Origin of the sequence: Chitinophaga polysaccharea (assembly GCF_902150045.1) — a bacterium.
In the GTDB taxonomy this organism is placed as follows: domain Bacteria; phylum Bacteroidota; class Bacteroidia; order Chitinophagales; family Chitinophagaceae; genus Chitinophaga; species Chitinophaga polysaccharea_A.
The window spans coordinates 173,015-634,387 of sequence record NZ_CABFVU010000004.1 but is presented as its reverse complement, the minus strand read 5'-3'; the positions used below and the strand labels follow the sequence as shown (position 1 = coordinate 634,387).

The window sequence follows — 461,373 nt, the reverse complement described above, 5'->3', positions numbered from 1 at the left end:
TAATAGTTACCGGTACTGCTTTTTTAAGCAGGTCGTCCTGGTACACAAAAGCATAACCGGTTTGTGTTTTGATCTTTTCAAATATGGCCGGCAGCAACATGTTCACCCCTTTTATTGTTACTGTTTGGGCCATGGTGCTGGCATTCACCTGGAAGGTGGCAACAAGAATAAAACAAGCAATTAACTTCATGGGTAGAAAAAACGAGGCATGGAAGGGCCGCAGATATTTAAATCTGCCCCAAATGGGAATAAGATTCATTATCTTTATAATGTTTGGGTGATAAATGGTTGTAAAGTGAAATTGTTACAGGCTGTTTGGACCCAAATATTCTCATCCGGAAGTGTGACCGCACTTCCGGGTTTATTTTGGATCTGCATGTACGCGGAATTTTATGTACTGTTCATTGGCATTAAATTCTTATTTGGTTGATACGATAATTTTATTTCCTTCCAGTTGGTAATGTACGGTGCCAGTGGCTTCCAGGATATCCAGCATCTGGCTCACTTCACTTTTCCTGGAAAAAACGCCTGACAGGTAAATATTATCCATATTCCCCCTGTACTCTATTGAAACATCATACCATCGTGCAATTTGTCGCATGATACCTTTAATATCCAGCCGGTTAAACCGGAACTCCCCGTTCTTCCAGGCAAGCGCCCGTTCTATATCGGCTTTGCTAACTTTAAATTTCAGGTTGTTTTTTTCCAGTGTCGACTGTAAGCCCGGCGATAGCGAAGCAGTGCCTGCTGAATAAGCAGTTTCTACTTTTCCTTCCAGTAATGTTGTTTCAATGGATGCTTCATCGTTATAAGCCATCACGTTGAATTTTGTTCCCAGTACTTTTACCTTCATGGCATGGGGCAGGCCGGTGTTATGTACCGATACCGTAAACGGCACCTTATTGCCCTGTTCTGAAAGCACGGCGGTTACTTCAAAATATCCTTCTCCGGATAATTCCACTTCCCTGCTACCTGCATTAAATACTACCGGGTACCGGAGAGACGATGCCGCATTGAGCCAGACCTTTGTTCCGTCAGACAATGTAACACAGTATTGCCCGCTCCTGGGCGTAATAATGGTATTATAAGCTGCTGATGATGATTCCGGCTGTTGCCTGGTTGGCACATATGCTACTTCCCCGTCTTCGGGCTTTATGATCTGTATCCCGCTTTTACTGTCTATGGTCCCATCGGCAGTACTATCCAATACTATTTCTTTTCCATTTGCCAGGATGAGTATTGCTTTGTTATTTCCGGCTCCTCCCTTTTTTACAGGAGTTGTGGCAGCAAGTACCGGTTTACGGGAGAACATGCCGCTTCTCTGGGCCAGGAAGAAGATTCCGACGCCTAATACAATCGCCGCTGCAGCAGAGAATTTCAGCGCCCTGAAGCGCTTTTCTTTCTGTTGCTTTATGGTCAGGTCTATACTTTTATCCAGGCGGTTATGTACTCTTTTACCTATTTGCTCTCTCAGGGCTACCAGTGCCTCATCAGGGGTATCCTCCTGTGCATCAACGGAATAGAACCAGTCGTTTACCAACCTGGTTTCCTCTTCGCTGGCTTCTCCGCGCAGGTATTTTTCTATAACGTGAATGGGTAAGTTCATAATAATAGAAGTATACTGAACAGGAGATAATACCCATCGGAAATAAAAAAAAAGTGCAGATATTTCTAATTATTTAAAATTCAATTAATTATAACAGTGCGTTCATTTGCACTTTTATCCTGGAAGCCTGGGAAGCAAGCCATATCCGGCGCGCCCGGGCATATCATTTATCAAATATTGTTGTAAGTTTGGAGAAGTATCCAATACCCTGGTTATGTCCCAAAACCTTTACCAATCCGACACCTTTTCTGTCGAATACATTGCTTCGCTCAAAACACTCAAGGGCACTTTTTTTGAATGCCGGTCGTCCGACGACTATACCAGCGCTATGAGAGCATTCAAGGAAGTATATTACAAAGTAAAACCTGCCCGTACACTTTGGGATAATTCAAAGTTCAGCTATATCATCAGCCCGGAAGAAAGAAAATGGACAGACGAGTTTTTAAATGCACCTGCCATGCAGCTGGGCATTACAAAAAAAACAGCGATCATAGTAAGCGGGCATGCCCTGGCCATGTTGTCGATCCTCGATATTTTTGAAGAAGGAGAAGCCCCGGTAAGACCCGGCTTCTTTGCCTATGAGCAGCAGGCCCTGGAGTGGATCAACCAAAAAGTTGTGCAAACGCCTCCCCCGCAAAAAGGGGGTGATCCGGTCATCACTTTGCAGCAACATATGGCAACGGGAAGGGCAAACATTACGCTTGACATTGAAATGAGCCAGCTGCCGGAATACCTGAAATGCTTGAAACATGTACTAAAGCATCATAAGTTTTTTGAGGAACATTATGTCCGTTTCTGCTCACTGTCGTTCCAGGAGAAGAAAATACTCGGCCTGATCCTCAAGGGGCTGCTGAATAAAGCCATAGGGAATGAGTTATATATTTCCGAGGATACAGTAAAAACACACCGCAGGAATATACTTCGTAAACTGGAATGTCATACAATGACCGACCTGGTGAAGTATTCTATATTTTTATAACAGGCTATATTGTAATTAAATTGAATAGCGAAGCTGTTTCAATATATGTAAGAGGTCTGCTTTTGAAATGGTATATGGCGGGTCTGTTACTTAATATACAGGTGGAGGAAAGGGCCCTGCGCCAATGGCATCCACCATCGAGGGATGGTGGATGCCGGATACTTTATATACGCTTCCGAAGAAAGCAGGTAAACAGACAACAGCATAATGGCGGAGGTAGGAACCAAAAGGCAAGCATATAATCTGCCGCTGTTTTACGCGATTTGGTAAATAAAACAAAGAATAAAAAACCACTTATGATAATACCAGACAGATAAAGTATGGGCATCCGGGCTTATGACATTTGTTGCCAAAGATAACACCTATACCTTATCTGGCAGTCGACCTGCAATAACAGCTATCACTTATCAGCTACTTTATACGCTTCAATTAACAACGCGCTGTGTAAAGGTAATGACCGGATCACATATTCATTTTTAAAATTACCCAGCTTCCTGCCTGTCCATTTGTTCACTAACCGGTAAGTGCCTTTGGGCAATTTAATACGGCGTTCTGCAGCTTGCTCTCCCCAGTTGAAAACCGCGAATACCAACTGGTCGGGCAATACGATGGTTCCCACTTCGAATGCTTCGTTTTCAAACCTTGCCGCCTTTCCTGTTGGAGGAATCAGCTTCTTTAATATATCAAGCCGTGCGGGTGTAATTTTTGTAAGATCGTCGCCACTCAGCAACATTCCCCCGGAAGCATATACGGTGGCTGCATGAAACAGGTATTCATTTTCAGTTGGCCCAGCCGGTCTCTCCTGTGCATTTACGCTGTTGCCTGCCTGGTCCATGATATCGGTGGCTCCCCCGTTTGTTAATAAGATGCAATCCGGGTCATTCCACCATAACCTACCATTTTGCCAGCTCCTGAGCAAATTTTCCCGGCCAATATTCCTGAACGCTTCCCATTTCCGCCATATGTCCATTGAGCTGCGGGAACCGTGAATCAAGCCCAGGGAGGCCCATACAGGATGATTGCAGCCCAGTACAAATGCATCGCCTGCACCTTTCAGTATCGCTTTCATACCTTGGCGATAGGCTTCAATCCTGGTAGCATTTTTATCGTAGTGTACGCCCCCATGGATAGCTCCCCAGTAATTGGCGTCCAACTTGAAATAAGTACAGCCCCATTCCTTTCTCATCCTGCTGAAAAGTTCCGTAAAAAAAGCCTGCACCTGCGGATGCGTACCGTCAAGTACATACCATGGGCCCAGGCGCCAGCCGCCAAAGCCAATTTTATCAGAGCGCAAGGGCAGTCCCTGCTCATCTTTAACAAACCAGTCGGGGTGATTTTTAAACAACTGTGATTCAGGGCTGGCCACAAACGGAGCCACCCATATGGCAGGCTCCAGTCCTTTATGCTTTATTTCATTCAGCACATTTTGCACATCGCCGCCAAATGCCTTTCCTTTGCTCATCCAATCACCCATCCAGGGCTGATACCCATCATCAATCTGGATATATTTGAGTTGCGGCAGGTGACCGGCAATCCAGTTTGTATTATCAGCCACATTCTTTGCGGTTACATTCGGCCCGAAACAATACCAGGAACACCAGCCCATTGGTACCGGTTCATGTTTCAAACGCGGGTGATGTTTAGCAATAGCTGCGGTTAGCTTATCATACAGCGCTTCGCGGTCTGATCCTGATATGGCCATAAACTCTTCCAGGTTCCAGGTTTCCCCGGGTTGCAATACAAGGTTCTCACAATCCAGGGATATGCGTATACGCCTGCCATCAAAAGAAAACCTGGATATAAACCTGTTGCAGGAAGTGGTAGCCAGTAGCACCCGGTCGTTCTGCTGCAGTTGCAGGGTAAGCATACCATAGGCGGTACGCATGTTTTCGGGTTCGGGAATTTTATAATGATCCCTGTCTGTATAGGTTCCCAGGTCTGCCGGCTTGTCCAGGGTACCTCCTGTCTGGGCAAGTTTTTGAAACCCCTCCCCATAAATACCGGTGTTGCCGGGCTGGCCATGCTGGAAATCGAACAGGATAATTTCCCGGATGCCGACAGGCTTCCCGGAATTATTACAGACTGACATGGTACAAATTTCCCGGCTCCATGTCCGCTGCAATGAAACCCCGTTATCCGCCGGCGTACCGGTAGCGGTGATAACTTTGGCTGGCGACTGTTTCAAATTCTTTATAAACACCTCTCCCGGCGAATAGGGTGTGCCCAATGACTGGCCCCGGGCAACGGTGATAGTAAGCAGTAATATCAAAAATATTCTTCCCTTACGCATATATTAATTTTTCCTGCCCTTGAGCGCGGGCAGGGTTAATAAATTTAATAAATCCCCGGCGTCTTCCTTCCTATAGTGTTATCATTCCGCCACTACCCAGGTGCTGCCGTTTGCCGGAATAGTGATACTAATCGTTGCCTCCCTGCCGGAGTTTAATGTAACCGGGATGGGCGCTGCACCTTCTATACTGATCTTTGCGCTGTTTTTCAAACCTGCATAGTACAAAGGCAACCTGATGGTGCGGGTAACAGGCTGGCTGAGCGGGTTGAAGAACATAGCAAACGCCTTTTGTTTCAATTGCGGGTCTGCATGCATAAACCCATCCCAATCCCTGCCGGTAGGCCGTTGTAAGTGAATAATATCTGCATTCAGGATATCGCGGTACTTTTTATAGTGCGCAATTTCTTTCGTCACCAGCGCTTTTGTTGCTTCGGTATCATAGAGGCGGTTCCCGCGGTAACAGGCCTGTATACCGGCGCCATAGTTTTGCTTCATATGTGCCTCATAGGCGTCCAGGTGTTCGGAAAGCGGCTCCAGCGTGGCGGCAGCGCCTCCCCCGTGGTATTCCACCAAAGGTACAAAGGTCCAGTTCATGCTGGGGATCCTGGTCCAGGTACCATCGTAATTATTTTGCCTTCCCAATATTATTTGCTGCGCGCGGGGCAAAGACCAGTTCACTTCCTTATAACCTACAGATACCTTGTTACTTCCTGATAAAAAGTAAAAATCAGGGAGGTTCATATAAATGCCTTTCTTTGCTAAGGATGCGTAGAAATTGATACTTTGCTTCCACTGATTCCATTGGGAATCGCCGTACCCATGGTGCCCGGGATGATTTTCAGAGGCACAGAAATCGCCGGGATACGGCCCGTCGTGCTCCAGCAGGTCAAACCCGGTTGCTTCAAAAAATTTGTCCAGCTTCTCCAGGTAGGCAATGCCCCATTTGCTGCCAAGACAAGGCGCTGTTCCGAATATGGTACCTCCTGGTTTTCCGGTTTTAATATTGATAACATCATTTTCCGCATCTATACTGCGGCTCGAAAACAATGAGTATCCGCCTATCTGTATGCCTTTGGAATGCGCGTAAGCGGCAAGGGACCTGAATTTCTCCAGGTTGGCGGCACTGGTATCCTCCATATGCAACCCGCTTCCGAAACTCAGGATGATCATTTCATAACCGGTGGCCTTACATTGATCAACGGCCTGTTTTACTACTTCTGGTTTGGTAGAGGTAAGATGTAAAAAAATCGGGTTTTCAGTTGACCAGGGTGCTAATGTGCGATACATTTTCCGTTGGCTAAGCCCGTTCCTTTCCCTGTCGGTGCCATCAAGCGCCAGTAAATAGGTACGGAAGGTTTCCATTGCCTGGCCGGGCTGCAGCACCTGCTCCGGTCCTTTCTCCGGCATACTCTTCACCACGCAGGGCATAGACACGTTATAATCTGCCTGGGAAGTATAGGTTTTATCTGTTTGCCAGAAAATGGACTGGTCCGAGCCTTCATAGGTAAAACCACCAAACGCATAATCATTTTCCAGGTGAAAATTCGGTTTCATCCATTCCTGTTTCCCTATAGGCGAATTTGACGGTTCAATGTAGGCGATTATTTCGGAGGCAAAATGATTCACCTGCACTTTTTTATTCCCCTTGTTTTTTATCTCCACCCATTTTGAGATCAGCGGTATGTTATCATAGATTTCGTAGTGAACTTCCACGAAAATATCTTTCAGCTCAGGGTGCTCATAATAACAGGTAAGCTCTTTACCACTGGCTTTCCATTGCGTACTGGCCAGCCACCGCTTACTGGTCCATTGAATTTTCGCCTTAAGCTCACTTACTGTAAAGTTTTTGAATAAAAAGGAATGGGGAATAACATCCATTTTATCGAGCCAGTCCGGCAACAGGTAGGCCTGGTCCACCTGACCGGTTAAGCCGCCCACCGGGTAATTTACACTGTCTATCATCACATCAGCTTCCGGTTTTACCGCACGCAGATATTCTTCACCCGTCACCAGGTTTCTTATACTGGTGGTAGCTATATTGGCGCTTACATAAAAAGTTCTGCTTACCAGGCCATTGCTCAGTATAATCTGGTGATCACCTATCCTGGAAACCGATGCTTTCTGCGCAGGCTTTTGAATCAGCCAGTCGGTTGCAGCTACTGATGGTATGAAAGCCGGTAACGACAACAACCGGGCAGATAATTCTTTACTGATGCCGGCCCCGCTCTTTTGAGCTGCCGGTGAAAAAACTTCCTGTTTAATATCGCCGTTATTTAACCCGGAAAAAGGAAATTGTTGCTGTGCAGTAAAATACAGACTGCTCCCAAGCAGGGAAGCTGATAAACCTAATAAATATCTTTTCATACGTAGTCCTGTAATTTGAATAAGAACCGGTTAAGTCCGCAGGTACAGGACTTAACCGGTCATTTCTCTCCTGTTACAACAATGGATCAAAGGTGCCGCCATCCCATCCTTTGGTTTGCTGCAGGTTGGGATTTTTCTGGAGATGCTCCAGGGGAATGGCATAGAAATAATATTCGTCTTTATAATTAATCTCATTGTTCGGGTCCAGCATCTTAGGCGTTTCACTAAAATAGCTAAAGTAATCGGTAGCCAGGTTGATAGTTCCGGTGGCATATGCTGCAAAAAAATCTGCCGCTTTACCGCCGAACTTGATCAGCCTGATATCAAGACCGGTACGTTTCTTCCCGTTTAATACAGACGCGTACAACCGGCGTCTTCTCAGATCCTGGTCACGTTTACCTTCAAAAGCCAGTTCCAGTCTTCTTTCCAGGAGAATAGCCGCTCTCATTTCCGCTTTCGTCATGCCTGGTTTTAATCCATGGTTACCGTCGGTACCGGCATCAATGCCCGCTCTTTTCCGGATGGCGTTCAGCATATCATATCCCACCTGTACATTACCAACCTCGTTAGCAGCTTCCGCATAATTCAGCATTACTTCAGCCATTCTTATTTCTATCCAATCGGTTCCGCTATGCTCGGCATCGAATGGTTTATATCCCTCAAAAACTGTTTTCCTGGTGTAAAAACCGGAGAAAGTTCCGCTGATGGCTTCTCCCCCGCTGAATGTCCATTGGATACGGCCTGTTTTTCCTGAAAGCGCCCAGGGATCACCATTATGCACAATGGTGGTGGCAAAGCGCGGATCGCGGTTCAGCCAGTATGCCTGCGGGTTATATCCCGATCCCTGCGCGGTGACGGGCAACCCGTTCTTCATGGGAAACGCGTTTACCAGTTCCAGTGAAGGCTGATCCCCACCTGTAAAATTCTGCGACTCTTCCAGTGGCCTTACGGATGCATCATGTGTTTGCGCGCGACCCGGGTAGCTGAAACGGGTTACCATTATTGCTTCTGTATTCGCGTTGCCTTCAACAAACCACAGGTTCCTGAAATCAGGCATCAGTGCATTACCGTATTTAGTCAGCGAGTCCATAGCAGCTTTATTAGCGTTGTAAGCTGTTTGCCATCTTGATTGATCCTGTGCTGGATTGAACTGCTCGGAGGCATAGTGCAGCAATACCCTGCCTTTAAGCGCCAAAACAGCGCCCCGCGTAGCCCTTCCTGCGTTATCTGTACTCCAGCTGGCAGGTAATAATGCCGCGGCATCGTCCAGGTCTTTTATGATCTGTGTAATACACTCGGATGTTTTATTGCGTGTTACATTAAGATTATCGTCCAGGCTCTGCGGGGTAAGGATAATGGGTACGCCTCCATACCTGCTTACCAGCTGGAAATAAAGCCATGCCCGGAGAAATAATGCCTGCCCTGTCAGCGAGTTCTTATCACTTTCAGTAAATGGCGCTCCCGGAACCTGTTGCAACAGGAGGTTTATGCTCCTCACATCTGCATAAGGCCAGTAAGTAATTGAATTAACAGTAAGCTGGCCATATAAGGTACTGCCTCCCCCGGCGCCTTCATCGGAAACATGGTTAGTGGCATCCGGCCAGTTGGGCATTACATTGAAATATATATTGTTCAGAAACGCGGTGCTCAGGTTCAGGTCCGTCCAGACTTCACTGCCCGGTATAGCCCCCAGGTCCGGCTTATCCAACACCTTTTTACAACCCAGCAAGCCGGAAACCGACAATACCAGGCCTATGATAAAAACCTGTATTAAATTTTTGCAGCTGAAAAATCTATTCATAGCACTAAAGAATTATGATTTTTATAAAGTAACATTCACACCCAAAGTATAATTGCGGTTAAGCGGGTAAGACACCAGGCTCTGTGCCTCGGGGTCATATACTTTGATCTTGTTTTTCAGGAGGAACAGGTTGGAGCCGTTGAAGTATACTCTCACACTTTTGAATACGGATTTGCCAGAATGAGACAAAGGCACTGCCCAACCCAGGTTCAGGTTCTTTAAACGGATGAATGAAGCATTATCAAGCCAGAAAGTGGAAGCATTTCCCCCTCCTCCTTCATCCACATAAATCGGGTACCTGCCATTGGGATTCTGCGGGCTCCAGTGGTCGCCCCAGAATGCAGCACTACCTGCTTCCTGTGTAAGATATTGTGCATTGTTAAGTAATGGGCTCCGTACTTTATAGTAATTGCCTGTACCCTGGATCAGCAGATCTATACTGAAAGATCTCCAGGTAACTCCCAGGGTCAGGTTATAGATAGAGGGCGGTGTGGAATACCTGGCAATAAACTCCTGGTCGTTTGCATCAATTTTGCCATCCGGTTTATCAGAAGTGGCGCCGCGTATGTCTTTGAAATTAAGCATACCAAGTTTGGGCACTGCGCCGTTAATAGTGTAACCAGCCGGCAGTGCGTCAATATCTGCCTGTGTACGGAGAATATCTGTGGCGATATATCCCATTATACCACCCGTTGGCCTGCCAAGCTGATTCTGATAATCCCTGATATTCTGGGCCTGGTTAATACGCACCTGTTTATTTACCGCGTAGCTGTAGTTAATACCTGCATTGAAGGTTAAATGCTTATTGAGGGATTTCCTGTAGTCAACGCTTATTTCATACCCTTTGGATTCCATTGCGCCAAAGTTTACCAGGGGATAAGTGGCGCCCCAGGTGGTAGGCACACTGGCGCCAACATCACCGAGAATGTCTTTCCTTTTGGTCATAAAGCGCGTTGCGGAAATATTTACACTGTTATTAAACAGGCTGGCATCAAAGCCGATGTCAATTGATTGCTTTTTAGCCCAGGTGATATCCGCATTGGGATATGCTCCCAGTGAAACGCCATTGGAGATACTGCCAAAGATAGCGCCCTGGTTCTTCCGGTAGTATTGCTCCCATTGCAACGTGGTGTTCAGTGATCCGTCGGCATTCAGGTTAGGTTCTTCACCGGTCATACCAAAGGAGGCCCGGAGTTTAAAATCATTCACAAACCTTACATTATCCTTAAAAAAGGCTTCATCACTGATGCGCCATCCTGCAGATACTGCGGGAAAGAGGGCATACCTGTTACTTGGAATAAAATACCTGGAGCCTTCATACCTGAAAGATCCCTCCACCAGGTATTTTCCTGCATAGTTATAGCTCAAACGGGCAAATGCAGCCAAACGTCCATCGTCAAATTCACTGCCGCCAACACTATAATTCAGCGGATCGCTGCTGGCCAGGCTTAACTGGTCGAGCTGCCGGGAAAGCACAAACTGGTTCCTGGCATTAAACGCGTCGTTGTTGGTTTCGCTCTGCTCGTACATGGCAGTGGCTGAAATATTGTGTTTGCCAAATGATTTATCATAATTGACATAAAAGTTCAACTGGTAAAAGCTGCCTGCATTATAGGTTTCATTGATAGCATTGCCATCGTTCCGTTGCTTTGTACGCGAAAAATCTATCTCATCGCCTATGAGGTGGTTGTTGCTGCCAAACCGGTTGGTGATATAAAGGTTGTAAGGCAGATTGAGCGTTTTCCTGAAATCATGCCTGGTATAATTCGCAAAGGTAGCTCTCAGCTTTAGCCCGTCTACCAGCGACGACAGGTTATAATTCACATCCACCAATGCCTGGTAATTACTCCATTTCTTACGGTTGTATCCTGTATTACCGTTGATCACTTCTCCGGGATGCCATGCCATCAGCGTTCCAACGGGATAGCTTTTACCATTGTATTCCACGTAATCCGGCGCCATTTTTCCCCTGGACAGTAACCCCTTGTACAGATCGGGCATATCATCGTTATCGTAATCATACTCCCAGTAAGGCTTCTGGTCGTTCCTGATATCCGTAGTGAGATTAAGGCCTATACTAAGATCCCTGGTGATCCTGGCATCTACCTTTGCCCGGATATTATATTTCTGGTAATCTATGTTATCAAAGGAGCCGGTTCCCTTGTAAAAAGACCCGCTTACGAAATAATTGATCTTTTCACTCGCCCCGGAAATGTTGGCGGTAGTACGGTATTCTGTAGGCCGTTTGTAATACTTCTTCAGCAGGTTTACATCATGCGTTTTCCAGTAGTCCAGTTCATCTTTTGCGTAATACCTGGAATCGGTCTGGTAACCGGTAGGATTTACCTGCTGCAGGATATCATTTGAAAGTATGGCCTCATCATAAGCGCTCAGTGTTTTCGGTTGCACGGTGGGCTCATTAATGCTGTAGCTGGAAATAACATTTATCAGGGGCGGACCGGTGATACCTTTTTTTGTTGTTACCACAATTACCCCATTGGCGCCACGTACGCCGTAGGCAGATGCAGAAGCCCCGTCTTTCAATACGGATATGTTATCAACTTCGGAGGCGTCCAGACCATCAAACGCAAACTGATCGGAGATCACACCGTCAATTACAAATAACGGAGGCTTGGCGGGGCCAAATCCATCGTAGGCGCGTACACGTATGCTGGATGATCTGCCTGGTTTTCCGCCGGTTTGTGTGATAACCAGGCCAGGCACCCTTCCTGCCATGGTTTGCGACAGTGTAGCGGAAGGTACCTCCACTACGTCCTTTCCCTTCATAGAGCTTACGCTCTGTAACAGGTTCCGCTTGCTGCTCTTGCCATATCCCAGCACCACTACTTCTCCCAGCTCGGCATTGGTTCTAAGGCTAACAATCAGGGATGATTGCTCTGCCGGTTTTAATACAAAATTATCAATGGTCCAGGTTTTATAACCAATATAGGACACGCTGATCTGGTAGGCCACTCCTGCTTCCAGGTCCGGTATAGTAAACTTTCCATCCGGGTTGGTAAGCGCAGATTTCTTTTTCTGTACATCACTTTTGAGCGTCACCGTAACAGTGGCCGCAATCAGTGGCGTGCCTGATTCATCCTTTACAATACCGGTAATTTCGGGAGTTTGCGCCTGTAACATAGCGGTGCAGAGTATAAAGGATAAGATGAAGAACAGATTTCTTGTAATTCTTTTTTGCATAGTTTTTTTAGCAATTTTGGTTTTAAGCAAAAGGAACCCCTTCCCGGTAAACCGGGTAAATGCAAATTCTAAATGGCGCTGATTATTTCTTTATTATAAATCCTTTGTTGGTTCTGGCAGATGTTAAATTGTTCACTTCTGTAACATCTTTTAATATTTGATCAAGTGGAATTTGTAAATCTATTGTTCCCGTAAAATACATTGTTTTCAAGGCTGCATCGTCAAAACTTATATTCACCCTGAAATGTCGTCCCAGCTTATTAAAGACATCCGGCAAAGGTGTTTGTACAAAATTAAATGATACGGAATCTGTTAATGGAACAGGAGCCTGTTTGTCTGCCACCTTAACGGTTCCCGCATTTTTGTTCAGCACCAGCACCTCTCCGGGTGTTAGCACATTACTGAAAGAGGGCACGCCCTTCTCTGAAATAATGTTTTTAACCAATACCTTCCCGGTATGCAATTTAATACTAACAGTATGGCCGCCTTCCAATGCTGTGATGGTGAAAGAAGTACCGAGCACGGTGGTGGAAACGCCGCCGGCATACACAATAAAAGGATGCTGCTGGTTGCCTGATACTTTAAAATAAGCGCTTCCCTTCAGGTATACTTCTCTTTTTTCCCGGATAAAATCACGCGTATAGCTGATTTCGCTTCCCGGGTATACCCTTACTTCCGAACTATCCGGTAGTATTACTATTTCGCTGTTATTTCCATAGTTATAGGTAGATTTCCACGGTGTTACGTGGGCTTCTTCTTTTTGATGCTTTTCATTTTGTACGATTTTAGGATTTGCCCGGGGCTTCATGAACAGGAAATATCCCACGGGTATTGATATAGCAATAACCGCTGCTGCCGCAACATTCCTGGCCCAATGTATGCGTCTGAGCTCAGGGAAAACGCTTTCTTTTATCTTTGCAAAAAGTTGATCAGTCTTTTCGGCTGATAATAAGGCGTCTTCCACGTCGTCCCATTCTGCTTTTGTAACCAGGTAATCCGGTAACTCATCTACCTGGCACAAAAAGGAACTTACTGCCTGTTGCTCCTCCTGCGTACATTGGCCTTTAAAATATTTGTCCAGCAATTTATCGGTTATATCCATATCTCTAATCCTAATACGATCCTGCCTGCAGGATACCCGTAATCAATAAAAAAAAATTCAGGAAATATGATATGCTAAAAAGATGATGACCGTTGCACGTCCATAACCACCTAATTGTTTCAATGCCAACGATATGTGTTTTTCAACTGTTCTGGGAGAGATCGACAGCCGGGCCGCTATTTCCGAATAGCTGTAGCCTTCTATTCTACTCAGGATAAAAACCTGCCTGCGGGTAGGTGGCAACTGGTTTAATATGGCAGTAAGCTGCTCATTGGTTTCGTAAGTGGTGGGAGAAACAGTGGTGCCAGGGAAATAATCCCGGTAATATGATTTCAGGTTCCTTTCTTCTGCAGCTACTTTTTTGAAATGATCCAACAACGTTGATTTAGCTATCCGGAACAGCTGTATATCCATGCTGATATTAGTTGCCAGCGTATGCCGGAAACGCCATAATTTTATAAAAGCAAGCTGCGTCAGTTCATCCGCCAATTCCGCGGAAGCCGTTTTCTTAAAATAATAGGCATAAATTTTCCGGTGACTCAGTTTAAATACCATTTCAAATGCCACCTGATCATCATTTATGATATTTTGAATGTACTCCTGCATTAAGTTCCGGATATTACTTATTTAGTTCTTGGAAATTGGAGAGGTATTTCCGTTAAAATAAGTAATTTCCTGCAAAAACGAAATAAAAGATACCTGGCCACCTGCGTGATAAGCTGCACCTGGATACCTCCGGATAAACCAAAAGGGATCCCGCCGTAGTACGAAGGTACTGGCAGATCCCTTTTGGTTAACTTACACTTTGCACCATGAAAGATGCTTTACTTTACCCTCCCGTTTTAATTATCCCACCAAACTTTCGTGCTCTGTACAGCTGATTGTTGTGGCTGTGCATTCGTTAATATTTCGCTCTGCGGATATAATAACCGCCGGGGGATGTCTATCAATGCACCGTCTACTTTCTGCAATTTTGGGAAACCTGTTCTCCTCCAGTCGTTATACGTTTCGAAGTTGAAAATATTGGCTATTGCTTTTTCTTCCATGATCAGCTGTAACGCATTGCCGGCAGTTAATTTACGGCTGTTTACATAAGCTGTGGCTGCGGCGGAAGTGGTATCAATACCGAGTTTGGACAAATGGGAATTGATGGCATTTACATACACCGGCTGCGCTGCAGTAAAACCACTGGTGATCAGCAGGGCCTCCGCCTGTATGAATAGGGTTTCTGAATAATTGAATATATAATTGGAAGATGCCTTGGCGCCATAAAACGTGGCGGGGTGAGAATACTTATCCAGGTCGCCGGTGGGAGTGCCTATCCTCCTGCCGGTATACAGCCCTGTTGTCTTTGCCGGGGCAATCATCTTCGGAAGCCGGGGATCATTCCGGTTACGCAATGTATCTACCAGCGTGGCATTCATCACGTAAGTAGTGACAGGTGTAAAGGTGAGGTACCAGATATTTTCCGATCCGGCTGCACCTGTGTAGGTGAACTTAAAATCGTCGTTATTGGATGACATGCCGTTCTTCAGGGCGGCCATTGCGCTTTCTGCCTGTGTTTTGGCGGCATAGCCGGGCGCTTTTGTGAGATGCATATAATACCTGGCTTTCAGCGACCAGGCCAGCTTACGCCAGGCATTCATATTACCGTTGTAGAAGTAGTCGTCGCCAGCCGGGGTCTTTGGACTGCTGTTCTTGTCAATGTTGGCAATGGCATCGGTGAGGAGCGACTGTATACTTTTATAGATATCTTCCTGTTTATCGTATGGCACTGTGAACACCCCGCTGGTGAACCCTTTGGAATAAGGGATATCTCCCCAGAAATCGGTAGCGGTGCCCAGCGTATAGGCAGTAAGTATTTTGGCAATAGCCGCATAGTTCCAGTTGTTATTCGCTTCCGCCTTTTTATTCAGGGTGATCAGGTTATTGAGCGAGGTCACGTAGAAGTTGGACCAATCGCCATCCATATCAATATTAAACAACTGGTAACTGCCCACATAAGGATTCAGCTGGTTGGCAGCTATGTTCTGCACATAGTTCTGTATAATGATCCCCGCATTGCCTCCCTGGATATTATCGGAAATGTTCAGCTCCAGCGGCGGCAGGATCAGTGATTCCTGTACATCCACCGGGTTGTTGGGATCCTTGTTAACGTCCAGGAACTTTTTACAGCCCTGTAAACAAAGACCTGTGAGCAGCAGTATATAAAAAGACTTTCTCATGTTGATAAATTTTAGTGGTGCTGGCATACTAAAAACTGAATTTCAGTGAAAAGTTGATAGAGCGGGATGTAGGCGTAGAAAACGCGTAGATGCCCTGCGAGCTGTTGCCTGTGCCATAAGAGCTTACTTCCGGATCAGCGCCGGTAAAATGCGGGCTGTAGATCCAGAGGTTCCTGCCGGTAACTGCCAGCGAAGCGGATTTGAAAGGAGTTCTTGCCAGGAAGGAAGCGGGTAGGAAGTAAGAAAGACTTACATTCCGCAACTTGATATAAGTACCGTCCTGGATGGTAGATTCGTATTGCCTGGTCTGGTAGTAAGTTTGTGCATCTACTTCCACGTTGTTGGCCTTTCCGTCTACTTCACTGATCCCCTTCACCACTATTTTACCACGGTTAGCCGTTACCTTCGCAGTGCCATAGTAAAAGCCGGCTGATTCCACATCGTTTTGTACATCCCCGCCTTTTTTCATGTCGAAGAAAAAGGAGAAGCTGAACTGTTTATAGCGGAAGCTGTTATCCATGCCAGCCAGCCAATCCGGGTTAATATCGCCTACAATGCCCTGTTGCGGGTCTACTACCGGTAAGCCCCCGGCGTCGATGAGCAATTCGCCGTTGTCTGCACGCTTATAACGGGGGCCAAAGAAAATATTATATGGCTGGCCTTTGATCAGGCGCCCCAGCTGGTCGATGCCCGGACCCAGCGTAAGCACCTCGTTTTTGATCTTTGAAAAGTTCAGGGTAATATTCCAGCTGAAATCTTTCGATTTCACAGGCGTAGCACCCAGCAGCAACTCAATTCCCTTGTTGGATATTTCTGCGGAGTTAAAAGTGGTACTGCTGTAGCCGGTGGCATTGGAGATCTGTGAACCGGGAATGAGACCGTTTTTGGAACGGCGGCTAAAATAAGATCCTTCAAAGTTGATCCTGTCTCTCAGGAAACGCATTTCAAGCCCTGCTTCATACTCATTGAGCCGTTCATTGATGAGCGACGGGTTACCCAGTGCAGGTGTGAGTAAAAATCCCTGTTGCCCCTGGAACGGGTACAGGAAGTAACCGGCATTGGTATTCCTGCCAGCCTGTACATAGGGAGTAGACAGCGCATAGGCCCCTACCCCGTCGTTACCTACCGTGGCATAACTCAACCGCACCTTTCCGAAGTTTATGACACTGGAAGCCTTAGCGCCCAGGAATTCGGAAAAGATAAAACTGGCGGCTGCCGATCCGTATGGGTAAAAGTTCTTATCAGGATTGAGCACAGAACTCCCATCGTACCTGCCGGTGAGCGACAGGTTCAGGAAGCGGTTATACTCAATGTTCGCCTGTGAGTAGAAGCCCACTTTCCTGAGCTGGGTATGGCTTTCCGTGCCGGTGATAGTAGTACCGGAGGATAAATTATTGAAATCGATAATATTCAGCCCGGTGCTGTTGATATTCATATATTGGTTGTAGGTGGTATAGATATTATTACCTAGCAACAGGTTCACATTAAATTTGCCAAATGTTTTTGTAGCATTAATGATCAGGTCATTGTTGAATTGCCGGAAGTTGATGTTCTGGTTCCTGATCTGCCCGGTGAGCCCTATCTGCGGACTTGGATACTCTACATATTTATCGGACTCGGTGTAAATATCAGCGCCAAGTCTTTCTGTAATAGTCAGCCAGCTGGTGGGAGTGATATTGGCGGTAAATACCGGGAGAAACCTGTTTACTTTGGAATTGTTGCTGATATTATCGAGCGTCCATAGCGGCATATTCCTGGAATTGCGGTAGCCGCGCTGGCTGCCATCGGGCAGGAGCACCGGATAAGGATTCCAGGATACCGGCTGCAGCAACAGCACAAACAAAGGCCCGTTGCTGGCGCCTTCCGGCAGCCTGTCCTGGTTGGAGTTGCTATATCCCATTTGGAAAGTAGTGCTTACATACCTGCCTATTTTGGAATTATATTTTGCAAAAAACGAATGCCGCTTAAAATCATTTTCCGGCATCACCCCTTTCTGGTTGAAATAAGAATAACTGAGGAAGTAGTTGGAACTATTGTTACTGCCGGAAGCAGAAATAGTATTGTTGGTAGTAATACCGGTACGGAAAAAATCGTATGGATCGTAGGTTGGCGCGGGTTTGCCGTTTACTTTGAGCGTATCCATGCGGGGCCCCCAGGAGAGGCTTGTTTTCCTGTCGGCATCCTCCCCGTTGTAAAAGATACCTTCCGTGCCCTGTCCGTAAATATTCTGACGTTCCGGTAACAGCGGATGCTCAAAGGAGGCATCAGAAGAAAAACTGAACACCGGCTTTTTTTCTATCCCACCGTTCTTAGTGGTAATGAGCACTACTCCCCTGGCGCCGGAAGAACCGTATAACGCTGTAGCAGCAGCGCCTTTAAGGATGTTCACATTTTCTATGATAGCAGGATCAATATCTGAGATACGGTTTACACCGGAGCCAGCCGCCCCGCCGCCAATATTGCCGGTTTCCGTGTTATCTACAGGCACGCCATCTATTACAAATAAGGCCTGGTTCTCGCCGGTAGGAGAAGAATTCCCCCTGATCACAATGCGGGACGAGGCCCCTGCATTACCAGAGGAACTGGTGATCTGTATACCCGGTACCTTACCAGCCAAAGTGTTCACCAGGTTTGGCTCCTTGGTTTTTAACAGCTCCTCCCCGTTCAGCTGCTGGGAGCTGAACGTAAGGTTACGCTTATCCCGTTTTACACCCAGCGCCGTTACCACCACCGTATTCAGTGCCGAAGTATTGCTGCTTAAAGTAATGGCGAAAGTGGTTGTGCTGCCCACCGGTACTTCCGCATTAAGGAACCCGACGCTGGATACAACCAGCGAATTCTTTTCATCAACGGTTAATTTAAATGATCCGTCGGCTCCACAGGTGGTAACCGCCTTGCCATTCTTCTCCCGGACGGTGGCGCCAATAATAGGCATACCGGTGGAATCGGCCACGGTACCAGTGATCGCTCTTTTCTGCGCCGCGGCAGAAAAGGAAAAGAAAGCAATAAAACATACCACGCATAGCGGTACAATACATCGTGATACTGCTGATTTTGCTGATAGTGCCATTTGAATAATGTTTTGGTTGACAGGTTGAAGGCCTTCATAGAGTAGTTAGCGCACTAAAATTAGGAGTAAGCTGGGTAGATGGATTCAGAATAATTAACCGATTATATACGAATATTATCCTAAAGCTCTTTATGGGATTAATTTATACGCACGTTAAATGTCGTATTGACAATAATGTGCATAAGAAGGGGAAGAGCGGTTACAGCAATATATTAAACGGGAAAACGTAACCCGGTTTTATCCTTTCAGAAACTTCTCATACCCTCTCAGGGTAATTACTACCCACTTTAGCGGGAAGCATTCCCTGCTTTTTACCTGGTCATAACCCGGATCTTATAAATACAGGTTATATGCGGCTCAACAGCGGCTTATATGTGGGTTATATATAGGGGAACCGGGGAGTATCCATACAGTAGCCAGGGAGTAACCATACAGTAACATGGCTTTTCAACAGGCTGGAAATTGAGGTTAAGTTAAGCGTCTACTCTCCCTGAGAATAAATTTACCAAAATCTCCGGTAATATAACACCTGGCAAGCGCATATTACATCAACAAAGCGTCATCCTGACAAACATCTCACAGCAAATGGAAAATAAAAAACACTACCTGCCATACTGAATAGAGGAGCCCAATATCACTACCTATGAAGGACAATTACCGGATACGTTCAGCGTTCAGCCTGCAGGGCGTTACGTGGTCCTTTGATAATCCAACGCACCAGCTCAGTATACTCTCGTTTACATTTATCGCCCAAAAGAATGGAAAAGTAAATCCAGAGCTGGCCAAAGGCAGCAGTATCAATATTATCGGGACTACTGAAAGAAATGTGTCATTTAAATAGCAGTGTAACCCTTTATGGAAAATCAATCAGTTACATCAGTCTGACATAATCTCACCAAAACCTCCAGTAAATATAACACCAGGCGACCGCATAAACACCTTTAGTTAAACAGTTCCATCAGCTTTGCTTCCAGCTCTTTTCCATGGAGATCCTTGGCAACAATTACACCTTTGTTATCGATCAGAAAATTCCTGGGAATAGCTTTAATCTGATATTTTTTACAGGTCGGACCCTACACCAGATCTCTGTTTGGAAGGGATCACCGATACGGGCCCCAATCCAAACCAGCCTTCACTTCCCGATGAAATAGTTACAGGCGATATAGCAATGTGCCCTATCAATAATCCTTCTTCCTCTGCCACCAGGGAAATGGCGAGCTGGCCATTTGCGCGCAGGACCTTTATGATGGATGATTCCGTTCCGCTGCTGTATGCTGCTGAGGCAAACGCAGTTTTTGTTACCTGATCGATAGCGTTGATGTCAGAAGGTTTTTCCCTCCTGATAGTATAATTGTATTTGTGCATTACTGATAGAATTAAATAAATAGAAGATACTCCTGCTGCCGAAGGCGCAGAAGCCATGAATAGAATTATCAGCTGAAGAGGTAATTACCCGGGCGGTAATTACTGTAATACAATATCCATCATACGCTCAAGTTGAAGAAAAGTAGAGTTCAACGTGAAAATAAAGAAAACTAACGGGGAAGCATATTTTTTATGATATTCATTAACAGTTTATGAAAAGGAAATATAGAAAAGAAGACCTGCCGGTGTTTTAATTAAAAAGAGGAGGGCAGGGAGTTCCCCGCCCTCCTGATCAAGATTACCAACATTGTTGCCTTGATCGTTTAACTAGGATAGGTATCTATTTGCGATGGTTATACACGAGATACATCATCATTCTTTTTTTACCCGGCACGAACCGGGCATTAACTTTTGATTAACAGGCAACGGAAAAAAGGCCGGACCAACGCATTCTGCCTATTAATGACAGTTACTTAAAAAAGGCTATATCTCACAGCAGCAGTTTTTCCTGCCAAAAATCCTGTGCTGATATTGATATAGCCACGCTGGTGCTGCTTTCAAAGGCAGGCGCCTAAGCGCTTGTGGTTGGTTAATAAATTGCGCCTTACTGGTAAAAAGAGCGGCTAAATATTTTTCTCTCTGCGTGCCCGCTAATTGTGGGGCAAGGTATGATTCCACTTCGTTTCCTGACCATGCCTCCACCTGCGTAACTCCCGGTTCTGCAGGAAAGTAGCATACTGCCCATTGCCAGGGCCAGGATCAGCAGGAAAACATTACACCTCATTTTCATTCCCATACTATTATCTTTTTAATAAAGTAAATTCAACTCTTCTGTTCTGCAGATGCTCTGCTTCCGTACAGGGCACTCCATCGCTGCAGCCATTCACCAGGTGTGTTTCTCCATAACCTTTAGCCTCCAGCCTGTCTTCATCGATACCTTTTTCCTTCATATAGTCCACTACGCTTTGCGCTCTGTGCTGGGAGAGTTTCATATTATAGGAAGCATTTCCCCTTGAATCAGTATATGCACTGATTTTTACCTTCAGGGTAGGTTCCATCTGCAGAATGTGCACTACCTTATCTACATCGGCTTTCATTTCCGGTTTCAAATCCCATTTATCGAAGTCGAAATAAATATTTCCAATCTGATCGAACAGCCGCTGCGGCTGATTAAGCAGGATGCTATCCAGCTTCAATAATACAAATGCACTGTCTCCGCTATCCAGTGTGCTGATATCAACAGATGTTCCGTTATCATGCAAATAGCCGGTCTTTTCGGCTTTTACCTGATAGGTAGAAATCGTATCCAGCCTGAAGCTAAAGACGCCCTCATTATCTGTTGATGTTTGTCTTCGTTCATTCCTGCTGCTATCAGTGATAGTGACAACAGCGTTAACGATCGGCGTTAAAGTTGTTTTGTTAACCACTTTACCCTTTAGTTTGATAAAGGATGGCGCCAGGATCGATGCGTTCAGCTGAAAACTGTAAACATCATCGTTCCCCTTTCCGCCCTGCCGGTTGGAAGACAGGTATCCGGCTGAGCTGTCTTTAAACCGAAGTGAAAAGTCATCTTCGGAGCTATTGACAGGGTATCCCATATTCACCGGATCAACTTTCTGGTAGTTGCCGCCCGGCACAATAAATATATCCAGTCCTCCCATACCGATCAGGTTATCCGATGCGAAATAGAAGTTTCCTTTTTCATCAAATGCGGGGCATCTTTCATCTCCATTGGTATTGACTTTAGGGCCTAAATTTACGGGAGTGCTCCAGCTACCGTCCGACAAACGATCCACCTGGTAAATATCTGCTCCGCCATAACCGCCAGGCATATCGGAAGAGAAGTACAGATGCTTGCCGTCAGTTGTCAGAAAAGGGTCGCCAATAGAATAACCCTTCGCGACAGCTCCAAATGACAGGGGTGTAATTGCAGACCATTTACCATTGGCATACCGGCTCTGGTACAGGCTGAATCCCACTGTACTCACTTCTTGCCCGCCAACCTTGTGTTCCCTCTTTACTGCATTATCTGTTTTACTGAGTATCATTTCTGATGCATCAGCACTCAGGGTAACTAATCCGGTATGGAAAGCGCCATTGATGTTATTATTATCCAGTGGCTTGATGGCCTTTGTGGCATCTGCAAAAAACAACTTGGTATATCCGTTACCGGTCCATCCATACTTTTTATTGTCATATCCATGCTCCAGGCGATCTGACAGGAATAGCAAACCTCCACTGAAGGAAAGACATCCCCAGTCGGCATATTCAGTATTGATAAAGGATAGATTTCGTAGCTGGACGTCTGTGGGATGATTCATCCAGAAGACTGCAGAGTCGCAAGAGCGGATCATTCTGTTCATCGCCGATCCCTCCACTCCCGGGAAATGGTTGTCCCGGAGATATTGGTACTGCTTCTTCGCCTCTGTATACTTACCGTTATTTTTCAGCACCGCTGCGTAACTGATGTAACTGTCTGCCGGAGCGCCAGGCATTGCCACCAGTTTTTCATACCATGCCTCCGCAAGCTGAAAATTTCTCATTTGGAGATATGATTTCGCCATGCCTTCTACCGCCTTCATGGATGGCTTGCTTACATACGCCTTTTCATATTTTTTTACTGCGATGGAAAAGTTAAGTTTGTCGAATTCACGATCTGCTTCTTTCAGGCTGTATTGCGCCATCACATTCATCGTAAAGAAGCCGCTGCACAGCAATGCTATGCTGAATTTGCGTATGGTAAAAATATGCATCAGATAAGTTTCTGTCGTTTATCAAAAAAATTTATGCTCAGAAAAATCTGGGTGTAAGCATCTGTTGATCCCTTCTTGGGAAAAGAAACCCGATGGATATCTCATGGCTGCTGGGGCCTAATTTCGCTGTGGTTTTCAGGGACCGGTCGTATGTATACCCAATCCTGAACTGATCTCCCAGATAGAACTGTGCACCAATTATCAGCGCAGATGGCTTTTCCAGCTTGGGATCAATATTCTTATTGAACAGTGTAACACCCGTTCTGTAACCCGCTCCTACCCATACTATCTGCTGAATCAGCAAATATGCGTTCAAATCCAGGCTGCTGGGACCGGCCATGGCGTTCTTCAGCATCATAGACGGTCTTACTGCCAGCTCCTCTGATAAAGGGAAGAGATATCCCGCAAGCATGTAAATGTTTATTTTTGTTTCCGGCAGTAAACGGTTAGGATCTTTCTTGGGTTTTATAAATTGTACGCCAATATTATCAGCGGAAACCCCTGCATAAAATCTGTCAGTATTATATAGAATACCAACGCGTGCATCCGGCATTGTTATCGTTTTCCGCTGATTCAATAACCGGAGGTCAGCCGTCTCATCATATGGGTTCAGCTTGGAGCCATCCAGCGACTGCTGCGTTATGCCGCCGGCAACGCCAATCGCCAGCGTTCTGGGCACTCCCTCATAAGAATCGAATTTGATCCGATATGCAAAATTGGCGTAAGCACCCAGCGTGCTGGCGGCCCCCAGTTTGTCGGAAATAACATTAAGCCCCAGTCCCACCTTGTCGTCATTCACTGTCCCATCTACAGCCAGGGAAGCTGTGTTTGGCGCTCCTTCCACACCCGTCCACTGATTCCTGTAAACGCCGGTCAGATTCAGCTGTTCACGGTACCCTGCATAAGCAGGGTTAATGAACAGCCCATGAAACATATACTGGCTAAACTGAGCGGCCTGTTGGGCCTGCACTGTGAGAGATCCTAAAAATATCCCTCCGGTTATAATACTCTTTAGAAATTTAAATTTCAACATAACAAAACTTTTAACGTAAAACCATAACATATCCACGCTTCACGATCGCTTTTCCGGTATCGTCTTTCACTGTCAGTACATAGAAATAAGTTCCTTCCAATAAACCTGACCCATTCCAGGTGTTGTCATAATTACTTTTTTTGTATACCAGGTTATTCCAGCGATTGATGATTACCAGCTCGGGATCTTTGTATTTTTCCAATCCCCTTATTCGCAGTACATCATTTACGCCATCTCCATTAGGAGTGATCACGTTCGGTACCATCAGGTCGTCCTGATCAACTTCTACTGTAGCGCTGCCACCGTTTTCAACCGGTATATTATCTCGGTTGGGCGTAAGACCAGTTACCTTGTTGGTCAGGTTATTACCCTTATAGCCAGGAGCCACCGTACCTCTCACCAATAAGCTCGCACTTTGGCCTGCTGTCAGGTTCAGACCCGTCCAACGACCGCTGGTTGCATCGTAGTTACCGCCGGTTTCGCCTACCGGTACAAAGCTGGTCACTATGTAACCTTCCGGGATCTGATCTTTCACCATTACTACATCACCCGGCAGGATTTGTTTTGGACCCTGGTTCTTAAGCGTGATGGTAAAGTCAAGCGGACCGCCAGCCTTAGCTGTAGCGCTGTTCGCCTTTTTGCTCAACAGCAGATTATAGGACGTTTTGGTGCTGTCTTCAACTGTTACGGTAGCACCTCCACCGTTTTCAACCGGTATGGAGTCTTTCCGCGGTGTAAGACCGGTCACTCTATTGGTCAGGTTGTTGCCTTTGTAATCAGCTGCCACTGTACCTTTCACTAACAAGGTTACATGCTGGCCTGCTACTACATTCAAACCGGTCCAGCGACCGCTGGTGGTGTCATACTTACCGGCGCTTGGTACAAAGCCGTTCACTGTGTAACCTGCCGGGATCTGATCTTTCACCACTACTGTATCACCTGCCTGGATCACTCTCGGACCCTGGTTCTTAAGCGTGATGGTAAAGTCAAGCGGACCGCCAGCCTTAGCTGTAGCGCTGTTCGCCTTTTTGCTCAACAGCAGATTATAGGACGTTTTGGTGCTGTCTTCAACTGTTACGGTAGCACCTCCACCGTTTTCAACCGGTATGGAGTCTTTCCGCGGTGTAAGACCGGTCACTCTATTGGTCAGGTTGTTGCCTTTGTAATCAGCTGCCACTGTACCTTTCACTAACAAGGTTACATGCTGGCCTGCTACTACATTCAAACCGGTCCAGCGACCGCTGGTGGTGTCATACTTACCGGCGCTTGGTACAAAGCCGTTCACTGTGTAACCTGCCGGGATCTGATCTTTCACCACTACTGTATCACCTGCCTGGATCACTCTCGGACCCTGGTTCTTAAGCGTGATGGTAAAGTCAAGCGGACCGCCAGCCTTAGCTGTAGCGCTGTTCGCCTTTTTGCTCAACAGCAGATTATAGGACGTTTTGGTGCTGTCTTCAACTGTTACGGTAGCACCTCCACCGTTTTCAACCGGTATGGAGTCTTTCCGCGGTGTAAGACCGGTCACTCTATTGGTCAGGTTGTTGCCTTTGTAATCAGCTGCCACTGTACCTTTCACTAACAAGGTTACATGCTGGCCTGCTACTACATTCAAACCGGTCCAGCGACCGCTGGTGGTGTCATACTTACCGGCGCTTGGTACAAAGCCGTTCACTGTGTAACCTGCCGGGATCTGATCTTTCACCACTACTGTATCACCTGCCTGGATCACTCTCGGACCCTGGTTCTTAAGCGTGATGGTAAAGTCAAGCGGACCGCCAGCCTTAGCTGTAGCGCTGTTCGCCTTTTTGCTCAACAGCAGATTATAGGACGTTTTGGTGCTGTCTTCAACTGTTACGGTAGCACCTCCACCGTTTTCAACCGGTATGGAGTCTTTCCGCGGTGTAAGACCGGTCACTCTATTGGTCAGGTTGTTGCCTTTGTAATCAGCTGCCACTGTACCTTTCACTAACAAGGTTACATGCTGGCCTGCTACTACATTCAAACCGGTCCAGCGACCGCTGGTGGTGTCATACTTACCGGCGCTTGGTACAAAGCCGTTCACTGTGTAACCTGCCGGGATCTGATCTTTCACCACTACTGTATCACCTGCCTGGATCACTCTCGGACCCTGGTTCTTAAGCGTGATGGTAAAGTCAAGCGGACCGCCAGCCTTAGCTGTAGCGCTGTTCGCCTTTTTGCTCAACAGCAGATTATAGGACGTTTTGGTGCTGTCTTCAACTGTTACGGTAGCACCTCCACCGTTTTCAACCGGTATGGAGTCTTTCCGCGGTGTAAGACCGGTCACTCTATTGGTCAGGTTGTTGCCTTTGTAATCAGCTGCCACTGTACCTTTCACTAACAAGGTTACATGCTGGCCTGCTACTACATTCAAACCGGTCCAGCGACCGCTGGTGGTGTCATACTTACCGGCGCTTGGTACAAAGCCGTTCACTGTGTAACCTGCCGGGATCTGATCTTTCACCACTACTGTATCACCTGCCTGGATCACTCTCGGACCCTGGTTCTTAAGCGTGATGGTAAAGTCAAGCGGACCGCCAGCCTTAGCTGTAGCGCTGTTCGCCTTTTTGCTCAACAGCAGATTATAGGACGTTTTGGTGCTGTCTTCAACTGTTACGGTAGCACCTCCACCGTTTTCAACCGGTATGGAGTCTTTCCGCGGTGTAAGACCGGTCACTCTATTGGTCAGGTTGTTGCCTTTGTAATCAGCTGCCACTGTACCTTTCACTAACAAGGTTACATGCTGGCCTGCTACTACATTCAAACCGGTCCAGCGACCGCTGGTGGTGTCATACTTACCGGCGCTTGGTACAAAGCCGTTCACTGTGTAACCTGCCGGGATCTGATCTTTCACCACTATTGCATCAGCAGGCTGGATCACTATCGGACCAAGGTTTTTAAGCGTGATGGTAAAGTCGAGCGGACCACCTGCTGTAGCTGTAGCGCTGTTCGCTGTTTTGGTTAACAACAGGTTGTATTTTACAGTATCTACTTTTACAATTGCCTGTTCTTTGCCAGGTACTGCAGGGATAGGATCTTTATTAGGATCTTTACCACTTACAGTGTTAGTAATAGAACTGCCGGCAAAATTCTTGCTCAACGCGCCTCTTACGAGGATGGAAGCACTATCGCCTGATTTCAGGTTCAATCCGGTCCATTGGCCGGTTGTACTGTTATAGCTACCCTGACTCGCTTCAAAGCTACGCACATCATAGCCGCCAGGAATCTGGTCTACAACAGTAACGGTATCTTTCGGCGTTATCGCGTTACCGCCGTTATTATTATATAACGTGATTTCGAAGTTGAGTGAATCCCCTGTCCTGATCGGGCTTTGGTTTAATTTCGCCACCTTGGCAAGCGCCAGTTTATAAACCGGTTTAACAGGGTCTACATCTACCTCCGACCTGTTTGCAGGTGTATTGGTGATTGGAATTCCCTTAGGGTCAAGGCCGCCTACCGTATTTATAAGTTTGCCGCTAAAGGTGTTACTAACCCGGCCTTTCAGCATCAGGGTAACGCTTTTACCAGCAGGAAGCGTCAGGTTGGCCCAACGACCCGTTTGAGGATCGTAATTGCCATTGCCTACCTGGTAGCTGTCCACGATATAACCTGTGGGCAGGGTATCTTTCACGGTTACAATAGTATCTGTCAGATTCTGCGTACCGTTATTGAACAGTGTAATAGTATAGTTAAGTGAATCGCCTGCTTTCACGCGGGGCTTGTCTGCTTTCTTTTGAAGCAGCAGGTTGTATTTCGATGCAGGAGGATTTACCACTACGGTTGCACGGGCCATATTATCTGCACTTCCGGCTGCCGGAATCGGTAAGTTATGCTGATCAAAGCCCAGGGCAATATTTGTCATTTTACCCCAGAAGCTGCTCGCTACCATTCCATTCAGCTGAATAGTCACACTATCTCCGGCCGGAATTCTGAGCCCGGACCAGTAACCGTTTGCTGCGTCGTATTTACCAGCGCTGGCTACTATTTGCTCTTGCTTGCCCAGTACATACCCTTCGGGAACCATATCCCGTACAGTGATGGTATCTGCTACAAAAGCGGTGTCGTTAAGGTTCTTCAGAATAATTGTAAAACCAAGCGAATCTCCGGAAGTAACCTGGTTCTTGCTGGCTACTTTACGCAGCTGCAGTTTACTCATCCGCATGGAAGTATCTATTTTTACAACTGCGGTTCCGCTGGTTGTATCAATGTCAATATCGGTTCCATCCGGTGTTTTACCGCCAACTTTGTTCACCAATGAATCTCCCTTAAAGTCGGGCCTTATCCGTGCCTTTACCAACAACCTGGCGCTCTGGCCGGAAATAAGGTTCAAACCTGTCCAGTAGTGTGTTGTCGGATCATAGGTCCCCATCGAAGGTTCATATCCGGTCACTTCCAGTCCGGCTGGCAGCGTGTCCACCACCAATACCTTGTCTGATGGCTTAATATCCACCTTTCCTTTATGGCGAAGCGTGATGGTAAAATCTACCGGGAAACCAGGTCCTACAGGTTTCTGACTGTTCGCCACTTTAGCCAGTTGCATCTTGTATTTTATCTCATTTACAATCGGCGCAGGAGGTATTTCATAGTTGGTACTATCTATCCGGACTTCCACCTTGTTGCCAATCTCGCCGGTTTTATAGGCTGCGCTGATATGTCCTTTCACCAGCAACATAATTTTTCCGTTCGGAGCCACAGGAGCTTTTGTCTGAAGCATTGAGGTCTTCATATCATATAAGCCTGTATTGCCTGTTACGCTAATGTTGTCAATAACATAAAACTCTGATTGCGGCACATCTTTTACATACACCTTCTGTCCTGCCGGCATTGTATTATTTCCGCTGTTGACAAGCGTGATCGTATAATTCAGTGCTTCGCCGGCTTTGGCTTTCAGCCTGTCAGGTTGTTTGTCTCCGCTCAGTTTAAAGCCAGGATTGATCACGGGTGAAGGCGTAATATCAATGGGGGTGCCATTCTCTGTTCTGCCGGTAACCCTGTTCACAAGCGTATCTCCTTTATAGTTACCGGAGAGTTTACCTCTTACAATCAATCTTACTGAATCTCCGGGCGCCAGGGCTACGCCTGTCAGCACCGGCTCATTATACTGGCCTTTATTATCTGCAACGGATATTTCCTGTATAATGTAATCCAGGGGCGCCACGTCGCGGATATAAGTTTTGGCGCTCGCAGGCATGGTTTCGGGACCTTTATTGCGAAGAACGATCACAAAATCCAGCTGGTCTCCCGCTTTCACATCGCCAGTACGGCTAATAACATACTTATCCCCGTACAGTGTATACTTTTCGTCTCCGGCGTTCACCGTAGGCGTAGGTTCAACTTCCAGCGGCACTTTATTTTCATACGTTGCGATCACATCGTTATTGATCGGCCCGCCTGTATATTCATCGGTCAGGAAGCCTTCCACACGTATTTTAGCAGTTCCGCCCGCAGGTATTTCAGCGCCGAAGAGGGTCTGGCTTCCCATCACATAGTAACCACCGGAAGGGCTGCTATCAGGTACATACATCGTGTCAATCCGGTAACCCTTTTCCCTGGGCACATCTTTGATATACAGTTTCGAGCCTGCAGGGAAGCTTTCTGTTCCGGTATTTGTGATAGTAATAGTGTAGTCCAGTTTCTGAAGATTGCCTACTCTTAACTGATCAGGCACTTTTTTCACCTTGAGGCGGTAATTGGGCGTCACTGGCGGCGCCTGCCTGATCGGAATCTGTTTGCCATTCATGCGCCAGCCGGATACCTTGATATTTATTGGCTGCCCGGCATAGGTTGGAGGAATGACGCCACTGATCAGCAATGTCACTTTTCCTTTAGGAGGAATGGAATCACCGGTGAATTCCCCTGTGGTCATATCGAAGCGTCCACGCCCCAACACCGTGATGCTGTCTATTTTGAAATTCTTATCGTTTTCAGACAGGGCTTTTATTTTCAGACGAGCCGTATCAGACAGCGTTTGTAAACCATTGTTGTCAATGGTTAGTGTGTATCTTAGTCTGGTGCCTTTTTCTACTTTGGGATTTTTGTCTTGTGTGGTAACTACCCCTTCCAGCATAGGAGAAGGTAATACGGTCACTTTTACTTCCAAAGGAGCTGAAGGATTATCACTACAAGCGTTAGCCAACGCCTGGAGGTAATAGTATTTTGTTCCTGTAAAGCCGGCAGGCATATTAACGATGGCTTCAGGCCCCATAGCAAAAGGTGTTTTGCCCAGGTCTTCCTCGGTGTACCATTTATAGAGCATGCATTGGCCACGCTTGTCGTCCTTCACTTTCAAACGCACTTGTTCACCCTGTTCTACCTGCACGGAGAGGGAGTCCTTGTCTATAAAGTTTTTGATGTCTGGCATTTTAGGCTTCCGTGCAATTTCATAAACACTCGTACCAGCTGTTCCAAGGTCAATACCGATCCCCGCAACGCTTACCTGAACCGCATCAACTGTTTCCGGTACGGGGAAAGAAACCCGCCGGTAGGCTAAACCGCCGCTCACCCAGGGAATTATATTCATGAAAGCCAACCCTTCTTTTAGTTCCATCGGTCCACTCACTTGTTTACCGTCATTATACATCCATACACGTATAGCTCCTATCTGTACACGCGCGGTTGCGGCCTCACTATAGAACACAACAACAGAGTCGCCGGCGATGATAGGGTTTGAATCAAAATGTGCGGTTACACCCTGCCACTGTCCCAATTGGAGAATATCAGGGTTAAAAACAACTGCTGTTCCCTCATTTCCATCTCCCGCATATTGAAGATTTGGCGGAGCCGGGGGACCCTGGCTCCCCGTGAAAATGCTCAGAATACCATTCACCAGGTTATTAATGGCGCCAAGAGGATCAAGCCGAAGGATCGATTCCAAAACCTTCTTTGCACCGTCGCCAAGCGCCAGGATTGAATTTATAACTGATTTGGGTAAGTTTACAATGTCCTGTTGCAGACTTTTTCCCCATTCAACATCCATTGCTGTTTCGTAGGTAATATTATCTGGTCTGTTACATGTCCTCTCAGTGGTCGGGCATGTATTACCGTTATTATTTCCAGATGTATCTTTTACATTGACATAAACAAAGGGAGACTCCGTAATCGGTATAGAAAGACCCAGTTCATCACTGCCACTGGCGCTATTCCTGAGTATTCCTGTATAAGAAGTATCCACAACGCCAAGTACCTGCAGGCTGGCGGTGTCTCCGGGGTTCAGCGTAATGCCCGTCAGCAGGCCCGTTGTTGTATCATACTTTCCGGCTTTGCCTTGTGGAAGTGTGATGCGCTGGATCTGGTACCGGCTGGCAGGCATCGGGAAATCATTTACAAATAATCTTGCGGAAGATTGAAGTTGAGCCGCTCCCTTGTTTACAAGTTGAATCAAATAATCCAGGCGACCTGTTTCACCTGCTGTTCCTTTGTTCACCTTTGTTCTTGAAGGAGCTATGCTGCCCTGAAGCTGCGCCTGGGGGTTTACAATCAGGTAAACAGGTATTTTGCTTTGCAGCAAACACCCGTCTTTTTCAATCGTTACATAGTAAGTATACCGCTGTTCTGTAACAGACGGCCTTATTTCCGGTTTAAAATCATTGCCGGTATATATAGGTGTTTCATCACGATATCCATTAAACCATTTGAAGCTGTAGCCCAAATTTCTCTTGTCATCTTTTACCGAGAAAGTCGCGGTTTCCCCATTGCTGATAACAATTTTACTTTGCCTGAGAATACTGTCCATTCTTGGTACGCCCAGTGAGCCATACACTTCATACACTTTAAGCGAGGTGTTCTTATTTGATCCCGCCAAAGGAGCCACCAACTGACTGATGTCCGCACTGGCAAGTCCGGAACTCAGCGTAATGCTAACACGATCTACATCGCCGGGAACTGCTTGTTTGAATATGGCAAATGGCTGGCCTCCATCCTGCCAGCCGCTAACATTCAGAAGAGACATTCCCCTGATGTCATAGGACCCAACCTGCTGGCTGCCATTTTTATACATTGTTACATTAATGGTACCAAGGATATCCAGCTTCCAGGCAGCCGGCATCTCGAACTTAACAACAACGGTATCCGGGATACCACTGCGAATCTGAAGCGGCGTACCAAAATTAATGTTCAATGTAGACGCCGCAGCCAGAATACTAAGCGGTCCATTACTTATTGTAGCTGCCGTTTGCATATTACCATCAATGGCAAAACCCGGATCACTGACAGCCTGCGAACCACTTATCAGTTTTACACCCCACGAGGAGCCATCCGCACTTGTTGGCCTGCCACAATCCTGCTGCGCAAAAGCGGCAAAACCTGTGCACAACAGCAACAGCAGCCAAAGGCTCATCTTTCCCAAAAGGAAGCCTGGCTTTACAATGCAATTGTCAAAAATCTGTTTGGATAATTGACGGACGAACATCAGCGATGTAGATACGTGTAAATGTTTTTGCATAAAAATTGCATGTTATTTATACTTACTATAATTATTTCAAAATGGTCCTTTCGTTTTTGCCATCGCCACCAGGTAATGCCTGTGGCATGCGCATAACCCTCCACTCCCCTGATCCGATCAGGAGTGTACTTTTTTCCATAAAATTTTATGAGGAGGCCCGGTAATGAAACTCTATCACTTCAGCCCTATCTCGGGAACTATCAAAGTGGCATACAGCTTATAACTTGTTCACGGTACAAAATTATTGGACTAAAAGAGTGATTTCATTAAAGTTGTTTAATAAGTCTCCCCGTTAACTTCCGATTAACAAAATCGTTTCGTTGTCGCGGAGTATATTTTGTGATAAAGCAGTTGACTCATATCTGTTTTGATAAAGGAGGACCGGGGTGAACACCGGTCCATATATTTACGAACATTGCCCTTTGCCATAAAAGGGCCTAACCTTGAAAACCCACTGTTATGAGATACTGTCAACCAAAAGAGACATCTGCCTGTTAATTTTACCCATCATCTTTAATACTTTTTTTAGATTAAGTGAGACATTACTGTGAGGTCCCCGCTATTTGCGCCGGCAACATGCCTGTTATTGGAAATCCTGGACCTGATCTTGCTCAGCCCTACCGGTGTAATACCTAAATAAGAAGCAATCAGGTACTGCGGCACCTGCTGCAGAAGCGCCGGCCGTTCCCTCTGAAGATTTAAATACCGCATCTCCGGGCTATCATGCTGAAAAGAAAATAAACGGTCCGTCATGCGGCACAGGTAATACTCCGTCATCCTCCGGGCAATACGCTCAAAAACAGGACTAGACTCGTATAAAAGACTAATATCATTATAGTGCAGTTCCTGCACTTCTACCTCTTCCAGCGTTTTAATGTGGTACCTGCTGGGTTCCTGGCAAACAAAACTGCAATAGTCACCCGCAAGATTTCCTTGGTCATAAAACTGAACAACATTATCTCCTTTATGATCTGCCAGATACTTGTAACATATTCCGCTGGTAATAAAACAAAGTTTTTTACATGTTTTACCGGCATTCAACAGAAAATCGTTTTTTACGATTGATCTTGTTCTGATCAACGGGCTGATCTGATCTATCAGTCTCCTGTCGCAGGAAGGCGTGAATTTGAGTATAAACTTCAGTAGCGTACTCATTATAATTGGCTGTTATTAACCCAAAGAGACACGCTCCGTTAAAATTTACCCACCACCGGCAAAAATTATTTCGGATATTGATATTTTATATATTAATGACCGGAAAGGAAATGGCAGGACTGCCTTAAACAGGGAATTACGCTGTTAATATCATTGTTCATTTTGTACCATCTTTGGGTTGGCATCCATTTCGCGCTGGGGTATCAGTAACACTACTTTCTTGTCCGCCGGGAGCACTTCGAAGGCCGTATCCGCATCTATTGCAGGCCGCACCATAGGTAATCCATTGCGATAATCATCGAATCCGCTATGTCCTTCGAAACAAAGCTCCAGGCGCCGTTCCCGGATAATATCTTTTTGGAGCTGCGCCCTGCTTGAATAAAGCAATGGAGGAAGACCGGCACGGGTATGTATAATATTAACGGCATCCAAGGCTTCTGCGGTATTGTCCATTTTTAAAAGGGCTTCGGCCTTGTTCAGGTAAACTTCCGCGAGCCGCAGATGTATAAAGGGAGCGGCCCTCCTTCCATATTTTGTAGTTACTGTTAAGGGGCTGGACGTGGTTGCCCAAAAAAAATCGCGACGGTAATCATGTTCCATAAAAGCCTGCAGAAGAGAGGGTGCAGCCGACAGCCCTCCGTAGTATGTATTCTCACCCAGGGCATTATTAACATCTATATAGATAGAAGCAAAAATGGTTTCAGGATTATTGTATTTACCGTTATATAACAGGGTATCATATGCTTTTCCCTTCAGCAACTGAAACTTCCCTGCGTTAATTACTTTGTTTGCATACAGCAAAGCCTGTTGATTGATATCCTTATCCGGCGTATCATATGTGCCGCCCATATAGAGGTACACCCTCGAAAGCAAAGCCCATACGGCCGGCTTGGTGGCAAACGCGTTAGTGCGCCCAACATCCGCCGCCATTATACTATCTGCTGTCTTAAGGTCTTCGATGATCTGTGCATATACCTCGCTTACGGTACTGCGGCCCGGAATAAAGTTTATATCTGTATTGTTTTTGACTATAACACCAGGGTTCATTTGCGGGCGCTGGTAGTAAGGGCGCCCGAACAGTCTTACCAAATTAAAATAAGTATACGCCCGTAGGAAATAGGTCTCTCCTTTTGCGTGCAGCAATAAAGCGCTGTTGGCTGGCGGCAGGTCGGTAAACTGTTTGCTTTTTTCAAAACGTGCCAGGCCTTCCAATACCCTGTTGCAGGCAATGATCAGCGTATAAGCGCCTACCCAATAGTCTTCCGTTGACAAAAGACCCGGATCCCGGCTGTAGTTGAAAATATCCAGGTAACCGAAAGGGTTGATTAAGGGTTTACGAAAGGTATTTCCTCTTAGTTCATTCAACCAGTATAACGTGCTATTGTTATTTCTTAGCAGTATGTAGTTGCCATTCACTGCTTCCATAATACCTTCAAAGGAAGATAACTGTTGCTCGCTGTCCGTCCAGTTATTGTTGGTTGGAACAACATCCAGTTGCCTGCGGCAAGCAGGAAAAAACAACAACGCAAAGAAGATATAACAGTATAATACGCTTTTCATCACCTTTTATTTAAAACTAAAGAGCAGGCCTGCCACATAATGCCTGGGTAAACCAAGGCCGGCGCCAACACCGCTCAGAGAGCTGTACAGATCGCCGCCAACATATGCGCCTTCGGGGTCCACCTGCGTAAAGTGCTTACCGGTAAAAGTATGAAGATTATCGATGCTCAGATAAATTCCGGCTCTTTCTATATAGCGGTTCAGCCAATTTTCCGGAAGTTGATAATCCAGCCGGATATTACGTATTCTCAGAAAACTGTTGTCTTCGTAGAAATAAGAATTCCGGATATCAGCAAACAACTCTGTTGTCTGTGTTGCTGTGGAGGGTATATTCGCCTCTTTATCCCCCGGGTAACGCCAGGGATGCTGGAACGGTGCGTAGGCCACCCTGTTCAATACGCCAAAGCCGAGGCCCTGTGCGTCTGTCGCCTGAAACAACATCCGCTCAAAGTTCAGCGAGTGCGTTCCGTATACAAACTCGGCCAGGATACTCAATGTAAAGCTTCCATACTTCAGCGTATTTGAAATGCCCCCATTAAACCTGGGAGTTTTAGTGCCCAGCGTTTGGAGGCCCTTTCCATCCGGCCCCAGAGCTTCGTTTATACCGGCAACCTTTTCTATTTTGATAATATTCCCATTCCCGTCTCTCACCGGTTTCTCAAACAACGGCTCGCCGGTTGCAGGGTCCACGCCTGCATAAATAACTCCTTTCAGGGTATTAATATCTTCTCCCGGATATAAATAATATTGCTCTATCTTGGGGCTTCCGTATTCAGACCCATACGCTGCCCTCAGTGCTCCGCCGTATACGCTTATGATCCGGTTTTTATTAAAAGTAATATTAAAGCTGCTGGACCAACTGAATTTATGAGCGGATATATTTTGCGTATTCAGGGTTAACTCTAATCCATAGTTGCCCAGTATGCCGGTATTACGGAATTGCGCCGACATATTACCGGCAGCAGCCGATTGCGGCACTGCCTGGATCAAATCAAAGGAACGTTTCCGGTAATAATCCAGGCTAACCGCTATACGGTCCAACAACCCTACATCCAGCCCTATATTTAATGTACGTGTGGTTTCCCAGGTCAGATCCGGGTTACCTGTCTGGAATGGGTATACGCCGGGCGCTCCATTGTACCCGTCTCCATTAAGGCCCAAAATACTGTTTGGTCCGTAAATGGTTCTTGTAAGCAGCAGGTTTCCGAGCTGAGAGCCGCTCGTGCCAATATTTACCCTCAGCTTCAACAGATTAACCGCCTTCCACGCCTGCATAAAAGACTCCTTATTTATTAACCAGGACGCCCCTGCCGACCAAAAGGTGGCATTCCGATTTCGGGGGCTAAACTCAGATGAAGCATCATTACGCAAAGAAGCGCTGATGAAATACCTGTTCCGGTAACTATAAGCAGCCCCGCTAAATAAAGAAAACATCCGCGACTTTCTTCTTCCCCCATAGATATCCTCCCAGGTTAGGGAAGGATTATAATCAGGGAGTAATGCCAGCTGCCGTGCTCCAATATCGGATAATATCGGATAACTTTTTGAGATCGCCGGGTTCAACACCTCCGTGTTCAAACCACTTTTTTCACTAAAGACCTGCTGGTATTCCTGGCCTGCTAAAAACCGGAACCAGTGTTTTTCATATGTCCGTTCAAGGACCAGGGTGTTTGAGCTAATGAAATAATCGCTGTTGTTCCCACTGGTCAATAGAAAACCATTACTGTCCGCACCATATTCCTTACCCGTAAACGAACGCGGGTCCGCATAAAATTTCCCGTTGCCCCGCATAAGGTTGCCCGCATTACTGGAGGAGATAGTGAGCCAGTCGGCAGGCCGTAGTGTCAGCTTTATGTTTCCCCAGAAATTTTGCTGCTGGTAACGTTTGGTATTATATTGCCGCTCAAATAAGAAGTTAGGCTGTTTTTCAAGTGGCTTACCGATCGGGTTGAGGAACGGCCTTAGTTCCCCGTTTTCCTCATAAGGCGACAACCAGGAAGGCATCTTATATAAACCCGGAGCTACCACCGGCTGCGTTTCATGATCAAATATACCACTCAGTCCAGCCTTTAGCGAAAACATCCGGCTAAGATCATGATCAAGGTTCAGGCGAAAGGACGTACGTTTGAGACCATTGTCTTTCAATGTTCCCTGTTCATAATAATGACCTGCTGAAAAGTAGTAGCGGCTTCGGTCATTGCCGCCACTGGCAGATATATTTGTTTCCTGTAAAAGGGAGCGCACATAATAATATTTACTCCAGTCAAATGCGTGCGCGATCGTTTCTTCAGTTGGCAACGCCTTATTCAACAGTTCCGGGAGGGAATTAACACCGAAATCCGACTTCCATGTATATTCATAATAGGCCCATCCCTGCGTGAAAAGATCTGTTCTTGCATCGTATAGCTCGCGCGCATTCATCCACCTGAATTTGCCCCGGTTGGGGTAATTAAGCCCAAACTTTGTTTCCAGGTCAATTTTTATCTTTCCCGGCTTACCCCGCTTGGTGATAATGTCTATAACACCTGCCGCCGCCCTGGAACCATAGATGGCTGTTGCTGCCGCATCTTTCAGCACCACCAGCTCTTCGATGTCCCTGGGATTAACTGCATCTTTCAGTTCCGGGTAGGGGGAGATAATTCCGTCAATAACTATTAAGGGCCCGAATATGGTGTTCGGGATCACCGGGTAACGATTACCATTCCTGTCCGTTGCCTGGATGGCCTGTGTTCCTAACAGGGTACTCTGCCCCCTCATCAGCATTTTCCCGCTTCCTCCGGCAGGATTGGCAGAAAGTTGTTCAGTGATATAGAGGCCCGCCACTTTCCCCTTGATCATTGATGTTGCATCAGCACTGGTTACGCCCTGGGTCAGGTCTTTTCCTTTCAGTTTCGACAGCGCACCGGTAAGTTCTTCAACGCGTTTAACCGTATATCCTGTTACTACTGTAGCACCCAGGTCTACAATATTTTCCTCCAAAAGGATGGTCTGCAGCGTTTCCCTGCCCGCTATTACCTGCCGGGTCCTGTAACCAATAAGACTGAAACTGAGCTGATCGCCGGGAGAGACACGAATGCTATATTCCCCTTTTTTCCCGGTAATATTGCCGGTACCATTGTTATAATTGCGTATAGTGACGCCTGGCAGGGATGCTCCTATCTGGTCCACTACCCTGCCGCGAAGTAACTGGCCTGTTTCAGCAGGCGCCGTTTGGACCGGTGAAGGTGAAGACGGATGTACATGTACGACCCTTCCTGTGAGATCATACCGAAGACCGGTCTCTTTTGTGAGAACATCCAGCATTTCAACCAGGGTTCGTTTTTTCGGGGGTAGGTAGACCTTTCTCCTGATCGCCATTATGGCAGGGGAGAATAGAAAAGTAACATTGTACTTTTCCCCCACCTTTAGAAAAACGGTTTCAAGGCCGGCCCCATCAAATCCCAATTCTAATCGATCCTGAGCTGCCGCCTGCCGGTATGAGAACAGGATAAGGCATACGTATAATGACCAACATGGAAATTTTTTGATCATATTCCTGACAAGGCTGTTGTATAAGAATGCTCAGTCCGCTACTGCTGTGCCCCCACGATCTCCAGCACATCTCCTTTCCTGATCACTTTCATATTCAGGATACCGGCAAGCACTGTTTCCAGCTCCTGTACGGGGGGCGCTGTTACTGATGCGGTAATCCTGTATCGAAGCAGGGAGGAATCTTTCACAGTTATCGTGCAGTCGTAAAAATCTTCAATCTGTTGTATTGCCTGGTTCAAGGGGGTATTGGAAAAAACAAACCGTTGCTGCGTCCATGCACTGATACTAAGAGAATCCACGGCCTTGTGCAGTATAGGCGTTGCGCCTGGTGCAAACTCCAGCATTTCGCCGGGTTTAAGCAGCACGGTGTTGTATGGTTCCTTTCTGAAGCGCACAAGAACACTTCCATGCGCTAACATAACATTGGTGCCTGATCGACGGGTTTTTACATTAAAACTGGTACCCAATACCTCCAGGTCAAGTTCCGGGGTGTGTACAATAAAACTATGCGGAGTTATTGAAGCGCTTTCTTCAAGATGCCTGACATTAAATTTGGCTTCTCCTTCCAGCCATACTTCCCGTTTGGCGGCGCTATTGAAATTCTTACGGTAAGTAAGTCTGCTATTTGCATTCAGCATAACAGTCGATTGATCGGCCAGCACAAACTTCCGCACATCAGCGCGGCCGGTCTGGATGGTAAGGCTCCTGCTGTTCATCCACCACATTCCCAGCGAAAACAGTATTATAACAGCTGCAGCAACGGATATCCACCTCCTTCCCGGAGACATACGGCGTACAATTGTTTCAGGTACTTCCGTACCAGCTTGTATATTTTGCCAGATCCGTTGGTACCGGACATGATCCGGAGGCGCTTCCACAAACTTCAGCCGGCTAAGCAGCCTATGTGCTTCTCTCACCTCTTTTTCCTTCTGGGGATAGGTGTATATAAACTTTTGCCAGAATTCCCTATCCTCCGGAAGATCCTTCTTCACCCACTCCTGGAAACTATCATCTGCAAGAAAGTCGTCCATCTCATATCCAGCGTAAGTCTCTATTGAATGATCATTTTTCATAAATCTGTTCAGCTACTATCGTTTGAAGATATGATTATATAATTCAAGAGAAAGACACCTTACCTGACCTATTTTACCCTTCGGTAGCGGTAATTCTTCAAAAAAAGATCCGATGCCCGCACAAAGGAACAACACCAGCGTAACGATCACCATTTCCCGCAACTTCTCCAGCCCCCTGAAAACTGTTTTATAGGTAGCTTTCACAGAAATGCCCATTATCCCTGCGATATCGTCATAAGAAGCATCCGTATAAAAACGCAGGTACAAAGCCTCCTTCTGCCTGGCAGGCAATTGCTGCCAGGCTTTTTTTAACTTTTGATCCGTTTCAATTGAATGTTCCTCCATGATCAATTGCGCTTCAAAAGACGGCTCGGCATCAGCCACATATTCCTCTTCCAATTCGCTATGGGCACGTTTGACTCTCTGGGATAATTTTCTGAAAAGAATATTTCTGAAAGATTTAAGCAGGTAGTACTCAGCAGAATCGGGCGCAGCCAGATTCTCCCGTTTTTGCCAAACGCGAATAAAAAGATCTTGTATAGTATCATCGATCAGATCATCTTCCCTGGTAAACTTTAGTCCATAGTTAAATATGAGATGTACATATTTCTCATAGAAATAGGTTAATGCACTCATATCGCCTGATTGTAACAGTCGCCATTGACGATGCTCCTCAATGTTTTGATTTTTAGGCATTAAGGTCAGTGAGTTTTTCGGTTTAAAGCTAGTATATTTAACATATACGGCCCAAATTTACATAAGTATAAAGCTACGACCAATCAGCCACTCTATCCTGATAAACATATCATTATAAGAAATTAATTAAACGAATTTAATGAAAATAAGAATTTATTAGCGTATAAATGAAAAGTCTTTTTTTGCACACATTAAATATATTCTTGTTTTATCGCCTGAATTAATGTTCCACCACCGCACTTGCTGAAAATTGTGTTGCCATTTGTCCCGGCCAGGAGGGCCAATTGAATTATTATACTAGTTTAATGATCTTTTATCCGGCTAAGCATAAATTGAAAAAAACATTCAATATTATGCAAAACAAAAAAAGACTTCTCCATCTTCCGTTGGTAATGCTTTCGTACGGTATACTGGCAAGTGTCTCCTGTAATAAAGCCTCCAAGGATCCTTCTCCTGTTGTTAAAAAACCGGTGGAACAGGCCGCCAACGCTTCTCATCCGTGGAAAGGCAAAACCGGCCTGATGATCGCGGCAGTAGAAGCGAACGACCATTATTTCGCCAATGTGCTCTGCTATAAGGACACGGCTGGCAAGTTTATGTTTGACATGGCCTTCCCATTTTCGGCCAATATTAATATTGATCGAAGAAGTATGTTGCCTGACCCGGCTACTCCTGGTAAAACCATTTCCAATACGAATTATGGTAAGGCATACATACAATATAACGCACAACATGTTGCTATGATGAAGCCCGGAGGTGTTTTTGACAAAGTAAAGGCGGCCGGTATGCCGGTAGGACTGTCCATTCTGGGTAACTGGGACGAGGCAGGATGGGATAATTTCAAAACCCTTGCCGACGCTACCGCTTTTGCCGGCATTGTAGCCAAAGAGGTGAGAGAAAAAGGATTCAAAGCCATACTTGCGGATGATGAATATTCACTGCACGCTTCCGGCACCCACCCTTCATCATATGTAATGGTCATGTCTGAAATAAAACGGTTGCTGCCCGATATCTTTTTATGTTATTATCAATACGGCGCCGGCGCTGTCCCTTATACAAAACCTGACGGCACTACTGTCAAAATGGGAGATATAGCTGATGCCATTATTTGTCCCTACTACCCACAATATCCGGAGGCAGGCTATTTAACCACCTATGGGTTTCAAAAAAACAAATGGTTTGCTACCGCCAAAGAAAATGCATATAGCACTGATTATGCCCAAAAAGCAAAGGCGGATGGTATTGGAGGCATGTTCTTTTTTGATGTGCGGGGCCGGTCATCATCGCCCAGTGTTTACAGGCCTTTTGCCCAAAGGCTAAAAAACATGATGCTTGCCGATCCTTCCGGCTGCCTGTACGAACGCGAATTTTCAGGTGTTAACGACGAGGTACGGTAGCACCATCCGGATTTTTAAATGAAGAAAGCTAATAAAAAAGAGGCTGTATCAAAAGTAATCTGAAGGTCCTGAGAATTGCGTAAACGAAAATTCTCTCCATCAGGTACCCGAATAAAATCGAGTAAAAATTACTTATGATACAGCCTCTTCAGCGAAAACCGAATTACTATTTATCCGGATTTAACAGAATCAGGTTAATTTTTAACGCCTGTATAGGTAACTATACTTTTAGCGGGTACTACAACATTAAATGTACCGTCGGTATTTACAGGAACAATGCCGGATTTCCAGCGACTGCTACTAGCGTCGCTTGTAAGGTACCCGGTCAGACTACCGGATTTAAAACCCGTCAGGCTTAATGTACAGTGCTGCTCCCCATCTCCTGAATTGATGGTAACTATGGAAAATTTACCGGTTAAGGGATCTTTGAAGGCTGCTATCCGTAAATCGGGATTGGGTTGTGTTGCCCCGATCCTAACATACCCCGCGCCTATATAACGGGAGAAATTACCCATTACATCGTACAGTTTGGGATATGTCAACGGCCCGGTTGGCCCATCTCCCCATATCAATGCTTCATTATTCCTGTTATCTAAAAGTCCAAGCCAGAAAGTATAGGCACTTGCGTTGCCTGTTGTCAGGGCATTGAATATGTTTATACCAAGATGCAGCCCTTCAGCCATGGACGCATCCGCCGGAGCCATGGCATCTGAGGCTTCTGTTACCCATACAGGTTTTCCTGATACCGCCAGTGAACCGGGCTTCAGGTCAAGGAGACCACCAGCTTTACCACCAGTTCTCCATTGCTCCCCTGCATCGGCAGCATCTGAATAAGTATGCGTGGCATAGATATCAATATTGCTTTGATCCATCGGCTCCTTTCCGAAGAACGCCAGCTGAAAACCCGACACAATAGCATTAGCTATTCCCTCCAGGAATGATCCGGAATTATGCAATCCAAACCCGTTCAGGTATGCATCAGACGTTCTCCAGGAAGCAGCTTCGGGAGATAAGATCTTCACATTTGAAAAGCCTGAACTGTTTAATACCGGCCTTAAATTATTCGAAATAAACTGTCCAAGCTGTTTAGGCGACCAGACACAATTTGCCCACTCCGCAACGATATTGTCTGGTTCGTTAGCAGGGCTTACACCATAAAAGCGGATACCTTCCTTCTGATACGCCCGCAAAAATCCCGCAATGTAGCGTGCATAACTGTCTGCCGAAGTTTTAAAATTCAGTGTATTAAACAGGGTGTCGGCGCCGGAGGCAAAGGAGTTACCATTTCTCAGGAAATCAAGCATGCCGGTTGTGTCCTCATGATTAATAAGGGCGTTAATAAACTTCACAAGTTGCATCGTCCCTGGTTTCTCCGATTTGGGATTAATACGCATAGCAAGAGGAGGACTCCATGCTGAGGCATACATGACAGGCACATTATAACGTTCTTTTGCTTTCTTCAATATCCACAGTTGACTGAGTTCCTGTTTTTTTAACCAATCCAGTTCTCTATACACAGCGCTTTGGGGATCTGTCGTAATATTGACATTGGAAGGATGTAGCGTTACATTCCAATTGGATGGATTGTAAGAATAAGTCCACAAAATCTCTCCACGGATCATATTCAGGCGAAGCCCATTATCGCCGAACAAATTTGCAAGAACAGTGTCTCTATGGGCTGATTCGAAAAACGGTATAGCCCTTCCCGCAAACACGCCAAAACCCTGAATGTGCTGGTAAGTTGTATTCCAGTCCAGGGTTGCCTTACTATTAACAGCGGGCTTGATCGTACCCGGAACATCATCCAACCGAAAAATGCCCGGTTTGCTGCAGCCTGCTGTCATTAAAACCACGGCTGCGTATATCAGCCACAAATTTCTAAACATTTCCAGTTTCATTTTGATTATTTTTAAACGATAAATAAACCTGAGTTAACCAAATTCGAATAAAATAGCATTTAGCAAAGGGCTTACGGAAGGAAGGCCACAGACATTACGAGGCAATTACAGCCCGGCAGACTGCCAGCCTTTATTTAAATGAATGGCCTGCGCTGTTTTTGCCTGCCGTTTAGTGTAAATTGTAAAACCGGAAAAACTGAACCGGCTCTCTGCATGTAGAAGGTGTCTCATTTTGGGTCTGTCATTTTTTCAACCTGGTCGTTTTCAATACTGTGGTCTTCTGAAGGCATAACCGGACAGGATTGCCCTGAGACGCATTCCAGGCTTTCATCATGGCTTAAATTCTCTGAACAGGGGCTACACCTAACAAAAAACAGGAGTTTTTTACCACTCCGGTAATAAATAACAACTGAACATTAACGGATATTTGATGATAGCCCTTTTCTAAGGACGTAAGGTCCTTCAGGCAAACAGGGAAAGACAGTTGCGCTGTAGTCTTGAACAACGTGGAAATACCTTCTTTTTTCAGCATCGATACGTCAGGTTAAGATAAAGATTCTGGATTATTCATTCTCCAAAAGATGGAACCCGTCATAAAGAGACACTCAATTCGATTTTTTACCCTTACGGAAAAAAATTTCCGAACCATTTGTCCTGCCTTATCTTTTCCAACCCGTTCTTAAGAAATAGACAGATAGGCTCTTATTTTATGAAGGTCATTCCGGTATTCTCTCACGGTTTTAAAAGAGCCACTCCCCCAATAACTTCTCATACACCGAAAATTAGCATTTTCAATGTTATCTGTGGTCAATGTGACATTTCTGAATATAGGTTAACAATAAGCAGAGTATGAACATTTGTGCAACAAATTTGGTGATTATTAGCATTGTTCCATTTTTAAATATGCTTTTTTTGCTTCTTTAACCAAACAACCCACGATATGAAAAAAGAAAACCCACTGACAAAAGTAACCAGGAAGGTTGCTTTTAGCGCTGCTGCAATCGTTGTACTTGCAGGCTCTACAATTTTAACAGGCTGTAAAAAAGAAGCAAAGACCCAGCCCGATATAGCTGGCATTGAACGTCTTTCCAAAACTGAAGTCGCGGCCCAATCCTACCAATCGGGTACGCATAACGGCTTTTTTTGGTCACTTTGGAAAAGTGATGGTGCTACCGGTACAGTTAATTACGCGAATGGCCCTGGAGGAAATTACAGCGTTAACTGGAACGGATTTAATGGCAACTTTACGTGCGGTAAAGGCTATTCTGTAGGTTCTGCATCCTACAAAATAGGATATAATCTTGGTACTTATTCAAATTCCGGTGGTGGTACTTTCGGCTGGTATGGATGGAGCAGAAACCCTTATTATGAGTATTATGTGAATGAAACATGGGGTGCAGTATCACCGCATACCGGCACTTATTTAGGGACATTTGAAAGCGATGGTGCAGGTTATAACGTATGGACCCGTTGGGTGACAGGTAAAAATATTGATGGTGGTGATGGCTTCAGACAGATCTATAGCTCCAGAGTCACAAAAGTTACTACCGGACAAAACCGCGTCATTACTTTTGCCAACCACTATAACAAGTGGAGTAGTTTAGGGTATACTCTTGGCCAGTTAAATATTCCGGCCATTATGGTTGCAGAGACCTGGGGCACTAATACTAATGGCAATATTAACTGTACCATTTGGGCGCAATAAACACTGGTTTAAATTAATAACAGACAGATACTGCCGGGCTTTCTGCCAGGTAGTATCTGTCTGTTATTTCCCATCACTTACCCGGATTAAGAATGCCTCTTTAATATACTAACTATTAGTTATGATGAGATCAATACCCTATTTTCTTGCATTTTTCATTTTTGCTCTTTCTGCCTGCGATTCACCGGATCCTAAAAATATTGAAGGAAACAGAAAATTTCTGATCGGAAAATGGCATAGATTTTCAATGGCAAATGGGTATAGCGAATTTGATATTGATTCGCAATACATAGTTTTTTATAATCAGAAAGTTGGCCGGTTCGGGCTTCCTTACAAAATAGAGAATGATTCTTTGAAATACCTTACGAATCGCTACGCGGCTAAGATTACAGACTATGGTGACTCAGTACTTCTTGAAGGCAACGATAGTACTGAAGCCACTTTATATAGGTTTAAAGAATCGGCTGCTCCTTTTAAGACAATTCCTGAAGTAAAAGATTCTTCATCATTTGCATTATACATCGCAGGTTTCGATAAAAGATTAACCCGGGAATTTGAAAAAGCCGGAATAAAAATTTCTGATGGTACGGAAAAGCCAGAGGAGCCTGCGTATGAAGAACTGTTAGAAAAAAGCAATAACAAATAAAAAGGCGGGAGTGTAAATTGACGCGCATAGCACGGGTTAGGCTTACAATTGGTTATTGTATAAAGAAAGCTGAACGAAGCAATTTACCGGCTTACCAGCTCCGCCAATTTCCTGGCCATTTTCGCGGGTGCGCTGGACGACGACACAGTTTCTATAGCTATACCTGTTACGCTTTCCATCTGATCAGAAAGTGTCATACCTCGAAATACAACCCCAAATTATTCACCGGCAGATGTATGCAAAAACAAACCCGCCGCTTTTGCCACATTTTGTAGAACTATGCCGAAAAACGTTCCAAATAGAATGATATTATACACCACCATATTTGGAAAAAGCGATCGCACCGCCTGTGAGCTAATGTAAAAACTCAGGGATATTTCAGTATGAGGACTATATGGTAAGTACTACACATAGACGATTCCTAAGTACCTGAGAAGTATCCGGGAACTAAGGCAAAGGTATCAAATTAAGGGAATGATAAGCGTATGAAAATTGTTCCTGGCATCAGACCTGTTCAGATTCGATTTCCTCTAAATCCATTTGACAATGTGATTCATTGTATATATATTCAAAATAATTCAAGTATTTTTAACTTAAACCTAACTAATCATAATGTTCAAACTTATCTTATCATTTTTGCTTTTATTCGCCTGTTTTGTGGCATTTAGTCAGGAAAAGCGATCCGGGAAATCCGCAAAACACAACATTGCTATTGCAGAAAAGGGCTTAATTAAGATATCCGTCATGTATCCTTATGCCGAGGGTAAAACTTTCAATATGGAATACTATGAAACTAAGCACATGCCTATGGTTGCGGGTTTCTTAGGGTCAAATCTGGTTAAATATACTATTGAAAAAGGGCTTTCCGGTGGTGTTCCTAATCAACCTTTACCTTTTATGGCCATTGGCACTTTTTATGTAAAAAGTTTAAGTGAATATCAAGCGGCCATCGCTCGAAACAGAGATGCGATCCGCGCAGATTTTGCAAACTATACCAATGCCACTCCAATCATCCTGGTAAGCGAAGTCATAAAATAAAGCTAACTTATTTTATGAAGTGATGTGTAGGCGGTGCGCTCAGAATGGTCTGTGCTCTATACCTCACTGGCGTAAACTATCATGCAAATGAGATAAGGTTGTATACCCGCAGCTTTCTCTATAGTAACATTTTAAGTGCATTATTTATATTCCTCTGCTACAACAGTATTTCCTGGATCCTTGACTGACACTAAGATCCGCATCCATTTCTTCTGAAATACTTTATCACAAACAAAAGGTTATGTAAAAGCGCCTGCGCCAGTGGCAGGCTGCCCGGGTCTTAGCTTTTGATACGCAAAGAAGAGGCTCTTACGATCAATTTTGATTCAAGCAGTATTTTGTTATTGGTGGCAACAGGAATATTCCCGTTCAACTGCTGGAGCAGGTGTTTGGCCACAATTTCCCCCATTTCCATAGCCGGGTTATCTATGGTGGTTAATTCGGGTTCGGTTATCTTGCTCATGAAGTCGTTATTGAACCCTACAACAGCAATATCTTCCGGTGTTCCTGATGAAAGTGGCAGGAAGGCGATTACAAAGGAGGATTTGTGGCGATTGCTGCCTGTAAATGAACACATGAAGGTAGGAGAAGTTACCGGGCGGCAAGTCAAAGATTGGTTAGAAAAGGAAATTAACAATGCTTTTTCAAAAAACCCTGGCGAACGTTTTGGTGGATGGCTGGTACGTTTTTCGGTAATGTACCCCTCATTTTCCAGCCGTTTTATACGCTCATAAAGAGGGGTCTTGGATATGCAACAAGTCTGACGGCTCTTTCACGTTCAGCTTAGCATTATCCTGCAAGGCACTTACTATACCAACATCTGTTTTATCCAGTTTCGTCATGGTCTTTTTCCCTGTTCTTAGTGTTTTAAAGCGATTGAATTAGGAATTGTTCGTAAAAAACGAATCAAACTTAGAAATAACTCCCAATATTACAACCTTATATAGCATCCAAACGCCATTTCCTATAAATTCGCCGGAACAATAGATCTAAAATCATGAACAATACCGGAGTAACTATCGAATCAAAGAAATGTGTATTGATAATAGACAATAGCCAACCAACAGGCGTTGTTGCCAATACCTTAAGTATCTTGTCGCCCACCCTGGGCAAACAGCTGGGAAATATTATAGGACAGGTTTTCCGATGTGGCCCAAAAATACAGTACATACGACCAATGATAATAAAAAGGGCCCACCTCCCGGTAAGCCCTCTCTGCTGATAACCAACTATCTCTTAATTCCAGTACTTCTCCCCTTTCTTCATTTTCTCCAGGGTAGTTTCGTAGTTCTTTTTCTCTTCACCATTAGCTTTGTTCATGGCTTTTTCTTCCCAGGCCAGGGCATCAGCCTTTTTACCGGCTTTGTACAGCAGGTTGGCGTAGGTGTCCATAAATGCGGGCATCTCATTTTCTCTGAAAGAACGTTTGCTCCATTCCAGGGCCTGTTCTATGTATTTCTGATCTTTGCATTTTTCAAAGGTGGTCCGGGCGAATTCGTTGAGTGTGTACGGATCAGCTGTGTTGCCGTATTTTTTCATATAGGCGACAATGTTCGCTACCGCGTTATCACCGTCTTTTTTATCACTGAAATACTGGATTTTGGTTTTCAGTACCAGTTGTTCTGCAATGGACGGATATTTAGCCTTTACCTTTTTTTCGATGGCTGCCCAGTCGGGTGCAGATTTATTTATGGTACGCAGTGCAGCGTATACTTCCTCCTTACCGACTATCTCCACTAATTTAGCTTCTACGCCACCAAGTTGATTGATAATGTCGGGTGTCTCCAAACTATGCTGCATCGAGCTAATCATATCATCTTTGGGATTGACGCTGATAGCACGTGCAAAATCAATGTTACCGGGTGTGTAAAGTTCGGGCTGCTGTGTAAGGTAAGCTTTGGCTGCCGCAAATGCAATTCCCTCATAACCTATATCCTTTGCCATGTAAGCCAGCTTACGCAGAAAAACAGTGTCTTTCTGACCGTTTTTGTACTTTTCCACCTGGGTGTAATACTGTTGATCAGGGTCCAGGGAAGCAGCACGTTGCGCGAGGAACATGTCAGCGTCTCTTGCCGCACCTACCTGCTGGTCAACGATGGTACCCTCCGGTGAAAAGACCAGAAAGGTAGGACATCTCCCGATATTATCGTCTTTCTCTACATAGTCTTTCTTTATCTTTAGAGCATCATCATACCATTTTTTCACCTCTTCGTCGTCTTCGGGGGTCTGGTCCATCTGTACCTTCACATTGAGGAATTTGGCATTCATGAACTCTCCTACTTTTTCCTGCGGGAAAATGTTGGCTGACATCTTTGGACAAATCTCGCACCCGGTGGTGAAGCAGTGCACGAAGATGTATTTGTTCTCTGCTTTGGCTTTGGCTTTGATCTGTTCCCAGGACAAGCCATGCTCGAAATGCATACCTTTTTCCTGCGCCATAGCAGCGAATGGCAACCAGAAGGTTAATAATAATAATAATTTTTTGATCATAAATTTAATGTGTTGGTTTGGTTTTACGACTTGAAAGTAGGGAACATACCCTGCAGCGATGCCGTGAAAGGCGAGAGCAGCGGTAATTACGCACCGGCGTATGTTGAACAGAAAAAGGTCTTCATGGGCATACTTGTAAAATGGCTGCTGATATCTGACGCGCTGACCCTATAAAACGCTATGGATGCGGTAATCCCTTTCTTATGAAAATCACCGGCATCGGCACTGGTCCGCCTCTTAACGCCGCTTCTGCCAGGATAAAATTAAACGCTGCAAAGGTGAATTTCACATAGCCAAACCGCAATATTACGATTCATAACTATGTGGCCATCCACGCCAATGTTAAATGATGATTACGAATTAGCACAATTTGTAATCATCATTTTTGTTCAGAGTGTTTCGCCCTTCTTCATGTATGGCCAGCGCTTCTTTTGTCAGGCGTTTCAGCGTGTTAGGCTGGTTGTGGTTGCCGGCTTCAGTGCACGCGCAGAAGCGTCAAGAAACGAGATGGCACTCATGCTGCCTTCTTCCACGTGCACCAATTTACCCTCGGGAGAGAAATACAGAAACGTGGGATAAGCCCTCACACCGTACTTTTTCGCAATGGCTGCTGCATCGGCGTACCAGCTTTTTACCGCCTCGTCGTCCGTGGACGTTTTGTCCATCTGTACTTTCACCGATACAAATTTCTCCCTGAAGAACTCACCGACTGTCGGCTCGGTGAAGACCTGGCTGCTCATCTTTTTACAGGGACCGCACCAGGTGGTGAAACAATCCATAAAAATAAACTTGCCTTCTTTTTTGGCTTTCGCCTTCACCTCTTTCCAGCTCAGGGCATGTTCAAAACGAATGCCCTGATCCTGTGCCATGGCGGCTAATGGCAACAAAAAGGCTAACAGCAACAATTTTTTCATCATATATCAATGTGTTAGTTTGATTTTTTACAAAGCTAAGTCAGGGTCCTATATCCTTTACGTTATAGCCTTCATTTTTCAACAACGGTTTAAAATAGCCCTCCGGCGGCGAATGTCTATTATTTTATTTCCTTTCGTTTGGTTCCCGTTCCGGATTCATCTGTATCAGCTTAGGCACAATGAGGAACAGGTAGTGATCGTCATTGTGCCTAAGCGTATAGGCTTGTCCGTTATAGGTATGCCTGCGTGTTTTTGCAAAGCGCGGGGCTTTGCTGAGGACAAAGTATTCATTCGCCGGAAAACCTTCCATCAGATAACCTTGATAGTTTTTCCCCATCATCCTAAAGAGACAATGGAATACAAAATTTACCCTCATTTTCCGAAAAAATTTTTTTAGAAAAATTTTTTAACGGCGTTGCAGCAGGTATAACAACACAAGCAGGGAGAAGTCGCCGAATTGCTCTCGTAAGCGTTCCAGCGCACGATAGACGAGTTGGTATGTGCCGCCTGTATTGATTTGCAGGATTTCCGCAATCTCTTCATATGACAGAGCTTCGGAAAATTTCAAAAAGATAGCCTCCCGTTGCAGGTGCGTCAGTGTATCCATTAAGGCATCCACTTTTCGCTTCAACTCCGTTGGCCCGCTCCGCTCTGATGCTCATCAGACAGTTCCAGATAAAAAGGAATGTGTTCTGCGGAAAACGTTTCCTCCAGCCGGGAAGGGTTGTATTCCATCTTGCACAATAAGATGCGCCGGATGGATAATAGCAGGTATTGTTTCACTACCTGGGTGGAACAATCGAATCTCTATTGCGCCACAGTTTCAGAAAAAGGGCCTGAATGCTCTCTTCCATAAATGATTTATCCGCAGTGAATTTAAATCCATAGTTGGCAAGGGGCATGCCGCCCCGTTATCCAGCAGCCCGATAGTTTCTATTTCCGGTACCGGCAACGCTGGTCCGCTGAAATGCCGGTTGGCGAAATCATCTTTTTCAAATCCATTGCCTGCTGATGGACCCGTAGTATATATATTTTTCAGGAGATGACCACCAGGAATGCAAACGACTCCATACCATCGGGCGCCGACCCCATGTGTGTAATCGCGCCATAGTGACCAATCACAGCAGCGGTCAGTTGTTCAATATCTACTATGGGTTTTCGCACCGGTCTTTTTTACCTGAAACAATAGGACAGTGAACTGGTTCAGTTCAGCAGCATAGTTTTCATTAAATTTAACACAATTGTGCTGTTAGAAATCAAAAAATGCTTCTCCCCAATATTCTTTCAATCCAGCGGGTCCGATAGCCAAACGTTACCGAATTGCTCCAGCTCAAGGGGAAATTTACAAAAAAATGACACTGGTCTCCGGCCAAAACTTAACATCCACTGCATCATTAATAAAAAGAAGTGGTGAAAATACAAGATAGAGCATAGCATGCTTATGTCCTGGTTGCCGATATCTCTAAGACTTGCCATTGCGTAGCAAAATGGTGTTAAATGCTAATACTTGCATTCCTGTCGAAGTGACAACCATTTCACGGCTGCTACATCGAAATATATTGTCTATGCCTAAACTGAATGTCAAATGCATGCGGAAAAAGAACTAGTCACACTCCTTCGGCTGGGAGATAGCGATGCCTTAAGCCAGTTATACTTCTTGCACGTAAAGCCGCTCAGCTATTTTATCCTGAAACCGGCCAAATCAACAGTACTGACGGAAGATGTGATTCATGACGCTTTCATTAAAATATGGGACCACCGTAGCTGGTTGGACCCTGAACGGTCTTTTAAAAGCTACCTGTACACAATAGCTCGCAGGACGCTTATAAATCTCTTTGACCGTATGCACCGGGAAGAAGATGTTCTTACTGAAATTAAAAAGTACGAGATCACGGATCCTCTTTCTACGGATCAAATACTACTTGCAAAGGAAACAAACAAGCTGTTAAATGACGCGATTATCAGTCTGTCTCCCGGATGCCGCAAAGTCTTCATCCAGTACAGGATCAACGGGCTAAGCCACAAACAAGCCGCGATGGTACCGGGCGTGTCTGAAAGTACTGTTAATAACCAAATGGGCAAGGCGCTCAAAAAAATGAAAAATTTTTATACTGGATTGTAATCAATCGATATATAGTCAATATGGTATAGCTAGATAAATTATGCGAAAAGATTTTTACCAGTGTAGTTATGGGATCTTTTTCATTTGTATAGGTATAGAACAGTTAGCCACCAGGGCGATATTTTATCAGGCACATATGCCTGCCGGCCAAATGGTATACAACAACCCTGGAAATGGGCAGTCATTCTCTCCTGGGCTGGCAGATGGCAGGTTGTGCCTGCCGACCTTGGAAGCCGCCCTTGCGTAGAAGAACAATGAATTTATGTTTGACTGTGAACCGATTGAAGTCATTATGAAGAGAATCAACCGTTGGTATGATGTAGAAATTATTTATCAGGGCGAAAAGCAAACAGAAAATTCATGGGACCAATTTCAAAAACCAACAGTATCGTGGAAGTATTGGCGCTGCGGTCCGCTACCATTGACGCTCACTTCACGATTGAAGGAAGTATTATTTACGTAATGAAATAACCACCAGTCATTACAATTTATTTCCCGGGGAGTCTTCGCGGTCGGCTAACCATATAGAATCAGCGATTGAAAAATAAAATCCAACCAAAATTAAAAGTTCATGACGCCCACAGACGGTAACTATTCGAACAACCTGACGGCAAAAGAGGTACACTGGCAGGCCTTTCATAAGAAGCACTTGTACCAGTCTTTCCAAAGCAGGAATTATGAATCTCAAATCTATATGAAGAATGTTTAATTTTTACACTTGCTTCCTAAGCAGCGATATCAAACACCTGACGGCACATTGCGGAAAATTGTTATTCATCCTGGTATTGATGCACATGAGCATATCCGGAAATGCCCAACAGCATATCCCGTTGCCTATTCCTACGGGGCAGCCATCGCTTATCACAATCAGCGGGCGGCTGGTAGATGAAAAGAACAGGCCGGTAGTGGGTGGTACCGTAAGGGTAAAGAAGGGAAAGTCAGCCATCACGGATCGAAACGGCGCATTCACCATTAGCTGCGCCGACAATAAAGCAATGGTCCAGTTCAGTTGTGTGGGTTTTCAGGAAAGATCATTGTCGGTCAAGTCCCTTGCTGAAAACCCCGTGGTAAAGCTGGAAACCGGCGTCAATACGCTCAGAGAATTCAGTATTGAACGCAAGAAGACCGTGGGTACTAAGGTGGATCTGCAACATAAGGGGCACCTCAATCTCAGCCAGGTGTTGGAAGGAGCTGTTCCCGGGCTGACGCTCCGGAGAGGATCTCAGACAAAAACAGGGGAATTAAAAGTATACATGGGCGTTGGAGTAATGAGCCTTGAAGAGTATTATAGGAAATACCCACCTACTACTTCCTCTGGATTTGGTGCTTTGGGTGGTGGCGTACCAAAATATCAGACTTTCGAAGACTTTAAAAGGGCAGTGGAAAACGGGGAGGAGAACAATGTTAGTATTAGTCTTCCGGGTTCTGAATCAGCAGATAACACGTATAAAGCAGAGAAGTTTACCAGCAGTACGGGCATTATACCAGAGTTACGAGGCGCCAACTCCTTTACTGGAGGAACATCCGGTATGCTGGTGGTAATCGATGGTTTTATTCGGGACGACTTTCCAGCAGACCTACCTATGAACAATGTGGAGTCTGTTGAAGTTATCAGAGATCCCGAGGAATGTCTTAAGTGGGGGCCCAAAGCAGCCGGTGGTGTAATTTTAATTACAACCAAGACCCCTCAAAAAGGCAAGCCGCAAATCAGCTACAGCAGTAATTTTTACTATACGCCGGCGCCAGATATAAGCGCAGAAAAATTACGGCTGGCATCCTCAGCAGACATACTGGATTACTACAAAGAAGCCTATGACAAAGGGATTGTGACTTATAAAACTCCTAGTACGCCTGGTTTTCTGTCTCCCGCTGAGAGGATCCTGGCCGATCTTTATAGGGAAACACTGACGCAGACTGCATTCCAGCAAAAATGGGATTCGCTCGCGCTGCTCTCTAACCGAGAGCAAATGAAGCTGCTGCAACGGGACGAGCTCCAGCAAAATCATTCGCTGTCCGTTGCAATGGGGATGCGTAATTACAGCTTTACGGCAACGGGTCTCTGGACCATGAACCGCAATCAGCTGATCAACGATAAAGCCCAAAGATTTGGCTTCAATATGAAGCATAACCTTTCCTTGTTAAAAAACACATTGAAAGTAGCCTTGATGACCGATTTCTATAATAACAAGACGGTGAATGGCACACCCATCAATATAGACTGGGATCCCTACCAGCTTCTGCTGGACCCGCAAGGTAAATATGTTTACAATTATAATGAAATTCCACCCAATGTGGGTGAGAAGATGATGGAGGCTGGGTATTTAAACAGCGGATACAATCCTTTGGAGGATGCACGATTAAATAACAGTACATCGAACCAGAATAACATTAATTCCAACCTAAACATTAACTGGAAACTGGCCAAAGGGCTCAACTGGTCCACGAATATCACCTACCAGTGGTCAGGAGTAAATAAAACCGACTACACAGCGGCGGCTTCCAGCCAGGGAAGGACATTGATAAATCGATATGGAGAAAGGGTCATTGATAATAACAGGAATGTTGAGGATGTTATTTTTCATATACCAAAAGGAGATATCCTGAAAAAAGGACAGAACAGTACAAAAATGTTCAACATACGCACAGGATTAAGTTTTAACCACACATTCGGAACCGCCCATAGTCTGTCTGTTAGTATGGATGGCGGCGCCACCAATGCGGAAAATGCCGGTCTCCCTACATACACCTTTTACGGGTATGATCGGGCGACAGGCCACAGTCTACCTGTTTTAACCGGGCCAACCTCCAGTTTCAATAACTATCTCGGCAGTTCCATGGACGCTCCTCAATTACTGGTACCTACGCTCGCCACTAATAGCTATAGCAGAAGTATAACGATGAACGCCAGGGTGAACTACAGTTACCTCGACCGCTTTTTATTGGGAGCATCCTACTCCGGAATGTTCACTCCAAATGTGGGGGAATCTTCTGCCTATGCCTCAACTACCACGAAACGCATCAACGGTTCCTGGGATATCAAGCAGGAACCTTTCTTTAAAGCCTCCTGGATCAGCAAGCTTGAAATGAGTGTCAGCGCTTCAGAAACCGGGGCCGCCCGCCTGCCGCCGGCGCTGATTAATGCCAACAGGCAATTGCAGCCCTTGTGGAATAATGCGGCAATTATCGCATCCGGCGTTAACAATACAGAATTAAGCGGTCAAACCTACCGTGAATTAAAGGGTGGGTTGAAAGTAGGCTTGTCCAAAAATCGTTTGATGCTATCCCTTGATTATACAAAGAATAAAAGTAGCGCTTTGGGTCAATGGAATGGCCGTGCAATATATGACATCGCCGGTGAGCCCTGGTTCCGTTTTCCTGCTCTGAGCACGCTCAGAGTGGAAGCAACACTACAGAATATCAACCCCTACCAGGGCATGAATATCGTTACGGAGGCAAATTCACTTTCAAACAGTGGTGGATTCAACACGCCTGCCAACAATACACAGGGGACATTGCCGCCTACAATCATCAACAAAGAAATAAACCTGATCGTAGGTGCGTTGAATGACCGGTTCATGGCCGAATTGCGTTACTATAACAAAACCGTTGCTGGTCTTGTAAACGGAAATGCTCCTACGGACCCGGCTACAGGTTTGTCTTCCAAACTAAACTACAGCGTATCTGCCAACAAAGGGGTGGAAATGTCGATAAAGGCTGGGATCATCCGCCGTGGAAAAGTGGACTGGACGGTGACGGCAAATGCCGCCTATAATATCAACCAGGTGATCAGTGCGCCGCCCGTGGCCTTTACGCTAACCGACAGCTATCTGTCGGCCCAGCGTGATGGCTATAGCACAACGGGCCTCTGGGGATTTCGATGGGCAGGACTGGACACAACCGGCGCCCCCCGGGTCTATAATCAGAAAAACGAAAAGGTAACCAGACCCGATTCTCTTTCGTTGGTATATCTGGGAACATCAGTGGCGCCCTGGTCCGGCGCGCTAAACCAGAGCCTGCGCTTCGGCCGTTTCTTTGCCAGTGTAAGAATGTTATTCCAATTCGGGCATATCATGAGAAGATATATGCCGGTACTGACTACAGAGCCAGACAGGAACATTGCCATCAGGGACCGTTGGCGAAAGCCGGGCGACGAGGCCTTTACAGATGTTGCGGCCATTGCCCAACCTAACCCCTTAAGGGAGTTGCTCATCAGGAATTCCAACAACAGCCTGATGCCGGCAGATAATGTGCGGCTGAGAGAAATCCAATTAGGTTATGAGGTCCCTCTTGGAAAACGCATAGAAAAGACCATCAAAAGCCTGACATGGTCTGCACAGGTATTGAACGTGGCAGTATGGACCTGGAACAAATATCACCTTGACCCTGAAAAGGTCAGCAACATAGGGGTAGTAAGCTCGCCCACGCCCAGGCAATATGTGCTGAGTGTCAATGCAAGTTTTTAACGCGAAAAAAATCACAATGCAAATGAAACCAATCTTCCGGCTCATACTTGTCATTTCACTGGTATTGCTGGTCAGCAGCTGCAAAAAGTTTTTGAATGTACGGCCGGACAATACAACTAACATTAATCCTCGCACCGTAAGCGATTTTGAGGAGATGCTCAATAACAGCGGCCTCGCAACACCCAATTACATGCTGGCCGATTTCGCGAGCGACGATTTATGGCTCTCCGACAACGTGATGAATTCCGGGAATACCGCAGTGTCTTATTACATGAATACCTACGCCTGGGCGCCCATGGTATGGCAGCCTTCCGATAACGACGCCATGTACAATGACACCTACAAACTGATATTGCAGATGAATATCATCCTGGACAATATTGAAAAAGCTGATGGAGGTACAGGTGAACAAAAAGCTATCGTAAAAGCGCAGGCCTGCATCAACCGGGCCTACTATTACCTTCAGCTGGCCAATATCTACGGACCCGACTACCAATCCGCCAGCGCGGGACAGGACCTTGCAGTTCCGCTCATACTTCACCCGAATGCCACGGAACAACCCAGGCGGAAGACGGTAAAGGAAGTCTATGATCAAATATTGACAGACCTTCAGGTAGCGGTAAACACCCCCTCGCTCCCGGATTTTGGCGTAGATGTGATCCATCCCGGCAAGGCGGCGGCATATGCCATGCTGGCCAGGACTTACCTGTTGATGAGCGATTACGAAAAGGCCTTGGCGGCTGCGGACGGAGCGTTAAAAATCAAGAGTGTATTATTGAATTATGAAAGTACCTACAAGCCATTTACCCTTAGAGACCAGGAAAAAAATCCTGAGGTGTTGCTGGCAAGGGTTTATATCGACCAATCATATGTTTGGCAGTTTAATGAGGCAATATATGCCAGTGTATCCTTATCAGACCTCCTTGGTACCAAAGACCTGCGGTTTTATATCAACTTTGAGATACGGCCCAGAAATAAACACTTCGGGTATGAACAATATTCAGATAATAACATTCCCTCCATGCAATTCAATTACAGCCTTACTGTGGCTGAAATGATGCTCATTAAGGCTGAATGCCTGGCCAGGAAAGGAGCTGAGGAGAGTTCAGTAGCACTGTTAAATCAATTAAGGCAATACCGATTTAAAAAAGCAGACTATACCCCGTTAACTGTGTCTCCTGGTGAAGATGCTCTTACGCTCGTACTCAAGGAAAGAAGAAGAGAACTTTTTTTTCATGGCGGCCTGCGGTTGTTTGATCTTAAAAGACTGAACAGGGACCCAAGGTTCAAACAAGACCTTACAAGAGTGAATAGCAAAGACAGTGTGATAGCGACCCTTCCGGCCCTTTCGCCCAGATACCTGATGCCTTTTACGCCGAAGGTGATCGCCAACAATCCCGCCATCATTCAAAATCAAAGATAACGCCCAATGAAAGCTTCCAAATTAATAAATACTGTTATACCATTTGCCATCATGATGGCAGGTGGCTGTATATGTTTCAACGCATGCAAAAAAGACAAGTCCCCGGTTAAAGATGAAGTGACCGCTTATGTGCTTGACAACCTGGCTGCTTCCGGCACTAATATAAATATACCCATAAACGATGGCGACAGCATATCGCAAAGTGTTGGCGTGTATACCCGGCGTTCCCCTACCTGCTTTCCGGTACTACTCACCGATCCAGCCAAGACAGATGTGGAGATAACCGCCTCCATCGATGAGAATCCCCGGTTGGGCCAGGTGTTTGAGAGTATCTACAAGGCCAGAACTACGCAGCTCTGGCCAGGAATGTTTACAATATTGGGAAATGACAAGGTAACTATCAAAGCGGGTCAAACAGCATCCACCGACTCCATCAAGGTGATATTAAAGGATATTTCTGGTATAAAGCAGCCAGGTTTATATATCATAACCATCCCTGTTAGGTTGAATACCAGTTCTCCGAATGCCCGCCTGAAAAGTAGCCTGATGTTTGGTCTATATAAAGTCATCGTAGTAAAATGAAAGTTGCCTTGTCCAATGTTAATGAGGTTTACCGGGTGGGTTTCGGTATGATGGCGGCGGCTTAGTAAGTTATCTGGGATTGTGCGGGCATGGCGATCAATCCGCTATTTGTGAATAGCCTGCCTCATCAGCAAACGAACGGCGGTATCCTTTCGTTTGGCGTATCCTTTCGTTTGGCGTGCAGCTCCACAAATGCCAGTCCTATTTTGTCGTAGGGCAATTTTACAGAAAGATAACTGTCGGCAGTTTCATAGATATATTCGAGGGCGTCAACGGCGATATCATCTTCATCGGTAAAGCTCTCGGTATCACCTTCAGTATTGAGTTTGCCAATACCTGTTACTTTCTGCAACGTCCGGTTCCCAACGGTTTTCACCAACGAAAAAGCAATGGTTTTATTTTTCTCCTGCCGGGATTGTTTATTGGTAACCATCAATTGCCAGGTAGTATCCTGCTGCTGCCAGCTGTAACGTTTCAACATTCTGGCAGTCAACATCCGTCCATAATACACATTAAACAATAAAACAATGTATAGTTTTATTAAAACCCAAAGTAGTATTCGTTTTAGCAAAAGATCCACCAATTAAATCAGAAAAAATGGCTATATCATAAGTCGCGTTTTACAGCGTAAATACATAACGCATTTCATAGATCGCTAGATAGGTTGACCCTTTTTAATTGTGTATAAAATTTACCGGTTATCTTTGAAAAGAAAAGACACCCTATTATTAATCTTAACCCAAACCCTGTTCTAAACCCGAATCCAAACATTTAAAAATTTTCACTATGAAAAGACTCATTCTCTTGGAGTTGTAATAGCTCTCCTATTTCTATCCGTTTCATGCACAAAGGACAAAAACATTCCTAGTTCAGACATTGAATCATTAAAGGCTCAATTAAAACAATTAAATAGCGCACAGGTAACAGAAAATACTGCTATTACGGATATGTCCGCTCCTTTTATTAGTCAAATCGATCAAAAAAAGCTTAGCCTCTTAACTAAGATAAACCGTATGATGGTACCTTGGGAAGGTCCATTTTATGTTACGGGAACATTACAGTTAGTAGCTATCAATCAGAAAATTTTGATCACGAATACAGAGTCGCCTTTAGCAACTGGATATTACTTCTGCAATGTTTATGCGCTTTCAAAAGAAGTGGATCTACCCGCTGGTGCGCTTGCAAGAGTAGATGCAAACCTGATGACCAAAAATGGTTACTCAAATTGGACGACGAAAGAGATAGGAATTAAATTTGCCCAAGGAACCGGGCCAACCAGTAATAAATTTGGTATGACAACTTATTCAGTCCTGCCAATGACTAATATTGTCGGCCAGTCTGTAAGTGCGCCTGCCTTACCAGCTGGGGATTTAACAGGTGTACAATTTGCCTATTCTTATGTTCTATAAAACAAAGGTCAAAAGCCAGATCCGTATAACAACAAGCCTGGACCGGGCTTTTGACCTTTTATAAATATATTTACCTCAACCTATAGCCCAGACTTAAATAAAACGCTAATGACTTGGCTGCCATCGAAGTATACTGACTTTTAGCAACAGGTGAGAACGCCAGCAAATACGAGCAATTTACACCGATTCTTAACCTATTGATATTTTCAGTAATACCAGCTTCAGTTTTACATCCCCAGTTGGTCTGTTGAGTGGAATAACCTGAGTACATCTCCTTATTAAAAGCTCCTGAGCCAACCAAAATATTCATATATGGCCCTGCTCCCAAATAAAGCTCAGTTTTACGACTTTGAGTTCGCACACGAAATGAAGTATTTAGTTGGACATAGTTCCAACTCTGTTTATCACGGTTTGTTGTATCCCCAATTGTAGGACTTTCTTTTCCTCCCAGCTTTAAAAATCCAATTTGACTTGAAAGATAAAACCATTTTTTCTCAAGATATTCCACCCCTAATATCGCGGGGTCCAGATACAGGGCTAAGTAACTGTTTAAGGTAATCGAAGATCAATCTTATATCTTCGCTATGGTTACTAACCTTATTTTCAAGTTGCTCCAGCTTCAATAAAATGTCCTTGTGAGTTGAAATCATCTCCCGCATCCGATGAAATATCCGTATTATCTGGATATTTACAACTATGGCCCTCTCACTGTTCAAAACACTGGAAAGCATAGTCACACCTTGCTCACTAAAGCAGAAAGGTGCGTAGCGAAGTCCCTTAAACTCTTCTTTAGAGGACGCAAATTGCGTCCTCCAATTTTCAAACTCTTCTTTGTCCATCTCAAACATAAAATCCTCTGGAAACCGACTTATATTTCTTCTCACAGCTTCTTTTAACCTTTTAGTCTCAACACCATAAAGTTCAGCGAGGTCCCGGTCTAACATAATTTTCTGTCCTCTGATAAAATAGATTTTATCCATTATTATTTCGTCTGGAATTGAAGCTTGTTTAATATTTTTAGACATAAATAATACTTATATTATGAATAGATTCTTCGTTGAGCAAAACTAGTCGTTTGCATAAACTGTATGCTTTATTGTTTGATAATTGTGTGATATTAACAAATCATTGGCGAGTAAAACATTAAACTGAGGAACTGTAAAACCTAACGAATAAGAAATCGGCCCCTATGGTACTCGAACTTCTTATAAATTGAAAACAAACAAATTAAATTAGAGCTGCCTTTTCCACAAAAAATGTCGAACACAAAAAAGCCTTCAAATCTTGCGACCTGAAGGCTTTTGCATCTTCCAGTGATCCCCTTGGGACTCGAACCCAAGACCCATACATTAAAAGTGTATTGCTCTACCAACTGAGCTAGGGAATCATTCCCGCTAAACGGGAGCGCAAAAGTATGAATTAATTTAAAACTTCCAAATACCTTTATAAAAAAATACTAACTAACACGTATATACGCTTTCCGATTTCCTATCTTTATATCTATGGCAAATCCTAAAGAACTACCCGAACTTTTCTTTGAAACCCAGGAGCAATGGGAAAAATGGCTGGCAAAGAACCATGCCAAAGAAGATGGCGTATGGCTCCGCATGTATAAAAAAGATACAAAAATCCCTTCCATTAATTATGCCCAGGCGCTGGATGAAGCGCTGTGCTATGGCTGGATCGACGGGCAATCCAAGTCCATTGACGAAAAATGTTTCAAACAGAAATTTACACCACGGCGGGCCAAGAGTATCTGGTCGGAAAGAAATACAAAACATATAGAGCGCCTTACCAAAGAAGGGAAAATGAAGCCGGCCGGTATTCACCAGGTGGAGCTGGCAAAGGACGACGGCCGATGGGAGAAGGCGTATGCTACGCAGAGCGAGGCCACTGTCCCCGATGACTTTATGGCGGCGCTGAAGAAGAACAAAAAGGCAGCGGCTTTTTTCGAAACGCTGAATAAGCAGAATAAGTTCGCTATTTATTTCCGGTTGCAAAATGCGAAAAAAGCGGAAACACGGGCTAAGCGCATTGTTGATTTTATAGCAAAGCTGGAACGGCACGAGAAATTTCACTAACGGCCGCTCCAGCTGTAAAGGAATTATATCATACCATTGTTATGCGGTATGGTGGCAGGGATGACCTGCGTCACCTGCCAGTGTTCGGCCAGCAGGCTGTTTTCCAACCGGAATATATCATAATATACCGCCGCTGCAGTGGAGGATTGTACCATTACAAAATTCCCCTCTCCTATAATGCGGTGTACTTCCACATCCTGTGAAGGCAAAGGTGAATGTGATTGGTAACCCGGCTGTAGCAACGCCTTATCCGGCTGCCGGAAGTACTGCGCTATAATTGCCTTATTAGAGGCAGTCAGGTGCAGATCCCTTATTTCAGCTGCTCCTTCCGTAACGGCATTTTCCTGCGTGGCGTCCCAATGCTCGGCCAGCTTCCCGTTTTCAAGGCGATAAAGATCCACAACCGCCACGTTTTTACCCATAAATGCTACATCCATGTGCAGCATTACATACTTGCCGTCTGCAATGGTGCGCACTACTGGGCTTTTGGCGGATGCCGGCGCCGGGTACTGCTTCAGTTGTTCCAAGGCTTCCAGCAAACCGGCTTTGCCGTCTTTTACCATGGGGCTGTGCTGGATATAGGAATCATGAACGTAGGTATCTATAACAGAAGTATTGCGCTCCCCTATGAGGTGCTTCAGTGCGGCCAATACAATGGCCTTGTTGTATATTGATGACATAAAAAATAAACTGGTTAATAAAAAATACAGGAATAGCAGGGAAAGAAAACTCAATTCCTTTCCAGGGAGTTCCGGTGTTGGGTAACCGGGAGAAGATATGTGATGAGAATAATGATGATGTAAACCTACTATTTTCCGGGTATTCAGTGGTAATTAATTGGGGCTTGATAAAAAAAGCGCACCGGATTACCCCGGCGCGCTTTTAAAAACTTATGTAATTTACCCCATTGCATTGCTGTAAATACCATTGGCCTCTGCTTTTGCTTTGCGTGCATAATCACGCATGGTGCCGGCAGTTTTATTTACAGTATCGCGGGCATCTTCCATTAAATCATGTCCCTGTTGACGTTTCCTGAGATATAAGATAACCAGGGAGGCGGCAGTACCTACCGCTGCTGCTGCAAACAATATCTTTTTCATATGCCAGTTTTTAGTCCGGGTAATGAAATCCAATAGTCATGCCAACAGCGGCATACACAACCGTTAGAAAACTTCCTTTCCAAATGGCGTGAAACTAAGGCTCATCAGCTTAAAATGCTGCCGGCCCCAGGGAATGCCAATAATGGTAATGCAAAGCAACAGGCCAAAAAACAGGTGGGTAAGGGCTATCCAAACACCGCCTATCAGGATCCAGATAATGTTGAAGATAGTTGACAGGCAACCGGTTTGCCCCGGCGCCTCTCTCACCTGCCGACCGAAAGGCAGTAACGTAAAGAGGCCAATCTTAAAACATTGTAACCCAAACGGGATACCAATGATGGTAAGACAAAGCAGCAAGCCGCTCACCATATACTGTACAAAGGCGATAAAGCCGCCGAAAATAAGCCAGATGATGTTACCTATTAAGTTCATCTTTCAAATGTAAAAAGGTTAAAGGATATTTGGAGAGGCCCTTATAATTCTTTTTTCTCCGGCAAAAAATTACCCTGCAGTGCCATTCATCCTGGTGTACATGGAAAATAATGAGCGGAAATCTTTTATTCCAGCTATCTTCACCGGGATAGGAATAATGCTGTTCCTATAAGCACTCCTCTTTTGCAACAGGCCTTTGACACATTAATTAACAGCTTTATCGAAAGCAAAGTAGGTATCTCAGAAAATTTTTTAAGCAGTGAGCTTTCCGGCAGCTTAAAGGAAAACCTGTTACATCTTCATTCCCTGAAAAATATGCTGGCAGCGGGAACCGGCAATCAAGCACAGGTGAACCAGGACAGATCCCTTCGCGGGGATGTTATTTACTGGCTCGACAGGCAGCACAACAACGCGCATGAAAATGCTTTTTTTGATGTGATGGATGCCTTTGTGGTTTATTTGAACCAGTCGTGCTACACAGGCATCACCGGGTATGAGTTCCATTATACCCTGTATGAAACAGGAAGCTTTTACCGCAGGCACCTGGACCAGTTTCGCAACAACGACAGCCGCCAATACTCTATGATCATTTACCTCAATACCGGCTGGCAGCCCGCCGATGGAGGCCAGTTATCCATTTACCATACAGGAAGCAATGCGCAACAGATAGACCCCAGCGCAGGGAAAACCGTTTTCTTTAAAAGCAGCGAGCTGGAACACGAAGTGCTGCTCACACATAAGCCCAGGATGAGTATTACCGGCTGGCTGAAACGTTAAGCCATCCCATAACTTCCGGATCGCGCCGGGGTGTCATATATCTCCTGGTAGCTCCAATACAGGATTTACCCTTTGATCCATAATCACATTATTATTTAATCATATAAATATATATTTCTGTTAACCGAAATATACTATTCTGATACTATACTTGCATAAATTTTATTCAAATATTTGAATATCAACGTATTAATAATATTCATTCATCTATTCACATTAATATTATAATAAAATATATATACTAATAAAATCAACAAATAACACGAATATTAGCCTATTTGTAAAAAAATTTATGAATTAAGTAAATTAATCTTCTACTTTTATACTTAAGTATACTGATCGATCAACCAAAAAAGTACTTAAGTACATTATTCAATTTTTAATTACTTATTTTATGAAATTGTCAGCCACTTTTACCTTCATACTTGCTATTGCTTCCTTTATTGCCAAAGCCGAAAACAACGATCCCCCGAAAAAGAAAAAGAGAGGCGGTTACTTAATTGAGCTTCCCGCCTCTTTAAATACCAGCACCGACAGCGCTAAAGCCATCACCCTTTTCCAGGCATCTGAACTGCCGTTTAAACCATCTATCCAGGTAGGCGCAATTGTTCATATGTTCGCCTCCGGGGAACAAACCGGGTTTGGCGCTCCCAGCAACGATAAAACGGCGAAAGACTGGAACAAGGGCTTTTCCATTTACCGAGCCAGGGTACTGGTAGGCGGTCAGCTTACCAAAAAAGCCAGCTTCTTTATGGAAACGGAAATACCTTCTCCTATCGGTATCCAATCAAACGGGGAAAAGAATGTGAAGGTATCGCCCATCATCCTGGACGCACAGCTGGAATATACTTTCACCAACGCATTCCAGCTCATAGCAGGTATGCAGCTGGTATCCAACAACCGTAACGGCTTACAGGGCGCTGCCGGGTTAATGGCCAACGACTTCACCTACTTCCAGTATCCTTATAACCTGTTTGCCAACAGTCCGCTGCAGGGGAATTTCGGACGTGACCTCGGTATCAACGCCCGCGGGTTCCTCGCAAACGATAAACTGGAATACCGGCTCGGGGTTTTCACTGGCCGTAATGTAGATGGCGGCGCCCCCCTCCGTACGGTAGGCCGCGTAGCCTACAACTTCCTGGATGCGGAAAAGGACTTTTATTACGCGGGTACCAAACTGGGCAACGGCAAAACCCTGGCATGGGGCGCCGGCTTCGACGCACAGGCCTCCTATTACAATCTCAGCACGGATGTGTTTTTTGATCACCCGCTCGGCAATGCCGGCTCGGTTACACTCAACGCAGCCTTCCAATACATGACCGGCGGCACCAGCCTGGATTCCAAATACTCCTTTGCTACCCTCATTCCCAAACAAACAGTTCAGTTCCTGGAGCTCGGCTACTACTTCAAAAAGTCGAAACTCCAACCCTGGATCCGTTACGAGAACCAGGACGTAAACGCAGAAGCCGCACAAACCGGCGCCGTAAAGCCTGCCAACTTTGACAAGCTAAACTCCAGCACCGTTATGGGTGGAGGGCTCAACTACTTTTTCAATGGCACCGGTACCAACCTGCGCCTCTCCTACACTACCCGTACCTACAATGTAGCCACTGCTATACCAGACGACTATACGAAAAAAACATTCGGCCAGGTATGGCTCCAGGCCCAGTTCTTCATCTTCTAATGCACAAACATTCATTCATCTTCTTTATAAAATATAAGTCAACATGAGAAACGCTTTCCTGAAACAACTACCCATCCTGCTCCTGGGCGCTACGGCACTCTTTTCTTCCTGTAACAACAGCGCCGGGAAAACCAGCGGCGCCGACTCCGCCGCTACCAAAGAAACCGTGAAAATAGGCGTGCTCCACTCTCTCAGCGGCACCATGGCCATTTCTGAAGTATCGTTAAAAGATGCGGTACAAATGGCAGTGGATGAAATCAACGCCAAAGGCGGCGTACTCGGCAAACAAATAGAACCGGTGATCGTAGACCCGGCGTCCGACTGGGACCTGTTTGCGGAGAAAGCCAAGGAACTGCTCATCGATAAAAAAGTATCTGCTGTATTTGGCTGCTGGACTTCCGTATCCCGCAAATCAGTACTGCCGGTATTTGAGCAGAACAACGGCCTGCTCTTTTACCCGGTGCAATACGAAGGGGAAGAATGCTCCAACAGCGTGATCTATACCGGCGCTACACCCAATCAGCAACTGATTCCAGCCGCGGAATACCTGATGAGCGAAAAAGGCGGCGGATATAAAAAGTTCTACCTGCTGGGAACAGATTATGTGTTTCCCCGCACAGCCAACAAGATCCTGAAAGCCTACCTGCTTTCGAAAGGCATCCCGAAAGAAAATATCATTGAAGAATACACGCCATTCCACCACCAGGATTACCAAACCATCATCTCTAAAGTAAAACGCTTTGCAGCAGATGGCAAGGCCTGTATCCTCTCTACCATCAACGGCGATTCCAATGTGCCTTTCTATAAGGAATTTGCCAACCAGGGCCTCTCCTCAGCTACCTGCCCTATCATGGCATTTTCTGTGGCAGAAGATGAGCTCCGCTCTATGGACACCGAATTCCTGGTAGGCCACCTCGCAGCATGGAACTACTTCCAGTCGAACGACCTGCCTGAGAACAAAAAATTCGTGGCGGACTTTAAAGCCTTCTGCGCAAAGAAAGGGCTCCCCGGCGGCGATAAAAGAGTAACAGACGATCCTATCTGCTGGGCTTACACCGGCGTATACCTCTGGGCCAAAGCCGCTGAAAAGGCTGGCTCCTTCGATGTATCAAAAGTACGCAACGCCTTATACGGACTGGACTTCCCTTCTCCCGACGGATTGGTAAAAATGGACCCACGGAATCATCACCTGGCTAAACCGGTAGTGATAGGCGAAATAAAACCCGACGGACAGTTTGATATCATCTGGAAATCTGAAGGACTGGTAGATCCGCAGCCATGGTCGCCCTTAACATCACCTGATAAAGATTGCGACTGGGTGAACCACAACGGTACCTACGCAAAAAAATAAGCGGATACTTTTTTACTGAAGACAGGCTATTTCCAACTTATCAAAAACGATGCGATGAATACTTCCTTACGGATGCTGATGTGCTGCTTACTGCTGCTGCCGCTGTTTTCAGCGGGGCAGGACAGCGCCTCCATCTACACCGCACAGCTGCTGCAACCACCCGCCGACTCCGTGCGCACAAAAGCTATTGGCAGGCTGGCCGCCCTTCGTATACCGGCCACCTTTCCTTTGCTGATGGCGATCAATGATAAAAAGCTGTACCTGCTGGATCAGAAAGCGGTTACGGTGGACAGTAAACCTACCGGCGAAGGAACCTACCGGCTTTACTCTCTTTATCCCGACAACACACTTCTTACCAACAGCAGCGGGCAACCGCTGCTGTTACCATTGTCTGCCTTAAAAACAGTGGACATTCCGCGGGGCGACCGCCTCCAGCTGGCGGGCATTGCGCCGCTGCTCAACCTTTTCAGCAATGATGCGCAGAAACGCATCCTCGCTTATTCACAACTCAAAAACACCGGCGACAGCGCCACGCTCTCCATCCTGCAGGCCGCACTGGCAAAGGAAACCAACGCCGATGCACTCCGCACCGGCAAAGATGTGCTGTATGCCGCCCGGCTATACAAGGCTACCAGCACAGCTAACGCCAACGCCTATATCGACAGTATCGGCGATAACTGGAGCGATAATGCCCCCGTGTTATTACGGAACTACGCCAAAGCAGGATTCCTTAACCAGGAAACGGCCCACTATGCGGCGGCAAAGGCCGTCAGCCTGGAGAAGCGGTACGACAGCTTGCAGCGCATCCAGAATTTTTTCAGCGGGTTAAGTTTGGGTAGCATCCTGATCCTCATTGCTCTTGGCCTTTCCATTGTATATGGATTAGCCGGTATCATTAACATGGCGCATGGAGAGTTTATGATGATAGGCGCCTACACCACTTATTGCACACAGGTATTTTTCACCCACACACTGGGCATTCCACAAACAGATATTTTCTTCCTCTGCGCACTGCCCTTGTCATTCATCGTGGCAGGCGCTATGGGCTGGATCCTGGAAAGGCTGGTGATCCGCCACCTGTATGCCAAACCCCTGGAAAGCCTGCTGGCCACCTGGGGAGTAAGTCTCATACTGATCCAGACTGCCCGTTTGTTATTCGGCGATCTTACCGCGGTGAAAACGCCTCAGCTGCTATCCGGCGGCTGGCAGGTATCGCCGCATCTTACCCTGCCCTACAACCGCATCTTTATTATAGTGCTCACTTTGTTCATGGTGCTGTTCACCTACCTCATGCTGTTCCGCACCAGGCTGGGGTTACAGATCAGGGCAGTTACACAGAACCGTCAGATGAGCGCCTGCCTGGGTATAGAAACCCGGCGCGTGGCATCCATCACTTTTTTTATTGGCTCGGGACTGGCCGGACTGGCCGGTTGCGCCATTACGCTGATTGGCAACGTGGTGCCGGATATGGGGCAAACTTATATTGTAGATTCTTTCCTGGTAGTGGTAACAGGCGGCGTAGGCAAGCTGGCCGGCACTATCTTTTCCGGCTTGGGCATTGGCTTCTTCACCAAAATATCAGAGTCCTTTTTCCAGGCAGTATACGGAAAAGTGTTTATCCTGGTGTTTATAATGCTTTTCATGCAATATAAACCCAAAGGCTTATTTCCAGACAAAGGCCGCATTGCGGAAGATTAAAAAAACGGGCATTATGAAAACGAACAACAACACACTGCTATATATTTTGTTCATCGCTGTTTTTGCGATCCTGCTGCCGGCAGGTTACCTGTCGGGGCTTTTATCAGTGAACACCATTTCCGTATGGGGGCGTTATTTCTGCTTTGCCATTGCGGCGCTGGGCATAGACCTGATATGGGGTTATACCGGCATTCTCTCCATGTGCCAGGCTTTCTTCTTTTGCCTGGGCAGCTATGGCATTGCCATGCATTTGCTGCTGAAGAAAACCGCAACAGCCGGCGCTGTGCTGCCGGATTTTATGGCCTGGAATAAAATAGAAACACTACCCTTCTTCTGGCAGCCGTTCCAGTCGTTCGGCTGGTCGCTGGCATTATGCCTGCTGATCCCCGCGGTGTTTGCCTTTATTGTAGGCTTCGTATTATTCAGAAGCCGCATCAAAGGCGTGTACATGGCTATCATTACGCAGGCGCTTACACTGGCGATGTGGCTTATTTTCCTGCGGAATGAAACTAACCTGGGCGGTACTAACGGTCTTACCGATTTCAGCACCATCCTGGGTTTTCCCCTGTCTTCATCTTCCGTAAAACTGGGACTGTACATGATCTCCTTTGTCATATTATGCGGGGCCTATTTCTGTTGTTATAAGATCACGCATTCCAAGTTCGGGAAAGTATTGCAGGCCATCCGCGACAGTGAGTCCCGCGTGAGTTATACCGCTTACAAGGTAGTGGATTACAAGCTGGCCGTTTTCGTAGTGGCGGCACTGTTAGCCGCTGCGGGCGGTATGCTGTACCTTCCTCAAACCGGTATTATTACACCGGGGCGTATGGATGTAAAAGCATCGGTAGAAATGGTGATGTGGGTAGCGCTGGGCGGCAGGGGCAACCTGAAAGGCGCCGTGATAGGCGCTTTGCTGGTGAACTTCCTGTACAGCATCTGCACCAGTTTATTCCCTGATTCATGGTTGTTTATACTGGGCTTCCTGTTTGTAATCACGGTATTATATTTTGATAAAGGATTTATGGGATTGATAGATAGTATTAAACAGAGATTTTCCGCCACCCGGTTTAAAACACCTCAAACTACCCACTGATATGCTACTCAACGTAAACAACCTGTCGGTATCATTTGGCGGTGTGCATGCACTGAACCTGGATCATTTCAGCCTGCGCGATAAAGAACTGCGGGTGATCATTGGCCCTAACGGAGCGGGCAAGTCCACCTTCCTGGATATCATCTGCGGAAAAACAAAAGCAGACAAAGGAGAAATCACTTTCAACGGTAAATCCATTCTTGGCAAAACGGAAGTACAGATCGCTGAAGCCGGCATTGGCCGCAAGTTCCAGAAGCCCTCAGTATTTCCCGGGCTTTCGGTATACGACAACCTCCTGCTGGCCGCCAAAATGAAGAAAGACATCTTTTCTTCCCTCTTCTTCAAATCCACGCCGGCGCTGGCAGACCGGATACACAGTGTAGCGGTGAAGCTATCGCTCACCAATGTGATGTACAAGCTGGCCGGTGATCTTTCCCACGGGCAGAAACAATGGCTGGAAATTGCCATCGTGGTATTGCAGGATCCCACCCTGATGCTGATAGATGAACCCGCCGCCGGCATGAGCGATGAAGAAACAGAGAAAACCGGCGCACTGCTGCTGGAGCTGTCCAAAGCCCACAGTATTATTGTGATTGAACATGATATGAAATTTGTAGAACAGATAGCCAATGAACTGGTAACTGTGCTGGTTCGCGGCAAACGACTGATGGAAGGCACTTTCGCAGAAGTAAAGAACGACCAGCGGGTTATAGATTGTTATTTAGGCCGTACTAACGCTCAATTGGAAACATTATGATGAACACACCGGTTTTAGCTGTTAACAATATCTCCGCCGCTTACGGGCAGAGCATCATTTTGCGGGGTACCACCCTCGCGGTAAAGAAAGGCGCCGTTACCACGGTAATGGGCCGCAACGGCGTTGGGAAAACCACGCTGCTCAAAACCATCATGGGCTTACTTCCTGCACAGGAAGGCAGCATTGTTTTCAACAATGAGAACATTACCACATTGCCGCCGCATAAAAAAGCAAAAGCAGGTATCGCCTATGTGCCGCAGGGCAGGGAAATTATCCCGAAGCTAACGGTATACGAAAACCTGCAACTGGGGCTGGAAGCGCATCCCGACAGGAAGGCGAAGATCCCCGAAGAGGAGATCTATCACCTGTTTCCCATCCTGAAAGATTTCCGCAAACGCGCCGGCGGCAACCTCAGCGGGGGGCAGCAACAGCAGCTGTCTATTGCCCGTGCGCTGGTGAGCAATCCCTCCCTGCTGCTGCTCGATGAGCCTACAGAAGGCATACAGCCTTCCATTGCCCAGGAGATTGGCAGCATCCTGCAACAGCTGGTGCAGGAAAAAGGATTGTCTGTTTTACTGGTGGAACAGAAGATAGATTTTGCCAGCCAGGTAACGGACCATTACTATTTTATGGACCGTGGCCGGATGGTGATGGATGGCACCGCGGAAGAACTGAAACACACGGAGCTGGAAAAACATATCGCCGTATAGCTCCAGCAGGCAGGTTTTATTATCTTTAGCATTATGCATCCTGTATCCGAAGACAGAAGTATTTTTAAGATCTTCACCATCCTTTATGCGGTGGCGCTCACCACTATTGCATTATTGTCTGTATTCAGCCAGATCAAGATCCAGCAGGCGCTGAACCACCAGATGAACGATTCGCATGTGATCAATTTTGCGGCGAGGCTGCGCACTTATAGCCAGACCCTGAGCAAACTGGCGCTGCTGCTGGAATCGGGCCGCGACATAGAAGATAACCGGAAAGAATTTATCAATACGCTGAAACAGTGGCAGAAATCGCACGAAGGCTTACAGGCAGGCAGTAACTTCCTCAACCTGCCGGCCAACGACCAGGATGAACTGAGGCAGATGTTCGAGATCATCCGCACCCCTCACCAGGAGATATGGGATGCCGCCAGTAAAATGATCACGGTACTGTACCGCGATACAACCTTTAACGCGGCGCATATACGGCCTTACGTACAAACCATCCTGGCGTATGAGAAATCGTACCTGCTGGGCATGGAGCTGATCGTGTTCGACTACGACCGCTTTTCCAAGGAACGCATCCGTAACCTGAAAGAGATTGAATACATCGTACTGGGCCTGGTGCTGTTTACGCTGATGCTGGAGGCCGGTGTGATCTTCTATCCCCTCTCTACCCGTATCCGGAAAATTATCCGGGGTTTGGTAGATGCAGAAGAGCGGGCCCGTAAATTAACAGAGGAAGTGCAGCTGGCTAACCAGGAAAAATTACTGCGCCAGGAAATGGAACAACGCATCCGATCATATTCCATTATCAATGGGCAGGAGAAAGAGCGGAAACGCATTGCTGCTGAAATACACGACGGTATCGGGCAAATGCTTACCAGTTTGCGTATGAAACTGGAACAGATTGAAGACCGCAGCATGCAGCATGATCCCGAAATAGCCATGGTGAATACCATGATGTACAGCATCATCCATGAAACCAAGCGTATTTGCGCCGATCTGCTGCCCAGCGTACTGGAAGATTTCGGGCTAAGGGCTGCTATCGATGAGCTGATCAAACTATGCCGGCAAACGGCGCCGGGCATCAGTTTCCAGCTGGAAGAAACTTTATCGGCGGCGCCGCTGCCAAAGGAAGTTAAAACGGGCGTTTACCGTATCTTGCAGGAGGCATTGAACAATGCCATTAAACATGCAGACGCAGATACCATTGAAATAGATATTGACGGTACCGCCAACTTCCTGCAGTTAAGCGTGAGCGATAATGGCAAGGGTTTTCATTTCGACAGCCGCCAGCTCTACTCCACCGAGCAGGTCAAAAAAGTGAATGGCATCCGCAATATGAAAGAAAGGGCGGAATTACTGGGCGGTACGCTCCAGATCAATTCCCAACCTGGCACCGGAACAATTGTACAGTTGGCAATAACTTTTTAGCAATGAAAAAAACAGGCGTTTTTTTAGTAGATGATCATGAAATATTCCGGAACGGTCTTAAACAGCTCATCAACAGTGAAGCCGATATGGAAGTGATTGGAGAAGCCAGCAGCGGGGAAGATGCGCTACAACAATTAGCAGAAATCCGGCCCGATGTGATCATTATGGACATCCGCATGCCAGGGATGAACGGCCTGGAAACCAGCATCCACCTGCTGGAAAAAAATCCCAATGGCAGGATCCTCTTCTTTAGTTTATTTGACGAGCCCGACTACGTAGCCGCCGCCCTGGAAATGGGCGCCAGCGGTTATATCCTGAAAGATACCAGCAATAAAATATTCCTCAGCGCCATCCGCACCATTCACCAAGGCAGGTATTATTTCATTGGCGAAGTAAGCGACGTACTGGTAAAGAAATACCTCGATGCCCGGCAAACACCCGGTAATGGCGGCACCTCCGACATTTCCCTTTCCCGCCGGGAAGAACAGATCATGCGCATGATCAGCCAGGGACTTAATAATAAAGACATTGCCGAATCACTGAACATCAGCATCCGTACCATTGAGGCGCATCGTATGAATATCCTTCGCAAGTTCCAGGTGAACAGTATAGAGGAAGCCGTGGAATATTGTAGAACAAACGGGTTGCTGAAAGAGGAATAAGGGAACCGCTTGCCGCGGCTCCCTGCATAGATCTATTTTTTCCAGGTATTATCTTTTACATTGGCATCCATAAACAGGTTACCATCCAGCCGTACGGCGCTTACGTCCTTCTTCACTGCCAGCTCCAGCGTTGTAGTTTTGGTATTGGCTTTCCATACCGCAGGCGTTTGGTGAAAGGTAGCTTCGCTGCCATCCGCAAAGGTCACGATCACATCAAAGGGGATTGCAAACCCGCCGGTATTGGTAATTTTCACCGACAGGTGTTTCTTGTTTTGCATTACATCTGATAAAGTAAGATCGATGTAATTATAGCTGAAGAACCAGTTGTTCCAGAACCAGTCGAGGTTTTCACCGGCGGCCGTGTTGAAGGAATAAAAATAATCCCATGGGATGGGATGTTTACCATGCCAGTTGTCCATATAAGCATGCAGGCATTTTTTGAAGCGGGCATCTCCGAGCAGATCTTTCACCGCCAGGTAAGACAGGGATGCTTTGCCATAGGAGTTATTGCTGTAGCCCATTCCACTTACCTGGTTAGACATGGAAATAATAGGCTGGTCTTCTTCTGTGGAAGGATCGAAGATATACTTGGTAACCCTGAATTTTTTGTAGAAGTTATCCGCTGTTTCCTTTCCTTTTTCCGCAATGCCGATAAGATATTCAAAAGTGGTAGCCCAGCCTTCATCCATAAAGGCGTAGCGGCTTTCGTTGATGCCCATGTAGAAAGGGAACCAGGTATGCGCTATTTCATGGTCCTGCACCAGTTGTGCGAAACTGAGGTCGTCTCCCACAGAGCCATCGTTTACCATCATAGGGAATTCCATATCAGCAAAGCCCTGTACGGCGGTCATTACCGGGAAGGGATATGGCACGCCCGGCCAGTGACGGGAGAACCAGCTCAGGGCATTCTGTGAAAACGCTACCGAATGACGGAAGTCTGTTGCCGTATCATTATATGCCGCCTGTACGCTGGCGCGGCGCATGGTGCTACTGTCTACCACCACGCTGGAGGCATCCCATACATAATGATTACTGGCAGCGAAGGTAACATCCGCAATATGGACGGCCCTGAACTTCCAGGTGTTCCTATCCTGTTGCCGGGTCACTACTTTGCGTTGCATTTCATCGAGGGTAGCAATATGCATCACGTTATCGGCGGTATAGGATTGCTCCAGGCGTTTTGCAAACTCGGGCTGCAATACTTCTGAGGCATTGAGCAGGTTGCCCGTGCCCCATACCACGAAGTTCTTAGGCACGGTTACCGATACATTGTAGTCGTTGAAATCACTGTAGAACTCCACGCGGTCGGTATGATCCAGTCCGTCCCATCCGTTGTAGTCGTCGTACACCGATACGCGGGGATAAGCATAGGCCATAAACACGGAGGTGCTGTCCAGCATACCTTCCCGGCCGCTTTGTATGGAGAGGTCGTAGTGCCAGCGGATCTGCAGCTGCAGGCTGTCTTTCGGCTGCAACGGAGCCGGCAGCACTATATTCGTTACCGTGCCCACATCGTTATTGACCGGCAGCGCCACTCCGTTGGCGATCAGCGTATCGATGGTGATACCATCTGTCAGGAAGTTTTTGCTGGTATAGCCGGAGCGGGGCGACTGCGGCTTATGCAAATTCACGATCATACGGAGTAAAAAGCTTTTTAAAGCATTGGGGCTGTTGTTCACATAGCTGATTGTTTCACTGCCCGTCACTTTACGGTCCGGCGGGTTTACCGAGAGGTGGATATTGTATGTTCCCTTGTTCTGCCAGTAATTCTTCCCTGGTGCGCCGCTTTTGTCGCGGGTTCCGTTTGCATACGCCTGTTTGATATTACGGGGCATGTACAATTCCTGTGCTGATGTTATGGTGTTTGCACCCAATAACAACAGCAGGCTGTAAATAAGTTTGTTCATAAGCAATTGCTGGTTACGAACGCTAAAATTAGGGAAGTATGGGGAAACATCTTGCAGGATTTATGTAAACGGCAGGTTTTTAAAACCGGTCGATGCCTGTATCAAAAGCGAACATATTAAAACATCGGTAAAAGTATAAATTTGTTGTTATTAAAACATCCGGTTCCGGCATCATTTTCCGGGAACCTGTTAAAAATCGCGTTTGCATGCAGTTTAAAATTACTCTCCGTCATCTCTTAAAAAATAAAGGTTATACGGCTATTAATATTATTGGTCTTGCTGCCGGCATGGCTGTTACCTTACTGATTGGCCTGTGGATATGGGATGAAGTGACCTTTAACCACTGGCATGAACGGCATGACCGGCTGGCGCAGGTAATGGATGTGCAGGAAATCAACGGGGAAAGCATTACCGGCGAGGCCATTGCCATTCCCTTGGCAGAAGAACTGCGCAATAATTATGCTGGCGATTTTAAACGGGTGGCTATTGTGTACCCCAACTTCACACATACCATTGCCGCGGGTGATAAGAAGCTGTCGCAATCCGGCGTATGGGCCAGTCCCGATTTCCCTGAAATGCTGACCCTGAAGATGGTACATGGTAAAAGGAATGCGCTGAAAGACCCCACTGCCGTGATCATTAACCAATCGCTGGCCACGTCATTATTCGGCAGCGCCGATCCTATGGGAAAGGCTATCCGTATGGATAACCGTACCGACCTGCAGGTGGGTGGCGTGTATGAGGATTTGCCGCAAAGCACAGCGTTTTACGGCACACAGCTGTTCCTGCCCTGGGACCGTGCCGTGAGCACCATTCCCTGGCTGAAAGATGAAGTATCCAAATGGGACACCCATTACTGGAAATTGTTCGTGGAGCTGAACGGGGATATTGATATAAACAAAGCCAGTGCAAAGATCAGTGGCGTAGTACAGCAGCATGTGAAAACCGGCAAAGAAACGCTGTTGCTGCATCCCATGAACAGGTGGCATTTATACAACGAGTTTAAGAATGGCCGGGTAAGCGGCGGGCGTATACGCCTGGTATGGCTGTTTGGCATTACAGGCGCAATGGTATTGTTGCTGGCCTGTATCAATTTTATGAACCTCTCAACCGCCAGAAGCGCAAAGCGAGCTAAGGAAACGGGGATCCGCAAAGCCATTGGCGCTACCAGGGTACAACTGATCCGGCAATTTCTAAGCGAATCCCTGCTCCTCTCCTTTTTATCGTTTGCATTGGCAGCAGGCCTGGTGTGGTGGCTGTTGCCGTTGTTTAACCGGATCACTGAAAAGCAGATAGTTATCCCTTTCCATTTGCCGGGACTGTGGGCCACCTGCATCGGGTTTACCCTGCTTACCGGTTTGCTGGCCGGCAGTTATCCTGCATTTTATTTATCATCTTTCCGGCCGGTAAAAATATTAAAGGGCGGATTTACCGCCGGCCGTTTTTCGCTGCTTCCCCGCAATGCGCTGATGGTATTGCAGTTCAGTGTATCCATTGCACTGATCATCGGAACGGTGATTGTATACCAGCAGATCCGGTATGCGAAGAACCGTCCTGTAGGTTACAGCCGGGAAGGACTGATTAACCTTACCATGAACACCCCTGAAATGTTTGGTGCGCCTTACAACGAATTACGTGCAGCATTGCTGGAAAGCGGCGCGGTAGCAGATATGGCCAAGGCCTCGCACCCTACTACTGAAAACCCCGGCAATATTGATGATCTGAACTGGGAGGGCAAGGTACCCGGCGTGGCGGCGCCAATAGGTTTTGTAACCGTTTCGCATGATTATGGTCATACCATTGGCTGGCAAATTAAAGAGGGGCGCGACTTTTCCCGGAGCTTCCCTACCGACACAGGCGCGCTCATTTTAAATGAAGCGGCGGTAAAGCTCACCGGGTTTCAGCATCCCATCGGTAAAATTATACAGGCCGGGGGTGAGCCGCATATGATTGTTGGCGTGGTGAAAGATATGGTAATGGCATCTCCCTATACACCTGTTCAACCGGTTATATACAGCCTGCAATATGGCGTGTATAACGCCCTTACGGTAAGGGTGAACCCGGCAATGCCATTAAGGACGGCGCTTGCGGGTATTGCCGGCGTATTCAAAAAATTTAACCCCGAGGGGCCTTTTGATTTTACTTTTACAGATGAGTTGTATGCGAAGAAGTTTTCTGATGAGGAGCGCATTGCGCGACTGACCACTGTATTTGCCGTGCTGGCTGTTTTCATTTCCTGCCTGGGTATCCTGGGGCTAGCGGCTTTCCTGGCAGAACAGCGTACCAAAGAAATAGGCATCCGCAAAGTGATGGGCGCCACTGTGTCCGGCATACTGTTGCTGCTATCAAGGGATTTTGTGAAGCTGGTGCTGATCGCTTTATTGGTAGCCACGCCGCTTACCTGGTATTTTATGAAGATGTGGCTGGATCATTATGCTTATCATACCCCGGTATCGGTATGGCTGTTTATTGCCACTGGCGCGGGTACTGTTCTTGTTACACTGCTGACGGTGGGTTACCAGTCGGTTAAAGCCGCGCTGATGAACCCGGTGAAGAGTTTACGGACGGAGTAAGGGTTAATTCAGCGCTGCGCCCCGGCTGTATTTTCTCCGGTATTCCAGCGGGGTATTGTGTGTGGCCAGTTTGAAACGGCGCACAAAGTCAATGGGAGACAGTCTTCATAGCATTTTGTGTTTGTCACAACGCAAATTTAACCTATTCCCGTGGCACAAACACCCCCTAAATTAGTCGCATTCACACACGCTCTTTTACATTTTAACACCGGAGATTTGTAGTACATTAAAATCGTAAAAATCATGAGTACTCCTGTAACGACTGGTTTTAAAGATAGTGCTGTTAAACCCGGTCCCTCACACAAAGTTGTATCTTCTGAAGAATGGCAGGAAGCCAGGAAAAAGTTCCTTCAGAAAGAGAAAGAATATACCCGTTTAAGAGATGAGCTTACCCGTGAGCGTATGGCATTACCCTGGGAAAAAGTGGAGAAGGATTATGTATTTGAAGGCCCTGAAGGCAAGGTAACTCTTTCCGATCTTTTTGAAGGCCGCAGCCAGCTGATCATCCAGCATTTTATGTTTGGCCCTGATGAAGAAGTGGGTTGCGTAGGCTGCTCTTTTGCTGCAGACTCCATTAACGGTGTGTTGCCCCACCTGGAGCATCATGATGTATCATTAGCGGTAGTATCGCGCGCGCCGCTGGCTACGCTGGAAGCGTTCCGTAAGCGTATGGACTGGCATTTCAAATGGGTATCTTCCGGTGAAAGCGATTTCAATTACGATTACCATGTATCATTTCACCCGGAGGAGCTGGAGAAAGGAAAAGTATTTTATAACTATAGCGTGGTAGAAAATTTGCCGAAGAATATGGAAGATCTCCCGGGGCTGAGTGTATTTTATAAAGATGAGAACGGCGATATTTATCATACATATTCTACTTATGGCCGTGGTGGCGAATTACAGCTAGCCACCTACAATTACCTGGATATAGCGCCATTTGGGCGTAACGAAACGAATGACCACGGGGATTTAACTTCCTGGGTAAGGCATCACGACAAATACGATGAGAAAGGGCATGTAGACAATACCGGCAGGTATCATAAGGAAAAGACGCCGGGTTCCTGTTGTTCTGAAGACTAATCATCATGAAAACACATTGTTCCTGCGGCGCTGCTACGGGCAGCAGCGATCGCAAAACAACCGCCACGCAATCCACCGGTCCGCTTACTTTCCGGCAACGCTTTGTAAAGGGAGTACGATGGCTGATACCGGGCATCACCCTTGTACTGCTGCCAAAGTGCCCGGTTTGTCTCGCTGCCTATGTAGCGCTGGGTACAGGAATCGGGTTGTCTGTAACCGCTGCCACATGGCTGAGATCGGGACTGGTGGTGTTGTGTGTGGGCTCCTTGTTTTACCTGGCGGTAAACCGGATGATGGCCTACCGGAAACGGCGGCAGTCAGCCTCTTAATTCAAGGTCAAACAACATCAGCTCATTCACTTCTCCCGGTGGAAGAATAGTGCCCTGCAGGGTAAATCCTGAGCGTTCCAGCAAACGCACCGACCGGTGATTATCCTGCTGTGTGATGGCAAACAAGCGGGGGAACGGCAGTTCCTGACGGGAATAGTTAATGGTACCTGTAGCCGCTTCATAAGCATAGCCCTGCCCTTCAAAGGCCGGCAGGAAAGCAAATCCCAGGTCGGGCTGCTCCAGGTATTTTCTTTTAAACAGTCCACAGATACCAATAGGCGCCCCTGTTTCCTTTAACACTACTACCCAGGCGCCATAACCCTGTTCTGTGTACAGGCGTAACAGGTTGTTCATGATATAGCGCTGTGCATCTTCCAGGGTACGGATATGGCGGTCGCCGATATACTGCAGCCAGGAAGGCGTGTTCAGCAATTCAAGCACAAATGCATCGTCCGCAGCCGCAAATGTGCGAACCTGCAGCCGCGGCGTTTCGAATAGAACTTTCATGCTTTCAAAATAAAATTTTCCCGTGAAGGGAACAAACCGGATTTGCGGAGCAGGGCCTATTCCTTGCCTCTGAGCCGCTCCAGTTGCCGAAGATAGTCGTACTGCAGGTCCTCATGCAGGGTAGCCACTGTTTTGGTGATCTTCTTCACCTGCTGATCATAAAGATTGTTCAGCTGAATGCTATAGGAAGATAATAAACCGGATAATTTCATCTTTGTACAGAAATAAATCAGCAGTTCCACCTCGGCAGGTTTGGAGCCGGTATAACGTATATGCTTGTTCGTTATACGCAGGATTTTCCTCAGCCGTTTTTTGGCGTGATATAATTTATCGCCGGCCATCTCAATAAATCCATTATCAATTTCTTCTTTTACAGCGCCTATATAGCCCTCTTCGTTGTGCGCTTCAAACAGCAGGTAGGTAAGCAGTTCCTTGTTATCGTTCTTAAATTTGGCAAGGCGCAGGCATAAGGCCTGCAGTTCTGCCGGAGGCAGAGTTGTTAATTCTTTTTTTATATCGCTGATACTGGCTGCTTTCATAATCCGTTTAATGCTGATGGCGAAGATACTACCTATTCCGCAGCATGCACGCCACGGCCACTATCTTTACGCTCCAGCCAGGAAGTGAATACGGTGTAAAATACTGCCACAATAATAGCGCCTTTGAACATACCAGTAAATCCCCATGCCGCCATACCTCCAATTACACCGAGGAATAATACCAGGAAGGGCAATTTACCGCTGCGGGCAATGAGCAAAGGTTTCAGGATCGCTTCCCCTATCAGCATAGCGGCGCCGTAAATGATAAGAAAGAGCGTCATACCAGTATGCCCCTGCATGGCCATCCAGATAATCAGAGGGATCCATACCGCGAGCGGGCCTATCTGTATCACCACCAGGAAAAAAACGAGCGCTGCCAACCCCAGGGCAAAGGGGATGCCGGCAATTTTAAGCCCTATAAACGCCACCACTCCTGTAATGAAGGCAGTGCCCATTACGCCTATCGATACGCCCTTTATAGCCATGGTGGTAGCATTCAAAAGGCTCGCGCCGTCTTTATGCCCCAACAGGTGCTGGGCGGTAGCCCTGATGGGTTTCACCGCCTTCTCTCCTCCCACCAGGAAAAACGCTGAAATGATAATACCGATGATCAGCTGCCCCGCAGCTCCAAGAATGCCCGCACCACTGCTGATAATGTGATGCAACACCATTCTCACCTGTTGCTCATGGATATTAGTGGATAATGTTTCCCGCGGACTTTCCTGCAAATGTTCCCAGAAATCAGTGATATCGCTGCCAATGTAAGGCATGCTTACCAGCCACTCCGGCAGCTCCGGGAGGCCATTTTCCTTCACATCGCCGATCCAGTGGATAGCTTCCCTGATATGCCCGCTGAGGGCCGCAATGAAATAAGTAACAGGCAACGCTATAATGGCTACTAACGCCAGCGCATATATGGTAGCGGCCAGCTTACGCCTGCCATTGAGCCATATCACCATACGCTCAAACAGGTGATGAAAGGAAACAGAAAAGATCAGCGCAAAAGTAAGGACCCCGAAAAACAGTCGCAGCACATCATAAAGGGCCAGCAATAAAGCCAGCAACAACAACAGCACCAGGATAGATTCAATCATATTTTTGGAGGCAGGACGAAGATGGTTCATACGGGCGGTATTTTATACAGGTTTCTCCCTAAATATACTTAAAACCTTCTTCTTATCCGCTCCTATGCCAGCGACAGGCGCATAAAGCCCAGTACTTCTTCATTGATATCTTCCGGGAGATACATACGGAAGTGATGATTAAACTGCCGGAGCCTGCCCGGTACCGCGCTATTTTCTGGAAGCATAAATTATCAGGATGGGAGTTTTCAAAGGGGAACACAATGTGCACAAAATTCTTTCCCAGCTGGGTAACCCATGCATGAAGCGCTTAACAAGAAAGGCCAGATACGCTTAAATATGACCCTCACAACACAATAAAATTGGACTCCACAACAAAACCCGTCATGCTCAGATCGCTGATCTTTGTACCAGGTTACAGGCCAACGAAACGACCCTTTCTCAAAACTTTTTTTCGGAAAAGGCAAACTTTAACAGGGATTAAACTTTAAAATTCAGGAATAAAATGAACAATCAAACAGTACTAGTAACCGGGGGGACCGGCTTTTTAGCTGTCAATATTATTTTACAGTTATTACAAAAAGGCTTTAAGGTTAATACAACGCTTCGCTCTTTGAATCGGAAAGAAGAAATCATAAACGCTTTAAGAGAAGGCGGTATTACAGACGTTGAGCGTCTTTCATTTTTTGAAGCAGACCTGTTATCTGATAAAGGATGGGATGAAGCCACACAGGGCTGCACTTATGTTTTGCATGTTGCGTCTCCGTTTATTGCAGAAGAACCCGGGGATGAAAATGATCTGATCATTCCGGCACGGGACGGAGCATTACGCGCATTGAAAGCAGCCAGGCGTGCAGGTGTAAAACGTGTAGTGCTTACTTCATCATTTGCAGCTATCGGTTACAGCACAGCTGCCAAAGGTCATATTTTTACGGAAGAAGACTGGACAGATGAGAAAGCGCCGGTCCGCGCTTATATCAAATCTAAAACCATTGCTGAAAAAGCTGCCTGGAATTTTATTAAAACCGGGAATAGTGATTTGGAATTAACCGTTATTAACCCGGTTGGGATTTTCGGGCCAATTATCGGGGGTATATCGTCTGCTTCATTGGATACTATTATCAAAGGGATCCTGGACGGTACAGTCAGAGAAAATGCGCCATTTACATTTGGAGTGGTGGACGTGCGCGATGCTGCGGATATTCATATCAAAGCTATGCTACACCCCGATGCCGCCGGGCAACGTTTTCTGGCAACATCAGCAGGATCAATGAGTTTTTATGATGTAGCAGCGTTAATTAAAAAAGAACGCTCACAGCTGGCTGGTAACATTGCTTCAATGCAGCCGACTCCTATAGAAGACTATATTGTGATGTCCAACAAAAAAGCGGTGGAAACGCTCAATTGGCATCCGTATGATAAGGAGGTTGCGATACTGGCCAGCGTGGATAGTTATAACCTGATTAATGCTTAATTTACATTCTATTACTATAGAATATAAAATGAAAGTAAATAATATCCAGTCCTGTCACCTTGGCCCGGAAATATCCCCTGAAAAGTTTATACCGGAACATTATTTTCTTTATCTGCTCAGAGGGTCTATGAAGGCTTATGATGGCGGCAAACACTATAATATGAAACCGGGCGATTATTTTATCGCCCGGAAAAATCATTTGGTTCGTTATACCAAATACAAAGACCATGACGAATTTGAGAAAATAATCATTACACTCGACGAATCATTTTTAAAGCAGTTCCTGGAACGTCATCCTTATGAATCGGTGACAGCGGATACCAACGACTCATTCCTTTTCATACCGGAAAATAGGTTGATCAAAAGCTTTATACGTTCATTGGTGCCTTATTACAAGGGAGACTTAGAGCTTGATGAAACTTTTGCGGATATAAAGAGAGAAGAACTGCTGTTGATCTTACTGAAATCACAACCAGACCTGGCCAATATTTTTTTCAACTTCGGCATTATTGATAAAATCAACCTGGAGGAATATATGAACCGGAATTTCAGGTTCAATGTCAATCTGGAGAAATTTGCTTACCTCACCGGAAGGAGTTTATCATCGTTTAAAAGAGACTTTCGAAAAATATTTGGAACTACGCCTGGAATCTGGCTGAAGAAAAAACGGTTGGAGGAGGCTTATTTTAAAATAAGCAAACAAAATCAGCGGCCAGGCGATGTGTATCTGGAAGTCGGTTTTGAAGACCTGTCTCATTTCTCTTTTGTTTTTAAAAAAGAGTTTGGGGATTCTCCTAATGAAGTATACAAAGCATCCAGGAAAAACGTTAAGGTTAACAGTATTCAAAATGATTAGATAAGATCTGCCCTGAATATAATACTGATGAATGCCTAAAATAAGCCGGCCTCAAAAGGCCGGCCGTCATATCAGATCGAATAATAAACAATTAACTTCTTTATTGTATCACCACCGCTTTTACCAAACGCCGTCCACTGGTATGCGTTGCTTCCAGTAAATAATATCCTGGCAACACTTTATTGCCCCATTGCAACGTTACCGGTGTACGCTTATCCGTTACATTTACCGTAGCAGTATACACTGGCTGGTTTATGTAATTCAACAGGCGCAGCTGGTACCTGCCGGCAGGGCCATCCCTGAACTGCAGCAGCACACGGCCTGCGGTTACCGGGTTCGGATATACGAAAATATCACCAGCGGGCGGGGCTTTTATGAAGGCGGTGGAATATACCGTGTCTGAAGAGGTGGCAGTTTTATTGCCATCCACCGTAGTAACAGTGATAACGGCCACGCCGGCGCTCTTTGCTTTTACTTTGCCCGTGCTGTCGACCGTAGCTATGGCCGTATTGCTGGAGCTCCATACCTTAGCTTTGTTGGTAGCCTTTGCCGGCAGGATAGTGGCGGTTAACTGCAAGGAGGAATCCACCTTTATACGGGCCGATACCGGCGTTACACTCACACTGGCTACATCTACCTTACCAAAAACATACAGCTCGTGTATGGACCAGTAATTGCCTTTGGCGCCGGTTTGCACTATTTTGATATACCTGCCGGTTTTATCCGTGAAAGCGGCCAGTGTCATGCCGGTGTTGCCTACGCCGGTGGCAATGGGGCTGCCCCAATTTATGCCGTCGCCGGATGTGTATATGCTGTAGCCGGCAGGCGAATCGTCCGGGCTGCCTGTTACATCCAGCACAATAGCGTGAAAAGTATTTACCGTTTTCATATCTACGGTAAATGTTTGCCCGTTCACCTGGGAGCCTTGTGTATCCCAGCGGGTGACGGCATTGCTGTCCAGCGCATTCTGCGCGCTGCCGCTGTTCACGGATGCGGTGGCCGTCCAGCCCTGGCGGTCCATAGCGCCCACTATGGAAACGCCCCAGATATTGCCGAGGTTATTTTTCCATAAAGCGGCGGTGTTGGTTGATAGCTGGGTACTGTCGATGATGGAGGAGCGTGCCGACAAATGCGGGCCTGCGCCTGTATTCAGCAGCGACCCTACAGACCAGATGGCAGAGTTGTGCACATTCAGCGAGCCATTGCTGATATTAGCCCATCTTAACTGGCCCGGATGATGGAAGTTTGCCTGCTGCATGTTAATAGTGCCACCATTCATGATAAGCCCTTTGCCGGGGTTGCCCCAGTAGTCGGAGTTAAAGAAGGTGGAAGCGCCGGTATAAGTGGGTTGCGTGGAAATATACGTAGTAGTGGTATCCCCATACCCTACTACCTGTGTATTGATAAAGTCCATACCACTGCCGGAAGAACCTTCAAAGCGCATGCTGTTGCGGGAGCCATCAATACCTAATCCCAGGCTTAAACCAGATGGACCGCTGCCGTTTTCAGACTTTAATACAATACCACTGTGGGAACCGAACACAAAATCGTTGTACAATATTTCGCCCTGGCAATTGCCCAGCGTGAGGAAATCGAGGTTGGCATAATTGTAATCATATGCGCCGGAATTGTTGCCGGTGGGCGAGTTGGGCCAGCTGCCAAACTTTGATTCTGCACCTGCCGCATATACAATGGTATTGAACTGGAGATTATAAATTTTGCCTCCGGCAGAATTTCCTCCAACGCGAATGCCGTTTTTAAATACGTGCCCTGCAACGAAGTCGAGGTAATGGTTATCGCATTTATAGGTGAACAGATCGATGCCGCTGTAAGTGGCGCGCATACCTACATTCACAATATAGGCATCGCTGCCGGTTACCTGTATCAGGTAGGGATAGGCCGGTGCATTTGGCAGATTGGAATACACCTGCTCCGGGTAATTGAAGGTCATTCCCCTGACACCACTATTGGCAGATAGTTTGAGGAAAGGTGCGCCCGCTGCGTTGTTCTTATCTGCATACACTTCTATAATACTACCAGGCCCCATAGGCACCGAGCTAAGATCGGACGCTCCTTTCAACTCCACGCCGGAAGGCACTGTAAGATGCCCGGTTACCTTGTATTTCCCTGGGGACAGGAACACGATACCGCCTCCATCCTGAGATGCCTTGTTGAGCGCCGACTGCAGGGCCGTGGTATTATCTGTAGTACCATCGGCCACAGCATTGAAAGGCGCTTTGGTGGCAACATACAATACGGCCCTCGACGGCTTCTTCGTTTCACTGCTTACATCCGGGAATACAGGTAATGGTTTCAGCGTAAGCGGCGTATGATCAATGGTGCTGGTGTAGAGCGAATTGTTCTGGATATTCACCCCCTTGGAGAAACGGTTACCGGTGATGATGCCCCTGGAATTATTGCCCAGCATAATCTGCGGCTGGTTGTTGTTGAAATCATTGTCGGATGCCAGGAGCGTGCCGCCGCCGATATCTACTTTTCCTTTGGTGATGGTGCATTGCTCCATCATGGTTCGTGTAGTGGAGGAAGGATCTACAGTAAGGCCGTTCAGTGTTCCGCCCAATGTGCAGGTGTGGAACTGCGCGGTGCCGGAAGTACCGGAAGCAATGGCTACCCCGGTTTCGCAGGAAACTGTATTACAACGGGCAAACATGATACCGTCTGAGCTTACCACTTCCAGGTAAATACCGGTTTTACAATTGGTGAAGGTCATGCCGTAATTATGTCCATTGGGAATAGAGCCAACGGTAGCAAGCGAAGGGGCTGCATGAAATCCCTTGTTGTATCCTTCAATATTTACGAAACAGGTGTACGACCAGTCGTTTCTTCTCATTACAATACCGGTACCGTTCTGGTAAATCCAGCCTTCAAAGGAGCTGCCGGCAGCGGGTGCGTTGGCAAGACCAGAGCCCGACCAATATGCAGGAGAAAAATCGATGCTTTCCATATGCCCTACATCCGCAATGTTATCTATTTCAATACCACGGGAAAGCGGTGTGCCATAAAGACCGTTGATAATGGGGCAGCTACCGCCGTTGACACGGGAAAACACGACCCCGCTGTAGGCGTTCACAAAAGTTACGTTCTTGGTGTTACAGTAGTCGTTGCCAAAATAATTGGGCTTACCAAACAGGATAGCCGGCGGATAAGGTGTGATACTGCCAGGCAACTGTTCAGGGTACCAGATAGCCATATCCATTACTGCGGAAGAGGGCTCCATGGTAATAAAGGCTGCTGCATTTTCGTCACCCCGGCCAGCATAGGCCATGAGGATGGTGCCGGTGACCGGCTGTCCTTTTACGGGCTTCTGCCATTCCCCGCGGATGGTAACGCCTTTGGGGATCACCAGGTTGCCGCTGATTTTGTATTTGCCCTGGGGCACAAACAGCGTACCGCCCCCGAGGATACGCAGGGTGTCGAGCCTGTTCTGGAAAATGGCTGTTACATCGGTAACACCGTCGCCGGTGGCGCCGTAATTGGCTACATTGTAAGCTGCCACAAAAGCATCTTTTGTAGGGTACAATGGATTAATCAGTTGCCATGTTTGCGCGGTTACCTGTATAAAAGGCAACAGGACAAAAACAAAAAGCAGCATACAGATTCTGGGAGGGTTGTGTAAGATAGTTTTCATACGCGGATTAAGTTTTCATGGAGAAAAAAAACATGGGATTGTTCCGGTTGAACAATCCCATGCGTTAATTAATTTTTACGGGTGAATATAAAATCCCGCAGGTTGGTATCGCCGGTTTCCCATACAAACTTCACCAGGTGCTTGCCTGGTGTGAGATGCAGGTTGCCGTGCAGATACACCCAGTTGCCCCAGCCCCCTGTGTTGGTGAAAGGGATCCTGCCGGTTTGGTTTACATCGTCTACTTCTATATGCAGTCCGCGGTCGCCGCCATTGGGAGTGGTAATAGCAATGGCAATGTCGTAGTCTCCTTCCGCGGGCGCTTCCACGCTGTATTTCAGCCATTCGCCATCGGCAGTGAAACCGATGTTGGCGCCGTTGCCTTCAATATCCACGCCTTCATTGGGACGGTAGGTCCCGGGAATATTGTTGTCTGTGGTTTCGTGATAGCCCCATCCTTCTCCGCCGAGGTCAAAATCTGCCGCCTTAATGGTCACCGAAGCGCCCACGCCTGCGGGCAGCTGCAACGCCGTACCGGAATACGGGTTGTATTTAAGACCCGAGGCATCTATTACTATCACCATTGTTTTCTTTGTAGTATCTATTTTGTAGATAGATGGATCGGTGATATCCACCGCCAGCGCCACTTTTTTTCCAGGGTGCGCCAGGAGGGCCGACAATTTCACAGTAACGGGAAACGACAATGAATTATTAAAATCTTTGAATGAGATAGAATCCGGCAGGGCAAAATCCGCTGCAGTGAGCGCTTCCGTACCGGGCAAACCATTCGCTGTCAGCAGTTTGGCAATGGTATCTGTATTGGGTTTTACCCTCAGGTAAAACGAAGGACCAGCGCTGCTGGTATAGCTTACATTCACCGGTACCTGCAGGGTGCCCGGTCCTACAGTATAGTTCTTTCCGCGTACTGCAGGCACCTGTATGGATTTACCATTATCGGGGTAATACACATAGTGGATCTGGCCTACCGGTACAATGCTGGTGGTATTGATCTGCACTACTACGATCTTCTTTGCGGCATCCAGCTTATTGTTTTTGGTAGGACCGGTAAGCGCTACTGCCAGGGCCAGTGTTTTGCCATAGTATTTTTCGAAAGAAGCCAGGCTTACTTTCAGGGTAAAGGTGGCTTCTTCACGACCAAAGGGCACGTTTACCAGGTTAGGCAGGCTGTAGGCGTCCTGTTCCAGCAGCGCGCCGCCGGGGATCTGGTTACGGGCAATCATGCCGGCCACCGTATCCGTATTAACGGTAACGCCTATATCAAATCTTGAGGGCGCTGCATCCGACAGCTGGATCTTCAGCGGTATATCTACAGTGGCATCATTCTTTGTATAGCTGCTGTCGCCCGTAGGGATCTTTATCAGCCCGTTGTCGCTTTTAAAGGCAACATCAACCTGTTGTACGGTGATCTCTTCTCCTTTGATGTCGGGCTTTTTACAAGACAGCGCCAGTGCCGCCAGGCAGCTTACCAGCAGTATTGCGGGCGGGAACTTTATTGTATTTATCATCCTGTAAATAATTAATTGTTATTCATGCTTACATACCTGGTGGTCCATACTTTCCCGTCGAGGTTCCAGCGCAGATCTGCGGAAACCTGTAGCCAGTCGAGGATCTGCCTGCTTACATCTATGGGCTGCGGCATCAGCTGGGCAATATTAGCCGGTGAAGCGGGGCAGATCAGGTCGTTGAAGTTGAACCATCCGTAAGGGCCGTTCAGTTTAAAATCGGACAGGTTATCGCTTTTGTCTTTCAGTACGGGACCCTGTCCGTCGGTGGCCGGCCAGTAGCCCGTGAGCTGCTTCCTTAAAGGATGGGTGGCCGACATACTGGTTTCACAGGCGTAATCGCTGATCACCTGGTCTGTAGCGGTGCTGTCCCATACCTTCAGCTCCGTTATGTATACATCCGGGGCCGGATAGCTACCTGCATAGGGCAGGTAGCCCAGTCGCAGCGGTGCAGCATTATTCAGGTTGCTGTAGCCGGTGATATTGATATCGTTGTTGAACTTCCCATCGGTAAAGGTTCTTACATGCATGGTTTGCGCAGAAGTATCGTATACGAACTGTGCGGCGATATCGTGCCAGTTGCCATCACTGATATCTGCGCCATTCACGATCATATTGTCTGTTCTTCCGGGAGCATTTTGTCCTATGTTCAGCTGCCATCCTTTCTGGTTCAGCACTACGGCCCACCCCTGCACACCAGGATCAAGGGAGGCCCTTTTGGATAGCACGGAAGTATTGGAGTAGGTATAATCGCCGTTGGCGCCGGGCATCACCTTGATCTTCATTTCCAGGGCCATACCGCGGGTATCTTTCAGGTCATAGTTACGGTTCACATCATCAATAGTGGCATACACAGCATTTGCATCTGTTCCATACAGGTGCACGCCTTTGCCTATATAACGGTTACCCGTATATGGTTTATCTATAAAAGAAGGGAGATACACCGGTGTGGAGTAAATGATAAACCCGTTCGTTTTCGGATCGCTGAGAATAGTATGATCATCTTCCGTAGGCGGTATCGTATAGGCGCCACCGTGATTACTCACTACTACTACCATCCAGTTCTCGCCGGCATAGGTTTTACGTGCTTTTACGGCATTGAGCAGTTTGCCGATATAATCATCCGTTTGCAGGATGGCATTGCGGTATTGCGGTACGCTGAGATCATAACCATACTGTTTGCCGCTGGCATCCACGTTATTGTACTGCACCATTACCAGTCCGGCGCTGTCTGCCGCCAGGCCGGCCACTGCAGCAGTAGTAGTGGCTTCATCATTATCTGCAAACACTTTGTTTATATCTGCACCGGTAATAAGATTACTACCTAATGCATCAGAGGAACTATAGGCGGCGATATGAATGCCCGACGCCCTTTCTTTAATACGTTTAAAGAAAACGGGGAAGTTGTTCAGGTTGTTATTATCCATGGTATTGCCTTCAATGCTATGCTTGGCTTTGTGCACGCCGGTAAGCAGGTCGGCCCAGGTGGTGAGATCGCCTATATCTGTGTCTGTAACGGAGTTCCAGCTGAAGATGGCATGATCAGTAAGCGCGCTGATGTTGGGGGCATTGGCATCGCGTACCGACTGCCCCCTGGCCCCATCCATGATCACGAACAGTACCTTTGGATTTTTTACGATGGCGCTGGTGGTATCGGTATAATCGCCCCGCTCCAGCACCCGGTCGGGCTCTTTATTGCAGGCGGTCCAGCTCACAAGCCCACCCAGCAGTAATACCATCATCCCGTTGAGCCATATTGATTTATTTTTCTGCATGTGTCTGTGGATTAGAAGTAACAATCATTTTAGTAAAAGCCTGGTGATGTTGCCGGCGGGTTGTTCATCAAACTTGCCAAACCCTCCGGTGATAAGCAGTTGCAGCTGTCCAGCGAAATTTCTTGTTTCCAGCACGCCGTTCACAATACCATCCAGGTCGCCGGTGGTATTGTAGCCCCTGGCCAATGCGCCGGTATGATCCAGCAGCATAAAATGCCCTCGGTGAACACCGCCGTAGTTTTTGAAATAGCCGCTCACCAGCACCATACCATTGGATAGTTGTTTGGCATAAGCATAGTTGTCGTCAGAATTTTTTGCAGCGCCTTTGAAGGAAGGGTCCACGGAGCCATCTTCATTCAGCATTACCAGCCCGTTCTGTACCTTTCCATCGAAACTGGTAAAGTTACCCGACAGCATAAACCGGCGGGTAGCTTCATTATAAGTGATGGATGAAATATAGTTATCGGCGCCTGTGCCAACTTTGAAAGTACGGTCAATGGTGCCATCTGTATTCAGGCGAACGATGTAGTTCACGGATTCGTTGTTATACCTGGTGAAGCGCCCGGCAATGATCAGCTTCCCGTCTTCCTGCATAAAGGCGTCGTTCACCGGGCCGTTGGGACCATCGTTGCTGCGGTGCAGCAGGAAGTTATAGTTGAAAGAGGAGTCCAGTGATCCGTCTGCAAAGAAGCGTACCAGGTTTTTAATTCTTACTGAATCCACTATAAGAGAATCGCGTTTAGCGCGGTAATCTGATTTTCCGTATACCCGTTGCAGGTAGAAGTTAAAGTTGCCGGTAGCGGTGATGGTATTACCATGTACAAATGCGCGCTGGATATTGCCATCCACGCCGCCGTTGAAGGCTGGCACGGTATCCCGGTCGAGGAAGGTTCTTACCACCATACTGTCAATAGTACCGTTGCTGTTCAGCACCGTGATGTTGTTCACTTCGCCAAGGTGGATATCATAAGTGGAGAAGCCCCCGCCAATCACCATTTTGCCGTTGGGCAGCGTGGTTATGGTATTCAGGTAACCTCCTACCCCATCTCCGATCTGGAGGGAGCGGTCCAGTTCCCCATCTTTGGAAATAAGAATAATACGGTTCAGCGGTTTTACCGACCCTTTGTTTTCATAGTTGGAAAAGCTTCCCACCAGGATCATCCGCCCATCGGCCAGAGGCAGCACTTTGCTGATATAGCCGTTGGAACCCACCAGCGCCTTGAAGGTGTTATCGGAAGTAAGTTTTCCATTTACGCGAAACACGGGCCCAAACACGATACGATCGCCAATAGTTACATAACCGATACCGGTGCTGGCATTTTCAGGTACTTTTACCTTGATGCCGGAGCTGTCTACAGATACCACCTCTGCACGTTCGCTGTTGATAAAAAATTGCAGGTCCGATCTGTAAGGCATCAGTCCTGTTGCTTTAAAGGTAACGGTGCTGCCGGGATCTCCCAGTCGTGGCGCCGGGAAATCGGTGCTCATCCTGATACCCAGGGCGGGCTTACCGCCGGCATAAGGGTCGTCATACACTTTCTCCCTGTTGTTCTTACAACTTCCCAGCAGCATCATGCAAAGGCCGGACAAAAGAAGTGCGTTATAATATTTTTGCATGCATCTCATTGGATATAAAATTTTACTTACCGGAATTTGCGAATACGGCCTGTACGTCCTGGGCAAATTTGCCGGGGGCAAATCCGAAGGTGGCGTGGTTGGCGCTCAGTACATGTACTACCCCGTTCTTAGTGAGTATGTTGCAGGAAGCTACCAGGGAAGTGGTCCAGTTAGCTGTTGGCGCCGCTGCATCAGGGATGTAGGAAATACTGAGCTGGCGGTATCCCACATACTTTACTCCATTATCCGAATTATAGATCACGCCGATGTTCATTGGCTGGTTATCCCAGGAATAGTACATCTGCCCGGGGAAATTGATCAGCAGGCTGTAATCGATCTGCGGGTAATCCTTCAGCTGGTTGGCGCCATGGAAAATGTATACCGACAAATACTTACGCCATATCTCCGCCGGCACGTCCTGCAGGGTGCGGATGGTATCAAAGCCACCGCTGTATAATGCGTTGTTGGTGGATTTGATAAGGTTCTGGATACTGTAATCAGTAGGCGCAAAAAAGGTGACGGTATCGGAAGTGAAGATCTCTTCCATGCCCGCCAGCTTTACAATAGCTGCTACTGAATCGAAATAGAATGGCTTTGCGTTGAGGTAATCCACTACATTGCCATCGAAGTAAGGGTTTGCCAGCCCGGAGTCGAGATAGTAATTGTTTTTTTTACAGGAAGACAATGCAGTGAGTGCGATCATCAGCCATACTGCTCCATGCAGACTATATTTTTTCAGTGAGTTCATAACCGGGAGATTTAATTAGTCCAGTAAGTATTTAATTGCACCAATGGATTCTGGTTCTGAATAGCGGGATCCAGGGGCCAGGTCCATGCGCCCATATCGAACTGCAATTTTGTAAGCGGGTAATAGCACCATTTGGAATTGAAGATGCGGCCTGTTCTTACCAGGTCGAAGTAATAGTGCCCTTCACCCATCAGTTCACGCGCCCTTTCTGCAAAAATTTCATCTTTAAGAGCATCGCCATTGGGGCCTGTATACGGATTGGAGAGCGCTCTTCTACGCACCATATTCAGCTGGGTAATGGCCTCTGCATTGCGGTCCAGTTCTGCCAGGGCTTCTGCCAGCAGCAGCACACCATCTGCATACCGGAAGAGGATCACGTTACCATCGGGGTTATAATCTTCCTGGTCGTTGATCGCATATACGTTTACAAACTTGAGGTACTGGAAGTCGCCGTTATCTGCAAACATATTTTCATCGAACCAGTATTGCACGCGTGCGTCCGGCTGACCGGAAGGGAACAGCATCCGCAGGAAATCGGCCCGGAAATAAGAGTAGCTGTGCTGGTGCGTGGCTACCGGTCTTTTATACGGGTAGTGCAATACCAGGTCGGAGAAGGTATTGTACATGATGATCTCGTTGTAGTTGGCGTTTTGTGCAATTTCAAACAGGCTTTCTTTGGTGCGGCCCTGGAACAGTTTGCGGTAATCGCTCAGTGGCAGCAGCTCATATTGCCCGCTGTTCACCAGTTCTGTGCCCATATCTGCCGCCTGCTGGAAATAGCTTTTTGCGTTGGCTTTATCGAAACCGGCATTCCATACATCCAGTTCCATCATCAGCGTGAGCAATGCGCCTTTGGTAGCGCGCACACCTACGTAGGCAGGATCGCTGTATTGCCAGGGCAGATCGTCTTTTACTTTTGCCAGGTCGTCCAGGCAGTTTTTCACTACTGTTACCATTTTCTCCCTGGGCAAAGGATCGCTGTGATAAGGATCCGCATAATATGGCACATCTCCCCAAACCCTTACCATCAGCCAGTAGCTGATGCAACGGAGAAAAACGGCTTCCGCCTGGTATTGTTTTCTTTGTGTGGCGGAAACATCCGGGAATTCCCTTCTTCCCACTTCATAATACAAATTGTTGGCAGCCTGGATCACTTTATAAAATCCCTGCCAGCGGGTAAGCTCCACCCAGTGGTATAGCCCATCGTTGCCACGCAGTGCAATAAAAGTGGCAAGGTCGTTCTGTGAAACGAAGTGTACATAGTTACGGCCTGCTTCTTCCGGCGATTCCGCCATCATACCGGAACGGATGTCGCCGGCATTCGGCAGGAAGGGGCAGGAGCCTAATTTATCGCGCAGCAATCCGTAAGTATCCCAGAGATTATTTTCAATATCTTCCCTGTTCTGCAAAAAGGCATTTCCAGAAAGCCGGTCCAGCGGCTTTACATTCAGGAACTTCTTACAGCCTTGCTGACCCAGTGCAAGCAATAATGCGAGTAAACAGATAATCTTGCGGTTCATGATCAATAACTTTTAAATAAACATTTATCTTAAAACTCTACGTTCAAACCTGCGTTCCAGCTGCGTGGAATGGGATAACCATTCGACTGGTCCCTGCCCAGCGCCGATACGTTTTCCGGGTTAGGCCCGCTGTACCTGGAGAAGGTTTTCACATTATTACAGGTCATATAAACCCTCACGGTGTTAATGCCATAGCGGTGTGTAAGGTTCTTGTTCAGGAGATAACCAACGGTAATGGTGTTGATCTTAAAGTAGGAACCATCTTCCTGGAATAGTGTCTGGTCAACCCTGTAGGGGTTAACGGCGCCTGCCCGCGTATAGTCGAAGGGGTTACTGTAGGTAGCGTTGCTGCCGCTCTTCTTCCAGTAATCGATCTGGTTAAAATCAACAATAGAACGCTGATCGAATGGCTGGCCCAGGTATTGCATCCGCTGTGCCAGCGCATCGTTGAGGATATCGCGGATGGCTACATAGGAGGCGCTGATATTGAAAGTAAAGTTTTTATACGTTAGGTAGGACTGCAAACCACCTGTAAGCAGTGGCTGTGAATTACCTGCAATGGTATAGTCGTTGATATCGAGGATATAGTTGCCATCGCGGTCCTGCCAGTAAGGATCCCCTGCCTGGAAGTACTGCCCGTTTGCCGTACGGTATCTCAGGCCGGTGGCGGGATCAATAGGCACATCCTCCAGCGTTTTATATACGCCCTGGGTGGTAAGCAGGTAATTGCTGAGCGCATTGCGCCCTACCCGGTACAATACATTCTGCCCGTTATCATTTTGTATCAGTTGCCGCGCGCCTGCAGGCAAGCGGGTGAGGATGTCTTTATTGAGCGCGCCATTCACGGAAATACTCCATTGTACGGGGCTGGAAGCTCTGAGCGGGCGGAAGGTGAGCATCAGCTCATAACCATAATCTGCCAGTGAGGTTTCGTTGGTATTTACGCGGTTAAAACCGGTGATGTCTGCCAGGTCTTTTGAGCGGAGCAGGTTTTCCACGGTTTTATAATACACGTCGAACACCAGTTCTATTTTACTCTGGAAGAAGCCTGCTTCCATACCAATGTCGTACTGTGTGGTAGTGGTAGGCTTCAGGAAGGGATTGGGCATCTGGTCAAAATCGCTGCCTATCCTGGGATTACCGTTGTATGTACCGTTGGGGCGATAGGTACCATAAATGGAAAAGATATCGCCGGAGGGCACAATGTTTTGTCCCCAGCTGCCCCGAAGTGAGCCATAGGTAAGCCATTTGCTGTCAGTGAAAATTTTCTCCTTGTTGAAGTTCCATCTCAAACCCAGTGAAGGGTTCCTGGAGTAGGGATCTTCAAAGCCGGAGGCGGAGCTTCCATCTATGCGGTAGCTGGCGTCCAGTACATATTTCTGTTTGAAGTTGTAAGAGAATAAACCGGCAAAGGAGGCGGTGTGATTTTGTGAAAAATTATCCAGCAGGCCCCCGCCTCTTGATGCGTCGTTGCCATATCCCAGCGGGCCTTCATACTGATCGTTGGGCATCCGCTGCTGCTGGATGATCTTCGCCTGCATACCACGGTTGAAGATCTCGTTGAACACATTGAGTGTAAAGTTGTGTTTTTTGTTGATGCTTTTAAAATAAGTAATACTGTTACGGTTATATAACTGGAAGTTCCGGTCGTCGTATGCCTTGATCCTTGAATAATCGTTGTTCGCGGCAGCGGGTGTAAACTCGTCCTGTGTGTTGGAGGCGTAGTTATAGCTGATGGCCGATCCCAGGCTCAGCCCTTCAATGATCTGGTAGCTGGCATCCAGGCTGGCGGTGAGGTTCAGCGTTTTGTTATCGTTCTGTACTTCCAGTGCGCCGAGGTATCCGGCGGTACTTTGATAGAAAGAAGGCGCAGGCAGCAGGGATGATTTCTGCCCGTTGTCTGCCACGCCGGTTTGTAACAGGCCGTTACCGCTACCGAGCTTTCTTTTACCGATCTGTGTATTCAGCAGTCCGAATATTTTGAGGCGCGGCGTAGGCTGGTACAGCATGTTGGTGTTAATGGAATAACGGTCGAAGCCCGTGTTCCTGATCACACCATTTTCGTGGTAGTAAGAAAGGTCCGTTTTATAGTTGAAGGTAGGATCGCCACCGCTGATGTTGATGTTATGCGTTTGGTTATAGGTAGTTTGATAGAAGATGCCCTGCCAGTTGGTAGAGCTGTTCCAGTAAGGATTTAAGCTATCTGCCAGGAAGGGAGTGTTGGAAATATTCAGCAGGTCGGCATAGGTGCCGTATTGCATGATTTCCTTTACGCGGATCTGTCGTTCCAGGTTTCCTCCTACGGTGGCGCGCAGTTCCGGCGGTGTGTTCATGAAAAAGTTGCCGGTGTAGCGTACTACGGGAATTTTGGAGCTGCCACGGCGGGTGGTAACCACAATTACGCCATAGGCCGCCCGGGAGCCGTACAGCGCCGTAGCCTGCGCATCTTTCAGTATCTCCATGGATTGAATATCTTCGGGGGGAATGAGCGACAGGGGGCTCACACCCGGACCAGGTGTTTGAAAGCCATAGGAGAAGTTGGCATCTGCATCAATGGGCACGCCGTCTATTACGTAAAGCGGCGAGGTGGGCGACAGGAAGGAGCTGGCGCCATTGCCGGTAACGGTGATATTGGAAAGCCCGCGGATGGCCACTACTCCTCTTCCGCCGGGTGCGCCGGTGTTGTTCTGGATATTGAGGCCCGGTACTCTTCCCTGGAGCAATTGCTCCACGTTGGATACAGGTACGTCCTGCAGGTCTTTACCACTCACAATCACGGAGCTTCCGGTGGCCAGTTCCCTGGTTTTATTCTGGTAGCCCACAATAACAGTTTCATTGAGTTTATTTTCGTTGATGCTTAGGCGGATGTCCAGTGGTTTCCCTTCCTTTACTTTCACAATGAATTCGCGGTAACCCACATAGCGGAAAGCCAGGCTGGCTTCCGGCGATACCTTTACGCTGAAGTTCCCCCTGTTGTCCGTTACGCCGATCACTTTCTTCTCCTTACCGGTCACCTCCATGATGCCCACGCCTATCATGGCTTCCGTGGATACTTTGTCGCTCACCGTACCGGTAACGGTTATCTTTGCCGGCGCGGGTTGCTGTGCCAGCAGGGTGCCGGCGCCTGCCAGCAGTACAAGCAGCAGCAGTGTTCCTGTTTTAAATATATTTGGTTTCATATCAGCAGCTCATTTATTTCAAAATGTGATTCACTAGGGTTTACCGTTATTCATTTCTGAATCTTGGGTTATCGCTGTAGAAATAGAAGATCACGTCCCAGTCGCCTTTCTGATAAATAGCAAAGGAAAGATCCAGCGTGGCGCGTACAATACCTCCTCCATAGGCTTTACGGTCCCATGCAAACCTCACTTTCGCCTGTGAGCCATCGCCGGTGGTCCACCGCGTAGCGTACCTGATCACGGGGATAGGATAGGCTACATCGAACTTTATGTATTCGGATGTGGCTTTCACATTAAACCCGTGCAACAGGCTATCCAGCGGACCGGTGGCGTTGAATACGGATGGGTTGATGAGCGTGGAGTCCTTTGCCAGGAATTTAAAAGAGATAGAACTGCCGTTACCTGTTTTCCGGAAGAATACCCGCACGCTGTCGCTTTTCATTTCCAGTTCGGTGCTGTCGCCCATTACATTGCTGATAGAAGGATGATTATATACCAGGCTGTAGGAAGAAGAATCCGAAGAGTATTTGATAGCGGGCAAACCTGTAAGGGGATCTATATCGTTCGCGGGGCTGTAAGGCAGTTCCCTCACGGGCGTTAGCTGCATATCCCTGTATGTGTTGGTGCCACCGGTGTTGGAAGCCACTACATCAAACAGGTATCCTTTATGTGGCAGCTGGTGCAGCATGGTGCTGTCCGCTCCTGCCCAGAGGATAAAGTCGCCCGAATGTTCACGCACTTCCCATACCGGGTGATTTTCCTGTTGCCGTTTTCCTTCAATTTCCGCCAGTGATTTTTCCTTACCGGTGTATCCCTGTTTCCATACCCATACCGGCACCATTTTTTCCAGGTCGTTGGTAGGCTGCAGGGTGAGGGCATCGCGTACGTTCGTGATTTTAAAAGTGATGGGCGTGGTGGAATTGTCGGTGTTGTACACGCCTGAGAACAAAGTAGTGCGGCCTAATGTAGGCGTAAACAGTTTCTGGGTGTACACGGCTTTGGGGCTGAGATAGTCCAGGTCTTCCGGCAACCATTTCCTACATGCGGCCAGTCCTGTGATGAGGACCGCCAAAACCCCTGTGAGACCGTATCTGCATATTTTAGACATAGCATTCAACATTTTACTTGATCTGTTAACCTTAGTTAACTTCACTGATTTTATAAGATCTGATATTATAGTTGCCATTCTCGAGGAAGAACCTCATGGTATGTGTTCCTTTTTCCAGGTGTACGGGCAACGGTGCAGTGACGTCGGTGTAGTTGTTCCAGTCGCCGGTATTGGGCGCTGTCATGGGCCCTGTTACATCCTGTCCGTCTATTTCAAAATGGAAGCGGTTATTGCCGTTTGGAGCATTCGGACTGGCAACTCTGGCGGTGAAGAAGTAATCGCCGGTTTTCTTCACGTCAATGGTGTAGTTAAGCCATTCACCGTCGCTGGTCCATCCTATTTCATATCCGCCGCCTTCTTTCGCCATGCCTATATCCACGCCTTCGCTGGTTCTGAACTTGCCGCCGTTGTTACCGGCATCTGCATCGTGGTAGCCAACGCCTTCCCCGCCGGGATCAAATGCTTCCGCCGGGATGGTGCCTGGCGCGGGGTAGGGTTTGTCGAGCGGTACAAAGCGCATGTAGCGCAGGTTATAATTGGAGAGATCATATTTTACTTTCAGCAGATGTCTTCCTGCCGGAAGATCACGGGTCAGTACTTCGTTATCGTACCAGTTCTGATCACCGCTGGTGCCTTTGATCTTGATACCGTTGGTCATATAGTCGCCGTCAATTTCCAGGTGAAGCGTACCTGCTACTTCATCGCTGCTCTTTCCTGAAGCGGCCCTTACAAACAGGCGGTACTGGCCGGGCTCATTTACAAACACGGTGAAGGCGAGCCATTCGCCGGAGTTGGTCCAGCCGATGTTGTAGCCATTATCGCCGCCGCCGGCGTCCTGTATGTCCACTCCTTCTCCTGGGCGGTACCTGCCTCCGTTGTTGGCCACATCGTTATCATGATAGGCTACGGATTCGCCGCCTTTATCGAACTGGTCGAAGGAGATAGTGCCGGGTATAGGCAATGGCGTTCCGTTGAAAGGCACGGGCAGCGTAGGATTCACGCGGCCGATGAATTCGTCGAAGCCGAAAATGTGATTGCGGTCCATTACGTTTACGAGGCCGTTGCTGGTCCTGATGTCAACGGTCACGGTATTACTGGTGATCCACTGGCGTGTATAAATAACTCCTTTCGTGTTGGCGAATTCAATTACGCCGGGGCCGCCGGCGGTGTATCCTTCCGCGCGGGTGGATACATACCTTCCATGCATGCGGTAACCATACCGTACGCCGTTGAGATAAATACCATCCTGGTTGCTCATACTATCGGATGGTATCACGCCTGGAATAATGTAGCGCGATACCATGGAGTCCAGTTCATTTTCCGCCACCGTAGCCAGGTATAGTAAGGGGCGGCCCTGTGCCTTGCGGAGATTATTCATATTGGAAACAGCCTCTGCAAAACTGGCGTTGGTAGGCGCAAACACGGTATAGTGACCATTCTTCAGGCTGTCTGTCAATCCTGTTTTATCTATTACAAACAGGAAGGAATCATATACGCCGGTCTGGCTCTTCAAAAAATCGTAGGTATTGCCTGCAAACTCATGAATGGTGTTTTCATGGTTGTAGTAGCCACTGTCTTTTTTACACCCGGCATACAAGAACAATATCACCAGTCCTGTTACTGCACCAACACGAAATATGTTCTTTCGCATGAGAAATAATTTGTTTGTTAAGAATAGAAAGCGTTTTCCTTACCTGTTGATCCAGTAAATATTCTGGGTAAGCTGTTTGTTCTGCATCAATACATTTTCCGCCACGGGCCAGTAGATCCCACCTTCATCAATGAGGCGGTTGAATGCGGCATCGCTGCGTTTCAGTTTATGATAGCGCACCTGGTCAAACCAGCGTTGTCCTTCTCCCATCAGTTCCTTGCGACGTTCCCGGAAGATGGCGTTTAACAGGTCGCCTTCCTTACCGGCATCGTAGCGTTCCATTACACGGAGATCGCGGATCTGGTTCAGCAGGTCAATAGCACCGGTTTGTTCTCCCAGTACAGCCAGCGCTTCGGCTCTCAGCAGGGCAATATCTTCCAGGCGGGTGAAAATGATAGCGCTGCCGTACATGCGGAAATCAGGATCAGAGGTGCCTCCATCGAGTATTACTTTTATTTTGGAGAAGATAGGTACATGACTGTCGAAGCTGGTAAAGTACCGGGTGCTGGTGGGCTCACCCCTGATACTATCCAGGCTGAAACGTTCATCGCGGTTCTGATCGAAGAGGGAAAGGATGGTATCTTTCGGCACATAGATCTCCGGCTGGCTTTTAGATACCACCGGCGCAGCCAGCGTAAGCTCTTCCAGGTGGCCGGTATAGGATGCTTCGCCGTTGGTGAACTCAAAGTCGAACGCAATCATGTGGTTATTGATAAAGTTATTGGAGCCTCTTCCTGAAAAGAAACCATTGGAACTGGTGAGCTGATCTGTTTTCACAAACACGAGCGAGCTTTTCTGTGCATTGTCGAGCACAAATTTCGTATAGGCGGCTACGAGAGAGTACTTTGCCTGCCAGGCTGCTACATGCGCCATGAGTGCATATGCACTGAGCTTGCGTGCCAGTACGCCGTTCCATTTATCACCGCCTTCGGCGTAGTAGTCGCCCTGCTGCTGCGGATCGTTGGCGCTGTAGGCATAAGGCAAATTATCCGCTGCCGCCTGTAATTCCTGTTCAATGAATGCCAGTACTTTTCCCTGTGGCGCTCTTGGCTGATCAGTAAATTCACCATCATGGGAGGTAGTGATCAGCGGCACATCTCCCCAAACCCTCACCATATTAAAGTAAGCAAATGCCCTTAGGAAACGGATCTGAGCAATGTCTACCGCCATGTTCTGCTCACTGTAGCGGGGATCTCTTGCTTTTACCTCTCCTACATGTTCCAGGAAAAGATTGGCGGCATTCACTACCGCAAAAAAGCGGCGCCAGTTAGAAAGCTCATTGAGCATATCCAGTGGTGCGTGCAGGTTGTTGCTGACCACTGCATCTATATCCTGGCGCTGTACAGCAGCAAAATCACCTTTCCGCAATTCCCCGTACATCCAGAAGGCATTATTATCTGCCAGTGCGGCGCGGGTTAAGCCATATACGCCTATCAGTGCGCTGCGGGTATCTTCATGCGAATTCCACATATTCTTCTCTGCCACGGCATGCGAGGAATCCACATCCAGCAGTTTCTTACAGCTTTGTAATGCCGCTCCGCAAAAACATAACAGCAACAGCCATTTTGCCGTATATGTCCTGTTGAATTTTTTATTATTGGAAGATAAATACTTCATCAAAAATCATTTTATGCAGTTCATTTAATACTACAGGTCCATCTTTACGCCGAGGGTATACGTTTTCGGAATAGGAAGACCATACCCGTTATCAACGCCGTTAAAATAAATGAGCTCCGGATCGCCGCCGGTGTAAGGCGATATGGTGAACAGATTGCTGGCCGTGCCATATACGGTGAGGCCATGTAAGACCGACCGCTTATTCCACCAGCGTGTTTTTGTAAAATCATATTGCAGGGAAATATTCCGCAGCTTCAGGAAGGAGCCATCTTCCAGGAACAGGTCCTGGTCTGCACGGTAAGCGCCTACCTTGCTCCATGGATTATACAGGGGATAGCGGTTATAGTCGCCCACCTTCTGCCAGAAGGTAATTTCCTTCACTGCATCCATGGAGATCTGTCCTTCGTGGTTTACAAAATCGAGGTGACTGGCCACATCCTGGTTCAGGATCTTTTTACCCAGTGCATAGTACAGTGTGAAGCTGAAAGTGATATTGCGGTAAGTAAATTCACTGCTGAAGCCACCGGATACCTTTGGCAGGTAGTGCCCTTTCATTACTTTGTCCTTATCATCAATGGTGTTGTCGTTGTTCTGATCTGTCCAGATGGGATCTCCGGCAGAAAGCGGTGTTCCTTTATAGGTGCGGGTTTGTCCTGTCTTAGGATTTACCGGGATATCTCTTTCCCGATTATAGATGCCCTGGTTTTCCAGCACCCAGAACTGATCGATAGCGCTGCCTACTTTAAGCTTACGTGCAGCAGCACCGGTGCCGATCTGCATTTCATCAATTCCGCCGGGTAATGCCAGCAGTGTATTCCGGTTATAATTAATATTGGCAGATGGGATCCATTGCAGCTTGCTTGTTTTTGGCAATACGTTTGCCTGGATGCCCAGGTCGGCGCCACGGTTTCGTACTTTCAACCCGTTCTCATAAACAGACGTATAGCCGTATTCGTTACCACCCGGTATATTAAACAGCATATTCTTATCTGTTTTATCATATACATCCAGTGATACATTGATGCGTTGCTGCAGGAAACTTATATCCAGTCCTAAGTCCAGCTGGTCTGAATAAGGCCATTTGATATTGTTGCCCACATAGCCGGTGGAATAGGGCCTGGACAATGCGCCCAGCGCGTTATAGGAAAACTTCAGCGGGTTGTTGCTGAAAGAAAGATCGGAGAGATATTGTGTTCCTTCCCCGAAACGGTCGTCTGTAAGCAGGCGGGCGATGCGCCCCCAGCTGGCGTGAAGCCGCATGGCATTAATGCCTTCCTGGTCTGGCAGCAGGGTACTTTTCAGGTTCCATCCCGCAGAGAAGGCGGGCGATACTGTCCACCAGTTATCGGATTGCATACTGGAAGAACCGTCGGAGCGTACCAGCACTGAAAAGTCGAGCGCATCTTTATAGCGGTAAATACCACGGCCGTAAAACGACAACAAACGATGCCGTTGCTTATCGAGCGCCATGTATACCAGCGCGCTCTTAAATGCTTTGGGCAGCAGGTAATTGGCGTTGCCCGGATCAGAATTTAACAGGTTGAGCTTAATAAGATCGTTAGGCCCGTTGTAGGCATAGCTGTAATTATAGCGGTTAAAATCCGCTTCAAATACCTGGCCTGCCTCCGCTGTCACATCATGTATATTATTCCAGTTATGATGGAAGGTGAGCGTATTATTAAAGCTCACGCGCTGGTTATAGCCAAAATAATTGGAAACATAGTTGATCGTTTCCATGAGTGTGCCGGGATAAAACACATCCCTCAGGCCTTCGTTATAATCTGCCGCGAGGCCTGATACAAAGTTCCAGTCTTTTGAGAACGCCACTTTCAGGCGAAAGAACCCATTGATGCTGTTGGTCTTATTTTCATCGATGGACTTATCATACTCGGTGAGATAGGCGCCGTATGCCGCTTTATTGGGCGGCAGCGGGGAGCCGAGATCCGGGAGGTATTGTACATCCGCGAAGCGGTCGCGCAGGTTGCGGTTACGGCGGCGCTCCAGGCGGGTGGCGTTGATCATGGCCGACATGGTAAGCCATGACACCGGCACCATGTTAATTTCAAACATGGCGTTGTAGCGGTCCATGCGGGTGTTATCGCCGGGGTTATTCATCTGCTCGTTGCCGGCGGCGAAGCGGAAGTTGGCCCGTTCTGATCCGCTGGAGATGCTGGCGTTTACACCGCGGACGAATTTATTGGCATAATAAAGATCCGTCCAGTCGGAGGCGCCATAGTATGCATCATTGGTAGAATCGCGGAGGTATGCCGGGTAGGTAAGTATGTTATCCAGGCTGGCATACCGGTTATAGTACGGTTGCCTGAATTCATTTTCGAACCTGGCATTGGTAGTATTGATATGAGGCTTTTGCGCGATACCAAACCAGGTATTGAAAGCAATTTTTCTTCCGCCGATCACCGGCGCTTTCGTGCGGATGGAAATCACCCCGCCGTTGGCAGCACGGGGACCGTAAACAGCTGCGGCTGCATAATCTTTCAGCACTTCAATGGAAGCGATGTTATTGGGATCTATAGCCGCCAGCAGGTTGGTAGCGGGGCCTATGCGGTTATAGTCGTACTGTTGTATATCAAAGGCAAAGGGATGATCCATAATGAGTGGAATACCATCCAGCACCACCAGGGGCTGTGCATCGTATACATCGTTATGGGAAGTGAGCGGGATGGCGGTGCCGCGGATCATCATGCCCATTTCAGTACCTGGCTCGCCGCTGGGTTCCTGGATATACACGCCGGCCACTTCGCCCTTCAGCATTTGCTGAAGGGAGGAATAGGGATAAATGGCCGCCTTGCCCATATCGATGCCATTGCTTCTGAAAGATGCAGGCTTCAGGTGATTGGTATCTACCGGGATCATTGTTTTACGGATACTGTCTCTTTTCTCCTTCTCACTTAATTTCTTTTTCACCGTATCCTGCGGAGTGGCGTAGCCGGGCAGCGCCGGCAGTATCCTGTTTTCAGCCGCTGCTGTTCCTGCCGCAAAACCACCTGCCAGTAAACCTATAACACAGCGTCGCATTATGAAATGCATAAACTAATATTTTGTAAATGAGAAATGATATTAAATACCCTGCGCCTTACCATGTTGCTGAAATGGAGATGCGTAGTGTATTGGCCAGCGGGTGCAGCGGATCTCCCCCGGCGGGAACCAGGTAAGAGAAATCGAAGCCCGCTATTTTATATTTCAAACCGAATCCTGCGCCCAGGTATTTCCGGTTGCCTTTTGTACGGTGCTCATTGTAATATCCTGCGCGCAGCGCCAGCAGGCCGCCATAAGTATATTCCAGGCCGGTGGAATACATCAGCTCATGCAGTTCTTCCTTAAGGCCGCCCGGAGCGTCGCCAAAGGAGCCGGATACGCCGCTGAGAATGCCTTTCTGCCTGAAGTCGGGCGTACCGTCCTTATCCGCATCTGTGCTATCCGGTGTGGGCGCCATCAGTTTATTGATATCCAGTGTGAGGGTGAGTGTGTTCTTATCATCCAGCTGGTACGTATAGCCGCCACCGATACCAAGATTGGCAGGGAGGAAATACTTATCCCGGCTGTCAGTTGCGTAAGAGATCTTTGTGCCGATGTTTGACATCACGGCGCCGAAGCGCCAGGTGCCCTGCTGCCCGCCATCGTATTCTGTTACCGAAGTATAGGAGGCGCTCAGGTCGCCGGCAAAGGCATTGCCTGCCTTGTAAGCGCCGTTACCGCCGGCTTTGGGACCGGATGCCAGTTTGGAATGAATATAACGGAAGGCTACCCCCAGCGCCCAGTGATCCGATAATCTGCGGGTATAGCCCGCATCGAGGGAGAATTCGCCGGGCCGTGTCGTTCCCTGGTCGTTTCCCTGGAAATCCGTTAGCTGGATACTGCCCATGCTGAAATAGCGGAAACCTACCCCTATCGCCTGTTGTTCATCCAGCTTCCTGTAAGCCGCTATATCGGCCAGGTACACATCGTTGGCCATTGACCTTAACCAGGGAGTAAAACCCGCAGAAACAGCCCTTTCTGCCTCAGCAAATGATATCTGGGAGAGATTGGAGAACACCGAGCTGGCATCGGGCGACAAAGCGATGCCTGCATCGCCAAGGGCTGCGCGGCGTGCGTCGGGAGTGATCCGCAGGAACGGCACCGCATTGCTGACCGCATTGGTACGGCCATCGGTGCTGCTGTAGGCCATTTGCGCGGAGGTCTTTTCCCCTGCCAGCAACAGGGAGATGCCTATCAGGCCCGTGGCCATCCACCGGTACAGGCGTGATACCGGTTGAGACATACTTTTTTCCTGATTAAAACCTGGATACGTCATTTCAAATGATTTATATAATGTTGATGCCGTTGTTTTCTTTTTAATGGGAGATGAGCAGTTTGCCTTTTACCACGGAGCTGCCGGATTGCACTTTTACGAAGTACACGCCATCGGCCAGCGATTGTGTGTTAACGATATAATAGGTATAACCACTGGTGATGAGCGTGGTATTCACCACTGCTCCCCTGCTATCGGTAATGACCACACGATAACCTTCCCGGGTATTGATCATCCCCGTCCAGCTGATCCTGGCCTGGTCCGTAGCGGGATTTGGCGTAATGGATAACCGTCCCTGCGGCAGGTTGGTGTTAATAAGACTGGTGTCTTTCCCTCCCCCTGTGATGATATAAGTAGCTTCCGCCACCGCTGAATTTTTCATACCGGGTTTGATGGCGATGGCCTTAATGGTAAGGCTGTCGCTCACCTGGATGAGGTTAAAGTAAGCAGTAGCGTTCTCGTCCGGCGTGCTGCCATCGGTGGTATAATAGATCACTGCATCTTTTGTATCGGTGAACAGTCCTACCTGCCTGGCGCCGTTGTAAGTACCGCCGGGGAAACTGAACTGGGGCGTGCTTACTGCCACATCGTTATTGCCGATCACATAGGCAGCGATGGTTACTTTTGAATCCGTAAGCCCGCCGGCAGAGGCGTAAGCTTTTAAGGTAGCAGTGGCATTGATCTTCACCGGGTTGGAATATACCGGTGAATTGGAGTTCAGCGCATTATCGTTAAGTGCGTAGCGGATCACGGCGCCGGGTGTGGCGCTGGTGATGGTCACTTCCTGCGGGCCATTATAATTACCGGCGGGCACGCTGAATACCGGTTGTTTTGCTCCCTCCGGTAATATAGTATAGGTGGCAGCCATTACCTGTGAAGGGGAACGGCCTTCTTTCACCGCAAAGGTTTTAATACGCATGGTGGAATCGATATGGATACTATCGGTGTATACCAGTGATGCAGTAGTAGGCGTGCTGCCGTCTGTTGTGTAGTAAATGGTGGCTCCGGGCGCTGCTACTTTGATCGCCATCTTGATAGGATCGCTGTAGATACCGGCAGAAGGCACGAATACCGGGTTGGGCAAAGCCGGTGGCATAATGCTCAGCAATGCGGTAGATACTTCCGATACATACATGTTGTTCATCCAGGTACTGGCCTTTACGGTAGTGGTGCTGGTGAGCTTCAGCGTATCTGTTAACGGATTGAATACAGGTGAATTGATGGTAGGCACGGTGCCATCCAGCGTATAACGGATAGTACCACCCACGGTGGTAGTGCTCAGCACAACATCCACATGGTCTTCGAACAGGCCCCGGTCAGGTGTTATTTTAGGACGGGCAGCGGCCTGTGGCAGCAGTGCATAAAAGTATTCCGCCGGCACCTGCTGCTGGGGAATACCGGGGCCCGTCCATTTGAAGTACATGATATTGGCGCCGCCTCCGTTCTCTGTGAACTCCATTTCCACGGGATACAGCTTACCCGCTTCCAGGTTGATAGTACCGGAAAAGTCGGCGCAGCAGTTCCCGTTATTGTTCATGACCACTGTTCCCGGATCGGCTTCCCTTTTTGCGTAATCTTTTATGGTGAACTTAAATCCATCGTCTGCATTGGCGTTAAAGGTATAGCTACCGGTAACGGGCACACGAAACAATCCTTTCCAGCGAACGGAGAAGTGATCGTTGGTGATGCGCGGGTCAGGTGAGCCATCGCCCCAGTTAAACCAGAAGTTAGGATCCACCCGGTCGAACACCAGCGTAGTAAAAGTGCTTCCGCCCGACTGCGGGTCCTGGAAATAATAGCCTACCACACCCCGTGTAGTATCTATAGGCGGTGCAGCCGCAGCTGTTGCTGTGGCTTTTACCAGCAGGGCTATTACACAGCAGAGAATAAACAGAGCGTTGTTAAATTGTTTCATATTCAATAAATGAATTTTAATTAGCAATCCTTACTAATTATATTTCCTGAGCAAAGGGCATGACTTACCCGGTACCTGTATGCAGGTACAAAAAAGTAATGAAAAGAGGATCCCGTTCCGGCGTATCCCTATGGATACCGGCACAAGTGACCGCACGGCCAGGCGGCGCACCAACAGGCGCTAACGGCTATAAGCTAACTGCTAAAAGTTTTCATGACATCAGTTATTTGCTCAGTGAATACATAGGGTGAATGGAACAGGGATGTCATTCCATTTTACCTGGATTAAATTTCAGTTGATAGTTTAGCAATGCCACACTAATAAGGTTCCCGGATACCGTAGTATCCGGCAAATAAACGCCAGTAACGCGGGACTGGCCGAGGCAAAGAATATCCTTACCAAGACGTACCCGGCAAATTTCAGTTAATAAAATACTTCAGCTGATTTGTCCAACTACATTTTTATGAGCGTCCGATTGTAGGATCTTTCCAGGCCTTCCTATACTGGTTTTGCGGGGTCTGCATGCGCCTGGAATACATTCCGGCTTATTTCAGCAAACGGCTAAAACTGTATAAGACTGGTGAAACGGGAGGAAAACTGATTGTACAATTGAACCTGAGTAAATGAGAGAAACAAATGCCTGTAACGTGGAATCGTGGAACTTTCTTTTTGTCTAAAGTAATACTACATCATAAAATTTTGGAATTATTCTTTTGATAATCATAATGGAATGCTAAAACGTTTTAACGTTACTAAAATACGATGCGATATTTGAATAACCAAAGGTTTGAAAAAAAATATCGCAAATAATTTCAGCTAAAATTATCGTCTGGATCTGCTGCCGGGTAAAGGTTAAAATAGCATCTGCCACAGATAAAATAACGCTACCCGGAATGCTTCTTTTTAAATTTATTTTAAAAAGAAGAAAGTGTATTTTATACACAACAGGGATGCCTGTACATAATTCGTATAAGCATCCCTGTTATAAATTATTTTCTCACGGGTAATTGATCGGAGTATTTTCCTTTGCCATGAAACCAGCGGGCAGCCTGGCCGGTGAGCCACAGGTAGTAATCGCTTCCCAACCCGGTTTCGATACCGGTAAATGAGCCGCCGGCATTGAGCGGCAACTTGTCTTCTGTTGCACATTTAAATATGGACGTGCCTTCGTTCATCTCATCAAACATAGCCACGTACAGCATTTCTGCACCGGCATTTTTTGCACCGGCGATCTGTCGCCAATAGAAGCTGCCTCCTTCCCGTGGAATAGTATTGGCCCTGGGGCCATTCATGTTCTTCCAGGAAAAGCCAGGGAAAGCCAGCGGTACATAATCCACGCCGTTGCTTTTGCACCAGGCAATGTCATCGGCTACCAGGTGTTTAAAGCCATCATAGCTTTTACCATTGTAGCGGCCCACAAACCAGGGCATAATTACATCCGACTTTTTAATAAGGCGGTGCAGCCCTTCATCGCTGATGGCATCCTGGCGCAGCTCCCTCCAATAGGAAGGAACGCCCAGCATTACGCTGAAACCCCTGGCCTTCATGCCATCCAGCAGTGTTTCCGCTTCTTTTAAACCATAAGCGCGGTGATCATTAAAGCCGACGCCCCAGATCACGATAAAGGGCTTACCGTTATGATGCAGGTATGTGGGACTTTTACTGCCATGCAGCAGGTCGTATTTTCCGGTGAGTTCATCCAGGTCTTTCAGTACCAGCTCTTCTTCCCCGGGGCGCATACCGCTGAGGTCGTACATGACGGCAATAGCGCGGTCATATTTAGTGGCTGCTTTCACAGCGTTGTCAAGTACAGTGTTGAAATGCTTTTTGCCACTGGGGTTCCTGATCTCGGCCACAAATCGCTGCATAAAAACGCCGTCGATGCCATAGTCTTTCATCCATTTAAAATGAAGATATACCGTAGAAGCATCATGCGGACTGAAAACTGAGGCCGGTTTACCATCTGCAAAACTGAAAGCGGTGGTATAGGTTTTCTTATACTCGCTTACATCCGGCCAGAAATCTATTTCGCAGGAACCGGGCTGGAATACACCTCTCTTTTCGTAGTGATGCCATCCCCTGCCGGCACTGTCACCGGGGGTATTGAACCAGCCCTGGTAACCAGCCATTACCAGTCCTTTGTAAGTAGGATAGCGCTGTGCGCGCGCGAACATGCATACCAGCAGGATGCCTGATACAATAACATGGAATTTTTTGCTTATCATCTTATTCTCTTGCCGCTGATTAAAGCCGATGGTGCGGGTGCACTACGGCAACCGGCATGAGCCTAAAGATAATACTTTACCAACAGGATGTATTACCGTTTATGGATAAGCGTTAGGTCAGTCTTTCCGTTTGCCGGATACTACCAGTACCACACCCACAATGGCTACAATGCCACCTGCGTATGTAGGCCAGCCTATCCAGCGGTTTTCTTTCTTATTGATTTCAACAGGGCCGATGTCTACCACTTTCTTTTCTGTTTGAAAAGAGAAGCCCCTGATAAGGATCATTGCAATACCAGCAATAATGAGGATGATGCCAAGTACTTTCATAATGTTGCGTTTATGTAAGTACCGGCAATACACATGCCATTGCTATGGCCCTGTTTTTAGTGTTATAATGGGGAATTAGCGCCCCAATCAGTAGGATTATTCCGTTTTCAGGCTTGTCACGGGATTCATGGCAGCTGCACGGATGCTCTGGAAGCTTACGGTAAGTAAAGCAATGATGATGGTAATAAGCCCTGCTCCACCAAAGATCCACCATTCGAGATCTGTTTTGTAAGCAAAGTGGGTTAGCCAACGGCTCATAGTGAACCATGCCAGTGGAAAGGCAATGAGCATTCCTGTAAATACGGGTTTAAGGAAGCCTGTCGACAACAAAATGAATATATTGGATTCGGAGGCGCCCAGGACTTTTCGCACTCCTATTTCTTTTGTGCGTTGCGCGGCGGTGAACATGGCCAGGCCAAATAAGCCCAGGCAGGAAATAAATACTGCCAGGCAGGCAAAGTAATTGCACAATTTACCTACCATCTGTTCACTTTTATATAGCTTCGTATATTCTTCATCGGAGAACTGGTAAGTAAAAGGAAAATTGGGATTAATATTTTTGCAGATGCCTGCCAGGCCTGCCAGTACCTGCTTTGTTTTGCCGCCGGCGGTTCTTACCAGGATACTGCCCCACTTTGGCTTCTCATCCAAACGGATCACCAGCGGTTCAATGGCATCATGCATGGAATTGAAATGAAAATCTTTGAGCACGCCAATGATGGTACCGGAAACATTGCCGAGTGTGAACGGTTGCCCTACGGGGTGTGTATAACCAATTCTTTTCACCGCGCTTTCATTCAGGATATAGCTGCCGGAATCGTTGCCAAATTCCTTCGAAAAATCACGGCCTTCCAGCAGGGTGAGATGTAAGGTCTTTACAAAATCATACCCTACTGCAGCATCGGCAAAAGAGGCAGGATCATTAGGGTCTTTCCCCGCCCAGTTCAGGTCTCCTTTATGATGTTCTATCACTGTAGGCGTTTCTTTCATTTTTGAGATGGCCAGCACGCCTGGCAGGTTAGCAGCTGCGGCTTTGAATACGTCGTATTTGGTGATCAGTTCGCCTTCAATGGGAATATAGAGTAGGTTCTGCCGGTCGTAGCCCAGGTTCTTTGTCTGTACGTAATCCATTTGCCGGTAGATCACGAACATGCCTATCATCAGCAGGATGGATAAGGTGAACTGGAATACCACCAGCCCTTTACGGAAATTAGTGGCCCCGGCTCCGAATTTCAGGCTGCCTTTCAGCACCTTCACAGGGTTCAGGGCGGAAAGGAACAACGCCGGATAACTGCCAGCCACAAAGCCGGTGAGGACCATTAGCCCCAGCAGGATAGCCCAGAAGGCAGGCTGTGAAACGGGCAATGCCAACTGCTTTCCGCTAAGCTGGTTAAATGCAGGCAACAGCAGCATTACCACCAGTAATGCGATCGCCAACGAGAGGAAAGCCAGCAACAGGGCTTCGCCGATAAACTGAAGGATCAGTGCAGAACGCCTGGCCCCTACTACTTTTCGTACACCTACTTCTTTTGCCCTTTTTACTGAACGTGCGGTGGCCAGGTTCATAAAATTAATACAGGCGATAAGCATAATGAATATAGCCAGTAACGTAAACAGGCGTACGTATTCTATGCGACCGCCATCAGGAACACCATTATTGAATACGGCGTGCAGGTATTTTTCGCTATAGGGCTGTAATCCCAGCTCCATATAGGAATCGTTGCTGCGGGTCTGGTAATTGTAAACGAAGTCTTTTATTTTAGCGGCTACCTTACCGGCATCGGCATGGTCACGGAGAAGGATATACGTAAGCGGGCTGAAACTGCCCCAGGTTTTTGTCCATGCATTATTAGCGGTAAAATCTTCCCAGTTGCGGAGGAAGTCGAACTGCAGGGAGGAGCTGACCGGCATATCGTATACGGCGGTAACAGCGAGGCTTGTAGTATCTTCATACCGCAGTGTTTTCCCCAGCGCGTTTTCCGGGCTGCCAAAAAATAATTCAGCCAGGTGTTTGGAAATGGCAATGGTACCCGGTTTATCCAATGCAGTGGTTCTATTGCCCTGTAATATGGGATAACTGAACATCCTGAGAAAATCGGCGCCGGCATAGGCCCCTGTGCTCTTCATTATTTTATCATCTGCCCTCAATGCCACCGGTGGAAAAGCCTGGAACCCGCTGGCGTAAGCAACTTCAGGTACTTCTTTTTTCAGCTCAGCAGCCAGCGGCCCCTGTGTAAGATAGCCGGCATCCACTTTCCCGGCAGACAACTGGCGCACATATACCTGGTATAATTTATCACTATTGGCATGAAAGGCATCCACACTTTTTTCATCCTGCACCCAGAGGATCATAAGCAGGCTACTGGCCAGTCCGAGAGCCAATCCCAGGATATTGATAAAAGAAAAAGCCTTATTGCGCACCAGGTTGCGCCACGCAATCCGGAAGTAATTTCTTATCATGATCATCAGTATCAGTTATACGGTCAACTAAAAAAACATGCCACACAATAGTAATATATATGTCAGCAATTTAGAGAATCTTCTTTTCAATAATATGTCCGCTTTTGATACAGCAACTGACCGCTTATAATATCCGCTGTTCAGCCCGGCCTCAGCAAACCTGGACAGCCTGAATACCGAGTAACTCCGCCAGCTTTTTTATACGGGGGGCAATATGTCCTTTGCCTACTGCACAATGGTGTGCCGGCCCCTGTGCATTCCAGGCTTCCACAAAATTCCTGGCGCCTATAGGAAAGCGGTAACGGCTGTTGGTATTGCCGATTTCCAGGATAGGACCGGCTTCAGACATGCCCTCTGCCAGCAGGAACTGCAGGGTTCCGTTGCCCGTTTCCACTACCGACAGCAGGGTAACAGGGCCATGCGCTACCGACATCTCCACAGATAAGCCTTTTCCTACTTTTCCATGATATACCTGTAAAGGCTTCAGCTTTATTTTACCCGCTGCAATTGCAGGATGACAAGGCCCATCGTGCCCCATCAGTACAATATCATCCTGGTAGTCCATGGCATAGTATTCCGTAAAAGACCCACCGGCGCCAAAGCAATCCATGATCTTCATGGCCTGTGCATTCTTTACCTCGTACTCACCTGCTACAGGAATACCCTGTGCTGTTAAGAGCGAAGTTCCCATAATAACGGAGCTCATAGTATCTTCATTCACTGCGTTACCGCTTCCTTTATGGTAATATGCCAGGGAACCCAGCTGGTGTTTGGCTACCAGCTTATCCAACGCCACCGCTGTTTTCGCAGCGCGGTGCAATTCTTCCGGGGAGCAGTCGGGCTGTATCTCAAATACCCGTTGGGCTTCCCGCAGTTTGGCGGCAATTTCCGTTTCACTAACGGTAGCACGGATACCCGATAATTCATCTGCTTCAATAATTTCCATATGCCCGCCCAGCACCGCTGCATGCAAGGTAAGATCGGAATATATATCCAGCATACCACCGTAATAATTGCCCATTAAACCAAGCCGGTTGTGATACATGGCATGCGCTACTTTCGCCGCGGCTATCCATTCCTCTACTTCTTTCCATACACCGGGATCATTGTGCAGCATGCCTGTGACCTGGTAAAAAGGAATGCCTGAGCGTTTGAATACGCTGGCTATTTCCGGTACCGGGCAGGCAGCGCAAAAGGCCAGCCATTCGCCGGTCATAGCTGTACGGTTGCCGAGGTTATTAAATGTACCGTAATCAATAGCCGCCTCGGGGGAAAGGTTTAATACAATCACCGGCACCTTTGCCCTTTTCACTACCGGCAGCACCGTAGAAGATAACGCATAAGTGGTAACATATAAAAAGATGAGATCCACTTCTTCCTGCCGGAAACGGCTGCCTGCTTCAAACGCCTTCTCCGGTGTGTCTATTAACCCCAGATTGACGATCTCTGCGCCATAGCCCTGCAGCAGCTGATGCACAACACCGATGTAGCCCGACAGCCGCTGCTGCAAACCTTCGAACTGTTCCCAGTAAGCAGCAAGACCAATTCCAAACAGGCCTGCTTTTAATGTATTCATAAGATAATTTTTGAATGATAAACAGGAATAAAACTATTACTGTTGTGATGAATTATTTGATATTTCAATTGTACATTATGATATAAACACGGCAGGAAGTAAAATTTATTTTTACTTTCCCTATCCTTTCCTGCTTTTTATATTTTTATGTAAACGGAAGGAGCGTTATGATCAATTATTACAAATACCTGCCGGTAAGCCGTGAAGATGAAAGCTGGGGTTTATGGGTAGTGAATACAGGCTGTACACGCGTAACGGCAACGGGAATTTACCCCGGGAAAGATCATCCTGCGCATCATCATTTCAACTGGAAAGCAGGACGTGTGCTAAGCGAATACCAGGTGATCTACATCACCGGCGGCAAGGGGATTTTTGAATCAGACAGCTGCCGGCAGCATGAAGTAAAGGCAGGCACCATCATCCTGTTGTTCCCCGGGGAAAGACACCGCTACCGGCCTTCGCCGGAAACAGGGTGGGACGAATACTGGGTTGGCATGAAAGGCCCTGTGCTGGACAACCTGCTGAAGGAAAGTTTTATTACCAGGGAAAAGCCCTGTTTATATATCGGTTTCCAGGAGGGAATATTGCAGTTATTCCATCTCATTATAGAAAAAACAAAACAGGAGCACCCCGGTTACCAGCCACTGATTGCCGGCGCAGTGCTTCATATGATGGGTAACATCCACTACCTGGTAAAGCAGCAGGCAGCGGGAAATAAAGACAAAGAGGAACTTATGAACAAGGCCCGGCTGCTGTTCCGCTCGCACATTTCCGGGCATTATTCTCCCGGGCAGGCAGCAGAAGAACTACAGGTAGGGTACTCCTGGTTCAGGAAAGAATTCAAGAAATATACAGGGTTATCGCCCTTCCAGTATTATATACAACTTAAAATAGAGAAAGCCAGGGAATTGCTAAATGACCCTGCTGTATCTGTAAAAGAGATTGCTTATGCGCTCAGGTTTGATTCTTCGTTCTATTTTTCCAGGATCTTTAAAGAGAAGACCGGTCTTACGCCCACAGCATACCGGAAGATGGCGCAGGGCGGCCATTAGCAGTATATGCTGCCTGTTGGCATTTGTATATAACGTAGATGCACAAACGAATTCATCTATCATCAACTTCAACAGGCATCAGCAGCAAACGATCCGTTTCAGCACTGCAGGCGCCGCCATTGATGCGCATGATGGCGAGATCGCCTGTTTCAATGGCACCTACTACCTGTATGGCACCAGCTACGGCTGCGGCTTTGAATGGGGAAGGAAAGATGCGCCCTTCTGCGGGTTCAAAGTATACACCTCCACCGATCTGCAACATTGGACCGACAAAGGATTTTTGTTCGACGCACGCACACCGGTATGGCAGGCACGCTGTAATGGCAGTACCTATGGCTGTTTCCGGCCGCATGTGATCTACAATAAAAAAACAAAGCAGTATGTGTTATGGATCAACGTATATGATAATCGTACAGGCTTCCGCGTATTTACCAGTTCCCGGCCCACAGGCCCGTTCACCGAAGTAGCCGGGCCGCGGCTGGCAGTGAACAGCAACGGCGCTGTAGCAGGACTGAACAATGGCGATCATGATACTTTTGTGGACGAAGACGGCACCGCTTATATTGCGTATACCGACTGGCAAACAAAAGGCACTATTGTAATAGAAAAGCTCAGCGCTGATTACCTTACCGGCAGCGGCGAGCATGTGAAGGCTGTTACGGAAGGAAACACGGAAGCCCCTGCCCTGTTCCGCCGCAACGGCAGCTACTACCTGTTTTATTCCGATCCAAACTGTGGCTATTGTTCCGGGACAGGCACCTCTTACCGGCGCGCCTCCTCACCATTAGGCCCATGGTCTGACGGTATAAAGATCAGCGACAAATCCTGCGGAGGGCAACCTTCCTTTGTATCACTTGTTAAGTTGAACGGCGACAGCGTATTTATTTACGGCAGCGACCTGTGGAACAATGCCGCGAAAAATGAAGCGCTGGCTAATTACTACTGGGCGCCGCTTTCCTTTGATGCCAGCGGAGCGGTGGAGCCGATTGTGTGTAAAAACAGTATACCATTACCTATACACGCAGCGCGGCCTGCCAAGGTGAAAATAAAACCTGATAACAGCAGCGGCCAGGATGGCTTCAGTGCCCAATGTGATATCCATGGCTGTATACAACACGCCCAGATCTTTACCCCTACCCGTTCCGGCAGGCTGGCAAGTATAAGTGTTACCGTTTTTAAAAGTGGTTATCCCGACGATGATCTTCATATCAGTATTTACCCGGCAGATGAAAAAGGGTTGCCCCTACCGGGAAAAGCATTATATGAAACGGCTGTAGGGCGCAACAGTATCAGCTGGTCGCCCCAACCGGTAGCGATAAAGCCTATGCTAACTGTAACGGGCAAACGTAGTTATGTAATAGTGGTCCGGTCGTCTACCAGCAGCGGTTGCTATGGTATTACCGGTAAAGGTGAAACTCCCGGCAGCATTGCAGCTTACAGCACCGACTGCGGGCAATCGTTCCGTATTGAAAAAGACCGGGTACTGAAATTCGAAACATACCTAGAGGAGTAGCTGAAATTACTCCTCTATCCTGGCCCTTACATCTTTCAGTTTCATTACCATTTTCTGCGCGGCTGTGGCCAACCATTCCTGGTAGTCTGTAACAGCCTGTATCCGTTCTTCCTCTGTAATAAAACCGCTTTCCACTACCTGTGGTCCTCTCAGCTCCGCTACCTTGGACCAGATCCCAGCTTTTTCAGCAAAATTACTTTCACCACGGTTGTAAATCTCATCCGCGTTCAGTACTTCAACTTTGTGAAAGCCAAGCGCTTCAAAATGTGAAGGGAGATGATCGGCGATTTCATTATCCATGCCTGCGTCAGTGCGCCATGCGAGGAAAGCGTTGTAAAAGCGCTGCATGCTTTCCGGTGGCGCCGGCGTCCATTCCAGTTGGGTATGATTATAATCCAGGATAGAAATATAACCGCCGGGTTTGAGCAGGGATTTGAATTTAAGTAATGCTTCGCGGGGATTGCTTAACCATTGCAATACCCTGGCAGAAACGATCAGGTCAAATTTTTCTGCGGGTTGGTAAGCAAAGAGATCGGTTTCCACGAGTGTAAGGTTAGGCACATCTGCATGATCGGTATTGCCTTTTGCTACCAGGTGCGCGCTGTTGTCGATGCCCACCACGGTTCCTGTGGCGCCCACTGCGGCGGCTATGCCTGCAGAAATGGCACCGGTGCCGCAACCTACATCCAGCACCCGCATTCCTTCATGGAGAAGTGGTATCAGTGTGGCATAGCTGTTTTGCAAACTCCTGCTGTCTAAAACGCTGCTGTCTTTCGGCATGGCGGCTCTTTCATTCGCGGTATTACTCATGGGTGCTTATTGATGGATCTGGAAAAGATGAGATTAAATATAACATTTTGTAAACAGAAAATAGCCATACTTTAGAACAGCATCTGTCTCTCAAAAATAATCCGGTGCTGTTACTTACCAGGGGAGCTCTATTCCAACCCGGGACATATAGATACGCAGCTGCCAGCCTTTATTAAGGACTCCGGTGGATATTACCCGCTGAAGAATAAAGCAAAGGGGCAAACCATTTAGCGTTTTTTTTGTAGTGTATGATGATAAAATGCCAGCATGAAAACACGCCGCATTCTTTTACTTTTTGCCAGCCTGATACTGGTCCTGTTATATGCCTGCAAAACCCCTCGGGTGATCAACAGCAACGACCTTACCATTACCGGCAGCTATTGTGCACCGGCAGACGCTTTCAGCAGCAGCCAGGACACTGTTCCCTTAAAGAACACCGATTCGCTGTTAAAAGCTAACCCCGACCTGCCGGAACACGAAGTACTGATGGCCAATGCTACCGGCACCCTGTTCCTGATCCGGCAAATGAAGGCCGTTGCCGGAGATACTACACTGGCCGTGATGATGAAAAGAGCGGAGATCCGTTCAAGGATCCAGCACCGTTTGCTGCTGGCCACCCTGGAAATTGCCGGTATTGCCGCTGAACTGGATTGTGAAGGGGAAAAAGCAGACCAGCTGGCCAGGTACCTGGATAATTTCAACAGCAAGCGCAATACCCGGCTCACCGTGGCTTCCATTATCACCGGCGCCATTACCACCATTGCCACGGTAGCGATTAAAGAAGATGGCCCACAGAATGCCGTTGCCATTGGCGGCGGGCTCCTTTCTGCAGGTCTGGGTGCGCTAACGATCAATGCCGCCCGGAAAAAAGTGCGGCTGGCGCATCTGCGGAATGTATTGTCCGATATCTGGTATATGCCTGACACCTCCGCTATTTATCCTCCTTTCACCTGGTATGTGCTCAATGAAAGGCATTTCAGCAACAACGGGCAGATTTCACTGGCGGCGCATGTAAAAAAGAGATGGGAGCGGTTCGACCTGGAGGGCAACGCGAGCAAATCAAAAATATCGTTGTTCTTTGGCGACGGCGGCGTGTATAAGGCAGATGACCTGCATACCCGGGCCGCCATGGTAAATGAACTGCAATCCACTATCCGGTCCGTAAACCAGGACCTGCAACGGCTGCTGCATTACCTGGTGAGCATAGAATAGACGCTGTTTTTCCCGATTGCGTAAATAATATTCCACTTTCGCCTATCCGCCCCCTCCTTCCCGGTGTAGCTTTGCCCTGTTTATAAACCGAGCTAAAATGAAAAAATTCCTGTTTTCTGTTATTTTATGCTGTAGCCTTCAGCCGCTTTTTGCACATGCCATCTGGATTGAAACCATTACCACCGGGAAGATCGGGCAGCCACAGGAAGTAAAGGTTTTCCTGGGAGAATATGCCGGCAATGAGCGGGATTCCATCCAGCACTGGTTCAGCAATATGAAAGATTTTACCCTGTACCTGGTGAAGCCAGACGGGCAGAAAGAAAAGCTGACCGTTACACCTAACGGTAATTATTTCACCGCCACTTTTACGCCGGCTGTTGCCGGCACGCACCTGTTGTCAATTGATCATACCGTGCAGGAAGTGTATGGCGGCAGTAAGATCCATTACTATGCCATGGGACTGGTGAAAGTAAATAACTCCCTGACGGGTGCAGATAACGCCAAGGAATATACGGACTTTTCCATGCTGACCAATCTCAAAAAGGCTAACAAGCTGCAGCAGCCTGCTTCCGTGCAGCTGAGCTATATGAAGGCTGCTCCTGCCGAAGGAGAGGTAACCGTACAATCGCCGGAAGGATGGACTAAGAAGTTCAAAGCCGGAAAGGCCGGTGACGTTACCTTTTCACCTGCATGGCCAGGCCGTTATATGCTGGAAGGCACTTTTACCGAAGAAGCCAGCGGACAGCATGAAGGAAAAGACTTTCAAAAAGTATGGCATTGCGTTACCTACTGTATGGATGTAGATAAGTAAATGTAAAAAATGAGGGAAAGGGCTGGCAATTTTGCCGGCACTTTCGCGTTTTATCCTGAGTATGTAGTAATTTAATATCCTCTTAATAAGACCCATGAAACAATTGTGCTGTATTGCTATGCTATCTGTTTCCCTGTTATGCATGTATTGTGGTAAGGGAACAACCTATCCTCCTTCTCCCCTTGTGGATACGCTGCCTGCGATTACGGCAGAAGGTAAAAATACAGTTGGCAGCCTGGTAAACGGGAAAGTATTTATTCCACGGGGAAGCGTAGGCCCGGCTAATCCCAGCGCTTACTATGATCCCAATGCCCATGGTGGAAGTTTTAATCTTACTATGACCCGTTTTGACCCCGGGGATTTATACAACGCAGTTTCCAGGTGATAGTTACTAACCTGGATAAAACGGGCGCTTATCCCATTACCACCCCAATGAAGGATGTGGCTTTCATTTATATGAGGAGACGCATCAGCTCCGGCACCGTTTGTGAATATATTGGTATGGATGCGGAGCATGTGAAACAGGAAGGGCAACTGGTGATCACCAAACTGGATACCGGACAAAAGATCGTTGCCGGTACTTTTATCTGTACGCTCATAACAGCTGGTTGTGATACTGTTCGTATGACTGAAGGGCGGTTTGATATGAAATATTAATCTTTGCCTGTTATGATCTCTGCATAGATCTCTTCAAAATCTTTCCCTTTGTGCGACTGCCAGATGCCGGTGAATTTGGTTTCCACGCCTTTCAACAGCTGTATGCACAATTTACGGTCGTCGTCTGTCATGTCGTGGAACATTAACTCCGCTAACTGGCTGACACGCTTCCTGCACTGGATCAGTACTTTCTCTCCTTTGGGGGTTACCTTCAGGCGTTTGGAGCGCTTGTCTTCCTTATCATCGTATTCAGTGAGGTAACCGAGCTTTTTCAGGCGGTTCAGTTTATCTGTGCCGGTAGACAGCTCCTGCAGGGCTGCATAGATGGCCTCCGTTTTGCGGGGCTCCTTCAGCTGCGCCACCGTATTAAGTAATGAATATTCGTCAATAGTGTTGATCCCGGTACCTTCCAGCGCCGCTACCGTATAAATGGTATGCAGTTTAAAAATGCGGCCAATGACCCTCATCAGGATGCCATCGCTGTTCACCGGGAGAAATTTTCCTTCCGGGGAAACAGGCTTGCGTGTTTGTTTACCAGCCAGGTAATGCCTGCAAAATTCTTCAATACTGCTTCCCGGGTGCTGCTCATCATATGCCCCCCATTCCGTGATCAGTTCTACCGCTTTATTCATACCATATATTTTATTTTCGTAGCAATAATAGAAAAAATACTTCGGATTTTTTGTTTTTACTACATTTCCGTTATACATTTACTATTATTATTACGATTCCGTCATACAAAAATCATCATCCGATGTCAACACAGATTCTTTTCCAGGGCTTTATAGTGCTTCATCTCATAGGGTTTCTTCTTTTCGCCGGCACTTCTGTAGCGGATTTCGTGGGTTTCCGGCAATTCTGGAAGCAGTACGACCTCGACAAAACCAAGGCAGCCACCATAATGCAGGCCATTTCCATATTCCCGGTGTTAATGAGGATAGGGATCGGGCTGATCATTCTTTCCGGCATAGGCATCATGTATATGACCCATGGCGTTTTTGGAGAGCAGCTCTGGTTCCGGGTAAAATTTGCCCTGGTGCTGCTTGTTATTCTCAACACGTTTTTATTCGGGGTACGTCAGAAAAGGCAGCTTGTTAAATTCCTTGAAACCTCCGACAGCACTGTTCAGAAGATCAGGGGTAACATCCGTTTGTTTCACCTGCTTCAACTGCTCATCGTTTTTATCATCATCCTGTTGAGTGTTTACAAATTCAACTGATCAATTAAAACATCATGAAAAAAGATAAGATCATTTACTGGACGGCCACCCTTATTCTTACCGGGGTGATGTTGTGGAGCGCTTTTAATTTCGCTTTTAACCCCGGAATGAGAGGAGCCTTTGCCCACCTGGGATTGCCCAACTGGTTCCGGATAGAGCTCACCGTTGCAAAGCTGCTGGGATCACTGGCGCTGCTGCTGCCGTTTACGCCGCCAAAGCTCAGGGAGTTTGCATACTTCGGGTTTGGCATCACGCTCATTTCAGCGGCCATTGCGCACCTCTCAAGCGGCGACAGCGTGTTACTGGAAATAGGCCATACTTCATTTTTTGTAAGCCTGGTGGTTTCTTATGTGTACTATCATAAACTGCATCCCCGGGTGGAGGCGGCTTAAAAAAAGAAAGCCTTCAGACCGGGCGGGCCTGAAGACTTTATACAGCTATTGTTATCTTATTTCACGTCCAGGGCTGCAAGTACTTTTTCGCCTGTTAACTGTGCGGAAGCAGGATTCTGACCGGTGATGAGGTGGCCATCAGCTACAGCAAAAGGCTGCCAGTCGGCTCCCTTCACATAACTGGCGCCATGTTCTTTTAACATATCTTCCAGCGAAAACGGTACTTCAGCAGTGGTTTGTCCCGCCACTTCCTCGCTATTTGTAAATCCTGCCACCTTCTTTCCTTTTACCAGCGGCGCCCCGTTCTTATCCTTTACATTTTTTAACGCTGCCGGCGCATGACATACCAGCGCCACCGGCTTCCCGGCCGCATAAAACGTTTCTATCAGCTGCACGGATGTAGCATTCTCTGCAAGATCCCACATAGGCCCATGACCGCCGGGATAAAAAACCGCGTCATAATCTGCCGCATGCACCGTTTTCAGTGGCACGGTATGCTCCAGCCGTTCCTGTGCTGCGGGATCCTTCAGAAACCTTTTCACGGCCTCCGTGGAATATTCCGGAGCAGTGCTTTTGGGATCAACAGGCGCCTTCCCTCCTGCAGGAGATGCAATGGTTACCTGGATCCCTTTATCCGTAAACAGGTAGTAAGGAGTAGCAAATCCTTCCAGCCAGGTACCTGTTTTATGACCGGTACTTTTTACTTCGCTGAAGGAAGTAACAACGATGAGTATTTTTTTCATAGACTGATGGTTAATTATTTTGGCTTGCTGGCTGTATGCCTGGTGCCCCAGTAATAACAGCAACAGCATCGTTCTTATAGTTTTCATTTACCTGATTTTTATGCAAAATTGCTACTTATCGATGGGCAGAGAAAGGAGGCAGATCACCATTTAATTGTGATATAGGTCACAGGTTTTATGTTAATTTGTACCATATGAATGATGCGTTGCGACAACATATTGAATTAATTACCCCGCTTACGGATAAGGAATACGATCATATACGATCCTATTTTACTGAAAAGAAACTGCGCAGGCGGCAGTTCCTTGTGCAGGAAGGAAACCCGGTGGATCATGAATATTTTGTAGTGAGCGGCCTGTTAAAAGCTTCATATATCAATGAGGCGGGGAAGGAACATATTATCCGGTTTGCTATGGAAGACTGGTGGATCACCGATTACCAGGCCTACGTAAATCAAACGCCGGCGCAACTGAGCATTGATTGTATTGAAGCTTCCACCCTGCTTTGTTTATCTTCCGAAAACAAAAGAAAGCTCTGCGAAACCTCTCATAAAATGGAGCACTTTTTCCGGGTAAAAACCACTTCCGGCTATGTTGCGTTACAGCAACGGATCTTATCGCTGCTCAGTGATGATGCACAATCCCGCTACCGGCAATTAGTGTCCCAGTACCCCACTCTTTTCCAACGGGTGCCCAAAACACTGATAGCCGCCTATCTTGGCGTATCGCGGGAAACGCTGAGCCGTTTTTCCGGGAAGTAACCATTTCTTTTATTTCTCCCCGGGAAATAATTATATTTGTAAGGTAAACTTATAATTTTACCTTACTATATGGCTTCCCGGAATCCGCATCAACTTGCTGCACAGCTCCGTCCACTGCTTACCAGGCTGGTAAGAAAGCTGCGGAAACTATCGCCGGCAGATGAACAGCTCTCGCAAAGCGAGCGTTCCGTACTGGTATTACTGGACCAGCATGATTCCCTGCTATCAGCAGAGCTGGCGGTGATGGAAAAAATGACGCCCCAATCGATGGGGCAATTACTGCAACACCTTTTCCAGCTGGGCCTGATCAGCAAAACGGCTTCTCCCGATGATAAACGGAAGATCAACATTTCTCTTTCGGTAGCCGGCAAAGAACGGATCCTGAAAGTGCGGAAAGAGCGGGACGAATGGTTAAGTAAGGCCATTGATAAAGTTTGTACGAAAGAAGAGCAGGCCATCCTGCAGGCAGCCATCGGGCCTTTAACAAAGCTGGTGGAGTATGAATAAAAGAGGGGAAGCAATATGAACATCAGCACTTTTAATGCATTTAAAAACCGTAATTACCGGTTATATTTCAGTGGACAGTCGATATCGCTGATAGGCACATGGATGCAGAAAACTGCCGTGAGCTGGGTTATTTATTCACAAACGCATTCCAAGTTTATGCTGGGGCTTACTCTTTTTGCAAGCATGTTCCCTTCCTTTGTTTTCTCATTCGTGGGCGGTGTGGCATCCGACCGGTATAACAGGTACAAGCTGTTGCTCGCTACCCAGCTGGCTTCCATGCTTCAGGCAATATTATTAACAGTGCTCATCTATTTCCGGCATTACCAGGTATGGCAGATCATCGGATTGAGCGCCTTCCTGGGTTTGATCAACGCGTTTGATGTGCCGGCCCGGCAATCGCTGGTATATGAAATGGTAGACGATAAGGCAGACCTTCCCAATGCGCTGGCGCTGAACTCCTCGATGGTGAATTTATCGAGGCTCATTGGACCCGGCATTGCCGGCCTGGCACTGGAGAAATTCGGGGAAGACATCTGTTTTGGTTTAAATGCGCTCAGCTTCATTGCCGTGATAGGATCCTTATTACGAATGAAGCTCCCCACCTACACTCCGAAAGCACGTACTAAAAATATGCTGGGTGAACTGAAAGAAGGTTTTGCATATATCCGTGCCACACCGGCTATTTCACTGATACTGATCACCCTGGCATCCGTGAGCCTGCTGGTATTGCCTTACACCACGCTGATGCCTGTGTATGCAAAAGATATTTTCAAAGGCAACGCTTCTACCTTCGGGGTTATAGACAGCGCCATCGGGATGGGTGCATTTTGCGGAGCTATCTTCCTTGCGTCGCTGAAACCAGGAAAAAACCTTCGCAGGATACTGGTTCTTAATACCCTCATATTCGGCACAGGGCTCGTGTTATTTTCCCATTCCACCATTTATCCTATTGCGCTGGTATTTGCCACGATGGCGGGCTTCGGCATGATGTCGCAGATCACTATCAGTAACACCCTGATCCAGACAACCGTAGATCCGTCTATGCGGGGCAGGGTGATCAGCTTTTATGCCATGGCATTTTTTGGTATGCAGCCACTGGGCGGATTATTGATAGGCGCCATTTCCCAATGGATAGGAACACCCAATACCGTGTTGCTGCAGGGCGTGGTTACTATTATTATCGGTGGCCTGCTTTTCCGGCAGCAGCAATTACAGGTGGCGGATTTTGTCTGACTCAGGATTAAACTGATTACGCTGATTACACTGATTGATTACTTTGGATTTAAAATGATTTGGGGAGAAGTAAACGGATATTTTCGCTTATATCTCCCTTAATCCTTTTAATCATAAAAAATCCCAAAAATAAAATCAGTGTAATCAGCGTAATCAGTTTAATCCTGAGTCAGACAAAATCCGCTCTTATCTCCGCTGCTGTCCGGAAACGGACACCCCCGGCGGATAGCGGACAACGAGCGTTTATCAATGAATTGATTTTCAGCAGATGTAAAAAAGGCATTATCCTTGTCGCCATTCAAACCATGATCAGGAACTACTTTAAAATTGCCTGGCGGACCCTGTGGAGAAACAAAACCTTTTCCGCCATCAATATAACCGGCCTTTCACTGGGAACCGCTTGCAGCTTATTCATTTTATTATGGATACAGGATGAGCGCCGCGTAAATTCCTTTCATAGCAACAACAACCAGCTATATGCTGTTTACCAGCGCGAGTATTCAGACGGAGGAGCAGGCGCAGGTTACGCTACCCCGGGACCGCTGGCAGATGAATTAAAAAAAGTGATTCCTGATATTACGCTGGCATCGGGGTTTTCGGGAGATAACAATATTTTACGGGCAGGCAACAAAATCCTGCGGGAAACAGGCGCCTATGCCGGGAACGACTTTCTCCGGATGTTCAGTTTCCCTCTGCTGGCAGGCCGCAAAGACATGGCCCTGTATACGCCTAACAGTATTGCTTTATCTGAAAAATCAGCCATCGCTTTTTTTGGCAGTGCCGGCGCCGCCATTGGTAAACCCATTACGTATAATGGCGACCAGCATTTTACCGTTACCGCTGTATTTGAAAATGTGCCAGACCATTCTTCCCTGAAATTTGATTATCTGATCAACTGGGCGGTCATGCTGAAAAAGTATCCCTGGGCTAACACCTGGAGCAGCACCGGCGTTAATACCTACGTAATGCTGGATAAGCATGCTGATCCTGCGAAAGTACGTACCCGCATCAGTAATTTCCTGGACGATTATTACAAGGAACAGGGTCCGGGCTTACGCGAGGAACTGGACCTGCAGCGGTTCGACGAAAAATACCTGCATGGCAGTTTTCAAAATGGCTTTATAAGTGGGGGCCGCATCACCTATGTAATATTATTCAGCGTGGTAGCTGCATTTGTGCTGTTGATTGCCTGTATTAATTTCATGAACCTGTCTACCGCACGTTCGCTAATGCGTGCAAAAGAAATTGGAGTACGTAAAGCAGCGGGCGCCATGAAACAATCGCTGATCATCCAGTTTATCAGCGAAGCCGTACTCACTGCTTTACTGGCATTGGCGCTGGCTATTATAATAGTAGCGCTGTTGTTACCGGCGTTTAACACTATTACCGGGAAACAGATGGCACTGCCTGTAACTGAGCCCTTGTTCTGGCTGCAATTACTGACCATTGGTATAATTACCGGCCTATTTGCAGGCAGCTACCCCGCCTTATACCTGTCGTCTTTTGAAGCGGTAAAAATATTGAAAGGCACGCTGCGTTTGGGGAAAAATGAAAGCATGTTCCGGAAAGGACTGGTGGTGTTCCAGTTTGTTTTATCCACCTTACTCTTTATTGGCGCCATCACTATATCCAAACAGGTGGAATATATACAAACGAAAAACCTGGGTTACGACCGGGAAAACATCATCAATATTCCCTTGGAGGGCGCATTGATTTCGCACTATGATTATTTTAAAGAGGCGGCTCAGCAACTGCCGGGCGTAAAGCTGGTATCAGCTATGAACGGCTCTCCTATAGGCTTTAACAGCAACCAGGACGGGATCCTCTGGGAAGGTAAAGATCCTACCTACCGGCCTACTATTACTGTTGGCACCGTTGGATACGATTATGTGAACACCATGGGGTTACAGGTAATCAGGGGGCGTGACTTCTCCCGGCAATATCCTACAGATTCAGGAACAGTCCTGATCAACGAAACCGCTGCAAGGAAAATTGGCTTTAAAGATCCTCTAGGAAAATACCTGGTGATTGAACCCGGTTTACGGCGACAGATCATTGGCGTTGTGAAAGATTTTCATGCCGGTTCATTGCACGATCAGATAGATCCTCTTATTATGCAGCCCGGACCAACAACATGGGGCACCTTACTGGTTAAAACAGCACCCGGTAAAACGGCAGCTGTAATTACATCTCTTGAAAAACTCTGTAAAACCGTTAACCCGGAATATCCTTTCCAGTATCAGTTGGCCGATGAAGAATACCGCCAACTATACAGGGGCGAGCAGATGGTGAAAAAACTCACTGGTTATTTTACGGTAATGGCCATCGTCATTTCCTGCCTGGGGTTACTGGGACTGGCCCAGTTCACCACGCAGCAAAGGATCCGGGAAATCAGTATCCGGAAGGTGCTGGGCGCCAATGCCCGGCAGATATTCGGGCTGTTATCCGGCGAGTTCATGTTATTGGTAGTGCTGGCATTTCTCATTGCCGTACCTGCCGCCTGGTGGGGGATGCACCAATGGCTGGATAACTATGCATATCATATCTCTTTATCGTGGTGGATTTTTGCATTGGCCGGAGGCATCTCCTTCCTGATCGTGCTGATCACGGTGAGCAGTTTAACGATCAAAGTATCCGTTAGCAACCCGGCCAAACACTTGCATGCCAGCTAACCTTTGATGCTTCCGCTCACTTTGAACGGAAGCATCGCATTACTATTTAGCCGGTATTTCCCGTAGAATATGCAGCAGGTAGTCGTAAAACTTAGCTACAGAAGAGATCTGCACTCTTTCATCCGGAGAGTGTGCGCCGCGGATAGTGGGGCCGAAAGAGATCATATCGGGATTACCCAGGTGTGCCCCGAGGATACCACATTCCAACCCCGCATGACAAGCCCCTACTTTGGGCGTATGGGTGAAGTGATCTTTATACAGCGCCAGTAATAAACGGAGCACGGCAGAATCGGCATTGGGCTTCCAGCCGGGATAATCACCGTCCTGGCTCACTTCGCAACCAATGATTTCAAAGGCGGCGCTTACTGCGTTAGCTACATCGTTCTTGGTACTTTCCACGCTGCTGCGTTGCAGGGATTGTGTAATAAAAACACCGTCCCTGGCCTGTACCCTGGCCAGGTTGGAAGATGTCTCCACCAGCCCGGCAATATCAGGGCTCATGCGGAATACACCGTTTGGCGCGGCGTAAACGGCGCGCAACAGTTGCTTCAGGTAAGCCGGCTCCATTACCTGGGCAGGCAGGGTGGTTTCTTTACATTCCAGCACCAGTCCCGGTTCTATAGTATGGTATTCTTCTTTTATGGTAGTTGTAAATTCCCCGATGAAACGGGTAAACGTTTCCTTATCGCCGGCAGGAACGGTAACAACCGCCTGTGATTCGCGGGGAATGGCGTTACGCAGGCTGCCCCCGTCAAGACTACCCAGTTGTATATTTACCTGTTGCGCCGCCTTATATAGCAGCCGGTTCATCAGTTTATTGGCATTGGCCCTGCCTTTATGGATATCCATACCGGAGTGGCCGCCCAGTAAGCCTTTGATGCTAATGAGAAAGGCAACGGCGTTTTTATCGGCAGTCACTTCCCTGTAAGTGCCTTTGGTGTTGGTATCTATACCACCGGCACAGCCGATGGTTAATTCATCTTCCTCTTCCGTATCAAGGTTCAGAAGAATCTTACCGGTAAAATTAACCGGGTCCAGTTGTTTGGCGCCGGTCATACCGGTTTCCTCATCAATGGTGAACATGGCTTCTATGGCGGGATGCGCAATATCCTTTGCGGCCAGTACCGACATGATAGCGGCTACGCCAATACCGTTGTCCGCCCCCAGCGTGGTGCCCCTGGCTTTTACCCAGTCGTTGTCCACGTACATATCAATACCCTGGGTGTCGAAGTCAAATACGGTATCGCTGTTCTTCTGGTGCACCATATCGAGGTGCGACTGGAGGATCACTGTTTGCCGGTTTTCCATACCAGGTGTTGCCGGCTTTTTGATAACCACGTTGCCAATGGCATCTTTTGCTGTATCAAGGCCCAGGCGTTTCCCGAAGTCCATCATGAAAGCAATTACCCTTTCTTCCTTTTTGGAAGCGCGGGGAACTGCGTTCAGCTCAGCAAAGTGCTGCCATAATTGTTTTGGTGAAAGATCTTTTATTTCCATTGAAATAATTATTAAGTATTTGTAAAGATAGATTTTCCCGGGTATTAAATGTTGTGCCCGGAACAGCCATTTCATTTGGTACGGTTTTTTTATCAGCTACTGTTCATCAACTATTACTTTAAAACCGTTTTATGATACAACATCTTACAAACACCGCGTCCAAACAGAAGCTTCTCATTATTGAAGATGAAGGAGAAATGTGCCTGCTGATCAATTTACTGCTGGATGGTAAAGAGATGGAGATAGAGCATGTACAAACCATTTCCGATGCTGTGGAATATTTTCAACAGCAGCCACCAGCCATTGTATTGCTCGACAACCGGCTGCCCGATGGGTTTGGATTGGATTTCATCAGTTATATCCGGGATAAATATCCTGCTACCAAAATAATCATGATTTCCGGGATGGATGCGGCCGCAAGGGATATAGCGCTGGCCAACGGGGCCGACCTGTTCCTGGAAAAACCTTTTAACAGAACAACATTATATAATGCAATTCAACAATTGCTTGATTAAACCTGGTTCACCCGGTGCTGTTTCATCCCGGCGCCGGGTGAATAACCCCACCTACCTTTTGGTAGGCGCTTGTTTTACATTTTTCCTCCCGTTAACTTGGCTGCTTAATTATTATCTTTAAAATAATCAAGCATCCTTATAATGACTTCTGAAAAAAAGATTCCCACATTATATGAATGGGCCGGTGGCATGCCTGTATTTGAAAAGCTGATGAATGCTTTTTACGATAAGGTATTACAGGATGAATTACTGGCGCCTGTATTCCGGCATATGTCGCCCGCGCACCAGCTGCACGTAGCACATTTTATTGCTGAAGTTTTTGGCGGACCGAAAATGTACAGTGGAGAAGACCACGGCTCACATTTTACGATGATCCAAAAGCACCTGGGCAGGCATCTTACAGAGCAGCACCGGAAAAGGTGGGTAGCACTGCTGCTTGAAACTGCAGACACCCTGCAGTTGCCGGATGATCCTGAGTTCAGGTCGGCCTTTGTAGCCTATATTGAATGGGGCACACGCATCGCGGTGATCAACTCCCAGGAAGGAGAAGTGCCCATGAAGCCGGATGAGCCTATGCCAAAATGGGGATGGGGAGAGCCCGGGGGGCCGTATGTGCCGTGAGACAGCTCACTTCCGCGCAATAAGAATAAGATCCGTAGTAGTACTTCCATCAGCGGCCGGGTATTGCTCCCGCTGAAGATCCATCAGTTTAAACCCGTTTTCCTTTAACGCATCTACCAGGTAACCGGCTTCGTGGTAGTACATGTAGAATTCATCGTTTCCATCGGTGTGGAAGAAACCGGATCTTGTATAATCATCTTCCATAGTGCTGATATAAAGCACTCCGCCGGGTATAAGCAAACGGGCGGCATCTGCTATCATTTTCACTGCTTCTTCCCTGCTGAGATAAGGCAGGCAAAAACCGCACATGATGCCGTCAAACGTTTTACCAAGCCGGGAAATATCCCTGGCGTCCATCAGCTGGAATTCCGCCTGCGGATTATTGGTGCGGGCCAGTTCCAGCATGTTGGGAGCCAGGTCTGTGCCAAGCAGGTGAAAGTCCGGCCGTTGCTGCAGCAGGTACCTGGTAATATTGCCGGGGCCACAGGCTATCTCCAGCACAGCTGCACCCTGTTTCGTGATGTTGTTACAAAACAGATCGAATGACGCATGATAACGCGACACATCCATATGCCTCTCCTGGTACAGGGCGGCGCGTTTATCAAAAATGCTGATTACCTGCTGCATTTTATCCATAGTGAAAGGATCAGGTAACAAATATAAGGAATTGTTACTCCGTAAGGCCATTCGGGTCCAAGGTAAGCGCTTCGCTCATATAATCCAGGAAAGGACGCATGGCCTTGAAAGTAAGATTGGCTTCTTTCAGAAAATTATCACTTAATACTTCCTTATCAGCAAACCTTCTTACCAGCACAAATTGCTTATAGCGCAACAGGTCGATGGCTTCATGATCTGCAGGGTAACCTTTGGGCATTTTTTTCAGCTGCTCCCCTTCGAGCGTTTTAAAATAAGTTTTGAAAGATTTACTATTCAGGATCTTTCTCAGGGGTGCGGGATCAAACGCGATCTCATCCCGGATACGCTTCAGGTCTTCCGGAACGGGCCCCCAGAAGCCGCCGGCCACAAAGCTGTTGCCCTGTTCTATATGAAAATAATACCCGCCCCTGCGGAATTTGGTGGCACGTTTAAAACTGCCGCTCCAATGCGTTTTATAAGGGGTTTTATCGTTGGAAAAACGGGTATCCCGGTAAATGCGGAAGAGGCTCTTTTTACCCGAGGGCGTTTCTATCACGTCGTGGGTGGAAAGTTCTGCCAGAAGAGCTTCCGCGAATTCTTCCACCAACGCAAGTTCCTGCTGGTAAGTTGGTTTATGGGTATTAAACCAATCCCTGTTATTGTTCTCTTTTAATTTGCTTAAAAAATTAAAGCCGGACTGGTGTATGCGAGGTTGTAATGCATTCTTCTTTGCCATGGTATACCGTAATTTATAAAGCCTGTTATCCTATGGCGACAGGCTTTACAAAAGTAGGTTTTTCCGTTTGCCGGGGCAAACGGAAGTGGCGCTTAATATTTTTCCCCGGCCCATAACATTACGGAACTGCCTGATGCTTGTGAAGGAGAAAATACCGATCTTGCCGTTGAGATAATTGTGCGCTTAATCAGAAACCCAAATGAATCTACAGCATCCATGAAAATAGCTACCTACAATGTTAATGGCGTTAACGGACGCCTCCCGGTATTACTCCGCTGGCTGCAGGAAACGGCGCCTGATGTAGCCTGTTTACAGGAACTGAAGGCCCCGCCTGAGAAATTCCCCGAGCAGGCCATCCGGGATGCCGGCTATCAGCCTATCTGGCACGGACAAAAAAGCTGGAACGGCGTAGCCATCCTCTCCCGCATTGGAGAGCCCAGGGAAATAAGACGGGTGCTTCCCGGTGATCCGGAAGATATCCATAGCCGCTATATAGAAGCCGAAATCAACAATATCACTATCGGCTGTCTTTATTTACCAAACGGCAATCCCGCTCCCGGCCCCAAGTTCGATTATAAGCTCAGTTGGTTCAAACGCCTCACTGCGCACGCCAAAGAACTGCTGGCCTCCAAAACGCCGGTAGTGCTCACAGGCGATTATAACGTAATGCCCACCGAACTGGATGTATACAAACCTGAACGCTGGGTAGACGATGCCCTTTTTCGCCCGGAAACCCGGGAGGCATTCCGTAATTTAAGGGACCAGGGCTGGACAGACGCCATCCGGAAACTATATCCTGATGAAAAGATCTATACTTTCTGGGATTATTTCCGTAATGCCTACGGTCGCGACGCCGGCCTGCGCATCGATCACTTTTTGCTCAGCCCGCAGCTGGAAAGCCGGCTTGTGGCCGGCGGTGTAGACAGGAACGTACGTGGCTGGGAGAAAAGCAGCGATCATGCGCCGGTATGGATAGAGCTCACGGATGCATGACAACGGTAATGGCTATACGGCCCGGTTAACAGGCTTATTCCTGTCTCACAATTTCTTAGTATCTTAAAAAGATAAACCCGTTTACTATGACCACAAAAGAAACCTTTAGCCTCCATGGCGAAAACCTGTTAAAGAAGATCAAGGAACTGATCGCTGAAGGAAACGTACGGAAAATCACCATCACAGATAAAGAAGGCAAAGAACTAATGACCTTCCCGCTTACCATAGGCGTGGTAGGCGCTCTGCTGGCGCCTGTTTTCGCCGCCGTTGGCGCATTGGCGGCATTGATCGGCGAATGCAGCATTACCGTGGAAAGGGAGCCTAAAAAAGAATAACCGCCCCAACAATTTCACGATTTGATAATATTCCGGTAACATAGTCTTTATACGGAAAGGTCACATTTGCGCCCTAAACGTATCAACCACTATGACCGTAGTACGCTACTTCGCTCCATTAGGCTTTGTGTTCCTTTTTGCCTGCAAGAAAAACGACAACCCTACTGACAACAACATTTCTTACCCCGCTAAAGCTACCCTGGCCGGCGCTGTAGTAATGACCACCAACGCTGCCGGCGTAAAAGTATACAATGGCGGTTACGGATCATCTATTGCCAATGTACCAGGCCAACCAGGTTACTTCTACCTGATGACAGACCGCGGCCCCAATGCAGATGGCATTATCAAGGATTCCAAAGTTTTTGCCGTACCAGGCTTTAATCCACAGATCGGGAAGTTCAAACTGAACGGCGATTCACTGGTACTGGTTGAAACCGTTCATATTAAATCTGCCGCTAATACACCGGTAACAGGGCTTCCCAACCCCGCAGGATCAGGCGGCACCGGCGAAACTGCATTGGACAAAGATGGTAAAACACTTCCTGAAGATCCGGATGGTATTGACAGTGAAGGCTTGGCCGTTGCGCCCGATGGCTCTTTCTGGATCAGTGATGAATATGGGCCTCACCTGGTGCACCTCGACAGAAGCGGTAAAACACTGGAAAGGATCAACCCTTTCGGTACCGGCACCGGCGGCCGGAAAATACCAAAAGTATTTGCCAACCGCCGCGCCAACCGTGGCATGGAAGGGCTCACCATCACTCCCGATGGCAAAACACTGGTGGGCATTATGCAGTCGCCCTTATACAATCCCAGCAAAGATGCGGTAAAGAACTCCCTGTATACCCGCATCCTTACCTATGATATCGCTTCCGGTCAAAGCAAACAATACATTTACAAACTGGATAATAAAAATACCGCCAACAGCGAAATTACCGTGATCAGCAACAATACCTTCCTGGTACTGGAACGCGACGGCGAGTTTCCCGGTGATGCCACCAAACCTTCGCTGATCAAAAAGATCTATAAAATTGATCTGTCTTCCGCCACTGATATTTCCGACGCTACCGATGGCGCCGGCGGTAAACTGGTAAATGGCAAAACAGTGGAAGTGCTCACGGATGAAGAGCTGCAGGCCGCCGGCATTAAAACTGTCAGCAAATCGCTGGTAGTGGATCTGCTGAAAGACGTGGCGGCTTATCCGCATGATAAACCGGAAGGCATTGTACTGGTGAACAGTACCACGCTGGCTGTGAGCAATGATGATGACTTTGGAATTATTCCTCCTGATCCGGTGAACAATACTTATATCCAGAAAATATTACCGCTTACGGGTAAAGCCGATTTTAATACGGTGTATTTTATTAAACTGGCAACACCGCTGTTCTAAACTACAACTGTTACCTTTAAGTAAAACAGGGCCGGCACTAGACGCCTGCCCTGTTTTACTTAAAGCGCTGCTGACCGGCAGGTATTCTTGTTCAAACGCATAGCTTACCAGTCACACAGTTTTTCATACTGATCGGAAAATCCTTTACTTTCATGTCAAACAGCCATCACTATGCTTTCGCAAAAGGGATTAACCGCAGTTACATTCAACAGGGACAAGATCACTTCTCCGGGGGAATATCCCTTCAATATCCCGGCACTAAAAAATTTCTCCACTTTACCGCTGCATCCGAAGGTAACCTACTTCTCCGGTGAAAACGGGATGGGAAAATCCACCCTCATAGAGGCGATTGCCGTGGCCTGTGGCTTCAACCCCGAAGGTGGATCATTGAATTTCAATTTTACTACCCGTGCATCTCATTCCGTACTGCATCAGTACATCCGCGTGGCCAGGGCAGCGGTGCGGGCAAAGGATGGCTTTTTCCTGAGAAGCGAAAGCTTTTTTAATGTGGGTACCAATATTGAAGAACTGGATAAAGAGAGTATGGGGCCGAAAGTAATTGATAACTACGGCGGTGTTTCCCTGCATGAGCAATCGCACGGGGAATCGTTCTGGGCATTGCTTTCACATCGTTTTGGCGGTAACGGCCTGTACATCCTGGACGAGCCGGAAGCCGCGCTTTCCCCAACGCGGCAGATGGCCATGCTCACCAGGATGCACCAGCTGATAGGGCAGCAATCGCAGTTTATTATTGCCACCCACTCTCCTATTGTAATGGCTTATCCCGATGCCACCATTTACCAGCTCACAGAAAACGGGATCAAAAAAACCAGTTACACGGAAACAGAAAATTATAAGATCTCGTACCATTTTATCAACAACTACAAGAACATGCTGAAGATCCTGCTGGAAGATGTTTAGTCTTTTATAACCGGCACCACATAGCTATACGCGGTATATCGCAGTTCGCTCCAGGCATTCTTCCCCGGAAATTTATATCCAGGGTACAGTTCCTGGTCCACCGGCTCAAACACGATCCTTACCCGGATACTGCTACGGCCTTTGGTAAGTGCGGCCGGTACCAGCCATTCGTCATCGCGGAAACGGCGGTTGCTGGTTTGTACATTGTACATCCTTTTATCTGTTTCTTTTGGCGGATGACTGAATATACAGGTATTGGCGCCCGCGAGGTACCAGGTGCCGGCAAATTTCCATTTGCTGCCGGAGCTGTCTGCAATATACACGGCTGCTTTCTGGTTAGGGTGACTGAAATCCAGCGTGCGGCGCAACAGCGCCCCCTGGTTGGCAGGATCCAGCCGGATATTGAATTCCGATACGCCCGTGGTATAACGGCCATCTTCAGCATGCGCAGGATATACTTCAATTTTTCCTCTCCCCTTAACGTTCAGCGAATCAGGCCCCAGTTCATAACGGCTAAAAATGGTTTCCACCGCAGTTGCCTGCGGAGAATGATATGCATGCTGCTGCTCACTGTTTACATCGCCTATATCCAGTTCATCTGTTTTTATCAGTGAAGGGGCTGGTAAACCATACCAGTAGGTAACGCTTTCATAATGTTCAGTGGAGCGGTTCTCCCCTCCGTGCTCCAGCTGTATGCGGGCGTTACGGCCAAAGGGCATCAGGTCGGCGAGGAGGAAACGGTAGGCCGAGTGGATGAGGTCTTTCCTGTCTTTTGCCTGGTCCTTACGGGCTACGCCACAGGGATGCCCTGCAAAAGGAAGGGTCATATTCCTGCCGCCCCAGTAGTCGCCCCCTCCGCCCCACTCTTCCGTGCCAGTGCCCTGCGCCTGCGGCGACTGGCTGTCGTCGAAGAAAAAGCGGGGATCCCCTTCCAGCGTGCCCAGCTCGCCGTTGTGTGTAAAAATGAAGGAAGTGCCCACAAAGTTACCCGACCATTCCGTTTTGCCTTCTATTCCACGTGTATCCAGCAACGTTAGATCCCTGCCAGGTTCCGGTGTGGGAAAATCGCGGTACGTTGCATGAAAATAGCTGCTGAATGCAGGATTTATTTTCTGTGGCTGGTAGCGGATCTCGTATTTAACGGATATTTCACCCGGTGTGATGCCTGCCAGCTCAAACTTTGCCGCTTTAAAGAACGGCATAGGGTAATAACAGGCCAGCGTTAGCTGCTGTGTTGTGCTGTCGTAACGGATATTGATAGGAAAGCCTTTTACAAGGTATTCGCGGTGATCGCGGTTGTGCAGCGTACCGGCGCCAAAGAACAGGCAGAGTGGTGCATCTATGGAGGGTTGCAACGCATCGTCCCAGGTAACCAGCAGGCGGATCCTTTCCAGTGCCTCCGCATCTGCAGCCGGTATGGTTAGTTTCAGCGCTCTCACTACAGCAGTAGTACGTATATCCGTAAGTGTTATCTTTTCACCGTTGAGCTTTACCAAGCCGCTGCGGGTGGGAATATGCGCTGGCGCGATGTCCTGCCCCGCTTTACTGATAAGGTTCACCATTTCTTTCTCCGGCGCTTTGTTGATATCCCAGCTGCGGATACGGCGGGAAAGTTTACCGGGGTTGGCAAACAATTGGTAGATGTAATACCCTGTACCGTAGTGGGTGCGGGAGTAGGCAATACGCAGGGATTCACGGAACGGGATGGGTGTCCAGATAAGGTCCGCCCCTTTGGTATCGGCCCAGGTCCATGCCATGGGTTTGGGAAATGGTGCCGCCGGGATAAAAACGCTTGCCTTGATATCCCGGATGGCATTTGCAGGATCTGCGGTCCCGGTTTCCTGTATGGTATGTTCCCGCCCGTCGGTAATAAAATGCCAGGGGCTTCCATGCCAGTGGTTGGCACGGAAGAAATAAAGTATACCCGTTCCCGTTACATCCAGCGTAACATTATCTGTTTCTCCATTCATAAAAAGATAATGGCTGGCATCGGCAGCATCGTTGCCGCCGGTACGGTCGTAGGTACCTCTCATATAAGTTCGCATGCCGAACCGCTGCATAGGCCACTGGTCCCATTTCAGGTAGGCATCTGCACCGGCAGGTATAACGGGCAGGCGTTGCGCCTGCAGCGGCAGCGATGACTGGCACAGAAGCATCACCAGTAAACAGGTATACCCCGAATACTTTACCAGGTATGTTTTCAGCGGTAGTATGTGTTTTGCAACTATCATAAATTGTATTAGCTTCATTCAATAATTCCGTTGTATGAAACCGATCCTGCGCAAGGTTGATACCGGCCATAATTATTCATTCAGCATCCGGGAAGACATCTACCCTTACCTTTATAATCACTGGCATTACCACCCGGAAATAGAGCTTACGCTGATCCGTAAAGGCAGCGGCATGCGCCTGGTGGGCGACAGTACAGAAAGGTTTGAAGACGGCGACCTGGTGCTGCTGGGCAGCGAGCTTCCGCACATGTGGCGGAGCGATGCCATTTACTTCCAGGAGCAGCCCGGGCTACGGATAGAGGCCATTGCCATTCATTTCAGCGATCACTTCTGGGGAGCCGGTTTCCTGGACCTGCCGGAAATGAAAGCCATAAAAGAACTGCTTACAAAAGCCAGGCATGGTATCCGGATACATGGCGCCACCCGTGAACAGATCAGCCGAAAAATGGAAGCCATCCTGAAAGCAGGCAAGGTGCAAAGGATTACTTCCCTGCTCAGTATCCTGGATACCATTGCCGGCTCCAAAGACTGTACCCTGCTGTCCAGTGTTGGGTTCGTCAATACCTACAATATCATTAACACGGATAATATCAATAAGATCTATCATTATACCTTTAATAATTTCCAGCAGAAAATAACGCTGAAAGATGTAGCCGCCGCCGCTAACGTTAGCCCCAACTCCTTCTGCAGGTACTTCAAATCCAGGACGCTGAAAACATACTGGCAGTTCCTGATGGAGGTACGTATCGGCTATGCCTGCAAACTACTGATAGAAAACAATCTGCCTATGTCGCAGGTAGGGTATACCTGCGGGTTCAACAACCTCTCCAATTTCAACCGGCAGTTCAAGCTGCTCACCCAGAAAACGCCTTTGCAATACCAGAAGGTATACGTACAGGCAAAAACGGGTTAGCGTTTACCATAGCGTTTTACCCGCAGCGCTGCCTGCGCCTTATGCCCGGCAAATCCTTCCAGCTCGCACAGCCGCATGGCATATTCGCCGATAATAGCGCTGGCTGCCGGTGTACAACGCTGGTAAGTACAGTTCTTCAGGAATTTGCCCACCCATAAACCGCCGGTATACTTTGCCGCCTTGCGGGTTGGCAGCGTATGATTGGTGCCAATCACTTTATCGCCATAGGCCACATTGGTTTCCGGTCCCAGGAACAATGCACCGTAGTTCGTCATTTTTTCCAGGAAGATACCAGGGTTGCGCGTAAGCACTTCCACATGCTCGCTGGCCAGTTCATCCGCTATGCGGATGGCTTCTGCTTCATCTTCCACCAGTATTACAGACCCGTTGTTTTCCCAGGCCACACGGGCAATATCTGCCGTAGGCAGTACCGCCAGCTGCTTTTCTATTTCCAGCAGGGTATCCTGCGCCAGTTGCCCGGAAGTGGTGATCAACACGCCTGGTGAAGTAGGGCCATGTTCCGCCTGGCCCAGTATATCGCAGGCAACCATTTCCGCATCGGCAGTGTCATCTGCGATTACCAGCACCTCCGTAGGGCCGGCAAAAAGATCGATGCCCACCCTCCCATAGAGCTGGCGTTTGGCTTCCGCTACATAGGCATTCCCCGGGCCCACGATCATATCTGTTGCCGGGATGGACCCGGTGCCTATCGCCATGGCGCAAAGCGCCTGCACGCCGCCTAAAATATAGATCTCGTCTGCCCCAGCAAAGTGCATAGCACATACAGTGGCTTCCGGTATCTGCCCGTTGATCGGGGGCGTACAGGCAATCACCCGTTTCACACCGGCTACTTTCGCGGTAAGGATACTCATGTGCGAGGATGCCACCATAGGGTATCTTCCGCCTGGTATGTAGCAGCCCACGCTGTTCACCGGGATATTCTTATGCCCAATGAAAATGCCGGGCAGCGTTTCAATTTCAATATCAAGAATAGAAGCCCGTTGCTGCTCCGCGAAGAAACGGATCTGTTGCTGTGCAAAGCGGATATCGCGGATCACCTGTTCCGGCGTACGGTCCACGATTTCCTGTATGGCTTCCGCCGTTAACCGGAAAGCAGCCGGCGACCAGCGATCCAGGGTAGCAGAGTAATTCCTTACCGCAACATCGCCGTGTGCTTCTATCTCCCTGATCATTTTTTCCACTGTTTCTTTTACACCGGCATCAGTAGCTTTTAATGCCGCTTCGCTTTTTCCTTCTTTTAAATAAACAGCCATAATATTATTCTCCCGAGGGTTTTCTGAGTTTATAATAAGGGTTCAGTGGCTCGCCGAAATCCGGCGTACCATCGGCATTCCAGGTGAACGGTTGCATACGCGGGCTCCGGGCGCCGCCACAGCCCTGGCCTGCATGCGGATTGGCGTGGTAAATGATCCAGTCTTCTTTTCCATCCTTCGATTTAAAGAAGCCGTTATGACCAGGGCCATATACACTGTTGGCCACACTTTTTGTAAACACCGGCTTATCTGACTTGCTCCAGTGGGCAGAGTTCAGCGGATCACCGTCCTTTTTCAGGCGCAGCATACCAAGTGCATAATCATCTGTGCCGCAGCTGCTGGCAGAATATACCAGTAAGATCTGCTCATCCGGCCCCTGCAATATTTCCGGGCCTTCATTTACCGGTATACCATTTTTCTCCCAGGCATAGTCCGGCATAGAAATCTGCACCCTGGCGGTTTTGAGCGTCCAGGGATTTTCCATTTCAGCGATGTAGATACGTTGGGTGATGTCTTTATTGGAGATCTGCCCGCTCCAGATAAAATAACTTTTGTTTTTGTACCTCAGCACCGTACCATCAATAGCAAAACAATCTGCCTGCGGATCGTATATTTTTCCCTTGTCTTTCCAAACCCCGTCGAGTGGCTCAGTCGCTTCGTTTTCCAGCACAAACAAACGCTGCGTGGACAAGTCCGCCGATGCCCCGGCTGTATAGTACAGGTACCATTTGCCATCCAGGCGGTGCAGCTCCGGCGCCCAGATATTCCTTGAATTAGCCCCTGTGGCAGGCGGTGTCCAAACCACTTTGGGAATGGCATCTCTCAACGCCGACATGAGGCCTGTTTTACGGATGCTGATATTTCCGCCATTGGTGCAGAGAAAATAATAAGCGTTGCCATTTTTGTACACCCACGGATCTGCGCCACCATCCAGCAACGGATTGGAGAATGTAGTATCTGCATTAACAGGCGGCGGCGCTACCGTGGAATCTTTTCCCTTACCAGCACAGGATATACTAAAAACCAGCAGTAATAACCAGGATATATTTTTCATTTAGTAAGATATATGATGAGGAAATAGTCAGTTCCATAACTTCGGATCTTTGCCCCTGTTCTTTCTCCATTCATTACGCCAGCGGTGAATATCGTAGGAGTTGATGAGGGGCATGGGTTTCCGGGCCTTGGCATCCGGTATATCCGGTACCGGCGATGCTTCCTTTGCATACCAATAGGCCACACTGGCCAGGTCCAGCGTCATTTCATTGTTGTGCCCATGTTCTATGGTAAACCTGAGCGACTTGCTGAAATAAATGGGATCGGTGATATGAAAGCGATACAGGTGGGTGCGGCCCAGTGTACCAATATCGTTATTCACCCTTGCATATCCAAAGTAAGGATGCGTGTATAATACTTTCGGGCCCCAGGCAGTATTGAAATAATCTTCCGTACCTGTGCCGTTGAGAGAAGGTGTTGTTTCCCCGTCTATAAATATCATATCATCCCCTTCCCCGTACCAAAGCGGTGAGGGCGATTGCACATAGTAGTTCATGCCTATAAAATGTCCTTCTCCTTTGATATCCGCCACCAGGTAGTTATTGCGCCCGCTGGTGTTATTCCCTTCAGGGCCGAACATCCAGTGTTCATTTTCTATACTATCCTGGGAGCCCATGAGCTGCTTGTTATACCAGGCATGAAAGCGGCCGGTATTGGCAGGCAGCCTGGGCATCTCCACATAATCCACACAAAAATAAAAGGGTTGTATTTCTGTGCCGGACTGGTTCTCAATTTCTATCCGGGCGCCGTTGGAAAAGGGCATGGAAAAATAACTCACCAGGCTGGTGCCATCCATAGGCGCAGCTGCCAGTGGCAGTGAAGTAAAAGGATACGACTCATTCCAGCCCTGCCCGAAGAAAGGACCGATGGGCGATATCACGGATGGATAGGGCTTACCATCCCAATACATGCGGATGATCACATCGTTCCTGCTGAGCTTATCCGGCGCCGGCCACATGGTGATCCAGATGTGATTGATGATACCGGCGCCTTTGATATCCACCAGTGTGCGCCTGCCGCCGTTTTCTATATGCTGCAGGTTATCGTTGGGGCCTCCGGCCTTATCATAACTGCTAATGCGTTTTGTGGTAACATGTTCCCTGATCTGTGCCAGGTCTGCAAGGTTTTGTGCGGATAGGCGGGCACACGATATAAGAAGTAATAAGCAAATGAGATGTTTCATGTAGTATTGTTTATTTTGTGGGCACCTCCCATTGGTCGGTGCGAAAAGGCGCTACAGGCAAGCCATTCCTGCTGAACAGGTTGCCGATAGCGGTGTTACTGAATGCATAGCGTACGGCTGCCGGCTGTTTCACTTCCCTGCTCCATACCACCAGTGAATTATTTTTCACCTTAGCCTGTGCGGGATAAAACTGCCGGTCGTTTCCCGCTATAAACAGTGCAGCAATGCTATCGCCTTTTATAGTGATGCCTTGTGAAGCATTTTCAAACGAGATGATCACTTTATCTTTCCTTACTATCATCTCCTTAAATAACGGTGACCGGTATACGAATTCACGCCGGTGATAGGTTTCCCCCAATGCCCAGCTGGCCAGGCGATAGCCCACGTCGTGCTTGTTGGCGGGATGTACATCGTATACGTTGCCGGTAATATCGGTGGTTACTACCATACCGGTATTCGGATGTTGCATACTTTGCTGCTGTGCTTCTCTCAGCAATGCGCCCACATTTTTTTCGCGGTAATTGAACGGGGCTATCTGCACAAAATAAAAAGGCAGCAGCCGATGCCAGGCATGGCGCCATGCGTTGATCATGGAAGTAAACAATAACCGGTAGGTAGCCGCGGTGCTGGTATTATTTTCTCCCTGGTACCAGATAACGCCGGCGATGTTGTAGTTTGTAACCGGTGCCAGCATGGCATTCCAGGCTACGCCTGGCAGGTGCGGGCACATTCCGTTGGGCAGTATATGTGCCGCCGCTTCTTTTAATACCGGGTTGTTTGTAACAACGCTGTCCGGTGTCCATACTTCCGCGGCAGTACCTCCCCAGCTGGCATCAATAAGGCCAATGGGCACCTGCAACTGTTCGTTTAGTTTCCTTCCGAAGAAATAGCCCACTGCACTGAAAGTATTGAGCACGGCACTGTCGCAGGTAACCCATTGCGCAGTAACATCCTCCTGCGGATATGCTGCTGCAGCTTTGGCTATTTTAAAACAACGGATATCAGCATTATACGCAGCAGGCTGTATGGCTTTGATATCTTTCAGGCCCCAGTTGCCGCACATCTCCATATTGCTTTGCCCTGAACAGATCCATACTTCGCCTGCCATGATGTTCACCAGCTCAATGATATTTTTCCCTTTTAACGTGATGGTAAAAGGGCCGCCGGCAGCGGGCGTGGTAATGGTGGTGATCCAGCGGGCATCGCCGGCGGCGGTTACGGGATATACCTGCCGATCCCAGGAAGTGGTAATGGAGATACGTTCTCCCGGCTCCGCCCAGCCCCATAACTTTACCTGGCTTTGCTGCTGCAGCACCATGTTACTGCTGATCACTTTTGGCAAACGGATGTTCGCATGTAATGATATCCGAAAACAGGTAAGCATTCCTAACATTAAATACGCCGTCTTCTTCATACAACTATTTAAGCATGGTATTGATCAATGATTGAGCGGGGCCGCTGATCTTCGAGTGCTGCGTTACTTCCCAGTAGCTTTGCTGCTGTTCTACCTGTATCTGTGAAGTTATGATCCAGCTTTGAATCCAGCCGCTCAGCGTGCACCAGGCGCCCCATCCGGCATCTGAATTGGAAGCCCAGTAATCCCAGCGCCCATAGTCGAATGCACGGAACCAGGCGCCATCGAGGTCTTTATGTTTACTGCTCTGCACCTGGATACGGGTAAGGTAGGCCGACAATTTATCAGTGGCTTCTTTGTATTTTTTATTACCGGTAGCGCGGGCGGCTTCATTGAGACTAAACAGTGCAAAGTTGCAGGTGTACAGCTGGCAGGATACTTTTTCCCCATTTTTAAAAATGAGGGAGCCTTCATCTGAACCATAAGCGGAGTTGGTGTTCAGCGGGTTAAACATTCCTTTTCCCTTTACGCCCAGTTCTTCCCTGATAGCGCCGCTTTCGTCCTGGTACTTCATGATCTCTGTCACCATTTTATCGAGCCACTGCCGGTGCTCCGGCGTATCTTCCACGCGTACCAGCCATGCCAGCGGCAGGATCATACGGGCGCGTTGGGTTTGCATACTGCTTCCCCAGCGCCAGTCGTTCGGATAACTTTCCATAGTTACCCGGATGGCATTCTTCGTTTTGGTAAGCAACGGTTCATAATGGGTTTTGTTATACAACCACAGGTACAGCGCCCACATCCAGGATTCAAAATGCGGAGACGGATGGATTAAAGACCTATTGCTGTAAAACTGCCAGCCATTTTTAATGATGTCTTTTTCTTCCAGCCGTTCGCCCCGGAAGCCTTCCTTCCCCGTGGTGCGGAAGTTGGCCAGTATGGCGGCGGCCATTTCCTGGTCCCACTGGCTGGTGCTCATATAAGCAGAAGCCCCGAGGATGCCGAGGATAGCCCTTGAATTATCATCCCCATAAAACGTTGTGGGATTGGGCGTAGCCCAGCCGATGAGGCCATAGGCGGGGCTGTTGGGGTCTGCCTTGGGGCCGGCTCTCATGTTGGAAGTTTTCAGCGTATAGTTAATGAGGTTCACGGCGTTCTGCCAGTAATTTTTATTATTCAGCAACCTGCCTGCTGCAGATAACGCCATGCTTACTTCTCCCTGTACATCTGCACGCATCCAGTAACGGTATTGCTGTGTACCATCGTAGTTGATGGTAGAGGTATGTCCTTCCATAATGCCGAGGGAGCCGTTGCCATCGGGTTTATCTGCGCTGATGGGCGGTCCTGTTGGCATTTCGCGGGAATTGTATTCCTCCCATTCTTTTTGCCAGGCCGGGTGTACGAAAAAGCGGCCATGGAAAAACCAGGCGGTCCCCTTCCGGATGGCGTTGAGCCTGGCATCAGCCGGCAGCGGGGCATTGCGGCTGTACATGGGCTTCACATCCATAGGCCAGTGCTTCAGGGTAAGCTGCGGATTACCGGTCATACGGGCAAGGATATACGTCCATACCTGTTTCATGGAAGCAGCGGGGCCATACCGCCCTCTTTCAAAATTGCTCAATGCAGTAGCAGCAATGAACACATTATCCTTCCTAAAAAGCAATGGGTATGTTTTGGTACTGTCTAATCCATATTCAGCTTTATCGAAGCCCACCACTTTCGCCAGTACGATGAGCGGATCAGTGGCGTTAACAGGCAGTATATAACAATTGTGAATGCCCAGTAAGCTCATAGGCTGCAGGGGTGCGCCAAAATCCCCGGTGGTTACCACGCCCCGCTCCAACCTTGTTTCCAGCGGTTTTGCAGGTATATCCAAACCGGGAAAAGCGGCGGGATATTCTACGTACAGCTGCAGGTGCTTTTGTTTGGCGCTTGCCAGGAGATCATTGGTAATACGCAGCTTTGTATCCAACTCCGGGTAAGTATCTGATACGATGAATACAGCCGCCCCATCTGTTGCCGCAGTGATGGCCGCAGCAGGGGTGGTGAATTGTTTCACTTTATATCCCTCCTGTGTTAAAAGGTGATAGAGCCCGTTCTTATTGCTGCCGCAAAACAGCAGGGTTTTATCTTTCGCGAATACCTGTATACAGGTACACACCAGGAAGAGCAGCAGTAATTTCTTTTTCATACATTGTTTTTTAACTGGTTCAGAAGGTGAAGAGCGGCGGCTTGCAATTCAGCAGCGGCACCGGTTTCCAGGAATGACCATTTACCCGGCCCGGCTTCGTATCCTCCTTCAGCAAATCCTTTGAGATCGGGGATATAGCCAATAGTATTTTCCGCATATGCCGTGATAATAGTATAAGGGAAAGGTGATGCGTTTTCTATTTCCAGGGCTGTTGCGGTAAACGGTTCTCCCGGCAAAAAAACGATGGCCAACTGGCCCAGGGCAATGACGTTCACTCTTGCATGCGCATCTGCCGGATTGGTAACGGCCGGGCAACGTATCCCGAAAGTAATATCATGATGGGCAAATGCCAGTGGCACGCCTGCTAACGGCGCCGTATACACTGATTGCCGGACTACCGCCGCCAATGCTTCGCCATGTTCCCTTGCGGCGGCAGGGCCTTCAGACACCGTAGGCGGGTTAATATCCCCGGCAGCGCCATTCAGATACATGGCCATACCGTTATCACCAGCGGCTTCCAGCTTATTGCATAGTTCTCCCGGGAAATCCGGCGATATATGCGTGAGGCACATCTCATGTACCGGGTGGCAAACAGCATGTACTACTGTAGCTATCACTGTATCGCCGGCAGTAAAACGGATAGTATGCACCCGGCGGTCAACCGGTTCACGGCGCATCAGTTCAGGTGCAATGGGCTGCAGGGAGTCGGACATGACAATGCCCTGCGGTGTGGGGATACGGCGTTGCAGCGAGTAATCTTCCAGTACACTGCTGCCAATGCTTACCGAGCATTCCTTCGCCGACTTCAGGGCCATAGCTATTGCCCCACGTATTTGTTGCTGCACTTCGTGTAGCCATGTACGGTATACCGGCGTTAAATACAAATCCGACAGGGCCACTGACTCCGGTGCATTATGTGTATGCGTGCACGTTATAATGATATGCTCCGCAGGTACATCTCCTGCCATCCCCTCTTTAAATGCCTCCCATCCACCGGTGGAGGTATCACTGAGCGCCAGCAGGTCAAGCGACACAAGCACTATGGTAGCAGCGCTGCCGGAAAGCACCAGCACCCTGGCTTTCAGCGGCAACCGCACCGAAGTGAAAGGCGCATAAAGACCGCGCACCGAAGAAGTTAGCAGGCCCACTTCCAGCGGGGGAGTAATATTTACAACAGCTGTGCCTGCACGCAATGTAAAATGGTTCATTAGTTACTTGTTTTGTTTCTTCACCCACTGCAGCGATTGCTGCCAGAAGGCATCATATCCCTCCCATAGTTCAAAGTTGATCCCCCAATGCGGGGCGGGGTCAGACATGTAGGTTAGTACACGCCCTTTACCATAAGTACCGGCTACCACCAGCGGGTGGCCCGTTTCTTTTACACGTACCAATACTTCACCGCCATTGCCTGCGCTCACTTCATTGTAACCGAAAATGGGCGGGAAACTATGCCAGGGAAGGTTTTTCACAGCAGGATGATCAGGCATCACCACTTCCGCAGTGAACCCTGCAGATGATTCCACCAGGTCTTCCGTTACCAGGCATTTCACAGGCAGCGCATCCGTAAGCGTACACCTGCCCCATCCTGATTTTCCCTGTACCCCGCTGAACGACAGCCAGCCGCCGAGCATCATAAGGCCGCCGCCATCGCTGATCCAATCTTTGATAAGAGTAAGCCTGTCGGGGAAAGTAACCACTTTGTTTTCACGACGCGCGCGGTCAAAAAAACTGGGATATAAATGAAAACATTTCGCTTCCACATCGCTGATGATAAGGCTTACTGATTCCTCCAGGAAGGTTTCCAGCTTACCTGGCGCCAGCCGGTAAAGTTCCCAGTTGGCAAGGGTGGTCACATCTGCCACATGTTCCAGTGCTTCGGTTAAACGCTCCCCATAAAAATGCAGGTCCGCATCTTTTGTTTCCGTACCGAAAGGTGTTTCTATAAATGTAGGGCCCAGGTGAAATACCCAATCTCCCAGGTACAGTACATGTTCTTCTTTTGTCCTGACTTCTTTTTTAACAGACATAATGATCTTTTTATACTTTTTGAGATAAAGATTCGAAGGATTGCATTTCAAGCGGCGATCTGTTCACCGTAGCACGATTGGCCAGCCACAACAGGTACCTGTTGGCCAACTTTCTAAAAACAAAAAAGAGCAACAGGGAACTACATAATAACCCTGCGCATTGTCCATAACGGGCAAACCATGCTTGTGTAAGCCCGGTGATGAGCATGGCAGTAGCAGCAAAACCTGTTACTGCAATACCGATTCCCCATAAAACAGGCGCGGCTGCCTTACCACTGCGTTGCTTCCACCAGCCCAGCGGGCGGGCCCGCTCATAAAAGGCATGCAGCAGTGCTGCCGGTTCAGGCGGTGTAAGCAGTGCTACCGTTACCCACAATACCGTGGTAAGCGCCATCACTACCAGGGTTTGCCACCACCAGGGCAGCACCAGTTGCGACGCCAGGGGCACATGCAGGTATATCAGCAGTTTGGGCCCCAGCACTACAAGACAGAATATGGCTGCGCCCCCAAACGATGCGGCAATCCTTGCAGGGCCATTAAAGCGCCACCACCACCATTGCGCCCAGTTGGCCGGCAGTTCCGCAGCGCTGAGCTGCAGCATAAAAATGGCCACATCGGTAATAATGCTCACATTAAACACTACGGCCACCGCCAGTGAAAGAATAAGGGCCATGCCCAGTTTACCGATGAGCATATAATGTTTTTCGCTGGCGTTTTTCACAAACCAGCGACGGTAGATATCACTGACCAGCACCTGGCTGCCGAAGTTGAGATTATCTCCCACAGTAGACATCGTAGCGGCCATCATGGCTGCTACCAGTAAGCCCATGGCGCCGGCGGGCAGCATTGTTTTCATGAGCTTTCCATACACCAGTTCCCGGTCGGCCCCTTCTAGGCGTAGCTCCGGCCATATAACGGCAGCGGATATACTGGGAAGGGTAACCAACAGTAGCAACAGGAACATGCTCAACGCCGTTACTACATACATGGTGAGGGCTTCCGCCGGTGTGCGGGTAGAAAGGATGCGTTGCCCTTCCATGGCTCCTCCCATGGGGGCGGCGTCGCCGCCGTAACCAATGCTTTGTCCTACCATCCAGGCCATGGCCGCCGCCAGTGGGAATACGGAATGGTGCGCCGGCGGCATTACCTGTAATACTTCAGGATGCGTGCCGTTGAAAGCATGTCCCAATGCAGCGGTCATAGCAGCTGCGCCGCCAAAATGCGCCAGCGTAAGGGCTGCCAGTGTGAGCGTGCCTGCAAAAAATATCACCATCTGGATCAGGTTGGAAATCACTACGCCTTTATATCCTGAAAAGAAAACAAAGAGGAAAGAGATGGGCACTACCAGGTAAAGCGTTTCCGCTTTGGTAAGCCCGAAGGCCGGTCCCATGATCTTATACGCTGCCAGCAGCGTGATACCCGTCCATGCCGGCATGGCGATCATGGAAGTACGGAGCGCGATCCATAAGCGCATGGCTCCCGCTGCACGTGGCCGGAAACGCAGATCATAAAATTCCAGCGTGGTAAAGAGATTTAATCTTCTCCAGAAAACAGCAAACAACACCCCGCCAAAAAATAAGGCAAGCCCAAACCTGCTGAGGTACCACCAGGAAATAAAAGCGCCTGTTACCACGCCGAGGCCACCATAGCCCGTGGCCGCATCGGGACTTACCAGCGCCGCGGTATAGGAGATGCCGTTGAGCCAGCCGGGAATTTTCCGGCCGCCGAGAAAAAAATTCTCCAGGTTGGAACCTGAGAAACGCCGGTGCCAGAGCGACATGCCCAGCATGAGCAATAAATAGCCGATCACTATCCACAGATCCAATTGGTTCCAGTTCATAAAACTTCGTTTACCCGTTGGGTTTATTAAAGTATTCCTGCCATACGTTCCGCCAGTGGCGCCAGCGCCGGCAGATTGTTGTCAGGTGTATCGAGATAGAAATAAGCTGTAGCGGAATAATTATCCAGCCGGTAAAAATTGACCCAGCCATCGGGAAACTTCTCGTCGAAAAGGTCAGGGTAAGAAGGATCTTCCAGGATTTTAACGAGGGTAGCAGGCGTGGTTACGGTAACCACTTTCAACCGGGCCCCGGCCTTTACAGCAGCTCTCAGGTGCCCCCTGCCGCCACCGCCCATTTGCTGTATGGCTACCCGGCAGCTGCTGCGGAAATAAACGGGATCCGGTATATGATACCGGTAAAAGGCAAACTGCTTCTTTTTGGTATCCGCAATAGGACATCCCTGGTATAGATGCGTAAACACGCCCTGCCCCCAGCCGGTGCCTATATAATCTTCCGTACCGGTGCCTGCCAGTGTAGGATACTGCGTATCATCGTCGAGATACATCTTTACTTCTCCTTCTCCAAACCAGGTATTGCCATATATGGTATCCGTTATTACACTCATGTTGCTGCCCAGGTAGCGCCCCTTTCCTTTAACGGCGGGCAGCATTTCAAAATCCTCTCCCAGTTTGGTTTGTTTGTTACTGCTCCAGTACGCATGAAAATACAGGAGGTCTTTCTGCGGCTTCTTCAGCGCCGTAATATTCACATCATAAAACAGCAGGTGCGATTCTTTTGATTCATTCACCAGCACTATCCTTGCATGTTTATTAAAAGGCATAGGGATATAGCAGTTGAATGACCTTCCTTCCGGATCGGAGAACAGGGCGCATTGAAAAGCTGTTTTTCTCCCCAGCCCCATACCAAAGAAATCGCCCAAAGGCACGGATACCGCAGGTTTGGAGGCGCCTTCCCAATACATATCGATATGAACAGAGCGGAGCGCTTCCGGCTTTTGTGAAGTAGTTAGCCATATCCTGTTAATAACACCGGCGCCGCTGTAATCCATCAGGGTTACACTGCCACCGGCTTTGAGCGTATCGCAGGCATGTCCTTTGGCGCCTTTGTTTTCCATACCGGCCTGCCCTTTGGCGCCTGAGCGGTTCTCGAAACTGATCCAGCGCGTGTCTGCATCTGCGGGGAGTTTATACAGCTCCTGCGCCGCCAGGTGCAGCGGCAGGAGGACTAACATCATCAGTAATATTTTCATGCCTTTTATTTTATTACCATCCGGGGTTTTGAAGGAGATTAGGATTCTTGTCTGTTTCTGATTTCAGCATAGGCCACAGGTAATGTTTCTTCTCAAAAACCCTGCGTTCGAAAACGGTTCTTTTAAAGAACGCCGGATCAGTTTTTGATTCTCCTGCATAAATATTCAATCCATACATGTTGCCATTATCTGTTGTTTCAGAAATCTTCCAGCGATGGCAATCGAAATAGCGGTGCGATTCAAATGCCATCTCTATTTGCCGTTCGTGGTGGATGCGTTCGCGCATTTCGTCCTTGCTTAAACCACCTGGCAGCGCAGGCAGTCCCGAACGGTTCCTGATCAGGTTTACATATTTATACACATCCCCTACCGGGCCCTGTGCTTCGTTGAGCGCTTCTGCATAGTTGAGGTATTGTTCTCCCAGCCTGAAAAATATCCAGGTGCGCAGCGTTCTCTTCTCCTGTGGTTTAAAAACAAAATTCGGATCAGACAATTTCTTCAGCAGATAACCGGTTACACTGTAGTTACCGCCGCCGGCGCGCAGTTTTCCATCTGCACCTTTAAACCAGAATTCCAGTCCGCCGGTACGTGTTTTCCATACCGATCCCGAAAAATTAATACTGGCATAGAACCGCGGTTCCCGGCCCACATACATATTGCTGGTACCGGCTACATAAAGGTTATCCGGACCGGGAGCATCTGTAAACCCGGTTTCCGTATAGCCTGATGCAGCGTTGATGATGGGTGTATGATCGGCAGTGTAGCCGGTAATAGGCCGTTGCCCGTTGGCCATTTCGTACTGGTCCACAATATCCTGGGTGGGAGCGTGTAAGGTAAAGCCAGCCAGACTTAACGGTTCATTGTAAACATCCAGGCCATCGTAAGTACCATCATTGTACGCAAAGAACACTTCCTGGTTATTGTTCATGTAGAATATTTCCTGGTAGTTTTTTACCGGGTTATTTCCCGGAGATGTATACAGGGCGTACCCTGCCGCCTGCGTTTGATCGATACAGGCCTTTGCCGCATCGGCGGCTACCTGCCAGCGGTTGGCGTCGAAAGCGGGAAACAGCTGCACGCCTTCATGGTCTTTTACATTCACATAGTCGGGGTTACCGTTAAACAAGGGGCTGGCCATATACAGCAACACGCGGGCTTTCAGGGCCAGTGCAGCTGATTTCGCGGGCCGGCCGTATTCTGTTTCAGAAGTAATGCGCGGAGGCAGCAATGCAGCAGCCTGGTCGCACTGTGATACGATATAGTCCACACACTTCTGCAGGGGTTGGCGCCGGATGCTTTTGAAATCTGTGTCCAGCGATATGCTGCTGTCGGCAATAGGTACAGGTCCGTATAGCCGTACCAGTAAGAAGTGATAGAAGGCTCTCAGGAAAATAGCTTCTCCTTTCTGCCGGTCCCGTGCTTCTTTGGTATAGAACTGATCCAGTGGTACTTTGTCGATGTTTTCGATAAAGATATTTGCCTTACGCAGTCCCGCGTAGTTCCTTGCCCAGGGGTTGATCACGGTGGAGTTGGGATCCCATGCTCCGGAGGTCATACTGTTGCAGAACGATGGCGGGTAGAATTGTTTCAGTTCATCGGCGGCGCCGTGAAAGGGATTGTCTTTGTTATCTGCCCATACCATTTCATCCGGCAGATGGGAATATACGTTGGTAAGATAATTATTCGCGTAATCGCGGTTAGAGAATACGTTGGCAATGGTCAGGTCATCGTCCGGTGCTTTATCCAGGAAATCTTTTTTACAGGATACTGCTGCCAGCAGAAGGAACAGGAACGCACTATATTTTGTGATCGTTTTCATCCTAATGATTTTAATACGTTTAAAAATTTACCTGAACGCCTGCATTGATGCTGCTTTGCAGCGGGTAGAGGCTTTCCCCGTTATCGATTTCGGGATTTGCGATTTTGATATGATCCCATACGGCGAGATTAGTGCCGTTCACAAATGCGCGTATACTGCTGATGCCTACTCTTTTTGTGAGTGTTTTGGTAAACGTATATCCTATCTCTGCTGATTTCAGGCGCAGGTAGTTGCCGTTTTTCATATAGAGGGTGCTGGTTACGTAGTTGTTGGTATTATTGATATCGATGACCGTCGGATATTTTGCGTTGGTATTGTCGGCCCCGGGTATCCAGCGGTTATCGTACACTTCTCGCATTACGTTGTAATTACCTACACCGCCCGAAAATGCGTAGGAGCTGCGGCCGCTGAGCAGGTAGCTTGTTCTGGCAGCGCCGGTAAAGAAGATGCTCATGTCTACTCCCTTCCAGGCTACGGTACCGCCAAAGCCGTACATGATTTCGGGATTGCGTGCATAACCGAAATAGGTTCTGTCGTCCGGGGTTATTTTACCATCTCCGTTCAGGTCGCGGTACTTGATATCACCGGGGCGTGTTACAGATTGCAGGGTTGTTTGCGAAGGGCTTTTGTCGATGTCTGCCTGGTCTTTGAACAGGCCGAGGGCCTCGTAACCAAAGGGGCGGTCAATGCTTTGCCCCCGGCTGTTCTGGTAGGCCAGTGGCCTTACGGGCGAATCATCTTCTACTATTTCATTGTGGGCATAAGTGAAATTGCCCTGTACGGAATAATAGAAGCCTGATTTTGTCCGGTTCTTGATTTCGATGTTACCATCTACTCCCTGATTGTTCACTATTCCCAGATTAGCGTAAGGAATGATACCTGACGGGTAGCCTGCTGATATGGGTATTTGTTGCCGTGCAATGAGGATACCGTTCCTGCGTTCCTTGAAGGCATCTACGGTGAGTGTAATTTTACCATTAAGCAGTTCCATATCTACCCCAATATTCCCTTTAGTAGCCACTTCCCAGGTAACGTTCTGGTTGCCGATGCGGCTTTCCATGAAAGCGCCGGTCTGGTAAGTTTGGTTGGCGCCGAACATATAGTACGGGTCAAACCAGCCGTGGGCAGGGGCTTTATCGATAGTTGTCTGGAACAGGAACCTGGCGCCGCCTATCTGGTCGTTACCAACCTGCCCGTAGGAACCTCTTATTTTCAGGAAGCTGATAATATTTTTATTCCAGAAATTTTCGTTAGACACCAGCCACCCGGCAGCAGCGGAGGGGAAGAAGCCGTATCGTTTTCCTTTGGGGAAATTTTCCGAGCCGTTATATCCTACGTTGAATTCCACGAGGTATTTGGAGTTGTAATCGTACGTAACGCGACCGGCCAACCCCTGCCTTCTGAAGGGAATATTGCCGATGGAGCTTCCTGCCATCAGGTCTACATACTCCCGGCGGTTGCCCAGTATCAGGCCTCCTACGCGATGATCTCCAAAGGAGCGGTCGTAGTTGGCTGAAACTTCCAGGTAAGCCGCGCGGTTGGCGCTGGAATTCGTGTAGTATCCAAGCGCCTGTTCTGTTTTAATGAGCTGGTACTGGTCTACGCCATTGGCATCGGGACCGAGATATTGATAAGAAGCCGGGCTTTTCACACGTACGGTGGTCATGGCGCCATAGTAGTCATAAGCAAAGAGGCCTCGTAGTTTCAACCCTTTTGTTACCAGCGAGGATAAGTCCCAGGTGGCGCCCAGAGAGCTTTGGATGGTATTTCGGAATCTTTTCTGGTAGCCCGTTTGCGTGCTTTTTGTAAATGGATTTTCATTCAGGAAAGTGCCTAAGCCGGGAATGGACCCGTTGGGATTTTTCACCGGGTAGGCGTTATTGGGCGTCCATCTCAATGCGTCAAACAATTCAGGAGCGCCGCCCTGTAAGCCAGGCGCATTCCCGTTTTCAATGATACCTCCGAGGCTGAGGTCCATCGTCAGATTCTTAGAAAGATTGGCGTCTACGTTTGATCTGAAGTTGTAACGTTTTAAACTGGTATTGGTTTTATAGGGAACGGATTTATCTTCTTTATAAAGTCCGTCAACAAAAGTATAACCAACGTTGGTATAGTAACGGAATGTTTGGTTACCGCCTCTTACGCTGAGGTTATTGATGGTTTGAATGGTATGTTTTTTCAGCACCACGTCTATCCAGTCTACATCAGGGTACAGGTAAGGGTCTGAATGGTCTTTGTATTTCTGTACCTGTTCATCTGTATAAAAAGGAGGTTTACCAATGTTCTTCATGGCTTCATTGGCCAGGATGGCATACTCGTAGCTGTTGATATATTTGGGGAAGCGCATCCCGGTGAGGCGGGCCGTTTCTGTACGGAACGATACAATGGGCCTGCTCTCCGCTCCTCTTTTTGTGTTGATGAGGATTACGCCATTGGCGCCGCGGATACCATAAACAGCGGTGGCTGATGCGTCTTTCAGCACCGAGAAAGTTTCTATTTCCTGTACGTTGAGGTTGTTCATATCGCGCTCAATACCATCCACCAGGATGAGAGGGGATTTGTTGCCGGTGAATGTACCAAGACCGCGGATAAACACGCTGGCCGCATCGAAGCCAGGTTCCGCGGAGCTCTGCCGGGTAATGATACCTGGCAATCTTCCGCCGATAGTATTGGATAATGAGGCGGTAGAAGATTGTTGCAGTTCGCTCACCTTTACCGTGGATACCGCGCCTGTAACGGATACTTTTTTCTGTGTACCAAATCCTACAATCACTACATCATTGAGCTTCTGGTTTTCCAGGTCGGGCAAAAGTTTTATGAGAATGGTTTTCTGAGTGCCTGGATGGATGATCTGTGTTTTGTAACCGATGAAGGTAACAGACAGGGAATCATTTTCGTTGCCGATTTCTACCAGGAATTTTCCGTACACATCGGTGACCACGCCTTTGGAAGTGCCCAGTACCTTGATGGTAGCGCCGGGCAGCGCTTCATCTTTTTCATTGATCACTTTACCGGACAGTACCCAGCTATACGCGGCTGTTGGTGCGGGTGCTCTCTCTTCAATCTTTTTTCGTTTTACAATAATGGTACGGTCCAGTACTTCGTAGGTGAAAGGCTGACCGTAGAAGCAGGCATCCAGCGCCTTATCAACAGGCGCTTTAGTTACTTCTACATTAATACGTTTGGCTTCGTTGAGATAGCGGGCATCGTAAAAAAAGGTATAGCCGCTTTGTTTGCTGATCTGCTGCAAAACCTTTTTCAGCGGTGCATTTTTCTCTGAAAGTGTGACCTCCTGTGACCAGGCCGTTGCACTGACCTGCAGGCAGATACCTGTTAAGAGTAGAGCAGTTAGTTTCATAACCAGGAGTACTTTGGAATGGTTGATAAAGCAATTCCATGGCACCGGTTTGGATAGGCGCAGATGGTCCTTGCGATGAATGATAAAATTCATACATTTGCGATGTTAAGGTTGAAGGATTTTATTGATACGAAGTCCCCATTAGCCTGACAGTAACCGGCAGCGTTCCCGCGCTTCCGGTTTTTTGTCTTTATTGCTTTTCTTACTTTGTCATGTAGATGTTCCTGTCGTTTATTTTATAGTGGATATTACTGGTGAGCTCCATCATTTTTAATACTTTCGAAAGACTAACATTCCTTGATATTTCCCCGTTGAAGCGATAGTCTTCCATGCCGGTATAATCAATATTTACATCATACCAGCGTTCCAGCTGGCTCACAACGGTTTTCATACTGGTGTCGTCAAAAATAAATTTGCCGTTCCTCCATGCCAGTACCTCGTCCATATTCACCTCAGGGGCAAGCCGGATATCGCCTGCGTTCCTGTTCACGAGCGATTGCTGCCCGGGCTGCAGCACTTTGGTGTATTTACCTGCAGCGATGCGGATGCTGCCCTTTATTAACGTAGTAGCGATATTATCCTCTTTGGGATACGAGTGAATATTGAAGGTGGTTCCCAGCACTTCCACTGAGTGGTTACCGGAAACGACAATGAAAGGAGCTTTCGCGTTCTTTACTATTTCAAGATAGGCTTCCCCGTTAATTTCCACCCGCCGGGTGTTACCGGTGAATGCTGCCGGGAAGCGGATAGAGGAAGCGGCATTCAACCAAACATGCGATCCATCGGGTAGTATTACTTCATACTCGCCACCGTTGGGGGTAGCAATGGTATTGTAGGTGACCTCTGTTGCAACCGCTGCAGAAGCATCATATACCAGCTGGCCGTTGGCAGATTTTTTTATTACCGTTTGGCCCTGGTTGGCAATAACGCCGTTCTGTGCATCATCCAGCACAATGGTGCTGCCATTTCCCAGTTGCAGGGTAGCTTTGCGGCTACCCGGCGCCACATCTGCGGTATGCACAGCCACCAATGGCGGTTGTTTATTTTGCTTTACCAGCCGCAGTGCCCATGCACCTGTAACAGCCAGCACCAACACGGCTGCTGCCCAGCGCCATGTTCTCCACTTACTCATATATATATTTGCCGGTCCGGGTTTGATACCGGTGGCCAGGTACACTCTTTCAATAGATGCCTTCAGGTTTTCCTGGTCCGCCTCACCACGCGTAATGGCTTCCAGTTGCCCGCTGGAAAGCTCCGCGAATAAGCTGCGGTTCTGTTCACTGGCCGCCAGCCAGCCGTTCAGCGTTTCCTGTTCCGATTCATCAAGTTCACCCGAGCGTTGGCGGTAAATAAGCCGGGCTATCTGTAATAGCTGTTGTACGTCTTTTTCTTCCATAGAAAATAATAGTATGCAGCCATGGCCACTGTGACCACACATTACAGGGCCACGGACTGCATTGCTTACTGAAAAAAAATATTGCTGTTATATAGTGGATACACTGCCCGGATCATTTCGGATGAGTGGAGGAGAAAAAATTTTTTCAGGGGTAGATATTTTTCCGGGGGCTATTCCTTGTGAAGGGCTGCCAGTACTATTAAAGCAAAAGGCAGGATATCTTTGCCATGGAGCTTTCCTTTTACCAGTTCCAGTGCACGGAACTTCTGGGATTTCACGGTGTTAACAGACACTTTTAATTCTTCCGCAATTTTGCGGTTGGGTAATCCTTCCAGAAAGCCGAGCTGGAATACCCGTTTCATCTTTTCAGGTAAACTGTTCACTGCTCTTAATATTTCCGCCTTTACTTCCGCGCGGATAATTTCATTGGCAATGAAATCCGCTTCGCTGGTCATACTGGCAGCATAGGCATGATGACGGTACTGCAGGTTTTTCTCTTTTCTCAGTTCATTGATACAGGCATTTTTTGCTGCTATGAACAGGAATGCCTTGATAGATTGAAAGGAGCCTGCTTTTTTATGATCGTTCCATAACTTGATAAATGTTTCTTCCGCCACATCCTCTGCCACAGCCTTATTCACCACGATACGCCTGGCAAAGTTGGTGATCACCGCAAAATACCGGTTCATAATATACCGGAAAGCCGTTTCATCGCCTTGTTGCAGGCGGATAGCGTAATATTCTTCGTTGATGATTTCAGTTGTTTTCATTAAATGACCTCACTTCTTTAAAAACCACCTTGTGGAGAACGGGAATACAGTGAGGTCAAATTATAATATCATCTGCTAAAAAATTCAAAGTGATTAGCAAATTTTGATACTATATTGGCATCCCTCTTTTTTATGGCTGAGAACGGAAACAGATAGTTGTAGCAAACCAGCCACAAATCGTTTCATGGTTTCATCTTATCCAGGATCTCCTGCCATATCAGCCGTGCAATCTGCTCCTGTTCCACTGTACGCAGGCGCTCTTTTATAGTAACTTTCCCATCTTCATTAAAATGCAGGCTGGCTGGCATAAAGTCGAGCTTTTCCCCCTGTTCAGGATCTGTTGATACCCGGTAGGTGGTTTTTTCGTTTTCATAATCTACGTCGATGTGAAAACGGTAAGGCTTGTTGTCGATATAAACGGTGATATCTGTTGTTTCCATATAAATAAGTTTATCGTTCACTGGTTACAAAAGATACACCAGCCTGTTAAACGGTTAGGAAATCCGGGAATAATGTTATTTATTTACGGCCCCGCTGCCACAATGAAGGCTGCCGGCTATTTACCTGTAACAGTAACCAATGAACGTGAACAAACTGAGCCCGGACCTGCTAAAGACCAGACAACATTTTGAAATATTAGACGGATTAAGAGGCATAGCCGCCCTCACAGTAGTTGTTTTTCATTTTATGGAAATAGTGTATACCGACTACAGTAAAAACTTTGTGGGGCATGGCTTCCTGGCGGTGGATTTCTTTTTCTGCTTATCCGGGTTCGTGATAGGATACGCCTATGATAACCGTATCGGGAAAATGGGCGTAATGGAATTTTTTAAGTCGAGGCTCATCAGGTTGCATCCATTCTTTTATTCTTTTTTAGCCGGGCTGCTGGTATTCCGCTTTAACTGGATCATTAAAAACCGTTTGGGCTTTGCCGGGTTATCAGTGTTATTGTTACTGGCGCTCGTAATGCCCTATTTTCAATGGAACTGGCTGGCAGAGCTGTTAGTGGTATTATGCTATTTCCCTTTGCTGATTGCACTTGGCGCCGGCGCCAGGCTTACTGCAGGATTTAAAAAACTTTGTGTTTTTTCCGGTAAGATATCTTATCCGCTCTATATGACACATTATGCAGCCATGTGGATGTTCGGTAATTATTATGCCTCGCACAAGCCCGGAACAATGCAGCTGGCGGTGATCATCACTGGCGGCACCATTCTTCTGGCTGGCTTTTCCTATCTGGTAATGATAGCATATGATATCCCCCTCCGTAAATATCTTACCGCATGGAGGAGTAAATAGTGCCCGCAAATTCCCGGAGATCTGCTGCAAACAGCGCTGGTTGCTCCATGGCTGCAAAGTGGCCGCCTGCCGGCATATCTTTCCAATAGCGCACCTGGTATCCCCTTTCAACATATTTCCGCGCAGGAAAGCTGCGGGGATAAGGATAATGCGCTATACCAACAGGTACGTTTATAAAATCATGTTCCCCGAAATCCAGGGGCTCTTTCTGCACCTCACTATACAAACGCATAGAAGAGTGAATCGTTTGCGTGATCCAGTACAGTGTCACATTCGACAGTAACTCATCTTTCTCAAACAATTGCTCCAGTGGTACACCGGGGTCCGAAAAGCTACGGAATATCTGGAGGATCCATGCACATAGCGCTACAGGGGAATCATTGAGCCCATAGGAAAGCGTAAGCGGCTTTGTGGTTTGCACCTGTGCATAAGCGCCTTCTGCCTGGAAGAAGCGATACATTTGCTGCTGCGCATCTGTTTCCTCCTTTGAGAGTTTTTCACCGGGTGGCATGAAAGGCTTATAGTTGAAAGGAATATAGTTCATATGCAGCCCGATCAGCTTTTCCGGGTATTGCATAGCCATCCGGGTGGAGATAATAGCGCCAAAATCGCCGCCCTGGGCAATAAATTTATGATATCCCAACTGATCCATCAGCTTCATCCAGAGCTGCGCCATCAGCGAAGTATTTATTCCTTCCTCCACCGGTTTGGAGGAGAAGCCGAAACCTACTAAGGAAGGCACTACCACATCAAAGGGTGTTGTTGCATTACCCGTTAGATCCGGTAATACTTTCAGCATCTCCTGGAAGGAGCCTGGCCATCCGTGGGAAATAATGACCGGGATGGCGTTGGGATGCTTACTTTTTATATGCAGGAAATGTATCTTATAACCATCTATTTCTGCTATGAACCCAGGCCAGGCATTAATGGCTGTTTCTGTTTTGCGCCAGTCGAAATCATTAGCCCAATAATCTGCCAGCTCTTTCATAAATGAAAGGCTCATCCCGTGTTCATTATTTATGGCATTCGGCCACCTGGCAGCGAGGATACGGGCTTTAAGATCGTTCAGTACCGTCTGGGCGATGTGTACCTGGAATGATTGTATCATTTGGAAGCGTTTTGTACTGGGGATGGTGGTACAAAAAGAAAGCCGGGATAACAACAATTCCTTTTCAGGCAGCAAGCCATTATTCACGCCATATAGCTGCTTTGCCAAGATACTTTTACACCCCCTCCGTAACTGCCTTCATCTTTGCCAGCCCCGTTTTCGCCACCAGCAAGGCATCCTGTTTATAATACTCCGGGTTAAACACTTCCAGCGATAATACTACCGGTTTATTGGGATCTTTTATATACTGCAGCATCTGCCGCAATGGGGCAATCCCATCTCCCGGGTAAATACGGTCCGGCTCTGAAATTTTCTCCGGCGCAATACCCGCAGGGTAATCGTTGATATGAAATACCTCTACGGCGGGTTTGCCTACAAACGCCATACTCTCCGGGCTGGAGCCTCCTTTAAAAATATGAAATGCATCCATCAGCACACGCGCATCTTTATGACCGCTTTCCGCCACTACGTATAATATCTGGCTTATCTTCTTCAGGTTGGGCGATCCGCCCCACATTTCAAGTATGGGCATCACACCGGTTTGTTCTCCCATCTTCAGTATCGTTATATACCTCTCTGTAACAACATCCAGGTTAATTAACGCGGCGTCTTTGCTGTTAGCTCCCATCGGAGGAGCGGCCACCCGTTTACAGCCGATCTTTGCCAGCTGTTCCATTTCACGCTGCAACTGTTCCAGCCCTGCTTTGCGGGTGGCGTCATCATCCACTATCCATTTGGCAAAACCGATGGCGTTTTCCACTTCAATGCCCAAATCGTCAATTATCTTCTTTGCTTCTGTTACAGTTCCACCCTGCTCCAGGTATTGCTGAAAAGTATCTATCCATATTTCCACAGATCTGAAACCGGCTTTGGAAGCAGTTTCCAGCTCTTTAATAAATCCCAGACGCTGTCCGCGGATGGTACTCATGTTCAGCGAGTACTTAAAAGAAGGGGAAGGTTTTCCGGTATCAGCTGAAGCTGATGCCGGCAGGTTCAACAGAGCAGCGCCGGCAGTTAAGCCCAGCGTTTTCAACGCATGCCTGCGGTTAAATGATAGGTCAGTCATAATACCATTAAAATATAACTTACATCCGGCAAATGCAACCGCTAATATTTTGTACATGAAAAATATAGCCGCGCTGGTATGATTTATGCGCAACAGCACTATTACTGAAACGCTTTCAACAGGTTATCCTTATACGCCGGCGACACTTCCACCTCGGTGCCATCGTTCAGGTTTACATAGCCGCCGGCGCCCTTGTGGTACGACTGCACATAATGGATATTAATGATATGCGATTTATGCACCCGTACGAACGGATGGGGTAACATCTCAGAAAAATGTTTCAGAAAACGGCATACCATCTTCTTACTGCCATTGGTTAAATAAACATCCGTAAAATTACCATTCCCTTTCAGGCGTACTATCTCATTCATCTTTACCACATCAAATCCATCGAGGGTGGGCAGGATCACCTGTTGCATACCCGGGTTATTCTCCCGGGCATTTTCCATGATGATACGGTTCCTGTTCAGCCAGTGCTTCTGTTGTAACTGTTGCTGTACCTTGTTCACCGCCAGGATCAGCTCTTCTATGCTCACCGGTTTCAACAGGTAATAAGCAGCGCTCTGGTTCAGCGCTTTCAGGGAATACTCCGAAAAAGCCGTTACAAAAATAGTTTCAAACTGCAGGTCCTGGCACCCTTCCAACACATCAAAGGCATTGCCAAAAGGCATTTCCACATCAAGGAATACCAGCTGCGGGCGCAACTCATGCAATAACGCGATGGCTTCCCTGCTGTTCTGGGCCGTGCCCACTACTTCTACCTGCGGACAAAATTTTCCCAGGTAGTTTTGCAAGGCTGCCAGAGCAGCGGCTTCATCTTCAACGATAACTGAAGTGATTTTTCCTGTTAACATCATTCTTATCCATTAAGGGAAGTTGCAGTACCACGCTTGTTCCGGTAGCGCCATCCGCTATTTCGTCCATCTGCATCCGGATATCCAGGTGGTAAATATCGTTCAGTAAACTGATCCGCTCCATGGTATTGGTAATACCCCTGGACTGGTGCGCTTTCTGGTGAACTGTTTTTAGTTTATGGCTCTCCGTTAGCCCGATGCCATCGTCCGCTATTACTACCCGTATACAATGCGCCTGCTTCTGAAAGGTAACCCGGAGCAGCCCTTTCGTGGCTTTATACCGGAGCCCATGCCATACCGCATTTTCCAGGTGAGGCTGGATCAGCATATTGGGGATCATCACCGCGTCGGTATCCAGGGCTTCATCTATATCCATTATATACACAAATTTATCACTGAAACGCAGCTGCTCCAGGTCAAGGTAGCTTTTCAGCTGCTCTGCCTCTACGGCTAAGGAAACAAAATCCTTATTGGAATGTTCCATCACATTTCTCATGAGGCCGGAATACGATGTAAGATACCTGTTGGCCTCCATCTCGTTGTTTTCCGCAATATATTGATTCACGCTGTTCAGGCTGTTGAAGATGAAATGCGGGTTCATCTCGCGCCGCAGTGATTGCAGGGCAATTTTTTTATTCTTGACCTTGATGGCCCGCAGCGAGCGGACAATGAAGAACAACAATATTACCATTGCCATAACAGAGGCGATCAGTAAATAATTAAGCGTATTCTTGTTATTGATCAGCGCCAGTTGCAATGCCTTTTCCTTTTCCAGGTCTTTGATCTTTTCTTCTGTAATATCGAACAGGCTGGCGTCCACAAGAGAGCTGTCTGTACGGATAAGCGTATCCAGGTTATGAAGGAAATCATCGTACCGCTTAAGGGCAATGGCTTCTTTCCGCTGCTCCCGGTAGTACCGCGTCAGTGCAAGAAGGCAGTCTTTTGTTTTTGAAGTATTCCCGCTTTTAAATGCCAGCACATAAGCCTCTTCCAGCAGGTTACCCGTTTTTTCCGGCTGTTGCCTGCTGGTGTACAACTGGGCCAGTTCTTGTATCTGGTCTATCTGCAATTCAATATTCCCCTGTTGCTTTGCTTTTTCCAGGATGGCTTCATTTATATTGATGGCTTCATCAATATTGTTACCGGCTACATAAACCCCGGAGATCTTTTTACTGATAGCAGCAATTTCCCGGGTGTTATCGCTTTTCTCCAGCGCCTTCTTAAAGCTGACAATGGCGCCGGACGTATTGTGCTGTAACAGCTGGCTGTTGCCCAATTGCTTATAGGCATCTGCCGCTTCTTCTTTCTTACCTTCCTTTTCAAAAATAGCGGCATTGGTTTGAGCATAGCTGGATTGTACCTGCGGGTTGGTGTTACGCAGGCGGTTAGCATCGTTGAAGTTCACGTTCTCCAGGCTTTTGTCGATGGCCAGGTCGCCGGCCGACTGATAATTCCTGATGGCCGGTATTATTTTATTTTGCATTTCCTGCACTTTCGCCAGTGCGCGGCCGGTGGTTGCTGCATCGGGGTGGTTTAACCGGGTGTAGATCTCCAGCGCTTTTTTAAGATAATCCTCTGCTTTGGCGTATTCATTTTTATCGGTAAGCTCTTTCGCCAATGCCTCGTAATGAATGGCGGTTTGCAGATCGTTATCCTCCCTGGAAAGTGATTTTTTCAGCTCCTTTGCCGCTTTGGATACCGGGTACGCATCGCTTTTTTTCTTTTGCGCAACAGCCATCCCGCCTGCACAAAGCAGCCCGGTCAAGATAAGTATGCAAATACAGTAACGTACCATGATCATTGATTCTGCTGCAAAATAAGATTTTTCAGAACGGGGCAGGTGCCATTTCACCCATTCAACCCGGTATTTCACCAAGTGGCGCCCTCCCGGTGGGGAAAGACCATTTATTTTCATGGTGTCATTCTAAATCAAACATCATGAAAACGACACTATTCGCCAGCGCCCTGCTGGTATCCGGTTTCCTGGTATGGAAATACAGTTCTGTAAAATATCTCCCTGAAAAAGAGTATAAAACAGCTGCCCCTCCGCCGGTTATTGCTTCTCCTTCCGCCGCAGACAATACCCGTATACAGGTAGCTTTACTCCTGGATACCTCTAACAGTATGGATGGCCTGATAGACCAGGCCAAATCAAGATTATGGAATATAATCAATACCCTTACCACTTTGAAGTATAAGGGTAAAACACCCGCAATTGAAATCTCATTATATGAGTATGGCAATGATGGCCTCTCTCCTGAATCCGCTTATATCCGGCAGGTAACCCCGTTAACCACCGATCTCGATCTCATCTCTGAAAAACTGTTTTCCCTCCGCACCAATGGCGGATCTGAATACTGTGGCGCGGTCATCAATGCCGCCGTAAAATCGCTCGAATGGGGCCATGATGAGGCAGACATGAAACTCATTTATATTGCAGGCAACGAACCTTTCACCCAGGGACCGGTGAATTACAGAACTGCCGCGGAACAGGCACTCCGTAAAAGTATCTTCATTAACACTATTTACTGTGGCAGTAAACGGGAAGGCGTTGCCACCCACTGGAAAGACGGGGCCGACAAGGGCCAGGGCCAGTACTTCAATATTGACTCCGACCGGAAGGTGGACTTTATAGAAACACCGTACGACAGCCGTATTGAAGCCTGTAATGTACGCATCAATAAAACCTATATCGCTTATGGCGCCCATGGGGAATCAAAGAAAAATAACCAGGTGATACAGGATAAGAATGCCCGGGATATTTCTTCCGCCAACTCCATAGAACGTTATGTGAGTAAATCAAAATCAGTATACAAAAATGATAGCTGGGACCTGGTAGACCGCGCCAAACAGGATCCTGAGGTATTGAAGAACATCAGCAAAAATGAATTACCCGGGGAACTGAGAGAAAAAAGCCCTGCTGAACTACAAACGCTGGTGGCGGCCAAAAGCAGGGAAAGAGATAGTATCCAGAAAGAGATGGCCGCACTGGGAAAACAAAGACAAAGATATATTGATGAAGCGATGAAGAACAACAATACGACTGATGACCTGGGCGCTGCGATCAACCAGTCCATTATCCGGGTTGCCGCTACTAAAGGATATACAGCCGAAAAATAAATACCTGTTAATACCAAAAGCCGCTTCCATTAGCATTAAACTACCGGTTTGATGCTAATGGAAGCGGCTTTTACAGTATTAACTATTGCAGGTGTTCCAATGCAAATTTAAAAATAGCATCCCTCCCTTTACTTTCATCCTCCATGCTGTTGGAAACGAAGTAATCCGGGGCAATCCCGTCTTCTATATTCACGCCGGCCGCAGAAACAGCCATAGAAGCGGAGTATTTCAACCCCCAGCCATTGGGCAGTTCATAGTCGAATGGAGTGCCGCCCCCGCCACCGGTCTGATCCCCTATTACAAGTACATTAGGCAACTCCGACATGTACAATACAAAATCGTTGCAGGAGCTGAAGCATCGTCTGTTTGTTAGTACCAGCAGCGGTTTGCCTGCAAGGATACTGTTCCTGGGTTCCAGGTATTTGGCCTGGGGAGGATAAAAATCATCATGCCCCGGGCCATGCTTGTAGATATCATATTTCAGCAGCATCTTTTTTGGCAACAGCCTTTCAACGATCCTGTCCACTTTCGCAGAGCCGCCGCCGGAGTTATCCCTTACATCAATGATGAGGCCCTGCACATGCGCCAGTTTTTCCAATGCCAGATCAATATCTGCCAACGTTAGTCCATCGCTGAAGGAAGGAATATACAGGTACCCATACTGACCCGGGAAAGCATACGACATGATACCCTGGGATTTAATATCCGGCAGGTATTTTTCTTTCAACAGGTCAAAATTAAAATTGTGAGGATAGGCACTGTAATAACCGCTGTAGGTATACTTTTGAGCTCCATTAATAAGGGCCACATGCCCATCTGCCAACTCGCCGAGCATAGCAGTACAAATATCAAACAGCTCCTGGTTGCTGATATTATCGGACACCATCGGCCGGTACTTATTATATACTTCTTTCCAGTTGGCCTTTTTATAACTGAACAAAGCGTATTTCGTATCCATTACATTCCAGAGGCTTTCAAAAACAGCCGCCGGGTGCTGTGCCTCTTCTTTTATGATGGATTTCTCACAGGAAACAAAGATGATCATCATCCATATACTACAAACAAAATACCGGGCAATATTTTTCATAGTAAAAAGAAATAGTTGAGTGTGAGATGATGAACTGCAGATTGTACCAGCAACACTGTCTTAACCTTATAATATTCCCACTGATAGTTTAAAGACAGACTGTTGTTTTTATGCGCCTTCACTTTCAGGCCCGTATTCCACTGTATCCTGCTAAGCTCATTCCATCCTGCCAGCCTGATATTTTCCCTCATAGTCCGGAAGGATGGCGCATGCAACCCTGCCTGCCCTTCATCCGCTGCATACGACGCTGACAGTGCAGAGGCAAAGGGATAAAAAAGCGCCGTACTAACTTCGCAGTTTTTTGTTGATGCATATTTGAATTTCAAAACGGGGCCAATGGAACTGATAAACTCATAATAATCCCGGTTATTTACATATTGTTCGCTTTCCCTGAGATTAAAGTAATTGTCCAGTGCGGCTCCTAAGTCAAACTGTATACTGCCTGTTTTTCTTACTGCAAATAAAATACGGTAATCCAGGTCAGCAACTTTCGACTGCAGGGTATTGGTGCCGTTCTTTGCATGTAATTTTCCCGCTGCCCCGCGAAAACCTATTTCCTGTGTTACACCCGGGCGGATACTGGAAAAACGAAGGGCAATGCCCGGGTAGGTTCCCCGGTAAATAAGGGCAGACATGCCTCCGTCTTTTATCGTATGCCCTGACAAAAAAACACCTGCTGCTATCATTTGCTGTGCCGTGCAATGATAGTATGATAATATCATGAGAAGACAAAAACAACAGCTGCTTTTATGATGTAATATGTTCAGATACTTCTTTATTGGCTTAGTATTTAATATTAAACGGATAAAAGCTGGTCCAGTTCTGCATCCAGTTCTCTGTACCGAAAGCCCCAACATAGGTTACTTTTTTAAAGAATCCCTGGAAGTGTTCGCCGCTGAAGTCTGCGCCGGTTAAAGCGGGTGCGCCGGTTTTAGGCAACAGGCCGGGCCGCTCAAACCTGAAAGGATCTGAAAGGTTGATTTCTTCCGGTTTTGAATACATTTTATTATTATGATTTAATGCGTAGTCGGTAACGCCAGCTGCATCGATTGAATATACAGCGTTGGGATCTACGGTAAAGGCATCTGCTGAAACATTGCTATGTACCAGGTTGGTGGAAAATTCCGTGGTCCCGTCAAGTAAACGCTGTGCGGCCATATCATCGCTGAATTTAATACCGCCCTTTGGCATTCCCATAAGAATAGAATTCCTCAGTACAAGGGCGCCTCCATAACTGATGTTAAAGGCAGCATTCCAGGGCAAAGCACTATTATAACCTGGATTATTGTAAGGCCCGATAGCCGTAACATTAGATAGTACCGGGCGGGTATCCGGCGCTACAGGATAACCTTTGATATCATTTAAAACCAATAAGGCATCACAGGTATATATAAAAGATCCCGGGGCTGCGAAGTAAGGATGCTTATAGCTAACAATAAACTGCTGCATGCCGGTATAGCCATTTGAATAAACGATTCCTGCCACCCTGTTGTTAAACGCCACCAGGTTTTTAGCATTCACTGTTCCGCCAAAGAAGCCAAAGCCCGAGGTTTGCGTATAGCTGGCCTGTACATTTTCAATGGTGGTACCTGAGCCAACTCCCACACAGGCAAGTCCGTATGATTCTGCCGATCCTACTCCTGCAAATTCGATACGCACATAACGGAGCACACCTGAATTATCACCGGGATCTGTTCCTCCTCCGGAGGGTAAAAGTGCTCCCAGCCCGCTGAGGGTCATTTCTGTAGCCGGGCCGCCGGTATTTTCATCGTAGGCGCTTACCGGCGCTTTACCAAAAATATACAGTCCTCCCCAATCGCCATGCTGCTGAAAACCGGCAGGTGAACCGGAGGTAAATACAATAGGTTTCTCCGCGGTTCCTTCGGCCATAATTTTTGCCCCTCTTTCTATCGCAAAATAACCGGAGCGCCCGGAGCCGTCTGCTACGCTCCTGCTCTTGATAACGGTACCAGGTTCAATGGTCAGTACCGCGTTATTGGTTACATTCACAGATACGGTAAAAGTATAAACCGTGTCGCTTTTAAGCGTCCGGTTCTCTGTTATTCTTTCAGGCAGGGTAACAACAGGTTTCTGTGTCTCTAATTTCTTATCATCTTTCTTACATGACAACAAACAAATGGATAGAAAAGCATTGAGCGTCAGCAGGCAATAGTTTCTGTTCATCTGGCTTAATATTATTTTGACTTTAGTATATTAGAAAGGTGAGATCGGCAAAATATGCCGATCCCACCATCATTAAATGTGATGAAGAATCAATTAGAACCTTGTCCAACCGGTAGTACCAGATCTTACAGTTGCCCAGTTAGCACCACCTGTAACAGGGAATGCACCGCGGTAAGTAACTGAAGTAAATCCTGTAGTGTAACTACCACCAGCGAAATCAGCACCAGTAGCAGGAGCTGCGCCAGCGTTCAGGAAGAACTGGGTTGAGTTAACACTGCTCAGGTTAAATGGATTTACCAGGCCGGCACCGCTTGCAGCAGCCAATTCAACATTCGCATTGGTAGCATTGGTCAGGAATGCTTTCAGGGTTGCGTCTGTATAAGAAGTGGTTCCTGCGGCTACAGCAAATGCTTTTCCGGCAGTATTGCAATGAACGAAGTTTTTCCTGAATTCAGATGAACCATTGGTCAGAGAATCTGCAGTAACGTTTCCGTCAACTAACAGACCAGCAGCCGGGTAGCCCAGGAAAATAGAGTTGCGAACAGACAGGCCGGTGTTTCTGCGGAAGTGTGCAGCTGCCTGGAATGCTCCGTCAACACCTGTAGCAGATGTAACAGGGAAATCAGGATTAGAATCAGCAACGCCGTTGTTACCCAATACGGTCAGGTTAGAAATAACCGGGCGGGTGCGTGGTACGTTAGTAGCAACACCTGTATTGTCGTTATCGCATTCGATGCCATTAGACTTAGACTGGTCATTAATTTCAGGATCGCGCAAAGCAACCAGGAATTGCAGTTTACCCTGGTAACCGAAATCAAAATCAAAGTCATCATCAATAGCGCGATAAGAGATCAGGTGAGTAGGGCTTACTGTACCGCCGAAGAATTCAAATGAATCATCGCCGCTGTAGCTTACCTGTACGTGGTTTACTACTGTACCGGAACCAACGCCGCCAAAAGTAAGACCGTTTACTTCGTTGTTATTTCCAAGAGCGCCCTGGTAAACACCACCAGCATACTCAATACGGGTGTAAGTAATGCTACCGCTGTTATCCGCAGCTACAGTGCCACCGTACTGTGAATCAGTAGTGTTGGGAATACCTTCGATGAAAGTGGTAGCTGGCTTGTTGGTTGGCGCCTGGCCCAGGATAATGATACCACCCCAATCGCCATGTGCCGGTGTAGCTTTAATAGATGTAAACACCACCGGGTTGTTCAAGGTACCATTTGAGTTTAATTTACCGCCTTTTGCTACTAACAGCACACCTTTTTCACCGGCAACATCGTATCCTTTGATAGTAGTTCCTGCAGGGATATTCAGTATTGCGCCGCTTTTTACAGTTACCAGGCCTTTTAAGATATAAGTTTTTGTTGCAAGTAAATTTACAGTACCAACAACATTACCTTTAATGGTGTCAACGCTTGGGTTAGGTCCTGATACGATGTCGCGTTCAATGTTCCCTTCTTTTTTGCACGCGGCAAAAGATGCTGTAAGGGCTACAAAAGTTAACAGTTTACTGATCGTTTTCATTTTTTGTTGAAATTTTTAATGATAAAGATGGGTTTCATAAAATGGACACGAGCGCCTTTACATAGGGTTAAGACAAGGCATGCCCACCGGCAACCGTGCAAAGCAATTGCCGTTGTTAGCAGTACAGAAATCAACTACGGTTCTTCCAGCTTGTGCGCGCACCATCAAAAACCGTCTTCTCTTCCGGTCCTACTTTTTAAAATTGTAAGAAATTGTAAATGTGTAATTACTGAATGATTTCCTTGAATAAGTTGTTCCGTCAAAAGTGTTCCCTGAATATTTACCGTTCAAATCGAAATCCTGGTATTGTATGTACCTGTCGTTAAGCAGATTGGCTGCGTTCAGCCTAAGCTCCAGTCGTTGTTTCAATAGCTTCTGCGATAGTTGTAAATCCAGCTGGTTACGAGGGTTTTCATATATATCAGGATAGGCCCCGATTTCAGACCTGTCTTCAGCCGTGGTTCCAACAACAACAATACGCCGGCCGGCCCGATTGATTGCTGCTGAAAAGCTGAAAGTATTTTTAAATGCGTTCACCAAAAGGCCTGCGTTGAACAGGTAGGGCGACTGCCCCATTAAAGGTCTCTCTCTCAATTTCTGTGTAACGTCCAACCCTGAGCCTGCAGTTTCACCCATTATTTTAGAATGTATCCGGGAGTAATTTCCAAAGATGATAATATTGCGGAGCCATTCAGGACCTGCACCAAAGTACAGGCTTTTACGCAATTCAAGCTCTACTCCCCAAACCAATGCCTCTTCCACATTCCTGTAAGTACGCACAAACCTTGTGGTGGATGTGGTAGCCTGTGTGGTTAATTCAACCGGATCATGTAAATTCTTCTTAAAAACAGACGCCGAAATAATTTCAGCAGCAGAAGGAAACCATTCTACCCTGAAGTCGAGGTTCTGTATAGTTCCCCTGTTAAGTTCAGGGTTACCAATGGTCATATACCCGCTTACAAAATCAAAGTAGTTATAGGGGCTTATTTCCCTGAATTCCGGCCTGGTCAGCGTTTTTGAATAGGCAGCCCTGATGTTCATGGAAGTAAAAGGACTGTATATGGCTGTTGCCGAGGGTAATACATCCGTATTGTAACGGATATAATCGATAGGCGCCTGGTCGTCGCCGGTGCTGCCGCTTCCGGGCAACTTACGGTTCAGGTCCTTACTGGTGCTGAGGCTCATGGCGTAAAACTCTACCCTTGCACCATAAATCAGTTTAAGATTATCCAGCAGCTGGCTTTCCACATTCACAAAAGCAGAAGCGAGGTTGGCGCCGCCGGTGTACTGGTTTGCAGGCAACTCGTAGTTCACCGCCACCAGCCCGCCGGGCCTGAAGTTGCCGGGAACAAGTATCTTATCAATCGGCTGCCCGAAATTGACCGCGGAATCACTGGGGAAGCCTCCTGTATCATTTCCCGTGGTTACCCCGCGTGCCGCGTCAAAATACCCAAGATTGTATGTGATATATTCTCTTTTCCGGAATTGTGTGAATGCACCTGCTTTGATGATCTGCGGTTGCCCTGCTACCTTAAACGGAGTGGACATCGCAAAATTTATATTGTAGGCATCCTCTTTCAAATCAGAATATAACTTACTGGAATTCTCGACTGAGCCGAATTCGGGCACAAAATAATTTTGATCTTTATACGCCACTGTATCCGACCTGTATAAATTCACATATCCTAAACGCACCTGGTTGGGCTCATACTTCCTGATCTTATTATACGAAACGTTCCAGGTAAATGTAACAGGCGATTCCACCCCTAATTTATGTTCTCCCTGTAGTTGTGCGCCCAGCAATGTTTTCTGGGTGGGGTGCATATCCACCACCCTGCTGTTTACAATATCGCCAATCCCCTCCCCTAAAGTTTTCTCACCGTTCTTGATGGTAGTTACTGTTTCAAAATCCTGGTTGAACATGCTCTTAATACCTATTTTATTCTTTCTGAACTGGTAAGTAATATTCAGCAAAGCCCCTGTATTTACAAGATAGCGATAGGCTTCTTCATTAAAATAGGAGCGCATAAACTGCAGCGTGTCTCCCGGACCTGCGGTGCCCTGGTATTTTTTATACCGTGCGAGATCATAGCGCTCTACCTGGTCAATGGTTTGATCCTTTCTGTAGTTAGCCAGTGCCACGATACCGAACTTGCTGTCGTTTTTAAAGTTGATGGTTTTCCCATAACCGATCTGTACCTGTTGTATAGGCTCTGCTTTACCGCTGCTTACCGGCTCCCATCCTTTGGCCAGTGCGTTACTGATCCTGAACCTTTCTTCAGGATACAGCTTGTTTAACTCGCCGGCATTCAGTTTCAGTTCATCCGGAACGGCGCGTTTACCATCATCAAAACCTATCCAATCGCTGTTACCGTTACGGTCTTTCAGGAATGCCTTTCCTGTTTGGCCATCATAAAAACCTGTTCCGAGCGACAGTGTAATGAAATCCTTATCAGGAAAATCCTTCGTATTCACCTGCACCACGCCACCGGCAAATTCTCCCGGCAGATCGGCCGTTGCCGTTTTTGTTACCACGATGCTTTCCACTGCCAGTGCGGGGATCAGGTCAAGACTAAAAGTACGCCTGTCTGGCTCCGTGCTTGGAAGCAGGCCTCCGTTTAACAAGGTATAATTATAACGGTCTGCCAGGCCCCGAACAACAGCATATTTCCCATCCAGCACACTTACCCCGGTTACCCGTTTAATAGCGTCTCCCGCGTTCCTGTCGGGCGTGCGGCGTATCAGCTCAGCCGAAATCCCATCGGTGATGGCCGTGCTTCTTCTCTGAAGTGCATATAATGCCGACTGCGATTCCCGGCGATACGAACTGGTGATCACCACATCTTTCAAACGTTGCGATGCCTGTTGTAAAACGATATCCAGCAGGGTGGTTTCATTCTCCTTCACCGCCACATCTGTTACCGCTTTGGGCTGGTAACCCATATACCGGAACTCCAGTTTATAATGCCCGGGCTGCAGCTTCAGCACGTAATTTCCCTGGATATCCGTACTGGCATGAGCCATTCCACCTGAAACAATAATGGTTACACCTGGAATTGCTTCACCGGTTTTTGCATCTCTCACTTTACCTGATACACGTCCCGGCTCAGCGCGTTGGTTTCTTTTATTATTGTCTACACTGATCAGGATATTACGATTCACCACCTGGTAAGAGAAATCGGTTTTCTCCAGCATCCTGTTCAATATCATATCCAGTGGTGCATCTTTGAACGACATCCGGGAAATCCTGGTTTCCCTGAAAAGATCTTTGTTATAGGCAAAAGATAATCCTGTTAATTCCTTCAGTTTCTCTATGCCGGTAGTTAATTGCTGGTTCTCAAAATTTACTGTCAGTTTTATATCCGAAAGTTTCTGCGCTCTCACATCCGCAGCGCCAACCAGGAAGCCGGCATTAAGGATACAGAGAAGGCTCAATACAGTAATACGTAAAAATCGCTCTAAAGATGCTACGGTTATTTTCATTCGTTTTAACAGGGTTGTACCGGGTTTATTAATACATTGTGATTGTCTTGTCTGTAATCGAAAACTTGGTTTGGTTGATGGAACTAAGGAGTTTCATCACATCTTCAATACGGTCTGTTTTCCTGATGGTAGCCGAAAAATGAAGATGGCTCAGATCCCGTTTTCCTGTTTTCAGCACGTAGTTATAATTATTAAACAGGATAGCCTGCAAGCTTGCAAAGTCAACATAGTCAAGCATAATAGCGCCAGACCGCCACGAACTGACCGCACTCCCGTCCCTGGTGGATTTTATAGATTTATTCACCAGCAGTTTATACTGTATCTCCTCGTTGGGAGTTAAAAATCCAATCACCTCTTTTCCGCGGTTTACGCCCACCTTACCGGTTGCTACAGATATCCTCACACATTTAGAAAAGTTGTAAGCATCTATGTTAAAAGAAGTGCCCAATACCTCTGTGCTCAGGCCTTTGCTGTGCACAATAAAAGGCCGGTTGGTTTCATGCGCTACCTCGAAGAATGCTTCTCCTTCCAACAGTGTTACCTCCCTTGTTTTCTCTGAGAACTGTTTCGGGTAACTGAACTTTGTAGCCGCGTTCAACCATATTTTAGTGCCGTCTGCCAGCTCCACCAGTTTCATTTTCCCTTCAGCTACCTCAATGATATTTACTGCAGTGGAGTCCATAATAGCTGCCATCTCCTGCTTGCTGCCCCGCATCGTAAAGAAAAAGGTCAGTCCTGATGCCATTAAAACAAGCGCTGCTGCAGCTGCTACTTTTATCCTGTTACCGCTTTTTTTAACCGGTATTTTCTGCGGCTGTACATTCAATTGATGATGTATACCCTTTAGAATAGCGCGGTGAGCTTCTTCCTCTTCCTTTTCATTAGAGAAGGCAAATGGAGTATTGTGACTGGTATCATAAGATGAATACCAGGCCTCTACCTGTGCGCTTTCTTCCGGAGATAGCGTACCATTTAAATACTGACCAAGCAGCTCTCTGAATTTTTTTTCGTTTAGATCCACGAGTTTGCCTTTATACTATATACCTCTCCAAAAACAGGATGAAGTACCATAGGGCCAGTACGAGATAACAATTCCTTAATGTAGCCCTCAGAGGATATTAGCGTTCTCAAGGGATTGTCTCAACCTCTTAAGCGCCATGGAGATTTGATTTTTAACGGTTTGGGAGGAGATGGAAAGCTGTCTGGCAATTTCATCATTGGGGAGATAGTACTTCCTGCTCATCAGGAACACTTCTTTCATTTTACCTGGTAAATTATCGATCTCATTATTTAAAAATGCTTCAAGATCTTTGGTGAGCAGAAGATCCGTATCGTTCCTCTCTTTTATAAAATCAATTTCGCTGATATCGGTTAACGATAAATGTGAATTACTTTTATTCTTATAAATTGCATCTATCACTTTATACTTTAGCGATTTGAAGAGGTATGGGCGAAGTGATATATTTTCATCAAAGTTTGCTGCATTATTCCAGACGGAGATAAAAATTTCCTGGATAATGTCCTGTACATCGTCTTTCGAAAGCAACCTTTTATATGCGGTATCATAAAGTTCCTTGCAATAACGGGAATAGAGCTCGTTAAAGGCAAGGATGTTTTGGTTTTTGAGCAACGAGATCAGGATCTTTTCCGAAAAAGTTCTCACACTTTACTTGGTTTAGAGGATGTATGCAAACATAACCCCGGGCGGTTACGTTGAAGTGAAAGTTATATTAAAATAATGTTAACAATGTTCATATGCCAGTCCCAGACTGGGTTTCAGGATACTGGTCGATTTTCCGGGGGAATACCGCTCCCTGTCTCCGGAGGGGAAGATAATTAGCTGATTTGTACTGGTTTTGACAAGTATTTCGCATATTTTCGTTCAAATCAGAAGACAAAGCCTATATGAAAGGATACACTTTATTATTTCTTTTATTCGCATCTTTTTCCGGGTATGCCCAGGGAACTATCAATAACTACAAATACGTGCTGGTACCTGAAAGGTTCAATTTCTCCAAAGAAGACAACCAGTACGGGTTAAACACCGTGGCTAAATCGCTGCTTGAGGAAAAAGGATTCACCGTTTATTTCGACAATTCTGAAATACCGAAAGAGATAGCCGGCAACAGGTGTAATGCGCTCAACACCGAGGTAGTGCAGAAAAAAGGGTTGTTTGTTACCAATCTCACCCTTTTACTGAAGGATTGCAAGGGCAATATCATCTTCAAAAGTAAAGAAGGTAAAAGCAGGGAAAAAGAGTTCGCTCCCGCCTATAACCTTGCCCTGAGAGATGCCTTTACCTCGCTGAATGATGTTCCGTATTCGTATGACGGAACGGCCATCGCCGAGCCACAGCAAGTGGCAGCACCCGCTGCTGCAGCCCCGGCGCCGCCTCCTCCACCTGCTACTGCAACACCGGTACCGGAAGCTAAAGAAGCTGCAGGTACATTGTATGCACAGGCAACAGCCAATGGGTACCAGCTAATTGATACCAGCCCGAAAATAGTTTTAACACTGCTGAAAACCTCAGTAGCAGAATATTTCATTGCCAATAATGGCGTATCTAACGGAATAGTGCTGAAGAAGAACGGGGATTGGTATTTTGAGTATTATAAAGATAATAAGCTGGTTGCGGAGAAGTTGTTGATTAAATTTTAAATACTGCTTTTTAGTATACAGGTAGCTGTCAGCGGTACTGGAAACAAACAATAAAAAGGTTTCCTGTACCGCTGTTTTTTTACTCCTCTTTTTCTGTAAGTTCAATCTTCCTTCCATCAGGATCCTGTACAACTGCTGTATATCCCCATTCTGTATGTGCAGGCTCAGAAATTATTTTAACCTCCTTTTTAATATAAACGAAATTTCATGGAAGTTGCTGTTGTATGATATATTCTTCACCAATACTATGTCAATTTTACCTGTAACTTTTCTTTCCTCACCTCATAGGCTATTTTAACAAACGTTATGGAAAACAGCCTGTTAAAATCCAAGCAGCATTTTGAGGTACTGGATGGTTTGAGAGGGCTTGCAGCCCTTTCCATTGTAGTGTTCCACCTGTATGAATTCATCACTCCTGATTACACTAAAAGCCCTATTGGGCATGGTTACCTGGCAGTGGATTTCTTCTTTTGCCTATCCCAAATCCGCCATAGAGGAGGTCATTAAAGGCATCAAGGCTGTTTCCCAACTGCCAGTTCTCCCCGCTCATGAATACCCTGTTTATTTCCCTGTAAAAGGAAGGGATATCGATGATCACATCTCCGTTAATAATTATTTGTTTCTCCATGCATATTTTCCTTTTATCTTTTATAAAGATAAGGGAAAGAATGGCTGTCCCGGGGGTTGGTACCTGCCAGGGGCCGGCATTGGAAATCATTATTGTTGAGAAGTATGGAACGGGTATCCGACACATATTGTATACCGGTTTATGGAATTTTCCTCCCGTTGCATCTTTTCCTGAAAACACAGGGCTTTGCTATTATTTTACCTGGGCTGTGGCAGCATTTTCTTACTGGCATTTATCCTGCTGAGTGATGTTAAGGGAATCAACACCGCTGCCAACCGCTGGATGGGAATTTTCTATCTTTTTGCAGGCTTTGCCATGCTGGGGTTTATTGCCGGCCAAACCAATACCGGCAATGAATGGCCATTCCTGGTCCCGGTAATGGAATCGACCCGGTTTGCCATGGCGCCGGCGCTTTATTTTGCCATCCTCCATTACACCAATATCCACTATCGTTTCCGGAAAAATGACCTGCTTCACTTTATCCCTGCATTACTTTTCCTTCCCATACTCTTTGGGGCAAGCCGATACCTGCCGCCATGGATGGGTATCGTAGTAGGACTAAGTATAAAATTGCAGATCATCCTGTACTGGATTTCCGGCTACCTGCAACTCCGGAAACATGGGCAACACATCACAAATTTCACCGCAAATACCGGCCCTTCGGATCTTTCCTGGCTAAAAAACCTGATGTTGCTCACCGGTATCATGATCATTAACCAGCTATTATCTTCATTCTTCCGGTATGCTGCCGGCGCCTCTTTTTCTTATGTTATTTACCTGGCAGCCATTTATCTCTCCTGCTATTATGCGCTCAAACAAGACAATATATTTCCACCGCTAACTACGCCGGAGCCACTCTCTGCCGATACCTGTACCGGACCACCACGGCTACACGAAAATGAAACAGCAGCACTGAAAGCACAACTGGATAAACTGATGCGGGATGAAAAACTATATACGGACCAGGAGCTTTCATTGCCGCAGCTGGCTGAAAAACTGGACCTGTCGCTACACGAATTATCCTGGTTGCTAAACAAGGAAATAGGAAAAAACTTCTATCAATATATCAATTACTTCCGGATTGAACAGGCAAAAGAATTGCTGCAATCTCCCCGGCACCTGCATTTAAGCATACTAGCCATCGGCTTTGATGCAGGCTTCAATTCCAAAACAACTTTCAATAGTACATTCAAAAAAATGGTGGGTATGACACCCCGGGAATTCAGGGATTTAGTGGTACGGATGGATGCAGGCGGGCAGTAAAACCCTCTACCGTAGCTAGTATTGCAAAAAACGCAATACTATGAAGCAACTAAAATTTGGACCGGCTATGCTGGCTGCCACACTCACCGGATTCATCGCCTGTTTTGTTTTATACCGCATGCTGGCCCGTTACGCATCAGGCTGGGCGCCTGCCCCGTTCATATGGCTCCTGTCTTTCCTGATGCTGCCGGGCGCTCTTTCTTATGCAATCATTTATTATTTCCGGTACCGGAAGTCTGACAACAACATCAGCGGGATACTAAGCACTTTTAATGTCATCATCACCTTCCTGCTGGCGTTTGACCTCTACTCCTTCGGCTGGCAAAAGATCTTCCATCTCCAGATGGTAGTACCTCTTGGAATACTTGATCTGCCGTTTAACAGTCTTGACGGAGAAACCCTCACCTGGGCATATTTCAGAAGATCTTACCCGTTTACAGTTACCATTGCCCTTGCGCAGATATCGGGCTCCATCATGCTGCTATTCAAACGTACCCGTTTGCTGGGACTGATTATGCTGGTGCCGGTGCTGCTTAATATCATCCTTATCGACATATACTATCATCTCCATACATGGGTATTAGTGCACGCTATTGTGCTCATGTCCGGGATTATCTACCTGTTATACCAGTATAAAACAGCGTTAACAGAGTTCTTCTTTCACATCTCGCCTGATATATTAAAATGGAATACAGGGAAAAAAACACACCGGGCTGCCGGCATCATCATCCTGCTGCTTCCGCTTATCCTCCTGCTTACCTATCATTATCCTGATAAGCATCCGCAGTTTACCGGCAAATACAAGGTCGGTGATCTTTATATTAATAACAGGCCGCAACAAGCCGGCAACTACAGGGACAGTGTGCTCACTACTATATACATGGATCTGCAGGATGATATGGTGCTGGAGTTCAATCACTATAACAACAGGTATATAGGCACCTACCATTATGATCCGCAAACACAACGTATCAGTACTCAATGGCGATATCCCAAAAAATTCAATCTCCGGTTTGACGGTACTTTAATGCCTGCGGACCATAGTCATAACCTCCGGTTTAAAGGAATGCTGGGAGAAGATAGTGTGCAAATGCAGCTTATCTATGTGCCGGAGCCGCGTTAAACAAGCATAAAGGCGCACAGGATATCCTTGTGCGCCTCCCCTGTCTAAAAATCAGTGAAAAGTATAAATCTTCCCCTAAGATGTAAAAGCCGGTGCCTGTAAACAACCCGAATTTTGTGTTCATAAAACCGAATATTATGAGCACAGACAATCAAAAAGTTGCCCTTATCACCGGTGGAAGCCAGGGCATAGGCAAAAGTATAGCACTGAACGCAGCCAAGCGTGGCATAGGTGTAATACTAACGTATAACAGTCACCCGGAAGCAGGAACAGCAGTAGCCAATGAGATCAAGGCAAATGGCGGTAAAGCCGTTGCCCTGAAATGGGACTCCGCAGATGTAGCCTCCTTCAGCGATTTTGCCAGCCAGGTACAGCAGGCGCTTAAAAATGAATGGAACCGGGATAACTTCGACTACCTTGTAAACAATGCAGGAATAGCCCAACGCACACTTATCAGGGATACCACCGAAGAGATCTTTGATCAATTGGTGAATGTAAACTTCAAAGGGGTGTTTTTCCTTTCACAAAAGCTGATCCCGCTGATAGCCGATGGCGGGCAGATCATAAATATTTCCTCCGGGCTGGCACGGTTCGCGTTTCCGGGCGTGGCAGTGTATGGGGCGCTCAAAGCTGCCGTGGAAGCGTTAACCAGGTACTTCGCCAAAGAGTACGCCGACAGGAAGATCCGCGTTAATACGGTAGCGCCTGGTGCTATTGATACGGAATTTGGAGGAGGAAAAGGCGACGAGAGCCATCGCCGGCAAATTGCTGATATGACAGCTCTCGGCCGCCTCGGGGAGGCAGACGATATCGGTCTTTTTGTGGCCTCCCTCCTTTCAGACGACAGCCGTTTCGTGAATGCACAACGTATCGAGGTTAGCGGCGGCATCGTTATATGATCGGCTACCGGATGCACGGCTTTTCAAAAAGCGTTAATTTAACATAGCAAACCCACTTACTAAACATGAAATACATAGATATTCCATCCATTTCAGCATTGCATGAGTTCTTTCACTGTGAGAAGCCGGTGCATCCGTTGATCAGTATTGTTGACCTGGCTAAAATAGACCGCTCCCACAGGCAACCCGGCGATATATACAGGCTAAACCTCTATGCTGCTTCCTGCAAAATAATAAAGGGAAATTTCGGGTACGGCCGTACCAATTATGATTTCGCGGAAGGCTCCCTGATGTTTACCGCACCCCACCAGGCTTTGTCTCCCGATCCGGATATTAAAGTGATGGAAGGCTGGGGGCTATATATTCACCCCGATTTTTTAAATGCAGATGCAAGGGGACGTAAACTCACGGAGCTTTCCTTTTTTGGCTACGATGCCAATGAAGCACTGCATATCTCCGATGCGGAGAAAGTGATCTTGGAAGGATGTATCAGGAATATACAGCGGGAAATTGCCCTGAACCTCGACAAACATTCCTACCACCTGATTATTAGCAACCTGGAGTTATTTTTTGCTTATTGCACCCGCTTTTATGATAGGCAGTTCCTGACAAGAACAAAGCCCGGAAATGATATTGTACAGAAATTCGACAGGCTGCTATCAGATTATTTCAACCAGGAATCATTAATTGAAAATGGCTTGCCGGATGTAAAATATTTTGCATCACAACTTCACCTGTCTCCCAATTACCTGTCGGATCTGCTGAATAAATATACCGGCAACACCACGCAGGAACATATTTACTTCAAACTTATAGACAAAGCCAAAACATTGTTGTGGAGCACTGAAAAACCTATCAGTGAAATTGCTTATGACCTTGGCTTTGCACATCCTTCCCATTTCACAAAACTGTTTAAAAATAAAACAGGACTTTCACCCAGCCATTTCAGGAACCAGAATTAGCAGATCATCCATCGGCCTTTTCACCGGTATTACCGGGAAACAGCGTACCAAAAATCCGGTCCCATAGCACCGTATAAAAACCATAGTTATAATGGGGCAACTTATGATGATCATTATGAAACCTGGTGGTGCCCAGGAAGCCTGATTGCAATAAAACGGAGATTCTTTTTGGTAAGATCTCCTTGTCTAAATGACCTATGGTGCCCCAAAGTAAATTAATAAACAGGTAAATGGAGATAGCAGGATAAGAGAATGGATAAATAAAAAGCACCAAAACAAACAGGCCTCCAAAACCCAGCGCTTCTACAGGATGTAGTACAAATAAACTGATAGCGTTGGTGGATTCATGCTGATGATGCCGGAGATGAAAAAGCTTATAAAACAAGGGAAGATGAGCTACACGATGAAAAATATACATCAAAAAGTCCATGGCGATAACAAGAAAAATCACCTCCATAATGATCAAAAGTACATTGGTGCTATCGCCTACGCTCAGTATATCCCTTTGCCATAAGGAGTAGCCCACAATAAACACAAGGGCGTTACACCCCGTCACCAACACCGATAAACGAATATCCCCGCTGGTCACCTTCTGCAACCCACCCTGTAAAGGCGTATTCCGGCTAAACCGGCTGAACAGCATATAGCAGCCGACAGATAAAAAAAACAGGAACAGATTTATTACTATGCTGAGCAGTATAAGTTGTATGGCAGTTATCTGCTTTAATGCCTCCATTATATTCATACCGCTGCCTGAGTTTTATACCTGTTCCGGTACTCCACCGGCGTAGATCCTGTAATTCTCTTGAATATTGTCCTGAACGTTTTTAAATCGTTATATCCCACCCTATAGGTAATGGCGGCAATATTCGTTTCTCCATCTTCAAATGCCTTCTTGGCCGCTTCTACTTTTATCCGCTGAATAAACTCAATAGGGCTTAATGAGGTGGCGCTTTTAAACCGGCGGATAAAGTTGCGCTTGCTCATATTCACCTGCCGTGCAATCTGTTCTACAGAAAGATCTGTTTCAAACTTTTTCTCAATATAGCTTTGGGCTTTATGTATTTCATCATCACTGTGAAGGCGCCGGCCTGAAAAAATGGTGAAAATACTTTGTGAAGTTCTCCCGTAATCCAGGGCATAAAATTTACTTAATTCTATGGAGATGTCCTTGCCACAGTTTTTCTCTATAAAATACAACAAGGCATTTAATGAAGAAAACCCACCCCCACCGGTAACAATGGATGCTGAATAGGTAACAACATGATCGGCCTTAAAATCTATTAACGGGTATCTCTTCTGCAGGTCTTCTATGGCTCCCCAATGGGAAGTAGCCGGCATTCCGTTCAGTAAGCCACATTCTGCCAGGAAGTAAGCCCCGGTACAAAGGCTGATCACCTGCGCTTTTTCGTCGTATTTCTGCCTGATCCAGCTAATCAGCTTCGCGTTTTTGGAAAGTAATTCGTCGATATCACCCGGGCCTGTGCTCATAGGCGGAACGATCACAATATCTGTATCAAAATCATCCGATATGGTTTTGCTGCAATAAAACCGCACAGGTATCTCCCGCTGTGCATTTTTACCCCCTGCCCCAATCAGCTCCACCTGGAAAGGAGCGGGTCCGCCTCTTTTTACAACAGCTTCATTGGCGCTCATCAACAGCGCCGTGGTATTGGAAACTGCCGTTGGCAATACATCTTCATATATAATTATCGAAATATGCTTCATAACTGGTGCTGCATTGCTTCCTCAAAAATATACAAAAAAATGGCACAAAATGCACTGCTCAATGTCACGTTTGCACAGTGATGACCTTTCAGCCCCATCCTAATTTTACATCAGCAATCAAAAAAAAGTTATTATGAAAACAATATTCGATAACGCAACAAGAGAAGAAATCATCAGCAGGATTAACACATTGACCGGGAAACACACTGCGCAATGGGGTAAAATGAATGTTTATCAGATGACGAAACATTGCACTATATGGAACAACTGGATGTTAGGAAGAGGTCATACTACCTATACGCAAGGGCTCCTCGGAAGGGTCTTTGGTAAAATGGCCTTAAAAGGCATGGTAAACAACGACAGGCCAATGAAAAAAGGCATGCCCTCCGGCCCCGCTTTCCTTACCAAAGAAAAGACAGGAGACTTGGAACTGGAGAAAAGGATATGGGCAGAACAGGTAGCTGCATATGGGCACTATTCAAATCCAGGCTTTATCCACGATTTCTTCGGCAAAATGAAGGTGGATGAAATCGGTATTTTCGTATACAAACACTTTGATCATCATCTGCGGCAGTTTAATGCGTAAAGCGTACTTTGATTTACCACCTGTTAAGCAAACAGAACAATGCAAGAAAAATTACTTTCTTCATTTATCAGGGTTTAATTTTATAAGATGAACACAAAATAACGGTGCGATCCTCTCATACCAATACCGCAAAACATGGTATTTATTCTACCCCGGAACAGGTACAACAGCAGGCTTCCGGCCGGTTTGATACCGGCTGTTGGTAAAACACCGGTATCTATCCTTTGCCCTGCACTTTGATATTTACTAAAGAAAATAGAAGAGCTTACGTTGTATATCATCGAACAAAATAAAAGAAATGAAGCACTGGCTGCAAGATTAGCCGCCATTGAACAAACCTTAAATAAAAAGTAAAATGAAAAGGCTGCCTCATAAATAAGAGAGGCAGCCTTTACTATTCAATATCTCTGCTCCTGCTGCCCCACCACCACTTTAAACGTTCGCCTGAACCCTTTTCCTTCCAGCACCAGCACATAAACGCCACTTCCTGTTTTAGCAGCAAGCGTAAGCGGTTGCCGTACCTGTCCCTGCGATAGCATCCAGTACTGCACTACCCTCCCCTGCAAATCCACCAGGCTGGCCTGTACTTTCTGTTTCAATGCCTGCGGGCAAACTACGTAAATAAGAGCTGATGCGGGATTCGGATAAATGAAGGCATCGGTAACCACCGCAGGCTTATTACCCAGCTGCATATAACTTTCACTCAGCCCTGTGGTGTACCATCCTGCACCGTAGTTGCCTGTTGAACTGGTAACTGCATCAGCGGTATTATTATCGGTGGGTATTACATCATATGCACCCGTATAGGTAGTTGAAAATGCCAGCCTGTTTTGCGTCGCCCCATCACCTTCCCCATAGCCGATACTAATGCCTGTAAAGCCGGCCAGGCTGCCGCTGCGCACGGCGCAATGCCAGCGCCTTGAAGCAGACAAACTGCTCATACCTGTGCCCGGCGTACCGGCTGCATTGTCAATAGATACTACTACTGTTACTGCGCCACTAACAGATGATACCCCCGTTAACACCACTTTCCTGTATTGCTCCGCAGATCCGACAGGGAAAGTTTTGGTAACCGGCGTAGCGCCCGCGGTAAGCCCTACCCCACCATTCACGAAACTACTGCTACTACCCGGCGTTCCATTGTAGGAGGTATTGGTACAGATCAGTTTTTTGCCTGCCGGCAGATATATGATCCCATCTGTGAGTGTTATCGCTGCATTGCTTGATTTCAGGGTAAGACTGTCGCTGATCATCACACCATCGGGGTTGTTAACGGTGATATTGAACAGCGACCTTGAAACCGGGATCTCATGGCCTTCTGTTATCACCTGTGCAGGCGCATTTACATCGTGATTATACACCACGTATAATGCAGCCGTATTGCCCAATGTATAATCACTGCCAAGTGAAGCATGTTGCGAGCGCCTGATCTGGCAGTTAACTGAACTGGCGCTGCCGCCTACATTCGTGTTGTCCATAGTGAGATAGGTGCCGTTATAAAATACGCCACTGCTGAGCGTGAGCACCGAAGGAATACTGATGGGTGTTTGTAATACCACACCGGCGGGATTATTTATCGTAAGACTACGGATGATACCATTTGAGTAAGTCCCCGTGCCGCCAATAGTGGTGCTATCTGCCGCCTGACCCATGACCAGGATGGTGCTTGCTTTTGAGAAATCAGTAACCCCGTTGTTCAATAGGTTCCCGTTAACCGTAATGGTTCTGCCAACCGTACCATTCCTTGCATAAAAGGCGCCTCCGCTCTCCACAAGCAGGTCGCCTGTTGTGAAAGTGTTCGTGGTGGTAGTGTTAAAACCCAGTGTGCCGGCTATTTCCGTGCGCATTACCTTCACCGGCGTATTAATGGTAATGGTACTGCCTGCAATGATCACTGCGGTATCGGCATCCGCGGGCACTATGCCGCCCTGCCAGCTGGTAGCCAGCGACCAGCTGCCGCCGGTGGAAGTTGATCTTATCAGCCTACCAGTAGAAGAAGGGATTACCTTGAACGGCACACTTGCATTAGCGATCTTCCCGCGATGATCGTGTACATATACATACAACCGGTAGTTGCCTGATGCGGCAGGCGCCATAAAACGGGCGCTGTCTGCCTGCTGCGAAACAATTAATCCCGGAAGTGTTGGTAAACTGGCCCCAGGGTCTCCACCGGCCATAATGCTGTTTTCAGGGATGATCAGCCATTCGTAGCGCAACGAATCATTATCAGGGTCACTGGCACGCACCCGGCCGGTATTGATGGAATTCGCTTCCACAATAACGGTATCCTCTGCACGTTTGCCGTTGAAAAGCAATGAGTCCCTGGTGCGGATCACGGGCGCATGATTGGATGGATATGCCCCCGTCCATACGTACTGCATTTCATCGGCAGCACCAAAAGTCTCTCCCAGCCGGTTATACAAGCCAAACCAGGTAACTACGTCGCCGGATGATTGATACCCCCATACAAACACGAAACCACCCAGGCAATTATCAGGCGCATTCGCGGCAATATGATCAAGATACGACTGACGGTACACTACTGCCTTTTCCGTACTGGTTTGTTCCACCAAAGCGCCCCATGGCATCTTCCGCTTAGGCTCAGGATTCATCTGCCAGGTGCCTCTGGGCCCGAACTCTGTGATCATATAAGGCTTTGTCCAGCCAGCAGTTTGCAGGTTACCCAACACCCCGGGAAGATTAGGCGCATAGCTGTTAATGGAAAGTATGTCCAGCTCAGTAAACCGTTCTTTCAGCAACTGCATTTTCTTCAGATCAGAGTTTACAAATACAGCGGTAGTGAGGTGGTTGGTGTCTACCTCATGGATCATCCGTGCAATATCATTCAGCGCATCCCAGTAGGCAATGTTGTAGGCAGTGTCTAGCGGGTTGTAGTTAGCATCTGTTTCATTGCCGATAGCCCACATCAGCAGTGCAGGATAATCTTTATAGGCGAGCACCTGGCTCCGCATGTTTTCAAATTGTACACGCACAGCAGCAGTATCTGCATAATTCATTTCCTGTAATTTCTTCACACCCAAACCAAGGCAAACAGTGATGCCATGCGTGTTGGCACTGTCCAGCCAGGTACCGGTGGAATCATTGATACTGTAGGTACGGATGGTATTGCCCCCATAGGCAGATACCTGTAAATAAAAGTTATTGGTGGCCGCTCCCCTGATATGGTACGGCACACCACCGCGATAAAGGGTATATACCCCCGCGGAATTTGTCAACGTGGTTTTGATAGCCTGCGCAATTGCGTTGCCCGCAACCACAAGCATCATCATCATAAGTATCAATTTTTTCATAAGTGGAACGTGGTTTTAAAGTGTGAGTATATCTACCATTCCTCCAGGTAATCCAGGTCTTTATGAAATGTTTCCTGCATGCCGGTAAGCGACCAGAAAGCCAGCGCCAGGCATATCACACCCACACTGATACCGGCATGTATCAGGGAGCCGTTAAAAAGCAGTTGCATGAATTGAAACAGGAAAGTGAGCGGCACTACTGCGCCACGCACAAAATTGGGCACGGTGGTGGTCACCGTTGCGCGGATATTGGTACCGAATTGTTCGGTGGCAATGGTCATAAAAATCACCCAATAACCTACCGAGAACCCCAGTAGCGCGCATATCCAGTAAAAGAGCTGCAGGCTGATACCTGCTGCCAGGAAATAAATACTTACCGCCGCCATACAGCAAAACAGGTACACATACACCACCCTGATCCGGCTTTTCAGCAACTGGCTGAGGGCGCCGCTGAAAATATCTCCCACTACCAATCCACCGTAGCACCAGGCTACCGCAGCGCCGGCATTCACATTGCCTTCAATATGCAGTACTTTACCAAATTCCGGCGACAGCGTGATCAGTACTCCTACCACAAACCACAGCGGCACGCCAATGAGGATACAGCGCAGGTATTTAAAAAATCTCTTACCGTTGGTGAAAAGCGCCAGGAAATTTCCCCGGTTCTCCGATTGCTTCGCTGCGCCGAACATACCCGATTCTGCTACGCCAATACGTAGCAGCAGCAACAAAAGCCCCAGACCCCCACCAATAAAAAAAGTGGTTCTCCAGTTGAAATGCTGCGCTACAAAATAAGCTGCTACTGCGCCGCTGATACCAACGGCTGCTACAATGGTAGTGGCATAACCTCTTTTTTCTTTAGGCATTAATTCCGCGACCAGGGTAATACCGGCGCCCAGCTCACCAGCTAAACCAAGACCGGCAACAAAGCGCCATAACGCATACGCCCATACGCTGTTCACAAAACCATTGGCAATGTTGGCAACAGAATAAAGGAAAATAGACCCGAAAAGAACAGACAGCCGTCCTTTCCTGTCGCCCAGCACTCCCCACAAGATGCCGCCCAGCAACATACCGGTCATTTGTACATTGAGCAGTAAAATGCCCTTGTCTGTTACTTCCCGGCCACGCAGCCCGATCGATTCAAGACTGGGCACCCGTACAATGCTGAACAACAACAGGTCGTATATATCCACAAAATACCCGAGAGAGGCGACCACCACTGCGGCGAGTATGGCGCCTTTGTTTGACTGTTTCATATTTGTCATCTGCTATAACTTATTTCCTGTCAAGAGAAAGTACCTGCCCGTCTTTCAGCAACACCGGCTGCAACACCTCATAAGGCAACTCCTGTACGCTCATATTACGATCCAGCGCAAGCGCGGCGGCAGTGCCGGCCGATTGCCCCAGCACCATAAATACCGGCTCCATGCGGATAGAGCTGTAAGCCACATGTGAGGCCGACAAGCATACCGGAACCAGCAGGTTACCGGCTTCCGAGGCTTTGGGACGTAACGAACGGTAACTGATCGTGTAATAAGTGTTCTTCTGTTTACCATAGCTGCCTTCAGCATGTACCCTTCCCTCCGCATCCACTACGCGGGAAACATAGTGGCAATCCAGCGGATAAGTGGCCACTGCCACCGCATCTTCTACAGGCTCTTCGCCGTTGCAGTTCTTTTCTGTCATCACATAATCGCTCACCATTCTTCTCGCTTCTCTTACATACAGCTGGTGGGGAAAGTTGCCGTTATCTGTAAATTCATCTTTGGGTAAACCCCAGCGCTTCATTTCTGTGCGCAGGGAATCCGGCACCCGTAGATCATTGCCCAGGAACCAGAGTAAACCCAATACATAGTCTTTATGCATTTGCGCAATTTTGCTGCGCTCTGCATAGTTACCTTCCGGCCAACCGTAATTGGCGCCCACAAAATCAGCCTGGTTGGTATCCGTTTTCCTGTTGGGCATAGGCGTGAAAGAGATAATATTTTTCAGCATATAGCCAGGGTTCATTTCCAGCATGCGGGCCAGGAATTCGTACCAGAGCGGCTGGTAGCCCGCAGGTTTTACAATGCTGATCCGGTTGGCCGGGTCGTCGGTCAGCGTCATACGATAACAATACGATTGCGTGCGGTGATCGCCTTCCCCGTTAGCTCCCGGGATCTTCGGTTCCAGGAACGGCAGCACACCGGAGGAAGGATCACCTTTCTTAATATAAGGATCGATAGAACTGTTCCCTTTGCCGATAATATCATTGAGCTTAATACCATTCAACGTTTCATTATACACGCTGTTTGCCTCCCTCCCGGTAATGCTGGAAACACCGGCAGTTGCCATCAGGTCTCCTTCGTAAGTAGCGTCTATAAATATCTTTGCATGATAACGATGGCCATTCTCCATCTGAATGGAAACAATACCGGTGCCTTTCTTCGTTACACCTTTTTTGAGCAGCAGCCTTTCTTTGTATACCACTGTCACACCGGCTTCCTGTAACATTTTTTTAAAAATATTTTCCGCTACGCGGGACTCATACACCCACTGCATTTTCAGGGAGTCGTTCTTACCGGAGAAAGTGCGTTTTTTGGAGCGCTCAAAAAACACATCCCTCGACTCGCTGCGCCATGCACTACTATCGCTGTAGTAAGTATACAGGCGCTGGAAAAAATCCCGGGTAAGCCCGCCGGCGCTCCTGAAATTATTCAGGTCGGTGGCCGTAAGGCCCGAAGTGGCCACACCTCCCACGTGAGCGGTATTACTGATCAGCAATACCTGTTTATTCATTTTTGCGGCCTGTATAGCCGCCATGATGCCTGCAGGCGTTTCACCATACACACATACGTCCCAGCGCTGCTGGGCCGGTAACCGGTTGCCAGACAGTATAACGATCATTACTACCAGGCTGCGGATAATTGAAGTCCTCATTTTCATCATTATTTAAGCATGAGTATAGCCGCATGAACAGGGTGCATCCTGTTCATGCCAGCCGGAAAAATTTTTTTGATCAGTATCCCAGGTTCTGTTCCAGCAAAGGATTGGTATCCATTTCCTGCGACGGGATAGGGAAAAGCGTGTCTGATTCCCTTACAGTGATAGTAGGATCCTGTGCGTTCATGGCCTGTTTCAGTTTACCGGTGCGCAGCAGGTCAAAACGCCGTTGCCCTTCAAAAGCAAATTCCAGTCTCCTCTCTTTCAACACGGAATCCTGGAACGCAGCGGCACTCAAACCTCCCGCAAGATCCCTTGCAGAAGGCGCATTCAGTGGCAGGCCATAGGCGCGTCTTCTCACCTGGTTAAATGCTTCCAGCGCTTCTGCACTTCCGGGGCTCGACATATACAACGCTTCTGCAAACATCAACAGCACGTCGGCATAACGGACAATGTAATAGTTATTACCACCATCGTTCACATTCAGCGCCGCAGGATCCTTAAACTTGGCCACGTAGTAAGGATTTTTAATCGTGGCAGGCGCTTTGGGATCTGTAGTATAGGAATACTTTATCACGTTTACATCTTTCCTGAGATCTCCTTCAGTATAAGCATCATAATGATTTTTTGTAACCGGGTTATCGCCGTTGCCGCCAAACCCCGGCCGTTTATCAAATGAAGGACGGTAAAAGCCCGCATAGCTGCTGGGGATATTACCGGAACCGCTGAGGAACTGCACTTCAAAGATGGATTCAGTTTTGTTTTCATTGGCGATCAGGAATACATCTTGGTAAGAAGGCCAGAGCGAATAACGGCCCAGCGCCATCACTTTTCTTGCTTCTTCCACGGCTTTTGTATATTCCTTCCGCGTAAGGTATGTTTTTACGAGCATGGCCATAGCAGCACCACTGGTGGCCCTTCCCGCATTAACCGCATCATATGTTTCCGGTAAGTTTTCTTCGCCAAACCGGAAGTCGGCGATGATCTGCGCATATATCTCTTCTGCTGAAGATCTTTTTATGGCAAGGTTATCCAGCGAAGTGGTAGGCTGCAGCAACAACGGCACTCCTCCGAAAAGGCGTACCAGGTTGAAATACATCAGCCCCCGCACAAAACGGGCTTCTCCCTGCATGCGTTTCTTTTTTTCAGTACCAACGGCGGTCATCGCGCCAATATTTTCCACCGCTGCATTGGCACGGTTGATCACCTGGTAGGAAGTGCTCCAGAACTGGTAGAACAGGTTGGTGCCTGCATCAAAATTGAATTTATCCAGCGCCGTTTTATCGGTGTTGCTGGTGTTGCGGCCAAATCCCCATTCGCAGTCGTCTGTTCCCTGCGACTGTATCACTTCCATAAACTGGTTATACAGATAGGAGCTGGTCAGGCCGGAATACACAGCATTAACGGCAGATACGGCATCTGCTTCCGTTTTGTAAAAATTGTCTGTGGTGTAAGTGCCTTCCGGAACGCCGTCGAGCCTGGCGCAACCCACTGCCGCCAGCGTAAAAAATATGATGATGAAATAAACTGCAGATCTCATGACAAATGATTTTGATTAGAAGCTGGCATTGATACCAAAAGAAATCGTGCGCGCATTGGGATAAGCGCCGGAGTCGAAGCCAGGGCTTACATTGTCCGACCCATAACGGCTTACTTCCGGATCAAGCCCTGAATAGTTCGTAATGGTGAACAGGTTCTGTACATTCACATATACCTTCAGCCCCGCAAGCTTAATACGCTGCAGGGTTTCCTGCGGCAGGTTATATCCCAGCTGCACCGTTTTTACCCTCAGGTAGGCACCATCTTCCACCAGCCGGTCCCAGGAACGGGAAGTTGGCTTTACCGTAGTGGCGCGCGGAATATTGGTGTTGGTATGATCAGGCGTCCAGCGGTCGAGCGTGGTGGTGCTCTGGTTTTGCAGGCCGGTAAGATTTTCCAGCGTAGCGGTGTTCACGTTATATAACTTGTTACCATAAACGCCCTGGAGCAATACCATCAGGTCAAATCCTTTCATAGAAAAAGTATTACTGAAACCGAAAGAGAATTTCGGCTGGGCATTCCCCAACAACACGCGGTCGTCGTCGTTGATCTTCTTATCTCCATTCACATCCCTGAACCGGATATCGCCTGGTTTCGCGGTTTTCTGAGCCGAGGCATCCACTTCTTCCTTCGACTTAAAAATACCATCGCTGGCAAAGCCAAAGAAGGAGCCCAATGGCTGGCCTACCTGCACAACAGTGCTCTGGTTAGGGCCCTGGCCTGCGAAAAGGCGGTCGACACCGGCAAGATCCAGTACTTTGTTCCTGTTGAATGAAATATTAAAACCTGTTTCCCAGCGTAAGCCTTGTTCTATGGGAGTAGCGTTTACGGTGAACTCTATCCCTTTATTCTCCACCTGTCCCCTGTTCTGCAATGAAGTGGAGAAACCCGATGTAGTAGGAATTTTCACATACAGCAGCAGGTCGCTTGTTTTTTTATAGTATACATCTGTGATAAAGTTGAGCCTGTTGTCAAAAAATCCCAGCTCAAGACCAATATCCGATTGCGCGGTGGATTCCCAGCGCAGATCAGGATTCCCCACCTGTGAAGGCATAAGCCCTATCACGTTCACCCCGCCGATGGAATAGTTGGCTTTGCCCATCAGATCCAAAGAAGGATAATTGCCTATACCGTCCTGGTTGCCTGTAAGACCATGGCTCACCCTTAATTTCAGGTTGCTGAAAACATGCAGGTTGCGTATAAACGGCTCCTGGTCAAGCTTCCAGCCAACGGCTACTGAAGGGAAAAAGCCAAAGCGGTTGTTTTTTCCAAAACGGGAAGATCCATCGTACCTGCCTGTAAGCGTGAGCAGGTATTTATTTTTGAAGCTATAGTTGGCCCTGCCCAGGAAGCTGAGCAGCGCCCACCTGGCGATACTGGAAGAAGAAGGCTGTACAGCCGCCGCATTGCCCAGTGCGTTGGTGCCCAGGTTATCGTTCAGGAAGCCCTGCGCTTCAGCGCCGAGCGACTGGTACGAAGAGCTCTGCTGGGTAAAACCACCAAGCAGGTTAAGCTGGTGCTCATCTTTGTTCAGGTTGTAGGTCAGCGTATTTTCATTCAGCCAGGTAAAGGTCTGGTTGGTGGATACGGATGCATTTCCGCCCAGCTGGGAACCTGAGTATACCGCCTGCGGAAGATAAATATCATTGCGCGCGAAGTTTACATCAGCGCCCCAGAGCGTTTTGAAAGTAAGTCCTTTAACGATGTCTACACTCGCATACACATTTCCCAGCGTACGGAAAACGTTATTAAAGTTCTTGTAATTCCCGATCAGCGCCACCGGGTTATCAAACGGCGCACCCTGGTTATTCAGCTCCGTAAAACTGCCGTCCGGCTGGTAGATGGGCAGGTTAGGCGCCGTAGTGGCCATGGTGAACAATGATCCGCTGTTCACCCGGTTGGTGCGTACATTACTGATGGTAAGACTGCTACCCAGTTTAATATTATCCCGGATATCTTTATCAAGATTAGCCCGCAACGAATACCGCTTCAAGTCAGACGCCCGTACAATGCCCTGCTGATCGAAGTAATTGGCTGTAACGAGGAAACGGGTCTTCGGATCCCCACCGGAAAACGACAGGGAATAACTCTGAATAGGAGCCGTTCTGAAAATGGCATCCTGCCAATCGGTGGTAGCAGGCGTTTTGCTGAGATCATACAGCTCGGGACCGTTTTCAGCAACACTTGCCTCATTGGCCAGTTGCTCGAACTGCGATGCATTCAGCAGGGAGTATTTTTTGAGGATCTGTTGTGTACCATAATAAGAATCAAAAGTGATGCGGGACATGCCACGTTGTCCGCGGGAAGTGGTGATGAGCACCACGCCGTTGCCGCCGCGGGAACCATAGATGGCTGTGGCAGACGCATCTTTCAAAATTTCAATAGATGCTATATCAGTAGGACTGATACTGTTCAAAGGGTTGAGCGAAGTACCATCACTGCCCTGGTCAGCAAATACCGGCACCCCATCAATTACGTACAAAGGTTCATTGCTGCCGTTGATGGAGTTGCCGCCGCGCACACGGATAGAAGATCCCGCGCCGGGCATGCCCGAGTTCTGTACAAAGGTAACACCGGCCACCCTGCCCTGCAGGGCCTGGTCTACAGAGCGGATAGGCGTTCCATCCAGCGTTTTGGTGTTCACTGAAGCGATGGAGCCGGTTACATCTCCCCGGCGTTGGGTACCATAACCTACTACTATGAAATCCGTCAGCGCCGTGTTTTCCATTACAAGCGTTACCGCTAAGGTTTTCCGGCCGTTCACCGCCACATCCATTGCCTTGTAGCCGATCATGCTGAAATGCAGTGTGGCCGTGGGCGGTACCGATAACACAAATTCACCGTTGTCGTTTGTAACAGCTCCTTTTGAAGCGCCGGGCACCGAAACGGTTACACCCGGAAGGGGCTTTCCATCCGCGTCTGTTACTTTACCGCGTACCTCAATGGCGGGATCGGCCGCCACGGGCGCTTTTTGCTTTACAACGATGGTTTTTCCCAGGATGGTATAAGTGAGCGCAAATGGCCTGAAGCAAAGCTCTACGGCTTCCTGCAGGGTACCTTCCGAAATATCGACATCTACCTTTTTCGACTGGTCGAGAAGGGCATAGTCGAGAAAAAATACATAGCCGGATTGCCGTTCGATTTTCCTGATCAGGTTTTCGAGCGATGCGTTTTTTTCATGAAGCGTGACCTTTTGCGCGTAACTGCTGGCGTGGACCTGGCAAAAGCATGCCAGCAAAAGAAAGTATGTCAGTTTCATAATGAGCCTGATTTTTCTGCCTGGTAACAGGCGGAATCGCCTTGTAAAAGGCAAATGTTTCCCGTTCAGGTTTTTGACGAGACCTGATAATTGCATAAATTCGATTTGTTTAGGTGAGATAATCAATCTTTCATACACGGAATATTGTAATGATAACCTGGACATAACGGAGGTGGTAACGACACCTCCGTTTTTTGGTTATATTACCACTGCTATCATTTCATAAGTGGAAGAAGTTGGTTGTTTTTAATGATGAATAATAATTGTATCGCCTCTCATGGAATATGGAATATTACTTAGTTCAAGTATTTTAAGAGCCTCGCTCAGCTTTACATTCCTCGGTATTTTACCCCAGAACTCCCTTTTAGCAACATTGCCTTCATAACGGACCTCTACATTATACCATCGTTGCAGTTGCCGCATTACATCGGCCAGCGGTGCCCTGTTAAACTGGAAATAGCCTTCTTTCCAGGAAACAGCTTCCTCTGTATCTGCCGGGCCTGTAACGATGTTGCCATCTGCTTCCCAGCTGGCCTGCTGCCCCGGGGCAAGGCGAACTGTTTGCGACTGATGGGTCACTTTCACCGCGCCCTCCAGCAGGGTAGTTTTTACATTCGCTTCATTCGGGTAAGCCATCACGTTAAAGTGTGTGCCCAGCACTTCCACTATACCATTGCCCAGCTGCACTTTAAAGGGCATATTATCCCTGTGCGCCACTTCAAAGTAGCCTTCGCCGTTAAGTATTACGGTACGTTCTTTACCATTAAAAGCCGTGGGAAAACGAAGGGATGATGCTGCATTAAGCCATACCAGCGTGCCATCCGGCAGTTCTATTTTGAACTGGCCGCCCCTTGGTGTAGCGAGGGTGTTATATACCACGGCAGCATTGGTTGCCTGGCCTGCATCATACTTTAACTGCCCGTTTATCCGGATCACTTTTGTGGTGCCCTGGCTGGGAATCGCATCATTTACAGTACTGTCCAGTATGATGGTGGCGCCGTTGGCCAGCGTAAGACTTGCCTTGTTTCCCCCAGGCAATACATCCCGGTGAGTTTCCACCAGGGTAGGCACCGGCCTGGTGTTCTTTGTTGTGTGGTAATACTGCCACCCTGCAGTAGCAATCGCCAGCAGCAGCACCGCCGCTGCCGCTACAGGGAGCCATTTTTTATAGAAAGGAACCACTTTTACCGGTTGTGTGGCAAGAAGAAGTTTTTCCTTTACCCTATCCTGCCAGGAACTTGTGTGCCCGGTTGCGGGCCGGCCAAAGGAAGCATTCATTTCTTCCAGCAACACGCGGTTGGAAGCGTCCTGTTGCAGGAAGTCGAGCAGCTCCGCGGTTTCAGCGGGAGTACAGTTGTTATCCAGAAAACGTTGCAGCAGTTGCTGGTAATGATCCTTTTCCTTTGACATGTATCAGTTTTATGCGTGCGGTACGTGGCCCCGCTTTTATTATATACTGTTGCCGGAAAAAAAAGGGTGGGTAGGTTGATAAATAAATTTCATCATAATATGTAGCCTCTTAAAAAACGTGCATGAAAAGCAGCACAGCCAGGGAAAGATCCCCATGCCGGTAGAAATAGGCCTTGATATCCTTAAGTGCCATCACCATATGTTCTTTCACGGTATTGCGGGAAATGCCCAACTCCTTTGCGGCCTCTTCATAACTTTTGCCCTCCTGCCGGCATAATGTAAATACCCTTTGGCGCTGGTAAGGCAACTGCGTAACTGCGTTGTTAAGCATCTCCTGGTACTGCGCCCAGAGCGTTTGGTGATAGGGCGATTCCGTTATTTCGCCAATGCGCTGCATGATCCGGAGGCGGGTGGCTTCATCGGAAGCATTCTTCTTAAGGAAAGTAAAGGTTTTGTTACGACTGATCTTATAGAGATAGGCGGGAAATGATTGCGTAGGGTCAATCCGGTCGCGGACTTCCCATATTTTCAGGAATACATCCTGCACGATGTCTTCCGCATAGGCGGGCACTTTTACAAACCGCAGCACCCATCCATAGACGTGCGCACTGTATTGGTCGTACAGCTGCATATATGCGGCCACATCCCCTTTCCGGAGCCGCTCCAGGTATTCTGCTTCAGTGATCGTGGAATCCCCCATTTGGCTATAAATGTAATAAAATTGGCACAAACCCACTTTCTTTTGACACGAATGCCCCCTTTTGCAGAACGTAAAAAATCAGACATTTAGAAAAAAATAAAATGAATACCACCAATAACAAGCAACTCATGCAGTTTATATTCCAGGAACTGTCAGAAGGCAACGACGAGCCCTTTCTTGACGCCATGGCAGACGACATGCAATGGACATGGATGGGCTCAGGGCCGTGGTCCCGGACCTTTAAAGGCAAGCAATCCGTTCTTGATGAGTTGTGGGCTTCAGTAAGAACTACCCTGAAACCACCCTATAGAACAGTGGCGAACCAGTTTATTGCGGATGGCGATTACGTAGTAGTGGAAGCCATCGGGCAAAATACCACACCTGATGGAAAAATATACAATAATAAATACTGCTGGGTATGCCGCCTCTCGGCCGGCAAGCTGCATGAGCTGCGGGAATATATGGACACACAATTGGTAACAGAAACATTCCAGGGAAATGGATAAATCTGAAAAATTCTGGGACAGGAGTACAAATTCGTACGATAAGGAAGAAATGAAGGATAAGGAAAGCAATATTTCATTGTAAAGTCTATAGCCAACCAGCATCTATCTACGTACTGGTGGCTCTTTGCGGCAACAAACACCAGGGAATTGTAAAAGTGCCTGGTGTTTGTTGTCGCCGGAAGCCTATACATTGGTCCCGGTGTAGTTTACTGCGCCACCTTAATCTCATAATCATCTGTCAATCCATACTCATACAGGTCGTACTCATTCCCGGGAGGCTGGGTTTTAATATTATACCATTTACCGGGATCCACCAAACCGGGAGCCGGCTTGTTATAAAAGGGCCCTAAAACATTCTTCAAACTGCCAATTACGGTGACCTCAATCTTATTCGTTCCTTTTCTCACAAATTCCCCGATGGCGAGTGTGTTAGGTTCCGCAGTGATCACACCTGCAAACAAATCATTCACTTTTACAGCGGCCACCGTACCTTTCCATTTGCCCAATTCCACGGCATATGATTTAGCCGGCGTACCTGCTATAAATGTTTTCGTATAGGTAACGCCGTTACCATATAAAGGCAGGCCCTGTTTATTCCAGTCGCCAAGCTGTAATGGCTGTGGTTTAACAATGCTCCAGCCCTGCGTTACGGCTTCCAGGAACCTGCTGTAGATCTTCTCTTCATCCCAGCTGGTTAACAGGGGATCGGCGGTCTGTTCTTTTATTTCATTCCTCCGTTTCTGCCGCACGTATTGTTTGAAAACAGACAACTTTACGGCAGTGGCGAGATAGGCGCTCACATGATCAATATAAAGCTCATTCCGCCTGTTCCAGAGGCCGATAAAAACTTCCTGTACAATTTCCTCTCCAATGATCTTATCCTTACTGTGATGATAGGCGATGGCCAGTAATTTCTTCCAGTAACGATGATAAATTTCGGCAAAAGCATGATTGTCGCCCCCGCGTAAGGACGCTATCAATTCTACATCAGTTTGTTCCTGGTACCGATTCATGCGTTTGGGAATGGTCTATAAGAATATAAAAATAAATCGAGCTTTATATCAGTACATCAAAAGATAATGAAAAGGAAATATGATGGCTGATCTTCTTATTCATTCACCGGAAAAATATAATTATCCCTAATATCTTAAAAATACTATCCTGAAAATACACCGATTACTGTAGTTCACCACCCAGTTTTTTACGCTGTCCGATATACAGCCCGGCAACCACCATCAGGGTACCGGCTATAGTGTATAGCGTTATAGGCTCATCCAGCAGCCACCAGGCATAGAAGAAGCCAAAAAGCGGGCAAAGGAAAAGCCATAGGGAAGCCTTTACGGTGTCTATTTTCAATAAGTAGAACCAGCAGATCAGACCAGTCACGGAAACTGCCAGACTTAACCACAATACCGCATAAATAAACCGGTGATCCAGCTGCACGGTGGAGAAATCACTGAAAGCAAGGGTGAACGGCAGCAGGAAAACGCCTCCCAGTGTAACCTGCCAGCCATTGATCAGCAGGTTGGGCAACGCCCATTTAATACGTGCATAATATACACTGGCAAAAGAGATCGCTACCATGCTGGTCATCAGTATGGCCAGCCCTCCCAAACTGGTTCCGCCGCTGTGGAGCAAGGGATAGGTGGCCAGCCCTATGCCGGCCATCCCGATCACAATGCTCCATAGCTCCGCCTTTTCCGGCCTGCGCCCCATCAGCCAGGAGGAAAGCAACACGATCAGTAATGGATTGGTGGAGGTAGCAAGACTACCAATTCCCGCGGCAATATATTTCATGGCATAAACATACAGGCCCAGGTAAAGCGTGGTATTTAAAAACCCAAATATGGCCAGTTGCCGCCATTCCAGGAGGGTAGGCATACGGTAACTTTTATCCCTGCTCACCAGGTAACAAAAGCCCAGTAAAACAAAGCCCGCAATAAAAAAACGGACATTGCCGAGAACAAGCGGAGGCGCCGAGTGGATGCCGATCTTAGTTGCTACAGACGCCGATGCCCATAACATCGCGAACAGTAAGCCGGTAATTATGTTTTTCACGCGGCAAAGATAAGCGGCGGCTTGTTAACTGCTCACCTTTTTTCTGATCAGCGCTATCAGCCCTTCGTTTTCAATAATCACCATTCCCTGCCTGTCGGCAGTAATACCACTTTTCAGCCGGTAAGTATACCTCGGCACATTTCCTTCCATAACGGTAGGCATGTACAGAAAACGGAAGCTTCCCCCTTTCTGTTTCAAGGCCTCGCCCACTTCGATAATATGCGTGGAAATAAAGCAGGTTTATCAGGAGTGATATTATTGATAAAGTCCTGTTGCGGGATCTCCCAAGTTTATATGGAATAAAGGATGTACAGGAGCTCAACTCCCTGTTCAACGTTATTGCTTATAATTCCGGTAATGAATTTAACCTGGAAAGTCTTTCCCAGGAATCGGGCGTTGATAAACAAACCATCAGAAGATACCTGGAATACCTGGAGGCTGCATTCCTGATAAAGATTCTTTACCCGGTAGGCATCAATACAAAAAGGTTTCAACGGGACAGCAGGTTTAAAATTTATCTTACCAATCCGAGCATGCGTTGTGCACTATTTGCCCCGATTACTTTTACGGACGACCATTTTGGACAAATGGTGGAAACAGCCATTGTTGCCCAATGGATGCACAGAGGGGATGTTCCGCTTCACTTTGCAGCATGGGCGGGTGGGGAAGTCGATCTTGTGATGGTTGCTCCATCTCAGAAACCATTGTTTGTAGTAGAAATTAAATGGAGCAACCAGTATGTCAGCAACTCCGGCAAACTCAAATCTCTGTTAAAATATGCCAGGGAGAATAAAAAGAAAGTGGTTTGGGTAACAAGTATAGATAAGGTCCGTCACAAACACATGAAAATACTGAGCTTTGTTATATACCCGCAGCATCCTATTGCTTTTCCGTAGGCAAATATAGTTTCACAGGCAAAACTACCGATAATCTGACCCAATTTTCTTAACATACTCATTCGCTTTTTATAAACTGCCAGTGAAGAATAAACTAATGGTTGATGTGAAAAAATGCCTGGGGATCAATGCCCACAAACCTTTCCTGCCTGGTATAATTCATGACATTGTTTCTTAATAAATATTCCATTCCCACACGCCTTTAACTCCCCTGGTAATGCAGATCCTTAAATACCTCGCTTTGATGTCGCATATATCTGAATGGGGAGATTGGATCTTAAGATCATCATGTCCACCGCATAACGACCAATGTATACCATCAGCAGAATACTCTAGCACATAAGCCTGCCCTGCTGTGGGCCTCACAAAATAAACTTCGCTCCGCTTTATGCGTTTTATCCTGCCCAGGTCGGCCATTAACCAGCCTGCGGTATCTTCCGGTAAGGCCATCCAGCGCGATCCATTTGATCCGTCAAATGCAAACGACGGTACAAAATATTCTACCCGGTTTAATAAAGAATCTTTTGCCGGTTTAATTTTTCTTTCACTACAAGTACTGGAAGCCACTGCTTCTACTACTTTCAGAGGCTGATCCGTTTTCACCTGGTGAAGCGCTCCCACACCCGTCATTGTAAGGTCTACAGGCTGGATAGACCCATCTTCATTAAACAGGAGCTTGTTAACATACGTTTGCCTGTTGGTGCTACCCCTTCCATACTCAAGGTAGGCGAAATAATAATCATCGGTGCCGGGCACATTGAAAACACATCCATGTCCGGGGCCAAAAATCCCGCGCTGGTGATCTGTGGTAGCAATGATATCATTCTTTGCAGGAAAGCTGAAAGGGCCCAGCGGAGATGCTTTGCCTGAAACATAAGCATACTGGTAGGCTTCGTCTCCGCCAAGTGTATACAAATAATAGTAAATACCCTTGCGCTTAAAAAAAATGGGGCCTTCAGAATACCCGTTCCGGGAAGTAGGAATAGTAACAGTATTGGTGTCCACGGTAATCATATCACTGTTAAGCCTCGCAGCATGCCTTAATTGCCAGAACAAATATGCCTGCTTATCGTCGTCCACAAAAACTTCTGCATCAATACCAACAGGTCCCTTTGGCGTTTTTTTCTTTAACAGCGTATTAGGTGAATAGGGTTTGATAAAAACATCAGGGCCTTCGGCCAGATGAAATGGCCCGTTGGGCGAATCGGAAACGGCGGCATACATATACCTGTTAACCGTTGGATACAGATAGTACTTTCCATTGGCTTTAATAGCTTTACTGGGCGCCCAATACAGCTGGCCCACAGCAGATGGGAAACAGGTTCCCGAAAAGCTCCAGTGCACAAAATCCTTCGACGTCCAGACTACGGGAGGGCCGGAAGAACTAAGACCGGCATCATAACCATCTGTAGTTACATAGCAATAAAACATGCCGTCTATTTCCTGGATGCTTACATCAGCCACCATATCGGGAATAAGCGCATTCCCAAATGGATTAGCCTGGGATTTTACTGACAAGGGGATGTACAGTATTAACAATAATGCGGTACATATTTTCCTGGCATACGACATAAGACTGAAGATATTATTATGAAGATGATAATCACTGGTAAACTATGGCGCTTTAAGAAGACGTACCTCCATAATGTATGGTGTTACCTTCCCGGAAGCGGCCTTGAAAAGCACTTTTACAGTACCGGCTGCTGTTATCGGGGTTGGTATATCCACAATGGTGGTAAGGTCTTCCGTAGGCCCGGCGGCGTTAGCGCACAGCTCCGCAAGGGTTTTGCTCCCAACGATAACGCTGCCACAGTCGCCGGCGCCGGCATAACGGTAACGGATATACAATTTATAGTTTCCCGCTGCTGCTGCCTGCAGCGTATAGGCGAACCAGTTACGGGCTACCCTGAAGTGCTGATCACCCAATGTTCCGGTACTGCTGCCATCACTCTCCAGCTGATGGTCTGTTTCCGGCTGTTGTTCGCCGGCATACACACGATCGGTGGTGAGACTATCGAGGCGCTGTACTTCCGCCTCCTCCGGCCCCTGCTGCTTGTTGGATGCCGCTTTGCCTGCATAAGGCCAGTAGAGCATATACCGGGTATCATGTATGCGATAAAAAGGTACCAGTTTAAGTGTACGGAAAACCGGTTGGGAGATCAGCTGCCCTGCGGTAAATTCCAGTGGCCTGCCTGCATTTTGTAATGCAACTACGCCAGGGCCATCCAGTTGCAGTTCCGGTGCGGCCGACATTGGGCGCAGGTTCCCGCGGGCAATATGACCCCAGCGGCTGGTGTCTGCATACAAACCAGGCATATTGAGTGTATCTGTAGCGGCGGCCAGTACAACAGGGCCGTACAGGAAAGATACCCAATGAGTGCTGTCGGGTAATCTTTCCGTGCGCACCTCCATGGGAAGATGGATCTTTACAACATCACCATTTTTCCAGGTACGGCGAATATACATATAGCCGGAGGCGCCACTGGTACTGGCGGCGTGCTGCCCGTTAACAGTAACGGCCATACGATCTTTAACCCATGCAGGGGTGCGTATGGCAATGGTCAGCAGTTCCGGTTTTTTCAAAGAGAGTTTCAGTACAGATGCGTCCTCTTCAGGAAACCTGGTTTCCTGTGTCAGCTGCAGTGATCTGTTCTTCCACTGCAGCACAGAAGGAATGAACAGGTTTACATAAAGCGAATCCTTTGACCGGGCATAGATCAGTTCCGTATACTTCCCATGGTTTTCGAGGCCAGTGCCAACGCAACACCAGAAAGCATTTGGAGAGGTGGAATATACCCTGTAGTGCATAGGATGTATGGGAGTGAAATATACAAATCCGCCATTAGGGTGCTGTGATGCCAGGATATGATTATACAATGTACGCTCATAATAATCCATGTATTTATTGCTGGGATCATTCAGGAAAAGCAGCCTGGTAAGTTTCAGCATATTATAGCTGTTACAGGTTTCCGGTCCTTCAGGGCTTTCCAGCATAGCGCGGAAATTATTTTCCGCATGAAAATGTTCGCGTACACTGTTTCCGCCTATAGAGATGCTTCTGCGTTGAACCACCGTATTCCAGAAGAAAGCAGAGGCATCTTCCAGGGCAGCATCATGGCCAACTATACCGGTTCGCATGAAACCTACAACTTTGGGGATCTGGGTATTGGCATGCAGCCCGGTGAGGGCATCGGTATGCGCGATAAGCGGATCCAGTATTTTTTTATGGGTAAAGCGCCTGGCCATGTAAAGCCAGGAGGTATCGCCGGTTTGTTCCGCTACGGCAGCAAAAATTTCGTTCATGCCGCCAAATTCCGTCTGCAACATCAGCTGCATCTGCTCATCGCTGAGATTGGCTGTAACATCCTTGCTCCAGCGGCATAGCCGCAGCAATATATCCCGGGCCTGTGTGCTGCCGGTGAGCGTCCAGGCGTCGAGTAAACCGTTCAGTGTTTTGTGCACGTTATACCAGGGCACCCATCGTTTTGTAACTGCATCTCCCCTGCCTTCCGCTACCTGTTTCCAGAGTTGCTTTCCGTCAGGAACTCCACCCAGGTATCCGTTACCATTCTTTAGCTGGCACTGTTCCATCTGGTCCAGCATATAATGTAACCGCTGGAGATACACCTGCTTACCGGTGGCTGTGTACATCAGTGATAGGGCCGACAGGTAATGCCCTGCTATATGTCCGTCCAGGCCCCAGCTCTCCCAGTTCCCATAATTCTCCTTCTTTACAGGAATGCCGGCATCTTTCAGAAAAGGCGCCAGCAGGCGGTCCGGATCAAGGGATAAAATATATTTTTCGTCCGTATGCTGGGCATCAAGGAAAAGCCCGGGTAACAGCCTGACTTCGCCGGGAGCAAATGTTTGCAATTGAGTGGGCTGTGCCGCAGCAATAAAAGGGATATATGCCAAAAGGCAAATGAATAACTTTTTCATATACACGTGGAAATAATTGTCAAATTAACAATTAATTTCCAATTGTGCAAGCCCCTATGCAATGGATCGACTATAATCTGCTATCGCTGAGATAGATATCCCGGAAACGCTGCTGGACCGGCTGTTATGCATATTGAAAAACAGGGAAATGCAGAGGCTCCCCAATAGAAGCTATCTCTTCTTCAGAGGTGTCAAATATTAGACAAAGGCATAAAACGCAGTTAACTCATATCTAAAAGATACGGGGTATATACGGCGTAAATATGGGTTATATACGGCGAAACCGGGGAGTATCCATACTGTGCCCGGGAGTAGCTATACAATATCCTGAAATCCTAATACTCCATTACAGCACTTAATAAGTGATCACTCCATTTTCAAACTCTTCACCGGGTCGGCAACTGCTGCTTTTATTGCCTGGTAACCAACAGTAAGCCAGGCGATCAATTGGGAAATAAGAATAGTTAACAGGAATATTCCGGCACCAATATTTATCCTGTAGGCAAAATGCTGCAACCATTGATGCATTAAATAATAGGCCAGTGGAGCAGCAATTAAAAATGCAATACCAATAAGCAGAGTAAATTCTTTAGACATCAAATGAACAATGTTGATTACCGATGCGCCCAACACTTTTCTGATGCCTATTTCTTTATTACGCTGCACAGCCATGAATGAAACAAATCCGTACAAACCAAGACAGGAAATAAATATGGCAATGCCTGCAGCTATTTTATATAATTGCGAAAGCTGGCTTTCCTGCTTGTAAAAGCTGGCAATCTTATCATCGAGGAACTGGTATTCATAAACAAAATCAGGATTTACCTGGGTCCAGAGCCGTTCTATTGCTGCCAGCGTTTCCTTCATATGTTGCGGTTGCAGTTTTATGTTGACTAACCGGTATACCATTTTGAATGAACCAAGCACTATAGGCGTTCTTTCACTTTTCAGTGAATAGCCGTTAAAGTCTTTTACTACTCCTACAACAGGTGCAGTTATATTTCCATCCCAAAAACTTACTTTTTTACCAATGATATCTGCCGGGTTTTTAAACCCTAATTTCTTTGTCATCATTTCATTTACCACAAACCCGTTTACTGTGTCGGCTGGGTTATATGGCGCTCCTGCGATGAACCGGATACCATACGTTTTAAAGTAATCAGCATCCGCCCATTTAAAATCGGCCTTGAAGCCCGATTTCTTCACCGAGTTCTCAAATTTAAAATCACTGTCCCACCCCGCTTTATCCATAGGGCTAAATGCGCTGAAGCTTACATTTTTTACCCCCGACAGCTGCATCAGTTCCATTTTAAAGGCCTCCATCTTAGACTGGCCCACAGTATCATGCGCGAAAGGCACCATAACAATGGCATCTTTATCAAAACCCATAGGTGCATTCTGAAAATAGTTCATCTGGCTCACAATAATCAATGTCCCCATTATCAATGCCTGTGCAATGGCAAACTGGAAAACAACCAGCGCTCTTCTCATGGAAAGTCCGCCTGTAGTGTTATTGGTAAATTTACTTTTCAGCACGGTGATTGGATTAAATCCTGATAACACGATGGCAGGATAGAAGCCTGATAAAAAAGTAACGATTATAGTAATGCCGCATAGAAATGCCACCAGAGCCAAGTTGAATTGTATTTTCAGCGGTGTTTGTAAAATATTGTTAAGCAACGGTAATGCAATGAATGCAAACAATATTGCTGTAACCACCGAAGCAAGTGTGATGAGAAAGGTTTCACTTAAAAACTGAATAACCAGCTGTTTTTTGCTACTGCCCAGCACTTTCCTGATACCTACTTCTTTTGAGCGGTTTACCGACTGTGCAGTAGCAAGATTGATAAAGTTGATACAGGCAATAATTAAAAGAAACGAACCAATTAAACTTAACGCGGTGATCAACACCCTGCTAAAGGTGCTTCCTCTATAAGTTCCAAACTCGCTCTCATAATGTATATTACTTAACGGCTGCAATATATAACCCTGGTTCGCGTACTCAACAGGGGTATGTTTTTTTACGAAAGTTTCAAGATTGTTATTGAATTGCTGCGCCGACATATTTTCCGGAAGCACCAGGAAGGTGTTTAAAGATCCATCCTGGCCTACCCAATCCGTTAGCATGTCTTCGTGACTGGTAGTTTTAAAGGAAAGCACAATTTGCAGGGGGAAATCGGTATTGGCAGGCGTATTTTTGAGAATGCCAGTTACCTTACAAACCACTTCATTATTATACTTAATAAATTTACCTATGGCATTATGCCAATCTCCGAAATATTTATTGGCTATTTCCTGTGTAAGTACTACAGTATTGGGTTCTGATAATGCAGTTTTAGCATCACCGGCAAGAAAAGGAAAATTGAATATGTCAAAAAATTCAGGCTCAGCAAAAAATACATTCTCTTTAAATTTCTCCTCCGGTGCATCAGCCTTATCATTTAGTACGGTTATCCGCTGAGCATCCCTTCCATATACACGTGCTACATGCTCCAGTTGCGGATAATCCATCCGTAAAGCATCTGCCACCGGATAAGCACTGGCTTTTGAATAATTCATCCCCTCCGTGGTTTTGGTGGCTGCTACTACTCTATAAATGCGCTCTTTGTTATTATGAAAATTATCAAAGCTTGTTTCATATTGAACCAATAAGAAAATAAGCAGGCAGGCAGCAATTCCTACGGCTAACCCTATAGTATTAATTGCGACATAAGTTTTATTGCCGCGCAGGTTCTGCCATGCGGTTTTCAAATAATTTTTTAACATAGCGGAGTATATTAAACATTGAGTAAGAATGACTTGCCAGGGCGCCAATAAAAATGCCACTTACTTATCACATTGATAAATAAAATAATATGAATTTATTAAAATAAATATATGTTCGGTTTTGATACAGTAAATGTTCACTTATAAAATAGGCGCCACATTTTACAGGCTTAGGAATTTTATGTCTCAATTAATCATACAAAAAATCATTTCCCTATAATCTCCCTGCGATGCTTTATCCCCCACTCTGTGAGGTTATTAATGATGGTCTGCAATGTTTTTCCGTGTGCAGTAAGCTCATACTGAACCGTTACAGGCTGTGTATCCAGTACGGTACGCTTCACCAGTTTGTTTAACTCCAATTCCTTTAATTCTTTACTCAGCATCTTGTTGGAAATGCCGTCTATATCTCCCAGAATATCAGAAAACCTTCTTTTATTATAATAGCAGATAGAAGAGATGATGGATATTTTCCATTTCCCGTTTAATACGTCCATTGAATCCTGGACGGCTCTCATCTCTTTCTTGTGGTCTTTTTCAAAATCTTCGCAGTTCATAATAAGTTACTTTGTTACCCCGAGGTTACTGTTACTTTTGGATACAAAGTAACTAAAATAAATTAACCTGATCTAACTTTGCTGCTCACGAATAAAAAATTAGAAAATGAACAAACTAAAGAATAAAGTAGCCATAGTTACAGGTGCATCAAAAGGGATAGGAGCATCTATTGCTAAATACTTTGCGGCAGAAGGAGCCAACGTGGTTGTGAATTACGCCACAAGCAAAGAAGATGCAGACAAAGTTGTTAAGGTGATAACAGATAACGGGGGTACGGCCATCGCGGTGCAGGGGGATGTGGCCAAAGAAGCCGATATAACCAGGCTGTTTGAAGAAACGAAAAATGCTTTCGGCGCATTGGATATCCTGGTAAACAATGCCGGCATATATACTTACGAGCCAATCGAGCAGGTATCGGAAAAAACATTTCTCCGGCAATTCAACATTAATGTACTGGGGCCTGTGTTCGCTATCCAGGCCGCATTAAAATTGTTTGGAGATAAGGGAGGCAATATTATCAATATCAGTTCAGAGGCGGGTAAAACACCGCTTCCGACAGGATCGGTATACTCCGCTACCAAAGCGGCACTGGATGCCATTACGATTTCTTTGTCGAAGGAATTCAGCGGGAAAAACATCCGTATCAATTCTATTTTGCCCGGCGTTGTGGAAACGGAAGGCTCGCACAACGCGGGCTTTATTGGTAGTGATATTGAAAAAAAATTAGTGGCTAATACGCCGCTTGGTCGCACCGGGCAACCTGAAGATATTGCAAAAGTAGCTGTCTTTCTTGCTTCTGATGATGCCGCATGGATCACGGGAGAGAAAATTTCCGTTTCGGGAGGTATTTACGGTGTATAAATAATTAATGAACTTAAGAAGATAAAAATGGATAAGCTAAAAAATAAAGTAGCCGTAATTACAGGCGGCAATAGCGGTATCGGGTTCGGCATTGCAGAAGCGTTCAGCAACGAAGGCGCGGTTGGCGCTATCACCGGCAGAAATGAAGTAACATTGAACAGTGCGGCCAACGCATTGGGGGCAGGTTTTATTGGTATTAAAGGGGATGTTACGAGTAGCAATGACCTGGACAAAATATTCAAAAAGACCGCTGATAAATTTGGAAAAATTGACGTCCTGGTGGTGAATGCAGGCGGTATTGTGGACGGTTTTCCAATGGCCGCCATTAACGATGTTACGGAAGAAAATTATGACCGTTACATGGATTTGAATTTAAAAAGTGTTTATTTCACCGTACAGAAATCGCTTCCGTATTTAAATGACGGCGCTTCCATCATACTTATCGGATCCAGCGCTGCGCATCGTGCAGTACCGGGAATGGCCATTTACAGTGCGGCAAAAGCAGCCATCATATCATTGGCGAAAGGATTATCGCTGGATCTGTTATCAAGAAAAATACGGGTGAATACGCTTTCTCCCGGCTCCATCGATACTCCTGTTTTTGGCAAAATTGTACCGCAGGAACAGGTGGGGCAGTTAAAACAAGTTTGGATCGATATTACACCAGCAGGCAGGCAAGGGCTTCCATCCGATATTGGCAAGGCTGCTGTATTCCTGGCATCGGATGATTCGGCCTTTATAGTTGGCACAGAAATTCTTTCAGATGGTGGTCTTACCAATATCAGCCTGATGAAATAATTACCCCAAAAGCAAGAGGCTGTATCATAACTAACTTAATGGGTGTGAGAATCGCATATACGAAAATTTTCTCCACCCGGTACCCGAGTAAAATCGGGTAAAAGTTATTTATGATACAGCCTCTTGATACAGCATGCCATGATCATTGCTGCCACCATCCCTGCTAAGCATTCATGATCTTTATCCAGGTCTTCACAATATTCTGGATATTCATTTTGTTGTCTTTTATTTCTTTCATAGAGTGAAGCTTCAGATAGGCTTTGCCTTTAGGCGCCGGTTCAAGTAATCCACTTTTATCTTTTATCAATTCACCTTTATGGAAAATGAAAACAACATAATCGGTTATCCTTGGGTTCATTGTGGCCATTGGCTCCTTATAGTCAAAGCTGGGGCCGCCCCATTTTACATCCTCGTCCAGGTCGTTGCTTGCGCCACGGATTATTTTTATTGCTTCTTCAATTTCAGCTTTCAGCGGGTGTTTGAGTTTGGTTACAAACTCGTCTATTTTGTTCGCCATACTCATTTTATTTATCTTGTTGATTTTGTGAATATTGAAATGACTGCACTAAAAAGCACACCGGTTATAAATCCGCCTGCAATGCCTGTAATCATGTAGTTCTTAGTATAGCCCCAGGCTTTTGCCTGTCTGTTCCAGGTTAAAAATTACTGCTTTAAGTGGTTAATCCTGGGCGGGAATCTGGGTAGGGTCCATGAAAAATATTTCCCAGGTGTGGCCGTCGAGGTCTTCTATTCTCCGTAGTTGCATAAACCCGTAGTCGGTCATAGGCATGGGTTCTGTTCCACCTGCTTTTAATCCATGCTCAACAATTTCATTTACCTGGTCTACACTTTCCACTGATAAAGCAAATAAGCCGGCAATATTGCTCCTGGTGTCGGCTATTGGCTTTTTCGTAAATGTTTTAAACTTTTCGTGGCTCATAATCATCACGAAAATGGCATCGCTCCAAACCATGCATTTGCCCTGGTCGTCCGAAAACTGCGGATTGATTTCAAACCCAAGTTGGGTATAAAAGCCCATTGATTTTTCAACGTCTCTCACTGCGAGATTGATAAATACCTGTTTCATTTTTTTGAAGTTTAGTATTGGTTACAGATGCAAAGATGAAAAGGCAAAAATGAAAAAGCCTTTACAAATGTTGAGAAAGTGAAAATTTATTTGCTGTAACCAAAAATCCGGCTTAGTTGTGTAGGGGTAATACCGAGGTATGCGGCGATCTGATGTTTCTTCAGTCTTTTTACAAGGTCGGGATATTTTCGTAAAAAATCGGCATAGCGGACTTTAGCCGAATCACTTCGCAGCGATACTTCATAGGGCTCTTTATCTATGACCCAATGCTGTTCCAGGTAACGAATATAAAATGTTGCTACATCCTGAAACGTTGAAACCAGTTTTTTAAACTCATTGTAATTATATTCAAGCACAGTGGTTTCTTCAAGTGCAATAATGTCAAATAAACTTTCTGAGTGTGTTAATGTTGCGGGAATTGAGCCGGCAATTCTGCCTTCCGGGAAAAAGTACTTTATAACTGTTTCTCCGTTATCGTTAAAGTAGTATTGTGCAAAAAGTCCTTTTACAACATATGCAACTCTTTGAGGGGTTTGCCCTATCCGTACAAAGTAATCTCCTTTTTCATAGGTCTTTTCAACGAGCAGGCTCTGCCAGGCATTTTCGGCTCCTTCTGAAAGGTTGGCGTAAGTCCTTATCTTTTTGAAAAATTGCTCGGTTGCCATTTGGATGTATTGTCTGACGTATTTACAACTGGTTTCTCAAATATACAAAAGGTTTCAAATACCTGAATGGCATATATTGCAGAACTATGTGGTCGCACTTTTACTGGTACTATGAAATGCGCGGTGACAATACTTACAGTGAAAAATTATTAACCAGTGATGTTCTTAATGTTTTAAAAAATACAGGAAAACTACGGCTCGGTTCTGGCAATAAAACCAGGTAAAGATACAGTTGTCAAAAATGCTGTTGTGTATTACCTTTGCGGCGATATACATAAAATACATGAGTCAATTTCCGCATATAAATCTGCCATTACAGAGTAAACTGACATTTACTGCCAACCCGGTAAACGTAGTGCCATTGCCCAACGGAGAGATCCTGATGAACTTTGCCAGTCAGCCGCTGATTACAAAACTCAATGCCAACCTCGAAATTGTTTGGGAGAAAATTATCCAGGGACGGAATGCAAACTATGTTAGCAGCAGGCTGTCGGCCTCTTCTGATGGGCGCATGATCGCTATTGCGGGTATGACCGATATACGTATTCTCGATGCAGAAGGCACTATGATATTACATACCATGGAACATGGCTCCTGGAGCTGGTTCCTGGGTGCTGCCTGTTACTTCGCCAGGGATAATAAAACGATCTGGTATGTATTGCCAGGTGATGAAAACGCCCCAGACGAGCTGCAGGTAATGGATATAGCTACTTTTGAAGTAATAGCTTCTCACCCGCTGCTGGAAAGCCAGCAATACACCTATGCATTTCATGCAACGTCAAGCAATAACACGATCCTCCTGGAAGCGGCTGCCGGCCAGGAGAAATCCATCCTGATGCAGCTACAGCTAAACGACGGTACCATCTCACTTATTGAACTTACCCAGTGTGAGGATATGATCATGGGCAACTTTGCGCCATCAGGAAAAGAGTTTATTATGGCTCCTCATGAAGATGGACCGTTAGTAATTTACTCCTTCCCTGAAATTGCCAGGGTAGCAGAACAGGATCAGGAGAGTATTTTCGATGGCAGTAAGGATTTTCCTGCCGCTGAACCGGATAATATCAACTACAGTGTATTCTTTGTTGATGATAATAATATCCTGGTAGTTTCCCAGTTTGGAAGATTGTTATTGCTTGACAGAAAAGATTTACGTTGCAAGGCAGAGGTAATGCCGGAGGGCGTTGAATTTACGGCATATAACCTGGATGGAAACCCTACTACCAACCCGGATTACATATTTGACTACAGCAGTAATATTATCAATGTAATGATTGTGCACGACAAGCTGCTGCTGACCACCGGTGATGGCCAGTTGCGGAGTTATGGATTGCCTGTATGATAATTAGCCAATAGTTGTTTGGCACTGTGAAACAATTTGAACTCCGATCGGCGTAAATTAATTTCTATAATATTCAATCGCATTTCATTATCACATTCCCTGGACAAGTGTAACCATAGCGAAGGTTACTGTTTTGAGTAAATTAAAAAAAGATCATGTCTTGCGGTAATGCAGGAGCTGCACGCCTGAAGCCAGCCACCGGCTGACTGTAGAACAGCTGGCATCACAAAGCGCAATGGACCGCACTAATTTCACCAGGCGCTTCAAGAAAGCTACCCAATTGTCACCCGCCGATTATGTACAGCGTATCAAAGTGGAAAGCGCCAAGCGGCTTTATTTGTCGTTAGTCTTCTTTTTGGACTAATGTTTATCAACACGGGATTAAATAAGTTTTTGAATTACATGCCCGTTCCTAAAGACATGCCGGAAAGCATGATGAAAGTAATGACGGCTTTTATGCAAGTTAGCTGGCTGATGCCACTGGTAGGTACTATCGAAATTGTAGGCGGCGCATTATTTATTTTCAAAAAAACCAGAGCATTGGGTGCCATCGTTATTCTCCCTGTAATAGTCGGCGTACTTTTAACGAATATCTTCAATGCCCCTTCTGGTTTACCCATCGCTTTGGTGATGCTGCTCATTAATCTCTGGGCTATTATCGACAATAAAGACAAGTACTTGCACCTGATAGAATAGTATCAGGCGTTTTCCAAATCATACTACACCTCAGGCCAGGCGTGGGGTGTTTTTTATGCCCCTATTTTTGAAGACTTCCGTAAAAAATGGCATCTTCATATTGCCAAAATAATTTTTGATGATAGATAAGTCGCTCCGGCATTACGCGTAGCCATACATTTTCTTTCCATCTGTAACATCAATGCGGCCGATAATATTGTTCGTCCTTACTTCATTGATTTTGTCCGGCATCCGCTCGATAGCGCAATTGATATTTATCTGATTTATTAAACAAGTTTAATAAGGAATAAAAAATAAAAAACTAGATTCAATTATAATTTGCGCAAATGTTAAATCAAAAGATCCAGATGAAAAAACTGATGGAATTTTCCTACCTGTTATTTAAAATAAACCGCTCGTTTTTTACACGCTTGTAAAGAGAATGAGGCGTTCTTAAAAAATGATCACAGTCAGATGATTAAAATGATTTTTCCTGTCTTTCTTAATGAGATCCGCGAGGGAGTTTTTTATGTTAATGAGCTTGCCATGAAATGAATTTTATTGTTATGAAAACCGAAATTTAAGTCGTTATGAAAATAAAAAAAATCTATTTAATAATCTTATTGTTTTTAAATTCATTTCTGGGGGAGAAGCTATTTGCCCAGGATTTGTTTGATATTATTAAATTGAGAATTGATAGCAACCTGGTTGCTTCAGCAGGTGATATCGCCGACGTGGCAACTAATGTGAAGGCTTCCTTACGGACTTTGAATGTCAACACAGGTATATGGTCCGATATCAATTACCAGGCTACCGACAGAACGAATCCAAGTTGGGGTATAGCCTTGGACAGGTTACAAAAAATGGCAGTGGCCTATAGTACTCAGGGAAGCGGAAATCTCTATTATCAAAGCCCATCTCTCAGACTCGCTATCAACAATGCGTTGGATTATTTTTGTTCGCTGCGTCCAGTGCCACGCAGCGCCAATTGGTTTAGACAGGGTATCGCACGTCCACGTAGTCTGGTATCTATTATAATTCTCATGGAGTACGGCGCCCAACCACTGGACCCTGCTGTGAAACAGAAAGCTATCAATGCAATGTGCCTGGATACTGCGGTGAATGCAGCTGGCAGAAATAATCCCCTGCACGTGTTAAACGATGGCGCCAATAAAACAGCTATTGCACTGAATTGGATTTATATGAGTACTATCTTAAGAAGCAATTATATGTTACAGGTAGGCGCTCAGCAAATATTTTTTCCCGTTGCCTATACAAATGAAGATGGTATCCGTTATGATTTGTCACATACTTTCCATAAAAATTATCTATATTTAGGTAATTACGGACTGGTCATGATGGGCGATGTGGCTAACGCTGCCTATTTGTTGAGAGGAACCACTTATTCACTATCCAGTTCAAAATTGAGTCTTTTTCGACGCTACGTCCTCGAAACCGAAGTACCGGTTGTCCGGGGTTCAATTATAGACTGGAACGTTGTAGGGAGAATGATTGCAGCGCCGTCTAATATCATCGCCAACAAGTATTACCTCGGTCCCTTAGCCCAAATGCAACAAATTGATCCGGAAAATGCATCGTTGTATGGCAGCGCTATAAGCCGTATAACCAACGTTCAACCCCCATCTTATGGTATTCAACCACGGAACAGGCATTATTTCGCTGCGGATTATACCTTACATACCCGCCCTGGTTATACCTTCTCGGTACATGCCGTTTCAAGCAGAACAAAATACAACGAACGTGGGAATGGGGAAAATCTTAAGGGATTGTACCTGGGAGCAGGAGCTACCAATATTCAGTTAAAAGGGGATGAATATCTTAATACCTTTCCCTTGTGGAACTGGACATATATCCCAGGTACAACTGCTCCAGACTCATTGGTATTGCTGCCTCCTACTGTGGCACCTGGTAATAGTGACAGATATGGTACCAGCGTTTTTGCCGGAGGTGTATCGGACTCTTTATATGGTGCAACCGGTCACATAATGAACAACGATATGCTTACCTCCGCCAAAAAAGCATGGTTTCAATTTGATAATGAAATAGTGTGCCTGGGCGCAGGCATATCCTCCGCATCAAACAAAAATATAAATACAACTGTCAACCAGGTATTATTGCGAAATACTACTTTTCCCATATCTGTTGGAGGCAAAACAACTACCCTGGGCCTGGGAAATCCTCAAACTTATAACAATAAGTTGGACTGGGTGTTGCAGGATAGCGTAGGGTATGTATTCCCCAACGGGGGCAATCTTCAGTTGCTGGCAGAACACAGATCAGGCAATTGGTTATCTATTAATACCGACGGCGCTTCCAGTAACAACACCGTGGAAGAAAAAAATATCTTTCAACTATTTTTTTCTCACGGCATCCGGCCATCCGGCGCTACATATGCGTACATCGTAGTGCCAAATAAGGGTTCGGCCAATGACATGACTTCATATGTAGCTGCAAAAGATATCAGTATAGGCGTAAACTCAGATTCGGTACAGGCAGTTAACAGCAAAAGCCTACATATGTGGCAAATGGTATTTTACAAGGCTGTCGCAAATTACGCCAATGACTCTATGAAAGTATGGACTTCAGTGCCTTCCGCAGTTATATTGAAAAGAATAAGTCCAAATCGATATTTATTACATATTGCCGATCCCACACATCAGGCATCGACTGTTACCTTTTATGCGAAATTGCCAGGATTAACAGGCACAAAATTCGTTAATATATCTCTTCCTTCCGGAAATTACGCCGGACAATCGGCAACAGCGTTCATCACAGAATCTTCTTCCCGCTATGATACAGCTGTCGGCAATCTTCAGCCGCTCAAAGCGAACCGTATTTCTTATGCAAAGAATGCAACTTCTGTAGATAAAATTTTGTTATATCCTAATCCCGTACATGACCAATTGTTAGTGAATGGAATAGGCAGATTTAATTCACTATCACTCCAGGGCATTGATGGAAAAATTCTCTATCGTACTATTTTGACAGGGGAAAATACATGTGCTATCAATGTAAACCATTTAGCGCCGGGAGTCTATTTTGTGGTACTTGCTTCAAAAGACAATAATATAAAGACGTTCAAGGTCATGAAATACTGATCAGTATCTTCATTTGGTAGCATTTGTGGAGATAGCCATCTGGCAAATCAAACTTGTAAGGTTTTGCGAAAGCAATAACTATGAAATTCGTAAAATCATCCATGAAGATCATTCCGCCAAAACTTTCAGGCGACCAGAATGGACAAAATTAATGGGCAAACTTCGCAAAAACAGATGGTCACAATACGTCTCAATTAATCTGGATTAACAAACATGGTCCTGCTATACATTTATCGATAGGCTGAGCAGGAAGATCAACAATAATTACTGAGGACGTAATTTCATTTTCTTTCGCTGGCAAGAGGTGTTAGATACCGTTTCTTTAAGGGAATTTTTCTATTCTTCCATATACTTTCTGATATTTCTTAGTGCATATCTTGCCCGCCCAAGAGCAGTATTGATCGACACTCCAACTAAATCTGCAATTTCCCTAAAGCTCATATCTGCGTAAAAACGAAGTATAAGCGTTTCGCGCTGTGCTTCCGGAAGTTTGTCAAGCATCGACTCTATTTCTATATAGCGCTCTCTTTTTATAATCGTTTCCTGTATATTGACTTCGGAGCGCTGCCCGTTCTTTAATTCCACAAGATTGCTAAATGCATCAACAAGTAGCACTTTAGGCCGGGAATTTTGTTTTCTGAAGTAACTAATGCATGCATTGTGTGCAATTCTGGAGGCCCATGCCAGGAAGAGCCCATTATCTTTATATCCTTTGCTGTTTATTGCATTGATTATATTTATGAAAACCTCCTGAAATATATCCTCTGCCAATTCGTGGTCTTTAACACGATATATGATAGATGTAAAGATTCTATCTTTATGGCGATAGACGAGTTTCTTAAAAGCAATATTATCTCCGGACCGGTAAAGTTGAATCAGTTCACCGTCCGAAAAATCATCATACTTTAATCGTACGATGGAGCAGGCATCTGTCATTTCCATATTCAAATAAATGGTTATTAGTAATAAAATCAATTATCAGTATCTACTATTTTAAATCAGTCGATGGTCCTGTTTTGACCCTCCCCTGTACTTTACATTAGCATACTCAAATTGTTTGTATGCCGGAGGGCAGCGATCTCATCGCCGGTGTACGCCTATTTGTTTGCATCGAAGCAATATTATCAAGCGTACCGTAAAAAGACATGAGTAGGGCAATTTTACCCATTCCTCTCAACGCGTTAACAGGCCGATAACAAAATCGGCAATACATATAGCATTTTTTTTAAATTAGATTATGGAGTAAGATCAACATGGAATGTTAACCTATAGCTGACAAATCATTGACATGTTGCGCGAAACAACACAACCTGGGCTAACAAAAAGGTCAGTCCTTTCTGGAAAGAAAGGGCTGAAATAGTAATCTTAGATTATTCCTATTAAAACTGAAAAAAAGATCATTTAAAAGTAATACTAACAGGATATAGCTGCAGGGTTGCATCTTTAATATGCTTCGTAAATGCCTTGCTATTGACAGGTGGCCTCACGAACCGGGCACTTTGTCGCTGTCATTAGTCGTATGGAAACCCGGTAAAAATGATATCCCTGATCACAGGAAGTCCCGTCATTTTATATACCTCCTGAAGCGGCTGTTTGCCCAATCGCACGTTCATCAGGCGGAAGGTACCAGCCTGTTCGCCGGGCTTTTTCGGGTCATTGGTACATACTACCAGTTTTTGCAAGATGTTGGAGTAAATCATGTTGCGGGGGTTCCTACCATCTTTTGAAAAAAAGTTTGTCTGGTACTTCATCATACTCACACTTTCAACTCCCAGGTCCATCAGCTCAACAGATTCCTTCATATTATAATCGTATCCGATTATTGCATGCGCCGCGTCGAACAACAGGTAACCAGTGGAAAAATCGATCGCAAAATGCCGGGCCTGTGCCACACGCCCGTCCGTTATTTTGATGAAACTTTTCAATACCCCATTATCCAAAAACGTCACCAGGTAAAATTCGTCCGCATTATTTTTTACAACAGCGCCAATCATATCAAAGTCTGGGTAGCTCACAGACCGGCCATATACCATCTTATATCCTTTCAGGCTTTGCACGGGTGTAAATTCAATGGGAATAGAGCTATTCGCAACATCGAATTCATTTGTATACTTGATAAAACGGCCGTTAGTTTCATCAAAAACAACCAGGTACCCCTGGGTATCATCGCCATCAATGCTTATACCAACCGGCGATACCTTATAGGACTCAGCTGGAGATGGCAGTATATTAACTGGCGTGGTAGTATACAGAAAGTTCTCTTCTGATGCCACATTTTTGTTCACCCTATATAAATCTCCATTTTGCCAACAAGCACCTGGATATCCTTCCAGCAGATATACAGGTTGCTTCGGGGAAGAATGAATCACCGTGTTTATCCAGGTGGCTGCAGGCACACCCAGAGCCGGACCAAAAGCTTTATCCAGTATAAACACCGTTTGGTCCGTAGAAACGCCCATGTACCTATCGTCAGAATCATATGCATACGTTAGCAGGGAAAGAGAAAGCGGTTTACCGGTCAGATAGGGAGCCAGCCCAAGGCTATCAGAAATATTCATAAAAGGGGTGTACCTGGTGGAATTATAAGCCAAGATGCCTAATTTGGAATTGCCATTTTTTTCATAAAGTAATACCCAACATTCTGTGGTGGTTTTAAACATAAAAAGAAGCGTTGTCATAGAGGCAGTAATTCCTGTTGCCTTTTCGCGGACCTCAAATGTTAGGGTTATTTGGCCATCACAACCGGCCTCCACCAGTGTGGCTGCGGTTAAATACGGTTTATTAGTGACCAGCACCTGAATTTTGTTGCTCGAACTGTTATTGTTCAGGACATTCCAGTGATATTGATAAGCACCGGTATCTATAACAGCGCCTTCCTGTTTTCCATAGTCAATCACCGGGTAAAACGTGTCCGGTACATCCTTCTTTAGGATAACTATATTTCCTGAGGGCCGCTTAATAGTGATTTCTGGCGTAGATCTATAATCATAGTTGCCTTTATCTTTCATACAGGCCATTAATAAACAAACGGGTATCAAGATTAATAAGGCGTTCCTGCAGTTCATCATGATAAATAATTTTAGTGGATCAGGGAAACTGAATTTCCTGGCCATTGCTGTCCAGCACGGGATTGCCTTGTTTTTTGCGATAGGCAAGATAATCTTTGGTGATTCCTGCCATTGATTCCCACATATCTAGCCGCGCTCTAATCGAACCATTGTTTTTCGATTGAAATAATAACTGGTAAAGGCTTTCTATTGTAAAAGGTTCAAATACCGGCGGAATTTTGAATTCATCCTGATTGTAAATCTTGGAAAAGAAATGTTGCTTCAGCTTTTCCCGTACCACCGGACCAGCCCAGCTTATCGCATCAAACATCGCCACTAGCTTTTCCCTGGAAAAAGGCCCAAACATCGGGTCCCATCCCTGTTTAGGCTTCTCCACAATATTTCCAAACACATACTGAAACTGATGCCAGGTATGCAATGTTGGCGTAAAGTACTCGTTATCAACCAGGCTCACTGTCACTGAATAGCTGTTGGTATCGGTAACCGGCGGTCTAAGCAGCCGGAGGTCCAACGGACAAAACCGTCTTCCGGCACCTATTTTTAGAGCGTCCGCAGGTGGCAGTATACAATACTTAGCCCCCGAACCCGTTACCGTAATTGAAAACTTCCTGTCAAACGGTTTAGCCATTCCGGCTAGTCTCACCTTCAGGGCATCGCGCTCAGTACTGGAAGCCGCTAAATCACGCCGGATGAGGTAGACCGTATCCGTTGACTCCTGAAAAAAACTAATGACAACCGGACTCATATACCATCCGGTTGAAAGCGAATCCCTCTCATACTCATACGGCGGTCCACCCGCATTAAGGAAGTACAATACATCCTTTCCCTGATATCTGATTGGGTCAATTTTCCTGCAACCGGCAACGGTCAGTATCCCCCCCCACAGACACGCTATGAAAGCATATGCCTTAAAGCAACGTAGCGTATATGATTGTTCTTTGTTGTGCATAAATATTATTATTACTAGCGGTAAAGCGTTTCCTGCTCAGGAATGGGCACCTGGTAGTTAGCGGGATTCATTGAAACTGAAAATGAGTTGGTTTCAGCATCCGGAATGTAGTAAAGATTCCTGCGCTTAAAAAGGAAGAACAACTGTCCCTCGCCCCAAAATTCCCGCTGATATTCCTGCAGAATATCAGACAACAGCTGGGTACGGCTGTCCTGTTGGGCGATGGGTGGCAGCCCCCTGTTTAACCGGAGATCATTCAGTAAACGGTATCCTGTTGCAAGATCGGGAGCCGTTTCCGCACCAATTAACATCAGTTCTGCCTTCCGGATGAGCGGCTGAAAAAAAGAATGATTGGTGTTGGTCACCACATCATCACTATACCTGACAAACACGTTGTAGTTCTTGTTCCCGTTTGCTCCAGGCTTAAACCAGCCTGCACCCCTATAGTCGTTCACGTTATCGTATACGCTGTTGAACTTCGTCGTAGCGGGCGCCAAAATTGAATCCTCAGTTAACATGGGATTAAAAGTCTGACGGTAAACGTCGTACAATTTTTTGTTTTCTACGCCCCAAAAGGACTCCGCAAAAAATACGGGATCTGCTTTCGCGGCGTCTACAGAAGCCATCCATGGAAATGCTTCATTGGCCCGGTCCTGTATATCAAGCACAATCTGCCAGGCTGCCTCATTTTTACCAGCATAAAGATTAGCCCTCGCCTGTAAAGTTTTTACAGCAAAATAGTTGAGCCTCCACTTTCGGCTGTCGCGCGATGAATCTGAAAGCGCAAGATCCGATTTCAGGAACATCGCTGCTTTTGACAGGTCTTTCATCACACTATCCATAATTTGTGTTCCTGGCAGCAACGGCTGCGTCTTAAAATCAACCGTTGTCACATAAGGAATACAAGGCTTGTTATTACCGGTGCCCGGCGCCGGTCCAAACAGGCGCAACAGGTCCAGGTACAGCATCCCGCGAATAGCATAAGCTTCTCCCAGCAGGCTATTTTTCTCCGCTTCGGACACCGTTGAAAAAGATGGCTGCTCCAATTGTGCACAGAAGTTATTGACGTTCCGTATGGTTTTGAAAGCACTCGTCCAAATAGAGGAAAACCGTTGCTTTACCCAAACCGAAGTGTAGTCGTAACTCTGGAGTCTCCCCTCAGGAGAATACGCAGATTCGCTTTTGTCGTACAATTGTCCCATCAGGTCTACCGCATACAGCGTCAGGTCTCTCCCGTACAATTCCAGGCTGCCCATCAACTGGTAAATTCCGTTTAATGCAGCATGTACGCCCTCCGGTTTGGAGAAAACTTCTTTTTCGAACATGAAGTCCCTGGGCTGAAAATCCAGGAACTTTTTACAGGAAAAGCAGGTGGTGGCCCACGTAAAAAGTAGCATTACTTTGATAGTCCGGTTGTTTAACATAAGCTGTACTTTTTAAAATCCAACACTTAGTGTAAAGGAAGCATTTCTTGCAAATGGATAATCCAGGCCTCTTTCCAGGCGTAGATTAGAGAGCTGAAAACGGAAAAAATCGTTCAGGTTAAGGGAAAGGTCCAACCGGCTGATCCCCAGTTTTTTGCTGGCATATCCGCGCAACAGGCTATTGAAATCATAATTCAGCGCCACAGATTCAAAATAAACGGCATTTTCCTTTTGGAGGAACCTGTCGGAGATCCCTAATGTTGTGTTATTAATAGCTAAATAAGAGGCATCATCACCCGGCTGCTTCCAGCGTTCGTATAACGCCCGGCGGTCCTGGTTCTGCTCAAAGTCACTCCCGCTTATATTTTCAACCTTGTTGTACAACGCTGTATTAAATTTCAACTCGCCCATAACGTATCGGCAATAGATGGCCAGGCTGAATCGTTTATACCGGATCTGGGTATTGATGTTTCCCTGCAGGACCGGCCTGTTAATACCTACCTTCATTTCATTGTTGGTATTGAAATCAAAAGTGTATGACCCGTTTTTGTCCAGAAATATTTCACGCCCTGTAGTTGGGTCGATGCCAACAGACCTCACTGCCCAGATATCAAAGGGGCCGGATCCATCCTTGTAGCGGAGCAGATAACCACTATCCCGGGCCATCTTGGACAAGCCGTTCAGTTTCGCTTCCAATCCGCTATAGGTGCTGCGCAGGAAAAGGGGACTTTTGATGCCCAGGTTCCAGGTCCAGTTTTTGGTATTAACCACTCTGTAATTCATGTCCAGGTCCATCCCCACAGTATTCATTGTCCCAATGCTGGTTGGAATGGAAGGCGACCCGGTGGATGGAGGAATGAGTAACGGAATAATCATAGGGGTTGTTTTATCAGTATAACCGGATAGGGATAAAGACAATTTCCGTTTAAAGAAAACGCCTTGTACACCGTAGCTGACTTTATAGGTTTTACCCCACTCCAGGTTGGGATTACCTGCTGAAGCAATAGTGACAGCTTCCTCGTTCCGGAAAGAAATATTACCCAGTCGATAGGTAGTACGGGAGGAGAAGCCGCCTGTTGCTTCATTACCGGTCAGTCCAAAGTTGGCTGTCAGCCGCAGGTCGTTCACAATATCAGACTCCATGAAAAAACTTTCTCTCCCGATATTCCATCCCACACCCAGGGAGTAAAAAGAAGCAAAGAGACGGTCGGAGCCAAAGCTATTGGACCCGGAAGTATTGTAAGATAAGTCCAGGTTGTACCGGTTATCATAGGAATAATTGGCGCTGGCTGTAAACCCCACACTGCGGGTATTAGATTCGCCACCAGTCGGCATTGAATTGGGCTGGTAAGCACCAGCCAGGAAAAGCAGCGGTTGGGCCGTGCTGGCATATCCTACGGCGGTAACACTGGTCGAGCTGCCATCCGCCCTGGACATATCTGCACGGGTATTGACGGTCAGGATATGTTTGTCATTAAATATGCGGTTGTAGGTAAGCGTAACATTACCATTATAAGCTGTACTGATGGTCCGTTGAAAATTATAAGCACCCTTTTCCCCTTCCTTTGTATTGTCGAAACTGGTATTTAAAGGGGATATGAAATAATCAGCCGTATTGTCATTTTTCTGGAACTGTCCATTGGCGCTTAACCGCAGCGAGGGTAGTATATCCCAGTTCAGGCCCAGGCTATTGGTCAGCTGCGAAGTATTGACAACATTTTTAGTTGGCAGGGAGGCATTGTAAAGCGGGTTACCAAACAGGAAACGTCTATTCGTACCACTGGCGTCCACAAAAGCAATATCTTCCAGGTACCGGCCCATATTGAGCTGTTTCTGTTCATCATATTTCCGGTAGTAAGGCGGCAGCTTCACATAGTCACTGAACCTGCCGTAGGGAGACCCTTGTTGCCTGCCACCTGTAAAACGGACTGTATTGGTAATATTAATTTTTCCCCTCCGATAGGTTAAAGTGGCAAATCCGCCGGTGGCCCTGTTATAGGACTCCTTCATCACACCATTATTCCTATTCATGTTAACACCCAACATATAGTTCACCGTGCCATCTCCCCCCTGTATGGTAAGATTGTGACCAGGTGAAAAGGCGTTACGCAACGGAACACTCAGCCAATAGCTATTTACGCCCCTCAGCGTCTCATTACTCCTGGCGTTACGTTTTGCCATACCCAGCTCGTAGTCGGTGAATCCAAAGTTCTCCGGATACAATTTTCCGCTCAGCTGCTGGAACTGGAATAATTCAGTTGAATTCATCATATTATATCCGCTTAAGTCAGGAACAGCGAGGCTACCAGTGAATGTATAGGATATATTCAATTTGCCGGGGGTAGGTTTAATAGTTTCAATCACCACTACGCCATTGGCGGAACGGCGGCCATACAAAGCGGTAGACGCCGCATCTTTCAGCAGGGTGACAGCAGCTATCCGGTTGATATCGAGTTGCATCACATCCTGTAAAGTTGCTTCAAAACCATCCAGGATAAATAATGGCCGGTTAGGGTCCTGCTCATACTGGAGGCGTAACTGCTGGTTATAAGGCGCTGCCGTAGGGCTGGGCATGGACCTGGTGCCACGGAATTCAATTTGGGGCAGCTGGTTCGGATCTGAGCCCAGGTTGTTATCACGTATAATCCTGAAAGAAGGGTCCAGTGTGCTGATGGCCTCCAGGATGCTTTGCCTGTTGACGGATCGTAATTCATTTCCCTTCATGGTATGGGTAATACCCGTAAAACTTTCCTGCCGCCGGGTAAACATACCTGTATTTATCACCTCCACTTCTTTCATGGCGAGCGCCACCGATTGCATCTTAAAGATATACAGCCCTGAGGCGGTCCGCAACACATCAGAGTCCGCATTTTTCAACATTTTTCCATTATTCAGCGCACGCAGTTTGGAAAGCGATACGGATATACTTTGTAACCCTATGCCTGACAGGCTCACTTTTTCATCCCTATCGGTAACAGGCAAGAGAAATGTGCCATCTTCTGCGGAGAGGGTCCCTCTCCTGGAAGGCAATATCTTCACCGTAATACCTGGTAGTGGTTTCCCGTCAACGGACATCACTTTTCCCGATATCACTGTTTCCTGTTGTAAATCGTTTTGCGCTGGCCCGTTGCCGGCATTTTGAGATGAGGGCACAACAGTTTTTTTTTCTGAAAAGAAAATCGATTTTTCTGAATATCGTGCCTCCAGCGGCTGGTTAGTCAAAACGAGTTGCAGGAACGCTTTCAACGACATATTCTTTACATCAGCCGTCACCGGCACAGTATTGTCCATCATGCCCTTGTTATAGAAAATATGGTAACCCGTTTGTTGTTTCACCGCCTCCAATACCTGCGTTAACGGCAACTCTTTTGCCTTTAAGGTCACCGTCTGCGAAAAAGCCGGTATAAATGCCAGCAAACAAAGGGGAATCAGGATGCCTTTACGAAACCATTTCTGCAAATAAATAGGCAGCTTATGAAACACAAAGTCTAGCCGGGCTGGCCAACCGGCGTCAGCAAATTCTTTCATAGAGTTAATACTTTGGCGATAAAACCTGGATAACTATTAAAAAATATACATGCAATCCCGGGAGACGTTGAACAACGTTTCTATGCCCCAGGGAAAAACGGTTCACATTTGTCAGGGAGTAATAATCAACTGTCGTTTTTTTTCCAGCCGTAAATGCACATTAGATGCTTTTAATACTTCCAGTATCTGCTTTAAAGTCAGATCTCTTTCCAGTTCTCCGGTGAACATAATCCGGGGAATACCGTTCTCATATATCACTGTAAGATCATACCACCGCGACAATTCTTTCATCACCTCTTCGAGGCTCATGTTGCGGAAATTAAAGACATTCTCCTTCCAGGCCAGCGTTTCCTGTATGTTAATATCACTGCGAATACCAATGGTATTGGATGGTTGGTTTTTGACATTCGCGATAACGGCCTGCTGGCCCGGACGGAGTATACCAGATATATTACCTGCATTTTCCTTTTGTAATACCACTCTTACACTTCCCTGTACGAGGGTGGTTTTCACGGCTGCCGCATCGGCATAGGCATTGATGTTGAAACGGGTTCCCAACACCTGCACCAACCCTGTTTTCCCCGTTGCTTTCAGGGGAAACTTCACCACAAAGGGCATAGCAGCATTAGCCGCTACTTCCATATATACTTCACCGGTGATTTCCACCGTCCTTTCTTTGCCTGTAAAAACAGTAGGGTACCGTATGCTGCTGGCTGCATTCAACCATGCCACGGTGCCGTCCGGAAGCAAAACGCTAAATTGTTTTCCACGGAGCGTGGTCAGTTTATTGTAGGATACTTTTCCTTCAGCTGTGCGAGCGGTTTTGTACAGCAATTGGCCATTTGACAGGGTAACAGCGCTGCCTTGTTGCTGCGCAATCAGCCCACTGTTTGCGCTGTCAAGTTTTACCTCAGCACCGCTCTCCAGGGTAAGAATAGCGCCATGGTGATCCGGGGCTTTCGTTCCCTCTAACGCCTGCAGGGTTACGCCGGCATTCCTGCCGGCTATGCTCCAAATCAATCCTCCGGCCAGCAACACTACGGCTGCAGCAGCCGGCCATGCCCAGCGACGGGAGAACAATGACATTCGTACAGGACGGCTTCTCTCCTCTATCCTTTCAATCAATTCACGAAAAATAAGATCACCGGTTTCAGCAGACAGGTTCCCGGCAGGTGGATTTTCCAATACCTGTTTCACCATTTCTTCGGTAAACAGGTGCGGGGTCCTCATCAAACCAAGCAATTCCCGGGCCTCATCAGGAGTGAGACTGTCTGCAAGATACCCTTGCCATAGCTGTAAAAATATTTGATTAGCCTGCATCCGTTATTAACGACACATGATGGTGCATCTGGTACGACAAAGAATTAAAATTTATTTAAAATAAATGGAAGTATTCCTAACCAAAACAGTTCCTTCCCCAAATGACGGAGCACTTCTTCCCGGATAGTATTCAACGCCCGTGACATATGCGTTTTGATAGTGGACTTTGATATATTCAGCTGCCGGGCAATTTCATCCTGGCTGAGTCCCTGTTGGCGCCTAAGTACGTATACCATGCGTTGTTGTTCGGGAAGCCGTTGAACCGCCCGCTCAATGATTTCCCTGGATTCCCTGCTGATCATTTGTTCCAACGCGCTGGCAGTACTATCTGTGAAATGTTGTATGATATGCTCCTGGAATGTCACTTCCCGGCTTTTTTTGCGGAGTGCATTAAAAACGTGGTTCCTGGCTACGATGTAGAGGTAATTTCGCACGTTCTCCTTTTGAGGTAGTTGTTCACGGGTATTCCAGATTTTGATAAAGATTTCCTGCAGCAGGTCATGCGCCATTTCCTTTGACTTTACCAATGCCGCAACACCCAGGTAAAGAGGCCCCCAGTATTGATCAAACAATTGCCTGAACGCTCTTTCATCCCCTGCTGCGATACGCTGAAGATATCCCCGCTCTCCCTGTAATTCGTTTTCTGCCAATAAGGTATATTTATAACTATAATTTAAAATCCCCCTAAATGACCAGGGCCGCCAGCTTTCTATGTGCCCACGGCCGGTTGCTGCAGGAAAGAAAAAAAACGGTGTTTTTCACTACCGGGCAGGAATCAACATAGGAATATAACATACTGCTAGCGTGTGGATGTGACTTCTTCATCCTCATCAGTTACAGATCCCGGATAAAGTGCATCTACAATCCGCATTTTTTGATTGCCGGCAGTGAGTTCATTTAATTTTCGCTCCAGCTTGTTCCCTCTTAAATCACTGGCGACAATCCTGCCGGAAGGATCTACCAGTACATTAAATGGAATTCCATCAAGCCCGAAAATTTTTGTTGCAGCAGACCCCCATTCCTTTAAGTCACTCATTTGGTTCCAATCCAGTTTGTCCTTTTGAATGGCCTGTTTCCAGCTTTCCATGTCTGCATCCAGGGAGACCCCAAGGATAGTGAAATTGCGGTCTTTAAACTTGTTGTAAACGCGTACTAAATTGGGGTTTTCGGCTCTGCACGGACCACACCAGCTTGCCCAGAAGTCGACCAGTACATATTTTCCCCTGAACATGGAAATACTGATTGGCTTCCCGTCCAGCCCGGGCATGGTAAGATCAGGCACCTGCTTTTTCAATAACGGATAATTCTGTTTTCCCATGAGGCTTTGCCTGTCGAGGAACAACTCCCTTTGCCAGTTGAGTGCTTCATTGTTTTTAAAGCGATCAGCGTTAGCGCTTGTCATTGCCACCATTTCATCGTTATCCAGGTATTTAGCCGCCAGCCATTGTATATAGTAAACAATTCCCGGGCCCGCCTCCTTTGCTGCATCGTCTTTTAATCCATCTATAAGCTCCTTTTGCAGGGCATCTCTTTCTTTTACCAACGCGGCGGTGTTTTCCCCTTTCATGGAAGCCGAATCAACCTTAACACTGGCAGTAAAAAGAGCGCGTTCCTTCGCTACGAATTTGTCAAACAGGCTGTACATCGCCCGGGAGGCTTCCGACCCCTTAAATTCCGGTTTTGCAGGTTTAAGTACATCGAAGTTGACCACTACTTCCTTACTATCATTTATTACCAGTACATCCGGCCTGCCCAAAGTATCAAAACTAATTTCGAACACTCCTTCTTCTGTGGCGGGCGCCTGAAGTTTAAACGCTCCGTTTTTCGTCAATTCGGCACTGGCAACCAGTTCAGCATTACCGGCGGATGAGTATGATTTACTAAGATAGATAGTGCCAGTAGGGGCGTTGGCGATCTTTCCGCTCACAGTAAACTGTGAGCCGGCGCCACTCCGGCAGCCCAGGAGTGTTGCTACCGATATTGTCAAGAGAATGAATGTTTTTTGCATGCCTGACTATTTAAATAAATGAGTATTATATTGATCTAATAATTCCAGAATTCCTTCATTGCGTATCATGATCATACCCTGGCGATCTTCTGTAACGCCTTCTTTCAGGGTATACGTGTATCCTGGTTTTGCCCCTTCCATGATGGTAGGCATATATACAAACCGGATATTGGGATACTCCTTCAGGGCCGCAGCTACTTCAATAATGTGCGTAGAAATGACAAACAGGCAATTACGATATGCTGAGAAAGCAGCAGATACCGCCAGCGTACCGTCATAGGCATCCTTTACGTTGGTACCTTTGAACAGTTCATCAAACATCAGTATCAACCGTTGCCCTTTACTGACAGCTTCGGCAGCTTGTTTTACCCTCACCACTTCCGCATAAAAATGGCTATAACCCAGGTTTACATTATCGGCCACATTAATAGAAGTATACAATCCATCCCTTACCGAGAACACCATTTTTTCCGCCGATACCGGAAACCCCATGTGGGCCAGGTAAACGGCAATGCCGATGGTTTTCATCCAGGTGGATTTTCCCGCCATGTTAGCGCCGGTAAGAAACATCACGTTGTTGTCTGTATGCATCACACAGGAATTGCCCACGGCTTTCTCCATCGTTGGATGACACAGTCCCATTGCGAGTAACTTATTCTCCTCCGGCGCCATGGCCTGTGGATACGTCATATTTTTACTACGGGCAACATCGCTTACAGCCACCCATACATCTACCTCGTAAATAAAGGACAGCAGTGTGTGCATCTGTGTGTAAAGCTGTTTTTTCAGCTGGTAATAGTAATAAGCCACCGTTTTCAGAGACAGGCCGGCATAGATGTCGGATGCAAGCAACGTTTTCACCCGGGGTATGGCCAATATAGCCTCAACGTTCTGTAAAGTAGCCTTATAGGGGTGGTCGGCCCGGTCAGCGCTCATTTTCTTTACGAAGCTGTCACAAGCCTGTAACACCTGGATAATGCTCTGCAAACCACGAACGATCTTCCCATACCGTTCGTCGCGGGTGAGACGGGCCAACAGTTTACCTGCCACCACCCTACCCATGATCATCAGCCCCCCTTCTGTGAGCTGTCCGTCCATGAACTCCTGCATCATCTCCACAGTCTTATAGTCAAAGGGGAATCCGGGCAACTGCCGCTGGAAGTACTGAAGGATCTCTACACGGGAATTGATATCTGTTGCATTGTCCAGCGGGGAGAGGAACATTTTCTCCAGCATTTGTTCTCCTCCTGTCGTGTTCACCTGGTTAAACAGGTTGTATACGGACCCCTCCTTAAATTTCCCCAGGAGATTTAACTCGTCGAGTGTCTGTTTATCTACACTAAAGCTCATAATAACATCTTTTTCAGGTTATGGGAGCAGCCTTCCCTTTGCTGTTTCCCCTCAATATTTCCAGCACGCCTTCATTTTGGATGATCAGCATACCATGGCGATCTGCCGTAGTACCCGGGGTCAGTTTGTAAGTGTATTCAGGCTTATTGCCGTGCATATTTGTGGGGAGGTAGGAGAACAGTACAGTAGGTTCTTTTCGAAGACTGTCTGCCGCTTCCACGATATGGGAAGAGACCACAAACAGGCTGTTTTTCCAGCGGGAAAAAGCCGCACTGATAATGACCGTTCCTTCTTCCGCGTCTTTCACATTAGTACCGCGGAACAACTCGTCGAAAATAACAAACAGCCTTTTTCCTGCCGCCAGCCCGGCCGCCATCTTCTTCACCCGTAATACCTCTGCATAAAAATGGCTGGCCCCTGTTCCGAGGTTGTCGGGGAGATTGATAGTAGTATACAGGCCATCCACCACCGAAAATACCATTTCACTGGCTGCTACGGGAAAGCCAACATGAGCTATATAAAGTGCTGTAGCTATGGCTCTCAGGAAAGTGGACTTCCCAGCCATATTGGCCCCGGTCAGGAAAAGCAGGTTCCCGTTTTCCGACATATGGAGGTTATTGACAACAGGGTGTTTCAGTTGCGGATAAAAGACACCGGTCAGTTGCAGCGTGCATCCGTCAGTATCTTTTATGGTGGCAAAACAATATCCTTTTTCCCTGGCGACCATCGCTACGCTCATGTACACATCTATGTAATAGATGTATTTCAGCAACCGGATGATAACAGTTGGTTCATTCACGCGCAGCAGGGTATCATAAGCTGATACGGCGCCGAATGACAGCCGGGAGGAAGGTGACAGGCTTAACAATGGCTGAAGGGCCGGCGTCTGTAATAATGCCACTATAGCCTCCCGTTCTTCCCGGTAAGGCTCCATACCGGCTACAGCTGCAGATGAAACAAATTGGTGCAGTTGCTGAACGATCCTGACCGTAGCTATTACCGCTTCTGCCATCTCCCTTTCATCCAGCCTGTTGGTGCGATGCGATCGCCTGTTTCCAGACTCTTCAGCAGTGTCGAGATACTTTTCCACCAGGTCAAGCTGACCAGCTTCAAAAATGAAACCACTACTCAAGCCGGCAAAATGTGCAATGATACTGCTGCGCCGGGCAATAGCCGTGGCGCTGCCCAGTGGTTTACGAAACAGTTCAGCCAGCAATTGCTGTCCTCCCCGTGTAGCAGCTTTATTGTAGATGTCATAAATGCTGCCACTACCAGGACCTGTGGATAGTATCCGCAGGTCGCTCATGGTTTGATAATCTGTTTGTAAATACGATATCTCCTTCATATTATCTTCTTTTACGTCTGATCAGCAGAACAGCCGCCAACAGCGCAAGCACGGCGGGCACTATCCACACCAATATAACTTTGAGTGACTCCGCCTGCCCGGTCGTTATCCGCATGAACACGTCCAAAGGTTTGGGCCTGGGTAAATAAACAGGGGCCTTCCCATCTGCCAGCCAGGCAAAAAGAACATAGCCAAAGCCATCGTCTCTTAGTACACTCATAAAATCTGCATCTCCGCCCACTATCATACGCTGTTCATGTCCGTTAATCTTCCTGGTAAAGGCTTTTAACACATCCAAAGGCTGCTTTCTGTCACCGTTCGCAGGATCATACCTGGGCGCAACGGAATCTGTTATGAAAGTCCCGGCCTTCAGCCAGGTATTTCCCGGTATCATATGTACCAACGGTACAGCAGTAACCCCCAGGGTAGCGGAGGAATCCGAAAAAGAAGTGGCCCCGTAAAATATTGGTCCTTTTCTAGGAACTGACCGGCGGAACCGGATGGCGTGGGCCCGTACTTTCCGTTCTTCTATCGTCCAGGGCTCTTCCGTCAGGGTGAGCAAGGTGTCCGTATAGATTGCATTCACCTGGTCTTGTAGACCACCCCCGTTGGGAAATGCCAGGATACCAGGCTGGAGCTTCACCCCCACCTGGTCCAGCAGAGGATTTACCAGATCCTGTTTATTGGGTTCTGACAGGATCATTGTATTTCCTCCCCGCGCTATGTATTGGGAAAGTTTAGATTGGGCAACCGGGCCCAGTTCAATTTTAGGATCAGCCAATACAACAATATCTGCATCTTTGGGAATGTCTTCTTTATTGAGATTGCGGTTAGTAAATTCAAAACCATGATTCGTCAGCGCCTCTCTGACTCCGATATTGGAAAGTTGAGTATAGTTTCTTTCTCCGGGCATATCAGGACGCCGTTCCAGTTCACCCGTTATAAAAACCACTTTGGTGGCCCTGCCTTTTATAAGCGTATTCAATGCTGCTGCTACTTCCACTTCTCCCGGTATACGATCCTCCTGATTGTAGCCCTGGTAGGTACGCAGAAAAACAGAGCGGTTTTTATACTTCAACTGCATGACCAGCTGGTAATTTTCAGGCGCTAGGTTTATGATTTGTTTAATCTCTGCAGGTGTTTTGAACAGGGAAAACGCGGCATTACGCAGGCGAGCGGTTTCCTGGGCGATTTGCCGAACGGTTTTATAAGGGTTAATGACATTTACAGGCTGAAAGTAGTATATATAGTTAAACTTTATGTTTGGTTTGAAGCGCTGATATTTCTCCCAAATCTGCGAGAGATAGGTATTGCGGGCCTCCGGAACCCCCAAAGGCGCATTCAGCCCGAGGAGATTACAATACAAAGTTACCTCTAACTGGCCGTCCAACTGTTTTAACAGCTCCCGGGTCCGGGGATGAATAGTGTTAACTTTTTGCTCGCTGGTATCATAATAGGCTACTAAACCGGGACGCCCACTAACATAACCCAACCCCACCACCAGTACTATCAATACAATGTACCTGGCAATCACCAATGGCAACCGTTCTTGTTTACGTCCTCTCAACAATACCAGGTAGCTCATCACCACAAACATACCGGAGATCATTATAAAATAAAGTATATCCTTACTGACAAGCAGTCCCTTCTGCATATCAGGCAGCCTGCTCTCCATAGACAGGAACCAGGTAATATCACGCAAATAGTCAATCCCCTGCCATAATCCACCAATTTTTTGCAGTGCAAATAAAGCGATAAAAGTAGCAATGGCTGCCACCACCTGGTAATTGGTAATGCAGGACATAAACAGCCCTATAGCAGAATAAGCGCATACAAGCAGGTAGAACCCCAGCAACGAGGATAAGAGCGGGCCGATATCTACCTTCACAATACTGTAGATGGCTACGCCATGAAAGATAGCAACGATCAGTACCAGCAATAAATTGAATATGGAAACACCCAGATATTTTCCACAAACAATCTGCCATAGCTTTGTAGGGGTTGAATATAGTAACCGAATGGTACCCTGGTTTACCTCCCTGTTAACAAGTCCCATGGTCAGCAAGGGAATAAAAAAATATAGCTTGCCCGCGATATCTTCATAAAACTGCCCGTTTCTCATCAGGTAAGCCGTCAGCGGAACATGCGTGCCCTCAAATTCCCGGTTATGTCCTGCAACGAGCCAATAGTATTGGCTAGTGGAAGTTAGTAAGGGCATGAATATTCCCGCACATACGATCAGAAATACAATGAGTGTAAACCAGGCTACAGGGGAATAGAAGAGATTACGCAATTCATTCCGGGCTATTTTAATAGTTATTTTCATCCTATTGGTTTAAACTTGATGATGAGCGTTTTGATAATTGATGAAAAATATCGTCCAGGGAGGCCTGGTCCGGGCTAATCTCCCTTATGCCCCAGCTGTTTGCCACACTCTCCTTTACCAGGAGGTCCACTACCTCGTCCGGGGTGTCGTCAAAATAGATGTACAGGCTCCTGCTGTCTATCTCTTCTGTACGGACAATCCCCTTCAGTCCAGCGAGTACGGCAGCAGGCGGCGGATTCTCCATCCGTACCTGTATTCTGCCAATACGCAGGTAACTTCTGAAGTTCTGCATACTGTCAGAGAATACGATTTTGCCGTCTTCAATCATGATGATATCACGACAAAGCATATGCACTTCTGACAAGAGGTGAGACGACAACAACACCAGCGAATTTTGCCCGATCTCTGTAATGAGTTTCCTCACTTCAATAATCTGATTGGGGTCCAAACCATTGGTAGGCTCATCCATAACAACAACAGGAGGTTCATGGATAATTGCCTGTGCAATGGCCACCCGCTGCCGATATCCGCCGGACAGGTTTCCGACAAGCCGTTTAGCCACATGGGTGATACTACAACGTTCCATTACTTTTTCACAAGCGTTTTTTACAAGCGACTGCGGGATCTGCCTTAAGTTGGCCACGTACCGCAGGTACTCCGTTACCGTGAGGTCCAGGTACAAAGGGACTTGCTGAGGCAGGAAACCGATTTTACTTCTTCCCGATTCGGGATCCTTCTCTATATCCGTACCCATGATAAACACCTTACCTTCTGTCTGTTTAAGCGTGCCGCAGACAATGTTCATCGTAGTGGACTTGCCCGCGCCATTAGATCCTACCAATCCAACCACGCCATTCCGGGCTATCTCCACATTAATGTTACGCAAAGCCCACTGGCTGGTATACCGGTGCGATAAACCTTCTATTTTTAGTATAGCGGTCATTGAAACTGAGTTTTTAACAAGCAGATAAATATTAAAAAGAAGCTCGTATTGCGCTTCGTGTATTGCATTACTGCAGATAATACGTCTGAATCAGGAAATCATTACACTATTTCCTAAAATACTTTGAGACAGTTGTTCTGATTGATTATTAAAAAACATTCTTAGTTTCTCCAGGCCCCGGGAGCGCTTTACCCGGACCAGGTTGGTGGTCATATTCAACGCTGTTGATATTTCTTCGGTAGTAAGCCCTTCAATAAATGTAAGGTTAAGCACTTTGGCTATGGGCGCCGGCAAACGGTTAATTTTTCTCCGGATCTCTTCCCATCCTTCCTGGCAGATCATGGTCATATCTGCACCCGCTTCCTCCACCTGCGTTTGTGCAACTATCTGCTCCTGCCCGGCAGCCTTCACGTTCAGATGCCTCAGATAGTCGTAAGACTTATGCCGCGCTACAACAAAAAGATATGCGGCCAGATGTTTTTCCTTCCACACAGCTACCCGCTCCCGGTTGCGCCAAAGCTGCATCAGCGTTTCCTGCGCAACATCCCTTGCCTCCTCCCTGTTATGGATCAGCGATTCGGAAAAGAAAACAAGCCGCGGGAAATACTCGGCGAATATGGCATTTAAGGCTTCCTCCTTTCCCAGTGCGATGCTGGCACATATATTTTCTTCAAAAGCTGTTTGCAACTTCTTCACAAATAGGTATGTTTATAATCCCGCATAAAGTAATATGCTATCCTAACAAGTCAGCAAATACATTCCTTATTAAGACCATTGTCTTATATCAACGGGCATAGCAGTTCAGTAGGCGCCTGAAAACGATAATTGTGCATGACTACTAAAGACACATAATAAATCCGGCGGTATGACAACACCTGCATATTATTAACCTAAAAAAGACGGGAACGTTCAAAGATTTAAGCGCAGGCAGCATCCGGGCGGTGTTTCATCCCGATGCCTACATCAGCACCATCATAGAAGGCAAATTGATATAGTGGGCACCGCCGCAATATCCGGGCCCGGTTGGCCAGGCGACAATACAGGAATGCCAACCCAAACTCCTCTACCTGGGATGAAAATACCGGGGAAGAATCGGATCGTATCTTCACATGGATATATTGTATTCTTTAAATCATATATTTACTAAATTAGGATTGCAGACATCAGTAATCCTCCCCAAATGGGGTCAGTAATAAGGATACAGCCGGCCCGGATTTTTACCCTTGGAAACAAAAGATTTTTTTGCGGCACCCCGTACAGCCGGTGGAATCATTAAATTGATTTTCTCTTGAAAAGAATGACAATATTTTGTAACTTTTAGCTACCCAAATAGATTTAATTGATTTTAGACCACGTAAGTAATCAAAATAACCGTAATTAAAAAGACCGGCGCAGTCGATTCTCCTTTTTAAAAGGATGTCATCAGCATGGCAAAGACAGTAAATAAATAATCAATTCCTCAACATAACCCAAATTTCTATGAGTACAGAGATAACCTCAATCCTATCCCGGTTTCACTATCCTTTCCCCATGCTCAAAAATCCATTTGCCCAGACCCTGCAGGAAATCACAGAACAACATTGAATAGATGGAGAGTATCTGGTGCTGTATCAAAATGATCCTTCCACCAGGAAAAAGTACAAGATGACCAAGACTGCCCATATCGCCTCTCAGTGGTTTCCAACAGCAAGTGCCGAGCGGCTGAAGCCTGTGTGCAGATTCATGTTATGGACACTTTATAATGATGACAGATGTGAGGAATGTAATCTTCAGGAACTATACCGTATCCGTGACCGAGTTTTGACTACCTCATCTCATATCAAACCAATGATCAACTATAGGCAAAATTCCTTCATAGAAGCTGTATCATAACTAACTTAATGGGTGTGAGAATCGCATATACGAAAATTTTCTCCACCCGGTACCCGAGTAAAATCGGGTAAAAGTTATTTATGATACAGCCTCTCTAGGCAATCTTTTTCAATTTTCCGGTCTTTGTAAATAGTGTTTTTCTTAGTGTTGACATATTTCTACTTATTCTTTCTTAACTCTGCAATACCGCTGTGTTGTACGTATATTTTTATGTCCCAGCATCTTACTGACATCTTCCAACGGAACTCCATTGTTTAACATGATGTCTGCGAATGTATGGCGCGCTAAGTGGGTATTTAGCTTCCTGTTGATGCTACATATCGCAGCGATTTCCTTTAAATAGCCATTGTATCGGCTATTACAATTAATTGGAAATAATTTATTATTAGCGATACAATATGGGTGATTTTTATATTTCTCAATAAGATCAGCTACTATAGGAAGTATTGGTACCATTTCGTTAATTTTTGTTTTCCCCCGATTTTTCATAAGCAGGGCTCTCCTTCTTTACCAACCTTAACAATATTATCCGGAGAAAGCGCATAAATGTCCTGGAATGCAAACCCGGTAAAACACTGACCTATGAAAGCGTCTCTTACTTCTTCCAGCCTGACAACATCCATTGGCTTCTCATAAATCTGGTAAACCTCATGCAACTCAAGGGGAACAACTTCTTTGTCTCCGCCTGAGCATTTAAACTTTGCCATTGTGTTGCTCGCTATCCATTTTTACTTACCGCGAAGTCAATTACCTGTTTTGTATTCTTTGCTTCCGTGCTGCCGCTTCGAGCAGATTGATGGGCCTTCTTTTTAATTTCGTGCCTACCAGAAAATCCCTGCGCTTTAAGATTGAATATTTATAAAACTCATTCCCAAACTCTGAATCAAGAGATTTAACCCATATTTTAAATTTGTCAGGATCAGTATCTTCTTCACGTTGCAAGTCAATTGCCCTGATTGAACCATCGTTACTCGATTTGTATTTGGCGAACTCAATTATTTTCTGACGTGTCGCACGCCACTGCTTTAATGTCTGCTCAGATCTAGTCCCCTCTTTCACCTGCTCCTTAAAATCAACTATGAGCAGGTCTATCGCTTCTAATAAAGTGTGGTCCGATTGGACAGGTTTATCTGTGTTTTCTTGAATGCCGTTTGCAGGGATGCCTTTATAGACATTTTTTAGCATCCCTGGGGTTACTTCTTCAAACTGATTTTGAAGAGCCCGAAAATGAAGTTCCAGGTCAGTCCTCATTTCAATAATCTTCTTGTTGGTTTTACGACCTTCGGGGCTAGGGTCAGTTACAATTTTGAGCTGATTGTCCCAATGTTCAGGCAGGACTTTTCTGGATGTTGACAGCTCGTCATCTAGGCCATCTATGGTAATTCTGGCATAGATCGGGGCACGGCCGTCTGTTTTTGAGGCTTTTGATCTCCATAGCCAAAACAGGAGCGAAAGCTTTTGGTTGCTTTTCATCTTACTTCACATTTTTAAGTTATCAAATTGGCTCTTCAGGATTTTCCTGAAAAACACATCTGATTCTCTCAAAATCTACTTCACACAAGCATTTTCAATTAAATCGATGACCTAAATTACGGCTTTCAACAAGTCATTGAATAGGTCATTGATCGATCGGTATAGGACTGACTAAAACTGATATATTTATCTGGTTTGATCGGCTATAAAAACTAAGTAAGCACGAAAAGCAATTTCGCACTTGATCCTAGACTGACAAATAGACCAAAAACAAAAAACCCGCGCAGTGCGCAGGTTTCAAGTTTCTCCAGTGATCCCCTTGGGACTCGAACCCAAGACCCATACATTAAAAGTGTATTGCTCTACCAACTGAGCTAGGGAATCTTTTTACCCCGTCTTTTTGTTTAACGGAGTGCAAAGATAGGAATTATTTATTTCCAGCCAAATTTTGTTGAACTTATTTTTATCATTTCCCTGTAAACACAAGCTTGTAGCGGATTACAGGGTCATCTTTTTCCTCTTCACTGAAAATATGCAACAGGTAATATTTACCCGCTACCCAGTCATTTATGCTGTTATCATAAAACGGGCTACCGGGATTCCCACTCTGCCCGCCGGGATAAATACCGTATGCTTCCGTTTTATCCGACAACTGCACCACCATGCGCCAGGAAGGACCATGCGTTGATTTCGTTGCATTCACAATATGCTGTCCACCACCAGTGTTCAAATGCAATGCGCTAAAGGCGGGAATACCGCGGGAAAGATGGTTGATATCGGTACCTCGGGCTTTTCCCAGCTCCAGCCTGCCTGCTTTGTTTAACTCCGACAGCTGCGCTACTGTGGTAGCAAACACGCCCTGAACCAGCTGCGATAAAGTTTCTTTTTGCGGGGTGTTGATGTTGTCTATAAAATGAAAGGCGGTATCGCGTTGCAGCAATTGCAGTGTAGTGACAGATTGCGGATAAACCAGGATGGTAGTGTCTTTAGGATGCAGCTCATCCTGCCAGATAGTATCTTCCAGGTGCGCCCACAAAGTGTTGAAGATGCTGGCGGCTTTACTGTCGGGCGTAGCCATAAAATCCCAGGACGATAACAGCTGCCAGTAAGGCTGCTGCTGTACTGTAAGAGCGCTGGTATCTATATGTTTCCTTATTACAGGCATCGCGGCGGCGGCAAACAGGTTCATATCGTCATTCTGCAGCTGCATCATATCCTGCGTGGTGATTGCGCTCATGGCAGTTAATCTTTCGTTGATGCGCTTACCACGGAAAAGATCGTATTCACCGTACAGCGCATACGGATAAGTGCTGTCTGTAGGGCGCTGATTAGCGGAGCTCACAAACCCTCTCTCGGGATTTTTTATATGAGGCAGTTCATCATGAGGGATATATCCCTGCCATGCATAAGTGCTGTCGCTGCCGGGCATGATCCATTTGCCCTGGTCTTTCCAGCGCAAAGGATACTGACCATTGTGCCAGATGGCTATATCGCCGGCTTTATCGGCGAATATAAAGTTTTGGGCAGGACAGGTATACCCGTTAATGGCGCTTAAATAATCATCGTAATTACGGGCTTTATTCAGCTTGATGAATGTAGCCAGCTCATTGGAAGGATCCAGCGCCTTCCAGCGCATGGCCAGGAAGTTCTGACCGGTTGTTTTGTCAGGAAACGTATTATCAAACATAACGGGGCCAAACGCAGTGTAGGCAACGGTATCGTATACCGCGGCGCCGTCTCTTACTTTTATTTTCTCCACACGCAGGTCTGCTTTGCGGTAACTGCCGTTATACAGGTATTCAGTGCGGCCGTTGCGGAACTGCATACTGTAGTAGTCTTTCACGTCTTCTTCTCCGTTGGTAACGCCCCAGGCAATATGATCATTGAAACCGATGATCACACCGGGCGCACCGGGCAGGGAAGCTCCATACACATTCATAGCAGGTGTATGGATCTGTACTTCATACCAGAGTGAAGGAAGCGACAGGCTCAGATGCGGATCATTGCAAAGAATGGGCGCCCCCGAGCGGGTTTTGCTGCCGGCTACAGCCCAGTTGTTGCTGCCGTTGTCCGGATCTGGCTTGTCTGTTTTAAACTTCATATATGCTGCTGCAATGGCAAGCACACTATCAGGCGGAGCGGTTGATTTTAATGTAGCTTTAGGATAGGCCGTGCCTTTCGGAATAATCGGGTCTGTAGCTTCATGAAAGTCGGGATACATCAGCTCAAAGTCCTGCAGGGAAAATAAACGGCGCGCATTGGTAGATTCGAGGTCGTTAGCGGCTCCGGCAAGATCATGCGCCATGTACTTCAGTAATAAGGCCGACTTGATGATATCCCATCTCTCCGGTTTATAATCCAGGATTTTATATTCTACGGGGTAAGTAGCGGGACTAAGTGTGGCAATATAGGCGTTAACACCAGCGGCGTAAGCCGTCACCGCCTCTTTGGTAGCCGGGTCTGCCAGCATTTCTTTTACCGTGTATTCTGCCGCATATACCATTCCCAGGCGTCGCTGTTTCCGGTCGTAATGCACCAGCTTAGGGCCGAGTATTTCGGATAAACGGCCGGCTGCAGCATATGTTTGCAGCTCCATCTGCCAGAGGCGGTCGCGCGCGGTTACATACCCCTGCACATAATAGGCATCTCCTTCATTTTCCGCGAAAATATGAGGCACCATGCGGTCGTCGTACCAAACTTCCGTTTTACTTGATAAACCAGGCAATACCAGCTGCTCATGGGGAAACTCACCGATAGGCTCTGCATTTTGCCAGAAGCCGGTTTGCGGGCTTAACAACTTTCCCAATGGCGGTATCTGTCCCAGTTTATGACTGAAAGCATATGTAAGCGATAAGGTAACTGCTGCGGTGATAACTGCGGGGATGATTCTCATATTACAAGTCGGATGTAATATGTAAAATACATCAAATTTGTTTCATAACCAGTTATGCCTGTAATACTTTTATGAGATGGGCCACCTCTGCGGAGGTATTAAAACTGTGCAACACAATGCGGAGTCTTTCTGAGCCCTTTGGCACCGTAGGATGCAGGATAGGCCGCACATCCAGGCCCTCCAGCTGCAAACGCTGCGCGATGCTGCGGGTATATTCATTGCCACGTGTAAGCACTGCCTGGATGGGCGTGGTGCCTGGCAACAGCTCCGTATTTACGATGCCGGCTCGGAACTGTGTAATGAGAGACTGCAAATGCTCCCGTTCTGCCTGCATATAGGGGAAAGTGGCATAACCCGCCTCTATGGCGGCCAGGGCAGCGGGTGGTAATGCGGTGGTATAGATAAATGAACGGGAGAAGTTGATAAGGTAGTCGCGCAATATCCGCGAGCCCAGCACCACGGCGCCATGACAACCTACTGCTTTCCCGAAGGTATGAATGCGCGCAAAACAGGCGGCTGTTAACTGCAGGTGTTGTACCAGCCCTTCTCCCCTGCTGCCGATAACCCCGGTGGCATGGGCCTCATCCACTATCAGATGCGCGCCATACTGTTCGCAGATGGCGGCAATTGCGGCCAGCGGCGCCAGGTCGCCATCCATGGAATAGACGGATTCCACCGCTACAAAAATATTTCCCAGCCCGTGCTTCAGCTTTTTTTCAAGATCGTCCACATCATTATGCGCAAAGGAAAACGACTGCGCAGCCGATAAACGTACCCCATCGCGGACAGACGCATGGATCAGCTGATCGTAAATGATCGTATCACCCTTGCGGCCCAGGCAAGAAAATACGCCCAGGTTGGCATCATAACCGGAGTTATACAGCAACCCGGCTTCAGCCCCGTGAAAACCGGCCAGGTCTTTTTCCACTGATTCAATCCATTCGTAATTGCCCGCCAGCAGCCTGGCCCCGGTGCTGCCATGCGCGGGATGCCTTTCTTCCATTAGGGTGTGGATATACTCCCTCACAGCGGTACTCCGGGCAAGACCGAGGTAATCGTTGGAACAAAAATCTACCTTATCTCCAGGGAGCCTCAGCTCGCGGAACGACTGCTGTTCCCGGCGCTCATCAAGCAACCGTGTTAAAAAAGAAGTATTGTCTTTACCCATGGATCTGCGTTTATCAGCGCACAATTTAAACTTTGCCGTTATCTTCGCAAAAAAGCCACAGCCTAAGCGCTGTTTTTTCTATGAGCAAAGTATCAATACTCGGACTAAAACTGCCTACTGATCCACGATGGGTTAACCTGGCGGCCATTTCATTGCAGGATATTCTTACCGACCACGCGTATTGCGAGCAAAAAGCGGCATCTTCCGCTATCTCCCTGATCCAGCGCAACCCGGAAAGAACAAAACTGGTAGAGGAACTGGCGCCTATTGTTACAGAAGAATGGGGCCATTTCCGGCAGGTGCTTGCTGAAATGAAGAAACGGGGCCTTTCCTTAGGTAAACAACGGAAAGATGATTATGTAAATGCCCTCATGGATAACCGGGTAAAAGGCGGCCATCCGGACGACAGCTTCCTGGATGCCCTGCTGATCTTTGCCCTGATAGAAGCCCGCAGCTGCGAGCGCTTCCGCCTGCTGAGCGAAGGTTTGGAAGATGAATATATGCGCGATTTCTACCACCGCTTCATGGTATCTGAAGCAGGCCACTACCGCCTTTTCATTGACCTGGCCAACGAATATTTCCCCGAAGAAAGAGTGCGCACCCGCTGGCAGGAATGGCTGAACAAGGAAGCCGAAATACTGCAAAACATTGCCGTTCGCGGGGATCGCATGCACTAAGTGGATTTTGTCTTGGAACACTGATTTTGATGATTACTTTGATTTTGTTTTTGGAGTTTGAAAATAATTAAGGGAGATATAAGCGAATAGATCCGCACATATCTCCCTTAGTTATTATAAAAATAAAATGTAAAACAAAATCAAAGTAATCATCAAAATCAGTGTTCCAAGACAAAAATCAAAAGTTAAACCCGAGGTTTACATAGAACTTCAGCCGGCCTGACTTGTCGTTGTACATCATGGTGGCCTCCACAGGGCCGAGACGGCTGCTGTAGGCAGCACCAATGCCATAACCGGCGAGGTATTCGTACTTGTCGCCGCCGGAAATCACACCATCATATACCGCTCCGCCTATACGGGGAATGGCGAAAAGATTCCGCATGAACTCATATTGCCAGGCTATCTGCATCACGCCTACTTTCGGCGCAATCACTTCTCCCTCGTATATGCCCACCAAAGGTACCTGGTTGCGGGTGATGTTGGTCATACCCCCTACTACAAACGCATTTACCACAGATTCCCTGTAGTTGATAGTATACCCTATGTTACCATCCAGTTCCAGGGCCGATTTACGCCCCATAGGAATATAGTATTTCATGTTCAGCGCCAGGCGTTGATAGTCGTTGAAGTTTACACCCAGCGTGTCATAGTCCTGCTCTACACCCTGCGAACTGACCTTTATGCCCGGATGCTGGTTATAAATATGCCCGGCTTCCAGGTCCAGCAACAATCCCCTGGTAGGATATATTTTCTGGTTGAGGGAATTGATGCCAAAATTAATATAGGAGTTCAGCTGGTTGGTGCTTCCACGCACCTCCGTGAAGTTCGACAGCTGCGGTTTGTATTTAATATACTCCCAGCGCGTTCCCACACCTACAAACATATTACGGGAGAAGGTATACTGCACGTCCATATTTATGTTGGCATACTTGCTGCGATAGGGTTGCTGCTCGTTGAAATTGTTATCATAAAAAGTAAGCCCGTTATTTTCATAATAGGTGCCCAGCCCGAAGCCAAAGTTACGGCTGCGGCCAAGGTACTTGAAGTATTCTGCCTCCAGGCGCGGGTTTTCACTGATCACCGCTGTTACAAAGGAGCGGGAGTTGGGCACAATGAAATTCCGCTGTGTTAAGTTGATGATCGCATTGGCGCCGGTGAACGTGTTATAATTGAGCGCAAATTTCACATAGGTGAGCGGGTTTTCCTCCACCTGTATATCCATCCGGCTCTTGCCGTATCCTTCCGGCACCAGGTTATAAGTGATCAGTTTATAGAAACGGGTACCATATACATTGAGGATGGCGTTTCTCAGTTGGGCAGACGTATAACATCCGCCAGGTTTGAGATGCAGTCGTTGTAAAAAGAATTTCTGATCGGAATGAACCAGGCCGTTTACATGCACGCTGCTCAGCTCTATGTCGGCGGCAAATGGCAAGCGGTCTGCTACAAAAGGTGGTTGAGGATATAGTGCATTCAGGGAATCTGCCAGGTGTTTGAAAACCGGGTACATCTCCCTCCCTTTCCGGCGCCCGGCTTCAATAATAGAATCCACACTGCCAAAGCTGGCAGCCGAGTAGTTTTCCAGCTCCCTGTTCATCGGCACATAAATGTCACACTGTTTTATGGCTTTGGTAAAATCGTCTGCATCTTTATAAAAGCCCAGCTGGTAAAGGATATCAAAAGGGGTAAGCAATTGATCGGCTTTACGCAGGCCGCCGCTTACATTGGCGCCTATCACGATATCGGCGCCCATTTCTTTGGCGGTGATCACCGGGAAGTTGCGGACCACGCCCCCATCCACCAGCTTGCGGTCGCCGATCTTCACGGCGGTGAAAATAGACGGGATAGCCATGCTGGCGCGCAGGCTGGTCACTATTTCCCCGCTGTCGAGCGTCACAATATCGCCGGTAGCCACATCGGTGGCAATGCATTTAAAAGGGATATTGAAGTCTTCAAAGTTCTTGATATCCTTCACCGGCCAGCAAAGTTTTGCCAGCTCCAGCCACAGCGCTTCGCCGGAAATTACGCCGGAAGCCAGCTTGGGCTTACCATATTCAAAAGGAATTTCGATGATGTATTTGTTGTACTCCCGTTTTTCTTCATAGGAAATATCAGTAAGAACGGGCTGGTTGGAGAACAGGCTGTTCCAGTTCAGTTTACGGGCGGCTTCTTCAATCTTCTTCCCGGAATACCCCATGGCATATAAAGATCCTACGATGCTTCCCATGCTGGTACCGGTGACCATATCCACCCTCAGACCGGCGCTGTCTATCGCTTCCAGGATGCCGATGTGCGCAAGGCCCCTGGCCCCGCCGCCGCTGAGCGTTAATCCTATCTTAGGTTTGTTGCTGATCGTTTGCTGAGCCTTCACGGTATAGTAACACAACACAAAAACTAACAACAATAAACTGGTACCCCGCCTGATGTGCGCTGTTGATCCCTGCTTCATTTTGAATAATTGGCCCTTATTAAAGATAAGGTTTTATAAACATTCGGGAATGTTAAGCACAAGAGATTTTTAGTTGGACATTTGTTCCCATAGTAAATATTCGTTATCTTATTCCCCGCAAAAAGCTAACTAACAAAAGTAAGCGTTTACAATTAACACGTATGAAAAACTCGCTCTCTACGCAAAACATCTGGCAGGTTATAATGGCTTCGTCGGCTGGTACGCTCATTGAATGGTACGACTTTTACATCTTTGGCAGCTTATCGGCCATCATTGCTGAAAAGTTCTTCCCTCCCAGTAATCCGCAGCTGGCCTACATTGCCACGCTGGCCACCTTTGCTGTTGGCTTTATTGTGCGCCCTTTCGGGGCCATTGTATTTGGCCGCATCGGCGATATGGTAGGACGTAAATATACCTTCCTCCTTACGTTGCTGATCATGGGCGGATCTACCTTTGCCATCGGTCTTATTCCCAGCTATCATACCATTGGCATACTGGCGCCTATACTGGTATTGATTCTCCGCCTGGCACAGGGCCTGGCCCTTGGTGGTGAATATGGCGGTGCCGCTACCTATGTAGCGGAACATTCGCCGGACAACCGCCGTGGTTACTACACCAGCTTTATTCAAACCACGGCCACACTGGGGCTGTTTGTATCGCTGGGAGTGATCCTGGTGACACGCATGCTCATGTCGCCGGACGATTTCAACAACTATGGCTGGCGTATCCCCTTCCTCCTGTCGGTGTTGCTGGTAATTATGTCTTATTACATACGGATACGGCTGCACGAATCCCCGCTGTTCGCACAAATGAAGAAAGAGGGCAAAACATCCGCCAACCCTATCAAAGAAAGCTTTGCCAATAAGGAAAACCTGAAACTGGTATTGATTGCGCTGTTTGGCGCCGCCATGGGCCAGGGCGTGGTATGGTATACGGGGCAGTTCTACGCGCTCTCCTTTCTCCAGAAAACCATGAACATAGAATTTGTGCAGTCTAATATCATCATAGCCATTGCACTGCTGCTGGGCACTCCATTCTTTATTTATTTTGGCTCACTGTCCGACCGTATAGGCCGTAAAAAGATCATGCTCACCGGCATGCTGCTGGCGGCACTTGCCTACTACCCCATCTATAAGGCCATGGACAACATCGGTAATGTAAAGCTGAAACAGGAACAGACCGATCTTTTCAGAATAGAAAGCAATTCTACCCGGAGTGAATCGGGCGAACTGGTGCTCAAATCCTTCCGGGTGCACAGCTACACCGATGGCAGCATCCTGAGGGAGGCAGCGGATAAGAAAGAATTAACCGTAAGCCGCACAAATGTTGCCTGGCTGGTGATCCTGATATTTATCCAGGTATTGTTTGTAACCATGGTGTATGCACCTATCGCGGCTTTCCTGGTAGAGTTATTTCCTACCCGCATCCGGTATACGTCTATGTCGCTGCCCTATCATATTGGTAACGGCGTATTCGGCGGGTTGCTGCCCACTATTTCCACCATCCTGGTTACCAATACCGGTAACCACCTGGCTGGGCTCATTTACCCGATCGGTATTGCATTGATCTGTTTTGTAGTTGGTATTATTTATCTGAAAGATAAAAGAGGTATCCCGTTGTAAATGCGATGGAGACTGGCTAAAAAAAGGTACATGAAGCCGTTGTAAACGCGGTTTTATGTACCTTTTTAATTTGCCTGGTTATTGAAAACGTTGCAGCAGGTCATCCAACTGCAGCTGCGGATGCGCCGTCATCAGTTGCTGCACCTTTGCAGCATAGTGATTTAAAAACTGCCGGTGTTGCGGGCTTTCGGGGTTAAAGGGCCGGTGGTTGGCGGCCCGGTTTATTTCAGCGATGCTATGCAGCAGTTCCTGGCTGGCCGCGCCTATTGCGGCCTTTATTACCTGTTCCCATACATAGTTAACCGCCAGTTCATTGGGATGCACCATGTCTTCCTTATAAAAACGGTAATCCCGCAAATCATCTATCACCAGCTCATATGCCGGGAAATAAAACAGCCTGTTGAACTTATTTACCAGGTGATGAACTGCCTGCAATAAAATGGCTTTACTGAGGTTATTTTCCACTACTCCATCGCGGATATAGCGCACGGGACTAACGGTGAAGAGTATATTAATTTTCCGGTTACGGAAAAACAGGCGATGCATTACATTATCCAGCGCGGTAACAACTTCATCTACTGTGAGCATGCGTTTGTAGAAGTTGCCGGCAGGCACCTTATGGCAGTTACCCACCAGGCGGTTATTTTCCTTTAAGATGTAGGCATGGGCAGATCCCAGCGTAATAATGAGCCAGTCGGCGCTTTCAATAGCCTTTGTAGCGGCGGCCTGCGCCCGGTGAATGTTTTCCAGCGTGGCTTCCGGCGTAAGAGCGGAGAAACGGCTGTGATGATCCCAGCTGTTCCAGAGGTCATTGTGCATGAACAGGTCTTCACGCGTATATACTTTCCCGTCCAGATAAGTGGTGAGGGCCTGTGTGATGCTGAGCGGGTTATATAAAATACCGTGCGGGTTCACCAGGGTATTAAACCGGTGTTCCTGCAGCTTTCCACCTATTTCTTCCGCAAAGCAGGAGCCCATTAGCAACAGCTCATGATCATACCGGATAGGAGCCGGCAACGGCGTTACGGGAAAGCTTAAATGAAATTGCATGTAATACAGTTAATCTTTAAAAACAGCATCTGCCAGTCGCTGTGCGCCTCTTAATGCGGTCATATCCAGTGTAAGCGGTTCTTTTCGCTGGTGGCAGAAGGCTATCAGGTTTTCGGTGGCCAGGTTTCCCACCAGTTCATCTTTGGCCATGGGGCATCCACCTATGCCTTTAATGGCGCTGTCGAACCGTTTGCAGCCCTGTTCATAAGCGGCCAGTACCTTCTCTTCCCACTTATTGGGGGCTGCGTGGAAATGTGCGCCGAACTCCACATCAGGATAAGCGGGGATGAGGTGTTTGAACAGGCTGCTGATAGTAGCCGGATCTGCCACGCCTACTGTATCAGCGAGGGAGATAACGCCTATTTCCATCTTCACCATTTCAGCTACCCATTGCAGCACAATTTCCGGGCTGTACGGGTCGCCATAAGGATTACCAAATCCCATGGAAATATAAATCACCAGTTCTTTCCTGTTCTTAATGCACAGTTCCTGCATGGAATGTACCTGTTCCAGTGATTCCGCGATGGTTTTATTGGTATTTCTCAGCTGGAAAGTTTCCGATATGGAGAAAGGAAAGCCCAGGTAATTAATTTCATCGAACACCACTGCTTCTTCTGCTCCCCGCAGGTTAGCCACAATGGCCAGCAGCTTGCTTCCGGAGCCCGGCAGCTGCAGCCGGGGAATAACGTCTTTTGTATCTGCCATCTGTGGAATGGCTTTGGGAGATACAAAACTACCGAAATCGATCGTATCAAAACCAACCTTTAACAGGGCATTCAGGTATTGCACTTTTTCATCCGTACTGATCATCCTGTGCCAGCCCTGCATGGCATCGCGTGGGCATTCAACTAATTTTAGCATAGTAAACTATTTTCGTGGCGGGCGCCCGCGGGTCCGCTAAATATTTACCGTTCTTTGTTTCAGCGCTTCATATAAAATGATACCGGCGGCCACAGACACATTGAAAGATTCAAAATTGCCGGCCATGGGAATGCGGAACAGCACATCGGAAGCCTTGATCAGCGCAGGGTATACGCCTTTATCTTCCGAACCCATGATCACTGCTACCGGTTCTTTCAGGTCGCAGTCGTACAGCTTTATTTCCGTTTCCATTTCACTGGCCATTACCTTGATACCATTGAGATGCAGGGTATCAATCGCTTTGTTCAGGCTGTTCACCCGGCACACCGCGATACGCTCCAGTGCACCTGCGGATGATTTCACGGCTTCTTCATTCAGTGCGGCAATGCCTTTATCAGGAATAATGATAGCCTGGGCGCCGCAGCATACGGCGCTGCGGGCAATGGCGCCTATATTACGTACATCGGTGATACCATCCAGTATAAGGAACAGCGGTATTTCCCCTTTTTCTGTTACATGGGAGATCACATCCTGCAGGTCCAGGTAAGTAACGTTGCCGGCAATGGCTACCACTCCCTGGTGATTGGCCTGGGTAAGCCCGTTGAGCTTTTCCACCGGCACATAGTTAATGGGAATGTTCTGGGTTTGGGCCAATTCCCTTATTTGCGGGATAATGTCGCCGGTAGCGGTACGCAGCATAAAGATGCGCTCAATAGGCTTCCCGGTGTTCAGGGCTTCCAATAACGGCTGCCGGCCAATAATCATGGTAGATTGCTTTGGCCGCTGCGTTGCATATTTTTTGGGACCTCGCTGCCCCTCTTTTCTTTCACCTTTGAAAGCGTTAAATTTCCTTTCCATTTGCTGCAAAGGTAACGGGTTTATTTGTTTAATAAGCCTTCATAGCCCATTAGCTTTACTTTTTGTATGGCCGCTACCGATAAGGAATCAGTGATCTCAAAGTTGTTCACCATCCGGTAGGCTTCTTCAAAAGGTACTTTTTTAACGATCAGCTGCTCTGTTTCTTCCGGTTCGGCCACCCGCTGTTCCAGTCCACGGGCCAGGAACACTACACCCTCTTCATCGGAAACGGAATTAGAGAGCGCTATGCGCGTAATTTCCTCCCATTGAGATGCTACCAGGCCGGTTTCTTCCAGTAATTCCCTTTTCGCTGTGTCCAGCGCGGTTTCCAGCCCCAGTGGCGCACCTCCTTCAGGAATTTCCCAGGAAAAACGCTTTAAAGGGAAACGGTACTGCCCTACGAGATAAATATTCATGTCATCATCCAGCGCCACCACGCCTACTGCAAGATTCTTGAAATGTACCACGCCGTATATGCCAGCGCTGCCGGCAGGGTTTAATCCTTCATGATGCCATACACTGATCCAGTTGTTATCATATCTGAGGTCCCGGGAGTGAATGGTCCAGGGGTTCTTTGTTGTGTCCATGCTTTGTGGAGGGGATCGCCTTCGGCGATTGTCCTGGAACACTGATCACGCTGATTATGATGATTTGTTTGATGGATATGTTTTTGATTTTATATAGGGAGAGATATAAATAAATTATCTACATTTTTCCAAGCCATCCAACAAATCATAATCAGCGTGATCAGCGTTCCAAGACAAATTCCGGGAAGGCGATCCGCTTTTTTAAGTACGTTGTATCAAATAAAAACAAAAAAATAAAATCAAACAAATCATCATAATCAGCGTAATCAGTGTTCCAAGACAAATTCCGCGTTTTTAAAGTGCTTTATAATAATAGTAGGAGTTCGTATCTTTTTTGAACCCTTCTTTTTCGTAAAGTTTTTGTGCACCGGTGTTGGCAATGTAGGTTTGTAACATGAGCCAGGCTGCATTGGTGGATTTACCATACGCTGTGGCTTTATCCAGCAAGGCTTTGCCGGCGCCCCTGCCGCGGTGCTCTTCCAATACATACAGGTCGTTCAGCAGCCAGCCACGTTTCATGCCAAGCGAAGTAAAGATGGGATACAGTTGGGTGAAACCAATAATTTCAGCGTCCAGCAACACCACAAATATTACACTGTCTTTTTGCGCAATCCTTTCTGAAATAAATTCCAGCGCTCCTTTGAAATCAGGCGCCTGGTCGTAATAACTGCGGTAGGCATCAAACAATACCGCCACTTCATTCGTATGTAACTCCGTTGCCTGAATAACATCCATAAAATAACTGGTTTAGTAATCTATCTCAATTTAATTCATTTCCCTTATAAAAGAAAAGATGCTCCTTCCGGTAAACACCGGGGTGAGCATCTGTCTATAAACTTCTACCTTAAAAAATTATAGCTATTACAATTCTGCAGTTGCTGCAAGACTTTTTTTACTTTTATTAACAGCGCTGTTCACCAGGTACACGCCGCCGATAGTGACCAGCGAACAGATACCTGTTAACCAGGTGAGACTTTCATGCAGGATCAGCCATCCAAGCAATACAGCCACCACAGGATTGATATACGCATAAATGGATACCTGTGCCGGCGGCAGGTTATTCAATGCAAACACATAAGCAGAATAGGAAAACACCGACCCTACCAATACCAGGTACAGTAAACTTTCCCATAACTCCGTAGTGAAGCTTTGTATTTCCACATGCTGCCCCAGGAATAAGGTAGCCACCAGCAACATGATAATACCGCTGAAAAACATCTGGAACCCCGCTCCATACAGGTAATTCACACCGAGCGACCACTTCGCGGTTAATACAGAACCCAGTGCCCAGAATATACAGGAGATAAAACCAATGATGATCCCGAACTGGAAATCGGGGTTCATGAGACTGGACAAATAATTATAAAAGATCCCTGCTACGCCGCCAAAACCCAGGATCATCCCAATGATGAGCTGTAAACTAAGCCGGGTGCGCTGTACCAGGAAATAACTGGTAATGGTGATCCAGATGGGAATAGTAGCCGCAATGATAGCGCCCAGCCCACTGGGAATATATCGCAATGCCCAGGTGAGCAAACCATTTCCACCACACAACATCAACGTACCGATCACGAACAATTTCGACAACACTATTTTTCCCGGTAACTTATATCCCTTCAGTAAAAAGAAGCCGGTGATCAGGAATCCGGCTGTTGCTTGTCTTATGCCTGCCAGCATTACCCCATGCATGTGCCTTACGCCCACACTGGATGCCAGGTAAGTGGTTCCCCAGAAAATACTTACAATGGCAAGCGCGATGTAAGCATTTGTATTTGATTTACGCATAAGTATATTTATTCACTATTTCCTCTGCCAGTACCTTCATGGTGTCATAGGCCATCAATACATCTTTACTGCCGGTGCGCCAGTTCACCAATGCTGCGCGTATGGCGGAATGCCCCGCATAGGTGGTAGCCGTCATACATACCACGCCGCTGTTATTCAGCGCTTCCAGGAATTCCCGCACGGCCTCCGCTTCAGCTTCCGGCGCCACCTGTAATGTGAAACATACCACGCAAAGCCGTACCGGCGACAATACCACAAAATTCGGATCTGTTTCCAGCAGGCTGCCCAGTTGCCTGGCTAATGAAATATCGTTTTCCACCAGCCAGCGATAGCCTTCTTTCCCATAGGCCATTAAAGAGAACCAGGCGGGTAAAGCGCGCTGCCTGCGCGAATTTTCCGGTATGTAGTTAATGAAATTGAATTGCGTGGCAGGATCGCCTAAGTAGGCTGCGCCTGCATTCTGGAATACGGCCGACTGTAGCTCCGGGTGCCTGCAAAAGATCATAGCGGCATCATAAGGTACATTCAGCCACTTATGTGCATCTATGGTAATGCTATCGGCCTGTCCCCATCCGTTCAGCAGGTGTTTCCACTGATCGCTGCAGGCGGCGAAACCACCGAAAGCGGCATCCACATGCAACCAGAAGCCATATTCCTTTTTCAGCTGTACCAGCGCGGCGATATCATCAAAATCAACCGTGTTCACTGTGCCTGCATTGGCTACGTATATGACAGGTTCTCTTTTATGCGCTTTCAGGTATTGCCTCAAAGCAGCAACATCCACGCTTTCACGCCCTGGCAATACCGGCACCCGCACCAGGTTGTTGCGCCCGATTCCCAACATAGACATCGCTTTACTAATACTGGAATGTGGTACAGCCGACACTACTTTCAGCCCCGGCAATGCGGCCGCGCCATCTGCTGCAATATCCACTCCATGCTGCTGCCCCACCCATTGCCTGCCGGTGGCAAGCCCTGTAAAGTTGGACATGGTAGCGCCGGATACAAAACATCCCAGGAATGCTTCCGGTAGTCCGAACAGCGCTTTCAGTAAAGCAATGGTTTCCGTTTCTATATAAAATGCAGCCGAGCTTTTATCGGATGAATTAAGATCCATGGTGGAAGCAAGCCAGTCGCCCATCAACGCGGCAGGCGTAACACCGCCTGTTACAAATCCCCAGTAACGCGGCCCCGCGGCGGCAGTAATGCTGTTGCCGTATTGCTGCCGGAAGGCTTCCAGTGTTGCGGCCCCGCCTAACCCCGTAACGGGAACGGATGCACGGCTGCTAACCTGCACCTGTTTATCGGCTGCCAGTTTATCTATTGCTGACAAAAACCTGCTGCTGAAATCTTTGGTTAACTGTAATAACTGATCTGTATGTTTCAGGTCTTCCTGCAATTTCAATTCCATGATTACGCGTTGTTGATAGAATTTTTGGGTTGTAATTCAGGAACAAAATTGAGATAAATTATTATCTGAAAACAGATGCAGTTTTTAAAATATAGACCATATCAGATGAGATCACATTAAACCGGTAAACAAATCAGTGCGTTCGTGTTCCAGCAGCCACCGCTTGCGCCAGAGGCCACCGGCATAGCCCGTGAGCGAGCCATCACTGCCAATTACGCGATGACAGGGCACAATGATAGCCAGCCTGTTTTTACCATTGGTGGTACCTACTGCGCGGATACTTTTGGGGTTGTTGATACGGCGCGCCAGTTGCTGGTAGGAAATGGTATGGCCGAATGGAATGGCCGTTAGTTGTTGCCACACCGTTTGCTGGAATGCTGTTCCTTCCTGGGAAATGGGCAGTTCAAATACTTTGCGGTCGCCGGCGAAATACTCATACAACTGTTGTGCACAATCCAGCAACAGCGCCGGCGCCTGGGGAAAATCCACTACGGGTTCATCTGTAAAGGAAACAGCGTTGATAAATTGTGTGGTGCCGCTGATCAGTAGCGGCCCAACGGGGGTGTCTATACGTAAATGATACAATCCGTCTTCCATAAAATAATCTATTGGGGTAATAATGACCTCCACAAATAAAATGTGGCATATGCTGCATGTTCCTTCCATGGCTTTGTATACTCCTGTAACGCCGGCATTGAAGGCTTGGCCTCCAAATTTAACCTGTTTTTTATTGCATTCTGCAAACCAACATCTTCCAGTAAAACAGATTGAGGAAAACGGCGGAACTTCATCAGCGCATAATTGGCCGACCAGTTGCCTATCCCCTTCATGGCTACCAGGCTTTCGCGGGCAGCTTCATAGCTCATGGCATTCAGGCCTGCCTCGCTGAGCGCGCCACTGGCCATTTGTTTGGCGGTTTCCACCAGGTACAGCGCCTTACTGCGGGAAAACTGCATGGGCGTAAGCTGGTCCGGTGTTAAAGCGGCAATCACCCGCGGATGAGGATACAAATAAAAATCGGTATTGTGTATGTTCACATGGTAACCAAAGTGAGTGATAAACCGTTGCCGCAGCGTGTAAGCAAAGGCCAGGTTTATTTGCTGCCCTATTACCGGCCAGGTAATGGCCTCAAAAAGATCAGGCATTCCTATGAGGCGAAGGCCATTGTATTTTTGGGCCAGCCCTTTCAGCAGCGGGTCTGTTTGCGTGTAACGGTAGAAAGGCTGCAGGTCGGCATCCAGGTGCCACCAATGGGTGATATACCTTACAATGGGCGCTTCTGCTACTTCCACGCCGGCAGGCGCCAGCACGGTTACTTCGAGGAAGTCCTTTTTTGAACCGGGGGCAATTTCCACCACCACAGGTTCTCCTCCGGACAACAACATCCTCCGTACTTTTCCTTCATGTATGTAATGCAAACATTCTTTATCCGACCTCCCCAGGAAACGCAGGCATTCTTCAAAGGAAAAATGTGCGGGATCATTAATGGGGACCATTATTTTCTGCAAAGCCATGTTGCGAAAATACGTAAAGTGAGGATCATTGATTTACGCTTTCTTGCGGATTTGACGGATGATTTTATTATGCGTTGTTTTTTATGACAGGTACACCCAATGATAAATACCGCCTCCCAGTAACATACCGGTTATGCCGCCAATAATACTGGCCACCGCATCCATAATGTCGTAGTGTCCTCTGCCGGTGATCAGCGACAACAGTTCAAAGCCATAGCTGACAGCTACTACCACAGCCAGTGTCATCAGGGTTGCCGACAGGAGGCGCCCCGGGAATACCAGTTCTCCGGCCACCTGCAGCACTGCTCCCATCAGGATACCCACGAAGAAATGTTTCCATTTATCAGGCGTTATTCTTTTAATCATCTCTCTGTAAAAATTACCTCCGGGGAAGATAATATATATTCCCGAAGGCGCCTCCGGCAATAATATCAACCACAGGATAAATTGCTTATAATCATTATCATCCTGTGTCAGATAAAATCCGCCGGAGGCAGCCATTACCCTGTTATCCTCCTGAGTAAATGATCAGTCCTAATCCGGCAGCAAACAACAGGAACATCCCTGCTATAAGCCCGCCGGTTCCCTTTGGCGCGGCTTTAAATTCTTTCCAGATAAACACGCCCCACAAAGCGGCAACAAGCGTAGCGCCCTGCCCCAATCCATAGGAAACAGCGGCGCCGGCTTTCCCTGCGGCGATCAAACTGAGGGAATTACCCAAACCCCATATAACGCCACCCAGCACCCCTACCATATGCGTGGAAAATTTCCCGGCAAAATAGTCGGCATACCCTGTGGGCGCCCCGGTAAAAGGACGTTTCATCAAAACGGTATTGAACAGGAAGTTGCTGATAAAAATTCCTGCGGAGAAAATGACAACGGCAGTATAAGGCGTCATTTTTCCTGCGGCGGGATGCACAAAATCCTGCAGGTCCATAGAAGCGGCGATGAACCGGTAAAAGAACGACATCAGCACGCCGGCAACTATGGATAGTATAATCCCTGTTGACGACACTTTCCGGTTCTCTCCCGAGGCCCTGCGATAGGCCACCGCATTAAGTACAATTGCCACCGTTACCAGCGCCACACCCGCAAAAAGCCATACCGGATTTCCTTTTGCGGCACCCAGGTAATTGATCACCACACCTAATACCAGGGCCAGCCCTATACCAACAGGAAAAGCTACAGACATGCCGGCAATGGCAATAGCTGCTGTTAACAGGATATTGGCGGCGTTGAAAATAACCCCGCCTAACAAGGCACTGGCAATGTTGACACCGGCGGCCTGCGATAAGTCTTCCAGGAAGCTGCGGCCTTCGTTGCCATTACTGCCTATAGTAAAAGCCGACAGCAACGAAAACAGTAAGATACCTATCACATAATCCCAGTAGAATAATTCAAAGCGCCAGGTTTTGCCGGCCAGCTTCTGCGTGTTGGCCCAGGAACCCCAGCACAACATAGTGATCACGCATAACCAGACGGCCGTTCCATAATCTTGTACAATAAACATGCGTAGTAATTCTTATTGTTTGAAATGATGCGTACCTGTTCTATTGCTTAGGCTGATGCGCCATCAGCTGTTCAATCACCGACTGCACCTGTTGCGGCGGCATTTTTTCCACCAGGTAATCCTGTCCGCTGCCGCTGCTATCCCATGTATTACTGCCATTGGGCGCTACTTTTATTTTGCCGCTCTGTAAGGTGTAGTAAGGCTCGTAGCCGCGAACAGCCACCAATACAGCGGTTTCGTCCCAGCTCATCCTGCCCTGCGCATCGTCCGGCGATTGGGGGATACAGATCCTGAACACATCTTTTACAGGGCTGTTCTGAATGCTTTCGTTCTTCGACAGGGGGAGACCGGTTTTAATATTCCATCCTATTTCAAAGCCGGAGTAGATCACTTTTGTGGGCCAGTTTTCAAAGGCTGCAATGGAAGCGGTGGAGTCGCAGTATACATTAAACTCCCTTCCCTCCGGGAATTTGCCGGCCATGCTCACCAGCAGCTTTACTTTCTGTGTAACCAGTTCCTTACCGCTGAGCGGGGAAATATCATCGCCTTTTGAATTCAGCAGGTTGGCCAGGTTGGTAAGAAAACCAACAGTAACAATGGTTACGCTTTGATCGGGCTGGCCGGCCAGCACTTTGCGGTACAGGGTAACGGCATCTTCTGCTTCGCTGTTGCTTTTAATGGCGTGGGGATATCTGGCCAGGATGGAATCCGTCCAGTGCTGGCTGTCGCGCATATCCACGCCAGCGCCTTTAGGCACGCCGATGGGAATATCGGGGCGTTTGAAATAAGTATTGAATACATTCAACACGGCGGCAATACCTTCATACTTGTTACTGGCAATGGTAGCCAGGATCTTTGCTTCCCCTGAATCGGCCAGGGCGTGGAGCAGGGCAATAGCGCCTGCATCATCATAGTCGGGGCCGATGTCGGAATCAAAGATAATAGCTGCTTTTTCCCCGGCGGTTTCCTTTGCCTTGTCCGACATAACGCAGGACGCTAAAAAACCGATCATGGCAAATGACAGCGCCGCTGCTAATGCCTGCTTTTTGTGGAATTTCATATAGGTTGATATTTAATGAACTTAATTGCTGTTACCAGCCATTATTTTGTTTATAGAGCCCGTTGCTCAGATCAATCTGTTGCGTAGGTACCGGTAAATATTCATCGCGGTTCTTTGTAAAATGAGCGATCTGCAGGTAAGTTCTGCGTTTGCTTTCTACCTCAAAATAGTCATTCAGTACTTCTGCTGCAATGCCCCATCGCACCAGGTCAAAAAAGCGGGCGCCTTCCATACCAAATTCCAAACGGCGTTCCCACTGCAAAGCCCTGCGGGCGTTAGCCTGGGTCCAGGCAATGTTTTGTCCTGGCTTATACAGTTCCACATGATAATTCGAGTAGGGGTGACCGTTCGCATCCATCAACCTTGCTGTACTGTTCTTTGCACGCTGGCGCACCTGGTTAATGATACCCAGGGCTTCATCCTGGCGGCCCAGTTCTATCAACGCCTCTGCCTTCCAGAGCAGCACATCATCGAATTTAATGATGTCGTTGTTCATGGAACTGGCAGGATAAGCGTATCCTTTGGCTGTAGTAAGACAGGGGCAATCTGCCTGCACCACAGATTTCATCCCGGAGAAAGGCCCGTACAGTTCAGGGCCCCTGGTCCAGGAGCTGGTTTGGTATATGATATTGTTCTGGTATTTGAAAGGATGGCCGGGTAATCCCACGGTATGATCCAGGCGCGGATCGAAAGAATTATTTTTGAAGTCGGCCTCATTTTTCATTTCCACATTGTTGAACGTTTCAAATTTCGGCAGTCCATCCAGGCCGGTTTGAAAAGCATTTACCAGGTTCTGGCTGGGCCGGTGAAAAGAGCAGCAGCCATAAGCCGGGTACATGGGGTAATTCAGGGCGGTAGACATATCTATCCTGCCCACTTCTGATCCGTCGTTCAAAGACCGTTGCACCGCAAAAATGGATTCTTTCCCATTTTCAAACTGCCACAGGTAATTCTCCGCGTAATCGCCGGAAAGCGTGTACCCGCTGCTGTTGATAATATCACTGGTGAGCGTCACCACTTCGTTCAGGCGTTGGGGATTGATATGGGTAACATTGTTCTGTTCGTCCTGTTCATAGGCCTGGTAGAGACGCACTTTGGCAAGGTATGCCTTTGCAGTGTAACTGTTGGGCCGGCCTATTTGTTCCTGCTGCAGCGGCAGGTCATTCACTCCTGCCTGGAAGTCGTCAGCAATTTTACTCCATTGCTCATCGTTGGTATACTGCACATTGGAAACGGTATTGATACTGTCCTGTGAGATCAGTTCATCAATAAAAGGTACTTTTTTGAAATGGTTTTTCAGCAGGAAATAAAAGTGCCCGCGGATAAAACGCATTTCAGCCCTGCGTTGTTTCTTTTCGGGGTAACTGGCATCGCTTAACTGGTTGATCCCTTTCAGCGCCAGGTTGGCGCGCTGCACGCCCATGAATAATCTTGTCCATAACAGGTTGCCACGGCTCTGGTTTTCCTGGATGGTGGAAAATACTTCATACTGGGTAAACTCTCCCTGGTCCGCCGTTCCAAGCCCTCCTTTATAGGCATCGTCTGACCTTACGCTTCCATATACCCATGCACTGGTGTAGGGCACTTCCCAGTGGTCGTTGCCCAAACTGGCATAAGCGGCTATGACCAGTTTTTCCACGCTTTCAGGCGTATTCAGGTCATCAGCGCCCACTACGCCTTTTGGCGGCACATCCAGGAACCGGCTGCATGCAGGGAGCAAAGATCCCAGGCACATCAACAGTAAACTAAACTTTATATAGTATTTCATAACGCTGCTGTTTTAAAATTCAGAATGATAAATTGAAACCAAAGGTGATCTTGCGCGGGCGTGGAAATCCATAGCCGGAATCTTCAGGGTCTGCAGAAACATAAGCATCCCTGCCTGAATTATCCTTAAAAGACAGGAGGTTCTGACCGGTTACATACACCCTGATAGGGTTCAGGTGTTTGATGTTCTTAATCAGGTATCCCAGGCTTACTTCGCGGAGCTTTACATAAGCGCCGTTTTCTATAAAATAGGATGACAATCTTCCTTCATTGTTATTATCCGCCAGTGTAACGGCGGGGATAGTGGAATTTGGATGCTGTGGCGTCCATGCGTCCAGTGTACGTTTGCCGTAATTGGTGCCTGCCCAGAGATTGGTGAAGTCTGAAAATCTTTTACGTTCGTCATATACGGAAATGCCGGCTACTCCCTGGAAAAAGATGCTCAGGGTAAATCCTTTGTATTCGCCCTGCAGGTTTAACCCGAATGAATATTGCGGGGAAGAAACACCCAGGTACCGCTGATCGAGCGTGTTGATCACACCATCGTTATTCAGGTCTGCATACCTGATCCGGCCTATGCCTTTACCGGGTTGTTCTGCGCTGTTGTCTACTTCTTTTTTATTCTGGAAGATGCCGTCCGCAACATAGCCGAAAATAGAATTCATGGAACGCCCCAGAATAGTTTGTTCAGCGTTCCCCGGATAAGAATGTACTACGTTATCGGGAAGGTCGGTGATCCTGTCGCTGTAATGCCCCACATTTCCTGTCACGGAATAGTTGAAGGCGCCCACCTGGTCTTTATAGCCCAGGGCAATTTCAAAGCCCTTTGTTTTAACAGAAGCGCCGTTTACATAGCGGGTACCGCCTTCGCCCTGCACGGCCAGGTAGGCCGGGGAAATCAGGATATCGTTGGTAGCCCGGTTAAAGTAGTCGAAAGAAGCGGTTAACTTCTGATCCAGCAAACCCACATCCAGTCCTATATTTTTTTCGGTGGTAGATTCCCAGCGAAGGTCGTCGTTTACCTTTTGTATCTGCCGGAAGCCGGATAATAAAGGACCGGAGTCTGCGCCACCAATATCATATGCGGTACCGTTATCAGAGGTGAATGGCATAGCGCCCAGGCCATAGTAGGTTTCATACAGTTCATACCTGGCGGTACTGGAAATTTCCTGGTTACCGGTTCTGCCCCATCCTGCTCTTAGTTTCAGGTCGGAGATGATCCGGGTATTGTCTTTAATAAAATTCTCTTCATTAATTCTCCACCCGGCACTGATGGCGGGAAATGTGCCGAAGCGGTTATTTTTCCCGAACCGCGATGACCCGTCATAGCGCAATGTAGCGGATAGCAGGTATTTGCTGTTGTACGAATAATTGACCTTACCAAAGTAAGAGAGCAGTGAAAAACCATTAGCGCTGCCGCCTACTGTCTGGTTACCGCTACCGGCATTTTCCACGAAGTAATCCAGTGTTTCCAGCGCAAAGTTTTCTTTATAGGTAGAATTGATGGCATATTTATTTCTCACTGCTTCACTTCCCGCCAAAAAGGTAGCGCGGTGCTTTCCGGTCTCCAGGTTATACTGGATAGTGGTGTTGAGGTTCCAGTTGAATTCCTCCGATTTTGAATTTTTCAATGAGTTCACGGTGCGGCTGATGAAACCCGTGGAGAATTTGCGCTGGATATCGCGTATCTCCGTATTGGAATGCTCTACGCCAAGGGAAGCATTTACCGTGAGGTTTTTCAGGACAGATATATTTGCATAGATGTTACCAAAAATATTCAGGGAATTTACGCGGTCCCATTTATTCAGGTCCAGTGTCATCAGCGGATTGGGATGATCTACAAAGCTGCCTGTTACAGGGCCTGAGTATTCACCGTTGGGCAGCTTCACCGGCAGTACAGGCTGGATCTGCAGGGCATCGGCGAAGGCCGTCGTACTGCCGTCGCCGTTATCTATCCCGTTGGAGATGGCGAGGTTTTCACCGATCTTGATCTTTCCATCGAGGAAACGGTGATGGGAGTTGACACGGAGCGACAGCTTCTGGAAATCCTTGAACTGTTCCACGTATTTATCTTTCAGGTAACCGACAGACATAAACGCACCACCATTTTTACTGCCTGAAGAAAGCGAGAGGTTGTATTCCTGGATCAGCCCTTTCCGGGTGATGGCATCGAACCAGTTGGTATTGGCAGAAGGCACGCCGGGCGCCAGTTCATCAGGAATAGTGAGCCCGTGCAACACAGCGGTGCCATCGGGGTTACGGGACCAGTCGTACTTCACAAAAGGAATATCATCGGGGTCCAGTCCATCGTTGATAGTGGCCTGCCACTGTACCCTGGCCCGTTCTTCAGCATTCAGCAGCTTTGGCGCGGTTACGAACGCGGAATGTGTAACACGGGAGCTGAAGTTGAAGATGGTTTTATTGGTGTTCGCCTGCCGGGTGGTGACGATGATCACGCCGTTCGATGACCGGGCGCCGTAAATAGCTGCGGATGAAGCGTCTTTCAGCACCTGGATGGATTCAATATCTTCCGCAGTGAGTATCTGGAATGCGCTTGATTTGCTGGGGACCCCGTCAATGATATATAACGGGTCGTTATTATTGAGCGTGCTCACACCGCGGATCCGCACGGTAGAAGCGCCGCTGGGGTTTCCGCTGGTAGTGATGAACAGCCCGGGCACCTGGCCCTGGAGCGACTGGATAGGATTACTGGTGGGGGCATTTTTCAGATTGTCGATCGCTACTACCGACACAGCCCCTGTCAGATCTACCTTACGCTGCGTTTGGTAACCCACCGTTACAATCTCATTTAACTGCGTGGAAGAAGCCAGTAACACTACCGACAGGGTACGCTGGCCTTTGTATTGAATTTCCTGGTTTTGAAAACCGATATAGGAAAACACCAGTACCTGCTGGTCGTTTACCTGGATCGTAAAATTTCCTTTTTCATCGGTGGTGGTACCGGTAGTAGTACCTTTCACCGCCACTGTAACGCCGGGCACAGGTTTGCCCTGGTTGTCCGTTACCTGGCCGGTAACTTTATCTGCCCTGTTTGGTATAATGGTTCCCTGGCCTGTTGGGGGCGTATATTTCCCCCGTGCATACAATTGCAGATGACCAACGAGAAGCAGGCTCATGGCGAGGCTGATAAACCTCCAATGTAGTTTTATTTTCATAACGGAAGAATTGGTTGATTTAAGAGTGGAAATTGATCGGAGCTTTATTTTTTCTTTACGCCTTCTGTTTTCATGCTACTGGCAATAAATTCATTTCGGTATGGAATAGAGGATTGAGCGCCCATCCTGGTGACAGAAATAGCCGCTGCGATGTTGGCAAACTCCACAGCATCGGAAAACACTTTTCCTTCTGATAAAGCCACTGCCAGCGCGCCGTTAAACACATCTCCTGCTGCGGTGGTGTCTACTGCTTCTACCTGCTGCGCAGGGATCACCAGTGTTTTACCTTCCTGGCAAATAACTGCGCCCATGGCGCCCATAGTAACCACCACATTTTTTACACCCATGTTATAAATAGCTTTGGCGGCCTTCTTTGCGCTTTCAATATTGGTGACTTTAATACCGGAAATCATTTCCGCTTCTTTCTTATTGGGTGTAATGATGTCTGTATTTGCCAGCAGCCCGGGGCTGAGTGTATTGGCCGGTGCAGGGTTCAGGATCACCCGCACTCCTTTGGACGCCGCATAACCAGCCACAAAATGAACGGTTTCCATAGGGATCTCCAGCTGCATAAGCAGAAAACCGGCGCCTGCGATTTCCGTTAATGCGTCTTTCAGATCATCCGGGTATAGATTGCCATTGGCACCGGAAGCCACTACAATACTGTTTTCCCCGGATTCATCCACCGTGATGAGCGCTACGCCCGAAGGCAATTCATCGTCTGACAGTACATGAAAAGTATTGATGCCTTCTTCTTCAAATAACTGGGAAGATTGTTTACCGAATACATCGTTGCCTACCTTGGAAATAAAAAGTACATCCCCTCCCAAACGCGCTACGGTTACCGCCTGGTTAGCCCCCTTACCGCCCGGGTTCATTAAAAACGAGCCTCCCAGCACCGTTTCACCAGGCACGGGTATATGACTTGTTTTTACCACCATGTCCATATTTGTGCTGCCAACAACAACGATTTTTTTTATATCCATACGTGAAATTTTTCTGTTTGTTGAAGTAAAAATATCCGGTTAAGGATTTCTATTTTGACCTTTTTTTATTATTTTCCAGAATTCTACCAGATCATGTGAACAAGCAGCGATTCGCTTAAATAAATGATAATCAACCATTTTACTGTACGCAGATTACAGCTATTCCATTAATTTCAAAATATCCCGTTATGTCGCAGGCAGCAGTAATACGTTTAGTGAAGTCTTTATCAAAATCTGAAAAACGCCGTTTCAAACTTTACACACGTAAACATGACGGCGATAAAGAATACCTTACCCTGTTTGACCTGATAGATCAGCATGAGATGATCACCAAAGAACTGCTGGATGAAAAATTCAATCATTTTCATACAGGCGTTTCCGTTGATAACACTGCCAGGTATTTACTGCAATTGCTGACCGATTGCCTGATACAATCGCGTGTAAAAGAAGACGACCAGTTCCGGTTGCTGCATGGTATGCTGCGGGTGAATATCCTGAAGGAGCGCAATTTGCCGGAAGAAGGATACAGGGAATTAAAGAAGCTGCAACAGCTGGCTATCGTTTCCCAGGAACAGTTTATAGAATATTTCTTTTACCGGTATGAGCTTAATTACCTGGCAGAATTCAACTTCCCGGGGATGACAGAAAACAAACTGGTGGAAATACAAATGAAAGCCAGGAATGCTATCAAGGATATCCGCAATACGCACGAACATCACTCCTTATATGAATTGCTTAAATACCGGCTGCTGCATACGGGGAAAGCGATATCGGAGGAAGAAAAGAAACAGCTGAACGATCTGCTGTTAAGTGAAATGAGTATCGTTAACGCCAAAACGAAGAACAGCCTGGAATCAAGAAAGCTGCACCTCCTCTTCCAATCGTCTTTCTTTACCAACATTGGTGATTATAAATCTGCCTTAAAAACTTTTTACCAGCTGAACGGGTTGTTTGAAAAGAATAAGGTATTGTGGCATCATCCGCCGCTGGACTATCACTCCGCGCTGGATGGCATTCTCGACAGCCTGCGTACAACCGGCCGTTATGAGGAAATGTCTTTTTATGTACAGAAACTGGAGCAGCTGAATGATAAAAACTATCCTGAGTACTTCAGGTATATGGTCCGCAAATCGGCGATGATCTACCAGCTGGTGCTGTTAATGGGTACGCGGCAGTTAAGCGCTGCAGTAACCTATATTGAAAACAGTGATCCTGCGTTACTAAAAGCGTATGGCCTGGTAGATGAAGAAAGGCAATGCGAGCTATTCTTCTGCTTCGGGCTGGCGTATTTCAGGAATGGCGATTTTAAGAAGGCGCAAAAGTATATCAATGAAATTGTGCTGATAGGTAAGGCCAGTTACCAGTCGGTCATTTACAGGGTATCGCGGCTGCTGAGCATCCTCATTCATTATGAGGCCAATAACATGGAGTATCTTGATTACGAGATCAGGTCGTTCAAACGCGCGTTCCAGTATAGCGGGGTACGGCTGAAAGTGGAAAATATGATCTTTAAAACAATAAAGGCCTGCCCGAAGATGAATGCTCCAAAAAAGAATGAATTATTGTGGGAGAAAATATCACCTGTATTGATGGCTATTGAAAAAGATAAATTTGAAATGCAGCTCCGGAAATATTTTGATTTTACCGGGTGGATAAAAAGCAAGTTCCTCCCCGTTGCCCGCTAAAACCAGGGTAGCCATAAAACCGCTCCCATGGCTGCCTGGAAAATATTATCCCTGTGGCAATGTTCTTTTTAGATGATGGTTTAATAGAAGAACTGCTCATGAATAATTTTGCCATCGCGCACTTTATAAACGCAGAGCTCATTTCTTGTACGGCGCCCAATGCCGCTGATCGTAACATCCATCAGCAGTTGTACCGCGAAATAATCGTCGGCCACCACCGGTTCCGAGATCTCCAGCAGATGCCTTTCGGTGAGGCTGTTGAGAAACGCCTCTTCTTTGGTCATGATGGCTGCTAATCCGGTAGTGGTACGGCCATCAGGTTCCTGGTTCACTGCATCTTTATGAAACAGGGTCGCTTGCGCCTCGGGGAACTTCCATGCCCTGCAAAGTTGTACCAGCGTTTGTGCAATTTGTTTAACAACAGTCATGGTTGTGGGTTTAGAGGCTACAAAATAACAGCAAAAAACGGCACCAAAACAGATACAGAATTATCGATATTGAACCATAACAGATTAACTTTGGGAAGATGAAAAAGACTAACGGGTTTATATATCTGCAGCTGGCCGAAAAGATCCAGCATATGATCAGCGAGGGAGTATATAACGTGGGCGATAAGCTTCCTTCGGTAAGGTCGCTGCACCAGGAACATGGCATCAGCATCAGTACTGCCCTGCAGGTGTATACACACCTGGAAAAGAAGGGCTGGGTAGTACCGCGGGAAAAATCGGGATACTTTGTGCATTATTCAAAGAAGCTGCGCCCTGAGCTACCGCCGGTCACCAATCCTTCCCCTGCCGCATTCAAGGTACAGATCAATGAAAAGCTGGCGATGTTCCGCAAAACCAGCGGGTCGCATAAAACCATTTCACTGATAGGTGCATCGCCGGATACTGCGCTGCTCCCCGCGGTAAAACTGAAGAAGGCACTGCAGCTGGCTGCCCGTGAGCTGGATACTTCGTTTATCCCTTACGGTGATATATATGGTCATGAGCCTTTCCGGAAACATATTGCGAGGCATTGCCTCAACTGGGGCCGTGCCGTATCGCCGCAGGATATTATTGTTACCTATGGGGCCATAGAAGCTGCCAGTCTTTGCCTGCGCGCTGTGGCCAAAGCCGGCGACACTATAGCTATTGAGTCGCCCACCTTTTTCGGGTTGCTGATGGCCATTGAAAGCCTGGGCATGAAAGCCATGGAAATCCCTACCGATCCTGTAACTGGCGTAAGCCTGGAAAAACTGGAAGATGCCTTTAAGCAAAAAAAAGTGCAGGCTTGTCTTTTTGTTAGCAACTACAACAATCCCATGGGCTGTTGTATTCCTGATCACAGCAAGGAGCAGCTGGCAAAGCTGCTCAAGAAATACCAGGTACCGCTGATTGAGGACGATGTATACGGCGATCTGCATTTTGCACCCGAGCGGCCAAGAACGGTGAAGTCGTACGATGAAGAAGGACTGGTACTTTACTGCTCTTCCTTTTCCAAGTCCATTGCTGCAGGACTGCGCACCGGCTGGGTGATCGGCGGCCGTTACCATGAAAAGATAGCGCAGCTGAAATTCATTACCTCCGGCAGTACGGGGATGCTGCCGCAACTGGTGCTGAGCAAATTCCTCGATCAGCAGCGGCTGGACCTTCACCTGAAATCATTGCGGCAGTCGCTGAGCATGCAAACCATGCAGATCACGAAAGCCATACAGGAATACTTCCCGGACGATACGCAACTGACGCGGCCTAACGGAGGTATCAGCCTGTGGGTGGTGCTTCCTGAAAAGATAAACACCTGGCAACTGCATGAAGAAGCCGTGGAGCAGGGCATCACTTTTACGCCGGGCGCCTTATTCTCCGGCCAGGACCGTTACCACCACTGCATCCGCCTCACTAACGCCAATCCCTGGAACGAGGACCAGGATTGGGCGATCCAAACACTGGGCAGACTGATAGGCGGGCAATTGCATCGCCGGGGGCGATGAGAGCGGAGGCGCACAAACAGATCTAATTTTCGTACTTTTGACCAGATCAGATCCATATTGCCATGATAAAAACTGCCGATCACCTGTACCTGCAGGTAGCTGATAATATTGAACAGCTGATAGAAAAAGATGTGATGAAAATCGGGGAGAAACTCCCGTCTGTGCGTATGCTGAGCAAGCAGCAGGGGATCAGTTTAACCACGGCGTTCCAGGCATATTATCACCTGGAAGCCAAAGGGCTGATTGAATCCAGGCCTAAGTCCGGTTATTATATCCGCTTTAATTCCAGGCGCATGCCTGCGATGCCCGGTACCTGTGCGCCGGTAAAGAAAGCCAGCGAAGCAACGGTGAGCGATATGGTGATGGAAGTGTTCAGTCATATGAGAAACCCGAATATCCTGAACTTCTCTGTGGCTACGCCTCCGCCCGGACTGATGCCTGCAGCTAAATTGGCGAAGGCAGTGGTACATGCCCTGCGGGAATTGCCCAACAACGGTATCGGGTATGAAGAATTACAGGGCAACCGGCTGCTGAGGGGGCAGATAGCGCGCATGTCGCTCGCATGGGGCGGCGCTTACACGGAAGACGATGTGATCACTACCAGTGGTTGTATGGATGCGCTCACACTGTGCCTGTCGGCCATCACCTGCCCCGGCGATACGATTGCCATTGAAAGCCCTGCATATTACGGCTCCATGCAGCTGGCCGAAAGCCTGGGGCTAAAAGTGCTGGAAGTGCCTACCCACCCGGTTTCCGGCGTTGATCTTGATTATCTCGACAAAGCCATTCCCCGTCATAAGATCAAGGCATGTTTGTTTGTAACCAATTACAACAACCCCCTGGGTTCCTGTATGCCGGATAAAAATAAAAAGGCACTGGTGGATATGATGGTGAAGTATGATATTGCGCTGATAGAAGATGATATTTACGGTGACCTTTATTTCAGCAAACAACGCCCTGCCAATTGCAAAACGTTTGATAAATACGGTCATGTGCTGTTGTGCAATTCTTTTTCAAAATCGCTGGCGCCGGGCTACCGCGTTGGCTGGACCCTGCCTGGCAAATACAAGGAAAAGGTACTGCTGATGAAACAAAACCACTCTATTGCCTGCGCTTCGCTGCCACAGGCGGCAGTAGGACATTTCCTGGAGATAGGCCGCTATGAGTTCCACCTGCGCAATTTGCGGAAGGTGCTGCACACACAGTGTTTACGGTATTCGCAGGCCATCAGTGAGTATTTCCCCGAAAACACACGGATATCGCGGCCACAGGGAGGCTGTGTGCTCTGGGTAGAACTGGATGAATCCATTAACACCTTTGAACTGTTCCAGCAGGCGCTGAAGCATAAGATCAGCTTCTGCCCGGGCCGGATCTTCTCCTTACAAAATAAATACAACAACTGTTTACGCATCAGCTTTGGCCCTGTATGGAGCAAGCAGGTAGATGAAGGATTGAAAACACTGGGAAAACTGATCAGGAAGATGAGCTAAAAAGCGAAGACCGGAATAAGACTATTCCGGCCGCTGTTAAACCTACAACTTATATCTTCTTATATCTTTTAAGTTGCCGCCAGGTACCCGTATAGCAAGCGGTACCCGGCAGAACAACCCATGGGGTTTGCAAACATCCTAAACAACCGTTAACTGTAAATCCTGAGTCAGACAACCTCCGCGTCCTTGCTGCCGGTGCAGCATTTACACAATGCTGCACACTGCAATGCCAGGATCATTTATTAAGCGATCAACGGGTGCACCATAAGGCCGCCGTCTACATTATATTCTGCACCTGTAATAAATGAGGCATCCGCTGATGCCAGGAAGGTGACGAGGCTGGCAATATCTTCCGGTTGCCCTAACCTGCCCAAGGGCGTGATGTTGCTGAGATGTTCCCTTGTCTCATCCGGCAGCCCCGCTTTTTCCAGCAGCGGCGTACTGATAATACCCGGATTCACTATGTTCACCCGTATCCGTTTGTACGCCAGTTCCCTCGATAGTGTTCTGCCCAATGAGTTCAGCGCTGCTTTGCTGGCCGATAATACGGTAGCATTGGGTGTTCCTGTGTATGCGTTCAATGCAGACAGCAGTGTGATAGAACCACCATCGTTAATGAGGGGAAGTAATTGCTGTATGGTGAAATAAGCACCTTTGAAGTTAATGTTCATTAATTCATCGTATTGTGCCTCTGTTACCGTTTCAAACGGTGCTAATTTCGCCACACCAGCATTTACAAATAAGGAATCTATTTTCCCGAAGCGACCCTGCAGGTATTCATACAGGCGCCGTATATCATTCATGTCCGACTGATCTGCTTTAAAACCTTCGGCAGGGTGGCCCAGTGCGTGTACGGCCTTTTGTACCGCACCAGGCTGACGACCTGTTATCAAAACCTTTGCTCCCTTTGCCAGAAATGCCTTTGCTGTTGTATATCCTATTCCGCTGTTACCACCAGTGATAACAATTATTTTATCTTTCAGAGATGACATGAATGATGTTTGTTTGAAAAAAGGTTAACCGATTAATGGATGAGTAATGATCCCTCCGTCGATATTGTATTCTGCACCTGTAATAAAAGATGCGTCGTCTGATGCCAGGAAGGAAACCAGTTTGGCTATTTCTTCCGGCTGTCCTATCCTGCCTATTGGTAATGCTTTAGCCAGTTGTTCTTCATTGATCGCTTCTTTTGGAATACCTGCCTTTTCAAGAATAGGTGTAGCTACCGGTCCCGGGTTCACAACATTCACCCGGATCTTCCTGGATGCCAGCTCCCTTGATAAGGTTCGTCCCAACGAATTAAGACCGGCTTTGCTGGCGCTGTATACCGATGCACCGGGCATACCTGCGTATGCATTTACAGACGATAGTAAAATGATGGTACCACCGTCGTTGATCAGCGGCAGCAGGTGCTGCACAGTGAAGAAGGCGCCCTTCAGGTTAATGTCCATTACCGTGTCAAATGAAGCTTCCGTTACGCTGGCAAATGGTTCCAGTGCCGCCACCCCTGCATTCACAAACAGGATGTCTATTTTACCATAACGGTCACGTACGTACTCTGCCAGTTTCTGTGAATCCTCTGTCCTGCCCTGATCTGCAATAAAGCTGTCTGCCTTTCCCAGCGCTGCCGCGGCCTGCTGTACGGCCTCCGGCTTGCGCCCTGTAATTAATACCTTTGCTCCTTTTGCCAAAAAATCTGCTGCTGTTGCGTATCCTATACCGCTGTTACCGCCCGTGATAACAGCTGTTTTGTTTTGTAACTGTCCCATCCTATTGATTTATTTAAGTTTATCAATGTTTAACTTTCAAAAAAAAGAGAAAACATCTCTTAATCAATCTATTAATTTAAAAGTATCAATATATAAAAGTATAAAAAAAGCTGTTGGTTACCCGCCCGGTAGTACCTCAGCCTCTTTGTACTATATTTAACTCAACTGTAAAAAGAACATCGATAACTGTTTCATCATCTCTTTATTGAGCGTGAGCTCCAGTGATCTTCCATTTTTTATGGAATGCAGCACTCCGCTGTCTACCAGGATCTTTACGTGGTGCGACACCGTAGGCTGCGATAAACACGTAAACCCGCACACATCACCACAAACCAGCTTTCCCTTCTTAACAACCTCCATTATAATAGATAATCGATGTTTGTCGGCGATGGCATTTGCTGCTTTTTCTATAACTGCTAAATCCATAGAACAAAAGTAATACTATTTTTGAAATATCGAAATATTTCGATGAATATTTTTTTTCCCACCTCATTTTGTACTCATGTATGAACATATCATCATAGTTGGACCCGACATATTTTATATTATCTTTATGTACCTGCCCTGCAGTAAAGTGTAAGGGATATGCCAAATAACTATTGCTATGAAAACCATGAAAAAGCACCTTATCTTACCGGTAACGCTCCTCACTTTTGCTGCCTGCCACGAAAGTAAACCACCTGAGGAAAAAGTTTCCACAGATGCCGCACCGCCGGTGCAAACCGTTGCCGGAAGCGCCACCCGGATTACACATCCCTGCGCTGTATTGCATACGCCCGACAGTATCCAGCTGGAACATCTAAAAAAAGACAACGGGGAAGAAGCCTTTTATACCATCAATGAAGATTACCAGAGCTACATGACAGATGCACGTGCTTTCCTGGAAGAAAAAGGCGTAAAGATCATTGAGCCAGCCGGGGGAAAGATCAGTTTTCATTCTGCCAAAGGAGATGTCACCACATTGAATCTCAGCGATGTAAAATACAATTGGGAAATGTGGTTATTTGATGGCGACAAACTCCATAAAATAGATATAATTGATATTGAAAACGAGTATAAGAAATATATGAAATGATTTTCAGCAGGCAGTTTCAACAATGAAACTGCCTGCTTTTTATTTACTCCAGTGATCATACGCCGCTTTCGCAATTTTTGCAATGGCCCCTTCCCGCTCTTCTTCGCTGGCTTTGGAATCAGACACAAATACAGTGATGGCCAAATGATGCCCGTTTGGCAGGGTAATGATACCAACATCATTGGTGGCGCGGGTTAACCCGTTCTTTGTACCGGAGGTTCCTGTTTTATGCGCTACCACTGTGCCTGCAGGCAGTAATCCTTTCAATCTCTTTGCACCCGGCTTCGATGTGATCATAAGATCCATCAAATAGTTTTTGCTGCTGTCTGACAATACCGGTTCCCTGTAAAATATTTTCAGCAGCTGCGTCATGGCCATAGGCGTGGCCCAGTTCTTATACTGGATCATTTCATTGGGCACCTGCACTTGTTCCGTGGTGGCGATAACCATCTGTTTCACACCGAGGCTGTGCACATAGGCATCTGCTTTGGCAGTACCACCCAGTAAGCGTAACAACACATCGCAGGCGCTGCCATCGCTGGCGCGGATATTATGGCTGATCAGCTCCGATAACGCCATGTCAAAGTTCCCTTCGGGATGCAGATCCCGGATCAGGCTGGCCCCATTCCGCGGTATCAGGTCGCTTTTGGCAACATGAATGGATTGATCGAGGCGGAATTGGCGCCGGTCTACCTGGTGAAGTATAGCCATAGCGATCGGAAACTTGTATACGCTCTGCATAGGGAAATGCCCGTCGCGGTTAAACGAAACCGTATCCTTTGTTTCCAGGACTTCCGCATATACCCCAACTTTTCCTGATATATTTCCGGCGATGCCTGCAATTTGCTGACGGAGTGTTTGCTGGCCGCTGGCCATTGGGAGATATACAACGGAGGCGGCTACTGTGGCCGTTATAAACATGGCAACGTGCTTTATCATATAGCGTGTTTAATCAATACAAAAATCAAATAAAAGGCATTTCCGGCAACCAGGATAAATTATTCATTTAGAATTTCGCCGCCTTAATATTATTTTAGGCGCCAAATAGCGCAGAAATTGAGCAAACCGATATTAGTTATAAAATTTGGAACAGCGTCGATCACCCATCAGAACGGTGACCTCGACGAGACCGTGATTGCCGGTATAGCGCGGCAGGTGGCAGAATTACATGCAGACTATCATATTGTGCTGGTATCGTCCGGGGCGGTGGCCGCAGGGAAGCAGTTCCTGCGTCAATACAACGGCACCATCAGCGAGCGGAAAGCCGCAGCCGCAGTGGGTAATCCGCTGCTACTGAATAAATACAGCCGTTATTTCGCACCATATAGCATTGCTGTAGCGCAAAGTCTTTGTGAGCGCCAGCATTTTTCCGACAGGAACCAGTTCCTCCAGCTAAAACGTACCTATGAAGAGTTATGGGCCAGCAACATCATTCCCATTGCCAATGAAAATGATGTGGTGAGCAGCCTGGAACTGAAATTTTCCGACAACGATGAACTGGCCACACTCATTGCCGTAGGCTTTGGCGCATCATTGCTGCTGTTCAGCACTTCTGTTGCCGGTGTACTGGACAGGGCCGGGCAGGTAGTGCCGCAGATAGCTGTGATTGACAAAGCCGCGCTTGGACTGGCCGATAAAGAAAAATCCGCCCTCGGTTTAGGCGGCATGGTATCAAAGCTCACCTTTGCCCGCCTGGCTACCAGGATGGGCATCAGGGTGGTTATTTTCGGCATTCGCACTGAAGACGGGATACTCAATGCCATTGCGGGCAAAACAGGCACCTTGTGCCTGCCACAGCCCTGCAGCATGCCGGCCCGGAAAAAGTGGCTGGCCAGCGGCAGCCTGGTTACCGGCAGGATACAGGTGGATGCAGGCGCGCAACAGGCACTGGAAAAACGCCATAGCCTGCTTGCGGTAGGTGTGCAAGCCGTGCTGGAGAAATTTGAATGCGGGGAAGTGATTGAAATTGTAAATGAAGAAAATGTTGCCATTGCAGTAGGCCGGGCAAAAATTGCTTCAGACCTGCTCGATACCCAGCCTAAAGCGCAGAATATTGAAGTGGCCCATGCCGATGATATTGTGCTGTTATAAAGAAAAACAACCATGCAAACTATACAACCTTTACTGGAAAAAGCACAGCTGTCCGGCGTTTCCATCCGTACGCTCCCTGATGTACAGAAGCAGGCATTGCTGCGCAAACTGGCGTCCGTGATCCTGATCCGCTCGGAAGATATTATGGCGGAGAATAAAAAAGACCTGGACCGCATGGCAGACGATGATCCCAAAAAGGACCGGTTGCTGCTCAACGCAGCGCGGATCCGCGACCTGGCCTCCAGCCTGGAAGATATTGCCGGCCTGCCGGATCCGGCGAATGTACTGGTACTGGAAAGAACGCTGGACAATGGCCTGCTGGTACAAAAGAAAACCGTACCTCTCGGCGTGGTGGGCGTGATCTATGAATCAAGACCCAACGTAACGGTGGATGTAGCAGCGCTCTGTATCCGCTCCGGCAACGTATGCGTGCTGCGCGGCGGTAGCGATGCTTTTTATACCAATACCATACTTGTATCGCTGATACAGGAAGTATTAAAACAGTTTGAAGTAGATGAACATGCCGTGCAGCTGCTGCCTGCAGACCGCAGCCTGGTAATGGAAATGCTCACTGCCGTAAAATATATTGATATTATCATTCCCCGTGGCTCTGAACAGCTGATAGAGTTTGTGCGTACCAACTCCAGGGTACCGGTCATTGAAACCGGTGCAGGAGTATGTCATACTTACGTGGAAAAATCCGCCGATCTGCCGCAGGCGGCCGCTATTGTTACCAATGCAAAAGTATCCCGCCCGTCGGTATGCAATTCGCTGGACACGGTGCTGGTAGACGAAGCAGTGGCTGCCGATTTCCTGGCCCTGCTGGGGCCACAGTTGCAGCACTACGGAGTAGACGTATATGCGGACCCGTTAGCCTTCAGCATCCTGCAGAAAAATAATTACCCGCATCTTTTTGCGGCACAGCCGGAAGATTTCGGAAGGGAATTCCTTTCGCTGAAATGTTCCGTTAAAGTGGTGCCCGGCATCGATGCGGCGCTGGCGCATATCCAGCAATATTCTTCCCGTCACTCTGAAGCGATCGTTTCCCGTAACAATGCCCTCAGCGAACGTTTTCTCAACGAAGTGGATGCCGCAGCCGTATACGTGAACGCCTCTACGCGGTTTACAGACGGCGGCGTGTTTGGCCTGGGCGCGGAAATAGGGATCTCCACGCAGAAACTTCATGCGCGGGGGCCTTTTGCTCTTGAAAAACTGGTAACGGAAAAATGGTTTGTGCGTGGCAATGGCCAGGTAAGATGAGCGGAGGGCATTTCCCTCCACTCCTCCTGTAGTTAAGCGATCGTTATCTGTTCATTCAGGTATACATCCTGGATGGCGTTCAGCAGCGCTGCTCCTTCCGCCATAGGGCGCTGGAAGGCTTTACGCCCCGAGATCAGTCCCATACCACCGGCCCTTTTATTGATCACAGCGGTGCGTACGGCTTCTGCCAGATCTGCCTCTCCTTCGGAAGCGCCGCCTGAATTAATGAGCCCCATACGTCCCATATAACAGTTAGCCACCTGGTACCGGCACAGGTCAATCGGGTTATCTGAAGTAAGCGTGGTATAAATGCGCTCATCCAGTTTACCATAGGAAGAAGAGCCGGTATTCAGCGCTTTGTAGCCGCCATTTACCGCCGGCAGTTTCTGTTTGATAATATCTGCCTGTATGGTTACCCCCAGGTGGTTAGCCTGCCCGGTAAGATCTGCGGCGAGGTGGTAATCCACATCTTTCTTAAAAGCATCATTACGCAGGTAACACCAGAGAATAGTGGCCATTCCCAGTTCATGCGCTCTTGCAAAAGCGCGGGATACTTCCACGATCTGCCGGTCCGACTGATCGGAGCCAAAATAAATAGTGGCGCCCACTGCCACCGCGCCCAGGTTCCAGGCTTCTTCCACGGTGCCATACATCACCTGGTCAGCCCGGTTAGGATAAGTAAGCAGTTCGTTATGATTGATCTTTACAATAAAAGGAATGCGGTGTGCATAGCTGCGCGCTACAGCCGACAACACGCCAAAAGTGGAGGCTACTGCATTGCAACCGCCTTCTATGGCCAGCTTCACGATATTTTCCGGATCGAAATAAGCGGGATATTTAGCAAAAGACGCCCCTGCACTGTGCTCCACGCCCTGGTCTACCGGGAGTATAGACATATAACCGGTGCCCCCCAGCCGGCCATGGCCAAACAGCTGGCCCAAACTGCGCAGCACCTGCGGATTACGGCCGGAAGCCCGGTAAATGCTGTTCACCGTATCCGGCCCCGGCAGATGCAGCAGGTCTTTGCTGATGGTTTTGCATTCATGTTGCAGCAGGGTATCGCTTTCTTTGCCCAGTAATTCGCTGATTTTTTCGAAGGATAACATAAGCATGACTTTTTGATACGCCTAATTTAAGGATTTAATACGGCAACGGCTACCCTCCGTTCAATATGGAGTGGGGCCTTTCGGACGGGGTTGTTCTTCCCTTTCCTCTGTGACCATTTCCGTGCCTTCAAATGCGCCTCCTGAACCATCATGGATAACGGGTTCCGGTTTTATTTCGCTTTCTTTCTCAACTGGCTTTTCTTCGTTGGGATCAATATTCATTTCCATAATAACAAAGGTACTGATTACTTGTAAACAGGTATAAATGTGGTGAATACGCCCGGGAATTTTTAACTATTAACCCCGCTCCCTTTTATATATATTTGTTCCCCGGAAAGATTAAAAGACCCAATATGACCCAGATCGCTATTATCCGTCATGGTACCACCTCCTGGAATAAAGCCGGCAAACTGCAGGGGCATTCAGACATCCCACTGGATGAGGAAGGCATTACGCAGGCCCTTAAACTGGGGCAGCGGCTCAGCGGCGAAACCTGGGACCTTATTTACTCCAGCCACCTGCTCCGCGCCAGGCAAACTGCCGCTATCATTGCACAGGAGCTCAATATAGAAAGCGTCATTGAAGACAGCCGCATCGGGGAAGCCGGCGGCGGACTCATTGAAGGCACTACGGAAGAAGAGCGTCTTCTCCGCTGGGGCTCCAGCTGGAAACTGATGGACCTTGGCATGGAAAGCAATGAAGCCGTAGTAGCAAGAGGGCTCTCCTTTATGCAGGACCTTCTTTCTGAAAACAGCGGCAAAAAGATCCTGCTGGTAAGTCATGGCAGTTTTATCCGCCAGATGCTGGACGCCCTTCTTCCGCAAATGCATCCTACTCCCGCCATGAAAAATACTTCTTTTACGAGGCTTCAGTTTTCCGATGAAAACTGGAAATGTGAGCTGTTTAATTGTGTAAGCCACCTTGAATAGGATTATATTTGTTGTTCATGAAACTATTACTGATAGAAGATGAACCTGCTGTAGTATCTGTTATTACCCGCGGCCTTTCAGAGGCAGGCTACGAAGTGAGCGTGGCTCCTGATGGCAACAGCGGGCTGCAGATGGCCCTTAATAACCCATCATTCCGGTTGATCATACTCGATGTAATGCTGCCCGGCATGAACGGGATAGAAGTATGCCGCTCCATCCGCAAAGCGCAGCTGGAAGTGCCTATATTGATGCTTACCGCATTGGGAACAACAGAAAATATAGTAATGGGCCTCGACAGCGGCGCCGACGACTACCTCGTGAAGCCGTTTAAGCTGCAGGAACTGGAAGCCCGCATCCGCAGCCTTATGCGGAGAAAAAACAATACAGATATGCCCGTTCCCGTTACCCCGGCTTCCATACTCAGTATGGCCGACCTGGAACTGGATACAGATACCAAATCCGCCAGCAGGAACGGGAAAAATATCCAGCTCACCGCCACAGAGTACAGGTTGCTGGAATATTTACTGAAAAACCCGAGGAAGGTGCTGTCGCGACTGGAAATACTGGAGCAGGTATGGGGCATCGAATTCAATATGAACACCAAAGTGGTAGACGTTTATATCAACTATCTCCGGAAAAAGATCAATAAATATAACCCGGCAGAACTGATACATACCGTGGTGGGACTGGGTTACATGATCAGGGAAAACAAAGCTGATGAAGATACGCACTAAGATATTGCTGTTGTTCGCGGGGTTAACCATTTCCACGATCCTCATGATGAGTGGGCTGGTGTATTATTTCACCAACCAGCACTCTTTCGAGGACTTTTACAAACGGCTGGAAATACGTGCCTATCTTACTGCAAAAGCTACTCTTCCCTATTATGAATCCGATTCCATCATCTATAACGAGATCCGGGAAGAGCACCTGGAAAAACTGCCTGCTGAAAGGGAATACTTTCTCCAGGTAGCTGCCGACGGCACTATACATAAGGATGAACAATTAACGCTCCCTCCTTCTTTTTATCAACAGGTGCTCAATGAAAGCAAGGCCACTCACCGCGAAGGCGACCGTTTCTACGAAGGCGTACTGTATAAAAGCAAGCAGGGTCTGTATATCGTTATTGTATCTGCCATCAATAAATACAATGTAGAGTACCTCAGCTGGCTCCGGAAAATCCTCCTTATATGCTCTGTGGCCTCCAGCGTGATCCTGGTGGGCGCCGGTATCTTCTTCTCCAAATATATTTTAAAACCTATCCGGCAAATGATGGTGCAGGTAAAAAGCATCAGCTCCCGCAACCTGCACCTGCGGCTAAACGTAGAAGAAAGCGGCGATGAGATCAATGACCTGGCGAGCACCTTCAATAATATGCTGGACCGCCTGGAAACTGCCTTTGAAACGCAGAACAACTTCGTAAGCAATGCTTCGCATGAACTGAGCACACCGCTTACCGCTATTATTGGTGAAGCAGAACTGGCGCTTAATAAAGAACGCACCCAGGAAAAATATATCTACTCCCTGCAAAATATACTGCATGAAGCCGGGCGGCTGGAACATATCACCAAAAGCCTGCTGCACCTGGCGCAAACCGGTTTCGACGGTAAAAAACAGGAATGGGGACAGATCCGCAGCGATGAGCTCTTATTCACGGTAAAAAATACCATCGATAAACTGCATCCCGGTAATAAAGTAGAAATCGACTACAGCCTTTTTCCTGAAGAAGAAGAAAAACTGGTGATACCGGGCAACGAACAGCTGCTGGAACTTGCCCTCAGCAACATAGTAATGAATGCAGTGAAATATTCCAACAATGAACCTGTATCCATTGCGCTCGCCGCTACAGAAAAGAAAAATATTATTATCGTAAAAGACCAGGGCATCGGTATTCCACCGGAAGATCTGCCCTACATCTTCTCCCCATTCTTCCGCGCTTCCAATACCGGCCGCTATAAAGGATACGGGATCGGGCTTCCACTGGCCATGAATATTATCCGTATGCACAAGGGAGACATCATTGTAAACAGCCAGGTAAACCAGGGAACCGAGATCAGGGTGGAGCTTCCACTGTAGGGATCGCTTTCTTACCAAATTCTTACCACATTCTTACTACCTTTTAACGCTGCTCTTACTGGTTACTTATTTCACAACAATAATTTTGTTGTTATAAAAGCTACCAGATATGAAAAATATACTCATACCAACAGACTTCTCCATCCGCTCACTCAGTTATGTTCACAACATTGTAGCACAGCACCCAGGCGAGCAGGTTAACATTATATTAATGCACGCGCTGGAAATGCCAGACTCTTTATTTGACCTGATGACATACACCCGTAACAGCAGGCATATAGAGCTCATTTCGTCCGACTTCCAGGATGGCTGCGAAATTATCCGTAACAAATATTCTTCTTCCATTAACCAGCTGAAGATTGAATTCTTTCATGGCAATACCCGTGCAGCATTACGCAATTTCCTGCTGGCACAAAATATTGACCTGATCATCCAGCCTGTTGATCATGAATTTAACGCGCCTTCAAAAAGAAGCTATAATCCGGAAAAACTGATCAGCAAATGTAACTATCCAAAGATGAAGATCCAGCTCCAGAGAAGGAAATACGTGGTAGACAGGTCTACCATCTCAGCGCTATTGCTGCCAACAGAATAAAAGAAAGGTTATGTTACTCAAGAATAATATCCCTTTAAAATATGTTTTTGGTAAAATTAAGGTAGAGATCCTGCTGGTGACCATCTACTCACTGGCCATCAATATACTTTATTACCAATACGATTTCACCAACATGGCGATCCCGATAGCGGTACCCATGGTGCTGGGAACGGTATTATCGCTATTGCTCGCATTCAGATCGAACCAGGCCTACGACCGGTGGTGGGAAGCCAGGACCATCTGGGGGGCCATTGTAAATGATTCACGCTCACTGACAAGACAGGTTCTAAGCTTGATGGATGCTACTTATCAGTCGGAAGACCTCACTCTTTTCCAGGAGCGTTTTGTAAAGCGACAGGCAGCATGGTGCCATAGCCTGGGACAATCGTTACGTAAGACAGATCCGCTCAAAGGTGTAGACAGATTATTATCAAGAAGGGAATTAAACTATGTGATGAGATATGACAACGTACCGGCTGCCCTGTTGTTTTTACATGGAAAAGACCTGAAATATGCTATGGAGCAGGGATGGATCAATCAGTACCAGCAAATTGCCCTGGACCAGACCATTACAAAGCTCTGTGACTCCATGGGAAAATGCGAACGTATTAAAAATACCGTGTTCCCGGCCACTTACAGTCTTTATACACACTTTACCGTGATCTTCTTTATACTGTTATTGCCGTTTGCCTTAATAGATGTGCTGGGCTTTATGGAAATACCACTAGTGGTAGCCATTGCCTCCTCTTTCCTGCTGATTGAAAAAATGGCGATCAATCTGCAGGACCCGTTTGAAAATAAACCTACAGATACACCGGTAACAACTATTGCCAGGAATATTGAAAAAGACCTCCGGCAAATGTTGCACGAGCAGGAGATCGAAATCACGCAGGCAGAGCAGGTGCCTACACCCTCTTACTACGTGCTTTAAAGCTGATTTGTGTTTAAGGCGCCCTCTCCAAAAAGGGCCGTAATTTATAGCGTTAAGACAAAGGCTCCGGTATCAACCGGGGCCTTTTCTTTATAATGTAACCAACTTTCCTGATCCTACAGGGGCTAAGCAGCCAGCAATAGCCGGCCATATCTACAGCGTAGCCAGTTCTTTTTTTGATAACCATACCCATTTGCGGATAGTTCGCCGTACATAGCGCGGATGCAGGTCGAGTTCCTGCCCTGTTTTTTCAAACTGAGCCCGCGCTTCACTTTTCCGGCCCTGTTTCTTTAGCAGCAACCCGTAATAATACATCGCCTCCAGTGAATGGTGCACGCGGATTATTCTCTGGTATTCTTCTTCCGCCCTGGCTGTTTCCATTGTTCCTTCCAGCGCGCGGGCATACATCAGTTCATCATCTGCCTTACTCATCCGCACGCCCTTGAATGTATTCAGCTTATCGAAACTTACAATACTGGCCGCATACTGCCCGTTCAGGAACTGCCACCGCGCCAGCTGTAAAATAATACCGGGATCCTTGGTGAAGCTGTTGGCGCATTCCAGGGTGAGCCCAATGGCTTTATCGTATTGCTTTTGCTGGGCATAGGCATCTGCCAGCTGCATTTTGTTGGCAACGGTATCGGATATACGCACCCGTTTTTCCCATTCCCTGATCCGCCCGTTGGGCGACAGGAAGCGCATCAGGCTTTCGCCTGTATTACCGCTGGTTATACCCGGCAGAATTTCCCGGATAAAATATACCACTATCCCTATTACAGGTATAAACAGGATAAAAAATAACCACTCCCTACTCCTGCCCGATCTGAGAACATGTACAACACATACAACCTGCAGTATAATAACAAGATAATAATAGTCACTCCAAAATGGGAACATAGCGTGTCAGCAACCAGGGTTAAGAAAACTGATTCCCGGCAAAAATAATAAAATAAGATAATTTGTGGTTCGGGGTTTAAAAGGATAATCCTGAAGGAGATGTTAAAAATAAAATACGTCTGCTCCCAGTGAGTCGGTCCGGCTCACACCACACAATGAGACTTTACAATGAAGGAATGAGATGTTTTATCGAAAAAACATCCGCTTAACCTTCTATTTTTGCTCCCACCGGTTTCCCGTCTATGCTAGCCGGCTATTCCATAAATGAGATAAAGATGAGATGTAAACTTCCGGCACTGGCCTTATTCGCTTTTCTGTCAGGTATTCAACCTTCCATAGCCCAGCAGGTGCGGGCCAATATTCCCGGCGACTTTGCAGATCCCTCCATTATCAGGAAGGGAACCAGCTACTATGCCATAGGCACTTCCAGCGAATGGGGGCCTCATTTTCCCATCTTCCGGTCGAATAACCTGCAACAATGGCAACAAACAGGATTCTTGTTTGATAAAGCGCCCTCCTGGACTACCGCCTCCTTCTGGGCGCCTGAATATTTCTTTCATAATAATACCTACTACGTTTATTATACCGCGAAAAGGAAATCGGACGGCGTTTCCTGTATAGGCGTAGCCACCTCTTCTTATCCGGATCACGGCTTCAAAGATCATGGCATCATCATAGCACATGGCAAGGAAGCTATCGACGCCTTTGTGTTTAACAACAACGGGCAATTGTACATTAGCTGGAAAGCCTATGGCCTCGATAACCGGCCTATTGAAATACTGGGCAGCAAACTTTCCAATGACGGGCTTTCACTTGAAGGCCAACCTTTCACTTTGCTGAAAGATGATGCCCGCAACGGCATGGAAGGGCAAAGCATCTTAAAAAAGGATGGTTATTATTATCTCTTCTATTCTGCGGGTAACTGCTGTGGCGTATCCTGCAGTTACCAGGTACGGGTAGCGAGGGCAAAAAACATCACCGGCCCATACCTGGAAGAGGGCGCCGATAATCCTGTGCTCACCGATAACGGCAGCTGGAAATGCCCTGGACATGGCACTTTCGTACAAGACAAGACCGGTAACGATTTTTATATTTATCATGCTTATAACAAAGCCAGCAATGTATTCACCGGCAGGGAGGCGCTGATTGCGTCATTGTCGTGGAAACCAGACCAGTGGCCGGAACTGCGCCCTGTTCCTGTTAGCGGTAGCAACAAAGAAAATATTCATCTCCATTACGACTTTTCCAGGACTACCGGGGAAATTTTCTGGCAATGGGATTTCAGGAATATGAGGCCCGTATTCCGGCAAAAGGATGGGGCGCTGCAATTATCCGGGACATACAACAGTGATCATCCTGCCGGGATAGCGCTTACCCTCCGTCCTTATGCAGCGGCCTATGAAATCAGTACAGCGGTAACGAACAATAACAAGGCCGGCAAAGGACTGGTTATTTATGGAGATGTATCTGCCGCCGCCGGTATTGCTGTTCGCAATGATACTGTTGAGTTCTGGGTAATAAAAGACGGCAAAAGGAGTGTACCCGGCAAACAGAAAATTCCTGCTGCCAATGTTCCTGTATACCTGAAAATGGTAATGCTGCCAGACTTCACCTGCAGGGTATACTGGAAGCAACAGGGCGGATGGGAAGAGCTTACCCCGGGTAAAAAAGCCTTCCCCGTTAATTTCCTTCCACCGTGGGACCGTAGTCCACGCCCGGGATTGAACTTCCAGGGCATGCCCGGTGAAAATGCCGCATTCTCCTTTTTTGACATCAGGTACACGGATGAAATACCGCAATAATATAAATTACACTGGAATGAGAAAACAAACTTTAGCCACGTTATTGATGATACTGTTCACTTCCCTTGCGGGTAACAGTCAAACCTATACGAAATATGTGAACACCTTTATAGGCACGGCGCCAATGACGGATCCTAAAATACTCGGCTACGAGTTACCGCAGGGCTGGAGATCATGGGCTGGGCTTACCTTTCCCGGAAGCTCGCTGCCCAATGCCATGGTGCAGTTAAGCCCTATGACAGAATATGGCTCCGGGGCCGGTTATGAGTATGAAGACTCCGTGATCTACGGCTTCACACATACAAATAAGGGGCATTGGAACCTGTGTAATATTCCTGTGCTGCCGGTTTCAAACCCGGGGGGAAAATTCGGTTCCCGCTTCTCCCATAAAAAAGAAAGCGCAGCGCCCGGCTTCTACCAGGTGTACCTGGATGATTATAATGTGAATGTAAACCTTACCTCCACATTAAGGTGCGGGTATCATCAATATGAATATAAAAATAACGAGAGTCGCCAGATCCTTTTCGACCTGGCAAAGGCCAATAACAGAGTAAACGGCTGGAGCATTGAGCAGGTGGGCAATTCAGCGGTGCAGGGCTACCAGCAGGCCGGCGGCAGGATCTACTTCTACGCGGTGCTTAGCGCCGGTATTGAAAAACTGGAAAAGAAAAATGAGGGAAAAAGCGATGGCTTTGCGCTGGTGCACATAGCCAATGGCAGTAAAGGACCGGTAGAACTGAAAATAGGCATATCGTTCGTAAGCGCTGAAAACGCCAGGGAAAACCTGGAAAAAGAAATCGGCAACAGGTCTTTCAATGATATCCGTAAAGCGGCTACACAGCAATGGGAAAAGCTGTTGTCATCCATCCAGGTAAAAGGCGGCACCAGTAAGCAAAAAGAGATGTTCTATTCCTGTCTTTACCGCTCCTTCCTGTGGCCCGCGCTTCGCAGCGATGTAAACGGCCAGTATACAGACGCCAAACGGAACGTGGTAAAAGCTGATTTCAATTATTACACCGAGCCGTCTTTATGGGATACCTACCGCAATAAGGATGTGCTGTTGGGGCTTATATCGCCGCAGGTAACACTGGATGTTATTAAATCGATGAAAGATGTGGGAGATAAAACCGGTTTTATTCCCACTTTCTTCCATGGGGATCATGGTTCCTCCTCTATTGCAGGGGCTTACCTGAGGGGCATTGATGATTTCGATATAAAAGGCACCTACAGGATATTGCTGAAAAACGCCACTGTAGAAGGGGGTGCAAGGCCATTTATCAAAGAATATATGGAGAAGGGGTTTATCAGCGATCCGGACGTGACTAACCCCCACGTAGAAACGAAAGGCAGGGCCGGCGTATCTAAAACGCTGGAATATTCCTACGACGATTACTCCGTTGCACAGATCGCAAAAAAACTGGGGGATACGGCTAATTACCGCATGCTGATGGCGAGATCGAAGAATTATAAGAACATGTTTGATCCATCTACCAGGTTTATGAGGGGAAAACTGGAGAACGGAGATTGGATTCAGCCCTTTAATCCACAGTATCCCTATTATGAGTACATGTACCGCGAGGCCAATGCGTGGCAGGTATCCTTTTTTGCACCACATGATATGCCGGGCCTCATAGCGTTGTATGGCGGCCCCCGGGGCTTCGAATCAAAACTGGATTCCCTGTTCACCGTTCCCTGGAACCCCAGCTATATTGCCAGGAATGTGGAAACGATGATAGGCCAGTACTGCCATGGGAATCAGCCCGATCATGAAGCGCCTTTCGCCTATTATTTTATCGGCAAGCCTGAAAAATCACAAAAGATCATCGACACTATCTTAAATACATTATACGGCATCGGTGATAATGGCCTGGCCCTTTGCGGTATGGACGATGCAGGGGAAATGTCGTCGTGGTATGTATTCAATGCACTGGGGCTGTATACTTTTTCCGCTACCGATCCTGAATACCTGGTTACTGTTCCGTTGTTTGATGAAGTGAAATGGAGAACCAGCAACGGCAAGCTGCTCACTATATCCAAACCGGGTAAAGGCCGGAACTTAACTGCCATCAAAGTAAACGGCAAAGAAAACAAAGGGTACTTTGTGCCGCACGACCTGTTTAAACAGGGAGGGAATATAGAAATTATTACGAAATAAGTTGCTGCTGCCGGGCCCTCGTTTCATAATCCGGGCCCGGCAGTTTTTTATCAGTAATCCTGCACATCAAATTTCTTGTCTTTATAATAGAAATGTTTGTCCTCCTCCCTGATGGGGCGCAGTACCCGGCAGGGGTTCCCTACAGCCACCACGTTGGCAGGAATATCCCTGGTTACCACGCTGCCAGCGCCTATCACCGCGTTATCGCCAATGTTAACACCAGGATTTACAACGGTGTTCCCTCCAATCCAGACGTTGTTGCCAATAGTGATACCGATCCCGTATTCATAGCCGGAGTTCCGTGAGTCGGGATGGATAGGATGCCCGGCGGTGAACAATGAAACGTTGGGGCCAAACATAACGTTATCGCCAATACGTACTTTTCCCACATCCAGGATAATGCAGTTATAGTTGGCCATGAAGTTATCTCCTACTTCGATGTGTTTGCCATAATCGCAATGAAATGGCGCCAGTATCAATACATTCTTACCGGCTTTGCCAAGAATGTTTCTTATATACTGTTCTATTTTTTCCGTTTCATCCGGCGGACAAAGGTTGTACTGGTAGATCCTCTTTTTATTTTCAAGCTGTTCTTCCGCCAGTCCATCCATCCAAGCTTTGTAAGGCAGGCCGGCCAGCATTCTTTCCTTTTGATTCATACCTGGTTACTTTTTGTGAATTTATATGTTTTGGAGAGAGTTACAAACGTCTTGTAAAAATAGCCCTGATACCGTTAGTAGTTTCATCCGGCATTGTTTGATAGGCCCTCTCAATATCGGGGTCCCTCCCTAAGCATGGCCCGGCAATATTTCCCGATTGCGTAAATGAATTTCCTGATCGTGAAAACCAGTAGTATGCGGGCCTCATAACTTTGATCGCCGTAATCCAACCATAAAATATGCACAAACATTTACTATTGCTATTATACATTCTGCTGCAGGGGGCATGGCTTTATGCCCAGGATAAAGCAAACATAACAGGGAAGGTAACCACCTCTGACGGCCAGCCTGCTGCTGTAGCCGTAGTTCTGAAAAACACCCGGCGCAGCGCCACTACCAATGAAGCCGGCAATTTCATTTTCCGCAATATGGAGGCAGGCCGTTATGAACTGGAAATATCCCTCACAGGCTATCAGCCGGTAACCCGGGAAGTAACAGTGGAAAAAGAACAGCCGGCGTATGTTGTCATTACGCTCAGTATTCCTGTAAAAGCCTTACAATCTGTTACTATCACGGCCAATAAACACCGGCTTACACCGGTTAGCAGTGAATATGTAGCAAAGATGCCATTGAAGAACATAGAAAACCCGCAGGTATATACTGCCGTTACCAAAGAATTACTACAGGAACAGGTGGTGGTAAGTTATGCAGATGCAATTAAGAATGTACCTGGTGTAGTGATGCAGCTGGAGAACAACAGCGCAGGCGGTACCGTTACCTCCAGGGGATTCTCCACACAATCTTTTCTCCGCAACGGCGTACCTGGTAATATTGGCGGCGGCACTATTGATCCTTCAAACATCGAAACACTGGAAGCCATTAAAGGGCCGTCCGGCACATTGTATGGCAGCAGCTTTGTTTCCTTTGGCGGGCTATTTAACCGGGTTACCAAAAAACCATTCGATTATTTCAAAGGCGAAGTAGGATATACCGCCGGCAGCTATGGGCTCAGCCGCTTTACCACTGATGTAAACACTCCGCTTAACAGGGAAAAAACGCTGCTGTTACGTGTAAATGCCGCCAAACATAATGAAGCCAGTTTCCAGGATGCAGGCTTTAAGAACTATGTTTTCCTGGCGCCTGTGCTTACCTATAAAATGGATGATAAAACTACGCTAACAGTAGATGCAGAATACCGCAATGAAAAAGGCAACAGTTTCTATCGCATGTTCGCAGACGGCTCTTATGCCACAGGTGTACGCAGTCCGAAGGACCTTCAGCTGGACTTCCGCAAACGCTTCAGCGGCGATGATATCACCACTGCCAACACAGCCGCCAACCTTTATCTTACACTGGACAGGCAGCTTTCCTCACAATGGAGCAGCCATACCAATTTTACTTACCTCAGCTCCACTGCTAATGGTTTAAGCGGGTACCTGAGCATGAAGCCTGGCAACGATTCATTGATCCGTAATATGAGCCAAACGGAATACAACAATGCCAATGCTATTGATTTCCAGCAGAATTTTAACGGCGATTTTAGTATTGGTCGTATGCGGAACCGTTTGGTAGCCGGTATTGACATCTACAGCGCAACTACCAGATCCAGCGGCTCTCCCACACTTGCATTTGATGTGATCAGTGCTGTGAAGCCCGGCGCGGCATACACCAGGCTAACCCGCCTGGCATTACTGGACCGCTTTAAAGAAATGACCTATACCAAATCAGTAGCCCGGCAAAACATCTACAGCGTGTATGTGCAGGATGTATTGAACATCACAGATCGCTTCCTGGCAATGGTTGCTGTGCGCGTTGACCGATTTGATAACCACGGCACCCAAAATATCACCCGCGACACAACTACCGGCAAATATGCACAAACAGCGGTATCGCCGAAGTTCGGGCTGGTGTACCAGGTAATAAAGGATCAACTTTCCCTGTTTGCCAACTATATGAACGGGTTCCAGAATATTGCACCTGTACTGCAGCCCGATGGCACTTTCAGCAGTTTCAAACCCAGTCAGGCGAACCAATGGGAAGGCGGCGTTAAGGCCACCCTGCTCGATGGCAACCTGAACGGAAGTATCAGCTACTACCGTATCAATGTAAGCGATATTACCCGTATGGATGTTCCGGAACGCCCCACTTATACTGTACAAAACGGCACCCAGTACAGCAGGGGGATGGAAGCAGAGATAACAGCTACTCCATTTAGAGGCTTCAACATTGTAGCCGGCTATGCGTATAACGACAGCAAAATACAAAAGAGCAATCCTGCTATGGATGGCTTACGCCCTGTAAGTGCAGGTCCTGCGCATACCGTGAATACATGGCTCAGTTACCGTCTGCATAGTGGTGCATTAAAAGGAGTTGGACTGGGCCTGGGCGGAAATTATGCGTCGGACAATAAAGTGATCCTGAGTACTGCCGGTGAGTATGCGTTGCCTGCATATACCGTATTAAATGCCGCACTCTCTTACGACAAGCCACGGTTTGCAGTGGCTTTCAAGATTAATAATATCAGCAACCAGGATTATTGGGTGGGATGGAGCACTACCATTCCACAAATGCCGCGTAATTTCAGCGGCAGTGTTGCAGTGAAATTTTAATCTGTCGCTAATTATAAGAAGACGTCTCATTCAACAATGAGGCGTCTTTTATTTTAAGGCCGCCGACAGCGTCTTCTGCAGATCGCTCCAGGCGCCGCCATTATACACATGCTTAAAGCCTCTTTCTTTCAGGATACTCTCCGCCTTCACACTTCTGAGCCCATGCGAGCAAACGGTGATATAGGTTTTCGAGGCATCAAGCTCCACATATCTTTCCCGGATAGTACCCAGAGAAATATTTATGGACCCTTTAATATGCCCCGTTTCAAATTCCTGCGGCGTTCTTACATCCAGGATAACAGCGCCTTCTTTAACAAGTTTATCAAGGCCATTGTCCAGTGCGCTGTACCTGTAAACCCGGTAACTCATGTAGATAACAAGCAATACGCTTCCGGCTATGATTAAATTTCTCATATAAATTATTTAACAGAACGAAGTGCGTTTATCTGAAATAAGGCCTGTTGGCAAAGGGTGAAAACGGCCAGGGAATAACTATGAAAATAATGATCAGCGCAATGGCATACCATACCAGCATTGTTTTGAATTTCCCGTTGTCTGTTGGCTTTCGCTTTGCCAGTGCTGAGCCAATGGTAATAAGTACTATGGAAAAAAGCATCAGCGTGCTATGGATCATACCAAAGAATAACATATCAGATGATTTTCTGGCGGTACTGAAGTTGTTCAGAAAATACCTGATAACGGGACTATGAAAGTAGAACGTAATACCAATGAACAGCTGAATATGTGCAATGGTGGCCGTCCAGTGACGGGTCAGGTTATCTGCTTTTGAAAATGTTGCCCGGGTGAAATACCCTTTACCTGCTCTGAACACCGCATAGATCAGGCTGATAAGCACCAGCCACCGGAACAGGGAATGCAGGAATGTAAGTGATTGATACATGTTAATGACGGCTTTACCGTTTTTTTAAAAACATTAAATAGCAGGGCCTGGAGAAAAACCAGGAGGCAAAGACCGGATTGCATACAGCACATCCGGCTGATGATAAGCGAGCCTGTAGTAAATGCCGGTACGGCTTATATACCAGTAGTATAATTATTATGAGAACCGGTGCAATACCTGTGAGCACAGGGTTCCCAGCCATGCGGATGTTTCCCCTGGATGAATATTTGTATCCATGCTTTTGAATTTTTATCAGTATGCGGCAAAGATAAATCAAAAACATACTAGTTAGTATGTTTTTAGATAAAAATATTTTGCTGGTTGAGCGGGAAGTTCAGCGGGTTATTTATTTTAATGTTTTAAGGTAGGACTGCAGTTGTTTAAGGTAGATAAGATAGACAGCTTTACTGTTTTCGAGCTTGCCCAGGTTTCGTATTCCCCAGTATCCCGACATAATAAAAACGGCCACTTCTTTGCCACTCACAGTGCTTTTTACAAGCTTTTTCTTTTTGCCATTTTCAATAGTATCAACAATAGCCTGCTCCCATTGGGCTGCCAGGTCATTCAGTGCCTTATTGAAATCCTTATTCCAGGCCATTTCCTGGGTAAAGTTGGATGCAGGGCAGCCGTATTCTACCTTCAGGAATTCGTTTTCCATCAGGATACTGTACATCATTGCATAAATATCATCCAGAGGATTACCTCCCTGCTGAAGCGGGGTAATAAAGGTATTTCTGAAATTGGGCTTTAGTAACTCATTGATGATAGCTACGCCCATTTCATCTTTACTTTTAAAATGATGATAGAAGGCGCCCTTAGTAACCTGTGTGGTCGCTAAAATTTCATCAATGCTTGTTGTCTGGTAGCCTTTAACATATATCAGTTCAAAAGCCTTTTGCAGGATATTTAACCGGGTAGCTGCTGCCTTCTTCATAATTACTGAATGATATGTTCAGCAAAAGAACAACATTATTCATTTTCCGGCAACTCCATCTGTAAATTTGGGCATAATAGGCGTAACGGCTTTACCTTCGCCGCTTCACATCCTGCCCCTTCCTGGTATATAATACTATAGCCGGGCACGGAGGGTGCAGATCCTGGAAAACTTTAGCATAGGCAAAGTCAGACAGCGGGCAGTTGGCAACATAGCTATAGCTTACCTCCACCTCATCAATAAAATATTGTATACCTCCGGAACAGGAAAGCAGGCTATTGGAGCCCCATCCCCGTGGGAGCTCCTTATTCAGAAAATCTAAAACAAAATATTCCCTTCCGGGATTTACCGGGTCTCTCAGATCAAAGGTGTAATGTTCAATAGGTTTAAACTCATCTTTAACAACATATTGCTTGTTTAACGCAAGGTGCCTGTCCTTCCAACGTGCTTTTATAGTTACCTCCTTCAGTTTTTTTGTTTTGGGTATAGTATCTGGCGCATGCTCCTGCGCCATTGCTGCCAGGGGTAACAAAAACAGACCAAGCATAAATATTGCACGTGTCATTATATCCAACCGGTTTTTAGGTTAAAAACATATAGCGTTCTTATATAACTACACATAGCAGCCAGATAAAGTACGCTCCTCTATGTAAAAAAGTGGCTGGCGATCAGGCTGTTGACCGAAACATTCTCATAGTAATATTTCTGGAATCAAAAATTACAGGGCATTTTCACCCCGTAAAACCGGACAATAATTTCAAAAAAAATGTTCGCAGGTATACTTTCAGGCGGATACCACCCGGCAGGCAGCGCAGCGTGGAATGGGCAACTGAAGCTGAAAAAAGACGCATTTTCTGTATCTGCCGCTTTTCGCCTTGTTTTTTACTGCCTTAGACAATACAAATATGGGCTTCACCCGACAGAGAATTGAGCGAAGGCCATTTAGCCCGTATTTTACCAATATTTTTTTGTTACAGAAATGCAGACAACATGAAAGTCATCATAAAAACATCATTAATAATCCTCTTTTCCTTAGCAATATTAAATTGCAGCGCGCAAAAAAGCACTTCATTTAAACCCAGAGTGGTTTACAAAACGGATGATCTGCTTATAACCCAGATTTCCAAAAACTCGTTTGAGCACACCTCGTATTTACAGACCCAGGATTTTGGTAACGTTCCTTGTAACGGCCTCATTGTAAGCAATAACAATGAAGCAATTATTTTTGACACACCAACCAGCGACAAAGGTTCAGAAGAGTTAATTAAATGGTTAAAAGATACACTTCATTACAAAATAAACGCGGTTATTCCAACTCATTTCCACAGCGATTGTTTAGGTGGGTTAAAAGTATTTGACAAGTATAATATTCCTTCCTATGCTTATTTTAAAACAATAGAATTCGCCAGGGAAAATAATTTCCCCATCCCCAAAAATAGTTTCGAAGATTCCTTGGCCCTCAAAGTGGGTAATCAATCTATTATTGCAAAATTCCTGGGGGAAGGTCATACAAGAGATAATATAGTAGGCTATTTTCCAGGTGAAAATATAATGTTCGGTGGTTGTTTAATAAAAGAGCTCAATGCAAACAAGGGTTATTTGGGAGATTCAAATGTAGATGCCTGGTCCGATACAGTTGAAAAAGTTAAAAAGGAATTTCCAAACGTAAAAATTGTTATCCCGGGCCACGGAGAATACGGGAACAAAAATTTACTCGACTATACAATTAAGTTATTTAAACCTGAAAAGTAGATTTTCTGTTATACACTTATGGTATAAGATCTTTAAAATCGTAAAGCCTGCTCTAATCAGCAGGCTTTAATTTTTCCCGGCAGTACGCCCGCTTCACGGTGCTCAAAGGATATACCTACCTGCAATGACTATACGTGGTTGATAACAGGCAGCGGGATGCCTCCAGGAGATTGCGTATTAACGAAATTTTTCTATAAAAAAAAGTAAAACAAATTTTTTTAGAATCAATTCGTTTTATACTTTCGCGGCATGGAGAGTTGGCAGAGCGGTCGATTGCGGCAGTCTTGAAAACTGTTGACTGTAACAGGTCCCGGGGTTCGAATCCCTGACTCTCCGCAAGTAGTTAAAGCCTTTGGACGTTGTCTGAGGGCTTTGTTGTTTTAGGATTTTTTTCATAAATGATTCTGACTTTAACAGCCCACAGCCAATAAAATGGCAGTAACGAGTGTTTACTCTCCCTGTTCGGCGTCACAATTTTACATGGCTTTTCCGTAAATTTAAATATGAACATATTCTTTGAAGGACCAGTATTATGGTCACAGATAGACGCCAATATGCACCTGCGCCACTCGGCTTATGCCGACTTTGCCGCACAGGCGAGGCTAAGCCTCCTGGAGCAGGTAGGACTTACCGCTGTTCAGTTTATACAGCAACAACTTGGGCCTATTCTTTTCCGGGAGGAGCTGTTTTATCACAGGGAAATCAGCCCTAACGACAAAGTGCGGGTGAGCTGTGAAATGACCAAATGCCGGCCAGACGGCTCCCGCTGGTCTATCAGGCATGAAATTTTCCGTGGCGACGGCACAAAATCCGCCACTATCCTGGTAGACGGCGCATGGATTGATACCCGTAAACGCAAGCTTACAGGGCTTCCCCCCGAGCTCATGGAAAAATTCAAAGCCATCCCCCGCAGCGAAGATTTCGTAGAAGAAGCGTAGTTTCGTTATCTCACCGTTAATGGTTTTGCCAGTTTATCAGATTCCAGCGCTTTAATAAACGGCAGCTGGTTTTGCAGATACACCCTCGTGGATTGCTCCAGGTAATTGTCTAGCTGGAAGAACTTTGCTGCCCTTGTGGCCCCCAGCAACTTGTTAAACTTCCGGAAATATCGCATCTGTAACCGCCCGAACTCCAGGTCATTATTAATAAACTGCCTGGTAAGTGAGTTCATTTTCTTCTCATCAATAGAGGAAAACTCCTCGTTGTACATTTTCAATAAAGCAATACGCTCTGTTAACCACGGACTCTTCTCCGTTTCATATTCCAGGAATGCAGATTGAAACGCCCGTTCCTCTAAAGGAGAAATCTTCAAAAAATCATTCAACAACGATTCTTTGTTCTTGCCGAAAATTTGTGTTACAAGATCCTCATTGGGTAAAGTGGCTACTGCGGGCGTAATTTGGGCCGTTAACCGCCAGGCAGCACCCAGGATCATGAACAAACAGATAAGCTTTTTCATGCACTGAAAATTTAGGATTAATGGCAGGTTCAGCCACAAGCCTTTGCATTCAGGGGGTAACGGACACCAGCTCGGAACGGTGTAGTAAAATAAAAAGCAGGTGTGGGTGCCCACTATATTATGGCAGCGAATCTACCGTCTTATATAAACAATACTCGGCTATAAATGGTTGCAGATGATACCAAATAATAAAAAGGCCGCCTGAAAGCGTACTTTCAGGCGGCCCGGTTAAAAAGAATGGATCTAGTTCAGGGACTGCTGGTTGGATTTCATAAATGCATCATATGCTTCTTTTGTCCAATGCTGATAATCTTCCAGATTAATGCCCAGTCGCTCATCCCGCTCTATTTCCTTATACTCCCGGCTATCCCAATAACCTTTTGCCAATGATTCTATATTACGGGAAACCGTGGCAGATGCTACTTCGTAATCGTCAGGATAACTCTTGTAGTTGCCAATTGCCAATACCTGGATTTCTTGTTTTACTGCTTCCTTGCTTTGCTTTGCCATGGTTAAAATTTTTAGTTCAACCGTTTGAAAACAAAAATGGTTCCTGTATGCTGTCAACCGCAGGCTTTTTAAGGTTTCATTAACTTAAAATTATGTTAACAGGGTCATGGCCGGGAATATGTCACTACGTCTATACCCACGCCGTTAGGGTCTTGTATGGCAAAATGCCGGTCGCCCCACGGCTCGTTGCGGATCACTATCTTTATGTCAACCCCTTTGGCCCTGATCGCCTCATATACTTTGTCCACATCATCCACCTCAATGGTCAGGTATACCCCTTTCCCATTAAAGGCCGTTTTAAACAAGGGCTGCTGCGACGCATGCTCCGGCAGTAAAAAACTGATCTCAGCCTGTTTATCCGGTGTATGCAGCAACAGGTAAAATTCGTTTTCGAACGACACGCCAAAGTTTAATATCTCCGTATAAAATTTCCTGCTCTCCGCTAATTTAGCGGTAATAATGCCTGCATTCAGTTTCATTTTGCCGGTTTTTTCCTGTGAATAAATATTGGATATAAAAAAGAAGAAAATAAACCCTAACAGCCCTCTTTTCATATAGGTTTCAGTTTTATGACAGCAAAGTTAGGGCTGCTGCGAAACCATAAATTGTAAAAAACGGACAACTTACTTACGGAACACCTTAGCGGGGGTAAGGCCATAAAGACTTTTAAATTCGCGGATGAAATGGGCCTGGTCGTAATAACCGGCGTCGAGGTACAACTTATTCTTCCGGATATACAGGGGAGAATGGGTGAATTGCAGGATCTTCTGAAACCTTACCACCTTACTGAACGCTTTTGGCGTATCGCCAATATAGCACTCAAACAGGCGTCTCAACTGACGGGAACTGATTCCCGGGGGCAACTCCTTCTCAAGAGTGATCATTCCTGCCTGCTGAACGATCAGGTCCACCGCTTCCAACAGGCGATTATCTGCCGGCAATGCTTTACTGATATGTGCCAGCAGGAAGCTATCCAACAAAGATCTCAACTGATGTATGCCTGTTTCTTCATGAAAACGGTCTGCCAGGAAACGGGCTATCGCCGGCTCTACGCTATCCAGGGCTATAGCCTGCCTGCTTAATTCAGCAGCATTTACCGGGAACAAACGAGGAAACATGCCCGGTAAAAACCTGATGCCAACATAATTAAAATTCCCTTCCAGGGGGAAAGAGGTATAGGCATCGCTGAACCCCATGATAAAACTTTGCCGCGGATCATGTAGTTCAAAAAAAATGTCCATACAGCCATCTGCCACCACCCGGTAATGGAAAGGTGCTGTAAGTGCGCAGGTGGTATTGAGTTGCCAGTAACAGTAAATATACTCCTGCAACCGGAGGTCCGGTAAAAATTCCCGGTACACAACCGTTTCTTCCGGCTGCACTGCAAACGGCTGCACAGGCGCATATGAAGTACGAATATGGGTAATGGGTGTCATTCTCCGTTCAAATCAATATGCAATTATAACATAATTGCCCTGATATACGCACTTCCATAATTTCCCCACTTACCAAGTACTTTTGAAATGGATTCGGAAAGCCCTTTATTATCTACGGGCTTCCCTTTTACCGGCGGCTTCAGCGCTTCTTCTCTGATATCATCAACCAATACCTTGGTAGCAAACCAGGTAATATGCTCATGCGGCAGGGCTACTCCCAGGATCATACCAGGAAGACCACTAAACGATTCCGGGCCGCCCGGCGTAACAATCGCATCCGTATAAAATGCCACCACGTAAATAGAATCCATGATAATGGCATTTGCACGCCGGCAATCAAACCCGGCGATGTTACGGGTTTCATCTGTGATCTTCCAACGGATCTGCCGCATGGAATCCTTTACCAGGTACATCTGCTCAAATACCTGCTTCTGTGAAATACTCTGCATATTATCCAGCCGGGAATACACCACGTTTACTTCTGCCGGGGCTGATTCCCATATCGGCTTCTTGTTATCGGGATTCTCCCTGCCGGGTTTATACAATGATGTCTGACGTGAAAATGAATAATCGAAATAAGTGACCTGGTATTGCGACATTCCCTTTTTCAACATATCTGTCCATGAACTTTCCTGTCCCTTACTCTGTTCATCCATACGGGCAAACAGGTTCACCCGCTTCTCAAATTCTATCCGGCCCTGCTCTAAAAATGTGGTATGCTGCGCCCGGGCAGAAAAAGCTACAGCTACACATAGTATAACGGCCAGGAGCATACGAATTTTCATACTGGTATTTTTCATAAAACTATTGTTTAGGGGCGCCGGCGCCTAACTTGTTAAAGTTCCAGATAAAAGACAACAGGCCATAACGGCCGATAGTACTGTATGTCCGCTGAACGATAGTATTCGTTTGCATTGATCTGCTGAAACCTATATTCTGGTTGAGGATATCATTCACAGAGAAATTAAGCTGCACCAGTTCCTTCTTTCCAAACTTTTTCGCCACGTAAGCATTCAGGATAGCGACATTATTGTTGGTGGTAAACACAGGTGTTTTCTGGCGGATATTATAGTTCATATCCGCATGCAATACAAATTTAAGCGGCAGGAAGAAGCTCACGTTGGGTGAGACACTATAGGTCCAGTATTGGGTACGTAATGCTTTATTCACAGAGGATACGCTGTTGTTAAAATTGGCTTCCGCCTCAAAGGAGTACTCATATTTCTTGTCCTTGTACTTATTCACATTAATACCCAGTCCTGCATTGGAAGAATTTGTGACATTCAGCAACCCGTTCACATAATTTACGTTCCTGTTCAGTCCACCGTTGGTATTTGCCCCCACTCTCAGGTCCCATGGGTTTATCTTCCAGCCTACATACAAGTTAAACCGGCCACTCCTGTTTCCATCCACATTCACTGCCTGGCTGGTACTTACACCGGATGTATCCACCACGCTCCTGTCGCTGATGGCGTTGGTGGTAGATTCAAACGACACCGACCCCCAGATGCTCCTGCCTGTCATTACCTTAAAATCGGAAAAATTAATATTGAAATTATTATTGAAAGATGGTTTTAATGATGGGTTACCAATCTGCAGGTTAAGCGGATCATCATTCACGCGGATAGGTTGCAGCTGCTCAATGCCAGGCTGACGGGTATAACCGTTATATTCCACGGTAAGGCGGCGCTGCTGCGAAAAACTATACCGGAACATCGCCCGGGGATACCAGTTAACAAAATCGCGCTTCACTTCGTTATTCCGGAACATATCTTTCTGGCTGAAACTGGTAAGTCCTATGTTGCCGCCTATATTAATACGGATCTTATTTTTCGTATAGCCATAACGGATACCACCTTTGTGGGTCAGTATGTTAAAAGCATAGTCGTTACTATATAAAGAGTCCAGGTCGCTGTATTTACCATCGGGCCGTTTGTTATAGGAATTCCTGTTGGAATGATTGTTATCTATATTAATGCCATAGTTAAACAACAGGGAAGACGATAGCGACAAGGGCTCTGTATAAGTAAGATTGCTGATAATGCTGATGCTTTCATTATTGGTGGTTTTAAGCTGATCTATGTTCTGTACAGAATCCAGCTTCCCCTGCTTATAATATTCTGTATAGGCATCCAGCATTCCTTCCCCGTTGGTCCTGGAATAATTCTCCGCAAGGTCTAGCGACAGGGTGCGTCCTTTCTTCTTCAGTTTCTTACGCCAGAGCAAATTGGCGTTCATGCTTCCAACGTCCGATACATTCGAGGTTTTACGTTCCCCGCGGTTTACCACCATATCATTCAGCTCCATACCGCTGGAGCTGAGCATATTGGATATTTTGTGATCCAGGCCCCCATCTACCTGTAACTTGATGGAAGAAGTAGAATCAAACTGCCGCTCATAGCTGCCATTCAAACGGTTCCTGAGAATGTTGTTATGAAAATTTTCTTTGGAATGATTGTAATAGATAGTATCCTGTAAGATATTCTGCGACATGTTCTCGCTGTTCCCATCTATATACAGCTTCATTATTTTATAGTTGCCATTCACATTCTGCCGGTCCCTGTCCCATTTATCGGAATAGTGCAATCCCCCGGTTTGTACCAACGGGTATCCGTCTCCCCGATAACGGCCATCCCAGCTATCCAGTTCATCTCCCCGGAAGCTAAACTCCACATCGCCATCATCATTGAAAGAAATCTCCCCGTTGCCGGAGCCGAATTTCTCCCGGTCGCCCCAATCCAACCCTACCTTACCGGTGTTGGACACAATGCCAAAGGCAGCCAGCTTCTTTTTTCCCCGGAATATATTCAGCATACCCTGGCTGTCGTGAAAGCCATTATCACCGGCGCCTGCCGCCACTTTTCCAAAATAGCCGCGCTTCTTATCTTCCTTTAGCTGGATGTTAATGGTTTTCGACCGCTCCCCATTATCAATACCTGTAAAAGCAGCCTGGTCACTTTTTTTATCATACAGTTGAACCTTATCCACCATATCCGCCCGCAGGTTTTTGGTAACCAGCGTAGGATCATCTCCAAAAAATTCTTCTCCATCTACCAATACCTTTTTTACCGTTTCCCCCTGGGCGGTAATTTGCCCTTTACCATTTACCTGTATACCCGGCAGTTTCTTCAGCAATTCTTCCACAGAGGCATTGGGGGCGGTTTTGTAGCTGTCGGCGTTGAACTCTGTAGTATCCCCCTTCATTTTTATGGCGGCTACCTTTTGCTGTATCACTACTTCATGCAGTAAACGGGATTTCAGCGTCAGCATAATTTTATCCAGTTGTACCGTGGAGGTGTCCGACAACGTTAACGGCTCTACGTAATCCGCAAAAGCAGGGTAAGTGATCATCAGCAGATATTTTCCTGCCCTGAGGTTCTTTAATTCAAACTGTCCTTTTTCATCGCTCCTGGTAAATTTATATAAAATGGAATCTTTTGCCTGCAGCAGCGCTACTACTGATCTGGATAACTGCACGTGATTAAGTGTGTCTGATACATTACCCTTAACGGAGGCATGCTGCGCCAGGCAGCAATGCGTAATGACCATACAGAGAATCAGTCCTGATAGTTTCTTCATTTGTGGAGTATACAGGTTATTGGGTACAGATGCTATGAAATTAAAATTCTATAATAAAAATTGAACTTATGTTGCCATGTGTGATAAACATCTGTTAAATGGACACCCTACTTATCATGTAGAGAAAGAATATTAATAAAAAGATAACCGGTAGTAAGATGGGATAATCATGCAGCTTCATTTTTGAAATCCATATTTTATTGTATCTTTTTGAAATTATCTACTCCCGTTATGAAGCACGAAAACTCACTTAGAAGCGCCAATTGGTTTGGCCGTGAAGGCAAAGATGGTTTTATATACCGCGCCTGGCTGAAGAAGCAGGGCATTCCCCAACACGAGCTGGAAGGCAAGCCTGTTATAGGGATCTGCAACACCTGGTCCGAACTTACGCCCTGCAATTCCCATTTCAGGGAACTGGCAGAATCCGTGAAGCGGGGTGTGATTGAAGCCGGTGGCTACCCGCTGGAGTTCCCGGTAATGTCGTTAGGCGAAACACTGATCAAACCTACGGCCATGTTGTATCGTAACCTGGTGAGCATGGATGTGGAAGAATCTATCCGCGCCAATCCCATCGATGGCGTGGTACTGCTGTGCGGTTGTGATAAAACCACACCGGCATTGGTAATGGGCGCCTGCAGTGTAAACATCCCTACCATTGTGGTATCCGGGGGAGCGATGCTTACAGGCAGGCACCGGGGCAATAGTATTGGCACCAGCGATATCTGGCGGTTCAGTGAAGATGTAAGGGCCGGCAGGATGACCAACGAAGAACTGGCTATGGCTGAAGCCGGCATGTGCCGCAGCGACGGGCATTGCGCCGTAATGGGCACTGCATCTACCATGGCCTGTATGGTGGAATCCCTGGGCTTGTCGCTGCCGCAGAACGCAGCGATCCCCGCACCGGATGCTGCCCGTAAAATACTGGCACACCTGTCGGGAAGCGAGATAGTAAAAATGGTCCGGGAAAACAGGCGCTTAACAGATATCCTTACAAGGGAAGCCTTTGAAAACGCTATCCGTGTAAATGCAGCCATCGGCGGCTCCACTAATTTCGTACTGCATTTACTGGCCATTGCCGGCCGTATAGGCGTGGAGCTGGACCTGCAGGACATGGATACATTTTCCGCCAACATCCCGCTGATCGCCAACCTCCAGCCCTCCGGCAGTTACTTCATGGAAGATCTTTATTATGCCGGCGGATTGCCCGCTGTGATCAATGCCCTGCTGGATCATCTTCACAAAGATTGTATCACCGTCAATGGCAAAACCATTGAAGCAAATTATACGAATGCCGTCAGCTATAACAAAGATGTCATTTCATCAATGGATAATCCTTTTAACACGGTATCGGGCATCGTGGTCCTGAAAGGCAATATCTGCGAACAGGGCGCTGTTATCAAACCATCAGCGGCAAGCTCCCACCTGATGAAGCATACCGGCAAGGCGGTGGTGTTTGAAGATATAGACGATTACAAAAAACGGATCGATGACCCTGCACTGGATGTGGATGAAAACAGTGTGCTGGTGCTAAAAAATGTAGGACCCAAAGGTTACCCGGGAATGCCTGAAGTGGGCAACCTGGGACTGCCGGCGAAATTACTGGCCAAAGGTATTACCGATATGGTGCGCATTTCCGACGGAAGGATGAGCGGCACCGGCTTTGGCACCGTAGTACTGCACGTATCGCCGGAAGCCGCTGCAGGAGGCAATCTCGCCATCCTCCGCGATGGGGATATCATTACGCTGGATGTACAGCAACGCAGGTTGGAAGCCGCCGTTTCCCCCGAAGAAATTACCCGCAGGAAAGCAGCCTGGCAGCCGGTTTACCCGCAATCAACAAGGGGCTATGTACAGCTGTACCAACAACATGTGGAGCAGGCACATCTCGGCGCCGACCTCGACTTTCTCAAAGGCAGCTCCGGCAGCGAAGTAACCAGGGATTCACACTAAAAAACGGCTTATGACATTTGATAAGAAAGTAGCTATTGTTACCGGCGCGGGCCAGGGCATCGGGTTCGAGATCAGCAAACAACTGGCATTACAGGGAGCTACCGTTATCCTGAATGATATTGATACAGCATTGGCCCAACAGGCAGCAGAGGCCATTACCGCCGCAAAGGGACACTGCATCCCGCTGCCCGGCGATTCCGGCGATATCAGCTTTATACGGCAAATGGTGAGCACCGCTGTTACACAATTCGGCCGGCTGGATATCGTTATTGCCAATGCAGGGATCACCCTCTTCGGTGATTTTTTCACCTATACACCGGAAGCCTTTAACCGTGTGATGCAGGTAAACCTGGGCGGCACTTTTTTCCTGGCGCAGGCTGCCGCCAACCAGATGAAACAACAGGCTGAAGGCGGCTCCATTTTGTTCATGTCTTCCGTAACCGGCCACCAGGCGCATAAAGATCTCGCTGCTTACGGTATGAGTAAAGCAGCACTGGAAATGCTCGCCAAAAATTTAGTGATTGAATTATCTCCCTACAAAATCACCGTGAACACCATTGCTCCCGGCGCTACGCTCACAGAACGTACGCTGGATGATCCTTCTTACGAAAAAACATGGTCGGGCCTCACTCCTATGGGACGCCCCGCCTATACACAGGATATTGCCAGCGCCGCGTTATTCCTGGTGTCCGGCCAGGCAAGGCATATTACCGGCCAAAGCCTTATTATTGATGGAGGATGGACCAGTATCAGTCCTTCGCCTTTCTGAGCTGCTGCTTTGCGATAAGCCCGGGCCGCCCTGTTGGGAAGTACATTACAGGCGTTCCGGACTACCGTTCTGCAATAAGCTTCAGCAGTTCCTTTGCACTCAGCTTCCCCGACTGATCACTGCCCTCGAGCAACTGATCGGCCAGATCCCGCTTGCTGTTATGCAGCGCAATGATCTTTTCTTCTATTGTATATTGCGCCACCAGCCGGTAAATGGTTACTGGCCTGGTTTGACCAATACGGTGTGCCCTGTCGGATGCCTGCTCTTCAATAGCCGGGTTCCACCATGGGTCCATATGGATCACGTAATCTGCTGCCGTTAAATTAAGGCCTAGCCCCCCTGCTTTGAGGCTGATCAGGAACAACTGCCCGCTACCTGCCTGGAACTCCTTTACCAGCTTATCCCGCTGCGGTATGGGCGTGCTGCCATCTAGGTAGAGATAAGTAATTCCCTGCTGATCTAATGCCGCCCGCACCAGGTCGAGATGTTTTACAAACTGGCTGAACACCAGCGCGCGGTGATTGTTCGATACCAGTTCTTCTACAATTTCCCGGAACACTGTTAATTTGGAAGATGGAATATCGACCTCAGCATCTACCAGCTGCGGGTTACAGGCCGCCATCCTCAACCGGCTGATTTCCGCCAGTGCGCGGATATGCTGCTGCGCCATGCTACCCTCCTGCGCCTTGATGTTTTCCAGCGCTTTCCTGCGCAGGGCTTCATAAAACGACGCTTCATCCGGCGACAGGCTCACCAGCTTCACGATCTCCGTTTTAGGCGGCAGCTCATCCAGCACGCCCGTTTTGGTACGTCGTAATATAAACGGTGAGATCAGTTTTTTCAGGTGCTGCTTCACCGTGCTTTCCGGGTTTCTCACCGAAGGGAAAACAAATTGTTTATTGAAATGATCCAATGTGCCCAGCAACCCGGGATTGAGGAAGTTAAACAGGTTCCAGATCTCCGCCATATGATTTTGTATAGGCGTTCCCGTTAGCATGAGCTTAAATCCTGCCTGCAGCGACATGGCCGCTTTGGAAGTTTTTGTCTGGAAGTTCTTGATCATATGCGCTTCGTCCAGTACCAGTGTAGGCCATTTTACTGCGGCCAGCAACTTTTCTTCTGATTGCAATAAACCATAGGTAGTGATCACCACATCAAAAGGACCGGCGCCTTTGATCAAAGCTGAACGGCGGCCGTTGTGCAGGAATATTGCATTCAGTGTAGGTGCAAAGCGGCTGATCTCATTGCTCCAGTTGTTCACCACAGAGGCCGGGCAAATAACCAATGCAGGACCATCAGTTGCCCGTTGCAGCAACAATGCAATGGCCTGTATGGTTTTACCCAATCCCATATCATCTGCCAGGCAGGCGCCGGCTCCCCAGGCGGCCAGGTGGGTCATCCAGCGGAAACCTTCCTCCTGGTAGGGGCGTAAAGTGGTTTGGAGTGTAACCGGCACCGTTATATCCAGCGCCATGGCAGCAGCCCTTTTATCTACAAAGGCTTTCCATGCAGCATCTGTAACAACACTGCCGGCATGTTCGAGTAGCTCATCCAGCACTGGCAGGGCATATGGCTGAATGTTTATATTATCCCGGTCAATATTAGCCACGCTGGCCATTTCGTTTAGCCGCCGGCGTAAGTCGCCCGTTAATGCCAGGTATTCCCCGTTCTGTAACGCAATAAACCTTTTCTTTACCGTGCGGGTAGTATCCAGTAGGTCTTTCAGGGCCAGTACGGTAGCCTCGTCTATTTTTAATTCACCGGTACACATAAACCAGTGATCTTTTTCTTTCAGTGAAATATGCAATTGCGGGAAGCCGGCCTGCTGTCTTATTTTATACCGTTCTCCTTCGGGCCATTCTGCCCGCACCAGTTCGGGGTGCTGGTGAATTATTTCCAGCAACTGCAAACAATCCAGCGGGTCTTCAAAAATGATGGTATCGTCGGAAAGGTCCTGGTCTATAGCGCCCTGGATGAGGTGCAGCAGGGTGGTTACATTGGCTTTTTCCTTAGCCAGGTCTCGCACTGCCTGCCAGCGCTCCCCGTTACTGATACCAATAATATTATATGCTCCTGTGCCGGGTTTACAATACGGCGGATCGCTGGTAAAGGGTTTTACATAAATACCGGCCTTTAGCCCGTCGCCCAGCGGTAAAAGCTGTACAACAATACGGCTGTCGCCCGGACGTTTGCTGATATTGGCGATATCGCCCATATCAGCATGAATAGTGAGGTGTGCGCCAATACTTTTCAATACCTGGGTCAGCTTGTCCTTACCCGCTGCCGGCACTACAGGGATCTGTTCCAGTGTTTGCAATAAACGGCGCTGCTGGGCGGTAAGATGGATGATCTTCAGGCGGGTATTGCTCTCCTTTACAAACACCGTTTCGCTGACATAATCGTTTATGTTGGCGCTGAAAGTGTATCCGTGCCCCGACCTGTTCACACTCAGCTCCGGCTGCGCTTTTATAATTTCTACGGAAACAGAAATATCATCTGCAGAAAATAGCAGCGGGTGGCCAGCAATTTCCTCCCATACTGTTTCCGCGAAAGAATAGGATTCGCCGTCGTAGTTATAATAATGATCCTTCTGCACAGTGGCACCTATCCTGAAATCCTGTTCTGTCATGGCTTCCGCCTTGCCTTCCTTCAGCTTTTTCAGTGCTACATTACGACCGCTGCTCCACGTATTATTGCCCTGGGAGGTTTGTAATACCGGCTGTATCTTATACCGGTCAAAATCTATCAGGTAGATTAACCGGGAAGTTGCTGCATTCTTTTCTTTTTTTGCAAGATAGGTATCAGCACCCAGCAGGGTGTTTAGTAACCGCTCCCAGTCCGGCGTTTGCTCCATCTGTGAAAAAACAGGCGGATGGCTGATCATGTTGCCAGCTTCCTGGTACACGCTTTCATATCCCTGGTAATCATCTCCCTTAAATAAATATAAATACTCGTAGGTCAGTAACCGGTAGTGACGTTCCATGCCGAGCGACAGCAAACGCGCTGCATTAATACTGAAAGTGCGCAATAATTTACTTTTGGGGTGGAGCAGCTGCAAACACAATACCGACAGGTAACTCAGCAGGTTGCTCTCTCCTCCTTCCAGGATCAGCAGCAGCAACTGTTCTCCCTTCTCCTTCCGGCCCGCATGAAAATGCAACAGGCAAATCGCGGGAGTGATGGCAGGAAACAGCTTTCGCTCATAAGCAGTTATGATTTTAGCGATCAGCGGGTTGGTTTGTTCACCCGGCAATACCGCCAGTGTAAAGGCGTAATAAAAGGCAAACAACGGCGACAGTGGCATGGTATGCTTTTTATCGTACTGCCGTTGACGTTTGATCCCCTTTTCAAAACAGGAAAGTGCTTTTGCAGGTTGCCCGCTATATAACAGCGTCACTGCCTGTGCATACAAATCATCCGCTGTATTATCTGCCGGAGGCAGGTCAAGATGCCCCTGCAACAGCAACAGCTCCGGGAAACCGGCGGCATATTGCCGGCGGAAACTTTCCAGTTCCTGCACCGGGGGCATTTTCAGCAGGTTATATTTTAAAGCGAAAGATACCATTCTATCAAGGCTCTCCCGGCTGAAAAAAGGCAACAATCCCTCGTAGGCGGGGTAATACAACAGGTAGGAAAGATAGGGCTGGTATTCATTAAGCTCCAATTCCAGTTTCCTTACCGGCGGCAACAGCAGGGAGCGGTTGCCGGTAAAGTAGGCAGTGAGCAGCTGCTGCAGGTCCTGCAGCCGGGCGCTCATGCTGTAAAATGCGTGTACTGCATACCTCGTTCTTTCCAGCAGCGCTGTATAGGCAGGCTGTTTTATAATTACCGGGAAAAGCAAAAATCCCATCTCCGGCACCAGGGAGTAATTACCGGTTACATTTTTAATGGCCAATCCGGCGGCCACCAGGTGTTTCAATATTTCGCCGACCCTGAGCCCCTTCATTTTTTCCACGCAGTTCACCGCGTCGGTAATGGTAAATGTTTCCAGCGGGTACAGGTATAGCGCCATCACATCCATCACCAGCCGGGTATCCCTTTCCTGTAATTCATATTGCCTTAAATAGAAACTTTCATCGACCATAGCAACAAAAATAGCTGAAAATATTTTGGGAGGCAGACAACCTTTTCCTGCTTTTTTCCGAATACGCATAGGTACCGGTTTAGCAAACCAGGTTGTTACTGACCAACAACCCGTAATAGTGTATTATTTCAAATTTCTAAAAATTTTAACTGCATGAACTGCTTTAAAAACACCCTGCTTTCATTGATAGCCTTTAGCGGTATCGTTTCCTTCAGCGCCTGCGGCGGAAATGACGACCACCCCGACACGCCTGCACCTAAGCCCCTGGTGCAACTCAGCGCCGACGCAACTTTGGGAAATCACCTTACAGATGTGGACGGTAATTCCCTCTATTATTTCTCCAATGATTTTGATGGCAAGAACAACTGCAGCGGCGGATGCGCTGCGGTATGGCCTATTTATTACGCAGGCGACAATCTGGCACAGGCTGCGCTGGGAACGGGATTGGACATTAAAGACTTCACCACCATCACCACTATTGATGGTAAAAAACAAACTGCTTACAAAGGATGGCCGCTGTACTACTTCGCACCTGCAGTAGGTGGAGTGAACGTACGTGAAGCGCCCGGCAAAACAACCGGTGAAGGCGTGAATAACGTCTGGTATGTTGCCAAACCCGATTATACCATACAACTGATCAACGCGCAACTGGTAGGCGCCGATGGTAAAAATTACAAGGCAGACCATACCGTTGGCGATGGCAAAACATTGTACTTCACTGATGGCAAAGGTATTACGCTTTATTCTTTCAATAAAGACAGCTTTAACATCAACAAGTTCACCAAAGCAGATTTTTCCAACAATGCCATCTGGCCTATTTATGAAACAGACCAGATAGTGGTACCTTCTACGCTTGATAAAACATTATTTGGCAGCATCACCGTTGCCGGTAAGAAACAATTAACCTACAAAGGATGGCCGCTGTATTATTTCGGACAGGATGCGGGTGTGAGGGGTTCCAACAAAGGTGTGAGCGTTCCTGCACCGGGCGTATGGCCGGTAGTTAGAAAAGATGTGGCGGCTGCTCCTAAGCCATAACCATTGCCTTCAACCGTAAAAACGGAACGGCTCAGTATTCTGTATGAATGCTGAGCCGTTGTATCTGGTGAAATATGTAAAACTATTCTCTCCTGCTTTCCACGGTATACACGAAGCTGTCGGCTCGGTAATACCCGAGATTATACTCTATAGGCCGTTCGCCCTGGTCGTATACAAACCGCTTCCTCAGCAGGATGGGATGCCCGGTTTCAAGCTCCAGTTTGGCGGCAATAAATTTGTCGGCTGATTTTGCGCTGATTTCTTCTTTGGACAATGTAGCCACTGTCATGTAATCCTTTTCCAGGATATCGTATAAAGGGCGTTTGAAATCTTCCTCACCGGTTAAGCCCACCCGGGGATGAAAATACGAAATGAAATATACAAAGGGCCCTTCCGCCTTTCCTCTCAGGCGTTCCAGCTTAAGCACTTTTTTATTCGGGCTGATCTCGAAGAAATTGGCAATGGTTTCATCGGGCAATACCCAGGTGACATGCAATTCAAAATTTTTGATGATGATACCGCGTGCAGTCATCTCCTGTGTGAAGCTCAGCCAGTTCTTTGATTTGGAGCTGATAGCAGCTTCGGCCACTTTGGTGCCCACTCCTTTCTTCCTGGTCAGCAGTCCTTCGTAAACAAGTTTATTCAGCGCATGACGTAAAGTAGATCGGGAAATGGCCAGTTGCTTTGCCAGCTGTACTTCGTTAGGTAAAAATTTTCCACCACTGTACTGTGGATCTTTTATCATGTTCCGCAACAGGTTTTCCGCCTGTATATGAAGTGGTAAAGGATTTTTATGATCTATACTCAAATTCATGCCTGCAAAGCAACTGGAAATAAACAAGAAAAACAATTTTAGCCCCCCTTATTTTGGGAGTATGTATGCCCTGGCCGGAAAAACAGTATCAAAACAAAGTATCCCAACCATACCAGCTACCCTCACATAAACATCAAATAATCAATATGTTAACTATCCCTCCAACTATTTAGGCGGTGTTAAAAACTTTTCTTGCGTTTATTAAATTATGTTTATATGTTTGTACATAATATCCGGGGCCACATTATGAAAAAATACTTTTCTATAATTCCCTTTATTGCCGGTATCACTGCTCCTGTTTTCCTTCCGGGAAACCTGGCGGCACAGGCGGGCGCCAGCACCCTGGCGGCAACTGTAATGGCAGACAGCAGGCTGGATACGGTACAGGCCCGGGCGCTACGGCTACTCACCGGTTTCTCTGCCGGTACTTCCTATGGGGAAGTATGGATCAGGGACTTCAACACTTTTATTAATGGCTCCTTACAGGTATTACCACATGACCAGGTAAAGGAAATGCTGCTGCTTTTCTTCCGTATGCAGGGAGAAGATGGAAATATCCCCGATGGCGTTATTCCAAAGGAGAAAGCCAATGCGGGCTACAAGTACAGGTATTCCGGCCTTGCCCCGCAATGGGCTGCCCATAAGAATACCGTGGAAACCGACCAGGAATCATCCCTGATCCAGGCGGTTAGAAAATATGTTGCTGTTACCGGCGACCAGGACTTTCTTTTTTTGGCTGTAAATGATAAAACGATTTTGCAACGGATGGAAGCCTCTATGGCCTATCTGCTGAAAGAGCGCTGGTCGGAAAAATACGGGCTCATCAAAGGCGCCACTACTATCGACTGGGGCGATGTGCAGCCGGAAACCGGCTGGGGCGTAGCCATCAATGAGCAAACAAAATGGGCGGTCGATATTTATGACAACGCCATGTTTGTGATGGCTATACAGGATTTCATGGCAATGAAGCCTCCGGATTACAAGGCACAGCAAAACTGGAGCAAAGTAGCAGCGGGTATACGGAACAATGTGCGCAAATACTTATGGGACAACCGGGCGCAGAAATATATACCACATCTTTATTTGAACGGAAGCCCGTTCTCCCTCTCATTCAACGAAAAGGAAATCCTTTACACAGGAGGCACTGCCTGTGCAATACTGGCAGGATTCCATACATCCAAAGAAATAGCGGCCATCAACAGGCAAATGATGCAGGCCGCCTCCAAAGAAAAATTCGCTACCATAGGTATCACGGTATATCCTCCCTACCCGGCAAAGGAGTTCCCGAATATGCATCCTTATGTATATCAGAACGGGGGCGACTGGACCTGGTTTGGCGGACGGATGATCCAGGCCTTAATTTTAAACGGATTTATACAGGAAGCCGTAGCAGAGCTTAAACCCATGACCGACCGTGTCATTGCTCATAACGGCTTCTTCGAATGGTATGATGTTCAGACAGGCACGCCAAAAGGATCGGGAGATTTTCGCGGGGAAGCAGGCGTTTTACTGGACGCCATCGCACTTCTGAAAAAATGGGCAATTCGTCAGCAGGAAGTAAACAATTAAGGCTGCTTATTTATTATTAATTCATCAACCTGATCTTATTAAAAAACATATCATTACCATCATCTTAAAAACCAAATTTCGCTTGTTTTATCAAAGGGGCTTCCACGCAGCATCCCCTTGATCACTATCAACTGAAACATTTACCGGCTATTATTACCTCATCACTAAAGACTTGTTATGAAAGCAAAACTATTTTATGTGCTTGCATGCCTGTTACTCTCCATGCATGCAACGGCCCAGATTAAAATAAGCGGCAAGGTCACCAGCGCCGCTGACGGAACTGCAATTCCCAACACCACGGTGGCCATTAAAGGTACTTCCAGCGGTACCATCGCCAATGTAGATGGCGTTTACTCCTTAACGGTGCCCAACCAAAACTCTGTACTGGTATTTTCTTTCACGGGATTTGGTACCAAAGAGGTGGTTGTAGGCAATCAAACCACTATCAACGTATCACTGGAAGTACAGGTAAACACCCTGAGCGACCTCGTGGTAATTGGTTACGGATCAGTGAAAAAATCTGACCTTACCGGCGCGGTAGCTTCTCTCAAAGGTGAACAGGTGATGGACAAACCCGTTCCCAACATCTCCCAGGCCTTACAGGGTAAAGTGGCCGGGGTAGACGTAAACATCAACAGCAGCGCGCCCGGCCAACCGGCTAAAGTACGCGTGCGCGGTATCGGTTCCATCAACTCATTTGTGGATCCGTTGTATGTAGTAGATGGTGTGGCGGGCGTAGATGCCAATGCGCTCAACCCTAACGACATCGCCTCTATTGAAGTACTGAAAGACGCCTCCTCCACCGCTATTTACGGTGCGCGCGGCGCCAATGGTGTAATTATGATCACCACCAAACGTGGAAAGGCAGGCCCTACCCAGGTAAGCTACCAGGGAGATGTAAACGTAAGCACCCTGGCCAGCCATCTTCCCACATTGAACTCGGAGCAATTTGTGAAAGTATACAATGAAGCTTTTGCCAATGCCACCAAGTTCGACCCGGATCACGGCACCTGGACGCCAACAGCCATACTGGATCATGAGCATTTCCCTTTGCTGTTTGATGAAAACGATAAGCCATTGTATAACACCAACTGGGAAAAGGAGACCTACAAACCAGCTGTGTCTACCAGCCACCAGCTGAACTTCCAGGGCGGTACAGATAAACTGCTATACAGCGCCTCTCTCGGTTACCTGGACCAGAATGGTTTAATGATAGAATCCTGGTTCAGAAGATATTCCGCCAGGGCTACATTCGACGACCAGGTAAAAGACTGGCTGAAAATTGGCGGTAGCCTTAACATTGTGTCCAGCACACAAAGAGTAGTATCTGATGGTAACGGTTCCTTAAACGTGCCCAGGATGGTAACGGAAGAAGTACCTATCGTTCCGGTCAGATATCCCGATGGCAAATGGGCCGGCAACTATGATATACCTGGCCTGGAAGGCGGCCCGAACCCCGTACAGATTGCGCAGAACAGGTATACCCTCTACAACCAGGTGCATACCCTCGGCAATTTTTACATGCAGTTCCAGATCAACAAAGACCTTAATTTCAAAACAGATTTTGGTTATGATCAGATCAGCAATAAAGCCAATTTCTATTCGGCAGGTAATCTTCCTCACCTGTCGCAGGACCAGGGAGGTATAGCCAGGATCACTACGAACTACAATAAATACTGGCAATCGGAAAACTATCTTACCTACAACAAACAATTCAATAATAATAACAGCTTAAATGCGGTGGTAGGTATTTCCTTCCTGCAATTCACCAATGAAAATGCACTGGCGGAAACACAGAACTTCCTGTCGGACTACTTCCAGTGGAACTCCCTGGCGGCAGGATCGGTACGTAACAACATCACTTCAGAAACCCAGCCCTGGTCTATGAACTCTTACTATGGCCGTGTTAATTATAACCTGAAGAATAAGTACCTCTTTACCGCCACTGCCAGGTATGATGGTTCCTCTAAATTCAGTAAAGACAACCAGTTCGCCTTCTTCCCTTCCGTTGCTGCCGCATGGCGTGTTTCAGAGGAAGATTTCCTGAAGAACAGCAAAACCATCAATAGCCTGAAGATCCGCGCCAGCTATGGTACTTCCGGTAACCAGGAAATCGGCCAGTTCCAGTATTCCCCGCAATACCGTCCTGATCAAACCGTTATAGGCGGCGCTAACCAGCCTACGCTGGTACCCGGGTACGTAGGCAACCCTGATCTCAAATGGGAGCGCTCCAACCAGATAGACGCCGGCGTGGAACTGGTAATGGTGGATAACCGCATCAACCTGAACGTGGATTATTATAACCGTAAAACATCCGACCTCCTGTTGGCCACCCCTATTCCGTGGTCGGCCGGGATGTATACTTCCAACGTATACAAAAATGTAGGTGAAGTGAGGAACACCGGTCTGGAAGTAAACCTGAATACTATAAACATCCAGAAACCAAACTTTACCTGGTCTACCACCTTCATTTTTGCTACCAATAAAAATGAGATCCTCACCCTTAACGACGGTAATGCAGATATCTTCCCTGGTCCCAACTTCCTGGGCCAAACCAATATCCTGCGCGTAGGCCAGCCTATCGGCTCTTTCTATGGTATGAAAAGACTGGGCACTTACGGCACAGATGAAGCGGCGGAAGCAGCCAAGCATTCCCTCCTGCCCGGCGACAGGAAATATGAATATGATGCCAACGGCAACGCCGTATATGATATCATAGGCCGTGCTTACCCCAAATGGACAGGTACTTTCAGCAGCACCATCAAATACAAAGGATGGGATTTTTCATTTGATATCCGTTTTGTACAGGGCGTGAATACAGCCGCTGCATTTAAACACTCTGTGGAAGACCGCCAAACGCTGGCTAATAGTCTTGCCACTGTGCTGAATGCCTGGACGCCTGAAAACCAGAACACTCACATTGCGCAGGTACGTAGTTATAAATTTACACAGGACTCCCATTTTGATACCTGGTGGGTAGAAGATGGTTCCTATATCAGGGGACAGAATTTCACACTCGGTTACACTTTCCCTGAGTCCTGGATGCAGAGAAGCCATATCCGCAAGTTCCGCATTTATGGCAGCGTACAAAATCTTTTCCTCATTACCAAATACACCGGCTATGACCCTGAAGTAGACACGTTTAATTTTGGTTATGGCTCCAACACCGGTTTCTCCCAGAACATCGACTTCTTCCCATATCCCCGCCCCCGCGTGTGGAACCTGGGTGTGAATCTTGATTTCTGATGAAATCGTATACCCGTTGATGTGATAACCTTTTTAGTGATTAAAAAAAATGAAAATGAAAACGACTAAACATATCATACTCGCGTTGCTGGTGTTGTTCACCTGTTCCTGCAAAAAATTCCTGGAACAAAAACCAACGAATTTTCTTCCGCCGGATGCTGACCTGTCCGATCCCAAAGTGGCGCGTGCGCTGGCAAATGGTTCTTACCAGTACCTGCAGGGCTTTTTACAGGGACAGCCATCATCCTATGGGGGTAACGTATACAACCTGATGGAATTCATGACAGGAAAGGCCAACAGCGATCTCGGTCAAACCGGGTTTGCCACCTTCCAGAACCTCAGCTATAATGCCACTTCCTTTTATGTGGATACCTGGTGGCAACGTTTATACCTGGGAATAGGCGCCTGTAACCTGGCCATCGAGAAATTGCCGCAGGCATCTGTACCGGATGCAGATAAAACAAATATGCTGGCAGAAGCACATACGCTGCGTGCGCTCTATTATTTTCACCTGGTACGGTTATACGGTGCAGTTCCCAAAGTAACGGAAGTGCCTAAAGATCTTAATCTGAACCTGCCCCGCACAGCGGCAAAGGCAATTTATGATGAGGTCATTATCCCCGACCTGCAAACCGCGGCAAAATCAACACTGCCCTGGGCCGACAGAACCGGTAAGGTATCTATGGGACTGGTGCAGACGCTGCTTGCTGATGTATACCTCACTTATGCCGGCGCTGCAATTAATGGCGGTAACCAGTACTATGCATTGTCAGCCACCGCCTCCAAATCCGTTATCGCGAATGGCGGTTACACCCTGTTCCCGGAATATACCAATATGATCAACCCTAACAACAAAAACCTCGGGGAGTTCATTTTCCAGGTACAGTACGCAGCTGCAGTACCAAGCCTTAACCCGCTTACACCGCTTACCATTCCGAACTATGCAGGTATCTCAAAGTATGCTGATGAGTATGGATCCGTATATCCTACCCCGCAGTTTATTGCATCGTTCCCTGCAGGTGATAAAAGGGTGCAGGAAAGACAATTCTTCTACACTAAATACAAGAAGAAAGATCCCAGCACCGATACTGTTACCTTTAAAGGCCGGTATATTTATAAATGGTTTGATTCCCTCGCTGTTGTAAGCACTGCAAAATCTGATCTCAATTATACGCTGTACCGTTTGGCAGATGTATACCTGATGTACGCAGAAGCGTCTAACCGTGCAGAAGGCGCACCGAATGCGCAGGCCATCAGTTATGTAAACGCCATCCGTACCCGTGCTAAACTGGCCCCGATAGGCACCATGTCACAAACCGCTTTTGAACATGAAGTGTGGCTGCAACGGTATTATGAACTGTGCTTTGAAAACAAAATGTGGTTTGATATGGTCCGGACCCGGAAGGTACATAACGACGTGACCGGTAACTGGGATGATTTTGTTGGACATAAAACCGTATTTGGCGCTACTTTCGCAGCTAAACAATTACTGTTCCCTGTGCCTAAACAGGAAAGTGATGTGAACCCGAATTTATTGCCCAATAATCCGGGATTCTAGTGGAGATTTTTTATTTGAAAGATAGGGCTGTCTCTTTCTGAGGCAGCCCTTTTTATTTGGGGCGCTGTGTTATGTTGTTCGGGGCTCTTTTTGTGAGATGCCTGTCATTTTGTTCTTCCTTTTGAATATCAATGTGCGATGCCGGATTTTTTTACAAGATGTCTCATTCTTCCCCTGATACTTCTGAACACTTAAGTGAGATGCCCGCCGGATTTTTTAAAAACACCACGTTCTTGCTTGACGGTATATCGGAATACTAAATTATGTACGTATGTTTGTACATATGAAGCATATAATAGCTGAACTCATTTTGTGTTGGGGGCTAACAACCAGTGTAAACGCCCTGGGGGCGGAGCTTTCCGTTACATGCAATGGGATAATGCTCCGTTCGTTAAATGCCGCAAACACCGGAAGCGAGAAACCTCTCTATACCCCTAATGGGATGTCCCGTCATTCATCCAACTGCGTAACCGGAGCTTTATCCATGGACAAGAGAGATTCTCTTCCTTCATTATCCCCACTACAACAACAGCCCATACCCTTTACCAGCATTGAGCTACAGCCTACCGTAGCTTACCTGAACCATCACGGCACACCCGCCCGCATGGTAAGGATGCGCTTTCATGGCGGCAAAAGCTACCAGCCGGCAGTGGTATATATGCATTTTAACGGACAGGAAGACAGCCTGACGCTGGCAGCCAGCCAGGACGGCCTCGGAGAAGTGGAACTGCCCCTGCCGGGCGCGCCGGTAGACAAAGACGCCCAGCTGTTTGTACGCGTCAGCAGCAGCGGGCAAACCTACACTGCCCGCTGTATTGTGTCGCCCACCCGGCAATGGAATGTGTATATCATGCCTCATTCCCATGTAGACGTAGGATATACCAACGTACAGGCAAAAGTGCTGACCATTCACATGAACAATATTGATGAAGCCATTAAGATAGCCGCCCGTACGGCCAACTACCCGGCAGAAGCCCGCTTTAAATGGAATACGGAAGCCCTCTGGGTGGTAGATAAATACCTGGCCGCTGCCAGCGATGAAAAGAAACAGCGTTTCCGCGAAGCCGTTACAAAAGGATGGATCAACCTTGACGGCGCTTATGCTAACACCAATACCAGCGCTACCTCACCCGCACAGCTGCTGCAACTGTTTGCTACCGGCGCCCGTCTTGCAAAAGATTATGGCATTCCTATCAACACCATGTTCCAGGGAGACGTACCCGGCGCCTCCTGGGGATTGATCAGCCAGGCAGCCATTACCGGTACCCGGTATTTCCTCAGCGCTCCCAATGCCAACGACCGCATCGGCAGCTCGGGGCAATGGCGCGATAAGCCCTTCTACTGGCAGGACGCTTCGGGAAAACAACAAGTGCTCTTCTGGCAATCATCTCCCTACTCTATCGGCTATACGCTGAAAGGAAGCAAAATACCCAACTTCTTTACGGTAGAAGATCCAAAGCCTTACTACACCGGTAAGCCAAGTGAAAACTTTCTCAACCCATATCTTTTCGATTATCTGTCCCAGCTGGAACATCAGCACTTTCCCTACAACATGACCCTCCTCACCTGGGCCATGAGCGATAATGCCCCCATAGACCCCGAACTGCCGGACGCAGTAAAGGCATGGAACGAACGTTATACATCTCCCAAACTCATTATCACTTCCGTTAAACAATTCTTCCAGGACTTTGAAGCAGGCTGGAAGGATAAGATCCCGGTATTTGCAGGCGACTATACCGAATACTGGACAGACGGCATCGCCTCCGGTGCCAGAGAAACCGCCATTAACCGGAATGCATCCGACCGGCTACAGCAGGCAGGCGCCATCTGGGCCATCAGGGGTAAAACCGGCTACCCGGCAGATTCCTTTCAACATACCTGGACCGACCTCATTATGTTCAACGAACATACCTGGGGTGCTTTCAACAGCGTATCCAACCCACAGGATCCTAAAGCTATCGCTCAGTGGCAGTACAAACAGGCCTTTGCGCTGAACGCCCAAACCCGCTCTGAAACATTGCTGCGCAGCAGCACTAACGGTAACGGATATACCAATACGGCAACACAGGCCGTTGATGTATACAATACGCTTGGACGTACCCGGACAGCCCTGGTTCGTGTTCCTGCTGCGCTCAGCACTGCCGGCAACCAGGTGAAAGATATAAACGGCAGGATACTGCCTTCGCAAAGGCTCAGCACGGGCGAACTTGCATTTCCCGCCACTTCGCTGCCACCTTTTTCCAAACAGCGGTTCACCATTCATCCCGGCGCTGCCGGAACACCGGCACAAAAGGCCACCGTTAAGGATAACAGCCTGGATAACGGTATTTACTCCATCCGGGTAGATCCATATACCGGTAATATCATTCAACTCATAAAAAAAGGTTATAACGGGAACCTTGCTGATTCCGCCGGGTTGAATCAATATACTTATATGCCTGGCGACTCTGCCGAAAAAATACAATACAGCGGTCCCGCCAACATCCATATCAAAGAGAAAGGACCGCTTGTGGTAAGCCTGTCTGTTACCAGCACAGCGCCGGGCGCCCGCTCCATCACCCGTGAAATAGAGCTTGCTTCGGGTACCGACCAGGTGGCACTGGTGAATACAATAGATAAAACGGCTGTTGGCAGTAAGGAGAGCGTACACTTTGTATTCCCCTTCCGCATCCCCGGCGCACAGGTACGATACAATATACCCTGGGGAAGTATAACCGCGGAAGCAGACCAGCTGCCACATACTAACAGGAACTGGTATACGCAGCAGCGATGGGTAGATGTATCAGGAAAAAATATGGGCGTTACCTGGTCGAGCCCCGATGCGCCCCTGTTTGAAATAGGACAGTATCCCACAGCCGGGTTACTCGGCGGGCTGCATAACTCTCCCCGCTGGATTTCCTTTATGGAACAGCAGCCGCTCATTTCTTCCTGGGTAATGAACAACCTGTGGCATACCAATTTCCGCAGAGACCAGGAAGGGATCACGGTTTTTCATTACTACCTGCAGGTACATGGCGCATTTGATGCCGCCACGGCGAACAGCAAAGGCCTGGAAAATCATCAGCCACCGGTAGTTGCAGCAGCAAACGGTTCTCCGTCAGAAAGCCTGTTCTTCAACATTAGCGGTGATAATATATATGTGGAAAATCTCTACCCTGCGGCAGACGGGAACGGTGTTATCATGCAACTGGTAAATACAGCCACTCATACGGCCACGGCTATACTATCTTCAAAAAATAAATCCACCGCTTTAAACATTTCAGAAAGCGACTTACTGGAAACAAATAAGCGCACACTTCCGGATAGTTTCCCTGTTCCTGGTAAAGGAATAATAATGATCCGCGTAGCAAAAAAATAAGATTATGATCTGGCGAGATTCAGCACAGCCCCTGCTGCCGGAACATGCAGCAACTCCTCCCCCGGATACCTACAACAGGTACCCGGCTCATCCGCTCGGCAATGGCAAGATACAGACAGGCTATACATCGCTGGCCAACTGGATTGTTCAGCATCCTGTGGTGGCAATAGATGGCTATGCAGGTATTTTCTGGGAAAAGATATACACGTCCCTGAAGCTGGAACTTGCCCGTATGGGCGTTAACGTTAGGTGGTACGATATGCATTGCTGTTTAAAAGACAGCCGGTATATACAAGACCTGGTGGCGCCTTTTATTGGTAATGAAGGCGATGTATGGGGCACAAAAACTTCTTTGCACATCACTGATTTTTTTGATGAAGAAAAGATCGCGACACTGCTGACCGAAGGCCCTTATGACCTGCACATCATATACGGAAGCGGGGCGGCACTCGCACATCCTACCGCCCCGGTTATCTACCTGGATCTTCCCAAAAACGAACTGCAGTACCGTATGCGTGCAGGCACTATTACCAACTTTGGCAGCAGCACCGCCGGTGGCAGCGCTGAAATGTACAAACGATTTTACTTCGTAGACTGGGTAGTGTTGAATAATTACAAACAAACCCTGCAGCAGCGCATCCGGATTATGGCAGATACCCAGTGGCCAGATCATATAGCGTGGGCATTTAACCATGATCTGCAGGAAGGTATTTCCCGGTTGGCCCGCAGTACTTTCCGGGTAAGGCCCTGGTTTGAAGCAGGCGCCTGGGGCGGGCAGTGGCTGAAAACACATATCAATGGCATTAACACGGAAGAAATAAATTATGCCTGGTCTTTTGAGATGATTGTTCCGGAGAACGGGGTACTTTTTGAGAGTGATGGTTACCTGATGGAAATTCCCTTTGAATGGATGATGTATACACAACATACCGCCATTCTTGGGGACCATGCAGACATCTTTCAATATGAATTCCCTATCCGGTTCGACTTCCTCGATACATTTGATGGCGGCAACCTTTCCATTCAGTGTCATCCTGCAATGGATTACATCCGGGCGCATTTCGGAGAAACCTTTACACAGGATGAAACCTATTATATCATGGATTGTAAAGACGATGCCGCTGTGTACCTGGGTTTCCGGGAGGGAATTGATCCGGAGGCATTTAAAACCAAACTGGAAAACAGCCGGGATCTTGGTATTCCGGTAGAAATAACGGATTTTGTACAAAAGCATGCGGCAGATAAACATACCCTTTTCCTGATTCCCAATGGTACGGTGCACAGTGCAGGCGCCAACAACCTGGTACTGGAAATCAGCGCCACCCCGTACATTTTCACGTTTAAAATGTACGACTGGCTGCGACCCGGACTGGATGGAAAACCCAGGGCTATCAACATCGACCATGCCTTTCATAACCTGGACTTCAGCAGGCAGGGTAAAGCAGTGAAAGATCAACTGATATCCAGGCCCGCCGTAATAGATAAGGGGGAAAACTACCAGCTGGTACACCTTCCTACACATGCCGAACATTTTTATGATGTACACAGGCTGGAATTCAGTGGCAGTGTTGATATTACTACCAATGGCCTATGCCTGGTGATGATGCTGGTGGAAGGCAGTTCCGTAACGGTTACTACCGCTAACGGGCATACGACTACCTATCATTACGCTGAAACTTTTGTAATACCGGCAGCCGCAGTAAGCTGCCGGGTCACCTGCAATAATGATGGCCCGGTGAAACTGATCAAAGCGTTCTTAAAATCATCGCACCCGGTTTTTAACCAAATAGCATCCACCTGATATGCAGCAACAGCGTCAACATCTCAGCTTCATTACACTGGTAGCTTCCCTGGGCGGCTTCCTTTTTGGTTTTGATATGGCGGTGGTGTCCGGCATCCTCCCATTTGTGGAACACCGGTTTCTATTATCGCCGGCACAGCTGGGATGGTTTGTATCATCTGCGCTTGCAGGCTGTATTGCCGGGGTTATTTTTGCCGGCGACCTCAGCGACCGCTTCGGCAGGAAAAAACTATTGTTCCTGTCGGCTGCATTGTTTGTGCTTACTGCATTGGGCTGCACTTTTATACCTTCATTTTCCTGGCTTATTGCAGCACGCATTCTTGGCGGTATGGCCGTAGGCATAGCCTCCAGCGTGGTGCCGCTCTATCTCTCAGAAATTGCCCCGGATCATTTGCGGGGAAGACTGGTTACCTATTACCAGCTGGCCGTTACCATTGGCATCTTTTGCGCTTATGCCAGCAATGCACTGCTGCTGAAGTATGCCGCAACGCCTTCCCAAAACGGATGGCCGCTGATCAGCCACCTGGAAGTTTGGCGTAAAATGTTCGGGGTAGGTATTTTTCCTGCACTGCTTTTTTTGCTGGGTATTATTTTTATCCCTGAAAGTCCCCGCTGGACAAAGCAACAGTACGCTACCGTAACAGGTAACGCTGCCGGCTATACGCAACTGCTGGCGCCCCGTTTCCGCCGCGCTTTGCTGATAGCGGTCCTGCTCCCGTTCTTTTCACAGTTCAGCGGTATCAATGCCATTATTTATTACGGGCCTACTATCCTGCACCAATCCGGTCTTACACTGGATAACTCCCTCATCAGCCAGTTATTTTTCGGTGCAGCCAATGTGCTCTTTACCTTCATAGCCATCTGGAAAGTAGACAGCGTTGGCAGGCGCCCGCTGTATTTATGGGGAACAGCCGGAGCAGCTATCAGCCTGATGCTTACAGGCCTTTGCTTTTACACCGGCGCAGTTAACGGCATCTACCTCCTGCTTTGTGTGCTGGCTTTCCTGGCCTGCTTTGCGTTTTCCATCGGTCCGCTGAAATTTGTGATCGCTGCAGAAATATTTCCCGACAGCATCCGCGCAAAAGCATTGTCGCTCAGCATTATGGTGATGTGGACCGCCGATGCGATTATGGGACAGCTCACGCCCGTTATGCTGGCTTTCGCAGGAACACCTCAAACATTCGGGTGTTTCGCCTTATGCTGTGTGTTCGCTTTTATAACGGTATTTAAACTGGTACCGGAAACAAAGGGACAGTCGATGGAAGATATCCAGCGTCACTGGCTGCATTAAATAAAGCAGGCCGTACATTACAACCTGTCCTGAAAATACCTCTCCCGAATATCAGCCCGTGGCTTTTCATCCACGTTTACAACACCTGTGTACATGAGGTTACAGCCATCTGTCTTTCATACGCATCAGCTCATCCGCCACAACACCACATCACAGCCAGGCTTACGGCAGGCGTTAGTTTCGTATTCAACATTGGTATAAATTTTAATACTCATCTTTATGGATTACACAACTTGTTAACGGTAATATGTGCAAATGACGCTAATGTCTGAAACTGTTCTGTGGACACAGGGAATTTATTTCCTGGTAACCGGGGTGTGGCCGCTGATGCATTATGGCAGCTTTGAAACAGTCACCGGCCACAAAACGGATGTATGGCTGGTTAAAACTGTAGGAATACTATTAGCGGTTACCGGCGCAACTCTACTAAATGCAGTGATGGATAGACGGCCGGTGGATGCCTTTACTTTCACTATTGGCGCTGGTACTGCCCTGGGATTGTTAACTATTGACATCATATATGTCGTAAAAAAAGTGATATCAAAAATTTATCTGCTGGATGCATGCATTCAGCTCTTATTAATTGCATTGTGGTGCATAAATATATTCTAACCCTAATTTCACAGATATGGAAGGCATTTCCCCTCAGGCGGCGGCAATTGATGGTATATTCAATAATCCTGAATTAAAAGAAATTTTTTATCAGCAACTTGGCAACAGCAACTGTTATGTGTATTGCGTGGGAGATGCATTATGGGTAATGACCGAATGGCCTGAAGGCGCACGTATTACCTTCAGGGCGGTATATGCCCCGCATGATAAAATTGAAATAAAAAGTACTACAAAGAAAAGGAACCAGGCCATTTTCCAGTTGGACACGCTGGCAGCCACATACCAGGTCACCCTGGATCTTTATCACAACGGGTATCCCTGTTTTCGCTGCAGAACTACTGTTACACCAAAAGCTGCACTTGCTTTTCATTACTGGCCGCGTGACATAATGCCGTTGAATTCCGCCGGCAGCAGCGGGTTTCCTGAAGGTGATATTTATGCTTCCCAAAACGGCCCCCGCACCGGGATGATCTATTTTGGTATAAAGGCGCCTCACTCAGGCGCAGTGCTGTACCTGCAAAATCTTTCTGCACTGGGTAACTATTGCGGGCAAACGAAGACTTCCCTCAGCAATACAGTTGGCGGCACCTGGCCGGATATCGGCTTTATGCTGCCATCATCGGATAAGCAATTTTTAAAGACAGGTAAAACTTACACCATCAGCGACGCCTTTATAGTTATGGATGCTAAAATACCTGCAAATGAAACAGAAATGTCCATACAGTTCATGGACCTGCTGGCGGAGATCTATCTGCGTCTCCCAAAACCCAACACACAATATCATCACTGGCCGGAAATAGCTGAAAAGGCGTGGTACGACCTGGAGCACAGCGCTGGCAGCTGGTGCCAGGTAAACGGGCATGCCTTTTTGAATGCCTATGTATGCGATTATAAAACACCTCCCGAGCTAATGGTGCAAATGGCGGTGTTACTTCCTCTAACGGAATACCAGAAATGGAATAAGCGGGAAATGAAGATCATAAATGACCTCATAAACATAATACCGGACTTCTATGACAACAAGCTAAACACCTTCGTGCGATGGCTGCCTGCCGCTGCGCACCGGCTTGATAAATCAGAAGAGCATAAGCATCCGCTGGTTATGGATAGCTGGTATCTCCATCATCCGTTGTTAAACCTCATCCGCCTGGTAAAGCAGGGTCATAAAGGCATTATGGACAAGCTTTCCCATTCGCTGGATTTTGCTATCAGGGTAGCGCATCATTTTAACTATAAGTGGCCGGTATTCTATAATATGGAAACACTGGAAGTAATAAAAGCAGAAACAGAACCTGGTAAAGGAGGTGAAAAAGATGTGCCGGGTATTTATGCCAAAACGATGCTGCTGGCATGGGAGGTGACTCAAAAAGAGGAATACCTGGAAGAAGCTAAAAGAGCCTGCCTGTCATTACAGGGAGAAGGATTTGAGCTTTTTTACCAGGCCAATAATACTGCTTTCTCTGCATTCACTGCATTGAAACTGTTCACGCTTACCAAAAACGAAGTGTACTTAAATATCAGTTACCTCTGCCTGGCCAATATGTTTAAGCATGTGTGGTTGTGGAATTGCAATTACGGGTTTGCTGTAAACTATTCTACTTTCTTCGCTATGTTTCCGCTGCGGGATGCGCCATATACCGCTGTTTATGAGGAAACGGAATGTTTTGCTTCTTTCAGCGATTACCTGTTGCTGGCAGAGGATATTTCAATACCAGCTTCTATCCGGCTGCTGCTGGCAGAGTTTATACGCTACTATATCAACCGGGCGAACTATTACTATCCTCCCATGTTACCCGATGATTGCATTGCAAAAAACACTAAAACAGGGGAAGTGGCAAAAGAGTTGTGGCTTCCCATAGAAGATCTCCAGGATGGATGGGCTGAGTCAGGAACCGTAGGGCAGGAAGTATACGGGGCAGGGCTGCCTTTTACATTGGTCCCTCATCATTATTACACCATCCCGGGTGAATCACTTCTTGTATACATTGATTACCCCACAGCGGGTTTCAGCACCAGGGGAAAAACAGCCACCTTCCGGTTACTCGGACATAAAAAAGGCGCCTGTCATATGCGCATTATGCCCATTAAAAAGCGTAAGGAATTGCCACGCATCACGGTAACAAACGGAAGGGATGCCCTGAATGCCACTGTATACGATAACGGGCACCTTGAATTTAAACTTAAAGGAAACCAGCAGATCGTCATCAGCTGGAAATAAAACCATCTAAAATATATTCTTATGCAGCAATCTTTTTCATCAATCGCCAGGTATGAACCTGAAAGTCTAACAGGGAAGAATATCCTGATCACCGGTGGCACTACGGGAATCGGAAGGTCTACCGCACTGCTGCTCGGAGCATACGGCGCCCGTGTAATGGTGTTTGGCAGGCACCGGCCTGAACTGGATGATACCTTAAAGGCATTTAAAGATGTCGGTATGGAAGATAAGGTTTACGGATTCACCGCAGATATTGCAGAGAAGAAAGGTATTGAAGAAACCTTCAGACAGGTAGATAAACATTTTGAAAAACTTGATGTGCTAATCAATAACGCGGCGCTTCCGTTCAAGGGTATACAGGAAGGTACTTATGAAGACTGGCAGTATGTTCTCAACACAAACTTACTGGCTTACCTGGCCTGCTCAAATGAAGCGATAAAGCGCATGAAAGAAAAAAATGGTGGGCAGATTGTATTCATTGGCTCTCTCAGTGCAGACGTAAGATCTGCTAACAGTTCGGTATATACGGCCACCAAGGCAGGTATCCAGGCTTTTTCCGAAGCCCTGCGAAAAGAAGTGCAGTCACTGAATATTAAAGTATCTCTGATTGAGCCGGGGCTTGTGGGTACCGATCTGCTGGAAATGCCGGCGGAAAAAAAAGAGGAAATGCAACAGAAGCAGGAAATGCTATTCCCTGAAGATATTGCCGCATTAGTACTGTTCCTCTTACAACAACCCTGGCGCTGCAACCTGATGACCAGCAGTATACTTCCCATCAACCAATCTGTTTAAGCGCAAAAAAACAGCAGGTAGCCTGAACAGGCGCCTGCTGCTTTCACCTTACATTCACCATGTAACTAATCGTTACCTTCTACCTTAACGATTTTATTGTAAATCCCAAAAAGAAGGAAAGGCGCCGCCCACTGACCAATGAACAGGCTGACATGTTTTTTGCCCAGACATTGCAGCGCCAGCGACAATCCCATAGCACCTACAGATGCCCATAAAAAAGTGTCGGAAGGCAGTTTTGCCGTTTGATTTTCTATGGCCTTTGCTACTTCCCCTTCATCATGTTGCTGGTTCACTATGTTTTCCATAATACCTGGTTTAAGAATGAGTAAATCTGTTTCATTTCTTTCTTAATCCATCTTACAAAATCATGCCAGCAAATACCAGCAAACGCAACAGCAATAAGCACTTCAAAAGAAAACACACAGCATATTCAATGAAGGTATATCAGAAAATTGCATTGATCGTAGTTGTTATAGGAGTTATTGTTTACCTGGTAATGCAGTCCGGCAGGAAAACAAAATACACCGGTAATAAGTGACCACATTACACCGGCAAACTGTTTCACAATTTCCTCAATAATTTCACGTAAAACCAGGATATAGCGGGTATAAGCATTGGCTTGATTTTGATATGATACCAGTATAATCATTCATCAATTTTCTACGGGTATGAAAACGAATCAAAACAAGCCATCTTACCTGAAGCGTAAAGCATACTTCTGGATAACACTGGCCCTGTTCCTTGCATCTGTTGTATTACATTGGTATTTCGGCTGGAAAGACTACGTGAACGAGCAAATGGCCCATTCCCAGGCTCCACAGGTACAGGAATACATTGTACAGATGATGCGTGAAACAATGGAAAACTGGCAATCAGAATTTCTCCAGCTTATCTGGCAGGTAGTGGGATTATCCTTTCTTTGGTATTGCGGTTCTCCTCAATCAAAAGAAGGCGATGACCGGAGAGAAGAAAAACTTGATTTTATTATCAGGCGCCTGGAACCGGGAAAAGCAGAAGAATTACTGGAACAGTGGAAAATAAAATATCCGGATAAATAATCCGGATATTTTATTCTTATGCTGATAGCAATTGCGCTATACAGGAAGAGATGGCCTCAAATGGCCGGTTGCCGGTAAGCAGAAGGGTTTTCCCCGTACCTTTCACCTGCAGCAATAACGAAGGAAACCGGTGAATACCCCTGTACTTTGTTTCCTGCATGTCTGCCCTGAAGGCATCAATTGCCTGTTGACAAGTTAGCTGCTTCCGGAATTTACCGGTATCAAATAATGGATTCTCTGCAGACAGTTCTTCAGCTACTGATATCAATACTTCTTTCTTTGCAATATTCTTTGCTTTCAGCATCACCGCAGTACGCAGCCTGAGAAGATACTGTGCAGCCAGATGTTCCGACTGCAAGGCCGCAGCTTTTACCGCTACACATGCAGGATATGAAGAAGCCGGCGGATCTGTAAACCAGATAGTATCATTCAGCTCCACACCAGATAACTGTCTTGCCTGCATCCATACAGGGCCCATTTGTATCGGGCGGCTTACTGCATGCAGTGTATCATGATAGTTATTCCAGCCAGACAACATTCCTCCCATACAATAGCGTAAAGACAACCGCTCACCATACTCATTTACCAGGCGCTGTATAACCGGCTCAAATGCCCAGCTCCAGCAGCAAAGAGGATCTGTATAGTAAACAGCTTCCAGGCGGCAACCGCTATCAGCAGGTATACCCTTCTTCCTATTTCTTTTTAGCGTGGCTTGTTTTTCCATTGGTCTTTTTTGATGTCCCGTCGCTTTTGCTGTGTTCACTCCATGATTGCTCCCCTATTGGCACCGCCATATTTATTTCTTCACTCCGCTGCAGGCTCATGCTTCTATCCAGTTCATCCACGCCTTCCAGGGTCCTGTTAGTACCAGTCGGTTCCACTTCCAGCAATCCGTTTGTTTCCAGTACATATTTAACCGGGTCCTCAATAAACTGCCACGTTTCCCCGAGCTGTGAAGATTCGCCCTCATTCCATGCCCCGCGGATATCGGCTCCGCTCGACATGTTGAAATACAGGTTGCTGTACCGCGGGTCCGACTGTAATACGCCCGGAGGGAAATTGGGTTGTATAGAATCCAGTGCTGCTTCAAACATCTGGAAATGGGCCACTTCGCGTGTCATCAGGAAATTCAGGGTCTCCTTTACATAAGGATCATCAGTGAACTGCAGCAGGTATTCGTAAGTAATTTTGGCGCGTGCCTCTGCGGCCATATCGGACCGGAGATCCACCGTAAGATCACCATTACAATCTCCATTGATATAGGCGGCCGACCATGGAACGCCCTGGCTGTTCGTATAGGCAGGGCCACCACCGGAAGATACCAGCAGTTGTGGCGCTACAATCGATTTGTGGATGAACTCTTCCTTGGCTTTTTTGCCATCCAGCAATTGCATGATCTCCGATTCATCAGCTGCCTTCTTCAGGTCACCGTTAATACCCTGTAACAACATCTGGATAGTGGCACCCACTATCTCAAGATGACTGAACTCTTCCGTGGCAATATCCATCAGGAGATCGTACTTATCGGGGAAAGGGTTCCTGGCGCCAAATGCCTGTCCGAAATACCTTAGTGCAGCAGCCAATTCCCCGTTTGCACCTCCGAACTGTTCCAATAACAAAGTAGCGAATGCAGGGTCCGGTTTTGACACCCTTGCATTAAACTGCAGGTCTTTTACATGATAGAACATATTTCATTGTTTTGAGTGAAGAATACTTGGATCTGATAATTCTACATGCAAATGAGAATCCATAACTACATTCTAATACTGCTGAAGCAATCTCAAACAACAAACGGCGGCCGCATACAGTGTCTTCGTCTTCTGCCAGCCACAGCAGCAACATGTACCAATTCCTCATTGTGTCCGGGCAATGAGCAAAGTATTACACATTCTTAAGAAATATTTCATCAATCACGCGCCAGTACCCAATTCCGGATATATATACCCCCGCCAACAGGACACATATAACTAACGTTGTTGAATACACGTAATGTCTTTTTCCCATTTAAAAATGCCGGCGGCATCAGGGAACAGTAATTGCTGTAGAAAAGGGAAACAACCGGTATGGAAAAAATTACATTGATTGATGAAAAAATTTATAAGAAGTGGTTTGCTGTAGCCCCTGGCGTATGGGGTATACATGATGTGTTAGTAAATATGTATCTCATTCACCAGCCCGGCAATAACTCCTGGGTACTGGTAGATGCCGGCCTGAAAACCTCAGCTCATAAAATTATACAGGTAGCGAAGCACCTCTTCTGGCCGCAGGTAACACCATCTGCTATTATTCTTACCCACGGACATTTTGATCATACTGGTGCGCTTCCCGCTTTACTGAAAGAATGGGATGTGCCTGTATATGCGCACTACCTGGAGGCTCCCTATCTTACCGGAAGATCCGCTTATCCGCCACCGGATCCGTCTGCCGGAGGAGGGTTAATGACTTTATTGTCGTGGACATTCCCCAGGCAGGGGATCAACCTCAACGGGCATCTGCTCATGCTTCCTGAAGACGGGTCCATACCGGGATTGGAAGGCTGGAGATATATTCATACGCCCGGGCATACGCCGGGACATATCAGTCTTTACCGCGAACACGACCAGGTGCTGCTGGCCGGGGATGCGTTTGTTACCACGCAATCCGAAGCACTGTCGCATGTAATCACCCAATCAAAAAAAATATCAGGGCCACCCAAATATTTCACACCCGACTGGATATCTGCTGAAAGCAGCGTAAAAAAACTGGCCGCGCTACAACCCCGTACAGTAGCTACGGGGCATGGTAAACCATTGACCGGCCGGGCCATGCAACGGCAGTTGCAATTGCTGGCAGAGAATTTTGAAAAAGCCGCCAGGCCAACATCCGGAAGATATGCTGAAGAAGCAGCTGTTGCAGGCGTTAATGGTGTGGAATATATCCCCCCGGCCAACAACACCCGCTGGTGGCTGCTTGCCGGAGCCCTTGCACTGGCCGTTGCCGGTATCTGGTACGCCCGTAAGCCGGCCAATAAGTCATTTGATGCTTAAGCATCATCATGGCGCTTTTTTTGATATCCGTTCCTAAAACTGTAATGATGAAAACATACGCTTGTTCTAAGCGTGGCAGTGGCTATCCCAGTGGATGTTTGAATAAGGTAAAAGCCATCCTTAAGGAATGGCTTCTTTAGTTATATCCGCTATGCAATCAGCCAAGCAGCGGCCGCGGATCAAATACCACCTGGAAAGACTTTATGCGCCCTTCTTCCAGCTGATACCAGCCACAGCTTAATATGGACTTGTTTTCCATAACAATATCATACCAGAGGCACACGTCATCACCGTCGACAAATATCTTCCTGATGCTATATTTTAATTTCATCCGCTTCATGTCGTTGAAATAGGCATCAGCACCATTGCGCACTCCCATCACACCGGTAAACGTAAGGTCATCTGCTACACAGCCGCGCGCTGTTTCAAAATCTTCTTCATTCAACGCATTAATAAAGCGTGATACTGTTTCTGTTGATTGTGTTGCATTCATATACTCTGCTCTTAAATGGTTAAAAACTGATACTGTAAAGGTCGGCAGATCTAACCGTTTCAACCTGTGACAATCGTCACAAAACAGTTGCCTATCTCCTGCTACGGATATGGCTCAACGTTTCCCTGGCCACCCCGAGATACGACGCCAGCTGCGTGAGTGATACCCGTTGCAACAGGGCGGGGTCATGCGTTTCCAGGAATTCATAGCGCTCCTGCGGGCTCATTAGTTTAAACATGGCAGCATGTTTTTCCTGCTTAATGGCGATCTGCTGAAGGCATTTCCTTCCCAGCGTTTCTATAGCAGGATCCCTCAGCGACACTTCCCGCAACTTCTTTTTATCAAACCGGACAGCCGTCAGTGGCTCCGATGCCTGGATGGAAAATACCAAACATAGATAAAATCAGCAGTCATCCCCAAAAAAAGTGCCGCCTTTTGTCCAATTTCCATCTTCCCGATCCTTATAACTGCGAAACAACTTATCCATCAATTAAAACTTGTAAGATGTCAACGCTTTCCGCTTTACTGATGTTACATTTATTGGCGCTCATCCTGATGGCAGGCACTACGTTCATCGATTTTATTAATTATCAGATGTTCTGGAAGCTGTTTAACCATCAAAGAAAACAGGCTGATGGCATCCTGTCGGCCTCAGCGAAGTTTCCAAGGCTGATAGGTATTGGTGCAGGGTTCCTTATTATCACAGGGGTGGGAATGATTGCCCTGACGCATGGTGTATGGGCGCAACAATTATGGTTCAGGATCAAGATGATCTTTGTTCTTCTCCTGATCTTCAATAGTATTTTCTATGGAAACAGGCTTAGTGCCAGACTAAGGGCAATTGTCCGCCTGGATGAGCCGGGCCTGGCTCAGCAGCTGATAAATTTAAAGGGCAAACTGCGGACCTTCCACCTGCTGCAGCTGGGTTTTCTTTTGATGATCATTTTCCTGAGCGCTTATAAATTTAATTAAGCCAGTTCAGGGAAAAAGAAAAGCGACCGTTCTTACAGTCGCTTTTCTTCTGTAAAGGAAGCATTACAGCAGGTATTCCCATTGACTACAATGTTTTGTAACGGAAGTGATAATACGGGAAAGCACCGCCGGTAACCTGGTTCTGGTAAATTGAAATGATCTCAAATGCTACCACGGTAGTACCGGATTTGAACAACAGCGTACGGCCGCTCACTGGCGTAACGGTGTGGCCTGCGCTCCAGTTATAAATATACCAGCCCTTGCCATTGGCGAGCGCTGATACTGCCGGAGGTATGCCTGTACCTACCACGGTGTTCATGCCAATAGTATTGGCAACAGGCACTGTTGCCGTAGTCCAGTCGGCGGCCACTACGCTTGAAAATGCCTTATCCACAAAACGCAGTTCGTCTGTGCCGCCAGCGGTAATATCGCCGGTAGCAACACCGGAGAATTTGATATTGTAGCTGGCAGGGGTTCCGGCATCGTTATCTGAAAAACGCCAGAAGAAAGTACCGTTAGCAGGCTGTCCAGGATCGGTTGAATAAACCTGCTTGAAATTTTCAACACGGTAAACACTGCCGCTGCGGTATACTTTACCCTGGCCATTGTTATTGGTAATATTAACGCTGCCGCCATCAGGCACCACAACGTCTGCCTGTGTCCGGCCGCCCAGCGACTGAAGATCAGGAGCGGCAACATCATTGTTTTTAGAGCAGGATGCGAGGAACATAGCTCCGGTTCCCAACAACATCCATGATAATTTTGAAAGGTTTCTGGTTAATCTGGTCATTACGATAGGGTTTAAATTAATAATGATAAAAAAAGGAATACTGCTATAATAAGTTTGTGATTAATCAGTAATGGTGATCGTTACAGCGCCGGTTATCTCCACATAGTTTTTCCGCGTATTCATCCAACTCCAGAAAGAAAAGAAATCACTGGTGCGGAGTTGTATGCCCATGCCTTTATCGTCGAAGCCGCCCAGTTCATAGGTTCCCTTCGGGAAATCAGCCGGTACCTTGTAAGTAGCTGTTGTTCCCGTAAAGCTTTCCAGGGCAAACGTGCCGATCTCCCGTTCAGACCAGTCGGCATTGTAGCCATATACCCGGGCATCCTTCATATCTATAAAGCTGGTGCCTGAAAAAGTAATGGTACCATTCCGTTTTATAGTAACGGAGGAAGTTAAAGGAGCAGCCTTTGGACGTTTGCTTTCGGGGTAGATGATGCCTACCAGCGCTTCCGCGGTAACAGCCGACACCTGGTCGCTGGTAAACTTCAGTTTATACGCGCCTTCGCTGAAACTGATATTTTCAGGGACGGTCACATCTACATAGTGAATATTATTCCTAACGTTGAAGGATATACTAAGTACGTCTTCCTTGCCGGCCGGATTAACCAGGTATGCTTTTGTGCGGGTTGCATCTTCTACCAGGTATTTTACATCCCTGTTGGTATTAATGGAGAATGTACCGCCTTTGAGCACTGCGTAGGAAACATTTTCATTAAACCGGATAGCGGGTTGATTGAGCACCAGCTTCAGGAAATAGTTCCTGGCAGCACCGCTTTGTGATGTAACGGTAAATTTTGTACCTGTTACCAGCTTTACAGCAGTGCCGGAAGCCGGGGCAACACTGGCATTATCCGAAACGCGGATCAGGGGCGATACTGTTGCAGGAAGCGTTACATAGGCGGGCCAGTAAACCAGGATGCTGTCGCCGTTCACCGCTGCATTGATCACCCCGTTGCCATCGGTGGTTACAGCAAAGCTTTCTATTTTATTATAGGGAGATGGGGCATGCTCTGTTTCCTTTTTACAGGAGGTTATCAGCGCCATGCCGGCGAGTGATCCCCAATATATGAGCCTGACAATTTGATTCATTTCGTTGATGATTATTTCTTATTGAGAAGATGAATACGGATCGGGTTTTTCGTGGTGGCCATTTTTGCATAGGAGTATACCCTGATCCTGTATAGTCCATCTGCGGGAAGCATAGCCAGGATAGGGTCCGACTGTTCCTTATACCGTATAACGGTGAAGTCTAAACGGGTGAGATCGGTGGTATTGAATGTACTGATGTTAAGCGGGCCATACTCTTTGTTTTGTTCGTCTACCAGCATCACCCTGATCAGGTCAAGATCGGGTGCAAACCCGGCGCCGTTCAGCCCGAAGGAGAAGGAATCAAAGTCAAGATCCATATTAATGGAATAGGTATTCGGATTGGCAGGATCAGTGCTTACCTCCTCCAGGGTAAGATCCGGTTGCTGCACCTGGATATGCAGCGTATAGGTTTTTACTTTCCCGTCTTTCCCTTTCACATTATATTTTATCTCCCGTCCTTTATGGAAAAGTTCCGGCAGGTCTTCTATCATGGTGCCTGAAGCTGGTGTAACAGTGGCGCCTTCGCTTACTTTTATCTCCGGTTCCAGCGTGATCAGCTGCAGGTAAAATGGAAGGTATACGGTGATGGAGCTGTCGGGCTGACTGATAGCCCCATAAATAGGGCTTCCCTGCACATTCACAATTTTATATTCCAGTAACTGGTTGCCCGTTTCCGGTGTAAATGGAATGATATCCGTTTTGGTACAGGCCGGCAGTGCAAAAAGAGCTGCCAGTAGTATGCAGTATAAATTTTTCATCTCGGGATTATTGAATGTCCAGGTTTTTGCTGCCATCCATCTGGATAGCGTAACGGAAGGTGACATATCCGGGTTTGTTATCCCTGCTGGGATCCAGCGGATTATCTTTATAAATATTTTCGATGATGATTTTAGCGTAATGACCTTTGGTGGTTTTTACCACGATCACTCTTGGCATAGCATACACTACATGTGCCTTCCTGGGATTATCCGGAAAAAGGCTGCCATAGAAATCATAGTATCCCCAGCCGTCAAAATTGTTCTGGAAATGATCCAGGCCTGCATCCCTTACTCCCATTTCCCCATCTGTAACAGGCACTGTTTTAACCGACCTGAATGCGGTTGTCCACAGGTCACGTGCGATGGGCAGTACCTTTGGCTTAAAGTTGATGGTATCATAATACTGTGCATCGAATTTACGGTCGGTAACTACATAGATTTTCGCGTTGCCAGGCCCCCCATATCCCGGGGAACCAACCGAAGCGCCATTATTGGGATAAATGCTGCTGTTGTAGATGCCATAAAAAACAATATCCCATTTGTTCGTTTGCTTCAGAGAAGCAGGGATCACTTTATTCTCTTCCAGGCTGTAGTAGAGCGACTCCGCATTACCGCCGGAAGTGGCGCTGGTATCGGCTACCAGGTTCACTACCTGGTAAACGCCCGTTTTCACTGAGCCGGGATCTGTGCCCCCGGGATCTACCCTGTCGTTGTTGCCGCTCCCGGAACATGCTGCAAAAAAGCAGGCAGATATTAGCATAACAATAGCTGTCCGCCATGAAGTGTGCGAAATCATAATGATTGGAATTTCTGAAAGTGTTTACCTGTTTTTAAGGTTCCGGCTACCGTCTGTTTGTACAAAATAGCGGAAGGTAAGATAAGGCGCCGGCCAGAACAGGTCTGTTACTACCGGTGGATTACCTTTATAGATATTTAATAGTTCTAGTTTTGCAAAATCACCTGTTGCGGTTTTCAGCACGAAAGTCCGGTTTCTCACGGGCACGCATATATGATTATTCAGTGAATAAAAGAACCATCCCAGGCCGTTGCCATTATCCCAGCCAACGCCCGCCAGTCCCTGTTGTTGAAACACTTCATCAGAAGGCGCTGTGGTAACATTATCAAATGGCTGCTCCACGATTACCAGGTTGCCTGCTCCCGGCCCTTTATACCCCGGTGTTCCGGCTATCTTACCATTATTGATCACCACGAAAGAATTGTACTCTTTGGAGAAGGCAATGTCCCAGTCTGCATTCAGGAGATACTTCGCTGAATCAGCTGCATTACGTATCACATGCGTTTGCTGGCTTTTGAAACTGAAGGTAACTGTATAAAAAGATCGCTTCTCTTTCCCATCTACACCTTCTCCCATAGAGGCGGCCGTATCTGCAGGCAGATCGCGTATGGTAACAGCGGCATCAGCCGGTTGTACTGCATCATTGTCTTTGCCCGAACAGGAAGCCATCAGCCACACAGCAGTAAATGGCACCAACATCTTTCTCAAAAAATTCTTCATCAGCATAGCGGTAATTGATGATGCAAAGGTGAATAATAGCAGTGACCATGACCGGAGAAAAAGCAACCACGAAAGGAAAAAACCGCGACGGCAGTTATTTTCCCGATATGGTAAATGATGTTCCCGAATAGGCGCATGACACAATCGTGACAATATTACTTTTGATGTATCAAAAAAATAAACTGACTATGAACAAGCATTTTGTGGCTATCAATTACATACAATGTAACAGCGATTATGCCGAAAGATTTGAGCAACTGTTTGCCTCAAGAGCGCATGCTATCGACACCATGCCAGGGTTTATCAACATGCATGTATTACGGCCTGCCAAACCGGAAGATGACTACCTGATCGTTAGTTACTGGGAACATGAGCAGGCGTTTAAAGACTGGACTAAATCAGAAGCCTTTATAACGGGCCATAAGCGCGGCTTTGAAGACCTGGCAAAAGCAAAGGCGGAAGGAAAACCCGCACCGATGCGCAGCGATTTTAAGATCTACCAGATAATCAGCGAATAATGGAAACAACATCCAGAAAACAACAACTGATCAAATGGCTGAAACGCCTTGGCTTCTGGGGATTTATATTCTTTCTCCTGAAAGGCCTTTTCTGGCTGTACCTGATATACTGGGTTGCCAGGTAAATATGGCAATAAAAGAAAAGGTAAGTCCGTGCGACTTACCTTTTCATTATACCCGGTGAAAATCCGAAATGCTTTTTGAACGCCCTGGTGAAATGGGCTGTATGCTTGTATCCTGAGAGATAAGCCACTTCCGACACACTCTTTCCTTCCGCCAGCAGCTCCCTGGCATGCGTCATTTTTATGTTCTGCAGATAGCCGTATACGGTAGTACCAAATACCTGTTTGAAATGGCTTTTAAGATAAGCGTCATTTGTGCCCACCTGGTGGGAAAGGTCGATCAGTGTACATGGGCTGTTAATATTCTTCGTGATAATATCCCTTGCCAGGTACATCCTGTCTATATCCTCTTTCTTTAATTTTCTGAGAGATGAATCTTTTGCTGAAACACCCGCCATCTGCTCATAATGCGTGAGTTGTATAGCCAGCAGCTCAATGGTTTTGGCTTTTATAAACAACTGCATATAACGTCCTTCCAGCGGGCAATTCAGCATATCGAAAAGAATGGTGCTGATGTTGGCCTGTAAGGGGAAATTATTCTTACTGAGCGGTACCGGCGTATTATCCTGTACGCTTTTCTGGAAAACATCAAACAATGGATGCTCTTCCGGCATAAAATTGAGTAACAGCCCCGGGCTTACACCCAACTCAAATATTTCCAACTGCTCCTGTGGTTGCCAGCTGAGCTGGATTTCCTGTTCAGGAAAGAAAAGATAATTGTACTGTTGCCTGCCCATACTGGCCAGCATCGTTTTACCACTGTTTATATGATAACTTTTACTGCCACTGAGCGTATAGCTCAGTTGAAGAAAAGGTTGCTGGTTACTGAAAACTACGCTTCCGCCTTTTTCGGATTTCAGGCTGTAATAACCCAGGGTAATACCGTCGGGGCTGTACATTTCCTGGATGGTACCAATATGTCCGTGTTGGCTGAGTGCACGCTTCCGCTGCCTGAGCGTTTCCTCACCGAGGATGTTGAACGGGCAGGGATTGAATAATTTGTTGTGGGTGTTTGCTGGTGCAGACAATGGCGCTGTTATTAATTTCAGAATACAAGAACAGGACAATATTAAATCATTGGCCATTCAAAGCATTTGCGCAAAGAGGAACTTCTTTTACGAATACGGGAAGACCCTTTGTCATACGATATTTGACAATTCTCTTTTTCCGTTTGTGGTAACTTTTTTTCCTTCCAGGGATGGCCGCGCCCTTCGGGCGCTTTCCGTAACGGGTAATACTTTCTCCATCTGTGGAGGAGAGAATACTGCATCTTGCGTGATCTTAAAAGCGCCAGAGAACAAATGTGTACCAGATTCATTCTTCCCGCCTTCCTGTTGCTCACAGGAAATACTTATGCTGCCACTCCCGCTGGCGACACAACAGGTTTACAAAAGGTGCAGCAGTTGAATGGCGTTGATGTACACTCCCACTACTATAAAAAAACGGATGATCTTATTGACATAAAAAAAATTGCGGCCCCTACCCTCGTTATAGACAGCAAAACCATCCAGCGGATGGGTAGCCGGCGCCTGGATGAAGTGCTGCGTGAACAGGCCGGGATGGCCATTGTAAGCGACCTCGGGGCTGGTAACAGGAGCATTGGTATCCAGATGCAGGGCTTCAGCTCTGCCTATGTGCTGGTACTGCTCAATGGCTTACCACTCTCAGGGCGTTTCAACGAAAACTTCGACATCAGCCGTATCAGCGTGCAGCACATTGAACGCATAGAAATTATAAAAGGCGCTTCCAGCAGTCTTTACGGCAGCGAAGCATTGGGCGGTGTGATCAACATCATTACCCGGCAGCATGTGCACAAGCCGGAAGCCTCTCTGTCGGCCCTGTATGGCACTTATAACACCACAGATATCAGCGCGGCTGCGGAAACCCCTTTCGCACAAAAAAAAGGATCTGTTCACCTGGCAGCTGATTACTACCGGACGGATGGATTTAATGTGAATACGGAATACCTGAAAGATGGGCAAACGGCGCCACCCTATCATAGCTTCAGCGGGCAAACCCGTGCCTCCTGGCAATTGAATACCCATAACACCCTGCAGCTGAGTGCAAGAGCGGCCAACCGCCATTCCATCATGACGCGCTCCTATGGCACGCAACCTTTCCGTGATCAACTGGATGAAACAGATATAAACGCGGCGTTGTCTTTACGCACTAACCTGAACGAATATACGCGGTTGCTTACGCGGTATTATTTTACCCATTATGGCACCAACCAGGATGTGCAGATCATAGAAACCGGGAAGCTGCTCCAGGAAAACAGGTTTTCCCAACAGATCCAGCGCCTGGAAGTACAGGGCAGCAGGTTGTGGTATGATGGCCGCCTGAGTATAACCGGCGGCATTGGCGGGGAACTGCTGCATATGAACAACAGTACGGTAACCGGCACTCCGGATCAGCAGAACTATTTCGGGTACATGCAGGCCAACTTTAATTCCAACCGGAAATACGCACTGATAGCCGGCCTGCGCTACGACGGCAACAGTCTCTATGGCGGTAAGCTGAATCCCACCGCCGGCGTGGAATATTCACCATTCAAATGGTGGCAGATAAAAGGCTCTGTAGGCCAGGGATTCAAAGCGCCCACCTATGCACAGTCATACCAGGTGTTCACCAATATCACACAAGGATACACCGTGGTAGGCGCCAATATTTTCAATACCGCTGCAGAAGATCTGAAGAAAGCAGGCCTGGTACAATCCGTATGGAGCAATGCCGCTTCTGTGAAAGCGCTGGAAGCAGAAACATCTGTATCCTGGAACCTGGGCAACCGGTTCACTATCAGTGAAGGCTATACGTTTTCTGTGAATGGTTTTTACAACAACATCCGTCATCTCATCAATACAGAACAGGTGGGCATAATGCGGAACGGGCAGCAGCTGTTCTCTTATCTCAATCTTGGTAAAGCCTACACCACAGGCCTGGAAGCATCGCTGGAACTAAGTCCGCTGCCGGGATTAAAGGTAACCGGTGGTTACCAGTACCTGGTGGCTAAAAGCCGTGATGTGGAAGACAGCATCCGTAACGGCACAGGCGCTTACGGCAAGGTGCGCTCTGATCATGGCATCCGTACTGCAACTTCCGGCGATTACTTTGGCCTCCCCAACAGGAGCAGGCATATGGCTACCTTGCAGGTATATTACACTTTCCGCCCCTGGGCCCTGCATACTTCCATGCGTGCCAGCTATCGCAGCAAATACGGTTTCCTGGATATCGATAATAACAGATACATCGATAACTACGACATCTTTGTAAAAGGATATACACTATTATATCTCTCAGTTCAAAAATCCCTGTTAAAAGAAAAATTACTGCTTAAATTTTCCGTAGATAACATCGGCAATTATACCGACTACCTGATGCCAGCCCAACCTGGCCGGGTGTTTATGGGAGGCCTGAGCTACCGGTTTGGCGTAAGGGAGAAATCAGCCTACTGACAAAACCGCTTCATTAATCCTACCTGCTCTGATGTCATCTTCGTTTCATCATAAGCCAGGTACAACGTGTTCTCAGTGGCTACCCTGCCACGCCAGATGATCTTTACGTCATCGCTTACCAGGTAATCTGCTGCTATTGTTAAAGCATTGCTGTGCTTAAGTGATTTCACAATAAGGCTCATGTCTGGTATCACGCAGTATGGTTTCATAACCGGGCGTTTGAAGAAGTTCGTTTTCCAGAACCTGCGTATAATAGCAAGATCTGTGGTATAGGCAAACCAGGGTTGCGATAACAACCAGGCTTCGGCGCTTTCCCAGTTTTCCTTCTTAACGAAATTATCAAACTCCGTAGTGTCAATTGTTTTACTGCCTGCGATAATAAAATGTTCCTGGCGGACAGGCTCAAAAACAAGGTGCCTGTAATCGGCCAGCTTCGTAGCTACCACGAAATCCAGCGCACCTCTGTGCAACTTTCCCAGCAACTCTTTGGTGCGTCCGAAAGACAAAACAAGGCTGGCATCAACAGTGCTTATTCTTTCAGCTAACACCGCCTGGAAATATTCCTGTACAACGCCCAGCCGCACAAGGGAAGGCTGCTTCTTTAAACCGGCCGCATTGAAACCCGACTCCACTTTCTCCAGTTTCTCCAATGGCTCCACTACCTGTGTATAAAACAATTTACCATAATCGGTAGGCAACAGCTTTGGTTTCCGTTCAAATAACGGCTTTCCTACATGGGCTTCCAGTAAAGAAAGATGCTGACTCACATTAGGCTGTGATATAAACAGGATCTTTGATGCAGCTGTTAGCGATCCTGTCTGATAAACGGCTTTAAATGTTCTGTACCATTCCAGATTAACCATGTGATAAAGTTATAATTATTTTTATGAGCGCTCATAAAATAAGCTATTTTACTTATATCGCACTTCTGTGGAAATTTGTTTTCAAAAGATAATAAAATGGAAATATTACCACAGGTACAGGAAGTTCTGACTTATGTTAAGTCTGTTAATGTTACCCACATCGAAAACAAGCTGCTGGCTTCAAGAGCACTCTATGAAGAGCTGGCGCCGCTTGCCGGGGAAGAGGAAGCAGTGTTTGCAGTTGAAAACAAAACCATTGCGCTTACCGGCCGGGCAATTAATATCAGGATCTACCGGCCGGATGATAAAAAAGGATTACCCGCATTGGTCTTTTTTCATGGCGGAGGTTTCTTCAAAGGCAGTCTTGATTCGCACGACCGCCCCTTGCGGCAACTTGCTAATTTATCAGGAGTGGTGGTTATTTCGGTTGATTACCGGCTTGCTCCTGAATACCCATTTCCCCATGGGTTGAATGATTGTATTGATGCTACGCAATGGATCATGCAACATGCAGCAGAATTAGATATAGACAGCCGTTATATAGCGGTGGCAGGAGACAGTGCGGGAGGTACACTGGCTACTACTGTAGCAGGTAAGTTAAAGAACCTGGCATGCCAGATACTTATCTATCCCCTTACCGGCTGCACGCTTGATACTCCCTCCTGGCGCGCATTTGCAGAAGGCCCTGTTTTAACTTTAGAGAAAGGGATTGAGTTATGGGAATATTATACGGAAGACAGGATCAAAGCGGCGCCTATATTCAACGATGATTTATCAGGCATGCCTGATACTTTTATTATCACCGCAGAGTACGACCCGCTGCGTGACGAAGGGATGGCCTATGCCGAAAAACTTCGCCACGCGAATGTGCAGGTAACGGAAAAACTTTACCCGAAAATGATACATGGGTTCGTACAAATGGGAGGCGTAATAGATCAGGGCAAAGAAGCTATTACAGCCATAGCAGCGTATACCAGGTACAAGTTACTGCCATGAACAGGCAGTAACCTGTACCTGGTCTTAACGCCATCCCAACCCCGGCGCCACATGCTCTAAAATAGAGGAGAGCACATGCACATTGTAATCAACGCCTAAGGTATTGGGTATTGTCAGAAGTATTGTATCTGCTTCCTGGATGGCTTCATCCTGGGCTAATTCCTTTATAAGCTGGTCCGGTTCCGCAGCATAGCTTCTCCCGAAAATGGCACGCTTACCCGGTTCTATCACCCCGATCTTATCGGTCCGGTCGGATTCCTGTCCGAAGAAATAGCGATCCTGGTCGGTTACCAATGCGAAAATAGACCGGCTCACAGAAACCCTTGGTTCCCGCTGATGCCCCGCCTTCTTCCACGCTTCTTTGTACAACCTGATCTGTTCGGCCTGCTGTACGTGGAAAGGCTTACCACTTTCATCCTGCTTCAGGGTAGAGCTCTGAAGGTACATTCCATTTTCGGCAGCCCAAACGGCAGTTGCATTGGAGGCGGCTCCCCACCAGATACGTTCCCTCAATCCTTCCGAATGCGGTTCCAGTCGCAGCAAACCCGGTGGATTCGGGAACATCGGGTACGGGTTAGGCTGTGCAAACCCTATACCTTTTAGCTTATCCAGGAATTCCAATGCTTTACGGCGCCCCATATCTGCGTCTGTTTCTCCTTCGGCCGGTTCATATCCAAAATACCGCCATCCGTCAATTACCTGTTCCGGCGAGCCCCTGCTGATCCCCAATTGTAACCGCCCCTCCGAGATCAGGTCGGCAGCCCCGGCATCTTCCACCATATACAGGGGATTTTCATACCGCATATCAATTACCCCCGTTCCTATCTCTATTTTGTTTGTTTTGGCGCCTATTGCTGAAAGCAAAGGAAATGGCGACGCCAGCTGAGCTGCAAAATGATGTACGCGGAAATAGGCGCCGTCTAAACCGATTTCTTCGGCAGCAACAGCCAGGTCAATAGACTGCAGCAAAGTATCACCTGCCGTACGGGTTTTATAGGCAGGATGGTTAGACCAGTGCCCAAACGATAAAAATCCTATCTTCTTCATAAATCTTATTTCAGGTGAAAAGTAACTCATTATTTAATAACTAAAAAGCACCGCTAACTAACAGGTTACTGCTGCGCAGGAATTTTGAGCTTACAACATACCGAAGACCTCTTTGGTATGCCTGGGTGCTATAAGACCGACCGTGAATGGGTGATGGCTGCGAATGATATAGCTAGGCTTGCTATGGATAAGCCGTTACAGGAAGATATTCAGCTACCTGAAAAGGTGCTCAGGCAATATGCCGGCACCTATAAACATAATGAGGAATGGCAGATGACATTTACCATGAAAGGAAGTGATTTGTATGTACGCTGTACCAAAGCTGGTCTTCCTGATGTCAGGTTATATGCACTGAGAGAGAATTATTTTTATACAAAAGAAACTCCTGTAAGATTTGAATTACTGAAGCAGGCAAACGGAGTATGCTACTGGTTACTTATAACGGTTCCGGCAAAGATGCAGAATGGAAACGCATTGATAACACGAACGGGAATTAACTCCGGAAGGCGGTTATTTCCCTTTTACAAGCCGCACCAGCCAGATAAGGATCACTGATCCTACCAATGCTACTATAAGGGAACCAATAAAGCCGTTTCCCATATGGATGCCCAGCCTGCCGAATAACCAGCCGCCCAGCCAGCCACCAACAACACCTACCAGTATATCTATCAGCACTCCAAATCCATCGCCACGCATTAATTTACCGGCAAGCCAACCTGCAATGCCGCCAATGAGTAAAGTCCATAACATAAGGAGATCTTTTTAGGAAAATTGAATGTAACAATAAATTGGCACTTGAACTTATTTTTTTAACAGCCCTCTTCTTAAATCCGGAAATATTCATTGAGATAAACAACCGCATCGATCCTTTGATCAATGCGGTTGTTATATCATTTATTTTTTTTGGAAAAATCCGTTTAATATCCCGGGTTGGGCACCAGGTTCGGGTTCAGTGCCAGCTCTATTGCCGGAATAGGGAACACACGGCGGAAAACATCGTTATCAGCCGGTTTGAATCCCCACTTGCCTTCAAATTTACCAAAGCGGATCAGGTCATTTCTTCTCCAGGCTTCCCAGGCAAATTCGCGGGCGCGCTCATCCAGGATCATTGGCAGCGTAGTGCCCACCAATGGGGTGGTACCTGCGCGGCTGCGGATCTTGTTCACCAGTACATCGGCGGTTTGCAGCTCTCCTTTTACCACTGTAGGCGCAGCGCCACGGAGAATAGCCTCTGCCTTCATCATGATCACATCTGCCAGGCGCAGCACCGGAAGATCCGTGTTCTGGAAACGGGTGGCGGTATTCAGGTTTTTGTCGGGATAGTATTTGATGGAGCGCACGCCTTTCAGTTGTCCTTTAAGGTCGTTACCTACATCAAGTTTGGCTTCTCCACCCGGTTTCAGCGTTAAAGCAGGGAAAATTTCCACCCACCAGTCGATCGGCGCATCAGCACCGGGAGAAGAAGCATCCAGCGTTTTGGTAGTGGTATGAACAATGTTGGGGGTACCATCTTTGTTATACTGTTTACCGGATAACCAGGTATTGTTACGCACATCGTTCGGCTGGTTAAAATAAGCATAGAAATCAGGAATAGTGCTCAGCGCCACACTTGGCCCGAATGCCGCCGGCAGATCAAAACGCTCCTTCAGAAAGGGATGCAGGCAGAAACGGGTAAAGTGACAACCGGAAATGAGATTCGCATCATAAGGAATGGCGAAAATGGTTTCCTTGATCTGCGGGCCATTATCCGGTTTAAAGATCGACGCATAATCGGCATCCAGTGAATAAGGTGCATTCAGGAGGATACTGTCTGCCATTGCTACCGCATCTGTATAACGCGGTGTGCCTGTATAATACTCAGCATTGAGATACATTTTTTCCAGCAATGCAAAGGCCAGCCATTTGGTAGCGCGCCCGTAGGTGCTGCCATCCACTTTGGTAGTAAGGCCCGGCAAGGCTGATTTCAGCGTGTTCTCAATAAAAGTAAAGACTTCCTTACGCGGTTTGGTGGCCGGGAGCGTGTTTACCGGGAAAGTATCGATTATGGGAATATTTCCATACAGGTCCATCATAAAAAAATAGAAGAGCGAACGCATAGCTTTCAGTTCCGCAAGAGAAGAGGACTTATAATCCCCGGCGGGTAATCCGTTTACCAGGTTGATGGCATTGTTGGCAATATTAATGCCGCCAAAGCCCCATTGCCAGGAACTGATCACATATGGATGACTGCTACCCCAGGTATGCAGGTGCATAAAACGGTATTTTCCCCCATCATCATAATTACCATCACGGGCCGGGATAATGGCCTCATCGGTAGAGAACTCCTGCAACATCCAGTAGTCCACCCCGTAACTGAAACCGGTACCATTCATCCAGTAAGTGGCATCACCGGATTTGGTATTGGCCAGCTGTGAATACACGGCTCCAATGGCGGCTGCATAGGAAGCGTTGTTGGAGGGAAAGTTGGAAGGCGTATATTTCGACTCTACATCTACATCCAGCTTGCTACAGGCAGTAAATGCCATTGCGGCAAGCAGGAAAATGCCAAGGATTCTTTTATAGCTCATATCTTTATTTTTAAACAGTCAGATGAATTAAAAAATGGCATTCAGACCAAAGATGAATGACCTGGTTTTAGGATAATAGTTCCTGGCGTCGATACCCGGGGTGAGGCCACCGAGATCAATTTCAGGATCTATGCCTGTATAATCGGTAATAATAAATACATTGTTAACGTTACCGTATATACGCAGTTTACTGATGTAGTTACTTCTGATCTTGAAAGTATACCCCAGGGTCAGGTTATCCAAACGCAGATAGGAACCATTTTCCAGGAACCTGTCGGAGATGAGGAAAGAGTTCTTATCATTATAGGACTCCCCGGTTGTAAACTTCAGGATGTTGGTCATTTTCGCATCTGTTGGCGTGTTTAGCGCTGCAGTGGTGGCGTTGAGTATCTTATTGCCCGATACACCGCGGATAAAGATATTCAGGTCAAATCCCTTATAGGTGAAGGTATTGCTCCACCCGTAAGTGATACTGGGCTGCGCATTGCCGGCCTGCATCAGGTCGCCGATACTGGGAGAGGTAGTAACTGTACCATCAGCTTTCTGGTAGGTAGACACGCCGTCTTTATCTTTCCCCATGTAATGGAATAGGGTAAATGTACCAATAGGTTGTCCTTCCAGTATTTTCTGGCTCCAGTTACCGGACTGCCCTTTACCACCCAGGATGGCGGTGGGAATGTCTTTCAACGTAAACCTTCCGCTGGAAAGTGCGCTGATGCTGTTGGTATTATGTGATACGTTGATGGAAGTTTTCCACGAGAAGTTCTTATTGCTCACCGGTTCAGCATTCAGCACTACTTCCACGCCCTTGTTACTTACTTTACCAACGTTTACCAGCAAGGTGGTGGTAATGTATTGAGTGGTAGATACCGGGTAGTTCCAGATAAGATCTGAAGTTTGTTTATCGTAGTAGTCTACCGCACCGCTCAGCCTTCCTTTAAAGATGGCAAAGTCGATACCGGCATTAAACATGGCGGTACGTTCCCATTTCAGGTCGGGGTTAGGGTTTTGTACCGGAGCGATGGCATTGATCAGGTTACCATTATCATAATAACGGCCCGTGTTGCTGTATTGCAGCTGCGCCGCCAGCGGATCAAAGCCCAGCGAGTTACCGGATACTCCATAGCTCACCCTCAGCTTGAGGTCATCAAAAAATTCATTCTTCTTCATAAACGGTTCCTGGCTGATACGCCATCCTGCTGATACTGCCGGGAAGTAACCCCATCGGTTGTTTTTACCAAAGGCAGAAGATCCGTCATTACGCAGCGAGGCCTGGAAATAGTATTTATCGGCATACTGGTAATTGATCCTCCCATAGTAAGAAATCAAACGCAGGGTGGTAAGGGTACTTGTAGCAGAGTTATCGAATACCACGGTGCCGGGAGGCGGGTTGCTCAGGCTGAGATTATTCCAGGAAAGCGCATCGCTGCCAAAGCCTTGTGTGCTTACGCCAAAGCCGTCGCCGTTGTGGTCTTCCTGCCAGGAGTAACCGGCCAACACCTTGAAATTGTGTTTGCCAACCGTTTTATCATAGTTAAAATAAGACTCAATGATGTTACGGGTGTTTGTCCAGGCCAGGCGGGTAGCTTTACCGTTAAGTCCTTTTGCGAGCACAGACAAGCTGTTGTAATATACATTTCTCGTTACCTGTTCGCGCTGGGTGGAAAGGCTCAGCGTATAGGTAAGACCGGGAAGTATTTTTACTTCTGCAAGACCATTACCCAGGAACTTGTTGATCTTCGTTTCATCGCTGTTGTTATCGATGAGCGATACCGGGTTATTGGAGCCGCGGATATTACCTGCATAGTCTTCTGTATAGCTGCCGTCTGGCCGTTTTACCAGCACCGTGGGCAGGTAGTTCAGCATATTCGACAACACGGCATCCGGCACATTGTTTTGTGTAGTAGATGAGTTGAAGATGTTCACTCCCAGCCGCAGGCGGTCGTTGAATGCGCGCTGATCAATGTTGGCACGGATCCCCATCCTTTTCAGCGATGAGCCTACAATGATACCGGGGTTATCGAGATAGTTGATGCTAAATCCATAGGTGGTGCTTTTTGAACCACCCATGAGCGACAGGTTATGGTTATGAGAAACGGCATCCCGTTGCACTTCCTTTTGCCAGTCGGTATTTACCGGGGTGGTCGTACCGGGATACACGTCGTTATTGGCAGCCGCGAGCACCTGGCCATTATCTGCCAGGTATTTACGTAACTCATCGCCGGTAAGTACTTCAAGCCGTTTGGATACTTTTTCAAGCCCAACATAAGCGTTATAGGCAATACGCAGCTGGTCCATTTTAGGGCGGCGGGTGGTTACCATAATTACGCCGTTGGCAGCCCTGGCCCCATAGATAGCGGTGGAAGCACCGTCCTTGAGAACGTCGATGCTTGCGATATCATCCGGCGCCACCATGTCGATAGGCGCTCCCGGCACCCCATCGATCACGTAAAACGGTTCCTGTGCCCCGCTGCGCAAGGTAGATGGTCCTCTCAGTATTACGCTGGGGTTCTGGTTGGGGTTACCACTTTTCGTGATCGTTAAACCAGGTACTTTACCCTGTAGTAACATCGACGGAGATGCAATAACGCCCTGTGTAAATTCTCCTGAGCCAACGGAGCTGATGGCCCCGATCACATTCTTTTTACTGGTTTTACCGTAACCTGTGATCACTACATCATTCAGTTGTTTGAGCTGCGCCTTCAAAGATACATCCAGGCTATGCGCCCCGTTTACATTTACCTCTTTGCTTTCGTACCCTACAAATGCAATATGCAGGGTACTGTTACCACCGGCAACCTCTAGCCGGTAATTTCCCTCCACGTCCGACACCACGCCATTGCGTGTGCCAACTTCAGAAATACTTACACCCGGGAGGGGCTGATTCTTGTCGTCTGTGATCCTGCCCTGAACCCTGAATCTGTCCTGCGCCAGCGCCGGTAAGCAGGCGAAACACAGGCATACTATCCAGCAAGGGACAGCAGTCAGCAATTTCACAGGAAATCGTAATGAAAACCTACAATAATAGATTTTGTTCATAAAGCAATCTTTAAGTGATTTGTTTGTTTAATTAGTGATAATTGGTCGTTGCTGTTGATTAAATGACGGGCTACGCTAAGCCTATGGCATAAGCATTCGTTAAGTGATGTTTTAAAATAAATTTATGGCAGATCCCAAAAGCAAATCAGCCCGTAAAGCTAAAAATGTTGTTATTGAATTAACAGAAGGTAATGTTATCAGATTGTTACATTAGATTTTGGTTGCTTATTACATTGTTCGTAAAAGGTTTTCAAATAATCGTGGATCGGGCCTTCAGGAATTCCAGGCAAAAGCTGCTAAAACCAGCCGGTAATTAATATACAATAAATATAGGTATTGTGAGGGGAAAATAAGAGGTCAAAACAAAAAAAAGAGCGCACTTAAACCCCAATAGTATATATATTGGGGTTGTAATATCTTTAAATTATAAACCCGGATAAAAAATAAAAAATAGCCAATAAGAAAAGGTATTGGCTGCGAATATCAAATCAACTTTCCAGTTTTTTAGTCAGGGCTTTAATAAATCCGGTCTTATCCTTTTTCACCTCCTTCAGCATCGCTTTTCTATCTTCCGGTATAGAAAAGTATTTCTCAGCCCACAGATTTATTTCAATCATTAAAGGGAGCAAGTCAATCCCTTTCCGGGTTAACCTGTATAACACTTTGGCTTTACTATCCGGGTGAGGTAATTTTTCGATGATCCTGTTTTCCTCCAGCGCCAGTAAACGGGCTGCCAGGATATTAGTGGATATTCCTTCCGCCGACTTTAAAAAATCACCATAAGTGCACTCCTTTGCGAACAACAAGTCCCTGACAATCAATAATGACCACTTATCTCCCCATATATCGAGTGAACAACTAACCGGGCAATCGGACCTCTTTTTGGCTTTAGGCATAAAAACATTTTTTATAAATCACTTGCATTTTGAAAGTAATTACTATCTTTACACTTGTAAAATGCAAGTAAAAATACAAAACAGCATAAAATGAAACAAACAATTTTAGTAACGGGAGCTTCTTCAGGCTTCGGCCTTCTTATTGCCAACCGGCTGCATGAAAGTGGTCACCATGTGATTGGCACCAGCCGCAACCCGGATAAATATAAAGATAAGCTGCCATTTAAATTATTAGCATTGGATATTGCCGACGATCACTCGATTGTGTCTTTTGCCAGGCAGCTGTTCAGTCAGATCGATCACCTGGATGTGTTGATAAATAATGCAGGGTATTTGGTAAGAGGGCTCGCTGAAGAGACTTCTGTTGAATTGGGGAAACAGCAATTTGAAACAAACTTCTGGGGAACGATTAAGCTCACTAATGAGCTGCTGCCGCATTTCAGAAAGCAAAAGCAGGGCAAAATAATTACCATTGGCTCTATTCTTGGTTTAATCGGGCTTCCCAATGTTGCCTACTACTCAGCTTCCAAACATGCCCTGGAGGGGTATTTCAAATCACTGCGGTTTGAATTGAAGCAATTTAACATCAAAGTAAGTATGGTTGAGCCTATGGGCTTCAAAACCAACATTGCGGAAAATGCAGTTACCTCTGATGGGGAAATTAACGATTATGATATATTCCGGCAAAAAGTCGCAGTGTTTACAAAAAAGGAATTTGATAATGCAGCCGGGCCGGAGCCGGTAATAAGTACTGTTCTGAAAATTGTAAATGAAGAAGATCCAAAATTCAATGCTCCTGTGGGCAAAGGCTCCTCCCTTATTCTTACACTGCAACGTTTTGCATACAGCATTTTTGAAAACTCTATTCTGAAGAGAGTGAATGGTGCACTATAAAATACTTTTAATCCCGGGAAAATTCATTAGTCTTTATAGCGTAAAACAAGCTTTGTAAAAATGAAAGCATTTATTATAGATCGTTACGGCAAGAAAGAAAAATTACATCTGCAGGAGATTGCGGAACCCGTTATAAAGGAAAATGACGTATTGATCAGGATATATTCCGCCAGCGTGAACTTATTGGATTCAAAGATCAAAAATGGTGAGTTTAAACTTATCCTACCCTACAAAACACCGCTTGTTCTGGGGCACGATGTTGCAGGTGTGATCATAAAAACGGGTGCGAATGTCAGCCGCTTTAAAGCCGGTGATGAGGTGTACGCACGGCCAGCAGATCATCGTATCGGTACTTTTGCCGAGCTGATTGCTGTAGATGAAGCCGACGTAGCGCTCAAACCTAAAAAACTTACCATGGAAGAAGCGGCATCTATCCCCCTTGTTGCCCTAACAGCATGGCAGGCGCTTGTTGAAAAAGCAGACCTGAAAAAAGGGCAAAAAGTTTTCATCCAGGCAGGCTCCGGCGGTGTAGGAACTATTGCCATTCAATTGGCTAAATATATCGGCGCTACCGTCGCAACTACAACCGGCACAACAAATGTTACCTGGGTAAAAGCACTTGGCGCTGATGTAGTGATCGATTATAAAAAGGAAGATTTTGAAGCCATCCTGCACGATTATGATGTAGTGCTGAACAGCCAGGATACCAGCACACTCGAAAAGTCACTCCGGGTATTAAAGCCGGGTGGAAAACTTATCTCTATCTCCGGTCCCCCCGACACTGGTTTTGCCAAAGAGATCGGGCTGGGCTGGCCGCTGAAAATGCTCATGGCGCTCCTGAGCCTCGGCATACGCAGGAAAGCAAAACGCAGGGGCGTAGATTATTCCTTCCTCTTTATGCGGGCGGAAGGCAGCCAGTTAAGCAGGATCACTGCGCTTATTGATGCCGGTATCATAAATCCCGTTGTTGATAAGGTCTTCCCATTCGCAAAAACAGAAGAGGCATTGACCTATGTTGAGAGCGGGCGGGCAAAAGGTAAGGTTGTCATCAACATCAGGTAACAGCGCTGCTATTTCCTGATCACACCTGTGAGAATATGCTTCTCTATAATGTAGGTGGTAATTGGTTTCAGCTGGCGACCAAAAATGACCGGGTGCTCCCCTCCCGATGTAAAGTATTCTATATTCGTGTTAATTTTAGAATACCAAACTTTTCCTATAGCCTGGTAGGTGATAGTATCGGGCCTGGTAATCTTCCTGAAGCCCTTCAACCTCATGTCATCTAACGCTATGATCATCGTATTGGGTATTTTTTCGTTACAGGGTATAGGCTCGTAATGATCTTCATGCCAATACATACAATCGCCTGATTTATCTTTCCACCACCACATACTGCCTGTGCCCAGCACCAGCGATAACATAACTGCGGCAGCCAGTGTTTTCGTGGATCTTCTCCCGGTTTTAGGGCTATCACTCTCCTTTTCCCCTGGAATTACCGGGTCCTTTTTAACGTCTCCGGTTAAGGGCAGGCCAACGGTGGTCGTTTCCACACCTCCCGCTCCCGGGGCGGTATTCAACACCGGCTCTGTATCCATATCATCATCACCGGAAATCTCCTTCCCTATTTCCCAGGGCCTGTCACGAAAGTCAATCAGCCATGCCAGTAGCTCAATATTCTTCTCTTCTGTGCTGTCCGACTTCCCTTTCAGGTAATTCACCAATGGTCTGAACTTATCCGTGTCGCATCGTTGAATGATGCTGTGATAGCTTCTCGATTCGTTTAAATCACCACAGAAATCCCTGATAACCTTTTCATCCCGCCTGCTTACATCTTTGGTACATCTTTTCACACATTCATCTTTGAGCTTCGCAGGTGTGAGATGCATCAGGCCGTGTGGTAACGTATTGTTTGCCTTCTTGCGTTCATACGCGCGCATGACCAGTTGCTGGTAGTCAAGAAAAATTGTTGTCATAAATGATATTGTAGAACTGATTAATCGGAATGAATATTTCCCGCAAGTTAGGTATGGGAACAGACTGCAGAATACGGAAAACCGTATTTAAAAAAATGATGGAAAATATACATTGGACATCCTTTTTACCAATTAAAAAAGAAAAAAACAGATTACGGTTTCCCGTAAAAAAAGAAGGTTAACGGAATATATTTTTGTTTTTCGAAATTAAAAAATAACACTATGAAACAGCTGTATTATGTAAATAATAATGAACAGCCGAATGGCGATCATGAAGTTCACCTCAGCACCTGCTATTACTTTGCCGGGATGCACAACCGCATCTATTTGGGAGAATTTGAAACCTGCCAGGAAGCTATTCGTGAAGCAAAGAAACATTATCAAAAGGCAAATGGTTGTTTAACCTGTTGTAGCACCTGCCATACAAGTTAAACGCTAAACAGTTGTTCTATAACCCTTTCTTTCCCGAATCATCGAGCCATGAAACTCCTATACGCCTGGCTGCTTATAAGTTATATCCACTGTAACCAGGTAACAGTATATATCTGCGACAGCAAAAGTGCAACAAGATATCATTATAATTCAAAATGCCGTGGATTAAGTAATTGTAAGCATCAAATCATCAGTATTAACCTTGAGAAAGCAATGGCAACCAGAACCCTTTGTAAGTGGGAGCAATGAACCGGATGCGATTGTAACTATATTTCAATAAACGCTAACCTGTGTTATTATGACAACTCCAAACGATGTGCCGTACTATCATTTCATAGCAAGCGAGTAAAAATTCCGCCTTCCCTGGGACTACCCCGGCCATCTGCTGATCACGCTTTGCGAATCCTGTCATAATAAAGGACATAATAAATACAAAGTACCAACAATTACCATTTAATAAAATATCTATGAGCTTATTTGATATTTTCAACCGGCAACGCCAAAATGGCCATTCCCACGCCCTGGAGATCGAAAACGCGGTACCCGATAATCCGGAAACTACTTTTATTGAAAAAGAGGCGCCGGGAAAAGAGCAACCTGGCGAAAAAACTGCGGTTCCGTTCAATGGTGGCATCCATCTTCTGTACGATTTTCTCGACAAGAATTATGAATCCAAGGGGTATAACGATGCATTAATAAATCCAGATGCCAGCCATCTGAATCAGAATGTAGTTGCGTTGAAAAACGACCTGGAAAGATCTATCAGGAAAGTAAAAACGTTCTACGAAGATTTTATCCTGCAAATTAATTTTCACATCACCAGCAGGAGCAGAAGTGGAATGATAGATACAGTAGAAGAGCTTGTTGTTAAGAAGGAAATTGCCGAGAGCCATATCAGCCAGGTCAAAGAAATCGAAGAGCAGGCAAAGCTAAACGAAGGTGTAGGTCATGGTATTGTTATCAGCTATACCCGCGGATTCAGGAATGGTCTTGCAGCAATTTCAAGTCATATCATCCTTAACAAAAACTTCTAAAGCCGGCCTTATGAAACATCTATGGATCCGTTTCGGTTGCTTCATCACCGGGTATAACTACAACATCCTGAAAAACTGCAGTGAAGCTGCTTTTAAATCTGTGAAGAAATATACTGCCGCTATGCTGATCGTTTGCATCCTGTGGTTTTTTATTGGTTTTACTTTTGCACACCGTTACCTGTCGCTAAGCATGCCGGGGTGTATACTGGCGGGAGCCCTTTCAACTATAATCATTGTACAGGTCGAAAAGCAGATCGTCTTATCCATCCATCCCAGCCGGCTACTGCTGATTTTCAGGGGCTGCCTGGCTTTCATGATGTCTATCCTGGGCGCGGTGATCATCGATCAGATATTGTTCGAGAAAGATATTGAGACAGAGAAAAATTTCTACATCTCAGAAAAAGTGAACATGATACTACCCTCAAAAACGGAAGAATTAAGAAAACAGATCGCCGCGCTGGAAACAGCAATTAGCAAAAAAGAACAGGAGAAAGATAATTACGTGGAAGATATTACTAAACATCCAACTACAACTGCCACAACTACAACAATGGCAACAAAAAGAATGCCTGTGCAAACAGTAACATCTTCAGGAAAAGATACCATTATCTGGAAGACGATCAGTGATCGCACTGTTGGAACAGTACTGCTGCTGAATCCTAAAACAGCATTACTACCGGCACTTGACTCCATCATTGGCGATATGCGGCAACAAAGAGCCCAAAAGGAAAACGAGTTGCTTCATATCAGACCTGCACTTGAAAAAGAAATGAAAGCCAGTACAGGTTTCCTGGATGAGTTAACCATCATGAAGCAGATGTTATCCGCATCGCACGTTGCATTGTGCTTCTGGGCCCTGTGGATCCTGTTTTTCCTGTTCATAGAGATGCTGGTGTTATTCAGTAAGTTGGGCGACAGGTCTAACGACTACGAAAAAGTAGTACTCCACCATATGAACTTACAAATACGACGGCTGGATGCCCTTGGAAAAGGATTTGAATGATAAAATTTCTAACAACATTAATATCAAAAATAAACTCCGATGGATTTTAAAGATGAGATCAAACTCTTCGGCGACAAAGTCGAAAAGCTCAAAAACCAGATTCTGACAGAAGAAGCAACCAAGAATGCTTTTATCATGCCCTTTATTAAAGTCCTGGGCTACGATGTATTTGACCCATTTGAAGTAATGCCGGAATTCATAGCGGATATCGGGATCAAGAAGGGTGAGAAAGTGGACTATGCGATCCTGAAAGAAGGCAAGCCTTCCATACTCATCGAATGTAAACACTGGGGAGAAAGCCTGGACCCGCACAACTCCCAGCTTTTCCGCTACTTCCATACCACAGCCGCCAAGTTCGGGCTGTTATCCAACGGGATCATCTACCGGTTTTATACAGATCTTGCAGAGCAGAATAAAATGGATGAGAAACCCTTCTTTGAATTTAATGTTACGGATATAAAAGACAACCAGATCGAAGAACTAAAGAAATTCCACAAGTCATACTTCAACCTGGAAAATATTCAAACCACCGCGAGCGAGCTAAAATATATGAATGAGCTCAAAACGCTGATAAACATTGAGTTTCAAAACCCTTCAGAAGGATTGATTAAACTCTTTGCCAAACAGATATACAAGGGTATGTTAACTTCAAAAATGGTTGAGCAGTTCGGCGCTCTTACCAGGAAGTCGATTCAACAATACATTAATGACCTGATCACCGACAGACTTAAATCTGCGCTAAAAAAGGAAAATGAGGCTGAGCCATCTGATCCTGAAAAAGAATTAGCGCCCACAAGTACCGAGGAAAAGGGTGCGGTAATTGAAACTACCGAAGAGGAAAAAGAAGGTTATATGATTGTAAAAACAATTCTCCGTCAATTAATAAAGCCTGCCAGGGTGGCCTACAGGGATGCTCAATCCTATTTCGCCATATTACTGGACGACAATAACCGGAAAACAATATGCAGGCTGTATTTTAATGGTTCGCGAAAATATATAGGCACCTTTGATGAGCAAAAAAAAGAAACAAAGACAGAGATTATGACCCTCGACGACATTTTTAAATTCGAAGAGACACTTCATAGGACCGTTAACTGGTATGATTCAGAAAAAGTACAGGTAAGCTAAACAGCAAAACCACTTCAAATTTATCATGCCTGCATTTCATCTCATTCTCAACTAAGTGCCGCTCAGCCAATTTTCAGCTGTCCGGGTGTCAATTTCCGATGTTACCATTTCACTTTCAGTTCCGAGCGCCTGTTCTGCTTGTGCTCCTCTTCACGGCAGGGCACTCCATCCTTACAACCGTTCACCGGTTCGCGTTCGCCCTGGTTGTTGTAATATAGTTTCCTGGGATCGATGCCTTTATTGACCAGGTAATCTATCACTGCATAACAACGCAGTGCAGAAAGATCCGTATTATACTGGTCAGGTCCGCGGCTGTCAGCAAAGGAAGCGACCATGATCTTCCAGTCTGGATGACGCTTCAGTACTGTGGCTATATGGTCCAGTATCTTGCGTGATTCGGCTAGCAGCGATGCGCTATTATAATCATAGTAGAACTTCAGCTGTTCCAGTTCTCGTTTGTCCTGCTGCTCCTCTGCGGTATGCAGCTTCTCCACAGAATGAGGCTGTCCTTCTGTGATGGCGATGGGCGCTATAGTATGATCTCTTACAGGAGATGAAGGTGTTACATGATTGACCCGGTTAAAGTACCCGGGATCTGTGAAATAATAGATATCGTCTTTGCCCATGCCTCCCTGTTTATTGGAAGCCAGGTAGCCTTCATAACCATTGCGTTTTAAGATGAGCCCTATATCGTCAGCACCGGAGTTGAAAGGCACTTTCATATTCTCCGGTGTTCCCCAGGCGGCCCGCTCTCCTTTTACGCGGTAAATATCATAACCGCCCATGCCTGCGTAACCTTTGCTGGAGAAGTACAGAATACCTTCTTCATTGACAGTGGGAAAGGTTTCTGCCGCCACTGTGTTGATCTTATCGCCGCAGTTGACCGGCGCGCCCCAGGTACCATCGGCCTGCTTTTCACAGTACCAGAGGTCTGTGCTTCCATAGCCTCCGGGGCGGTCGGATACAAAGTACAGCACATTACCGCCGCTGTTCAGTACTGCATGACTGGAAGAGTAACCCTCGAGATTGATGCCCGGTATAAGCGTGAGCTGCTCCCATTTGCCATTCTTCTTTACAGATTGATAGATCTGTAACTGGCGCACGCCATTTGCCGGCCCTTTGCTGGTAACCGGTATATCGTTGCCCTGTATGTTAATAGTGGCGTAAAGCGTATCTTCTGTCCTGTTCAGACATACAGGGCCGATATGATAGTCATAACCACCTAACAGGGACGGTGTCAGCTCCCGCAGGTACATACTGGTATTGCCCTGGCTGTACTGCTGGTAGGCATATGCTTTATAATAAGGCTGCTCCGTGCGCTTATCGGTGCGGGGATTAGATTCTGAGCGCCCGTTCAACGACAGCGAACGATACCCGTTAGACATCAGCAGCAGGCCTTTATCCATCACTCCGCTCACGAGATCAGAACCCGGAGTGTTCAGCTCTTTAAGTGGTTGGATCTGTATGTTAGCAGGTTGTTTTTTCCATAAAACTGCACTATCACAGCTTTGCATGGCAACATCCTTCAGTTTGAGACTGTCTGCATTGGAGGTGGAGAACAGGGCGTATTGTTGCTTTGCGATATCATACTGTTCCAGCTGGCGCAGCACTTCTCCATAGGCGAAATACGCTGATACAGGCCGATCCGGCCTTGCGATGATCTGCTGATAGTAACCCGCTGCTTCTTTGAAGTTGCCGATCTCCTGGTAGCTGCGCGCCATCTTCATCCACTGGTCTACCGGCATCTTATCTCCTTTGGCGCGCGCTATCCGTTTATAGAGCGCAGCCGCTACGGCATATTCCTGCCTTACATAGGCTTCACCGGCTAACTGTTGAACGGTTTTCTGTTCCTGGCTGTACGAGCTGAAAGCGATCAGTATTAACAGCAGGACGACAATTATTGTGCGACGTATCATACGCAAAAAAGCTAAGAGTTTAAAAATATCGGGGGTTCTGTACAGCAAACCTTTTAGAAGGGAGTAAAAAGCCCAGCGATATTTCATGCGAGCCTCCCTGATAGCCTGCCATTTTATTGATGCTCAGATCATAAGAGTATCCAATGCGCAGTTGCGCTGTAGCATAGAACTCTACCATGACGCTGGCGGCATCCAGTTCGCTCAAATCAGCCGGAAGATTATTTTTGTTCCATAGTTTAACGTTCGTGCGATAAGAACCACCTACCCAGAGCTTCTCTCCTATCAGAAGAAAAGCATTGATGTCTACATTGGTAGGTCCTTTAAAATCTTCCTTGATCAGGATGGAGGGTTTGAGCTGAAAATTTTCCCCCAGCGGGAACATGGCCCCTGTGGTTACATACAGATGCTGGGTTTTACGGATAGTGGAATAGTTATTGCCTTTCCATGTATAACGCGAAGCATCGGTATAGAGTGAGAACAGGTCCATGATGGAGGCGCCTGCATAAAAGCGGGGGCTAAAGTAATAGATACCGAAACGTGCATCCGGTACCCAAACGCTCTTCTTCCCCAAAGGCAACGCCACATCATCATTATCGGTATACCGCAACGCATTCCCATCTATAGAATACTGGGTAACCCCGCCACCGATACCGAGGCATAACCGGCGCGTACCTTCATCATCCAATGGTATCCGGTATGAATAGGATCCATATAGCGACAAAGCATCCTGTGGCCCCAGCTTATCAAACAGCATTTGCAACCCCAGCCCCACCTTGTTGTCACTGGAAGGCGTGACCCCGTCCAGGGATATCCCGCCGGTGCGGGGCGCACCGGGAAAGCCGGCCCACTGGTGCCGGTAGGTGGCATTCAGGTACAGGTCTTCCTTATACCCTGCATATGCCGGGTTAACACTTAACCCGTTGAACACATACTGGCTGAACTGTATATTCTGTTGCGCTATCGCGCGGCTTCCTATGATGAGCAGCAAGACCATAATGCCTGCGTTGCGTAGTGTTTGCATCTTTTTCACTTTTAAGATCAGCAGTTAATAAGGTGTCAATTATCTTATGATGGTTACCCAGCCTTTATACTTTTTGATACCATCGGGCTTCTTCACTTCCAGGATATAGAAATATGTTCCTTCATTCAGATCCGAACCGTTCCAGTCATTATTGTAATTTTTAGACTGGTACACCCCGCCGCCCCATCGGTTGAAGATATAGAGCGCCGAGCCGGGGTATTTTTCCAGCCCGCCGATAATGAACTTCTCGTTCTTGCCATCTCCGTTCGGAGTGAAAACGTTCGGGAATGAAACATCAGCACCCTCTATTGCCACACTTAATACTGCCTTATTATTGGTAAGGTCGGCATCTGTAGTTCCACTCGTTGCAACGGCGCCCGTCACCATCTGGCCGCCTTCTGTTATCCTGCAGGTTACCTCCAGGTATACAGTAGCACCGGGCACAATGTTTCCGATCGTCCATATCACTTTCCTGTCTGCCGCAGATACTGACACCGCTCCTCTTTCCGCCAAAGTGCGCGCAGGAACCGCCAGCTGCAGCGGTAGTGAATCTGTTACCACTACGCCGGTTGCCAGCCCCGCACCAATATTAGCTACCCTGATACGGTATGTGATATCCTGTCCCAGCCGGTAAGGTCCTGATGCCGGTTGCACGATCTCTTTGGTTATCATCAGGTCACCGCTCTCGATATCCTCGCTGGTGATTGTTACTTCCGCCTGGCCGGCCGCTCCCACGGTGTATGTATAGCCGGCAGACTGGCCACCGGTGATGTGGAGTATTACTGTCTCCGGAGTTTCTACGCTGCTATCATCGATCACTTGTACCGGAACAATAACCGAGCTTGCGTCGGCCGGTATTGTAACTGACCCCGTAAGCGCTGTGTAGTCGGTGCCGGGAGTTGCTGTACCACTGATGGTATAATGAACAGTAAGTGGTTCTGCAGTCCGTTTACCACCTGCAAGGCTGATCGTGAAAGCGCCGTTTGTGGCAGGTTCCGCAGCAGCAGGTGTAGTGGCCGCTACCTGCAGGTTGAGGTTCGTGTTGTCATCATCCGCGATATTCACCGTTGCACTGCTGGCAGTGCCTATGGTAAAGTTGATGCCGGAAGAAGATGCACCTGTGAGATTCATGATCACTGTTTCAACAGGTTCTATCAGGTCATCATCCAGTGCATGCACCGGCACGCTAACGCTGCTGCTGCCTGCGGGGATCACCATAGTCCCGGTCAGGGTCGTGTAGTCTGAACCCGCAGTGGCAGTACCGCTGATAGTATAGGTAACGGTAATATTCGCAACCGCTACTTTACCTCCAGCTACGCTGATAGTAAACGCGCCGTTCGTTCCGCTTTCTGCCGCAGCAGGTATACCCGCGCTAACTATTACATCTGCATTGTTGTCATCATCCTTAATGACCACCGTGCCACTGGTACCTGCTGTGAAGATTAGACCGGTAGCAGTGTTGCCGCCAGTGACAGCCAGGACCGCCGTTTCATCTCCTTCTATAACCTTATCATCCGTTACGGTCACTGGTATACTGATGCCATTCTGGCCTGCCGGTATCACCACGCTACCAGTCAGGTTCGTATAATCAGTACCGTTAGTGCCGGTACCGGAGATGGAGTAATTCACTATAATATCAACCGATGAAGTGATATTGTTGGGCAGGTTGATATTGAAGCTGCCATCAGTACCCGGTTCCGCCGCGTCCCCTCCCTTGCTTGCATTGAGCACAAGGTTGGCAGGTGTTGCATCATCATCCATGATGTTAACCGTAGCGTTGCCGGTACCTGTGAAGATAAGGCTGCCGGATGTGCCGCCATTGAGGGTGAGTATTACTGTTTCAGGTGATTCTATCACCTGGTCATTTATTGCGGTAACCGGAACGGATACACTGGTTTGACCAGCCGTGATCACAGCGGTGCCGCTGAGGGCCGCGTAATCCGTGCCTGCATTTGCTGTGCCGCTGATGGTATAGTTCACCGTTATGGCTTCAGAGGAAGTGATACCACCCGGCAGGCTGATAGTAAAGCTGCCATTGGCACCTGACTCGAATGCATCGCCGCCTTTGCTGACTGTCAGCTGAAGATTGGCTGGCACTGTGCTTTCATCGTCTGCAATATCCATGGTTGCGCTGCCTGTACCCGTAAAGGTATAGCTGGCACTGCTGCCACCTGCCAGCGTCATGATCACGGTTTCTGTTCCTTCGATCACCTGGTCGTTTGCAATGGTCACGGGAACGGTTACACTATTTTGTCCCGCAGGGATTGTAACGGCTGCAGTGATGGCAGCGTAGTCATCGCCTGCAGTAGCGGTGCCGCTGACAGTATAATTTACCGTCACATCTTCAGCAGACGATATGCCTGCCGGCAGGCTGATAGTGAAGCTGCCGTTGGTGCCGGGTTCTGCGCCATCAGCGCCTTTGCTGACAGCGAGTAACAGGTTGGTGGTATTGTCATTGTCTGCAATATCTGATGTCGCATCGCCCGTACCGGTGAAGGTGAAGCTGGCGGAGCTGCCGCCGGTGATCGTCATTCTTACTGTTTCTGTCACTTCTATCGTCTGATCATCGATTACGGTAACGGGAACGCTTACACTATTCTGGCCTGCGGGGATCACCACGCTGCCGCTCAGTGCTGCGTAATCCGAGCCAGCGGTAGCTGTGCCGTCTACAGTGTAATTCACCGTTATATCCTCAGCAGCCTGAATGCCTGTAGGCAGGCTAACCGTAAAGCTACCGCTGGTACCCGGTTCCGCCGCATCCCCTCCTTTGGCTACATTCAGCACAAGGTTGGCAGGTGTTGCATCATCATCCATAATGTTAACCGTAGCGTTGCCGGTACCTGTGAAGATAAGGCTGCCGGATGTGCCGCCATTGAGGGTGAGTATTACTGTTTCAGGCGATTCGATCACCTGGTCATTTATTGCGGTAACCGGAACGGATACACTGGTTTGACCAGCCGGGATCACAGCGGTACCGCTGAGGGTCGCGTAATCCGTGCCTGCGTTTGCTGTGCCGCTGATGGTGTAGTTCACCGTTATGGCTTCAGAAGAAGTGATACCACCCGGCAGGCTGATAGTAAAGCTGCCGTTGGCACCTGATTCGAATGCATCGCCGCCTTTGCTGACTGTCAGCTGAAGATTGGCTGGCACTGTGCTTTCATCGTCTGTGATGTTCACTATGGCATTACCCGTGCCTGTGAAGGTAAAGTTTGCGCTGGCGCCGCCGGTGAGGGTGGCTATTACTGTTTCTGTTGATTCAAGAATATTATCGTTCGTCACGGTAACAGGAAGGCTCACGCTGTTCTGGCCTGCAGGAATGGTTACGGTGCCCGTAAGGGTAGTATAATCCACGCCCGCTGTAGCGGTACCTGATATCATATAATTAACAGTGATATCCTCTGCCACCGTCACGCCTGCAGGAAGACCGATGCTAAAGCTACCGTTAGTGCCAGGTTCCGCTGCATCCGTGGCTTTCTTGATGCTGAGCACCAGGTTTTCCGGTACATTGTCATCGTCTGCAATATCCAGCGTTGCGTTGCTGCCGGCAGTAAAGGTGAAACTGGTGCTGCTGCCGCCGGTAACCGCAATCGTTATTGTTTCTGTGTTCTCGATCAACTGGTCATCTATTACTGTCAACGACACATCTACGCTGTTACTTCCTGCGGGGATCACTGCTACGCCGGATAGCGAGCTATAATCCTGGTTGCTAATGGCCGTACCGGTGATGGTATAATTAACCGTGATATCTTCCGGTGCAGTCAAACCTGCCGGTAGTGCGATATTAAATGCTCCATTAGTGGAGGGTTCTGCTGCATCGGTAGTTTTTGTCACATTCAGCACCCGGTTAGCCAGGATATTGTCGTCGTCCGTAACATGAACCAGTGCGCTGCCGGTTCCGGTGAAAGTAAAGCTGGCGCTGTTACCGCCGTTAAGTGATACAACCACGGTCTCTGGGTTTTCTATCAACTGGTCATCTATTATAGCTACCGGAATGCTCACGCTGCTCTGCCCTGGCAAAATAACCGCTGTACCCGTGAACGCAACGTAGTCTGTGCCTGCGGTGGCCGTGCCTGCCACTGTGTAGTTCACTGTAATGGCTTCAGTTGCCGTAATACCCGCAGGAAGGCTGATGGTAAAGCTGCCGTCTGTACCAGGTTCCTCCGCATCACCGCTATTGGCAATGCTTAAAGCCAGGTTGGCCGGCGTAGTGCTTTCGTCGTCTGCAATATCCACGGTTGCGCTGCCTGTACCCGTAAAGGTATAGCTGGCACTGCTGCCACCTGCCAGCGTCATGATCACGGTTTCTGTTCCTTCGATCACCTGGTCGTTTGCAATGGTCACGGGAACGGTTACACTGTTTTGTCCCGCAGGGATTGTAACGGCTGCGGTGATGGCGGCGTAGTCATCGCCTGCAGTAGCAGTACCACTGACAGTATAATTCACCGTTACATCTTCGTCAGAGGATATGCCTGCCGGCAGGCTGATAGTGAAGCTGCCGTTGGTGCCGGGTTCTGCGCCATCAGCGCCTTTGCTGACAGCGAGTAACAGGCCGGTGGTATTGTCATTGTCTGCAATATCTAATGTCGCATCGCCGGTACCGGTGAAGGTGAAGCTGGCGGAACTGCCGCCGGTGATCGTCATTCTTACTGTTTCTGTCACTTCTATCGTCTGATCATCGATTACGGTAACGGGAACGCTTACACTGTTCTGGCCTGCGGGGATCACCACGCTGCCGCTCAGTGCTGCGTAATCTGAGCCAGCGGTAGCAGTGCCGTCTACCGTGTAATTCACTGTTATATCTTCAGCAGCCTGAATGCCTGTAGGCAAACTAACCGTAAAGCTGCCGTTGGTGCCTGGCTCTGCTGCGTCCGCACCTTTAGTACTGGTGAGGACACGGTTGGCGGCTGTATTATCATCATCATTGATCACTACGGTACCGCTGCCGTTGGTCGTACCAGGTACGAGCGTAAAGCTGGCAGAAGTCGCGCCTGATATTGTCAACACTACGGTCTCAGCGGGTTCCAGGATGGCGTCATCTGTTACGTTAACTATTACCGGTACGCTGGTTTGCCCGGCGGGTATTACTACCGTACCACTCAGGGTGCCATAATCGCTGCCGGCTGTAGCGGTGCCGCCAACTGTATAAGCTACAGTGATATCTTCTGAAGCGGTATAGCCAAAAGGCAGGCTTACCGTAATTGCGCCGTTGGCGCCTGGTTCTGAGGCATCGGTCGTAGTCGTTACGCTTACAATAAGGTTGCTTCCAACGTTATCATTATCCAGGATGTCTACGGTTGCTTCGCCGTCTGTGGTGCTGGCAGTGAATGCCATGCCGGCGGAAACGCCGTCTGTGATCTTTAATACTACAGTTTCGGTGGTTTCTATCAATTGGTCGTCTATCACCGGAACATCTACCGTTATGGCGTTCTGCCCGGCCGGGATCACCACTGAAGCGCCAATGTCTGTATAATCGGTACCTGCAATGGCTGTTCCGCTCACGGTATAATTCACGGTAATGTCGTCTGCAGCGATTACACCTGCAGGCAGGCTAATGGTGAACGTACCTTTGGTAGCGGTTTCCGCCGCGTCGGTCGTTTTTTCCACGCTTAATACGCGGTTGGCCGGCACATCATCATTATCCAGAATGTCGGCTGTAGCCGTACCTTCTGCGGGATCAGGGGTAAAGGTAAAGCTGCCGGATGAAGCGCTGGTGATGGTAATAATAATGTTTTCCGTACCTTCTATGATCGCGTCGTCTACAATGTTGCCTACAACGGCAGTACCCGAACCACCCGCTGAAATGGTTGCTATGCCGCTGAAATGTGCCGGAGTGATACCATTATAATCCGTGCCTTTTACCGCGGTACCTGTAACCGTATAATTAATCGTTACCGGCTCTGAAGAAACCACTGTTCCCGATGGGAACTCGAAATCAAACCTGACAGAAGTACCATCTTCTGTGCCATCACGATTTTTCACCACTCTTACGATACGGTTGGCCGGTATATTGTCATCGTCTGTGATATCAGCTGTGGCCTGGAACGATGTAACATCACGGGTGTAGCTAAAGCTATTGCCATCGGTACCTGCAGTAGCATTCAGCGTGAGGATGGCAGTTTCCGTATTTTCAATGATCTTGTCATCTGTTACAGCCAGCGGGATGATCACACTGTTCTGGTAGGCAGGCAGGGTTACCGTTGTTACCTGGTAATCCGTATTACGGATAGCGGTGCCGCTCATTACATAACTGAATGTAATATCCGAGCCGGCGGTGTAACCCGCTGGCAGGCTAACAGTATAACTGCCCTGTGTAGCGGGTTCGGCTGCATCAGATGTCTTTACCACTTTCAGTACCTGGTTGGCGCTGGTAGCGTCGTTATCGGCAATGTTTACTGTGATGCTTTCGTTCGCAGGGTCTGGCGGGAAGATGAAGGCATTTCCTCCTCCATAGGTTCCGCCCGAAAGCAGTTTAAAGGTCATTGTTTCGGTAGGCTCTATCACCTGGTCGTCCAGCACATTGAGATTCACGGTGACGCCGTTGGTGTTGGCCGGGATGGTGATCGTTCCAATATTTTGATAATCTACACCTGACGTGGCTGTGCCGGAAAGGGTGTAGCCAACGGTAACCGGCCATGCAGACGTAGCAACACCTGCCAGCTTCACGGTGAAGGTAGCAGGCATTGAAGGCTCCGCAGCATTGGTGCCGGTAATTACCTGCAGTGGTGTAGTGCTGGCGGCGTTGGCATCAATGATGTTTACAGTACCGCCGTTACTGGAAGGATCAATAACGAAAGGATGGCTGGTAGAAGTCGCGCCTGTGAGTGTGAGCACCACATTCTCCGGCCCTTCTATCATGCCGTCATTTGCGGCGTCGATATCAACAAATACTTCATTGGCCCCTGCCGGTATTACAATATTGCCGCCGCTGAGCCCAAGTATGTTATAATCTGTGCCGCTCGTTGCACTACCAGCAACACTGAAGCTCACCGCCACATCTTCCGCACTGGTAACACCTGGCTGAAGCGAAACGCGGAATTGCCCTTTGGTGCCACCCTCTATGGCATCGGATACTTTTGTGAACAGTACGATGTTGCTGTTACCTGCAAAATCATTGTCTGCAATATTGATAGTTGCGCTACCGTCCGTAGTGCTCAGGGTATAAGTAAAGCTGGCTGATGTAGCGGCAGACAAGGTTGCTATAACCGTTTCGGTGCTTTCTATCACCAGGTTGTCAATAGCGGTAACCGCAACGTCTGTCCCGTTTGTTCCGGCGGCTATAGTGGCAGTGCCTGATAATGTACTATAGTCTGCTCCGGGAGTAGCAGTGCCCGCTACATTGTACGTGACTGTAATATTTTCTGAAGCCATCACGCCTGTGGGAAGGCTAATGCGGAATCCACCGGATGTAGCTGGCTCCGCTGCATCGCCGGTTTTGGTGATGCTCAGCACACGATTGGCTGTCGTGTTATCATCGTCCGCAATATTCACCGTGGCGCTGCCAGCCGTAGTACTTGCCGCGAATGCGAAGCTGGCCGAAGTGCCATTGTTTATTGTCAGGATCACTGTTTCATCGGCTTCCACGAGGGCATCGTCCGTAACAGTAACAGGTACCACCACACCGTTCTGGCCCGCGGGGATCACTGTAGTGCCGGAAATGGTGGTATAATCGGTGCCGTTCAATGCGGTACCGCTTATGGTATAATTCACAGTAACCGGCTCTGTAACCGTGATGGTTGCCGGAAGACTGATAGTGAATGAACTGTTGGTAGAAGGCTCAGCGGCATTGCCCAAAGCGGTAACGCTCAGTGTACGGTTGGCGGCTGTATTATCGTTGTCGTTAAAAGGTGTTGTAACGCTGCCTTGCGTGGTACTCGGTGCAAAACTGCCAAGCGAGGCCGTGATACCGCCCGTAATCGTTACAATCACATTTTCAGTACCCTCTATAATTTTATCATCTATAGTATTCACAATGATGTCGACATAATCCTGGCCCGCCGGCATAACAACACTACCGCTTAGTGTGTTGTAATCTATGCCATTGAGCGCTGTACCGCCCAGGGTATAGCTAATGGTTATGTCTTCGGAGGTCTTTACTCCGGAAGGCAGTCTGAACCTGATCAGGGACGGGAAGGGGCCTTCATTAAAGGAAGTCGAAGTCACTACTGTCAACACCCTGTTGGCAGTAGTATTATCGTCATCCGCTATATTTACTGTGGCATTGCCATTGGTAGTACTGAGGGTATATGTATAATTGCTGCTTGTGGCGCCGCTCAACGTCACCTGTACGGTTTCTGTTGGTTCAATGAAGTAATCGTCGGTAACGGTTACCGGCAGGGCAATACTATTTTGTCCTGCAATGATGGTAGCAGTACCACTTAATGGTGTATAATCTGATGCGCTGGCGGTGCCGCCAACGGTATAATTGACCGTGATGTTCTCAGCAGCCATTACGCCCGCCGGCAGGCTGATGGTAAAACCACCATTGGAGGAAGCTTCCTGTGCATCGGCTGTTTTAGTAACGGACAGCACACGTTTGGCGGGTGTGAACCCGTCTACTGTAACGGTTACTTTACGGGCTGAATCACAACCCTGCGGGCTGGTAACAGTATAAATGATATCGGCAGCGCCGGCGGTTACGCCGGATACTACACCGGTGTTGCTTACCGTGGCGATGGCTGTATTGCTGCTGCTCCATACGCCGCCGGGTGTAGTATTGCTCAGGGTAGTTGTGCTGCCCTGGAATACTTTCTGCGTACCGGTGATATTATTTACCGCGGGTATTGCATTTACCGTAACGGTGGCTGTCTGGCTGGCGCTGCAACCGTTGCTGTTAGTAACAGTATAAGTGATGGTGGCGGTACCGGGCGCAACGCCGGTCACTACCCCGCTGGCATTCACTATGGCAATGGCTGCATTGCTGGTGCTCCAGGTGCCGCCTGCGGTAGTGCTCTGCAATGTGGTGGTTTTTCTTTCACATACAGCGGTGGTGCCCGTAACCGGGTTTACCGTTACGGTGCTCTTAGTAATGATAATGGTATCTGGAATGGAGCAGCCGTCAGGATATTTTACGGTTACGCTGTAAGTACCTCCATTGGTAACGGACAGCGTTTTACCGGTGCTGCCACCGGTCCACAGGTAAGTGGCGGAAGGGCCGGCAAAAAAACCGTCTGTGTTCAACACGATGGGAAACCCTTCGGCGCAAACTGTACGGTCAGGGCCAAGGCCGGTGATAGTAGCAGAATTGTCATATGGTGAAATATCCCAGTTCACATTGCCACCAAGGTCAACGGAATGTTCCCTTGCCTTGAAAGGCGTAACACCAGCCGCGGTTATGCGGTTCAGGCGGATATAATCGAAATCCACCGTGCCGCCGGTTTTGGTGACCGTAGCGTTCGCAGTTGTTGATGAGCTGATGATCTGCGTGGGACTACAGGGTGAGCCGCTGCCATACCATGCTTCATTGATGGTGGTATTGGTGCCGGCCGCGAACGTGTAGATCTTGCCGGGAGCAAAGATAAGTGTATCAATGACATTGCCGGTGGCCTGGATGTATCCCCTTCCTTTATACTCCAGCCTGTTAATGGTATTGTTGCTACGGATCCACGCCTGGGAAGCGGTACTGGTATTACTGAACAACAGGTTGTCTATAGTGGCGTTGCTGATATCCATGTTGGTATCCCCAGCGCCCGTCACCTCAACATAGTTATACACCCCCTTGTTGACCCTGAATATACCGCCGACTATCCTGGAACCGGCAGCCTGCACAGCAGTACCGGCGCCTAAGGCATGCCATCCGCCGTTGATGGTGGCATTGGTAATATTGATACTGATCGGGGCTGCTCTGCTATCATCAGTGATGTACGCCATGGTTATGGTACGGCCGCTGAGATCCAGGTTGCCGCTACGCATGTCTATGTGAGTCTGTGCATTATTATAGTCATCCGTGAACGTTAACTTGCTGCCACCCGGTTTGTTGATGGCAAAATCAAAATTGCCCAGCCCAGCGCCATTAGAGGTAATGGTGCTATTGGCGGCACCGGTGAGAACTACTGCAGGACCACCAAGGGAAATCCCTGTATTCATCGCGACAGCGGGGTTCATCACGAGGTTGCCCCAGATCTCAAGGTTGAAGGCTGCATCCTTAGTTAAGGTAGGAGCAAATGCGGCGCCGGTCCAGTCCATATTCCGACAATAGGCATGGCCCTGGGAAATCGTTACCGCACTATTGCCGCTGGTGAAACTGTTAGCATTAAAAAACACATCATTAGCTACCGTGGGAACACATGCGCCGCCAGGGCCGCCAGGTGTATTAGACCAATGCGCGGCATCGTTCCAATCGCCGCTGCCATTTACCCAGTAACGGGCGCCGCCTGAAGAAGCTGTGATATTAAAGCCGGAATTACCGCCCGCATCCGCGCCGGTTACCGCAACGGGAACCCCCGTGCCTGTCGCGGCTATGTTTTGTAGCAGCACATTCTGTACATCTTTAGTCGAAGACGGCCCGAAATTGAATGTGGCAACACCTCCGAGGCCCCGCAACTCACCAAGGCCGGAACAATCCAGGTTGTTATACCGGAACAGGCCATTGATGGTTTGGGTATTCCTGAAATTGTAATTGCGGGAAGGGGCTAGCAACAAATTGGTAATGGTGTTGTTTCCCCGGATCTCCGCAGCTCCTTTAAATTCGACTGTACCAATGGTATTGCCGCCGCCAAGCGCAATAGTACCGAAGGTAAGACCGGTATTGGTAAATAACAGATCGGTTATATTGGCGTTAACAATGCTTACATTACTGCCCACTCCATCAATCTGCACTTTTGGATAAGTGAGGCCATTGGTAATAAACCGGGATTTTGCAATGATAAAAGAACCTGCTCCATTGTTCACCCAGGTGTTGTTACTGGAATTTGTCAGCCATTCATAGTCCGCCGTGATCGTTGAGTTGGAAATATCCATTGTTCTGACGCCGCTGGTTTCAGTGCTAAACTGGGAAATATGCAATGTCCGGTTGGGCAGCAGCAACTTACCGGAATTGTGGATAATCCGGAACCCGGGATGCGTGATATCATCCGTTAAAGTAACTCCTCCATTGGTTCCGGTTCTTTCGACACGGAAAACAGGCGTACCCAGTTTAAAGCCGTTCGTCGTCAATGTACCAGCTTCCGTTCCTTTAAAAGAAAAGTTGCCGTATAAGGTTAACGTGGGGTCTAGTACCAGGGAGCCATAAATTTGGAGAAAAACACCCCGGTTATCAAATACGGGAGCACCTGTAAGATTGGTCCAGGTCATATTATGGCACCAGGCAGTGCCAGCCGTTGCTGTGACCGTATTGTTGCCGGCCGTAAAGCCACTGTTGGCATCAAACACAACATTATCCCCCGTGAATGGCACGCAATATCCGCCTGTACCACCACTGGAGGAAGCCCAGTGGCTCTTATCATTCCAGGCTCCGGCGCCGTTTACCCAATACAGGGTGGTGCCCGTTGCGCGTGGCTGGAAATCCCAGCCTGTATTGCCGCCGCCATCTGCGCCGGTTACCGTAACAGGAAGGGAAATGCTTCCGGCTGCAGCCAGGTTGGTCATTAAAACATTCCGCACGTCCACCACTGCACCTGGGCCGAAGGTAATAGTAGCACCAGTTCCATAACCGAGGATCTGCGACAGGGCGTTACAATCCGGAGTATTGGCATGTAGGCTTCCCGTGATCGTATTATTGCCCACAAATGAGAATCCCGGGTTACTCGGCGCAATGTAAAGATCTTTAATAGTATTTCCGCCACCAGAAATCGATCCCCCTCCTTTATACTCAAGCCGGTTGACCGTATTGCCTGTACCAATTCGTACAGATTGCGTAGGAGAGGCAGTGCTGGTAAACGTGAGCTGATCGAAAGTGGTATTATTGATCACCATTCCGGAGTTGCCGTCTGAAGTCACGTCCACTTTAGGAAAGCTGAAACGGTCCGAATGGAACATCACCGCACTGATATAAGAATTCGCGGTATTAATGGTGTTGTTGGTGCCCCTGTAGTCCCAGGTGCCGCTCAGGATCAGGGTAGTATTACTGATGTCCAGGCTCCTCGCGTTACTATTGTTACCGGAAAAATTTCCGAAACTGTGAGTAAAATCCGACATATCCAGGCTGCCAGCCGTCAGGTTAACCGCGCTGACAACCAACGCTTCCGGAATTCCATCCAGGAGGGTAAGGGAAGATCCTGGTTTATTGACGCTGATAGGATTGTACCATCCTACAGCCGGATACCTGCCAGCACCGTTCATTTTCAAAGTTGCGGGGCTGCTTCCCACAAAATTAAGTCCTTGGGTACCATACCGGACCGAAGCGGCCAGCTCCACGTTACCATAAATGTATAAAGGCTGCCCCCTGTACATAAAGTTTGCCGCAACGGTCACTCCCACCCATGTCATGTTGCGACAATATGCGGGGCTCGCGGTGGGCAGATCAACAAAAGCATTAGCCGCCAAACCGCTGTTGGCATCAAAATGCACATCATCGTTCAGGTTGGGAATAATGGATTGATTGGGAACCCCTCCGGAGGTGGTAGACCAGTGGTTAAGATCACTCCACGAACCGGCGCCATTTACCCAATAAAAATCAGTGGCAAAAGCACGGGAAAATAACAACATCAACAGGATAGAGAACGATATAAATTTTCTCATTATATACAGGATATGAATATGGCAATGAATCACTATCGCCGGCACCGCGGCGAAAAGAGGAACGTCTTAATTCTCGAAGTTTATAACAGGAATGTAATAGTTATCACATAGGAATAGTTTTATGGAACAATCTTTATAGTCATGCCGTCAAATCTAAACGAAAAGCATCAAACCACTTGTAGCTACATTACTACAGCGATGTAGTGATATTCTACAATTTAGATCATATAATATTCTACAGAGTGAATCATGTGATATTCTACAGTATTTTAAATCTGTCTGTATATAAGTGCAGGTATATCTAAAGTTGTATGCTGACTTTTATCAGGAAATCACTTTCATCAGACCGCTTTATAACTTTCGATGCAGGAGTTATAGATGTTGAATTTCTTCCGGGCACGAAATTCTAAACAAGGCGACTGTAAAGTTGTGGGCAACTTTGGGGATAGGGTCTTTTTCCCTGGTACTGTGCTATCAAGTCGTAGCCATTACATCTGTAATGGCTACGACTTGATCGTACAGTACCGGGGATTTTGTATGTTTTTGGGTACGCCGTTATCCAAGTATCTATAGTAAACAGATGTAAACCCTGTATCTGCATAGTGTGGGCTTTGCCGTAGGATCTCAAAAGAACCATCCCCGTTAGGTAAAATACCAGGGGCACCGAAAAAATACCCTTTAGGCTTTAAGGCCGGGCACATTTTACTGAAATTATGGCTTGTCAAAATTATAAACAGGAAAAGTTTTGCTGTAATTAGAATCAAGTTCAGCTTTTTTACCATTATACCTTACTTCTCTGCGGATATATTGACAGTTTGATGCTGGGGTTTCGTCACTATAGTCTACATAAAGAGTATCAATATTACCATTTCGATACTCAATATAGTAATCTTTAATATCTTGATCTCCGCTTATACTGCCAATTGCTCTAGTTGTCATAATTCCAGTATTTACCCAATCATTTATTGCCGGAGTGAGATCTGAGAGATACTTCTTTGTACCATTTTTATCAAAGTAACTAATCTTGATATAGGTTAACACCGTATCATGCAGTCGTTGTTCATTGCTCCTAAGTAAAAATGCTAAGGAAGATGGGGGAGTATAATAGTGACATGAATTGCTGCTTTTCTTACAACTACTGCCTATAAGCAGCAAAATGGTGAACAATATAATTAATTTCCTACACATAAGCTTTTCAATTAAGGATGAATTTTGGCGGATCTTCCCCCGACATTTGAGTTGTTGTCCTAGATGTGTAATTGCCAGTTGTTCTTATCTTCTCACATAGCGTTAGCTGCTTCAGAATTATCGTACAGCTTTGCCCTTACGGCCTCGATACTTTTGATCGTACAATTCCCCCACTGGATTAACCCTGCTGGCACGGTATCTTCTTTATATTCTCCGCGTTCAACAAATGCCAAAATTGGCTGCATTTGGTAATCCGCTGAAACCATGAGGAAACCTTGATTGTCGGCATAGTTGTATATGTAAATTGCAGGTGTGCCAGAATCATCACGGATCACAAAAGAATTTTTAATCTTATTGTTGCCAAAAAGAATATTGCGATGAGGAGAATGGTTGGATGGATTAGACGCATTAAAATATACCGACGGGTTAAAACTAACAGCTACAATCCTCGCTATGCTATCTGGAACTAATCGAATGCTGGTTTCTTTTTTTTCTTCTTCACGAGGAATAATCATCTTCTTATTCTTCACGCAGCTAACTACTACAAATAGAGTAATCAAAATTAGCAACAGTGGTAATAGGAACTTTGTTCCCATGTTACATTGGGTTTAAGAATGACAAACAAAATTTAGCGTAAAATAAAATTGGGAATAATTACCTGTAATGCAGTATCATAAAACGGATCTATTTCTAATAAATAGTACTTTATTTTATTATTGTTTAATATGATGCAACCTACTGCTATCTATCAGTAGGTCAGGGTCACCTATATCGTCATGGGTAATAACCTCAATATTATCTAATACCAATTGCTTCGAAGGTTGCCGTGTATCAAAAGTAGATCCATCGTCAAAGTGAAAAAGGTAAGATAAATCTTCCTTTGAATTTAATAAAATATGGTCGGCCTTTTTCAGGCAAAGAAAGGTAACTGGTAATATAATTACTTTCTTTTTCCACTTACGTAAAAGGTTGTCCCAATCAACAGGCAGCTGTAATATTTCGGTTAATATTCCTTGTAAATCCGTAGGCGCGGTACTCGAAAGCAAAGCCCTTATGGGTTTATTGTCCGCATTAAAAATCAATTTTATAGCTACGATATAAGAACAGTCTTTACAGCTTCCATTTCTTAATATGGTTCCCTGTTTTCCAAAGAACCGCACTAATTTTACCGCTTCCTTATCTGGTAGCTTTACAGCCTGCCCTTTTACCATAAAACTAAAGCATATGTAAAATAAAATAATGGGCAGAGATTTATACGTAAGCACAGTAATTGTCTTCATTCAAATTAACTTTATTTACAGCCGGATTTAGTTCCTGCAGTACCGGATTGATGATTATATATATTTATCAGTGTTTTTGCAGTAGCGTTTTGATCCCCCGGATAATACTTATCAGCGTTAGCGCTTCTGTCTTTTAAATCTTTCGAAGTCCATTGTAAAGTTTCCTGTAAACCTGTCCAACTTAAATCATTTTGATCTGTTGAGGAAATCGATGGGAAAATTTCTTTTAACGCAGCTGAAATGTACCCGGAATATTTACTAGCTATAAGTTCATGTTGGTTTACGTATGCGGCATTAAATGAGATTTGTTTTGTTACCATATAAGCATGAAGAGATTCATGCAACACAGTGGTAACAATATATTCTTTTGAGGCATAAGGTAAAAGGTCAGAATTTAAATTGATATATGCTACGCCTCCGGCGTTTTTAGTTCCAAGGCCTGCAAAGTGTGAATCCTTTATATCATATTCGCCTGATTTCCCTGCCATCTCACTTCCCGGTTTTTCCCGGAATATCAAATCAAAATTCGCTTTATCTCCAAAAATATCACTGATGGCTTTCGATAGCCAGTTTTTTAAATTTATGGCCAACGCTTTGTTGATGCCTTCAGTTAAACAAGGGTTTTTTACCTCGCTTTTAATCTGGTTGCCAAAATACTTGCTAACATCAATAGGAGGGCCGCCGCCGATTGGCATACCGGGGCCAGGAATTGGAGATATTTCCGGGAACGCCCAGGAAGAAGGAGAAGGAGTAGTTCCTAGGGCTGGGGCTGTAATTGTAACTGTTGGAAGATTAATTATCCAGCACAAATTTTTATCTGGGCCTTCTTCATCATCACAGCTGCTTTCTGTTCTAAGATTCCTGTTACCCGCCGTTAAAGGGGACAAAATTTTTTTAACCCCGCCATCTCTATATTTCCTACCCTCTATAAAATTACCTTTTGTATCATATTGAAGCAACAAACCGGAAAAGTCGTTGTTGGATATTAACAATCTTATATTTCCTGCAATGGTCGGATTCTCGCCCATTTTTTTCTGAAGATAGGTTGGGTATGCTATGATTTGTAGCACCTTTACATTTATGGCCCCATCCTTATTTTGCTGGAATAAGAGATCCCGATAGCCGTAAGGAGTTCTAAAGTTTTCAAGAGGCACCTTTAATATGCCTCCCACATCTGTGTTCGGGATTTGAAACGTATGTTCCCAGTCGGGCATACCGATATATTCCTTTTTTGAAGAATCCCTGATTATTTCAGATGAGTTTTCATACCATTTTCTCGCATCTGCTACAGAAATAACATTTCCTATGTTAAGAGACTGCTTGTTGCCGGAATTAACACCTTCTTTTTTACAAGCAAGGTATAAGGTAGATGTAAGAGTTAATAAACTAATCAATTTGCGAAAAAGTGGGTTATTCATACCAGCTAATTAAAAACAATGAATTACTGGCTTTATGACAGTCTGTTTAATGAAAAGGGTGATTGATTTTTCAAAAATCATCAAATTTTTAAGGAAAGGTTTGAGGAAAATAGACAGAGAGTTAAAATAATATCTAAAATTGGACAAGATTTATAGTTACACAAAACTGATCAGTTTTCTGGAGAGTATAAAATAGTTTGTGTAAATCAGAAGTAACTGGCATTAGACGCGGCATCTGTTTTCAAAGATAGTAACAAATTGATGTAGTAAGAACCCCCAATTGTGCAAGGGCGCATTCCACTTTTTTTGAATATTCATCAGGGCCAGGTAGACCGCCTTCTGGGCAGCCATATCATCGGTAAACTGAACCTTGGTTTTGACATACTTCCGAATCCCCCGGTTCACATTTTCGATAGTATTGGTTGTGTAGATGATTTTACGAATCTCCAGGGGGAAGGCAAAATAGCTGGTCAGGTTGTCCCAGTTATTGCGCCAGGACAGGATAGCATGCTTGTACTTTTGTTCCCACTTTTTGGCAAAGCCTTCCAGGGCATGTTCGGCGGCCTCCTTATTGGGAGCGGCATAGACCTCCTTCAGGTCAGCACAAAACTCCTTCCGATCCTTCCAGACCACATATTTGCAGCTATTGCGGATCTGATGGACAATACACAGTTGGGTAACGGTGTCCGGAAAAACGCCCCTAATGGCGTCTGTAAAGCCCTTGAGATTGTCCGTACAGGCGATCAGGATATCCTCTACTCCACGGGCCTTCAGGTCCGTTAGAACCGCCATCCAGAAAGAGGCCGATTCGGTCTCTGCCATCCACATCCCCAGCACTTCCTTGAGACCGTCCTTTTTAAGGCCGATGACCAGGTAAATACACTTGTTGATATACTTACCGTTTTGCTTCACCTTCAGCACGATGCCGTCCATCCAAACAACGTAGTATAAGGGCTCCAGGGGCCGGTTCTGCCATTCCTTGACTAGCTCGATCACCCGGTTGGTAACATTGGTGATGGTGCCTTCACTGACGTCTACGCCATAGACCTCCTTTACCTGCTCACTGATATCGGAGTTGGTCATACCTCGACTATACATGCCGATAATGGCTTCTTCCAATTTATCGCTCATGCGCTGGCCCTTAGGGATCAACTGGGGCTCAAACTCGCTGTTGCGATCCCGGGGAATGTTGAGCACCATATCGCCCAGCGAATCGGTTTTGACCTTCTTCTTGTAGGAACCATTGCGGCTGTTGCCGGAATTACGGCCTTCCGGGGCGTGCTTCTCGTAGCCCAGATGCTCGTCCAGTTCACCTTTGAGCATCTCTTCCACGCCCTGCTTATACAGGCTGTTGAAAAAAGAATTGAATTCTTCCTTGCTTTTGAACTGTTTGAAAAAGTCCTTCGGGAGTTGTGATTGTTGTTCGTCCATAAAAAACTGTATTTAAAGGTAAAAAAAACGGGGCACATTTTGCCGCCGTCCCCGGGCAGGTGGAGCGAAGTGAGGCTCCGCTACGCTTCGCTCCACCTGCCCGGGTGGTTTATCCCCCTAATACAGTTACTTACATTTATTTACACAAAGGATTTAATACTACCGTTTTCTGTAACCGGGTAAAATAATAGGGGGGTGAGAAACCATGAGAAGCGCCTCACAATGGAACAAAAGTTATCCCAAAAGTGAGGCGAATTTATTTAGACAATTCCTTTTTGAAAACGATACATTTTACCCTATGTACACATACATACGTATGTATACAAATATATTTTTTAACAACACTTACCCCTTTTCGTTAAAATAACCCCTCTTATTTGTTTTATTATCTGCCATCTTAAACGTATCCATCCAGGTAAGTATACTTTGTGCGGCCTAATAGGTAAAGTTAGAATTTGAGGATTTACCGTGAAACATCCTTACTGTATAATTTGCTCCTTACGTGCCAGGTGATTTCGAGCATTTAACCAGATAAATGAGATGCCATTTTGAAAGAGAAAAGACGAATCTTCAAATGTCAACGCGCGACTAAATTTTTCAGCTTCTTGGTCATAAGTAACTTTCTTAGATCCACCGCTTGAAAATCTGACAAAAACAGGTTGAATTATACAGGTTCTTGTCTGAATACCATAGTCTTTAGAAATTTTTTTCCAGTATTCGGCAAGAGGTACAAAATTAATTGTAGCAATCGATACCCGAAGACGAATTGCCGATTTGACACCTTCGGGCGTTCCTACAGAAAAATATATACTATCAACTAGCCCTTCTGGTGTAATGATTACGGCAACTGTATATTGATCAACAGCTAGACTTGAACTTGGACCTAAAGTAAACATCATCCCTGATAGTTCATCCAATAACCTCCGTGGTAATTTCTCCTTGCCTTGAACCTGCGCTGGTGAGTCGAGAAAAAAAAGCAGAATTATTGATACTATCATAATAATTTTTCCCATACGTAGTAAATTATCTCATTTATTAATAAATTGTACTCCCGATTGCAAGTACTTTACTTGCATTTTGTACCTTTTGTTCCCTCTCGATGAGCTTTATTTATTTTTACCATACCATTCCAAATTTGAGGAAAGATCTTCTTTAGGGCGCCCCCATAAATCGTTTCATCGAGCCCCTCATAACAAAGTGCATGGGCATCATACTTATCCATTTTGGGAAACAATTCAAGCATTGTTGCCTCCATGTCAGCCAATTGATTTGCAATCATTTCTTGATGCTGGAGATCTCCGGGTATCCTTTTGTAATATAAGATAGTATATACGAGTTCATGAATAATCGTTGCCGCTACATATTCCTCTGAAGCATTTTTTAACATGCCATCATTTAAAATATAGTACAGTATAAATCATCTCCAGATGTTTTTTTTGCAGTTACGTAGCGCGTATAAGTTCCTTTTGCGTAACCATCTGAAACCAGAGCCTTCACTTCTTCATTATATTTTTGAAATTCTTCAAGCACTTTAGTTTTTGAAGTCTCATGCCCCTTTACAAATTCAATAATTCGTGTAGACGTAATAGTCCTGGCCGTATTTACAAGCTCTGTTTTGAAATTACTTATTTTTACTTCTAAGGAACCTAAAAAGAAATTGAGCGATTTGGTATCTTCTTTAGTACCAATTGCTCTTCCTAAATACTGATCCCATCTGCGCATATCCCATTTGCGCTTTGTTGAGGTTTCCTTCGGAACTCCATCAACTGTAACTCTCACATACACATATCTGAACAGGTCAGATTTTCTTTTAGGGCTTTTTAAAAAGAATGTTAGCCCATAACTAATCTCTAGCATAATTCGACAATTTTTAGTATTAACAAATGTCGAAACAATGCACTCTCATGTCAAGTCGTTCACGGCTCGTATCCGTTGATTTACAAATACTTAAGTGTAAATCTATGGCACTTTATTTCACAATTTAAAAGTGCCACGATATTGCCACGTAGATACTGGCGTATTTTTGAAATTTTTAGGGGTTTTTCTCCCCAAAAAACAAAAGCCTGCAATTATAAAAATTGCAGGCTTTGTCAGCTTTTTTAAGCACTTTTAGAGTATTACTCCTACTTATCGCGGAGAGTCAGGGATTCGAACCCCGGGACCTGTTACAGTCAACAGTTTTCAAGACTGCCGCAATCGACCGCTCTGCCAACTCTCCAGGGACGCAAAAGTATAAAAGAAATTGAAAATAAAAAAAATTTGAGCCATTATTTTTCAAACCCCACACCAGCAAGGCTTTCAGCAATAAAAAATCCCGGTTTACGGACCGTAAACCGGGATGATATGATGAAAATGACGGACCTAAGCGATCTGATGATTCTATTGCTCTGCTGATGGTCTACCCGCTTGGATCCGTCATTTGCAAAGGCTATTTCCAGCCACCACCCAGGGAGCGGTACAGGTCTACCATAGCGCTGAGGCGTTGGCGGTCTATATCTGCCTGGGCCAGTTCAGCCTGCAGGGAGCGGGACTGCGCTGTAATTACTTCCAGGTAGTTAGCCATACCGCTGCGGAACAGGAGCTGGGCCTGTTGCACTGCCAGCTGTGAAGTATTTACCTGGCGGATGGCGATTTCCTGCTGCACTTTCACTTTATCCAGTTTCACCAGTGCATCACTCACCTCTCCTATTGCATTCAGGGCTGATTGTTTAAACTGGATCACCGCCTGTTCACGCTGTATTTTCGCTACTTCCAGCTGTGTTTTTAACTGGCGGCGCTGGAAGATGGGCTGGGCCACACTTCCGGCTACTGTACCAAACAGCGAGGCCGGTAAATTAAACCAGTTGCTGGCTTTAAAAGCATTCACTCCTCCGCTGCCGGTAATGGTAAGCGTAGGGTACATACTACCCTGTGCCACGCCTACCTGTGCATTGGCGGCTACCAGTCCCATTTCGCTGGCACGTACATCCGGGCGGCGGCTGATCATGGCCGCAGGAACACCTGCCGGCAATGAATCGGTAACCTGTAAATCGCTCAGTTTGGTACTGCGTGTAATCGTTGACGGTAGTTCACCGGTTAAAATGCGCAGGGCATTTTCCTGGATAGCAATACCCTGTTCCAGCTGAGGTATCAGCAGTTCGGCAGTTTGCTGCTGCGAAATGGCCTGTTGAACACCCAGCTCTGTTACATCGCCGGCTGCTTTCTGCAGGCGGATCATTTTCACAATGGTATCGCTGAGCGCAAGATTCCTGCGCGCTACGCTGAGTTGGTTGTCCAGCATCAGCAGGTTGAAGTAGCTGTTGGCAATAGCTGCCACCAGCCCGGTTTGCACCGCATGCTGGCCTTCGTACGACTGCAAATAGGTAGCTAATGCCGCTTCCTTCTGACGCTTTATTTTACCCCAGATATCTATCTCCCATGACATACCCACACCTATACTGAAATCCTCAATATGATCACCAAGATTATTAACGGAAAGGTTCAATCCATTGAAACTGTTCTTGGAAGGGAAGTTGGTACTACCTGATGCCGTTGCTGTAAAAGCCGGTAACCAGGCTACTTTCGCCTGTTTCAGATAGGCCTGCGCCGTCTCTACCCTCTTTACTGCCAGCTGCAGATCATAGTTGCCGGTAAGTGCTTGGCTGATCAGCTGCTGTAAGGTAGCATCTGTAAAAAATTTCTTCCATTCTATTTCTGCTATACTGCTGGTGTCTGAGGGCGCAGTGTCATTATTGAACTGCTGTGGCAGCGCCACCGGCGGCCGCTCGTAATTGCGGCCTACCCGGCATGCTGCTAACCCTACAACTAAGGAGAACAACAAAAAGTAAAATGAGCTATAACTTGTTTTCATTTGTCTTTTTTCTGATTCTGATAATAGATAATATTTTAGTGTACCAGTTTTGCCTCATGTTCTGCTTCCAATTCCACTATCGGCTTACGGCTGATTTTCTCTTGCAGGAACTGGAAAATTACAAACAGCACGGGTATGATGAATACCCCCAGGACCACCCCGGTAAACATGCCACCTACAGTACTCCAACCAATTGAATGATTACCTTTGGCAGATGCACCTTGTGTAAAGATTAATGGCAACATACCAACAATAAAGGCAAAGGAAGTCATCAATATCGGACGAAGACGAAGCTGTGCTGCTTCCAAAGCTGCCTGAACAAGCTTATAGCCTGCCCTTCGCCGTTGTATGGCAAACTCCACGATCAGGATCGCATTTTTAGCCAATAATCCTATCAGCATGATCATACCTATTTGTACGTAGATATTGCCCTCTATGCCGCTAAGGCCAATGAAACTATATACACCTAATATACCCGTAGGTACGGTAAGGATTACTGCCAGTGGCAGGATATAGCTTTCATACTGTGCAGCCAGCAGGAAGAATACGAACAATACACTCAATAAAAACACGAACGCTGTTTGATTCCCTGCTCTTATCTCTTCCCTGGTAATACCCGTAAACTCATAGGCATATCCCTGTGGCAATGCCTTTTTCGATACTTCTCCAATGGCTTTAATTACATCACCGGTACTATAACCTGGTTTAGGTGTAGCATTAATGGTAACAGCGGTATACAGGTTGTTTCGTGTAACTGTTTCCGGGCCATATACACGTGTGAATTTGGCCACTGTACTTACCGGTACCATCGTACCCAGGTTGTTCTTTACATAAATAGCATCCAATGAACTTTTATCCATCCGGTATGAAATATCTGCCTGCGCCATTACGCGGCTATATTTCCCGAAACGGTTAAAGTCTGAAACGAAACTACTACCATAATATGTTTGCATCGTGCTCAACAAATCACCTACAGATACACCCAATTGTTTCACTTTTACTTCATCTATATCAATGGTGTATTGTGGATTACCCGTATTAAAAGTAGTGAACGCACTTGCCACTTCCGGCCGCTGACTCAATGCACCAACAAAACCCCATGCCGTTCCCGCTAATTTCTCCAGCGATCCGTTTGTTCTGTCCTGCAACATCATTTCTACCCCGCTCACATTACCGAAACCCTGTATTGTTGGAAAACCAACAAAAAAAGTCAGGGCATCATGTACTTGCATTGATTTGCCTAACAAGCCGCCTGCAATAGCAGTCGGGTCTTTTACAACACCTCTCTCCTTACGATCTTTTAACCTCACAAATATCGCAGCATTAGGGGAAGCGTTCGCATTTGTTACGAAGTTCATCCCATTTGCAGCCCATACATCGCTCACACCTTCATCTTTCATCGTAATTTTACTGATCTGGCTCGTTGCATTCTCCGTTCTGCTAAGTGAACTACCGGGAGGTGTTTGGGTAATACCAACTACAAACCCCTGGTCTTCATCCGGAATAAAGCCGGTAGGCGTTGTTTTGATCAGCCAGAATGTTGCAACCACCACAAGTAACAATCCGGTAATGGCCACCCATCTGTTTTTCAGCAGGAATTTGATGCTCCGTATATATCTTGCCGTCATGGCATTAAAAGCCGTATTAAACGCATCGAAGAAGCGGGCGCCAAAACCTTTTTTCTTTCCACCTTCGCCTATATGCTGGTTCTTTAAGAATAAAGCACACAACGCCGGGCTTAGCGTTAACGCATTCACCGCAGAAATAAAGATAGCAATGGCCAGTGTAAAGGCGAATTGTTTATAGAATACGCCTGCAGGACCCTGTACAAAGCTCACTGGTACAAACACCGCTGCCATTACCAATGTGATCGAAACAATCGCACCGGATATCTCGCTCATCGTTTTAACTGTTGCCTCTCTTGCCGGCAAATGCTCACGTTCCATCGTTGAGTGCACGGCCTCTACCACCACAATGGCATCATCCACCACAATACCAATAGCCAGTACCAATGCGAACAATGTAAGCAGGTTAATGCTAAAACCGAATAATTGTAAGAAGAAGAAGGTACCTATAATCGAAACAGGAACAGCAATTACCGGGATCAATGTAGAGCGGAAATCCTGCAGGAAAACGAAAACCACGATGGCCACAAGGATGAACGCAATGATCAGTGTTTCTTTTACCTGGTCGATAGATGCATCCAAAAATTCCTTCGAATTATACATGATCTTAAACTTCATACCATCGGGCAACGCCTTATCAAATTCTCCAATCTGTCGCTCCAGTTCTGTAAGAATTTCATTGGCATTGGAACCCGGTGTCTGCACAATACCAAAACCAGTAGCCGGTTTGCCGTCGAGCAAATTCGAGGCAGTATAAGTATAGCCGCCAAGTTCAACCCTGGCCAAATCTTTAAGACGAAGAACAGAACCATCGTTCTTTGCCTTAATCACCATATTTTCATACTCTTCAGGCTTATTTAACTTTCCCTTGTATTTAATAATATACTCGAAAGATTCTTTACTACTTTGTCCCAAACGGCCTGGTGCAGCTTCTACGTTCTGATCTCTGATCGCATTCATCACTTCTGCCGTAGAAAGATTATTGGCAACAAGCCTGTCTGGTTTCAACCAGATACGCATCGAGTAATCTTTTGAACCAAAAGGCTGTACCTGTGCCACCCCTGGTATACGTTGTAACTGAGGGATGATATTAATCCTTGCATAGTTATTTAAGAACAGTTCGTTGTACTTAACGCTATCCTCGCTATATATCGCCACAAACATCAGGAAGCTGCTCTGCACTTTCTGTGTAGAAAGCCCGGCCTGTAATACTTCGGGAGGTAGCTGGCTATTAGCTTTAGATACGCGGTTTTGTACGTTTACCGCTGCAATATCAGGATCCGTTCCCTGTTTAAAAAAAACTGTCAGGACGTAGCTACCATCGTTGTTGGAATTGGAGGTCATGTATGTCATGTTCTCCACACCATTTACCGATTCTTCTATGGGGATAGCAACTGTACGGGCTATCACCTCCCCGTTGGCGCCAGGGTAATTGGCTATAACCTGTACAGATGGTGGCGCAATCTCAGGAAATAAAGCCGTAGGCAGGGAGAATAAAGACAACCCTCCCAGTATAACCAATATGATAGAAATAACCGTTGATAACACCGGTCTTTCAATAAATCGTTTTAACATAAATATCAATTATGGGTTGCGGTATGTCCGCACGAGCACAGGCAGTGCATGAGTGTAATAACACTGCCTGCGTCGCAATTTGAGTAATGTTTTGTGTAAACGTTTTTAAACACTAGCGTGTTTTCACGCTTAATTATTTTAAAGTAGCGGCTTTGCTTTCAACAAACTATCTATAGATACCATCTCTGGATGAATAACAACGCCATCTTTTAAACCACCCATCATCATGGTAGATTGAGAAGATAATACAATCTTATCTCCCACCTTTACGCCATCAGTAACAAAATAATAATTAGACGTTTTGCCGGAAATGGTTAGTGGTTTTGTAACGATTTTATTGCTATCGGCCACGGTATAAACAAACACTTTGTCCTGCAATTCAAACGTAGCTTCCTGAGGAATTACCAATGCAGAAGCATGTAAAGTAGGTACTCTGACCTTACCGGTGATACCACTTCTAAGTACTCCCTGTGCATTAGGAAAGCTGGCACGTAAACTAATTGCACCAATAGTTTTGTCAAACTGCCCTTCCACTATTTCAACTTTTCCTTTTTCAGGATAAACGCTTCCATCTGCCAGGATTAATTCTACCGGCGGCATTCCTTTTACTTTTTCAGCAACGCTGTTACCTGGATATTTTTCCTTGAATTTGAGGAAATCGGTTTCACTCAAAGAAAAATAAACACGCATATCCTTTACTTCAGAAATAGTGGTCAATGCGCCTGCCATTCCCCTGCTAACAAGGCTTCCTGTTTTAAAGGGAATAGTACCTATATAACCATCGCTGGGTGCGCTAATATTTGTGAACCCAAGATTGATGCGGGCGGCTTCTACCTGGGCCTGTGCCTGGGCAACATTAGCTTTCGCTGAGTTGTAACTTGCTTCGGCCGATTTTAATTGAACATCCGATACCACATTGTTACTAAGTAACGGTTTCAATTTATCAACGTTGATTTTTGCGTTCTCTAACGCCGCTGTTGCAGCTTGTAAATTTGCAGTGGCATTGTTAAGTTGCTCTACATAAGGTCTTCTGTCGATAGTGAAAAGTGTTTGACCTTTTCTAACGTAAGCACCTTCATCTACTGAAATATTCGTTAGATAGCCATCTACCTGTGGTCTTATTTCCACATCACGGGTTCCTTCTACCGAAGCAGGAAAATCCTGAAACGTTGTAGCAGGTAATGTAACTGCTTTAATTACAGGTAAAGATGCTGGTGGCGGTGCTTCATTCTTTGCCTGCGATGTGCTGCAGGCAGACAATACAGAAAGAACTATAAAACTATAAAGTAAGCCTGCCGGCAAATTTGTAAATGTTGATTTCAATGGTTTCATACTACTTTGTTTTAAACGACTAACAATAAAATTCCCCCGTGCGGTCAAGGCAGGTAACGGCAGCCTTGCTTCGCAGCAATCAATATCAGTGACAGCAATCGGGTTGTGAAATACAGGTAGGTAGCCCGCAATACTCAGACACCTATAATGTTACAGCACATTATACGTTTGAGCACAGCAATTTGTTACTACTGTAAAAAAGAAATTGAAGATTTGCGGTTGGCCGCTAAAAAATTCTCATCGGTTTTCAAATTTTGAATGATGCACGGGCGACATCATTATTTTAAACACAATGCAAAAATAGATATTTAAAGTTAACGAACGTTTAAATTATTACGGGTTTAATTGTACTTTTCACGGATACTCTTTTGAAATGATGCTGGAGTGAACCCGGAATGCTTCTTAAAGAAACGGTTAAAATAGGCATCATCTTCAAAATTCAACCGCGCTGCTATCTGCTTAATAGAGTGCTCACCCCAATACAGTAGCCGCTTTGCTTCCATAATGCGCTTTTCATCGATGATGAATTTTGCATTTCTTCCCAGCAACGCTTTTACGGTATCATTTAAATGTCCCGGTGAAACGTACAACATTTCTGCATAGTCAGATACCTGCGCTTTTTCATGAAAATGCTGATCAACCAGTATCTTAAACTGCCGCGCCATGTTATATTGTGAACTTTCTGCATTCATCCAGTTTCCGGATGGCTCAGAAATACGTCCACATGCAATAACAAAGGCATTCAACAGGTTACGGATAATCGCTTCCTTACGCAGCTTGTCACTGTTGTATTCTTTCCTGATCAGGTCTGCATACGACAATACTTCTTCCAGCTGCTCCTCATTCAACGGCACCATACCTGAACTGAACACACAGCGCCAGCAACTCACCACTCCCTGCATTTCGGGCACCAGGAAGTCGTTGGTGAAATATATATTAATTAACTCCGCATCTTCACTCATTTCATGCTGGTGTACCTGGTTAGGCTCCATCAGCATCAGCGCCGGCGCCGTCATATCATATCTTTTAAAATCGATCGACTGCCGTATGCTGCCCTTTATCAATATATCTATGCTATATCCGTTATGACGATGGGGAACATTCATATCGCCCATACATTCAAGTCCGTTCCATTCACTCATGAAAAAATTAGCCCCTTCTGCGTAGTCGCAGTTATAAACCTGCACATCCGAATTTCGTGTTACAACACGTTCTAATAGTTCCATTGGTTTACTAATTTATATAGGTGACCACCATTAAAATTTGAGGAGTAAAGGTAGTTGAATAAACATGGTTGCTCCAACTATACCGCTTATAGATAATTTCTATATTGCTTCTTTCTATATCATTTCCCTTCCTCAACCTTTTCCGCAGGTTTTTCCTGCACCAGTACAAGATCGCTCAGCTTCACATTGATAGGAATATTACCGATTTTTACAATAGCACGCTTGTCGCGTATCTCCAGCACCTTACCTACCTGCCGGTTAGTAACTATCTTCACCTGGGTACCTACTTCTATCTGTCCTTTGATCTCCTCAAATTTGTCCTGCACTTTTTTATTGAGATGCTCTGTGTGCTGTTTCTCACGGCGGCGGAACAACAGGATCTCCGCCTGTTTCATCACTTTCTCCTTGTCATCGGCGCGTTTCCACTCTACCACAATCTGCTTCAGCTTACGCTCCATATCTTTCAGGTACTGCAGGTCATCTTCCTTAATCTGGTTCTGTAATTTCAGCAAAGTATACTGCTGCTGCTTACGTTCTTTATCTGCCAGGATCTCGTATTCCTTTTTCAAACGCTCATTTTCCTTCAGTAATTTCTGCAGCTCTTTCTCTTTATGTTCTATTTTCTGCAGATCCTGTTCTGCTTTGTTCAGCAGCTTATCCAGCTGGAAATGGCCTTCATCCACCAGTTTCTTGGCCCGCGCAATAAGCGAGGGATGCAAACCAATCCGTTCAGCAATGGAGAATGTATAGGAACTGCCGGGTTTACCCACCATCAGTTTATACATAGGCATCAGGGTTTGTTCATCAAAGCCCATAGCTCCGTTGACGATCCCTTTTACCTTGTTGGCCATTACCTTCAGGTTCAGGTAGTGCGTAGTAACCACTCCATACGCATGCTTTTTCGCCAGCTCCTCCATGATCACCTCTGCAAAAGCACCGCCCAGGTTTGGATCAGATCCGCTTCCCAGCTCATCTATAAAGAACAAGGTTCTGCCATTGGCGTTTTCCATGAAGTATTTCATGTTCTTGAGATGGGAACTGTAGGTGCTCAGCTCAAATTCGAGCGATTGCGTGTCCCCGATATGGATCATCAGCTGCTTAAAAATGCCGATCTGTGACGAAGGGTGTACCGGCACCAGCAGGCCCGACTGCAGCATCAGCTGGATTAGCCCTATGGTTTTCAGGGTCACCGTTTTACCGCCGGCATTAGGCCCGCTGATCACCAGGATATGCGCATCTTTATCCAGGTTAATGCTCACCGGGATGGTAGGCTTCTGGTTTTTCCGGTTATAAAGCAGCAGCAACGGGTGATAGGCCTGTATAAGATTGAGCTGCGAATGCGGCACCAGCATGGGGTAATTGGCATCCATATCCAGCGCCAGTTTGGCTTTTCCCCGGATAAAATCGAAGGTGCCAAGTATCTCATGATAGCCGTTCAGCAGGAAGGAAAACCCGCTTAATGCGGCCGTCATGGCTTTGAGGATACGGTATACCTCGCGGCCTTCCTCTCTTTCGAGCGACTGTATATCATTATTAAGCTCTATGGTTTCTTCGGGTTCCAGGAAGGATGTCTTACGGGTGTCAGATTCCCCGTGAATGATCCCCTTTACCATACGCTTATTTTCCGCATAAATGGCCACCACCCTGCGCCCGTTGAGGAAAGCTTCCTCCTGGTCGGCCAGGTAGTTGAGTTTCTGCAGCTTCTGCAGGATGCGGTCAAACACGCGCCGTAATTCCGTACGCTTGCGGTATAGCGAAATACGGATGCGGGCCAGTTCCTGGGAAGCGTTGTCCCTTACCTGCCCGGTCTCATCCAGCACCTCGTCGATGGTAGCAGTGATCTTTTTTTCATAATGGGTTTCTTTGATCACCTCAAACAATGCAGGGTATTGGGTACGGCGGTCGTGGTCAAAAAAGCGGACAATGCTATGCATGCTTTCTGCCAGTTTACGCAGCAGCATGGCCTGTTCCCCCGTTAGCACCGCGCCTTCGATAGACAGCAGGCGCAGTTCCCTTTTGAGGTTCAGTATAAAATCGTTCGGAAAGTTTTCCTGTAACAGGGTGAGTTGTTTATATTCATGTGCCTGTTGCAGGGCAGTTTTTACGTAATCTATATGCGTGTGCAGGCGGAGCGCTGCGGCCATTTCCTTGCCCAGCTCAGTTTTGCAATGCTCTTGCAGCAAAGCCTGTACTTTGTCGAATTCCAACTGCATCAACGCAGATTCAGGAAAATATTTCAAGTGTTATTTATTTAAAGTAAAAAGGCACCAACAATCGGGTATTGTTCGTGTCTGCGTAAAAGGTTTACGTTCATATGCGCGCAAAGGCGCTGCCAATATAGTGGCGGAGAAAGCTGATCCGGGAAAATTAATTAATTCTTGTTCATCTTTATTGTCATTATGCTATCAAACGTTATCCGGCAATTCCGGCTTACTATCGGTTCCTGCTGCTGCTGACGTATGCTTTTAAGCGTTTTCCGGGGCGCTCCTAAGTTCCCGGAAACTGCAAAAGAATGTTAAAGTTACTTAACTTGTCCGTCTCCTCCATCATATATTACGTAAATTATAAAAAGGAAAGGCTTTTCAAAGATGCCCGGAATAGCTGCAACGCCTTAACAGCAGGGATTCCGGACATATAAAAAAAAGCTGCATCTTTGAAATATTATTTTTATGAGAAAGTATTCAATATTCATTTGCCTGGTTGCACTGGCGTTTTCTGCCTGTGCCCAGCAAAAAAAAGACAAAGTGCCAGGAGATATGGAAGTAAGCAAGAATGAAAAAACGGCTACAGCCACCTTTGGAGGCGGTTGCTTCTGGTGTACAGAGGCCCAGTTCCAGTACCTCGACGGAGTAATTAAAGTACAATCCGGCTATGCCGGGGGTAATGTGCCCAATCCTACCTACGAACAGGTGTGCACCGGCACCACCGGCCATGCAGAAGTTATCCGGGTTACCTACGATCCCACCAAGATCAGCTATGAGGAACTGCTCCAGGCCTTCTGGCTAAGCCACGACCCCACCCAGCTGAACAGGCAGGGGAATGATGTGGGAACACAGTACCGCAGCGTGATCTTCTATAATAATGAGGACCAGAAAGAGAAAGCGGAATTTTATAAGAAGAAACTGCAGGAATCCGGGGCATACGACAAACCCATTGTAACGGAAATTGCACCGCTTACTACCTTTTACGGGGCGGAAGACTACCACCAGAACTACTATAACCAGAACGGGTCTCAGCCATATTGCACTTTTGTGATCAAGCCCAAGCTGGAAAAGTTCAAAAAAGCGTTTGCCGGGCATCTGAAAAAGCAGCCCTGAGGAACGGCATTACAGCACCTGCCGGTTTTTCCAGGTAATAAAATCAGGGGAACCTAACTGTAAAGCTGACGCTGTATTTAATACGTCAACTGTAAGGTTTTCAGTACCAAAACATCGGCAGGTTACTGTATGGATAAAGCTCCGGTATGGATACTCCCGGTTTCCGCCGTATTTCCGCCGTAGATACGCCATATTTCCGCCGTAGATACACTGTATCTATATAAATACAGCTTATTTATGTTGGATCATTATTTGTCACCCAGGTATGATCTTCCTCTTACTGCCTTTATAGTTATAGCTGAAACCTGAAAAACTTTTATTAACTTATGCAGCAGTTAAATAAAAAGTTCCACCATTAATGAGCACTGTACAAGTATGTCCCTGGTGTGGGAGCACGGATATTATCCGTACCATACCGGAAAAAGACCCTTTTAACGTATTGGTTATCTGCCAAAGCTGTCAAAAGGTAATTATAGACGAAACGTCCCCGGAGAAACGGAAAAATTCAGCTACCAAACGTACCATAGAAGAAAAAGCCATACAACTGAGCCTGCATTCCGGGAAATTGCACGCCATTAAGTACTACCTGACAGAAATGAATAAGCTTCCGGGCACCAATATCGGCCTCCTGGAAGCCAAAGAAGCCGTGGAAGCCCTGATTGGCGCCCGTGGAGTAGCCAGCGCCGTAAAACAGCCCAGCCGGAACGGTTGCGTGATCGCCCTTATTATACTCGTGCTCATCATTGCCAGCATTGTTTACTTCTATACCCACAGATAAATTTTTCCGTTCCCTCCTATTATTGTACTTTTGTACTGTAATAAAGTAGATTACAGAATGAACAACGGAAGATTCCCCATATCACTACATATTCTCACGTTGCTGGCCAGCGCGGAAGGGGAACTCCTGTCGTCCGATTATATTGCCGGCAGCATTAATATTAACCCCGTACTGGTACGGAAGGAAATCAGCAACCTCCGCAACCATGGGCTTATAGAAAGCAAGGAAGGTAAAAACGGAGGCGCCACACTGGCTAAACCAGCCGAAAAGATCCGGCTGTCCGATGTATACCACGCCGTACAACAGGCTTCGCTGCTGGGAAACAGTAAGAATAAGCCTAACCCCGATTGCCCCGTAGGGAAACAGATCAACCAGCATCTGGACCACCTCTACCGGGAAATTGAGGGCGCCCTGCTGCATAAACTGGAAAAAATGAGCCTGGCCGACTTCTTACGCCAGTTCGCATAAATTTTATCATCAAAGGCATTGCTGCCAGGAGGAATAGTATGCAACTCAACGATCTCAGGAATATAACCGGCGAATTTAAAAACAGTCCCCGTATGCCCGTGATGTTTATCGGGCACGGAAATCCTATGAATGGTATCATGGATAACCCTTTTACACGGGCGTTGGGTAACATGGGACAGGATTTACCTCAAAAGCCCAGCGCCATCCTGGTAATATCCGCCCATTGGCTCACGAAAGGCACCCACGTGCTGGTAGCGCCCCAACCGGAAACCATCCACGACTTTGGCGGGTTCCCGGAGGCGTTATATGCCGTACAGTACCCTGCGCCCGGCGCACCGGAACTGGCACGGGAAACCAAAGAACTGATTACATCCACCAATGTGATAGAAGACGATCACTGGGGCCTGGACCACGGTTCATGGACGGTACTGAAACATATGTACCCCATGGCTGATATCCCCGTGTTCCAGTTAAGCATCGATTATCACCAGCCACCGGAATATCATTTTAAACTGGCTGCTGAACTGAAAGCACTGCGGGATAAAGGCGTACTGATCATGGGAAGCGGCAACATTGTGCATAACCTCCGGCAGGTACTGTTCACGGATAATGCAAAACCATTCGACTGGGCCGTTTCCTTTGACCAAACCGTGAAGCACAAACTGGAACAGGGCGCATTCGCCGATCTTGTGAATTATCATTCCCTGGGCAGGGAAGCGCAACTGTCGGTTCCAACCAACGATCATTATCTCCCAATGATCTATACATTGGGACTGGTCGGTAAAAACGAGGAAATAAAATTTACTTACGAAGAAATACAAAACGGCAGTATCAGCATGCGATGCTTTAAAACTGCTTGAGTTACCATAGAAACCGATTAAAAAGCAAAATGAAGGCTTTGAAATTCGTTTAAATGATAACAAGCTCCCTAAGGCAGGAGTGCAAACAGGGGCAGACCATCCTTTTAGGTCTGCCCCTGTTTTTATTCAGCCCTTAAACTTTTCACTGGATTGGCCAGCGCTGCTTTCATTGCATGAAAACTTACAGTGGCCAGTGCTATTACTACCACAGCGCTGCCGGTAAGCACAAACACCCAGATGCTGATGCCCGCGTGATAAGCAAAGTTATTCAACCACCGGTCCATGATCCACCAGGTAACAGGGAACGCCACTACTGCAGCAATGAGCAACAACTGCAGGAAATCTTTCGACAATAATTTCACAATATTACCGGTACTGGCACCCAGTGTTTTGCGCACACCTATTTCCTTTGTCCGCTGTACAGCGGTGAAAGCAGCCAGGCCAAAGAGCCCCAGGCATGCAATGAACAATGCCAGCACTGCAAACAACATAAATATGGTTTCCTGTTTCTGCTCTCCGGCATATTGCTTCGCAAAATTCTGGTCTATGAAACTGTAATCGAACTGATGGCCCGGATCAAAGGAATGGAATACCTTTTCGATATAGGCAACGGTAGCAGGAATATTGGTCTTGCTCACTTTTACATATATATTATCCTCCATACTGGGGAAAGGAGGCATTTCCAGTACCAGTGGTGCTATTTTATGTTGCAGGGAATAGATATGGAAGTCCTTCATAACGCCGATGACTACACGCTCAGCGCGGTTGCCTTCCTGGTTTATTTTGAACTGCACCCGCTTTCCGATAGGATTGTCCCAGTTCAGTGTTTTGGCAAGTGTTTCATTGATCAGTACTGCATGGTGCATATCTGACTCACCGGTATCTGAAAAATTACGGCCGCTTTGCAGGGTAATACCCATTGTTTTCAGGTAATCCGCATCTACCATATAGTTCTGCGCAATAATAGAAGCCTCGGAAATACTACCGTTCTGCTCAAAGAAAAAGCCATGGCCGCCAATGTTGTTCCGGCCAATGGGGTTGCTGGCTGCAGCTACCTGCTGTACCTGCGGATTACGCAACAGCTGTTCTTTCAGCACCGGGATCTTATTCCGCATCTGCTGATCCGGTAAGTGAAAAGACAATACCTGGTCTTTATTGAAGCCGAGATTCTTATGCATCATGTACTGCAGCTGGTCGTATGCTACCATGGTGCTGCCCGTTAAAATAATGGCTATCACAAACTGGAAAGTAACCAGTCCTTTGCGGAAGCCAGCATGGCCGCTGTTGCCCAGCTTACCTTTCAGGGAATTGATCACCTTAAAGCCAGACATAAATACCGCCGGGTAAACTCCTGCCAGCAACCCCGTTAATAAAGCCAGCAATAACATCACCACAATGGTCTTTAACACGCCGAACTGCCACAGCTGCACCTGCGACCCGGTAAAGCTATTGAACCAGGGCAGTAATAAGGCTACCAGCCCCATTGCCGTAAGCGCTGCAAAAAAAGTAAGCAGCATGGATTCTGTCAGGAACAGGCGTGCAATCTCCTCCCTGCCTGATCCCATACTTTTCCGTACGCCTACTTCCCGTATACGTGCGCTGGCACGGGCGGTGGCAAGGTTCATATAGTTAATACAGGCAATCAGCAATGTGAGCAAACCAATGCAAAGGAAAATATAGATGTACAGGATATTTCCATTAGCCGATATTTCATAATCGAGGTGCGAATGCAGGTGAATATCTTCTACAGGTTGTAATTCCATTTTATAGGTCACCTCTCCCATGCGTGGTTTTATATAACGTTCAAAGAACGCCGGCAGCTTGCTTTCCAGCGCTTTGGCATCTGCGCCGTCCCGGAGTAACAGGTAAGTATATACGTCGAAATTCTGCCAGCCGTTGGCATTATAATCAGGAGGCATTACCCTCAGTGCGCTGAAAGAAAAATGCGAGTTAGACGGAACATCTTCCATTACAGCGCTTACAGTATAAGCGGTGCTGTCGTCCGTAAGAATAGTTTTCCCTACTGCTTCTTCAGGGCTGCCAATAAGTTTTTGGGCGAGGCTGCGTGTAAGTACCAGCGAATTAGGCTGGGCCAGGGCAGCAGCAGCATCTCCTGCCGCCATCGGGAAATTGAACACCTCAAAAAAGGTGCTGTCTACGAAAAACATATCCCCTGCTTCCAGTTTCTTTTGTCCGTATTTCAATGCGGCGCCGCCGTCTGCTTCTACCCTGGTGATCTGCTCTATTTCAGGGTAGTCTTTTTTCAATACTGCGGCAAAGGGTGCGGAGGTAGAGGCCAGGTGTAGGTTGCCGCCGGACCATGTGGCATGGTTAACGGCCCTGTATATACGATTTGCCTGCGGGTAAAAATTATCATAACTGGTTTCCCGTTGTACATAAAGCAGCAGCAGCCAGCAAGCTGCCATGCCTATCGAAAGCCCGGCTATATTGATCAGGGAATAATACTTGAACCTTACCAGGTTACGCCATGCTATCAGGAGATGATTTCGAAACATCGGGAGAAATTTTTTAAGTTGATGACTATCTCACACTTTCTCTTCTCCACACATGAAAAGCAAAAACATGCCATCCAGGGCGTATATTATATACCAGCATCAAACGCATATCAACAAATCACATATGTCCGGTTTCAGTACATTACCTGTGCGGTATCACACCTTCAGCAGTTCTCCTTCCTGCTGCACCAGGTTATTGGCAATACTGATGTCAATAGCTTTAAGGATCTCTTCTTTTATTTCTTCGGTAACACGGCTGTAGCCAAACATCCTGGCAATGAAAGGTACTGCGTCTTCCTTTTGGATAGCTACGGCATCTTTCACTACTTTTTCCAGTGCCACACCTATTTCCTCTACTGCGATATAGTTGATCTTCCTGGCGGAAGCCGGCAGCTGGCTGCGGTTACGCACCACAGGTGTTGGCAAAGAAGTATGCCAGAGGAATTGTCCTTTGATCTTTATCCGCTTGCCGGCATCAGAATGACGTACTGCATGACGCAGTATTTCACGGATGCGGGGCCCTACCCTGGTAATGCCTGCCGCTTCTACCATACGCCGCGCCAGCTCATCAAAATGCACGGGGCTTTCCACGGTAACTACCTGTTCTATCCAGTTGCATAATTTACCAATCGGGGAAAGATGGAATTCCTGCTCCCTGATTTCATCGGGCAGCACTGCCATTTCATAATCGGGTACTTCCTCTTCTGTTTCAGGCACTGCTTCCCTGGTTAATATTGCTGCTGCTTCTTTTTCTACATCTGCAGCCACCTGGTCGTCGATAGCCACCGCTGCTTTTGCTTTTTCAATGGCCGCCACCAGGCGGTTCAGCTCCCGTTCAGGATTGCGGAACCAGTCGGTGCTCCATACCCGGTGGATTTTCCACCCGATGGCTTCCAGCACCTGCTGCCGCAAACGGTCACGGTCGCGGGCGGAGCGGGCGGAATGGTAAGCCGCACCATCGCACTCTATCCCCAATATATAACGGCCCGGATTTTCTGCATCTACAATAGCCAGGTCAATATAGAATCCTTTTGATCCTACCTGTTTACGGACGGTATAACCGAGGGCCTCCAGCTTTGCCGCTACATTTTCTTCAAAGGGGCTGTCGGCCGGAAGGCCTGTTTCCTCTGTCATATAAAGCTTTCCGTGCTGTGCAAAATACAGGAAGTTCTTCAGTGATTGTATGCCATAGCTTTTTGTCCTGTTCACATCAATATCATCGGCAGTGATATTGGTAAATACTTCACAACGCATTTTTGCCCGGGTGATCAGTACATTGAGCCTTCTTTCACCACCTTCATTATTCAGCGGGCCAAAAGACATGGCCACATAGCCTTCCTCCGTGCGACCGTAACCGATAGATATAAAGATCACATCTCTTTCATCTCCCTGTACGTTTTCCAGGTTCTTTACAAAGAAGGGCTCGTCCTGGTGCGCCATGAAATACGATTCCAGTTCCGGCGATTTGCGGCGGCGCAATTCCAGCGCATCGCTGATCGCCTGCCGTTGCGAGGTACTGAAAGCTACTACACCCAGGCTGAGCTCCGGATGCCTGCGGGCATGCTCCATCACCGCATCAGCCACTATTTCCGCTTCCTTTGGATTGGTGCGGGTTTTACCACGATCATATGCGGTATCTTTCAAATGATGAAATACCAGTCCTTTCCGTTCTATATTGCCAGGGCTGGGGAAGATCACCAGTTTATTATCATAAAATTCATGATTCGATAAAGTGATCAGCGATTCATGCCTGCTCCTGTAATGCCAGCGCAGCATACGTTGCGGTGCGCCCTGTGCATCACATAAGCCCAGTATGCTCTGCATATCTGCGGTTACATTTTCTTCATCATCTGTTTCACGGGTAAGGGAATCGAAGAAACTGGTAGGGGGTAACTGCTTATTATCTCCCACTACCACCAGCTGCCTGCCACGTAAAATAGCTCCCAAAGCCTCTACAGGCTTTACCTGGCTGGCCTCGTCAAAAATTACAAGATCAAACTCCAGCGTAACGGGCGGTAAAAAGTTAGCAATAGATAAGGGGCTCATCATAAATACCGGCTTAATGGCCTGTATTGCCAGTCCCGCTTCCTGCATCAGTTTGCGGATAGGCATATGCCGCGCCTTTTTATTAAACTCTGTGCGCAGGATATTTACCTGTCCGCCTGCATCCACCCTCGGCATTTGTTCCCAATGCTGCAAGGCAGCGCGGGCGCGGTTATACTGAAGATTCAGCAGATCCAGTTTCCTGAACTGCTCCACTATTTCCTCATGGCCCGCACGTTCAAACTTACGCAATGCCGGTTGCGACTTCACCGCTGTTTCCACCAGGTACTCATACCATGTTTTCTCCAGCGCTGTTCTCAGTAACCTGGCGCCTCCTTCCCATTCCTGTACCGGTGTAAGCAGGCATCCAAGCTGTTCCTGTATAGCCGTTTCCGTTATATTGTTCCATGCAATAAGATGATGTATCTCCGGCAGTTTATCGCTCCATGTCTGCAATTGCCATTGCTGTGCATCCAGCTGCACGGGGAACTGGCCCGCAGGCATTTCCAGCCGGTTAAGCACAGCACTGTTGCGTTGCTGCTGCTCCTGTAACTGCCGGGCGAGCTGCTGCTGATCCGCAAGGGCTTCCGCTGCATTCCGGTTATTATGCAGCCATGCCACTACCTGCGGAGGGCAGATACCTGCCGAAACGCGTGTATGCAGTTCCGTTATATAGCCTGTGGCTTCCTGCAATGCCTGCCATTCCGTATGCGCCTTCTGCCACCTGCTGCCAAACAACTCACGGCCCAGGGCGGCATGTTCCTTTAAAAGTGCATCATGTCGCCTGAACTCCATGATTGCATCCACATACTGCAGTTTATCTTCTTTATCGCGTGGCAGCTCCTGTTTACATAAAGCTGCCAGTTGCCGGTTACTTCTTTTGTAAGCGCCTATGAGGAACTTGTACCACTTATGACCATGTGCCAGCAGGTTCTCCCTGATCTCCATTACATTCTGCTCCCAGGCTTCAGGAATAAAGACCTCCTGGTACTGCTCCTGCACAGTGGTAGCCGCCACGCCGGCAGCCAGCCATTCCGTGATGTCCTGTTTTTGCAGCAGCCAGGCTTTATTGACAACATCTATATCGCGCAGATCGGGTTGTTGCGCCAGCAATGCACAGATATCAATAAGCGTATGTACAGCGGTAATATCTTTGGGAGATGGAATACGCATCTTCCCCGCGATAGCGGAAGTTGTTTGCATCAATGCTTCCTGTGCCGTTAATGCCTCTTTGAGCAATTGCGTAAACGCAGCCTGTTCATGCGGCAACAGTACAGTAAGCCGGCTGCCACGAAAGGCAAGGTTGGCTGGTACGCCTGTTTCCTGCAGGCATGCCTGTATCCGCAATGCCATGGCAGTGGCCTTGTTCATAGCAGCGGTATCCCATTGTGTGATATCCGGTATTTGTATAGCGGGTAATGTAATGCCTGCCGTTTCTTCGTTTAACCGTAACAGGTAGCCTATTACCTGGTGGGCGGTTAAACCGCTTTTTTCTATCGCCCCGTTTATAGCAAGGCAATAATCATTCAGTTCTTTCTTGTAATTATCCAGGAGCAGCACTTCTTCCTGTAACTTACGGATAGACGGCCGCCCCAGTTCCAGCACCTTTCTCAGCTCCTGGTGCAGTTCTTTTTTATTGGCTTTATGACTATGGAGCTCCAGGCAGGCTTCCCCCAGCTGTATATTGTCCAACCGGCGTTTCACCACTTCCAGCGCCGCCATCTTTTCCGCCACGAACAATACCTTTTTCCCCCGCCCGATAGCATCAGCAATGATGTTGGTAATAGTCTGTGATTTACCTGTTCCGGGGGGGCCCTGTATCACCAGGTTACGGCCCTCCTGTACGCTCAGCATCGCCATAACCTGGGAGCTGTCTGCATCCACTACCTGGAACAGTTCATGCGCATTTGTTTCATTGTCGATGAACACATCGTCCTCCAGTTGTGGAGCAGTATCCGAAAATCCGCCGCCAAAAAGGCTTTGAATAATAGGATGCGTTAGTATATCATCTTCTTGTCGCCATTTGGAGGCGTCCAGGTCATTATAGATCAGGAATTTGCCAAAAGAGAAAAAGCCCAGCTCCACTGCATCGGGGGCTACTTTCCACCCGGGGAGGGGTTCCACCGCCGCAGCCACTTCTGCCAGGTAGGCGTTCACGTCAAAGTCTTCTGTATCAGGAAGATCCGGGATATCAATATTAAAATCCGCCTTCATTTTCGCCTGCAGTGAAATATTGGCGCCTACTTCTTCCAGGGAGTATTTCACCCGGAAACGTTCCCTTGCACTGGAGCGGTCCAGCAGCACCGGCACCATGATCAGCGGTGCAAAACGCGCTTCTTCACTACCGGCAGCCTCGTACCATTGCAGCATACCCAGGGAAATGTAAAGGATGTTCACCCCTTGTTCTTCCATGCTCATCCTTGCTGCATAGTAGGTATTCAGCAGCCGGGAATGCAGGGTTACCTGGGTTTCGTTGGTTTGTAAACGGGTATCGGTCAGTGCGTCTTTAGACACTGGTTCACTATACTGTACTGTTTCTTCCTCCTGTTTCTTTTCGGGGTGGCCGAGAAACGACATGGTTTTACCTTCCCGCACCAGTATGTCATAAATGGCAGCAGATTGTTCTTCTACTATATGTAAACCTTTGCCGGCCGGCAACTTGTAATTCAACAATGGATTTCTAAGGCCCAAATCCAGCAATTCCTTCCGGGAGGATTCCAGCCTGGTTAATATGGATGCGATCATAATTGGCAAAATAAAACGCTACAAATATAATTTTAATAAACGGTGAAGAAGATGAAGAAGTATACAAACGTGGAAAATCCTGTTTCCAGGGATATGCGTTACCGTGAAAACGGCTGCCTGTATATGATTATATGCCTATATTTGAGATTGAACCCAAACCCCGTTCTGCGGTGCAGAACATATACCCATATGAATACGAGATCAATTATTTCACTCTCCACCTTTGTTCTTTTAGTATTGACTGGTCTGATTATACTTGGATTATGGGGCTGTCCCCAGTACAAAGTGTACTCACAGCGCATGGAAGGAGAAGCGCTGCTGGCGCATGCGCAGGCGTCTAAAGAAGTGGCCGTGGCGGAAGCCCGCGCCAAAATGGAAAGTGCTGCTATGCTGGCCGCCGCAGATACCATCCGCGCACATGGTGTGGCCCGTTCCAACCAGATCATCGGCGAATCGCTGCGCAACAATGAAGCCTACCTGCATTGGTTGTGGATCGATAATATCGAGAAAAATCCGCAGGCGGTGATTTATGTGCCTACAGAAGCGAATTTGCCTATACTGGAGGCTGGGAGAAGGCCGTGGGCGAAGGATACGGCGAGGTAGTGCATATCAAAGCAAGGATGAGATCCTTGCTTTGATTCATTATTAGTATTCATCCGCTTATACAAAAACATGGCAACATAAGCGGCGATAAAAAGAAAAAGTTGCGTAGTCTATTTTCGATTCCTGACCACTATTATTCGCTTTTTTTTACTGGTAAACAATAGCTGCATCGCAATTAGATTTATATTGCGTCCTATCTAAAAATCCAGGGATGAATCTTGACAAATATGATTGTTTCACAGATACAGCATATGCAAGTTTCTCTTTTGACAGTATTGGGCCCAATGGCACAATAAAAAAAATTGTGAACTACCAACCAATCCCTGATGCTGTGTGGCCCGATGGCAGGCAGGTTATTAATTTAGGATTTGGAGATTGGAATGAGGAAGAACAAAAAGTAGATGACTCGACGGGTTCTAACAACCAGGATAGGGATAAAGTTCTTGCAACAGTTGCTTGTACAATAATCTCTTATTGTGATAAGCACGGAAATCTACCAATCTTCGCTCAAGGGAGCTCCCCTGCCAGAACCAGGCTTTATCAAATGAGAATTAACGCACATCTGGTGGAAGTAGAAAAATTGTTCATTGTATATGGGCTTTTTAATGGCGTGTGGAAAACATTTGAACCAGGCTTCAATTATGACGCATTTCTGGTTGTTAAAAAATAATGTTAACTTTACCTGGGTTAAAATAGGAGTTTTATGTTTTCTAAATTTTTAAAGAAGAAAAAAGAAAAAGCTCTCAAAGGGGGAAGTGCTAAAGTCCGCAAGTCAATGAAGGATTATAGCAAGGAGGATTTTTTTGTAAAAAAAGTTGAAGCAGCGAAAGAGGTGTTAGGTAAATGGGGGCTTCCCAATGAGTTGTCTAAATAATAGATTAAGCTTATAAAATAATGAGAGTGTCTCACATTTCGAGTTACCCTTATTATTTTTAGAAAACAGGCTATAAATAAAAATTTGAAGATAGTAAGTTGTTTCTCCCGCTTGGCCGTTTATTAAATTTGGAATAACGTTCGACTGCATTGAAACTTCATTTAAGACAAATCAGCATCTTTTTCTGCCTGATAAAAAGTTAGAATTGAGATTCATTTACAGACATTAACGACATACAACACAGGAAAAAGACAACCCAACAAAGCTAAATAAGCTGCTTCACTTTCAATTCGACCTATTCATCAAACGCTGAAAGCAAATTGGGCTGTAAAAGACTGCTTAAGCTTAAATGGGCGACGTTGAATATTTGAGGACAGATATCCAACGACAAAATTCAATAATATTTGATAGATTTCAAATAAGTAGTTGTGATAACATCATCTAAATATTATCAAGATTACCAAACAAGTTTCGGCGATAAGGAAATCCATCCCATTCCATTATTGTATTCAATTAGATGGGGGAAGTTTACTGGAAGGAGAAATTCTGCCCCCGTACTAGTTTGTAAAAAATTATGAATAATTTCTATTGCGCCATAAACGGAAGAATAATTAAATAGCGGATTACTTTTCTTGGGTCTAAAAGGAGGGATCGGTATTCCATTATTTGTAATAGCTACTACTTAACCATACAAAATCACTTGTACTGTGCGATCAAGTAGTAGCTATTACATTTTATCATTACCCCGGAGGTTATTCAACCTAACCATCGTGAAAATATATCGGATTGTTACCGATGAAGCTGGGTGCTATCCGGTACCATTTTACCCTCCTTAGCACCAGAATTGGTTATAATCCAGACTGGCGACCACCAATACACCGCCTCTTTCATACTTAATATGTCACCTTTCTCAAATTCAAACATACCCTTAAGGAGATCGTTTCCATCCGCAAATAATACAGATCCGCCGGATCGTTTATTTAGATAAATAATAGGCAATATGATTTTCTGTTTACCTCCAGCTTTCTTTAGAATGGCCTTCCAGTTTATCTGGAGTTTTTTTATTTTGTCTGCTAACGGAAGCAAAGAAAACGGAGTCGAGTAAGAAAGTGAAACACTGTCTAATTCATTCTTTTTGAAAGACAATTTAATCAATGTAATATATGAACAATCAGGGCAACTTTCTTTTCTGAGTTCTTTTCTCTCTGAATCAATCAGATCCAACAATTTAGATATTTCCGGCTCTGATTCGGAATATTTTTGAGCTACTGTAGTTTTAATCAAACACAAAAGGCAAAGGAGTAATCCTGTAAATATCTTAACTAACATATATCGATTCATTTTAACAAATTATAGATTTATTTACATCCAGAAGGCGTTCCTTTGGTTCTATTTTGATATAATAGTACTGGCGCTATCATGTTCGAAAAATAACTATCATTAGCTTGCTTCTCTTTGATTCTATTCGATGTCCAAAGTAAAGTTTCGGCCAAACCCGCCCAACCTAATGCCTTACAGTCCGCTGGAGGCATTGTGGGTAGATTTCTTTTAAGGCAGTGGCTATTTTATCAGTGTAAGCTGATGCTATAGTTTCATGTTGATTGATGTATAAGCTATCTAAAGCAATTCCCTGTTGTGTCAAGTACGCATATAATGATTCGTGTAGAATTACAGCTGTAATAAACTCCTTAGGCCTCGACGGCAAAATGTCGATATTTAGGTCAATGAAAATTTCACCAACATAAATTGTTTGTCCATTCTCCTTAGCTTCTCTAACGTGGGAATCTATTTGATCATATTGTCCATATACACCTTCACCAAATTCCGTCTTTGGCATTTCTCTGAAAATTAAATCAATATTGGAATTTTTACCACCAAAAACCTGGGTTATTGTTGTCGATATAAAATTCTTCAAATTAGCATTAATTGCGGATTTATATGCTTCCGTAAGGCAAGGATTCTTCAATTCAGATTTAATTTCCCGCGATCCACTGCTATTTGATATACTTCCCCCGCCCCCACCACCAATTACCTTCGCACAACTCAGTACGGCACTTACATAAGCCTAATTTTGTAAAATTATGCGGTGCATTATAAAAAACGAGGTTTTCTTCTAACACGATTTCATATTTTGCAACATAATTAGTAGGCAAATCTCTGAATGTTATGCGAATCCTTTTCCCTTTTTCCAAACAACATTTATATGTGTTTGCAATATCTAAGGCAAATAATTGATTTTTTAATTTTTTAATGGCCTCCTCAACTATCATCAACTCAGCTTTATAAATAGGAGAAGTGATTTCATGATGCGATAGGGAATGCAAAAGAGTATATATAATTATTCTTTTCAAAATGTAAAAGAGTGGAAATGTCTCGAAACAAAATTCTATCATCCTGTAGCTTTTTTTTCAAGAATGTATTTAAGTTGTCCTCGACATATGCTGCATTATCTATTTCTGTGGGTTTCAATGGGGTAATGCCTGAATTATAACGCTTAAAAATTTCCTTCTTCACAAGATCCTCCATATCTCCCTCAATGAGATTCTGAGAGTGAAAGCTAAACTCTATGATCCTAAGCTTGGTATCCCAAAATAAATCCTGTAAATCTTGTCCAAGGTCCTTAAATCCTCTATTGACTATTCGAATATTCTCTAGTTTTTGCAATCCATTTTTCTTAAGTTTGAAATCCCCATTAATAAAACGTAATATCGTCTCATATCTCTGCCTTCCATCTACAACTTCCACACTTTTCAAATTACGGTAATAAATTAATGGAGGTATCTCTGTACCTATCAAAATACTTTCGATAAAGTACGTTGCTTTTCATCATCCCAAACATAGTTCCGTTGATAGAATGGTTTGTAGTTAGTATTATTAACCCGGTCAGGATTATTAAATAGGCTCTCGATTGACATAACCTTGGGTTCAATCTTAATTCTATTCTCAAATATCTCTCTTATTCCACCATCGTTCTATGAAGTTTTATTAAACAGCTAATAGATACTTTAAAATACTACAAATATGGTATTAAACGTACTTCACCTCTTTTCTTTTAAGGTAAATGAGGATCAAGTTGAAAAGTTGGGGGATAGGATAAAAAGTAGTTTTTTTGCAGCAGATTAACCAACGAAGCACGTGGATCAGAATTTTCGCAAACTAGTAGAGATGCTGTTACCAGCAGGGGTTTTAGAGTATTTTGACTTAATTGATTCAAGTCAGAATAAGGAGGGTATTGATATATACCTGGAAGAAAAGAATACAATCCCAGTAGAGCATCAGCATAGAAAAGCACACTCCAAAGGTTTCTTCTCAGAAATTGCAATTCAGGATTTTCCTATACGTGGCCAAAAGGTCACCCTGCATGCCAAACGCCGTCGGTGGGAGGTTTTAGAGGATGGAGAAATAATAACAAGAGATTGGGAAATAGTTAAAAAAGGCACACGAATGACACCGGAGTTCGGTGCTTTTTTAAAAGGATTACTTAGATAAATATCCTGTAAGCCCTGTGCAATTGGGCCATTTCTTTCAGATAGACGGTAAACAGTTAGGCCAGCAATACAAGCATCATCTCAGTGATTTTGGTACCTGGGATCAAAAAGAACATGCTACTGAATGGATGCTTTTTGAACAAAACATTGGTGCCGCTTTAAGTATAGACGAGACAGCCTTTTCCAGTGGAGAACTGTATACAATTGTCACTAATAAGCTGGCCAAAGGGCGCAAAGGCTCAATAGTGGCTATGATCAAGGGCACTCAGTCTGAATTTCTGAAAGAAATACTGTTTAAGATCCCTAAACGCCTGCGTGGAAGAGTACAGGAAGTTACCATCGATATGTCTGGTAGCCTTAATAGCGCTGTTAAAGCCTGTTTCCCTAACGCCCATCGGGTGATAGATCGCTTCCATGTGCAACACCTGGCTTTTGATGCGGTACAGGAAATCAGAATAAAGCATCGCTGGGAAGCCCTGGAACAGGAGAATCTGGAATACGAGCAGGCAAAACGAGCCGCAATGAAGTATGAGCCAGTCAGGCTCGCTAACGGCGATACAGCTAAACAGCTGCTGGCCAGAAGCCGATACTTGCTATTTAAGCATCCCAGACTATGGACCAGAGAGCAGCAGCAGAGAGCGGAACTTTTATTTAGTCATTACCCCCTTATTCATAAATCCTACCAGCTATCCCTGCGACTCGGTGAGGTTTACAGACATTGTAAGTGTAAAGAAGAAGCATTTAAGAAGCTGGCTTTGTGGTATAATGACGTGGAGGAAGCGGGGATTTTATCCTTCAAGACCGTTGCCAGGACTATCAGAACTCATTATCTGGGTATCCTCAACTTCTTCAACAACAGAGCCACCAATGCGGCTGCAGAATCATTCAATGCAAAAGTAAAGTCCTTTAGAAATGCACTGCGAGGGGTGCGGGATGTAGAATTCTTTCTTTATAGATTGACTAAACTTTATGCCTAAAATTTATGGACATCCCCCAACTTTTCAACTTGATCCGTAAATGAAAGACAATAGCCATTGATAATGGTTCATTTAACACTCTAAACAAGAAGAGGAAAACCGCTTTCGCAATTTTCCTCTTCTTTCGTGTCCCGGATTGGATTCGAACCAATGGCCTACTGCTTAGAAGGCAGTTGCTCTATCCAGCTGAGCTACCGAGACTTATCTTTAAATGTGAAATAAAATGTTATATTTATCTCGCATTTTGGGAGTGCAAATTTATGCAAAAAACTCCCAATAAATCAAATTTAATTTATTTTTCTTTAAATATCATTATGGACGTACAAATAGAATCAAGCTGGAAGGAAGCGCTGAAAGATGAATTTCACAAGTCTTATTTCGATCAGATCGTAATGTTCCTTAAACATGAAAAGGCACTGGGTAAAGTGATCTATCCCGCCGGCAACCTGATCTTTAATGCTTTTGAAAAAACGCCGATAGATAAAGTAAAAGTAGTGATACTAGGCCAGGACCCTTACCACGGTCCGGGACAGGCGCATGGGCTCAGCTTTTCCGTGCCTGATGGCGTAAAGCCACCTCCTTCACTGGTGAATATTTACAAGGAAATGAAAACAGACCTTGGCCTGGAAATACCCACCAGCGGCAATCTTACCAAATGGGCAGAAAACGGCGTAATGTTGTTGAACGCCTTTCTTACCGTAAGAGCAGGAGAGCCTGCCTCACACAGCAAAATAGGATGGGGCGATTTTACAGATGCGGTGATCCGCAAAATTTCCGATCTGCGCAGTGATGTCGTATTCCTCCTCTGGGGCCGCTTCGCGCAGGATAAACAATACCTGATAGACGCAACAAAACATCATATACTGCAGGCCGCACATCCCTCTCCTTTCAGCGCAGATAAAGGCTTTTTTGGATGCAGGCATTTTTCACGGACCAATGAAATACTCGGAAAAGCAGGCATAGCACCGGTAGACTGGAGACTGTAAAAAACAAGCCTATGTTTAAAAATATCTTCGGCAGAATATTCGCAGCATGGATGCTGGTGATGTTTGCGCTCACGATGCTGGTAATATTCATTCCTGTATGGATCATTTCTTATATGCCGGAACCACGGAGAACAAAGGGATTTCTTTTCTTCGGAAGATTATGGATGAAGGTATATATGCCGCTGATCGGCTGCCCTGTACGAAAAAAAGGGCTGGAACATTTTGCGCCCGGTCAAACCTATGTTGTAGTATGTAATCACAATTCACTGATCGATGTTCCTGTAACTTCTGCAGAAATTCCCGGTATCAATAAAACACTTGCTAAAGCATCGCTTGCCAAAGTACCCCTGTTTGGAGTGTTGTACCGCATAGGTGGTATCCTGGTAGACCGCAACAGTGAAGCCAGCCGCAAGCAAAGCGTTGTAGAAATGAAAAAAGCGCTCAGCCTGGGCATACACATCCTGTTGTATCCTGAAGGCACGCGCAACCGTACAGACCAGCCTTTAAAGAATTTTTACGACGGCGCCTTTGCGCTGGCTATCGATACACAAACACCACTGATGCCATCACTACTCTTTCACACAAAAAAAATATTACCTGTAGGAAAGAAATTCTTTGCATGGCCTCATCGTATCGATTATCATTTCCTGCCTCCATTACCAACTACGGGAATGACAAGAGATGACCTTCCCGCGTTCAAAGAAAAAGTATTCCGCCTGATGTGGGATTATTACCAGGATAACAATATAAAATGATGCAAACTTAAAGGGGGATGGCCAATAGCCATCCCCCTTTAAGTTAAAGATCCTGGAACTGTCTCGATCGGTTTATCCGCAGATCACGCAAAATACCCGCCTTCGGGTTAATGGTGATACTAAACTGCCTGAACGTACCAAACGGAATAAGGTTAATGGACATCTGCCAGCAGTGCAGATCCCGTGAGATGTACATATTTGTATAGGCGATCTGCATATTGGTGAAATCAAAACCACTGTTCAACCCTATCTTCCATTTAGGCGTAAGACTGAAATCGCCATTGAAGCTTACATATTGGGTAATGCGCTTTACTACACCGCCGGAATCGGGGATGATGGTATTGGTATACGATAGGCTATAGGAAAGATCCACCCGCCACGGGATGTCAAAATCCACGTATTCGCCGGGATTATTGCGCACCATCTGCAGCTGCCGCTGTTGTGCAGCAAAAGCGGCGTCTGCGTTCTGCGCATTCTCCAGGGAATCTATCTTCTGTTCCTTCTGCTGGCTCTTTTTATCCTTCGACTGGAAGGAGGTGCTCATGGAAATGCTGGCGTTGGTGAGGCGGCCCAGGCTGATCTTGCCCTGCTGCCACACGTATTTATCAAGGCGGCGGCCGCGGGCATCCACCTGGTATGGATCAATGTTCCCGCTGGCGGAGATATTCAGTTTGTCGAACAGGTTGGTACGGGCGTATAGGCTGAAAGTTGATAACTTAAAGGAATCTGCCACCAGGTTGTAACTGCCATTGATCCCGAAACCATCCAGCAGTTTTATTTTCTTTTCATGGTTCCCCGTGGTATCTTTTTTCGAGAATACCTTCATCTCAAGGTTATTATCCAGCCCGAAGTTCAAACCTCCAAATGCCCCCGGAGACGGTACCCCGATGATGGCACCATCAAAGTCGGATACCATTTGTTTGTCGCCCGCAGCGTTATACTGCAGCTCATGGTAATATTTGCTGGACAGGTCCGGACGGTAACTGGCGCTCAGCGTGGGTCGCATCACATGCCGGATCGCCTTTATCTTGGAGGTCTTTTTGAATGTGTACATACCGTATATAGCGGTCGATAACGACATGCTGGCACTGATATCACGTGCACTGTAAAAACCTGGAATATAAGTAGTGTCAATGGCGCCTAATGTGTCAAGCCCCTGGTTCCACTTGTTGGGATCCCATTTACGCACAAATTTCTTGGTGTACCAATACTCTGTATAGTTAATACCTGGTGATAAGGTAAAGGTTTTAAATACCGGGATGGAGAACGAGATCGGGATATTATGCTGCATGCCTGTTTGCATGGCATCGAACATGGCCTGCTTGCCAAACAGGGAATCCTTGAAATTAGCCTGGTTACGCAGGATGGTATTATAGGAAACACCTATTTTCTCATACCATTTTGGTGTGCCTACCATTTCCTTTGGCTGGAAAGGGTAAATGGTGTTCACCGTGAAGGTAGCGTCCGGAAAGGAGATAGACACATCGCGGGTACTGAGGTTCTGGGAGTGGTTCAAACCCATGGTAAGGTTATAGGGTTTGCCCTGCCAGGTTTTGGAAAAGGTAATGGATGATCCGATGTTATTATTTACCCGGGTATTGTAGTCATACACATTGTATTTGTTATAGGAAGATGTTCCGAAATTCACTGCCGCACCAAAGTTCACACCGGGGCGGGCTTTACTGTCCATGCTATGGTTCCAGGTAACACGGAAATCCTTGGAAGTAGCGAACTCCGATTTAACCGCAGGGTCGCCAAAACGGGTATTGGCAAAGCTCAGGTTAAGCCCTCCGTTGTATTTATAGCGTTTCCGGTAGGTAGGGCTGGCAGTAAGGCTCCAGCTTCCGTAGGAATACACATCCCCCCGCATGGTGAGATCAAAATGATCACCTAACCCAATATAGTAACCACCGTTTTCCAGGCCAATACCTTTCTGCTGGTTCACCACATATTGTGGAGGCAGGATACCCGAACGTTGTCCCTGGGTAATAGGGAATATGGCAAATGGTATATACAGCGGTGTGGGAATCCCTTCAATTTCCAGGTTAGCCGGTCCGGAGATCACCAGTTTATCCGGGATTACCTTTATTTTACGGGCTCTGAAGCTAAAGTGGGGCGTATCCAGGTTACAGGTGGTATACCCGTTCTTAAAGCCGAAAATGGTATTATCTGCCGCTTTTTTGGTCTGCTGGCTGTGAATGTAGCCTTCACCATACTGGGAGCGGGTATTGTAGATCTTTGCTTTCTGGGAGGTAAAATTGTACCTGAGGGTGTCCGATTCAAAGCTTTGTCCCCCGTCGTTCATTACGGGCCCTCCGAATAGCTTACCGGCAGTATCTTTAGCGTTGGTGGCTTCAAGAATACCGGTTTCCTGGTCGAAATTCATTTTTTCGGCAGAAAGATCGATCGTTTTGTATTTTGTGTTGGCAGTACCATATAAATAGAAGCGCTTATCAGGCACCATCAGGATAATGGAGTCTTTCGCTTTATAATTTACCGGTGCATCCAGCGTGTCTTTTGATATCTTTGGCACAAACAGGGTATCTACGGTTGTTTCCCCGGTGGTATCCACACCTTTGATTAATTGGGTGGAATCGGTAGAATCAGGAGTAACAGCTGCAGGTTTGGGTATTTTACCTGTATCTTTCCGGGCCGGCGGCGTGGTATCTGCCAAACTTTTGTTAAAATACGTACCAACTTGTGGCCTTGCGCCTGCAACTGCATCTATAATAAAGGGAATGGCGATGAACATACCGGCAAAAACCAGGTATGTATGCCGAAAAAACTTTTTATAATTATTTTTGTAGCTAGCGTTCATGTGTTATGGCGGCAAACCTACAAGATTTTATACAATTTATTACAAATGGTAACTTGTATTGTTTGTAATATAATATAATAAAAGCTGGCGGAAACTCGCGTGGAACAAGCGGATTATTAATTTAACAGATAAACTTATTTTTTTATTTTTTGTGAAAAACAGCACCCATTAAAATGAGAATCATGCGCTGGAACCGATTTTGGATTTTAGGACTGGGAACACTACTCACCTGTACCTTATTTATTCAGGCCAAAACAAATCCCGTTTCCGATAAACAGGACAAGCCTATACGAACGATTATAATTGATGCCGGCCACGGCGGTGAAGATCCCGGCGCCAAAGGCAGCTACTCTACTGAAAAACAGGTGACCCTTGAAGTAGCGCTGAAACTGGGAAAGATCCTCGAAGAAAATATGCCCGATGTAAAGGTAGTGTATACACGAAAAACAGACCGCTTCGACGATCCCCGTAAAAAAGCCCAGATTGCCAACGATAACAAAGGGGAACTTTTTGTATCCATCCACTGTAATTCTACCGGGAAAATCCGCAAGGTAACCGGTTACAAAACCGTTTACCGTAAGAAAGGAAAAAAGAAAATAGCCGTTAAACAGCCTATTTACGCCTACTACCCCAGCAATGCCAAAGGCACGGAAACGTATATATGGGCCACCAGTAAAAACAACGCTAAGATGGAGTCCCTGAAACAAAACTCCGTGATCGTGCTGGACGCCAACTCAGAAGAAACGAAACAGCTGATGGACGATACGGATCCTGAAACCTTCATCCTGCTGAATACCCTGAGAAACGCCTACTTCGACCAGAGCCTCCGCCTTTCTACCCTCATTGAGGATGAATTTACACGGGTAGGACGTATCAGCCGCGGCGCAAGACAAAGAAATGAAAAAGGTATCTGGGTACTGTCCGCCACCGCAATGCCAAGCGTACTGGTGGAACTGGGCTTTATCAGCAATCCTGAAGAGGAAGATTACCTCAACTCCAATAACGGGCAGCAGGAACTGGCCAATTGTATCTATAAAGCCATCAAGCGTTACCGTGATGAACTCGACAGGTTTACCACAAACCGTAATACCCAGCCTTCTACAACCAGAGTATCCGCCAAAGGCAGTAACAATACCAGCGCATACCTGAACAGTGGCAATGGCAGCAGCAAGCCGGCGCCCTTATCTGCCAGCAGCTATTGCGTGCAACTCATGATCACAGATAAATTCTACAAACCGGGAGCTTCCATTTTCAGGAAGCTCCACGGTGACGTTAACCGCCAACCGGTGGTGATGAATAAAAAAAAACTCAACAAATATATCCTGGGGCGGTTTAAAACCGACCAACAAGCCTCCGGCGCCATGCGCAAAGCCCGCAAACTGGGCTTTAAAGACGCTTTTGTAACCGCCTGCTAATCACCACCGCCTCCCCCTTACCCCTCCTTATTATTCCCCTTTCCTCTTTTTTATTACTAACATTTTCGTACGATCACTTCCCGTGCATGCTTTTTGATTATTTTTGCGTGAACGTATACGAATCTCATGCTCAAATTATCTAATGAAACCAAAGTAGGTGTATTAACTGTGCTGGGTATAACCTTACTTGTGCTGGGCTTTAATTTATTGAAAGGAAAAAGCCTGTTTTCACATAATAAAACCATTTATGCCGTTTATCACCAGGTAAATGGTTTACAGCCAGCCAATGCAGTACAGGTAAATGGCCTGGTGGTAGGTAATGTTGCTAACCTGGAGGTAATGGACAGAGATGCTTCCCGTATCCTGGTAGCCATCACTATCACCAAAAAAATAGAAATCCCCCGTAATTCCGTGGCCCGTATCAGCAGCGACCTGCTGGGTACCAAAACAGTACAGCTGGACCTGGGTAACGCCAGCGAATATCTGAAAAGCGGCGATACCATCTATGCTGCCGTAGATGGCTCTATGACCGATGCCCTGAAAGAACAGCTTAACCCGCTGGTAAAAAAACTGGAGGGTACCCTGTCTAATATCGACTCCGTACTGATGTCGGTAAATGCTATTCTCGATACCACCGCAAAAGGAAACCTCCAGGATGCTATCCGCAACCTGAATACCACCATGCGCAATTTTACGCATACCTCCGCATCACTTAACAGTATGCTGGATCCCAACAACGGTAACATCCAGAAAACATTCAATAACCTGGCCGCCGTTACCGGCAACCTGAAAGATAATAACGCTAAAATTACCGGGATACTCGACAATGCTGAAAAAGCTACCGGCGCCCTGGCTAACGGTAATATCGATAAAACACTGCAGCAACTGCAGCAAACTGCCAACAGCCTTAACCAAACCATCAGTAAACTGAATACTACCGATGGTACCGCAGGTATGCTGCTGAACGACAAGAAAGTGTATAACAACCTTCAGTACTCCCTGGGTAACCTGAATAAGCTGCTGGAAGACCTGCGGGTGAATCCGAAACGCTATGTACACTTCTCCCTGTTTGGCAAAAAAGATAAAACGAAACCGTTACCTTCAGACACAGCAGCGGTACAATAATAGAATCAATGCATCGATACATAAAATCAGGGATCTTTCTGGCCGTCATCTGCCTGCTGGCAGCTACGGCCAGCGCCCAGTTTCCGGCACGACCTGCGCCGAAAACCGGGTCTGTAATTGAAATTATTCACGCCGATACATTGATCATGAATGAAAAAGATTCGATCAGTGTTACCCGCTTCATTGGTAACGCCATTTTTAAACAGGGCACTACCCTGTTTAACTGCGACAGTGCCGTAAAAAATAATAAAACCAACATTATCGACGCATACGGCCATATACATATTAACCAGGCCGACAGTATCCACATCTATGGTAATTACCTGAACTACGATGCCAATACCCGCATCGCCATCCTCAGGGAAGATGCAAAACTGACAGACGGTAAAGTGACCATCACCGGGCCGGAGCTGCAGTACGACATGAATGCCAAAATAGGCTCCTATGTTAAAACCGGGAAACTGGTAAACGGTAAAAGTGTGCTCACCAGCGATGAAGGCTACTATTACACCGATACCAAAGAGATGCATTTCATGCGGAACGTATTACTGGTAGATCCTGAATACACGCTCAGCACAGATGAACTCCTCTATAACACCGACACTAAAATAGCCACCATTGTAGCGCCTACCACTATCAACAATAACGATAAAAGCGTGATGTACGCCACCAGCGGCTATTATGATACGGAAAAAGGATACGGCAACTTCGGTAACCGCCCCACTATTGAAGACAGTACCGGCACTATCACCGCCGATAATATAGAAATGGATAAACTCACTGGTATGGCCTACGCCACCGGTAACATGGTGTATAAGGATACCGCCCGCAAAATGTCGCTGCTGGCCAACAAAGGCATTGTAAACCAACGCGAAAAAACAGTCCTTGCCACCCAGAAGCCACTGCTTATTATGGAAAAAAATAAAGACACTATGTATATGGCTGCCGACACCCTGTTTTCAGGCGTGATCAGGCCAGACGACAGCCTGTCTATTCCTTCCGTGGCCGGACTGAAACGCCTCCCGGAATCTCCCACCAAAAATCTCAGGTCACTGAAAAATATACGGCCTCCGGAGAAATTCACCGCCACTATATCGCCGGTCACACGGGGCGACTCCATCGCCCGGCGACAAAAGGATAGTGTAGCCGCCAACGTTATGATGTTCATCGCCGACAGTACCCTCGCTCAAACCAGGCAAAAGCTGGACTCCGCAGTGAAGAACATAAAAGTGGCGCCCATACCCGATGTAGTGATGCACGATTCCCTGCCGGGTATTAAACATCATGCAGACAGTATGGCACTTTCTGCACCTAAAGATACCAGTGAACAACGCTATATCCTTGCCTACCACCATGTAAAAATATTCTCAGACTCCCTGCAGGGTGTGGCAGACAGCGTATACTATACATCAAAAGACTCTGTATTCCGCTTCTATGGTACGCCGGTGCTGTGGTCCAACAACACCACACAGCTCAGCGGGGATACCATCCTTATGTTCACCAAAAACCAAACAGCAGATAAAATGCTGCTCAAAAACAATGGCTTTATTATCAATGAAGCCGGGCCGGGCATGTTTAACCAGATCAAGGGCAATGTGATCACAGGCTATGTACTGGCGGAAACGCTCGACTGGATGCACGTGGAAGGGAATGCGGAAACCATTAATTATATCAAAGACAAGGCCGGGGCTTATATGAGCGTCAACAAGGCCCAGTGCGCCATTATCAATATCTTCTTCAAAAAAGGGGAAGTAGATAAAGTAGTACTGATCAAAGACCCGGAAGGCACCGTTTACCCGTTTACACAACGTCCCAAAGACCAGCTGCTGCTGGAAAACTTTAAGTGGGACATTAAGCGGCAGCCCAAAACCAAATACGAACTAATGCAATAATTTTCGTTGTAAGGATACCTGGAAATGGCTGCTTCACCGCAGCCATTTCCAATATAATATCTCCCGGAAATATTTTTTTACCAAAAAGAAATGCTGTGATCAAAAACTCTATTAACATCATCCGGAAAACACTGATATCCCCTATCCATACTTTCCTGAAAGATAGCCGTGCGGTAGGAATAGTACTCATTGTATGCACCATTGTATCAATGGTACTGGCCAATACCGGTGCACAGGAAGATTATATAGGGTTCTGGAATACATTATTTGATCCCGCAGGCGGCCATCATTATGAATACCGCTCTTTACACCTGCCTAACTCCTGGCTGCTGTGGATAAACGACGGCATGATGGTGCTGTTCTTTTTCCTGGTGGGCATGGAAATAAAAAGAGAGCTTACCGTAGGGGAACTATCCTCCCTGCGCAAATCCGTTTTACCCGTGCTGGCGGCTATAGGCGGCATGTTATTCCCCGCACTGATCTTCACCATCTTCAACAAGAACACTGCTTATGCACATGGCTGGGGAATCCCCATGGCTACTGATATTGCTTTCTCACTGGGTATCTTATCTCTGCTGGGCAGAAGGGTGCCGGTAAGCCTTAAAATTTTCCTGATGGCCCTGGCTATTATCGACGACCTCGGCGCCATATTAACCATTGCCATCTTCTATACCCCACACCTCGATGTAAAATATTTACTGATTGGCGGCGGCGTATTATTGATCCCGTTGCTGCTGAATTTCCTGAAAGTACAACGGCTCATCCTTTACTATATCCCCGGTGTGGTGCTCTGGTATTGCCTCTTTAATTCAGGCGTACATGCCACTATTGCCGGTGTGCTGCTGGCGTTTTGTATTCCCCAGGAGCGTATCGCCGGACTGGTGCATAGTTTACATGACCCGGTGAATTTTATTATCATGCCTGTGTTTGCACTGGCCAATACCGCCATCCTTTTGCCTGCAGATATTACAGGCGCACTGACAAATAATATCAGCTATGGCATTATCGCCGGCCTGATACTGGGAAAGCCACTTGGTATTTTCGCGCTTTCCTTTGCCGCCGTAAAGCTTAAGCTGGCGGCACTGCCTTCAAAATCGGGCTGGCTGCAGCTTCTGGGCGTTGGCCTCATTGCCGGTATTGGCTTTACCATGTCTATTTTTATTTCTTCACTGGCCTACCAGGAAAGGGAATTACAGATTATAGCTATCATGTCGGTAATTGTTGCCTCCCTTATAGCAGGTATTGCCGGGTTTATTTTTCTGCGGCTGATCAAACCGGTTGGCATTGTTCTTGCAAAGCAACCCTGAAATTAATTTCGTCGTGTATATACTTTAGAGAATAAGCCAACGTTTCTCACGTATATTTTTAAGTTTCATTCAAACAACAGATCTATGAAAAAAGTCGTGTTACTTTTCAGCCTTATTGCTATCGTCGCAGTCCAGGCAAACGCGCAGAAGAAAAAAAGTTACCAGAGCAGCGATCCTTCCAATTACGAAACTGCATTGGGTGTTCGCCTGAATCCATGGGTGGTGGGCTTTACCATCAAACATTTTATCCAGGGGCCTCATGCTATTGAAGGATTGGTAACTACCAACCACTCTCATAAAACAAACGTTACTTTCACTGCATTGTATGAATACAACTGGAATATTGGCGTACCTGAATTGAATATGTATGCAGGTGGTGGCGCGCACGTAGGCTTCTACGACCGCCGCGATTACGATTGGGACCGTTATATCGACAAAGGCAAGGGCACATATGTATCTCCGGGCCTGGACGGTATCATTGGTATCGAATACACTTTCAAGAAAATTCCTTTAAATATCAGTGCCGATCTGAAACCTTACGTACAGTTTGTTGGACCCACCAACTATCTTGGTGAGGAGATCGGCGGTGTGTCTGCCAGATATACTTTTTAATCCCCGGCGACCACTTCATTACAAACGGATCATGAGGCAAGCATGGTCCGTTTTTTTATGTTCCCTATTTTGAAGTATTTTTAGTGTTCAACCAACGGATATGAAAATCTTCTCCGCTGCACAGATCAGGGAGGCCGACGCCTTTACTATCGCTCATGAACCGGTTAGCAGTACCGGCCTCATGGAACGGGCCGCCGGTGCCTGTGCAGCCTGGCTGGAAGATCATTATTCTCCTGCACATCCTGTTTATATTTTTTGCGGGAAAGGAAATAACGGGGGAGATGGATTAGTGATTGCCCGTTTAATGCTCGGGCATGGTTACGAAGTACACACCTGCATATTGCAGCACAGCAGCAAAGCCAGCCCTGATCATGAACATCAGCTCCATGCACTGCAACAACTTTATCCCACCGGAATTTATAGCATCGGTGATGCATCCGACTTCCCTGAATTACCTCCCAATGCCATCATAATAGATGCCATTTTTGGTACCGGTATGAGCCGGCCGGTAGACGGCTGGATAGCGGGTATCATTCACCGCATAAATGAACAACGGCATAAGCATCCCATTATAGCCGTAGACATGCCTTCCGGCCTCATGGCCGATGAAAGCAGCGTGCATAACCCCGTTATACAGGCGCATACTACATTAAGCTTTGAATTTTATAAGCTGGCCTTCCTGTTACCGGAAAATGCCTCCTGCACGGGAGAAGTGCATATACTGCCTATAGGGCTGCATCCCGGTTATATAACGCAAACGCCGGTACGATATCTCCTGACCGACCGGGAAATAATACGCACTATTTACAAACCCCGTGAGCCTTTCGCCCACAAGGGCACCTATGGCCATGCATTGCTGATAGCCGGCAGCTATGGTAAAATGGGTGCAGCGGTATTGAGCGCACGCGCCTGTTTGCGTGCGGGAGTGGGCCTGCTTACCTGTCATGTGCCGCAGTGTGGCACCCAGATCATGCAGATCAGCGAGCCAGCTGCCATGTGCATCACCGACGAGGATCCGCATTACAGCACCCATTTTCACAAAGGAGTAAGCACTGCCGGTTATAAGGCCATAGGTATAGGCCCTGGTATAGACAGGCAACCAGGAACTGCCAGATCAATGGAAATGCTGATGGATGCCTGGCAAGGCCCTATGGTGATAGATGCTGACGCTCTTAACCTGCTTTCCGTATATCCATACCTGTTATACAAGGTGCCAAAAGGATCGATGCTCACGCCCCATCCGAAGGAATTTGAGCGGTTATTTGGTAAAACTACCAACGATGTAGCGCGGCTGGAATTATTATCAGCCAAAGCTGTGGAACTGCAACTGTACATTTTATTAAAAGGACGGTACACTGCCATTGCCTGCCCCGACGGGGCGGTTTATTTTAACCATACTGGCAATCCTGGTATGGCCACCGGTGGCAGCGGGGATGTGCTTACCGGCATCCTGACCGGTTTGCTGGCACAGGGTTATACCCCAAAAGCCGCCATGCTGCTGGGTGTGTGGCTGCATGGCTATGCCGGCGACCTGGCAGCAACGGAGCTGTCGCAGGAAGCCATGACGGCATCAGATATCATTACCTTACTGGGCAAAGCCTTCCGGGAAGGGATCTGAGCACTATATTTTTTTTCGGCCGAAATACTTACTCATGGCTCATGTGTACAATAATTTTATTTACCGCGTACGCAATTAATAATTTATGTTTTATATTCATTTGAATATTTTTTTTTGGAATCCTATTATTTTTTAATTACTAAACGTTTTTGTCAACCACGTATTTATAAATTTCGCTTACATGAATATAGTTTACCTCGTTCCATGTTTTGGATTATTGGCTTTACTGTTTACGGCTGTTAAAAGCTCCTGGGTATCGCGCCAGGATGCAGGTAACGACAAGATGAAAGAGATAGCCCAGCATATTGCTGAAGGCGCTATGGCATTTCTGAAGGCTGAGTATAAAGTCCTTATTTACTTTGTGATTATTGCTGCCCTGTTGCTTGGATACATGGGCGCCACGCATGCCAACTCCCACTGGTCTATTGCACTGGCTTTTATTATCGGAGCGGTTTTTTCAGCCACTGCAGGCTTTATAGGCATGCGGATAGCTACCAAAGCCAATGTGCGTACCGCGCATGCAGCGCGTACCAGCCTGGCCAAAGCCCTGCAGGTATCATTTACCGGCGGTTCTGTAATGGGAATGGGCGTTGCCGGTTTGGCTGTTCTCGGACTGGGTTCCTTATTTATTATACTGAAATCATATTTCGGGGCGGAAGCCAATACTGCTGAAATGATCAAGACCATCGAGGTGCTCACTGGTTTTTCGTTAGGCGCGGAAAGTATTGCCCTGTTTGCCCGTGTGGGTGGCGGTATTTACACTAAGGCCGCCGATGTGGGCGCCGACCTGGTAGGTAAAGTGGAAGCCGGCATCCCGGAAGATGATCCGCGGAACCCGGCCACCATTGCAGACAATGTGGGCGATAACGTAGGCGACGTTGCCGGTATGGGCGCTGATCTGTTCGGTTCTTATGTAGCTACAGTACTGGCCACGATGGTGCTGGGCTCTGAAACTGTATCGCAGGATGCTTTCGGAGGTATTGCTCCTATCCTGCTGCCAATGATCATTGCTGGTGCAGGTATTATCTTCTCTATTATAGGTACCTTCTTTGTTCGCATCAGTGAAGACGCAGGTTTGAATACCGGCGTAGTGCAAAAAGCGCTGAACATGGGCAACTGGGGCTCTATCATATTAACCGCGGTTGTTTCCTACTTCCTGGTAAACTGGATCCTGCCGGAAAGCACTATGACCCTGCGTGGTCATGAATTTACCCGTGGGCAGGTATTTGGCGCCATCATGGTAGGTTTGGCGGTAGGTACGCTGATCAGTATCATTACGGAGTATTATACTGCAATGGGTAAGCGCCCGGTAAAATCAATCATCCGCCAATCTGCTACCGGCGCCGCTACCAATATCATTGGCGGCTTGTCTGTAGGTATGGAATCCACTACCCTGCCTATCCTGGTGCTGGCAGCCGGTATTGCCGGTTCCTTTTCCCTGGCGGGGTTATATGGCGTAGCCATTGCGGCAGCCGGTATGATGGCCACTACGGCCATGCAGCTGGCTATCGACGCCTTTGGCCCTATTGCGGATAATGCCGGTGGTATTGCCGAAATGAGTGAACTGCCTAAGGAAGTAAGGGAAAAAACAGATATCCTCGATGCAGTAGGCAACACCACCGCCGCTACAGGTAAGGGTTTTGCCATTGCCTCTGCAGCATTAACCGCACTGGCGCTGTTTGCCGCCTTTGTAGGTGTAGCAGGGATCCAGGGTATCGATATCTATAAAGCGAATGTTCTTGCAGGTTTGTTTGTAGGTGGTATGATCCCCTTCATTTTCTCCTCCCTTGCTATTGCAGCAGTAGGCCGTGCAGCCATGGCTATGGTGGAAGAAGTACGCCGGCAGTTCCGCGAGATACCCGGCATTATGGAAGGTACCGGCAAACCGGAGTATGATAAATGTGTGGCCATTTCCACCAAGGCATCTATCCGTGAAATGATGCTGCCTGGTGCTATTGCACTGATTTCCCCTTTACTGGTGGGCTTCCTGGCTGGTCCGGAAGTGTTAGGTGGTTTCCTGGCTGGTGCTACTGTCAGCGGTGTACTGATGGGAATTTTCCAGAACAACGCCGGTGGCGCCTGGGATAACGCGAAAAAGTCTTTTGAGAAAGGCGTTGAAATCAACGGTGAAACCTACTACAAGAAATCTGAGCCACATAAAGCATCTGTAACCGGCGATACCGTTGGAGATCCGTTTAAAGATACCTCCGGCCCCAGCATGAACATCCTCATTAAATTGATGTCTATCGTGTCGCTGGTAATTGCGCCTACCCTGGCTGAAATGTTCCATACCAAACAACCACTGGTGCCGCCTACTGTCAAAACAGAAACCGTGCAACCTGCTGCTAAAACAGTAACCGGTAAGGCAACAGCCTACCTGGTGGAAAAGAAGTAGTGCGGATTTTATTTTTTTCAGGATTTTGATGATCAAAAAACTTAGGGGAGATGTAAGCGAGTGAGGCTTATATCTCCCCTAAATTTTTTAATCAATACGAATTTTATTTTTCGGTTTGGTAATTAAAATATCTTCCCTATCTTTGTACTGTAATTATTTTTATTACAGATAAAGAGATCTGTATTTTTTATCTTCATAACTGTAATATTTTTTATAACAATTAAACAATTAAACAATCAGCACAGGCAGGTTGTATTATTATTCACTACAAAAATTAAAAACATGAAAGTTGCCATCATCGGAGCATCCGGATTTATAGGCTCAGCCATTTTAAATGAAGCACTGAGCCGGGGACATGAAGTCACCGCTATTGTTCGCCACCCTGAAAAGATAACGGTTACCAATCCACACCTGACAGTTAAAAAAGGAGATGTTACCAACGAAGGGGAATTAACCCCGCTGCTGGCGGGGAATGAAGCAGTGATCAGCTCCTACAGCGCTCACGATTCCGCTACCTATGTAAAGGCCATTAATGCTATTATTAATGCCACCAAAAAGGCCGGCATCAAAAGACTTATCGCAGTAAGCGGAGCCGGTAGCCTGGAAATAGCTCCTGGTGTGCAATTACTGGATACCCCCGAATTCCCTGCAGAATGGAAAGGCGGCGCTTCCGCCACCCGCGATGCATTTCATGTGATCAAACAGTCTACCGACCTCGACTGGACCGTAATAAGTCCTGCTATGATGACTGAACCAGGGGAACGTACCGGTAAGTTCCGGTTGGGCAAAGACCAGGTAGTATTCAATGATAAAGGAGAGAGTAAAATTTCTTCCGCGGATTACGCAGTTGCCTTAGTGGATGAACTGGAACAACCAGCGCATATCAAACAACGCTTTACTTTGGCTTATTAACAAGATAAGATAAAAAAGGAGCAACAGAGGTTGCTCCTTTTCTTTCTAACCCCTTACTTTCCCGGGGCTTACTCCGAATTTCTTACGGAAAGCAGTACAGAAATGCTGTGGAGAGGAATATCCCGCCTGCTCTGCAATAAGCGACATAGGCAAATCCCCGTCAACAATCAGTTTCCTGGCCAGTTCCAGGCGATGATCATTTAAATAACCAAATACCGTAGTATCAAAAATGGCCTTAAAGCCCGATTTCAGTTTAAATTCATTCAATCCTGCTTTACGCGACAATTCCTCCAGGCTCAACGGCCGCTGTATATGCTGCAGCATCAGGTCCCTGGCGTAATGCAACTTTTCCACATCCTGCGGTGTGATCTTATTTCGCAAAGGTGTACCGGCTGCCTGCACCGTTTCTATCTGTTCACATTGCAGCGCCAGCAATTCTATGGCCTTCGATTGTAAAAAAAGCTTCTTCAACCCTCCCTGGAATTTGCACTGGCGCACCTCTTCCATCACTATCCGCATACGCGGGGTGATCCGGGGATTATATTTCTCTGTCAGCGTAACGGATTTGTTACCTGCCACATTATTGGCAAGTCCGTCCAGCACCCTCCCGTTATTCTCCGCCAGCTCCAGGAACCTGGAAGTGGTAAAGCTCATACCGAAAAAAAGAATGTCGCGCTGTTTCTTTACCGCCACATTCTCCGATTGCGCAGGACTAAACATAAGATTATGTTCCTGTGTGGAAAACCTGAACTTGTCTGAAATGCCCCCCAGCGACGTGGTAATATCTCCCTGCTCCATGAACAGCATCATTACACGGGGCTCCAGGTATTCCGCAAAAACATTGATATTCTCGTACACTTCCGCCTTACAACAGGCAATACTGGTGCCTTCGAAATTATATTCGTGCACCGTTGCGGAGCCAAAATCCTTGTGCAGTTCCTGGGTTTCTTCAATCATCCCCCTGGAACGGATCTTATGGTAATCAGAAGGAAATTCCTCCGAAAGCAATACCTGGTTGGCATCATCAGTAATAACTACGCCCATAAAAAAATCCGTTTCGTGTAATTGATAATCCGTCTCGTGTAACAGTTATATGGGATAACAGCAGCAAATTTGCATAAAAATATTCCGAATACTCAAAAAATTATCATCTATGTTGGGAATATTCCGTACCAATATTACAACTGTTCAGGATAGAAACAATGTCATCAGCGCCATTTCAGCACAATTTACTGTAAATGCCTGTAGCGTGGACCTGGAGGACTGTGACAAAGTATTACGTATTGTAAGCCCTCAATCATTAGCAGAACAAACTATTATAGATTTTGTAACCCGGCTTGGGTTTAACTGTGCCATCCTGGACTAAGAGGGCTCCGTATTTATTAAAAAGGAAGGCATTCAGCCTTCCTTTTTTTGTTTAAGCATGTTATAACACATTTATGATGCAAAAAAATAATTTATCCCCGTAGGGGTAATATATTTTTGCGGCGTCTTATATGCATGCTACAAAAACGCAATAGACATTCTATAAAACTGTACCCGACTTTTATGAAAACTAAGGCATCCATGTTGCTGTCACTGCTCCTTATGATCCTGGCAGGACAATCAACTAACGCACAGCAGCAACGATATACCGTAAGCGGCTATGTAAAAGACAAAAAGAACGGAGAAAGCCTGGTAGGCATCTCCATTGGCAAAAGCGGCACCAGCCTGGGTACTGTAAGTAACCAGTACGGGTTTTATTCCCTCACGCTTCCGGCCGGAGAACATGAACTGCAGTTCTCCTATATGGGCTACGGTACCTATAAAACCACCGTTGACCTGAAAAAGAATATCACCCTGGATGTTAGCATGGAAGCCACCAGCAGCCAGCTGAACACCGTTACGGTGAATGGTCAGAAACAGGAAAGGACCGTCAATACCCTGAATACCAGTATCAATAAGCTGGACATACAACAAATGAAAAAGATGCCCACCTTCATGGGTGAGGTAGACGTGCTCCGCGCGATCCAGACCCTCCCAGGGGTTAATACCGTGGGTGAAGGCGCTTCGGGGTTCAACGTACGCGGAGGTAACAGCGATGAAAATCTTATCCTGCTGGATGAAGCTCCTGTATACAACTCTACTCACATGCTCGGCTTCTTCTCTGTTTTCAATCCGGATGCCGTTAAAAGCCTGAACCTGATCAAAGGAGGGTTCCCGGCTGAATACGGCGGCAGAACCTCTTCTGTACTGGATATCCGCATGAAAGACGGTAATAACCAGGACTTCAACGTAAACGGCGGTATTGGTAACATCTTCAGCCGCCTGTCTGTAGAAGGCCCGCTTGTAAAAGATAAATCCTCCTTTATAGTGGCTGCCAGAAGATCTTATATAGACGTGCTGATGAAACCTTTTGTTAAGGGAGATATGAAAGATACCAAGCTCAATTTCTACGACATCACCGCCAAAGCCAATTACAAATTCAATCAAAACAACTCCATATTTGTTAGCGGATACTTCGGCAGGGATGTTTTCGGTTTTGGGAAAGATATAAACATGAACTGGGGCAACAGCACCGCCACTGTAAGATGGAACCACGTTTTCACGAACCGCCTGTTCCTGAACCTCACTACTTATTATAGTAAGTACGACTACAGCCTGAAGTTCAGCAACGATTCCAAAAGAGGCGCCAATGAAGATGCACAAGGGTACGACTGGACCTCCAACATCATCAACTATGGGCTGAAACCATCTTTCACCTATTACATCAATTCCACCAATACCCTGCACTTCGGCGTACAAGGCATCTATTATACCTTTAAGCCCGGTACAGGTACCAGCACAGAAGGCGACCTTAAGCATGTAAAAGAACTGCCGGACCAGCATGCCCTGGAATCAGCCGTATATCTGGATCATGAATGGAAACCAACAAAGAAATTTGGTATCCAGTACGGTGGCCGCTTCTCCGCTTACCAGTTTATAGGAAAAGGAACTGCCTATTACTTCAACGATACCACACCAGGTATCCGCAAAACACTGATTGGCACTAAAGAATACGGCGCCAACGATCTCATCAAAGGCTATTACTACTTCGAGCCCAGGCTGAGCGCACGCTACGCATTTACAGATCAGCATGCTGTAAAAGTGGCCTATAGCAGAACCACACAGTTCATGCACCAGCTCTCCAATACGGCATCCCCTACTCCGCTGGATATCTGGACACCCAGCACCAACAATATCAAACCGATGGTGTCTGACCAGTATACCGCAGGTTACTTCTACAATGCGCCGAACGACGCTTACGAACTGTCGGCTGAAGTATTTTATAAAACAACAGACAACCAGCTGGATTACATCGATAACGCCAACCTGCAGCTGAATCCTTTGATCGAAGCAGATCTCCTGCCATCGCAGGGACGCGCATACGGACTGGAACTATACGCGAAAAAAGATATCGGTAAAACTACAGGCTGGATAAGCTATACCTTGTCCCGCACCGAAAGAAAAACCACCGGCATCAGTATGGATGAATGGTTCCTGAACCGCTACGACCGTACCCACAACCTGAACCTGGTATTAACGCACACCTTCACAAAACGCACTTCCCTGTCGGCCAACTGGGTATTTGCCTCCGGCACACCCGGCACCTTCGCTGATAACAGGCTGGAGTTCCAGGATTGGGATATTCCTTATAACAGTACCGAAAAACGCAACAACTACCGCCTGCCGGCTTACCACAGGCTTGACCTGTCTGTGACGCTGAAAGGCAAACAGCTGAAACGCTGGAAGGGTGAGTGGGTATTCTCCCTGTATAATGTATATGCCCGCAGAAATGCCTACACCATCTACTTTAAACAAAATGACGACGATCCAACCAAGCGGGAAGCGGTACGTTTGTCTATCATAGGTTCCATCATTCCCGGTATCACATATAACTTCAAGTTTTAATTGTCCAAAAATTCAAGACCAGATGAAAAAGTCATTATTCCTCATATTGTTTGCTGTTGCTACAGGTTTTACCGCCTGCGAAGACAAGATCGACCTGAACATTGCGAAAGGAATATCCTATCCGGTACTGGATGCATGGATTACCAATGAAACAGGTGTACAAACCATCAGGTTTACCATGTCGGTACCTTATACGGATAACAACCCCGCTCCCATCATCGATGATGCGAAGATCACATTGTTTGACCTGACCAGCGGCGAATCGTATCCCTTCTTGTTCAAAGACAATAAATACACCTACGATGCTTCCGCCAAAGCCATTGGTGTTATAGGTCATGGGTATAAACTGCATGTAGAACTGAAAGGTGAAATATTTGAAGCATTCGACAGTATCAAAAGGGTAACAAAAATAGATTCCATCTCTTATGAATTCAAAACAAAAGAGGAATCTATCAGCGGTAAAGAAGGCTACTATGCGAAGTTTCACGCCAAAGATCTGGCCGGTGCAACCGACTATTACTGGATCCGCTCTTACCGTAATGATACGCTCAGGCGCCTGGAAGATAACTTCTCCATTGATGGCTCTTACGACGAAGGCGTGTCTGATGGCAATACCTTTATTTTACCGATAAGGGAGGGCATCACAGATTACGATAAACCTTTCCAGGCAAATGAAAAGGCCATTGTAAGAATGCTTTCCCTTACCCACCCGAGTTACGACTTCCTGACACAGGTAAATAACCAGGTAAACTCCGGCGGATTATTTGCCAAAGTACTGGAAAATGTAAAAAGCAATGTTCATAACACCACTCCCTCCGGTAAAACAAGGATCCTGGGATGGTTTGGTACATCTGCTGTAAGTCGCGCTGAAAGAACGTTTAAGTAGTAGCTGTTTTTTAATCTGAAAATGCCGCGGGAAAAGTTTCCCGCGGCATTTTTGCTTTAATTTCCCATGGGAAGCCCCGCAAAAATCGTTAACTTCCGTAACAGAAAGTTACCACGTATGCCTCCCGATCTGATCACATATGCCATCCCCGGATTTGTGTTGCTGATATTGCTGGAAATCATTTTTACGGCGATCGATAAAAAGAATATGTATGAGCCTAAAGATGCTCTCAGCAGCATTGCCATGGGACTTGGCAACGTATTTATCGGGATCTTCACCAAAGCTGTTATTTTTGGCATCGGAGAACCACCCGGCAGTTGCGAAGGGGGCAGGTTTAAGCATTGTTCCAGGACAAATCCGTGAAAAAAAAAGTCCAAATATTTTGCAATTACGAAAACTATCGTACATTTGTTTACGAAGACATTCGTACAACAGTAATCATCATTACAAAATCATTGCTTTGAAACAGATCCGGCCTACAGAAAGTGAATTGGAAATTTTGGGTATACTCTGGGAAAGAGGCCCCAGCACCGTTCGTGAGATACATGATATCCTGTCTCAAACGAAAGATGCCGGTTATACCACTACCCTTAAGCTGATGCAGATCATGCATGAAAAAGAGCTGGTAGCGCGCGATACCAGCAGCAAAACTCATGTATATACAGCCGCCATTTCACAGCAGAAAACACAACAGCAATTACTTGACAAAATGATAGATACCGTTTTTGGTGGCTCCGCTTCTCAACTGGTAATGCAGGCCCTGGGCCATCATCAGTCGTCAGAAGAAGAGCTCCAAAAGATCCGGCAATATCTCACTGCAATAGAAAAACAACAAAAGGACAACAGGTAAATCTAGTACTATGAATGTATTACCTATTACGGGCGATTTTGTACGCGCCCTGGGTTGGACCATCCTTCATTCCATGTGGCAGGCATTCTTTATTTACGCCTGCTTGCGGATAGTATTAAAGCTCTGGCCACAGGCGGGCGCGCGGATAAAGTATAACCTGTCGCTGCTGTCGCTCTCGGGCATCTTTACCTGGTTCCTTGCTACACTGTACATACATGTACAGCGGCTGCAGGAAGCAAGAGAAGCCATACAACATCTCGGTGGTACCATCACCATGCAGGAACCGTTGCATATTGCAGCCGTGTATCCCAACCAGGACCCGCTGATATGGCTGTTTCCTAACCTGGAGCTTTGTTTTCCTTTCCTGGTAACATTATATATTGCAGGCATGACGGGCATGATCATCAAGTTATTGTCCGACCTGTTTCAACTCCGTAAGATCCGTACCACCCGGATAGAGCCTATGGGAGAGGCATGGGACAAACACCTGGATAAACTGGCTGCAAGGCTGCAGATCCCCTGCAAGGTGAAGCTCCTCATCTCCAGGCATGTACAGGTACCTGTGATGCTGGGATTTATAAAACCACTTATCCTCCTGCCGGTAGCTATGGTGAACAATCTTACAGAAGCCCAGCTGGAAGCCGTGCTGCTGCACGAACTTGCCCATATCAAACGCAATGATTATCTGTTGAATATCTTCCAATCAATTGTTGAAACCATTCTTTTCTTCAATCCTTTTGTATGGCTGATTTCCAAGATCATCCGTATGGAAAGGGAACATTGTTGCGACGACCTGGTCATAGCCAGTACCGTTCAACCACTGCAATATGCCCATGCACTGGTAGCGTTGGAAGAATACCGTCTTACCGCCAACCGGCTTACCATGGCTGCTGCAGACAGTAAACAACATCTGTTTAATCGCATTAAACGCATCATGGAAATGAAAACTAAACATCTTAACTATAGCCAGAAATTTTTAGCCGTACTGATCATTGCCACCGGGCTGATATCCATTGCATGGTTAAACCCTGCCAAAGGAAAAAACAATAATGAACAGCAGGAACCGGCTAAGGTAAAAACCGCTGCAACAACCGGTACCTCACAGGAAAAAGTACCCGTGGCTGAACCGGATGAAACTACCCGCAAATTCCGGCAGCAACTGGCTGCAGCTATCCGTGACACTGTGCTTCCGGCACCACCGCCAGCACCCGTTCCGGCTGAGGCTCCGGCAAATACACCCGAACCGGCAGGCGCACCATCACCGTCTCCTGCTCCTGCTCCACTGGCGCCGCTTACACCATTAAAAGAGGACCTGTCACTGGACCTCTCTGATATCCAGGTATCCGGCCAGGGCAATGTTTCCACCAATGTAAATACCAAGGTAAACGTAAATAAGAATACCAAACACACTGTAAATACCAACCATTCGCAGGTATTCAACTTCGATTACCAGTTTAACAAAGATGAAGTACGCCAGCAGATCCGTGATGCGCAGAAAAGCATACAGGAGGCCATGAAGCAGCTGAATGATGTGAATATGAAAAAAGTGCAGGCAGACATAGCCGAGGCCACCAAAAATATTAAATGGGAAGAAGTATCCGCCGAAGCCCGCAAAGCACAGGAAGAGAGCTTGAATGCCCTGAAAAATATAGACTGGAGTAAGCTCAATGATGCTCAGAAAGAAGCCGCTGAAGCATTGAAAAAGATTGATTTTACTACGCTCAATAAAAACCTGCAAATGGCCTATGCCAACATGAACACAAAAGCCTTCTACGATAAAGTAAGCAAGGAAACAAAAGAAAGCCTCAAACACGCCGCCACCTCCCTGGAAGAGGCCCGTAAAAACAGGGAGGAAGCACTTGCCAATGCAGCCAGGATACGGGAAAATATAGCCAGGGACAGGGAAAATGCCAAAAGAGTTGCCGAAGGAGAACGGAGAGCAAAAGAAGGAGCTGAAAGGGCCAGAATTGCAGAAAAAATGACCCAAGAAGGTGCCAGAAGAACAGAGGAAGGAGCTAAAAGAGCGGAAGAAGGTGCCAGGAGAGCAAAAGAAGCTGAGGAAAGAGTCCGGACAACCCAGGCCTTTTATAAGGAAATGATCTCCCAAATGGAAGCAGATAAACTCCTCGATACCCAAAAAGGCTATAAGTTGGAAAAAAATGAAAATGGCCTGTTTATCAACGGTGTTAAGCAACCCAACAATGTAGTAGATAAATATCAGAAGTACCTGAAGGGAAAACAGATTACCCTGCAAAGCTCCAGCAATTCCCAGGTACAAAACTAATTTACTGCCATTCTATTGCAGATTGCATCCGTACCATTACCGTTCATACGGTAATGGTATTTTTTATTATACGGGTTCACTTATCTTTAGGTTAATTATTTAATGAGATAATATATGAAAGCATTTTGTTTAACCCTTACTATGTTCATCGCCGTCGCAGCGGGAGCACAGGAAAAGGGCGTTGTAATCAGTAATCTGGGCAACGGTAAGATCAATGCAGCCACCCCGGTTAAAAACCAGGGGATGACCGGTACCTGCTGGTCGTTCTCCTCTACTTCCATGGTAGAGTCTGAATGTTTACGCAAAGGATTACCTGAGCTGGATCTGTCTGAAATGTTCACCGCCCGTAATATCTACATAGAAAAAGCCAAAAACTATGTACGCCGTCAGGGCTTCGCCCGTTTCGACGAAGGCGGGCTGGCACATGATGTGATCCACTCCATTGCCACCTATGGTATCGAACCGGAAAGCGTTTACAGCGGTTTAAAAGGCAATGCCACCACACATAACCACTCAAAAATGGTGGTGACCATGAAAAAATATCTCGATAGTATCATCAAAGTATCCCCTGTACCAGACAATTGGGTATCAGAGTTTACAGGCATCCTCGATGAATACATGGGAGCCCCTCCTGCCAGCTTTGAATATAACGGTAAAACTTATACGCCGCAAAGCTTTGCTAAAGAGGTCGTAAAGTTCAATGAAGACGACTATGTTTTCCTGACCTCATTTACACATCATCCATTTTACAAGCCCTTCATCATTGAAGTACCCGACAATTTTTCCAATGGCGCCTACTATAACGTGCCACTGGCGGAACTTACCGGTATTACGGAAACAGCCCTGCAAAAAGGCTATACTGTATTGTGGGACGCAGATGTAAGCAATCATGGATTCACCAGCAGCAAAGGATTTGCATTGCTTACTTCCCCTGGAACCACATTAAAAAAAGACAGTATCGATCCGGATGTAGCAGAACCCGCTTACACACAGGACTCACGGCAAAAACTATACGAAGAGCTGGTTACACAGGATGATCACCTGATGCACATAACCGGTATTGAAAAATCACCAAAAGGTAAAACCTTCTTCCTGGTAAAGAACTCATGGGGCAAAAACTCCAGTCCTTTTGGGGGATACATGAATGTGTCTGAAGCTTATTTCGCTGTAAACACTATTACAATCGTTGTTCCAAAGGCGGCACTGGATAAGTCCTTCCAGAAGAAGTACACCAGCACCAACTAGTTCATGCATGACAAAAGCGCAAAGAAATTTTCACGGTTGTATTCAGTTGCTTTGTCCCGTAAAATTTCTTTGCGCCTGTTGTCTGCCGGTCACGGATAACTTTATCTGCGATTGATTGGCATAGGTAATGAAGCACCAGCTGTTACCGGACCAGGGATTTATGAATAAAGGATAGTAAACCCTTTGATATTTTGTACATCACCATCGATGATCTCCAGTTCTTTCACGGCGGCCATTGCCGGTCCGGACCTGCACCATGCAATAAACCGTTCCATTTCTTCTGCTGTTCCCTCTGCCAGGATCCACACACTTCCATCCAGCAGATTTTTTACTTGTCCGTTTATATGCATTGAATCAGCTACCCGCTTTGCATTAGCTCTGAATCCTACTCCCTGCACCCGGCCTTTCACAATGATTTCTTTGTGTACAACTGTCCTCGTTGCCATAAATTTATAACGATTTTTCCTGTAATGTTCTTCTTCGGATGGGGTTATATTACATGAATACAGCCCCCATACAAAACATACTAAATATTCGTCAAAGATACAAACAACCGGAAAACTTATTACAGCCGGGGTAATTCAGGACATACTAAAAAAGAAGAATCAGTTAAACAAACAACCCTCTGAACCAGGATTTACCGGATTTATGATTCGCAGCAACCTATGAAATTTGCCTACGGATCTAATAACCACTGCATCTTTATAACTTACCTGTAAAGCAGCTGAAAGTTTGCAGTAGCAACAGTATGAAAGGATGGTTAACTTGAGGGAAACAAACACTGATGAAAATTGCTATAGGGGATAACAAATTATTTACCCGTAACATTTCACCAATCCTGCGAATCTACCATCCGGTAATTCCTGCATCAGATTATAGTTCACTGCCTAAGCAGCAGCATAATTAAATAATGAACCTACCATGTGCTCAATATCTCCAAACACAAAATCTTTTACCCGCTCATACTTACCACCGGACGCCGGTCTTTTCAACAGGCTAAAACAGTGACAATTAAAACTGCGCACAAAGATCTGTTGCGCCAGTAATGGCATCACCATATTTACTTCTGCATCCTGCAGACCTCTTGCCAGCATAATATGCGGTTTGAATGTCTGCGGCTTCAGTTCAAAAGCCTGCATAATACTACGGTGCAAATCAATCAGCGGTTTGGGGTTAGCCACATTGATGAAAACGCTGTTATGTCCGTCTGCATGTCTCAGGGCGTCCATCTTTGCAGTATAAATGGCAAAACCAGCCTGCTTACGCGCTACATCTTCCAGCATATCTACAAAATCATCCTGGAAACGCTCAGGAAAAGCAGACCTGAACAAAGCTACATGAACCGGTGCAGCAGACATCTTCGTATCGCCCAACTCAGTTGCTATAAACTGACGGATACGGGTAACATCTTTCGCTACCAATGCATCCGGATTCACTACCACCAAATAATCAAATATCTCTTCCGAAATTTCATAATTCGTATTCATAACCTGATATTTTAATTCTCCCTGTTAGAATGACAATACGAATATACAACCTTTTTTCGGAAATACTAATTTTTTTAGCATTATTTACTAAAAAAATACGCAGCTATTACAACTGCGTATCTCTCAATTACTTAAGACAGCTTCTCAATAATCGCCACAAAATCAGCCGCCACCAGGGAAGCACCGCCAATCAAACCACCGTCAACATCCTCATTGGCAAACAATTCAGCTGCATTTCCGGGTTTCGCACTGCCTCCATATAAAATAGTTGTATGCAGAGCTGCCTCACGGCCAAATTTATTAGCAATCTGTGAACGGATAAACGCGTGCATATCCTGCGCCTGCGCAGCACTTGCTGTTAAACCGGTGCCAATAGCCCAGATAGGCTCATATGCAATCACCACATTTTTCAGCTGCTCGGCAGTAAGATGGTATAAGCTTTCCTCCAGCTGCCTGGCCACATAAGCATTCTGGGTTTCAGCCTGCCTGATTTCCAGTGGCTCGCCACAGCAGAAAATTGGCTTCAAGCCGTTAGCCAGCACCTGGTCTATCTTCTTAGCCAGCATAGCATTGCTTTCCTGGAAATATTCCCTTCTTTCTGAGTGTCCCAGGATCACATAATCAACCCCTATTGATTGCAGCATCTCTGCGGATACCTCGCCGGTAAAAGCCCCTGATTTTTCACTGTAGCAGTTCTGCGCGGCTACATAAAAACCCGGGTAATTTTTCAGCAGCGACTTCGCCTTCTGTAAATAAGGAAACGGAGTAGCCACAATTACTTCCTGTCCTTCTTTCAGTTTCAGTCCTGCCTGCAGGATATCGTTGATCAGCTGCTCACCCTGTGCCAGCGTAAGGTTCATTTTCCAGTTACCTGCAACAATTTTCTTTCTCATACTGTGATATTAAGTTTTAAGGTCTTTCTGATTTATTTGGACATATAATGCTTCCAGCACCTGCCTGTCCTTTTCTGTTAGTTCCCGGCCCTTTAACGCCATCCAGCTGCCGGCATCCTTCAGGGCTTCTGCCAAACGGTAAACCCCGTCGCTTCCCCAGCTGAAAGACTTCACGAATTTTGGTGGGAAATGCCCGCCAAACACATTGCAGGATACCCCTATCACCGTACCGGTATTCAGCATGGTATTAATACCGCATCTGCTGTAATCTCCCATCAGCACTCCGCATTTTTTGCCTGCGGATACTGCTTCTCCCTGCCCTTCCATCCATACTTTCACGTCGGATACATTATTCTTCAGGTTGGAACCGGATGTATTGGCACCCAGGTTGCACCATTCCCCTATCACCGCATCCCCCAGGTAACCATCATGCCCTTTGTTGGAGTAACCAAACATCACGCTGTTCTTGATCTCGCCACCACCGGTACAATATGGCCCCAACGTAGTAGCCCCATATACTTTTGTTCCCATTTTCAATACCGCACCCTCTCCCATCGCAAAAGGCCCCCTGATCATACATCCTTCCATCACTTCCGCGTTTTTCCCGATATAAATCGGTCCCGTATCCGCATTCAGTATGCTATACGCTACTTTAGCGCCAGGCTCCACGAAAATGTCCGTATGATTGTTCTGTTGATTGGTGTGTGATAAGGTGGCAGATTCCCTGCCGGTTGTAAGCAGCTGATAATCTGCCCTGATCGCTTTATCGTTGAGCGCAAAGATATCCCAAGGCTTATAAATTCCCAGTACTTCTCCCGGATAATTTTTCCGGTTGCCCGGAGCCAGTAATGCCCCGCCCTCTCCCAGCACCGCTTTTGCCAGTAACTGGTTGTCTTTATACAATTCCTCCTCCGGCTGCAACTCACGGATAGCAGCTACCAGTGCAGCGTCCGGCAGTATATGTCCACTTAGTAAGATGTTAATGGTTTGGCTGTCTTTGTACAACAGGGGGAATTTATCCTGCAGGTGCGGTACAGTGAAATGACTGATACCTGTACCCAACCAATGCTCCCATTTCTCCTGTATAGTAAGTATCCCTACCCTGCAGGCGGCAATGGGTCTTGTATGTGTAAAGGGGTATAACAGCTCACGTACGGGCGTGTCAAAAAGAATGTAGTTACGCTCCATAAGGGGCTAAAATAAAAAATCCCATCGATAAGCCGATGGGATTTCCCTAAAAATATTTTACTAACAACTATGCTTTCTTAGCGTAGCGCTTGTTGAATTTATCAATACGTCCTGCAGTATCCACCAATACATTCTTACCAGTATAAAAAGGATGAGAAGTATTGGAAATTTCCAACTTAATCAACGGATACTCATTACCATCTTCCCATTTTGCAGTTTCTTTGGAAGGAGCGGTAGAGCGGCTTAAAAAGCTCTCACCGTTTGACATATCTTTAAATATCACAAATCTGTAACTTTCTGGATGGATTCCCTGTTTCATATCAAAATTATTGTAAATACAGGGTGCAAAGTTAACCAATTTTCTTTAACACCCAAAGATTATTCTTAAAAAAATCAGGATTTCATGTTTATATACTGCAAAGGTATACCCAGGTTGGATTCCTTGGCTTTTTGTATCACTTCCTGCAAATCATCGATCTTCTTCCCTGTTACCCTTACAATATCATCCATAATAGCCGCCTGTACCTTTAAACCGGCATCCTTGATCATTTTTACGATCTTTTTGGCATCTTCCTGTTTGATACCGTTACGTACGGGTATTTCCTTCTTAAACACCTTTCCGCTCTGGTAAGGTTCCTTGCTCATGTCGTAAATACTGGCATCCAGTCCCTGGCGCATGGTACGGCTTACCAGCACATCGAGCACCTGACCCAGCTTCATATCGCTTTCCACTTCTATGTTCAGCACCAGTTCTTTCTTGTTCAGCTCAATCTCCACATGTGAACCCTTGAAATCAAACCTGTTGGTAATCTCTTTCTTCACCGTGTTTATAGCATTATCCAGTGTCTGTAAATCTACTTTGCTAACAATATCAAAGGACGGCATAATAAAAAATTTTATATTCGAACAACAAATATAAAAAAGAAAAAGCAGGTAGAGAACTACCTGCCGCTATATACTCTAAATCTAACTTGTTATTATATCTTACTGATTTTACCCATTCCGGATATGAACTGGGTAATACTGGGTTCTCCTTTGTATTTTACTTTTCCCATACCGGAAATCACCACATTCAGGTTCTTCTGCACAAACACATCTGCTTTACCGGTACCGGAAATACCAAGTTTGGCCTCATCCGTGGTCAGGTCCAACGCGGAAATATCAGCTGCACCGGAAATGCCATAGTCTGCCTTGTCTGTATTTCCTTTCAGGATAATATTACTTGCCCCGGAAACACCAACCTGCAGTTCACGGGTACGGATATCGAGGTTGGCATCAGCAGCGCCGCTAAACGCCAGCTGGATGCGATCGCTGGTAAGCTTACCCTTACTGGTAAAGCCACTGGCTCCGCTGGCCGATAACTTATCTACTTTCTGTAAAGTGATATATACCCTGACTTCTTTTGTAGGCTGAATATTGTAGCCTTTCTTTGAATGAATGCTTAATTCGCCACGGGATATATCTGTTATGATATATGGCAACAGGTTATCTTCTGCCTCTACCCGGATACTATGGGTGTTTCCCTGTTCAATGATCACTTTGTAAACCCCGGAAGTACTGATATCTGTAAAGGCAGATGCTTCCCGGGACTCCTGTTTCACATTCCCGTTTCCTTTTATCGTTTCCTCGTATGGGCGTGTAAAGGAAAGAAGCACGCTGGCGGCCAATAACAATGGCAAGGCAATAAGACAATAAGCAGCAATTCGTTTCATAGTCAGTATTATTTAAAAAGATTTAGAATGGCGTTCTGATCTGTTTAATAAGTATTCAGGTTTACATCAGTGTGTGTACCACGTATTTTTATGTAGGGAGATGATTCATTCCCTCCTCCTGCCACCGCGGTATAATGCAGGGTTGAATTCCTCTTGTTCGAAACCACATTCTTCAGCTCCAGTCCACCGGTGCTCAGGTCTCCGTTTACCAGATTCGCTTCTATATACAACGGCTGCCTGGACCCGAACCTGATATCAACGTCGGAATACGTAAGCTGGAAATCAGCCTGCTTAAAACCGTTATTCACCCTCTCTATCTTTACATTTCCATAGGTCATATTCAGATCTATCAGCTGCTGAAGTTCTTTTATCTTTATATCGGAATAAGTACCCCGGCCTCCTACAGTCCCTGCAACGTCTATTTTATAATCATCGTAGTTAGAAGATATCTTCAGGTTGCCCACCCGGTTAAAATTATACTCACTATAGTTGGAATTGGCATCGAGCGATTCCAGCTGTTCGCCACGGACATCGGAATAGTTCCCTTTCACGGAAACTTTCCCAGCCTTGCCGATCTTGCCTTTATCACAGTAATTAATTTTTAAAACAAGATCCTGCGCTTCACGGATATCAAAGGTGCAGTAGTTCATTTCCAAGGTGGCCGGGAAACTGAATTTATCTGCAATCACATCTCCAAACTGGTTTTTCACCATCAGGCTTTGCATATTTTGCGGTATATAAATATCGTAGTCAATGTTCACGTAGTCTTTGGAATCCATCTTGCCTCCCCACGAAAACCAGCCGGAACTGCTCTTCGACGGGTTATAGGATGTATTCAGCAATACCATATTGTTAAGCTGGCTCGCGTTCACTTCTACCAGTTCTGCAACAGCTTTTGCCTGCTCGTCATTTTTACCGAAGCCTGTCACGGTAATGGTCGCTTTAATTTCACTTTTGTTCCACGCATGAAAAATAACCTTACCATATTTATTAGCGATGTTTAACGTGGCATTATCATTTACATTAAACTCCTTTACAATGGTTCTTTTGTAAGCAGTAGCCCCGTTGTGGGCCTGTGCCATCAAAGGCAGCAGCAGAAATAACAAGCATTTAAATTTCAGCTTCATATTGTTTTTTTGTATGACCGGGAGTTGCATGTTTCGTCTGTAACTCCTCCAAAATTTTATCCAACAGATCCAACTTCAGCTGGTAATAGCGCACCATAGCAGCACGGATTCTTTCATTGCCCGGATTATTTTTTAATTCTTTTTCCAGTGCTTTATAAGTATCGTTGCGAAGTTCCAGTTCCTTACGGGCAGTGCTGTCCAGCCCCAGCGTTGAATCGGGATAAGCCTCTATCAGCTGTAGTTTTTCGTTTATGCGGGAAGTATAGTAAACACCCGCTTCCTGTATGTCGGGCGCTAATACAGCAAGGTCCTGCTGCTGTTGCGGCTGACGGTTTTTTGTAAAGTAAAAAAGAGCACCGGCATTGGCCAGCAATACTGCTATCACGGCCGCTCTGAACCAGTTTTTCTGTAACAGTGAAATTACCTTGCCCTTACTACTGCCCGTCAGCTCCTGCTCCAGTGCGGCCCAAACCCTCGGTGAAGGCCCCTGTTCCTCAAATTCGTCCCGGTGCTGGCGGATAAACCCTTCAAAATTGTCTGGCATTAACGAGTTACATTTTGCTGTTTTACAATTTGTCTTACCTTCTCCTTTGCACGCATATACTGCGTTTTGGCAGTGGATTCGGTGATACCCAGCATTTCTGCTATTTCCCGGTGTGAATACTCTTCAAAAAGATAGAGATTCAATACGGTACGGTATCCCTGTGGCAGTCCGTGAATGGCCGACCTTACCGCGGCAACGGTCCAGGTAAACTGGGCCTCATCAATGCCTTCTTCTGCCATCACTTCCACTTCTTCCACTTCTTCAAAATACACTTTCTTTTTACGCAGCGTATTCAAACAGTGGTTTACCACAATCCGCTTGATCCAGGCACTGAGGCTGGCAGCTTGTTCCAGCTTATTAATGCTTTTATGTACCTGGATAAAAGCCTCCTGCAAAGTGTCTTCTGCATCACTCACGTTATTGGTCATACGCAGGCAAATGTTATACATCGCAGCCGAATAGGCTTCGTACAATTCACGAAATGCACGGACATCTCCTTTTTTGCAGCGTTCTACTATGTCTGCTGCTAGTGGCGTCTGATTCAAGTTAGTGGCTGATACTTTCATTATAAAGACAGTAATTGTAAAAAAGGTTGCATGAAGCTGACGGGGAAATTTCCGGTTTAGTGCGACTTTATCCGTTTAATCAACAGCAAAACTCCGTTATCTTATTAATTATTAACTATTTATAGAGAATGGATGAAAGCGGGGCTCCGGTAAATTTTTTTTCAAAATTATTGTAATGGCATGTCCCCCTGCCTCAAATTTTACCAAACTGCCATTTCCTGTGATGAAACCGGCACATCTTTATCCGGTGAAAGTGGTAAGGAAAACGCAGCCCGGTAAAGGGCCACGTTTTTCCCTCCTTATATACCTAAAAAACCATCTTCACAACAGGTCCGGCCTAGTTACCGCCCTGTTTTATACGATTCTGTTCTGCTTCCAGCCCGGTTTGGCGGTTACGGGCCGCTTTTACATTGTTATTTCCGAAGCGGTAGTTAAAAGTTATCCTGAACTGCTGCGCATCCCACCTGCTGGAAACGGAAGTATATTTGCCCGCATTGTCAAAGTCGCCGCGGAAATAATTGGTCTTAAACACATCTGTTACATTCAGCTTCACCGATCCTTTTCCTTTCAGCACTTTCTTTGATACCCCCAGGTCCAGGGAACACATGGATTTCATTTTAAACAGGCCTTCTTCTGTTACCTGCGGGGATACATAGAAGAAAACGGCTTCGGCAGACAGGTCCTTGCTCAGGGTGAATGTTTGCTGGGTACGTCCGAAGAAGCCGGCAGAAGATAATTTTACCTGGTTATCATTTACCACTGTTTCAAACATTACATAGGAAACGGAAAACGTGGTAAAACTCATCCACCATTTGGTAACGGGCATCGGTACCGTTACATTCAGGCTGAAATTGTCTGATTTTGCCACGTTCAGGTACTTGTACCGCAGGATAGACGTATCACCGGTAGATTTATCCACGTCTGCTTCCAGGATCCTTGTCATCATATCTTTGGTATGTGAATACCCTACTGAGGTGATCAGGAAATCCCTGAACGTATGCGTGATTTCAAAGTTGTTGGAATACTGTGGCCGCAGGTTAGGATTACCGGACTCCTTGGTATACCTGTCCAGATAAAATTCAAAAGGGTTCAGATCTTCATAGCTCGGGCGCTGGATACGGCGGCTGTAAGTCAGCCCCAATGTATTATCCTTATTCAGTTTATAGGTCAGCGCCATGCTTGGAAACAGGTTGAAATAAGTGGAATCATTCTTTACCTGTGTTTGTTGCTGATCTTTCATGGAAGTGGAGATGCCGGTAATATGTGTTTGTTCACCGCGCAATCCCAGCTGCACATGCACTTTTTTAAACTGCCTGCTGTAATTAATATATGCTGCATTTACATTCTCCTTGTAAATAAAGTGATTAGAGCGGTTTTCATCCAAAATCCAGTTACCCGTTCTGAGTGAGTCGAAGCGTGCATCGTTATCTGTTTTCACGAGGCTCACTTTTGCACCCACTTCAAATTTGGCCTGGTTTTTCAGTGGATGCGTGTAATCAATTTTTGCCGTTTTAATGTCAATATTGGATGGCTGGTTATTTCGGGAAGTGTCGCTGCCCAGAATTCCCTTCTCTCCTCCATCGCGGGATACGGCGTATATAGTGGCCAGTTGTTTTTGCGTATTCTTTGCATAATCCACATCAATATTCAGTTCCTTACCGGTTGTATCCAGGATACCGCGATAGTTTAAGTTAAACGCATTACGGTTCCAGCTGCTGCTTTCATTTGTATGGGTTTTCAGCACGGAGTCCACCTGTTTGCCGTTGCCAATGCGGGTAGTAGCAAAACTGGGAATGTTGCGGTCGCCGCCGGATAGATCAGCCATTACGCCGATGGTATGTCCTTTACTGATAAAGTAGTCGGCTCCTATTTTACCGGCTTTGTAGTTGGATTTCGTGTGCATATTGTTTATCTGGTCATATACGCGGTACTGGTTGTTTTCAGTAAGGGAGCGGAACAGGCCAATATCTTGCTGTTGTTCACGGTGACTGTAATTGCCCGAACCGTAAATATTAAATTTTTCATTGCGGTGGTTCAGGTTCAGGGCGCCGTTCCAGCGGGGCCAGGTACCATAGCCTGCACCTACGGTTACGTTACCATTAGTACCGTAGTTTATATTCTTTTTCAGTTTAAGGTTAATGATCCCCGCGTTGCCGGCTGCGTCATACTTGGCGGAAGGATTAGCGATCAGCTCTATCTGGTCTACATTAGTAGCTGGCATACTTTTCAGCAGCTCGGCAACGTCCTGGGAGCTCATATTGGTTGGTTTGCCATCTATCATAATTACCACCCCGCTTTTACCTTTCATGGAAATATTACCGTCTTTGTCTACCGTTACAGTAGGGGATTTTTCCAGTACTTCCATAGCGGAGCCGCCGGACGCGGTGATGCTGTTTTCCACATTCACCACCATTTTATCGGCTTTCTGCTCTACAAAAGGTTTGCGGGCTGTTACGTCCACTCCTTTTAATGTTTTGGATGCTGCTTCCAGTGTTACAGCCGGCACTTTTACGGAGCTGGCGGCTACTTCGAATGCGGGGCTGTAACGTTTGGTCATACCAACTGAAACCGCAGCGATCAGGTATTTTCCCTGTTTTACCCTTTCAAATTCATATTTACCATCTATATCTGCAATAGCTCCTTTTACTAAAGAAGAGTCTTTGGCTTTTAATAAGGTCACAGTAGCAAACTCTACAGGTTTGTTGCCGGGCTGGGTTATTTGTCCGGTTACTTTGGAGGCAGTTTGCGCAAATGAGGTCAAAGCAGTAACTAACACGCTCATTGTTAATGTTATAGCTTTAAAATTTGCTTTCATATAAGGGTGATTTAGAGTTTAGATTTGGTCGATTCAGATTTCTTTAGTTCTTTAGTTTATATACTACAGTAGTTAAACTACTACAGTAGATCATCAACTACAATGTAAAAGTAGGTATTATGTATTACACAGTACATAGCATTACACAAGCGGTCTATAGATAGGGACGAATGGTAAAAAGCTATGGAACGATTAAAAGACGACTGGGGAAAAAGAATGTTTCATGGGGATTGGGCCTAAATTAAATAGTAGTGTTAATAGAGGATGACCGGTATTATAACATGACTAATTCTTCGGCTTCTTGTTTTCAGACCAACGGGATTACTGAAAGAACGATAAGCCAGGCCGGTATTGAAATAGAAATACCCGGTTGGGGGTATACCCGAGCCATTTGGAAGAATTGTTTATTGGGTTAACAGAATAAGCCGTTTTTTAGGGAGATATTCAACGGGGACCAGCCATTCTCTAATTCAACCGTTCATCAACCCTGATAATTTTCCGGTAACCGGACTTACGGCGATGATGGTAATGATTCATTACATAAGCAAATAACATTGTGCAAAAAAGTACCGATAACATGGAAAGCGTATTCCTTAAACCCGACAGCAGGTTATCAATCGATAGCATTTTACCAGATAAAGAAGCTGCTGCAGGCGTCCAGCGGGTAAACTGATCTGTACGTGGATTATAATCGGCATAGCGGTTTCCCGGCGTGAAACGGGCAGCCCCGGCTATTACCGTCAATTGCTTTTTAATTTGCTCCAGCTCTGTCACCCTGCCAATTGCCGTGAAGCATAGGGCTCCTTTTCTGCCCAATAACCTTAATTCATAATTCAGCATAGGCGCTTCGTTCTTACCAAAATGTAAAATGCGCGCCCAACACAGGGAGTGATTGCCTTTATTATAATTAGGAGTAAAGGCCCAGTCCATACCAGAAATCGGCCCGGCACCCTTTCTGCTTCTCAAAAGATTTTCGTTCTTCAACTCCTCTTTCATTTCCGCCAGCAACTTCGTGTAATCAATTTTGCGGATCTCCGACTCCTCCATAAAACCAGATGGTTCAAAGGAAATCACAACTCCGCGGAAATCTTTATCCATAGGCCCCATCCTGTCGGGCAACAATACTCCAAGGGTATTCGGGTTTTCCGGGTTGCCCCACAAGTGCTCCACAAGCACACGGCTTTGTGCAGCATCGAGCAGGCGGTAGCCTTCAGGTACATTTAATATTGTACCCTGTCCTAACTCTTGTTCACCTGCTTTATAATGAAAGGAAGCAGCCACCATTTCAGACGAATCCAGCTTATCGTACCGGCTAAGGCTGTCTTCCCTGGATAAACCCAGGGTACTGAGACTAACAGCCAGGCAACCCAATACAATCACACTGCAAAAGAACATACGCATACCACCAATTAAATAGCCAAGGTTATTTACCAGCCTAACAAACAGGATAAACCGCTATAAAATTTACAGATAATTATTGAGGCTATATTACAGATACATAACGCTACTATAACTCTACCGAAAAAATAGTGCTTAATTCAAAAAGTGTCAATAACACGTTAAATACATTTATGGATGCTCCAGTTTGAGATCATCAAGTATATGCGGCAGCTCATTTTGCAACAGCTCAAAAAATTCCCGCTCCTCTTTGCGGATGTGTGCTTCCAGGCTACAGGCCAGTATATCCATTGCGGCATCTATATCTGCGCTGTCCGTTAGGGTACTATACATACGGGAAATAATCAGGTGTTCTTCCTGCAGTTCCCGGATCATGGCGTCAATTGCTTCATGCCTGCCGGCGCACTTCTCAAAAAGGTATTCCTCCTTTTGAATATGCGGTACCATCAACTCGTGGAATACTTTTACGATATACTCAAACCTTGCCTGCGTTTCGAGGGGAAATCCTTCGTATGGCGCGGCATCTTTTTTTAAATAGCGGCATACAAAGAGAAGACGCTTGTGCTCGTGCGACAAGGGCACTAATGAAGAGTGACGTTGCATATACTAAATCAGGAAAGCTTATTTGCAGCAGTATTATTTTTACGATAGATGCCAATCAATATAATACCGGCAATAACCAGGAGCGTGGAAATAATTTCGGCCTGTGTAGGATGAAAACCAAAAATGTCATACCTGGTATCTACCCTGATCTTCTCTATAAAAAAACGCTCCACTCCATTTAATATCAGGTAAATACCAAAAATAACACCGGGTATCTTTATTTTTTTGCGGATGGCCCAGAGAATTCCGAACAATACCAGGCAAACAATAATTTCATATAACGGTGTAGGATATACGGCAATTGGCAGCACTTTACAATACTGGCCGTCGCAGCCGGCAAGCTGTATGCCTTCTTTAATAACGTTGTGCGGATAACCGTAGGCAAAGAGCCAGTCCGGCAGAAATCCCAATGCGGCCGGTTTTTCAAACGCTGCATGCGGGATCTTCTCTACTGCTGCATATTGCTGTTGGAAAAACCCTGCATTTTTCTGAACCATATCCTGGAATGTGGCTGGTGCCATTTTCACAGTATGCCCGGTTCCTGCATCCACAGCGTAGGCGCTGTTGTAAATTCCCCAGTCGCCATCACCGGAAAAATGGCAACCCATTCTTCCGATCGCATAAGCCAGCATCAGCGCAGGCGCTGCGCTATCGATCAGCGCACGGATATTGAATTGCTTTTTACGGGCGTAGCTAATGATCACGATAGCTGCTACTATCAGGCCACCATAGAAGGTTAAGCCGCTGAACGACAGTAAAGCTCCAACAGGATCCTGTACGAAATCGCTCCAGTTTTCGAGGTTGTGGAATATTTTGGCGCCTATTAACCCTGCAATAGCGGCCATTACAATAATATCCGGCACCCGGTGGTGCGGCATTACCATCACCGTTTCCTCTTTGGGTTTGGGAAGTGCCTGTTTCTTTTTCGTATAATATTTATATCCCGCCATGGCTGCCGCCACAAGGATACCTGCAACAAAACTGCCCTGGCCTGAAAATACAAACGACTGCAAATCCTGGGAAGCAGTATCCCACTGAAAAAAGATCCCAAGAATCTTGTATCCTATTATAAATCCTACTACTGCGTTTCCGATCAGTTCTCCCTGCGAAGCCGGAAGCCCGATAACTATTTTTTCAGGTATTCCTTTCAGCAATCCAAGCGCTTCATAGCGTTTGAGCTCACGCGTTAAAATATAGGCGCCGGCCAGAAAGGCTATCGCAACAAAAAAACCAAACGTCTGGAAAATCTTTAAAAACGGAATCTCTAAGCCAAGCAGATCTCTGAACGCGTAATATAGATTAGGATACATAGCCGAAAAAAAATTGGTGATCTGAATCTTCCTATGAACAAAGCCGAATTTAATCAAAAGGAAAATCAAACCACCAAAGTACGATGCAATTTCGAATTTCTAAATCGGAATTTAGAAATGTGAATATTTAGCAATACTGTTCAAAAGCGTCAGCCAGGTTTGCAGCAATCATTTGCGCAGAACGGCCTTCGATCATATGGCGCTCTATAAAATGCACCAGTTCACCATTTTTAAACAGGGCTATCGCCGGAGAAGAAGGAGGATAAGGCATCAGGTGAGTACGGATCTGTTTTACCGCTTCACCGTCAAAACCTGCAAAGCTGGTAGTGAGCCTGTCCGGTTTCTTTTCGCTGTGCGCTACTGCCAGCAATACGCCCGGACGGGCGGTACCTGCAGAACAACCACATACAGAGTTGATCACAACAAGCGTGGTACCTTCCTTCTGCAATGTGCTATCAACGCTTTCCGGTGTCAGCAATTCTTCAAAGCCATTATCTGTTAATTCTGCCTTCATTGGCATTACTAGTTCCGCTGGATACATATAATTTGAGTTTTTTCTGTTTGTATTTTTTACAAAGTTAGTCATATGTACCCAAAAAGTAAACAATTGGATGATGAAATAGACTTTTTGACACAAAGAATACAATCAATACGTCATAATGTCATAATCTGTAACCTTTTTACTAACAAAATAGCAGTTTTCATGGCATGGTATCTCATTTGATCTGTACCGGGTATCAAACAATAAAATTGATTTCACACTAAAAAAAATTTATAGCAACTATGACACACATTAAATTTAACCACAGCCCGCTTCCCAAATCATTTGGTGGATTAGTAGAAGATATTCTCAATGGAGGATTAAATAAATATGTAAAGGATGATTTTCTGACCAACGATTTCTTTACCACTCATCCTCCGGTGAACATTGTTGAAACTCCTGAAGCTTTCGTTGTAGACGTGGTAGCACCCGGCTTCTTGAAAGAAGACTTCAAGATCAGTGCAGATGACAAGACAATTACCATCAGCGCTGAGAAAAAAGCAGAAACAAAGAATGAAGGTGATAAACAGGTACGTCGTGAATTCAACTTCAGATCTTTCAAACGCTCCTTCACTATCAGTGAACTGGTAGACGCAGGTAAGATTAACGCAAAATATGAGAATGGAATCCTGAAAGTGACCCTTGGTAAAAAGGAAAACAAACAGGATGCCCCGAAAGAAATAGTAGTGGAATAAGGGAAGCAGGCTTCCTGCAAAGGAAGTCAGCTGTAGTAACATGAGGGTTAAGAGGGATGCCTGTAAAGGCGTCCCTTTTTTAGTGTATAATTCACACAAACGTTGAATCTTCTATTGTTTATTATACAATAATTTGCCTGTCTAAGCACGCACTCATGGCAAAGCGCTTCCCGAGAGGCTGGTTACTCATAAAAAGCATTTACCTGGTCACTGAAAAAGCAGTGATCGGCAACATGCTTCTTCATACAGAAAATACATACGAACAGGCGAAGATCAAACTGATATTTGATTATGCTTTTTTTTGACACTATCTCATAAACTGTGTAAATATTAAAAATCGGGGTTTAGCTCTGATTTTTTAATTTTAAAGCATATACAGTTTTATGAAGACAGAAGATTTTTTATCAGACGACTTTCTGAAGCAGTTTAAAACAGCAGATCAGCTAAACGATTTTCTTGCCCAGATTCAGAAGCGGGGTATTGAAAAGATGTTGGAGGGAGAGCTAGATAGCCATTTGGGCTATGACAAGCATGAACATAATGATAGTGCCAATAGCCGTAATGGCTATGGTAAGAAGAAGATTAAGACCAGCTATGGTGAATCTGAGATAAAAGTTCCCAGAGATCGTGATGCTAGCTTTAATCCTATGATCATCCCTAAACGCGAAGGGATGGCTCAGGGCCTGGAAGAGGTAATTGTGTCCTTTTATGCCAAGGGAATGAGTGTGTCCGACATCGAAGAGCAAATAAGAGAAGTATATAAATTTGACGTTTCCACGGCCACGATCAGCCGCATCACCAGCCGGGTGACAGAAGATATTGTCGCCTGGCAAAACCGGCCATTAGAACCGGTTTATCTCATAGTCTGGATGGATGGCATTGTGTTCAAGGTACGGGAGAACAGCAAAGTGGTGAATAAAACCGTCTATATCGCTGTCGGCCTAAAGCGGGATGGCCTCAAAGAAGTCCTGGGAATGTGGCTGGGTAAGAATGAATCAGCTGCCTATTGGATGACTGTACTTACAGATCTGAAGGCCCGTGGCCTGGAAGATATTCTAATTACAGCCACGGATAATCTTAATGGCTTCACTCAGACTATCAAATCGGTGTTCCCTCAGTCTGCAACTCAGGTTTGTGTCGTACACCAGATACGTAACAGCTGCCGCTATGTAGTCTGGAAAGATAAAAAGGAGTTTACCACCGATATGAAGGATGTTTATGCTGCACCAACCAGACAGGCTGCCATGGCTGCTCTTGACGCCCTGGATGTTAAATGGAGTACAAAGTATGCATACGCCATCAAAAGCTGGCGCGAAAACTGGGAAGACCTGACTGTCTTTTTTGACTTTCCCATGGAGATCAGACAGATCATCTACACGACCAATCTCATCGAAAATCTGAACGGTAAAATTAGAAAATATACCAAAAACAAACTATCCTTCCCTACTGATGAAGCTGTCCTTAAATCAGTATACCTGGCTTTACGGGAAGTATCAAAAAAATGGACCATGCCCATTAGAAACTGGGGCATGGTCCTAAATCAGTTTTTAACTATTTTTGATAAAAGAGTGAGAATCTAATTATTAATTTGATCCCCGATTTTTAAGTTTACACACTTATTGAAATAGTCCCTTTTTTTTATATCGTGCTGCTGCTTAGTTTCCTGTTTGTAAATATGCTCAGCAGGAATACAGTAAATATGATCATCATTCCCATGATCATTCTCGACCTGGCCGTTTGCCTGCTACTACTGAGAAAAGGGGTGAATGCCAGAACAGTAGGGTTGTTTGGCTCCTTTTCCACACTGGTACTTCCTGTGCTTTCCTCCTTTCTGAACAACCAGGACCTTGGGCCAAAATACACGCTGATATGGGTAATGAGCATCCTTATCTGCTACATTACCGTAAACCTGTTCACGGCCCTTATATGGAGCCTGATCCTTTGCGCCTACCTCATTGCCGTTGCCTGGATCAAGATCAATAATGTGATGATATTCGTCACCCCTGGCTATTCATCGGCCTCTCAATACCTGGCCAATCCGTTTACAGTGGGAATGTACCTATTGTTCTTCATCAGGGCACTGGGCCAATACTACCGCAATCTTATTTCCATGGAGCAAATGAGAACAGCCGAAAAACAAAAACAGCATTTATCGCTGATCAATCAGCACCTTACCAAACAGTTCCTGCTGGTGAAGGGCTTTTCTGCCTCCGGGAAAACAGCTATTATAAAGGGAGAACCAGAGCTGCTGGAAAGCTGCTTCAGTGAAATTGAAAAGCATTGCGGCTCAGCCATCGATTATCTCAATGATTCCCAGGGCAAATAAATACCTACACATAGGTGTTATAAAAGAATGCTGCCGGATTGATACTATTCCTGCTATACTAATATGTAAATATTAGCATTTGCATTTTTTTCAGGCATTATGATAATAAATTCATCATTCTTCAGGAAATCAGCCAAAAAACAGATTAGAAAAAATTACAACTTTTAGGGCTTACCCATGCTTCGCGATAACACTATCTTTGGCGCATCAAATATTCATCTCCTATTTTCCTTATGCCGGATGAATATCATCTAACCTATGCCATGATAGGGCTTTCAGTAATGGAAGCCTTTTTTTATCATACTGAGAGAAGAAAAATGAAAAAAAATAAGCCCCCCGAATAATCGGGGGGCTTTCAGTAGGATTACTAACCCATTTTTTTAATAACCCAAAATTTTCAACATGCTCTGGGCGGTTTGCTCTTTGGCGTATAACCAATCTTTCAACTGCCCGTTCTTGTCATATCCCACAATCACATGTTTGGGTGAAGGAATAAGACAGTGCTTGATGCCGCCGTATCCGCTGAGCTGATCCTGGTAGGCCCCTGTATGGAAAAATCCGATATACAGCGGTTCTCCGGATGCCTGTTGCTTTGGCAGGAATACTGCGTTAATATGTTCTTCCGATGTATAAAAATCGTATCCGTCGCAGGTAAGTCCGCCGAGATGCACCTCCTGGTATTCCTGGTCCCATTTATTAATTGGCAACATCAGGAACTTTTCCCCGATCCCCCAGGTATCAGGTAACGTAGTAATGAAAGAGCTATCGATCATATACCAGGATTCCCTGTCGTTCTGCATCTTCTCTCCAATTACGCTATATATCACCGCACCGCTTTCTCCAACTGTAAAGGAACCAAACTCTGTGTAAATGTTCGGTACGGGTACCTTGTTCTTTTTACACATGCTCTTGATATTGGCAACAATCTCGTTTACGATATAATTGTAATCATAATCGAAGCCCAAAGAGTGTTTGATCGGGAAACCACCGCCAATATTGATGCTGTCCAGTTCAGGGCAGATCTTCTTCAGCTGGCAATAGAGGTTTATTACACGGTTAAACTGGCTCCAGTAATAAATATCGTCTTTAATCCCCTTGTTCATGAAGAAGTGCAGCATTTTCAGCTCAAACTTCTCATTCCCTTTTATCTTGTCTACATAATATTCAAGAATATCACGGGGAGGAATACCCAGCCGGGAAGTATAAAAATCAAAACTTGGCTCTTCCTCTGCAGCTACCCTCAACCCAAGTTTCACCTTATCCTTGCTCCTGATATTCCGTTTATAATCTTCCAGCTCTTCCTTATTGTCAAGCACCGGGATCACATTCCTGAACCCGCTGTTGATCAGCCTCGCTATTGCCCTGGTATATGCCTTGGTTTTAAAGCCATTACAAATTACATAGGTCTCTTTATTTATCTTCTTGCGTTCGTATAATTTATTGACAATATCAATATCATAAGCAAAAGAAGTTTCAATATGTACCCCATGCTTCAGGGTTTCCTCCATAATAAAGGAGAAATGCGAGCTTTTAGTACAATAGCAGTAGAAGTATTCACCTTCGTACCTGTTTTTCTTAATGGCGTCATGGAACATTTTCTTCGCCTTATTGATCTGCATCCCTATTTTGGGAAGAAAGGTCAGCTTAAACGGTGTTCCATACTTGTCGATCAATGCCTTAATATCCAAACCATTGAATTCCAGGTAGTTGTCTTTTACATCAAAGCCCTCCTGGGGAAACTCAAAGGTCTGTTTTACCAGGTCTGTGTAGGTGTTGTTCATTTAGTACTGCAAATGAATTTTAGGAATTAGTAATAGAAAAAAATAACAGGATAACAATCCATTTTTCCCTCACTGGGAAACTCCTGGTTTACACACCTACGTCAGTTCGAACCCCAGCAAAATAGGTTGCAAATCTAAAGATTTTGTTGATTGCCACCTTAATTTTTTTCGGGAGGTAGAGGCCCCAAAAGCACAATTACCCGGGCAAATATACAAACAATTACAAATCAACAAGTTAAATAATATTATCCACAGGTTTACCGGTCATTTTTCAATATTTCCAAAGACTGTTTCCCTTCGCAGAAAAGCAGGTCAAGAATGCTCAGTCCGGGGATAAAACCAGTACGTTCCTGGAACACCTGCGTATAGCCAGGCTCGCTTTGTGTTACCGGCCCCGGCAATATGCTTTCTCTGGCATCTGTTACACCGGGCACTACCTTTTCATAGCTCTCCGTATAGATCACCGGCACTTTAATGCCGAGCTTGCTGTTCATCCACTCAAAGCATGCCATGTTCCAATCCATTAAAAAATGAAATGGTTTTTCAAACAAGCCCTGCAGATCTTCTTCATAATATTCAAACCAGGGCGAGCGCCTGTAAGCAGACACGAGCGTTTTCCAATGCAGGCCCTGCCATTTTTCCTCGTTACTGATCCTGACATCCTTCATCACCGTCCGCTGATTTTTTCCTCTTGCCAGGGGAACGCTTAAAATCATACGGCCGTTTGGCCCCGCAACGTAACAACGGTTCCTGTAACTGAGCTTTTGATAGTGCTCATATTTCTCAATCTTTAATATATCATGCTTAACTAAAGCTTTGTATGAATCAATTGGCGGAAAATATTGAGATTCAATCAATAATACCTTCTCTTTCGCATTCTCTGTCATAATGTCAAAATTTTGGATGCAGATGTTGAAATTCCGTTTGTTTCACCTGACAATCACTTATACCTAAGTACTTAACAATTAATTTTAAGTAGATGAGAAACAACTCATAGAATTATTAATCATATGCTAAATAAATTAGCACATAGTACTTCCGGTAAAAAATCACCGAAGTGCAAAAATACTAAAGAAATTAGTGAGTTTCTTGCCCATTTTTAACGGGCTCAGGAAGGAAAATAAAGATAGTTCTTTTTTATAAAAAAATCTTTTATTTATATGTGTTTTATGTATTACCCATTTAAGCGGTCTCCCCCGTTCTTAATATTGCCTCCGTTAAAAGTTTCCCAATTCAGCCCTGATTTTTTGATAACTAAATGCTTTGCTGTAGGTTTACAAAAATTAAAATACCTGGTCAGCCGATGAAAGTGTTCCGATTATTAGCCGTTGTTTTTGTCATCTGGGGAGTAGCAAGCTCCTGCGAAAAAAACAAGGATATCCAGTTTGTGAGAGTAGCCGGTATCAGTATGGATGAGCTGGGTATGTCCAAAAGTATTGTACGGATGACCCTGGCATATTATAATCCAAACAACTATCGTCTCCAGTTAAAAGATGCCAACTTCGACCTGTTTTTTGACGACACCCAGGTAGGCCACTCCCTCCAGGATACCACCATTTCCATCCCGGCAAGAGACACTTTTTACTTCCCGGTGAAACTGGAGGTAAATATGGCCAATGTATTTAAAAATGCACTTACCGCTTTCGCCAATAAAGAAGTAACCATCAAAGCCACCGGAAATTGCAAAGTGGGTAGGGCTGGCATTTTTCTTCCCTTCCCGATAAAATGTGAAACCAGGCAGGCGCTGAATTTCTTTTAGTCCTGCTTCAATAAGGCAATAACTTCCAGAATATGCCCGCTTTCACTGATGCTCCTTAACGGGGACAACCGTAACTCTTTTCTTACACGATTCAGATCTGCCAACAGATCTTTTGTAAGCAAATGATACTGTGTCGCTGCCTGGTAAGCCAGCGCTGTTTTAAGCGCCGATGCCTTTACACGGAAAGTATACGGGCTATAACGCCCCGGATGCAGATGGATATAGTGGGCCTTATCTTCTGCCAACCGCAAAATCCACACAGAAGCATCCGATAACACCACTTCTGTTTCTGTATAACCATCATTTTTAGCCAACAGTGCCTCATAGTCCGTTCTTGTATTCACCCCTGCCAATTTTAATTGCCCCCTTATTTCATCGAAAATTGCCTCCGGCGTCAGCGAACCAGTATACATATCCATCTGCGAGCCTCCAAGAGAAAGCAGGCGCGTATTTATTTCAGCAGGATCTGACTGGGCAAGCATTTGCCTGAGTGTAGAAAAATGATGCTTCAGCGGATTAAACAGTATCGGAATAGTGGTAAGTTTTTAGATATTAAACGGCTTTCATTTTTGCCTGGGAAACTGCAGAAACAGACCCGGCCTAATCGATGCCAACGGGGATGCCGGGGAAAACAAAGTTAATGACTGTTCCGGGATGCCGGTATAGGGCAACACCGGTAGAAATGTTTATTTATTCCGGAGCATCCTCCACTTTAGCACCTGCAGAGTCTATATTCCCAGGCCATTTTTTTCATTTTAACGCCTGTAAACAAGCACGCTTATACACAACCGGAAACAATTCAGCCTTTGGCAAACCCGGCCCATCGCCGTGCACCAAAGGCTGAAACAGTATGATTAATGCTTTTTCTTCGGATCCATTCCACCCCCGTCTTCCGGCTTCTTGCAGCAGGTAGGCAGTTTAGCGTATGATTCAGGGTTGGCAGTTACATTATCCGCATCATACCCCGCATTGGCAATACCAGTTTTGATGTTCTCAATATTGGTACGGTCGGTATAATATTTTACCGTCGTAATATGTTTTTTGAAATCCACTTTCACTGATTGAACACCTTCTTCCTGCGACATATACCTTTCAATGCGGTTCTTGCACGATTCACATTGCACAGTTGGCGTGCTGATCTTCGCTGTTTCCACAGCCTTCTGCTTTTGTTGTGCCATTGCCACGCCAATGCCGGCAAACAGGAACAACACTACTAATTTTAGGATACGCATAGTTGTAATATTATTACCCGAATATACAAAAAAAGTGATATACAATTTTCACTACTTACCCCACTGATCCGGCGCGCTTCTCCAGGCCTGCAACGTGGCAATTTCATCGGCAGATACAATCCCTTTTTCTTCAGCAAGCGCAATCATCGCAGAATAATTGCTAAGCGAATAAAATGGTACGCCCGCCGCCTCAAAGGCTTTCACCGCCACATCAAAACCATAGTTAAAAATAGATACCATGCCTGTTACTTCACCTCCAGCGGCACGTATGGCCTGTACTGCCTCCAGGCTGCTTTTACCCGTTGAAATCAGGTCTTCTATTACCACCACAGGTTGCCCTGGCTGCAATACCCCTTCAATCTGGTTGCCCATACCATGCTCTTTCGGCTTGGATCTTACATAAATAAACGGCAGCTTCAGCTGATCCGCTACCAGCGCTCCATGTGGAATACCTGCAGTAGCCACTCCCGCAATTACAGCGGCATCAGGAAAAGTTTCAAACACCAGGTTGCACAACTCTGATTTAATATAGTCGCGCACATAAGGGAAAGATAAAATCTTCCTGTTATCGCAATAGATCGGTGATTTCCAGCCGGATGCCCACGTAAAAGGCTGGGCAGGGCTTAATTTAACGGCCTGCACCTGCAGTAATTTTTCTGCAACTTGTTTTTCGCTTACTTTATTCATACAAGCGCCAAAAGTACTATCATTTTGGAATAAACGGACATACATTTTGGAATAACATTATTCTGCCTCGAGCTACGCCAAACGAATTTAGGCAGCGCCCCTTGAACCGGTTTTACATCTTCCTAAATTCTCAATTCGTAATTCACAATTCGTAATTACATTTGCGGCATGCAAGCAAATATTACGATCTACCTCAACGAACGCCCGCTCCTGCTGAGTGCTGATACCACCTCCATTCCGGCCCGCCTCAATGGTGCCAAAGTATACGATAACCCGGATACAAAAAAGATGGAAAATGTATTACAAAAGCTGGAAGACGGGAAAAAAGACGCAGCAGTGTTTATTGCACCGGATATAAAACAGCTCTTCAAAAAAGTATCTCTCCATTTCACTACGCTGGTAGCGGCGGGCGGCCTGGTAACCAACCCGGCAGGCGAAGTGCTGATGATGTTTCGTCGCGGCAAATGGGACCTGCCCAAAGGAAAACAGGATCCAGGGGAGGATCTCGAAACCTGCGCATTACGGGAAGTAGCCGAAGAAACAGGCCTGCACAACGTTTCGCTGGAACATAAGATCACGGAAACGTTCCATTATTATCCCATGAAAAATAAAAAAGTACTGAAACATACCTATTGGTACCGGATGTTGTTTACCGGCACCGAATTAACCGTTCCGCAGATAGAAGAGGATATCCAGGACCTGCAATGGATCAAACCGGGAAACGTGGACAAATACCTTAAATACTCCTATGAAAATATAAGAGAGGTTTTCAGGGCGGCAGATATCTGATGCCATTTATCTTTTAGCCAGAATGGCCACTGTAAGCCGGCTTACACATACCAGCTTATGCTGGTCGTCCGTGATACGGATATCCCATACATGGCTGGAACTGCCTATATGCAAAGGCCGGGCACAGGCATGTACATAGCCTTCCCTCACACCCTTTATATGGTTGGCATTGATCTCTATACCCACGCAGATCTGCTTTTCAGGGTCAATGATCAGGCCGGATGCCATACTGCCTACTGTTTCAGCCAGGGCTGCAGAAGCGCCGCCATGCAATAACCCGTAAGGTTGTATGGTCCTGTGATCCACCGGCATCATCATTTTCAGATAATCCGGACCTATTTCGGTAAACTCCATCCCCAAACATGTAGCCATGGTGGTGCCTCCCATTTCATTTAACTGGTCCAGTGAGATCTTGGTATTGTGCCAGATCGTTTTCATAATATCTGCTTTAAAAATTATTGCTTCAAACGTTTGATGCCTTCAAGTACCGCCTGCGGCAGGAATGGCGTTACATCGCCCCCATACTTATAAATATCCCTCACCAGCGTGGAGGCAATGCTGGAATACTGGGGAACCGTTGTTAAAAAGATGGTTTCAATTTCGGGCGCCACAGTGCGGTTCACATCGGCAATCGCTTTCTCGTATTCAAAATCACTCACGTAGCGGATTCCCCTTAAAATAAAACGTGCGTTTAACTGCCTGCAGAAATCAACGGTCAGCCCGGAGTAAGAGGCTACCTCCACCCGCGGATCATCTTTATACATTTCCCTGATCCAGCTCATCCGCTCCTCCAGTGCAAACATAGGCGTTTTACTGCTGTTTACGCCGATGCCTATCACCAGCCGGTCGAACAGTTCAAGCCCGCGATGAATGATATCTGTATGGCCCAGTGTAATAGGATCAAATGTGCCTGGGAATAAACAAGTCCTCATATGAGTGTGATTGAGTTATCAGTAAGCGGTCAGCGTTTTAATTCCTCCCGGTTAATAAATATGGAGAACACCGTTGCCCCATAGTTTCTTTCAGAGCGGTAGTAGGAATAATCCTGGAACTTCTTATGCTGCGTGTGTTCCACCACCAGCCAGCCTTCGGGGTTCAGCAACTCTTTTTCAAATACCAGCAGGGGCAGCTGATCCAGCGTTTCCATCATATAGGGAGGATCAGCAAAAATGAAGTCGAACTTTTCCGTGCATTGCTGAAGGTATTTGAAAACATCCATTTTCACCGTTTTAAGGTGCTCTATTCCCAATGCCAGGGCTGTTTTACTAATAAAAGCAGCCATTGCCGGGTCTTTCTCCACAATGGTCATATCTGTTGCGCCCCTGGAAGCGAGTTCAAAACTGATGCTCCCTGTACCGCCAAAAATATCCAGTGTTTTTAAAGATGGAATATCCAGGTTATTTTCGATGATATTAAACAACCCTCCTTTCGCAATATCTGTAGTAGGTCGGGTATGCGGCATTTTTGCAGGTGGTTGTATCTTTCGTCCCCCTCTCGTTCCTCCTATTATACGCATAGCGCTAACGCATATAAGTTATGAAAATAATAGCCTGGTATTTCCTGCATTTTGGTGATATAGCTGAAGCCAGGTATCCTCTGTATCCACTCCAGGTGCGGTATGAACTTATACATTTCCTGGTATACACCGGCATCAGTAGCTACCGCTCCTCCCAGCTTCACTTTTACGAGCTGCTCATCCAGTTCCAGCTGACGGAGCGTGCTCACCAGGGTATATACCACATCCAGCCCCGACTGGTAATCGCCTTCCTGCTGGATCAGGAGCTTACCATCGGCATAAACCGTCATTGTAAACCGCTGTTGGTCTACTTCCACGAAGGCAATGCCATCTTTTGCCTGGAAATCCAGGTCCTTCGGGTACGACTGCAACAGGGCGGAATTGGCATGTATCACCAGGTCTGTAGAAAACTCTTTGCGTAAAAAGCCAAGCAGGTCTTTATCCACACTGTACACATTCACCATCGGCAACGACGGCAGCAGGTCAGACAGTACCGCCTCCTGCATCTTTTCGGGTACAGCCAGGTGCAGAAAATCCTTTTTCATCGACGGTGTATAGTACATATGCGGCACCAGCACGCCTCCGCCGGTATTAAAGGCCAGCAGGATAGATTTAAAGGCAGTAAATAGCAGTTTGTCGGTGTCAAATACCTGTTCTATCATCTCCAGGTCGGCCAGGGCCAGCTTCCTGGGGGTAAAATGATAGGATTTCAACGCCAGGAATTTCTTTGCAGCCGGATCAAACACTACATAACTGAATGTTCCGTTTCCTACCAGTACCAGTAAATTACAGGCAGTGAGATCAGTTTCCAGCAGGGTTTCATCGTCTACTGTAAATGCAGGATGGATGTTATAAGCCACGGGCATATTTAACCTTTCAAATGAATTACAATAATACTCTTTTTAGTTAATTGGTGAGGGCGTTTTGTTGTTTTATATAAGGGGAGATGATCAGCAGATAGACCTATCTTTGTTCCTATACCTACGATTCATGCAACTGGAAGTCAACACCCGGCAGATTATCAAAATAGCAGGACCTATATGCCTGGCGCTTATTATCCCGCAGATCAACCACATTACCAATACTGCCTTTGTAGGGCGCCTGGGCGAATTTGAACTGGCCGCCAATGGGATTGCGGGTATCTATTACCTGGTAATGTACATGATAGCTTATGGCCTTAATAATGGGATGCAGGTACTTATCGCCCGGAGGGCCGGCCAGCAGCAATATGCCGGTATAGGGCAATTGTTTTCCAACGGTATACAGGTGGGGCTCTTTTTTTCCGGGCTGGCCATCCTGCTCACATTGCTGGCGGCTCCCTGGTTCTTTTCCAAAAGCCTCCACGATACCCATATCATTTCGGCAGCTGTTTCGTTTATCCGTATCCGTATATGGGGGCTCCCTTTTCTTATGCTGCTGAATATGGCCAATGCATTTTATATAGGCAGCGGACATTCAAAGGTGCTGGCGGTTACCTCCCTCTTCCAGGAAATGATGAACATTTTTTTTGACTATGCACTCATTTTCGGAAAGCTCGGGCTGCCTGCCATGGGGCTCAACGGCGCTGCTACCGCTTCGGTTATTGCTGAGATCACCGGCTGCAGCGTAGCGTTCAGTATCCTGTTCATCCGGCGGTATCACCTGCAGTACAGCCTGTTCAGTTACCTGCGGCTCAACCGGGGCATTATCCGGAATATACTGAATGTATCAGCTCCGCTGATTGTTCAGTTCCTCTTCAGTATAGGCGGGTGGTTTGTGTTCTTTATTTTTATTGAGCACCTGGGCGAGCGTCCGCTGGCAGTATCCAATATGCTCCGCAGTATCTTTGGTTTCTTTGGCATCTTCACCTGGGCGCTGGCGGCAGCCTGCAATACCATGGTGAGCAATATCATAGGACAGGGGCGTCCTGAACAGGTATTTCCCATTATCCGGAAAATTGTGGTCATCAGTGCCGGATGTGCTATGGCCATGTGTATTGTGGTGAACCTGTTCCCTTATACATTGCTCCATATCTATACCAACAGCGCCGACCTGATCACCATGGCCATACCATCTATCAGGGTGATTACCCTGAGCACAATACTTATGGCGGTGGCAGCGGTGGTAATGAGTGGCGTGGTAGGTACCGGCAATACAAGAATTAACCTGGTAACGGAAATAATCGCGGTTCTCGGCTACCTGTTGTATTGCGATATCGTTATTGAAAGAATGCGTAGCGAGCTGCACTGGGCCTGGGGAGCCGATTTCATCTACTGGATCATTATCTTCGGAATAAGCTACTGGTACCTTCGCAGTGGCAGATGGAAAGGAAAGGAGATCTGAAAAACTTCTGATTCTCCCTTAAATTTCAGCATTTAAAAAACAAATTCAGTGTAATCAGCGAAATCATTATAATCCTGAGTCAGACAAAATCCGTGTTATTGCAGATCGTCCAGCATTTTTTTGCAATCCGCTTTGATGCTGGCATCATCCTGGGTGATGTTACGTAACGTAAGCGCTTTTTTCAGCACTTCAATGGCCTTTTCCTGCTGATCATCTGCTTTATAGGCGCGGGCCAGTTCGTAGTAGTTGAGAATAAAAGCGGGGTCGAGCTGGCGGCACTTTTCATAATTGCTGATGGCATTTGCCAGCGAACCATCGGGTAAGCCTCCAAACAGCATTTTGGCTGCGCCTCTTTCAAAAGCATTCAGGTTGGCCACTTCAAAATTCCATTTGCCTAAAACATGATAACCCTGTGCCAGGGAAGGATTGAACTTAATAGACAGTTCGGCGTACTTTTTTACATCCTTGGAGGCAGCTACTTTATCTTTTGCGCCGGAGATCAATGCCATGCGCCCCATGGCAATGGCCATGGACAGATTGGATTCGGGACTGTTGGGATTTACCTTAAGCGCCTGCTGGGCATAGCTTTTAGCAAGATTGAAATAGCTGATTTTATCTTCCTTGTTTTTTTGCCGGTTACCGATGCGGGAACATAGCTGGCTGGCCTGGTTCAGGGCATCCAGTTCAGCAGGTTGTATTTTGAGGATTTCCTTATCTTTTTCAAATGCTTCGCTTTCCTTCATTTGTTTCTCCAGCTGCCTGGCTTCATCCATCATTTCACTGACACTCTGGGCCTGTACATACAGTACCGCTGATAATAAAAAGCAAACTGCCATGATCCGTTTCAACATAGGACAGGTTTTTACAGCGTAAGAATTGTTGATTAACTTATAACTATAAATTTACGGAAACATCATACATATCCCAAAAAATAGTGCTTAGTAGTCTTTCTCCAGCGACACAAGCGAATTGCGGATAGTGGCGCCCATGGGAGGATTCATTTTACGGAGGGTAACCATGCTGTGCTGGATACCGGGATACCGTTGCTTAAGCGCATCGGTTAGTTCATATACCACTTCCTCCAGTAAAGGCCGTGGAACAGCCATCACTTCCTTAGCTATTTCATAGATACCCTGGTAGTTAATTGTTTCTGATAAATCATCCACAGGCACGGTACCGGGTATACGAACTGCCACATCCAGCACGAAGTGGTTACCGATAATGGTTTCTTCCGGGTATAAACCATGGTAAGCGTAGAAAGTGGCTTGTTCGAGTGCGATCGTGAGCATAAAAGGAAATTAGGCATAATGAACAATGGATCTGCAGGGATATCTTTCCCACAGATCCACTATTCATTATACAATTTATTATTGGTGGTGTTCTTTTGCTGACAAGTATCTTTCTGCATCCAGCGCGGCCATACATCCGCTGCCGGCGGCAGTTACCGCCTGGCGGTAAATTTTATCCTGTACATCACCGCAGGCAAATACGCCTTCCACGCTAGTACGGCTGGAGCCTGGCTCTGTAACAATGTATTCCTGCTCATCCAGGGTCAGGTAGTTTTTAAAGATACCGGAATTGGGCTGGTGGCCAATAGCTACGAAGAACGCGCTCACCGGTATTTCTTTCTTTTCACCTGTTTTGTTATTCAGGATACGAAGACCTTCCACTTTGTTCTCGCCCAATACTTCATCTGTTTCAGAATTCCAGTACACGATAATGTTGGAGGCTTTCAGTACACGGTCCTGCATTACTTTGGAAGCCCGCATTTCATGGCGGCGTACCAGCATATGCACGGTGCTGCACATTTTAGAAAGATAAAGTGCTTCTTCTGCTGCGGTATCGCCGGCGCCTACAATAGCTACCTCTTTACCACGGAAGAAGAACCCGTCGCAAACAGCGCAGGCGCTTACGCCGCTGCCATTCAAACGTTGCTCTGAAGGAAGTCCCAGCCATTTGGCGGAAGCGCCGGTAGCGATAATGATCGCATCTGCGGTGATTTCCTTCTCTTCGTCGATCATTACTTTATAAGGCTGTTTACTGAAATCCACGGAAGTTGCCATTCCATAGCGGATATCGGCGCCCATACGGACAGCCTGTTTTTCAAAATCCACCATCATTTCCGGTCCCTGGATACCTTCGGGGTAACCGGGATAGTTTTCGACTTCAGTAGTGATGGTTAATTGTCCGCCGGGTTGAATCCCCTGGTATAATACTGGTTTAAGGTTGGCTCTTGCAGCATAGATAGCAGCGGTATAACCGGCAGGGCCGGAACCGATGATCAATAAATGCACATGCTCCTGTTGCTTGTTTTCCATTTTGTTTGCTGTATGTATAATTACCTGCTAATAATAATTGTCTTATAGGTTACTGTATAGCCGCCCCAGTAGCCTAATGCGCCGGGTATATTCCCTAATATCTTTGTGGGCGATGCAAAAGGATTACCATTACTGTTGAAAGCAAAATCGAGTGTTCTCCAGAAATCCCAGGTTGCTTTGTCAATATTACAAAACTTCAGGGTAACGGTATCTCCCGGTGCAAAGAACTGATCCTTCCTGTCATCCGGGTCCAGGTTCTTATTTACCCCGGCGTCCACAGGAATTTCAAATGTTGTGCCGTTCACCAGCTTATCGTCTATCACAGAGCTCTGTCCAGGCAGGAACACTTCACTGTTCCGCTTTGTAAAATACCTTCCATAGTTCCCAAATGCAGGAGCATCCGTTATCTTCACCCATAAGCGGGTCTTTACAGAATCATCTACTGTCACTAATGTCCACCAAAGGGAGTCCAGCTGCATGCCACGCGCCGGTATAGTTGTCACGGATTCATATGCCTTATTGTCAGCGTTAACGCGTAAGGTATAGGTACCCGGCACTTTCCCGGTGAAGTTACCGGATGGTTGCGAAAGATCCGGCAGGTATGCAAAGAACTTCATGCCGCCGGTATCTATCGACTGTTCTTTCAGCGTCATGGTCCTGTTGCCGTCGGAAACGGTAACAGTAGCATTATGTACAAAGACATTTGATAATGCAGCCGGATCTATCTGTGAAAAATAGTTAAGGCTATGCGTGAGTATTACCACCGGGTAAGACCCGCTTTCAAACCTGCCTTCCACTACCAGTTGCGGCTCCTGCACCGGCAGGGCAACACTGATATCTTTCTCGCAGGCGGCAAAGATCATGGTGAACATGATAAAGAAGAGCGGTATACGCATGAGTGCAAAAATAAGGGCTGTTCACTAAATAAGAACACCGGCCATGTATTTACAAGGCCGGTGTTCTTATAGAATAAAGAGGATTAGTAGATTTATTCTCTCGTTAGTGTTAACTCAGCGAATAAAGGTATTTTATCCCAGGTACGATTTCAGGGCGCCGCTATAGCGGGCTTTTTGCAGCCTCTTAATAGCGCGTTCTTTAATCTGCCTGATTCTTTCTTTTGTCAGATCGTATTTCTGACCGATTTGTTCGATTGTTGCGCCATTTTCACCATCCAGACCAAAATAGGCATTCACAATTTCAGCTTCGCGTGGGCTCAGGGATTTTAATACCCGGCGTATTTCCTCGCGGAGTGAATCTCTCATCACGTCATCATCAGTAATATCTCCACCTTCCAGCAAATCGCCCATGGCTACATCTTCTGCTTCGTGCACGGGTGCATCCAGCGACATGTGACGGGTGTTGCTCTGGAAAATATTGTTAATTTCTGATTCAGACATCTCCAGGATTTCTGCGAGTTCCTCGGTAGAAGGTTCACGCTCGTTTTCCTGTTCAAATGCCATATAAGCTTTGTTAGCTTTGTTATAAGTGCCAATTTTATTTTGCGGAAGACGAACAAGACGACCCTGTTCAGCCAACGCCTGCAGAATGGATTGGCGAATCCACCATACTGCATAAGAGATAAATTTGAAACCTTTGGTTTCATCGAAACGCTGCGCCGCCTTGATCAAGCCGAGATTACCTTCGTTAATCAGGTCACTCAGGCTAAGGCCCTGGTGCTGATACTGCTTCGCAACAGAAACAACGAAACGTAAGTTTCCTGTAGTCAATCTTTCAAGAGCCTTTTGATCGCCCATTTTAATGCGCTGCGCCAAAACGGTCTCTTCCTCAGGTGTTAACAAAGGGATCTTCGAGATTTCCTGCAGGTATTTTTCTACCGCCTGCGAATCACGATTGGTGATCTGGGTGGCAATTTTAAGTTGCCTCATATGAAAAATTGTATTGGTTTATAAATAAATAACAGCGAAAGAAAATTTTTGTTCGGAACTTTTAAAATTATTAACTTACAAAGTCTCCCGCGCTTTATTGTTTGTTTTGAAATAAGTCTGCAAAGATCGTGCTAACCAATCACTCTACCAAATCCTTCTTATATTTGCCAGCCATATAACAAAGTACAGTTTTAAAACGGAATTTTATAGTGCTTTAGTTCCTCTGCGATGCTGGTTTATACAAATTTTAACAATTGATAAAGAATCATATTTAAATTAACATCTTAACTAATCTAATTGTTAAGCCGTTGCAAATTTTTCAATAAAATGATTGACTTTAGAAGCGACACTTTTACACGTCCCGGCCCTGGCATGTTACAGGCGATGCTGCAGGCAGAAACCGGTGATGACGTTTTCGGTGAAGACCCCAGCATCAACAAACTGGAAGCCATGATGGCAGAATACTTTGGCAAACCGGCAGCCTTGTACTGTCCTTCCGGCACAATGAGTAACCAGATCGCCATTAAAGTACATACGTTGCCAGGGGATGAAGTGGTTTGCAGTAACCTCGCCCACGTATATATTTATGAAGGAGGCGGCATCGCCTTCAACTCCGGCGCCCAGGTACATGCCCTCATCGGCGACCGGGGCATGATCCGCGCCACCCAGGTAGAAGCAGCCATCAACCCGGATGATGTACATAAAGCCCGCA

The 461,373-nt window shown here is 46.6% G+C and carries 374 protein-coding genes, 5 tRNA genes and 2 pseudogenes (2 of these 381 only partly in view); 144 read left to right on the top strand and 237 right to left on the bottom strand.

Annotated elements, in window-relative coordinates; genetic code table 11:
- A protein-coding gene (locus FN124_RS27280; protein ID WP_185937404.1) for a TonB-dependent receptor crosses the window boundary here: on the bottom strand, positions 1-190 show its beginning. It extends 3,170 nt beyond the left edge of the window; only the first 190 of its 3,360 coding nucleotides appear in the window; its start codon is at positions 188-190; its stop codon lies off the left edge, out of view.
- 228 nt (positions 191-418) lie between these two features.
- A complete protein-coding gene (locus FN124_RS27275) occupies positions 419-1,606 on the bottom strand; it encodes a FecR family protein (protein ID WP_142687943.1) in 1,188 nt (395 codons plus the stop codon).
- A 214-nt stretch (positions 1,607-1,820) separates the two neighbouring features.
- On the opposite strand from FN124_RS27275, the gene FN124_RS27270 reads away from it, so the two are divergent.
- Entirely contained in the window at positions 1,821-2,585 is a 765-nt protein-coding gene (locus FN124_RS27270; protein ID WP_142687942.1) for a response regulator transcription factor, read from the top strand.
- A 400-nt stretch (positions 2,586-2,985) separates the two neighbouring features.
- Here FN124_RS27270 and FN124_RS27265 read toward each other — a convergent pair whose 3' ends face one another.
- The 8 genes from FN124_RS27265 to FN124_RS27230 all read right to left on the bottom strand — a co-directional run bounded on the left by FN124_RS27265 (position 2,986) and on the right by FN124_RS27230 (position 18,638).
- Complete coding sequence (locus FN124_RS27265) at positions 2,986-4,875, bottom strand: glycoside hydrolase family 36 protein (RefSeq protein WP_142687941.1); 1,890 nt, start codon at positions 4,873-4,875, stop codon at positions 2,986-2,988.
- A gap of 81 nt (positions 4,876-4,956) precedes the next feature.
- Positions 4,957-7,239 (bottom strand): alpha-galactosidase, encoded by a 2,283-nt coding sequence (locus FN124_RS27260; RefSeq protein ID WP_142687940.1) that lies wholly within the window; start codon positions 7,237-7,239, stop codon positions 4,957-4,959.
- 73 nt (positions 7,240-7,312) lie between these two features.
- Entirely contained in the window at positions 7,313-9,040 is a 1,728-nt protein-coding gene (locus FN124_RS27255) for a RagB/SusD family nutrient uptake outer membrane protein (protein WP_142687939.1), read from the bottom strand.
- Between the two features lie 21 nt (positions 9,041-9,061).
- Positions 9,062-12,241 (bottom strand): SusC/RagA family TonB-linked outer membrane protein, encoded by a 3,180-nt coding sequence (locus FN124_RS27250; protein WP_142687938.1) that lies wholly within the window; start codon positions 12,239-12,241, stop codon positions 9,062-9,064.
- Between the two features lie 82 nt (positions 12,242-12,323).
- Complete coding sequence (locus FN124_RS27245) at positions 12,324-13,343, bottom strand: FecR family protein (RefSeq protein WP_142687937.1); 1,020 nt, start codon at positions 13,341-13,343, stop codon at positions 12,324-12,326.
- A gap of 57 nt (positions 13,344-13,400) precedes the next feature.
- Complete coding sequence (locus tag FN124_RS27240) at positions 13,401-13,949, bottom strand: RNA polymerase sigma factor (protein ID WP_142687936.1); 549 nt, start codon at positions 13,947-13,949, stop codon at positions 13,401-13,403.
- 236 nt (positions 13,950-14,185) lie between these two features.
- The gene (locus FN124_RS27235; RefSeq protein ID WP_142687935.1) at positions 14,186-15,568 is read right to left on the bottom strand and encodes a SusD/RagB family nutrient-binding outer membrane lipoprotein; all 1,383 of its coding nucleotides are present in this window, start codon (positions 15,566-15,568) and stop codon (positions 14,186-14,188) included.
- Between the two features lie 28 nt (positions 15,569-15,596).
- A complete protein-coding gene (locus FN124_RS27230; RefSeq protein WP_142687934.1) occupies positions 15,597-18,638 on the bottom strand; it encodes a SusC/RagA family TonB-linked outer membrane protein in 3,042 nt (1,013 codons plus the stop codon).
- 643 nt (positions 18,639-19,281) lie between these two features.
- On the opposite strand from FN124_RS27230, the gene FN124_RS27225 reads away from it, so the two are divergent.
- Positions 19,282-19,479, top strand: coding sequence for a hypothetical protein (locus FN124_RS27225; RefSeq protein ID WP_142687933.1), 198 nt, complete (start codon positions 19,282-19,284; stop codon positions 19,477-19,479).
- A gap of 218 nt (positions 19,480-19,697) precedes the next feature.
- On the opposite strand, the gene FN124_RS27220 is transcribed toward FN124_RS27225, so the two are convergent.
- The 9 genes from FN124_RS27220 to FN124_RS27180 form a co-directional block, all read right to left on the bottom strand.
- Entirely contained in the window at positions 19,698-20,003 is a 306-nt protein-coding gene (locus tag FN124_RS27220; RefSeq protein WP_142687932.1) for a GNAT family N-acetyltransferase, read from the bottom strand.
- Positions 20,004-20,803: 800 nt separating this feature from the next.
- Positions 20,804-22,756 carry an OmpA family protein gene (locus tag FN124_RS27215; protein ID WP_142687931.1) on the bottom strand — a complete coding sequence of 651 codons (1,953 nt, stop codon included), beginning with the start codon at positions 22,754-22,756 and terminating at the stop codon, positions 20,804-20,806.
- Between the two features lie 37 nt (positions 22,757-22,793).
- Positions 22,794-23,789: a PorP/SprF family type IX secretion system membrane protein gene (locus tag FN124_RS27210; protein WP_185937403.1), complete on the bottom strand. Its 996-nt coding sequence runs from the start codon at positions 23,787-23,789 to the stop codon at positions 22,794-22,796.
- Between the two features lie 10 nt (positions 23,790-23,799).
- Positions 23,800-32,250 (bottom strand): T9SS type B sorting domain-containing protein, encoded by an 8,451-nt coding sequence (locus tag FN124_RS27205; protein ID WP_142687929.1) that lies wholly within the window; start codon positions 32,248-32,250, stop codon positions 23,800-23,802.
- Positions 32,251-32,775: 525 nt separating this feature from the next.
- On the bottom strand, positions 32,776-33,405 hold the full coding sequence (locus tag FN124_RS27200) for a Crp/Fnr family transcriptional regulator (protein WP_142687928.1): 630 nt from the start codon (positions 33,403-33,405) through the stop codon (positions 32,776-32,778).
- A gap of 150 nt (positions 33,406-33,555) precedes the next feature.
- Positions 33,556-34,965 carry a RagB/SusD family nutrient uptake outer membrane protein gene (locus FN124_RS27195; protein ID WP_142687927.1) on the bottom strand — a complete coding sequence of 470 codons (1,410 nt, stop codon included), beginning with the start codon at positions 34,963-34,965 and terminating at the stop codon, positions 33,556-33,558.
- Between the two features lie 6 nt (positions 34,966-34,971).
- Positions 34,972-38,268, bottom strand: coding sequence for a SusC/RagA family TonB-linked outer membrane protein (locus tag FN124_RS27190; RefSeq protein ID WP_185937402.1), 3,297 nt, complete (start codon positions 38,266-38,268; stop codon positions 34,972-34,974).
- 266 nt (positions 38,269-38,534) lie between these two features.
- The gene (locus tag FN124_RS27185) at positions 38,535-39,527 is read right to left on the bottom strand and encodes a FecR family protein (protein WP_185937401.1); all 993 of its coding nucleotides are present in this window, start codon (positions 39,525-39,527) and stop codon (positions 38,535-38,537) included.
- 57 nt (positions 39,528-39,584) lie between these two features.
- Positions 39,585-40,265 (bottom strand): RNA polymerase sigma factor, encoded by a 681-nt coding sequence (locus tag FN124_RS27180; protein WP_142687924.1) that lies wholly within the window; start codon positions 40,263-40,265, stop codon positions 39,585-39,587.
- Between the two features lie 353 nt (positions 40,266-40,618).
- Here FN124_RS27180 and FN124_RS27175 point away from each other — a divergent pair, with 353 nt between their 5' ends.
- On the top strand, positions 40,619-41,662 hold the full coding sequence (locus FN124_RS27175; protein WP_142687923.1) for a glycoside hydrolase family 18 protein: 1,044 nt from the start codon (positions 40,619-40,621) through the stop codon (positions 41,660-41,662).
- Between the two features lie 194 nt (positions 41,663-41,856).
- On the opposite strand, the gene FN124_RS27170 is transcribed toward FN124_RS27175, so the two are convergent.
- On the bottom strand, positions 41,857-43,548 hold the full coding sequence (locus FN124_RS27170; RefSeq protein WP_221887926.1) for a glycoside hydrolase: 1,692 nt from the start codon (positions 43,546-43,548) through the stop codon (positions 41,857-41,859).
- A 952-nt stretch (positions 43,549-44,500) separates the two neighbouring features.
- Here FN124_RS27170 and FN124_RS27165 point away from each other — a divergent pair.
- The 3 genes from FN124_RS27165 (at position 44,501) to FN124_RS27155 (ending at position 46,949) form a co-directional block, all read left to right on the top strand.
- Positions 44,501-45,265, top strand: a complete 765-nt coding sequence (locus FN124_RS27165; protein WP_142687921.1) for a glycoside hydrolase family 11 protein — start codon at positions 44,501-44,503, stop codon at positions 45,263-45,265.
- 121 nt (positions 45,266-45,386) lie between these two features.
- Positions 45,387-45,911: a hypothetical protein gene (locus tag FN124_RS27160; protein ID WP_142687920.1), complete on the top strand. Its 525-nt coding sequence runs from the start codon at positions 45,387-45,389 to the stop codon at positions 45,909-45,911.
- A 612-nt stretch (positions 45,912-46,523) separates the two neighbouring features.
- A complete protein-coding gene (locus tag FN124_RS27155) occupies positions 46,524-46,949 on the top strand; it encodes an EthD family reductase (protein WP_260607596.1) in 426 nt (141 codons plus the stop codon).
- Between the two features lie 280 nt (positions 46,950-47,229).
- Here the strand turns inward: FN124_RS27155 and FN124_RS31265 are convergent, their stop codons facing one another.
- Entirely contained in the window at positions 47,230-47,412 is a 183-nt protein-coding gene (locus FN124_RS31265; protein WP_221887925.1) for a substrate-binding domain-containing protein, read from the bottom strand.
- Between FN124_RS31265 and FN124_RS27145 the strand changes: the two genes are divergently transcribed.
- Positions 47,411-47,683, top strand: a complete 273-nt coding sequence (locus FN124_RS27145; protein WP_185937423.1) for a 5'-nucleotidase C-terminal domain-containing protein — start codon at positions 47,411-47,413, stop codon at positions 47,681-47,683. The two genes, FN124_RS31265 and FN124_RS27145, sit on opposite strands and share 2 nt — an antisense overlap.
- A gap of 502 nt (positions 47,684-48,185) precedes the next feature.
- Here the strand turns inward: FN124_RS27145 and FN124_RS27135 are convergent.
- The 5 genes from FN124_RS27135 to FN124_RS31565 form a co-directional block, all read right to left on the bottom strand.
- Positions 48,186-49,439 carry a thioredoxin fold domain-containing protein gene (locus FN124_RS27135; protein ID WP_142687915.1) on the bottom strand — a complete coding sequence of 418 codons (1,254 nt, stop codon included), beginning with the start codon at positions 49,437-49,439 and terminating at the stop codon, positions 48,186-48,188.
- A gap of 443 nt (positions 49,440-49,882) precedes the next feature.
- Positions 49,883-50,356 carry a thioredoxin family protein gene (locus FN124_RS27125; RefSeq protein WP_142687913.1) on the bottom strand — a complete coding sequence of 158 codons (474 nt, stop codon included), beginning with the start codon at positions 50,354-50,356 and terminating at the stop codon, positions 49,883-49,885.
- A 121-nt stretch (positions 50,357-50,477) separates the two neighbouring features.
- Positions 50,478-50,663 carry a hypothetical protein gene (locus FN124_RS27120; RefSeq protein WP_142687912.1) on the bottom strand — a complete coding sequence of 62 codons (186 nt, stop codon included), beginning with the start codon at positions 50,661-50,663 and terminating at the stop codon, positions 50,478-50,480.
- 96 nt (positions 50,664-50,759) lie between these two features.
- Positions 50,760-50,972, bottom strand: a complete 213-nt coding sequence (locus FN124_RS27115) for an RNA polymerase sigma factor (protein ID WP_260607603.1) — start codon at positions 50,970-50,972, stop codon at positions 50,760-50,762.
- 416 nt (positions 50,973-51,388) lie between these two features.
- Positions 51,389-51,517, bottom strand: a complete 129-nt coding sequence (locus tag FN124_RS31565) for a hypothetical protein (protein ID WP_260607595.1) — start codon at positions 51,515-51,517, stop codon at positions 51,389-51,391.
- 421 nt (positions 51,518-51,938) lie between these two features.
- On the opposite strand from FN124_RS31565, the gene FN124_RS27110 reads away from it, so the two are divergent.
- The 5 genes and pseudogenes from FN124_RS27110 to FN124_RS27090 all read left to right on the top strand — a co-directional run bounded on the left by FN124_RS27110 (position 51,939) and on the right by FN124_RS27090 (position 58,943).
- Entirely contained in the window at positions 51,939-52,475 is a 537-nt protein-coding gene (locus tag FN124_RS27110; protein WP_142687910.1) for an RNA polymerase sigma factor, read from the top strand.
- A gap of 262 nt (positions 52,476-52,737) precedes the next feature.
- Positions 52,738-52,809: pseudogene (locus FN124_RS31855) on the top strand (FecR domain-containing protein); the annotation flags it as partial.
- 460 nt (positions 52,810-53,269) lie between these two features.
- Positions 53,270-56,938: a carboxypeptidase-like regulatory domain-containing protein gene (locus tag FN124_RS27100; protein WP_185937400.1), complete on the top strand. Its 3,669-nt coding sequence runs from the start codon at positions 53,270-53,272 to the stop codon at positions 56,936-56,938.
- Positions 56,939-56,960: 22 nt separating this feature from the next.
- The gene (locus FN124_RS27095) at positions 56,961-58,361 is read left to right on the top strand and encodes a RagB/SusD family nutrient uptake outer membrane protein (RefSeq protein ID WP_185937399.1); all 1,401 of its coding nucleotides are present in this window, start codon (positions 56,961-56,963) and stop codon (positions 58,359-58,361) included.
- Between the two features lie 6 nt (positions 58,362-58,367).
- Positions 58,368-58,943 (top strand): hypothetical protein, encoded by a 576-nt coding sequence (locus FN124_RS27090; protein WP_142687906.1) that lies wholly within the window; start codon positions 58,368-58,370, stop codon positions 58,941-58,943.
- Positions 58,944-59,070: 127 nt separating this feature from the next.
- Here the strand turns inward: FN124_RS27090 and FN124_RS27085 are convergent, their stop codons facing one another.
- The gene (locus tag FN124_RS27085; RefSeq protein ID WP_142687905.1) at positions 59,071-59,439 is read right to left on the bottom strand and encodes a hypothetical protein; all 369 of its coding nucleotides are present in this window, start codon (positions 59,437-59,439) and stop codon (positions 59,071-59,073) included.
- A 451-nt stretch (positions 59,440-59,890) separates the two neighbouring features.
- On the opposite strand from FN124_RS27085, the gene FN124_RS27080 reads away from it, so the two are divergent.
- On the top strand, positions 59,891-60,352 hold the full coding sequence (locus FN124_RS27080) for a hypothetical protein (protein WP_142687904.1): 462 nt from the start codon (positions 59,891-59,893) through the stop codon (positions 60,350-60,352).
- A gap of 70 nt (positions 60,353-60,422) precedes the next feature.
- On the opposite strand, the gene FN124_RS27075 is transcribed toward FN124_RS27080, so the two are convergent.
- The 3 genes from FN124_RS27075 to FN124_RS27065 all read right to left on the bottom strand — a co-directional run bounded on the left by FN124_RS27075 (position 60,423) and on the right by FN124_RS27065 (position 61,739).
- Positions 60,423-60,860, bottom strand: coding sequence for a hypothetical protein (locus tag FN124_RS27075; protein ID WP_142687903.1), 438 nt, complete (start codon positions 60,858-60,860; stop codon positions 60,423-60,425).
- Positions 60,847-61,377, bottom strand: coding sequence for an ORF6N domain-containing protein (locus FN124_RS27070; RefSeq protein ID WP_260607594.1), 531 nt, complete (start codon positions 61,375-61,377; stop codon positions 60,847-60,849). The genes FN124_RS27075 and FN124_RS27070 overlap by 14 nt, the downstream gene beginning before the upstream one ends.
- Before the next feature lie 289 nt (positions 61,378-61,666).
- Positions 61,667-61,739: transfer RNA gene (locus tag FN124_RS27065), tRNA-Lys, on the bottom strand.
- A gap of 115 nt (positions 61,740-61,854) precedes the next feature.
- Here FN124_RS27065 and FN124_RS27060 point away from each other — a divergent pair.
- Positions 61,855-62,433, top strand: a complete 579-nt coding sequence (locus tag FN124_RS27060; RefSeq protein WP_142687902.1) for a YdeI/OmpD-associated family protein — start codon at positions 61,855-61,857, stop codon at positions 62,431-62,433.
- Positions 62,434-62,456: 23 nt separating this feature from the next.
- Here FN124_RS27060 and FN124_RS27055 read toward each other — a convergent pair whose 3' ends face one another.
- The 3 genes from FN124_RS27055 to FN124_RS27045 form a co-directional block, all read right to left on the bottom strand.
- Positions 62,457-63,113 carry a nuclear transport factor 2 family protein gene (locus FN124_RS27055; RefSeq protein ID WP_142687901.1) on the bottom strand — a complete coding sequence of 219 codons (657 nt, stop codon included), beginning with the start codon at positions 63,111-63,113 and terminating at the stop codon, positions 62,457-62,459.
- Between the two features lie 219 nt (positions 63,114-63,332).
- Positions 63,333-63,533, bottom strand: a complete 201-nt coding sequence (locus FN124_RS27050; RefSeq protein ID WP_142687900.1) for a hypothetical protein — start codon at positions 63,531-63,533, stop codon at positions 63,333-63,335.
- 63 nt (positions 63,534-63,596) lie between these two features.
- Complete coding sequence (locus FN124_RS27045; RefSeq protein WP_142687899.1) at positions 63,597-63,965, bottom strand: YccF domain-containing protein; 369 nt, start codon at positions 63,963-63,965, stop codon at positions 63,597-63,599.
- A gap of 183 nt (positions 63,966-64,148) precedes the next feature.
- Here FN124_RS27045 and FN124_RS27040 point away from each other — a divergent pair, with 183 nt between their 5' ends.
- From FN124_RS27040 to FN124_RS27000, 9 genes are all read left to right on the top strand, one after another.
- Positions 64,149-64,742: a 2OG-Fe(II) oxygenase gene (locus FN124_RS27040; RefSeq protein ID WP_142687898.1), complete on the top strand. Its 594-nt coding sequence runs from the start codon at positions 64,149-64,151 to the stop codon at positions 64,740-64,742.
- Between the two features lie 394 nt (positions 64,743-65,136).
- Positions 65,137-66,426: a porin family protein gene (locus tag FN124_RS27035; protein WP_142687897.1), complete on the top strand. Its 1,290-nt coding sequence runs from the start codon at positions 65,137-65,139 to the stop codon at positions 66,424-66,426.
- 43 nt (positions 66,427-66,469) lie between these two features.
- Complete coding sequence (gene urtA, locus FN124_RS27030) at positions 66,470-67,777, top strand: urea ABC transporter substrate-binding protein (protein WP_142687896.1); 1,308 nt, start codon at positions 66,470-66,472, stop codon at positions 67,775-67,777.
- Between the two features lie 54 nt (positions 67,778-67,831).
- The gene (urtB, locus tag FN124_RS27025; RefSeq protein WP_221887924.1) at positions 67,832-69,475 is read left to right on the top strand and encodes an urea ABC transporter permease subunit UrtB; all 1,644 of its coding nucleotides are present in this window, start codon (positions 67,832-67,834) and stop codon (positions 69,473-69,475) included.
- Positions 69,476-69,488: 13 nt separating this feature from the next.
- Positions 69,489-70,568: an urea ABC transporter permease subunit UrtC gene (gene urtC, locus FN124_RS27020; protein ID WP_142687895.1), complete on the top strand. Its 1,080-nt coding sequence runs from the start codon at positions 69,489-69,491 to the stop codon at positions 70,566-70,568.
- Between the two features lies 1 nt (position 70,569).
- On the top strand, positions 70,570-71,325 hold the full coding sequence (gene urtD / locus FN124_RS27015; protein ID WP_142687894.1) for an urea ABC transporter ATP-binding protein UrtD: 756 nt from the start codon (positions 70,570-70,572) through the stop codon (positions 71,323-71,325).
- The gene (urtE, locus tag FN124_RS27010) at positions 71,322-72,035 is read left to right on the top strand and encodes an urea ABC transporter ATP-binding subunit UrtE (RefSeq protein ID WP_221887923.1); all 714 of its coding nucleotides are present in this window, start codon (positions 71,322-71,324) and stop codon (positions 72,033-72,035) included. The genes urtD and urtE overlap by 4 nt, the downstream gene beginning before the upstream one ends.
- Before the next feature lie 33 nt (positions 72,036-72,068).
- The gene (locus FN124_RS27005; protein ID WP_142687893.1) at positions 72,069-73,469 is read left to right on the top strand and encodes an ATP-binding protein; all 1,401 of its coding nucleotides are present in this window, start codon (positions 72,069-72,071) and stop codon (positions 73,467-73,469) included.
- 2 nt (positions 73,470-73,471) lie between these two features.
- A complete protein-coding gene (locus tag FN124_RS27000; protein WP_142687892.1) occupies positions 73,472-74,131 on the top strand; it encodes a response regulator in 660 nt (219 codons plus the stop codon).
- Between the two features lie 32 nt (positions 74,132-74,163).
- Here the strand turns inward: FN124_RS27000 and FN124_RS26995 are convergent, their stop codons facing one another.
- Positions 74,164-76,038, bottom strand: coding sequence for a M1 family metallopeptidase (locus FN124_RS26995; protein WP_142687891.1), 1,875 nt, complete (start codon positions 76,036-76,038; stop codon positions 74,164-74,166).
- A gap of 206 nt (positions 76,039-76,244) precedes the next feature.
- Between FN124_RS26995 and FN124_RS26990 the strand changes: the two genes are divergently transcribed.
- The 3 genes from FN124_RS26990 to FN124_RS26980 all read left to right on the top strand — a co-directional run bounded on the left by FN124_RS26990 (position 76,245) and on the right by FN124_RS26980 (position 80,020).
- Positions 76,245-78,611 carry an ABC transporter permease gene (locus FN124_RS26990; protein ID WP_142687890.1) on the top strand — a complete coding sequence of 789 codons (2,367 nt, stop codon included), beginning with the start codon at positions 76,245-76,247 and terminating at the stop codon, positions 78,609-78,611.
- 243 nt (positions 78,612-78,854) lie between these two features.
- Positions 78,855-79,691: a DUF899 domain-containing protein gene (locus FN124_RS26985; RefSeq protein WP_142687889.1), complete on the top strand. Its 837-nt coding sequence runs from the start codon at positions 78,855-78,857 to the stop codon at positions 79,689-79,691.
- Positions 79,692-79,696: 5 nt separating this feature from the next.
- Positions 79,697-80,020 (top strand): hypothetical protein, encoded by a 324-nt coding sequence (locus tag FN124_RS26980; protein ID WP_142687888.1) that lies wholly within the window; start codon positions 79,697-79,699, stop codon positions 80,018-80,020.
- On the opposite strand, the gene FN124_RS26975 is transcribed toward FN124_RS26980, so the two are convergent.
- From FN124_RS26975 to FN124_RS31560, 4 genes are all read right to left on the bottom strand, one after another.
- Positions 80,009-80,527, bottom strand: coding sequence for a GNAT family N-acetyltransferase (locus tag FN124_RS26975; protein ID WP_142687887.1), 519 nt, complete (start codon positions 80,525-80,527; stop codon positions 80,009-80,011). The two genes, FN124_RS26980 and FN124_RS26975, sit on opposite strands and share 12 nt — an antisense overlap.
- Positions 80,528-80,583: 56 nt before the next feature.
- Complete coding sequence (locus FN124_RS26970) at positions 80,584-81,066, bottom strand: hypothetical protein (RefSeq protein WP_142687886.1); 483 nt, start codon at positions 81,064-81,066, stop codon at positions 80,584-80,586.
- 32 nt (positions 81,067-81,098) lie between these two features.
- Positions 81,099-82,190 (bottom strand): AI-2E family transporter, encoded by a 1,092-nt coding sequence (locus FN124_RS26965; RefSeq protein WP_142687885.1) that lies wholly within the window; start codon positions 82,188-82,190, stop codon positions 81,099-81,101.
- 62 nt (positions 82,191-82,252) lie between these two features.
- Positions 82,253-82,375 carry a hypothetical protein gene (locus tag FN124_RS31560; RefSeq protein ID WP_260607593.1) on the bottom strand — a complete coding sequence of 41 codons (123 nt, stop codon included), beginning with the start codon at positions 82,373-82,375 and terminating at the stop codon, positions 82,253-82,255.
- A gap of 278 nt (positions 82,376-82,653) precedes the next feature.
- Here FN124_RS31560 and FN124_RS26955 point away from each other — a divergent pair, with 278 nt between their 5' ends.
- Positions 82,654-83,622 carry an SDR family oxidoreductase gene (locus FN124_RS26955; protein ID WP_142687884.1) on the top strand — a complete coding sequence of 323 codons (969 nt, stop codon included), beginning with the start codon at positions 82,654-82,656 and terminating at the stop codon, positions 83,620-83,622.
- A complete protein-coding gene (locus FN124_RS26950) occupies positions 83,615-84,478 on the top strand; it encodes a helix-turn-helix domain-containing protein (protein WP_312847241.1) in 864 nt (287 codons plus the stop codon). The genes FN124_RS26955 and FN124_RS26950 overlap by 8 nt, the downstream gene beginning before the upstream one ends.
- A 100-nt stretch (positions 84,479-84,578) precedes the next feature.
- On the opposite strand, the gene FN124_RS26945 is transcribed toward FN124_RS26950, so the two are convergent.
- From FN124_RS26945 to FN124_RS26885, 13 genes are all read right to left on the bottom strand, one after another.
- Positions 84,579-88,127 (bottom strand): glycosyl hydrolase family 28-related protein, encoded by a 3,549-nt coding sequence (locus FN124_RS26945; RefSeq protein ID WP_142687883.1) that lies wholly within the window; start codon positions 88,125-88,127, stop codon positions 84,579-84,581.
- A gap of 68 nt (positions 88,128-88,195) precedes the next feature.
- Positions 88,196-89,650: a carbohydrate-binding protein gene (locus FN124_RS26940; RefSeq protein ID WP_142687882.1), complete on the bottom strand. Its 1,455-nt coding sequence runs from the start codon at positions 89,648-89,650 to the stop codon at positions 88,196-88,198.
- An 11-nt stretch (positions 89,651-89,661) separates the two neighbouring features.
- Positions 89,662-91,422, bottom strand: a complete 1,761-nt coding sequence (locus FN124_RS26935; protein ID WP_142687881.1) for an alkaline phosphatase family protein — start codon at positions 91,420-91,422, stop codon at positions 89,662-89,664.
- 24 nt (positions 91,423-91,446) lie between these two features.
- Complete coding sequence (locus tag FN124_RS26930) at positions 91,447-93,048, bottom strand: DUF5008 domain-containing protein (RefSeq protein WP_142687880.1); 1,602 nt, start codon at positions 93,046-93,048, stop codon at positions 91,447-91,449.
- A gap of 13 nt (positions 93,049-93,061) precedes the next feature.
- Positions 93,062-93,787, bottom strand: a complete 726-nt coding sequence (locus FN124_RS26925) for a fasciclin domain-containing protein (RefSeq protein ID WP_142687879.1) — start codon at positions 93,785-93,787, stop codon at positions 93,062-93,064.
- A gap of 11 nt (positions 93,788-93,798) precedes the next feature.
- Positions 93,799-95,307: a RagB/SusD family nutrient uptake outer membrane protein gene (locus FN124_RS26920; protein ID WP_142687878.1), complete on the bottom strand. Its 1,509-nt coding sequence runs from the start codon at positions 95,305-95,307 to the stop codon at positions 93,799-93,801.
- Between the two features lie 29 nt (positions 95,308-95,336).
- Positions 95,337-98,486, bottom strand: coding sequence for a SusC/RagA family TonB-linked outer membrane protein (locus tag FN124_RS26915; protein WP_142687877.1), 3,150 nt, complete (start codon positions 98,484-98,486; stop codon positions 95,337-95,339).
- Positions 98,487-98,532: 46 nt separating this feature from the next.
- Entirely contained in the window at positions 98,533-99,594 is a 1,062-nt protein-coding gene (locus FN124_RS26910) for a DUF5007 domain-containing protein (RefSeq protein WP_185937397.1), read from the bottom strand.
- Positions 99,595-99,625: 31 nt separating this feature from the next.
- On the bottom strand, positions 99,626-101,245 hold the full coding sequence (locus FN124_RS26905) for a carbohydrate-binding protein (RefSeq protein ID WP_142687875.1): 1,620 nt from the start codon (positions 101,243-101,245) through the stop codon (positions 99,626-99,628).
- A gap of 39 nt (positions 101,246-101,284) precedes the next feature.
- The gene (locus tag FN124_RS26900; protein WP_221887922.1) at positions 101,285-102,862 is read right to left on the bottom strand and encodes a RagB/SusD family nutrient uptake outer membrane protein; all 1,578 of its coding nucleotides are present in this window, start codon (positions 102,860-102,862) and stop codon (positions 101,285-101,287) included.
- A 30-nt stretch (positions 102,863-102,892) separates the two neighbouring features.
- Positions 102,893-105,910, bottom strand: a complete 3,018-nt coding sequence (locus tag FN124_RS26895; RefSeq protein WP_260607592.1) for a SusC/RagA family TonB-linked outer membrane protein — start codon at positions 105,908-105,910, stop codon at positions 102,893-102,895.
- 46 nt (positions 105,911-105,956) lie between these two features.
- Entirely contained in the window at positions 105,957-107,141 is a 1,185-nt protein-coding gene (gene porV, locus FN124_RS26890; protein WP_185937396.1) for a type IX secretion system outer membrane channel protein PorV, read from the bottom strand.
- A gap of 73 nt (positions 107,142-107,214) precedes the next feature.
- Positions 107,215-109,086 carry a chitobiase/beta-hexosaminidase C-terminal domain-containing protein gene (locus FN124_RS26885; protein ID WP_142687873.1) on the bottom strand — a complete coding sequence of 624 codons (1,872 nt, stop codon included), beginning with the start codon at positions 109,084-109,086 and terminating at the stop codon, positions 107,215-107,217.
- Positions 109,087-109,184: 98 nt separating this feature from the next.
- Between FN124_RS26885 and FN124_RS31010 the strand changes: the two genes are divergently transcribed.
- Entirely contained in the window at positions 109,185-109,337 is a 153-nt protein-coding gene (locus FN124_RS31010) for a hypothetical protein (RefSeq protein WP_185937395.1), read from the top strand.
- 738 nt (positions 109,338-110,075) lie between these two features.
- On the opposite strand, the gene FN124_RS26880 is transcribed toward FN124_RS31010, so the two are convergent.
- From FN124_RS26880 to FN124_RS26865, 4 genes are all read right to left on the bottom strand, one after another.
- Positions 110,076-111,311, bottom strand: coding sequence for a glycoside hydrolase family 99 protein (locus FN124_RS26880; RefSeq protein WP_142687872.1), 1,236 nt, complete (start codon positions 111,309-111,311; stop codon positions 110,076-110,078).
- A 117-nt stretch (positions 111,312-111,428) separates the two neighbouring features.
- Positions 111,429-111,641: a hypothetical protein gene (locus FN124_RS26875; protein WP_142687871.1), complete on the bottom strand. Its 213-nt coding sequence runs from the start codon at positions 111,639-111,641 to the stop codon at positions 111,429-111,431.
- 96 nt (positions 111,642-111,737) lie between these two features.
- Positions 111,738-114,107 (bottom strand): ABC transporter permease, encoded by a 2,370-nt coding sequence (locus FN124_RS26870; protein WP_221887921.1) that lies wholly within the window; start codon positions 114,105-114,107, stop codon positions 111,738-111,740.
- A 145-nt stretch (positions 114,108-114,252) separates the two neighbouring features.
- A complete protein-coding gene (locus FN124_RS26865) occupies positions 114,253-115,677 on the bottom strand; it encodes an arabinose isomerase (RefSeq protein ID WP_142687870.1) in 1,425 nt (474 codons plus the stop codon).
- A gap of 167 nt (positions 115,678-115,844) precedes the next feature.
- Here FN124_RS26865 and FN124_RS26860 point away from each other — a divergent pair, with 167 nt between their 5' ends.
- Together FN124_RS26860 and FN124_RS26855 are read left to right on the top strand one after the other, a co-directional pair.
- Positions 115,845-116,729, top strand: coding sequence for an AraC family transcriptional regulator (locus FN124_RS26860; protein ID WP_142687869.1), 885 nt, complete (start codon positions 115,845-115,847; stop codon positions 116,727-116,729).
- Positions 116,730-116,745: 16 nt separating this feature from the next.
- Positions 116,746-118,242, top strand: coding sequence for a family 43 glycosylhydrolase (locus tag FN124_RS26855; protein WP_221887920.1), 1,497 nt, complete (start codon positions 116,746-116,748; stop codon positions 118,240-118,242).
- Positions 118,243-118,248: 6 nt separating this feature from the next.
- Here the strand turns inward: FN124_RS26855 and FN124_RS26850 are convergent, their stop codons facing one another.
- Entirely contained in the window at positions 118,249-119,052 is an 804-nt protein-coding gene (locus FN124_RS26850) for a class I SAM-dependent methyltransferase (RefSeq protein WP_221887919.1), read from the bottom strand.
- Positions 119,053-119,319: 267 nt separating this feature from the next.
- Here FN124_RS26850 and FN124_RS26845 point away from each other — a divergent pair, with 267 nt between their 5' ends.
- The 4 genes from FN124_RS26845 (at position 119,320) to FN124_RS26830 (ending at position 121,732) form a co-directional block, all read left to right on the top strand.
- Positions 119,320-120,264: a hypothetical protein gene (locus tag FN124_RS26845; RefSeq protein WP_142687867.1), complete on the top strand. Its 945-nt coding sequence runs from the start codon at positions 119,320-119,322 to the stop codon at positions 120,262-120,264.
- Between the two features lie 97 nt (positions 120,265-120,361).
- Positions 120,362-121,075, top strand: coding sequence for a hypothetical protein (locus FN124_RS26840; RefSeq protein WP_142687866.1), 714 nt, complete (start codon positions 120,362-120,364; stop codon positions 121,073-121,075).
- 94 nt (positions 121,076-121,169) lie between these two features.
- A complete protein-coding gene (locus FN124_RS26835) occupies positions 121,170-121,460 on the top strand; it encodes a Riean_0653 family protein (RefSeq protein WP_142687865.1) in 291 nt (96 codons plus the stop codon).
- The gene (locus FN124_RS26830; RefSeq protein ID WP_142687864.1) at positions 121,457-121,732 is read left to right on the top strand and encodes a Riean_0653 family protein; all 276 of its coding nucleotides are present in this window, start codon (positions 121,457-121,459) and stop codon (positions 121,730-121,732) included. The genes FN124_RS26835 and FN124_RS26830 overlap by 4 nt, the downstream gene beginning before the upstream one ends.
- Here the strand turns inward: FN124_RS26830 and FN124_RS26825 are convergent.
- On the bottom strand, positions 121,729-122,364 hold the full coding sequence (locus tag FN124_RS26825; protein ID WP_185937394.1) for a MarR family winged helix-turn-helix transcriptional regulator: 636 nt from the start codon (positions 122,362-122,364) through the stop codon (positions 121,729-121,731). The two genes, FN124_RS26830 and FN124_RS26825, sit on opposite strands and share 4 nt — an antisense overlap.
- A gap of 122 nt (positions 122,365-122,486) precedes the next feature.
- On the opposite strand from FN124_RS26825, the gene FN124_RS26820 reads away from it, so the two are divergent.
- Positions 122,487-122,951: a hypothetical protein gene (locus tag FN124_RS26820; protein ID WP_142687862.1), complete on the top strand. Its 465-nt coding sequence runs from the start codon at positions 122,487-122,489 to the stop codon at positions 122,949-122,951.
- A gap of 14 nt (positions 122,952-122,965) precedes the next feature.
- Positions 122,966-123,343, top strand: coding sequence for a DoxX family protein (locus FN124_RS26815; protein ID WP_142687861.1), 378 nt, complete (start codon positions 122,966-122,968; stop codon positions 123,341-123,343).
- A gap of 56 nt (positions 123,344-123,399) precedes the next feature.
- Here the strand turns inward: FN124_RS26815 and FN124_RS26810 are convergent, their stop codons facing one another.
- Positions 123,400-124,173: a type 1 glutamine amidotransferase domain-containing protein gene (locus FN124_RS26810; RefSeq protein ID WP_142687860.1), complete on the bottom strand. Its 774-nt coding sequence runs from the start codon at positions 124,171-124,173 to the stop codon at positions 123,400-123,402.
- 107 nt (positions 124,174-124,280) lie between these two features.
- Here FN124_RS26810 and FN124_RS26805 point away from each other — a divergent pair, with 107 nt between their 5' ends.
- From FN124_RS26805 to FN124_RS26790, 4 genes are all read left to right on the top strand, one after another.
- Positions 124,281-124,847: a Crp/Fnr family transcriptional regulator gene (locus FN124_RS26805; RefSeq protein ID WP_142687859.1), complete on the top strand. Its 567-nt coding sequence runs from the start codon at positions 124,281-124,283 to the stop codon at positions 124,845-124,847.
- Positions 124,848-124,916: 69 nt separating this feature from the next.
- Positions 124,917-125,354 (top strand): MarR family winged helix-turn-helix transcriptional regulator, encoded by a 438-nt coding sequence (locus FN124_RS26800; protein ID WP_142687858.1) that lies wholly within the window; start codon positions 124,917-124,919, stop codon positions 125,352-125,354.
- A gap of 15 nt (positions 125,355-125,369) precedes the next feature.
- A complete protein-coding gene (locus FN124_RS26795; protein WP_142687857.1) occupies positions 125,370-126,587 on the top strand; it encodes an MFS transporter in 1,218 nt (405 codons plus the stop codon).
- Positions 126,588-126,892: 305 nt separating this feature from the next.
- The gene (locus FN124_RS26790) at positions 126,893-129,259 is read left to right on the top strand and encodes an ABC transporter permease (RefSeq protein WP_142687856.1); all 2,367 of its coding nucleotides are present in this window, start codon (positions 126,893-126,895) and stop codon (positions 129,257-129,259) included.
- 42 nt (positions 129,260-129,301) lie between these two features.
- Here FN124_RS26790 and FN124_RS26785 read toward each other — a convergent pair whose 3' ends face one another.
- Positions 129,302-130,756 carry an aminoacyl-histidine dipeptidase gene (locus FN124_RS26785; RefSeq protein WP_185937393.1) on the bottom strand — a complete coding sequence of 485 codons (1,455 nt, stop codon included), beginning with the start codon at positions 130,754-130,756 and terminating at the stop codon, positions 129,302-129,304.
- A 131-nt stretch (positions 130,757-130,887) separates the two neighbouring features.
- Between FN124_RS26785 and FN124_RS26780 the strand changes: the two genes are divergently transcribed.
- Complete coding sequence (locus FN124_RS26780) at positions 130,888-131,271, top strand: response regulator (RefSeq protein ID WP_142687855.1); 384 nt, start codon at positions 130,888-130,890, stop codon at positions 131,269-131,271.
- 141 nt (positions 131,272-131,412) lie between these two features.
- Complete coding sequence (locus FN124_RS26775) at positions 131,413-131,892, top strand: group II truncated hemoglobin (protein WP_142687854.1); 480 nt, start codon at positions 131,413-131,415, stop codon at positions 131,890-131,892.
- A 6-nt stretch (positions 131,893-131,898) separates the two neighbouring features.
- Here the strand turns inward: FN124_RS26775 and FN124_RS26770 are convergent, their stop codons facing one another.
- Both FN124_RS26770 and FN124_RS26765 read right to left on the bottom strand, forming a co-directional pair.
- Positions 131,899-132,549, bottom strand: a complete 651-nt coding sequence (locus tag FN124_RS26770) for a class I SAM-dependent methyltransferase (RefSeq protein ID WP_221887918.1) — start codon at positions 132,547-132,549, stop codon at positions 131,899-131,901.
- 13 nt (positions 132,550-132,562) lie between these two features.
- On the bottom strand, positions 132,563-133,264 hold the full coding sequence (locus tag FN124_RS26765; protein ID WP_142687852.1) for a DUF2461 domain-containing protein: 702 nt from the start codon (positions 133,262-133,264) through the stop codon (positions 132,563-132,565).
- A 216-nt stretch (positions 133,265-133,480) separates the two neighbouring features.
- Between FN124_RS26765 and xth the strand changes: the two genes are divergently transcribed.
- The 4 genes from xth to FN124_RS26745 all read left to right on the top strand — a co-directional run bounded on the left by xth (position 133,481) and on the right by FN124_RS26745 (position 136,903).
- Positions 133,481-134,257, top strand: coding sequence for an exodeoxyribonuclease III (xth, locus tag FN124_RS26760; protein ID WP_142687851.1), 777 nt, complete (start codon positions 133,481-133,483; stop codon positions 134,255-134,257).
- A gap of 86 nt (positions 134,258-134,343) precedes the next feature.
- The gene (locus tag FN124_RS26755) at positions 134,344-134,592 is read left to right on the top strand and encodes a DUF4342 domain-containing protein (protein WP_142687850.1); all 249 of its coding nucleotides are present in this window, start codon (positions 134,344-134,346) and stop codon (positions 134,590-134,592) included.
- Positions 134,593-134,683: 91 nt separating this feature from the next.
- Positions 134,684-135,982 carry an esterase-like activity of phytase family protein gene (locus FN124_RS26750; protein ID WP_142687849.1) on the top strand — a complete coding sequence of 433 codons (1,299 nt, stop codon included), beginning with the start codon at positions 134,684-134,686 and terminating at the stop codon, positions 135,980-135,982.
- 171 nt (positions 135,983-136,153) lie between these two features.
- Positions 136,154-136,903 (top strand): AAA family ATPase, encoded by a 750-nt coding sequence (locus tag FN124_RS26745; protein ID WP_142687848.1) that lies wholly within the window; start codon positions 136,154-136,156, stop codon positions 136,901-136,903.
- Here the strand turns inward: FN124_RS26745 and FN124_RS26740 are convergent.
- Positions 136,900-139,134, bottom strand: a complete 2,235-nt coding sequence (locus FN124_RS26740) for a DUF2961 domain-containing protein (RefSeq protein WP_185937392.1) — start codon at positions 139,132-139,134, stop codon at positions 136,900-136,902. The genes FN124_RS26745 and FN124_RS26740 overlap by 4 nt on opposite strands.
- Positions 139,135-139,168: 34 nt before the next feature.
- Between FN124_RS26740 and FN124_RS26735 the strand changes: the two genes are divergently transcribed.
- On the top strand, positions 139,169-140,047 hold the full coding sequence (locus FN124_RS26735; protein ID WP_142687846.1) for an AraC family transcriptional regulator: 879 nt from the start codon (positions 139,169-139,171) through the stop codon (positions 140,045-140,047).
- Here the strand turns inward: FN124_RS26735 and hisD are convergent.
- From hisD to FN124_RS26665, 14 genes are all read right to left on the bottom strand, one after another.
- The gene (gene hisD / locus FN124_RS26730; RefSeq protein ID WP_142687845.1) at positions 140,044-141,321 is read right to left on the bottom strand and encodes a histidinol dehydrogenase; all 1,278 of its coding nucleotides are present in this window, start codon (positions 141,319-141,321) and stop codon (positions 140,044-140,046) included. The genes FN124_RS26735 and hisD overlap by 4 nt on opposite strands.
- Before the next feature lie 4 nt (positions 141,322-141,325).
- Complete coding sequence (locus FN124_RS26725; protein WP_142687844.1) at positions 141,326-142,375, bottom strand: glycoside hydrolase family 43 protein; 1,050 nt, start codon at positions 142,373-142,375, stop codon at positions 141,326-141,328.
- 27 nt (positions 142,376-142,402) lie between these two features.
- Entirely contained in the window at positions 142,403-143,557 is a 1,155-nt protein-coding gene (locus FN124_RS26720; protein WP_142687843.1) for a glycoside hydrolase family 172 protein, read from the bottom strand.
- Positions 143,558-143,567: 10 nt separating this feature from the next.
- On the bottom strand, positions 143,568-144,941 hold the full coding sequence (locus FN124_RS26715) for a sialate O-acetylesterase (protein ID WP_260607591.1): 1,374 nt from the start codon (positions 144,939-144,941) through the stop codon (positions 143,568-143,570).
- Positions 144,942-144,975: 34 nt separating this feature from the next.
- Complete coding sequence (locus FN124_RS26710; protein WP_142687841.1) at positions 144,976-147,102, bottom strand: hypothetical protein; 2,127 nt, start codon at positions 147,100-147,102, stop codon at positions 144,976-144,978.
- A complete protein-coding gene (locus tag FN124_RS26705) occupies positions 147,099-148,310 on the bottom strand; it encodes a hypothetical protein (RefSeq protein WP_142687840.1) in 1,212 nt (403 codons plus the stop codon). Before FN124_RS26705 ends, FN124_RS26710 begins: the two co-directional genes overlap by 4 nt.
- Positions 148,311-148,313: 3 nt before the next feature.
- On the bottom strand, positions 148,314-149,129 hold the full coding sequence (locus FN124_RS26700) for a glutamine amidotransferase (protein WP_142687839.1): 816 nt from the start codon (positions 149,127-149,129) through the stop codon (positions 148,314-148,316).
- A gap of 10 nt (positions 149,130-149,139) precedes the next feature.
- The gene (locus tag FN124_RS26695) at positions 149,140-150,969 is read right to left on the bottom strand and encodes a sodium:solute symporter family transporter (RefSeq protein WP_142687838.1); all 1,830 of its coding nucleotides are present in this window, start codon (positions 150,967-150,969) and stop codon (positions 149,140-149,142) included.
- A 26-nt stretch (positions 150,970-150,995) separates the two neighbouring features.
- Positions 150,996-152,180, bottom strand: coding sequence for a glycoside hydrolase family 172 protein (locus FN124_RS26690; protein WP_142687837.1), 1,185 nt, complete (start codon positions 152,178-152,180; stop codon positions 150,996-150,998).
- A 13-nt stretch (positions 152,181-152,193) separates the two neighbouring features.
- Positions 152,194-153,999 carry a RagB/SusD family nutrient uptake outer membrane protein gene (locus FN124_RS26685; RefSeq protein WP_142687836.1) on the bottom strand — a complete coding sequence of 602 codons (1,806 nt, stop codon included), beginning with the start codon at positions 153,997-153,999 and terminating at the stop codon, positions 152,194-152,196.
- 19 nt (positions 154,000-154,018) lie between these two features.
- A complete protein-coding gene (locus FN124_RS26680; protein WP_142687835.1) occupies positions 154,019-157,357 on the bottom strand; it encodes a TonB-dependent receptor in 3,339 nt (1,112 codons plus the stop codon).
- Between the two features lie 202 nt (positions 157,358-157,559).
- Positions 157,560-158,753, bottom strand: coding sequence for a FecR family protein (locus tag FN124_RS26675; RefSeq protein ID WP_185937391.1), 1,194 nt, complete (start codon positions 158,751-158,753; stop codon positions 157,560-157,562).
- Between the two features lie 170 nt (positions 158,754-158,923).
- Positions 158,924-159,523: an RNA polymerase sigma factor gene (locus FN124_RS26670; RefSeq protein WP_142687833.1), complete on the bottom strand. Its 600-nt coding sequence runs from the start codon at positions 159,521-159,523 to the stop codon at positions 158,924-158,926.
- Between the two features lie 182 nt (positions 159,524-159,705).
- On the bottom strand, positions 159,706-159,963 hold the full coding sequence (locus FN124_RS26665) for a hypothetical protein (protein ID WP_142687832.1): 258 nt from the start codon (positions 159,961-159,963) through the stop codon (positions 159,706-159,708).
- Positions 159,964-160,102: 139 nt separating this feature from the next.
- Between FN124_RS26665 and FN124_RS26660 the strand changes: the two genes are divergently transcribed.
- The gene (locus FN124_RS26660) at positions 160,103-160,822 is read left to right on the top strand and encodes an acyltransferase family protein (protein WP_142687831.1); all 720 of its coding nucleotides are present in this window, start codon (positions 160,103-160,105) and stop codon (positions 160,820-160,822) included.
- Here FN124_RS26660 and FN124_RS26655 read toward each other — a convergent pair.
- From FN124_RS26655 to FN124_RS26635, 4 genes are all read right to left on the bottom strand, one after another.
- The gene (locus FN124_RS26655; protein WP_142687830.1) at positions 160,800-161,930 is read right to left on the bottom strand and encodes an epoxide hydrolase family protein; all 1,131 of its coding nucleotides are present in this window, start codon (positions 161,928-161,930) and stop codon (positions 160,800-160,802) included. The two genes, FN124_RS26660 and FN124_RS26655, sit on opposite strands and share 23 nt — an antisense overlap.
- Positions 161,931-162,045: 115 nt before the next feature.
- Positions 162,046-162,996: a sugar phosphate isomerase/epimerase family protein gene (locus FN124_RS26645; protein ID WP_142687829.1), complete on the bottom strand. Its 951-nt coding sequence runs from the start codon at positions 162,994-162,996 to the stop codon at positions 162,046-162,048.
- Positions 162,997-163,097: 101 nt separating this feature from the next.
- On the bottom strand, positions 163,098-163,850 hold the full coding sequence (locus FN124_RS26640; protein WP_185937422.1) for a LytR/AlgR family response regulator transcription factor: 753 nt from the start codon (positions 163,848-163,850) through the stop codon (positions 163,098-163,100).
- The gene (locus FN124_RS26635) at positions 163,816-165,765 is read right to left on the bottom strand and encodes a tetratricopeptide repeat-containing sensor histidine kinase (protein ID WP_142687827.1); all 1,950 of its coding nucleotides are present in this window, start codon (positions 165,763-165,765) and stop codon (positions 163,816-163,818) included. The genes FN124_RS26640 and FN124_RS26635 overlap by 35 nt, the downstream gene beginning before the upstream one ends.
- Positions 165,766-165,788: 23 nt before the next feature.
- Here FN124_RS26635 and FN124_RS26630 point away from each other — a divergent pair, with 23 nt between their 5' ends.
- Entirely contained in the window at positions 165,789-166,970 is a 1,182-nt protein-coding gene (locus FN124_RS26630; protein WP_142687826.1) for a vWA domain-containing protein, read from the top strand.
- A gap of 82 nt (positions 166,971-167,052) precedes the next feature.
- Here FN124_RS26630 and FN124_RS26625 read toward each other — a convergent pair whose 3' ends face one another.
- From FN124_RS26625 to FN124_RS26595, 7 genes are all read right to left on the bottom strand, one after another.
- Entirely contained in the window at positions 167,053-168,057 is a 1,005-nt protein-coding gene (locus FN124_RS26625; protein WP_142687825.1) for a S41 family peptidase, read from the bottom strand.
- Positions 168,054-168,692 carry a hypothetical protein gene (locus tag FN124_RS26620; protein ID WP_142687824.1) on the bottom strand — a complete coding sequence of 213 codons (639 nt, stop codon included), beginning with the start codon at positions 168,690-168,692 and terminating at the stop codon, positions 168,054-168,056. Before FN124_RS26620 ends, FN124_RS26625 begins: the two co-directional genes overlap by 4 nt.
- A 148-nt stretch (positions 168,693-168,840) precedes the next feature.
- The gene (locus FN124_RS26615; protein ID WP_142687823.1) at positions 168,841-170,241 is read right to left on the bottom strand and encodes a beta-helix domain-containing protein; all 1,401 of its coding nucleotides are present in this window, start codon (positions 170,239-170,241) and stop codon (positions 168,841-168,843) included.
- A 93-nt stretch (positions 170,242-170,334) separates the two neighbouring features.
- Positions 170,335-171,771 carry a beta-helix domain-containing protein gene (locus FN124_RS26610; protein ID WP_142687822.1) on the bottom strand — a complete coding sequence of 479 codons (1,437 nt, stop codon included), beginning with the start codon at positions 171,769-171,771 and terminating at the stop codon, positions 170,335-170,337.
- Positions 171,772-171,960: 189 nt separating this feature from the next.
- Entirely contained in the window at positions 171,961-175,254 is a 3,294-nt protein-coding gene (locus tag FN124_RS26605) for a TonB-dependent receptor (protein WP_142687821.1), read from the bottom strand.
- Between the two features lie 28 nt (positions 175,255-175,282).
- Positions 175,283-176,275: a FecR domain-containing protein gene (locus tag FN124_RS26600; RefSeq protein ID WP_142687820.1), complete on the bottom strand. Its 993-nt coding sequence runs from the start codon at positions 176,273-176,275 to the stop codon at positions 175,283-175,285.
- A gap of 87 nt (positions 176,276-176,362) precedes the next feature.
- On the bottom strand, positions 176,363-176,917 hold the full coding sequence (locus FN124_RS26595) for an RNA polymerase sigma factor (RefSeq protein WP_142687819.1): 555 nt from the start codon (positions 176,915-176,917) through the stop codon (positions 176,363-176,365).
- A gap of 242 nt (positions 176,918-177,159) precedes the next feature.
- On the opposite strand from FN124_RS26595, the gene FN124_RS26590 reads away from it, so the two are divergent.
- Positions 177,160-177,912: a hypothetical protein gene (locus FN124_RS26590; protein WP_142687818.1), complete on the top strand. Its 753-nt coding sequence runs from the start codon at positions 177,160-177,162 to the stop codon at positions 177,910-177,912.
- A gap of 433 nt (positions 177,913-178,345) precedes the next feature.
- Here FN124_RS26590 and FN124_RS26575 read toward each other — a convergent pair whose 3' ends face one another.
- Positions 178,346-178,540: a barstar family protein gene (locus FN124_RS26575; RefSeq protein ID WP_221887917.1), complete on the bottom strand. Its 195-nt coding sequence runs from the start codon at positions 178,538-178,540 to the stop codon at positions 178,346-178,348.
- 186 nt (positions 178,541-178,726) lie between these two features.
- Here FN124_RS26575 and FN124_RS26570 point away from each other — a divergent pair, with 186 nt between their 5' ends.
- The 4 genes from FN124_RS26570 to FN124_RS26555 all read left to right on the top strand — a co-directional run bounded on the left by FN124_RS26570 (position 178,727) and on the right by FN124_RS26555 (position 182,787).
- Positions 178,727-179,803, top strand: a complete 1,077-nt coding sequence (locus FN124_RS26570; protein WP_142687817.1) for a helix-turn-helix domain-containing protein — start codon at positions 178,727-178,729, stop codon at positions 179,801-179,803.
- A 40-nt stretch (positions 179,804-179,843) separates the two neighbouring features.
- On the top strand, positions 179,844-180,926 hold the full coding sequence (locus FN124_RS26565; RefSeq protein ID WP_142687816.1) for a hypothetical protein: 1,083 nt from the start codon (positions 179,844-179,846) through the stop codon (positions 180,924-180,926).
- A gap of 137 nt (positions 180,927-181,063) precedes the next feature.
- Complete coding sequence (locus tag FN124_RS26560) at positions 181,064-181,825, top strand: SDR family NAD(P)-dependent oxidoreductase (protein ID WP_142687815.1); 762 nt, start codon at positions 181,064-181,066, stop codon at positions 181,823-181,825.
- 65 nt (positions 181,826-181,890) lie between these two features.
- Positions 181,891-182,787 carry a helix-turn-helix domain-containing protein gene (locus tag FN124_RS26555; RefSeq protein WP_142687814.1) on the top strand — a complete coding sequence of 299 codons (897 nt, stop codon included), beginning with the start codon at positions 181,891-181,893 and terminating at the stop codon, positions 182,785-182,787.
- A gap of 4 nt (positions 182,788-182,791) precedes the next feature.
- On the opposite strand, the gene FN124_RS26550 is transcribed toward FN124_RS26555, so the two are convergent.
- Both FN124_RS26550 and FN124_RS26545 read right to left on the bottom strand, forming a co-directional pair.
- A complete protein-coding gene (locus FN124_RS26550; protein WP_142687813.1) occupies positions 182,792-183,532 on the bottom strand; it encodes a sterol desaturase family protein in 741 nt (246 codons plus the stop codon).
- Positions 183,529-184,515, bottom strand: coding sequence for a GlxA family transcriptional regulator (locus FN124_RS26545; RefSeq protein ID WP_142687812.1), 987 nt, complete (start codon positions 184,513-184,515; stop codon positions 183,529-183,531). The genes FN124_RS26550 and FN124_RS26545 overlap by 4 nt, the downstream gene beginning before the upstream one ends.
- Before the next feature lie 133 nt (positions 184,516-184,648).
- Between FN124_RS26545 and FN124_RS26540 the strand changes: the two genes are divergently transcribed.
- The gene (locus tag FN124_RS26540; protein WP_142687811.1) at positions 184,649-185,101 is read left to right on the top strand and encodes a DUF1569 domain-containing protein; all 453 of its coding nucleotides are present in this window, start codon (positions 184,649-184,651) and stop codon (positions 185,099-185,101) included.
- A gap of 398 nt (positions 185,102-185,499) precedes the next feature.
- On the opposite strand, the gene FN124_RS26535 is transcribed toward FN124_RS26540, so the two are convergent.
- From FN124_RS26535 to FN124_RS26505, 7 genes are all read right to left on the bottom strand, one after another.
- A complete protein-coding gene (locus tag FN124_RS26535; protein ID WP_142687810.1) occupies positions 185,500-188,412 on the bottom strand; it encodes a T9SS type A sorting domain-containing protein in 2,913 nt (970 codons plus the stop codon).
- A gap of 32 nt (positions 188,413-188,444) precedes the next feature.
- Complete coding sequence (locus FN124_RS26530; protein WP_221887916.1) at positions 188,445-189,671, bottom strand: MFS transporter; 1,227 nt, start codon at positions 189,669-189,671, stop codon at positions 188,445-188,447.
- Between the two features lie 19 nt (positions 189,672-189,690).
- Positions 189,691-191,334 (bottom strand): FAD-dependent oxidoreductase, encoded by a 1,644-nt coding sequence (locus FN124_RS26525; RefSeq protein WP_221887915.1) that lies wholly within the window; start codon positions 191,332-191,334, stop codon positions 189,691-189,693.
- A 79-nt stretch (positions 191,335-191,413) separates the two neighbouring features.
- Complete coding sequence (locus FN124_RS26520) at positions 191,414-192,877, bottom strand: RagB/SusD family nutrient uptake outer membrane protein (RefSeq protein WP_142687808.1); 1,464 nt, start codon at positions 192,875-192,877, stop codon at positions 191,414-191,416.
- A gap of 15 nt (positions 192,878-192,892) precedes the next feature.
- Complete coding sequence (locus FN124_RS26515) at positions 192,893-196,135, bottom strand: TonB-dependent receptor (RefSeq protein WP_185937390.1); 3,243 nt, start codon at positions 196,133-196,135, stop codon at positions 192,893-192,895.
- A 246-nt stretch (positions 196,136-196,381) separates the two neighbouring features.
- Complete coding sequence (locus tag FN124_RS26510; RefSeq protein ID WP_142687806.1) at positions 196,382-197,545, bottom strand: FecR family protein; 1,164 nt, start codon at positions 197,543-197,545, stop codon at positions 196,382-196,384.
- A gap of 109 nt (positions 197,546-197,654) precedes the next feature.
- Positions 197,655-198,245 (bottom strand): RNA polymerase sigma factor, encoded by a 591-nt coding sequence (locus FN124_RS26505; RefSeq protein WP_142687805.1) that lies wholly within the window; start codon positions 198,243-198,245, stop codon positions 197,655-197,657.
- A gap of 101 nt (positions 198,246-198,346) precedes the next feature.
- Here FN124_RS26505 and FN124_RS26495 point away from each other — a divergent pair, with 101 nt between their 5' ends.
- A complete protein-coding gene (locus FN124_RS26495; protein WP_142687804.1) occupies positions 198,347-198,751 on the top strand; it encodes a nuclear transport factor 2 family protein in 405 nt (134 codons plus the stop codon).
- 206 nt (positions 198,752-198,957) lie between these two features.
- Here the strand turns inward: FN124_RS26495 and FN124_RS31260 are convergent, their stop codons facing one another.
- The 3 genes from FN124_RS31260 to FN124_RS31005 all read right to left on the bottom strand — a co-directional run bounded on the left by FN124_RS31260 (position 198,958) and on the right by FN124_RS31005 (position 201,007).
- A complete protein-coding gene (locus FN124_RS31260) occupies positions 198,958-199,764 on the bottom strand; it encodes an RNA polymerase sigma factor (protein WP_221887914.1) in 807 nt (268 codons plus the stop codon).
- A 163-nt stretch (positions 199,765-199,927) separates the two neighbouring features.
- Complete coding sequence (locus FN124_RS26485; RefSeq protein ID WP_142687803.1) at positions 199,928-200,809, bottom strand: DMT family transporter; 882 nt, start codon at positions 200,807-200,809, stop codon at positions 199,928-199,930.
- Positions 200,810-200,833: 24 nt separating this feature from the next.
- Positions 200,834-201,007: a hypothetical protein gene (locus tag FN124_RS31005; protein ID WP_185937389.1), complete on the bottom strand. Its 174-nt coding sequence runs from the start codon at positions 201,005-201,007 to the stop codon at positions 200,834-200,836.
- A 44-nt stretch (positions 201,008-201,051) separates the two neighbouring features.
- On the opposite strand from FN124_RS31005, the gene FN124_RS26480 reads away from it, so the two are divergent.
- Positions 201,052-201,705, top strand: a complete 654-nt coding sequence (locus tag FN124_RS26480; protein ID WP_142687802.1) for a DUF4143 domain-containing protein — start codon at positions 201,052-201,054, stop codon at positions 201,703-201,705.
- 174 nt (positions 201,706-201,879) lie between these two features.
- Here FN124_RS26480 and FN124_RS26475 read toward each other — a convergent pair whose 3' ends face one another.
- The 4 genes from FN124_RS26475 to FN124_RS26460 all read right to left on the bottom strand — a co-directional run bounded on the left by FN124_RS26475 (position 201,880) and on the right by FN124_RS26460 (position 208,967).
- Positions 201,880-203,223: a family 43 glycosylhydrolase gene (locus FN124_RS26475; RefSeq protein ID WP_260607590.1), complete on the bottom strand. Its 1,344-nt coding sequence runs from the start codon at positions 203,221-203,223 to the stop codon at positions 201,880-201,882.
- Positions 203,224-203,319: 96 nt separating this feature from the next.
- On the bottom strand, positions 203,320-205,644 hold the full coding sequence (locus FN124_RS26470; protein ID WP_142687800.1) for a glycoside hydrolase family 127 protein: 2,325 nt from the start codon (positions 205,642-205,644) through the stop codon (positions 203,320-203,322).
- 366 nt (positions 205,645-206,010) lie between these two features.
- Positions 206,011-208,410 carry an ABC transporter permease gene (locus FN124_RS26465; RefSeq protein WP_142687799.1) on the bottom strand — a complete coding sequence of 800 codons (2,400 nt, stop codon included), beginning with the start codon at positions 208,408-208,410 and terminating at the stop codon, positions 206,011-206,013.
- Positions 208,411-208,616: 206 nt separating this feature from the next.
- Complete coding sequence (locus tag FN124_RS26460; RefSeq protein WP_142687798.1) at positions 208,617-208,967, bottom strand: winged helix-turn-helix transcriptional regulator; 351 nt, start codon at positions 208,965-208,967, stop codon at positions 208,617-208,619.
- A gap of 106 nt (positions 208,968-209,073) precedes the next feature.
- Between FN124_RS26460 and FN124_RS26455 the strand changes: the two genes are divergently transcribed.
- Together FN124_RS26455 and FN124_RS26450 are read left to right on the top strand one after the other, a co-directional pair.
- Positions 209,074-209,829: an SDR family NAD(P)-dependent oxidoreductase gene (locus FN124_RS26455; protein ID WP_142687797.1), complete on the top strand. Its 756-nt coding sequence runs from the start codon at positions 209,074-209,076 to the stop codon at positions 209,827-209,829.
- A gap of 27 nt (positions 209,830-209,856) precedes the next feature.
- Positions 209,857-210,627, top strand: a complete 771-nt coding sequence (locus FN124_RS26450) for an SDR family oxidoreductase (protein WP_142687796.1) — start codon at positions 209,857-209,859, stop codon at positions 210,625-210,627.
- 163 nt (positions 210,628-210,790) lie between these two features.
- Here FN124_RS26450 and FN124_RS26445 read toward each other — a convergent pair whose 3' ends face one another.
- From FN124_RS26445 to FN124_RS26435, 3 genes are all read right to left on the bottom strand, one after another.
- Entirely contained in the window at positions 210,791-211,144 is a 354-nt protein-coding gene (locus FN124_RS26445; RefSeq protein ID WP_221887913.1) for a DUF1801 domain-containing protein, read from the bottom strand.
- 162 nt (positions 211,145-211,306) lie between these two features.
- Entirely contained in the window at positions 211,307-211,714 is a 408-nt protein-coding gene (locus FN124_RS26440) for a VOC family protein (RefSeq protein ID WP_142687794.1), read from the bottom strand.
- An 86-nt stretch (positions 211,715-211,800) separates the two neighbouring features.
- A complete protein-coding gene (locus tag FN124_RS26435; protein WP_142687793.1) occupies positions 211,801-212,379 on the bottom strand; it encodes a Crp/Fnr family transcriptional regulator in 579 nt (192 codons plus the stop codon).
- A 283-nt stretch (positions 212,380-212,662) separates the two neighbouring features.
- On the opposite strand from FN124_RS26435, the gene FN124_RS26430 reads away from it, so the two are divergent.
- From FN124_RS26430 to FN124_RS26415, 4 genes and pseudogenes are all read left to right on the top strand, one after another.
- Positions 212,663-213,721 (top strand): WD40 repeat domain-containing protein, encoded by a 1,059-nt coding sequence (locus FN124_RS26430; protein WP_142687792.1) that lies wholly within the window; start codon positions 212,663-212,665, stop codon positions 213,719-213,721.
- 202 nt (positions 213,722-213,923) lie between these two features.
- A pseudogene (locus FN124_RS31850) lies at positions 213,924-214,013 on the top strand (AraC family transcriptional regulator); the annotation flags it as partial.
- A complete protein-coding gene (locus tag FN124_RS26420; RefSeq protein WP_260607602.1) occupies positions 214,001-214,417 on the top strand; it encodes a DoxX family membrane protein in 417 nt (138 codons plus the stop codon). The pseudogene FN124_RS31850 and the gene FN124_RS26420, both read left to right, overlap by 13 nt.
- A gap of 569 nt (positions 214,418-214,986) precedes the next feature.
- Complete coding sequence (locus FN124_RS26415) at positions 214,987-217,515, top strand: polysaccharide lyase family 8 super-sandwich domain-containing protein (protein WP_142687789.1); 2,529 nt, start codon at positions 214,987-214,989, stop codon at positions 217,513-217,515.
- Positions 217,516-217,851: 336 nt separating this feature from the next.
- On the opposite strand, the gene FN124_RS26410 is transcribed toward FN124_RS26415, so the two are convergent.
- The 20 genes from FN124_RS26410 to FN124_RS26320 form a co-directional block, all read right to left on the bottom strand.
- Positions 217,852-218,457 carry an RNA polymerase sigma factor gene (locus tag FN124_RS26410; protein ID WP_260607589.1) on the bottom strand — a complete coding sequence of 202 codons (606 nt, stop codon included), beginning with the start codon at positions 218,455-218,457 and terminating at the stop codon, positions 217,852-217,854.
- Between the two features lie 569 nt (positions 218,458-219,026).
- Positions 219,027-220,523 (bottom strand): PKD-like family lipoprotein, encoded by a 1,497-nt coding sequence (locus tag FN124_RS26405; protein ID WP_185937387.1) that lies wholly within the window; start codon positions 220,521-220,523, stop codon positions 219,027-219,029.
- Between the two features lie 79 nt (positions 220,524-220,602).
- A complete protein-coding gene (locus tag FN124_RS26400; RefSeq protein ID WP_142687787.1) occupies positions 220,603-221,532 on the bottom strand; it encodes a DUF4843 domain-containing protein in 930 nt (309 codons plus the stop codon).
- 14 nt (positions 221,533-221,546) lie between these two features.
- Positions 221,547-222,956 carry a RagB/SusD family nutrient uptake outer membrane protein gene (locus tag FN124_RS26395; RefSeq protein ID WP_142687786.1) on the bottom strand — a complete coding sequence of 470 codons (1,410 nt, stop codon included), beginning with the start codon at positions 222,954-222,956 and terminating at the stop codon, positions 221,547-221,549.
- A gap of 12 nt (positions 222,957-222,968) precedes the next feature.
- Entirely contained in the window at positions 222,969-226,484 is a 3,516-nt protein-coding gene (locus FN124_RS26390; RefSeq protein ID WP_142687785.1) for a SusC/RagA family TonB-linked outer membrane protein, read from the bottom strand.
- 111 nt (positions 226,485-226,595) lie between these two features.
- On the bottom strand, positions 226,596-227,804 hold the full coding sequence (locus FN124_RS26385; RefSeq protein ID WP_142687784.1) for a FecR family protein: 1,209 nt from the start codon (positions 227,802-227,804) through the stop codon (positions 226,596-226,598).
- Between the two features lie 44 nt (positions 227,805-227,848).
- On the bottom strand, positions 227,849-228,454 hold the full coding sequence (locus tag FN124_RS26380; RefSeq protein ID WP_185937386.1) for an RNA polymerase sigma factor: 606 nt from the start codon (positions 228,452-228,454) through the stop codon (positions 227,849-227,851).
- Between the two features lie 149 nt (positions 228,455-228,603).
- Positions 228,604-229,812: a TlpA disulfide reductase family protein gene (locus tag FN124_RS26375; protein WP_142687782.1), complete on the bottom strand. Its 1,209-nt coding sequence runs from the start codon at positions 229,810-229,812 to the stop codon at positions 228,604-228,606.
- A 6-nt stretch (positions 229,813-229,818) separates the two neighbouring features.
- Complete coding sequence (locus FN124_RS26370) at positions 229,819-231,162, bottom strand: MutS-related protein (RefSeq protein WP_142687781.1); 1,344 nt, start codon at positions 231,160-231,162, stop codon at positions 229,819-229,821.
- A gap of 13 nt (positions 231,163-231,175) precedes the next feature.
- Positions 231,176-232,507, bottom strand: a complete 1,332-nt coding sequence (locus tag FN124_RS26365) for a MutS-related protein (protein WP_142687780.1) — start codon at positions 232,505-232,507, stop codon at positions 231,176-231,178.
- 1 nt (position 232,508) lies between these two features.
- Positions 232,509-234,833, bottom strand: coding sequence for an ABC transporter permease subunit (locus tag FN124_RS26360; RefSeq protein WP_142687779.1), 2,325 nt, complete (start codon positions 234,831-234,833; stop codon positions 232,509-232,511).
- 1 nt (position 234,834) lies between these two features.
- Positions 234,835-235,776: an ABC transporter ATP-binding protein gene (locus tag FN124_RS26355; RefSeq protein ID WP_142687778.1), complete on the bottom strand. Its 942-nt coding sequence runs from the start codon at positions 235,774-235,776 to the stop codon at positions 234,835-234,837.
- Between the two features lie 90 nt (positions 235,777-235,866).
- Complete coding sequence (locus tag FN124_RS26350; RefSeq protein ID WP_142687777.1) at positions 235,867-236,472, bottom strand: RNA polymerase sigma factor; 606 nt, start codon at positions 236,470-236,472, stop codon at positions 235,867-235,869.
- A gap of 221 nt (positions 236,473-236,693) precedes the next feature.
- On the bottom strand, positions 236,694-236,885 hold the full coding sequence (locus FN124_RS26345; protein WP_142687776.1) for a hypothetical protein: 192 nt from the start codon (positions 236,883-236,885) through the stop codon (positions 236,694-236,696).
- Positions 236,886-237,810: 925 nt separating this feature from the next.
- Positions 237,811-238,137, bottom strand: coding sequence for a site-specific integrase (locus FN124_RS31845; RefSeq protein ID WP_376765855.1), 327 nt, complete (start codon positions 238,135-238,137; stop codon positions 237,811-237,813).
- Entirely contained in the window at positions 238,134-238,355 is a 222-nt protein-coding gene (locus FN124_RS31250) for a site-specific integrase (RefSeq protein ID WP_221887911.1), read from the bottom strand. The genes FN124_RS31845 and FN124_RS31250 overlap by 4 nt, the downstream gene beginning before the upstream one ends.
- A 40-nt stretch (positions 238,356-238,395) precedes the next feature.
- Complete coding sequence (locus tag FN124_RS26335; protein WP_142687775.1) at positions 238,396-239,121, bottom strand: Arm DNA-binding domain-containing protein; 726 nt, start codon at positions 239,119-239,121, stop codon at positions 238,396-238,398.
- A gap of 311 nt (positions 239,122-239,432) precedes the next feature.
- Positions 239,433-239,505, bottom strand: a tRNA-Lys gene (locus FN124_RS26330).
- A gap of 82 nt (positions 239,506-239,587) precedes the next feature.
- A complete protein-coding gene (locus tag FN124_RS26325; RefSeq protein ID WP_142687774.1) occupies positions 239,588-242,014 on the bottom strand; it encodes a penicillin acylase family protein in 2,427 nt (808 codons plus the stop codon).
- 52 nt (positions 242,015-242,066) lie between these two features.
- Positions 242,067-243,182, bottom strand: a complete 1,116-nt coding sequence (locus FN124_RS26320; RefSeq protein WP_142687773.1) for an aminotransferase class I/II-fold pyridoxal phosphate-dependent enzyme — start codon at positions 243,180-243,182, stop codon at positions 242,067-242,069.
- A gap of 80 nt (positions 243,183-243,262) precedes the next feature.
- On the opposite strand from FN124_RS26320, the gene FN124_RS26315 reads away from it, so the two are divergent.
- On the top strand, positions 243,263-243,859 hold the full coding sequence (locus FN124_RS26315) for a MiaE family protein (RefSeq protein WP_142687772.1): 597 nt from the start codon (positions 243,263-243,265) through the stop codon (positions 243,857-243,859).
- A gap of 178 nt (positions 243,860-244,037) precedes the next feature.
- Here FN124_RS26315 and FN124_RS26310 read toward each other — a convergent pair whose 3' ends face one another.
- Positions 244,038-246,308 carry a patatin-like phospholipase family protein gene (locus FN124_RS26310; RefSeq protein WP_142687771.1) on the bottom strand — a complete coding sequence of 757 codons (2,271 nt, stop codon included), beginning with the start codon at positions 246,306-246,308 and terminating at the stop codon, positions 244,038-244,040.
- Between the two features lie 161 nt (positions 246,309-246,469).
- On the opposite strand from FN124_RS26310, the gene FN124_RS26305 reads away from it, so the two are divergent.
- Positions 246,470-247,930: an MFS transporter gene (locus tag FN124_RS26305; protein WP_142687770.1), complete on the top strand. Its 1,461-nt coding sequence runs from the start codon at positions 246,470-246,472 to the stop codon at positions 247,928-247,930.
- A gap of 78 nt (positions 247,931-248,008) precedes the next feature.
- Here the strand turns inward: FN124_RS26305 and FN124_RS26300 are convergent, their stop codons facing one another.
- From FN124_RS26300 to rbsK, 15 genes are all read right to left on the bottom strand, one after another.
- Entirely contained in the window at positions 248,009-248,980 is a 972-nt protein-coding gene (locus FN124_RS26300; protein ID WP_142687769.1) for a GSCFA domain-containing protein, read from the bottom strand.
- 9 nt (positions 248,981-248,989) lie between these two features.
- Positions 248,990-249,841 carry a hydroxymethylglutaryl-CoA lyase gene (locus FN124_RS26295; protein ID WP_142687768.1) on the bottom strand — a complete coding sequence of 284 codons (852 nt, stop codon included), beginning with the start codon at positions 249,839-249,841 and terminating at the stop codon, positions 248,990-248,992.
- A 36-nt stretch (positions 249,842-249,877) separates the two neighbouring features.
- Positions 249,878-250,699: a 23S rRNA (guanosine(2251)-2'-O)-methyltransferase RlmB gene (gene rlmB / locus FN124_RS26290; RefSeq protein ID WP_260607588.1), complete on the bottom strand. Its 822-nt coding sequence runs from the start codon at positions 250,697-250,699 to the stop codon at positions 249,878-249,880.
- A gap of 20 nt (positions 250,700-250,719) precedes the next feature.
- The gene (locus FN124_RS26285; protein WP_142687767.1) at positions 250,720-251,286 is read right to left on the bottom strand and encodes an NUDIX domain-containing protein; all 567 of its coding nucleotides are present in this window, start codon (positions 251,284-251,286) and stop codon (positions 250,720-250,722) included.
- 294 nt (positions 251,287-251,580) lie between these two features.
- Positions 251,581-252,021, bottom strand: a complete 441-nt coding sequence (locus tag FN124_RS26280) for a GNAT family N-acetyltransferase (protein ID WP_142687766.1) — start codon at positions 252,019-252,021, stop codon at positions 251,581-251,583.
- Positions 252,022-252,147: 126 nt separating this feature from the next.
- Positions 252,148-253,071 carry an EamA family transporter gene (locus FN124_RS26275; RefSeq protein ID WP_142687765.1) on the bottom strand — a complete coding sequence of 308 codons (924 nt, stop codon included), beginning with the start codon at positions 253,069-253,071 and terminating at the stop codon, positions 252,148-252,150.
- Complete coding sequence (locus tag FN124_RS26270) at positions 253,064-254,482, bottom strand: pyridoxal phosphate-dependent decarboxylase family protein (RefSeq protein ID WP_142687764.1); 1,419 nt, start codon at positions 254,480-254,482, stop codon at positions 253,064-253,066. The genes FN124_RS26275 and FN124_RS26270 overlap by 8 nt, the downstream gene beginning before the upstream one ends.
- Before the next feature lie 111 nt (positions 254,483-254,593).
- Positions 254,594-255,079, bottom strand: coding sequence for a methylated-DNA--[protein]-cysteine S-methyltransferase (locus FN124_RS26265; RefSeq protein WP_142687763.1), 486 nt, complete (start codon positions 255,077-255,079; stop codon positions 254,594-254,596).
- A gap of 8 nt (positions 255,080-255,087) precedes the next feature.
- Entirely contained in the window at positions 255,088-255,996 is a 909-nt protein-coding gene (locus tag FN124_RS26260) for a DNA-3-methyladenine glycosylase family protein (RefSeq protein ID WP_142687762.1), read from the bottom strand.
- 81 nt (positions 255,997-256,077) lie between these two features.
- Positions 256,078-256,362 carry a hypothetical protein gene (locus FN124_RS26255; RefSeq protein ID WP_142687761.1) on the bottom strand — a complete coding sequence of 95 codons (285 nt, stop codon included), beginning with the start codon at positions 256,360-256,362 and terminating at the stop codon, positions 256,078-256,080.
- 142 nt (positions 256,363-256,504) lie between these two features.
- Positions 256,505-257,506: a GRP family sugar transporter gene (locus FN124_RS26250; protein WP_142687760.1), complete on the bottom strand. Its 1,002-nt coding sequence runs from the start codon at positions 257,504-257,506 to the stop codon at positions 256,505-256,507.
- A gap of 40 nt (positions 257,507-257,546) precedes the next feature.
- Complete coding sequence (locus tag FN124_RS26245) at positions 257,547-258,566, bottom strand: nucleoside hydrolase (RefSeq protein ID WP_260607587.1); 1,020 nt, start codon at positions 258,564-258,566, stop codon at positions 257,547-257,549.
- 31 nt (positions 258,567-258,597) lie between these two features.
- Positions 258,598-260,334, bottom strand: a complete 1,737-nt coding sequence (locus FN124_RS26240; RefSeq protein ID WP_142687759.1) for a RagB/SusD family nutrient uptake outer membrane protein — start codon at positions 260,332-260,334, stop codon at positions 258,598-258,600.
- Positions 260,335-260,353: 19 nt separating this feature from the next.
- A complete protein-coding gene (locus FN124_RS26235) occupies positions 260,354-263,509 on the bottom strand; it encodes a SusC/RagA family TonB-linked outer membrane protein (protein ID WP_142687758.1) in 3,156 nt (1,051 codons plus the stop codon).
- Between the two features lie 44 nt (positions 263,510-263,553).
- On the bottom strand, positions 263,554-264,495 hold the full coding sequence (rbsK, locus tag FN124_RS26230; RefSeq protein ID WP_142687757.1) for a ribokinase: 942 nt from the start codon (positions 264,493-264,495) through the stop codon (positions 263,554-263,556).
- A gap of 188 nt (positions 264,496-264,683) precedes the next feature.
- Between rbsK and FN124_RS26225 the strand changes: the two genes are divergently transcribed.
- A complete protein-coding gene (locus FN124_RS26225) occupies positions 264,684-266,180 on the top strand; it encodes a hypothetical protein (protein ID WP_142687756.1) in 1,497 nt (498 codons plus the stop codon).
- Between the two features lie 80 nt (positions 266,181-266,260).
- On the opposite strand, the gene FN124_RS26220 is transcribed toward FN124_RS26225, so the two are convergent.
- Complete coding sequence (locus FN124_RS26220) at positions 266,261-266,608, bottom strand: nuclear transport factor 2 family protein (RefSeq protein ID WP_142687755.1); 348 nt, start codon at positions 266,606-266,608, stop codon at positions 266,261-266,263.
- Between the two features lie 98 nt (positions 266,609-266,706).
- Here FN124_RS26220 and FN124_RS26215 point away from each other — a divergent pair, with 98 nt between their 5' ends.
- Complete coding sequence (locus tag FN124_RS26215; protein WP_142687754.1) at positions 266,707-268,149, top strand: aminotransferase-like domain-containing protein; 1,443 nt, start codon at positions 266,707-266,709, stop codon at positions 268,147-268,149.
- A gap of 62 nt (positions 268,150-268,211) precedes the next feature.
- Positions 268,212-269,639 carry an aminotransferase-like domain-containing protein gene (locus FN124_RS26210; RefSeq protein ID WP_142687753.1) on the top strand — a complete coding sequence of 476 codons (1,428 nt, stop codon included), beginning with the start codon at positions 268,212-268,214 and terminating at the stop codon, positions 269,637-269,639.
- A 242-nt stretch (positions 269,640-269,881) separates the two neighbouring features.
- On the opposite strand, the gene FN124_RS26205 is transcribed toward FN124_RS26210, so the two are convergent.
- The 3 genes from FN124_RS26205 to FN124_RS26195 form a co-directional block, all read right to left on the bottom strand.
- Positions 269,882-270,631 carry an SDR family oxidoreductase gene (locus FN124_RS26205; protein ID WP_142687752.1) on the bottom strand — a complete coding sequence of 250 codons (750 nt, stop codon included), beginning with the start codon at positions 270,629-270,631 and terminating at the stop codon, positions 269,882-269,884.
- Between the two features lie 24 nt (positions 270,632-270,655).
- Positions 270,656-271,408, bottom strand: coding sequence for a glucose 1-dehydrogenase (locus FN124_RS26200; protein ID WP_142687751.1), 753 nt, complete (start codon positions 271,406-271,408; stop codon positions 270,656-270,658).
- A 156-nt stretch (positions 271,409-271,564) separates the two neighbouring features.
- Positions 271,565-271,834 carry an ArsR/SmtB family transcription factor gene (locus tag FN124_RS26195; RefSeq protein WP_142687750.1) on the bottom strand — a complete coding sequence of 90 codons (270 nt, stop codon included), beginning with the start codon at positions 271,832-271,834 and terminating at the stop codon, positions 271,565-271,567.
- Between the two features lie 178 nt (positions 271,835-272,012).
- On the opposite strand from FN124_RS26195, the gene FN124_RS26190 reads away from it, so the two are divergent.
- Entirely contained in the window at positions 272,013-272,483 is a 471-nt protein-coding gene (locus tag FN124_RS26190) for a hypothetical protein (RefSeq protein WP_142687749.1), read from the top strand.
- A 39-nt stretch (positions 272,484-272,522) separates the two neighbouring features.
- Here the strand turns inward: FN124_RS26190 and bla (FN124_RS26185) are convergent, their stop codons facing one another.
- On the bottom strand, positions 272,523-273,422 hold the full coding sequence (bla, locus tag FN124_RS26185) for a class A beta-lactamase (RefSeq protein WP_142687748.1): 900 nt from the start codon (positions 273,420-273,422) through the stop codon (positions 272,523-272,525).
- Between the two features lie 117 nt (positions 273,423-273,539).
- Here bla (FN124_RS26185) and proB point away from each other — a divergent pair, with 117 nt between their 5' ends.
- Positions 273,540-274,574, top strand: coding sequence for a glutamate 5-kinase (proB, locus tag FN124_RS26180; protein WP_142687747.1), 1,035 nt, complete (start codon positions 273,540-273,542; stop codon positions 274,572-274,574).
- Between the two features lie 12 nt (positions 274,575-274,586).
- Entirely contained in the window at positions 274,587-275,834 is a 1,248-nt protein-coding gene (locus FN124_RS26175) for a glutamate-5-semialdehyde dehydrogenase (RefSeq protein WP_142687746.1), read from the top strand.
- A 32-nt stretch (positions 275,835-275,866) separates the two neighbouring features.
- Here FN124_RS26175 and FN124_RS26170 read toward each other — a convergent pair whose 3' ends face one another.
- Both FN124_RS26170 and FN124_RS31000 read right to left on the bottom strand, forming a co-directional pair.
- Positions 275,867-276,940, bottom strand: a complete 1,074-nt coding sequence (locus tag FN124_RS26170; RefSeq protein WP_221887910.1) for a class I fructose-bisphosphate aldolase — start codon at positions 276,938-276,940, stop codon at positions 275,867-275,869.
- A gap of 60 nt (positions 276,941-277,000) precedes the next feature.
- Complete coding sequence (locus FN124_RS31000; RefSeq protein ID WP_185937385.1) at positions 277,001-277,168, bottom strand: hypothetical protein; 168 nt, start codon at positions 277,166-277,168, stop codon at positions 277,001-277,003.
- A 125-nt stretch (positions 277,169-277,293) separates the two neighbouring features.
- Between FN124_RS31000 and FN124_RS26165 the strand changes: the two genes are divergently transcribed.
- From FN124_RS26165 to FN124_RS26145, 5 genes are all read left to right on the top strand, one after another.
- The gene (locus FN124_RS26165; RefSeq protein WP_142687744.1) at positions 277,294-277,869 is read left to right on the top strand and encodes a histidine phosphatase family protein; all 576 of its coding nucleotides are present in this window, start codon (positions 277,294-277,296) and stop codon (positions 277,867-277,869) included.
- A 17-nt stretch (positions 277,870-277,886) separates the two neighbouring features.
- Positions 277,887-278,603, top strand: a complete 717-nt coding sequence (locus FN124_RS26160; RefSeq protein ID WP_142687743.1) for a response regulator transcription factor — start codon at positions 277,887-277,889, stop codon at positions 278,601-278,603.
- Positions 278,587-279,945, top strand: a complete 1,359-nt coding sequence (locus tag FN124_RS26155; RefSeq protein WP_142687742.1) for a HAMP domain-containing sensor histidine kinase — start codon at positions 278,587-278,589, stop codon at positions 279,943-279,945. Before FN124_RS26160 ends, FN124_RS26155 begins: the two co-directional genes overlap by 17 nt.
- 109 nt (positions 279,946-280,054) lie before the next feature.
- Complete coding sequence (locus FN124_RS26150; RefSeq protein WP_142687741.1) at positions 280,055-280,540, top strand: hypothetical protein; 486 nt, start codon at positions 280,055-280,057, stop codon at positions 280,538-280,540.
- A 10-nt stretch (positions 280,541-280,550) separates the two neighbouring features.
- Positions 280,551-281,471: a bestrophin family protein gene (locus tag FN124_RS26145; protein ID WP_142687740.1), complete on the top strand. Its 921-nt coding sequence runs from the start codon at positions 280,551-280,553 to the stop codon at positions 281,469-281,471.
- Positions 281,472-281,624: 153 nt separating this feature from the next.
- Here the strand turns inward: FN124_RS26145 and FN124_RS26140 are convergent, their stop codons facing one another.
- Positions 281,625-282,236, bottom strand: coding sequence for a tetratricopeptide repeat protein (locus FN124_RS26140; RefSeq protein WP_185937384.1), 612 nt, complete (start codon positions 282,234-282,236; stop codon positions 281,625-281,627).
- A gap of 407 nt (positions 282,237-282,643) precedes the next feature.
- Between FN124_RS26140 and FN124_RS26135 the strand changes: the two genes are divergently transcribed.
- The gene (locus FN124_RS26135) at positions 282,644-284,170 is read left to right on the top strand and encodes a glycoside hydrolase family 43 protein (RefSeq protein ID WP_142687738.1); all 1,527 of its coding nucleotides are present in this window, start codon (positions 282,644-282,646) and stop codon (positions 284,168-284,170) included.
- A gap of 16 nt (positions 284,171-284,186) precedes the next feature.
- The gene (locus tag FN124_RS26130) at positions 284,187-286,325 is read left to right on the top strand and encodes a GH92 family glycosyl hydrolase (protein WP_142687737.1); all 2,139 of its coding nucleotides are present in this window, start codon (positions 284,187-284,189) and stop codon (positions 286,323-286,325) included.
- A 50-nt stretch (positions 286,326-286,375) separates the two neighbouring features.
- On the opposite strand, the gene FN124_RS31685 is transcribed toward FN124_RS26130, so the two are convergent.
- A complete protein-coding gene (locus FN124_RS31685) occupies positions 286,376-286,984 on the bottom strand; it encodes a sugar O-acetyltransferase (RefSeq protein WP_142687736.1) in 609 nt (202 codons plus the stop codon).
- Positions 286,985-287,223: 239 nt separating this feature from the next.
- Between FN124_RS31685 and FN124_RS26120 the strand changes: the two genes are divergently transcribed.
- Positions 287,224-289,593, top strand: a complete 2,370-nt coding sequence (locus FN124_RS26120; protein ID WP_142687735.1) for a TonB-dependent receptor — start codon at positions 287,224-287,226, stop codon at positions 289,591-289,593.
- A gap of 48 nt (positions 289,594-289,641) precedes the next feature.
- Here the strand turns inward: FN124_RS26120 and FN124_RS26115 are convergent, their stop codons facing one another.
- The 4 genes from FN124_RS26115 to FN124_RS26100 form a co-directional block, all read right to left on the bottom strand.
- Positions 289,642-290,007 (bottom strand): rhodanese-like domain-containing protein, encoded by a 366-nt coding sequence (locus FN124_RS26115; protein WP_142687734.1) that lies wholly within the window; start codon positions 290,005-290,007, stop codon positions 289,642-289,644.
- A gap of 28 nt (positions 290,008-290,035) precedes the next feature.
- Positions 290,036-290,494 (bottom strand): hypothetical protein, encoded by a 459-nt coding sequence (locus FN124_RS26110; protein ID WP_142687733.1) that lies wholly within the window; start codon positions 290,492-290,494, stop codon positions 290,036-290,038.
- Between the two features lie 346 nt (positions 290,495-290,840).
- On the bottom strand, positions 290,841-291,428 hold the full coding sequence (locus FN124_RS26105; RefSeq protein WP_142687732.1) for a TetR/AcrR family transcriptional regulator: 588 nt from the start codon (positions 291,426-291,428) through the stop codon (positions 290,841-290,843).
- Positions 291,429-291,519: 91 nt separating this feature from the next.
- Complete coding sequence (locus FN124_RS26100) at positions 291,520-291,993, bottom strand: hypothetical protein (RefSeq protein ID WP_142687731.1); 474 nt, start codon at positions 291,991-291,993, stop codon at positions 291,520-291,522.
- 425 nt (positions 291,994-292,418) lie between these two features.
- On the opposite strand from FN124_RS26100, the gene bla (FN124_RS26095) reads away from it, so the two are divergent.
- The 3 genes from bla (FN124_RS26095) (at position 292,419) to FN124_RS26085 (ending at position 294,118) form a co-directional block, all read left to right on the top strand.
- Complete coding sequence (bla, locus tag FN124_RS26095; RefSeq protein WP_142687730.1) at positions 292,419-293,180, top strand: subclass B1 metallo-beta-lactamase; 762 nt, start codon at positions 292,419-292,421, stop codon at positions 293,178-293,180.
- Between the two features lie 251 nt (positions 293,181-293,431).
- Positions 293,432-293,516, top strand: a tRNA-Ser gene (locus FN124_RS26090).
- A gap of 167 nt (positions 293,517-293,683) precedes the next feature.
- Positions 293,684-294,118, top strand: a complete 435-nt coding sequence (locus tag FN124_RS26085) for an acyl-CoA thioesterase (RefSeq protein WP_142687729.1) — start codon at positions 293,684-293,686, stop codon at positions 294,116-294,118.
- A gap of 5 nt (positions 294,119-294,123) precedes the next feature.
- Here FN124_RS26085 and FN124_RS26080 read toward each other — a convergent pair whose 3' ends face one another.
- The 6 genes from FN124_RS26080 to FN124_RS26055 all read right to left on the bottom strand — a co-directional run bounded on the left by FN124_RS26080 (position 294,124) and on the right by FN124_RS26055 (position 300,164).
- A complete protein-coding gene (locus FN124_RS26080; RefSeq protein WP_142687728.1) occupies positions 294,124-294,639 on the bottom strand; it encodes a hypothetical protein in 516 nt (171 codons plus the stop codon).
- A 243-nt stretch (positions 294,640-294,882) separates the two neighbouring features.
- Complete coding sequence (locus FN124_RS26075) at positions 294,883-295,149, bottom strand: hypothetical protein (protein ID WP_142687727.1); 267 nt, start codon at positions 295,147-295,149, stop codon at positions 294,883-294,885.
- Positions 295,150-295,253: 104 nt separating this feature from the next.
- A complete protein-coding gene (locus tag FN124_RS26070) occupies positions 295,254-295,703 on the bottom strand; it encodes a VOC family protein (protein WP_185937383.1) in 450 nt (149 codons plus the stop codon).
- 69 nt (positions 295,704-295,772) lie between these two features.
- Positions 295,773-296,585, bottom strand: coding sequence for an AraC family transcriptional regulator (locus FN124_RS26065; RefSeq protein ID WP_142687726.1), 813 nt, complete (start codon positions 296,583-296,585; stop codon positions 295,773-295,775).
- 23 nt (positions 296,586-296,608) lie between these two features.
- Entirely contained in the window at positions 296,609-297,385 is a 777-nt protein-coding gene (locus tag FN124_RS26060) for a GLPGLI family protein (protein ID WP_221887909.1), read from the bottom strand.
- A 4-nt stretch (positions 297,386-297,389) separates the two neighbouring features.
- Positions 297,390-300,164, bottom strand: a complete 2,775-nt coding sequence (locus tag FN124_RS26055; RefSeq protein WP_142687725.1) for an outer membrane beta-barrel protein — start codon at positions 300,162-300,164, stop codon at positions 297,390-297,392.
- A 231-nt stretch (positions 300,165-300,395) separates the two neighbouring features.
- Between FN124_RS26055 and FN124_RS26050 the strand changes: the two genes are divergently transcribed.
- Positions 300,396-302,114 carry an IlvD/Edd family dehydratase gene (locus FN124_RS26050; RefSeq protein ID WP_142687724.1) on the top strand — a complete coding sequence of 573 codons (1,719 nt, stop codon included), beginning with the start codon at positions 300,396-300,398 and terminating at the stop codon, positions 302,112-302,114.
- 10 nt (positions 302,115-302,124) lie between these two features.
- Positions 302,125-302,883 (top strand): SDR family NAD(P)-dependent oxidoreductase, encoded by a 759-nt coding sequence (locus tag FN124_RS26045; RefSeq protein WP_142687723.1) that lies wholly within the window; start codon positions 302,125-302,127, stop codon positions 302,881-302,883.
- Positions 302,884-302,944: 61 nt separating this feature from the next.
- Here the strand turns inward: FN124_RS26045 and FN124_RS26040 are convergent, their stop codons facing one another.
- Positions 302,945-307,036, bottom strand: coding sequence for a DEAD/DEAH box helicase (locus FN124_RS26040; RefSeq protein WP_142687722.1), 4,092 nt, complete (start codon positions 307,034-307,036; stop codon positions 302,945-302,947).
- 84 nt (positions 307,037-307,120) lie between these two features.
- On the opposite strand from FN124_RS26040, the gene FN124_RS26035 reads away from it, so the two are divergent.
- Positions 307,121-308,005 carry a COG4315 family predicted lipoprotein gene (locus FN124_RS26035; RefSeq protein WP_142687721.1) on the top strand — a complete coding sequence of 295 codons (885 nt, stop codon included), beginning with the start codon at positions 307,121-307,123 and terminating at the stop codon, positions 308,003-308,005.
- Between the two features lie 82 nt (positions 308,006-308,087).
- On the opposite strand, the gene FN124_RS26030 is transcribed toward FN124_RS26035, so the two are convergent.
- A complete protein-coding gene (locus tag FN124_RS26030; RefSeq protein ID WP_142687720.1) occupies positions 308,088-308,819 on the bottom strand; it encodes a GntR family transcriptional regulator in 732 nt (243 codons plus the stop codon).
- A 246-nt stretch (positions 308,820-309,065) separates the two neighbouring features.
- Here FN124_RS26030 and FN124_RS26025 point away from each other — a divergent pair, with 246 nt between their 5' ends.
- From FN124_RS26025 to FN124_RS25985, 9 genes are all read left to right on the top strand, one after another.
- A complete protein-coding gene (locus FN124_RS26025; protein ID WP_142687719.1) occupies positions 309,066-310,388 on the top strand; it encodes a GH36-type glycosyl hydrolase domain-containing protein in 1,323 nt (440 codons plus the stop codon).
- A 177-nt stretch (positions 310,389-310,565) separates the two neighbouring features.
- A complete protein-coding gene (locus FN124_RS26020; RefSeq protein ID WP_142687718.1) occupies positions 310,566-313,634 on the top strand; it encodes a SusC/RagA family TonB-linked outer membrane protein in 3,069 nt (1,022 codons plus the stop codon).
- 55 nt (positions 313,635-313,689) lie between these two features.
- A complete protein-coding gene (locus tag FN124_RS26015) occupies positions 313,690-315,192 on the top strand; it encodes a RagB/SusD family nutrient uptake outer membrane protein (protein WP_142687717.1) in 1,503 nt (500 codons plus the stop codon).
- 484 nt (positions 315,193-315,676) lie between these two features.
- Entirely contained in the window at positions 315,677-318,550 is a 2,874-nt protein-coding gene (locus tag FN124_RS26010; protein WP_260607586.1) for a glycoside hydrolase family 38 N-terminal domain-containing protein, read from the top strand.
- A gap of 4 nt (positions 318,551-318,554) precedes the next feature.
- Positions 318,555-320,351, top strand: coding sequence for a class I mannose-6-phosphate isomerase (locus tag FN124_RS26005; RefSeq protein WP_142687715.1), 1,797 nt, complete (start codon positions 318,555-318,557; stop codon positions 320,349-320,351).
- Position 320,352: 1 nt separating this feature from the next.
- On the top strand, positions 320,353-321,642 hold the full coding sequence (locus FN124_RS26000) for an MFS transporter (RefSeq protein WP_142687714.1): 1,290 nt from the start codon (positions 320,353-320,355) through the stop codon (positions 321,640-321,642).
- 264 nt (positions 321,643-321,906) lie between these two features.
- Positions 321,907-322,254 carry a hypothetical protein gene (locus FN124_RS25995; RefSeq protein ID WP_142687713.1) on the top strand — a complete coding sequence of 116 codons (348 nt, stop codon included), beginning with the start codon at positions 321,907-321,909 and terminating at the stop codon, positions 322,252-322,254.
- A gap of 16 nt (positions 322,255-322,270) precedes the next feature.
- On the top strand, positions 322,271-324,472 hold the full coding sequence (locus FN124_RS25990; RefSeq protein WP_142687712.1) for a hypothetical protein: 2,202 nt from the start codon (positions 322,271-322,273) through the stop codon (positions 324,470-324,472).
- A 21-nt stretch (positions 324,473-324,493) separates the two neighbouring features.
- The gene (locus FN124_RS25985; RefSeq protein ID WP_142687711.1) at positions 324,494-325,264 is read left to right on the top strand and encodes an SDR family oxidoreductase; all 771 of its coding nucleotides are present in this window, start codon (positions 324,494-324,496) and stop codon (positions 325,262-325,264) included.
- A 65-nt stretch (positions 325,265-325,329) separates the two neighbouring features.
- Here the strand turns inward: FN124_RS25985 and FN124_RS25980 are convergent, their stop codons facing one another.
- Positions 325,330-325,569, bottom strand: a complete 240-nt coding sequence (locus FN124_RS25980) for a hypothetical protein (RefSeq protein ID WP_142687710.1) — start codon at positions 325,567-325,569, stop codon at positions 325,330-325,332.
- A 62-nt stretch (positions 325,570-325,631) separates the two neighbouring features.
- On the opposite strand from FN124_RS25980, the gene FN124_RS30995 reads away from it, so the two are divergent.
- Positions 325,632-325,802, top strand: coding sequence for a hypothetical protein (locus FN124_RS30995; RefSeq protein WP_185937382.1), 171 nt, complete (start codon positions 325,632-325,634; stop codon positions 325,800-325,802).
- Positions 325,803-325,932: 130 nt separating this feature from the next.
- Complete coding sequence (locus FN124_RS25975) at positions 325,933-326,322, top strand: DUF6766 family protein (protein ID WP_142687709.1); 390 nt, start codon at positions 325,933-325,935, stop codon at positions 326,320-326,322.
- 16 nt (positions 326,323-326,338) lie between these two features.
- Here the strand turns inward: FN124_RS25975 and FN124_RS25970 are convergent, their stop codons facing one another.
- Positions 326,339-327,046, bottom strand: a complete 708-nt coding sequence (locus FN124_RS25970; RefSeq protein ID WP_142687708.1) for a DsbA family protein — start codon at positions 327,044-327,046, stop codon at positions 326,339-326,341.
- A complete protein-coding gene (locus FN124_RS25965; RefSeq protein WP_142687707.1) occupies positions 327,015-328,010 on the bottom strand; it encodes a manganese catalase family protein in 996 nt (331 codons plus the stop codon). Before FN124_RS25965 ends, FN124_RS25970 begins: the two co-directional genes overlap by 32 nt.
- Positions 328,011-328,385: 375 nt before the next feature.
- On the opposite strand from FN124_RS25965, the gene FN124_RS25960 reads away from it, so the two are divergent.
- Positions 328,386-329,348, top strand: a complete 963-nt coding sequence (locus FN124_RS25960) for an MBL fold metallo-hydrolase (RefSeq protein ID WP_142687706.1) — start codon at positions 328,386-328,388, stop codon at positions 329,346-329,348.
- A 157-nt stretch (positions 329,349-329,505) separates the two neighbouring features.
- On the opposite strand, the gene FN124_RS25955 is transcribed toward FN124_RS25960, so the two are convergent.
- On the bottom strand, positions 329,506-329,841 hold the full coding sequence (locus FN124_RS25955) for a nuclear transport factor 2 family protein (protein ID WP_142687705.1): 336 nt from the start codon (positions 329,839-329,841) through the stop codon (positions 329,506-329,508).
- Positions 329,842-329,932: 91 nt separating this feature from the next.
- Positions 329,933-330,232: a Crp/Fnr family transcriptional regulator gene (locus FN124_RS25950; RefSeq protein ID WP_142687704.1), complete on the bottom strand. Its 300-nt coding sequence runs from the start codon at positions 330,230-330,232 to the stop codon at positions 329,933-329,935.
- 113 nt (positions 330,233-330,345) lie between these two features.
- On the opposite strand from FN124_RS25950, the gene FN124_RS25945 reads away from it, so the two are divergent.
- Positions 330,346-330,813 carry a hypothetical protein gene (locus FN124_RS25945; protein ID WP_142687703.1) on the top strand — a complete coding sequence of 156 codons (468 nt, stop codon included), beginning with the start codon at positions 330,346-330,348 and terminating at the stop codon, positions 330,811-330,813.
- Positions 330,814-330,898: 85 nt separating this feature from the next.
- Here the strand turns inward: FN124_RS25945 and FN124_RS25940 are convergent, their stop codons facing one another.
- The 5 genes from FN124_RS25940 to FN124_RS25920 are packed head-to-tail and all read right to left on the bottom strand — an operon-like array spanning position 330,899 to position 334,966.
- Positions 330,899-331,603, bottom strand: coding sequence for a hypothetical protein (locus FN124_RS25940; protein ID WP_142687702.1), 705 nt, complete (start codon positions 331,601-331,603; stop codon positions 330,899-330,901).
- 60 nt (positions 331,604-331,663) lie between these two features.
- Positions 331,664-332,692 carry an SGBP N-terminal domain-containing protein gene (locus FN124_RS25935; protein WP_142687701.1) on the bottom strand — a complete coding sequence of 343 codons (1,029 nt, stop codon included), beginning with the start codon at positions 332,690-332,692 and terminating at the stop codon, positions 331,664-331,666.
- 11 nt (positions 332,693-332,703) lie between these two features.
- Entirely contained in the window at positions 332,704-333,450 is a 747-nt protein-coding gene (locus tag FN124_RS25930) for an SGBP N-terminal domain-containing protein (protein ID WP_142687700.1), read from the bottom strand.
- A 7-nt stretch (positions 333,451-333,457) separates the two neighbouring features.
- A complete protein-coding gene (locus FN124_RS25925) occupies positions 333,458-334,246 on the bottom strand; it encodes an HmuY family protein (protein WP_142687699.1) in 789 nt (262 codons plus the stop codon).
- A gap of 24 nt (positions 334,247-334,270) precedes the next feature.
- Positions 334,271-334,966, bottom strand: coding sequence for an HmuY family protein (locus FN124_RS25920; protein WP_142687698.1), 696 nt, complete (start codon positions 334,964-334,966; stop codon positions 334,271-334,273).
- Positions 334,967-335,154: 188 nt separating this feature from the next.
- Between FN124_RS25920 and FN124_RS25915 the strand changes: the two genes are divergently transcribed.
- Positions 335,155-335,484 carry an antibiotic biosynthesis monooxygenase family protein gene (locus FN124_RS25915; protein ID WP_185937380.1) on the top strand — a complete coding sequence of 110 codons (330 nt, stop codon included), beginning with the start codon at positions 335,155-335,157 and terminating at the stop codon, positions 335,482-335,484.
- Entirely contained in the window at positions 335,484-335,609 is a 126-nt protein-coding gene (locus FN124_RS25910) for an alanyl-tRNA synthetase (protein ID WP_142687696.1), read from the top strand. Before FN124_RS25915 ends, FN124_RS25910 begins: the two co-directional genes overlap by 1 nt.
- A gap of 35 nt (positions 335,610-335,644) precedes the next feature.
- Here FN124_RS25910 and FN124_RS25905 read toward each other — a convergent pair whose 3' ends face one another.
- On the bottom strand, positions 335,645-336,634 hold the full coding sequence (locus FN124_RS25905; RefSeq protein WP_185937379.1) for a helix-turn-helix transcriptional regulator: 990 nt from the start codon (positions 336,632-336,634) through the stop codon (positions 335,645-335,647).
- A 273-nt stretch (positions 336,635-336,907) separates the two neighbouring features.
- Here FN124_RS25905 and FN124_RS25900 point away from each other — a divergent pair, with 273 nt between their 5' ends.
- Positions 336,908-339,058 (top strand): TonB-dependent receptor plug domain-containing protein, encoded by a 2,151-nt coding sequence (locus FN124_RS25900; protein ID WP_142687694.1) that lies wholly within the window; start codon positions 336,908-336,910, stop codon positions 339,056-339,058.
- On the opposite strand, the gene FN124_RS25895 is transcribed toward FN124_RS25900, so the two are convergent.
- Positions 339,052-339,921 (bottom strand): LysR family transcriptional regulator, encoded by an 870-nt coding sequence (locus FN124_RS25895; RefSeq protein WP_142687693.1) that lies wholly within the window; start codon positions 339,919-339,921, stop codon positions 339,052-339,054. The two genes, FN124_RS25900 and FN124_RS25895, sit on opposite strands and share 7 nt — an antisense overlap.
- Positions 339,922-340,017: 96 nt before the next feature.
- On the opposite strand from FN124_RS25895, the gene FN124_RS25890 reads away from it, so the two are divergent.
- Entirely contained in the window at positions 340,018-340,917 is a 900-nt protein-coding gene (locus tag FN124_RS25890) for an alpha/beta hydrolase (RefSeq protein WP_142687692.1), read from the top strand.
- A 24-nt stretch (positions 340,918-340,941) separates the two neighbouring features.
- Here the strand turns inward: FN124_RS25890 and FN124_RS25885 are convergent, their stop codons facing one another.
- Entirely contained in the window at positions 340,942-341,964 is a 1,023-nt protein-coding gene (locus FN124_RS25885) for an LLM class flavin-dependent oxidoreductase (protein WP_142687691.1), read from the bottom strand.
- 117 nt (positions 341,965-342,081) lie between these two features.
- On the opposite strand from FN124_RS25885, the gene FN124_RS25880 reads away from it, so the two are divergent.
- The gene (locus tag FN124_RS25880) at positions 342,082-342,519 is read left to right on the top strand and encodes a hypothetical protein (RefSeq protein ID WP_142687690.1); all 438 of its coding nucleotides are present in this window, start codon (positions 342,082-342,084) and stop codon (positions 342,517-342,519) included.
- Here the strand turns inward: FN124_RS25880 and FN124_RS25875 are convergent.
- The 4 genes from FN124_RS25875 to FN124_RS25860 all read right to left on the bottom strand — a co-directional run bounded on the left by FN124_RS25875 (position 342,475) and on the right by FN124_RS25860 (position 348,466).
- Positions 342,475-342,714: a GlsB/YeaQ/YmgE family stress response membrane protein gene (locus FN124_RS25875; protein WP_142687689.1), complete on the bottom strand. Its 240-nt coding sequence runs from the start codon at positions 342,712-342,714 to the stop codon at positions 342,475-342,477. The genes FN124_RS25880 and FN124_RS25875 overlap by 45 nt on opposite strands.
- A 167-nt stretch (positions 342,715-342,881) precedes the next feature.
- Complete coding sequence (locus tag FN124_RS25870) at positions 342,882-344,531, bottom strand: RagB/SusD family nutrient uptake outer membrane protein (RefSeq protein ID WP_221887908.1); 1,650 nt, start codon at positions 344,529-344,531, stop codon at positions 342,882-342,884.
- 27 nt (positions 344,532-344,558) lie between these two features.
- Positions 344,559-347,528: a SusC/RagA family TonB-linked outer membrane protein gene (locus FN124_RS25865; RefSeq protein ID WP_185937378.1), complete on the bottom strand. Its 2,970-nt coding sequence runs from the start codon at positions 347,526-347,528 to the stop codon at positions 344,559-344,561.
- Positions 347,529-348,058: 530 nt separating this feature from the next.
- Complete coding sequence (locus FN124_RS25860) at positions 348,059-348,466, bottom strand: winged helix-turn-helix transcriptional regulator (RefSeq protein ID WP_142687687.1); 408 nt, start codon at positions 348,464-348,466, stop codon at positions 348,059-348,061.
- A gap of 90 nt (positions 348,467-348,556) precedes the next feature.
- Here FN124_RS25860 and FN124_RS25855 point away from each other — a divergent pair, with 90 nt between their 5' ends.
- On the top strand, positions 348,557-349,360 hold the full coding sequence (locus tag FN124_RS25855) for an SDR family oxidoreductase (RefSeq protein ID WP_142687686.1): 804 nt from the start codon (positions 348,557-348,559) through the stop codon (positions 349,358-349,360).
- Between the two features lie 60 nt (positions 349,361-349,420).
- Positions 349,421-350,422 (top strand): NADP-dependent oxidoreductase, encoded by a 1,002-nt coding sequence (locus FN124_RS25850; RefSeq protein ID WP_142687685.1) that lies wholly within the window; start codon positions 349,421-349,423, stop codon positions 350,420-350,422.
- An 8-nt stretch (positions 350,423-350,430) separates the two neighbouring features.
- On the opposite strand, the gene FN124_RS25845 is transcribed toward FN124_RS25850, so the two are convergent.
- A complete protein-coding gene (locus tag FN124_RS25845) occupies positions 350,431-351,333 on the bottom strand; it encodes a hypothetical protein (RefSeq protein ID WP_142687684.1) in 903 nt (300 codons plus the stop codon).
- Between the two features lie 222 nt (positions 351,334-351,555).
- Between FN124_RS25845 and FN124_RS25840 the strand changes: the two genes are divergently transcribed.
- The 4 genes from FN124_RS25840 to FN124_RS25825 all read left to right on the top strand — a co-directional run bounded on the left by FN124_RS25840 (position 351,556) and on the right by FN124_RS25825 (position 354,930).
- Positions 351,556-351,765: a hypothetical protein gene (locus FN124_RS25840; protein WP_185937377.1), complete on the top strand. Its 210-nt coding sequence runs from the start codon at positions 351,556-351,558 to the stop codon at positions 351,763-351,765.
- A gap of 467 nt (positions 351,766-352,232) precedes the next feature.
- Positions 352,233-352,799 (top strand): hypothetical protein, encoded by a 567-nt coding sequence (locus FN124_RS25835; RefSeq protein WP_142687682.1) that lies wholly within the window; start codon positions 352,233-352,235, stop codon positions 352,797-352,799.
- Between the two features lie 10 nt (positions 352,800-352,809).
- Entirely contained in the window at positions 352,810-353,802 is a 993-nt protein-coding gene (locus tag FN124_RS25830; protein WP_185937376.1) for a DUF4407 domain-containing protein, read from the top strand.
- A gap of 39 nt (positions 353,803-353,841) precedes the next feature.
- Positions 353,842-354,930 carry a type I restriction endonuclease gene (locus tag FN124_RS25825; RefSeq protein ID WP_142687680.1) on the top strand — a complete coding sequence of 363 codons (1,089 nt, stop codon included), beginning with the start codon at positions 353,842-353,844 and terminating at the stop codon, positions 354,928-354,930.
- A gap of 101 nt (positions 354,931-355,031) precedes the next feature.
- Here the strand turns inward: FN124_RS25825 and FN124_RS25820 are convergent, their stop codons facing one another.
- The 17 genes from FN124_RS25820 to FN124_RS25740 all read right to left on the bottom strand — a co-directional run bounded on the left by FN124_RS25820 (position 355,032) and on the right by FN124_RS25740 (position 387,707).
- The gene (locus FN124_RS25820; protein WP_185937375.1) at positions 355,032-356,846 is read right to left on the bottom strand and encodes an OmpA family protein; all 1,815 of its coding nucleotides are present in this window, start codon (positions 356,844-356,846) and stop codon (positions 355,032-355,034) included.
- Positions 356,847-356,865: 19 nt separating this feature from the next.
- Positions 356,866-357,867 (bottom strand): PorP/SprF family type IX secretion system membrane protein, encoded by a 1,002-nt coding sequence (locus FN124_RS25815; RefSeq protein ID WP_142687678.1) that lies wholly within the window; start codon positions 357,865-357,867, stop codon positions 356,866-356,868.
- A gap of 39 nt (positions 357,868-357,906) precedes the next feature.
- Positions 357,907-370,542, bottom strand: coding sequence for a Calx-beta domain-containing protein (locus tag FN124_RS25810; RefSeq protein WP_142687677.1), 12,636 nt, complete (start codon positions 370,540-370,542; stop codon positions 357,907-357,909).
- Between the two features lie 711 nt (positions 370,543-371,253).
- Positions 371,254-371,481 carry a hypothetical protein gene (locus FN124_RS25805; protein WP_142687676.1) on the bottom strand — a complete coding sequence of 76 codons (228 nt, stop codon included), beginning with the start codon at positions 371,479-371,481 and terminating at the stop codon, positions 371,254-371,256.
- A gap of 341 nt (positions 371,482-371,822) precedes the next feature.
- Positions 371,823-372,326, bottom strand: coding sequence for a Spi family protease inhibitor (locus tag FN124_RS25800; protein ID WP_142687675.1), 504 nt, complete (start codon positions 372,324-372,326; stop codon positions 371,823-371,825).
- Between the two features lie 117 nt (positions 372,327-372,443).
- Positions 372,444-373,010, bottom strand: a complete 567-nt coding sequence (locus FN124_RS25795) for a hypothetical protein (RefSeq protein WP_142687674.1) — start codon at positions 373,008-373,010, stop codon at positions 372,444-372,446.
- A gap of 11 nt (positions 373,011-373,021) precedes the next feature.
- Complete coding sequence (locus tag FN124_RS25790; protein WP_142687673.1) at positions 373,022-374,428, bottom strand: hypothetical protein; 1,407 nt, start codon at positions 374,426-374,428, stop codon at positions 373,022-373,024.
- Positions 374,429-374,650: 222 nt separating this feature from the next.
- On the bottom strand, positions 374,651-375,859 hold the full coding sequence (locus FN124_RS25785; RefSeq protein WP_142683371.1) for an IS256 family transposase: 1,209 nt from the start codon (positions 375,857-375,859) through the stop codon (positions 374,651-374,653).
- Between the two features lie 479 nt (positions 375,860-376,338).
- A complete protein-coding gene (locus tag FN124_RS25780) occupies positions 376,339-376,872 on the bottom strand; it encodes a hypothetical protein (protein WP_142687672.1) in 534 nt (177 codons plus the stop codon).
- A gap of 53 nt (positions 376,873-376,925) precedes the next feature.
- On the bottom strand, positions 376,926-377,246 hold the full coding sequence (locus tag FN124_RS25775) for a hypothetical protein (RefSeq protein WP_142687671.1): 321 nt from the start codon (positions 377,244-377,246) through the stop codon (positions 376,926-376,928).
- 8 nt (positions 377,247-377,254) lie between these two features.
- The gene (locus tag FN124_RS25770; protein WP_142687670.1) at positions 377,255-377,716 is read right to left on the bottom strand and encodes a hypothetical protein; all 462 of its coding nucleotides are present in this window, start codon (positions 377,714-377,716) and stop codon (positions 377,255-377,257) included.
- Between the two features lie 276 nt (positions 377,717-377,992).
- Positions 377,993-378,077, bottom strand: a tRNA-Ser gene (locus FN124_RS25765).
- Positions 378,078-378,287: 210 nt separating this feature from the next.
- Positions 378,288-379,709 carry an efflux transporter outer membrane subunit gene (locus FN124_RS25760; protein WP_142687669.1) on the bottom strand — a complete coding sequence of 474 codons (1,422 nt, stop codon included), beginning with the start codon at positions 379,707-379,709 and terminating at the stop codon, positions 378,288-378,290.
- A 35-nt stretch (positions 379,710-379,744) separates the two neighbouring features.
- The gene (locus FN124_RS25755; protein WP_142687668.1) at positions 379,745-382,909 is read right to left on the bottom strand and encodes an efflux RND transporter permease subunit; all 3,165 of its coding nucleotides are present in this window, start codon (positions 382,907-382,909) and stop codon (positions 379,745-379,747) included.
- A 138-nt stretch (positions 382,910-383,047) separates the two neighbouring features.
- The gene (locus FN124_RS25750; RefSeq protein WP_142687667.1) at positions 383,048-384,241 is read right to left on the bottom strand and encodes an efflux RND transporter periplasmic adaptor subunit; all 1,194 of its coding nucleotides are present in this window, start codon (positions 384,239-384,241) and stop codon (positions 383,048-383,050) included.
- Positions 384,242-384,582: 341 nt separating this feature from the next.
- On the bottom strand, positions 384,583-385,467 hold the full coding sequence (locus FN124_RS25745; RefSeq protein ID WP_142687666.1) for a helix-turn-helix domain-containing protein: 885 nt from the start codon (positions 385,465-385,467) through the stop codon (positions 384,583-384,585).
- Positions 385,468-385,586: 119 nt separating this feature from the next.
- The gene (locus FN124_RS25740) at positions 385,587-387,707 is read right to left on the bottom strand and encodes an endonuclease MutS2 (RefSeq protein WP_142687665.1); all 2,121 of its coding nucleotides are present in this window, start codon (positions 387,705-387,707) and stop codon (positions 385,587-385,589) included.
- Between the two features lie 429 nt (positions 387,708-388,136).
- Between FN124_RS25740 and msrA the strand changes: the two genes are divergently transcribed.
- The 4 genes from msrA (at position 388,137) to ygiD (ending at position 390,890) form a co-directional block, all read left to right on the top strand.
- Positions 388,137-388,784 (top strand): peptide-methionine (S)-S-oxide reductase MsrA, encoded by a 648-nt coding sequence (gene msrA / locus FN124_RS25735; RefSeq protein WP_142687664.1) that lies wholly within the window; start codon positions 388,137-388,139, stop codon positions 388,782-388,784.
- Between the two features lie 358 nt (positions 388,785-389,142).
- On the top strand, positions 389,143-389,562 hold the full coding sequence (locus tag FN124_RS25730) for a hypothetical protein (RefSeq protein WP_142687663.1): 420 nt from the start codon (positions 389,143-389,145) through the stop codon (positions 389,560-389,562).
- A 57-nt stretch (positions 389,563-389,619) separates the two neighbouring features.
- Entirely contained in the window at positions 389,620-390,030 is a 411-nt protein-coding gene (locus FN124_RS25725; RefSeq protein ID WP_142687662.1) for an Rrf2 family transcriptional regulator, read from the top strand.
- Between the two features lie 92 nt (positions 390,031-390,122).
- A complete protein-coding gene (gene ygiD / locus FN124_RS25720; protein WP_260607585.1) occupies positions 390,123-390,890 on the top strand; it encodes a 4,5-DOPA-extradiol-dioxygenase in 768 nt (255 codons plus the stop codon).
- 122 nt (positions 390,891-391,012) lie between these two features.
- On the opposite strand, the gene FN124_RS25715 is transcribed toward ygiD, so the two are convergent.
- Both FN124_RS25715 and proA read right to left on the bottom strand, forming a co-directional pair.
- On the bottom strand, positions 391,013-393,406 hold the full coding sequence (locus tag FN124_RS25715) for an ABC transporter permease (protein WP_142687660.1): 2,394 nt from the start codon (positions 393,404-393,406) through the stop codon (positions 391,013-391,015).
- Positions 393,407-393,562: 156 nt separating this feature from the next.
- Complete coding sequence (gene proA / locus FN124_RS25710; RefSeq protein WP_142687659.1) at positions 393,563-398,194, bottom strand: anti-phage protein ProA; 4,632 nt, start codon at positions 398,192-398,194, stop codon at positions 393,563-393,565.
- 189 nt (positions 398,195-398,383) lie between these two features.
- Between proA and FN124_RS25705 the strand changes: the two genes are divergently transcribed.
- From FN124_RS25705 to FN124_RS30990, 3 genes are all read left to right on the top strand, one after another.
- Positions 398,384-398,797, top strand: coding sequence for an SPFH domain-containing protein (locus FN124_RS25705; protein ID WP_142687658.1), 414 nt, complete (start codon positions 398,384-398,386; stop codon positions 398,795-398,797).
- 211 nt (positions 398,798-399,008) lie between these two features.
- Positions 399,009-399,467 (top strand): DUF6934 family protein, encoded by a 459-nt coding sequence (locus tag FN124_RS25700; RefSeq protein WP_142687657.1) that lies wholly within the window; start codon positions 399,009-399,011, stop codon positions 399,465-399,467.
- Between the two features lie 33 nt (positions 399,468-399,500).
- Positions 399,501-399,671, top strand: coding sequence for a hypothetical protein (locus FN124_RS30990; RefSeq protein WP_185937374.1), 171 nt, complete (start codon positions 399,501-399,503; stop codon positions 399,669-399,671).
- A 789-nt stretch (positions 399,672-400,460) separates the two neighbouring features.
- On the opposite strand, the gene FN124_RS25695 is transcribed toward FN124_RS30990, so the two are convergent.
- The 4 genes from FN124_RS25695 to FN124_RS25680 form a co-directional block, all read right to left on the bottom strand.
- Positions 400,461-401,000, bottom strand: coding sequence for a hypothetical protein (locus FN124_RS25695; RefSeq protein WP_142687656.1), 540 nt, complete (start codon positions 400,998-401,000; stop codon positions 400,461-400,463).
- A gap of 175 nt (positions 401,001-401,175) precedes the next feature.
- Entirely contained in the window at positions 401,176-401,637 is a 462-nt protein-coding gene (locus FN124_RS25690; RefSeq protein ID WP_221887907.1) for a hypothetical protein, read from the bottom strand.
- 28 nt (positions 401,638-401,665) lie between these two features.
- Positions 401,666-401,941, bottom strand: a complete 276-nt coding sequence (locus tag FN124_RS25685) for a hypothetical protein (RefSeq protein WP_142687654.1) — start codon at positions 401,939-401,941, stop codon at positions 401,666-401,668.
- 31 nt (positions 401,942-401,972) lie between these two features.
- The gene (locus FN124_RS25680) at positions 401,973-402,479 is read right to left on the bottom strand and encodes a GmrSD restriction endonuclease domain-containing protein (protein ID WP_376765856.1); all 507 of its coding nucleotides are present in this window, start codon (positions 402,477-402,479) and stop codon (positions 401,973-401,975) included.
- Between the two features lie 357 nt (positions 402,480-402,836).
- Between FN124_RS25680 and FN124_RS25675 the strand changes: the two genes are divergently transcribed.
- A complete protein-coding gene (locus FN124_RS25675) occupies positions 402,837-403,160 on the top strand; it encodes an ISAon1 family transposase N-terminal region protein (protein WP_142683040.1) in 324 nt (107 codons plus the stop codon).
- A gap of 16 nt (positions 403,161-403,176) precedes the next feature.
- Entirely contained in the window at positions 403,177-404,136 is a 960-nt protein-coding gene (locus FN124_RS25670; protein WP_260607295.1) for an ISAon1 family transposase, read from the top strand.
- Positions 404,137-404,263: 127 nt separating this feature from the next.
- On the opposite strand, the gene FN124_RS25665 is transcribed toward FN124_RS25670, so the two are convergent.
- Positions 404,264-404,337, bottom strand: a tRNA-Arg gene (locus FN124_RS25665).
- A gap of 113 nt (positions 404,338-404,450) precedes the next feature.
- Here FN124_RS25665 and ung point away from each other — a divergent pair.
- Together ung and FN124_RS25655 are read left to right on the top strand one after the other, a co-directional pair.
- Positions 404,451-405,122 carry a uracil-DNA glycosylase gene (gene ung, locus FN124_RS25660; protein WP_142687653.1) on the top strand — a complete coding sequence of 224 codons (672 nt, stop codon included), beginning with the start codon at positions 404,451-404,453 and terminating at the stop codon, positions 405,120-405,122.
- Positions 405,123-405,133: 11 nt separating this feature from the next.
- A complete protein-coding gene (locus tag FN124_RS25655) occupies positions 405,134-405,877 on the top strand; it encodes a lysophospholipid acyltransferase family protein (RefSeq protein ID WP_142687652.1) in 744 nt (247 codons plus the stop codon).
- 43 nt (positions 405,878-405,920) lie between these two features.
- On the opposite strand, the gene FN124_RS25650 is transcribed toward FN124_RS25655, so the two are convergent.
- Entirely contained in the window at positions 405,921-408,695 is a 2,775-nt protein-coding gene (locus tag FN124_RS25650; RefSeq protein ID WP_142687651.1) for a putative LPS assembly protein LptD, read from the bottom strand.
- 182 nt (positions 408,696-408,877) lie between these two features.
- On the opposite strand from FN124_RS25650, the gene FN124_RS25645 reads away from it, so the two are divergent.
- From FN124_RS25645 to FN124_RS25610, 8 genes are all read left to right on the top strand, one after another.
- Positions 408,878-410,110 (top strand): N-acetylmuramoyl-L-alanine amidase family protein, encoded by a 1,233-nt coding sequence (locus FN124_RS25645; RefSeq protein ID WP_185937373.1) that lies wholly within the window; start codon positions 408,878-408,880, stop codon positions 410,108-410,110.
- A 126-nt stretch (positions 410,111-410,236) separates the two neighbouring features.
- Positions 410,237-411,235, top strand: a complete 999-nt coding sequence (locus FN124_RS25640) for an MlaD family protein (protein ID WP_142687649.1) — start codon at positions 410,237-410,239, stop codon at positions 411,233-411,235.
- A gap of 8 nt (positions 411,236-411,243) precedes the next feature.
- Positions 411,244-413,127 carry an OstA-like protein gene (locus FN124_RS25635; RefSeq protein ID WP_142687648.1) on the top strand — a complete coding sequence of 628 codons (1,884 nt, stop codon included), beginning with the start codon at positions 411,244-411,246 and terminating at the stop codon, positions 413,125-413,127.
- A 95-nt stretch (positions 413,128-413,222) separates the two neighbouring features.
- Positions 413,223-414,434, top strand: a complete 1,212-nt coding sequence (gene nhaA / locus FN124_RS25630) for a Na+/H+ antiporter NhaA (RefSeq protein WP_260607584.1) — start codon at positions 413,223-413,225, stop codon at positions 414,432-414,434.
- Between the two features lie 84 nt (positions 414,435-414,518).
- Positions 414,519-415,046, top strand: coding sequence for a hypothetical protein (locus FN124_RS25625; protein WP_142687647.1), 528 nt, complete (start codon positions 414,519-414,521; stop codon positions 415,044-415,046).
- Positions 415,047-415,146: 100 nt separating this feature from the next.
- Positions 415,147-416,664: an NAD(P)H-hydrate dehydratase gene (locus tag FN124_RS25620; RefSeq protein WP_142687646.1), complete on the top strand. Its 1,518-nt coding sequence runs from the start codon at positions 415,147-415,149 to the stop codon at positions 416,662-416,664.
- 181 nt (positions 416,665-416,845) lie between these two features.
- Positions 416,846-419,059, top strand: a complete 2,214-nt coding sequence (locus tag FN124_RS25615) for a sodium-translocating pyrophosphatase (RefSeq protein WP_142687645.1) — start codon at positions 416,846-416,848, stop codon at positions 419,057-419,059.
- 282 nt (positions 419,060-419,341) lie between these two features.
- Positions 419,342-419,971: an NAD(P)-dependent oxidoreductase gene (locus tag FN124_RS25610; protein WP_142687644.1), complete on the top strand. Its 630-nt coding sequence runs from the start codon at positions 419,342-419,344 to the stop codon at positions 419,969-419,971.
- Between the two features lie 45 nt (positions 419,972-420,016).
- Here the strand turns inward: FN124_RS25610 and FN124_RS25605 are convergent, their stop codons facing one another.
- On the bottom strand, positions 420,017-421,015 hold the full coding sequence (locus tag FN124_RS25605) for a helix-turn-helix transcriptional regulator (RefSeq protein ID WP_142687643.1): 999 nt from the start codon (positions 421,013-421,015) through the stop codon (positions 420,017-420,019).
- A 109-nt stretch (positions 421,016-421,124) separates the two neighbouring features.
- On the opposite strand from FN124_RS25605, the gene FN124_RS25600 reads away from it, so the two are divergent.
- From FN124_RS25600 to FN124_RS25575, 7 genes are all read left to right on the top strand, one after another.
- Entirely contained in the window at positions 421,125-421,337 is a 213-nt protein-coding gene (locus FN124_RS25600; RefSeq protein WP_142687642.1) for a hypothetical protein, read from the top strand.
- A gap of 182 nt (positions 421,338-421,519) precedes the next feature.
- The gene (locus FN124_RS25595) at positions 421,520-423,901 is read left to right on the top strand and encodes a TonB-dependent receptor (protein WP_142687641.1); all 2,382 of its coding nucleotides are present in this window, start codon (positions 421,520-421,522) and stop codon (positions 423,899-423,901) included.
- A gap of 22 nt (positions 423,902-423,923) precedes the next feature.
- The gene (locus tag FN124_RS25590; RefSeq protein ID WP_142687640.1) at positions 423,924-424,787 is read left to right on the top strand and encodes a DUF4249 domain-containing protein; all 864 of its coding nucleotides are present in this window, start codon (positions 423,924-423,926) and stop codon (positions 424,785-424,787) included.
- Between the two features lie 117 nt (positions 424,788-424,904).
- Positions 424,905-425,150: a hypothetical protein gene (locus tag FN124_RS31545; RefSeq protein WP_260607583.1), complete on the top strand. Its 246-nt coding sequence runs from the start codon at positions 424,905-424,907 to the stop codon at positions 425,148-425,150.
- Positions 425,151-425,247: 97 nt separating this feature from the next.
- Positions 425,248-425,637, top strand: coding sequence for a BlaI/MecI/CopY family transcriptional regulator (locus FN124_RS31540; protein ID WP_312847240.1), 390 nt, complete (start codon positions 425,248-425,250; stop codon positions 425,635-425,637).
- Between the two features lie 10 nt (positions 425,638-425,647).
- Positions 425,648-427,921, top strand: a complete 2,274-nt coding sequence (locus FN124_RS31680) for a M56 family metallopeptidase (RefSeq protein WP_142687639.1) — start codon at positions 425,648-425,650, stop codon at positions 427,919-427,921.
- Between the two features lie 114 nt (positions 427,922-428,035).
- On the top strand, positions 428,036-429,166 hold the full coding sequence (locus tag FN124_RS25575; protein WP_142687638.1) for a C1 family peptidase: 1,131 nt from the start codon (positions 428,036-428,038) through the stop codon (positions 429,164-429,166).
- A gap of 158 nt (positions 429,167-429,324) precedes the next feature.
- On the opposite strand, the gene FN124_RS25570 is transcribed toward FN124_RS25575, so the two are convergent.
- From FN124_RS25570 to FN124_RS25500, 15 genes are all read right to left on the bottom strand, one after another.
- Complete coding sequence (locus FN124_RS25570) at positions 429,325-429,612, bottom strand: acylphosphatase (RefSeq protein WP_142687637.1); 288 nt, start codon at positions 429,610-429,612, stop codon at positions 429,325-429,327.
- Between the two features lie 441 nt (positions 429,613-430,053).
- Positions 430,054-430,653 (bottom strand): 2'-5' RNA ligase family protein, encoded by a 600-nt coding sequence (locus FN124_RS25565; RefSeq protein ID WP_142687636.1) that lies wholly within the window; start codon positions 430,651-430,653, stop codon positions 430,054-430,056.
- A 131-nt stretch (positions 430,654-430,784) separates the two neighbouring features.
- Positions 430,785-431,546, bottom strand: coding sequence for a triose-phosphate isomerase (tpiA, locus tag FN124_RS25560; RefSeq protein ID WP_142687635.1), 762 nt, complete (start codon positions 431,544-431,546; stop codon positions 430,785-430,787).
- 9 nt (positions 431,547-431,555) lie between these two features.
- Positions 431,556-432,734 carry a putative sugar nucleotidyl transferase gene (locus FN124_RS25555; RefSeq protein ID WP_142687634.1) on the bottom strand — a complete coding sequence of 393 codons (1,179 nt, stop codon included), beginning with the start codon at positions 432,732-432,734 and terminating at the stop codon, positions 431,556-431,558.
- A gap of 67 nt (positions 432,735-432,801) precedes the next feature.
- Positions 432,802-433,053, bottom strand: coding sequence for a type B 50S ribosomal protein L31 (locus FN124_RS25550; protein WP_079473370.1), 252 nt, complete (start codon positions 433,051-433,053; stop codon positions 432,802-432,804).
- A gap of 74 nt (positions 433,054-433,127) precedes the next feature.
- Positions 433,128-433,619, bottom strand: coding sequence for a YajQ family cyclic di-GMP-binding protein (locus tag FN124_RS25545; protein WP_142687633.1), 492 nt, complete (start codon positions 433,617-433,619; stop codon positions 433,128-433,130).
- 92 nt (positions 433,620-433,711) lie between these two features.
- A complete protein-coding gene (locus FN124_RS25540) occupies positions 433,712-434,446 on the bottom strand; it encodes a head GIN domain-containing protein (RefSeq protein ID WP_142687632.1) in 735 nt (244 codons plus the stop codon).
- Positions 434,447-434,490: 44 nt separating this feature from the next.
- A complete protein-coding gene (locus FN124_RS25535) occupies positions 434,491-435,573 on the bottom strand; it encodes a hypothetical protein (RefSeq protein WP_142687631.1) in 1,083 nt (360 codons plus the stop codon).
- Positions 435,557-436,117, bottom strand: a complete 561-nt coding sequence (locus FN124_RS25530) for a hypothetical protein (protein WP_142687630.1) — start codon at positions 436,115-436,117, stop codon at positions 435,557-435,559. The genes FN124_RS25535 and FN124_RS25530 overlap by 17 nt, the downstream gene beginning before the upstream one ends.
- Positions 436,117-436,683, bottom strand: a complete 567-nt coding sequence (locus FN124_RS25525; protein WP_142687629.1) for an RNA polymerase sigma factor — start codon at positions 436,681-436,683, stop codon at positions 436,117-436,119. Before FN124_RS25525 ends, FN124_RS25530 begins: the two co-directional genes overlap by 1 nt.
- A 337-nt stretch (positions 436,684-437,020) precedes the next feature.
- On the bottom strand, positions 437,021-439,498 hold the full coding sequence (locus FN124_RS25520) for a TonB-dependent receptor domain-containing protein (protein ID WP_142687628.1): 2,478 nt from the start codon (positions 439,496-439,498) through the stop codon (positions 437,021-437,023).
- A gap of 465 nt (positions 439,499-439,963) precedes the next feature.
- On the bottom strand, positions 439,964-440,899 hold the full coding sequence (locus FN124_RS25515; protein ID WP_142687627.1) for a DUF2167 domain-containing protein: 936 nt from the start codon (positions 440,897-440,899) through the stop codon (positions 439,964-439,966).
- 168 nt (positions 440,900-441,067) lie between these two features.
- The gene (locus FN124_RS25510; RefSeq protein WP_142687626.1) at positions 441,068-441,499 is read right to left on the bottom strand and encodes a hemerythrin domain-containing protein; all 432 of its coding nucleotides are present in this window, start codon (positions 441,497-441,499) and stop codon (positions 441,068-441,070) included.
- Between the two features lie 8 nt (positions 441,500-441,507).
- Positions 441,508-442,809 (bottom strand): prolipoprotein diacylglyceryl transferase, encoded by a 1,302-nt coding sequence (locus tag FN124_RS25505; RefSeq protein WP_142687625.1) that lies wholly within the window; start codon positions 442,807-442,809, stop codon positions 441,508-441,510.
- A gap of 127 nt (positions 442,810-442,936) precedes the next feature.
- The gene (locus FN124_RS25500) at positions 442,937-443,350 is read right to left on the bottom strand and encodes a BrxA/BrxB family bacilliredoxin (RefSeq protein WP_142687624.1); all 414 of its coding nucleotides are present in this window, start codon (positions 443,348-443,350) and stop codon (positions 442,937-442,939) included.
- Between the two features lie 242 nt (positions 443,351-443,592).
- Here FN124_RS25500 and FN124_RS25495 point away from each other — a divergent pair, with 242 nt between their 5' ends.
- The 4 genes from FN124_RS25495 (at position 443,593) to FN124_RS25485 (ending at position 446,371) form a co-directional block, all read left to right on the top strand.
- Positions 443,593-444,045, top strand: coding sequence for an Hsp20/alpha crystallin family protein (locus tag FN124_RS25495; protein WP_142687623.1), 453 nt, complete (start codon positions 443,593-443,595; stop codon positions 444,043-444,045).
- Between the two features lie 155 nt (positions 444,046-444,200).
- Positions 444,201-444,350, top strand: a complete 150-nt coding sequence (locus FN124_RS30985) for a hypothetical protein (protein WP_185937372.1) — start codon at positions 444,201-444,203, stop codon at positions 444,348-444,350.
- Positions 444,351-444,428: 78 nt separating this feature from the next.
- Positions 444,429-445,625: an IS256 family transposase gene (locus tag FN124_RS25490; RefSeq protein WP_142684445.1), complete on the top strand. Its 1,197-nt coding sequence runs from the start codon at positions 444,429-444,431 to the stop codon at positions 445,623-445,625.
- A 65-nt stretch (positions 445,626-445,690) separates the two neighbouring features.
- Positions 445,691-446,371 carry a hypothetical protein gene (locus FN124_RS25485; protein ID WP_142687622.1) on the top strand — a complete coding sequence of 227 codons (681 nt, stop codon included), beginning with the start codon at positions 445,691-445,693 and terminating at the stop codon, positions 446,369-446,371.
- Between the two features lie 380 nt (positions 446,372-446,751).
- Here FN124_RS25485 and FN124_RS25480 read toward each other — a convergent pair whose 3' ends face one another.
- Positions 446,752-448,152, bottom strand: coding sequence for a type III PLP-dependent enzyme domain-containing protein (locus FN124_RS25480; protein WP_142687621.1), 1,401 nt, complete (start codon positions 448,150-448,152; stop codon positions 446,752-446,754).
- A 257-nt stretch (positions 448,153-448,409) separates the two neighbouring features.
- Positions 448,410-449,039, bottom strand: a complete 630-nt coding sequence (locus tag FN124_RS25475) for a WbqC family protein (RefSeq protein WP_142687620.1) — start codon at positions 449,037-449,039, stop codon at positions 448,410-448,412.
- A gap of 416 nt (positions 449,040-449,455) precedes the next feature.
- Here FN124_RS25475 and FN124_RS25470 point away from each other — a divergent pair, with 416 nt between their 5' ends.
- Positions 449,456-449,911 carry an LEA/WHy family protein gene (locus FN124_RS25470; RefSeq protein ID WP_185937371.1) on the top strand — a complete coding sequence of 152 codons (456 nt, stop codon included), beginning with the start codon at positions 449,456-449,458 and terminating at the stop codon, positions 449,909-449,911.
- Here FN124_RS25470 and FN124_RS25465 read toward each other — a convergent pair.
- The 3 genes from FN124_RS25465 to pyrE form a co-directional block, all read right to left on the bottom strand.
- On the bottom strand, positions 449,908-450,393 hold the full coding sequence (locus tag FN124_RS25465; protein WP_142687618.1) for a hypothetical protein: 486 nt from the start codon (positions 450,391-450,393) through the stop codon (positions 449,908-449,910). The two genes, FN124_RS25470 and FN124_RS25465, sit on opposite strands and share 4 nt — an antisense overlap.
- 372 nt (positions 450,394-450,765) lie before the next feature.
- Positions 450,766-451,143, bottom strand: coding sequence for a heavy-metal-associated domain-containing protein (locus FN124_RS25460; protein WP_142687617.1), 378 nt, complete (start codon positions 451,141-451,143; stop codon positions 450,766-450,768).
- Positions 451,144-451,194: 51 nt separating this feature from the next.
- Positions 451,195-451,830, bottom strand: a complete 636-nt coding sequence (gene pyrE / locus FN124_RS25455; RefSeq protein WP_142687616.1) for an orotate phosphoribosyltransferase — start codon at positions 451,828-451,830, stop codon at positions 451,195-451,197.
- 168 nt (positions 451,831-451,998) lie between these two features.
- Here pyrE and FN124_RS25450 point away from each other — a divergent pair, with 168 nt between their 5' ends.
- Positions 451,999-452,619, top strand: a complete 621-nt coding sequence (locus tag FN124_RS25450; protein WP_142687615.1) for an NUDIX hydrolase — start codon at positions 451,999-452,001, stop codon at positions 452,617-452,619.
- 6 nt (positions 452,620-452,625) lie between these two features.
- Here FN124_RS25450 and FN124_RS25445 read toward each other — a convergent pair whose 3' ends face one another.
- From FN124_RS25445 to FN124_RS25430, 4 genes are read right to left on the bottom strand one after another with little or no spacing between them, the layout of a single operon-like run.
- Entirely contained in the window at positions 452,626-453,057 is a 432-nt protein-coding gene (locus FN124_RS25445) for a hotdog fold thioesterase (protein WP_142687614.1), read from the bottom strand.
- Positions 453,058-453,074: 17 nt separating this feature from the next.
- On the bottom strand, positions 453,075-453,551 hold the full coding sequence (gene coaD / locus FN124_RS25440; RefSeq protein ID WP_142687613.1) for a pantetheine-phosphate adenylyltransferase: 477 nt from the start codon (positions 453,549-453,551) through the stop codon (positions 453,075-453,077).
- A gap of 29 nt (positions 453,552-453,580) precedes the next feature.
- Positions 453,581-454,135, bottom strand: coding sequence for an RsmD family RNA methyltransferase (locus FN124_RS25435; protein WP_142687612.1), 555 nt, complete (start codon positions 454,133-454,135; stop codon positions 453,581-453,583).
- On the bottom strand, positions 454,126-454,995 hold the full coding sequence (locus FN124_RS25430) for a DUF3822 family protein (RefSeq protein WP_185937370.1): 870 nt from the start codon (positions 454,993-454,995) through the stop codon (positions 454,126-454,128). Before FN124_RS25430 ends, FN124_RS25435 begins: the two co-directional genes overlap by 10 nt.
- A 130-nt stretch (positions 454,996-455,125) precedes the next feature.
- Between FN124_RS25430 and FN124_RS25425 the strand changes: the two genes are divergently transcribed.
- Positions 455,126-456,457, top strand: coding sequence for an MATE family efflux transporter (locus FN124_RS25425; RefSeq protein ID WP_142687610.1), 1,332 nt, complete (start codon positions 455,126-455,128; stop codon positions 456,455-456,457).
- Between the two features lie 95 nt (positions 456,458-456,552).
- Here FN124_RS25425 and FN124_RS25420 read toward each other — a convergent pair whose 3' ends face one another.
- The 5 genes from FN124_RS25420 to FN124_RS25400 all read right to left on the bottom strand — a co-directional run bounded on the left by FN124_RS25420 (position 456,553) and on the right by FN124_RS25400 (position 460,661).
- Entirely contained in the window at positions 456,553-457,308 is a 756-nt protein-coding gene (locus FN124_RS25420) for a tetratricopeptide repeat protein (RefSeq protein WP_142687609.1), read from the bottom strand.
- A gap of 87 nt (positions 457,309-457,395) precedes the next feature.
- Positions 457,396-457,746, bottom strand: coding sequence for a dihydroneopterin aldolase (gene folB, locus FN124_RS25415; protein WP_142687608.1), 351 nt, complete (start codon positions 457,744-457,746; stop codon positions 457,396-457,398).
- 78 nt (positions 457,747-457,824) lie between these two features.
- Positions 457,825-458,775 carry a thioredoxin-disulfide reductase gene (trxB, locus tag FN124_RS25410; protein ID WP_142687607.1) on the bottom strand — a complete coding sequence of 317 codons (951 nt, stop codon included), beginning with the start codon at positions 458,773-458,775 and terminating at the stop codon, positions 457,825-457,827.
- Positions 458,776-458,795: 20 nt separating this feature from the next.
- Complete coding sequence (locus tag FN124_RS25405) at positions 458,796-459,671, bottom strand: DUF4249 domain-containing protein (RefSeq protein ID WP_142687606.1); 876 nt, start codon at positions 459,669-459,671, stop codon at positions 458,796-458,798.
- 132 nt (positions 459,672-459,803) lie between these two features.
- Positions 459,804-460,661 carry a sigma-70 family RNA polymerase sigma factor gene (locus FN124_RS25400; RefSeq protein WP_012793808.1) on the bottom strand — a complete coding sequence of 286 codons (858 nt, stop codon included), beginning with the start codon at positions 460,659-460,661 and terminating at the stop codon, positions 459,804-459,806.
- Positions 460,662-460,988: 327 nt separating this feature from the next.
- Here FN124_RS25400 and FN124_RS25395 point away from each other — a divergent pair, with 327 nt between their 5' ends.
- A protein-coding gene (locus tag FN124_RS25395) for a threonine aldolase family protein (RefSeq protein WP_142687605.1) crosses the window boundary here: on the top strand, positions 460,989-461,373 show its 5' portion. It continues 632 nt past the right edge of the window; the window shows 385 of its 1,017 coding nt (coding positions 1-385); the start codon lies at positions 460,989-460,991; its stop codon lies off the right edge, out of view.

Coding starts and splice junctions, on each gene's coding strand:
- FN124_RS26725 (WP_142687844.1), bottom strand. CDS start 142,375: ATGAAAAATATATCCTGGTTATTACTGCTGGTTTTTAGTATATCCTGT.
- FN124_RS26465 (WP_142687799.1), bottom strand. CDS start 208,410: ATGTTAAAAAATTATTTGAAAACCGCATGGCAGAACCTGCGCGGCAAT.
- FN124_RS26670 (WP_142687833.1), bottom strand. CDS start 159,523: ATGAAAACAACTGAAATCATCAACGAAGAATATTACGCTATCCGCCTG.
- FN124_RS26840 (WP_142687866.1), top strand. CDS start 120,362: ATGAAAAAATTCCTGTTTTCTGTTATTTTATGCTGTAGCCTTCAGCCG.
- FN124_RS27195 (WP_142687927.1), bottom strand. CDS start 34,965: ATGAAAAGCGTATTATACTGTTATATCTTCTTTGCGTTGTTGTTTTTT.
- FN124_RS26050 (WP_142687724.1), top strand. CDS start 300,396: ATGAAGCACGAAAACTCACTTAGAAGCGCCAATTGGTTTGGCCGTGAA.
- FN124_RS26515 (WP_185937390.1), bottom strand. CDS start 196,135: ATGAAACTGACATACTTTCTTTTGCTGGCATGCTTTTGCCAGGTCCAC.
- FN124_RS26935 (WP_142687881.1), bottom strand. CDS start 91,422: ATGCAGAAAAATAAATCAATATGGCTCAACGGGATGATGGTATTACTG.
- FN124_RS26130 (WP_142687737.1), top strand. CDS start 284,187: ATGAGAAAACAAACTTTAGCCACGTTATTGATGATACTGTTCACTTCC.
- FN124_RS26310 (WP_142687771.1), bottom strand. CDS start 246,308: ATGAAGCAGGGATCAACAGCGCACATCAGGCGGGGTACCAGTTTATTG.
- FN124_RS27160 (WP_142687920.1), top strand. CDS start 45,387: ATGATGAGATCAATACCCTATTTTCTTGCATTTTTCATTTTTGCTCTT.
- FN124_RS26245 (WP_260607587.1), bottom strand. CDS start 258,566: ATGAAATTCCACAAAAAGCAGGCATTAGCAGCGGCGCTGTCATTTGCC.
- FN124_RS25515 (WP_142687627.1), bottom strand. CDS start 440,899: ATGCGTATGTTCTTTTGCAGTGTGATTGTATTGGGTTGCCTGGCTGTT.
- FN124_RS25500 (WP_142687624.1), bottom strand. CDS start 443,350: ATGTATCCAGCGGAACTAGTAATGCCAATGAAGGCAGAATTAACAGAT.
- FN124_RS26930 (WP_142687880.1), bottom strand. CDS start 93,048: ATGAGATGCATGCAAAAATATTATAACGCACTTCTTTTGTCCGGCCTT.
- FN124_RS27250 (WP_142687938.1), bottom strand. CDS start 12,241: ATGCAAAAAAGAATTACAAGAAATCTGTTCTTCATCTTATCCTTTATA.
- FN124_RS25450 (WP_142687615.1), top strand. CDS start 451,999: ATGCAAGCAAATATTACGATCTACCTCAACGAACGCCCGCTCCTGCTG.
- FN124_RS26030 (WP_142687720.1), bottom strand. CDS start 308,819: ATGAATTTGAGTATAGATCATAAAAATCCTTTACCACTTCATATACAG.
- FN124_RS26415 (WP_142687789.1), top strand. CDS start 214,987: ATGAAAATAAAAAAAATCTATTTAATAATCTTATTGTTTTTAAATTCA.
- FN124_RS26680 (WP_142687835.1), bottom strand. CDS start 157,357: ATGAAACTAACTGCTCTACTCTTAACAGGTATCTGCCTGCAGGTCAGT.
- FN124_RS26955 (WP_142687884.1), top strand. CDS start 82,654: ATGAACAATCAAACAGTACTAGTAACCGGGGGGACCGGCTTTTTAGCT.
- FN124_RS26655 (WP_142687830.1), bottom strand. CDS start 161,930: ATGATACAATCATTCCAGGTACACATCGCCCAGACGGTACTGAACGAT.
- FN124_RS26080 (WP_142687728.1), bottom strand. CDS start 294,639: ATGAAAAAGCTTATCTGTTTGTTCATGATCCTGGGTGCTGCCTGGCGG.
- FN124_RS25605 (WP_142687643.1), bottom strand. CDS start 421,015: ATGGGCGTAGTTATTACTGATGATGCCAACCAGGTATTGCTTTCGGAG.
- FN124_RS26610 (WP_142687822.1), bottom strand. CDS start 171,771: ATGAAAACGATCAGTAAACTGTTAACTTTTGTAGCCCTTACAGCATCT.
- FN124_RS31265 (WP_221887925.1), bottom strand. CDS start 47,412: ATGAGCAAGATAACCGAACCCGAATTAACCACCATAGATAACCCGGCT.
- FN124_RS27200 (WP_142687928.1), bottom strand. CDS start 33,405: ATGAGTACGCTACTGAAGTTTATACTCAAATTCACGCCTTCCTGCGAC.
- FN124_RS26735 (WP_142687846.1), top strand. CDS start 139,169: ATGAAACCGATCCTGCGCAAGGTTGATACCGGCCATAATTATTCATTC.
- FN124_RS26705 (WP_142687840.1), bottom strand. CDS start 148,310: ATGAACCATTTTACATTGCGTGCAGGCACAGCTGTTGTAAATATTACT.
- rlmB (WP_260607588.1), bottom strand. CDS start 250,699: ATGGAAAGGAAATTTAACGCTTTCAAAGGTGAAAGAAAAGAGGGGCAG.
- FN124_RS25810 (WP_142687677.1), bottom strand. CDS start 370,542: ATGAGAAAATTTATATCGTTCTCTATCCTGTTGATGTTGTTATTTTCC.
- FN124_RS25875 (WP_142687689.1), bottom strand. CDS start 342,714: ATGTTATGGACTTTACTCATTGGCGGCATTGCAGGTTGGCTTGCCGGT.
- FN124_RS26815 (WP_142687861.1), top strand. CDS start 122,966: ATGAAAAAAGATAAGATCATTTACTGGACGGCCACCCTTATTCTTACC.
- FN124_RS25525 (WP_142687629.1), bottom strand. CDS start 436,683: ATGAAAGTATCAGCCACTAACTTGAATCAGACGCCACTAGCAGCAGAC.
- FN124_RS25760 (WP_142687669.1), bottom strand. CDS start 379,709: ATGAAAACAAGTTATAGCTCATTTTACTTTTTGTTGTTCTCCTTAGTT.
- FN124_RS26450 (WP_142687796.1), top strand. CDS start 209,857: ATGGATAAGCTAAAAAATAAAGTAGCCGTAATTACAGGCGGCAATAGC.
- FN124_RS27260 (WP_142687940.1), bottom strand. CDS start 7,239: ATGAAAAGATATTTATTAGGTTTATCAGCTTCCCTGCTTGGGAGCAGT.
- FN124_RS25980 (WP_142687710.1), bottom strand. CDS start 325,569: ATGGAAAACATAGTGAACCAGCAACATGATGAAGGGGAAGTAGCAAAG.
- FN124_RS25885 (WP_142687691.1), bottom strand. CDS start 341,964: ATGAAGAAGATAGGATTTTTATCGTTTGGGCACTGGTCTAACCATCCT.
- FN124_RS26110 (WP_142687733.1), bottom strand. CDS start 290,494: ATGTATCAATCACTTACATTCCTGCATTCCCTGTTCCGGTGGCTGGTG.
- FN124_RS26390 (WP_142687785.1), bottom strand. CDS start 226,484: ATGAAAGAATTTGCTGACGCCGGTTGGCCAGCCCGGCTAGACTTTGTG.
- FN124_RS25705 (WP_142687658.1), top strand. CDS start 398,384: ATGAATACGAGATCAATTATTTCACTCTCCACCTTTGTTCTTTTAGTA.
- FN124_RS26520 (WP_142687808.1), bottom strand. CDS start 192,877: ATGAGATCTGCAGTTTATTTCATCATCATATTTTTTACGCTGGCGGCA.
- FN124_RS25570 (WP_142687637.1), bottom strand. CDS start 429,612: ATGGCAACGAGGACAGTTGTACACAAAGAAATCATTGTGAAAGGCCGG.
- FN124_RS27135 (WP_142687915.1), bottom strand. CDS start 49,439: ATGATCAAAAAATTATTATTATTATTAACCTTCTGGTTGCCATTCGCT.
- FN124_RS25625 (WP_142687647.1), top strand. CDS start 414,519: ATGAAAAAAGTCGTGTTACTTTTCAGCCTTATTGCTATCGTCGCAGTC.
- FN124_RS27265 (WP_142687941.1), bottom strand. CDS start 4,875: ATGCGTAAGGGAAGAATATTTTTGATATTACTGCTTACTATCACCGTT.
- FN124_RS26700 (WP_142687839.1), bottom strand. CDS start 149,129: ATGTCTGTTAAAAAAGAAGTCAGGACAAAAGAAGAACATGTACTGTAC.
- FN124_RS27045 (WP_142687899.1), bottom strand. CDS start 63,965: ATGAACTTAATAGGTAACATCATCTGGCTTATTTTCGGCGGCTTTATC.
- FN124_RS27070 (WP_260607594.1), bottom strand. CDS start 61,377: ATGTCTAAAAATATTAAACAAGCTTCAATTCCAGACGAAATAATAATG.
- FN124_RS27050 (WP_142687900.1), bottom strand. CDS start 63,533: ATGAAAAAGATATTGTTTGCAGCAGCAGCGGTAGGTACTGCCGCCTCC.
- FN124_RS26780 (WP_142687855.1), top strand. CDS start 130,888: ATGATACAACATCTTACAAACACCGCGTCCAAACAGAAGCTTCTCATT.
- FN124_RS25780 (WP_142687672.1), bottom strand. CDS start 376,872: ATGGGAAAAATTATTATGATAGTATCAATAATTCTGCTTTTTTTTCTC.
- tpiA (WP_142687635.1), bottom strand. CDS start 431,546: ATGAGAAAGAAAATTGTTGCAGGTAACTGGAAAATGAACCTTACGCTG.
- FN124_RS25520 (WP_142687628.1), bottom strand. CDS start 439,498: ATGAAAGCAAATTTTAAAGCTATAACATTAACAATGAGCGTGTTAGTT.
- FN124_RS25620 (WP_142687646.1), top strand. CDS start 415,147: ATGAAAATCTTCTCCGCTGCACAGATCAGGGAGGCCGACGCCTTTACT.
- msrA (WP_142687664.1), top strand. CDS start 388,137: ATGAGAAAGTATTCAATATTCATTTGCCTGGTTGCACTGGCGTTTTCT.
- FN124_RS25465 (WP_142687618.1), bottom strand. CDS start 450,393: ATGCTTGCCCAGTCAGATCCTGCTGAAATAAATACGCGCCTGCTTTCT.
- FN124_RS26195 (WP_142687750.1), bottom strand. CDS start 271,834: ATGGATTTAGCAGTTATAGAAAAAGCAGCAAATGCCATCGCCGACAAA.
- FN124_RS26455 (WP_142687797.1), top strand. CDS start 209,074: ATGAACAAACTAAAGAATAAAGTAGCCATAGTTACAGGTGCATCAAAA.
- FN124_RS25420 (WP_142687609.1), bottom strand. CDS start 457,308: ATGTTGAAACGGATCATGGCAGTTTGCTTTTTATTATCAGCGGTACTG.
- FN124_RS27275 (WP_142687943.1), bottom strand. CDS start 1,606: ATGAACTTACCCATTCACGTTATAGAAAAATACCTGCGCGGAGAAGCC.
- FN124_RS25610 (WP_142687644.1), top strand. CDS start 419,342: ATGAAAGTTGCCATCATCGGAGCATCCGGATTTATAGGCTCAGCCATT.
- FN124_RS26325 (WP_142687774.1), bottom strand. CDS start 242,014: ATGAGAATCATCCCCGCAGTTATCACCGCAGCAGTTACCTTATCGCTT.
- FN124_RS25655 (WP_142687652.1), top strand. CDS start 405,134: ATGTTTAAAAATATCTTCGGCAGAATATTCGCAGCATGGATGCTGGTG.
- coaD (WP_142687613.1), bottom strand. CDS start 453,551: ATGAGGACTTGTTTATTCCCAGGCACATTTGATCCTATTACACTGGGC.
- pyrE (WP_142687616.1), bottom strand. CDS start 451,830: ATGAATAAAGTAAGCGAAAAACAAGTTGCAGAAAAATTACTGCAGGTG.
- FN124_RS26225 (WP_142687756.1), top strand. CDS start 264,684: ATGTCGCAGGCAGCAGTAATACGTTTAGTGAAGTCTTTATCAAAATCT.
- FN124_RS31845 (WP_376765855.1), bottom strand. CDS start 238,137: ATGAAAAATCGGGGGAAAACAAAAATTAACGAAATGGTACCAATACTT.
- FN124_RS25715 (WP_142687660.1), bottom strand. CDS start 393,406: ATGTTTCGAAATCATCTCCTGATAGCATGGCGTAACCTGGTAAGGTTC.
- FN124_RS25535 (WP_142687631.1), bottom strand. CDS start 435,573: ATGAAGCTGAAATTTAAATGCTTGTTATTTCTGCTGCTGCCTTTGATG.
- FN124_RS25700 (WP_142687657.1), top strand. CDS start 399,009: ATGAATCTTGACAAATATGATTGTTTCACAGATACAGCATATGCAAGT.
- FN124_RS31685 (WP_142687736.1), bottom strand. CDS start 286,984: ATGAATCAAAAGGAAAGAATGCTGGCCGGCCTGCCTTACAAAGCTTGG.
- FN124_RS25475 (WP_142687620.1), bottom strand. CDS start 449,039: ATGACAGAGAATGCGAAAGAGAAGGTATTATTGATTGAATCTCAATAT.
- FN124_RS26690 (WP_142687837.1), bottom strand. CDS start 152,180: ATGAAAATATTACTGATGATGTTAGTCCTCCTGCCGCTGCACCTGGCG.
- FN124_RS27060 (WP_142687902.1), top strand. CDS start 61,855: ATGGCAAATCCTAAAGAACTACCCGAACTTTTCTTTGAAACCCAGGAG.
- FN124_RS26430 (WP_142687792.1), top strand. CDS start 212,663: ATGAGTCAATTTCCGCATATAAATCTGCCATTACAGAGTAAACTGACA.
- FN124_RS26305 (WP_142687770.1), top strand. CDS start 246,470: ATGAAAAACTCGCTCTCTACGCAAAACATCTGGCAGGTTATAATGGCT.
- FN124_RS26155 (WP_142687742.1), top strand. CDS start 278,587: ATGAAGATACGCACTAAGATATTGCTGTTGTTCGCGGGGTTAACCATT.
- FN124_RS26100 (WP_142687731.1), bottom strand. CDS start 291,993: ATGACACGTGCAATATTTATGCTTGGTCTGTTTTTGTTACCCCTGGCA.
- FN124_RS25835 (WP_142687682.1), top strand. CDS start 352,233: ATGAGCTTATTTGATATTTTCAACCGGCAACGCCAAAATGGCCATTCC.
- xth (WP_142687851.1), top strand. CDS start 133,481: ATGAAAATAGCTACCTACAATGTTAATGGCGTTAACGGACGCCTCCCG.
- FN124_RS30985 (WP_185937372.1), top strand. CDS start 444,201: ATGGCAAAGCGCTTCCCGAGAGGCTGGTTACTCATAAAAAGCATTTAC.
- FN124_RS27165 (WP_142687921.1), top strand. CDS start 44,501: ATGAAAAAAGAAAACCCACTGACAAAAGTAACCAGGAAGGTTGCTTTT.
- FN124_RS25775 (WP_142687671.1), bottom strand. CDS start 377,246: ATGTTAAAAAATGCTTCAGAGGAATATGTAGCGGCAACGATTATTCAT.
- FN124_RS25790 (WP_142687673.1), bottom strand. CDS start 374,428: ATGAATAACCCACTTTTTCGCAAATTGATTAGTTTATTAACTCTTACA.
- FN124_RS26625 (WP_142687825.1), bottom strand. CDS start 168,057: ATGAAAAATATTGCCCGGTATTTTGTTTGTAGTATATGGATGATGATC.
- FN124_RS26755 (WP_142687850.1), top strand. CDS start 134,344: ATGACCACAAAAGAAACCTTTAGCCTCCATGGCGAAAACCTGTTAAAG.
- FN124_RS26200 (WP_142687751.1), bottom strand. CDS start 271,408: ATGGGACAGTTACAAAACAAAACAGCTGTTATCACGGGCGGTAACAGC.
- FN124_RS25785 (WP_142683371.1), bottom strand. CDS start 375,859: ATGGACGAACAACAATCACAACTCCCGAAGGACTTTTTCAAACAGTTC.
- FN124_RS25955 (WP_142687705.1), bottom strand. CDS start 329,841: ATGAATGCAACACAATCAACAGAAACAGTATCACGCTTTATTAATGCG.
- FN124_RS26085 (WP_142687729.1), top strand. CDS start 293,684: ATGAACATATTCTTTGAAGGACCAGTATTATGGTCACAGATAGACGCC.
- FN124_RS26150 (WP_142687741.1), top strand. CDS start 280,055: ATGAAAAATATACTCATACCAACAGACTTCTCCATCCGCTCACTCAGT.
- FN124_RS26045 (WP_142687723.1), top strand. CDS start 302,125: ATGACATTTGATAAGAAAGTAGCTATTGTTACCGGCGCGGGCCAGGGC.
- FN124_RS25695 (WP_142687656.1), bottom strand. CDS start 401,000: ATGTTAGTTAAGATATTTACAGGATTACTCCTTTGCCTTTTGTGTTTG.
- FN124_RS25645 (WP_185937373.1), top strand. CDS start 408,878: ATGCGCTGGAACCGATTTTGGATTTTAGGACTGGGAACACTACTCACC.
- FN124_RS26530 (WP_221887916.1), bottom strand. CDS start 189,671: ATGAAACAGTCAAACAAAGGCGCCATACTCGCCGCAGTGGTGGTCGCC.
- FN124_RS25770 (WP_142687670.1), bottom strand. CDS start 377,716: ATGCTAGAGATTAGTTATGGGCTAACATTCTTTTTAAAAAGCCCTAAA.
- FN124_RS26320 (WP_142687773.1), bottom strand. CDS start 243,182: ATGGGTAAAGACAATACTTCTTTTTTAACACGGTTGCTTGATGAGCGC.
- FN124_RS25730 (WP_142687663.1), top strand. CDS start 389,143: ATGAGCACTGTACAAGTATGTCCCTGGTGTGGGAGCACGGATATTATC.
- FN124_RS25555 (WP_142687634.1), bottom strand. CDS start 432,734: ATGGAGCGTAACTACATTCTTTTTGACACGCCCGTACGTGAGCTGTTA.
- FN124_RS31560 (WP_260607593.1), bottom strand. CDS start 82,375: ATGCTTCCAGAAAATAGCGCGGTACCGGGCAGGCTCCGGCAGTTTAAT.
- FN124_RS27110 (WP_142687910.1), top strand. CDS start 51,939: ATGCATGCGGAAAAAGAACTAGTCACACTCCTTCGGCTGGGAGATAGC.
- FN124_RS25685 (WP_142687654.1), bottom strand. CDS start 401,941: ATGATAGTTGAGGAGGCCATTAAAAAATTAAAAAATCAATTATTTGCC.
- FN124_RS26395 (WP_142687786.1), bottom strand. CDS start 222,956: ATGTTAAACAACCGGACTATCAAAGTAATGCTACTTTTTACGTGGGCC.
- FN124_RS26860 (WP_142687869.1), top strand. CDS start 115,845: ATGATCAATTATTACAAATACCTGCCGGTAAGCCGTGAAGATGAAAGC.
- FN124_RS26115 (WP_142687734.1), bottom strand. CDS start 290,007: ATGAGAAATTTAATCATAGCCGGAAGCGTATTGCTTGTTATCTACATG.
- FN124_RS25960 (WP_142687706.1), top strand. CDS start 328,386: ATGGAAAAAATTACATTGATTGATGAAAAAATTTATAAGAAGTGGTTT.
- FN124_RS25850 (WP_142687685.1), top strand. CDS start 349,421: ATGAAAGCATTTATTATAGATCGTTACGGCAAGAAAGAAAAATTACAT.
- FN124_RS26535 (WP_142687810.1), bottom strand. CDS start 188,412: ATGAAAAAATTGATACTTATGATGATGATGCTTGTGGTTGCGGGCAAC.
- FN124_RS25725 (WP_142687662.1), top strand. CDS start 389,620: ATGAACAACGGAAGATTCCCCATATCACTACATATTCTCACGTTGCTG.
- FN124_RS26995 (WP_142687891.1), bottom strand. CDS start 76,038: ATGAACAAACTTATTTACAGCCTGCTGTTGTTATTGGGTGCAAACACC.
- FN124_RS26055 (WP_142687725.1), bottom strand. CDS start 300,164: ATGAAGAAACTATCAGGACTGATTCTCTGTATGGTCATTACGCATTGC.
- FN124_RS26695 (WP_142687838.1), bottom strand. CDS start 150,969: ATGAACTGGAACCAATTGGATCTGTGGATAGTGATCGGCTATTTATTG.
- FN124_RS26470 (WP_142687800.1), bottom strand. CDS start 205,644: ATGAAAAAGTTATTCATTTGCCTTTTGGCATATATCCCTTTTATTGCT.
- FN124_RS26795 (WP_142687857.1), top strand. CDS start 125,370: ATGAACATCAGCACTTTTAATGCATTTAAAAACCGTAATTACCGGTTA.
- FN124_RS26835 (WP_142687865.1), top strand. CDS start 121,170: ATGAAACAATTGTGCTGTATTGCTATGCTATCTGTTTCCCTGTTATGC.
- FN124_RS25425 (WP_142687610.1), top strand. CDS start 455,126: ATGCAACTGGAAGTCAACACCCGGCAGATTATCAAAATAGCAGGACCT.
- FN124_RS27210 (WP_185937403.1), bottom strand. CDS start 23,789: ATGTTGAAATTTAAATTTCTAAAGAGTATTATAACCGGAGGGATATTT.
- FN124_RS27120 (WP_142687912.1), bottom strand. CDS start 50,663: ATGGAAGGTTTTCCGGCGAATGAATACTTTGTCCTCAGCAAAGCCCCG.
- FN124_RS26040 (WP_142687722.1), bottom strand. CDS start 307,036: ATGCGTATTCGGAAAAAAGCAGGAAAAGGTTGTCTGCCTCCCAAAATA.
- FN124_RS27145 (WP_185937423.1), top strand. CDS start 47,411: ATGAAGTCGTTATTGAACCCTACAACAGCAATATCTTCCGGTGTTCCT.
- FN124_RS26300 (WP_142687769.1), bottom strand. CDS start 248,980: ATGCAATTTCATTTAAGCTTTCCCGTAACGCCGTTGCCGGCTCCTATC.
- FN124_RS27185 (WP_185937401.1), bottom strand. CDS start 39,527: ATGGACGACTTTCTTGCAGATGATAGTTTCCAGGAGTGGGTGAAGAAG.
- FN124_RS25530 (WP_142687630.1), bottom strand. CDS start 436,117: ATGCCAGACAATTTTGAAGGGTTTATCCGCCAGCACCGGGACGAATTT.
- FN124_RS26685 (WP_142687836.1), bottom strand. CDS start 153,999: ATGAAAACGATCACAAAATATAGTGCGTTCCTGTTCCTTCTGCTGGCA.
- FN124_RS26165 (WP_142687744.1), top strand. CDS start 277,294: ATGACCCAGATCGCTATTATCCGTCATGGTACCACCTCCTGGAATAAA.
- FN124_RS25505 (WP_142687625.1), bottom strand. CDS start 442,809: ATGTATCCTAATCTATATTACGCGTTCAGAGATCTGCTTGGCTTAGAG.
- FN124_RS26870 (WP_221887921.1), bottom strand. CDS start 114,107: ATGATCATGATAAGAAATTACTTCCGGATTGCGTGGCGCAACCTGGTG.
- FN124_RS26075 (WP_142687727.1), bottom strand. CDS start 295,149: ATGGCAAAGCAAAGCAAGGAAGCAGTAAAACAAGAAATCCAGGTATTG.
- FN124_RS25935 (WP_142687701.1), bottom strand. CDS start 332,692: ATGAATCAAATTGTCAGGCTCATATATTGGGGATCACTCGCCGGCATG.
- FN124_RS26440 (WP_142687794.1), bottom strand. CDS start 211,714: ATGAAACAGGTATTTATCAATCTCGCAGTGAGAGACGTTGAAAAATCA.
- FN124_RS26215 (WP_142687754.1), top strand. CDS start 266,707: ATGAAAAAGACTAACGGGTTTATATATCTGCAGCTGGCCGAAAAGATC.
- FN124_RS27190 (WP_185937402.1), bottom strand. CDS start 38,268: ATGCTGGATGTTCTCACAAAAGAGACCGGTCTTCGGTATGATCTCACA.
- FN124_RS26250 (WP_142687760.1), bottom strand. CDS start 257,506: ATGTTTATTGTACAAGATTATGGAACGGCCGTCTGGTTATGCGTGATC.
- FN124_RS26280 (WP_142687766.1), bottom strand. CDS start 252,021: ATGGATGTTATTCAGGCAACGGAGTTACATACGAATGAAGTGGCGGTA.
- FN124_RS25920 (WP_142687698.1), bottom strand. CDS start 334,966: ATGAAGAATTTTTTGAGAAAGATGTTGGTGCCATTTACTGCTGTGTGG.
- FN124_RS26405 (WP_185937387.1), bottom strand. CDS start 220,523: ATGAAAGATAAAGGCAACTATGATTATAGATCTACGCCAGAAATCACT.
- FN124_RS26800 (WP_142687858.1), top strand. CDS start 124,917: ATGGCTTCCCGGAATCCGCATCAACTTGCTGCACAGCTCCGTCCACTG.
- FN124_RS25600 (WP_142687642.1), top strand. CDS start 421,125: ATGTTGGGAATATTCCGTACCAATATTACAACTGTTCAGGATAGAAAC.
- urtB (WP_221887924.1), top strand. CDS start 67,832: ATGAATACTTCCTTACGGATGCTGATGTGCTGCTTACTGCTGCTGCCG.
- FN124_RS26590 (WP_142687818.1), top strand. CDS start 177,160: ATGAAAGGATACACTTTATTATTTCTTTTATTCGCATCTTTTTCCGGG.
- FN124_RS26105 (WP_142687732.1), bottom strand. CDS start 291,428: ATGAAGAAGGCAGCAGCTACCCGGTTAAATATCCTGCAAAAGGCTTTT.
- FN124_RS26965 (WP_142687885.1), bottom strand. CDS start 82,190: ATGAACCATCTTCGTCCTGCCTCCAAAAATATGATTGAATCTATCCTG.
- FN124_RS27155 (WP_260607596.1), top strand. CDS start 46,524: ATGTTCAAACTTATCTTATCATTTTTGCTTTTATTCGCCTGTTTTGTG.
- FN124_RS25400 (WP_012793808.1), bottom strand. CDS start 460,661: ATGAGGCAACTTAAAATTGCCACCCAGATCACCAATCGTGATTCGCAG.
- FN124_RS26265 (WP_142687763.1), bottom strand. CDS start 255,079: ATGGAAGACGGATTGTATCATTTACGTATAGACACCCCCGTTGGGCCG.
- ygiD (WP_260607585.1), top strand. CDS start 390,123: ATGCCCGTGATGTTTATCGGGCACGGAAATCCTATGAATGGTATCATG.
- FN124_RS26160 (WP_142687743.1), top strand. CDS start 277,887: ATGAAACTATTACTGATAGAAGATGAACCTGCTGTAGTATCTGTTATT.
- FN124_RS26060 (WP_221887909.1), bottom strand. CDS start 297,385: ATGAAAAATACCAGTATGAAAATTCGTATGCTCCTGGCCGTTATACTA.
- FN124_RS25510 (WP_142687626.1), bottom strand. CDS start 441,499: ATGCAACGTCACTCTTCATTAGTGCCCTTGTCGCACGAGCACAAGCGT.
- ung (WP_142687653.1), top strand. CDS start 404,451: ATGGACGTACAAATAGAATCAAGCTGGAAGGAAGCGCTGAAAGATGAA.
- FN124_RS25595 (WP_142687641.1), top strand. CDS start 421,520: ATGAAAACTAAGGCATCCATGTTGCTGTCACTGCTCCTTATGATCCTG.
- FN124_RS25880 (WP_142687690.1), top strand. CDS start 342,082: ATGCCTGGGTGCTATAAGACCGACCGTGAATGGGTGATGGCTGCGAAT.
- FN124_RS26950 (WP_312847241.1), top strand. CDS start 83,615: ATGCTTAATTTACATTCTATTACTATAGAATATAAAATGAAAGTAAAT.
- FN124_RS26000 (WP_142687714.1), top strand. CDS start 320,353: ATGCAGCAACAGCGTCAACATCTCAGCTTCATTACACTGGTAGCTTCC.
- FN124_RS26545 (WP_142687812.1), bottom strand. CDS start 184,515: ATGAAGCATATTTCGATAATTATATATGAAGATGTATTGCCAACGGCA.
- FN124_RS25855 (WP_142687686.1), top strand. CDS start 348,557: ATGAAACAAACAATTTTAGTAACGGGAGCTTCTTCAGGCTTCGGCCTT.
- FN124_RS27255 (WP_142687939.1), bottom strand. CDS start 9,040: ATGAATAGATTTTTCAGCTGCAAAAATTTAATACAGGTTTTTATCATA.
- urtA (WP_142687896.1), top strand. CDS start 66,470: ATGAGAAACGCTTTCCTGAAACAACTACCCATCCTGCTCCTGGGCGCT.
- FN124_RS26635 (WP_142687827.1), bottom strand. CDS start 165,765: ATGAAAATAAATGGTCTTTCCCCACCGGGAGGGCGCCACTTGGTGAAA.
- FN124_RS26715 (WP_260607591.1), bottom strand. CDS start 144,941: ATGCTTACCTGTTTTCGGATATCATTACATGCGAACATCCGTTTGCCA.
- FN124_RS26435 (WP_142687793.1), bottom strand. CDS start 212,379: ATGGCAACCGAGCAATTTTTCAAAAAGATAAGGACTTACGCCAACCTT.
- FN124_RS26035 (WP_142687721.1), top strand. CDS start 307,121: ATGAACTGCTTTAAAAACACCCTGCTTTCATTGATAGCCTTTAGCGGT.
- FN124_RS27240 (WP_142687936.1), bottom strand. CDS start 13,949: ATGCAGGAGTACATTCAAAATATCATAAATGATGATCAGGTGGCATTT.
- FN124_RS27055 (WP_142687901.1), bottom strand. CDS start 63,113: ATGTCATCAATATACAACAAGGCCATTGTATTGGCCGCACTGAAGCAC.
- FN124_RS26900 (WP_221887922.1), bottom strand. CDS start 102,862: ATGAAGTATTTATCTTCCAATAATAAAAAATTCAACAGGACATATACG.
- FN124_RS26915 (WP_142687877.1), bottom strand. CDS start 98,486: ATGAAACCAAATATATTTAAAACAGGAACACTGCTGCTGCTTGTACTG.
- FN124_RS25845 (WP_142687684.1), bottom strand. CDS start 351,333: ATGACAACAATTTTTCTTGACTACCAGCAACTGGTCATGCGCGCGTAT.
- FN124_RS27175 (WP_142687923.1), top strand. CDS start 40,619: ATGCAAAACAAAAAAAGACTTCTCCATCTTCCGTTGGTAATGCTTTCG.
- FN124_RS25445 (WP_142687614.1), bottom strand. CDS start 453,057: ATGAAAACGATCTGGCACAATACCAAGATCTCACTGGACCAGTTAAAT.
- FN124_RS25830 (WP_185937376.1), top strand. CDS start 352,810: ATGAAACATCTATGGATCCGTTTCGGTTGCTTCATCACCGGGTATAAC.
- FN124_RS25615 (WP_142687645.1), top strand. CDS start 416,846: ATGAATATAGTTTACCTCGTTCCATGTTTTGGATTATTGGCTTTACTG.
- FN124_RS26850 (WP_221887919.1), bottom strand. CDS start 119,052: ATGAGTAATACCGCGAATGAAAGAGCCGCCATGCCGAAAGACAGCAGC.
- FN124_RS26220 (WP_142687755.1), bottom strand. CDS start 266,608: ATGACTGTTGTTAAACAAATTGCACAAACGCTGGTACAACTTTGCAGG.
- FN124_RS26865 (WP_142687870.1), bottom strand. CDS start 115,677: ATGAATACATTAAAAGCAGGCCTGTTTGGAATTGGTCTTGCTGCTTAC.
- FN124_RS25900 (WP_142687694.1), top strand. CDS start 336,908: ATGTGTACCAGATTCATTCTTCCCGCCTTCCTGTTGCTCACAGGAAAT.
- bla (WP_142687748.1), bottom strand. CDS start 273,422: ATGATAAAGCACGTTGCCATGTTTATAACGGCCACAGTAGCCGCCTCC.
- FN124_RS25965 (WP_142687707.1), bottom strand. CDS start 328,010: ATGTTCTATCATGTAAAAGACCTGCAGTTTAATGCAAGGGTGTCAAAA.
- FN124_RS26710 (WP_142687841.1), bottom strand. CDS start 147,102: ATGAAAAAGAAATTACTGCTGCTCTTCCTGGTGTGTACCTGTATACAG.
- FN124_RS26295 (WP_142687768.1), bottom strand. CDS start 249,841: ATGCTAAAATTAGTTGAATGCCCACGCGATGCCATGCAGGGCTGGCAC.
- FN124_RS26990 (WP_142687890.1), top strand. CDS start 76,245: ATGCAGTTTAAAATTACTCTCCGTCATCTCTTAAAAAATAAAGGTTAT.
- FN124_RS25995 (WP_142687713.1), top strand. CDS start 321,907: ATGTCTGAAACTGTTCTGTGGACACAGGGAATTTATTTCCTGGTAACC.
- FN124_RS26240 (WP_142687759.1), bottom strand. CDS start 260,334: ATGAAATACTATATAAAGTTTAGTTTACTGTTGATGTGCCTGGGATCT.
- FN124_RS26940 (WP_142687882.1), bottom strand. CDS start 89,650: ATGATAAATACAATAAAGTTCCCGCCCGCAATACTGCTGGTAAGCTGC.
- trxB (WP_142687607.1), bottom strand. CDS start 458,775: ATGGAAAACAAGCAACAGGAGCATGTGCATTTATTGATCATCGGTTCC.
- FN124_RS26660 (WP_142687831.1), top strand. CDS start 160,103: ATGAACGTGAACAAACTGAGCCCGGACCTGCTAAAGACCAGACAACAT.
- FN124_RS25925 (WP_142687699.1), bottom strand. CDS start 334,246: ATGATTTCGCACACTTCATGGCGGACAGCTATTGTTATGCTAATATCT.
- FN124_RS26370 (WP_142687781.1), bottom strand. CDS start 231,162: ATGAGCTTTAGTGTAGATAAACAGACACTCGACGAGTTAAATCTCCTG.
- FN124_RS27100 (WP_185937400.1), top strand. CDS start 53,270: ATGAGCATATCCGGAAATGCCCAACAGCATATCCCGTTGCCTATTCCT.
- FN124_RS26920 (WP_142687878.1), bottom strand. CDS start 95,307: ATGAACCGCAAGATTATCTGTTTACTCGCATTATTGCTTGCACTGGGT.
- FN124_RS26015 (WP_142687717.1), top strand. CDS start 313,690: ATGAAAACGACTAAACATATCATACTCGCGTTGCTGGTGTTGTTCACC.
- FN124_RS27215 (WP_142687931.1), bottom strand. CDS start 22,756: ATGCATATTTTTACCATACGCAAATTCAGCATAGCATTGCTGTGCAGC.
- FN124_RS26745 (WP_142687848.1), top strand. CDS start 136,154: ATGCTTTCGCAAAAGGGATTAACCGCAGTTACATTCAACAGGGACAAG.
- FN124_RS26805 (WP_142687859.1), top strand. CDS start 124,281: ATGAATGATGCGTTGCGACAACATATTGAATTAATTACCCCGCTTACG.
- FN124_RS26175 (WP_142687746.1), top strand. CDS start 274,587: ATGCAAACTATACAACCTTTACTGGAAAAAGCACAGCTGTCCGGCGTT.
- FN124_RS26170 (WP_221887910.1), bottom strand. CDS start 276,940: ATGTTATCCTTCGAAAAAATCAGCGAATTACTGGGCAAAGAAAGCGAT.
- FN124_RS25545 (WP_142687633.1), bottom strand. CDS start 433,619: ATGCCGTCCTTTGATATTGTTAGCAAAGTAGATTTACAGACACTGGAT.
- FN124_RS25650 (WP_142687651.1), bottom strand. CDS start 408,695: ATGAACGCTAGCTACAAAAATAATTATAAAAAGTTTTTTCGGCATACA.
- FN124_RS26145 (WP_142687740.1), top strand. CDS start 280,551: ATGTTACTCAAGAATAATATCCCTTTAAAATATGTTTTTGGTAAAATT.
- FN124_RS26640 (WP_185937422.1), bottom strand. CDS start 163,850: ATGTTAACAGGAAAAATCACTTCAGTTATCGTTGAAGATGAAGCCGCT.
- FN124_RS27085 (WP_142687905.1), bottom strand. CDS start 59,439: ATGTTGACTGCCAGAATGTTGAAACGTTACAGCTGGCAGCAGCAGGAT.
- FN124_RS26575 (WP_221887917.1), bottom strand. CDS start 178,540: ATGGAGAAACAAATAATTATTAACGGAGATGTGATCATCGATATCCCT.
- FN124_RS25550 (WP_079473370.1), bottom strand. CDS start 433,053: ATGAAACAGGGAATCCATCCAGAAAGTTACAGATTTGTGATATTTAAA.
- FN124_RS26505 (WP_142687805.1), bottom strand. CDS start 198,245: ATGGGGGATTCCACGATCACTGAAGCAGAATACCTGGAGCGGCTCCGG.
- FN124_RS26880 (WP_142687872.1), bottom strand. CDS start 111,311: ATGATAAGCAAAAAATTCCATGTTATTGTATCAGGCATCCTGCTGGTA.
- FN124_RS25540 (WP_142687632.1), bottom strand. CDS start 434,446: ATGAAACGAATTGCTGCTTATTGTCTTATTGCCTTGCCATTGTTATTG.
- FN124_RS31010 (WP_185937395.1), top strand. CDS start 109,185: ATGAAAAGAGGATCCCGTTCCGGCGTATCCCTATGGATACCGGCACAA.
- FN124_RS27095 (WP_185937399.1), top strand. CDS start 56,961: ATGAAACCAATCTTCCGGCTCATACTTGTCATTTCACTGGTATTGCTG.
- FN124_RS26285 (WP_142687767.1), bottom strand. CDS start 251,286: ATGGACACAACAAAGAACCCCTGGACCATTCACTCCCGGGACCTCAGA.
- FN124_RS25815 (WP_142687678.1), bottom strand. CDS start 357,867: ATGCAAACACTACGCAACGCAGGCATTATGGTCTTGCTGCTCATCATA.
- FN124_RS25890 (WP_142687692.1), top strand. CDS start 340,018: ATGGAAATATTACCACAGGTACAGGAAGTTCTGACTTATGTTAAGTCT.
- FN124_RS25470 (WP_185937371.1), top strand. CDS start 449,456: ATGAAAGTGTTCCGATTATTAGCCGTTGTTTTTGTCATCTGGGGAGTA.
- FN124_RS31545 (WP_260607583.1), top strand. CDS start 424,905: ATGCCTCCCGATCTGATCACATATGCCATCCCCGGATTTGTGTTGCTG.
- FN124_RS25640 (WP_142687649.1), top strand. CDS start 410,237: ATGCTCAAATTATCTAATGAAACCAAAGTAGGTGTATTAACTGTGCTG.
- FN124_RS26460 (WP_142687798.1), bottom strand. CDS start 208,967: ATGAACTGCGAAGATTTTGAAAAAGACCACAAGAAAGAGATGAGAGCC.
- FN124_RS26565 (WP_142687816.1), top strand. CDS start 179,844: ATGAAGCAACTAAAATTTGGACCGGCTATGCTGGCTGCCACACTCACC.
- FN124_RS26020 (WP_142687718.1), top strand. CDS start 310,566: ATGAAAGCAAAACTATTTTATGTGCTTGCATGCCTGTTACTCTCCATG.
- urtC (WP_142687895.1), top strand. CDS start 69,489: ATGAAAACGAACAACAACACACTGCTATATATTTTGTTCATCGCTGTT.
- FN124_RS27125 (WP_142687913.1), bottom strand. CDS start 50,356: ATGATGAAAAAATTGTTGCTGTTAGCCTTTTTGTTGCCATTAGCCGCC.
- FN124_RS26235 (WP_142687758.1), bottom strand. CDS start 263,509: ATGAAAATAAAACTACATTGGAGGTTTATCAGCCTCGCCATGAGCCTG.
- FN124_RS25460 (WP_142687617.1), bottom strand. CDS start 451,143: ATGCGTATCCTAAAATTAGTAGTGTTGTTCCTGTTTGCCGGCATTGGC.
- FN124_RS25565 (WP_142687636.1), bottom strand. CDS start 430,653: ATGAATACGAATTATGAAATTTCGGAAGAGATATTTGATTATTTGGTG.
- FN124_RS26740 (WP_185937392.1), bottom strand. CDS start 139,134: ATGATAGTTGCAAAACACATACTACCGCTGAAAACATACCTGGTAAAG.
- FN124_RS26665 (WP_142687832.1), bottom strand. CDS start 159,963: ATGGAAACAACAGATATCACCGTTTATATCGACAACAAGCCTTACCGT.
- FN124_RS25940 (WP_142687702.1), bottom strand. CDS start 331,603: ATGACCAGATTAACCAGAAACCTTTCAAAATTATCATGGATGTTGTTG.
- FN124_RS26645 (WP_142687829.1), bottom strand. CDS start 162,996: ATGACTGACCTATCATTTAACCGCAGGCATGCGTTGAAAACGCTGGGC.
- FN124_RS26260 (WP_142687762.1), bottom strand. CDS start 255,996: ATGGCTTTGCAGAAAATAATGGTCCCCATTAATGATCCCGCACATTTT.
- FN124_RS25800 (WP_142687675.1), bottom strand. CDS start 372,326: ATGGGAACAAAGTTCCTATTACCACTGTTGCTAATTTTGATTACTCTA.
- FN124_RS25975 (WP_142687709.1), top strand. CDS start 325,933: ATGAAAACGAATCAAAACAAGCCATCTTACCTGAAGCGTAAAGCATAC.
- FN124_RS26945 (WP_142687883.1), bottom strand. CDS start 88,127: ATGAAAACTATCTTACACAACCCTCCCAGAATCTGTATGCTGCTTTTT.
- FN124_RS26750 (WP_142687849.1), top strand. CDS start 134,684: ATGACCGTAGTACGCTACTTCGCTCCATTAGGCTTTGTGTTCCTTTTT.
- FN124_RS26560 (WP_142687815.1), top strand. CDS start 181,064: ATGAGCACAGACAATCAAAAAGTTGCCCTTATCACCGGTGGAAGCCAG.
- FN124_RS25755 (WP_142687668.1), bottom strand. CDS start 382,909: ATGTTAAAACGATTTATTGAAAGACCGGTGTTATCAACGGTTATTTCT.
- FN124_RS26980 (WP_142687888.1), top strand. CDS start 79,697: ATGAAAACACATTGTTCCTGCGGCGCTGCTACGGGCAGCAGCGATCGC.
- FN124_RS25795 (WP_142687674.1), bottom strand. CDS start 373,010: ATGAAGACAATTACTGTGCTTACGTATAAATCTCTGCCCATTATTTTA.
- FN124_RS27220 (WP_142687932.1), bottom strand. CDS start 20,003: ATGCACAAATACAATTATACTATCAGGAGGGAAAAACCTTCTGACATC.
- FN124_RS26070 (WP_185937383.1), bottom strand. CDS start 295,703: ATGAAAAGAGGGCTGTTAGGGTTTATTTTCTTCTTTTTTATATCCAAT.
- FN124_RS26765 (WP_142687852.1), bottom strand. CDS start 133,264: ATGGCAAAGAAGAATGCATTACAACCTCGCATACACCAGTCCGGCTTT.
- FN124_RS26400 (WP_142687787.1), bottom strand. CDS start 221,532: ATGCACAACAAAGAACAATCATATACGCTACGTTGCTTTAAGGCATAT.
- FN124_RS27000 (WP_142687892.1), top strand. CDS start 73,472: ATGAAAAAAACAGGCGTTTTTTTAGTAGATGATCATGAAATATTCCGG.
- FN124_RS25675 (WP_142683040.1), top strand. CDS start 402,837: ATGCTGTTACCAGCAGGGGTTTTAGAGTATTTTGACTTAATTGATTCA.
- FN124_RS25495 (WP_142687623.1), top strand. CDS start 443,593: ATGACACACATTAAATTTAACCACAGCCCGCTTCCCAAATCATTTGGT.
- FN124_RS26360 (WP_142687779.1), bottom strand. CDS start 234,833: ATGAAAATAACTATTAAAATAGCCCGGAATGAATTGCGTAATCTCTTC.
- FN124_RS26445 (WP_221887913.1), bottom strand. CDS start 211,144: ATGGCGAACAAAATAGACGAGTTTGTAACCAAACTCAAACACCCGCTG.
- bla (WP_142687730.1), top strand. CDS start 292,419: ATGAAAGTCATCATAAAAACATCATTAATAATCCTCTTTTCCTTAGCA.
- FN124_RS26825 (WP_185937394.1), bottom strand. CDS start 122,364: ATGAATAAAGCGGTAGAACTGATCACGGAATGGGGGGCATATGATGAG.
- FN124_RS26335 (WP_142687775.1), bottom strand. CDS start 239,121: ATGAAAAGCAACCAAAAGCTTTCGCTCCTGTTTTGGCTATGGAGATCA.
- FN124_RS27225 (WP_142687933.1), top strand. CDS start 19,282: ATGAAGGACAATTACCGGATACGTTCAGCGTTCAGCCTGCAGGGCGTT.
- FN124_RS25840 (WP_185937377.1), top strand. CDS start 351,556: ATGAAACAGCTGTATTATGTAAATAATAATGAACAGCCGAATGGCGAT.
- FN124_RS26885 (WP_142687873.1), bottom strand. CDS start 109,086: ATGAAACAATTTAACAACGCTCTGTTTATTCTCTGCTGTGTAATAGCC.
- FN124_RS26630 (WP_142687826.1), top strand. CDS start 165,789: ATGAAAACGACACTATTCGCCAGCGCCCTGCTGGTATCCGGTTTCCTG.
- FN124_RS26005 (WP_142687715.1), top strand. CDS start 318,555: ATGATCTGGCGAGATTCAGCACAGCCCCTGCTGCCGGAACATGCAGCA.
- FN124_RS26275 (WP_142687765.1), bottom strand. CDS start 253,071: ATGCGTAAATCAAATACAAATGCTTACATCGCGCTTGCCATTGTAAGT.
- FN124_RS26355 (WP_142687778.1), bottom strand. CDS start 235,776: ATGACCGCTATACTAAAAATAGAAGGTTTATCGCACCGGTATACCAGC.
- FN124_RS26970 (WP_142687886.1), bottom strand. CDS start 81,066: ATGAAAGCAGCCAGTATCAGCGATATAAAAAAAGAATTAACAACTCTG.
- FN124_RS25930 (WP_142687700.1), bottom strand. CDS start 333,450: ATGAAAAATTTATACTGCATACTACTGGCAGCTCTTTTTGCACTGCCG.
- FN124_RS26910 (WP_185937397.1), bottom strand. CDS start 99,594: ATGTCTAAAATATGCAGATACGGTCTCACAGGGGTTTTGGCGGTCCTC.
- FN124_RS26190 (WP_142687749.1), top strand. CDS start 272,013: ATGAAAACCATGAAAAAGCACCTTATCTTACCGGTAACGCTCCTCACT.
- folB (WP_142687608.1), bottom strand. CDS start 457,746: ATGCTCACGATCGCACTCGAACAAGCCACTTTCTACGCTTACCATGGT.
- FN124_RS30990 (WP_185937374.1), top strand. CDS start 399,501: ATGTTTTCTAAATTTTTAAAGAAGAAAAAAGAAAAAGCTCTCAAAGGG.
- FN124_RS26905 (WP_142687875.1), bottom strand. CDS start 101,245: ATGCGAAAGAACATATTTCGTGTTGGTGCAGTAACAGGACTGGTGATA.
- FN124_RS26675 (WP_185937391.1), bottom strand. CDS start 158,753: ATGGAAGAAAAAGACGTACAACAGCTATTACAGATAGCCCGGCTTATT.
- FN124_RS26810 (WP_142687860.1), bottom strand. CDS start 124,173: ATGAAAACTATAAGAACGATGCTGTTGCTGTTATTACTGGGGCACCAG.
- FN124_RS25820 (WP_185937375.1), bottom strand. CDS start 356,846: ATGATACGTCGCACAATAATTGTCGTCCTGCTGTTAATACTGATCGCT.
- FN124_RS25825 (WP_142687680.1), top strand. CDS start 353,842: ATGGATTTTAAAGATGAGATCAAACTCTTCGGCGACAAAGTCGAAAAG.
- FN124_RS26845 (WP_142687867.1), top strand. CDS start 119,320: ATGAAAACACGCCGCATTCTTTTACTTTTTGCCAGCCTGATACTGGTC.
- FN124_RS26875 (WP_142687871.1), bottom strand. CDS start 111,641: ATGAAAGTACTTGGCATCATCCTCATTATTGCTGGTATTGCAATGATC.
- FN124_RS26010 (WP_260607586.1), top strand. CDS start 315,677: ATGGACAAGAGAGATTCTCTTCCTTCATTATCCCCACTACAACAACAG.
- FN124_RS31260 (WP_221887914.1), bottom strand. CDS start 199,764: ATGAATCGGTACCAGGAACAAACTGATGTAGAATTGATAGCGTCCTTA.
- FN124_RS25750 (WP_142687667.1), bottom strand. CDS start 384,241: ATGAAACCATTGAAATCAACATTTACAAATTTGCCGGCAGGCTTACTT.
- FN124_RS25990 (WP_142687712.1), top strand. CDS start 322,271: ATGGAAGGCATTTCCCCTCAGGCGGCGGCAATTGATGGTATATTCAAT.
- rbsK (WP_142687757.1), bottom strand. CDS start 264,495: ATGGATATAAAAAAAATCGTTGTTGTTGGCAGCACAAATATGGACATG.
- FN124_RS25490 (WP_142684445.1), top strand. CDS start 444,429: ATGAAGACAGAAGATTTTTTATCAGACGACTTTCTGAAGCAGTTTAAA.
- urtE (WP_221887923.1), top strand. CDS start 71,322: ATGATGAACACACCGGTTTTAGCTGTTAACAATATCTCCGCCGCTTAC.
- FN124_RS26820 (WP_142687862.1), top strand. CDS start 122,487: ATGTCAACACAGATTCTTTTCCAGGGCTTTATAGTGCTTCATCTCATA.
- FN124_RS25870 (WP_221887908.1), bottom strand. CDS start 344,531: ATGAGCTATAAAAGAATCCTTGGCATTTTCCTGCTTGCCGCAATGGCA.
- FN124_RS26620 (WP_142687824.1), bottom strand. CDS start 168,692: ATGTCTGCCCTTATTTACCGGGGAACCTACCCGGGCATTGCCCTTCGT.
- FN124_RS26925 (WP_142687879.1), bottom strand. CDS start 93,787: ATGAACTCACTGAAAAAATATAGTCTGCATGGAGCAGTATGGCTGATG.
- FN124_RS26895 (WP_260607592.1), bottom strand. CDS start 105,910: ATGCATTTCATAATGCGACGCTGTGTTATAGGTTTACTGGCAGGTGGT.
- FN124_RS26065 (WP_142687726.1), bottom strand. CDS start 296,585: ATGACACCCATTACCCATATTCGTACTTCATATGCGCCTGTGCAGCCG.
- FN124_RS26615 (WP_142687823.1), bottom strand. CDS start 170,241: ATGAACAGAAACTATTGCCTGCTGACGCTCAATGCTTTTCTATCCATT.
- FN124_RS27080 (WP_142687904.1), top strand. CDS start 59,891: ATGTCCGCTCCTTTTATTAGTCAAATCGATCAAAAAAAGCTTAGCCTC.
- FN124_RS25745 (WP_142687666.1), bottom strand. CDS start 385,467: ATGGAACTATTAGAACGTGTTGTAACACGAAATTCGGATGTGCAGGTT.
- FN124_RS27235 (WP_142687935.1), bottom strand. CDS start 15,568: ATGAGAAAGTCTTTTTATATACTGCTGCTCACAGGTCTTTGTTTACAG.
- FN124_RS27090 (WP_142687906.1), top strand. CDS start 58,368: ATGAAAGCTTCCAAATTAATAAATACTGTTATACCATTTGCCATCATG.
- FN124_RS26210 (WP_142687753.1), top strand. CDS start 268,212: ATGATAAAAACTGCCGATCACCTGTACCTGCAGGTAGCTGATAATATT.
- FN124_RS25860 (WP_142687687.1), bottom strand. CDS start 348,466: ATGCCTAAAGCCAAAAAGAGGTCCGATTGCCCGGTTAGTTGTTCACTC.
- FN124_RS31000 (WP_185937385.1), bottom strand. CDS start 277,168: ATGGAAATGAATATTGATCCCAACGAAGAAAAGCCAGTTGAGAAAGAA.
- FN124_RS25590 (WP_142687640.1), top strand. CDS start 423,924: ATGAAAAAGTCATTATTCCTCATATTGTTTGCTGTTGCTACAGGTTTT.
- FN124_RS26540 (WP_142687811.1), top strand. CDS start 184,649: ATGAAAACAATATTCGATAACGCAACAAGAGAAGAAATCATCAGCAGG.
- FN124_RS25915 (WP_185937380.1), top strand. CDS start 335,155: ATGAACAAGCATTTTGTGGCTATCAATTACATACAATGTAACAGCGAT.
- FN124_RS31680 (WP_142687639.1), top strand. CDS start 425,648: ATGAATGTATTACCTATTACGGGCGATTTTGTACGCGCCCTGGGTTGG.
- FN124_RS27245 (WP_142687937.1), bottom strand. CDS start 13,343: ATGGATATAACCGATAAATTGCTGGACAAATATTTTAAAGGCCAATGT.
- FN124_RS26025 (WP_142687719.1), top strand. CDS start 309,066: ATGAAAAAATACTTTTCTATAATTCCCTTTATTGCCGGTATCACTGCT.
- FN124_RS26775 (WP_142687854.1), top strand. CDS start 131,413: ATGACTTCTGAAAAAAAGATTCCCACATTATATGAATGGGCCGGTGGC.
- FN124_RS25945 (WP_142687703.1), top strand. CDS start 330,346: ATGTCAACGCTTTCCGCTTTACTGATGTTACATTTATTGGCGCTCATC.
- FN124_RS26985 (WP_142687889.1), top strand. CDS start 78,855: ATGAGTACTCCTGTAACGACTGGTTTTAAAGATAGTGCTGTTAAACCC.
- FN124_RS26785 (WP_185937393.1), bottom strand. CDS start 130,756: ATGGAAATAAAAGATCTTTCACCAAAACAATTATGGCAGCACTTTGCT.
- FN124_RS25480 (WP_142687621.1), bottom strand. CDS start 448,152: ATGAACAACACCTACACAGACCTGGTAAAACAGACCTTTGAGTTTCCC.
- FN124_RS25910 (WP_142687696.1), top strand. CDS start 335,484: ATGGAAACAACATCCAGAAAACAACAACTGATCAAATGGCTGAAACGC.
- FN124_RS27035 (WP_142687897.1), top strand. CDS start 65,137: ATGAAATTGTCAGCCACTTTTACCTTCATACTTGCTATTGCTTCCTTT.
- FN124_RS31250 (WP_221887911.1), bottom strand. CDS start 238,355: ATGGCAAAGTTTAAATGCTCAGGCGGAGACAAAGAAGTTGTTCCCCTT.
- FN124_RS25895 (WP_142687693.1), bottom strand. CDS start 339,921: ATGGTTAATCTGGAATGGTACAGAACATTTAAAGCCGTTTATCAGACA.
- FN124_RS30995 (WP_185937382.1), top strand. CDS start 325,632: ATGCCAGCAAATACCAGCAAACGCAACAGCAATAAGCACTTCAAAAGA.
- FN124_RS26135 (WP_142687738.1), top strand. CDS start 282,644: ATGAGATGTAAACTTCCGGCACTGGCCTTATTCGCTTTTCTGTCAGGT.
- proA (WP_142687659.1), bottom strand. CDS start 398,194: ATGATCGCATCCATATTAACCAGGCTGGAATCCTCCCGGAAGGAATTG.
- FN124_RS26550 (WP_142687813.1), bottom strand. CDS start 183,532: ATGAATATAATGGAGGCATTAAAGCAGATAACTGCCATACAACTTATA.
- FN124_RS26375 (WP_142687782.1), bottom strand. CDS start 229,812: ATGCAAAAAACATTCATTCTCTTGACAATATCGGTAGCAACACTCCTG.
- porV (WP_185937396.1), bottom strand. CDS start 107,141: ATGTCTCAACCGGTATCACGCCTGTACCGGTGGATGGCCACGGGCCTG.
- FN124_RS27170 (WP_221887926.1), bottom strand. CDS start 43,548: ATGTTTAGAAATTTGTGGCTGATATACGCAGCCGTGGTTTTAATGACA.
- FN124_RS26495 (WP_142687804.1), top strand. CDS start 198,347: ATGAATACCACCAATAACAAGCAACTCATGCAGTTTATATTCCAGGAA.
- FN124_RS26605 (WP_142687821.1), bottom strand. CDS start 175,254: ATGAAAATAACCGTAGCATCTTTAGAGCGATTTTTACGTATTACTGTA.
- FN124_RS27230 (WP_142687934.1), bottom strand. CDS start 18,638: ATGGCACTATCAGCAAAATCAGCAGTATCACGATGTATTGTACCGCTA.
- FN124_RS25985 (WP_142687711.1), top strand. CDS start 324,494: ATGCAGCAATCTTTTTCATCAATCGCCAGGTATGAACCTGAAAGTCTA.
- FN124_RS27205 (WP_142687929.1), bottom strand. CDS start 32,250: ATGCAAAAACATTTACACGTATCTACATCGCTGATGTTCGTCCGTCAA.
- FN124_RS26790 (WP_142687856.1), top strand. CDS start 126,893: ATGATCAGGAACTACTTTAAAATTGCCTGGCGGACCCTGTGGAGAAAC.
- FN124_RS27005 (WP_142687893.1), top strand. CDS start 72,069: ATGCATCCTGTATCCGAAGACAGAAGTATTTTTAAGATCTTCACCATC.
- hisD (WP_142687845.1), bottom strand. CDS start 141,321: ATGGCTGTTTATTTAAAAGAAGGAAAAAGCGAAGCGGCATTAAAAGCT.
- FN124_RS25805 (WP_142687676.1), bottom strand. CDS start 371,481: ATGACAACTAGAGCAATTGGCAGTATAAGCGGAGATCAAGATATTAAA.
- FN124_RS26720 (WP_142687843.1), bottom strand. CDS start 143,557: ATGAAACATCTCATTTGCTTATTACTTCTTATATCGTGTGCCCGCCTA.
- FN124_RS26525 (WP_221887915.1), bottom strand. CDS start 191,334: ATGAGGACTTCAATTATCCGCAGCCTGGTAGTAATGATCGTTATACTG.
- FN124_RS25635 (WP_142687648.1), top strand. CDS start 411,244: ATGCATCGATACATAAAATCAGGGATCTTTCTGGCCGTCATCTGCCTG.
- FN124_RS25435 (WP_142687612.1), bottom strand. CDS start 454,135: ATGCGTATAATAGGAGGAACGAGAGGGGGACGAAAGATACAACCACCT.
- FN124_RS27270 (WP_142687942.1), top strand. CDS start 1,821: ATGTCCCAAAACCTTTACCAATCCGACACCTTTTCTGTCGAATACATT.
- FN124_RS26385 (WP_142687784.1), bottom strand. CDS start 227,804: ATGCAGGCTAATCAAATATTTTTACAGCTATGGCAAGGGTATCTTGCA.
- FN124_RS26510 (WP_142687806.1), bottom strand. CDS start 197,545: ATGTCAAAGGAAAAGGATCATTACCAGCAACTGCTGCAACGTTTTCTG.
- FN124_RS26205 (WP_142687752.1), bottom strand. CDS start 270,631: ATGTCATCTCTGAAAGATAAAATAATTGTTATCACTGGTGGTAACAGC.
- FN124_RS26410 (WP_260607589.1), bottom strand. CDS start 218,457: ATGGAAATGACAGATGCCTGCTCCATCGTACGATTAAAGTATGATGAT.
- FN124_RS26315 (WP_142687772.1), top strand. CDS start 243,263: ATGAGCAAAGTATCAATACTCGGACTAAAACTGCCTACTGATCCACGA.
- FN124_RS26555 (WP_142687814.1), top strand. CDS start 181,891: ATGAAATACATAGATATTCCATCCATTTCAGCATTGCATGAGTTCTTT.
- FN124_RS26270 (WP_142687764.1), bottom strand. CDS start 254,482: ATGGAATTGAAATTGCAGGAAGACCTGAAACATACAGATCAGTTATTA.
- FN124_RS26120 (WP_142687735.1), top strand. CDS start 287,224: ATGCACAAACATTTACTATTGCTATTATACATTCTGCTGCAGGGGGCA.
- FN124_RS26255 (WP_142687761.1), bottom strand. CDS start 256,362: ATGATTAAAAGAATAACGCCTGATAAATGGAAACATTTCTTCGTGGGT.
- FN124_RS25970 (WP_142687708.1), bottom strand. CDS start 327,046: ATGGAAAAACAAGCCACGCTAAAAAGAAATAGGAAGAAGGGTATACCT.
- urtD (WP_142687894.1), top strand. CDS start 70,570: ATGCTACTCAACGTAAACAACCTGTCGGTATCATTTGGCGGTGTGCAT.
- FN124_RS25405 (WP_142687606.1), bottom strand. CDS start 459,671: ATGCGTATACCGCTCTTCTTTATCATGTTCACCATGATCTTTGCCGCC.
- FN124_RS26365 (WP_142687780.1), bottom strand. CDS start 232,507: ATGAAGGAGATATCGTATTTACAAACAGATTATCAAACCATGAGCGAC.
- FN124_RS25575 (WP_142687638.1), top strand. CDS start 428,036: ATGAAAGCATTTTGTTTAACCCTTACTATGTTCATCGCCGTCGCAGCG.
- FN124_RS26975 (WP_142687887.1), bottom strand. CDS start 80,527: ATGAAAGTTCTATTCGAAACGCCGCGGCTGCAGGTTCGCACATTTGCG.
- FN124_RS27180 (WP_142687924.1), bottom strand. CDS start 40,265: ATGCCTAAAAATCAAAACATTGAGGAGCATCGTCAATGGCGACTGTTA.